This is a genomic window from Anaerosoma tenue, assembly GCF_023161965.1.
Classification (GTDB): Bacteria; Actinomycetota; Coriobacteriia; order Anaerosomatales; family Anaerosomataceae; genus Anaerosoma; species Anaerosoma tenue.
The window spans coordinates 57672-512216 of the sequence record NZ_JALNTY010000002.1 but is presented as its reverse complement, the minus strand read 5'-3'; the positions used below and the strand labels follow the sequence as shown (position 1 = coordinate 512216).

Below are 454545 nucleotides of genomic sequence, written 5' to 3'. Positions count from 1 at the left end.
TCCGGCCCGAGAACACGTTCGTGGCTGGCTCGTCCAGTTGCATGCGCACGATCTCGGTCCCGGCCGCCTCCGACACAAGATGGGCGGTCAACGCCGACGTGTAGTAGATCCCGGGCTGCAGCGCGGTCGCGGTCGCCCCGTCCTTGGCCTGGATGACACCCACGACACGGATGTCCTCGCCGTCCTCGACCAGCCGCTTGAGGTACTCGGTGTCCGTCCGTTTGTCGGTCCAGACGTCGTACTGCTCGTCGTAGGCGTAGTAGTCCGTCGCATTCACGAGCTTGAACGAGACGCCCATGAGCTGGTCGTACGTGTAGGACTGGGTGTCGCCCGGCGTGACGATCTCCTCGTCGTTGATCATCTGCTCCACCATGGCGTCCAGCTCGGCAGCGTCGCGAAGCCCCATCGCGTAGGCCATGAAGTCGCTGACCCCGCCGTTGGGTGTCAGTACGACCACCGTCTCGTTATGCGCCGCCGGCCAGCGTCCGGCCATCACGTCGTACTGGTCCTCGATCATCGCGATGTCATCCACCAGTTCCCCGAACACGTTGGTGTTCATGCTGGAGGCCATCAGGGAGTTCGACGACGCGCCGAAGCCGAGAGCGGAGAAGGTGGTGTCCGGGTTGACCTGGCGAACGCCGCCTGAGGTGTCCGGGCTGAAGATCTGCGGCGTCACGTTGTACGAGTAATGGATCAGGTTGACGTGGTCGTTGATGCCCCCGCCGTTCCCGTCCAGATACACCTTGAGCGCCGCCAGGTCGTTGGAGCCCACGGACTCGAACATCCGCGTCATCATCCGCAGCTCCCGCACGTCGCTGCCGTCCGCCACGGCACCCGTGCCGCCGCCCTCATCCATCCCCTCGGCCATGTCGCCTGATGCCGCGAACAGAGAGGTGAAGTCCATACCCTGGCTCTGGATCGTCAGCGGGTACAAGGAGAGCGCGTCCTCCTCGACACTCGCGATGTACTCGTTCACACCGTTCGCCAGAGCCAGGATGGCAGCGATGCCGATGATCCCGATGCTGCCCGCGAAGGCAGTCATCAGCGTCCGGCCCTTCTTGGTCATGAGGTTGTTGAATGAGAGCGCGATGGCGGTCAGGAACGACATCGAGGTCTTCCTGGTGCTCTTCTGGCTCAACCGGGTCGCGTCTTCTTGCGGCCAGTAGGGATCGCTGTCGTCGGCGAGTTGGCCGTCGAGGAGGTTGACGGTGCGAGTCGCGTACGTCTCGGCAAGCTCCGGGTTGTGGGTCACCATGATGACGAGGCGGTCGTTGGCGATCTCGGTGAGGAGGGCCATCACCTGTGCGCTTGTGTGGGTGTCAAGCGCGCCGGTAGGTTCGTCGGCCAACAGGATCTCGGGGTCGTTGATGAGCGCGCGGGCGATGGCCACCCGCTGCATCTGTCCGCCGGAAAGCTGGTTGGGCTTCTTGTGGACGTGGTCTTTGAGGCCCACCTGCTCAAGCGCATCGATCGCGCGACGCCGTCGCTCCAGCCGAGAGACGCCTGAGAGCGTGAGGGCAAGCTCCACGTTGGAGAGCACGGTCTGATGGGGGATCAGGTTGTAGCTCTGGAAGACGAAGCCGATGCGGTTGTTGCGGTACGTGTCCCAGTCGCGGTCCTTGTAGTCCTCGGTCGCGACGCCGTCGATGACCAGGTTGCCGGAGTCATACTGGTCCAGGCCTCCGACGATGTTGAGGAGCGTGGTCTTCCCGGAGCCCGAAGGACCGAGGACGGCCACGAACTCGCTGTCCCGGAACGCGATGGACACACCACCCAGCGCGACCTGCGTGAAGTCGCCCGTGGTGTAGGACTTGGAGATGTTGTGGAGCTGAAGCATCGGGGGCCTCTCGGTAAGAGCGGGGCGCTACGGCAGCAAGCCGGGACTGACGAGCTCAAGCCAGCGCTCGCGGGTCTGTTCAGGATGGTCAAGCGGTCCAGTAGCCACAAGGAGGTAGAGGTCGGTCACGGTCAGGTCCCGGCGGATGTTCCCTGAGTCCTGGCCGGCGGCGATGATCTTCCGCAGAGCAGCCGTACCACGTGCTGTAGCGGGGGGACATGCGAATTCGGTGCCGAGTGTTTGGGCGGCCACCCTGAGCGCACCGTTATCGGCGGCAGCCCCGATCACTCCGCGCAGAAACACGAGTAGCTCATCGCTCGCGGTGGAACCGGTCTCCACCCGGACCCAGGCTGCTTCAGCGGCTTCGGCCAGGCGCTCGACCTGTTCGGTGATCACGGCAGCCACGAGGTCGGTCTTCGTGGGATAGTGGCGGTACAACGTCCCCACGGCGAGGCCCGCTGCACTCGCGATCTCGCTCATCCCAACATCCGGCCCGTGCGCGATGATCTGTGCCCGGGCGGTCTCCAGGATCCTTGCGCGGTTGCGTCGTGCGTCCGCACGCAGTGATTGCATCACGACTACGTCATCCGATCGTATTCCATCCGCCGACGTGAAGTCCGGCGGTCGCCATAACATGAATTGCAGTTCATCATAATATCACGACCGCGCCAAGATGCACGTAGGCCCGGCTTCCTGGTGAGGAGACCGGGCCCACATCTATGCTGCTACTGGCGGAGAGGGAGGGATTCGAACCCTCGTAGCGGGGGATACCCGCTAAACGGTTTTCGAGACCGCCGCATTCAACCACTCTGCCACCTCTCCGGGTGGGTGCCGCCTGCGCGAAGGCGGCAATGCCGCAGTATACCTACCGTGCGGAGCGCGGGCAATCCGCGCATGGGACGGGCCCCGGACAGAACGCCCGGGGCCCGTTGCGCCCATCAAGCCAGCGAGCAGTGCCCGCGTGGCTCAAGCGATACTACTTGCCGAGCCAACCGTCCACGAGCGCCTGGTTGGCCGGATCGGACAGCCAGTCCTCGACACCCTCGGCCTCCTGGCCCGTGCCGTACTCCTGGATCACGGTGTTCGTGAGCGAGCCGATCTGCTCGTCGCTCAGCTTGAAGTTCGTGAGCCACTCGGCAACCTCGGGATACTCGTCGCTGAAGCCCTTGTGGGCAACAACGTGCAGCTCCTCGGCGCCACCAAGATGGCCCTCGGGATCCTCAAGATCACGCATGGGATAAGCACCGTAGGCCCAGTGCGGACGCCACAGCGTCACGACGATGGGCTCCTCGTTGCTCACGGCACGATCGAGCTCTGCGAGCATCGCGCTCGTCGAACCCTCAACGAGGGTGTACTCCTCAAGACCGTAGCCGGGGATGACGGCGTCCTTCGAAAGCCTCATCAGACCGGCGCCCGCCTCGATGCCGATGATCTGACCGTCGAACATGTCAGACTGGCCCTTGAGGTCGGCGATCGACTGGACGTCCACGTAGTCCGGCACGGCCCAGGTGAGCAGGCCGTTGTTGTTCCAGATGCTCAGGTACTCCCAGTTCTCGTCGTACTCGTCGGCGTAGTCGCCATGCGTGATCGGCAGCCACGCGTCGAGGTACAGATCGAGGTCGCCCTCGGCCACACCGGCGTAGACCGGTGCGATATCGAGCTGCGTCAGGTTGACCTCATAGCCCTCGCCCTCGAGGATGTGCTTCCACAGGTACGTGACGGCGATGTCCTCGTCCCACGGCACCCAACCGATCTCGATCGGATCGGCGTCTACCGACGGGGTCTCGCCGTTAGCGTCACCGTTCGTGTCACCATCGGTGGTATCCGCGTCGCAGCCGGCCATCACGGCAGACATGCCGAGAAGCGCGACGGCGAGCATGAGACTCAGAATGAGCCGCATACCCTTTCCTCGTGCGATTTCCATGGTCCCTCCTTGTCTTCGGTGCACGTACAAGGCCTCATCGCCGGCGATGCCGGACAGAGGCCTACAGAGCCAGAGTGCGTGAAGGCTGCCGCACAAGCGGATCGGGGACGAATACGCCGTGTACTCTCTACCCCGCCAGACCCTCCCGGTCACGTTGGGACCGGAAGAGCACGTGCGTTGAACCAACCTGTCGGAGATCCTCCGCGGAGTGATCCAGACCACACATCACATCACGCGATCCATGACCCCGTGATCGCCGGTATCCCGGCAACCGAAGTCCGAGTATAGCAGAGACCCCCCGGCGCCCCAAACGAAGTGCCGCTTATAGCATACGGAATGCCTCTCGTCCAGCATGGGTCGCATAAATTTGTCGTTCCGTTGCCGATTCGGTATAATGGCGTCATCCCTGGTTCATTCCGTCGTGTGCCGGACGGTGTTCTCGGCGCACATACCGACCCGTACCGCGCGCGCTGGCGGAACGGATCGGGGTGTCCGTACCCCCAAGGACGGAGGTCCGACGGAATGAAGAGACTGCGCACGATCCTGTTGTTCTCGGCGCTCGCCATCATGACGGCTTTGGCCGTTGGCTGTAGCGACGGGACCACGGACAGCGACACGGGTGCCGATACCGGCACCGACACCGATGCCGAGGTGACCGAAGAGTTCGTCTTCGCCAACTCCGGCGCGTACAAGCCCTTCAGCTTCGACCAGGGTGGCGAGATCGTCGGCTTCGACGTGGACATCGCCAACGAGATCGCCGAGCGCATCGGCCGCACTCCGGTGATGAACTCGCCGGTGCCGTTCGACACGCTCATCCAGGGTCTCAAGGCCGGTAAGTACGACGCTCTCGTGGCGTCGCACGGCATCACCGCAGAGCGCGAGGAGCAGGTGGACTTCACCCGCCCCTACTACCGTTCGGGCCCGCAGATCTTCGTGCAGACCGGCACGACCGACATCAACGGTCCTGACGATCTGGACGGTCGGAAGGTAGGCGTGCTGAAGGCCTCGACCTATCTCGACCTCGCGGCGACGCTCACCGATGAAGGCAACCTCGTGACCTACGACAGCGACGTCGTGGCGCTGCAGGACCTCACCACCGGCCGCGTTGACGCGGTCATCACCGACAAGCTCGTGGGTCTTGTTGCCCGCAACGAGTCGGGCCTCGAGATCGAGGCGGTAGGCGACGTGCTCATGGCTGACGAGATGGGTATCGCGGTCCAGGAGGGCGACAGCGAGTTGCTCGCCGAGATCAACCAGGCTCTCGAGGACATGATCGCCGACGGTACGTACGAGGAGATCAGTCTGCGGTGGTTCGACGAGAACATCCTCGGCGAATAGACCGCACTCTACTGACGGCACCGCACCGGTCCATCCGGTGATGTGACCACGGGGGCTGGCCTCACGGGCCGGCCCCCGCTCACCGTAAGGAGACATCCGTGGCATTCGTGACCGTTATCCAAGAGCACTTCTGGGGCTTCCTGAAGGCGACGGGGATGACGCTGCAACTCACCGCCGTGTCGCTGGTGCTGGCGGTGGTGATCGGCCTCATATTCGCGTTCCTCAAGCTCTCCAACAACCGCGTGGCGAACCTCGTAGCCAACGGCTACATCGGCCTCACGAGAGGGCTTCCGCTGATCGTACAGCTGATGTTCCTGTACTTCGGCATCAGCGAGATCATCCTCCTGAGCTCCTTCTGGGCTGGCTCGCTCGCGCTCGCATTCCATGCAGGCGGGTACGTGGCCGAGATATTCCGTGGCGCGATCCAGAACGTCGATCGCGGCCAGACCGAGGCCGCCAGGTCGCTCGGCATGTCGAGAAGGAAGGCCATGCGGCTAATCATCCTGCCGCAGGCGTTCCGCAGGGCGATCCCACCGCTCGGAAACCAGTTCATCATCGGCCTCAAGGACAGCTCGCTCGTTGCGTATCTCGGCGTACCGGAGTTGTACAGCAACGCGATGACGGCATCCGCCGCGAACTACCAGCCGTTCGAGACCTACCTCGTGGCAGGTATGTACTATCTCGTCCTCGTCGTCATCTTCACGTGGGTCGTGAACAAGCTTGAGGTCCGGCTCACGCCCCATCGACAGGAGGCTGCGCGATGAGCATCATCGAGATCAAGGGACTCCGGAAGAGCTTCGGCGACCTGGAGGTCCTCAAGGGCATCGACCTCACCATCGACCCGGGTGAAGTGGTGGTCGTCATCGGGCCGTCAGGCTCGGGCAAGAGCACGCTGCTTCGCTGCCTCAACTTCCTCGAGTACCCCACCGGCGGCGAGATCTACGTGAACGGCGACCTCATCGACCCCGCCACGAGCAACCTGGACAAGGTGCGCCAACACATGGGGATGGTGTTCCAGCATTTCCACCTGTTCCCGCACAAGAACGTGCTGCACAACATCACCATCGCCCCCGTGAACGTGAAGGGGCTCTCACAGAAGGAGGCGAACGCGATCGCGCGCGACCTCCTGGACAAAGTGGGGTTGCCCGACAAGGAGAAGGCCTGGCCTTCGCAGCTCTCGGGCGGGCAGAAGCAGCGCGTGGCGATCGCCCGGGCGCTTGCGATGGATCCCGACATCATGCTCTTCGACGAGGTGACCTCGGCGCTCGACCCCGAGCTCGTGAACGAGGTGCTCCAGGTCATGCAGGACCTCGCCGAGAAGGGCATGACGATGGTGATGGTCACCCACGAGATGGGCTTCGCCCGAGAGGTGGCCGACCGCGTGATCATGATGGACGACGGGGTGATCATCGAGGAGGCGACGCCGTCGGAGATGTTCGAGAACCCACGCGAGGAACGCACGCAGGCGTTCCTGAGCCAGATCCTCTGATGCGGATGGGGCTGCAGTCGACACCCGGGCGCGCGCGCCGGTGGCCGTGACTGGCCCGGCTCGAATGTGGAGATAGTCATCCTATGGGGGCGCGATGCGCCCCCATAGACTCCCAGACGCGGCCTTCACCGTCTTTACGCCGCTCTGGGGCCACGAAGCGCCACGTGCGCATCCGTAGGAGGGAGCACCAACGTGAAGACGGTGACCACATCCGGCCCGCTCGGGCTGCACGAGCCCGAGCCACTCGGCCAGGCGGCACGCTGCATGATCGGCGTGCGGGGACTCGACCATCTGAGCGCCGAGGAGCGCCAGGGGCTGGAACGTGTCACGAGACGCTTCCCGTTCAGGGCGAACGACTACTACCTCAGCCTCATCGATTGGAGCGACCCCCACGACCCGATACGCCGCCTCGTGGTCCCCGATGTGAGCGAACTGGATGCGTTCGGCGCCGACGACGCTTCCGACGAGGCCTCCAACACGCGGCTGCCGGGACTCCAGCACAAGTACGGCGACACGGCGCTCCTCCTCGTGACCGACCAGTGCGCGGCGTTCTGCCGCTACTGCTTCCGCAAGCGGCTCTTCAGCGCCGGGGGCCGCGAGACGTCGCCGGACATCTCCGCCGGGCTTTCGTACATCCGACAGCACCCTGAGATCACCGATGTGCTGCTCACCGGCGGCGACGCGCTCGCCCTGCCCACCTCACGGCTCGCCGAGATCGTGGAGTCGATGCTCGGGATCGACCACCTGCACACGGTCCGCCTCGGCAGCAAGATGCTCGCGTACAACCCCGCGCGCGTGCTGACCGACGAACGGCTTCACGCGCTGCTCCGGCGCGCCACCGCCTCGGGCAAGAGCATCTACCTGATGTGTCACTTCGACCACCCGCGGGAGCTCACCCCGGTAGCGGTGGAGGCGCTCGAGCTCGTGCAGAGGCTGGGGGTGAGGTGCGTGAACCAGTCGCCCATCACCGCAGGCGTCAACGACCACCCCGACACGCTCGCCGATCTGCTGCAGGCGTGCACTGACCTCGGCTGCCCGCAGTACTACATCTTCCAGTGCCGGCCCACCACCGGGAACGCGTCGTTCGCAGTCCCGATCACCCGGGCGCTATCGGTGATCGCCGAGGCCCGTTCGCGTGTGTCCGGACTCTCCCGGCGAGCACGCTATTGCATGTCGCACACCAGCGGGAAGGTCGAGGTCGTCGGCATGGACGACGATCACATCTACGCCCGCTACCACCGCGCGAAGGATCCCGCCGACGAGGGCCGCATGCTCGTCTACCGGCGCGACGACGACGCCGTCTGGCTGGACGACCTGGCGCCGGCCTAGCAGAGGCCGCCAAAGCCCGGTCGCGCTACACTGTGCCTGACGTGTCATGACACACGCAGCCTGTGCACATCCGCGCGGACGGTGAAGGGGGAACGCCGTGTACCACGTCGCCGGGGCCGACGGGGCCGTCTACGGTCCCGTAGACAGACCGACGCTTGAAGCATGGGTGGCCGAAGGCCGCATACGGCGCGACGCTCAAGTCTCCGGAGGTGCGTCAGCCGCATGGATGCCGCTCTCCCAGCACCCCGATTTCGCAGGGACCTTCCCCGCTGCCGATACGGGGCGGCGTCCGGCACGAAAGCGCCGCACGACCGCTTTCATCGCGGGCGGCACGGCGATCGCGCTACTGGTGGCGACCCTCTTCGCAGGCGTCCCTCTCGCGCGCTCCGGCCGATGGGGACTGCTGCCCGACGTGATCGCAGGCGCTTTCCGAGGCGATAGCGGCGGCGCACCACGGCCCGCCGGCCCCGTACGTCCGGACACCCCTGCGGTACGTGAAGAGCCTCTGCCGGGCATCAGGATAGACGCACCCGCAGGGGCGCTCGACGTCGAGCGCACATTCACAGCGCGTCCCCTCGATACGGCCGAGATGGCGTCGGCGGATGCCGCGGTGCAGTCACACGGGCTCATCGCGCTCGGAGGCTTCGACATCGACGCCGGTATGACCGAAGGCGACCTCTTCTACGAGCCCGTGACGATGTCGTTCGACCTTGAGGAGCTGGGCATACCGGAGCAGCTCTGGGACGATGTGGGTATCGCAACGGTCGCCGATGACGGCGCCGTCTTCCTTGTGGACTCCGAACTGCGGCGTGGCACGCTCGCAATCGAGACACGGCACAACGGCACATGGCTCCCCGTGCTGATCCCTATGCTGGTAGCCGCAGCGACCACTCTCGTGATCAAGGACCGGGCGGAGATCCCCGCGGGCGAATTCTCCGCCATCTACTGGACTCCCGGCGCACAGGACTTCCGGGTGATGTACCCCAAGACGTGGCCGAGCCGTGACCCCGCGGCCGTGAAAGCGGCCGCTGACGAATACGCGGACCTGCTCAGGAAGCATCGGCTCACACCCGCGGACCTCGCAACGTCCTCGGGTACCGCGCCGGGCGACAGCGCCTCCGCATCTCCCGCGCTCGACCCCTTCTCCGACGTCCGCGATCTCGGCGCACAGATGGCCGAGCGGCTGGATCGCCTGGCGGCCCTCCACGCCGATCCCGATTTCGAAGCGCTCCGGGAGCGAGTGCGGAGCGAGACCTGGCTGAGGGAGGCGTGCCTCCCGACCCGCGTGGGCAACGCGCTCACCGCGCTCGACCGTGGCCGCGAGTACCTCGACCATCGCGGTTTCCGGAAGCCCGGCGTCGAGAAGTACGGCATCGCCGTTGACGTCTACATCGTCGACAAGCCGCTCGCGCCTGAACTGTACGGCGAGGCGCACAACACCTGGACGTCCTCACCGTTCATCGTGCTCGACGGCACCAAGATCCCCGATGCCGCCCCCTCGGCCTTCGACGCCGCGCAGAAGGCGGCCTTCGACGAGATCCAGATGGCGGCGATGCACGAACTCTTCCACGTGGTGCAATCCGCGTACGTGTACATGGACCGCAACGCCTACCTGTGGTTCAACGAGGCCACCGCCGTGCTCCTGGAGCTCGAGGCCGAGAAGTACTACGTGACCGAGAAGAAGTACGCCGCCACGTGGGACACCACGAAGCGTTCGTACGACGCGTTCTTCGACCCGATGGAGTTCTTCGACTCCTCGGGAGCGAAACCCAACCAACAACACGGCTACGGTGAGTCGTACTTCTTCGAGTTCCTGCGCGACTACTACTTCACCACCGGCGGCGCCCGCGAGCAGTTCCTGCCCAGGCTGTACGAAGACGTCGCCTCTCTGCGCGGCGGCGGCGTCGCGAGCCTGTACCGCACCACCGGCGGCACCCCCGAGTCGCTCCAGAAGGTCTTCTACGCCTTCACCTACGCCTCGGGGGACGACCTCGCCACCGCGCACACCGGCACCGGCACGACCCCGAGGACCCCAAAGGCCACCATAGACGCCGCACACCCGATGCACGTGATGCGGTTCGTGAAGGGCGGTTCTCCGCTCTCAACGCTCATCACGCAGATCGACATCGCAGGTGCGCCGGTTCAGCCCGGCGCGAGCACGCCCACCGACCCCGTATACGTGCTCTCCACCCTCGGGGTCGAAGAACGCGGGGCGGTAGTCCGGCTGAGCGTCCCCGCCGCCGGCAAGGGTGAGTGGGACGAGATCACCGGCGGCTGCGTGCTCCCCACGCAACGCCGCTTCCACGTCATGCGCGCTGAGACATACGTCACCGCACCCGATACGGTCGCCTCGGCAGGTGACGCGGTGACCGACCACGGGCCGGTCGTCTTCGGCATGTACCCCGGGGCGGCGCCGACGGTGGACGTCAAGGACGAGCAGGTGACGGTGAGCTGGAAGCCGAGTCCGGCGGCCGAGGTGCTCAAGCCCGATGGCTCAGGGGCGTTGATATCCGGCTACCGGGTCACACTGACGATGCCCGACGGGAAGACGACCACCTTCTCGGTAAAGGAGCCTAAGGCCGAGTTCCCGCTCGAGCTCATCGACAAGCTCCTGGACGCCGACAGGCAGACGGGCAAGAACCAGCTCTTCCGGATGCTGCAGGGCATCGGGCAGCGCGACGCGGTCACCCTCATCAACATGACCGAAGCGCTCAGTGCGGGTATGCGCCCGAAGATCAGGGTCGCGTACCAGGAGGTCGCCGCGATACCGGGTTCGCCACGAGGGCCGCTGAGCAAGGTGGCCGAGTTCGAGTACGGCGACGAGGAGCGCACCTCGAAGGACGTCACCGGCACCTGGGCGGGATCCGTGCCGTTCAGCGAGGGCGGACTCATGCGCATCGACATCGTCCAGCAGGCGGGCGGCGACTTCTACGGAACGATGCACTGGGGCGACACCATCCCGATCCGCGGCACATGGAACGCGTCCACGCAGTCGTGGTCTATCCAGGGCCGCGAGTCGGGCGTATGGATGCCGATGTTCCTCGTGTTCAACGGTCACCTCCAGAAGCTCCCGGGCGACAAGCTCTACCTGATGGCGCCGCCCGCCGTCCTGTCGCGGCACAGCGCCGAGACGCCCGACCTGGGATGGGAGCCCGAGGCGGGCGACATGGAGCTTGAGGACCTTCTCAACCAGATGCAGCAGGAGCTCGACCAGATGCAGGCTCCTGCCGAGGGGGGAACGCCGTGACAGCGCCCACACCGGTCTGCGTTCCGCCGCATCAGGAGGGTGACCCATGTACTGCGTGAAGTGCGGTCAGCAGGTATCCGGTAGCGACAGGTTCTGCACGCGCTGTGGAGCGCCGATGGAGCCCGCCCCCGCGCCACAGGTGGCGCAACCGGCACCGCAGGCCGCTCCCGCACCCGCTCCGGCGCCCCAGCCAGCACCCGCTGCCGCTCCGCAGACCGCACCAGCATGGCCCGCCACCGTGCAGGCCCTCCGGTACGCCGGCTTCTGGCGGCGCTTCATCGCAGCGCTCATCGACGGCGTTCTCATCGGCCTGTTGTGGTTCGTGATGTCGGGGTTCTACGACTTCGCCACCACGCGCATCCTTGAGAGCACCGCGTTCGCCCCCGACGGCGTCGCACTTGGCCGTGCGCTGTGGCTGATCTCCGGTGGACGCTGGCTCATGGCTGTGCTGGTGGCACTCCTGTACTTCGCCCTTCCTGAGGCTACGCGACGCGGAGCATCACCCGGGAAACTCGTGATGCGACTGCGCGTTGCGCGGACAGACGGCGATCGGGCCGGAATCGGAAGATCCGTGCTGCGCACGGCTCTCAAGCCGCTGTCGGCGGCTCCATTGATGCTCGGCTTTCTGATGGCGGCGTGGAGTCGCCGGAAGCAGGCGCTGCACGACCTGCTGAGCGGCAGCGTGGTGCTGCGAGCCTGAAAGGGTCCCGTATGCTGCGGGTGAGCCCTACCCGCCCACCACCACGGACGCGCCCGTATCGAGCGGATTGCGACGTACCGCGAGCGAGAACAGGTACGGATACTCCTTCTGCAGGTGCCGCACGTGGTCGAGCCACTCCACCGCGATCGCGGCGTATGCCCGCTGAAGGTCGCCGTTGAGGTGGACGATGTCGCTCTCGGGCAGATCCGCAAAGCCAGGACGGTAGCCGAGCTCCTCGGAGAGATGGAAGACTGCCCACAATGCATTGGTGAACGTCTCGTGCTCCAGCAGCGTGGGGTTCTGCAGCAAGCCCAGCAGGAACTGCCGCTTGCCGGCAAGGAACCCGCCGAGCGCCTCGAGATCCTCAGCGCGCGCGTTGATGCCGTAGTCGTAGCCGAGGATCGCGGTCTTCGCCGTGGCGTAGCGACGTGAGTCCCACTCGTTGCTCACCAGGAAGTGCTCGCGGATCTCCACCGTCTCATCGAACCCGGCCGTCCGGCGCAGCAATTCGTCGCCCACCTCGCTGAAGAACGCGCCGATGACCATGTTGAGCTTGTGCATCTTCTCTTCGTGCTCGCGACGCTCGAGCAACGAGTGGATCACGAGCGTCACCACCAGCACCTCGAGCGGCATCATCGCGATCTCGTGCGTGAGGAGGAACGGGCCGAACTCGTGCAGGTCGCTGTGGTGGAAAGCGACCGAATGCGCGTAGAGCATCACCGCGCTCAGAGCCACCAGCACGAGCCCGAACTTCACCTTCCAGCTGAGCTTCTTCATCTGCGCGTCTCCTCGCCCGTTCGCGTGCGGTGCGCACATGATACTCGAACAGCGGGCTCGATCATGCGCTCAAGCGCCCGCGCAGAGTCGCTACAGCTCCTTCACCGCGGACTCGAGCGCTGGACCCAACTCCGGGTAGGCGAACTCATAGCCGGCATCCTCGAGCTTCCGCGTGGTGGGACGTTGGCTGTAGACCATGTACGGCGCGACCTCGCCCAGCACGATCCTCAACCCGAAGCCTGGCACCGGAAGCCATGATGGCCGGTGCAACACGCGGCCGAGCGCTCCGGAGAACTCGCGCATCGTCACCGGCTGCGGCGCCGTGCCGTTCACCGGGCCGGAGACGTCGTCGTGCTCGATCACGAACTTGTATATGCCGGCGATGTCGGCGGCGTGTATCCAGGGCGTCCACTGGCGCCCACTCCCCACGGGACCCCCCACGAAGAGCTTGGCGGGCAGCGCCACCTTGGGCAGGAACCCTTCGCTGCCGAGCACGAGACCCGTGCGCACCGCCACGACCCGCACGCCGGTCTCGTCGCCCACCGCGAACGTCTCGCGTTCCCATGCCACGCCTAGCTGCGAGAGCCAGTCGGTCCCCGCCGGAGCGCTCTCATCGAGCACCGTGTCGCCCTCGTCGCCGTAGATGCCTACCGCACTCGCGCCGATGTATGCCGAGGGACCGCCACCTCCCTCTCGCGCGCGCCTGATCGCCTCCTTGAGCGCCCGGGCCGTGTACACCCGGCTGTCGCGCAGGAGCTGCTTGCGCTCGTCGTTCCACCGCATGACGATCGGGTAGCCCGAGAGGTTCACCACCACGTCTGCGGAGGCGACCGCCTCGGCCCACTCCGGAAGCGGCCCGTCGCCGAGCGGCGCCATGTACTCGAAGGCGACCTCGGTCACACCCCCCGCAAGCCGGTACCGGCCGGGACGGTGCGAGAGCCAGGTCACATCATGGCCGGCCTCGAGGAGCTGATCCGTGAGCCGCCTGCCGATGAATCCGTTGCCGCCTGCGATCGCGACACGCATCACGACCCCCTGTCGTCACGACCGGACGCGCCGGCCAGCCGCCTACGCCCGCCTGTCCGCGGGCACGTCATCTACGATGTTGGTACCCGCGTCGCCAGCCACGATCCTCGTGATGTCCTCAAGCCTGCCGATCGCCGCGCGATTGCCCGTCGCCCGCACGAAGCGCGTGGCCGCCTCCACCTTGGGCCCCATCGAACCGGCAGGGAACTCATACGCCTCCAGCTCGTCCGGCGTCACCCAGCCAAGGCGGCGCTGCCCGGGCTTCATCCAGTCGAGGTACACGCCGTCCGTATCGGTGGCCATGATGAAGAGCGCCGCGCCGAGTTCCCTCGCGAGCAGTTCGCTCGCGAGGTCCTTGTCGATCACGGCCTCCACGCCGATGAGCGTGTTGGGCCGCTCCTTGGAGAAGGCCGTGGGGATGCCGCCTCCGCCGGTGCAGATCACCACCGCGTCCTTCTCGATGAGCCACCTGATCGGTTGCAGCTCGAAGATCCGCCTGGGTTCCGGAGACGCCACCACCCGACGCCACAGTCCGCCGTCCCGCTTGAAGACCCAGCCCTTCTTCCCGGCAAGAGCGTCTGCCTTCCTCTTGACGTAGGTGGGGCCGACGAACTTGGTGGGATCGTCGAACGCGGGGTCGTCGGGGTCGACCTCCACCATTGTGAGCAACGTGGCGATCGGCTTGTCGGGCGGAAGCACGTTGCCGAGCTCCTGCTCGAGCATGTACGCGATCATGCCCTGGGATTGGGCGCCCAGCACATCGAGCGGGTAGGGTTCGACCGCCGGGTACGACGCGGCCTGCAGGGCCAGCAGCCCCACCTGAGGACCGTTGCCGTGAGCGAGCACGAGGTTGTGGTCCTCGGCGAGCGGCGCGAGCGCCTCAACCGCCACCTTGATGTTGGCGCGCTGCACCTCGGCGGTCATGGGGTCGGAGCGGCGCAAGAGGGCGTTGCCGCCCAGCGCTACCACGATCGTCGGCTTGCGCATCCGTGTCCCAGCCTCTCAGGCGTCCGATCGGCGTCTCTGCTACCGAGAACATGATGATACCCGCTCGGCGTGTCCGTGGCCCAGGCCCGGGGAACATAGAGGGTGGGGCTACGGGGCTCCGCGTATGGTATACAGCACAAGGGTCAGTTTATACAGGATGGGCCGTCGACAGGAGATCGGGAGGAACCATGGTCATCGGGATTCCGAAGGAGATACTCGAGCGCGAACACAGGGTCGCGGCACTCCCCGAAGAGGTCGCGGCCTACGTGCGTATGGGCTTCGACGTGCTCGTGGAAACGGGCGCCGGCATGGGGGCCCTGCATAGCGACGCCGAGTACGAAGCTGCCGGTGCACGGATGGTGGACGGCGCGGAGGAGCTCTTCTCACGCGCGGACATCGTGCTCAAGGTGAAGCAGCCGCACTTCAACGATGCCGTGGGCAAGCACGAGACCGATATGCTGCGCGAAGGCTCGATGTTGATCACCTTCCTGCACCCCGCCGCACCGGCGAACCACGACATCGTCCGCTCGCTGCGCGACCGCGATATCACCTCGCTCACCATGGACGGCATCCCGCGCATCTCGCGCGCGCAGAGCATGGACGCGCTCTCGTCGATGTCCACCGTGACCGGCTACAAGTCGGTCATCATGGCCGCCGCGGCGCTCCCCAAGTTCGTGCCGATGATCGGCACCGCGATCGGGGCCACCCGACCCGCCGAGATCCTCATCATCGGCACCGGTGTGGTCGGGCTGCAGGCGATCGCCACAGCCAAGCGGCTCGGCGGCGTGGTCAAAGCGGTGGACATCCGTGCAGCGGCCCGTGAGGAAGCGATGAGTCTCGGTGCCAAGATCGTGGGTTTCGAGGCGCCGGACGAATACGCTATCGGCGAAGGCGGCTATGCGGGCGCGCTGCCCGACGAGTGGCTCGCGCGAGAGCGCGAGGCCATCGCATCCTCCGTGGCGAGCGCCGACATCATCATCGCGAGCGCGCTGGTGCCGGGCGAGGTGGCGCCGGTGCTGATCACCAACGAGATGATCGGTTCGATGCGCGCGGGCTCCGTGATCGTGGACGTGTCGGTGGACCAGGGTGGGAACTGCTCGGCCACCGTCCCGGCGCAGGAGACCGTCGTGTCGGGCGTGAACGTGATGGGGTACGTGAACATCCCGGGCTCGGTGCCGGTGCACGCAAGCTGGCTCTACGGCAAGAACATGCTTGAGTTCGTGAAGAACCTCTTCAAGAACGGGCTCGACGCGCCCGACCTGGACGACGAGATCGTCCGCCACACGCTCGTGACACGCAACGGCGACATCGTGCATCATGGTGCGCTGCACGCCATGGGCCTGCTCGGCTGACAGACCGCTATCCAAGGAGCCGCATCGTGCAAGAGGTACTGCTCATGCTCGGGGTGTTCGCTGTGACGACCGCACTGAGCTACGTGCTCATATCACGGGTCCCCCAGCGGTTGCACACCCCGCTGATGGCGTTCACCAACGGCATCTCGGCCGTGACCATCCTTGGCGCCATGCTGCTCTTCACCACCGGCATCTCGGGCGTGGAGGCGGGGTTGGGTGCGCTTGCCATCGTGCTGGCGGCGTTCAACCTGGTGGGCGGCTTCGCCGTCACCGGCCGCATGGCCGCGTTCTTCAGGCAGCAGTGACCGGACAGCACCAACACCGAACGGGGCGTTGATGGACCACTGGCAGGACCTCCTTATCGATCTTGTGGTGATCGCGGTGTTCATCGCCGGGATCGCACAGTTCCGCACTCCCAAGGGCGCGCGGCGCGGCAACATCACCACCGCGCTCGCGTTCGCGGCCGCCCTCGGCCTGCTCGTATCGCGCCACACCATCGCCGAGCCGTGGGTCGTGGCAGCGGCTGCGGTGGTTGGCGGCGCCCTCGGTCTGCTCGTCTCGGCGCGCATCACGATGACCCGCATCCCCGCGCTCATCGCGCTCCAGAACGGCGCGGGCGGCGGGGCGTCGCTCATCGTCTCGGCGGTGGAGCTCGCGCGGATGGACGCCGAGGCGGGCGTGCTGCCCGTGGCGTTCGGCGTGGCGGCCGCCCTCGTGGGCGGCGTGGCGCTCGCGGGAAGCGCCATCGCGGCGGCCAAGCTCGACGGCCGGATGGACGGCAGGCCCCGCACCGCGCCCGGCCACGACCTCGCCATCCTCATGCTGGTCGCCGCCGTGGCCTCGATGGGCGTGCTCCTCCTCTCGGTCACCGGCGTGCAGCGGATAGCCGCCGTGGCGATCCTCGCGGGCGCCGCGCTCGTGCTCGGCGCCGCGCTCTCCATCCGCGTGGGCGGCGCCGACATGCCGGTGATGATCTCGCTCCTCAACGCGTTCTCCGGACTCGCCGCGGCGTTCGTGGGCGTGAGCATCGCCAACCAGATGCTGGTGGCGGCCGGCGCGATGGTGGGATCGTCAGGCACGATCCTCACGCTTGTGATGGCCAAGGCGATGAACCGCAGCGTGGGGGCGATCCTCACCGGCCGCCAACTCGCGGCGTCTCAGGCGGCCCCGCCGGCCGAGCCCGCCTCGGCGATCGGTGAGGCCGGCCCACGCCCCGCCGCCTCGGCCGATGACGCGCTGAGGGAGGCGCGATCGGTGCTCGCCGGCGCCACCTCGGTGATCATCGTGCCCGGCTACGGCATGGCGCTCGCGCAGGCGCAGCATGAGGTGGCCGCGCTGGCCAAGCGTCTCTCGGCGGCCGGCAAGCTCGTCCGGTTCGCCGTGCATCCTGTTGCGGGACGCATGCCAGGACACATGCATGTGCTGCTTGCCGAGGCCGACGTGGACTACGACGACCTCTACGAGATGGACGCGATCAACGACGACTTCGCGTCGACCGACGTGGCGATCGTCGTGGGCGCGAGCGACGTGGTGAACCCCGCGGCGATCACGGCGGCCGACACGCCCATCTCGGGCATGCCGATCCTGCGCGTGCACGAAGCCGGCGCGGTGATCGTGTGCAACCTCGACGGCCGTCCGGGCTACTCGGGGGTCCCCAACCCGCTCTACGACGACCCCAAGGCGATCCTGCTCTTCGGCGACGCGAAGGACTCGGTCACGGGGTTGATCGGGGGAAACGGCTCGTAGAGACGGCGCCGCTGGTCAGGCGCTGACGGCGTATTCCTCTATCCCGGCGCGGCCGAAGAACGCGGGATGCGACGCGGGTGTGCCCTGCGGCACGAACGCCACGCGGTCTCCGGGCATCACCATTGCGCCCAGACCGAGCAGACGACCGTTCAGGAACAGTCCCTCGATGCGCTCGATGGGCAGGCCGAGATCCCGGGCGATGTCGATCGCCCTCGTGCCGTTCTCGGGCACCTCGAGCGACACCAGCACGGGCAGCCCGCGCTCGCGACGGTACGTGTGCAGCAGCGCGATCATCCTCACGGTGACCGCGGCGGGGGTCGTGGAGTCCATGGCGAATCCTCTCACTAGCGGTGGTTCGGCACTGCAGAAGCAAGAACCGCGCCCATGTCGCCATCGTGGCTCCGGAGGCTTATGCTAAGGGGGCGTGGCGCGAGTGGCAGCAACCGGTGAGGTGGGGCACCCATGAAGACCGATGCCGAGCAGTACAGCGTCCTGGTGGTGGAGGACTCCGCGACCCTGCGCCAGATGATCACGATGGCGCTCAACGAGCGCGGCTACCAGGTCACATCGGCGGAGGACGGCGTCACCGGGCTTCACGCACTCGCCGACTTCACGCCCGATGCGATCCTGCTCGACCTCAACCTCCCCGATATCGACGGCTTCGAGGTCTGCAAGCGTATCAAGGCGGATCCGCACGGCCGCAACATCCCGGTGCTCGTGATGACCAGCCTCGCGGAGTCGGGATTCGAGATCATGGCGATCGAGGCGGGCGCCGACGACTTCATCTCGAAGCCCATCGATCCGATGGTGCTCGACGCGCGCATCCAGATGGTCGTCCGCCGGATGCGCCGGGAGCGCTTCGCCAACGCTCTCACGGGCCTTCCCGCCAACGCGCTCACCGAGGAACGCATGGCGTTCCACCTTGTACGCCAGCAGCCGTTCGGTGTCGCGTTCGTGGACCTCGACGGCTTCCGGGCCTTCAACCTTCGCTACGGGTTCGCGCGGGGCGACCTCCTGCTCCGTCACGTGACCGGCCTCATCCTCGAGACGATGCGGTTCACCGGGTGCGACGACGCGTTCCTCGGCCATATGGGCGCTGACGACTTCGTGCTCATCTGCGACGTGGACAGGATCGAAGCCGTGGCGCGCGAGCTCGTGAACGACTTCGACAGCAGCATCATGGACTACTACGAAGACGAGGACCGGGAGCGCGGGTTCTTCGTGACCCGCGACCGTACCGGGGAGCAGACCGAACACGGGCCGCTCACGATGTCGGTGGCGGTGATACGGATCACCGAGTACTTCCCCGACTCGGCCATCGCGCTCACCGACGTGGGCCAGGAACTGCTCGCCTACGCCCGCTCGCTGCCGGGCAGCAACGTGGTGCTCGAGCGCCGGCACGAACCGGGAGCGCGCTACCGCTAGGCGACCGGCCGGCCCGGCACCTCGTGGCAGTCGGGACAGCGCGCCTCGTAGTAGTCGGCCCCGCCCACCAGGATCAGCGGCGAGTCCCACGGCGCGGGAGAACCGTCGATGATGCGCTGTGTCCGTGTGGCGACCCCGTGACACTTCTGGCAGATGGCGGTGAGCAGCGTGAGCTCGTCGGCCAGCGACATGATCACGGGCATCACGCCGAAGGGCTCACCCCGGAAGTCCTGGTTGAGCCCGGTCACGTAGACGTGGTTGCCGTCGGCCAGGAGCCCACGCACCACCGGCACCAGCCCGTCGCCGAAGAACTGCGCCTCCTCGATTCCCACCACCCGGAAGCCGTCTCCCGCGATCCTGTCCGGCCGGTCCACGACACGGGCCTCCATCTCGGTCCCCAGCCGCGAGCGCGCCATGCAGCCGTCACGTGAGTCAACGGCATGCTTGTATATCACCATGCTGTCGCCGATCACCGCATGGCGCGACAGCAGCCTGATCAGCTCTCCGGTCTTGCCGCTGCTCATGCAGCCGGCTATCACATGCAGCCGCCCAACCCGCTCCTCCACGCCGGACCTCCTTGTTGCGGGAACCGTACTCCTACTCGTCGTCGAACGATGCTTCGCACGAGGCACGCCCGGGCGCGAGACACAGGGACTTCCAGGCGTAGGGTGCGATACCGAGCGTCAGCACGCCAGCCAGAAGTCCCGGCGACCATACCGTCGCGTTCTCCAGCAGGAAGCCGCCGATGATCGGCGCGATCACGCGCGTGAGGCTCATGATCGACGTCTGTATGCCGAGGACCGACCCTACCTCCTCGCGCCCCACCGACTTGGACAGCATGCTCGTCATGGTCGTCTGCCCGACGGCAAGACCGAAGGCGAGCGGCGGCACCAGCAGCACGAGCAGCGGTATGTTCGCCACGAAGCCCCACACGCACAGGCTTGCGCCGGTGACCAGCACGCTCGTCATGAGAAGCGTGTCGTCGGCGAAGCGCCGTGTGAGCCGGCCCATCAACCCGCCCTGCACGATCGCGCTCAGCACGCCCAGATAGCCCAGGAAGATGCCGGTCTGACTCGGCTGGAAACCAAGCGCCGCCATCGCCCAGAGGGCGAACATCGTCTCGAAGATGGCGAACGACACCCCGGTGATGAACCGGACGGTGAGCACGGGCCGCACGCGCGGGTGTGAGAGCGCGTGCCTGAAGGCGGGAACGTCGAAGAGCGTGAGCTTCCGCGCCGTCATCTTCGCTCGCGCCTCCGCGCTGAGCGACTCGGGCAGGAACAGCAGCACGGCAAGCATGTTGAGCAGGGCGAGGCCCGCCCCCAGCCATGCAGGGGTGGCATAGCTGATCTCCGCCAGCAGGCCGCCGGCCACCGGGCCGATCACGAAACCGAGACCGAACGCGGCCCCTATAAGGCCGAGGGCCCTACCGCGCTGCGCCCGGTCGGTCACGTCGGTGATGTACGCTTGCGCCACGTTGATGTTCCCGCCGGTGAGACCGTCGATCATCCGTCCCAGGAACAGCACGGGGAGCACCCGCGCCACAGCGAGCACCACGAAGCCGATCGCGGTCCCGAGGACCGATGCGACAAGGACCGGTTTGCGGCCGAAGCGGTCGGAAAGACGGCCGAGAAGGGGTGCGCCGAAGAGCTGGGACAGCGGATACGTGGCCACCAGGAGCCCTGTCTGGAACTCCGAGGCGCCCGTGGCCTCGGCGAGATACGGGAGCAGTGGTACGACGATTCCCAGCGCGAGCATGTTCACGAGCATGATCGCGAAGATGATCGCGAGGCGGTGTGTCTTCATTGCTCCATAGTAGCGGGGATCGGGATCGCAGGGGGAGTCTGAAACGGGGGCTGAAGCACGTGGGCCGCCCTCACGGACGGCCCACGCATGCTCTCATGGCGGAGAGTCAGGGATTCGAACCCTGGGTACCGGTTCAAGCCGGCACACACGATTTCCAGTCGTGCTCCTTCAACCACTCGGACAACTCTCCGGTTGTGGCCCGGCCCTCCGGCCGCAGCGCATGGCGAGTATAGCGGCCGAGCGTCACGCGGGCAATCGTCACGCGACGCGTCAGGCCGTTCGGTCGGCCTACGAAAGATCACGTACCTGACGCGCCGCGGCCTGCGCGATGTCCTGGCCCACGAAGGGCGTGAGCTGCTTCGCCAGATGCTGCGCCAGCTCCCCTACGTCTCCATAGGTGATCGTCTCACTGTCTTTGCCAAGACGCCGGGCCTCGAGGTCGATGGCGGCACGCGCCAGCACCTGACCGACCAGGGGCGTCAGAACCCCCTCTATCCGCTCCGCGACGACGTTGCCCATCGCCCTACTCCTCGCCAGGGGAGGTCACGGAAAGCGCGTCCTCGTCGAGCACCGCGGTCAGCATCTGCTCCTCGCCGGTGAGCCTGTTCAGAAATTTCGACATCGCCCGCCTCACGCGAAAGAAGTAGATGCCGAAGAAGACCATCGCGAGCAGACCGAGCAGGTCGGCGCTCAGGCGCGCATACTCGGGCGACACCTGCGTGCCGAAAAGCCGCGCGAGCCATCCCACCAACACCGAGGCTGCCAGACACAGGGCCGCCAGGACTGCAAACGATATGTTGTCGGCGATCGCCGAGCCATGCGCCAGCCTGCGGAGGGAGAGCATCACCAGCAGGAGCGCGGCAGCCGCAAGAAGCGCCGCGACGCCGGCTCCGGTGCTGAGCGCCACCGGAACACCGGTTGCTGCGAATGCGGACGAAGGCAGCAGGAACGCGAGCGCGATTCCCGCGAGAACGACGCGCCGGACCATAGGGACCCCTCTCCCAGGACGATGAGCGTACACACCATATGGAAGAAGAATCGGCTTGCACGCAGCCCTTCTGTAGACGAACGGCGATATTCATCCGACGAGCGGCTATCATGCTCATGCATCACAGTCAGACCGCTAAGCGGCTCACCAAACGGTCGCCGCTGCGCGCGTGCATCCTAACCCGCGCCGCCACCGCCACCGCCGCCACCGCCGCCGCCACCGCCGGAGAACCCGCCACCGCCGCCTGAGGACGACGAGTTGTGGCTCGCCGCGGTGCTTGCCACGCTGCTCACGCCCTGCGACAGGGAGCTCATCGGCGAGACACCGCTCATGCCGGGAGAGGTCATCCACATCCACGTGCCCATCATCGGATCGGTCATGACCTCGGGCACCTTGAGCTGGAGGGTCCTGATCACCTGGTCGGCCATGCCGAAGACCACGGCCAGCGTGAGGAAGTGACGCCACAGTATCACCGACTCGGGCGGCTTCTCATCCATCCTCCCGAAGTCCCGCATGTAGTTGCGGACGCCTTCATACTTGGCCGCAAGCTCCGCCGCCTCCGGTGACCGCCGCGACATCTGCGTGCCGAAGCCCACGATCACCGCCCCGATCAGGAGGCTCCACGGGATGAACCAGCCGCTGCCGCCGAACACCACGGGCAACAGGCCGGTCATGGCGGTGAGCACGCCGAGCGCCACGAACATCCCGACCGCCCGGCCGCCCTTGGCCTCGAGCAGACCCTGCTTGGTGATGTCCTCGACGGCCTTGCTCTTGAACAGGCTCATGCCGCTGCTCCAGATCTGGGCCTTGCTCTGCTTCTTGGCCAGCTCCTTTAGCTCCTCCATCGTCACCGAGTCGGCCACCGCCATGTCGCGGAAGATCAGGTCGATCAACCGCTTCTCGCTCGCGGTGAGCTTCTTCTCGGCATCCTTCCGGCGGTCGAGCCGGTAGGTCTCCACCTGCTTGGTGGAGAGGCCGAGCAACGCCTTCTCCTCGTACGTCATGCGCTCGATGCCGATCACGCCGCGGTCGATCAGATCCATCAGCGTGGCGGGGAACGCCGTGTCGGACGGCTGCCCCATGTTCATGAGCGCGGAGACCTGCGCGGGCCGCATATCCGACGGCAGTTCGCGGAAGTACTCGCCCTGGAATTGCGTGTCATGTTCCTTGCCGTGCTTGCGCCAGTACAGGAACGTGAACACGAGCGCGATCGGCGGCAGCAGTCCGGCGAGCAGCATCGAGCCCCAGAAGACGATACGGGCCATGAGACGGTCACGGTTGGCCTCTCGCGCCCAGGCGCCCTCCTCGTCGAGCACGGTCTGCACCATGTCCTGCGGCACCACGGGCGCCTCGGAAAGCGCCTCTGCGGGGAAGAGCACGCGGGCCTCCACGAAGGTGAGCGCCGGCAGGTCGGCCAGCAGCAGGTCAACGGTGCCGTCGTCGTTCAGGACGACCTCGCCCGCCAGCGGGCCATGCGCCCAGGCCCGCACATCCTCGCGGGTCACGCCTGCGGGAAGCGTGATGTGCACGCGGATGTCCTCGGCGGGCAGGTCCCACCGCTCGCCGATGAACTTCCAGTAGAGCTCGGCGGTGTCCTGCCACCGGGTGGCGGCGCCGTACACCTTGTAGCGCAGCGTGAGCGTGTGCTCCACGTCCTCGGCCCGGAAGTACGCGCGCACGTCGTAGTACGAGCCGTAATCGACAACGGTGTACGTCTGCGGAGTGCGGTTGGGATCGATCCCGCTGTCGCTCGTCTTGGAGTACTCGCCTTCCGGGCCTGCCATGCCGAGCACCTCGACGCCGTCGGCCCCGCCCTTGTCCAGCTCCCAGAACGCGAAGGTGTAGTCGCCGGTGAAGTCGTACGTTCGCTCCTCGACGACGGTCATCGAGCCGTCGGGCGCCACGGTGGCGTCTATCCACACGCGCGTCATCTCGTACGACTTGGCGAACGCCGCCGGCGTGCCGAGTGCGAGCACCCCGGTCAGCGTCAGCGCCAGCACACATACCCAACGCACAGCAGAGCGTCTCATGCGCGTCCCCCTGTCAGTCGTCGCGTGATGCCCGCAGATCCCTGAAGAACTTCCGTAGCAGCGCCCCGCACTCATCGCCGAGCACGCCCGCGGTGACCTCGTAGCGGTGGTTGAGACGCGCGTCGCTGGAGAGGTCGTACAACGTGCCGACAGCGCCCGCCTTCGGGTCTGCCGCGCCGTAGACGAGCCGGTCGATGCGAGCGTTCACGAGCGCCCCCGCGCACATGGGACACGGCTCAAGCGTCACGTACAGCGTGCATCCGGTGAGGCGCCATCTGCCAAGACGCTCCGCCCCCTCTCGGATCGCGATCATCTCGGCATGCGCGGTGGGATCGGCCGCGCCTTCCCGCGCGTTCCGCCCGTGTGCGACGACCGCGCCGTCGCACACCAGCACCGCCCCTATCGGGACCTCGCCCTCGCTCGCAGCTCGACGTGCCTGCTCGACCGCAAGCGACATGTATACCGCGTCTTCGTCCATGTGCCGATGCTACACCACGGCACGCTCCTCGGCGACGCGCTCAGGTGCCGCTCGTGCAGGACCGCAACGTTGCGCTGGTACGAACGCGCGAGATTCACCCTTGACTACTGTGTACTTCACACTATTATGGGTACGAACTAGTGTGAACTTCTCACTACTAACGGATCCATGATCGAGGAGGTGGCGTTCCGTGACCGAGACAGGAGACTCGGCTGTCCGCAAGTTCCAGAAGGAGCTCAATGCGGGGACCGTCGCGCTCGTGCTGCTCTCGGTCCTCAACCGCTCGGAGGAGCCGCTCTACGGCTACCAGATCGCCAAGAGGCTTGAGGAGGCCGAGGCTGACGGCATCGCGATCAAGCAGGGGACGCTCTACCCGGTCCTCCGGTCGCTGGAAGGCCAGGGCCTGCTTTCGAGCCGGGTCGAGCCATCGGTGAGCGGGCCTCCCCGCAAGTACTACTCGATAACCGGCGAAGGCGTGGCGGTGCTCGATGCCTGGTCGGATGCATGGCACAAGACGCGTGACTTCGTGGACAGGACACTGCAAGGGGGTCGGAGCTGACATGATCGATGGATACCTGCAGGCGCTGAGGACGGCGCTCTCCGGAGCCGACCCCGCACTCGTGCAAGACGCGCTCTACGACGCGGAGGAGTACCTCCGTGCCGAGATGTCGGCCTGTGCCGGCTCGGCGGAAGGCGAGGAAGCGTGTTTCGCCGCGGCGGTCGATCGCTACGGGACGCCCGACGAGGTCGCCGCTGCATACCTGGAGACGGAGATCACCGTCGCCCGCGCGCTGAGCGCCCCGCCCGCGGCGCGGACCTCAGGACCCCTGGGGCGCTTCTTCGGCATCGTCGCCGACGCGCGCGGATACGGAGCGTTGTTCTACCTCGTGCTCACGCTCCTGACCGGGAGCCTCTACTTCGCCGTCGTGGCTGCACTGCTGCCCGCCGGGCTGGGCCTCCTGCCGATCGGGATCGGCCTCGTCGTACTCCTCCTGTTCTTCGCGATCATCAGAGCGCTCTCGCTGGCTGAGGGACGCATCGTGGAGGTGCTTCTGGGAGTCCGGATGCCGCGCCGCCCGAGAGGAGCGCTGCCGGAGGGTGACGTGTTCGAGCGCGTGAAGCACTGGCTCACCGACCGCCGCACCTGGACCAGCATCCTCTATATGGTGCTGCAGCTGCCGCTCGGCGTGATCTACTTCAGCATCGTCGTCACAGCGCTTACCGTCTCGGCCACCGCGGTGGCGTATCCGGTCGCACAGATGTTCACGAGCTACCCGCTCCTGCAGATGGACGGGTACGGCTACATGCTCGACCCCTGGGCCGCCCCGCTCGTGGTGATGGCCGGCCTGCTGGGATTCGTGCTCACGCTACACCTCTGCCGGGGGCTCGGCAGTCTGCACGCCTCGTACGCGAAAGCGCTGCTCGTTGGCAGATACACCGACGCAAACGCCGCATGAAGATGAAACAAGGAGGAACAGTCATGCGCAGGATCACGATCATATGCACGCTGGCGCTCATTGCGCTCACCGCTGTCGCGCTCACCGGGTGTGTGCGGGTGGAGCTTCCCGATGCGGGCGAAGCGACAACGGAGAGCGACAGCATCGCGCCTCAAGGCGCCACGGAACTCGCCGTCACCATACGCATGGGAGCGGGGAGGCTCAACGTGACCGGTGGAGCCGACGGTGTGATGGACGCCACCTACGAGTTCTCGGACGCCGAGTGGCGGCCGGAGGTGCGGTACGACGTGAGCGGCAGCGAGGGTTCGCTCGTGGTCGAGACCCCCACCCGGCCCAGGATCGATCTCTCCGGCCGGATGCGGTACGACTGGGACATAGCCCTGTCGGATGATTTGCCCACCGAGCTCACGGTCGCGATGGGCGCCGGCGAGAGCGACCTCGACCTCGGCTCCCTCGACCTGCGGCGCCTGCGCGTCGATATGGGTGCGGGTGACGCGACGATCGATCTTGCGGGAACACCACGCCACGACCTCTCCGCCGAGATCAACGCCGGGGCAGGAGCCTTCACGCTCCGGGTGCCCGCTGACGTGGGCGTGCGGATCGTCGGCTACCAGGACGGCATCGGCGCCTACCACGCGGACGGTTTCACGCAGGATGGGGACGCTCTCGTGAACGACGCCTACGGGGACACCCCCGTGAGCTTCGACATCATCCTCCGCCGGGGGCTGGGAGAAGTGACGGTCGAGACCGTCGGCTAGAACGAAGAAGGGGTGGCAGGTCAGCCTGCCTTGATCTGGAAAGGGTGTACGGATGATGGAACTGCTTGGAACGATCGTGGGGCTCAGCGTGTTTCAGATCACGGTCTTCACCGTGCTCGTATCGCTCGCGGCCCCTCTACTGTGGCTCTGGATGGTGATCGACGCGGCGCTTCGTGAGGAGTGGGAGTACCCGGGCGGCACGGCGTCGAGCAACAACCGCCTCCTGTGGGTGCTGCTCATGCTGTTCGTGCAGGTGGCCGCGATCCCCTACTTCATCATGGTCTTCACCAAGGTGAAGCGGGGCTCCGTTGCGCCGCCTCATCCCGCTCCGGCGTCCACAGGAGCCGCGGCGGCAGGGCCGGCCTGACGGAAACGCCCGGCTCCATGCGTACAGCAGAAGACCCCGTCCGAATCGGACGGGGTCTTCTGTGCGATACGACGATGTGGGGCGCCTCCGCTAGTGCGAGACTCGCTTCGACGCACGGTCGCCGAACGCGGCGGTGATACGGTCCAGGAAGACGGCGATGATCACGATGCTCAGACCGCCTTCGAAACCGAGACCGACGTCGAGACGGGTCACACCACGGAAGATCACGGCGCCGAGACCGCCCGCGCCGACCATGCCGGCGATGACGACCATCGACAGCGCGAGCATGATCACCTGGTTGACGCCCGCCATGATCGTGGGGAGCGCCAGCGGTATCTGCACCCGCGTGAGGATCTTCATCGGCGAGGCGCCGAAGGCTTCTCCCGCCTCCACGACCTCGGCGTCCACCTGGCGCAGGCCGAGCTCGGTCAACCTGACCGAGGGCGGCATGGCGAACACGACCGTGGCGACCACGCCCGGCACCTGCCCGATGCCGAAGAACACGATGGCGGGGATCAGGTACACCAGCGATGGCATGGTCTGCATGAGGTCCAGGACCGGCTTGATGAGCCCGCTGAAGCGGTCGCTCCGGGCGGCGATGATCCCCAGCGGTATGCCGATGAGCAGGGCCACGATGCTTGCCACCAGCACAAGCGAGAGCGTCGACATCGTCGCGTCCCAGAGGTCCATCATCGCCACGACGACGAACGAGATCGCGGTGAAGAGCGCGAAACGCCAGCCCTTCGCGTAGAACGCGATGGCGGCAACCAGCACCACGAAGATGAGCGCCGACGGGAACAGGAGCCCCGTCTCGAGGCCCTCGATCATCGACTTCAGGAACGCGGCGATGGCGTCGAAGAGCCAGCCGAGGTTCGCGGTCATCCAGTCGACCGCCGCGTCGATCCAGTCACCAACGGGCAGCCGATATGCGTCGAGGTTCATCATGACCGCACCCCCTCCCCTTCATCGCCGGAGGGCGTCGATGGCGCCTCGCCGCTCCGCGCGTCCGAAGGTTCGGACGTAGTGGCGCCGTCGTCGCTGTCACCGTCACCGTTGTCGGTCCCTCCAAGCGCGTTGAGGAGGGTGATGCGGGGGATCACGCCAAGCAATCTGTCGTGCTCGTCCACCACAGCAAGCGGCAGCCGGTTCTCTGCCGACGGGATGAGCAGATCGACGAGCGGGGTCTCGGGGGTGACCGTGGCGATCTCCTCGCGTGAGATCACAGGCTCGAGTTGATGCTGGCCCGACCGCACCGCCTTGACGACCGCGTCGTCAGTGGTGCCGCCCACGAGCCGCCTGCGCTCATCGACGATCAGCAGCCCCGTCGTCTGACGGGCCTTCATCTCCAGGAGCGCGGCCTTCGGCCCCTCGCGTCTGAGGATCTTCGCCACCGGCTCCTCCATCACGGCCTCTGCGGTGAGCACGCGTGACCTGTCAACGTCCTGGACGAACGCCCGCACATAGTCGTCGGCCGGATCCTGAAGGATCTCCTCGGTCGTGCCGATCTGCACGATCCGGCCATCCTTCATGATGGCGATCCGGTCGCCCAGGAACATCGCCTCGTTGAGATCGTGCGTGATGAAGATGACCGTCTTCTCGAGGTCCCGCTGAAGGCCGACGAGTTGCTCCTGCATCTCGCTCCGGATGAGCGGGTCGAGAGCGGAGAACGCCTCGTCCATCAGCAACACGTCCGCATCCGTGGCAAGTGCTCGTGCGAGGCCGACTCGCTGCTGCATGCCGCCCGACAATTCACCCGGGTAGGAATCGCCCCAGCCGCCGAGGCCCACGAGTTCAAGCGCTTCAGCCGCCTTCTTGCGACGCTCTTCGTCCGGGACCTTACGTACCTCGAGGCCCCACGCCGCGTTGTCGAGCACCGTACGGTGAGGGAACAGTCCGAAGTGCTGGAAGACCATGCTGATCTTCTCCGCACGAAGCGCACGGAGCTCACCCGCGTCGAGCGACTGCAGTTCCCGGCCGTCGACCTTCACCGACCCGCTCGTTGGCGGGTGCATCAGGTTGAGACACCGGACGAGCGTGGACTTGCCCGAACCCGACAACCCCATCACGACGAAGATCTCGCCCCGCTCGATATCGAACGACGCGTCGATCACCGCCGGTACCGTGTTGGTCGCCTCGGCGACCTCCTCACGGGACTTGCCGGCCTCCAGCATCTTGACCGCTTCATCGGCCTTGCCGCCGAAGACCTTGTAGACGTTCTTGACCTCTACCAGGCTCAATGAGACACCTCCCCGGATATGTGGCAACGCTGTACAACGAATGGCGCACCCTGGTTTCTTATTTCCGATTACGGGCGCTGCCGATGCACCGGTCGCCAGATAGCATCGAACAATCTCTGTCTGTCACCGTGTCATGATCGCGCCGACCGCGATCTCCGCACTGCGGCAGAGGCTCTGCGCGAACAGGAGTGGAGCGCGATGGGTCAGCGTGCCCGGTGCAGCCAGCCGAATGAACGGCACTGCATATGTCCACTCCGTCCCCGGACGACGCTCCGGCCCGGTGGGGCCAGGTCTCGTAGTTTACCATACGGTAACGAGCGGCCCTGGCTGGCGCGTCACAGCGGGTGGCTGTTTGCGTTACCCTTCTCTTGGGACACACTCCCGTCACTGCCCGGAGGAGCGAATGGACGTCATCTGGCTCGACCTGCTCGTGATCGGGACGCTCATCGCGCTCGGCTACCTCGGCGCGCGCCTGACCGCACGGCTCCGGCTCCCGTCGGTCACGGGATTCCTGCTGGTGGGCATTCTCGCCGGGCCGCACGGGATCGGCCTGCTCTCGAGCGAGCTCATGCATTCCATCGCCTTCGCCGAACCGCTCGCGCTCGGCGTCATCGTCTTCCTCATCGGCGAGCAGCTCACACGCAAGATGCTGCGACGTCACGAGGCGTCGTTCTGGGTGATGTCGATCCTCAACATCATCCTCCCCGGCACGCTTGTGGGCGTCGCGCTCTGGCTGCTCGCGCCTGAAGACCCCGTGTCGATCTGGCTTCTGGCCATCATCGCGATCTCCGGCGCGCCCGCTACCATCATGGCCGTGATCTCCGAGCTTGAGGCCAAGAGCCGCGCCTGCGACACGATGCTTGGCGCCTCCGCGCTCGACTCGGTGTTCACCGTGGTCGCCTACTCGGTCGCGGCGCCGTTCCTGATGCTGTCACTGCAGATCCACGCCACCTTCGGTGAGGCCATGGCGGACACAGCAGCCCAGGTGGGCGGAGGCCTGCTGGTCGGCGTCGTGGGCGGCTTCGTGCTGGGCTGGCTGCTCAGGCGCGTCTTCAAGGACGGCGAGCTCCTGGTGCTCGGGCTTGTCACCGTGCTCCTGGTGGTGGCCGCTGCCGAGGCGCTCGGTTTCTCCAGCCTGCTCGCGGCTCTGGTGGCGGGCGTGGTGGCCGCTACCGTGGAGGAGGACCGGGGCGAACGCGAGCGTGTGTTCCGGTCGCTCAGGACGGTGGAGTACCCCGTCTACATCATCTTCTTCACCCTCGCGGGGGCCCACCTCGAGCTTGCCGCCGTACTGGCGGCCGGCGGACTGGCCGTGGCTTACATCCTTGCACGCACCGCCGGCAAGTTCCTCGCCGGACTGGCGGGTGGCCTCACCGCCCGTTACGACCTCCGCCAGTCGGCATGGATCGGACTCGGGATGGCGCCCCAGGCGGGCGTCGCGGTCGGTCTTGCGCTCGACGCAGCGCAGACATTTCCCGAGTCAGGCGCCACGGTGAACGCCGTGATCCTCGCCGCGATCGTCGTCTTCGAGGTGGCAGGGCCGGCACTCACCAAGCGTGCGGTCTCGTGCACGATGGAGATCCCGCCCGCCGAGGATTCCGAGGACCTGCCGGCGTGTACGACCCGCACCATCCTCATGCCGGTGAGCGCCGCGCTCCCGCCCGAACGGCTGCTCAACACCATCGAGGCCGCAGGGTGCGACGCCGGCTGCAAGCCCACGGTCATCCTCGCGCACATCATGCCGCTCGACCGGGCACGGCGTTCCACGAACGCCCTCCGTAACGCCGAGGCGCACCTCACGCTGTTGGCCGAAGCGCTTCGCGCCGAGGGGTACACCGTAGAGACCACCGTGCGGCCCGACCGGACGCTCGACCACGGCATCGCGGCGCTGGCGACAGAACTCGACGCCGACCTCGTGGCGATGGGCGCGCCGCTCCGTGGCTCGCGCCTCGGCCCCGGGCTCTCACCGCTGCGCACGATGCAGCACCGGGTGCTAGACGCGCTCGACGTACCCGTGCTCATCGTGCCGATGTCGGGGCATGTCGCCGAGGACGAGTGACGTGCAGACAGCGTCGGGCTCGGTCCCAACGCGCCTCAGGTGGCGCTGATCCACTCCGAGTAGGCATTGATGAGATCGGCCCGTGTCACCACACCGAGGACCCGCTTGCCATCCGGCTCGGCGATGATCACACGTCCGATCTTGTTGTGCTCGATCATGTCGAGCGCCGTACGGGTGCTGTCGGTGGGGCGCAACCAGATCAGCTCTCTCGTCATGATCTCGGAGACGGGCGTGGTGGCGCGCTCCTCGTACGGCAGTGCGCGCGCATCGGTCCAGCTCACCACCCCCACGAGGTGGTCATCGTCGTTCACCACGGGGAACCCGTGATGCCCCGACGTCCCAACAGCACGGAGGACGTCCTGAGCGCTGGTATCTTCACGGAGCACGAAGGGATCCTTCGCCATCACCCGCTCCACGGGCACCCGGCGCAGGATGTCGGCGGTCTCACGGGTGGCGTCGGCATGCTGGCTCTCGTAGATCGTGCTGGTGCCGGATGCCAGGAAGCCCGCAGTGGTTGCCACGATGAGCGGGATGATCATCGTGTAGTTGCGTGTCGTCTCACACAGGATGATCGCCGTTGAAAGCGGGACCTTCCCCACCGACGCGTACAGTGCGCCCATGCCCGCGATCACATACAGCGTGGGGTGGGCCTCGGCGCCGGGAAAGAGCTGCGTGGCCATCGTGCCCACCGCACCTCCGAGCGCCGCGCCGATGAAGAGCGACGGTGCGATGACGCCGCCGGCTCCTCCCGAGCCGATCGAGAGCGAGCTCGCCAGGATCTTGGCGATCACCAGGAGGAGCAGCATCGGCAGCGCAAGCTGCAGGTCGATGATGTCCTGGATCGTCCCGTAGCCCATGCCCCACACGCGCGGGATGAACAGGACCAGGATGCCCATCAGAAGACCACCCAGAGCGGGCTTGAGCCAGTCGGGCATGGCCATGCTCCTGAACCGCCTGAAGATGCCGTAGAAGACCTTCAGGTACAGGATGCCGACGAGGCTCGCCAGCACGCCGATCAGGAGCACCACGGAGAGGTCGAAGACGTTGAACGCCCAGATGAACGGCGCGTTGAACAGCGGCTCGAAGCCATAGAAGACCGAGAAGAGCAGGTAGCTCGTTGCCGACGAGATCATCGAAGGCAACACGAGGTCGTATTCCATGCCGTAGATGTACAGCACGCTGGTCACGAACAGCGCGCTCCCGATCGGCGCCCTGAACACCGCCCCTATACCGGCGGCCGCACCACATACGGCCAGCACGCGGACATCGTCCTTGGTGAAGGAGAATCCAAGCAGCTTGTCGAGATGGAGCTTCTCGATGATGGTCGAGCTGATCGAACCGAAACCTGTGCCGATCAGCGCCGTGGGACACTCCCGGCCGGCGCTCCCGCCGGAGGCGAGAGTGATCGAAGCGGTCAGGATCGTCACGAACGGGACCTTGAACTTGGAGCGCCCGCCATCCTCGTGGATGATGTCGATCATCGCGTCGGTGGCGCACGGGCTGCAGAACGCCTCGGGCATCCATACATGACGGATGATCCCCACGAGCAGACCGCCAGCCGCCGGGATGATCGCGATCAGACGGGGATCGGGTAGAGCCGCTGCCACCGAGTCGAAGAGCGGCGTGATCGCGTCGAGGGTGTAGCTGAAGAGCAGCGCGCCGATGCCACCCAGCACGCCCACGAGTCCCGCGGCGATGGACCATTTGTAGAAGAGACGCCAGTTACGCAGATAGTGCGCTCGCGCTTTGATCGCTTCGAAGGTGTTCTTGACGAAGTCCACACGGTCTTTCTTGACTACATCACATTGCTCGGTCTGCATCTGGGGTGCGCCTGGTTCCCTTCTCATCATCGATGGCCCCGCTCAGGACCCTACCTACAGGTATACCAGACCAGGGTGCCCGCTCCTGCCCACGGCACGTTGCCGATGCTTGTCCCTGACAGGTGACGGGCTATAATCGCCCTGCGCGGAGGGGTGGCAGAGTGGTTGATCGCCCTGGTCTTGAAAACCAGTAGGCCCGCAAGGGTCTCGTGGGTTCGAATCCCACCCCCTCCGCCATCGCGCGCTCATGCGCTCCCTGCTACAATGGGCGGCGCTTCTCTCAAGCGGAGAGTTGGCCGAGTCGGCTGAAGGCGCTCGCCTGCTAAGCGAGTAAGGGGCTAATAGCCCCTTCGAGGGTTCGAATCCCTCACTCTCCGCCATTTGACATCTCGTGTGCGAGCGTGCAGGATACTCTAGCCTCGCGCACATACGCGCCCTTAGCTCAGCTGGATAGAGCGTCTGACTACGAATCAGAAGGTCGCAGGTTCGAATCCTGCAGGGCGCACCACACACGTCTCACGAGGACTCTGCGGCTGGATCGCGGGGTCCTTTCTTCATGGGCGATCGTCCGTGCTTATGTATCCCATCGGCCCGTATGCGCACACTCGTATGGCGGCTCATGCCTCAACCGTGTGACGTGGTGCCGCGCCTCAAGTAAGATGCAGCAGGGGGCGGCATCGGCCCATAGAGGCGCGCCACGCCTTATCGATCCGGTATGCGCCGCACCCCGCGTTCGTCCCATCAGGCGACGGAGCGTGACGATGGACCAGTACCGCAGCCGGAGACGCGGCCCGAGGAAGACGTTCCACGGACGGTACCGCACGATCGACCCGGGGAGGGCCGGTTCGCGGAGCGCCCGCGGCTCTGGCGGCGGAAGATCGCAGTACGTCCCTCCGCGAACCCACGAACGGCGCGGCGGACGCGGACGGAGACGGCCTCTATCCCGGAACGCCAGGCGTGTGGTATCCGTCCTCGTGCTCGTGGTGATCGCGGCCATAGCGCTGAGCGTGTATCTCCTCACCAGGCCGGCGACGGTCACGATAACCGCCAACCCGTCCGACTCGATGATCCTCTTCAACGGGTCGGTGGCCGGTACGGGGACGCTCGAGGTCGCCGACCTGAAGCGTGGCGAGTACACCGTGTACGTGGAACGCACCGGGTTCGAGCCGGTAAGCTCGACGATCGAGGTCAGGCAGGGGCGGCACGAACGGCTCTCCTACGACCTCCTGCCGCTGCCACAGCAGGTGGCCGTGGTGACAGATCCCGAGGGCGCCTCCGTGACACTGTCGCATGACGGCTCGATCGCGCATCAGGGGCCGAGCCCTATGGACATCCAGGTGCCGAGCGGGCTGTACACGCTCACGATCGAGCTCCCGGGCTACAACACCTTCACCCGCGAGATGAGCATCGACACCACCACGACGCTCGAGTACCACCTCGACCCCGAGGGGCAGGTGCTGCACGGCATCGGGCTCATCACCACGCTCGGGGCGCCGAAGGGCGTCTCGGTGACGCACGACGGCAGCGAGGCCTGGACGAGCATCCTCAACGGGCCCCCTTCCATACAGATCTTCGATCCGCGCACCGGTGAGATCCTGGGCGGTGTGGACATCGGCGAGCACGGCGCTGTGGAGGTCATCTTCAACCGCTCGGGGACGCTCGCCTACACGTCGCAGATGGAGACCGCCAAATGCTTCGAGATCGACGTGGCGACACGGGCGGTGCTCCGGGAATTCGACACGGGCAGCGCCTGGACGAAATGGGTGGAGCTCTCACCGGACGAGAAGACGCTCTACGCATCCAACTGGTCGGGCGACGACGTCTCGATCATCGACCTCGAGACCGGTGAGCTCGTCAGGCGCATCGGCGTCTCCAACACACCGCGGGGCATGTACGCCACCGGCGACGGCCGTTCGCTTTACGTGGCCGGGTTCGATTCGGGCCATCTGGAGCGCATCGACCTCGAGTCGGGCGAGGTGACCACGCTCTTCACCGGCGGCGGGGCGCTCCGCCATATCGTGGCCGATGAGACCACGGGCCGGCTCTTCATCTCCGACATGGCCGACGACCTCGTCTGGGTCCACGACATGGCGACAGGGTCGACCACGAAGTTCGTGGAGACCGACGAGAAGCCGAACACGATCGACCTCACCCCCGACGGGAAGATGTTGTTCGTGAGCTGCCGGGGCGAGAACAACGAGAAGACCTATTACCTCCCGGGGCCCGAGTGGGGCTCCATACTCGTCTTCGATACCACCGACGGGCGCCCGCTCGACGCGCTGATAGCGGGCAACCAGCCCACCGCGCTCGACGTCTCCGACGACGGCAGCCTGCTCGTGTTCAGCGACTTCCTGGACAACCGGCTGCGCGTGTACGAGATACCCGGCTACGACGTGTTCGCCGCCGCGGAGGGCGGACGCTATGACGAGCACTTCGCCGAGATCGCGAAGTAAGCCGCCCGACTCGCCGGAGGAGGTTCTACGCATGCGCACGGTCGTAGGCGTGATGGGATCAGGGCAGCCGCTCGACACGTCGGCATACGAGACGGCGCACCGGCTCGGCGCACTGGTCGCCGGACATGGCTGGGTGCTGCTCACCGGCGGAACGGCATCCGGCGTGATGGACGCGGCGTCCCGCGGCGCCCGTGATGCCGGAGGGCTTGTGATCGGCGTGCTGCGCGGACCCGATGGAGCCGAGGCGAGCTCGTATGTGGACGTGGGGATCCGCACAGGCATGGGTGACGCACGGAACGTGATCAACGTGCTCTCGAGCGACGTGGTGATCGCTCTGCCGGGCGGTCCGGGCACGGTGTCGGAGGTAGCGCTCGCCCTGAAGAGCGGCAAGCCGGTCATCGTGCTCGGTTGGGACCCCGGCGCCGCGATACGGACAGCCGGGCGCGGACGGTTGTTCGATGCCCAGGCCCCGGAGGACGCTGTGGAGACGGCACGAAGGGTTCTTCTGGCCGACATGTAGCGCCGCCTGTACGCCTATTCGGGCCGCTCGGCACATACAACGCCTCCGCCCGCAGGCTATAGCGCATTCTCCGCGAAACCTTGTTATTATCTAGCGATGATTTCGGCGCCGGGGGTGCGCCGCGACACGGATGTGCAGGGGGCACGATGCCGATCACTCGCCGGACAGACTACGCCGTCCGCATGATGTATGAGCTCGCACAACTGCCACCAGGAGCCACGCTCTCGCTTAGAGACCTCTGCGAGCTGGCCCAGGTCCCGGACAGCTTCGGCGCGACGATAGCGGCGTTCCTGGTGGAGTCGCACCTGATCCGGCGTTCCGGCTACCGCGACTACCAGATATCCCTGGCGCGTCCTGCCATGGACATCACGATGGCCGAGGTCATCCTCGCCTGTGAGCCGGGATTCTCACTGTCACAGTGCGCGCGTGAGCCCGAGTCCTGCTCACGCTCGCCGCACTGCGGCGTTCACACCATGTGGGCGTCGCTCGACCACATGGTGATGTCGAGACTCGAGTCGGTGACGCTTGCCCACGTGGCGCGCGGGCAGGCCTTCGCGAGCGACACGGACACTCTGAGGGCCGCCCTCGAGGTCGAGAACAGCCTCACATACTGACCGAGATGACCGACCCGTCGGGCGCCACCTCGATCACGAGCGGCTGCACACCGTCGGCAACGTACGCCACACGGTAGCCGGCGATGCTCACCGTGAGCGGGTCCTCCGGGAACGCGTCACGCATCACGGATTCGACCGCCGAAACGGATCGGACCTCGCCGGCGCTCTGCGCCCCCACACTGCCACCCCGAGCGTCCTCGGCGGGCGTCCAGATGATCGATCCACTGTCGAACGCCTTGTGGTAGGCGTAGAGGTTGTGGGGAACCCCGTCGGCGCGCACCTCGAACAGCGCGACCTGCCCCTCGAACTCCACTCGCACCAGGTATGCCACGAGCCTCGGCTCTGCCAACGCCAGCGCATCCCAGTCAGCGTTCGGCCAGGAGCCGCCAGCGCGCTCCACCTCGAAGATCGCGGGCGCCGCATCCAGCGCCTCGGTCTCCCGCGTCCCGTCGGCGGCGATCGCATCGAAACCCTCGAGCGCCACCGGCTGAGACACCGCGACCGGTGTGGTCGTCTCCTCCCCCGTCGGCTCCGGCTCTGATGCGCCACACCCCGCAAGCAGCAGGGCGCCGGCGACCCCGAGCGCGAGGAGTGCTGACCGGGCGCCCATCACCGCTCCCTCCGGATGACCTCTTGTCCGCCCATGTAGGGCCGCAGGACCTCGGGCACCACCACCGAGCCGTCCTCCTGCTGGTAGTTCTCGAGAACGGCCACAAGGGTGCGCCCCACCGCCAGCCCGCTGCCGTTCAGGGTGTGCACGAAGCGCGAACCCTTGAACTCACCAGGTGAGCGGTACTTGATGTTGGCGCGACGGGCCTGGAAATCCCAGCAGTCGCTGCAGCTCGAGATCTCCTTGTAGTCGTTGTAGCTCGGCAGCCATACCTCCAGATCGTAGGTCTTGGCCGCGCCAAAGCCCATGTCGCCGGTGCACAACACGATCGTGCGATACGCCAGGCCGAGCTTCTGGAGGATGTGCTCGGCGTCGGCGACCATCGATTCGAGCGCGTCGAGACTCTCCTCGGGCCGGGCGAACTTGACGAGTTCCACCTTGTCGAACTGGTGCACGCGGATCATGCCGCGCGTGTCACGCCCTGCTGCGCCCGCCTCCTCACGGAAGCACGGCGTGTACGCACAGTAGCGGAGCGGCATATCGGCCGCCTCCAGCACCTCGTCACGGTGGAGATTGGTGAGCTGCACCTCGGCGGTGGGGATGAGATAGAGCCCGTCGTCGGTGTGGAACAGGTCGTCGGCGAACTTGGGAAGCTGCCCCGTGCCCAGCAGCGTCTCACTGTTCGCCATGGCCGGCACCGACCATTCGCGGTACCCTCGTGCGCCATGGGTGTCCAGCATGAAGTTGATGAGCGCGCGGTTCAGACGCGCTCCATCGCGACCGAGGACCACGAAGCGGCTCTTGGCGAGCTTGACCCCGCGTTCGAAGTCGATGGCCCCGAGATCCGGGCCGAGGTCCCAGTGCGCCACCGGCTCGAACTCGAACGTGGGCGGCGTGCCCCAGCGGCGCACCTCCACGTTGTCGCTCTCGTCGGCGCCCGTCGGAACGCTCTCATGCGGGATGTTCGGGATCGTGAGCAGCATCTCGCGCACCTCGGCCTCCACCCCGGTACGGCGCGCATCGATCTCCGCGATCTCCTCGTTGACGGCGCGCACGCGCTCCTTGGCGTCCTCGGCCTCGTCGCGCTGGCCCGACTTCATCAGCTCGCCGATGCGCCTGGAGAGATCGTTGCGTACGGCCTGCCTGCTCTCCACTTCGGCGATCAGCCCGCGACGCTCATCGTCGAGTGCGATGAAGCGGTCGAAATCCCAGTCGCCCGCGCGCGCACCCATCGCGTCGCGTACGGCGTCCAGGTTCTCCCGCAGGTAGCGTCCGTCGAGCATGTGGGCCTCCCATGGTCCGGGATCGTCGCGAGACCGTTGTGCGCGTCGACACAACGGCGGTGTCATGACCCAGACGGATCATGTGTCGATGTCGTCTTGGAGTATAGCCGAGGCTACCCGGCGCGCGCCCGGAGACTCGAGACCCACACGGCTCAGCGAGTGCGGTCGGCCTCCCAGCAGATCCGCGCCTGGGCGATGTGGAACCCCGACTCGGCATATAGACCGAGCGATGGCTCCTCGCTCGGCACTGTGGTGAGCAGCACGCGGGAGATGCCGGCATCTCCCGCCGCCCGGAGCGCCGCGTGCAGGAGCGTCTTGCCGAGCCCCTTGCCCTGTTCGGCGGGTACCACGGCGAGCGTGTCGATCCTGGCGGTGCCAGGCTCATCGGCATGGGCGATGGTGAGCACGGCGCCCGCCGGGCTACCGCTCCTGTGAGCGATGAGCGTCCCCGCTCTCACCACGCCCGGACGGGGCAACGCCACCCGTGCCTCCTCCACGCTCATGACATGCCTGCACGGGTACTCTGCGAACGTGGCGTTCACCACCTCGGTCCACATACCGGCGACCATCGGCGTTGCGGGTCCCACCGTGAAGCCCTCTGGGGGAGCGACGGGCTCCACTGCGCCGGGATCGGTGTGCTCCAGCAGGTACGCCTGCCGTGTCACAGAGAAGCCGGCCGTAGCCACCGCCTTCTGCACGTAGTCGTCGGCATCGGGCAGGAACACGAACACCCGCCTCGTGCGCGCCGACATCCGGGTCAGCACGCGCTCGATCAGGAGCGGGTACGCGATGTAGTCGGTGGAGTGCAGCACCCTGAACCGCGCGCTCGCCTTCTCCACATATCCCTCACGCATGACGGATGCGGCGCCCACCACCGTGCCATCGGGGGCAAGGGCCAGCGCGGCTGGTTCGTGACCGGGGTCGAACGCGAGAAGATCGTCCGAACGGGTGAACGTGTCGTCATGCTCGGCGCCGTGCTCCGCCACGTAGTCCAGGAACACCTGGCGGGTCTCGGGGGTCACGTCGATGATCTCGAGCCTCATCCCCGGCCCCCTGTTCCGCCGGAGACCGGAGCCCCGGTGCCGCGCACGGCCGCCCCGCGCTCGAGCCCGGCGGCCACAGCTGCCCGGATCCGTTCGTAGTCTTCGGCCGTACAGTGCAGGCGCAACACGGTGCGCCAGGAGTTCCGCAGTGAGATCACTCGCTGACGGGGGAAGTAGCGTGCCGAGTGAAGATCCGACCACTTCCAGCCGCCCTGTTCGCTCGCCGTGGCCAGAAGGCCGGCGCCGGTGGTGGTGGCGCTCCGTCCGAGCGCCCCAAAGAGCACCGCCGCCCGGTTCCATCTCTTCTCACGAGCACCGGAGGAGTACGTCACGCCATCCGGCTTCACGACGAACGTCATGGTGAAGCGATTGCCCAGCAGCACACCCACGATGAAGAAGAGCGCGAGCAGTATGCCGCCCACCATCAGCGGGACCTGGAGCGGGAGAAGGGCCGGTTCGCCGTCCACCACCCACCCCATGAGCGCCACGAGCACGTACATGATCGAGACGGACATCACGGTGACCCGCACGAAATCCCACAGCATGAACCTGCTCGTGAGGAGCGGGATCCGGTACGTCCATTCGATGGTCGTGCTCTCGCGGCCGGTTCGGAGGTCCGGCTGTCGCGGTATGGTCTCCTGACCGCCTTGCATACCCCTCCTCCCGGTTTCGCAGATCGCCTGTGCAAGCATACCGTGACTGCGCCGGAACCGGCACGGAGACGTACGAGGCGGAGGCCACGGATGACCGGTGGGCCCGGTCGCGAGCGTGCATCACAGTGAAACGGTGCGCTGCCAGCAGACCCGGACGTCTTGGGCACGGAACCCTGCATCCAGATACAGGGCGACCGCACGGCGGTTGAACGTGCTCACCGCCAGGGATACAGATCGACACCCGCCGCGCCCCGCCGTGGCAACAGCGTCGTGCAACAGGGCACGCCCGAGACCCATGCCCTGGTGTGACGGGACGACGGCGAGCATGGTGATCTCGGCGGCGCACGGGTCCGTAGCGTCGGTCACGGTGAGCACGCCACCCGCCGGTGATCCGCCCCGGTACGCGATCAGCGACGCACCACCGAGTACCCGGGGGGCGCCGAGCGTCTCCCCTGCGATCGAGTACGTGGTGTCGACATGATCGGGCTGCCCGTGCATGGCCGAGTTGACTATGTTCGCCCAGTCGGTGGCCACGGCCGGGGTGGCGGGCCTGGTCTGGGTCCCCGACGGATAGTCCAGCCGGGGCGCGTTCCGGGGATCCAGGTGCCGTAGGACGTACGCGCGTCTGCACGCACCGAACCCGGCCGCCTCGAGCGCCTCTTCCACGTCCCCCGCATGCTCGGGCAGGAGCACGGTCACTCGGTTGGCGTCTTCGGGCAACCTCGAGAGAATGCGATCCACGAGTGCCGGGTAATACTCAGGGTGGAGTGTATGCAGGACGCGGAAACGCATCATGCCGTCACCCGAGGCAAGATCCCGCATGACCGATGCCGCCCCCACCACGAGGCCGTCACCGTCCACCGCCACCACGGCGGGTTCGTGAGCGGAGTCGAAGGCCGCGCAGTGCTCAGGCGCCAGATACGAATCGTCATGCTGCGCGCCGTGCAACCGCGCATACTCGAGGAATCCGCCTGACAACGGTGGTTCTACATCGATAAGGTGGATCTCCGACACGGATCTCAAACCCCCTGCGCTCCGTGCCACACGTGCCGCGCACGTGCCGGCCCCTGCACGAGGACTCCCCCGAATCCTCCACCTTCTGACAAGAGTTGTAGCGCATGCACCGCCTCAGCGCCAGCCGCGAGCGTCAACGATGCAGTGGCTGCACTGCTCGCATGTCCGCGTCGGGGTACACTCCCATGCAGGAGGTGGTTGGAATGCGCAGGTCACTGCTCGCTCTCCTGCTGGTGCCCGCTCTCGTCCTCGCGCTCGGCCTCACGGCATGCGGCGGCTCGGAAGAGCCTGAGGAATCGGAACCCGCAGTCACCGAAGGCACGGACGAAACGCTGTCAGAGCCCCCGGTGGAGATGCCCGAGGAGCCGATGGACACCGCGGACTTCTCCGACCTCAGCGGGACATGGACGGTGAGCACCGTCCTGACCAAGATCGACAACCAGGCTATGACCCCGGCGGCCGATCAGCCCGGCGCCACGTATGAGTGGAGCGTGTCGGGCGACAGCATGACGATGCTGACCGACGAGCACCGGTATGAGGGACTCCTGATGCCCGAGGATGACGGGTGGGTCTACCATGCCGTAGCGACATACGTTGACGAGACCGGTACGGAGTGGACCAGCACCATCGAGCTGCACGGCATGATGGTCGGCGACGACGCCTTCAGCGGCGAGTTGATCGGCACGATCGACTCGGCGAGCGAAGGACACCTGTATACGGCCCACTGGGACATCGAGGGCGTGCGGCAGTAGACGCTACCTGATCAGCTCGGCCAGGAGCTCGAGGTAGTGGCCGAGCAGACGGGTCACGAGGAAGTGCTCGCGCACGTGCTCCACACCCCGCTCGGCGATCGCCCCGGCGAGGACCGGGTCCTCCAGCAGCGTGGCCACACGGTCCGCCGTCTGGTCGAGATCGGCGGGATCGACCAGGAACCCCGTCTCGCCATCGATCACCTGCAGCGGGATGCCTCCCACCGCACCGGCGACCACCGGCGTGCCCTTCCACATCGCCTCCGAGACGGTGAGTCCGAAGCCCTCCCGCAGCGACTTCTGGAGCACGACGCTCGAGACGCGCTGCAGCGCGTTTATGGCTGTGTCGCTCGCTCCGAGCAGGAATATGACGTCCCCGCTCTCGATGAGCCGGCCCGCGCGCTTGCGGACGCGCTCATAGATGGCGAGCCCTTCCGGGTCGTCGGTGGCCATGTTGCCTGCGAGCACCAGCCTGCAGTCGACCCGCTCGCGCACCCGCTTGAAGACCTCCACCACGCCCTCGGGGTCCTTCCACTTGTCGAAGCGTGAGACCTGGGTGATGAGCGGCTTGTCGAGCGGGACACCGTGCCGCTTGATGTACTTCATCACGGTCCGCTCGGGCAGCCTGATGTTCTTCTGGTTGAGCGGGTCGATCGCAGGGTTGATCACGCGCTGCTCCACGGTGAGGTCGGGCCGCAGATACTGCTCGTGGCTCACGATCATGAGGTCGTAGCGCATGATGTATCCCTTGAGGAACTCCCACAGCTCAGGATCCGGCGAGGTGAGGTCGATGTGGCAGCGCCATATCCAGGGCTGACGCTTCTTGTAGAAGCGGATGATGGGCAACGGCTGCGGATCGTGAATGATGACCGCGTCGTGACGCGAGATATGGTTGTATTGCGAGAAGCTCTCATTGGCCTGGACGTACAGGCGCTTCTTGTTCTCGGTGAGGTTGACCCGGTCGCCCTGCAGCCCGTTGTGGAACTTCTTGGTCACGCCAAAGAAGTCGTCGCTGCCAACGAGCACGCGCCATCCAGCGTCCACGCCCACGTCGTTCATAAGCGGCACGAGCGCATACAGCATCTCTGCCACCCCGCCGCCTTGCGCGGTGGAGTTCATGTGCACCACGTGCTTGTCGTGCAGCAGCGACGTCCGCCTGTGCAGATCGGTGATTATCTCGTCGGAGACGATGCCCCGGTAGTCTTCAAGCCGTTTCACTGACGTTCATCCTCTCAGGAGTCGATCCCGGCGAGCCGGGTGAGCAGCGATCGGACGTCCCCCACACCACGCACCGAGTTCCGGGCCTGCGTGGGACCCGGCCCGACCTTGATGGTCCACGCGCCTTCCGGTGCGGCCTCGAACACATCCTCATCTGTCCTGTCGTCGCCCAGCGCAAGGATGAAGTCGAGGTCCTCGCGGCACATCCATCGGTGGGCTGCGCGCCCTTTGTCCACGTTGGCGGCCTTGATCTCCAAGACCTTGTTGCCGTCCATGACGGCGAGCCCCCAGTCGGTCACCACGCTCGCGAGCGCCGCCTTGAGTTCGAGTACGCGCGTCTCGGCCATCTCACCGTTCACCTGGCGATAATGCCAGACGAGAGAGAAGTCCTTCTCCTCCACGAACGAGCCGGGGGTGCGGTCCACGAACATCTCGAGCAGCGCCGCCACACGTGGCTTCCACGCGTCGGACATGGGCTCGATCGTCACCCACTCGCCGCTGCGCCCTCGCAGCCACACGCCATGCTCGGCCACGATGTCCACGTCCAGGTCGCCGAGCCACGCCTCGAGCGTCTCGCGGTCGCGGCCCGACACGATCACCACCTCGTTGGCCGGATCCTCGCTCAGCGTCCGCACGATGCGCCGAACGTCGTCGCTGGGGGCGACGTCTTCGGGGCGCGGCGCGAACGGCATCAATGTGCCGTCGTAGTCGAGCAGCACGAGCCGGTGTCCGGCGTCCCGGTACTCCTGCAGCAGCTGGTCGTGCTGCGGTGTGTCGAGGAGCCGCGCGTCGAGGCCTTCCTGCTCGTCCGTGATGCGCTTCAGCCCTTCCAAGAACTCCTCCGCCCACTTGGTGACCGTGTACCGCTTGATGCGCCGCTGCATGAGCGCATTGCGCGCCCTGGCTTCGTCCTCGTCCATCACCAGCGCCCGATGGAGCGCCTCGACCACCTGGTCGAGGTCGAAGGGGTTCACCAGAAGCGCCTCGCCGAGCTCTCGGGCGGCGCCGGCCATCTCCGAAAGCACAAGCACGCCGGCGCCGTCGTCGTGCGCCGCGAGATATTCCTTGGCTATGAGGTTCATCCCATCACGGAGCGGCGTCACCAGCGCAACATCCGCTGCACCGTACAGACCCGCGAGCGCGTGGAACGGGAGCGACCGGTACAAATAGCGTATCGGCGTCCACTCGATCGTGCCGAACCGTCCGTTGATGCCACCCACCAGCTCATCGACCTCGGTCTTGAGCTGCCGGTACGTCTCCACGTTCTCGCGCGAAGGAACGGCCACCGCCACCATCGTGACCCGGCCCAGCCATTCGGGGTACCGCTCAAGGAACGCCCCGAAGGCGCGCAGACGTCCGGGGATGCCCTTCGAGTAGTCCAGCCGGTCGATCGAGAGAACCACGCTGCCATCACCGGTTCGCATGCCGATCCGCTCCGCCTCGGCCCGTGCCTCGGGTGTCCGCGCCGCGTCGCGATAGCGCTCGTAGTCGATCCCCATCGGGAACGCGTCCACCAACACCAGGCGGCCGTCCACCAGCATGCGTCCCATCTGCTCCTCAAGCCCCAGCAGACGACGACAACTACCGAAGAAGTGCCGGGCGTAGTCGTAAGTGTGGAAGCCGATGAGGTCGGCGCCGAGCAGCCCCTCGAGCACCTCGCGCCGCCACGGAAGCATGCGGAATATCTCGAAGCTCGGGAAGGGGATGTGCAGGAACCACCCTATCCGCACCCCGGGCATCCGCTCGCGCAGCATCGCGGGCAAGAGCATCAGTTGATAGTCCTGCACCCAGATGGTGTCTCCGGGCCGGGCCACCGCCAGCACGGCGTCGCAGAAGGTCCGGTTCACCTTCACGTAGCTCTCCCACGTGGCACTGTCGAACTCGGCGTACTGGGTGAAGTGGTGGAACAGCGGCCAGATCGTGCTGTTGGAGAAGCCCTCGTAGAAGCCCGCGGCGTCCTCGGCGCTCAGGAAGACCGGAGTGCAGCCGTGCTCCCGGTCGAGCGTGTCGCGCACGTGTTCGATGCCAGCATCGCCGAGTTCCGCCGCATCGACATCGGCCCAACCGACCCAGCGGCTTTCGTGGTCGGCGTGGAACGAGCTGAGTCCGGTCGCCAGCCCGCCGACGCTGGGCGTGAACGTGAATCCACGCTCCTCGTCGTGGTCGATGCTCACCGGCAAACGATTGGAGACGAGTATCAGACGTTCCATGGCTGGATCCGGGGACGATCAGACGGCACACCACCCGGTTCCTCGAGGTCCCCTCCGGCTGGTTCCGTGCTTCAACACTACCATACGCGCTGCTCAGAGCGGTGGCGCCACCGCGCAACGCGCGGGCGGCTCGGGTACACTCTATGTATGAAGACACCGCTTGCCATCGTGGAGATCGCCGGCCGTGACAGCGTGGCCGCGGCCGTGGCGGCGACCCGCGATCACGGATTCCACGAACTGGTGCCCACCGTGGCGTTCACGGGCACCGAGACCGGCGACCGCGACGCACCGGCGCGGGCGGTGTCGGTGCTCCGATCGCTCGTTCCGGCCGATACCGTGGTGCACGAACCGGTGGCCCTCTCCGACCCGGCCCTCTGGTCTGCGATGAACGCCCGTCCGGCGGCCGAACTGAGGCAGCGCTTCGGCGTGACGTTCTCACCGTGTCTCGCATGCCACCTGTACCTGCACCTCCTGCGCATACCGCTCTCCTGGTCGCACGGCGACGCGCCGGTGATCTCGGGCGAGCGGGACACCCATGACGGGCGCATCAAGCTCTCGCAGACCCCGCAGAGCATCGACGCCTCCATCCGCGTGCTCGGATACGCCGGCGTACCGCTCCTGCAGCCCATACGCGGTCTGTCCGGCGCCGAGGTCGCCGATCTCACCGGTCACGCGTGGGAGCAGGAGCAGGGCCAACTCGGCTGTCAGCTCTCGGGCAACTACGTCAACTTCGATGGATCCGTCACCTACGACGAAGACGCCTACGAGCGCTACCTGACCGGCTTCTTCGAGCCGGTCGGCAGGGCCGTGATCGACGCCTGGCGGGCGGAACGCGAAGGGGCGCCCGCCGCCGACTTCAACGCTGTGGTGCGGAGGCTGCTGGAGGACTGATCCGCGGCTAGAGCTCGCTCGTGCAGGATGGACACCGGGTGGCGTCGAGGGCGATCTGGCTCTTGCAGTACGGACACTCCTTGGTGGTGACCGCTTCCTCGGCCTCTTCCTTCTTGCGCATGTTGTTCATGGCTTTCACCACGAAGAAGATCGCCCAGGCGATGATCAGGAAGTTGATGACCGTGTTGATGAAGACGCCGTAGTTCAGGGTGGCGGCGCCCGCCTCGGTGGCGGCCGCGAGTGTTGCATACGGTCCGGGCGTGGCGCCCTCGGTGACCACCCAGAACATGTTGGTGAAATCGGTTCCGCCGAGCAGGGCGCCCACGAGCGGCATCACCAGGTCGTTCACGAGCGAGCTGACCACGGCGCCGAACGCTCCGCCGATGATGACGCCGATCGCCAGGTCGACCATGTTGCCCTTGATCGCAAACTCCTTGAACTCCTTGAGCATCACACGCCTCCTCGCTCAGTCCCCGAAGAACGACTTGTCGCGGTCCCCGTCGTTGGCATACCCGCGGTCCTCCCAGTAACCGCCCGGATCCTCATCGGCCACCAGCTCGATAGCCTCGACCCACTTGCACCATTTGTAACCCCACTTGTCCTCGGCCACCACCTGGAACGGAAAGCCGCGCTCTGGGCGCAGGATCTCGTCGTTCATCGAGTAGGCGAGGACGATGTCGTTGTCGTAGAGGTACTCCACCGGGAACGAGGTTGTGTAGCCGTCCACCGCGCGGAACACCACGCTTCGCGCGCCGTCCTGCACCCCGGACGCGTCCAGGATGTCTCGCACCAGCACCCCGCCCCAGAGCACCCTGGCGCTCCAGCCCTCCACGCAGTCGAGCTGCACCACCTTCTCGTAGGCGGGAAAGCCGCTCGTCACCTCGGAGTAGGTGTACTCGGCAGGATCATCCACCAGGCCGGTCACCCGCAGACGGTACTCGTCGACGTCGACATCCTGCGGGCCGGCGATCGAGTTCTCTCGGAAGTCGTCCGGCGAGTCGAGACGCTCGCCCTCGTACTCGAACACCTCCACGTCGTCGAGCCTGACGGGGCCGGCATCCGGCGCCTCCTCACCGGCACAGCCGCCGAGTGAGAGAGCGAGCATCGCGAGCGTGCAGATCAGCGCTGTCCGGACGTTCACGGGGTCCTCCGCGTCGTGCGTTCGCCGTCAGTGGTTCATTCCCCAACGGGAGTGCGCGCGACCTTCGCTCACGCAGGCTTGCGTGCAAGCACCACCACGTGCCGGTTGCGGAACGATACGAGCCTCTCCCCCTCGTACCCGGGCTCCAGCCAGCGACGCATCCCTTCCGGCGCCTCGCTCATCTGCTCGTACAGGCTTGCCACAGTGGCCTCATCGCAGTCCTGGCGTGAGGTCCAGTCGGCGAAGTCGTGACGCTTGTCCACCAACTCGGTGTGCTCGACCTCGAGCCCCGCGCGCTCGATCATCGTGACCCAGCCATCCACGTTGTATGCCTGGTTGTGACTCCGGTCCCTGGTGCGCTCGAACGCGTCGGTCAGCACCGCCGACGGACCCTCCGGCGGGAGGGTCTGATCCTGGAAGCCGAGCCTGCCACCCGGTTTGAGTACGCGCGCCGCCTCGGTGAAGAACGCCTGGGCGTCAGGGAAATGGTGTGCGGCGATCCGGCACGTCACGATGTCGAACGTGGCGTCCGGATACGGCAGGCCGGTCGCCTCGGCCACGGCGAACGTCGCCGTGCAGTCGTTGTCGGCCAGGAGCCGTCCGGCCGCTTCCAGCATCTCGGGAGTGATGTCGCAGGCGTCCACGTCGGCGCCGCTGCGCGCCAGCGCGAGGGCCACGTGGCCTCCACCCGTGGCGACGTCGAGTGCGCGCTCGGCAGGCCGCGGCTGCAGCCATTCGATCAGAAGGTCGAGGTCATGACCTCCGGCGTGGGTGGGACTCTCGCGATACGCATCGGCACGTGGCCCGAAGCGCTCGCGTGCCCGACGGCCGATCTCATCCTCCCGCGCGTGATCCATGCCGCTCTCCCCTCGCCGTGATGACAGTCCCCTGTGACATACTAGCCCGAGCGGACCGGCTGGCGCACGGGGACCAAGGAGGCACGCGATGCCCGGCACGCACCCACATCGCCCGATCATCCTCGTGGTCCCGGACGGGGCCGGCGATCGGCCGTACCCCGAGCTCGCAGGCGACATACCGGGGGTCCCGGGCGGATCACCGCGTGCGCGCACGCCCATAGAGGCCGCCCGCACCCCGAACCTTGACGCGCTCGCCTCGCTCGGACGGACCGGCCTGCTCTACCCGGTCGGCCCCGGACTTGCTCCCAGCTCCCACCAGGCGCACTTCGCTCTGTTCGGATACGCACCGGAGGAGTTTCCCGGGCGCGGCCTGCTGGAAGCGCTTGGCGAGGGATACGCACCGGCGCCCGGCGAGGTGGTGGTGCGCGCCAATGCCACCCGGGTAACCGAGCGTGACGGCATGCTGTGGATCGACGAGCGGCCCGACCCTCGCACGGGGGAGGCCGCGTATCTCGCAGACACCACGCTGGACGCTGAGATCGACGGCGTCTCGCTCCGTTTCGTGCACACGGGCGCTCTGCAGGGGCTGCTCTTCTTGCGCCCGCTCGACGGGCGCTCTCTTTCCCATCACGTCAGCGACGCCGACCCGCTGCACGCCGACACCACCGTCCTCGCGGTGCTGCCGCTTGAGGAGGCGCCGGACGCAGACGCCGCGGATCACACGGCGCGCGTGCTCAACGAGTGGATCCGACGATCGCGTACGGTGCTCACCGGCCGTCCCCTCGACGCCATGCTCGTGAAATGGGCGGGCGCTCCGGCGCGGTTCACACCCTTCCCGCTCCGGTTCAGCATGCGGGGCGTCACACTCGGCTCGGGTCCGCTGTACAAGGGACTCGGCGCCGCTGTCGGGCTCCACCACCGCGAGTTCGGCACCGCGCGCGATCCCGAGGCCGATGTGGCTGTGCGCGTGCACGCGGCACTCGAGCTCATGGCCGAGGGCTACGACTTCGTCCATCTGCATACGAAGCGGACCGACATGGCCGGCCACCGCAAGGACCCCGCACGCAAGGCCGAGGTGATCGCAGCGGTCGACCGCGCACTCGCGCCGCTCGTGCCACTGGTGGAGCGCGATGAGATCGTCGTCGCGGTCTGTCCCGACCACCAGACGCCCGCCGCCGGTCCTCTCTACCACGGCGGTGGCGCGGTGCCGTTGCTCATCGCGGGCGGCGTCGCGGGAGCCGACGAAGTCACCGCCTACGGAGAGACCTCGTGTGCCCACGGCTCGCTCGGCGTGCTCCGGGGCGGTGATGTCCTGCCGCTCGCGCTCGATGCGGCGGACCGCTCGGCGTTCCTCGCCGATCGGATCACGGGGCACCTGGCGCTCGGCATCCCCCGCGCCGAAGACCTGAAGCCGCTCAGCGCACGCGACTAGCCGCGGGCAGCCCCGAACGCAGATCGCAGACCCTCGAAGGAGAGCTCCGGCATCTCCAGCACCGCGGTGCGTCGACCCATCTCCTCGAGCGAGTGCGAGTCCGATGAGGAGATGTGCGCGATCGCAAGTCCGTCCCTGAACCGCTCGCGCGAGCCATGATCGATCAGCTCCACGGCCGACACGTGCTCGCACTCGGCCAGGTCGTGCACCAGGTCGGATTCGATGAAGCAGTACTCGCCGAAGGTGCGGTCCACGTGTCCGATGTGACACAGACCGCCGGCCTCGTCCACGAGCCGTGCCACCTCGAGCGGGTCGCGATCGTGTGCGAAGCAGGGAAGCTGGTCGAGCGGGGCGACCGGATCCTCAAGGCCCAACGAGCCGAGGAGCGTACCGAACCGCTCGACCTCTTCATGCGGCGGGAAGAGCGCCACCATGTGGGTCTCCTCGTCCTGGTGGCGTATCCGCAGCTCGGCGCCGGGCAACACGAGCAACCGTTGGCCAGTCTCGGCAAAGACCTCCTCGGCGGCGGCCACCACACGATCGCCGTACCCCACGCTCCAGTGATCGGCGATGCCCCACACGTCGATGCCCGCCTCAAGCGCCCGCTCCACGATCTGGCGCGGCGTGGTGGAGACATCCCCACGGTAGTCGGTGGGGATCAGCGGCGTGTGGTTGTGGAGATCGACGGTGTACAAGGGCATGCAGGTGGTCTCCGGCTCGGGTGGCACCAGAGTAACAGTCCCATCAGGCACCTGTGCAGATACCGCCGGACACCCCTCTATGGCCGGGAGGACCACCATCAGCCGATCGTGACGATCTCGTCGGGACCGCATACCGCAGCGACCAGTCCGGGCATGGTGCCCTCAACGCCCACGGCAAGCTTGTCCTGGAGCCCCAGGTGCTTCAGACATGTCCCGCACGCAGTGATCACAACGCCCGCGTCGGCGAGCATACGCAACTCGTCGAGAGCCTCCGACCCCTCGCATGCCAGCCTGACACCTTCGTTGTTCAGCATGATGGCGGCCGGCGCGTTCCTCTCGTGCGCCAGCGACACCAGGAAGCTGCGCATAAGGATGGCGCCAAGTTCGGCGTTCGACTTCCCAAACGTATCGCTCGTGATCATGATCCGCTTCGACATCGGATACTCCTCTCACTCCCGCGCTGCACTGAGCGCCGCACCGTACGCGCCGACGATCTGCGCCTCGTCGGGCACCAACACTTCGCCGACGAATCCGCTGCTGATAAGGTCCACCATCGCCGGGTTCTTGGCTACACCTCCGGCGAAGACGAGCGGTCCGCGGGCGTTCACACGCTTGAGGGAACCGAGGGTGCGCTTCGCGATGGCCTCGTGCAGACCTCGCGCGATGCGTGCACGGTCCTCACCACGGTGCACCAGACCGGTTACCTCGCTTTCGGCGAAGACGGTGCACATGCTCGAGATGGCGATGCCTGCCCGGGCCTCCCGGGCCTTCTCGGCCATGTCCTCCAGCGAGAAGCCCAGCGCGCGGGCCATCACCTCGAGGAACTTCCCGGTGCCTGCCGCACACTTGTCGTTCATCTCGAAGTCGACCACGCGACCGGCTTGTCCCAGTGAGATCACCTTGGTGTCCTGCCCGCCGATGTCGAGCACGGATGCGGCCTCGGGGAACAGTGCGGCCGAGCCGAGCCCGTACGCGGTGATCTCGGTGACTGCGGCGCAACCGAAGCGCTCCTTGGCGACGTGCCGACCGTAACCGGTGGCGATGATGACGTCGTGCGCCTTGCGCTCAACGAAGGCGGCCGAGGCCGACCCGGGGTCATGCCCCGAGTCGGCCACCGCCCAGTCCACGATCCGGTCTCCATCGAGCCAGACCGCGTCGATGCTCCTGGAGCCGATATCGAGTCCGAGGACCCGCATCGCCTACAGCATCTCCAGGAACGCCTCGACACGGGTCGAGAGCTGGCCCACGTCCTCCATGGAGTAGTCGGTCGTGATCTTCAACACCGGCAGCCCCGCCGCGCGGACCGCTTCTTCCACGCCGTGCGACTCCATCTCGTACAGGCCGCAGAACTGGAGCGACAGGTCGATGACGCCATCGGCACCCAGATCCTTCGCCATGCGGATCACGTCATCGATACGACCCTTGTTGGGGGTGAAGCAGGCGCAGTTGATGTCGAGGTACTTCTCGGCCACCGCGTCGATCATCTCGTCGAGCGTGGAGCCGTCCTCGGGCACGAGGTCCTGGTAATAGCGGCTGCCCGTGCACATCTCCTCGCCAACGACCACAGCGCCGGCCTTCTCGATTATGTCGTGGATCTTCCAGTTGGGCAGCGCCATCGGCGTACCCGTGACGAGCACTCGCTTCGCTCCCCTGGGTGCCACGCCCTCGCCCGCGGCAACGCGCGCCTCGAGCTCATCGGCAAGCGTGTTCATCATCTGCGTGAAGCGCGGCACATCGTCGTAGAAGGCCACCTGCGTGGCAAGCAGGCGGTCCTTCCCGCTGATCGGCGCCGGGTCGGCCGCCGAGGCCGCGGCGATGCGCTGGAGCGCACGCCGCTTGTCGTTGACTTCCTTGATGGCCGCTCGCAGAGAGTCTTCGGTGATCGTGTTGCCGGTGATCTCCTCGGCCTTCTTCACCAGTTCGCGAACCTCCGCCTTCCACATGGCGATGTCCTCGGGGCGCTTCATCTGCGGAAGCTCCATGACCCACGTGTCGTGGATCTCGCCGAGCAGCTCGTAGGCCTTCTTCTTACCGTCACACGTGGTCTCACCGATGACCAGGTCCGACGACTCGATGTAGGGGCAGACCTTGGCGAGCTTGAAGCCCATGAAGCTCTTGATGAGCGCACAGGTGTTGCGCGGCATGATCTGCTCGACCTCGTCGTAGGCGAACTCGGCCCCGGCACACAGACCCACAGACCACGCACCTGCGGCCCGTATGATCTCCTCCGGAACGTACAGACAGAACGTGCCGAACACCTTGCCGCCCGATTTGCGGAAGTCGTCGAGTTCCTTGATGCGTAGGCCGTGGACCTCGCTCATCACGAAGTTGAGGTAATCCATGCCCGTGGGGCGATTCTCCTGCGTGAGGTATGCGTCGCCGAAGAGCTGACCCACCGCCTCCAGCAGCGCGTCGTGCGTGGGGAGGTCGAGGCCGAGCTCGTCCCACATCGGATGATAGTCCACAGCCTGATCGCTCATAGGAGACTCCATTCAGTCACGCGGGCTTATCGCTTGCATTACGTCTTCTTATAGCGATACGAAGCCGAGAGCGCAATGCGCGTGCTCTGGTGAGTTGCCGGCGGTTGGTATGCGGCGACGGGCGGTACGCCCTAGCGGCCCGCGTGCAGCGCCCGTGCGTGACTTGCAGTGCGCCTACCCGGCCACAGGATAGCTGCCGAGGACCTTCACCTCGCGCAGTTTCAACCGGAGACAGTCGAGCGCGAGCCGTACGTGCTCGTCATCCACATGCCCCTCGAGGTCCACGAAGAACATGTAGTCGCCAAGCTGACGCTTCGTGGGGCGGCTCTGGATCTTGGTGAGGTTGATGTCGCCGTACGCGAACTCGGAGAGGATCATCAGGAGCGCCCCGGGCTTGTCGCGCTTCATGAAGAGCGCCAGCGACGTCTTGTCATGACCGGTGCGTGAACGCAGCCCCCTGCCGATCACCACGAACCTCGTCTGGTTGCCGGCATAGTCCTGCACGTCGTCCTCGAGCACCTCGGCGTCGTAGATCTCAGCGGCCAGAGCCGGTCCGAGCGCAGCCGTCCCCGGGGTGGAGGCGGCCGTGGCCACGGCCTCGGCGTTGCTGTTCGCCGCCGAGACGGGCCGCCCCGGCAAGTGCCGCTCGAGCCACCGCCTGCACTGCCCCGACGCCTGCGGATGCGCCACCACCGAGGTGACATCGGCCAGAGCGGTGCCGGGCGACGCGACCAGGGCGAACCTGATGTCGAGCACGAGCTCCTGCTGGATCTCGAGGGACGAGTCGAAGACGAGTGCATCGAGCGTGGCCACGACGGAGCCCTCGATCGAGTTCTCGATCGGCACCACGCCGATGTCGGCCTTCCCACGCTCCACCGCCTCGAACACCTCGGCGATGCTCACGCATGAGTGCGACTTAATCTCCGGCATGCCGAGTGAGAGCGCCGCGACCTCGCTGAACGTACCTTCCGGTCCCAGATAGGCGATAGTGGTCACTCGGCGATCCTCTCTAGATCGGGGACTCCACGCCACCGCGCCTGGTACGCAGCCGCGGAGCGCGGACCCGGTCCTTCCCCGTGGCCTTGGCGTGGTAAACGGCGTCGTCGGCCGCGCGGAGCAGCGACTCTTTGTCGTTGGCGTGCGACGGGTAGCTGGCGAGTCCGATGCTCACCGTGGCATGCACCACCGGCTGGCCGTCGGCGTCTTCGAACCGGTGCAGGCTCACCGTCTCGCGGATCTTCTCGGCAACGATGAACGCGCCCGGCGCGTCTGTCTCGGGGAGTATGACGGAGAACTCCTCGCCGCCGTATCGCGCGACGATATCCACCTCACGCACGGTGCTCTTGAGAAGCCGGCCCACCTCGGCCAGCACCTGGTCGCCCACGCGGTGGCCATGGACGTCGTTCACGCGCTTGAAGTCGTCGATATCGAGCATCAGGAACGACAGCCGCTTGCCGTACCGCTCGGCACGGCTGAGCTCCTCGTCGAGGCGCTGCTGCAGGAATCGGTAGTTGTGCAGGCCGGTGAGCTCGTCGGTGATCGAGAGCCGCTTCGTGAGGCGGTACAGCCTCGAGTTCTCAACCGCCACCACCAGCTCCGAAGCCACCGCCTGCAGCACCACGCGATCGTCCCGGGTGAGCCTCTCGATGGCGCCCTCATCCGCGCAGAAGATCACCGCCGTGCTTTCGTGGTCCACCAGCTCGATGCACGAGAACGCGCCTGTCACCTCCGACGTGGTGGACGGCCCGGATATCTCGTAGCCCGAGTAGCCGCGGAACCCCATCGGGCGCGCGCTGCTGGTGGTGAACAGCGTCTCCTGCTTGGCCTTGTCGATCACGTAGAGCGATGCCGAGGGGATGTCGATGACCTTCTCGAGTATGTCGAGCAGCACGGGGCCGACCGCCTCGACCTCCAGCGTGGAGTGGATGAGCTCGGTGATCTCCGTGACCGCCCTGAGCTCGCCGACGCTCCGCTCCAGGCGGTCGTTGAGCTTCACCATCTCAACGCGCTGCTCCTCCATCTGCCGCTGCCGCTCCTCCTGTCCGCCGAGCACGATCGCCACGACGATGCCTATCGCCAGAAGGCTACCGGCGCCCACGAGCAGGAACACGTAGCTCACTGGGTCGGTGACAGCGCCGCGCAACGCCGTACCCAGGGCGTAAGAGACAGCAAGGACACCGGCCAGGGTCCACGCCCTGCGACGCTTCAGCAGAAGCGCGAAGAGCACTCCCTCGGCCACGTACCATGCGTAGTACGGATCACCCGCGGCGCACGTCGCTGCAGTGAGCATGCAGAGCGCCACCGCGTCCACAAGCGCCGTAGCCGTGAGAATCCGGGTCAGGTCGCGCGTCTTGGGGTGGTACGCCCACACCACCCACACGATCGTCCACCCCGCGTACATCGTGACGCCCACGATCGTGGATGCCCCATACGTAGCACTCCCGGCGTTCAGCAGGTGGACCACCAGAAGGGACATGCCCGCGAGGAGACGGCCTGCGATGATGAGCCGCAGCGGCCAGTCGATGCGACGTATGACGTCCGGGATACGCACGCAACCATGTCCTCTGTCTCGAGACGATGTCTCAACAGTGTATAACCTTCGGAGAACGATTGTGCTAACGGCACCCGTTGCCACCGGAGACGCAGGAGGCGCTTGCATGGACCCACAGAGACTACGAGAACTCCTTGATGCGGTCGCTTCAGGAGCGCTCTCGGCGGATGACGCCGCAGAATCGCTCGCCCGGCTGCCGTTCGGGGAGATCGAGGACGCCAAGGTCGATCACCACCGCGCGCTCAGGTGCGGGTTCGCCGAGGTCGTGTTCTGCGAAGGGAAGACCCCGTCGCAGGTGCGGTCGATCGCGCGCGAGATGCTGGAGCACGGTGACGTGTTCCTCGGCACGCGCGCCACGCCCTCGCACTTCCAGAAAGTGGCGCAGGTGGCGCCTGACGCCCGCTACTTCGAGGCGCCCCGGCTGCTCCTTGTGGACCGTCGCGAGCAGCGCCCCTCCGTGGGGCACATCGTGGTCGCCACCGGGGGAACGGCCGACCACGTGGCCGCCGAGGAGGCCGCCATCTCCGCCGAGGTGATGGGCAACCGCGTCACCCGCCTGTACGACGTGGGCGTGGCCGGAGTGCACCGCCTCCTTGCGTACACCGACGTCCTGCGTGACGCCAACGCGGTGATCGCGGTGGCAGGCATGGAGGGCGCCCTGCCCTCGCTCGTGACCGGCCTCGTGTCATGCCCGGTGGTGGCGGTTCCCACATCCGTGGGTTACGGCGCGAGCCTCGGCGGCATCGCCGCGCTTCTCGGCATGCTGAACTCGTGTGCGTCGGGCATGGCGGTCGTGAACATCGACAACGGTTTCGGCGCCGCGGCGCTCGCAAGCCGCATCAACCATATGGTCGCCGAGGCGGCAAGCGCCACCGGATCGCCTGTGGATGCGGAGACGTCGTGATCGGCTACCTCGACTGCTCCACAGGCGTGTCCGGCGACAAGTTCCTCGGCGCGCTCATCGACGCGGGCTTCGATCCCGGACTGCTCCGTGACGCGCTCACGGGTATGGGGCTCGACGCCGTGGTGGTCGAGACGCCCACGACGCGCTCCTCAGGCGTCACCGGCGCCGGCGTGCGGGCCTCGGAGACCGGTGCGCCGCGACGCGACTACCGTGCGCTCCGCAGCCTTCTCGAGGGTGCGCCCGTGACGGCGCGCGCCCGGACGGGAGCGCTGGCCGCACTGACCGCGCTGGCCGAAGCCGAAGCGCACGTGCATGGCGTGGACGTGGACGACGTGCACTTCCACGAGATAGGCGCCGCGGACACGATCGTCGACCTGCTGGGGATAGCGATGGGTCTCGACTCTCTCGGCATCGAACACCTCGCGGCCTCGCCGGTGGCGGTAGGGACCGGCACTGTGACGACCGAGCACGGAGAGCTCCCGGTCCCAGCACCGGCGGCTGCGGCGCTCCTGCAGGGAATGCCGATCGTGCCGGGCCCTGTGGGCGGAGAGCTCACCACGCCCACGGGCGCGGCGGCGCTCCGCGCGTTCGCCTCGGAATTCGGCGCCGTGCCCCCGATGGTGCTCCGCCGTGTGGGCACAGGATGCGGTACGCGCGACCTCGGGCTGCCGAACGTCTGCCGGCTGCTCCTGGGCGACCCCATCGTGAGCACGCCCGGGGTCGACGAGGTCGTGCTCCTCGAGTCCAACATCGACCACCTCACCCCCGAGGAGCTGGCATCGGCTGCGGAGCGACTCCGTGAAGCCGGTGCGCTCGATGTCTGGCAGACGCCGATCGTGATGAAGAAGGGCCGCTCGGCCACCCTGCTCAGCGCCCTCGCACGACCCGATGACGCGTCGCGCATCGCGGACCGGATGATCGCCGAGACACGGACGCTGGGAGTCCGGGTGGTCCCGCTCGAACGCAGGCTCGCCGAGCGGGACGTCACCGAGATCGACACCGCGTTCGGCCGAGCGCGCTTCAAGGTTGCCACGATGCCAGACGGCTATCGCGTGCTGGCGGTGGAGAACGACGACGCATCGCGGATCGCCGCCGAGCGCGGGATCGCCATCGACGAAGCGTCGCGGCTGCTTGAGAGCGAGGCGGCGCGAGAGCTCGGCGTTCAGCCCAGACGCCACCGCTCGCCTTCGGACACCACGAAGCCTTCCGACTGAAGAGCCTCGAGGACGGCCTCGACCCGCTCGCGCTCGAACCCCACGACCACCGCGATCGCATCGATGCCGTGCGGCGCACCCGAGGAACCCTGCCCTGCGAGCGCTGCGAGGATCCTGCCCCGCAGCTGCCGGTTGGACCCCTCGAACCTGCCCTGCCTCGTGTGGTGGCGGCTCCGGCGCGACGGGTTGCCGCCCGTCGCCTTGAGATGCGCACCGTAGTCGAGCAGCGCCCAGAACCACTCGCGAGGCCGATCCGCATCAAGCGTCGCTTCCACGAGCGGGAGGATGGCCGCATCGGGGACATCCTCGGCGTCCGGGAAGAACTCGTGCAGGTAGACGCTACGGATGTTCGTCTCGATGAACGGCACTCCCACATCGAACGCGAAGGCGAGCACCTGCGCCGCGGTGGCGTGGCCCACCCCGGGCAGCGCCATGAGGCCGTCCAGCGTGGCCGGCACCTCCCCTCCGTGCTCGGTCACGATGATCTCGGCGGCCCGCTTGAGGGCGAGCGCCCGACGGTTGTAGCCGAGTCCCTGCCATGCGCCCAACAGCCTGCCGAGCGACGCTGAAGCCAGCGACTCGACCGTGGGGAACTCGCGCATGAACACCTCGTACTTGGGCACCACGCGCGTCACCTGCGTCTGTTGAAGCATCACCTCCGAGACGAGCACGTTGTACGGGGCGGTGGTGTGCCTCCAGGGCAGATCGTCGCGACCGTGCTCCTCATAGTGGCGCCAGACGCGGGCGATGAAGTCGGACAGGTCTTGACGCATGTCATCCTCCCAGCCGGTGCGACTCGTCAGCCATCATGCGTTCCGAGGCGATAGTATGGTGGTATGAAGCGCTTCCGCCATAGCGCACGGATCGTGGAGCGGAAGGTCCGGATCGCCACCGCCGTCTGTACCTGCGCCGCCGTGCTCGCTGTCGTGCAAGCAAGTGCGACGACTCCTGCATCTGCGAAGAGCGTGCCGTACTTCGCCCGTGATGCCGCGCAGGAAGCGGTGCTATCGGAGATGGCGCTGGGTCCTGCGGCGATCGAGGCGGAGGGCGTCACGTATCTCGCATACCAGGGCCCCGGGTTCGACCCCTACATCGCCTCATACGAGGCGAGTTCCCAGAGCTGGACCGCTCCTATCCGCATCGGCAGGAATCCGTTGCGTTTGGACGCACACGGGGCTCCGGCGCTCTACCGGGATTCGGCAGGGCGGGTCCACGCGTTCTACGGTGCCCACGGTGGCTCCATATTGCATGCCCGGCAATCGTCGCCGGACCGCTCTTCAGCCTGGAGCACGCAGCCGGCGCTCTGGGGCGGGACGTACCCGCAGGCCGTCTCCTTGGCCGACACGGACCTCATGCTGTTCTACCGCACCTCCGACGGGCACTGGTCATATCGGGTGAGCACAGACGGTGCCGTGACGTTCGGTGGCGAGCAGCGCGTCCTTGCTGCCGACTACCACGCCTACTGGTATGCGAACTACAACGCCGCACCTGATGGGACCGTCCATACCGTGTTCACCTGGCTCGATCGCGACCTCATGCGTGATGGGCGGCTGTTCGTGCGGCGCAACCTCTACTACGCGGTGCGCGACCCCGGCGGCTCGTGGCGCGGCGTAGACGGGACCCGGCTTGCGCTTCCGCTCACGCTCACCGAAGCGGACGCGCACTGCCGGCTCGTCGACTCGGGCGACCGGTTCGTGAACGAGGTCTCGGTACGGACCGATGATGAGGGCGTCCCGTGCGTTCTCTACCTGATCGGCAACGGCAGCGGGCCCGGCGCGTACGAATGGCGTTTCGCCCGGCGTGATGCAAGCGGCTGGCGCGGCACCCGTATCGTCACCACCGACCACTACTTCGACGCGGCAGCGCTCGATCCCCGGGCCGATGGATCGCTCGAGGCGTTCGTGGTCACCGGCGACAGCGACGCTCGCGGCAGTCTGGACTGGGACTACCGCGGTCGCGGAGGACGCATCGAGCGGTGGGTGTCGGACGACCGGGGGCTCACGTGGCAATTCGCCGAGCGGGTGTCGCCCAGCGAACCGCGCATCATCTACTCGGATCCCGTGATCGTCCGCGGAGGAGCCGACACTGCACGGGTGCTCTTCACCGACTGGACCGACGACGAAAGCGACTTCTTCCACCGCATGTTCCTCTGGGGCGAAAGCGGGCTCATCCCTCGCGACACGGCGCTTTCCACCGCGCGCATCGCCGGACGGAACCGTAGCTCGACGGCGATCCAGGTCTCGAGGAGCTCGTTCCCCGAGGGTGCGCGCTCCGTGGTGATAGCCACCGAGGGCGACTTCCCCGACGCGCTCGCGGGAGCGCCGCTGGCCTCCAGCGTGAACGGTCCGATACTGCTTACGCCCGCGAGGTACCTGCCAGATGAGGTTGCCGCCGAGATCGGGCGCCTCGGTGCGAAGAACGCCATAGTCCTCGGAGGAACCGCTGCGGTCTCGGACACCGTCGCTTCGCAGTTGCGCAGCAAGGCGGGGATCACATCGATCGAGCGGGTGGGCGGACACGACCGGTACGAGACGTCGCTTCTCATATCACGCAGAATGCGGGATCGCACCCGGACCATCGCCACCGCCGTGGTGGTGAGCGGCCGCAACTGGCCTGACGCGGTGGCGGCAGCGCCTCTCGCATCGGCGAACGACTGGCCAATCGTACTGGCAGACGGCAACTGGCTGCCCGACGACTCCCGGCGCATACTCTCCGAGTACAGCATCACCTCCACAGTCATCGTTGGACAGCGCGACGTGGTCGGGGGTGTTGTGGAAGCGCGGCTGCCCTCGCCCGTCCGGGTGGGCGGCAACGACCGGTTCGAGACCGCGGCGATGATGGCCGAGTACTCGCTCCGCCACGGGCTCCTCCCCGGGCGCGTGATACTGGCCACAGGCTTCGACTTCCCCGATGCCCTCGCCGCCGGGCCACTCGGCGGACGGGCCCGGGCGCCCGTCCTGCTCGTGCGGCCTACGGGCGCAACACCACCCGCCGAGGCGTATGCCTCGGCGCATCGGGAGGCGCTCGTGGACATCTGGGCAATCGGCGAGACCGACGTGGTGTCGGACAGCGTGCTCGGCTCGATCGGCCGGATCGCCGGGTCGCCCTGACCGCCGTCGTCATCCCTGGTACAGTAATGCGGCATCCTCTGAGCCGAACCAGCGAACGGCACGGCTCGTGCTACTACCCCTGATCGATCCTGACTTCGAGGAACGAGGTGACCAATGACCTCCGAACAGCCAGACGCCCTGCTGCAGATCGAGGATCTGCACGTCTCCGTGGGAGACCGTGAGATCCTGCGAGGCGTCGACCTCACCATACTCGAGGGCGAGACGCATGTGCTTCTCGGCCCCAACGGCGGAGGCAAGTCGACCCTGCTCAACACCATCGTCGGCATGCCCGGCTACCGCATCACCCAGGGGCGCATCCTGTTCAAGGGCGTCGATCTCGACGACATGGAGATCGACGAGCGGGCCCGCATGGGCATCGGCATCGCGTTCCAGCGCCCTCCCGCCGTCCGCGGCGTCAAGCTGCGCCAGGTGATCGGCGTAGCGGCGCAGGGGCAGCTCGACGACGCTGCCATCGGACAGCTCGACGAGGAGCTCAGCCTCGGCCACATGCTCGAGCGTGACGTGAACATGGGCTTCTCCGGCGGCGAGGCGAAGCGGTCGGAGATGGCCCAGCTTCTCGCCCAGATGCCGGATCTCGCGTTGTTCGATGAGCCGGAGAGCGGCGTGGATCTTGACAACATCGCCGTCGTGGGCGCTGCCATGAACGCCCTTCTCAAGGGCGAGGGCCGCATCTCCGAGCGTACGCGCGCCGGCCTGATCATCACGCACACCGGTCATATCCTGGAGTTCGTCAACGCCGACGTGGCGCACGTGCTCTACAACGGCCGGCTCGCCTGTAAGGGCAACCCGCTCGACCTGATCGAAGAGATATCCAGCCACGGTTACGACGCATGTGTGGAGTGCAAACTATGCCAGACATTCAGCTGAGCCCAGCGGCGCTCGAGCGCCTCGAAGAGATCCGTCTGGCGGCAGAGGCCGCCAAGGACAAGCCGGCCGCCCTCGGTCCGGACATCGACATCACACGGTTCACCACGGTCTCCGAGCATGACAGGATCGCCTCGCTCGATTCGCTTCAACGCCAGATCAAGGAAACGGCGTTGATGTCGGGCTTCGACACCGACGAGTCGAACCGCTCGGCGAGCTACTTCCAGCTCGACCGCTCTCCCATCTACGAGCGCGTGGAGAAGGCGTTCGACAACGCCATCGAGATCATGAGCACTCAGGAGGCGCTCGCCCTCTACGGCGACGAGCTGATCGAGAAGTACTGGTGGCGCGCGGTCGACCCTGGCAAGGACAAGTACACGGCGCTCGCGGCGCTCCATCAGACGGAAGGCTACTTCATCCGCGTGAAGGCCGGCCGGAAGGTCGAGAAGCCCATCCAGGCCTGCCTCTTCGTGAGCGAAAGCAATGTGAGCCAGAACGTCCACAACGTCATCGTGGTGGAGGACGGCGCCGAGGCCAACGTGATCACCGGCTGCAACGTCCACACCGACGTGGAGGAAGGCCTCCACGCGGGCATCTCCGAGTTCTACGTAGGCAAGAACGCACACCTCACCTTCACGATGATCCACAACTGGGCCGAGGACTTCAGCGTCCGACCGCGCACGGGGATCGTCGTGGACGAAGACGGCGTCTACGTGAACAACTACGTGCTGCTGAAACCGGTGAAGTCGATCCAGTCGTTCCCGGTGGCCAAGTTGGTGGGCGACCGCTCCAAGGCCGTCTTCAACTCCATCGTCTACGGCATGAAGGACAGCTACATCGACCTCGGGAGCGAGACGCAGCTCATCGGCGAGGACACCCGTTCCGAGGCCGTGGCGCGGACGGTCTCCCTGGATGAGTCCACCGTGTACTCCCGCGGTCGTCTCGTCGGCCGGACGAACTCGTGCAAGGCGCACCTCGACTGTCGTGGCATCGTCCAGTCGGAGCAGTCCACGCAGTGGGCGATCCCGGACCTTGCAAGCGAGGGCGCGCCGGGCGCCGAGCTGAGCCACGAGGCTGCGATCTCTCCCATCGCTGCCGAGGAGATCTACTACCTGATGACGCGCGGCTTGCCCAAGGACGAGGCGGTATCGATGATCACCCGGGGCTTCGTGAACATCGACATCCCCGGTCTGCCGGATGTGCTGCGCAAGCAGATCGACAAGGCGATCGAGGAGACGAGCAAAGAGGCGATGTGACGAGGCGCCTAAGGGCCGTCCCTTGAGACGGCTCGACTTCATCGGTACGTGGCGAAGGCCGTCCCGGCAAGACCGGGACGGCCTTCATCGTGAAGCATCAGCGCCGCCACCCGGGGCCCCCGCCCCCGTGACGTCGCCTGGAGGGTCTACCTGAGCAGACCGGCGATCATCGCAGCATGCACGGCGATCCACACGCCGTTGGCCAGCCATATGGACTTCTGGCGGTGGATCAACCCGTAGAGCGTCCACGCCACCGACATCACGAGACCCATCACCGAAGTGAAGCTCGAGATCCCGGCGGTCTGGTCGAGCGCCCACACGTTGTACAGCTGCGGCGCCATCGCCAGCGGATAGGTCAGTCCAAGCGTGAGCACCATCCGGTCCACATGCGGCTCGATCCTGCCGCTCACATGCTGCGTGGCCCGAGCGGCCCGGGGGCCGATAGCGGCTGCCGCAACCTGTACGGAGCGTGGGTTCAGCACGTTCACAACGGCCTGCGCTGCCCGCAAACCGATCTCGTCCCACCTGATGACTTGCGCACGACGCGCAACCCTTGCCTCCAGCATCTCGCTCGTCCCTGCCTATCTCTCTCGTAGTGGTGGCCCCGCGTGGGCCCACACCCCTTATCGCCCTTCGCGCGACCCGCAACAAGCGCACGAAATCGCCCCGTCTTTGAGCCGTTACCGTTGCGTCATTCACGGGCCGGTGCGCACCGTCGGAGACGGCATGTGGATGAAGCCCCGCGCGGCCGGACAACCCCCGCTGTTCGACCGCTTGCACACGAACTCTGGACATTTCCTGAAGGTTGCTTAATAATCGGTGAGTCACATCAAGGGGGTGTGAAGCGTGGTCCGCAAGGAGACCTGTCCCGTGTGCCGGGGCAACAAGGTCATCACCGTGGAGTCGAGAGCGGGAGCAGGTAACTGGCGCCCGTGTCACGGCTGCAACGGAGCCGGATACCGCGTGCGCGTGACCCCGGGCGGCGGACTACCCGCGCGGCACTGATCGTGGGAGCGTCGGCTGACAAGGATTACTGACGACGGACTGCCCGAGCCGGCTTCCGGAACGGCCTCCCAACAGGGGGGCCGTTCTCTTCATCAGCCGAAGTAGATGTAGTAGCGGCAATGCCGCTTGTTGGGGCAGTCGTCAGGGACGGTGCTGGCCGTGTACAGCCAGCGCGTTCCCTCCACGAAGCACGTGCACTCCACCCGCCAGTCTTCCTTCTTCACGCGAGTGTTGTACCGGTCCTCGTCGTCGAGTTGCTCGCGCCAGTAGAAGCACTTGCCCCGTATGGGTGAGAACGCGTCCACATCTGCCCCTTGGCCCCACCTACTGCCGTCGCGGCGTCACCGGTGGTAGGTCGATCCGATTATGCCCCTTGAGTTCCGTGATGCTGAAGACGCCGTTCATCAGAAGGATTCCCTGGATGGTGCCGATCCATCGGTAGGCCTTGGCGAAGCGTCCGGCTCGTAGGAACAGCCGGGTCTGCTTGCACATCCACAGCGCGTGGTTCAGGGTGTCGAACTTGGGAGTCTCCAGCCGGCAAGCGCCGATGTGTGAGTCCACGTCCTTGTACGGTACGGAACGATATCCCAGCTCGGTGAGCGTCTTGCAGTAGAAGTCGATCATCCTGTGCGCGTGCTCGGTCGTGAAGTCGTCATCGAACCCACGGGGTTCTTCTTTGGCAGGCACCGGGACCACCCTCTTCCATAAGCCATGATGACTCACGGAGTGGGGCGGCGCAATCGCGATGAGGACACTCGCCTGATACCATGCGGCGGTGACGCCAAGGCCCCCGGGCGCCCTCAGCTCGCGGCGCAGAACCGCTCGGGCGGGGGGCCGCACGGTACGACACCGGTGTCGTTCAGGAGCACCTTCTCGTGCGCGGGCAGCATCTCCCGCTCGTGATCACGGAGATCGTTGGAGGTGGCGAGCGTCTCCCGCATCATCACGAGCAGCAGGTACCGTCCCCGTGGGGTCAGAGTGACCCAGCGCTCGTCATTGACGTCGATGCCTCCGGACAGTCTCATGAAGGTCATCTCCAGCGGCAACGCACGTTCGATCGGCACCCCGAAGTCGGCCTTGAAGCGCTGCTTGTCCAGACGGAGACCGAAGAGCTCGGTCACGAACCTGTACCGCATGCGACCGAGGGTGTCGTACGGCTTGCCGGCCTTGGCGATGGCGCTCCGGCCTTCCTGGATCCGGGAACGATATCCGTCGAGCGAGAAGGTGTTGTTGTAGAGACGCCCGCCGACGTACGACATGGCGCCCGAGCCGAGGCCCACGTACTCCTCGTAGTCGACGATGTACTCGTCGATCATGCCGCCCTTGTCGCGCGAGAACGTCCACGCCGAGGCCGGCTCGAACTCCGGGGCGAGCCCGTCGCACACGACCCGGTAGTACTCGGCCTCGCGGGCATAATCCATGGCGCCGATCGTCCTCGCGAGTTCCTTGCGGTTCTTCGGCGAGGCCATCAGCGGGTAGAAGGTGGTCTGGTTGGCGCCGGTGAGCTTCACCCTCGCGACATCCTTCTCCAGCATCGCGAGCGTCTGGCTCGGGAAGTTGAACATCATGTCCACGTTCAGCGAGTGGAACTTGCCCGCGGCATACGCCACGCGCTCGAACACCGCATCGCCGCAGCCGTACTTGTCATAGCGCGCCATCTGGTTGAGCAGGCTGTCGTCGAAGCTCTGTACCCCCACGCTGAACCGCTGCACGCGGTCTTTGAGCGCCGAGATGGTCTCGTCGGTGATGTGGTTGGGGCTCGACTCGGCAGAGACCTCCCCGATCTGCGGGTAGAGCGACCGCGCAAGATCGATCGTCGTGCAGAGCTCGTCCACCAGGATCGTGGGGGTGCCGCCGCCGATGTAGAGCGCCCGGAAGTCGAACCCGCGCTCTGCTGAGCGCTCGAGCTCCGTCCTCAGCGTTGTGAAGTAGGAGCGGGCACGGTCCTCGCCGTAAAGGAACCTGTTGAACGAGCAGTACGGGCACAGCCGCTCGCAGAACGGGATGTGGATGTACAGCGAGTACTGCCGGCCAGGCTCCGGATCCGGGAGCTGGGCGATATCCACCGGCTCCTGGCTCATGTAGCCGCGGTTGAGCACGCGCAGGGCGCCGGTGAGCAGGCGTTCAGACAGCATGTATGACACGTCCTAACGAGCGAACGGCAGCGTAGACGCCGATTGGATACTACCTATCCTGTATACGACGCGGAACGTACAGAACCTTCAACTCTACGCGTGCCGGCGCGCGCTTCGACGCAGTATACGCGAAGCCGATCCCGCCGCGCAGGGCCAGCGAGACACCACGCGCGAGGCCCCGGATGCGGCGATGGCCCCAGCCGCCAGGACCGGAGCCATCGTGATGATCGGTGGTGCGGGTGAAAGGAGTTGAACCTTCACGGGGTTGCCCCCACATGGACCTGAACCATGCGCGTCTGCCATTCCGCCACACCCGCAATTCCAGCAGGTAGGCATGGTATCACATGGGGGAGACTGCGGGAACCAGGCATCGCAGGGCCCGCGCGCACGCAACCGTGCACCTCCCATGATCGCGCCACGCGACAGGAGACCGGCCACAGACGCAGTATTAAGGATGCATAATGGTCCGCCCTTTGCTTCCTCACGTCTCACAGCACTACGCTCACATCAAGTCGACCAAGGCATGACATGTCCCGCTCGCTCGTATTGATGATCGCCATCGCGGCCGCGCTCGTTACCCCGGGCGCGGCATACGCGTATCCCGGCGACTCTACGGATCCCTCGCGCACGGACTGCGTCGACTGTCACGGAGCCTCCGAGACGGACATCCTCGAGCCCGGCGGCGACCCCGCCTTGCTGGCCGCAACCCGAAAGGGGCCACACGGGGGCTATACGCCCGGAACGACCAAGTGCCTCACCTGCCACGTCACGCACCAGGCGGTCAGCAGCGAGAACCTGCTGCCTGAGCAGACCGTGAGCGACATGTGCACCTCCTGCCACGACGGCACCGGCGGGGCTGCTGTGTACGGAGTCATCAAGGCCCGGACAGGACAGGACCCGGGGGCCACCCACCGCATCAACACCACGGACGTCGTCCCCGGTGGGGCGAGCGACGGCGGAGCCACCTCCAGGTCGTTCATGGGCCCCAACGGGACGCTCACCTGCATCGACTGCCACTCGGCACACGACTCACAGACCGTCGACCCCTTCCTCGGCGATCGGTTGCGCGCGTCCGAGACCAGCGACACCGGTATCGGCATCCCAACGAACCGCCTGCTCCGCCAGCAGCCGTCCGGCGCGGACGTGTCTGTTGAAGCGTACGGAGTGGGGTGGTGCGCATCGTGCCACGAGGGCCGCCTGCTGCAGCACGCCGAGGGTTCGGGCGTGATCGAAGAGCATCCCGTCGCCCAGGACGACACGTACACCTACGCGAGCACCCCGGTTGTGACGGGCGTCGGCTCGGCTGAGACGGAGCTCGGCAGTCTCGGCCAGAGCAATCGCGGTTACGTCATGCCGGGGCCGGATGTCACCGAGCCGACCCTCAAGACACCGCTGCAAGAGGGGCGCGGGCCGCTCTGCCAACAGTGCCACGAGGACGCCCGTGACGTAGGGCCGTCGGGCCGTCGCACTAACCCGGCGTTGACAGCAGCGGGTCAGGAGTTCCGGGTGACCGCCTACGGTGAGGACGCCAGCCCGTACGACAACCCCCGCTTCCAGGTCTTCCCGCACGAGAGCGAGAACGCGAGCTTCCTCGTCCGCGCGCCGGAACCCGCCGAGCCGTACAGCCTCTGTCTGAACTGCCATTCCCTGCGGCATGACGCCGTGCCCGGGAGCGGCGATGTGATGATATTCGAACCGGGGCAGCATGACGACGCGCTGATCGGATTCCCCACGGAGCCCTACGTGGTGTACGTCGACTGCACCATCTGTCACACGACGGACCTGAACGCCGTCCACGCGCAACAGTGCCTGGCGTGCCACACGACCCCGTACGACACGCTGGGCTCGTGGGACAACAGCTGCCAGCAGGGCGGCTGCCATGTCACCATCCATGACGGCGTGGCCGAGGCGCATGACCCCTGGGCGGACTCCTACGGGGGCGGGCAGTGCGGTCTGTGTCACACCTCAGGTATCGGCCCACCCAATCAGTCCAAGTGCGCCAACTGCCACACCTTGTACAGCGCCAGCGACACCACGGCGCCCGTGACCTCGTCGGACGCCATCGCGAGCTACGTCGGCGCCGCGTTCATCGAGTTCTCCATCACGGACAGCGGCAAGGTGGGCGTCGGGACGACGTTCTACCGCCTCGACGGCGGCGACACGGAGGTAGGCGGCAGCCTTACCATCACGACACCCGGCGCGCATACGCTGGAGTTCTGGTCGGTGGATCAGGCGGGCAACGTCGAATCACCGGTGAAGACCGCCAGCTTCACGATCGCCGAGGACACCACACCGCCGGTGACCACATCCAACGCCGTCGCTGGCGACACGTACTACTACAACACCGTGTACATCACGCTGACGGCGACCGACGCGAGCTCCCTCGGAGCCAAGACCACGTACTACTCACTGGACGATGGCCCGGTGCAGACGGGGTCCCGCGTGACGGTCCTCGCTCCGAGCGGCAGCTTCCCACACACGCTCGAGTTCTGGTCGGAAGACTGGTCCGGCAACGTGGAGGCCACGAACACCGTGAGCTTCACCGTCGTGGGTGGGAGCGGGACCGTCCGCTTCAACACGGGCACGCTCGCACCTGACGAATGGGTCGAGTGGCAGGTGTGGCGCGGCGCTCCCAGCGGCGACCCCCACTGGACCGTCCTCCATGAGTATCCGTTCAGCGGCTACGGCGACCTCTCTCTCCCGGTGAGCGGCACCGACTACTACGTGCGCGAGGCCTGGGGTACCGCCACCGAGCCGTACGACGAGCACAACTGGGGCTACTACCCGATCCGCACCCCGGATACGTTCATCCAGATCCCGTAGCGCGCGCGTTCGATGCGCCGCGGCCGATTGCCGCGTCCGTCGGGCAGCGATACCCTCAGGCGCGGGGGCAACCCCTCGCCGGTTTCCCTATCAGTGAGGATGTGAGGCGCACATGAGGCAGTGGATGGAATCCCACCCGCGGGTGGTCAGCGTGCTCTTGTGGCTGATCGCGATCGTCATCACCGGGTTCTACGTGCTCTATGAGAACGACCCGTACGACCCGCTCGCAGGTGAATTGGCGCTGAGCGACGGCGAGGTCGTGGAGTATGAGTTCATCCGCAGCCGGGTGCTTGATGAGGAGCTGGCGATTGGTGTCGACGCCCCGGAGGGCACCACAGGCTACGTCGAGTACTGGCGGGTGAACTCGGACGATGAGCCGCAGGTCGTGGACATGGAGATCCAGACCGTTGAGCTCGAGAGTATGGGCGACACCGAAGAGGTCGAGCTCCTTGCCGCCAGACTGCCCGGACTCAGTGAGATGGCCGGCAAGTACGCGTACTTCGTGCACCTCCAGTACGATGGCGAGAACTACGTGATCGACGACGGCGCCGGCGAGGCGATCGTATCGCGGTATCGCGGCGACATGCCGATGTTGACGGTCGTCCTGCCGCATGTGGTGACGATAATGCTGTCCATGTTGTTTGGCATCCGCGCCGCGCTCGAGGCGCTCAGGCCCGGGGGCAAGCCGCGCTGGATGATGTGGGCAGCACTGATCACGCTCCTTCTGGGCGGCTTCATCTTCGGCCCGATCATGCAGAAGTACGCGTTCGGTGTGTACTGGGCCGGCATACCGCTGGGCTGGGACCTCACGGACAACAAGGTCACGATAGAACTCGTTCTGTGGCTCGTGGCGGTCTTCTTTAACACCGGAAGCCGCAAGGACGGCCCGTGGGCGCGTCGCACGATTGTGATCGCCGGACTCGTCACGTTCATCGTGTACATGATCCCGCACAGCCTGCTTGGCTCGGGATATGACTATACGGCGGGCGAAGCGCTTACCGAGTAGATGTGCGGCCTCCAGGCCGAACATGAGACTTGTCGGGCAAGGCACGATGCTTGCTGCGTACCGGCGTCCGACACGGTAGGCGTATGCGTCACCCCCGGGTTGCGCCCGCTCTCCAGACGTGTACGGTAGAGTGTGATTCAGAACGGTATGTTTTCGATCGACAGGAGATTCCCTCGTGAAACCAGAGAACGGCGACACCGTCCGCGTGCACTACACGGGCACGCTCGAAGACGGCACCGAGTTCGACACCAGCCGCGGTCGCGACCCGCTCACGTTCACCATCGGTGAGCACACGGTCATCCCCGGGTTCGAGACAGCGGTCGCGGACCTTGAGGAGGGCGACACCGCCAAGGTCACGATTCCCGCCGTCGATGCCTACGGTGAGCGCATCGAAGAGGCGAAGCAGCAGGTCCCGGTCGAGGCCTTCGAGAGCGGGCTCCCGCAGGTGGGCTGGGGCGTGGAGCTCCAGGGCCCCGACGGCCAGCGCGTGAACGCGATGGTGGCCGAGGTGGCCGAGGAGTTCGTCGTGCTCGACTTCAACCACCCGCTCGCCGGTCAGGACCTCACGTTCGACCTCGAGCTCGTCAAGATCGTCAAAGAGTAGCGTCACGCGTCGAAAGGGCGGGGCCTCAGGCTCCGCCCTTTTGCACGCCCTTCCGCAGTCGCCCCTTCGCCGGTGACGTACAATCGCTCTAGTCGCGACACAGGAGCGCCGTGGAGGAGCAGTCCATACTCGACCGGTACCGCCCGCTCGCCGACCTGGGGTCCGGCGGCCATGGCTCCGTGGTGCTCGCCTTCGACACCCGGATGGCCCGCCGTGTGGCCATCAAGCGCCTGCCGCTCCCCCTCGACCGCTCGGGACGCCCCCTCACCCGCACGGGCCTGGCCGAGGCGCGTACGGCAGCGCTCCTCAACCACCCCGCCATCGTCACGGTGCATGAATGGGACCTCGACGAGGCGGACGCCTACATCGTCATGGAGGACATCGACGGCGCCTCATTGGCCGAGATCCTGGACCAGCGCCAGGCTCCGCTCGACCCCGACGAAGCGGCTGCGGTGCTAGAGTCGGTCGGATCCGCGCTCCGGTACGCCCACGCCAACGGCGTGCTCCATCTCGACATCAAGCCCGGCAACGTGCTCATCACGCGTGACGGCCGCCCAAAGGTCGCCGACTTCGGTATCGCCGCTCTCACGGATGCCCACGGCGGCGCCGCGGGCACTGCCGGCACGATCGGATACATGCCGCCCGAGCAGATCCGCGGCGAGCGGCTCGATGAGCGCACGGATGTGTGGGCGCTGGCATCCCTGATGTACGAGGTGCTCACCAACGCCTGCCCGTTCGACTCGGACACCCCCGAGGGATCGCTGTTCAAGATCGAGGTGGCCGAGGTTCCCGCTCCGTCGGATTTCGCCCCGTGGATCCCCGACGCCGCTTCCGACGTGTTGCTCGCGGCGCTGTCACCCGACCCGGATGAACGCCACGACTCGGTGGAGGCGTTCATCGATGCACTGTCGCTCCACCTCGGCGAAGCGGCGACCGGGCGCGAGATGCTCGCCGCCTATCTCGACGATGCGCTGGGGGATGAGCTCGCTTTCGAGGGCGAGTACGCAGGCGGCGGCGTGTGGTACGCCCTCGCTCCCTACTCCGGCTGGCTGCTCAGGGGTTCCGCGGCCTTCGTATCCGGATGGCTCGCGTGGGCAGGCGTGAGCGCGATGCTGCCGCGCTCCGGCGCTGGTGCGGCATCGGCGGCCATCGCGGGTCTGGCGGGCGCTCTCGCCCCCGGGCTCGGGCTCGCCCTGGGAGGTGTGGCCATCTCCGTCGGTCTCGGCATCATGGCCGAGTGGTGGATCGGGCTGGCGGCGTTCGCTCTGGTGCTGGCCTGGTGGTTGACGACGGCACGGCTTGGCGAGGGGGATTCATTGCTTCCGGCGGTGACTCCCGTGATAGGGATCGCGCGGTGCGCACCGTTCGCGCCGCTCATCGCAGGATTCGTCTACAGGCCCGCACGAGCCGCCCTTGCCGGAGGGCTGTCCGCGATCACGACCATCTTGGTGGCTGCGGCCACGGGCGGCGCTCGCCCGCTGCTCCTGCCCGGCTGGCAGTGGCTGCTCACGCCATGGCGCTCGGGCGTCGGGACGGATGCATTCCTGGAGAGTCTCGCCGACCCGGGCCTGATCCTCATCCCTGTGTCGTGGGCGCTTGCGGCGGCGCTGTGCTCGCTGGCCTGCGGCCGCGGCAGCCGCCTGTGGGCGCTGGCGGGCGTTGCGGCGGGACTCGCCGTCATGGCAGGTTCGTTCGCCGTGTGGGATCTGCTGGCCCAGGACGGGACGATGCTCGCCCTCGCGGCCATCGACCTCGGCGTGTCGGCCGCGCTCATGGCGGCCGTTGTGGCCGCCGGCTCTCCTCCGCCGCGCGACGACTGAAGCGAGAGCGTCCGAGACCGCTGCAGACGCGTCAGGCTGCTGCGCTTGTCAACGGCCAGCTGACGCTCTTGGCCGCCCTCCGCACAGCCCCTGGTATCATGAGGGGTCCGCACAGACCCCGACCACGGCGCAGGTAGATGGGTATCCTCTCCGATTTCGAAGACCGGATCGGCGGCGCGATCGAGGGCATGTTCGCGGGAGCGTTCCGCTCCCCTGTGCAGCCCGTCGAGCTCGCGAGGGCCCTCGCGCGGGCTGCCGACGACGGGCGTACCCTCGGTGTAGGAACGGTCTACGCTCCCACCGCGTACACCATCGCGCTCTCCCGTGAGGACCACGATCAGCTCGGCTCGTTCCGCGCCACGCTCGGCGGGGAGCTCGCCACCTATGTGACCGATCACGCCCGCGAGCGCGGTTATCACCTGCGCACGCGCCCGAGCGTCTCGTTCGTCGTGCACGACGACCTGCGACTGGGACGCTTCCGCGTGAGCGCGTCGCTCACCGAGGAGCCCGAGCCTGCCGTCAGCGCCGCCAGGCCGGGTCCGGCCGGGAGTGATGGAGGCGCCGGTCTCGCCACCGTCACCATGAGCGATCTCGGGCACGACGTCGTCCTGAGCGGAGACGAAGTGACCGTGGGTCGTCTGGCCGAGTGTCAGATCCATATCGCCGACGTCAATGTCTCACGGCGTCATGCCGCGTTCATGCGCCTCGACGAGGGCTGGGCCATCGTCGATCTGGGCTCCACCAACGGCACGCGCGTCAACGGCGAACCGGTGGAGCGTCGGCGGCTGCACGACGGGGACGTCATCGAGATCGGTCTCGTCCGTCTCGTGTACCACGAGCCGAGGGGGTGAGTCATGGTCGACATCGTCCTGCTGTTCGGGCGGATCGTGCTGATCGGACTTCTCTACCTCTTCCTGCTCGCCGCTATCAGATCGGGCATCGGCAAGGTGAGGGGCGGCGTGCGTCGACCTGCGAGCGGGCTGGCGCTGCGTGTGACCCGGGGGCCGCGTGAGATCACCGGCGTCACGGTGCCGCTCAGCGGGCCGGTCCTCATCGGCCGCTCCGCCGACGCGGACCTCGTGATCGCTGACGACTTCGTGTCGTCCACCCATGCGCGGGTCGTCGTGTCGGACAACGGCTTCATCATCGAGGACCTCGACTCCACCAACGGGACGGTCGTCAACGGTCAGCCGGTCACCCGGCCGATGCCGCTGTCGGCAGGCGACGCGATCGAGCTCGGCCGCAACCGGATCGAGGTGGTGAGGCTGTGAGCGCGCAGGGCGAGTCGCGATACGCGGGTGACAGTCACGTCGGCAAGGTGCGGTCGGTGAACGAGGACGCGTTCCTGCTCGCTCCCCCGCTGTTCGCGGTCGCCGACGGGCTGGGCGGTCATCAGGCCGGCGAAGTGGCCAGCTCGCTCGCCATCGACACGCTGCTCGAAGCGGCGCCGCGCTCCGGCGACCTCAAGGCCCTCGGTCGCGCGGTGCGGCAGGCGAACTCGGCGGTGATAGACGCCGCCACGTCCGGTCGTGGCCGTTCCGGCATGGGCACGACGCTCACGGCTGCGATGGTCGAGGGCACGCATCTGACAGTCGCCCACGTAGGCGACAGCCGCGCGTATCTGCTGCATCTCGGGACCCTCGAGCAGCTCACCCAGGACCACTCCATGGTGGCCGACCTGGTTCGACAGGGGCGCATCACCGCCGAGGAGTCACGTTCACACCCCAATCGGAGCGTCATCACCCGGGCGCTCGGGTCAGACCCCAATATGCTCGCCGACACCTTCGAGGCCGAGGCGGCAGCCGGAGACCGGCTGCTGCTCACAACAGACGGCCTCACATCGATGGTGCGTGACGAGGACATCGAGCACGTGTTGGCCACTGCCCCCACCCCATCCGTGGCCGTGCGCGAACTCATCGACAGCGCCCTGGAGGCGGGCGGGCAGGACAACATCACCGTCGTGGTCGTGGACATCGGAACGCGACCCCGCCGCGCGGGGGGCGCCCCCGGCGCTCGCCGGTGGGGCGTGCGGCTCCTGTGGCTGCTTGCGGCGCTCGCGGTGGTGGGCGGAGCGGCGTGGGTGGCCGACTCATACGCACGCTCGAAAGCGTACGTGATCGACGAGGGTGGTTACGTGGCCATCTACGAGGGCGTGCCGGGCACGTTCGCCGGCCTCAGCCTTCACGAGCGTTCCGAGGTCACCACCATACCGGTGAGCGCCCTGAGCCCGATCATGGCGGCGCGGCTGTCCACAGGCATCCAGCTTGACGGGATCGCCGAGGCGCGCGACCTCGTGCAGACCTACCGGGCGCTGGCGGAAGAGACCTCCGCGACGACGGCCCCGTAACCGGTCATGAAGAGCAGGCGCGACACCGAACTCTTCCTGCTTCTCGCCGCCGCCCCTGCGGTCGTGGTGCTGTTCGCCCTGGTGAAGGGGTCGGCGGGCGGCACCGTGGCGATAGGCGACCTCCTCGTGCCGCTGGGCCTCTTCGCCTGCTTCCTCGCCGCGCATGTGGCCGCCCGCTTCCTGGCCCGGGGCGCCGATCCGGCGCTCATGCCCATCGCGTTCCTGCTCACCGGGATCGGGCTCGCGACGATCACGCGGCTCGATCCCGAGCTTGCCGGCAGCCAGGTCCTCTGGGTCCTGGCGGGTATCGCCGCACTCGTCGCCACGCTTGCCGTCGTCCCGTCGCTCGAGCGCCTGGGCCGCTACAAGTACACGATCGCACTCGCGGGCATCGTGTTGCTCGTGCTGCCCGCCCTCGTCGGCGTGGAGGTCAACGGCGCCAAGCTGTGGCTCCGGTTCGCGGGGTTCTCGTTCCAGCCTGCCGAGGTGGCCAAGATCCTGATCGTCGTGTTCCTCGGCGCCTACCTTGCCGAGAAGCGCGAGGTCTTGTCGGTGGCCACCACGCGGGTCCTTGGCGTGTGGCTCCCGCCGGCGAAACACCTGGGGCCGCTGCTGATGATGTGGGCGATCAGCCTCGTCGTCCTCGTTGCCGAGAAGGACCTGGGTTCGAGCCTGCTCTTCTTCGGGACGTTCCTGGTGATGCTCTACGCGGGAACGGGCAGGCCCGCTTACGTCCTCACCGGCCTCGGGCTCTTCGCGGCGGGAGCATCGGCGGCATACATGATGTTCGCGCATGTCCAGCAGCGGGTCGCCATCTGGCTCGACCCCTTCGCCGACGCTGCGGGTCGTGGTTACCAGCTGGTGCAGTCGCTGTTCGCGCTCGCCGACGGCGGCGTCATCGGGCTCGGCATCGGACGCGGCCTGCCCGGTCGCATCCCCTTCGTGGAGACCGACTTCATCTTCACCGCCGTGGCCGAGGAGCTCGGGCTGCTCGGCGGCGCCGCGCTGATCATCGCGTATCTGGTGTTCTGCATGCGGGGACTCGCCACCGCGACACGCGCGCGCTCGGACGCCGCGGCGATCATGGCCACGGGCCTGGTGGCCACCCTCGGCCTCCAGGCGTTCGTGATCGTGGGCGGCGTGACCCGGCTGATCCCGCTGACCGGCATCACTCTGCCGTTCGTGAGCTATGGTGGCAGCTCGCTGCTCTCCAACTTCATCCTCCTCGGACTGCTGATGCGTGCCGGCGACGCGGGCACCGGCAGCGAGACGGAGATCGCGGTGACCGGCGGCGCCGGGTTGCTCGGCCGCCTCGCGCTCACCCGGCGGCTCACCGGTGTGGCGGGCTTCCTGGCCGTGCTCATGGTTGCGCTCGTCGTCAACCTCACCTACGTGCAGGTCGTGGCCGCCGCCGACCTCAAGACCGACCCTGCGAACACCCGTGGCCTCACGGCCGAGCTGAAGCAGGAGCGGGGCGCCATCATCACATCCGACGGCGTGGTCCTGGCCAGATCTGTGAAGGACGGTTCCGTGTACGTCCGGGAATACCCGCAGGGCACGAGTGCGGCTCACGTGCTCGGCTACTACAGCATCCGATACGGGCGCGCGGGGATCGAGGCCACCGCCAACGAGGCCCTTGCCGGCAAGCGCGATTTCGCCACCTTCGCGGACATGATCGAGGCGGCCGCGGGCACGCCCGTGGCCGGGAACGACGTGCGACTCACGATCGACTCACGCGTGCAGGCGGCCGCTGAGACTGCCCTCGGGGACCGGCGGGGCGCCTGCGTGGCGATCGACCCCTCCACCGGGGCGGTGCTCGCATACGCGTCGAACCCCGCATACGACCCGGCCGCGATCGATGAGGAGTGGGAACGGCTTTCGAGCGACGGGAGCGGGGCGCCTCTCCTCGACCGCTCCGGGTCGAGCCTGTACCCACCTGGATCGACATTCAAGGTCGTCACGCTCTCGGCAGCCCTCGAAAGCGGCATGGCGAGCCTCGACACCACATACACGGGTCCCGCACGTATCGACATAGGCGGCGCCCCCGTGACCAACTACGGAGGCAGCTCGTACGGCGCCATCGACCTCCGCAAAGCGACCGCGAGCTCGGTCAACACGGTGTTCGGGCAGCTCGCCCACGATATCGGCGCAAGCGTGCTCGTGGACCAGTGCGAGGAGTTCGGCATCGGCTCCAACGTGCCGTTCGACCTGCCCGTGGCCAGATCGCTCATGCCGGACCCGCAGGAGATGACCGTGTGGGAGACGGCATGGGCGGGCGTGGGACAGCCCGTGGGCGAGCACGAGAGCCCGCCCGGGCCCCAGGTGACGCCGCTGCAGATGGCGCTCGTGACGGCCGGCATCGGCAACGACGGAACGGTGATGCGCCCCTATCTCGTCGACGCCATAACCGACCGCTCGGGACGGATCATCACACGCACCACACCCCGGCCCTGGACGCAGGCGCTCGACCCCCAGACCGCCGCCCGGGTCACTGAGGCGATGGTGGGCGTGGTGAGGTCCGGGTCGGGAGGGCGCGCCGCACTCGACGGCGTGACGGTGGCCGGCAAGACCGGCACCGCCGAGGCCGGCAAGTCGGTGGAGACGCACGCCTGGTTCATCGCCTTCGCGCCGGCCGAGGAACCACGGGTCGCGGTGGTTATCATCCTCGAGAACTCGGGGGTAGGCGGCAGTGTGGCGGCTCCGGCGGCACGAGGTGTACTGGAGGCGGCGATCTCGGCAGGATACCGGTAGCGAAGGCGCTCTTGGCGGCCACGGAGACGGCGGCCGGAGGACGCGCGTAGGGCGCTTGTCGGGACACGATGAGCGCAACGGCCTGATGAAGTAGAATGTCATGGATCGCCGATAGCGGCCTCGGGGCCTGGAGGGTGTGGAGTCACTGGTGGAAGATCTCATATTCGGACGCAGATACAAGGTGACGGAGAAGATCGGGTCGGGCGGCATGGCCGACGTGTTCAAGGCCGTCGACGAGGTCCTCGGCCGCACCGTCGCGGTCAAGGTGCTGCATGCCCGGTATGCGTCAGACCCCAACTTCGTGGCCCGTTTCCGCCAGGAGGCGCAGGCCGCCGCCAACCTGTCACACCCCAACATCGTGAACATGTACGACTGGGGCCGCGACGGTGACACGTACTACATCGTCATGGAGTACGTGAAGGGCACCGATCTCAAATCGCTGGTGAGCAGGCAGGGTCCGCTCGACCCGCACAAGGTGGCCGAGTATGGCGCCCAGGTGTGCGGTGCGCTCACGGTGGCGCATGGATACGACATCATCCACCGCGACATCAAGCCGCACAACATCGTCCTCACGCCCGACGGCACGATCAAGGTGATGGACTTCGGCATCGCCCGCGCCGGCAACACCACCATGACACAGACGGGCTCCGTGCTCGGCACGGCCCAGTACATCAGCCCGGAGCAGGCGCAGGGGAAGCCGCTCACGCCCGCCTCGGACCTCTACTCGCTCGGCGTGACGCTCTACGAGCTCGCGACCGGCACCCTGCCCTTCGACGGCGACACCCCGGTGGCGACCGCGCTCAAGCAGGTGAACGACGAGCCGGTGCCGCCGCGTCAGGTGCGTGCGGCGGTCCCTCCGGCGCTCGAGGCGGTCATCCTGCGATCGCTGCGCAAGAACCCCGCCGATCGCTATGCGTCGGCCAGCGAGATGCGTGACGACCTGCGGCGTGTCGCCGGCGGTCAGTCGGCCGTGGGCGGCATCTACGGCGGGGCTGCGGCGGCGGACCAGACGAGCGTGCTGCCGCCGGTGGAGAACTCGGCGAGCTCTCGCCCCACCGGCTCGCCGCGCATGCAGCCGGTGCCCGAGCGACGCATGAGCCCCTGGGCGTGGGTCGCGCTCGTAGCCGTCCTCATCGCCGCCGGCCTTGGCGTGGCGTTCGCGCTGGGCGCCTTCGATGGCGGCGGCGTGGTCGTTCCCACGCTCTCCGGACTCACGGAGGAGCAGGCGGCCGCGGAGCTCGAGACCGCAGGCCTCACGCTTGGGGTGGTGGGTACCGAGAACAGCGACACGGTCGCGATAGGCATGATCATCAGCCAGGATCCGCCGGCCGGCGAGCAAGTCGAGCCCGGGACCGCCGTCAACATCGTGGTGTCGCTCGGGGTTGCCGAGGTCGCCGTGCCCGATCTCACCGAGATGTCCGAGCAGACCGCCATAGACATGCTGAAGGCGTCAGACGATCTCGAGTACGATAGGACGCGCGACGAGAACAACGCCGAGATCGAGAAGGGTCTCGTGATACGGACCGAGCCGGCTGCCGGTGCGACCGTGCCCAAGGGCACCAGCGTGGTCCTGTATGTCTCGGCCGGTGTCGAGCAGGTGGAGGTGCCGGATGTGACCGGCAAGACGGTCGCCAACGCCACCGCCGAGCTTGAAGGCATCGGGCTTAACGTGAAGACCACCGAGTCGTTCAGCGACACCGTGGCCAAGGGCAGCGTGATCTCACAAAGCCCCGACGCGAACGTCGTGCTCAAGGCAGGGAGCACGGTGACGCTCGAGGTCTCCAAGGGTCCCGAGGTCATCATCGTGCCCGACGTCCGGACCATGAACGAGGCGGACGCCAAGAAGGCGCTCACCGATGCCGGCCTCACGCCCAAGGTGGTCTACGTGAGCAGCCCGGACGACGGGATCGTGATCAACCAGTTCCCGATCCCCGGTTCGTCGGCGTCCCGTGGCGACCAAGTTGAGATCGAGGTGGGCAAGCTGCCTGACGGCGACGGCGGCGAAGAGGATCCCGAGACGCCCTAAGGGCCGGGGACCCGCTCAGCCGCGAGACCACGCCGACTCGAGGGTGTCGATCACCTCGTCGTCCGACGTCTGGTCGAACCGCTCATAATACTGCCCTACCGCACGGAACCTCGGATCGACCCAGACGACCACCACCTCGTCCGCCATCCCCTGCAACAGCTCCTCGGCTGCAGGAGAGGCCACGGGGGCTGCCACCGTCACCCGTGACGCCTGCCGTCGCTTGAGCGACTGCACAGCTGCTGCCACCGTCAGTCCCGTAGCGACACCATCGTCCACGAGCACGACGTGCCGGCCGACGATCAGTGGAAGCGGCCGGTCCTTGCGGTACGTCGCAAGCCGCCGGGCTATCTCGACGCGGGCGGCCTCGGCGGCGCGATGGACGTACGCTTCGTCCGCCCAGGCGGTGGCGTTACCCACCACAGCGCCGTCGGCATCCACCGCCGCGATGGCGTACTCGGGATCGCCCGGCGCACCCATCTTGCGCACCACCTCGCAGTCGAGTTCGAGTCCGAGCGCCCGGGCCACCTCATCGGCAACGATCACTCCTCCCCGCGGTATGCCCAGCACGAGCGCGTCGTGGCCGATCCGTCCCTCCAGGACCGCCGCGAGGCGGCGGCCCGCGTCTCTGCGATCGACGAACATCTCTCCCACCTCCGATGCACGACCATGCCCCACTCGCTGTATTCCCACCTCAGCCCGTGCGGTCTCCGGTCGTCCGACAGGGACGGTATGATGGTGGGAGGAGGTGGCGATATGCTGACTGGGATAACGGACACCGTGCAACTCGCCAACGGCGTGAAGATGCCCCGTCTCGGGCTGGGGACGTACAGGTCTGCCGAGGGCGGGGACGTGGAGCGATCAGTGCTGGCCGCCCTCGAGCTGGGCTATCGCGGCATCGACACCGCGTCGCTCTACGGCAACGAAGCGGGGATCGGCAAGGCCATCGCCGAGAGCTCGATACCCCGCGCCGGGGTCTTTCTCGCGAGCAAGGTGTGGAACGACGAGCAGGGGTACGCATCCACGATCGAGGCGTTCGAGCGCAGCCTGGACCGCCTCGGCACCGACTACCTGGACCTCTACCTCGTCCACTGGCCCCGCGAGGAGACGCCCGAGACCTGGCGGGCCATGGAGAAGCTCTACTCGGAGGGGCTCGTGCGCGCCATCGGCGTGTGCAACCACCTCGAGCACCATCTGGAGTCGCTCATCGCGAGTGCGGAGACGGCGCCGATGGTCAACCAATACGAGTTCCACCCATGGCTCCAGCAGCCGTCAGTGCGACGCTACTGCCAGGAGCGCGGGATCGTGGTGCAAGCGTGGGCGCCGATCATGAAGGGTCGCGTCGGCGAGGTGCCCGAGCTCGTGGCGATCGGCGAGCGTCATGGGAAGAGCCCCGCACAGGTGGCGATCAGGTGGCTGCTCCAGCATGACGTGGTGACCATCCCCAAGTCGGTCCACCCCGAGCGCATCGCCGAGAACGCCGACGTGTTCGACTTCCAGCTGGACACGGCGGAGATGGCTGCCATAGACGACCTCGATCGCGGCGAGCGGTTCGGCCCGGAGCCTGACCGCGGGGGCGATCGTTAGGGCCGCTGCACGTCCGGCTCGCCGTAGAAGAGCACCCGTCCGGCCGGCCCGGACGTATCGGGTGTGCCCCCGAGGTGGCTCGTTGTGTCGTCCCACGCCTGCTGCATCTTCGCGCGGTCGTCGGACGTGACGCCCGGGTAGTCCGCATCATCGAGCGCGGCACGTATCGGCAGCACGCGGTGCTCCCTGCCCGAATCGTCCGTGTCGTCCACCCACACAGGCACGTACTCCACGAACGACAAGCTGGTCACGCCCTCCTCGAGATCCTTCTCGAACCCGAGACGCAGCACGAGGCCGGTGTTCCGGTAGCGTTCTCGCTGGTTGGACACGAAGTTGCCCAGGGAGTGGATGATGAACCCCGTGCGCTGCGCGCCGTCCTCATCCGTGACCTCCACCGTCTCCATCGGCTGGATCACGTGCGGGTGGCTGCCGAGCACGACATCGGCTCCCGCCTCGATCATCGCTTCTTCAAGCCGCTGCTGCCGCTCCGACGGCTGGCGGCGGTACTCCACGCCGTTGTGGATGCTCACCACCACGATGTCCGCGACCGGCCGCGCCTCCATGACGGCATCGGCCATCGCGGCTTCGTCGATGACGTTGACCATCCACGGTCTGTCGGCAGGCGCGGTGAACCCGTTCATGCCGTACGTGTACGCCAGGACCGCGACCCTGACGCCGCGTACGTCCTCCACCAGGATCCGTCCGGCCTCGTCGGCGGTGCGCGCGCTGCCCGTGTGTCGGACGCCAAGCCCGTCCAGGACATCCAGTGTCCGCTCCACACCCGACGGACCCCGATCGAGCACGTGGTTGTTCGCGGTGGTGAGCACGTCGAAGCCGGCGCCAGCCGCAGCCTGCGCGAACTCGTCGGGGGTGTTGAACGTGGGATACCCGCTGAACCCCCTGTCCGCGCCGGCGAGCGTGGTCTCGAAGTTCCCGATCGCCAGGTCGGCCGAGGCGATCTCAGGCTCCACGAAGGCGAAGCACGGGGTGAAATCGTAGCCTCCGGGGACGCTCGCGGACGTGACCTGGGGCATGTGCGCCATCAGGTCTCCCACCGCCGCGATGGTGATGCGCTCCACCGGGGGCACCGGCCGGGGGACCGGGCGCTCGGCAGTCGCGGAAGGCCACGCCTCCGCAGCCGATATCGTATCCGCATCCGCAACCACGAGTCCGGGCAACCACGTGAGACCGGCGACCGTGAGCGCAGCGGTCGCCAGCACGACGACGGCACCGATCGCTATGGCCCTGATGACACGCACAGGCTCGGCCCTTCATGCGGACGGACATGACGCACAGGCGCACCCATTGTACGCGGGTCCCGACGATCGCCACCACGTGTCGAGCAAGCATCGTACCGGCGGCGTGGCTCCGCTATACTCGCCATGACCAGCAAGCATCGCCCACGAGGGTATGTCCGCCGAGGTGAGCCCGGGTGGTACAGCAGAGCGAGCTCATCATACTGGTGCTCAGCATCGCGCTCATCCCGGTCGTCGTATGGACGTACCGGGGCATCGAGCTCCCGGGCAAACCCCTCCTCGCCTGCGCCCTCGGCGCTATGTTCGGAGCGTATGTGGCGACCGTTGCCGAGGGATTCGTCGCGCCGACGATCCTGAACGCCCTTGAGCACCTCCTCTTCGCGATCGGCGGCCTCTGTTTCGCCGCGCTGTGCGTGATCGTGATACGCGCCTGGTCGTCGCGACCAGGAGACGGTCGCTGATGGTCCGTGCGTTCGACATCGTTGCGGTGATCGGGTTCGGAGCGGCCTTCCTGGCCGCGAGTGTGGCGCTGGTGCGGACCTCCAGGACCGAGCTGCGATACCTGTCCATACTGGTGCTCACGGCCATGGGCATCATGACGGTCGTCAGTATCGGGCACGTGGCGGCGGCTCAGCCGGAAGGCATGGATCTCTCGGAGGACTACGCGCAGGTGGTCTTCCTGCCGCTCGTGCTCTACGCCATGCACGCCCTGTATGCCCGCAGCGAGGCGGAGCGTGCCGAGCGGGCCAGACGCTCGGTGGAGCGCCTCGACCGCCGCCTGGAGGAGTCGTTACAGACGCTCAGCGAGTACCGCGTGAGCATCCTCCAGTCGCTCAGCACCGCCGTGAACGCGCGAGATCACTACACGGCGCTCCACTCGTTGCACGTGGCCGATTATGCAGCGGCGATCGGCGCCCGCCTTGGGATGCATGACCGCGTTCCCTGCCTCGAACGGGCCGGACTCCTCCACGACATCGGCAAGATCGCCACATCCGACGCTGTGCTGCTCAAGCCCGCCGGTCTTGATGCCGGGGAGTACGAGGAGATCAAGCGGCATCCGGTCACGGGCGCCGCGATCATCGAGTCTGTGGAGTTCCTGAGCGACGTGGTGCCGGTGGTGCGCCATCATCACGAGCGCTGGGACGGAGCAGGATACCCGGACGGCCTCGCGGGGAGCAGGATCCCGGCCGAAGCACGGGTGCTCGCCGTCGCCGACGCGTTCGACGCGATGACGAGCGACCGGCCCTACCGAGACGGCCTCTCGCTGGAGGAGGCCCGAGCCAGTCTCATCGCGGGCCGCGGGAGCCAGTTCGACCCTGCGCCGCTCGATGCTCTCGTAGCGCTCATCGACGAAGGCGGCGTGGCGGTCAGGGCCTCAGGCACCGGTCGCGGGGCGGAGACAACCGCAGAGTCCGTCCCCCATCCCGCACGGGAACGCTCCAGATCGCGGTTCTCCAGACGCTGACCGCATCACGCTACGTCAGTCGCCCACGCCGTCTGCGGTCCGGATCTGCTTACGCTTGATCTTCCCGCCGAGCGTCTTGGGAAGCTCGTCGGTGAACTCCACGATGCGCGGGTACTTGTACGGCGCCGTGGTCTTCTTCACGTGGTCCTGAAGCTCCTTGGCAAGCTCGGGAGAACCCGTCCAGCCCCTGGCGAGCACGATCGTCGCCTTCACCACAAGGCCACGTATGGGATCGGGCGCCGCGGTGACGGCACACTCCACCACGGCAGGATGCTCGATGAGCGCGCTTTCCACCTCGAAGGGGCCGATGCGGTAGCCGGAGCACTTGATCACGTCGTCGTTCCGGCCCACGAAGTAGTAGTAGCCGTCTGAGTCGCGCCAGGCCACGTCCTTTGTCTCGTAGTACTCGCCGCCCACAGCGGCCTCGGTCATCACGGGATCGTTGTAGTAGCCCACGAAGAGCCCCGGCGGATAGGCCTCCTTGAGGCCCGTCACGCAGATGATGCCCTCCTCGCCGTCCTCGGCCTCCACGCCGTCCTCGGTGATGAGCTTCATATTGAGAAGCGGCGACGGCTTGCCCATGGATCCTGGGCGCGGCTCCAGCCAGGGGAACGTGGCCACCAGCACGGGGCCCTCGGTCTGCCCGAAGCCCTCACGGATCTTCTTCCCGGTGAACGCTTCCCACTGCTTGGTGACCTCAGGGTTGAGCGGCTCGCCCGCGGTGGCGAAGGTCTCCACGCTCGAGAAGTCGTACGCCGAGACGTCCTCCTGCAGCATGAACCGGTACATCGTGGGCGGCACACAGAACGTGTGGACGCGATAGTCCTGCACCTTCCGCATGAGCGTGGCGGGCACGAACTTCTTCATGTCGTAGCCGAGGATGGTGGCGCCACAGATCCACTGACCGTAGATCTTGCCCCAGCCGAACTTGGCCCATCCTGAATCCGAGACGGTGAAGTGTAACTCGTTCTCGCGCACCTGCTGCCAGTAGCGTGCGGTGATGATGTGGCCGAGCGGGTGCAGGAAATCGTGCATGACCATCTTGGCGAGACCCGTGGTGCCCGAGGTGAAGTACACGAGCATGGTGTCGCGCCCGCCGGGATACGCGTCGCCGGTGGGGCGCTCCCACTCGTCGGCGTGCGCCTCCAGCAGTTCGTCGAACGACAGCCAGCCTTCGCGAGCGGGACCCGCCACGACACACGCCTCGATCGTGGGCGCATCGGCGCGCGCGCCGTCCACCTGCGACAGCACGTACGCGTCGTCCACGCAGACCATCATCTTCACGCCGGCGCTCTCAGCGCGGTACACGATGTCCTTGGTGGTGAGTTGCACCGAGCCGGGGATGAGGATCGCGCCGATCTTGTGGAGCGCCACAGCGGTGATCCAGTATTCCCACCGCCGGCGCAGGATGAGCATGACCACGTCGCCCTTCGCGATGCCGAGGTCCGCGAACGCGTTGGCCATACGGTTCGAGAGCCGTGAGACGTCCGAGAATGTGAACGTGCGCTCGGCGCCATCGTCGTCGCACCACACCAGCGCACGCTTCTGCGGCTCCACGCGCGCCCACTCGTCCACCACGTCGTAGCCGAAGTTGAAGTCTCCGGTGGGCTCGATGCGGAAGTCCGCGAGGAAGTCCTCGTAGGAGTCGAACTCGAGACGGGGGCAGTGCCGGGAGATCACGTGGTCCATGAACGGTCCTACTCGACGATGACGGTCACGAACTGAGCAGGCTCATCGCCGCCGCACTTCTGGCCATGAGGGTGGTTCGGGTTGAAGTAGATGCTGTCGCCCTCCTCGAGGACCAGGTCACGATCCTCGAAGGTGACGATGACCTTCCCCTTGAGCACCAGGTTGAACTCCTGACCGCGATGGGTCACGAGCTCGGCCGGCTCATCGGAAGGGTCGAGCGTCACGAGCAGCGGCTGCATGATCTTGTGGCCGAACCCCCACGCGAGGTCCTGGTAGTTGTAACCGGGGTAGCGGTCCACCGTGCGCCCGGTGCCGGCTTTCACCACCTGATAGGTGTCGAGCCGCGCCGGGATACCGGTGAGGATCTCGGTGAGGTCCACGCCGAACTTGCTAGCCATGTGGAAGATGGCCGAGATCGGCACATCCGCGCCGGTCTCCTCATAGGCGATATACGTCTCAAGGTCGATGCCGAGGTCGGCGGCCATCTCCTCGCGTGGGATGTCGCACGACTCGCGCAGGCCTTTGATGCGCAGGCCGATGTCCTTGAACTCCGTGGTCATGTGCCGCCTCCCCTACTCCACCGACCAGTCGTCCGGCAGCGAGCAGACCGGCACGGACTCCCCATCCTCGTTGAGCATGCCGATCTCGAACGCCTTGCGGTTCTTGGGCAGCAGGTGAGCCTTCCTCGCAGGAACGCTCTTGGCGATCGCTGCATCGAGCGTCCGCGGGTCGCAGAAGCCGATCTCCCGCAGGAGCTTGCCCACGAGGATCACGCTGGCGAGCCCCTTGAGACCGTTCTCCTCGGCAAGCTGGGTGGCGGGAACGGGAAAGACGTCGATGTCGTCCCGGTCCGGCAGGCGCTGGCACATGGTGGAGTCCACGATCACCTTGCCGCCTGGCACCACGGAGTCGACGAACTTGTCGAGCGAGGGCTGGTTCATCGCCACGAGCACGTCGGGCTCGAGCACGAGCGGCGAGCCGATCGGCTCGTCGGAGAGGCAGACGCTGCAGTTCGCGGTACCGCCACGCATCTCCGGACCGTAGCTCGGCAACCACGAGAGCTCGCGGCCCTCGATGAGGCCAGCGTATGCGATGAGCTTGCCCGCGAAGAGGATGCCCTGGCCGCCGAAGCCTGCGAGCAGCATGTTCACCGGTGCGGCCATCAGGCGTCACCCCCCGACGCGAGCCGTTCCGCACGCGCCGCGGCGGCCTCCGCCACGTTGGCGTACCCCTCGGCCTTCACGTCCCTGTACACGCCGAGCGGGTAGTACGGCAGCATGTTGTCGCGCAGCCACTGGAGCGCGTCTGCCGGTGAAAGACCCCAGTTGGTGGGGCAGGTGGAAACGACCTCGATGATCGTGTAGCCCACACCCTCCACCTGATATTCGAACGCCTTCTTGATGGCCTTCTTCGCCACGCGCACGTTCTTGGGGCTGTCGACGGTCACGCGCTGCGCAAGCGCCACACCGTCGAGCGTGGAGAGCATCTCCACCATGCGGATCGGGAAGCCCGCCTCGTTCACGTCGCGCCCGTACGGGCTGGTCTGCGTCACCTGCTGCGGCAGCGAGGTGGGAGCCAGCTGCCCGCCGGTCATGCCGTAGATGGCGTTGTTGATGAAGATCACGGTGATCTTCTCGCCGCGGGTGGCGGCATGCACCGTCTCCGCGGTGCCGATGGACGCGAGGTCGCCGTCACCCTGATAGGCGAAGACCACGTTCTCGGGCATGGCGCGCTTGAGCCCGGTGGCCACCGCGGGTGCGCGGCCGTGCGCCGCCTGCACCATGTCGCAACCGAAGAACTCGTACGCGAGGACCGAGCAGCCCACGGGCGCGACACCCACCGTGGTGCCTTCGATACCGAGCTCGTCGAGCGTCTCGGCCACGAGCCGGTGCACGATTCCGTGCGTGCAGCCCGGGCAGTACGAGAACGGTATGTCGGTGAGCGCGTGCGGGCGCTGGAACACGAGCTTGCTCATCGGGCGCCTCCTTCCAGCGACACGGCGACCCGCTCGATAGCGGCGAGCGTCTCCGCAGGCGTGGGGATGATCCCGCCGGTGCGGCCGAAGAACTCCACCGGACGGCGACCGCTCACGGCAAGGCGCACGTCGTCCACCATCTGACCCATGTTCATCTCCACGGTGAGGAATGCCTTCGCTCCCGGGACGGCGGCCTCGATGGCGTCCACCGGGAACGGCCACAGCGTGATCGGCCTGATGAGGCCCGCCTTGATGCCTTTCTCGCGGGCTTTGTTGATCGCGCTACGGGCGATACGCGAACTCGCGCCGAAGGCCACCAGCACGATCTCAGCGTCCTCAAGCAGGTACTCCTCGGCGCGCTGCTCCGTTGCCTTGATCCGCTCGTAGCGCTCGTAGCGCTCCACGTTGGTCTCCTCGAGACGCTCTGGCGCGAGATAGAGCGAGTTGGCGATGTTGTGCGGGCGCTCGCCCTTGTGTCCGGTGACCGCCCACGGCTTGTCGGACTCGTCGGTCTTGGGTTCAGGGAGCACCACGGGCTCCATCATCTGGCCGAGCATGCCGTCGGCGAGAACCATCACCGGCACGCGGTACTCGTCGGCCAGGTCGAACGCGATGTACGCGTGGTCGGTCATCTCCTGCACGGTGGACGGCGCCAGCACGATGAGGTGGAAATCGCCGTGACCGGTGGCGCGCGTGGCCTGGAAGTAGTCCGACTGGCTCGGCTGGATGCCGCCGAGGCCGGGTCCTCCGCGCTGCACGTTGATGATCACGCCCGGCAGGTCGGCGCCGGCCATGTAGCTGATGCCCTCGGCCTTGAGGGAGATGCCGGGAGAGCTCGATGACGTCATCGCCCGCTTGCCGGCCGCAGACGCGCCGTACACCATGTTGATCGCCGCTATCTCGCTCTCGGCCTGCAGGTAGACGCCGTTCTCCTTGGGCATGCGCTTGGCCATGTACGCGGCAAGCTCGGTCTGGGGCGTGATCGGGTAACCGAAGAAGAAGCGGCATCCTGCACGGATGGCCGCCTCGGCCAGCGCCTCGTTGCCTTTCATCAGGACCTTCTCGGACACCTCACACCTACCTTTCGACCGTGATCGCCACGTCGGGGCAGATGAGCGCGCAGGACGCGCAGCCCGTGCACAGCGACTCGTCGGTGAGCATCGCGGGGTGGTACCCCTTGTCGTTGATCGTGTCGGGGTCGAGCACGATGCAGTTGCTCGGACAGACCTCCACGCACAGGCCGCAGCCCTTGCAGTAGCGTCCGTCCACGATGATCCGAGCCATCAGCGGATGACCTCCTTATACGGACGGGAGGCGGTGCTCCCGGTGCGCTGACATGCCCGACACCCTACGAGGCGTCCTCCCAGGGCGTGCGGACGTGAATCTCGACAGGATACGCGTTTTCAACGATTCCCGCAGCACCCGGCGTGCCGGGAAGATCCTCCAGAAGGCGGTGCGGGACGGTCGTGAACAACAGCGGCAGACCGAGGAGGGATGCCGTCTCGCTTGCGAACGGGAGCGAGTCGAGCACGGTGGCCGCGGTGGTCTCGGCCTTGAGGTGCGAGTTGTTCACCACGCCGGTGGCCTTCAGGTGGCACGCCGCCTCGATCTCCCTGAGAAGCGCCGCCGCCTCCCCGGGCCCGCCGGTGAGGTTGCGATAGCGGTTGATGACGTAGAGCATCTCGTGGTCAATCGCTTTGATGTCCTTCGAGTACCGGCCGAGCGCGGTGGCCCCCACATCGTCGCCGCCCACATCGAAGATCACGGCGCCGCTCGTGTCGAACGCGCCGGACACCGCCGCCGGGAGCGACGGCGTGTCGAGCGTGGTGCCGGCGAACGTGGGCGATATCACGCGCACACCGTGCTCGCGGAGCATCTCCGTGTAATCCGACGAGCGGAAGTACGGGTTCACGATGTCGAGGTCCACGAGCAGGACCTCGTCGTGGGCCTGCGCCAGATCGAGCGCGAGGTTGATGGCCAGGTTGGTCTTGCCGGAGCCGTAATGCCCGGTGACGACGGTGAACCGGCCGATCGTGTGCGGATCGAACATGCGGGGCTCCTCGGTCGGGGGGCCAGAGGGTGTCATAGTCTCATTGTAGAATGGCAGGAGTGCCCATACCCGTCACGCGGAGAAGAGACGCCATGGCCCCATCCACCAAGGAAGCCCAGCGAGCCGAGCTCCACAAGACGATCTGGCGCGTCGCCAACGACCTTCGCGGGTCCGTGGATGGCTGGGACTTCAAGACCTACGTGCTCGGCATCCTCTTCTACCGCTTCATCTCTGAGAACCTCACCGCGTACCTGAACGCGCAGGAGCGCGCAGCGGGGCGCACCGGGTTCGACTACGCGAAGCTCTCCGACGCTGATGCCGAGTTCGGCCGCGCCGTGACGGTTGCCGAGAAGGGCTTCTACATCCTGCCGAGTGAGCTCTTCGCCAACGTGCGTGCACGCGCAGCGGCCGATGAGAACCTCAACGAGACGCTCGAGCGCGTCTTCCGCAACATCGAGCGCTCGGCGGTGGGCGCCGAGAGCGAAGACGACCTCAAGGGTCTCTTCGACGATCTTGACGTGAACAGCGCCAAGCTCGGGCCCACCGTGGCCAAGCGCAACCAGAAGCTCGTGAAGCTGCTCGACGCCATCGGCGATCTGGACCTGGGCAGCTTCGAGGACCACACCATCGACGCGTTCGGCGATGCGTACGAGTACCTCATGACGATGTACGCGTCGAGTGCCGGCAAGTCGGGTGGCGAGTTCTTCACTCCCCAGGAAGTGAGTGAGCTCCTGGCGCGCATCACGGTTGTGGGCAAGACCGCGGTGAACAAGGTCTACGACCCAGCGTGCGGCTCCGGCTCGCTGCTGCTCAAGTTCGCGAAGGTGCTCGGCAAGGAGAACGTGCGGCAGGGGTTCTTCGGCCAGGAGATCAACCTCACCACGTTCAACCTCGCGCGCATCAACATGTTTCTGCACGACGTGAACTACGAGCAGTTCGACCTCGCGCACGGCGACACGCTGCTGGACCCCGCGCACTGGGATGACGAGCCGTTTGAGGCGATCGTGTCCAATCCGCCGTACTCCATCAGGTGGGACGGCGACGCCAATCCGCTGCTCATCAACGACCCGCGCTTTGCGCCCGCAGGCGTGCTCGCGCCCAAGTCGAAGGCCGACCTCGCCTTCACGATGCACATCCTGAGCTGGCTTGCGGTGGACGGCACGGCCGCGATCGTCGAGTTCCCCGGCGTGCTCTACCGCGGCGGCACCGAGCGCAAGATCCGCAAGTACCTCATCGACAACAACTACATCGACACGGTGATCCAGCTGCCGCCGGACCTGTTCTTTGGCACCACGATCGCCACGTGCATCATCGTGCTCAAGAAGTCCAAGACCGACAACGCCACGCTCTTCATTGACGCATCGGCCGAGTTCGTCCGAGGCGGCAACAAGAACAAGCTCACCGAGGCCAACCGGCAGCACATCCTCGAGGTGTTCACCGCACGCGAGGACGTGGAGTGCTTCGCCCGCCTGGTGCCCAACGCCGAGATCGCTGACAACGAGTACAACATCGCGGTGAGCTCGTATGTGGAGCAGGAGGACACGCGCGAGGAGGTCGACATCGTGGCGCTGAACGCCGAGATCGCACAGATCGTGGTGCGACAGGCTGAGCTGAGGACGCAGATTGACGCGATTGTCGCGGACTTGGAGGGGCAGGCGTGAGTCGCATCGACGAGCTGATCGCGGAGCTGTGCCCGGGTGGGGTGCCGCACAGGCAGATTGGAGACGTCGCCGAATGCTACTCAGGGGCCACGCCAGCCTCGGGCGTGTCTGTGTATTGGGAGGGAGGAACCATCCCCTGGATGGGGTCTGGCGAGGTAAACAAGGGAACGGTAAGTGACACTGAGAAGTTCATCACCGAGGCCGGGTATGCGGCGTGCAGCACCAAGATGGTTCCGCCGGGTGCTGTTGTAATCGCCCTGGCAGGTCAAGGCAAGACACGAGGGAAGGTAGCGCGAATCCGAATCGCGCTCTGCACGAATCAGTCGTTGGCCGCGATCATCCCCTACGGCTCGGTGAACAGCGACTACCTCTACTACTTCCTGCAGACGCAGTACCAGCAACTGCGCAGCGTGTCATCCGGCGATGGCACTCGCGGCGGCTTGAACCTGCGGATGATTCGAGACTACAAGGTGCCTGTTCCGCCGCTTGAGATCCAGCAGGAGATCGCGCGTACACTGGATTTGTTCACATCGCTGGAAGCGGAGCTGGAGGCGGAGCTGGAAGCCCGGCGACGTCAGTATGCCCACTACCGAGACTCGCTCCTCTCCTTCCCTGAGGGGGGGGTCCGGTGGGTTCCGTTGGGTGAGCTCATCCGCGTCAACTTCGGCGCTCGCATCACGAAGGCGAAGGATGCAGGGACCGTGTACCCGGTCTATGGTGGCGGCGGGGCGAGCTTCAAGACCGATGCCTACAACCGCGAGGATGAGTGGGTGGTCTCTCGGTTCGCGATGTCTGAGAACTGCGTCCGCCGTGTGGGTGGTCAGTTCTGGATGCTTGACTCTGGCTTCACGTTCGAATGTGCCGTGCCGGATATTGAGAAGGAATATGTTGGGCAGGTTCTGCTCAACATGCAGCCCCTGATATTCGCCACGTCCACTCAATCCGCGCAGAAGAACATCGACATCGAAGGCTTCAAGCGGCTGGTAATCCCGGTCCCACCCCTCAGGGAGCAGCGGCGCATCGTCGCAATTCTCGACGCCTTCGACGCCCTCGTGAACGACCTCTCCATCGGCCTTCCGGCGGAGCTCTCCGCACGCCGCACGCAGTACGAGTACTACCGTGACCGGTTGCTCACCTTCAAGGAGGCGGCTGCATGACGGGCAAACACATCGAGGTCTTCCTCGTCGAAGGCATCCCGGGCGGGATCACCACTGCGGAGATAGCCGGCTGGACCGGCCACGTGCTCGCAGGACCGCGCTCGGACCTCGGCGACATCCTCAAGCGGCCAGAGGCCAAACGCAACGGTGCCTACCTGCTCCTCGGCGACGACGAGGAGGCGCTCGGCGGTGTGCGGTGCTACATCGGCCGCACCGAGGACTTCATCAACCGGTTCCGCGACCACTCGGCCAAGAAGGAGTTCTGGGACCGCGTGGTGCTCATCACCTCCAAGGACGATTCGTTCACCGAGGGGCACTGGGGCTACCTGGAGTGGCGGCTGGTGGAGCTCGCCAGGCAGGCGGCCCGCGTGACGCTCGCCAACGGCAACGACCCGCGCGGCCGGAAGCTCTCGGAGGCGCAGATCTCGGACATGGAGGCCTTCCTGGACCAGCTGCACATCGTTCTGCCGGTCCTCGGCGTCAATGCCATCCGGGTCCGCAAGGCGGCACCCGCGTCGGCAGTCGCAGCCCCGGACTCGCCGGTGTTCACGCTCACCAACAAGAAGCACAACGTCGATGCGCGAGCGCAGCAGATCGGCGACGAGTTCATGCTGCTTGAGGGCTCCCAGGTCGTAGCTGTCTGGGCGGGCACCGGCAAGGCGGAGAGCACGGAGCGCTCCTACGCGTCGTACCGCGCGCAGCACCGAAAGCTCATCGCGGACGGCTCGATCCAGGTGCGCGGCGATATCGGGATCCTGACCCGGGACATCCCCTTCGGATCCCCTTCAGCCGCGGGGGCCATCGCGCTCGGCCGGTCGAGCAACGGGCGGCGCGAATGGAAGTGCGACGACGGAACCTCCTACGGCGACTGGGAGAACCGCGGCGTGGAGTGAGGATAGACCGCCCAGTCCAACTTCGTCTTGAGGTCGTTCATCCAGTTGTATGGAATGACTCGGTCGTGCTGCAGCCTTCCCACCACGACGCTTGCGGCGATCCCAATGTGCTCCGCGAAGGCGACGACCTCGGCCTTAGATGGACGACCCTGGGAAACGAAGGACTCGTACGCCTCGGCTGGGATCAGCAGGTTACCGGCGAACTCACTCATCTTCCGCTCTGTTTCGGCGTCCCCGTCCAGATCACTGATCCGCGAACGGCTTCGGTCCAGCAGCAGATGCGCGGCCTCATGGAAGAGGCTGAACCACACCTGGTCGTCGGTCTTGTAGAACGAGCCGAGCTGGATGACCGCCCGCGTCTTACTCACCCACCAGCTGACCGCGTGACAGCGCGTCTTCGGCAGATCAGGAACGAACACCACAGCAACCCCTGCTTCGGCACAGCGGCTCACTACCAGCGGTTGCCATTCACACGGGAGCAGTCGAGTTGCGTGCCTGAGTTCATCAAGTACTAGGCGGAACCGCTCCTCGTCGTAGGGAGCCGTGTCGATCAGCTCGGCCTCTCGTTCGCCGGCCCGTAGCCACGCCGTGATCGCTGGGACCTCCGGGGTGTACGCCGTGCTCATGCGTGCGGCGAGTCTCCTCTCGGCCGACCAGTAGTCCCGGTACGCATCGATCGACGAGACACCGAAGAAGGAGAGGAGCCCTTCTGCCTGCTCAGCGGCGCTCGTCTTACGCGCGATCAGCCCCTTGTCCGCCATATCCTTCACCGGGAATGAGCGAACCCACTCGGCCTGCTCCTCGGATGCGGCCAGCCGCGTCTGGTGCGCCAGGAGCCCACGGTAGGTGGCCTCCGCTCGGTTCCAGAAGCTGGCGGGCACGCCCAGAACCCGCTCGAGTTCGATTGCCGTGTCGTAGCTGAGCGATGCCTTGCCGTTGATGAGCTGGCTGACGAACTTCTCGCTCCTGCCCAGGCGCGTGGCGAAGTCCACTTGAGAGATCGCGCGCTCTTCGAGGATCTCCCGGATGGTCTCGCCGGGGGAAACCGGAACATCCGGCGCCCATGAGCGACGGTCATTGGCCATGGTAGTCCTCCACTTCCAAGATCGTGATCGCCTCGACCGTGCTCCAGTCGAGTCCGCCACCATCTCTCTGCGGTGGCGGTTGCTCCGTAGGCTTGAAGATGAGGCGGTAGTTCTTCGTCACATCAACCGCCAGTTGACCCTGACGATCGCCATGGAGTTCATGGCATCGACCAGGAAGGCTGCGCATGTCTTCGAGCCGGTCTGCCTCATAGAGCTGGGTAAGCCGGGTGTTCAGCTTGTTCGCCCTTTCGGCACCGAATGCCCTGACCCGCGCCTGGTGCGAGGCCATTGAGGCCTCGAGCCTCCTCGTTGCGAAGATGATCTCCACGTGTCTCCACGACGTCTAGTTTACCGATGTGGTAAACATACCATGGGTTTACCGTTTTGGTAAAGATACTGGGGGCTGCAGTGGGTTGGGCGCGACGCCAAGCAAGAAGAATGGGTCCGTGACTCATAGCGAAGCCATCCCGGTGGGCACTCGACCAATTTTCACTTCTGTGCTATTTTCATTGCGCAGTGAAAATGACCATGGAGTGAAAATGGACACGGCAGCATACGCACAGGATCTGGCACGCCGCCTCACTCAGGCTGATGCAGGCGCCTTCCGCGCGGTCGGTGACACCGTGCTTCTCGAGGGCGTTGCTGAGGGCGAAGGCGTGCTGCAAGTAGTGAGCGCCGGTTCGGGCCGAACCGAGCAGGTCATGCAGGCGCTGCGCCGTGCCGAGACGCTACCAACGCTACCAGTGATCGTGGGTCGCCGGTTCAGTCAGAATGCGCTCGCCGAGCTCAACAGGGCGGACGCCAACTACATGGATGATCGTCTCCTGCGGATTCGGCTCCACGCCCCGGCCATGCTCATCCGCCTGCAGAACGAGGCCGCGCCACCTGTCGAAGCCCAGGAGAAGGCGCTGCGCCTGAGCGGTACCGCGGGAGGTGTCGCCCTCGCACTGCTGCAGGATCCCATGCGGGAGTGGAAGGTGGCCGACCTGGCCACTGAAGGTCGCGCATCGCTCGGCGCCGCACAGAATACTGTTGTGGCCCTGGAAGCCGTAGGGCTTCTGGAGCGCACGGGGGCAGGCCCGGCCACCCGGCGGCGCGTGATCGACGCCGGGGCACTGCTCGACCGCTACGCGCATGATGCCGTGGCCGACCGCAAGGTCGTCGCACGCGGATTCATCCTCAACAACGGCGCACTGGATACGATGCGTGAGGTATCGCGTCGGCTGGCAGGCGAAGCCGGCCTCCAGGCCTGGTTCACCGGAGTTGCTGCCGCTCAGATGGTGGCCCCGCACGTGACCGCTATACGGAAGTTCGAGGTGTGGGTAACCGCGCCGCACAGCGCTGACTTCATCTTGAGCGCGCTCGGCGCGATGCCTGCGGATGATGGAGCGAATCTCGTTGTGATGCGTGGTCGCAGTGCGGTCACCGTCGGGGCGCAATTCTCCAACGGCGTGTACCGCACCTCGATCTTCAGGATGTACGTAGACGCGCTTGCAGACCCGGCGCGGGGAGAAGAGCAGGCGGAGCATCTTCGCGAGACCGTCATCGGTTTCTAGGGGGAGACACGTGACAGAGGGATACAGCGACACTGCGACCGAGCGCTGCGAGCGGGTCCTCTGTACGCTCATGCGCGGGATCGGTCAGCCGTGGAGGCATAGGGTGTGCCTCGTAGGCGGACTGGTCCCTCGCTACCTTGTCCAGGGAGACGGCTACGAGCAGCCGCCGCACGTGGGGTCGACAGACGTCGACGTGGCGCTCCGCCTTGCTCTCGATGGCCGGGATGAGGGGGCATACCGCACACTTGAGAACAACCTCAAGGGGAACGGGTTCGTGCGTGTCGACGGCACCTCGTGGCGCTGGGCGGCGGAGGTCGACGGCGACTTCGTGGTGTTGGAGTTGCTCGGTGACTCTGCGAAGACTACGCCCGGGACGGTGTTCCGCCCCAAGGTCACGCCGCCCGCAGGCGCTGGCGGCGTGGGGCTTCTGTGCGTGAGAGGTGTCGAACTTGCCTTCCGCGATGCACTCACGATCTCGCGTGACGTGCTGCTCCTCGATGGTGCCCGGTCGACCGTCGAGTTCCAGATCACCAATCTGGCACCGTTCGTGGCGCTTAAGGCCGACGCATACCTGGATCGGCGCAAGGCCAAGGATGCCTATGACCTCGTCTACGTACTCAGATGGTGGCAGGGAGGCCCCGGGGCCGCTGCCTCCGCAGTGGCATCAAGCCCGGTCGCACGGGAGCCATTCGTCACCTCGGCGATTGCCCGCGTCCTCGGTGACTTCGCTGCTGCAGACAGAGCGGGAGCGATCGACTACGCCGCCTTGAGAGCGTCCGGAGGCGCGGACGACGAGACCGCGCGTGCACGGAACGAGGCGGTCCTTGTTGTGCGACAGTTCACGGAGGCACTGCGAGCGCTAGGATTCGGAGAGGAAACGGCATGACCGACGCCCGGACCACACGCTACGACCCGATCGCCGTGAGCGCGGAGAGCACGGTCGTCGCCGAGTACGTGCCGGAGGCAGTCGAGGAGGCCGCCTACCAGTCTGAGGCTGCGCTCGAGCGGGAGCTCATTCGGCTCCTGGGATCGCAGGCATACGAGTACCTGCCCATCACGAGCGAGGCCGAGCTCATCGCCAACCTCCGCGCGCAGCTCGAGCAGCTGAACGCGATCACCTTCAGTGACAGTGAGTGGGGTCGTTTCTTCACCGAAAGGATCGCGGGCGCCAACGAGGGCATCATCGAGAAGACCGTGCGCATCCAGGAGGACCATGTCCAGATCCTGAAACGCGACGACGGCTCCACGAAGAACATCTCGCTCATCGACAAGACCAACATCCACAACAACCGGCTGCAGGTCATCAACCAGTACGAGATCGCCGAGGGTGAGGGCGGCGCGGCGCGATCCAACCGCTACGACGTAACCGTGCTCGTGAACGGCCTGCCGATGGTGCACATCGAGCTCAAGCGCCGGGGTGTGGACATCCGCGAGGCATTCAACCAGATCGACCGCTACCAGCGCGACAGCTTCTGGGCAGGCTCCGGCCTCTTCGAGTACGTGCAGCTTTTCGTGATCAGCAACGGCACGCTCACCAAGTACTACTCCAACACCACCCGCCAGCAGCACTTGAGTGAGATGGCCGGCTCCAAGCGGACCCGCAAGACGTCGAACACATTCGAGTTCACCTCGTGGTGGGCCGATGCCACCAACCGGCCGATCCAGGAGCTCACGGCCTTTGCCAAGACGTTCTTCGCCAAGCATGCGCTGTTGAACATCCTCACGAAGTACTGCGTGCTCACCGCAGACCGCATGCTGCTGGTGATGCGCCCGTACCAGATCGTGGCCACCGAGCGGATCCTGCAGAAGATCGAGGTCTCCACCAACTACCGGCAGCTCGGAACGCTAGCCGCAGGCGGCTACGTGTGGCACACCACCGGCTCGGGCAAGACGCTCACGAGCTTCAAGGCCGCGCAACTCGCCACCAACATCCCGAGCGTGGACAAGGTGCTCTTCGTCGTGGACCGCAAGGACCTCGACTACCAGACGATGCGCGAGTACGACCGCTTCGAGCGAGGCGCCGCCAACTCCAACACTTCGACCGCGGTGCTCAAGAAACAGCTCGAGGACCCCGGTGCGCGGATCATCATCACCACGATCCAGAAGCTCTCCAACTTCATCTCGGCCAACAAGGGCCACGTGATCTACTCGGGCCACATCGTGATCATCTTCGATGAGTGTCATCGCTCGCAGTTCGGCGAGATGCACTCGGCGATCACCAAGGCGTTCAAGCGCTACAACCTCTTCGGCTTCACCGGCACGCCGATCTTCGCCGAGAACGCGGGGGCAGGCAGACCGGGCCTGCAGACCACCGAGCAAGCCTTTGGTGAGAAGCTGCACACCTACACGATCGTCGATGCTATCACCGACAGGAACGTGCTCCCGTTCCGTATCGACTACGTGAACACCATCAAGCTGCCGGAGCACATCACCGATGCGCAGGTGGCCGCCATCGACACCGAGCGTGCGCTCATGGCGCCCGAGCGCATCGAGCAGGTCGTTGCCTACACGCTCGAGCACTTCGACCAGAAGACCAAGCGCGCCGAGCACTATGCGCTTGCCGGCAAACGGATGCGCGGCTTCAACGCGCTCTTCGCCACCGCGTCGATCGAGGCGGCCAAGCGCTACTACCTCGAGTTCAAGAAACAGCAGGAGGCGCTCACGCCCGACCGTCGGCTCACGGTGGGCCTCATCTACTCGTATGCGGCCAACGAGGAGATCGAGGGCTATCTCGACGAGGAGGGTTTCGAGACCGGCGCGCTCGACCAGTCCTCTCGCGACTTCCTCGACGATGCGATCCGTGACTACAACGCTCACTTCGGCACGAGTTTTGACACCTCGACCGACAAATTCCAGAACTACTACAAGGACCTCTCGCTACGTCTGCGCGGCCGCCAGATCGACCTGGTCATCGTGGTGAACATGTTCCTCACCGGCTTTGATGCCACCACGCTCAACACGCTCTTCGTCGACAAGAACCTGCGGATGCACGGCCTCATCCAGGCGTATTCGCGTACCAACCGCATCCTCAACTCGGTAAAGACCTACGGCAACATCGTCTCGTTCCGTGACCTGGAGCAGCGGACCAACGACGCCATCGCACTTTTCGGCAACAAGGACGCATGCGGCATCGTGCTGCTCAAACCGTACCGCGAGTACTACGCCGAGTACGCCGAGAAGGTGGGTGAGCTGCTCGAGAAGTACCCGCTCGGCACACCGGTCGTGGGCGAGAGCGCTCAGAAGGAGTTCATCGCGCTCTTCGGCGCCATCCTGCGCCTGCAGAACATCCTCACGGCCTTTGACGACTTCGCCGGAAGCGAGCTCTTGACCGAGCGTCAGGGGCAGGACTACCGCAGCGTCTACCTCGACCTCTACGCGGAGTACCGGGGCCGGGCCGAGAAGGAGTCGATAAACGACGATATCGTCTTTGAGATCGAGCTCATCAAGCAGGTCGAGATCAATGTGGACTACATCCTCATGCTGGTGGAGAAGTGGCGTGCGGCCCACCGCGATGGCACCGACAAGGAGATCCGCGCCTCCATCAGCCGCGCGATCGACGCCAGCCCGAGCCTGCGCAACAAGAAGGACCTGATCGAGGCGTTCGTGGACTCGGTGTCGGTGAGCGGCGCGATCGATGAGGAGTGGCAGGCGTTCATCCTGGCTCGGCGCGAGGCCGAGCTTGCTGCCATCATCGAGTCCGAGGGCCTGCGTCCGGATGAGACACGCGCCTTCATCGAGACAGCGTTCCGAGACGGCGCGATCCGCACCACCGGGACTGCGATCACCAAGGTGCTGCCGCCAGCGTCGCGCTTTAGCCCAGAGGGTGGCCACGGCGAGAAGAAGCAGCGCGTGCTCGGGAAGCTCGGCGAGTTCTTCGAGAGGTTCTTCGGGCTCGGCTCGAGCGGCGGTGTGGAGTAGCGCCCGGCCCCTCTACCTACCGCTACAATGGCCTCACTTCACCGCGACGACCGTGAGCGCGGGATGCCGACCGCCTGAGGAGGGACCGCATGGAACCGAGGATCGCCGAGGTCGCGGGCAGGATCCGCGCACTGCGCGAGGACATGGACCTCACGATGCAGGAGATGGCCGACGCCACCGGCCGCAGTGTGGCCGAGTACGCCGCGATGGAGTCCGGCGAGGCCGATCTCTCCTTCACCTTCCTCTACCGCGCGGCCGAGCGGTTCGGCGTGGACATGATCGAGCTTCTCACGGGCGAGAACCCGCACCTCACGGGCTACTCGGTGGTGCGTGCGGGCGAAGGACTGGCGATCAAGCGCCGCGAGGGCTTCGAGTACCGCCATGTGGCGCCCACCTTCAAGAACAAGAAGGCCGAGCCGTTCATGGTGACCGCGCCCTACATCGCCGGCGCCGAGAACGAGCCCGTCCATCTCTCGCGTCACGCCGGCCAGGAGCTCGATCACGTGATCAGCGGGCGGCTCCGCTTCGCATTCGAGGACCACACAGAGGACCTCGGCCCCGGCGACACCGTCTACTACGACTCCGGCCGCGGTCACGGCATGGTGGCGATCGGCGGGGAGCCCTGCACGTTCCTGGCGGTCGTGCTTCACGACGACGCCCGCTAGCCCCGTCCCCGCCGGCACCGGCACCGACCGAGAAGGGCTCTTCATGCGAGACATCAACCTCCGCTACGTCGAGGAGACGTACGACGAGCACGGGATCCTCTCCCGCTTCGGCCTGCACTACCCCGAGGACTTCAACTTCGGCTACGACGTCGTCGACGATATCGCCGAAGCGGAGCCCGACCGGCGCGCGATGGTCTGGTGCAATCCCGAGGGCGAGGAGCACACCTTCACCTTCGGCGAGATGAAGCGCTGGAGCGACAAAACCGCCGCCTACCTCGCCTCGCTCGGCATCGGACGCGGCGACATGGTGATGGTCATCCTGCGACGCCACTACCAATTCTGGTTCGTGGCCACCGCCCTCCACAAGCTCGGCGCCGTGATGATCCCCGCCACCTTCATGCTCAAGGAGCACGATCTCACCTACCGCATACAGAGCGCAGGGGTGAAGGCGCTCATCTGCACGTCGGTGGGCGACATCGCGACCACGGCCGACACGGTGGCTGCCGAGTGCCCCACGCTCGAGACGCGCATCCTCGTCAACGGCGGGGGTGGCATGCTCGTCGACCAGGAGCTCGACGCCGAGGGCAACCGCATCGGCTCGGCACTCTCGGGTCCGGACGGCGTCTGCTCGCTTCCCGCCACCCGCGCGGGCTGGCACGACTTCAACACCGGCGTGCGTGAGGCGTCGGAGAGCTGGGAACGCGTCCCCACACTCGCTGCCGACCCGTTCCTGCTGTACTTCTCCTCGGGCACCTCGGGCAACCCCAAGATGGTGCTCCACGACAGCGGCTATGCGCTGGCGCACACGGTCACCGCCAAGCACTGGCACAACGTGGTGAGCGACGGCGGAGTCCACTTCACGATCGCCGACACCGGCTGGGGCAAGGCCGTGTGGGGCAAGTACTACGGCCAGTGGACGATGGAGGCGTGCGTCTTCACGTACGACTTCGATCGCTTCGATCCCGCCGAGATCCTCTCGCTCATCGAGAAGCACCGCATCTCCACGCTCTGCTGCCCGCCCACGATGTACCGCCTCATGATGCAGGCCGGCGTGGACGGCTACGACCTCAGCTGCCTCTCGTACTGCACCACCGCCGGCGAGGCGCTCAACCCCGACCTTTTCGACGGCTGGCGCGAGCACACCGGACTGTCGCTGGTGGAGGGATTCGGCCAGACGGAGTCCACGCTCCTGGTCTTCAACTCGATCGGCATGACACCCAAGCCCGGCTCGATGGGCAAGCCGTCGCCGCACTTCACCGTGCAGATCCAGGACGAGAGCGGCTCCGAGTGCCCGCCGGGCACGACCGGCGAGGTCGTCGTGAAGATCCACCCGCGCCCCGACGGCATCCTGCTCGAGTACTTCCGGGACGAGAAGCGCACGGCCGAAGCGATGCACGACGGTTGGTACCACACGGGCGACACCGCGTGGGCCGACGAAGACGGCCACTACTGGTACGTGGGCCGCAACGACGACGTGATCAAGAGCTCCGGCTACCGCATCGGCCCGTTCGAGGTGGAGAGCGTGCTGCTCGAGCACGACGCGGTACGTGAGTGTGCGGTCACCGGCATGCCGGATCCCGTACGCGGCTACGCCGTGAAAGCGACGATCGTGCTGAACGAGGGCTACGTCGGCGATGAGGCGCTCGTGAGAGAACTGCAGACCTGGGTGAAGAAGCGGACCGCGCCCTACAAGTACCCGCGCGTCATCGACTTCGTGAGCGCGCTTCCCAAGACCGTGAACGGCAAGATCCGCCGCGTAGCCATCCGGGAACACGACAGGGGTGTCGGCAGCGAGTAGTACATCGTAACAATATACACAATGTACCTGGCGGGGTATGCTCAAATCAGCACATCCTATGCAGTTTGATATTTGTTCTATGCGGGTACGCACTCAGTGGAGGGAATCCGACCGCCCTTGCGGGGACGGAAACCGAGTGGGGAGGGGAGGTGCCAGACGATGTCATTCACAGCCGTACTGGTGCTTGCCGCGATCGCATGGATCAGCCTACAGTACCTGATCCCCGGAGCCCTGTCCTACTACTTCCTGTGGCGAGACGAGATGAGGGCCGAGGCAGCTGACCCCGCCCACATCCATCCACGTCACCTCTTCACCGGCGCCTGAGATCCTTCTGAGCGCCGTTGGGGATGAGCCGGGCCGCACACGCGGCCCGGCTCTCGTTTCTACCCCGGCCTTCCCACCGAGCCGCACACACCGCCGCGGTCACCGTGGAGGGAGGTGCGCGGGGGTGATAGAATCCACCACGCGCCCTCTTAGCTCAGGGGATAGAGCACAGGTTTCCTAAACCTGGTGTCGGAGGTTCGAATCCTCCAGGGGGCACCACGAGACCGCCCAGAGGGAGCGGCACCAGCCGCTCCCTCTGCTGCTCGTATCCTCCGCGCACGTCCCCACCGGCAGGAATCGCCTCTCCTCATGCGAATAACGGGGTGGTGAGGTATGCCTGCATCGAGGGGACCTGCTATGCCCACGAACGACGACCGGCGCTGTTTCTCACACATCCGCGCACTGATGGCGGGCACTCGCGAAGGCATGATAGCCGTCGCGCCCGATCACACCGTACGTGTGCTCAACGAACCTGCGGCGGAGATGCTGGGGCTTGAGCGGACCGAGTGCGTCGGGGCGCCTTCGAGCGTGCTGGGCGTGCCCGAATTCGTTCCAGCGCTCAAGTCCGCGGCTGCGGAGTGGGAACTGGTGAGCAGCACCTTCGAGCGAGCCGGGCACAGCTACTCGTTCACGGTCGCGCCCTATACCGAGGACGGCGGCGGCACCGGCACCGTGATCACCGTGCGTGACGATACCGAGCTCCTGGCTGTGCGGCGCCGCTCGGAGGCGATTCTTCTCAGCACGAGCGACGGCATGCTGGTGTTCGACGCCGAGGACCGTCTCACGTTCGTGAATCCCGCAGCGGAGAAGATCCTGGGTCGTGGGGCGGAGACCCTCGTAGGCCTGAAGACCGACACCTGGGAGGTCTTCGGCATCGCACCAGACCCCGCAGGCCCGGTGCGCGAAGCGGGTACTCAGGTGCGCGAGGTGCGCATGGAGGAGCCGGAGCATCGGATCGTGGACGTGCGGGTGGACCCCGTGTACGACGACCGGGAAAGCTACGTAGGGTCGGTGGCGACGATCCGGGACGTGACCAGCGAACGCGAAGCGATGCAGATGAAGAACGAGTTCGTCTCCACGGTCTCCCACGAGCTCCGCACGCCGCTCACGTCGATCAAGGGCTACATCGATCTTATCCTCGATGGCGAGGCCGGGGAGATCAACGAGATCCAGCAGGAGTTCCTCTCTATCGTGAAGGAGAACTCGGACCGGCTGGTAGAGCTCATCAACGACATGCTCGACATCTCCCGCATCGAGAGCGGGCGGATCGTGCTCAAGGTGCAACCACTCGACGTGGGGGAACGGGTCGCGGGCGCGGTCAACACCTTCAAGGCCGTGACGGACCAGCAGGGCCGCACCATCCACGTGGATGTGCCGGACGACCTGCCGAAGGCCGCGGGCGATCCGGACCGCATCGGGCAGGTTCTGATCAACTTCGTCAGCAACGCCATCAAGTACTCGCCCGAAGGCGGGGACGTCCACATCAAAGCGAGCGTCGACGATGGCTGCGTGAAGGTCGCCATCTCCGATGAGGGCATCGGCATCTCACCGGAGAACCAGGCCCGGCTGTTCACCAAGTTCTACCGTGTCGACTCCTCGCTCACCCGCGAGATCGGGGGCACCGGTCTGGGGCTTTCGATATGCAAGAGCATCATCGAACTCCTCGGCGGACAGGTGGGCGTGGACAGCGAGGAGGGTGAGGGGTCGACGTTCTGGTTCACGCTCCCCTTCGCATCGGACAGGCACGTGCGCACTCCGTCGCTCGAAGGCCCGCTCGGCTCTCCGGGCGGGCGCGTGTTGGTGGTGGATGACTGCGAGGACGTGGCGAATCTGATCGCCACCTACCTCTCCCATCGAGGCTACGAAGTCGTGAAGGCGTACAACGCCAAGGAAGCGTGGGAGTACGCGGTGGAGTTCGAGCCGCGTGTCATCACGCTCGACGTGATGGTGGAAGAAGGCGCCGGCTTCCGGCTTCTGGAAGAGCTCAAGGCTGATCCCAGGACGAAGGACATCCCTGTCGTCGTCCTGTCGATCATCTGCGACGAGGCCAAGAGCGCCCGCTCAGGCGCGACCGACTACCTTGAGAAGCCTATCGACAAGGCGCGCCTGATGGACATGATCGACACGCTCGTCGGGTCCATCTCATCGCCGCTGGTGCTCGTCACCGATGACGACCGGAACATCGTCGACCTGCTGACACGCACGCTCAAGCAGCGCGGATACGCGGTGATGGGCGCATACAACGGCAAGGAGGCCATGGCCGCCGTTGCACGTCGTCGGCCCGACGCGATACTGCTCGATCTCCGTATGCCGGTGATGGACGGCTACGAGGTGCTCCAGGCGCTGAAGAACGACCCGGAAACCGCGGACATCCCCGTGGTGATCATGTCGGCGTTCCAACCGGACCGGGAGCGCGAGAACGTTCTGGAGTTGGCTTCGGATCTGGTAGGCAAGCCGTTCGATGTCGAGGACTTCATATCGCACATCGAGTCTGTGATAGTCAGAGAAGAGAGTGTCGAAGGTCCGCCTCCAGAGAGTGGGACATCGTGAGCAGGATCCTCGTAGCTGACGACGAACCGCATATCCGCAAGCTGGTCTCCTTCACGCTCGGCAACCGGGGGCACGAGATCCTGGAGGCGGCGGACGGAGGCGAAGCGTTCGAGCTGGCGCGGGCCGAGCGTCCCGACCTCATACTGCTCGATGTGATGATGCCGGTCATGACCGGGTATGACGTACTAGACAGGCTCAAGGATGACGAAGGCACTGCCGACATCCCGGTGATCATGCTCTCCGCCAAGAGCCAGCAGACCGAGGTGCAAGAGGGGCTGAACCGCGGCGCCGAGCAGTACATCTGCAAGCCGTTCACGCCCAAGGACCTGGTATTGCGGGTCAACGAACTGCTCGATACCTGAGGGGAAGGAACCAGCCGTGATGAAGAAGGTCCTGGTCGTCGATGACGAGCCGTCGATCCGCAAGCTTCTGTCAGTAGCGCTCGGCAACCGCGGATTCGAGGTCCTCGAGGCCGAGGACGGTCTTACGGGGCTTGCCGCGATCACCGCCCACAAACCCGACCTGGTGGTGCTGGACGTCATGATGCCGGGGATGACCGGTCACGAGGTGCACGACAAGCTGCGGCAGCGCCCCGAGACGAAGGAGCTGCCGATCCTCTTCCTCTCGGCGGCCGGAACGTTCGAGGAGCAGCACCGCGAGATCGCCTCCGACCCCTTTGCCGACTACCTCCCCAAGCCGTTCAAGCCCTCCGAGGTGGCCGACCATATCGCGGCGATGCTGGATCCGGCCAAACGGGCCGAGTTCGAGCGCGAGCGTGGTCGCCGCGAAGCGAAGCTGTCGAAGATCGTCGAGATCATGCACAGAGATCGCGACTGACAGGCCGGACGCCACGACCGAGGGGCATCGCGACGATGGCGCAGAGACTGATCCTCACCGCGGATGACAACGCGCAGATCCGCATGCTCGTGAAGGCCGCGCTCCGTTCTCTCGGCCACGAGTTGATCGAGGCCGTGGACGGTGAGCAGGCGCTGGAAACGGCGATCGAGCGCAAGCCGGACCTCATCCTCCTCGATGTCACCATGCCCAAGCTCGACGGGTGGGAGGTGCTCGGCTTCCTGCGCAAACGGCCCGAGACGGCGGGCGTGCGCGTGATGATGCTCACCACGGCCGCACAGAAGGACGATCTTGCGCACGGCGAAGACCTCGGCTGCAACGATTATCTCGTCAAGCCGTTCTCGCCGGGCGACCTCAGGCAGCACGTGGAGCGCATGCTCGACACCTGACGACCTACCGCACGATATCCAGGACCAGATCGTCGCAACCTGGTGCCGGCGAGCCGTTTCCGCCCGTCTCTTGCTGCGCTAGCAGGCTTTCGATGAGGCTCCTCCCCGGGGCCGCCGCCGCAAGGTAGCGCGTGGACACCGACACGTCGTCGATGCGCGCCACCTCGGCCAGAAGATCACGATAGCCGCCGGGATCGGCCTGTATGCGGACCACCGCCGCGTTGTACGCCTGAAGCACCGCACGCGACGCCAGGAGGCCTGATGGCAGCGCGAGGTAGTGGTCCGCGATCCCGAGGAATACCGGATCCGTGCTCAGGCCGTCGCTCGCTCCTTCGGGCAGAGCGGCGCCGGTCGTCTCTCCTGAGCGCGCCGGATCGGTGAGAGTCGCCACGAGCGCCACCGGGACGCCGGAGGTCTCGAGCGCCAGCGCCGAGGCGATCCCGCCGACGAAAGCGTCGATCGAGCCGCTCGTGAGAGCCGCGTCCCGTTCCGTAGGCGACTCGAAGACGACGATCTCGGCTTCGACCCCCGCATCGCCGAAGAGTCCTTCGCGGTCGGCGACCCACAGCGGAAGCGCGTCGCCATCCGGTGTCACCCCGATCCTGATCGGGTCGGGGTCGACATCCTGGAACGCCGGACCGGTCGAGACCGGGACATCCTCGCCTCCGACCGCCGAACAGCCGGCGAGGAGCATCAGCGCGAGAATGGCGCAGGCGTAGACGGACAACGATCGAAGACGCATGGGGCTTCCTTCCGGAGGCGGCGGCTCAGGCGCGGCACACGGAGCGGCGCAGCCTGATCTCATCACGCACGAGTATGCCTGAGAAGCCGGGCTCCGCGGAACCGTAGCGGTCGGCGAGCAGGCCCTTGGCGATGGAGTCGATCACGAAATCGTGGCGCTGATAGAAGGAGAACGACGGTACGTCGTCGTTGCTGATGGCGGCCTTCACGGCCGGAAGGCCTCGCGCCGCCGCGAGGTCGATCGCCGCACCGATCAGGGCACGCCCCACACCGTGGCCCTGGAACTCCGGGTACACGCTCAGGAGCACGACCGCCAGATCGCCCTCATGCACCGCAAGGGACAGAAGGCCGGCGAGCCCGCCCTCGAAGACGGCGACCAGATTCTCCTGCTCGAGCACATCGAACGAGCGGCCGAAGGTGTCCACGTCGGTCTCCCCGAGCGCCTGGTCGCAGATGTCCTCGATATCGTGGCGATCGGCTGGAAGCGCGGGGCGGATGGTCACTTCGATATCCTCATCGCCCGAGCGGTGATCGCCACACATGACCGCAAGGCGGGCGTCGGTGAGCGGAAGCTCCTTGCCGCACTGGGCGCATCTGTACTGAGGATATGGGGCCTGCGGTTCGTCGTTCACTGCGAAGCTCCTTGCGGGACAGATGGGACGGAGGACCCCTGCAAGTATAGAACGACCCCGGGGAGCTGGGTCCCCGGGGTCGGTGAGCGGAGCGTGACATCGGTCAGCGGGCGCCTCCGTCCGCGTGCCCGTGTCAGCGCTACTTCTTGCCGCCGCTCGGCTTGACCACCAGAACGTCGATGAAGGTGCTGTCACCGACGATGCCGGTCAGCTCGAGCTTGTTCTTGGTGAGTTCCTCGGCCAGGAAGCCCGTGGACATGATGTAGTGCTCGTCGTTGTTCACGATAGCGCCCTGGAGGCTGATCAGCGGGTCGTTCGTATGGAGCCAGACCCGGTGCCAGCCGGGCATCGTGGGGATCCAGCCCCCGCCGGCCGAGGCGAAGTTCATCTTGCCGCTCGGCCCGATCCCGGGCTCGATGTCGAGCTTGGTGATGCTCCCGTCGGGGTTCCACACCTCGGCGAAGAACCTGTTGGTGAGCACGGTCGCGTAGTACGACTCCCACGTGTACCCGCTGCCGTCAAGCGTCGAGGTGCCGAAGAGCTCGGTCTTGCTTCCGGGGTACTCGAGACACGCCATCTTGTAGGCGGTCATCGGCTCGGCAAGCTTCTGATAGAGCGCGATCTCCACGGGGAACCGCTGCCCGACGATCGGGTTGATGTTCTCCATCGGATTGCCCCAGTCGATGAAGTCGATCATCACCGCGTCGGCCGTCTTCACCCAGTCGGCCTGCCAGCTGTTGGACGCGCTCACGTAGTCGACGTTCCAGATCAGGTTGGGGTCGTCGGAGGTGGTCGTCGTCGGCTGCGGATACCATGGCGCCATCGAACGGAGCCACGTCTCCATGTCGATCGGTTCTGTCATATCGGGCACGCCGTCGAGGTCGGCATCCACGGTACCGCCGTCGTCACCGATCACATACGTGGTGTAGACCTCGCCCTCGTTGCCCTCATAGCCGCCCGTGTACTGCTCCCTGATGACCTCGAGGACCTCGATCGGGATAGGGTTCCCGTCAGCGTCGAGCGTGAGCGTGAACTCGTTCCCGTCGTACTCGCCGTCCCCGTCGAGATCGGTCCAGGTCTTCAGGTAGAAGGTCTCGATGTGATCGGTGGCGACCACGGGGAACGACAGGTTGGGCATCGCGGCGAAGGGGTCTTGCTCTCCCGTGCCAGGATCGGGACCAGGCTTCGGCGGATCCGTGTTCGGTGTGCCGCTGGCGGCCAACGCCGGTGTCATCTGCACGGCAAGGGCGAGCGCGAGCGCAACCACGATTAGTATTCGAACGTGTTTCATGGCGGTACCTCCCTCTCCGCTCCGGTCGCATCGGACCGAGCGGACACGGCGGCACAGCCCCCGTCCCCCCGGGACCCTGCCCCGCAGGGAGGCCGTGAGACTTGTTACCCGTGGAGGGGCGCGCCTACACACACCCTGGCCCGGTGTACGGACTGCATCCGCCGAACGGGCCGGCGCCATGCTGTGGCGCCATCACCTACAATGGGGCGGCACCTATGGAAGGAGCGCCGTGGCACCCGACATCCCGCTGATCGCGACAGACCCCCGTGCCGCAGACGCCCTGTCGCGCGTACGCGTGCTGTACACCGACCTCGACGGCACGCTCGTGGCCAAGGGCGGAAGCGTGCTCGCCGACGCAGCAGCGTCGCCTTCGCTCGTCGTGGCAGAACAGATCGTGGCGCTCAACCGCGCGGGACTCAAGGTCGTCCCCATCTCGGGACGAGGCCGCATCCAGCTCCGCGAGCTCACACAGTTGCTTGGCTGGGACGGCTATATCGCCGAGGCCGGCGGCATCATCGTGCACGGCACGGGTCTCGACTTCCAGGAACGTGTGGACCTTGGCGAGTGGCCGGACGACGTGGCGGCCCCCGGGCTCTCCCCCTTCGAGGCGATCAATCAGGTGCGGGCGGCCGAGACCTTGATCGAAGCCTTCCCCGGCCGCATCGAGCACTACGCGCCGTGGCAGCTCGACCGCGAGGTCTCGCTCCTGCTCCGCGGATGTCTCGACGTGGCCAAAGGACAAGCGGTGCTCGACACGCTCCCGCTGCCGCTGGATCTCGTGGACAACGGGATGCTGCGCAGCTATGGGACACTCACCTGCCGCGACATGCCGCCCCACGCGTATCACGTGGTGCCGCGCGGAGTGTGCAAGGCGCGGGCGATCGATCTCGACCTCGCCTGGCGGGGGCTCTCGCGCGAGCAGGCCGCGGCCATCGGCGACTCGGCCACCGACCTCCAGATGGCCGATGCGGTGGGCGTGATGACGCTCGTGGGCAACGCGTTCGGCAGCAACGGCGTCGTGGCCGGTCTCGAGCGTGAGCCTCGCGACAACGTGTGGCGCACCGCAGGCGATCGCACGGAGGGATGGGCCGAGTTCGCCAGGGCGTGGCGTGGCGCCACCGGATGATCGTCCACGCGCCATAGAGGGTGCGGGCCCTTCGTCCTGCGGGGTGTTGCCGCATGCCACACGGAGACCTACAATGCACGTGCACCGCTGTGCGGTGCGTTGACAGCGACACGAGCGCTCCATCTGTTACGGTGCGGCTCCTGTTCGAACACAGGCCACTGCCCGGAAATGTCGAGAGACGCCAATGGGTAGAACAGCCCTCGCCGGCTTAAGGCGAAGGCTAAGGTGGCTGGGACTGCAAAGGCGGGAACTTTCCGCCGCACGGCGTGCCGTGCGCCCTACGTCGGACAGTGCCAAATCCGCAGACGAGGGACGGAGCAGCGGGCGGCCGTGATACGATGCCGCTCCGCGTGCGGCGCATGCCGCTCCAGGGCCCCCGTCATGATGATGCGGGGCTCTTTTCGTTGTCGGACCTGTTGCCAAGAGAAACGGACCTCGGTGACACCATCAAGTCCCTAGGTCCCGGCTCCTGCGATCGTCGTGGGTGACCGGGGCCCGCCACGATCGACCTGCCGGCCCGCGTGCCGGGAGGAAGGAGCCATATGTTCTATCTCACCCAGATGCTGGGCAAGCCGGTGGTGGATGCCGCCGGCGAGGTCATCGGCGAGATCAGCGACATCGCCATCGCCACCGGCGAGGTGTTCCCCCGCGTCACCTCGCTCGCGTTCCTCGGCCCCGACAAGACGCCGTTCATGCTCTCGTGGCGCAAGTTCGTGGCATCGCTCGAGGACGAACGCGTCCAGCTCAACGCCGAACGCGCCGCGCTCCGCTTCAGTTATCTCCAGCCGGACGAGGTCCTGCTCGCGCGAGACCTGCTCAACAAGCAGATCGTGGACACGCAGGGCATGAAGGTCGTGCGGGTCAACGACCTCAAGCTCTCGGAATCGCGCAACCAGCTTCGCCTTCTGGGCGCCGAGGTGGGGGCCCGCGGCATCCTGCGCGGCCTTCACCCCGCAGTGGAACGTGCAGCCGCCTCCGCGATGCGCCTTCTCGGCCGAGAACTCTCCGAGAACCTCATCGCCTGGAACTACATGGACCTGCTCGATCGCGACCTCTCACACGTGCGCTTGTCGATCACCCACAAGCGCCTGCACGAACTGCATCCGGCCGACGTGGCCGACGTGCTCGAGCAGCTGCACCCCTCACAGCGCGCGCGGGTGTTCGAGCATCTCGACAACGTCCAGGCCGCACTCACCGTGGCCGAGCTCGAGGACGAGTTCCAGGCGGACCTCATCGGCGACCTCGGCGACCAGCGCGCCTCGGACATCCTGGAGGAGATGGACCCCGATGACGCCGCCGACATCATCGGCGACCTTCCCTACGACAAGGCCGAGGCGCTGCTGCGTCTCATGGGAGTGAGCGAGGCTCAGGCGATCCGTTCGCTGCTGGGCTACCGGGAGAAGACGGCGGGTGGCATCATGACGCCCGAGGTGACCACGCTCACCGATGACATGACGGTGCAGGGCGTGGTGGACCATCTGCGGACCGGCGCCGCCGAGCACGAAAGCATCTACTACATCTACGTGGTCGATGACGACCGCCGCCTCGAAGGTGTCGTGTCGCTGCGCGACCTGGTGATGTCGGAGCCGGATACGCCGGTGACCGAGCTCATCCAGCGGGAGGTCATCACCGTGAATCCCGATGACGACCAGGAGCTCGTGGCGGAGATGATGAGCAAGTACGACCTGCTCGCCCTTCCCGTCATCGACGAGACCGGGGTCCTCCTGGGTATCGTCACCGTCGACGATGCCCTGGACGTGCTCGAGGAGGAGTCTGCCGAGGACCTCGCGATCGCCACCGGCGCCGCCGCGGAGCACGGTCGCATCGCGGGATGGTGGTGGTGGCTGGTGCGCCGCAACGCGTGGCTGCTCGTCTGGGCCGTTGCCTTCCTCGCCTATATATCGTTGCGGGTACCGCTCGCCGGCCTTGTCGAGGGCACCGGATCCTCCGCACGGGCGGGGACGCTCCTCATGGGCTGGGCCGTGGTGATCCTGCCGCTGCTCTTGCGCACAGCCGAGGACCTGTCGTCGCGCACGCTCGCCGAGCTGATCGAAGGCGATGCCGGCGAAGAACGCCCGTCGCTGGGATCGCGCCTGCTGCGTGAGGGCGGGATCGGTCTGGTGACCGCCGCCTTGAGCGCCCTGGTCGCGTTCGGGCTCGCGTTCCTGCTGCTAGGGGACATCGACCCCGCCGCCACGCCGTTCGCGGTGTCCACGGCGGTGGCCGCGCTGCTGACGGCACTGGCGGGGGGGCTGCTCGGCCATCTCGCACTGCGGCGGAGCGCCGCCGGCAAGACGGTCTCCGGCACCGGCCTATCGGTCATGACGATGCTCCTGAGCGCCGTCGTCTACCTTACGCTCGCGTACGTGGCGGGCTCGCTCGGGAGCGTGCCGGGTACCGGCGCGTAGATGCCCGGCGTGATCTCCACGAACCACATGAAGAGGAGGTTGCCGCTGCTGGCGGTGCTGGGCGTGATCGGTCCCGGCGTCATCGCAGCCTCCGCCGGGAACGACTCCGGCGGCATCTCGACGTACTCCGTGGCGGGCGCACGATACGGCTACACGATGCTGTGGATGATGCTCGCCATGACACCCAGCTTCGTGATCATCCAGGAGATGGCCGGCAGGATGGGCGCCGTCACGGGCAAGGGCTTCGCGGCTCTCATCCGCGAGCGCTTCGGCGTCCGGCCAACGTTCCTGGCGATGCTCATGCTGCTGGCGAGCAACGCCGCCACCACCATCGCCGAGTTCGCGGGCATCGCGGCGGCGATGGAGATCTTCGGCGTGACCAGATACCTCTCGGTCCCTGTGGCGGCGCTCGTGGTATGGCTCCTCGTGGTGAGAGGCAGCTACCGCAACGTGGAGAAGGTGTTCCTGGCGCTCTCGTCGGTCTTCATCGCCTACGTCGTCGCCGCGTTCCTCGCGCGGCCCGACTGGCTGGAGGTCGGCCACGCCATGGTGACGCCCCGCATCGTCCCCGACCGTGCCTTCATCGCGCTCGCGATCGGACTGACCGGCACCACGATCGCACCGTGGATGCAGTTCCTGGTGCAGAGCAACATCGTGGACAAGGGGACCACGGTCAAGGAGTGGATCCTCGCCCGATGGGACGTGATGGCGGGCGCTGTGGCCGCCAACGTCATCGCCTGCTTCATCATCATCACCACCGCCACGGTGCTGCATCCGGCCGGAGCGGTCATCGAGAGCGCGGATGACGCGGCGAGCGCACTCGCTCCCCTGGCGGGCCCGTACGCGGAACTGCTCTTCTCGGTGGGACTGCTCTCCGCGTCCCTGCTCGCTGCGGCCGTGCTGCCGCTGACAGCCGCTTACGCCATCTGCGAAGCGTTCGGCTGGGAGTCGGGCATCGACCGGTCGTGGTCGGAGGCGCCCCTGTTCAACGGCCTGTACACCGGGGTGATCCTCTCCTCGGCCGCGGTGATCCTGGTGCCCGGGATCGACCTCATCGGCATCATGCTGGTGTCCCAGGTGATCAACGGGGTCCTCTTGCCGTTCCTTCTCGTCTTCATGATGCGGATCGTCAACGATCGCGCGGTGATGGGGCGCCACGTGAACGGCCGGGCGCACAACGTGCTTGCATGGGGCACGATCCTTGTCGTGATCGCGCTGACGGCCGTGCTCCTGGGGATGACGATCCTGGGCGTGGGCTGAACCGATGCTATCCTTCATGTATGGTCGCCTCCGCAGCACACCTCTCTGACCAGGACCTCGATCGCGCCAAAGCCGCGCTGCGCCTCCGCGCGCGTGCGGCGCGGCGCTCCGTGCTTCCCGAGTATCGCACTGCACGCGCATATGCCGTCGCCGAACGGGTCCTGAGCCTTCCCGAGGTCGTCTCCGCCGCTAACGTGATGCTCTACGGCGCTGCTCCCGAAGAGGTCGACGTGAGCGTTCTGGAGTTCGCGCTCCGCGAGCGAGGGGTCCGCATCGCGTATCCCCGCGTGGCCGGATCCCGGACCCTGACGGTGCACTGGGTCGACGATCCCGACGTGCTGCTGCGCGGAACGTTCGGACTGCTTGAGCCCCCCGAGACGACACCGCCAGCCGAGGTCTCCCGCCTCTCCGCCATCATCGTCCCCGGCGTCGCGTTCGACCGTGAAGGGAACAGGCTCGGGTTCGGAGGCGGCTACTACGACGCCCTGCTCGGCGGCCCCGATCCCGTGCCGCCGACCATCGGTGTCGCTTACGACGAGCAGATCGTCGATGCGGTTCCCCACGACGAGCGCGACCGTCCCACCGACGTCGTGGTCACTCCCACGCGGGTCTTCAGGCGGAGCCCGGCGTCGTACTGACGCCCGGTTGCTGACGACTAGCGATCTCCTCGTGCGAGCGTCACCGGCTCACCGCGGGGCGCCCGAAGGGGGATCTTCAGCGACTCGAGGACCGCCTCAAGGTTCTCCGTCCATGACGCAAGCGTCTTCAGGTCCACGCGGAGCAGCGGCGTCTCCGGGTGCGGGCGCGACACGGTGAAGCCGTGGCGGAGCAGGAATTCCACTCCGACCACCGGCATGTGCGAGAGGTCCCTGGAACCGGTGACGGCGTACGCCTGCACCGAGCGCTCTCCACGCATGGCGAGGTCGCGCATCGCCGCCCTCAGCAGAAGGCCACCGACTCCAGCGCGACGCGCGTTAGGCGCGATGTGCATGCACGCGATGAGGGGCACGCCCGCCTCGGGTGGTCCCGCCGGGAGGTGACGGGCCTGTGGAAGATGGACAGGTGGGGCGTACTTGATGAACCCCATCGTCTCGCCGTCTTCCACTACCGCCCTGCCGCACTCCCCCCACTCGGCGGAAACGGTGCGCACCCATTCCAATGCCTGCTCGTCGTCACAACGCGAGCCGCACTCGAACGGAAGACGCGTCGTCGTCTCCCAGAACACGCATCCCGCACAGTCGACGGGCAAGGACTCCCGGTCAAGCATGCTTAGGCCGATGATCTTGCGCACGGTCTTCCGCTACTCCTCGTCGTCCATGAGCGCCTTCATCTTATCGATGGCCTTGCGCCCCATCCCGCTCTTGAACGAGCGGCCCAGGGCGCGTGACGCCGCTACTCCCACCTCGAGCATACCGTCTGCCACCTGCTCGCCGCGCTCTTTGAGGGCGGTCACCCCGCTGGCCGCCGCCTTCGCGGCGCCACCGGTGGCCTGGAGCTCCGCGTAGCCGGCCTCCACCACGACGGACTCGCCGTCGAAGCCGCGGACGAGGCTCGCCGGGACCTCAAGCCGCCCCACGGCCATGTCACCCACAGCCCCGGTCGAGACCTGCACCTCCTCGATGACCCCGGAATCGCCGTCGAACACCACGTCATGGACGGTGCCGACCTCGTCTCCGTCGGGGGTGTGTACCGGCATCCGGTGCCAGATGATGGTGTCATCCCATGAGAAGCCGAGTGCGCGCTCCCCTGCGCTGTCACCGGGCAGCGAGTCCCCGTCGATGGCGAGCGTCGCTTCATCGACCTCGCGCACGGCGTCGAACCGCAGGAAGCGCGGCCGCTGGTCTATGACGCCCATGATGGAGCCCCGGTCCACCTGCAAGCCCACGACCCTCGGCTCGCCCGGGTGGAAGAGCACCGCGGAGACGCGACCCAGATGCCGGCCGCTTGAGCCCACCACGGACAGGCGCTCGTACCCAGACAGACTCGGCATGTGCTTCACTCCATACACCGCTCGATCGTTCACGGTCGCTCGATAGCGAAAGGGCCGGCCGCGACGGCGACCGGCCCTTCTATCATACCGCGATAGCGAGCGTGGCTACTCCGTGGTGGCCGCGCCAGCCCCACCCTCGGCGGCGGTTGTCTTCTCGGCTACCTTGTCGAGCGCGCCCTGCGCCTTGGACTCCGCAGCATCGATCCCCGACTTGACCGACTCGCCAGCCTTGCCGAGCGCGTCCTTGGCCGCCGGGGCGATCTGCTGGACCTTGTCCTTGGCCTGCTGTGTGACGGTGCCCACCTGCTCCTTGAGCCGATCGCGCGCCGAGTCGATCTTCACGCGCATCTCCTCGGTCTCATCGAGCACCTTGGCGCGGCTTGTCTCGTAGAACTGCTTGCCCTCTCCCCAGTACTCATCGGCCTTTGCGGCGATGAAGTCACGGTTCTCCCTGCCGGAGCGGGGGGAGAAGAGAAGGCCGAGCACGGCGCCGATGATGCCGCCGAGCAGGAACGCACCGAGTATGCTTTCACCTCTGCGATAGTCGTACATCGGGAACACACCTCCGAAGTCGCAAGCGGACCGATACTGATGTCTGACGACAGTGATGTATGTACCCAATCACCGCGCTGCATCCAGTGTAGAGCGTACCAGATGACCCACCAACTCCTGGAAATCCAGCCCGGCCGACGCGGCGGCCATAGGCAGCAGCGAGGTCTCGGTCATGCCCGGGGAGGTGTTCACTTCGAGCACATACGGCACGCCGTCGCCGCCCACCACCATGTCCACTCTGCTGACCCGCTCACAGCCGAGCAGCCTATGCACGCGCTCGGCCATCCGGGTCACCTCGGCCATGGTGGGCTCGTCGAGCCGCGCGGGCACGTAGTAGTCGGTCTCACCGGGCGTGTACATCGCCGAGAAGTCGAACAGCCCGCTCTTGGGCTCCATCTCCACGGGAGGGAACACGCGCGCCTCGCCCGACGGCCCGTCAACGACCGAGACCGCGAGCTCCCGGCCATCGATCCACTTCTCCACGATCGCCGTGTCACCGTAGGACAGGGCCGTGAGCAACGCCTCCGCCAGGCCCTCGGGTCCGTCCACCTTCGTGAGTCCGAGCGCGGAGCCCTGCTTCGCCGGTTTCACGACCACCGGGAACCCTCCCACCGCCCCGGGCACGAGATCCAGCGCGGTGGCCGCCCCCATCTGCTTGAAGGCGGCTGCGGTGAACGTGACCCAGGCGGGCGTGGGAATGCCCTCAGCGCGGAACAGACGCTTGCTGAGCGCCTTGTCCCAGGCCAATGCCGAGGCGGTTACACCGGGTCCCGTATAGGGTATCCCGAGGAACTCCAGCAGTTCCTGAACCGTGCCGTCTTCGCCATACTTGCCGTGCAGCGCGATGTACACCGCGTCGGGCCGCTCACTCCGCAGGGTCGTGACCAGGTCGGGGGTCACATCGAGAGCGAGCACACGGTAGCCCTGCGCCTCGAGCGCGTCACAGACGCGTTTACCGCTGATGAGTGATACGTCACGCTCCAGCGACTGTCCCCCCATCAGCACGGCGATCTTCTCCTGCACCCGGATCAGCCCCTCTCATCGGTTGGGTCGTCCACGGCCGGCAGCGCTCCCGCCGCGGCGAACGCGCGATACAGCTCCAGCCTGTCCTCGAGCACCTCGGCAAGCCGTCTGACGCCCTCACGGATGGCGTCCGGCTCGGCGTAACAGAAGCCGAGACGCATGCAGTTTCGACCGCGCCCGTCGGGGAAGAACGCATCCCCTGGAACGTACGTGACGCCCCGCTCGACGGCCTCGGCCAGGATCGACTTCAGATCGAGGAACGAAGGCATCTCCACCCACACGAAGAAGCCGCCCTCGGGCACCGTCCATCGCGCCTCTGCGGGAAAGTGTTCCGCCAGCGAGGCGACCATCGTGTCGCGCCGCTCGGCATATGCCCGAGTGAGGTCCTGCAGGACCCGGCGCCATCGGGTATCGGCGAAGTACCGCTCCGCGGTGGTCTGCGCGAACGCGCTGCCGCACAGATCGGCCGCCTGCTTCGCGAGCATGAACCTGGCCATGATCGGATGCGGTGCGATGACCCAACCGAGACGCAGCCCCGGGGCGAAGATCTTGGAGAAGGTGCCGAGGTAGATCACCTCGTCATCGAGCGCGCGCAGCGGCAGACAATGCCCGCCCTCGAAGCGCAGGCGTCCGTACGGATCGTCCTCGATGACGGGGATGTCGTACTCCCGCGCAAGCTCGAGCAGCTCACGCCGCCGCGACGGCGTGAGCGTCACGCCGGCCGGGTTCTGGAAGTTGGGGATCGTGTAGATGAACTTGGCGCCCTGCGGGCCAAGGCGCTTCAGCTCCTCGGCGAGCAGGTCGGTACGCATACCGTGCTCGTCCATCGGGATGCACACCACGTTGGGCTGGTACGCGGAGAACGCCTGCAAGGCGCCGAGGTAGGTGGGCCCCTCGGTGATGATGGTGTCCCCGGGGTCGATGAATATCTTGGCGATGAGGTCGAGCGCCTGCTGCGCCCCCGCGGTGATGGCGAGGTCGTCGGGCTTCACGCGGACGCCTATCTCGGCCATCAGGTCGACCACCACCTGCCTGATGGCAGGGCGTCCCTCGGAGGAACCGTACTGGAGCGCCTCGGTGCCTGAATCCCTCAGTGCCGCGGTGGTGGCGCCGATGACCGCCTCGATGGGAACGCGCCGGATCTCCGGCATGCCCCCCGAGAAGGAGATCATGTCGGGACGGGTAGCCGCTGCGAAGAGGTCGCGCACGGCGCTCGACCGCACGTCGGCCATCCGCTCCGCATACCGGTCGCTCCACCTGTCGAACACCACTCGTGCGGTACCCATCGCTGCTCCTCAAAGACGCAGATGCGTCCCCAGACAACAGAAAACGACCCTGCCGACAGGGCGAGGGTCGTCGCGGTACCACCTGTCTTCGTCCGGCGTTCGGTGGTGCTCGCCGGACCTCGGTCCCGGGATAACGGCCCGGGTCGACCGCCCGCTTCCTCCGCTCCTGCCGAGCGTGCTGGCGGGGGACCTATGGAGGGGTGGCCGGGCCGATGACGCCCTCTTCCCTCACGTCCACATCGTGTGCGCCCCTGGTTCGGGGGTTGCAGGGTACCTTAGCACCGCGGCTCGCGCAGGGTCAATCACGCCTCTCTTACGGCTCGGCTCCGCTCTCAGCGACCGGAGGCGCTCTATCGCGTCCCGGGGATCGCGTACGGCACGACCTGCGAACGCGTCGTCGATCATGCACAACGCGAGACGAGCGGCGCCGACACAGACGGCGTCGTCGTCGTCGTAGACGGACACGCGGAACGCATCGTCTCCCTTGCGCCACCTCGTCTCGCCGTGGACGCTGCGCGGCGACCCCGCGCAGCTCATGATCTCGAGCACGAGGTGCTCGAACAGGTGCGCTGGCTCGGTGATGGCCAACTCCTCGGCGAAGGGGTGGTCACACCCTGTGGAGCAGCGATGATCGGAGAGGCCGGGAAGCCGCTCCAACAGAGCCGCCGCAGCCGAAGCGCGGGCATCCGCCGATCCCGCCACACCGACTTCCAGCACGAAGTCGACGCGGTCTTCGAGCACTCTGACGCATCGGAGCCTCACGGTTCAGGCGAGGTCGCGCAGGCCGTCCCGGGCGCTCCGGGTACCGAGGTAGTACGCGAGCGACAGCGCTGCGACCACCGCCACCACGCCCACCGCGACCATCTTGGTGACATCGCGCTCGAGCACCGTGCGGGTGACCGCACGGGTCTCCGCCTCGGCGAGGTCCCGGACCTGCATCGTCTTCTGCTTGAGATCGTCCACGGTTATGCGCTTGTCGTCCGCTGCATTCTGCATCGATCCGCTCACTTCTGCATCAACCTCACTTTGATGACGAGGAACACGGCGGAGCCGAGCACCAGCACTCCTCCTATGATGAGCAAGGCGCCGGGATAGCCCACCCACTGCGCAAGCAGCAGGAAGAGCGCCACGGAGATGAACGTCAGGCCAAGGGCGAGCAAGGCGGCGGCTGCGCTTGCCGATGCCAGCGTGAGCCCGAGCCGTTGCACGGGCGCGACGATCTTGTCCTGAACGAGCCCGGCGGCCTCCTGACGGAGCCAGTCCACGGCTGTCTGCAGCAGGTCGGCCACCGCGTCGATGACGGCCTCGAACCCCGTCATGCCGCCTGTGGATCTCTCTTCCGGTCCAGCCATAGTCGCCTCCTCGAGAACGATAGCGCCTGTATCGAAGATACCCCAAACAGCACGCGGGGATGAAAGCGCGAGCGGCGCCCCCGCGATGGGGGCGCCGCTCGAGGTTCACGACGACGAGCCGTCAGAGGATACGGTAGTCGACCGTTCCAACGCCGCCGAAGCCGAGCGCCTTGGCCGTGCCCGGCCCGAGATCGAATGTGCGGCCACCTACGAACGGACCCCTGTCCTGCACGACCGCCACACACGTGCGCCCCTTGTAGGAGAACTCGATGCGCGTGCCGAACGGAAGGCTGCGATGGGCCACCACCATGCTGTTGGGCTGAAGCGTGCCGCCCCCCGCCATGGTGTTGCCATAGAAGCCGGGTCCGTACCACGAGACCCTGGCCGACCTCCACCCGCTGCCCGTGGGAGCCGTGCTGCCGCCGGAGGCCGCCGGCCTGGCGGGCGCGGACCTGCGGATCGCGGTCGCTTTCCGGGTCGCGCTTACCGGCTCACCCTCGGCCACAAGGCCCGAGGGTGTGCGCAACTGGTCGGGATCCGGCTTTCCTGAAGCCGGAGCGAGTCCTTTGCCGAGGCCTGTCTCGGTCGCCTGTTCAGCAACGATCTGGGCCGAGGCCGCAAGCATCGGAACGATTCCTGCTCCCGCAAGCGTCATCACCACGAGTGCCGCTGCAACGAACGCGGACCTCGATGACAGGCGTGCGGAGCCACCACTCTGTCGTACCTTCACACTGTCCTCCATGTACGGCTACAGGACAGACGGCAGCCCAGGGCATACGACGACCAAAGTAAGGAGTGGAGAGAGAAGCATGTCGCCGTGCTCCTGGCCACGCGGATCGGACGTACCCGCCGTCTTGGCCACCCAGCACGTGCTCTGCTGTTCGTGGTATGGACCGTGATCCTCCGGACCCGCGCGCCCTTGCGCTGTCGGTCCTGCGTCTTCTTACCGGTGAGCCGCGTGTCGCCGGTCCCGCGCAGCGGCCCTTCGGCCGTCTCACGCACGCCACACTGACTCCGCTATCCAGCAAACGAGCAGTGACGATACCACACGAACGGCTCTTTGGGAACCATCGCGGTCGTGCAGGTGGCGAAGCGCGGATCCGATCTCTACGGCTCGACGGTGACTGAAGCCTCTCCGCTCAGCTCGAGCAGCACGTCACCGAGCTGCTCCAGGTAACGTCCGTAGGCTCCCCAGTCGCCCGCCTGCTGGGCCTCCACGGCCTTCTCGTACAGGCTCCAGGCCGTGGCCGCGTCGGCGACACCCTGGCCCTCGTCACCGCGCTCCGCCTCGCCGAACACGCTCAGCAGGGCGGTGGCCAGGTCCGGCTCCATCGCCACCTTGTCGCCGTATGCCACTACCACGCGTGTCAGTTGCGGCATCGCTGTCTGTTCGGACTGGAGGTAGAGCGGCTGGATGTACACGATGGAGTCGTCCATCGGTATGACGAGCAGGTTGCCCCAGACGACGCCGCTGCCCCGCTGGCTCCACAGAGTGAGCTGCTGCGAGATGACCGGGTCCTGGTTCACCCGCGCCTCGACCTGCTCGGGACCGAGGACGAGCCGCTGCTTCGGGAACGTGTAGACCACCCGCTCACCATACGAACCGGGATCGGACTTGGCGGCCATCCAGCCGATCATGTTCGCCTTCGTGCGTGGCGTGAATGGCATCATCAGCATGAAGTCTTCCTGGTCCTCCTGGGGGAGCTCCATCAGCACATAGAATGGATCCATCGGCGTGCCCGAGCCATCGGCGCTCTCTCCCGGCAGCGACCACTGGTCCTCCTTGTTGTAGAAGACCTTGGCGTTCAGCATGTGATAGGTCTTGTACACGTCGGCCTGGAGCGAGAACAGATCGGCCGGATATCGCAGGTGCTCCGCCACCTCATCGGGCATCTCCGCCGCATCGGTGAGGAGCCCGGGGAACACGGCGCCCCACGCCTCCATCAGCGGGTCGTCCGGATCGAACGCGTACAGGGTGGTGGTGCCGTCGTAGGCGTCGATCGTCACCTTCACGGAATTGCGGATGTAGCTGATACCGTTGTACCGCTCCGAGTAGGGATACCTGTCCGAGGCCGTGTAGCAGTCGACGACCCAGACGATCCGCCCGTCGGCGACGACGGGATAGGGGTCGGAATCCTGATAGAGCCAGGGAGCGACCTCGCTCACCCGCGCCGAGATGTCCCGGCGGAACATCACCTTGCTCTCGGGCGTGATGTAACCGCTGAACAGTATCTGAGGCGCTGAAAGGCGGATGGCGAAGGCCGCACGTCGCACGAACCCTCCCACCTCGACTCCTCCGCTGCCCGAGTAGCTGGTCTCGGCGTTGGAGTCGCCCACCGGGTAGTCGAACTCGGCCAGACCCGTACCGGCGATGACGTAGTTGGTGGTGCGCTCGCCGTAGTAGAGCGCTGGCTGCTCGATCGCAAGGTCGGTGTCGGAGACCGGCGGGATGTCCTTGACGAGGAACTGCGGGTAACCTTGCCCGCTGCTCTCATTCACCGGGCTCAACACCACGCCGTACCCATGGGTGTACACGAGATGCTGATTCACCCACGTCTGCGCCTGGCTCGCCAGCCGCGTGACATCCAGCTCGCGCGCGGATACCAGCACCTGACGACGCTCGCCGTCGAGGGTGTATCGATCGATGTCCACGTCGTAGAACTCATAGTACGGTCTCATGCCCTGGAGCTGCCGGTATGTATCGGCCACCACCGACGGGTCCCACACGCGCACGTTCTCGATGGTGCGCTGGTTGTCGACGAGGTCATCGGCGGTCAGGCTCTCATCGGCAGGGAACGCGCGAGTGTCGATCTCGTCGAGACCGAACGCCTTGCGGGTAGCCTCGATGTTCCGCTCGATGTACGGCGATTCAGCTTCGACCTCGTTGGGCGCCACCCGGAACTGCTGGACGAGCGCGGGATACACACCTCCTACGAGGATGGCGGCCGCCACCCACGTGCCCAGCGCGATCGCCGGCAGCCTCCAACCGCGCACCTTGATGTTCACGATCAGCGCCACACCTGAGAGCAGCGCTATCGCGATCAGGATGTAATACGCGGGGATCTGCGCGTTGATGTCGGTGAACGAGGCGCCGACCACCTGCCCGCGGGGCGAGAAGTCGAGCTCGAAGATGTCGAGCCAGTAGCCGAAGGCCTGGACGACCACGGCGAGTCCACCGATCACAGAGAGATGCGCCTTCACGTGAGGGTCGAAGCCGCGCCACCGGTCCCACGGCCTGATCGAGCCGGTGAGAAGGTATACGAACGCAGTGAGGAGCAACGTGACCACGAGCGCGCCAGTGAGCCACTGCTGAATGGCGCGGAATGCAGGCAGTGTGAAGAAGAAAAAGCCCACGTCACGGCCGAACTGCGCGTCGGCGATACCGAACGAACCACCGTTGAGCGCCAGCGCGAAGGCTTCCCACGACTGCGCTGCGGCGGTCCCCGCAACGAACGCAGCGAACACGGCGACACCCAGCGCGACGGTATTGGTGTGACGGCCGACGACCTCCCGCATCCGGGCGATGGTCTCTTCCCACCGCAGCGCACTGCTGTCCACCACCCGTGTCGGCCTGAGAGGAGCGATCCTGCGGGCAATCATGAGGTTCGACCACAGCACGCCGAGGAAGGCCACCGCGGAGACCGCCCCGACCCCCCACCGCCAGGCGAGCGTCCGCCAGAACACGCCCTCCTGCCCGAGCTCTCCGAACCAGAGGGCGTCGGTGTAGAACTCTGCGGCGATGCCGGAGAGCATGAACAGCGCGATGACCGCTATCGCGATGACCGTGGTGCGGCTTGGGCGGGTCGTGGGCATGAGGCGTTCCCTCCCGTCGGGGGTCTTACGCGTATGTTCCCCACCAGGCCGATGGGCCGGCTACAGGAACTCGGCGATATCCACGTTCATGCCGGCGGGGTCCAGACACCGTACCACCGAGCGGCCACCCGCGTCCTTCACATCGCTCAGATCGAGGTCCACGGGATCGATGACCGTGCCGTCGGGACCGGCGATGATCCGAACCGCGGGGCGCGCCGGGTCGCTCGGGCTGGGGCTGACCACGATGGCCGTCTCCCCGGTGTCCAGCAACACCAACGATCGCGGAGGGAAGTACCCGAGCATGTCCACGAACTGGCGCACCAGCGCGGGGTCGAGCGCAGAGCCGGCGTTTTTCACCAGGATGCCCATGGCCTCATCCTGCATGCGCGGCGCGCTGTATGGCCGCTGCGACGTCATCGCGTCGTAGGCGTCGGCCACCGCGACGATCCTGCTCGCGATGTGCTGCGGACGCTCGGGTTGTCGTCGGGGGTAACCACCGAGGTCGTACCGCATGTGATGCTCGAGCACGCATACGAGCGAGGCGCGGTCGATACCGGACGTCATCGCAACGACCTCGGCGCCCCGTACGGGATGGTGCCGCATCTCGGCCCACTCGTCGCTCGTGAGCGGCCCGGTCTTGTTCAAGACCGACAGGTCGACGGACATCTTGCCCACGTCGTGGAGGATGGCGCCCACGCCAAGCGCCGAGAGGAAGCGGTAGTCGCGGGTGAGCGCGGAGCCAAGCGCAAGGGACAGGATCGCCACGTTCACGGAGTGATAGAACGTGTACTCGTCGAAGCTCTTGAGGCCCGAGAGCTCGAGCATCGCGTATCGGTTGCGAAGGATGCTGTCCACGAGGCTGCGCGCCGTGCTCTTGATCTGTGCCGCGTTGAGCTCGCGGTTGCCCCGTATGAGCCGCTCGAGTTCGCGAAGGAGTCCGAGCGTCCCGGTGTATGTCGTCTTGGCGAGCTCGCGCGCATCACCCTCGTCGACCTCTACGTCGTCACGGACGACGCTCACCGTGCTGACGAGGATGTGCGGGCAGCGAACGCGCTCGACCAGGGTCGCCATGCCGCCCTCGAGAGCCTGCACCTCATCGACCCTGGCTCCCACGACGATCGCGAACCGTTCGACCTCGTCCGGTGTCGTGCCCCGCATGAAGGTGATGCTGCCCGCTCCGATCGACTCCATGTCACGGATGAGTTGATCGAACAGGAGGCTGTCTTCGGCAAGCACCTGCTCTCCCAGCAATACCTCGTCCTCGAAGAAGGTGAGGGGCACGTCCGCACCCTCGGCGTGGAATGCGGCGATCACGTCGAACAGTCCGCGGCATGCCTGGCCTACCGCAGGATGGTCGTCCGGGTAGAGCCGCATGGCGCGGCGCAGCGCGTAGAGGCGCGCCAGCAGGTCACGGGCGCGCGCGACCTGGGCGCTCGAGAACGTGCGAACGCCCTGAGCGGTCTCACGGACCTCCGCGGTTATGCGATCCGCTTCGTATCGCGCGGGACCTTCGGCGCCCTCGCCGACGCTGTATGGAGCGCGGACCTCGTCGGCGCGGCGAGGCTGGTTCGTATCGTCGGTCATCGCCGGCCCCCTGTCCCGCTCGAACGCTCGATCCCGGCGAGCGCCGACTCCGCAGCCGTGCGGATCTCCCGCGTGCGTCCACCCCCGAGGAAGTTCCGCTGCTTCAGCACCCTGCGCAGCGCATCGGCGGCGGCCGGCGTACCGAGGCGGCCGAGCGCCTCCACGGCCTCTATGCGCACGGCCGGATCGGTGTTGCCCCGACCCTCATCGAGCGCGAGAGCCGCCAGATGCGGCACCGCGCTGTCGAGCCCGAACGTACCCAGGTACCGGGCGGCCAACGCGACGTTCTGCGGATCGTCGTCTGAAAGGGCTGCGACGAGCATCTCCTCGGCAAGCTTGTCCTTGATGCCCGCTGCCGCGCGGATCGTCTCCCGGCGCACACGGGGGTCGCCGTGCCTGAGCGTGCGCGCGAGCGGGGGTAGCGCGGAGCGCTCGCGCGTTGCGCCGAGGATGGCGACGACGTTGCGGACGAAGTACCAGCGCGGGTCGGTGATCTTGGCCGCAAGCTCGTCCACGTGCCCGGGAGCGAGCATCGAGATCAGGTCCACGAGGCTCTTGCGTGCAGCCATGTCGGGCTCATCGGCCAGGACCTCGAGGAGCGGCGCGATCGAGTGGCCACCGAGCACCGAGAGCAAGCGGCGACACGACTCGACCTCCGGGCTTTCGTGGTGGTGGAAACGCAGCGCCATGACCACCTCGCGCATCGCCTTAGGCTGCGCCATCGTGCGAAGCGCCACGTCCACACGTGTTCGCTGCTCCTGCTCAACGGTAGGATCGGTACGCACCGCCGCAAGCATGGCGGCGGCATCGGCGGCTTCGCCGAACTCGCCCCACTCCAGCAGAAGGGTGAGCCCATCCTCGAGCATCCCCATCAGCGATGCGAACATCTCCGGCCGACGCTCGATGGAGACGAGGGTCACGAGCGTCAGGAGCACGTCGCTGTCGGAGATGCCATCGGCGACCTCGGCTCTCAGCGCCGCCGTCTCGGCCGACTCCGACTCCGACGCCACCGGCGCGAGGTCCACAAGGCGGATGATGCTCTCAAGGTCCTGCCGGTCGGTGCTTCCCGGCCTACGGATCTGGGTCGGTGCGGCGTTGTCAAGTATCGTCGCGATCGAATCGCCGTCAATCCCCGACTCGGCAAGCGCCTCGCCCGCCGCCTCCAGTATCAGCTCCTTGGGCTGCATGCTGATCACCGCGAGATTGCGGAGCGCCCGCGACAGGCCATCACGGGAAACGGGATCGGGGCTCAGGCCCTCCACAAGCGCCTTGCACAGCTCGCCTATCTCGAACTGACGCATCACCGCCGCTACCGTCTGATCCACCCGGGAGTCGGGGAGCAGCCGTTCCGCGAGCACGCCTCGACGGGTCTCCGGCTCGAGGCCGAGGAGCGCCTCCGCGATCGCCCGGTAGATGGCCGGCTGATCCTCTGCGAGTTCGGCCGAGGCGGCGTGCGCCATCGAGACCACCCTGCCGGCGATCAGGTTCGTGAGCGGGCGTCCGCCGCGCCCGGAGGAGGCCAGCTCACCAAGGTACTTGGCGACCAGGCGGGGGTTCTGGACGAAGCGGACGAGCATCCGCTGATCGCGCGGTCGCGCACCGTACGCGGCGTCCACCAGTTCATCGATCCGCTGGAAACTGGGAGGCCACTGCTCGTCGGGGTCCAGGTCCGGCTCGGCTTCATCGAGTTCGGTATCCACGATCTTCGTCGAGGCGGTGCGAACGGTGATACCGTCGACCTGCAGATCCCACAACCGCTGCTCAACGCCACCCGCCGCCGCCACCTGCTCGGGTGGCTCGAACAGGACCCTGCACAGACCGATGACGTCGCGGGTGCTGGCTCCTGAGTGGAAACGGATCTCCGAGAGATGGCGGTTGTAGCACTCGCGGGCGAACTGCCGAAACGGCTTGAGATCGGGCAGGACCGGCAGGGCGTTGTAAAGCAGCCCGTCCTTGGTGACCTGGAACACGAGATCGGGAGACTCCCGGAGCAGCGCATGCAACAGCTTCAGCAGCGCCGAGGCGCTCTCGCCGGGGATCTCGCTCGCCGGAGGATAGAGTTTGGCCGCCTTGTAGACGACCAGGAGCTGTTTGACGAAGCGCTCGACCTGTTCGGGCGCTCGCTCTGGTTCGAGAGGTCTCGTGGGCATCTTCTCTCCAGGCGACTGCACTGGTTCCGATTATGCCGCTTCCTATTCCGCAGTGCTATCATCGCCGCATGAGCGGCTCCCCGATCGTCCTCGCATCCGCATCGCCTCGCCGGCGCCGGCTCATCGCGTGGCTGGGCCTCGACGTCCGCTCCATGTCGACCGACACGCACGAAGACCTCGCCCGGCCCCTCGAGCCGGCCCACCTCGCAACCAGCCTGGCTGCCGACAAGGCGTCAGAGGCGCGCGCCAGCGGCGAGACCGGCACGCTGCTCGCGTTCGACACCATCGTGGTCCTCGACGGAGCCGTGCTGGGGAAGCCCGCCGACATGGCCGAGGCGCGACGCATGCTCGACGCGCTCTCCGGGCGGACGCACCAGGTGATCACGGGCGTCGCCATCCTCGGTCCCGACGCCGACACGCCGATCACCCATCCTGTCACAACGGACGTCCGGATGCGGATGCTGGACGCCGATATGCGGGAGACGTGGCTCGCAAGCGGAGAGGCGCTCGGCTGTGCGGGCGCATACAACATCGAGCACCATCTCGCCAGCGTGGCCGATGACGAGTGCTTCCAGAACGTAGCGGGGCTCCCGCTCTGTCACCTGTATCGCATGCTCGCATCGGGTGATGCGGGCGCACCTCCGGAGGCGCTCACCCCGCCGGTGGAGGCATGCGACGCGGCGCTCGGCAGGCGGTGCCGGCTCGGCCCCGTGGTCTGTGCCATCGAACGCTGACGCGTCCGACGCGCCCGAAGGACTCAGGAGCCTGCGAGTCGGGCCACGACGATCAGGCTCTCATCGGCGTCGGCGTCGAGCGGCCGGCCCTCGTGATCGCCCAGGAGGCGTATATCGCCGAAACCCGCGCGCTCGAGTTCGGCGATGATCAGCCCGCCGGGGATCGCGAAGTGGAGGGAGCGCCGGGAGCGGACGCTCCATCCGCCACCGGGGTCGGCCTCGAGCGTCTTGGGCCAGCTCTCGATGGTGTGTGGCGTCTCGCGGACGCTCGAGTCGCGCACGAGCGTGACGAAGTCGAACAGGATGCCGTCGCCCGTGGGCGTGTAGTCGAGCAACCTGATGAAGAACTTGTCTCCGCTCGGCGTCTCCCTGAACACGGGAGACATCGTCCTGATCCTCTTCTTGAGGAGCCGCTCGTGGTTGAGGTAGTGAAGCACGAGCACACCGCCGGGCACGAGAGCTGTGGCGAAGTCGCCAAGCGCCTCCCGGAGTCCTTCTATGGACCTCACGTGGGGTAGCGCGTTGCCCGTACAGGTGATGGCGTCGACGGATGGACCCGCGATGCGCGCCACCTCACCGAAGCCCCCTTCGACGATGCGGACGTCGCTTCCGAGCCTGGCGGCGTTCTCCCGCGCGAGTTCGAGCATCTGCGGGCTCGGGTCGATGGCCGTGACATCCAGCCCCCACGAGCGGTACATGATCGAGTGACGCGCGCTGCCCGCACCCACATCGGCCACGGAACGCACGCCGCGCTCCTCGAAGAGGCGTCTGAAGAAGGGTCCTTCACGGGTGAGCCGCGCGTCCCAGTTCACCAGCTCGTCGTATTCGCGCTCCTCGTTGTGGGTGCCGAAGCTCACCGCCTGCTCCTATCCATCGAGATGGAAGATGCGCACCGCGTTGGCCCGCAGAACGAGGTCCCGGTCGCGTGCCGAGAGACCCAGTTCCTCAAGCGTACGGCGCTGCTGGAACGCGATCCACTCCCGGTACGGCCCCGTCGTCCCCGAGTCGGTGCCGAACAGCACGCGCTCCGGGCCGAACGCCGTGAGGGTCCGGTCGAAGACCTGCGCCAGCGTGTAGCCGTGGGGATCGTAGTCCATCCAGTTGTTGGTGCCGGACGAGTCGAGGCACACGTTCTTGCACTGGTATCCGAGACGCAGCGCCTCGGAGAGGTACCCGGCTCCGAAGTGCGCGATCACGAAGGGCGTGTCGGGGTAGTCTCGCGCGACGGGTGAGAGGTCCGTGGGATCCGCGTAGCGCAGGTCGCCGGCGGGATCGACCGTCACCCCGTAGTGGATGGTGAACGCCGCGCCGAGCTCGGCGGCCTTCTCGAAGAACGGGCGGCACGCCGGGTCGGAGAGATGGAAGCGGCGGTTGACCGGGTACAGCTTCACGCCCTTGAAGCCCGCCGCCATCTCGCGCTCGAGGAGCTCGGATGCGTCGGGCGTCCGGGGGTCTATGTTGCAGAGCGCCGAGACGCGGCCTGCCGACGCCGCGACGAAGTCGCGTGTGTACTGCGAGTCGGGCCAGACGGACACCACGAGCGCCTTGGCGATGCCTGCGTGGTCGAGGCGCTCCGCGTACCACTCGGCCATGCTCTCTGCGTCGAGGTCCGGCAACACCTCGTTGCGGCGGCCCCAGCGCCCCTTCTCGAGAGCCGCGCGCCATCGGGCAGGCACGTCGGGGGTGCGCTCGACGAACTCCCTGAAGAGCGGAAGGGAGAAGAGATGCACGTGCGCATCGACGATGTCGCCGGGCCTGGTGGGAGGCGCGGGTGCTCTGGAGTCCGCTCGCTCCACGATCACGAGCCGGCGGGCGGCGTGCCGCCGTCCTGCGCTTCCGGCGCAGGCGGGATCGGCGGGGCGGGCGGCGCCGCCACCTGCGGCGCTGTCGGCTCAGGCTCGAGCGGTACGACGATCGCCATCACGATGTAGGCGAGGATGAGCCCGCCCACGTCGAGCAGCACGACCAGGCCGATGAAGGCAAGCCGCAACAGCGTGACGTCCACGCCGAAGTACTGCGAGAGGCCGCCGAGCACACCTGCGATCCACTTCTCTGAGCGCGAGCGCGTGAGCTTGCCGCCGGTGCGCTTGATCTCGATGCGGCGCCCCGACTGCGCCCACATGATCAGAGCGATCCCGAGCAGGACGATCCCCAGACCGCCGCGGGCCTTGCCGACGAATCGCCACATCTCCGTGAGCGGCCACGGAACGAGACCCAGGCTCTGTGCACCCAGGAAGAACCCCGCTACCACCAGGATGACGCCCAGGATGATCCACCCGCTGTTGTCGTTCTGGCCCGACGGCTGACCGCCAGGCTGCTGTGTCTCGGACACTCTGATGACCTCCTCGTTGCTCTGGACCGCTAATGATATGAGAGTGTGATGCCGCTGATCCCGGACTCTATCCGGATGTCCCAGAACGGACCTCGGTCCGAGAAACCCTCGCTATGGTAGATGCGGCGGCCGTCCTCCCGCTGCATCTCCCACTCCCCTTCGGTCTCGATGCCCGACAGGCCGTCGCTCATCACCACACGCGCGTTCGCGCCTCGCGGGACACGTACCTCGAGCGCGGAGACACCCGCCTTGATGTCCACCGGGGCCCCGTCGCCGCCACCGGGTCCCGGCTCACCGAGGATCAGGGCGCCGTCAGAGACTCCGGAATCGAGTTCCAGCGCCGTGAGCGTGAGATCACGCAGGTCGAGCTCGTACCCCGACACGCCGGCGTTCACATCAAGATCCCATGCCACCGAGCGATCCAGCCTGACGTCGAGTTCCGAAGCCGGCGTCATCGGACCCCAGACGCCTTCCCCGGCGCCGATCCTCACGACCGCCGTACGACCATCCATGTCCACGTCGTACTCAGGTGTGAACGGTGAACGGCCCTCCACCCTCACAAGATCGCGTCCGGCGGCCACCGTCAGGTCACCGGCGGCGCCGGTGATCTCTGCCGTGCCTTCCACGATCCGGTTCACATGGGGCGCCGTATGGTCGAACGCGGTCGCCTCGGCGCTTGAGAACACCGGGGGCCAGCCACGGGTAGGAGTCATCACGAATGCGCCGTAGACCAGCGCCGCGATCACGACCAGGCTTCCCATGAAGCGCACCAGCTCGCTCCTCGTGCCTTTGCCCAGCAGCTCGAAGCCGAGCGCCACGATGAGCGCCGGCCAGAGTCTCAGGATCGAGAGCCAGACGTCCCATCGCACGAATCCGAGCATCTGGGCAAGCAACACGACACCCAGCGTGATGGTCGTGAGCCCTTCGCCGAGGTTGCGAAGCGTCCAGCCGCCGCGCACAGGGCCGAATAGCTGCCGTATCCCGACAGCCACCACGATGAGAGGCCACCAGCGCCATAGACCGACCTCCGGCACGAACTGGCTCACAAGCAACAGCCCGCCGAGCAGGATCAGGCCGACGCCGGCCCACAGCGCAAAGCGCGATCCCGCACGTCCGGGTGGCGGCTCCGCCGGTGCTGCAGGTTGGACCGACTGCTGAGGGGCGGCGGGCGCTTCGCCCGTGTGAGTGTTCGGGTCGTCGTTCATAGAGGCTCCCATCGGCGCCGAGGGCTCGCTTCGTCCGGCATCTGCTTCAGGAGGAGGCGCACCCATCGCTGTCTGCATCCGCAGTCCTAGATACCCTCAGACGGGCGATCCTTCTCCTCCGCACCGCATCCACGTGGAACGTGAGGCCTCCGTACCGTACGACCTCTCCACCAGACGGTATATGGCCGAGCTCGACGAGCAGCCACCCGGCAACCGTCTCGTACTCGTCGGATCCGGGAAGGTCCCACCCCAGTGTCTCGTTGGCTTCGTGCACCGAGAGCAGACCGTCGATCATCCACTCATCGGGGCCGATGGTGGTGATGTAGCGCCGCTCGCGATCGAACTCGTCCACCACTTCGCCGATGATCTCCTCGACGATGTCTTCGATGGTCACGAGTCCTGCCGTGCCGCCATACTCATCCACGACGATGGCAAGATGGTTGTGGGCGGCTTGCATGTCCTTGAGCATCACGAGGATCGACTTCGTCTCGGGAACGAACACCGCGGGGCGAACGAAACGGCCGACCTGTTCGTCCATCTTCCCCGCCGAGACGGGACCCACGAGATCCTTCAGCATCGCGATGCCCACGACGGTGTCGGCGTCACCGGTGAACACCGGCAGCCGTGAGAACCCCGACTCCTTGAACACCTCGATGGCGTCTCCCACAGAGACCGTGTCCTCGAGCATCCTCATATCCACACGGGGGACCATGATCTCCTTGGCGACCATGTCTCCGAGTTCGAAGATCTCATGGATCATGCGCTTCTCGTCGGGAAGGAGCGTCCCCTGCTCGGTCACGAGAAGCTTGATCTCCTCCTCGGTCACACCCGGGCGGCCACACCCCGGACGGACGCCGAGAAGTCGCGCGACCACGTCCGTAGAGCGTGTGAGGATCCAGATGAGAGGAGCGGCCACCGCCTGCAGCAGGCTGATCGGACCAGCGACCACTTTGGCCACGCTCTCGGCGCGTTGAAGGCCCAGCCGCTTTGGAGCCAGCTCTCCGACCACGAGCGTGACGTACGAGATCATCAGCGTGACGAGGAACACCGCGAGCCCTGCGGCCACGCTGCTCACCCATGGCACGCCGAGCGATGAGAGCCAGCCGGCCACCGGGTCGGCCAACGTCACTGCAGCCGTGGCGGAGGCGCCGAAACCGACGAGCGTGATCCCGATCTGGATGGCGGCCATGAAGCGTGACGGGTCCTCCGTGAGACGGAGCACCGTCTGCGCGCTCTTGGAGCCGCTCTCCGCCTCCATCTTGATGACGGCCCTGCGCGCGCTGACCAGCGCGATCTCCGCAGCGGCAAGGAAGCCGTTGAGAACGACCAGGACGAGGATCAACGCGATCTGTCGGATGACATCACTCATGCGACAAGACTAGCAGGACAGCGCCTCGGCGGCACTGCACGGCCCACTACGATCGGCGCCTCAGTACCCCGGGTTGATCTTGTGGAGGACGAGCGCGATAAGCGCGAGCCTGCGCCCCCTGTCCTGGCAGCTCTCCACAAAGCGTCCGATCGTGTCACGCATCTCGGGAGAGGGCTTGTAGCGGATGAGCCCGCCGGCGATCGCGAGGATCCGGCTGTCGCACAACGCGGCGACCTCCGGTTCCAACTCCTCGGCACGACGCCCAAGGCGTGAAGCCAGGCCCTCGGTATCCAGCACGGCATCGGGGTTCCGGTGGAAGAAGACCAGGATGTCCCAGGTGAGAAGCGATCGGACATGCTGGTCCACGAACCCCATGACAGCCGGGCCGAGTACTCCTTCGAGATCGTACAACTCAGGCCTTCCGCCTCGGTAGCGTAGCCATCTTACGTTATTTCAGGCGGGTGTGATACCGGCACTCCCACCCCATCATGGTAGAGCATCCGGCATGTTTCGTGCCAACACATCGGCAGGCGGCACGGTGTGATGCCGCAGCTGCCAGGGTGGAGCATCTCCCGTACACATGACTATACTTGATTCCAGGCGGCCGACACTTATGGGCCGTGTGGCCGGACGAAGGGCCGATCGATGTTCTCGCATGCGCTCGTGGCAACAGACCTGGGGCCCTCCTCCGAAGCCATCGTCGCCTGTGCGGGCGAGCTGGGTGTGCTCGGTGTGCGCGACGTCGTGCTCGTCCATGCCATCGACATCGACCGCGGACCATCCTCGGCCGACGACGCCACCTTCGCTCACCAGATCGAGTCGCTCGAGCGCGCAGGCATCCGCGTACACGTGGAGACTCCGCTGGGATATCCCCCCCACGCGATCACGGCGCTGGCCGAGCAGCACGGCGTCGGCGTGATCGTGATGGGCACCCGCGGGCAGGGGCTGTTCCAGACCGGCTTCTCGGGCAGCATCAGCTCTGACGTCGTTCGCCTCAGCAGCGTACCGGTACTGCTCATGCCCGCCGATGACCACCGCGGCGCGGACGCGGGAACCCGCGCATGCTCACAGATGCTGTCGTCGGTACTGGTGCCGATAGACGTTGCGGAGTCCTCCGACAAGCTCTGCGCGCTCGCATGCGGTCTCGCCCCAAGGGGTGTCGGGAGGCTCGAGATGCTCAACGTGACGCCGTTCACGTTCGAGGCCGCCAGGGAAGGACGCGAGGAGGAGGCGCGCAGGAAGCTCGAAGCGCTCGCCGACCGGGCGCGCGGGCATGGCGTGCGGCACGTGACGACGACGGTGCTGCGCGGCCAGGCCGCCGAGCTCGTACCTGAGCGGGTCGGCTCAGGAGACTACTCGCTGGTGGTGCTCGCGCCACGGTGCCGGGACGTCATCGAGCGGGAGTTCGGGTCTGTCGCAAGCGCCGTGCTGCGGGCGTCTCAGATACCACTGCTGCTCGCACCGGTGGAGTGCCCGCCTGACGGCCTTCAGGGCGTGGGGAACACGTAGAGCATCACGCCGAGGAAGTGCAGCACGCTTCCGGCGAGCACCCACAGATGCCACACGGCATGCATGAACCGTACGCGTTTGAGCACGTAGAAGATCGTGCCGAGCGTGTAGGCGACCCCTCCCCCGATCAGCAGCCAGACACCAGCCGGCTCGAGGTTCTCCGTGATGGGTCGAATCGCGGCGATCGCAAGCCAGCCCATCGAGAGATACACCACGGCCGAGACCCACTTGGGCCGGTAGACCCAGGCCGCTTCGAGGGAGATACCGGCGATGGCGAGCGCCCAGACCACCGCAAAGAGCCACCACCCGCCATCGTTGCGTATCGTCACCAGCGTGAACGGAGTGTACGTGCCCGCGATGAGCAGGTAGATGCCGGCGTGGTCGATGATCTTGAACACGTGGCGTGCCTTGGGGTGCGTGATCGCGTGATAGAGCGTGGAGGCCGTGTAGAGAAGGAACATCGTGATGCCGTACACGATCGCGCTGGCAAGATGCCAGCCGTCACCCCACAGCGCGGCGATCGCTATGAGGATGACGAGCGCCGCGACGCTGAGTGCCGCCCCGATCCCGTGCGTCACCGCGTTGGCGATCTCCTCGCCCAGCGAGTACGAGCAGTGCTCGTCTTCGGCGCGCGAAGCGCCACTCTGCCGCACGTAGGGTACGTCTTCCTCGGACATCCACGACCTCCAGCCCTTATGGGAGCACTGCCCACTATATCGCGCCAGGCGCCACCGCACGACAGGCGTCTGCGCTACGCCTACGGCCGAGCACCGACGTGAAGCGTTCGTTCTCATTTCACGAATCGGTGTGTAGCTTCGTCCTCGAAGTGGCATATAGAGGCTGGCGCCGAAATCAACCAGCGACACCGTCCTGCCGCCGGCGCCGATGCGGGGTGTTCGCGGGGGCACCACGTGCATGTGTGAGCTTCGAGGCTTCAGCGAGGGGTGTGTCTCGTGTCTGAGACGACAGCTGTGGCCACCGAGGGGCGCAGCTCGCAACGCACACTCAGCCTTCCAGGCGTCCTGTTCGTGGCTGGTACGGAGGCGTTCGTCACAGCGCTCATCCTCTTCTCAGGTGAGCCGTCTCCGGCGTGGTTCCTCTATCTCATACCGATCATCATCGGCGCGCTCGCCTACGGCGTGGCCGGAAGCGTGGCCGTCTGGGCCATCAGCGGCGGGGTGCTCGTGCTGGCCGCCCCCGCCGGGACCCTTGGAGACGACTGGCCGATGTTCGCCACCGGCTTCTGCGTTTTCCTGGCAAGCGGCATCGTCACGGGTGTGCAGTCGCATCGACTCCGCGCGCATGCCACCGTTCTGGAGGCCAGCTCCCCTTTCGACCCCCTCACGGGCGCATACAAGAGGGAGCGGTTCACCTCAAGGCTGTCCTCGGAGACCGCGCGAGCCGACCGTTACGGCCACGGTACCGGTCTCGTCGTCGTGCGGGTGGAGGGCTTCGACGAGTTCACGCGGGTGTTCGGCAGGTACAAGGCCGATGCGATGCTGGAGCACCTTGCAGACGTGATCCGGCTCTCAGTCAGGTCCACTGACACGGTGGGACGGCTCGGCCCCACGGAGTTCGGCGTGGTGTTGCCATATGCGCGATCCGACGAGGCCCGATCGGTAGCGCAACGCATAACGGCGGTCGTGGCGGAGACCGGATTCGAGGGCGACGCCCTTGAGCCGGTCACGGCCTGCGTCACCGTGGCGGCATCCGCCGCCTATCCCGACGATGCGACCGGCCATGCAGACCTCCTCGCTGTCGCGAGGGACAGGCTTCCGGACACCAGCGGCGATCCCGCTGGAATCGGTCCGGAGGCGAGCGCTTCATGAGGCGCCTGACATCCATCGTGGTCTTGTTCGCCTTCTGGCTTCTTATCACCGCCTCGGTCGAACCGCTGGAGCTGGCCATCGGCGTTGTGGTGAGTGTCCTCGTTGGATGGTGGGCGGACCGTGTCTTGTGGCCTGGCGAACCCGAACCTATGCCGCTGCGCACGTGGCGGCGCGTACCCATCTACCTCGGATATCTGATCAAGGAGATCGTGGTCGCTGCCCTGTATGTCGCAGAGCGCGTGCTCGACCCGGCGCTACGCATCGCGCCGACCATGCACACCCACCGCGTCCACTTCGATTCCGACACCGCCAGGGTAGCCTTCGCCAACTCCATCACCCTGACCCCTGGAACCCTGACCGTGGATGTCGAGGGGGACACCTACACCATCCACTGCCTCCATGAGTCGTTCACCGACACGATATCGAGCGGCGACCTCGAGCGTCGGGTCGCCCGGACGTTCGACGGGTAGGTGGACCCACATGACACCGTTCCTCTGGGGTCTCGCGGTCTTCCTCCTCGTGAACGCATCGCTCTGTCTTGTCCGGGCCTATCTCGGGCCCACAGCTGCCGACCGGCTGCTTGCCATCAACGTCGTCGGCACCAAGACGCTCGTGGTGCTCTCACTGCTCGCCTTCGTGTTCCACCGCAGCCTGTTCGTGGATGTCGCACTCGTGTACGGCCTCCTCAACTTCATCGTGACCATCGCTGCCAGCCGGCTGGTCGAGACGGGGCACCTGCGGGGTGACTGGCAGTGAGCGCGCTCGAAGCCACGCGCAACGCGATCGCGGTCGCCCTTGGCGGAGCGGGTGCTTTCTTCTTCTTCGTGGGCACCCTCGGTCTGCTGCGTTTCCCGGACTTCTACGCCCGTACGCACGCTGCCACCAAGTGCGACACCGTCGGAGCCGGTTCCATCCTCCTCGCGCTCGCGGTGCTGCGGGCTCCTGAGCCGGACGCCCTCAAGCTCATCGTCCTGGGCGGCCTCGTGTTGCTGACGAGTCCCACCGTCGCGCATGCGCTCGCCCGCGCCGCCTACCGCACGGGATTGACCCCCCATACGGGAACGGGGGAGTCCCGATGAGCCAGGCGTTCGACATCGTGCTCATACTGCTGCTTATCGCGGCGGCCGTCTCGGTGGTGCGGCTCAAGGACCTGCTCGCAGCGGCCATCGTGTTCTCGAGCTACTCGCTCATGATGTGCCTGCTCTGGCTCCATCGCGGTGCCCCTGATGTCGCCATGACGGAGGCCGCGGTCGGCGCCGGTGTGACGACCGTGCTCTTCCTCGTGGCTATCAGCCGAACCACGCGGAAGGAGCGTTGATGTGAAGCGCGCACTCACAGCGGCGCTGCTCGTTGCGGTCGCGGCACTCCTCCTCGCAGCAGTGGCCGAACTTCCCCCGCATGGGTCACCCGACTCGCCGCCATACACCCATGTCTCTGCGTACTACCTCGAACACGGTCCTGATGAGGCAGGGGCCGAGAACATGGTCACCAACGTGATACTCAACTACCGGGGGTTCGATACTCAGGGCGAGGTGACCGTGATCGTCACGGCCATGCTCGCCGTCCTGGCGGTCCTGCTGTGGACCGGACAGGCTGAGGGGGACCAGCCTGGGCCCGCACCGGCCGCGACCGGCTCGAGTCTGGTGGTCCGCTTCATCGTTCGCGTGATGGCGCCGTTCATCGCGGTGTTCGGGATCTACGTGATCCTGCACGGCCACGTCACTCCGGGTGGCGGCTTCCAGGGCGGGACCATGATCGGAGCGCTGGTGATCGCGCTCACCCTGGTACTGGAGGACACGCGCTCGGCAGCGCTGCTGCCCCGAAGACCCGCACGGCTCCTCCAGGTGGCGGCGCCACTCACGTTCTTCGGCGTGGGGGTCATCGGTCTCGTGCTCTGGGGTGAGTACCTGTATTACCCGAGGGACCCTTCGTCGCTCTGGATCACGGAGCTCCTGCTCCTGGTGGTCGAGGCCGGCATCGGGCTTGGCGGGGCGATCGTGATCGCCACGATCTTCCGAGTGATGGGAGCGCAGCGATGATCGACGCGCTCTGGCAGAACCTGGACTATGCGGCGTCGGTCGTGCTGTTCTGCATCGGCCTGTACACGGTGATCACACGTGAGAACCTCATCAAGAAGTTCATGGGCCTCAACATCATGGAAACGGCTGTCTTCGCGTTCATCGTCGCGCTCGGCGTCGTGGAAGGCGGCGACGCCCCGATCGCGGGAAGCGGCGCCGCGCCGCCGTTCATCAATCCCCTGCCACAAGCGCTGATCCTCACCGGCATCGTGGTCGCCGTGAGCACGACGGCGCTCGCACTGAGCCTGATCATACGCATCTGGCGCCAGTGCGGCACCATCGAGGCTGACGAGTTGCGGGAGGCCGAGTGAGATGAGCGACTGGCCGCCGCTGCTCGCCGTGTTCCTGGCGCTCCCGCTCACCGCGGCCGTGCTCACACCGGCCGTTTGCCGATCATCTTCCACACGAGGCTGGGCATGGGCGCTCGTCACGATGCTGGTGACCAGCGTGATCGGCGGCGTCCTCATCGCGCGCGTGGCCACCCGGGGTCCGTTCTCCTATGTCGTGGGTGGCTGGACCGCACCCTACGGCATCGAGCTCCGATTCGACGAGTTCAGCGCGGCGGTGGCGATCATCTGCCTCCTGGGTGTGCTCGCCATAGTCTTCTCGCGACGGTATGCGGAGCGCGCGCTCCAGGCCGAGCGGATACCGTACTACTACGCGCTCCTGCTGCTGAATCTCACAGGGATGCTCGGGTTCACGGTGACCGGCGACCTGTTCAACCTCTTCGTCTTCCTCGAGATTCTGTCGCTGTCCGGTTATGCCCTCGTGGCCATCAGCGGAGAGAAGATCGCCGAGATGGCTGCGTTCAAGTACCTCGTGATGGGCGCCATCTCATCCCTCATGGTGCTCTTCGGAACGGGGATGCTGTACGCCCTGACCGGCAGCCTCAATATGGCTGACATCACCTCCCGCCTGGCCGGCGCCGCACAGACGCCCCTCATCGTGGCGCTCGGAGCCATGACACTCGGCTTCATGGTGAAGGCCGCCCTCTTCCCTCTCCACGTCTGGCTTCCTGATGCGCACGCCATCGCCCCCAGCCCGGTATCGGCCATCCTTTCCGGCCTCGTGGTCAAGGTGGGGATCATCGGGATGCTGCGCCTGTATCAGATCGCATACGGATCGGGCGCCGTCGACCTCGCAGGGCTGAACCTGGTGCTGACCTGGCTGGGGGCCCTCGCCATCGTCATGGGGGCCTTCTTCGCCGTGTTCCAGGACGACATCAAGATGATGTTGGCGTACTCGACGATATCCAACATCGGGTACATCGTGATGGGTCTCGGGCTCGCCTCGACCTACTCGGTCATCGGCGCAAGCGTCCATGTCTTCAACCACGCGCTGATCAAGGCGACCCTGTTCCTGGGCGCCGGAGCGCTGATACACCAGACCGGTAAGCGCACGCTCACAGACCTCGCGGGAATCGGCAAGGCGATGCCGTTCACGGTGGCCGCGATCTCCATCGGCGCGATATCGATCGTGGGCATACCCCCTACCGCGGGCTTCCTGTGCAAGTGGTACATCGCCCTCGGCGCTATGCAGGCGGGCCATCCGTTCTTCGGATTCGCCCTGGTCTTTGGGGCACTGCTCATCTTCATCTACTACATCCGGATGGTGAACGCGTTCTACTTCCGCGAGCCGCGGGACCGAGCCGCCGTGGATGTCCAGGAGGCTCCCGCGACGATGCTGATACCGGTGCTCGTCCTGGCGACGCTATGCCTCGTGATGGGTGTGCTCGGTAGGCTACCGCTCACGTTCATCGAGCCTGCGGTGGAGCGGCTCCTCATGCCGGTGGGAGGTGGATAGGTGGAAGTCACCGACGCACGCGTCGTACTCGCGCCCGCCATCTCTCTGATCTGCGCGGGGCTCGTGTTCGCCGCCGCCGAGCACACGTTCTGGAGGCGGTTCCTCAGCCTCTCCGCGGCGCTCGCCAAACTCGTGATCGTGATGTCCATGCTTCCGGGATCGCTCCGCGGCATCGTGTACACCTTCGACCTCGTGGAGTTCACGCCCGGAGTGGGGCTTGCGTTCCGGGCGGACGCCCTCGGCATGTTCTTCTCGGTCGTGTCATCGACCCTATGGCTCATAACGACGATCTACGCGATCGGCTACATGGAGCAGGAGCCCAACCGCCGTCGCTTCTTCGGCTTCTTCGCACTCTGTGTCTCCACCACGGTGGGAGTGGCGTTCGCCGAGAACCTTCTCACTCTCTTCCTGTTCTACGAGACGCTTACCATCTGCACCTATCCGCTTGTCATACACGAGGAGACGCCGGAGGCGATGAAGGCCGGCCGCAAGTACCTGGCCTACACGCTCACCGGAGGAGCGTTCGTGCTGCTGGGTTCCATCGTCACCTATCAGATGGCCGGGACCATGACGCTCAGCCAGCCGGGGATACTCTCATTGGAATCCGGGCGTGGCGCGCTGACGCTTCTGTTCGTCTGCCTCATCGCGGGCTTCGGGGTGAAGGCGGCGATCATGCCGCTGCATGGCTGGCTCCCGAGCGCGATGGTGGCCCCCACGCCGGTGAGCGCGCTGCTGCATGCCGTTGCCGTTGTGAAGGTCGGCGCGTTCGGTGTGCTGCGTACGATCTACAACGTGTTCGGGGTGGGGCTGCTCAAAGAGCTCGGCGTCTGCGACTGGCTGGCCGGGCTTGCGGCGTTCACGATCATCGCGGCCTCGGTCATCGCCGTCTTTCAGGACAACTTCAAACGGCGGCTCGCGTTCTCCACCGTCAGCCAGCTGTCGTACATCGTCCTCGGCGCATCCTTGCTCACCCCGCTGGCGGCGACCGCTGCCATCGTGCATATCGCCAATCAGGCGTTCGCGAAGATCACGATGTTCTTCGTGGCAGGCTCGATACAACGCACCACGGGGAAGACGTCGATCCACGAGCTCGCGGGCATCGGCTACCGCATGCCGTACACGATGGGAGCGTTCACCGTGGCCGCGCTGAGCTTCATCGGTGTCCCGCTGTTCGCCGGATTCGTGACCAAGTGGTATCTCTCGCTCGGCGCCATGGAGAGCGGCCAGTGGTGGTACGTGATCGCGATGCTCGCCAGTGCGCTCCTCAACGCCGCTTACTGGATGCCGGTGATATACACGGCGTTCTTCAGAGGGTCACACGACGCGGTCGAGGTCCATGAGGCGCATTGGACGATGCTCGGACCCGCTCTCCTGTGCGCAGGGTACGTGCTGTTGCTCGGAATGACGGTCTCTGTGCCGGGCATGCCCTTCGCGCTCGCCCAGGCCGCAGTCCAGTTCGTCTTCGGGATGTAGAGGTGGTCGGTATGGATACCGAAGCGACCCGCTCGCTCCTCCCCCTGCTGGCGTTCCTGCTGCCGATGGCAGGAGCCGTGATCGCGGTGCCGCTGCAGCGTGCGTCGGATCAGACACGGAACCTGGTGCTCGCCGCGATCGCCGCTACCGTGGCCGTAATCGCGATCGTCCTGGGCGCAGGAGTGGCCTCCGGCTCGGTGTACGAGCTGTTCATCCTGCAGCTCACTCCGCAGATATGGATGTACCTGCGGGTGGACGCCATGGGCGCGCTCTTCGGCATGACCGCAGCGGTACTGTGGACCCTCGCTCTGGTCTACTCGTGGGGCTACATGCACGGAGAGCACCGGCTCGGACGCTACTACAGCTTCTTCATCCTCTGCCTCGCCTGGACGATGGGGGTCGCCTATGCCGGCAATCTGCTCACGTTCCTGATCTTCTACGAACTCTTCAGCATCCTCACCTACCCGCTCGTCGTCCACGAAGAGACGCCCGAGGCGATGGCGGCGGGGACCAAGTACATCATCTACATCCTCGTGGGAGGGACGCTCGTCCTGCTCGCGATCGTGTTGACCTTCTTCGCTGCCGGCGACCAGACGCTCACGGCGGGCGGGATCCTGTCCGCGGAGATCGGCAGGGGCCGGCTGCTCGCCATCTTCTGGTGCTTCCTGATCGGCTTCGGCGTCAAGGCCGCACTCGTACCGTTGCACGGCTGGGTGCCCGACGCACATCCCGCGGCTCCAGCCCCGTTCTCCGCCGTCCTCTCTGGCGTGATGGTGGCTGCGGGCAGCTTCGGCATCATGCGTGTGATGTTCTATGTGTTCGGCGCTGACCTGTTGGGCTACCTGGGCGTGATGCGGTACCTCACCTGGATCGCGGGATTCACGGTGCTGTTCGCTGCGGTGCTTGCGGTGAACCAGGACAACCTGAAGCGGCGCCTGGCGTACTCGACCATCAGCCAGATGGCGTATGTGGTGCTCGGCGTGTCTCTGCTAGGCACGGAGGCGACCATCGGCGCGCTCGTGCACATCACCAATCACGCGTTCATGAAGGGTGCGCTGTTCCTGTGTGCCGGACTGTTCATCCGCCGGCTCGGAGCCGCGCGCGTGAGCCAACTGGACGGGGCCGCCAAGCGCATGCCGGTGACGGCGGCAGGCTTTGCGATCGCCTCCCTCGCGATGATCGGAACCCCGCCCCTCTCCGGGTTCGTGAGCAAGTGGTATCTGGGGATCGGGATGCTCGAGACGGGCAACCCGTGGCTGCTCGCCGTGCTCCTGGGCGGAGCGCTCATGGCTGCGGTCTACCTGCTGCCGATCGTGTACCGCATGTACTTCCGTGAGCCGGCCCTGACACCCGAAGACAAGGCGACAGCCGAGGGCCGGGAGGCGCCCGGGGCGATGCTCGCGCCGCTCGTGGTCGCCACCATCCTCACCTTCGTCCTGGGTCTCGGAGCGTCGCTCCCCGGCATGCCGGTCGCGTTGGCGCGCATGGCCGCCGAGTCGTTCTTCCATTAGGAGCGGACCATGGACGCCGGACACGCGACAGAGATCGCCTCCCAGGTAGCGCACCTGGCGTCGAGTCCGCTGCCGGCGGCCATCGTGCTCTTGCCGCTCGCCGCCGCGGCCCTCGTCCGTCCACTTGGCAAGCGTTGGCCGGGCGTGCGGAACGCCTACGTGGTCGTGGTGATGGCGCTCACGCTGCTTGGGGCGACGGCCCTGATACCGCTCGTCGCCGAGCACCACCGCATCCAGAGCGTCATCCCGGCGCTTCTCGGTGAGCTCACGTTCACCGTGGACTCGTTCTCGATGCTCTTCGCCATCTTCACCTCGTTCGTGTGGCTCGCCGCCACCGTCCACTCACTCGACTACCTGCACCACGAGAAGAAGCACGATCGCTATCACGCCACCACGCTCGTGGTGCTCGCGGCGAACCTTGGCGTGGTTCTCGCGGGCGACCTCGTCACGCTCTACTTGTTCTTCGAAGCGCTGGGGCTGGTAGCGTTCCTTCTCGTGATCCACACGGAGACGGACGAAGCCAAGAAGGCTGCCGGCAAGTACTTCTGGATGACCGTGATCGGCGGCTTCGCGCTTGTGGGGGGCATCTTCCTCACCTTCGCTCTCGGGGGGAGCGGCGCGCTGGAGCCGCTGCCCGCCGGACACGGAGACGAAGTCCTGCGCTGGGCGGCGGCGATACTGCTCATCATCGGCTTTGGCGTGAAGGCCGGCATGGTGCCCGTACACGTGTGGCTCCCCGACGCGCACCCCGTGGCGCCCGCGCCAGCAAGCGCGCTGCTCTCCGGCGTGATGATCAAAGCCGGGGCGTACGGCATCTTCCGTGTGGTGACGGCGCTCTTCCGCCCCGGGGTGGCCGAGCACGTGGAGGAGAGCCTGTGGCACTTCTCCGAGCAGCTCGGGCTCGTGGTTCTCTGGATCGGCATCGCCACGATGTTCATCGGCGTCTTCCTTGCGCTTCAGCAATCCAATGCCAAGCGGATGCTCGCCTACCACAGCGTGAGCCAGATGGGGTTCATCCTCGCAGGGATCGGCGCAGCGGGATACCTCGGCGCGCACGGAGCGATGGGCGTGGCGGGCGGTCTCTACCACGTGGTGAACCACGCGCTGTTCAAGGCCTGCCTCTTCCTCGGCGTGGGCGCGGTGTACTTCCGTACGCACTCGCTCGACCTGTATCACACGGGCGGCCTGTGGAAGAAGATGCCGGTCACGTTCGTGTTCATGTGCATCGCGGCGGCGGGCATCACCGGCGTGCCGCTCTTCAACGGGTTCGTGAGCAAGTGCCTCATCCACCACGCGATCGTGGAGGCATGGGAGTACCACGAGCTCGCCTCGCTCGGTATCGCCGAGAAGATCTACATCGTCACTTGCGGCGGCACCGCGTGTTCGTTCATCAAGCTCATCGGGCTGATGTTCCTCGGCAAACCGAAGATGGAGTACGGCCCCGAGGTGACAGACGCCCCGCCGAGGATGCTCGTCGCGATGGGAGCACTGGCAGCGGCTATCGTGGCGTTGGGGTGGTTCCCTCAGGTCCTCATCAAGGGCGTGTTCCAGCCCGGACTACACACATGGGGCCTGCATAGCGACATCCTCGACCACTATCTTGAGCACTCGTTCCTTTCCGGGCCCGATCTCATGAGCGTGGTCACCGCCTTCGCGCTCGGATTCGCGTTCTTCTTCGTGGGCATGAGGTTCCACCTCTTCCATCTGCACGCGCCTCAGTGCTTCAGCATCGACTGGTGGTATCGGCAGGCGGCAGGCGGGCTCGTGGCGGCATGCGGGCTCGTCGACCGGTCGTACGAGGCCGGCAGGCGATGGACGTCGGGGGTGTTGCGACGTACGCGTCACTCGTACGGCATGCTCGTGACACGGATCGCGCGGCGGCGGCGGCTCGTGGTCTCGACGCTGCTCACCGGTGCGCCAGGCCCACGAGACCAGCGGCTGATCCAGGATGCGTACGTGATACTCGAGCGCGAAAGGCAGGACACGGTACGGATTGCGGTGATGCGCGCCACGACGCATCTCCGTTCTACAAGCGATCCCGGCACACCGCCCGATCAGGCGACGATCGATGCCGTTCGCGATATCGCGGGTTACATGGCGGGGCGCCTCATGCATGAGCGCATGGGCGTTCTCACCGATATGATGCGGACCGGAGGCCTCGAGGGTGCCGTGGCCGTGCTCATGGCATCCGGCGATGAGATCGCGCGAGCGCGCTCGTTCATAGCCACGACGGCCCTGGACCTCGCCCCGCAACGGATGCGCGGCGACTCGGTCACCCGCGAGATCGGGGCGGCGGTGAACACCGCTCTGAGCGGCGAGCGGTTCGACCTCATGGTGGCGCCGAGGACCTCTGCGGCACGGGTCGCGCTCGGGCGGACGGCGGGGGTCCTGGACATGGCACGGCACACGTTGCCGAGCGGCGACCGCCTCGCGAGCGCCGGCGCCAGCGGCCTCACCCGCCTCGAACGGTTCGCGGCTTGGAGCGTCGAGATGCTCCGGCTCGCCGTGGACGCGCTCACCCGCGAACGCTCCCAGTGGCTGCCCGAAAGCAGATTCGAGGAGACGACGATCCTGCGGACCCGCCTTGGCATCCAGCGATATGCACGCGATATCGGCCTGAACGTCGCGATCCTGTTCGTCGTGCTGCTCATGTTCGTGGCTGCCCTCGCATCCTGAGGAGTCCAAGCGATACCACGGCACGCATCCGGGATTCCTGGGATACTTGACCTGTTCCGATTCCAGGGGCGGAGGATGCCATGTGCGAGTTCTGCGTGCAGCACGGCGACGGCAAGACGTGGTATCTCGAGGCGCAGAACTACGCCGCAGACCTCACCCACGACCTCGAGCGCCGCGAGTTCGTCGTGGACTTCGTCACCGGGTTCGACCGCCGGATGCGCCGCAACATACCGCTGCTCAAAGCAGTGAAGGCTGCACCTGCGCCGCTTCGACATGCGTTCGACGCCTACGCGCGCCCACGCCAGATGAGGGAGCACTGGGGGCAGCCCGTGCCGATCGAGGAGTGCGAGCGCATCTTCGACATCGCCACGTCCATCACCCAACTGCCCTGTGTCTGCCGCCACTTTGCCGGCACGCCCGAGCGGGGCTACTGCCTGGCGGTGACCGTGACCCCTCACGACGACCTGTTCGCCGAGGCGTTCCGTGACTACGACAGCGGCCCCGACACCGCAGCCTTCCAGCGGCTCTCACGTGATCAAGCCCTGGCAGTCCTCAGGAGAGCCGAGCAGGAAGGCCTCATGCACTCGGTCTGGACGTTCAAGAGCCCGTTCATCGCCGCGATCTGCAACTGCAACAGGGCGAGCGGGTGTATGGCCATGAAGACCACGCTCGATCTTGGTTTCCAGACGATGTGGAAGGGCGAGTACCTGGCGATCGTCGACGAGACCGCCTGCGCGGGCTGTGGCGCCTGCGTAGAGCGGTGTCCGTTCGACGCCCTCGCGCTCGATGATCGCGCCGTTGCGGTGGTCGATGGCGACGCATGCTTCGGCTGCGGCATCTGCCGCTCATCGTGTGGAGCTGACGCGATCTCGCTGGAGTCGCGCCCAAGAGAAGCGGTCACCTGACACACCGCGACCCCGTGCCCGATCAGGCGTTCGCATCCGCCTCGGGATCGGCGACCTCGCCGGGTGACGTGACCGAGATCGGAAGCATGAGGGTGAAGACCGAGCCCTCCCCTACGACGCTTTGCACGTCTATGGCGCCTCTCAGAACCGAGGCGATACGGCCGCTCGCAGGGAGACCGATACCTGCTGCGGGCTCATGGACCTCCGGACCCTGGAACACCGTCTCGATCTGCTGCGGGGGCAGTCCCGGACCCGTATCGGCCACCGCCACGGAGCAGTGGTCCTCGCCGACCCGCCGCACGGTGACCGTCACACCGCCCGCCCGGGTGTATCTGATGGCGTTGGAAAGCAGGTTCAACAGCACCTGTTGCACCATGAAACGGTCGGTCTCGATCTCAAGCGGCCTGTCCTCGGCCACGAGATCCAGCGTCAGGCCCTTCTCCTCGGCGAACGACGCCAGGCCGAACACGACCGACTCGACCAGGTCCACCAGGTCGAACGGCTCCGCTTCGAAGCGCGTGTCTCCATCGGTGGATCTCCTTGACTCCAGAAGGCTTGCCGAGAAGCCCGACAACTGACGGCCGGCCTCCCTTATCATCTCCACCTGCCTGCGCTGCTCATCTGAGAGCGGGCCGGCCATGCCGCCGAGGAGCAGATCCGAGAACCCCGTGATGGTCTGCAGGGATGTGCGCATCTCCCGTGCCAGGCTCGCGAACACCATGTCGCGCGCAACAGAGGCCTGCTGCAACTCGGCGTTGGTCCTCAGGAGGTCCTCGGTACGCCTGCCCACGACTATCTCGAGGTTCCGCTTGGCGCGCTCAAGTTCCGACTCCATGCGCTTGCGCTCAGTGATGTCGTGGATCATCGAGTAGAGGATGGGTCGGCCGCCCACCCGCACCGGACCTATGTTCACATCTACGTCGCGCACCCTGCCGCCAGAGAGCAGGTGCTTGCTCGCGAAGTGGACGCGCTGACCGGTGGCAGCACGCTCGATCTCCGTCCGCACCATCTCCGCCGATAGCGCATCCGTTTGAAGGACGCTCATCGCCATGAGGTCGTCACGCGCATATCCGTAGAACTCACACGCCGCCGGGTTGGCGTCGATGATCTGCGTGGTGTCGGGGTCGATGAGCACGATCGGCACGGCGCTGCCCTCGAAAACGGCGCTGTAGCGCTGCTCGCTCTCCCGGAGATCCCGCTGTGCAAGACGCGCGACCAGCATCCTGGATGCCGCCACCGCTGTGACCGCGAATGCCGCGGAGACCCCGGCCACGTCATCCAGGGGCTGCCTCCAGAGTCCGGCGAGTATACCGATCTGTTCACCGGCGGGATCGAGAAGCACGGTTCCTGCATACGCCACGCAGGCGTTCTCCTCGAAGAACGGCTCATCGGGATACGCATCCCTGAGTCCTTCGGGCACGCATAGGAACCGCCTCCCTGTGAACGACTCCGAGGGCGTGTTCCGCGCATCGAACGGGCCGAGCGGGACAGGCGTCCCCGAACTGCTCCACGATGCGAGAACCTCGGCCTCGGCGCCGAACCCGGGCTCGAGCTCGATCACGTAGGTGTGTGCGGCAGACGTGAGTCGCCCGAGCCGCTCGACGAGCGATTCGAGTGCGCCCTCGGCAGAATCGACATCGACGACCGCGAGCTCCCGCACGCGTGTGCCTAACGCATCGAGGGCGAGCACCATGGCGCCCGCCAGCGCGCCCTGGGCCCCTCGGAGCGGAGCGACCACGAAGGTGATATCGACGACCTGTCCGTCGGCGACACGCATCCTGGTGCGTACATCGAAGAACGGAGCGGCCTCGTCGGCCCGGGCGCTGATGACCGTCCACAGGTCGGTGCCGTCGTGAAGGTACATCCTGTCGATGCCCTGCGGACCCGGCGTGAGGAACGCGGCGGCGGCCGTGTTGTGGACCGCGACGGTACCGTCATTCAGGAGCATCACCGCCGGCAGCGCCATCGATCGGAGCAGCGCCCGCAGCGCCCCCCGGGTGACATGGGGGCCGCTGGATGCCGACTCGCCGGAGTCGATGTGTCGCGTGCCTTCGTGCATCAGGCCTCCTCCCTCACACCGCTATCGATTCATGACGATAGCACGCGGCGGCCCCGGGTGTTCGTGATGGCCACTCCGGCGATGGCCACGCCGCCACCCACCAACGCAAGGACCCCCGGCACCTCGCCGATCCACAGGAACGCGATCACGATCGCCGAGACGGGAGAGAGATAGAGGAACGTGGCGAGCGCCGATGCGGGCATGCGCGCAAGCGCGTACGACCACGTGAGATACGCCAGCGCCGCCGGGAAGACGCCAAGATACACGACCGCCGCCGTGGCGCCGGGCGATGCGTGCGCCATCTGGCTCACCAGGCCCGGCACCCAGAGCAGCATCGGCACGGTTCCGGCCCAGATCACGTACGTGGTGAACTCGAGCGGCCGATACCGGCGGAGCATCGGTTTGGAGATGATCGAGTAGGCTGCGGTGGAGAGCGCGGATATCAGCACGAGGAGCGCACCGGCCTCGATCCTCAGCCCGTCACCGCCTTCCCCGAACGCGATGAGGGCCACCCCGGCGAAGGCGACGCCGATGCCAGCCCACCCCCAGGTGTTCAGACGCTCGCCGAGGAATACAGAGGCGAGAGCCGCCGTGAAGACCGGGCCCGACGCGATGATGAGGCTTGCCGCGCCCGCGCTCACCGTCTGCTCACCGAAGTTCAACGCGACGTGGTACGTGGTGATCCCCAGCAGTCCGGCGAGCGCGATCCGGCCCACGTCACGCTTCGCCGGCAGCCGCATCCGCTTGGCGATCGCGTAGATCCCCAGCACCGCCGATGCGGTGCCGAAGCGCAGCAGCGCCACCTCACCCGGCCCGTAGTCGGTGAGGCCAACCTTGATCGCCGCGAACGCCGACGACCAGAGCAGGATCGTGACCCCTATCGCGACCGCCGTCTTCGCATCGAGCGCGCGTCTCATTCGAACCGCAGCATCTTCGCCCCGATGCCCAGGGTGACCGCCGCGAACGCCAACAGGACCAACGAGGGCGTCACCGCCGCCTGGAGGCCCTGGTTCCGCACCACCACGTCGGTGAGTCCCATCACGGCCCATCCCGTGGGGGTGAGCTTCGCGATCGTCTGCATCGTGGGTGACACGACCTCGATCGGCCACAGACAGCCGCCGAGCATCGCCAGTCCTGTGGAGATGAGCGGGCTGGCCCCGCTCATCTGGTCGCGCGTACGTACGAGCGCCGAGACCATCACCGCCAGGCCGGTCCCTGCAAGGATGTACGATCCAAGCAGCAACGCCACACCCGCGGGGTCGCGCCCCCAGGGGACGCCGAACGCCAGGGCGCCCACGGTGACGAGCACCAGCGCCTGGACCGTGGCGGCGAGGACCGTCCCGGCCACCTTGCCGGTGAGCACGGTGGCGCGCCCGACGGGCGCCACCAGAAGCCGTCGCAGCGTTCCCTGCTCACGCTCCTCGAGGATGCCGCCTGCGCTACCGAACGTCATGAACAGGATGAACCACACCGTGAACCCGATGGAGCTCTGCGCCGAACCCTCGGCAAGCACCGAGTCGCCGCGCACCTCGGAGGCGACGACCATCTTCCCCTCGGTATAGACGGGTGGCTCTGGCTCCCACTCGGCATCGACCCGGCGGTACCAGTCATCGAAACCCGACCCGGTCTCCGACGACGCGGCGGCGGCGATGCTTGCGATCGCCGCGCTCCCGGACATCCGCGTTGCGATGCCCTGGACGACGGACTGCACAGCGAACGCGCTCTCGGAGGCCGGATGGCGCAGCACGTGGATCGCAGCCTCCCCGCCCGCGAGGTCGTCTCCGAAACCATCGGGCACGATCACCGCGACCGACCCGTCGCCTGAGGCGATCGTCTCCTCTGCTTCGGATCGCGTCATCTCCTCCACCGCGAACGACTCCTCGGCGTCCATGAGCGCACCCACGCGAGCCGAGTACACGCTGGCGTCCTCGTCGACGAAGAACACGCGCACCGCAGTGCCGGCCCCCGCCCCGAACACCGAGCCGAACAGCATGGTGAGGACGAGCGGGAGCACGACCACACCGACCACCTCGGCGGGGTTCCTCAGGAGCTGTATCGTGTTCAACCACGCGAGGGCGAGTATCTTGCGCATCATTCGTACCTCAGCCGCCATATGCCGAACGCGAGGAATCCGACACCCAGAGCGAGCACGCCCGCGACCCCGGGTAACACCTCTGACAACGAAGCGCCCTGCATCAGGTCGATGAAGCCGTTCAGGCTCCAGTAGATGGGAGAGACCACCTGCACCGGCAGCAACCACGATGGAAGCTGTTCCGAAGGGATCATCGAGCCACCGGTGGCGGAGAAGAGCATGATCGCGGCAGGGCCGATGCCCCCGATCGCGCGCTCCGTCTTCCCGAGGGCGGCGAGCATCATCGCAAGCCCGGCGGCCGCGAAGGCCTCGGCCAGACCTACGAGCAGCGTACCGGCGAGGTTGTCGCCCCAGTCCACGCCGAACACGAGACTGGTGCCGAGGAGGAGGATCACGAACTGACCCACCGCCACCAGGAACACCCCTGCCGCCTTGCCCCCCACGATCGCCGGCTTGCCCGCCGGAGCGGACAGCATCCTGGCCAGCGTCTGCTCCCGCCGCTCCTTCACGAAGGAGAAGGCGCCGAACATGCTGCCGAACAGCAGGAACATGGCGGTCATGCCCGCCGAGTAGTACGAGATCATCGAGATGGCCTCTTCGACATCGGCCTCGGCATCGCGCACCGTGACCGCATCGAGCGTGATGCCGCCTTGCGGAGGCCCTTGCGGCGCTCCGGGCATCGCCGGCAGCGTCCGGGCAGCGATGATCTCCGCCGAAGCCTGCGCCACGCCTGCGCGAACGACGCCGGCCCAGATGCCAGCCGCCATCTCCGACCCCGGGTCCTGCAACACCTCAAGGGCCACCGGCTCTCCGGCCATTATCCTCTCGGAGAGGTCCGCCGGGATGATGAGCGCAGCCGTGAGGTCGCCCCTCTCCACGTCGGCACGCACCTCGTCCGCGTCATCGCGCACTGCGATGTTGAAGAGCTCGTCCACCTCCGGCGATGACGTGAGCCCCTCGACGAAGTGCTCGCCTGTACCGCCGGTGTCGTTGTTCACGATTGCCACGTCCACGTCGAGCGAGTCGCCCTGACCGATGCCGCCTAGCGCAGAGCCGAGGATGAAGATGAGCGCGAACGGCATCGCAAGCATCACGAGGAGCGCTCCCCTGTCGCGCACGATGAGCTTCATGTCCTTGCCGGCGATGGTGAGGAGCCGGTCCATATCAGTCTCGCAGGCTCTTGCCGGTGAGGTGCAGGAACACGCTCTCGAGGTTGGGTTCGGTGACCGAGACCGACGTGACGTGCGCCCCGTCGGACTCGAGCGTCGTGACCAGGCGCCCCATGATGGAACCGCTGCTCCTGGTGAGCACCTCGAGCGCCCCTTCGGAGGCGTTCACGCCCTCCACTCCCTCGATCGCGGCGACCCTCTCAAGGACGGCCTCCCCGGCCCCTGACACCTTCACGGCCACGATATCCATGCCCCCGACCACGTCACGCAACTCGTTGAGCGTGCCCGATGCGATGACCTTGCCGTGGTCCATGATCGCGATACGGTCGCAGAGGTACTCGACCTCCTCCATGTAGTGGCTGGTGTACAGGACCGTCATGCCCGAGTCGTTCAGGTCCTTCACCGTCTCGAGGATATGGTTGCGGCTCTGCGGATCGATGCCCACGGTGGGCTCATCCATCAGCAGGACCTTCGGTCCGTGCAGGATGCCTGCGGCGATGTTGATCCGGCGCTTCATCCCTCCCGAGTACTTCTCCACGCGCTCCTTCGCCCGGTCCGCCAGACCGGCGAGCTCCAGTGCGGCGTCCACTGCACGCTTGAGCTCGGCCCCCCGCAGGCCGTACATGCGGCCCCAGAACTGCAGGTTCTCCGCAGCGGTGAGGGTGGGGTACAGTGCGACCTCCTGCGGGACCACGCCGAGTGACGACTTGACCGCCATCGGCTCCCGGGCGGCATCGTGACCGCTCACGGAGATGCGCCCATCCGTCGGCTCGATCAGGCAGGAGATCATCGATATCGTCGTCGTCTTGCCCGCTCCGTTGGGACCGAGGAGTCCGAACACCTCGCCCTCCTCGATCGCGAACGAGACGTCGTCCACGGCGGTGAGCGCGCCGAAGCGCTTGACCAATCCCCGGACCTCGACGACCGTACCCATGTGCCCCTCCCCTGCATGCGCGGGATATCCGCCAACGTACCGCGAGCCCACCGGCACACCAGGGCGCCGGTATGCGCCACACATAGTAGGGATACGCTACCCGGGGCGCTCTGTCACGTAACACGTCGTGTCCGGGTGAGCCGACCGCCGGTCCGGGATGAGATTGGCCGGCCGTCTGTATCGACGACCGGCCGCGATATGCCTTGGTGGACGAGATCGGATTCGAACCGACAACCCCCTGCGTGCAAAGCAGGTGCGCTCCCGTTGCGCCACTCGCCCGGATGTGCCCTCAGGGGCTGGCAGAGGCAGAGTATAGCACCTCACCGCGCCCTCCACACGGGACACGAGCGGCGGACGCGCGTTCCCGCGTGTCCGCCGCAGATATCACGCACCGGGGTGGCAGTCGCACCGCCCGAGACGCCCCTCCAAAGGGCCATCCTTGAGAGCTCTTGGTCCAAAGGACGCTGCCGCCCGTTGGCCGCACCCTCACAGGCTTCAAAGGCTTATGCCCGGTATCCCGCTTCCATCGCGCGGTCCTGCACTTGCGTTGTCGACCGGACAGGAAGAACACACGTACCGAACCATTCGATCTCGTGGATATGGCTACACACCCACGCATGGTCGGCGGGACCCTTCATCGGCCACCCCGGTGGAAAACCCGCTTCACTGCTCCTGTCGATGGCGTCACCTCGATCCCTGGGGATACGATACGCCTTCACAAAGTCTGTACCCACCTCGGTGAGGCCCTACTCGCAGCACCGCCTCACTGCAGCGAGTCCAGGACCGCCCGCAGATCCTCTTCGCTCACCTCGCCCACCACCAGATCGCGCTGGGTGCCATCGCTGTCGAGGAACACGAACGACGGCACGTACTGCAGCCCGAACCGCGTCGCGAGCGCCTGGCTCTCGGCATCGGTCTCGGCGTTCACGAGGCGGAACTCGACGACTCCCTCGTACTCGGTGCGCAGCCTGTCGACCACAGGCTCCATAGCGGTGCAGCTGGGTCACCAATCAGTGTAGAACTCGTACATCACGGGCATGCCGTTCGTCTCCACGTCGGCGGACGCCACCGTGGCGCCGGCGCCCCCGGCCAGCGCGCCATCCCACTGGACTATGCCTCCGCCCAGGTCGTAGACGCGCTCGAAGCCCATCGAAGCGAGGATCTCCGCTGCGGTGTCGCTCCGGTCACCCACGGCACAGTACAACACCACCGGGATGCTCCGGTCCCAACTCGAAGCCACTGCCGCGATGTCGCTCAGCGGAACGTTCTCGGCACCCTCTATGTGGGCGCCGGTGAACTCCGCCGCTGTGCGCACATCGACGATGCGCGCACCCTCAGCGCGCAGCTTCTCGACATCGCGGTTCCCCACCAGGCCGGGTTGCGGAGACCCCGACGACAGGGCGATGGCGACGGCCGCGACGACGACGGCCCCCACTGCAAGAAGTATCCACTTGGCGCGACTCATCAGACCTCCGGAGGATCGGTGGATGCACAATATACCCCTGTGGGTATCTCTCCAGCAACGAACGTGCCGGACCCGGCGCGTCCGCCGTTCGTGACGTGGCACAATAGGATGGGCGCGACCGGCGCCACCACGTCCTTACGGCCGCACATGAGGTGATCGAATCAACAGCGATGTCGTTGACACGTTGCGCCCGCGCGACGATGAGCCGTTCCGCGGGGAGCTGCTCGGCGCCGACCGTATAGCCGCGGCCGCGCGCACGCTCGCGCGCGGGCAGCGCTGGGCCTCCGGCCCCACGAGCGCCCGCACGCCTGTCCTCGGCCTGCTGGAACGCGCATCCGACGAGATCGCCGCCGTCTATCGCACGCTGGCCGCCGACGTGCGAGAGGACATACCCGTAGCGCCCGCCGCCGAGTGGCTGCTGGACAACTACTACCTTGTCGAGGAGCAGGTGCGCCTCGTCGTGGACGATCTCCCCGCGCGCTACGGCGCCCGCCTGCCGCGACTGACCGAGGGATCGTTCGCGGGGTACCCGCGCGTGATGGAGCTGATGGCGTTCCTGCTCGCCCACACCGACTCACGGGTCGATGAGGAGTCGCTCACGGGTGTCGTCACCGCGTACCAGCAGGTCACGGACCTCTCGATCGGCGAGGTCTGGGCGGTGCCGATCATGGTGCGGACAGCCCTCATCGAGAACCTGAGGCGGCTGTCACTGCGGATCCTGCAGAGCCACCAGGCTATCGTGGGTGGAGAGCGCTTCGCCGATCGGCTCGTGGTGGCCGCCGATGAGGGGCCGGATGCCCTGGCGGCGCGGATAGCGGAACTCGAGGCCGCCCACGCTGACGCGCCGCCCGCGTTCCTGCTCCGTCTCTCGCAGCGGCTCACGGGCATCGAGGGCGATCTCGGCCCGATCGCCGACTGGCTGGAGACCGAGTTCCGGAAGCGGGACGCCGACCTCGAGCGTCTCACGACGGCCGAGCATCAGCAGCAGGCCGCCGATCAGGTGTCGATCGCCAACGCGATCACCAGCATCCGCCTGCTCGATGCCCTGGAGTGGCGTGAGTTCTTCGAGCGCGTCAGCGTTGTGGAGCAGATCCTCCGGGAAGACCCCGCCGGTGTGTACCCGCGCATGGAGTTCGCAAGCCGCGACAGATACCGGCACACCGTGGAGGAGCTCTCGCAGCGCAGCGCCCTCACCGAGGCCGGTGTCGCCGAGGCCGTTATCAGCCACTGTCTCGAAGCGCTGGCGGCGGACCCCGCCGACACCCTCGGGAGCCATGTCGGCCACTACCTCATAAGCCGCGGGCGCTACGGTTTCGAGCGCTCCGTAGGCTATCGACCGCGCCTGCGCGAGCGCATACATCGTGGGCCGCTGTCGGCCCGCGGCGCCATCTACTGGGGCGTGCTCGGCGGCACCACGTTGGCGCTCGCTTCCTCGATCGCCGTGTTCGCCTGGACGCGGACAGGCACGGCGTGGACGGCGATCCTCCTCGGCGTCCTTGCGCTCCTGCCCGTCTCCGAGGTGGGGATGACTATCGCGAACCGGCTGGCCGCATGGCTGTGGCCGCCCCGCAGGCTCGCGAAGATCGATCACCGGCGACCGGTCGCCCGGGCCCACAGCACCATGGTCGTGTATACGGCTCTTCTCACGTCCGCCAAGGCCGCCCAGCACGTGATCGACAACATGGAGGTCGGCTACCTCGCGAACCGCGACCCCAACGTGCGCTTCGCAATCCTCGCGGATCTCCGCGGCGGCCCCGAACAGCAGGCGGCCGGCGACGACGCCGTCATCGAGGCTGCCCGACAGGGCGTCAGCCTGCTCAATGACCGATACGGGGGGCCGCATGACCGCCCGTTCGCCCTGTTCGTGCGTGGGCGCACATGGAGCGAGGCCGACCGGACATGGATGGGCTGGGAGCGCAAACGAGGCGCGCTGAGCGAGTTCTGCCGCCTGTTGAGAGGCGCGAGCGACACCTCGTTCACCGTGGTGGATGCAGACCCGGACGAGTATGCGGGCGTCACGTTCGTCATCACGCTCGATACCGATACGGTCCTGCCGCGGGACGGTGCGCGCAAGCTCATCTCAACGATCGCCCACCCGCTCAACCGCGCCGTCGTGGACCCCGTGACGCGGACGGTGCGCACCGGCTATGGGCTCATCCAGCCGCGGGTGGCCATGTCGATCGAGGGTTCGGCAGGCAGCCTGTTCGCATGGCTCTACTCGGGGGTCACAGGGGTCGATCCGTATGCGGGCGCCGTTTCGGACACCTACCAGGACGTCTTCGGCGAAGGCTCGTTCACCGGCAAGGGGATATTCGAGGTGGACGTCTTCAACGCGGTGCTCGAGGACCGCTTCCCGGAGAACACGCTCCTCTCCCACGACCTGCTCGAGGGATCCTACCTGCGCACGGGCCTCGCCTCGGATATCGAGGTCTACGACGACCAGCCCGCGAGCTACATATCCCACTGCGCGCGGCTGCATCGCTGGATCCGGGGCGACTGGCAGACCGTGCCGTGGCTCATGCCGCGGGTGCCCACCCCTGAAGGAAGGGAGCGGAACCCCCTCACGCTCCTGCACCGCTGGAAGATCGTCGACAACCTGCGGCGCTCGCTGCGGCCCATGGCCACGGTGGCGTTCGTGGTGGCCGGCGTCGCCGTCCTCCCGGCGCCCTCGTGGTGGTGGCTGGGCGTGGTGGCGGTGATACTGCTCTTCCCTCTGTTGTTCGGGCTGCTCGACTCGCTCACGCGGCGGGCCCCCGCCGAGACACGGAGCGACCGCGCGGCGCTTCTCTCGGACCTCCGTCGCGACGTGCTCAGGACCGCGCTCGACGTGGCGGTGATACCCCACCAGGCACAACTGATGACCGACGCGATCGCGCGTGCGCTCTGGCGGATGGCGGTGAGCAAGCGGAACCTCCTCGAGTGGGAGACCGCCGCCGAGGCCGAGCGCCGGCTCGGTTCCGGCTCGGTCCACGCCTTCGTGTCCCGGATGTGGCCTTCGGCTGCGGTCGGCACGTCCGCAGTCGTCGCCGCGTCGGCGGCCGCCGGCAGCCCCCTCGCACCGCTCCCGGTCGTGCCCGTGCTGGCTCTCTGGGTGGCGTCTCCCGTCTCCGCCTGGCTCGCCAGCCGCCCCTCCCCGCCGCCATCGCCGGAGATCACCGACGACGACGTGACCGCGATGCGCCATGCCGCACGCAAGACGTGGCGCTTCTTCGAGACCTTCGTGACCGCGGAGGACAACCACCTGGCGCCCGACAACTTCCAGGAGGATCCCAAGGGCGAGGTCGCGCATCGGACCTCACCCACCAACATCGGGCTGCAGCTGCTCTCGGAGGTCACCGCGTACGACCTCGGCTATATCACCGTGCGCGAGCTGTCGGAGCACGTCGCCAGCACGCTCACCACCATGGTCGGCATGGAGCGCTTCAGGGGCCACTTCTACAACTGGTACGACACCACGACGCTGGAGCCGCTCCGGCCCACCTACGTCTCAACGGTCGACTCCGGGAACCTCGCCGGCCATCTCCTGGTCCTCCGTGTAGCGCTGCTCGAGGCCACCGAACGACCGCTGTTGTCCGTCGAGATCCTCTCGGGCATCACCGACACCGCGCGCCTCGCGCTGGAGGACCTCGCGGCGGCCACCGGCGCTGTCCGGGCGCATCCGGCGATAGCCGAGACGCGCACCGCACTCGAAGAGGTGATACGCCGCATCAGGCTCGACGACGCTCCCACCAACCTCGGCCAATGGCTCATCCTCCTCGACGGCCTGCACGCCCTTACCGGACCTCTCCGCTCGCGCCTCGATGAGGTCGTGACCCCCGGCATGACGGAAGATGTGGGCTGCGCGGTGGAATCGACGCTCGCAGTGGCCGGTGCCGTGGACAAGGCACGCGGACTGGTGGATGCCTACGCCCCATGGGCCCGCGAAGTCCTCGCCTCCAACGGCTCGCACGCGGGTGTCCGCTCGGCGGAGCTGACGCCCCTCCTCGATCACGTGCCGAGTCTCGTGGGGCTTGCCGAGGGACTCGAGATCGCTCTTGCCGAGCTCGACCGTGTTGCCGCCTCCGGCGACGCGGACGCGGCGTGGGCGACGCGTGTGGCTGCCGCCATCCGAGGCGCCCGGCCGGCGGCGACCGAGCTGCTCGCCCGCATGAGGCTCTCGGCCGACATCGCGCGGGAGATGTGGGAGCACACCGACTTCGCGATGCTCTTCGACGAGCGCCGCCTGCTCTTCTCCATCGGGTTCAACACCGCCGAGGGCAAGCTCGACGACTCCTACTACGACATGCTTGCGAGCGAGTGCCGCCTCGCGAGCTTCCTTGCGATCGCCAAGGGCGACGTACCGCAGGAGCACTGGTTCAGGCTTGGGCGTGCGATAACGCGCACCGACGGCGGTGCGGCGCTCGTGAGTTGGAGCGCAAGCATGTTCGAGTACCTCATGCCGCTCCTGGTGATGAAGAGCTGGCCGGGGACGTTGCTCGACCGCACCTACGAAGGTGTCGTGCGCAGACAGATCCAGTACGGACGCCAGCGAGGCGTCCCGTGGGGCGTCTCGGAGTCGGCGTTCAACGCCAAAGACGTGGAGCTCACCTACCAGTACCAGGCGTTCGGCGTGCCCGGCCTGGGCCTCAAGCGGGGGCTCTCCGACGATGTGGTGGTCGCGCCCTACGCCACCGTGCTCGCGCTGATGGTGGCGCCGCGGGAGAGCCTCGACAACCTGGTCGCGCTCACCCGTCAGGGAGCCGAGGGACGGTTCGGCTACTACGAGGCGGTCGACTACACCCCGGGCCGGGTCCCCGCAGGGGCCGAGCGCGCCATCGTGAAGGCATACATGGCGCATCACCAGGGCATGAGTATGCTGGCGCTCGGCAACATGCTCACCGCGTCGAGGATGCAGGAGCGGTTCCATGCCGACCCCCTGGTCTCCTCGGCCGAGCTCTTGCTCCAGGAGCGTGTCCCCCGCCGCATCCAGGCAGCGCAGCCCAGGGCCGAAGAGGTGGAGTTCGTGCGTTCGGTGCGGGAGGTGCCCGCGCCGGTGGCACGCGCCTACCCGCTCGCCGGCACCCCGGTGCCCTCGACCCATTTCCTGTCCAACGGGTTGTACTCGGTGATGGTCACCAACGCCGGTGGCGGCTACAGCAGGTGGGGCGACCGTACCGTCACACGCTACCGCGAGGACATCACCCGCGACTGCTGGGGAAGCTTCATCTACATCAAGGACGTCGAGTCAGGGGCCATCTGGTCCGCGGCGTTCCAGCCGACACTGGCCACGCCGGACGACTACCACGTGACCTTCTCAGCCGACAAGGCCGAGTTCCGCCGCCTCGATGGGAACGTCGAGACGCACACCGAGGTGATCGTCTCGCCCGAGGACGATGTGGAAGTGCGGCGGGTGACGGTCACGAACCACGGACGCGAGACGCTTTCGCTCGAGGTGACGTCGTACCTGGAGGTCACCCTGGCGCCGCGCGGGGCCGATCACGCGCACAAGGCGTACAGCAACCTGTTCGTGGAGACCGAGGCGCTGGACGAGCAGACCGCGCTCCTGTTCTCCCGCCGTCCGCGGTCCTCAGAGGAGCCGCGGTACTGGGGCCTCCACGCGTTGGCGTGTGACGCCCACGACGCGTGTTCGTGGTCGTACGAGACCGACCGGGCCCGTTTCCTCGGTCGGCTCCGGACCCCGGCGAGCGCTCAGGCGGTCTACGACGGCGGCCGCCTGACCGCGACGACCGGCCCGGTGCTCGACCCCATCTGCGCCATCCGGCAGCCCCTGGTGGTGCCGCCGGGTGAGTCCGCGCACCTCGCGTTCATCACCGGCGCCGCCGACTCGCGCGAACGCGTGGTGTATCTCGCCGAGAAGTACCACGACATCGGCAACGCGCAGCGCGCGGCAGACCTTGCGTGGTCCACGAGCCGGATCGAACTGCGCGACCTGGGGATCACGCCCGAGGAGTCGGTCACCTTCCTGCGCCTGGCCTCCCGCATGCTGCTCACCGATCCGTACTCGACCCTCAAGGTGCATACGGAGGTCGAGAACCGCCTCCCCATATCGGGGCTCTGGGAGATAGGCATATCGGGCGACTATCCGATCCTGCTGCTGAAGATCGAGCAGGTGGACCAGACCCCTCTCGCGCGACAGGCGTTGCTCGCCCATCAGTACTGGCGGAGCCAGGGGTTCGAGACCGACCTCGTGATACTCAACACGCGACCCACCGGCTACGCATCCGATCTCGACGGACGCCTGCGTACGCTCTTCCGCACCGGGCACGCGCTGCAACTGACCGACCGCCCCGGTGGTGTCTTCCTTCGCACGGCCGACCAGATGCGCCCGGAGGTCCTCAACCTGCTCGAGAGTGTCGCTCGCGTCGTCATCGAAGGTGACCGGGGGCCGATCGGCCTCCAGTTGGATAGGCGTGCGCAGCGACCCGACCCGCCGCCCGACTTTCACGCGTCGGCGGACCCGGCGCCCCATCCCACACCGGTGTTCGAGCGGCCGTCGCTCGCGTTCGATAACGGCTACGGCGGCTTCGATCTCGATCGCGACGAATACGTGATCGTGCTCCAGGATGACGAGAACACACCCGCCCCGTGGGTGAACGTGATCGCGGGGCCGCACTTCGGTACGCTCATCTCCGGGGCCGGCATCGGCTGCACATGGGCCGAGAACAGCCACGAGAACCGCATCACGACCTGGAACAACGATCCGGTCTCCGACGGGACCGGCGAGTGCCTCTACGTGAGAGACGAGGAGACGGGCGAGTTCTGGAGCCCCACCCCTCTCCCGGTCCGGGACCGTGACCCGTACGTGATCCGGCATGGCCGCGGGTACTCACGGTTCGAGCACACGACCCGTGGGGTCGAGCACTCGCTCGACTGGTTCATCGCGAGCGGCGATCCCGTGCGTGTGGCCAGGCTGCGTCTGACCAACCTTGGCGATTCGCCGCGGAGGCTTTCGGTCACCCACTTCGTGGAGTGGAGCCTGGGCGACTCGCGGAGCGCCGCTCAGAAGCGCGTGGTCACGTGGTGGGACGACACTGCGAACGCCCTCATGGCGCACAGCTGGTTCAACCTCGACTTCCCGGGACGGCCCGCGTTCGTCGCCTGCACAGGCGAGGTGGGCTCGTTCACCGCAAGTCGCACCGAGTTCATCGGCCGCAACGGCGACCCCCGGTTCCCGGCGGCGATGCGAAGGGCGTTCCTCGGGGGCCTCACCGGCCGTTTCCACGACAACTGCGGCGCGTTGATGCGCCCGGTGGAGCTCGGGCCCGGCGAGAGCGCCGAGGTCGTGTTCCTCCTCGGCCAGACCGCTACGGTGGAGGAGGCGCACGCGTCGATCGCGAGGCTGCGCGCACCCGGCGCGGTCGATGCGGAGCTCGAGTCGGTGAAGGGCGCGTGGCGCTCCATCCTCGACACGGTGCGGGTGAGTACGCCCGACCCGGCGCTGGACGCCATGGTCACCGCATCGCTGTACCAGTCGCTCTCATGCCGCACCTGGGGGCGGACAGCCACGTACCAGTCATCCGGCGCCTTCGGCTTCCGAGACCAGCTCCAGGACTGCCTCGCGCTCATGGACGTCCGCCCTGAGATGGTGCGGGAGCATATCGTCGAGGCGTCGCGGCGTCAGTTCCCCGAAGGTGACGTGCTCCATTGGTGGCAACCGGTCTCGGGCAGAGGGGTCCGCACGCACTTCTCTGACGACCGCCACTGGCTGCCGCTCGTGGTAGCGGACTACGTACGGGCGACCGGCGACCTCTCGGTGCTCGACGTAGAGACCCCTTACCTGGAGGGTCCGCCGGTACCGGAAGGCCGTGAGGATCTCTACCTGCAGCCCGTGTCGTCACTTCGTGTGGCCAGCGTCTACGAGCACTGCCTCGCCGCGCTCCGGCTGTCACCCACGGGCGAGCATGGCCTGCCGCTGATGGGTGGCGGCGACTGGAACGATGGCATGAACCGGGTGGGCGTAGGCGGCCAGGGAGAGAGCGTGTGGCTCGCATGGTTCCTCGACGTGACGATGCGTGCTTTCGCCGAGGTCTGCGACGTGCGCGGCGATGCGGGATCCGCCGCTCTCCTACGCGAGCGAGCCGCGTCGTTCGTGGCAGCGGCTGACGCTTCCGCGTGGGACGGCGCCTGGTATCGGAGAGCGTACTTCGACGACGGCACACCGCTCGGGACCTCGCGTGCCGCCGAGTGCCGGATCGACGCGATCGCCCAGGCGTGGTCGGTCTTGTCGGGAGAAGGAGATCCGGACAGGGCGCGCAGGGCGATGGAGTCGGTGGAGAGCGAGCTCGTCCGCTGGGACGACGGCATCGTCATGCTGCTTACGCCGCCGTTCGACCGGATCGAGAACGACCCCGGCTACATCAAGGGATACGTTCCGGGTGTACGTGAGAACGGCGGACAGTACACGCATGCCGCACTGTGGGTCGCGCTCGCGTATGCCCGGCTGGGCGATGGCGACGAGGCGGTCTCTCTGCTCGACCTGATCAACCCCATCACGCACACGAGGGAGCGTGACGGGGTGGAGCGCTACAAGGTGGAGCCGTACGTGCTGGCTGCCGACGTGTATGCGGCGGACCCGCACACGGGCAGGGGCGGGTGGACATGGTACACGGGATCCGCAGCGTGGTTCTACCGCACGGCAGTGCGCGAGATCCTCGGACTCAGGACCGTGGCCGACGGCGATAGCCGGCTCCTCGTGATCGACCCGTGCATCCCCAAGTCGTGGCCCGGCTTCTCCGCCACGTTCCGCTACGGGGGGTCACGCTACGAGATCTCCGTCGAGAATCCGCGGGGCGTGAACAGGGGTGTCGCCCGCATGAGCGCCGATGGGGTCGACCTGCCCGACCTCCGTGTACCGCTGGTGGACGATGGCGCGGTCCACCACGTGACGGTGGCGATGCTCGGCGGGTGAGGGGGCGTTGGGGCCCTTTGACGACCCGGCGCGTCGCGGAGACAATAGCGTCACGTCACACACCGTGTCGACCGGGGGGAATCCGATGCACGATGGCGATCTCTGCCTGCGCGGAGACCGTGCGCCACAACGACCACGCGCGACCGCGGCCTTCCGCATGTCCCCGCGGACGAAACGCGTGAGGACCGCCAACGGCATCGTTGCGGCGCTGCTCCTCTGGGCGGTGGCCGGCTCGCTCGTATCCCCGACGGCCATAGGCGCTCCGTCCGGCCCCACCGCCTCGATCCGGGCGATCAGCCAGGCGGCTCAGATGGGCGACCGGACAGTCCTTCAGCGGTATCTCGACACCGAGGCCGTGGCGCATTCGGTCTATCCGGCGATGATCGAACGGATGAAGGAGACGCCCGATTATCTGGCTCTGGCCGACGCCGTGGGTGAAACGGAAGCGGACCGGATCCTCCGTGAGGAGGCGCTCCGAGAAGAAGCGTTCGTGAAGAGCTTCGACGGGAATCTTGATGCGGGCGGATCGGGCATCGCGGGACCGCTTTTCGCGGACTGCTCGGTGGCGTCGTCCGAGATCGACGGTGATGCGGCGGAAGTCGTGCTCACGGGACGTGACGAGAACCGCGAGGTCCGCTACGTCGTGGAAATGCGCCTGGAGACGGTGGACGGAGAACGGCTCTGGCGCGTGAAGGGGATCGCAGACCCGCACGGGGTGGTCCCCGGCCGCACCGACGGCCGGTGATACGCACGGCGTGACACGACCGCCTCGCACGGCCGGGGGTCTTCGCTGCGCGGTGGTGGGTATATCCACCAGTGTCACCGGTATCGCGCCCGGCGGGTTCAGAGACACATCCTCGCACCGGGCCCCGGCGACCCGTGTCCCCGATCTAGGGAGGTAGCATGGAATCCCTCTCGCTCGAGACGATCATGCAGTTGGCGCAACCGGCCGATGGCCATCGGGTGTCGATCTACATGCCCACGAGCCGGTTCAGCCCGAACAACCAGGAGAAGGACTCCACACGCCTGAAGAACCTGCTCCGCGACGCCGAAGCGGCTCTTGTCGGAGCCGGCATGCGTACCGCGGACGCGCAGGCGCTGCTGGCTCCCGGGCGGGCGCTGCTGGACGACCGGCCGTTCTGGCTTCGCTCACGCGACGGCCTCGCGGTGCTTCTCGGCGAGAGTTCTCATCATGTGCTCCAGATCGCGATGCCGGTACCCGAGCACGTCCATGTGGATCACCGGTTCTGGATACGGCCGCTGCTTCCGCTCCTCGGCCGCGACGAATCGTACTGGGTGCTGGCTCTCAGCCAGAAGAGGGTCCGGCTGCTGGAGGGCGGCCCCTCGTCGCTTGTGGAGGTCCCTGCCGAGCGTATCCCGGAGAGCCTGAGCGATGCGCTGCAGTGGGAGGACTTCGAGAAGGCGTCCCTGCAGTTCCACACGGGCACGAGCGGGTCGCACGGGAAGCGCCCTGCCGTCTTCCACGGAACGGGAGAGCCCGACACGAAGAACGAGCTGGTCCGCTTCTTCCGCGAGATACACCGCGGGCTCCACGAGCATCTCGGCAAGGATCACGCGCCGTTGGTGCTTGCGGGGGTGGACTACCTCATACCCCTGTACCGTGAGGTCAGCACGTGTCCATCGCTGCTCGCCGACGCCGTCACGGGCAACCCCGACTCCCTCGGTGAGCAGGTGCTCCACGAGCGCTCCTGGGAGATCGCGGCCAGAGAGTTCAGTAAGCCCGTGGAGGAGGCGGTGACCGCGATCGTCGAGGCGTGGGCATCGCAGCGTGTCGTCACCGACCCGCAGCAGATCCTGGAGGCGTCGGCGAACGGAAGGGTGGGCTCGCTCCTGGTCTCCGAGTCGGCGGGCTGGTGGTCGCCGAAGGAGGGCGCGGCGGAGATCACGGTGCGCGACGGCTACCCCGAGGGTGACGAGGACCTCCTGGAGAGGGCGGCGCTCGACACGCTCGCCAACGGCGGTGATGTGCTGACAGTACCCGCCGACAAGATGCCGCACGGCGCCCGCGTGGTGACGATGCTGCGCTACTGATAGGGCGAGCGAAGGCCCCGGGTACCCGGGGCCTTCGAATCTCTCTGTGGTGGGCCCGAGTGGATTCGAACCACTGACCTCACGGTTATCAGCCGTGCGCTCTAACCAACTGAGCTACGGGCCCATGCTGCGAACAGCCTGGTTACAATAGCCCACGGCTCGAACCAGCGTCAAGAAGACTCACACACCGCTCACGACCACAGCCAGCGACCGCCGTCGGGGTCCGTCGAACTCGCAGAGGTACACGCCCTGCCAGGAGCCGAGGGCCATGCGGCCGCCCACGATCGGGATGTCTACGCTCACGCCTACCAGCGACGACTTGATATGCGCGTCCGAGTTCCCTTCGATGTGTCGCCAGCCGCCGTCCTCGGGCACGAGCCGGGAGAGCCCCGCCAGCATGTCGACCTGGACGTCGGGGTCGGCGGCCTCGTTGATCGTCACCGCCGCCGTGGTGTGTTGGCAGAAGACCATCACCCGCCCGTCGGTCACGCCCGAGCCGGTCACCACCCCGGCCACCTCACGGGTGATCTCCACCATCTGCTCCCTACGCTGCGTTTGGATCTCGAAGCGCATCCCGCCCCCGCCCCTCGGCATTCCTCCGGTACCTCAGGGAGTATGCCCGTAACGCGTGCCCGCTCCACGTGATACGGTTATCGGACACAGGTCGTAAGGAGTCGTCGTGATCAAGGTGCGCATAGGGGGACTGAGCCTCGACCCGGTGAGTGAGCAGCCGGTCCTGCTGCTCGTGCCCGAGGGCGGTCCGGAGAGCTCCGGCGGGCCCCACATCGCGCTGCCGATATGGATCGGCACGGCCGAGGCCGGCGCCATCTTGCTCGCCGTGCAGGGCATCGTCGCGCCACGACCGATGACGCACGACCTGCTCGCCAGTACGATCGTCGAACTCGGCTATCGTGTGGACCGCATCGAGATCAACCGGCTCGACGCAGGCACGTTCTACGCCGAGATCCTCCTCGACGGACCGTCAGGCGAGATCGCGATAGACGCCAGGCCGTCCGACTCCGTGGCGCTTGCCGTGCGCGTGCGGTGTCCGATACTCGTGGCCGACGATGTCTTCTCGGAAGCGGCCGTGGAGATCACCGAGGTCGACGAGGAGGAAGAAGTGCAGCGGTTCCGCGACTTCCTCGACCACGTAGACCCGAGCGACTTCATGTCCTGAGGCGCCAGCGCGGGCCGCTGTCGCTCATACGCCGGGTCTTCGCGTGCCGCGCGAACCTACCGGTCGCGAAGGGTTCAGTCCTCTATGCCGAGCAGAGCCGGCAGCTCGCTGATGTCATCGATGACCGCATCGGGCTCTGCGGCCTCCAGCCGGTCCCGCGAAGCCACACCCCACGTGGCCGCGATGGTCGCGGCCCCGGCGGCGTTGCCTGCCTGGATGTCCATCGGGCTGTCGCCCACATAGATCGCGCGTGTGGGATCCACCCCGAGCAGACGGGCGCCCGTCAGCACCGGCAAGGGGTCGGGCTTGTGGACCGGCGTATCATCCGCAGTCACCACCGCCCCGAAGTAGTGGCCGAGTTCGAAGAGGGCGATCGCGCGATGCGCCATGTGGCGGCTCTTCGAGGTCACGATACCCAGCGGTAGAGCAGCTCCCGTGAGAGTCCGGAGCGTGGCGATCGTGTTGGGGTACAGCCGCGCCATATCGTCGTGGGTCCGGTGGTTGAACTCCCGGTACGACGCCAGAAGGCGGCCGGCGGTGTCCTCGTCTCCGGTGAAGTGGCGCATCTGCTCGGCAAGGGGTATGCCTACGTAGTGCATGAGCTCGTCATCGGGCAACGACGCGCCAAGAACGTCGGCGGTCGCGTGACGGAACGAGGCCAGGATGTGGGGCAGGGTGTCAACGACCGTGCCGTCGAGGTCGAAGAGCACCGCTTGCGTGGTCGAGAGCCGCGAGATGAGGGTTTTCACGTGCATCATCCTACCATCAGCCGGCCGCGAGGGGGACGCGTCTGCAAAGGCTCACGCAGCGGCCCCGGCGGCGTCGGCGATGTTCTCCTCATCGTCACGGATCCCGCGCAACAGCACGAACGTCGCGATGGCGCCGAGTGCGTACAGCGCGGCTGTGTAGAAGTAGGGTGTGGTGTACGACTGCTCCATGAGCCTCCCGCCGATCGCGCTACCCGCGAGCCAGGCCATGCTCCAGCCGAACCGCATCCAGCCCGCGACCAACGGTTTGTCCGATGGCGGCAGACCGGCCATGGACAACTGGTTGTAGATCGGCCAGGACATGTTCATCAGCATCCCCCGGAACCAGAAGAGAGAGGCTGCCACGGGCAGGCTCTGGGTGAACGGGATGGCGAGCAGGAACGGGAGCGAGGCCAGCTCTGTCACCACGATGGTGCCGGCGAGACCGAGCCGACGCGCAAGGCGCGGGGTGCTGAGCGCCGCGATCGCCATGGCAACGGAACTGACCGCCTGGATCACTCCCACCTCGGTGACCGTGGCGCCCAGCCGGTGCTTGAGGAAGAGGGCGACGAACGGCATCACGAGTCCGGCGCCAAGCGAGAGCAGCATCTCCGGCACGAGCAGCCGAGCGACGCGGCCCCACGACCGGAAGCCCTTCAGAGACGCGATCCATGCGGCCACCGGTCGGGTGCGCCCGGTCGTCGGAGGGTCACTGATGTGCGAGGCGAACACCCCGCTCGCCATCATGATGAGCGCTGCGAGCACGATCGTGGCCCGATACGCATCGAGCTCGCCTATCGTCGGCCGCAGCAGCACGGGGACCACGCCACCGATGAGCGAGCCGGCCACCATGGCCCCGGTGCGTGCCACGAAGTCGGCGGTGAAGAGGTGGGTCCGTTTTCCGCGCTCCGCGTTCTCCGAGAGGAAGGAGATCGAGAGCGTCTGCATCGCTCCGTCACCCACACCGTAGAGGAGTCCGAGCGTCACGATAGCGATGGCGGACGGAGCGTATGCCTGTCCCAACCTGGAGAGACCGAGCGCCAGGCCGGCGAACACCATGAGCCGCCGGTACCCGAGCGACGTGACGAGTGGCGGAAGCACGAGACAGACGGCCGCCGCCGCAAGCGCCAGGGCGCCCTCGACGTCGCCCACGACCGCCTCGCTGAAGCCCCGGTCCTTGAGGTAGATGGCGAAGGCGGTGCCGATGACGCCGTACCCCATGTTCTGCAGCACCGCGACCATGAGGTAGTTGCGGGCGTTCGGCCCGAACACGCGCACGCCCGGCCGGCGACCGACCGGCACCCGCCGGCCGGGTATGCGCATCCTTACTCGTGTCATCTGCCAGGTGGACCCGCGTCGAGGCTCCCGAAGGTCCTACTCCTCTTCGCCGAAGTCCTCGCTCACGAGCTCTTCCGCTTCGGCCTCACGATCGGTGAGACCGGGTACCTGGTCGACCGCTTCTTCGAGCAATGCCTGCTGGCCCTCAGCGGCAGCGGGACGCTTCTTCTTCGCGCTCACCCGGGCGATGGCCGAGACGCGGTCGGAACCGGCCACGTTCATGACCTTGACCCCCTGGGTGGAACGTCCCAGTTGGCTGATGTCCTCGGCGCGCACCCTGATGACCACGCCCTCCTCCGAGATGAGCATCAACTCGTGCCCTGGCATGACGATCTTCATGCCGGCGAGGCGGCCCTTCTTCTCGGTCACCTGGATCGTCTTGACGCCCATGCCCCCGCGCTTCTGGGTGGGGTACTGGTCGACCGGCGTGCGCTTACCGTAGCCGCGCTCCGTGACCACGAAGAGCTCCGAGCCGGGATATGCGATCTCCATGCCGAGCACGCGATCGTCGTCCTGCACGTTCATGCCGCGCACACCCATGGTGTCGCGGCCCATCGGGCGTGCGTCGGTCTCGCTCCACTTGATGGCCTTGCCCTGGGAGGAGACCATCATGACCTCCTGGCCTTCCTTGACCCGGCGCACGGCGATCAGCTCGTCCCCGTCGCGCAGGTTGATGGCGATGATACCATCCCGGCGCGACCGGTCGTACGCCTGTATCGCCGTCTTCTTCACCATGCCGTGCGAGGTGGCGAACAGCAGGTGCTCATCAGCGCTGAACTCTCTGGTGGTGATCGCTGCGGCGATCCTTTCGTCTTGCTCGAAGGGCAGCAGGTTCACCACGGCTGTGCCGCGCGCGTGCCGGGAGCCCACAGGAAGCTCGTGCACCTTCAGGCGGTACACCTTGCCCTTGGTGGAGAAGAAGAGCACGTAATCGTGCGTGGAGCTGATGAAGAGCTGCTCCACGAAGTCGCTGTCCTTGAGGTTCACGCCCGAGATACCCTTGCCACCACGGCGCTGCTGCCGGTACGTGGCCACCGGGAGCCGCTTGACGTAGCCGGCCTTCGTGATGGTGACGACCATGTCCTCCTCGGCGATAAGGTCCTCGACGTCGAGGTCGCGGGCCGTGCCCGATATCTCGGTGCGCCGCTTGTCGCCGTACTTCTCCTTGATCTCACACATCTCGTCCTTGATGATCTGCAGCACGAGCGACTCGTCCGCGAGGACCTTCTTGAACCACGCGATGCGCTCGCGAAGCTCGGCGAGTTCATCCTCGATCTTCGAGCGCTCGAGTCCGGTAAGGCGGCGGAGCCGCATCTCGAGGATCGCGTCTGTCTGGGCCTCGGAGAGACCGAACCGCTCGATCAACCGCGCCTTGGCCTCGGCGTCATCCTGGCTGCCGCGGATGATCTTGATGACCTCGTCGATGTTGTCGAGCGCGATCATGTAGCCCTCAAGTATATGGGCCCGCTCCTCGGCCTTGCGCAGGTCATAGCGCGTACGCCGCACGATGACGTCCTTCTGGTGCTCTACGTAGTGGAAGAGCATCTGCTTGAGCGAAAGCTCTTTGGGAACGCCGTCCACCAACGCGAGCTGGATGATGCCCTGGCCCGTCTCGAGAGGGGTGTGCTTGAAGAGTTTGTTCAGCACGACCTGCGGTATCGCGGTCTGTTTGAGTTCCACCACGACTCGCATGCCTTTGCGGTCCGACTCGTCCCGGAGGTCCGATATCTCCGGCAGCTTCTTCTCGCGCACCAGTTCGGCGATCTTGCTCACGAGCTTCGACTTGTTCACCGTGTACGGGATCTCGGTGATGATGATCCGCATGCGGCCGGTGGATGTCTGCTCGACGTGCGCTTTGCCGCGGATCTTGATCGAGCCGCGACCGGTCTCGTAGGCCGAGACGATCCCTTCGCGCCCCATGATCATCCCGCCTGTGGGGAAGTCGGGGCCGTGGATGTGCTGCATGAGTCCGTCGAGTGTGATCTCGGGGTCGTCTATCAACGCGCACGCGGCATCGACGACCTCACGGAGGTTGTGGGGCGGGATGTTGGTTGCCATTCCCACCGCGATACCCGCCGACCCGTTCACCAGCAGGTTGGGGTAGCGCGCCGGCAGCACCAGCGGTTCCTTGAGGGACTCGTCGTAGTTGGGCCCGAAGTCCACGGTCTCTTTCTCAAGATCACGCAGGAGCTCCATGGCGGGTCGCGCGAGGCGCGACTCCGTGTATCGCATCGCGGCCGCCGAGTCGCCATCGACCGAGCCGAAGTTGCCGTGGCCATCGACAAGCGGGGCGCGCATAGCCCAGTTCTGGGCCATGCGGACCATCGTGTCGTAGACAGCCGAGTCACCGTGCGGGTGGTACTTGCCGATGACCTCTCCCACGGTCCACGCCGACTTCTTGTAAGCACGGTTCGGCGTCAGTCCCGACTCGCTCATCGCGTAGAGGATGCGTCGATGGACCGGCTTCAAGCCGTCCCGCACGTCGGGAAGCGCTCGTGCGACGATGACGCTCATCGAGTATTCGAGGAATGACTTCCGTAGTTCGTCCTCTATGTCGATCGGCGTAACGCTCGATGCGATTTCCGGTTCTGTCACCTGGTGTCACTCCTCGTCACTGATGGTGCTTTCGGTACAGCACGACGGCACCCGCGATACATCCGGCCCCGATCGCCAGCATGATGAGCGACGCCATCGCCGCCAACAGTACGGCTGACTGATCCGCACCGCGTGTCCTGCCGAACAACACGAACGCCTCGATCACAACGAAGGCGCCTATCGAGCCGAGGATGGCGATCGCCGCGTTCACGAGGGGCTTGCTCGCGCCCGGGGGCGTGTGCTCCTGGCTTCGCAGCTCCGCAAGCATCGCTTCCACCCGCTCGTCCGATACGGGGTCTGCGGCCGTGTCCTCCGGTGCCGCTTCCGCCTCTTGCGGTGCGGGCGGTTGCTTCACCCGGGTGAGTGCATCCTCCAACTCGCGCGCCGCCTGGTCGCGCTCCCGTTCCTGCCGGAACCTCTCGAAAGCCTCCGCCTCCCAGGGCGGGGGCTCGAACCGTGATCTGGGTCTCTCCTCGGGCGCCATCCGCTATCTCCACTAGCACTCCGTGTCACACGTCCAGGAAGCGGACGTTCTTCGCGTGTCTTTGGATGAACAGCTTGCGCGGTTCGACCTGGTCCCCCATGAGGTCGACCACCGCCTCTTCGGCCGCAAGAGCGTCATCCAGCGTCACCTGCAACAGGGTGCGGCTCGCCGGATCCATCGTGGTCTCCCACAACTGCTCCGGGTTCATCTCACCAAGACCCTTGTACCGCTGGATGCCGTACTTGGTGTTCTCGGGCAGCTTCGCGAGCGCCTGTTGCAGCTCCCGGTCCGAGTACAGGTACTCGTGCTTCTTGCCCACGGACAACTTGTACAACGGCGGCTGTGCGATGTAGATGTAGCCGGCATCGATCATCTCGCGCATGAACCGGTAGAAGAACGTGAGGATGAGGCAGCGGATATGCGCCCCGTCCACGTCGGCGTCGGTCATGATGATGACCTTGTGGTAACGCGCCTGGGAGAGGTCGAACTCCTCGGCGATGCCAGTGCCAAGCGCTGTGATCATCGCCTGTATCTCCAGGGAGGAGAGAGCGCGTGTGACGCCCGCCTTCTCAACATTCAGGATCTTGCCTCGCAGCGGCAGTATGGCCTGGAAGCTCCGGTCGCGCGCCTGCTTGGCCGAGCCGCCCGCCGAGTCGCCCTCCACCAGGTAGAGTTCTGTGAGCGCCGCCTCCCTGACCGAGCAGTCAGCCAGCTTGCCCGGGAGGGTCGAGCTCTCAAGAAGCCCCTTCCGCCGCGTCAGTTCACGCGCCTTGCGCGCGGCCATGCGGGCCTTCGCCGCCTGGCTTGCCTTGGTGATGATGGAGCGTGCCGGTTTCGGGTGTTCCTCGAGGTATTCGCCCAGGCCTGCAGTGACGATGGACTGCACGAACGAGCGCATCTCGGTGTTGCCGAGCTTGGTCTTCGTCTGCCCCTCGAACTGCGGCTCGGTCAGCTTCACCGATATGACCGCGGTCAACCCTTCCCTGATGTCCTCACCGGAGAGGTTGTCGTCCTTCTCCTTCAGGATGCCCTGGCGTCTCGCATAGTCGTTGATGGTACGGGTGAGGGCGTTTTTGAATCCATCGAGGTGGGTCCCGCCTTCATGGGTGTTGATGTTGTTGGCGAACGCAAGGACCGTGTCCGAGTAGCCTGTGTTCCACTGAAGGGCGACCTCGACGGCGCCCTCCTCCCCCTCGACCTCGAAGCTGATCGGGCGCGAGTGGATCGGCTCCTTCTTCTCGTTCAGGTACTTGACGAAGTCCACGATACCGCCGGCGTAGCGATACTCTTCGGTGCGCGGATCGAGTTCGCGCTCGTCGGTGAGCGTGATCTTCAGGTTCTTGTTCAGGAACGCGGTCTCCCGCATCCGTGAGGAGAGCACGTCCCACGAGAACTCGGTGGTCTCAAAGATATCCGGGTCCGGCCAGAAGGTGATCTTGGTGCCGGTCGCCTTCGATTTCCCTGTGGCGGCGAGCGGGGTTGACGTCTTGCCGCGCTCGAACGCTATCTCCCAGATCTTGCCGTCTCGCTTCACCTGGGCTTCGAGCCTCTCGGACAGGGCGTTCACCACGCTCACACCAACGCCATGCAGACCTCCGGATACCTTGTAGCCCCCGCCACCGAACTTGCCGCCCGCGTGGAGCACGGTGAGCGCCACCTCGACGCCCGACTTCCGATACTTCGGCACGTTGTCGACCGGGATGCCTCGGCCGTTGTCGGTGACCGAGACCGAGTTGTCGGTGTGGATCACGATATCGACGGTCGTGCAGTAGCCTGCCAACGCCTCGTCAACGGAGTTGTCAACGAGCTCATAGACCAGGTGGTGGAGTCCCTTCGGGCCCGTGGACCCGATGTACATGCCCGGTCGCTTACGGACCGCCTCAAGGCCTTCGAGGACCTGGATGTCTTTGCCTGAGTATGTGCTTTTGGGCACTCTCACTCCTCTGTCTGACGCGTATCCTGGATGCCGGGACGAGGGGATAGCCGCGACCACGATATGTAGTCGTTCGCCCTGCTCAAGTGTACCACAAGTGGTGGTTCTAACCCTCGTGTGGAGTGCTTGTGTCGTTGTCTGCAGAACCCTTCCCTGAGGCGGCCTTCCTGGCCCCTTTCTTGAGCTCCAGATCCTTCGTCATGACCCTCTCCGCGAGTTCTCGCAACTCGGGGTCCGTGACGACCGACGCCACGTGTTCGACCTGCATCCGCTCCACCTCGCTCAGGCGCTCAGGCGTCACCTCGTCGGGCAGGTACTCCTCCTGGCTGGAAGACAGCGTCGCCTCCCATGACCGCTCCTCCGCGACCCTTCGTGACACAGTGAAACGAAGCGTCTTCACTGTATCTTCACCGAGGTGTTCATTGAGCCTGAACACGAGATCACCAGCCATGAGGGAGAGTTCGTTGGCCCACGACGGGCTGTCGACGAACACCACCATCTGCCGGTCGTCCCGCAGCGCGAACCCTTGTGTGTGTCCGGCGATCTCTGGACCCACCACCTGAGACCACACACCCACCACCCGTGCTCCATGGCGCCTGCCCGAAACGTCGATCCGCTTGAGAGTGGTGTCGACCACATCTCCCAGACGTTGGGTCTTCTTCGCGCGGGCCATCAGCGCTCCCCCATGTCCACGACAGCGGCGGATCTGAGCAGCGCCGGGTCGAAGTATCCGGTGTTGGTCGTTGTCACGAAGGTCTGGATGTCCTGCTGCATGACCGCCGTGAGCGCGGCCCTCCGGTCCTGGTCAAGCTCGGACATGACGTCATCAAGGAGCAGGACCGGGGTCTTCGACAACACCGAGCGCACAACCTCGACCTCGGCGAGCTTCCACGCGAGGGCGAGGGTCCGTTGCTGACCCTGGCTCGCGAACGACCGCGCGTCCCGTCCTTCGATGGTGAAGACGACATCATCCCGGTGCGGGCCGACGAGACTGACTCTCCGGTCGATCTCCTGTGTTGACCGGGTGCGTATCTGCTCGTCCATGCATCCGGCAACGGTCTCGTGATCGATATCCGTATCGACCACAGAAACCCCTACCCCACACCGGTCCTCCATCCGTACTTCAAGCTCCTCGCCCCCCGAAAGGCGCGCGTACGCCGGGCGCATGCTATCCGCCACTCGTCTAAGGAGCCTCCTGCGGTGGGTGTGGAGACGCGCTCCAAGGGCCACGAGTTGTGCGCTCCACGGTCTCAGGACCTCGGGTGTCGTCCCATCACGCAGTAGTCTGTTCCGTTGACGCACGACCCGGGCGTAGTCTCTTCGCAGTGAACCGTAGACCACCGACAACTGTTCACCGAGCGCATCGATGCTCGCTCGACGCTGTTCTGCGGACCCTTTCACCATCGATAGGTCGTCCGGGGTGAAGGCTACGACAGGGACGAATCGGGTGGCGTCCGACAAGCGTCGTTTCGTGACGTCGTTGACTTTCCATATCCGGGATCCGGATCTGCCGATGCGTAGATTCACCGCGAGGGGTGGGGATTCACCCTCCACCACCATGTTCGCGTTCGTGATATCACTCCCCCACCGGACCAAGTCCTCCCAGACAGGGTTTCGGAACGACGAACCTGTGCACAGTATCTGTATCGCTTCGATCGTGTTCGTCTTCCCTGCACCGTTCGGTCCAACCAACACGGTGAGTGCCCTCTCTGGAGAGAGCTCGAAGGACTCCAGGTTCCGATAGTCGCGTAGTGCGATTCGTGTGATGTGCACGTGTGGCCGTGGCGTCTATCCGATACGGACCGGCATAAGCAGGTAGGTGAAATCATCCTTGTCCGCCGACTTGATCACTCCCGGCTTCAGCGGGCTGGTGGTCTCAAGCGCGATGGTGTCCCCTTCGGCCACAGCGACACCGTCGAGAAGATATGCGTGGCTGAAGGCTATCTCGATATCCTCACCCTCGGGAGTCACCTGGATGTCCTCACTTGCCTCACCGATGTCTTGAGACGCAGCGGAGAGCGTGAGGGTGTGGTTTCCCGCGTTCACCCGTATACGGATCGGTGAGTTGTGTTGTGCCATGAGCGAAACGCGCTTCACCGCCTCAAGGAACTCCGTTCTATCGACGACAGCTCTGGTGACGAGCTCCTTCGGCAGTAGTTGCCGGTAGTTCGGGAACGTCCCTTCTATGCGCCTTGAAATGAACGTGGTGTTCCCGAACGTGAATACGACCTGATTCTCAGAGACACCGATGGACACGGCTTCAGCCGAACCCACCAGTTTAGCCACATCCTCCATCGCTTTTCCGGGAACGACGAGTTCGATCCCACCCGACACCCCACTCACCGCGGCTTCCTTGATGCAGAGCCGATACGAGTCGGTGGCGACCATCCTCAAGGTCCCGTCTTCTACCACCACAAGGATCCCTGTAAGGATCGGTCGTGTCTCATCCCTGCTCACTGAACGTGAGACCTGGTGGACAACGTGGCTGAACTCCTCCGTGGGTAGCGAGACCCTTTCATTAGGGGTGACCTCAGGGAATTTCGGGTAGTCGTCAGGGGGTAGCGTTTTCATGGTGAAGGACGACTGCCCACACGTGATGTTCGCTGTGCCTGAGACATCAGAAGCGATCGTGATCGCAGCCTCAGGCAGGCTCCGGACGATGTCCGTCAGCAGCTTCCCGGGAAGGACGGTCTGCCCGGCATCCTCAACACGGGCTTTACATGAAGTCTTCACCGAGACTTCCAGATCAGTAGCCTGGAACAGGGCGTCTTCACCATGGGTCGACACATGTATCCCTGAGAGGATAGGGAGTGTGGTTCTCGAGGAGAGACCCCGGGACACGGTCGACAGTGCGTCGAGCAGTTCGCCCCGTGCGATCGAGATCTTCATATCGAACCCTTTCTTCTAATGTTTCTTATCTATCAATCACAGTAGCAGTAGTAATAGGGCCTGTGGATGATGTGGAAACACCCTATTCCCGCTGCGTACCGGTACTACTTCGCTTGTGGAGCGCTTGTGTGGGAAATGTGCCTGTTCATCCACATATCCACACACCCTGCTATATATCCACATGAACCGCCGTGATTCCACACACCCGTAGACAGGTTATCCACGTGTATCAGTTCTTCTGCCTGATGAGGTTGGTGAGTGTCTGGATCTGGTTGTAGACATCCCGCTGTTCGTTGATGAGGCGCTGGATCTTGGAGTTCGCATACATGACAGTCGTGTGGTCACGCCCGCCAAACTCGCCACCGATCTTCGGCAGAGAGTGATCTGTGAGTTCTCGCGACAAGTACATCGCCACCTGCCGAGGGAACGCGATCGCTTGGGAGCGCTTGTCTCCAACAAGGTCGGCCCGGGATATCTGATAGAACCTACAGACCTCCTGTTGGATGGTGGATATCGAGATAGGTTTGACTGAATGCTCAGGGAAGGTGTCCTTTAGGACGCTTTGAGCCAGGTCGAGGTCGATCGGACGCTGTGAGACCGAGCTGTAAGCGGCGACCCGGACCAGAGCCCCCTCAAGCTCCCGGATGTTGCTCGAGAGTCGTTCGGCGATGAACGCCAGGACGTCATCAGGAGCGTTCACACGTGCCATCTCGGCCTTTCTCCTAAGGATGGCGATACGTGTCTCAAGATCGGGTGGTTGGATATCCGCGATCAGACCCCAGCCGAACCTCGTACGGAGGCGCTCCTCGATGTTGCCGATCTCGGAGGGTGGTCTGTCCGAAGTCATGACGATCTGTTTGCCGGCTTCCCGGAGAGTGTTGAATGTATGGAAGAACTCGGTCTGGGTCGTCTCCTTGCCCTGGATGAACTGGATGTCGTCGATCAAGAGGACGTCGTTCTCACGGTATGCTCGCCTGAAACCCTCTGTCCTGTTCTTGTCGCGGTCACCGATCGACTTGATGAAGTCGTTGGTGAACTGCTCGCTCGTGACGTACTTGACGCGTAGGTGGGGGTAGCTCGTGCGCACATACGCTCCGATGGCCTGCAGGAGGTGCGTCTTGCCGAGCCCGGCCCCGCCGTAGATGAAGAGAGGGTTGTACGCGGTTCCGGGGGCCTCGGCGACTGCAAGAGCGACATGGTACGAGAATTGGTTCGAGGGGCCGACCACGAACGAGTCGAACGTGCAGTTCGGCTCCAACTCGGGAGCAGGGCCCCGCTGTCTCTCAGGGGATGGAGCTGCCGGCTCCGGTACCACCACCTCGACTGCCGTGGCCGACTGTGCGCCGCTCTTGGTGTCCCCGGGGACGCTGAAGCGCACGACCATCGGTGATCCGGTCACTTGCGTCAGAGCGGAAGCGAGAAGGCCGGAGTATCGCGACTCCAGCCAGTCTCGGGCGAAGTCGTTCTGAACACCGATGAGCATCTCGTGCTCGATGATCCCGAGCGGCGCAGTCTGCTCGAACCATGTCTTGAACGTCGGTGTGTTGAGCTCACCCCGCACGACATCAAGCGTCTCCTGCCATACCTGCTGGACATCCAACATCTACGTATCTCCCCCTACCTTCCAAACAGTGCGTCGAGGCACTGGATACCTGCATCGGTCAGTGCGCGCTTGCCTGTCACGTCGGCCTCCACCAGGCCGAGAGCGGCAAGGTGTTCAAGGTCCCGATATGCCGTCGATAGACCCACGCCAAGTTCGCGAGAAACGACCGACGGGCCAAGAGCCCCTACCTCCATGATCAACGACATGACCTTCTTGTGGCGGAGGGACAGGTCGGGGATGTCTGTCATCGGCAGTGGGGTGACCCGGTCATCCCGGGGCGTCGGTGCGTCGGTGCGTGGGCTCTTAGGGGACATGCACAAGGTCACGACGGTTCCCGCCCCCAGGTTGTCGTCGATCTCGATGGTTCCCGCAGAGAAAGTGAGGCACTCGCGAGCGACAGGAAGACCGGAACCGACCCCTTTGATGACACGCTTCATGTGATCGGTGGCGGTGGTGAAACCCGGAAGGAACACACGCTCCTTGTCACGGATCCCCGGTCCCTGGTCGGCGAAGCGCAGCGTGTTACCGCCATCGAGGACGCTGACGACGACCTCGTCGAAACCCGCATGTATGAAGTTCTCGACTATCTCCCGGATGACCATGTACGGCACTTCCCCGCCAGCCTCATGCGAGATCTGGTAGGTGCGGGTGGAGAGGTCATCGATCAACTCCCGGGGGGTGGTTCCCCGCACCCTTTCGACACGGGGCGACGACGTCAGGTTGTCGTAGACCGCGATGAGCGCAGGGTTGGGTGTGGCAGCATCGACACCGCTTGCCCCATCGCTGTGCGCCGTAGGGGCAGAGGGTGGATCGCTATATGTCGCCGGTGTCGAGACAGCGGCCTCATCGTAAGAAGACTCCACCAAACCCCCTCGCTATATCGAGCGTTCCACACGATAGTCCACAACGACGCGATTCGGACCGATCTGAGAAACCCCAGGTAGAAGGCGTATCCGGAAGCCTCGTTTACATGTTGAGGCAGAAGATGTGACATTCATTGAACAGCGGCTTCCTTAGTTATCCACAATGCTTTCCACATATGTGGAGAACGTTTCCACCAACACACACCGAACATCCATCGAACATGCAGGTTACGGTGGTCCGACGCCTCTCCGGGGCTTTCCGCGCTGCCGGGCCCTGTGGGGAACTGATTCGCTGTAGAGCTCGGGCAGCCGGATGTGGAAGAAGGACCGAAGAAGGGTTGACATGACTGTGGATAACCGGGGACAGTGGAATCGGAGTCCAAGAGGCGACTCCGCGCCATACCGCTTCTTACCAGGGGTTTTTCAAGGATCATGTCGCCGATGGCGTTTCCGTGGAACGACGCTGATTCTAGCAAAGGGCCGGTGCTCCTCACAATGAGGCGTGAGTGGTTATCCACAGGCCGGGCACGCTCACGTCCTGGGTTTTCCACATTATCCACAGATTCAGGAGGAATTTTCGGCGGGGCTCGTGGAATAGCGATGCAGGTGCGGCGAGAGTTGGAACACGCTCGTGGCGGCACCCGGATTGACACCCGCATCGGCACGTCGCTATAATCGCCAAGCTTGTGCCCGGGCCAGGGCCCGGAGCGCCGAACGGAGGGACCAGCAGTGAAGCGTACATATCAGCCGAACAACCGGAAGCGTGCGAAGACCCACGGCTTCCGCAAGCGCATGTCGACCCGCGCCGGTCGGGCGATCATCGCGGCACGTCGTCGCAAGGGTCGGAAGGTCCTCTGCCCGAGCGCCGCGTAGACGACGCGGGCACGGGCCGAGAGGTCGGCCCCATGGAGACGATCAAGAGCCCTCGCGAGATCGACATACTCTTCAGGCAGGGACGCAGGGCGTCCAGCGGAGCGATAGCGTTGATCGTCAAGCCTACACCGGAAGCACGCGGCCAGAGCGGCCGCGTGCTTTTCGTTGCCGGGAGGCGTCTCGGCGGGGCGGTCGAGCGGAATCGCTGCAAGCGTGTGATGCGTGAGGCGGTCCGCCGGTGTGGCGGCCCATGGAGCGCGTGGGATGTGGCGCTGGTTGCGCGGCCGTCCACGGGGCATGTGTCGGCAGACGAACTCGATCGAGGGCTTGTGGAGAGCCTGAAGAGGGCCGGGGTGGTCTCGGAGTGAAGAACCCCCTGGCGGTCATGACGATACTGCTTATCAAGAGCTATCGGCTCGTGGTCTCCCCTTTATTGCCGCCCACATGTCGCTTCACGCCCACGTGCTCCGCATACGCTGTGACAGCTATAGAGCGTCACGGCCTTGCGCATGGAGGCTGGCTTGCCATCAAGAGGATCAGCCGCTGTCATCCATGGAGCCCCGGAGGCCACGACCCGGTGCCGTGACGCGCGCGCGTGGTATATAGTGTGGTGATTGCAGATACCCCCCGGAGGAACCGGGAGTGGATACGATTCCTCGCAGACCAGCAGCCAAGCCCGAGGAGGTTGGCGTTTCGTGCTCGCACCTATCGAGAAACTGTTGTTCGAGATCCTGCAGGTGTTGTACGGAGTGGTACATGATTACGGTTTCGCCATCATTCTCCTCACGGTGGCGATACGCGTCCTCTTGCTGCCACTTACCATAAAACAGACACGCTCGATGTATGAACTGCAGAGGATCCAACCGAAGATCAAGGAGCTGCAGGAGAAGTACAAGAACGACAAGGAGAAGCTCCAAGAGGAGACCCTTAAGTTCTATCAGGAGAACAAAGTGAACCCGTTCGGAGGGTGTCTGCCGATGCTCCTGCAGATGCCGATCTTCTTCGCGTTGTTCCGCATGCTAGGAACGACGGGCGATACGGTGGGCCTGTTCCCCCAGCACATCGCGAGCGTTGCGGCGGAACAGGGGCAGGCGGCCGCGGAGGCGGTGTCACGGTTCTGGATAATACTTCCAGATATCACCCTCTCAGCAAGCCAGGTGTATAGCCTGAATGGGCTGGTTGCGGCGCTTCCCTACGTGATCTTCGTCGTTCTCTTCGGTGCCAGCACGCTGGTACCGCAGTTGATGCAGCCCGGCGCACAGTCGCAACAGCGCCAGATGGGCTACGTGATGGCTGCCATGATGCTGTTCTTCGGATGGAGCGTGTCGGCTGGTGTCGTCCTCTACTGGGTCACCCAGGGCCTCCTCGGGGTGATCCAGCAGATCGTACAGACCAAGGTCTACAAGGCGCGGGAGGTAGACGCATGATAGACGAGGTGACTATTGAGGGACCGTCCGTCGAGGACGCGATCGATTCGGCTCTTGAGGAGATGGGTGTCCAGCAGGACGCCGTTGAGTATGAGGTTCTGGCTGAGCCTGGCCGAGGGCTCTTCGGGTCGAGTGGCCGGCCGGCACGGGTCCGCGTGTGGCTCAAGCCAGGGGCGGTTGACTCTGGCGACGATATCGACGATGACACCGATGACGATGAGTCGGATGTTGATGACGCATCCAGTGAAGATGTAGAACTGACCGATGACGAGCTCGATGCGATCGCCGATGCCGGCGCTGAAGCGATCAAGGAGATCCTCCGGGCGCTGGGAATAGAAGGTTCGATCGACGAGTACGAGGGTGATGAAGGCGAGATCATCCTCGACATCACCGGTGACGACATGGCGGTGTTGATCGGCCGACATGGGCGGACGCTCGATGCCCTGCAGGTTATCGTTTCAACCATCACCAACCGTCGTCTCGACACGCGGTATCCGCTGGTGGTCGATGTCTCAGGGTATCGTCACCGTAGACGCGTGAAGCTTGAGGAGATAGCACGGGGCGCCGCGGATCGCGCGGTTCGACAGCGGCGTGCCGTTCAACTCCGCCCGATGAGCAGTTTCGAGCGCCGAGTCATACACATGGCCCTCCGAGAGGACCGCAGGGTCCACACCGAGAGCGAAGGGATGGAACCGCGTCGGATGGTCGTGGTCCACCCGCGCTAGAGCGATAAGGCTCAATCCGAAGATGACAGGGCGCCTCCAAGGAGGCGCCCTGTCTGTTGTTGAAGCGCCAGGCTGATCCACATCGTGCGGGTGCTGCTTGTCTCCACACTGAGCGCGGCCCGGGCAGTGACACAAGTACACGATTCGTGAGGGCGAGTCACGTGGCCGATGAAACCCACAGTGTCGGCCGTGCGTTTGCGCAGTGAGTCCGTTCGAGTGTTTCACGTGAAACATCATCATCGTCCATGAGCGGTGGCCCGCACTTGCCATCGACGTGAAGGAGTTGGAGTATGTTCCACGTGAAACACTCTAACGACACAGCACCGCTTACGATCCACCGGGTGCGCTCGATGCTCGTGGCGGCTGGCATCGGCGTAAGCGACCTCCAGGTCGAAGCGCTTACTCGGCACGGCAACAGCGTGCTCCTTGCAAACAACACGATCAACTTGACTGCCGTGATCGAGCCAGAGGACTTCGTCAGGCTGCACATCATCGACTCCCTTCTCCCGCTCGGAATGGTCGAAAAGGCGCTTGGCGCGGCACTCGATATGGGCACAGGGGCTGGCTATCCGGGGATTCCCTGGGCCATTGGCGGCGTGAGCATGGTACTGTGCGAGGCCACTAAGAAGAAGGCTGCGCTCTTGGAGCAGTGGGCGCAGGAGATCCCTGTGAAGGCCGAAGTGGTGTCAATGAGGGCGGAGGAGTACGCACAAGTTGCTCGCGGCCGCTTTGACACCGTGGTGGCGCGCGCGGTGAGCGCGCTGCCGTCGCTGCTCGAGCTCTCCTCACCTCTATTGCGCGTCGGTGGCCGGTTGGTCGCCATGAAGGGGAACCCATCAGTGGATGAGATCGCTCATGCTGAGCATGCGGCAGGAGTTCTCGGAATGTCGGCCACGGGGATGATGGAGTACGCACTGCCTGGAGGTGGCGAGAAGCGTACGTTGTGCGTTTACGAAAAGGTTGAAGAGCCGAGCATCAGGCTGCCACGAAGATCGGGTCTGGCTCAGCGTCGGCCGTTTGGCGGTTAGGGTATTCCTGGTTGATGTGGGCGTGACTATACTGGCGTCATGACGGTGAACGCGGGAGGAGGGTCCGTATTGGACTCAGGGACGGATAGGCCGGGCAGCGCCGTTCGTAGCGCCATGGTGCTGGCGGTGGTCAATCAGAAGGGCGGAGTGGGCAAGAGCACTACGGCGGTGAATCTGGCGGCCACCCTTGCGACCGAAGGGCAGAAGATCCTTCTGGTGGACCTCGATCCACAAGGGAACGCGACTTCTGGCTACGGCCTGGACAAGAATCAGCGCGAACAGTGCGTCTACGACGCTTTGCTCGGGGATATCGAGCTCGAGCGCCTCATCGAGCCGGTGGAGGTCGAAGGGGTGTTCGTGGTCCCCTCGACGATCCAACTGGCCGGCGCTGAGATCGAGTTGGTGTCCGCGTTCAGCCGTGAGACGAAGCTGAAGCAGGTTCTGAATCCAGTAATGGGCGACTTCGACTTCGTGATAGTCGACTGCCCCCCCTCACTGGGGTTGCTCACCATCAACGCTCTGACCGCCGCTGATGGAGTGCTCATACCGGTGCAGTGTGAGTACTATGCCCTGGAAGGCCTGACGAAACTTCTCGAAACGGTACGTCTGGTCAAAACCCAGCTGAATCCCGCACTGGAGATATTCGGTGTGGTCATGACGATGTACGACCGCAGGACCCGCCTATCACAGCAGGTCGTCGATGAGGTCCGAGACTTCTTCGGTGATCGCGTCTTCGACACTCTGATCCCGCGGAGCGTACGTCTGTCTGAAGCCCCGAGCTTCGGACAGCCCGTCACCCTGTACGACCCGAGTGGTCGTGGCACCGAGGCCTACCAGCTACTGGCGAAGGAAGTGATCTCCCGTGTCTAAGCGCGGTCTAGGGAAGGGACTGTCCGCCTTGATCCCAGGGGCCGGCCAGGAGGTCGGCGGAGAGGTCCTGGAACTCTCAATCAGCGAGGTGCTGCCCAATCCGGAGCAACCACGCACCGATATCAATGAGGACCAGATCAACGAACTCGCGGACTCCATCAAGAAGGTTGGGGTTCTACAGCCCATACTGGTGCGCGCTCACGGAGCTGGATACCAGATAATCGCAGGTGAGCGACGCTGGAGGGCTGCACAGGCGGCGGGACTCGAGCGGGTCCCTGTCCGGGTCATGGCGATCAGTGACACCGAGGCTCTGGCCCTCGCCCTTATCGAGAATCTGCAGCGCTCTGACCTCAACCCGGTTGAAGAGGCGCGAGGCTATCGTCGCCTCATCGCAGAGTACGGTATGACCCAGGCGGAGCTGGCTGATCGCGTCTCGAAGTCCCGATCGGCGGTGACGAACACACTCAGGTTGCTCGACCTGCCCGAGGACATCCAGGAGCAGTTGTACCAAGGGCGGCTCAGTGCTGGCCACGCCCGCGCGATTTTGTCGATACCGGACGACGACAGACGTCATACCCTCGCACGCAAGTGCGTGGACGAGGGACTGTCAGTCCGAGAAGCCGAGAGCCTTGCGAAACTGCTCGCGGCTGGAGCGAGCATCTCCGCACCCAGGCCGGTGACGCCGAAGTCGTACAAGATCGTCGCGCGCAAACTGAGACGACTCCTTTCAACGAACGTTCGCGTGCGGCAGACTGCGAAGAAGGGCAAGATAGAGATCGACTTCCACGACGAGGGCGACCTCGAGAGGATCATGCGGCTGCTCACGGAAGGCGAGACCACTACACGAGAGGGAGGTGTGTGAGTGAGACCCGATAGACTGACATATTTTGTCATAGGCATCTTCGTCGGAGCCGCTGCAGGCATCCTGGCGGGCCTGATGTTCGCGCCGGCACGCGGTGACGAGACCCGCCGACGGCTCGCGGAAGAGGCGAGCCGCCTCGCCGAGACCGCCAGGATCGTGGCGGAGCGGGCAGAGTCCGCCGTGGAGAACGTCGGCTCTCGCATGGACCACTATCTCGGTCGCGACGAAGAGGTCGCGTGGCGGAAGGTCCAAGAGATCAGGGATGGAGTGCAGCGCTACTCGCGCACCGTGATGTCGTCCTGATGTCAGCGCGCCGTTGTAACCTTCTCTCCGGAGCGGAGGGGAAGATATGGCGCTGCATCTTGTGACAGGATCCGCGAACGCGGGTAAGACGGGCGCGATCCATTCGCGTGTCCGTGCCGCCGTGGCTGCAGGTCGCCGGGTGGTGCTACTGCTCCCGTCTCCGGCCGATGCTTCCCGCGCGATGCATGAGTTGGCGCGCGAGTGTGCGCTGGGCTTATCGGTCACGACGTTCACTGGGTATCTTGACTCACTGTGGCGCTCCGCCGGCGATGGCAGGCGCCTGGTAGCACCGGTGCAACGGGCGGTACTAATGGAAGAATCTGTCAGGACGGTCCGCCCGGTCCCGCAGGGGTACCCCTACGACGGTGCCGGGTTCATGCATCTGGTCGAGGGCGTCATCCAGCGCGCGGCCGCAGGGAACGCCACGCAGCACGGTGGCGGTGACGACCCTACGCATCCCGGCTCGCACATCCTTGCATCTGTCCTCGCATACTTCGAATCACTGGAGACTGCGGGGCTCATCGAGCGCGGACAAGCCCACTCATCCCTCACGAAGCATCTGGCGGATGTCGGGTTGCCCGACATGATCGCAGTCAACAGATTCACCGACCTCACGGTTGCACAAGAGGCGTTCCTGGTGGCTGCATCCGGGCGGTGCGATGTAGCGGTCTCGCTCACCTATGATCCGGCGGTGCCAGCCACAGAGGCCGCCGCTGGGCTCGTGTCACGCTTGTCCGGAACGGCAACGGTCCAGCATGTCGTCTCTGAGCGGGCAAGGAGCGAGCCTGCAGAACTAATAGCGATAGAGCGGTCATACGGTGGCGTTCTCCCATCGCCAGTCGAGGCCCGCGGCGCCGTGATCGTCTCGGAGGCCTGGGGGGAGATGGCCGAAGCCTCCCGGATGGTCCGCGAGATCCAGGACGCCCGAGCGGCAGGTATACCGCTCGAAAGCATAGCCGTGGTGTTCCGTGATCCGGCACCACATATCAGGATGTTGCGCCTTGCGTTGGCCGAAGCAGCGATAGCGGCGGAATGGGACGTCCAGGTGCCATTCGAACGCACCGGCTTCGGCAAGGCGGTGCTCGCGCTGCTGCAGGTAGGTTCCTCGGTAGCCGACCGCGTCACGTGGATGGACCTCATGCGCTCTCCGTACAGCCCTGCGCCGGCCGCTGTGCTGGATGGACTGGATGCGTACGCCAGATCGAGCCGCATCAGGGAGGACGAGGCTGGACGCGTACTGACTGAGCGTGCGGTCGGGGAAGCGGCCCGCTTCATCAGGGAGGTCAGCGACGCCTGCAGGAGTCTGACCGAGGAGGGTTCGGAGCAGCGATGGCACGCGATGGCTATGGGGATGCTGGGCAGGGCGCACCCTCGCGGGTTCGCGCTGATGGTGGACGGTATTCTGGACTGCGCCGCGGCGCGCGTCCTGGGCGACGCGGTCGCGGGTCTGCGGACCGCGACAGGGCGGAACGGCCTTGCGGCGGCACTTGCCCGGGCACTCCGGGGAAGCCCGGTATCGATCAGCAGCACAGGTGCCGACTCGCACGTCCAGGTCGCTGCCGCGGAGCGGATCCGTGGCCGCCGGTTCAGGTGCGTCATCCTTGGAGGCTTGACAGCCGCTGAGTTCCCCCGACCGGGGGGCGACGCGTCGTTCGGCGCCCTAGGCGCTGCCGAGATCCTTGCGAGCGCAGGGATCGACACGTCATCCGGGCGGGATACGCATCAAGAGCGGCTTCTCTTCTACCAGGTCGTGACGCGTGCGTCGGAGCGCCTCGTCCTCAGTAGGCAGTCGCACGATGCCGCCGGGCGCCCCGTGCAAGCATCCCTCTTCATCGATGAGGTTCTCGATCTCTACCGGGACGGAACCACCGACGGCGAGGGCCACAGTCTCGTTCCGACGCGCGTTCTCGGGCTGGACGAGGCTGCGGCAGAGGACTCGTCGCCTTTCACGGGCAGGCGTGCGGCTCGCCGTGCGCTCCTGGCTGGAGGGTCCACCGCTGTCGCGGTACCCGATGCGCGCCCCGGAGAAGAGGGTTCTGTGCTTGACGAGGCTCTGCGAGAGGAGCTCTCCGGACGTGAGGTGTTCTCGGTGACGGACATCGAGACCTACCTCCAGTGCCCGTACCGCTGGTTCGTAGAACGCGTCATAAGACCTGAGGAGCTCGATGCAGAGATAGACGCGTCCACCTCAGGCGGGCTCGCACACGCGATCTTGTCCGAGACATATGACAGGTTCATCGAGATGACGGGGCAACCTCGACTCTCGGTCGACGCCATGCCCGTTGCACTCGAGATCCACGCCTCGGTCTCTGCCGGACTACTGGACCAGATCGGCCCGAAGACCGCCGCCGAAGCTGCTGAGCTGCAGCGTACTGTACGTCGCACTGCCCGGCTTCTCGAGGCGGACGTGACGTTGCTGCCCGGGATGGCTCCAACCCATCGCGAGTGGAGCTTCGGTGTGGTCGAGGATGATGAGCCTGAGTCGTTCGATGGTTTCAGCCTGAGGGGGCGCATCGACCGCATCGACCTGAACGACAGCCACCTGGTCGTGACCGACTACAAGCGAGGGGGCATCGGCCCCGAACACGGCGCAGGGAGGCTTCTTGGCGAAGGACTCGTGCAGTTGCCGCTGTACGCGGCCGTCGCCTCTCGGCGTCTTGGACGTTCCATTGCGGGAGCGGTCTATCGGTCCATCGCGGGTACGGCTCCGCGCGGGTTCGTCACCGCGACCATTGCGGGTCCACCGTTCGTGAAGACGGACATTCTGGACGCGACCGCCGTCGATAACCTCGTGTCTCAGACGATTGAAAAGGCCCGGCAGGCAGTGGAGGGCATACGGTCGTGCTCGATCCCGGCGGATCCCGCCAGCGGTCGCTGCGCTCCCTTCTGTGGAGCCCGAGCCTTCTGTCCCGGCTGGAAACGAGGTGGCGGTGGATCTCGATAACCGTCAGGCACGCGCGGTCCAGGCCGGTCCAGGTGATCTGTTCATCGCGGCCGGAGCCGGGTCCGGCAAGACGAGGGTGCTCACCGCCCGATTCATCGCGGCGGTTCTCGGCGAGCATCCGTACACGCCCGCGCGGCCCGACTCGGTCCTTACGGTGACGTTCACGGAGAAGGCTGCAGGCGAGCTCAGCGAGCGAGTGAGACGGGGGCTTGTCGACGCTGGGTGCGCTGCCGAGGCCCGAGCGATCTCGGATGCGTGGATATCCACGATACATGGCATGTGCTCCCGTATCCTCAGGAGCCACGCCCTCGATGCCGGTATCGATCCGCGGTTCGGAGTGCTGGATCAGGCCGAGGCATCGATGATGATGAGCAGGGTGCTCGATGAGACTCTCGGCTCCGTGATGTCAGTGGAGTCCGACGCCGCCGATCTCGTTGAGGCGTATTCGTACCCCGTGGTGTTCCAGGCACTCCAGTCGCTCAGGTCCGACATCGCAGCCGCAGGGCTGGGCGCTGATGACCTGCTCACCATGCACGCGCGTGAGGCCCGAACGGTGCTGGAGGAGTGCGCATCACGCGCGCAGCGTCTTGCCGATGGATTCGCGTCGATCAGGCAGACGAAGACGACCGAGTCCAATGCCGCAGCCGCCCGGAGCCTCTCCGGAGCGCTTTTGGCATGGGTGGCCGGCCCGAGGACATCGGAGGCCGCACTCGGCCCGGAGATCGAGCGGATATCTTTCAGGCACGCACGGACGATCGACGGTCACGAGGAACTCGTAGACGCCGCAAAGGACCTGCTGGAGACCATACTCATGGCGACCGCGCAGATCGAGGTGGCCGGTCACGAGCAAGCGCTGCTGACCTTGCTGAAGCGTTACTCTGCGGCGTACGCGCTCGAGAAGCGCAGCCTCGGCGTGCTGGATTTCGAGGATCTCCAGACGATGACGGCGCACCTTCTCGAGACCCGCCCGGATATCGCGGCCGTCTACAGATCCCGTTTCGTCATGCTCATGGTGGACGAGTTCCAGGACACCAACGCCTTGCAGTTGAAGGTGATCGACGGTGTCTCCGATGAGAACCTCTGCACGGTGGGGGACGAGAATCAATCGATATACTCGTTCCGCCACGCGGACGTGGCGGTCTTCCGCGCCCGCGCGGAGCGCGTGTCCGAGCGGGTGGAGCTCGACATCAACTACCGGATAGCCCCGCCGCTACTGCACGGACTGAACGAGTTGTTCCGGCGCCCGGCGCTTCTCGGCCAGAGCTATATGGTCCTTCGGCCACCGCCGGACGCGGTGGCCCGCGATCCCTGGCCTGAGGGCATCGGTCGCTTCACGGTCACCTATGTCGACACGGCCGACGGCCCGCTCGACCCGATCCCCGCAGAGGCCGTCGCGGTGGCTGATCGCGTCAGCGGCTATAGGGCCGCCGGCATTCCGAGCGGCGATATCGCGGTCTTGATGGGGGCCTTGAGCCGGGGCAGGGCTGCCGCGGTCGAGTCGGAGTTGACTGCACGGGGCATACCCGCCGTGCTTGCGGCAGGCGGTACATGGTTCGAACGTCCTGAGGTGATGCAGGCGCGGGCCCTGCTGAAGGTGATCGACAACGTACGTGACGACCAGGCGCTGCTCGTGGTGCTTGCCGGACCCATGACGCGCTTGCGGCCCGCTTCGTTGTGCGCGATACGGTCGCATGCCCTACAGGGCGTCCACCGGATGGAGGGCTCACGAGAGGGTGGTCGCCTTTGGGACGCGCTGCCGGCCGTGCTCGACGATCTTCCGGCGACTGAGAGGATCGCCCTGTCCCGCACGATCGCGGCGATCGAGAAAGCCCGTAGGATGCAGGGCGTGAGGCCGTTGTGCGAAACGGTGCTGGAGCCGCTGCTGGACCTCGAGTTCGACCTCCTGCTGTTCGGAGAGGGGAGGAGCGGCGCTCGACGGTGGGCGAACATGATGAAGCTCGTCCAGATGGCCGACGAGTTCGAGTCGTCATCTTCGGGGGGCCTGGGGGCGTTCCTGCGCTATCTCGATCAGCGTGAGGAGTACTCCACGGGCGAGCAGGAGGCCACGCTCGACGACGAGAGTGGAGCCGTCCGCATCATGAGCATCCACGCGGCCAAGGGATTGGAGTTCCCGGTCGTGATCGTGAGCTCGCTCTCGGGCGACGCGGGGGCCCCGCCCATCTGCACGGCTCGCGTCGACGGCAGCTACCTGCTCGGGATGTCGGCGCCCGGAGACTCAGGCAGGCGACCGACGCTCGCATGGGAGAAGGTCACCTCCGCACTCGCTGAGGTTCGGGATGCTGAGCGAGTGCGCCTGTTCTACGTCGCATGCACACGCGCTCGCGAGGGGCTCTCGATCGTGTGCCGTACCCGCTCGGACAGGGCAGCAGGAGACTCCATCTCGGGCATCCTGCGCGGGGTCTTCGGAATGGCCGAGGGCGGGACCCTGCGGTCCGCTGAGGTACCGCTCGGCGACGGTGCGGTCATCGATGTCGAGGTCGTGCGGCCGGAGGAGTCCGCGACCGACCGCGAAACGCGCCCCGCCTCGCCCGCCGGCGGGGCCCGGGCAGACACCCGTGGCGCCGAAGGTCCGCTCGGAACGCATCAGGCAGACGCGACGACAGATCCGGTGAAGCCCGCAAGGGGTGCGAGTGTTCCACCAGCCTGCGCCCCGGTCCCACCGGTCTCGTACACGTCCCTGTCGGCGTATGAGAGATGTCCATACCACTACTACCTCACGCGTGTCGTTCGGCTCGAACCTCCTCCGCGGCCCGGGGCCACCGCCGCCCTCGATGTCGGGAGCGCGCTGCACGCCGTCTTGCAGAACGCGGGCGACGAGCATGATCTCGCACGGCTCGTCGATCGCGCCGGAGCCGCGGCGCAGCTCGACGACGCGTCCATACGCGCCGTCGACTCTGCGGCGCGAGCGTTCCTTGGATCCCCTTTGGCGGCCCGCGTCCGGGACGCCCGACGTGTCCTCCGGGAGGCGCCGTTCCTCGTGCCGCTGTCATGTACCGAGCTCGTAGGGGCGATGGACCTCGTCGCGTGGGGCGGCAGGCACGCGCTGGTGGTCGACTACAAGACCGGAGGTTCGGAGCTTGCCGAGGGCGAGGCGCGCGAAAGGTATCGTCTCCAGGCCGCGTGCTACTCCCTGGCGGCGCTGCACGCAGGCGTTTCGGAGGGAGAGGTCGTGTTCGCCGAGCTCGACCGGGGTCGCACGATCACGTTCGGGTTCTCGTCCGGTGACGAGGAGGAGTTGCGCAGGGGCATAGAGGACCTTGTGGCAGGCATCGCAGCGGCGCGCTACGAACCGCTCACCGCGTACCGGTCAGGTCTGTGCGATGCGTGCCCTGGTTTCGGCGGGCTCTGCCCGGTCAGTCGTCCTGCGCGCGATGCTTCTGCGTGAGCTGACCGCAGGCGGCCTCTATATCGGTGCCCCGCTCGATCCGGACTGAGGTCTCGATACCAGCAGCCTGGAGAAGCCCCGCGATCTCGGCCACGCGTGCCGGGTCGGGCCGCTCCGCGCCGCTGCCCTCGACCGGATTCACCGGTATGAGGTTGATGTGACACATCCACCCGCGGGCGAATGCGATGAGCGCGGAGATCTCCTGTGGAGAATCGTTGCGTCCCGCGATGACGGCGAACTCCAATGTCGGACGTCGTCCGGTTGAATCACCATAGTGGATGAGCGCCTGGCGCAATCGCGGTAGCGGCCAGCGTCGCGCGCCCGGCATGATCCCGTCACGCGTCTCCTGCACGGCGGAGTGCAGTGAGACCGCCAGGGTGAACTGCTCCTGCTCACGTGCGAACCTATCGATCCCCGGAACCACGCCGCAGGTGGAGACGGTGAGATGTCGGGCGCCGATGCCGAGGCCATCGGGCAGGTTCATCAGCCGGAGTGCCCCAAGTGTCGCCTCGTAGTTGTTGAACGGCTCCCCCTGCCCCATGGCGACCGCATTCGTCACTCGATGACCGAAGTCGCTGCCCACGAGCGCCACCTGCCAGACGATCTCTCCCGGGAGGAGGTTGCGGACGAACCCGCCCCTGCCGGTCGCGCAGAACGTGCACCCCATCACACAGCCGGCCTGCGTACTGAAGCAGACCGTCAGCCTGCCGTCAGACGGTATGCCCACGCTTTCCACGAGTACACCGTCGGCGAGTTGCCACAGGTACTTGCGTGTGCCGTCCGACGAGTGTCTGATGTCGGTCGCACTCGGAAGCGTGAGCGTCCACTCATCTGCGAGGCGGGCACGAAGTCGAGCGGGGAGATCGGTCATCGCATCGAACGAGGGCGCCGTTCGACCGTAGAGCCACGACGTGAGTTGCCGCGCCCGGTAACCCGGTTCGCCCAGGTCGGCGATCAGCGTCTCGATCCCGGCTGCGTCGAGCGACGCAACGTTGCGCATGGTCGGCTCACCCAAGGTCGTCGAGCACCTTCCGGAACGCGTCGCGATGCTGCCGCTCGTAGCCGCCCAGAGCCCTGAAGTACTGGGCGATCTGCGGATAGCCCTCCTCCTCGGCTGTCTCGGCGAACCCCGGGTACATCTCGGTGGTCTCCTGATCCTCGCCCTCCGCGGCGACGGAGAGGTTCTCCCTGGTGGAACCATACGCTCCCATGTACGCCAGGTGTCCCAGGGCGTGCGCCGTTTCCTCGGTCAGAGCGCGCTCGAACGCCTCCCGGGCGGCATCGAGTCCCTCGAGCTCGGCGATCCGCATGAACAGCGTATAGCGTCGGTTGGCCTGCGATTCACCGGCGAACGCCGCCTTGAGGTTCTCGAGCGTCTTCGACCCGCCGAGGTCGCCAGGCCCCTCGTATTCCACGAAGAACGAACGCGGCGCCCCGCACACCGGGCACTGCTCGGGCGCCGGGCCGATGTGGAAGTATCCGCATCCCTTGCATCGGTAGCTCTCCATCTCGCACTCCCTCCAGGGGGTCGGTCGGTGTCCACGGGTACCATCATACGTGTAGTACCCGGAGAGATCCCGCCTTCCATCGTGCGTTCTGTGCCGCTCAGCGGGTGCGCATCCGAATCAGCGGCGTCCTGCGGTACGTTTGTCTTGGACATGCGGCCATTCAGGCCCGCGGGGGATGAGAGGGGGCACGAGGTGAAACACAGGATGATCGTAGTGCTTGCCTTGGCCATCGCGCTCACAGTGGTTCCGTCGGCGGCGCTGGCGCTGCCATCGATGCCGAGCACGCTCTTCGAGGCGTCGGACGGCTGCGGGTGTCACGCGGCGTTCAGGGAGCAGTGGGGTGTCTCGATGCATGCGAAGGCGCTCACCGACCCGATCTACCTCTACGAACTTGAACTGGGCGAGGAGGCCACGGGCGGGGCTCTTGGACCGTTCTGCAACGCGTGCCACTCTCCGATAGCGGTGATGGCAGGGGAACTGGTGAGCCTGGATCACTCCAAGGTCTCCGACGTGGGCATGGAGGGCGTCACGTGCGACTTCTGCCATCAGGTGACCGGCACCGAGGGTGACGTGATCGGCGACACCTCCACAGCGGTCTCCGGTGACGGGGTCAAGCTGGCCAACATCCAGGACCCGGAGGCGCCACATCCCGCCGAATACTCTCAGTTTCACGAGACAGCGGAGTTCTGCGGCAACTGCCACAACGTGAACCATCCCGGTAACGGCATGCATCTTGAGGCCACATACACCGAGTGGAAGGACAGCCCGTACGCTGCAGCGGGTATCGTGTGTCAGGACTGCCATATGACTCCCGGCCCCGGCGTTACCAAGCCCCGCGAGGGTACGGCTGGCGGCGGCGGCCCCACCCGCGATCACGTGTACATGATGACCTTCGCCGGCGGCAACGTGGGTCTCGGCGACGCCGTGCGTGCTGAGGAGCGCCTGAAGGCGGCGGCCACTCTCGAGCTCGAGGTGCCGGAGGTCGTGGAGAGCGGCGAGGTGCCCGTGATGACCACGATCACGAACTCAGGGGCCGGTCACTACCTGCCCACGGGTCTCACCGAGGTGCGCCAGATGTGGCTCGAGGTCACGGCCACCGACGAGAACGGCGCCGAGCTGCTGAGAGAGCGCAGGGAGTTCGGCAGCGTCCTCAGGGATGCCGAAGGCAACTACCCCGTGTACCTCTGGGACGCCGTCGCATTCCAGAGCGACGACCGCATCCCGCCGCAGGAGTCCACCTCAAACGAGTACAGCTTCCCGATGGCGTCCGGCCCGGTGACCGTGAAGGCGGCGCTGTACTACCGGTCGTGCTCGGAGGAGATCGCGAAGAAGTCAGGCGTCGAGATACCCACGACCACGATGGCCGAGGCCGTGAGCGTGGTCTACCCTTCGGCTGAGGCCGTGGGCATGACCGACACCGAGTTCCGGGCGATGCAGGACGATACCGGTGGCGGTATCGGCCTGCTGTCAGCAGTCGCCATCTTCGGGCTCATGGCTGCGGCGCTCGTGGTGATGAAGGTCGTCATGGACAAGAAGGGCACGTCGTAGCAGGCGTGTCACGCTGAGCGCTCGCGACGATCACGGGCGTTCGAGAGAGGAGCGGTGATGTCACGGACCACACGCCTGGCAGCCGTACTGGTGGTGATCCTCGTGGCGCTTCCGGCCGCCGCGAGCGCCCTGCCGTCGATGCCGAGCTCGAACTTCCCGGCTTCGACCGGGTGTGGATGCCACTCGGAGCTCGTCGGCCAATGGCAGCCATCGATGCACCAGCAGGCCCTGACCGATCCCATCTACCTGAGCAAACTCGCCGAGGCTGACGAGGCCACCGATGGTGAGGTGACCCCGTTCTGCCTGCAGTGCCATTCACCCATCGCGGTGATGGCCGGGGAGGCCGAGGGGCTCGACCACTCGGGCGTCTCGGATGTCGGTATGGAGGGCGTGACCTGTACGTTCTGCCATCACGTGACCGGCACCACCGATCCTGTCGGCAACGCCTCGCAGATCGTCAGTGAGGAGGACGTCCGCGTTGCGCAGCTCAAGGATCCGCAGGCTCCTCACGCGGCCGCGTATTCGCAGTTCCACGAGACGGCCGAGTTCTGCGGTTCGTGCCACAACGTCAACCATCCCACGAACGGTGTGCACCTGGAGGCAACGTACACCGAGTGGAGCGAGGGTCCCTACGCGGCCGAGGGCGTCGTGTGTCAGGACTGCCACATGACCCCCGGCCCCGGCGTCACCAAGCCGAATCCCGGCAAGGCGGCGTCCACCGGCCCGGAACGGGAGCACATCTACACGATGACGTTCGCCGGCGGGAATGTCGCGCTCGGTGACGCGGTGCTGGCCGAGGAGCGCCTGAAGGCCGCGGCCACTCTCGAGCTCGAGGTGCCGGAGGTCGTGGAGAGCGGCGAGGTGCCCGTGATGACCACGATCACGAACTCAGGAGCCGGTCACTACCTGCCCACGGGTCTCACCGAGGTGCGCCAGATGTGGCTGGAGGTCACGGCGACCGACGAGAACGGCGCCGAGCTGTTGAGCGAGCGCAGGGAGTTCGGCACCATCATGGAGGACGCGGACGGCAACCATCCCGCAGAGATGTGGGACGCGGTGGCCATCTACAGCGACGACCGCATCCCGCCGCAGGAGTCCACCTCAAACGAGTACAGCTTCCCGATGGCGTCCGGCCCGGTGACCGTGAAGGCGGCGCTGTACTACCGGTCGTGCTCGGAGGAGATCGCGGACAAGGCTGGCGTCGACGTGCCTACCACCACGATGGCCGAGGTGACCGAGGTCGTGTACAGCTCAGCCGAGGCGGCCGAGGCCGACGAGGACGTCGAGGAGCCGGAGGCGGATGAAGAGCCGGTCGAGGCCGACACAGGTCTTGGCACGGTCGAGCTCCTGCTCATCGGCGCGGGCGTGCTCGTGCTCGGTATCGCGATCTATCTCATCACGCGGAGTCGCGCGAAGCAGTGATGCGGTCCGCACGGAACGAAAGGCGCCCCCGCGGGGGCGCCTTTCTTGTGCGGTCTCTCGTGATCCTCCGGTAGCACCGGCGGCCGGCTAGTTCGTGCTGAGACCCTCCGGCTTGACGCCTATCCGCATGGTGAGCGTCGTCTCCTCACCGTCACGCCGGATCGAGAGCGTGACGTCGTCGCCCACGGAGCGGCGACGGACCGCAAGCACGAGATCGTCCATCGTGCGGATACGGTCGTCGTCCACCGACACGATAACGTCTCCAGGCTGCACGCCTGCCTTCTCGGCCTCGGTGCCCGGCGTGATCTCCACGATGTACGCGCCTTCCTCCACCTGAAGGCCTTCGCTCGCCACCAAGTCGCTGGTCACGGTCTGCCCCACGACGCCGAGGAACGGTGTCTCCACATAGCCTTTGTCGATCAGCTCGTCGGCGGCGTTCGTCGCGCGGTCCACCGGGATCGCGAGGCCTACACCGTCGGATGAGCCGCTTCCGCTGTAGATGGCCGAGGGGATGCCGATCAGTCGGCCCTCGCGATCCACCAGCGCTCCACCCGAGTTCCCGGGGTTGATGGCGGCATCGGTCTGGATCGCGTCGATGTAGGGATACTCGCCGTCCACACCGCCGAAGTCGGTGAGTGGCCGGTGCAGGGCGGATATCACTCCCGCGGTGACCGAATGCTCGAGGCCGTACGGGGAGCCGATCGCTATCGCAAGCTGGCCCACCACGAGTCCGTCGCTGTCGCCGATGGCGATGGTCGGGATCTCGGCATCCACACGTACGACCGCGATGTCGCTGTCGGCGTCGCCGCCCACGAGTTCGGCTTCATGGCGATCACCCGCCGAGTCGGTGACCACTATGGTGGCGGCGCCGTCCACGACATGGTTGTTGGTGATGATGTAGGTGCCGCCGTCAGGCGCTTCCCGGTACGCGACACCCGAGCCCTCGCCCTGGACCGGGACGCTCGGATGGTCGAACGGCAGCTCTTCCTCGCTCGACTGCCCGCCCATTATGTCGATGTTCACCACTGACGGAAGCGAGGTGGACGCGGCAACGGCCACGACGTCCGCCGCCGCCGGCGTCCCGGGCAACATCGCATCCGTGCCCCGCGGCTCATCCGGGGCGAGGCGCACGGCGGCGTACCCGCCCACGAAGCCAGCCGCAGCCCCCACGAGAAGTGCTCCGACGATCGCGAACGCCACGATGGCGGCATGTGATGAACGATGGGAGCCGGCGCCTGGGGCGCCAGGCGGCATCGCCTGGGACGGTTCCGGGTCCCGGGCAGGTTCGCTGGCGACCACGGGTGTCGTATCGGTGGTTCCCACCGGAGGTGTCGTGCTGGTCTCGTCATGCATGTCCTCTGTCCTTTCTCTTGCGAGGACGATCTGCGGCGTTCCCATAGTACGCCCCGCCGTGTGCGTGCGTGTCTGCCGGGGGCCGAATCCACGAAAGCTTCACATCGGGCGCATCGTTCACACACGTTGTCTGACATACGGCCCTCGACTAGACTTGCGCGAGAGACGGTCGAGGGGAGTCACACGGGTGCCGGAAGCAGATGAACGCATGATGCCCGAGGGCGACCGGTCAGCATCGGCGGATGAAGCCGCGATCGCCATCGGTGGTGCCGACGCGGCCCTCGCCGAGGCGGTCGACGGCGGTCTCACCTGGGTTCCGTTCGCCGCCTACCTCGGTTGCTGGCTCCTGCTGTCAGCGGTCTCCGGCTACCTGCTTTCGGGCGCGACACCACAGTCGCCCGCACGCTTTCTTCCGGCGTATGAACCGCTCATGTGGTCCGCGGTGGGGCTCGTGGCCGCTGGACCGGTGTTGTCGCTCGTGGTGTGGCTGGCGGCCCGGGCGCGACGCCCTGCGCACAAACGGCGCGGTATCCTGGCTTCGGCGATGGTGCGTGGCTCGCTTGCCGCGTTCTTCGGGGTGGCCATCTGGATCGCCACGCTGTACGGTCTCGATGTCATGACGATGAGCGGAGCACTCGGATGAACGAAGGGCGTCTTCGCATAGCGGTGCTCCTGGGAGGCCGTTCGGCCGAGCGGGAGGTGTCGCTCAACACGGGCGACCAGGTGGCGGTGGCGCTCGAATCGGCAGGCCATGCCGTGACACGTGTGGATACCGCGGATATCGGCTTCATAGAGACCGTGCGAACGGGTGGCTTCGATGTGGCGTTCATTTGTCTGCACGGTCGCTTCGGTGAAGACGGGACCGTGCAAGGGCTGCTCGAGTTGCTCGAGCTTCCGTATGTGGGATCGGGTGTCCTTGCGAGCGCGCTCGCCATGGACAAGGTGGTCTCGAAGCAGGTCTTCGTTTCTGCGGGTATCAAGACTCCTGCGTGGGAGACGGTGCGCGCGGGGGACGATGTCGCTCTGGACGCCATCAGCGCGCGGCTTGGCGACAAGGTCGTGGTGAAGCCGGTGAGCGAAGGCTCCTCGGTGGGCATGTCGATCGTCCATGATCGCAACGAGCTCGGTCCGGCCATCGAGGAGGCTCTCCGGCACGACCACACGGTGCTCATCGAGCAGTTCGTCGCGGGAGCGGAAGTCACGGTCGGCGTCCTCGGCAACGAGGACCTCGAGCCGCTTCCCACCCTCGAGATCGTCCCGGAGCACGAGTTCTACGACTACGAATCCAAGTACATCCCGGGCATGAGCAGGCACATCATTCCTGCACGGGTCGCAGAAGGGGCCCGGAGAGAGTGCCAGAGGGTCGCGGTGGAGGCGCACCGTGCGCTTCGCTGCCGCGGGATGTCCCGGTCGGACACCATCGTCACCGACGAGGGGGAGGTGTACCTCCTGGAGGTGAACACCATCCCCGGAATGACGCGGACGAGCCTTCTCCCGGATGCGGCGCGCGCGGCGGGCATCGAGTTCCCGCAACTGTGCGACCGGCTTGTTTCTCTCGCGCTCGCCTAGGACGGACCCTCGTTCTCCGCGATGAGCGGAAGGTCGATGACGAAACGCGTCCCGCCGTCATCCGGCTCCACGAATGCCTGACCGTTGTGGGCCTCGGCCACGACCCGGACGATGTACAGCCCGAGCCCGCTGCCCGGCGCGTCGCTCGACCCGCGCACACCACGGTCGAATAACGATTCGCGCTGCTCCTCCGGAATCCCCGGCCCCTCATCCGACACGGTGACGCGCGCATGTCCGTCGACCGACGCGACCCCGACCGAGATCACCCCCTCGGCAGGTCCGTGCTTGATGGCGTTGCCTACGAGGTTCGTGATCGCCTGCTCCAGGCGGTCGCTGTCACCCAGGACCACCATCGGTTCGGCAGCAGACACCTTGATGGTCTGGAGGGCTCCGATCTGGAGCGAGGCGGCCACTGAGTGTGCGAGTGCGCTCAGGTCCACCGGCCGCAGGACCTGCGGCGCGAGCACCCGATCGGCCCGTGTGGCATAAAGCAGGTCGTTCAGAAGGCTCTCGAGCCGTTCGGTGGCGCGGCGGGCGCCGCCCACCGCCTTCTGGCGCTGGGTGTCCGGGATGGGCGTGTCGAGGATGTCGAGGTAGCCCCGCACCACGGTGAGGGGGCTACGGAGGTCGTGAGAGGCCAGCGACAGCACTTCTTCTCGCAAGGCCTCGAGCCGGCGCTGCTCGGTGATATCACGAGCCGAGATGACGTAGTCATGGGCATCGGGGTCGATGAAGGCCACGCTGATCTCCATCCAGCGCTCGGCGCGATCGTCACCCGTCACACATCGCACGACCGAGGCCTGGCCGCTGTTCTCACGGGCGATGTCAAGCAGGCCGACCCGCCCGCCCTCCTCATCAAAGAACTCCACACCGGCGAAGAGCCCGTCGGGTTCCGCGCGCAGCAGGTCACCAAGGCGAAGGCCGAAGAAGTGGGCCGCTGCGGGGTTCGCTATCTCCACCACGCCTCCGCGGACGAGGATCTTCACCTCGGGGGATTCCTCGACCACGGTGCGGAACGCGCGCTCGGCGGCCAGCGCTTGGTCGTTCGCCTCCATCAGTTCCGCCTGGTTGATGCGGAGCTGGGTCATCAGGTCGTGGATGACGCCTCCCAGCTCGGCGAAGTCGCCCGGCAGGCCCGGCTCGACGATCAGTCCGTCGTCCGTGCGGAGTCCCTGGAGCGCCATATAGCCCTGCTCCTGCAGGTACGTCACGAACCGGTGGAGGGGACGCGTGACGCTTCTCCCCACGGCCATGCCGAGCAGATACCCCAGGCCCACAGTGACAAGACCGAGTGCGATCGGGACCACGAGCACGAGCCAGAGCCGCCCCTGGCCGAGGCCCGGATCCGGACGCTCGATGACCACGGTCACTGCGGGCTGGCCATCGACCCCGGTGAGCGTGGCGTGGGTGATGAAGAGCCCGTCCCGCGTATCGGCCGTAGCGGTGAGATAGCCGGTAGGCAGTGGGATCCCGCGCGGATCGCTCCCGTCGGCGTTGTCGGGTGTCGGCGGGAGAAGCTCGGTCGTGTGCTTGTCAACGGTCACCAGCGACTCGGAGAGTGGACGCGCTATCGCGGTCGTCCCGGTGCCGAGACCCCCCGCGCGCACGGCCACCACGGCCGGGCCCGAGGGAAGCAGCACAGGGCCGCGAACGCCGCCGGGGTACGACGACAGCAGGGAGAGCAGCGCAGCGGTGTCGTCCGCGTTGCCCCGGGAGGCGCTCACGTCACCGTTCTCGCCGACGCACACCATCACGTCGGCGGGCGACTCCGTGGCAAGCCATCGCTCGAGGGACAACGCAGCGTCGTGGGTGTCATCGCCCGTGGCGGCGCCATACTCACAGAAGCCGGCGATCAGGGCGTCGAGCCGGCTCGCCTCGAGATCGAACTGCACGCTGATCATGTCGAGTTGGCGCTTGGCCTCGTCGGCGGCGAGTGAGCGCGAGTACTGCGTGACGCCAAGCCCTACGATCGTGGCGATCACCGTGAAGACCACGGCGGTGGAGAGCGCCATGATCACCTGCACGCGGGTGGACAGACGCATGCCCGCACGTGACACAGCGTCTTTCACGGGTCTGCGGTTCGGGGCGTCCATGCGCGTCTTTCGTTGGAGCGGCCGTCTCCTTTGATTGTAGCCGAGCATGCGACACGGGACCCGCGGTGTCCATCGGCGCCACCTCACGGGTTGACGCAGGCGAAAGCCGGGACATAGCATGGGTAGCGCGCGAGTTAGTGTCTACTAATAGCAGGCGGCCCGGCTGTGAGTCCCTCACCCGGGTCCGCCGCGGTACGAGAAGGGAAGTGCCCCCAGGATGAAGCGCATCGCGGTGATGAGCGGCAAGGGTGGGGTCGGCAAGTCGTTCGTGGCGGCAGGGCTTGCGATCGGATTGCGTCGTAGGGGTCTGGCCGTCGGGGTGCTCGACGCCGACATCACCGGGGCGTCCATTCCGCATGTGCTCGGAGTACCCAAAGGGCCTCGCACGAACCAGAACGGCAGCATGGCCGTGGGCCGGAGCGCCACAGGGATCGCCGTGGTCTCGATGAGCCTGCTGCTGCCAGCCGATGACAAGGCGGTGATCTGGCGGGGGCCGCTCATCTCAAGGGCCATCGACCAGCTCCACGACGACACCGACTGGGAGGATACGGAGGTCATGGTGATCGACATGCCCCCTGGCACCTCCGACGCCGCGCTCACCGTCCTGCAATCGATCAAGCCAGACGCCATCGTGGCCGTGTCCACGCCGCAGGATCTCGTGACCACCGTGGCGCGGAAGTCTCAGGACATGGCGGCCCAGGTGGACGTGCCGCTGCTCGGCTTCGTGGAGAACATGGCCTATCTGGACTGCCCCCACTGCGGTCAGCGCATCGATCTCTTCGGCGCCAGCGGCGAGGAGCGCCTGGTGCAAGGGGGCGCCAGGCTCCTCGCGCGATTGCCGCTTGTTCCCGAGCAGACGGCCGCTGCCGATGAGGGTCGCCTCGAGGAGGCGCCGCTACCCGGGTTCGATGCGCTTGTCGAGTCGGTGTGGGATGCCGTCGGCACGGAGGCCCGGAGCGCAGAGTAGCCTGATAGCCGGGCTCGTCCGTCCGGCAGGCGCGCCCGGTCGCCCATATCGGCACGCGGTTCGCTCGTAGCCGGGTGCCGGATTGTACGGCCTTCGCACAGGGCGTATGCTGTCCGGGCGCTCAAGCGCAGTACAGACAAGCGTGTGGAAGGACGATGATGGAAGAGACTCCCAGCACGACGGCGCCCAACCGGACCGTCATGATCCTCCTGGTCGTGGTGGTCGTGCTCCTGGCGGCGATCGTGGTCTACCTGGTGCTTTCGGGTAGCGGTTCGACCTCGGCGGATAGCGGAGCCACCGGCACTGCCGTGTCGGGTGAGGCGGCGGCAAGCATGCCAAGCGGCATGACCGGGTCCGCCGAGGAGGCCGAGTTCGATCCGGCGACGGCCACCAGGGTCGCCGCGGGCACGACCCCGGAACAGCACGTCACCGCGTATTTCGACGCGGTGGTCGAGGGTGACTTCGAAGGCGCGTATTCGCTGCTTCCCGTAGCCAAGCAGCAGGACTACGGCTCGCTCGAGGCCTTCTCGGAGCAGCTGAACGGCTATGGCATCACAGGCTTCGCGATCGACTCCGTGGCAGAGGAAGGCGATCAGAGCCAGGTGACGGCCACCGCCACCATGCCCGGCGGCGACTTCCAGTACCTGTGGACCTTCGTGAAGGACGGCGAGGAGTGGCTCGTCAAGTCACGGACGCTCCCTGGTATGGGCAACTAGGCAGAGTACCGCGCAGTAGACCAAGCGACGGCGTCCCCGAGGGGGCGCCGTCGTCGTTCGCAGGCCGTCCTGCGGCCTGGCGCCAGGCGGTAGGAGTCAGGCCCGCGTGCTACGCTTCCACGCATGGCCACAGAACCGCTGATCCCGTTCCTCCAGCCGGGAACGGACCCCGATATCGCTGCAGCGTATGCGACGCTTGCGGAGCGTTCGCGCACCGCCGTATTCGGGTTCGAGGACGAAGTCGCCTTCGTAGATGTGGAGACCACCGGGTTCGATCCCGCATCCCATGAGGTGATCGAGGTCGCGGCGGTCCTTGCACGAGGCCCGGAGATCCTCGACCGCTGGAGCTCCCTCGTCAGGCCACGGGGCGCGGTCCCTCTCGAGACCACCCAGCTCACCGGCATCGATGACGCGATGCTCGCCGACGCGCCCTGTATGGCCGAGGCGGGGGCCCACCTCGCCCGCTTCGTGGGCGACCGGGCGGTGGTGGCACATAACGCGCCCTTCGACAGGGCGTTCCTCGAGCACGCGTCGTCCGGCGGGTGCCGTCTTGCCGGTCCCTGGATCGACTCTCTCGAGGTCGTGCGCATCGCGCTCCCGCGTCTGCGTTCGCACCGGTTGTCCGATCTCGCCCGCGCGTTCTCCCTCGACGCCGGCCGCGGCCACCGCGCGCCCGACGACGCGGAGACGCTCTTCGGTGTCTGGCGCATCGCGCTCACCGCGCTCGGCGACATGCCGTCCGAGGTGGTGCACGAGGTGGCGAGGTTGGCGTCGGCGGTCCCGGGCTGGGGTGCGGCTCCGCTCTTCTCGCATCTCGCCGCGGGCAGCAGCGCTCCCGCCTTCGACCTGCGGCGTCTGCGCACCGCACGGTTGCGGATCGAGCGGGCCGAGCCGCTTGCTGATGCGGCCGAAGTGACGCTCGAGCGGCCCTCTGCCGCCGACGTGCTGGCTGAGTTCGCCCCGGGCGGGTCGGTCGAGCGCATGTATGAGACATACGAGTCGCGCAACGAGCAGACCAGCATGGCCGAGGCGGTCCTCGATGCGTTCGCCAGCGGCGGTTCGGCTGCGATCGAGGCGGGCACGGGTGTCGGCAAATCGGTCGCCTATCTCGTCCCGGCGGCGCGCTTCGCCCTCACCAACGGGATCGCCGTCGGCGTCGCCACAAAGACCAACACGCTCATGGATCAGCTCATGCACCGGGAGCTTCCCCGTTTGGCCGAGGCGCTCGACTGCGGGCTGCGATACACGGCGCTCAAGGGGTACGAGCACTACATCTGCCTCCGGAAGCTGCAGCGGCTCCTCGATGCGCCTCCCGATCAGGAGACCGCGGCGGCGCTGGCGATGCTCGTGAGCTGGGTCGCCCAGACCACCTGGGGCGACAAGGAGGGCGTGAACCTCCACTGGCCGCCGCGTTTGCGGCACGAAGCGATCGCATCGTTCGCCGACTGCACCAAGAAGCGGTGCCGTTACTACCCCAACCAATGCTACCTGCACGGCGCGAGACGCAGAGCGACAAGCGCACACATCGTCGTCACCAACCACGCGCTGCTCTTCCGCGACCTGATGGCCGATGGCGGGATCCTGCCCCCGATCCGCCACTGGATCGTCGATGAGGCCCATGCCGCCGAGGCCGAGGCGCGCGACCAGCTCTCACTCGGCGCGGGCCATCTGGAGTTGCGGGGACTGCTCGCAGGCCTCCATGCCAAGGGCAGGGGCGGTCTTCTGGACGCTGTGAGAGCGAAGGTGGTCCTTGCCGGGAGCGACGACCAGGCATCCGCCCTCATGGCCATCGACGAGATGCGCGAGGTCTCCGTCGAGGCGTCCACCATCGCCGACTCGTTCTTCGACTTCGTGAAGGACCTCGGCGCCGAGAGAGCGAGCACCTACGAGACCGCCGAGATCCGCCTGAACGCCGCGCTCCGTCAGAGCGGTGCGTGGGGGACCGCCGCAGGCGTCGGCCGGTCTCTTGCTCGTCGGCTCGAGCGCATCGTCGAGCTCGGCCGCTCGCTCGTCACGTCGCTGGAGTCCGAGGGCGAGGAGTTCGCCGAGCAGCGGGCCGACCTCGCGGGCCGGATCTCAGGAGTGGCCGCGCAGAAGGAAGGGCTCCTCGCGGTGCTCGACGGGACCGACGACAGCTACGTGTACGCAGCCACGGTCGACCGTCGTCGGGATGCGTCCTCCGAGCGGTTGGATGCCCTGCTGCTCGATGTGGGCTCCGCTCTTGCCGAGCAGTTCTACCCGCGCATCTACTCGGTCGTGTACACGTCGGCCACCATCGCCGCAGGCGCGGACTTCTCGCACTTCGAGCGCGCGGTCGGCCTGGACCGTCTCGCACATGAAACGGTGCGCACGCTCAGGCTCGACAGCAGTTACGACTTCGAGCGGCAGATGGCGGTCTTCGTGCCCACAGGCCTTCCCGATCCCTGCGGGCAGTCGGATCCGGGGTACCAGCGCTACATCGCCGCGCTGGCGACCGCGCTCTACGACATCCACGTGGCGATGGGCGGCTCGGTGCTCACGCTGTTCACCAACCGGCGCGACATGCAGGAACTGCACCGGCGGGTCGCTCTTCCGCTCTCACGCGAGGGGCTGCGCGTGCTCATCCAGGAGCGCAACATCTCCCGCAAGCGCGTGGCCGAGGAGTTCATAGCCGACGAGCGCGTCTCGTTGTTCGCCACGAAATCGTTCTGGGAAGGGTTCGACGCCAAAGGGGACACGCTCCGCTGCGTCATCGTCCCGCGTCTTCCGTTCGGGGCCGTGAACGACCCGGTCCTCGAAGAGCGGAAGGAGCGCGACCCGGCGTGGTGGGAGCACTACTACCTCCCCGAGGCCGTCCTCGAGCTGAAGCAGGCGGCGGGCCGCCTCATCCGGTCAGCGTCCGACCGGGGTTGCCTGGTGCTCGCTGATGCGCGCCTGACAGGCTCCAAGCCGTACGCGAGGCGGTTCCTCGACGCGCTCCCGGTCCGCGACATCGAGCGGCTGCCGGTCGATGACCTCGGTCGCGTGATACGCGACCGGTTCGGGGATGACCGGGGTTAGCCGGCCCGTGCCGGCCCTGACCCGGGGGAGTCAATCAGCTCACGTGATCGTGTGCAGCGCGTCCTCCGCGGCCTGCCGGACGGCCGCCCGGAGGTCCGGCGGATCGATCACCTGGACGTCTCCCAGATACGCCATCACGCGGCGGACGATCCACGCCGACGTCTGGTAGGGCACCGTGACGAGCGTGCTGCCGTCGTCGCAGGTCTTGGCCGTCGAGCCCGGCCACGCATCGGTATCGGGTGCGGGGACGCCGGGCGCGAAGCGTACCGTGGCGGTGGGCAGTCCGTCCGCTCCCGGGGTGACGTCCACGGGCACCAGATCAGGTGGTTCGAACGTCTCTCCAAGCGGTTTCACATGGAAGATGCGGTCGAGCCGGAACACGCGCTCCTCGGCCACAGCCTCACAGAATGCGACGAGATACCAGACACCCAGCCGGTTCACGAGCGCCCACGGCTGCACCGTGCGCTCGGAGACCCGCCCGGTGGACCCGGTGTAGTAGTCGATGTGCACCTTCTCATGCCGGTCGGCGGCGGCGGCGAGCAGGGAATACGTCTGCGCCAGCCCTCCCGGGCCCGCGCTGGCCCGTACGGTGTGCTCGAGGTCGGCGAGGGACGGATCCTTCGATGCCAGCAGGCGCAGCTTCTCGCGCAGCGACGAGTCGGGCTCGTGACCGGCGGCGTCGAGCGCAGCGCCGAGTGCCCGGGCCTCGCCGAGTGTCAGGCGCAGCGGCCGGTCCATCCCGGGCGCATCGGCGTAGACGGTCACGGTGTCGCCGTCTATCGCCAGATCGATCATGTCGTACGGCGTGAACGGAGGCACACCGCACATCGAGAGCGTTGCGAGGTCGGCCGCGACCTCGGCCGGCTCGCACCCTACCGCCGAGGCGAGTTCCGCGAGACGTATCGTCTCCCCTTGCTTGAGCATGGGCAGCAGGGCGAGCAGCCTTCGTGCGCGCGTGGCCGAGTCGAGGCGTCTAGCCATGGACGTCCACCACCGCTCTGAGGCCGCCCAGGATACGGCTGACGAGATCCGGCGGCTCCACGGCCAGGACACCCGGTCCGTGATCCACGATCCACGATGCCAGCCGGTCCACGTCCGCCGCCTCTATGGTCCAGATGATCGAGCCGTCAGGAAGCGTCTGTAGCTCACCCCTTCCGCGAGCGAGGCGGTCGGCCCGCCATGCCATGTCCGGGATGAACCGGATCCTGGCGGTGAACGTCCGGGGGCCGAACTGGAACGGGAGGAGTTCGGCCCGGCGGACGTCGAAATCCTCGGGGCGCTCGAAATCCGGCGTCCGCGGCCGGGCGGGGTTCACGTCGATCTCCCGCGCTCTCGCGATGGAGAACGTGCGGACCTCGTCGACCGTGTGGTCGCGGCCCACGAGATACCATGACCCCTCCCGGAAGAAGACGCCGTACGGGTCCACCTCCCGGCGCTTCTCCTCACCGGCGGCGTTGGTGTAGGTGAAGGCCACGCGTTTCCTGGCCTGCACCGCCTCCGCGAACGCCCTCGCATCGAGTCCCTGCGACGCCGAGGCGGCGTGAGCGAGTTCTGCGGTGGCCAGGGGGCCGCCCTCTCCGGTGGTCCCGAGCTTGGCCATCGCGGAGCGCAACTCATGACCGAACGGGAATCCCGGATCCTCGATGAACGCCGTCGCCACGGCCTTGAGCGATGCGCGCTCGCCCGAGTCGAGCTCGATGAGCCGGGCGAAGGTGGCGTCGGCGTCTATCCGGTACGCATCGGAGTTGTCGGCCTCTACCACGTCGATGACCAGTCCTGCCGAGCGCAGGGCGTCCTTGTCACGCTCGAACATGCGGTTGAACGTCGTGTCGTCCTGGTCTTCAGGGTAGCCGAGGCCGGCAGCGCGGCACTCGTGCGCGCTCCGCGCGGAGCGGCTGGATGCGAGATACAGCGCGAGGTTGACCAGTCGTTCTACCGCTTCAGACACCACGACCCCCAGACGGTATGCGGACACCCCGATTCTACCCGAGTGGTTCGCTCCGGGCAGGATGCACGGTCCACGGAAAAGGAAACGAGGTGCGCGGGGGGAGCGCACCTCGTTTGTTCGGGCGGCGATACCCCGCCCCTGAGGGGGGAGGAGTGGGCGGGTCGCACGGTCCCGAATCGATTCTAGCAAGCGACATGCCACGAGGTGGCCACCGTATCGTGATGCCGCCGATGCGGGCAGGCCGACCCGGTGAGACCCCGCTCCCAGGTTGCCCGGATCGCACCGTCGCGCTACAACAGTTCCGACGGACGGAGGCGGCATGACCTCGGCGGCTGAAGAGATCGAACCCAAGACCGATGAGACGGCGTCGACGCAGCGAGGGCGGCGGTGGGCCCGCGGACTCCTTGTCGTAGGCGTCATCGCGGCGTTCCTCGCGATCATCTTCTTCGGATTCCGTTGGGTGGAAGCGAACGAACGTGTTCGCACGGCGCGCAACGGTGTCGAATCGGCGGGGCGTCTGCTCGACGTGGTCGAAGAGGACGTCCTGGTGGTGGACGCCGCCGTGCAGGCCGACATCACGTCGGAGATCGCGACGCAGTCCGCCGAGGCCGTCGAGCTCGCAGGCTCCGTCACGGAGCGTTTGGTCGAAGCCCGGGAGATGATCGAGGCATCGCTCCCCGATCTGCCCGAAGAAGACGTCCCCATGGCCGAGGCGCTCCTGGAGAGCGCGGACGCGCGTGAGGAGATGATGGCAGAGGCGCCGGTGATCCTCGAGGCCAACGTCAAAGCGGCACGGGCCATCCCGTTCGCCGATCGCGCTCTGGAGGAGCTCAAGGCGGCAGAGGAGTTGGTGGCCGAGGCCGCTGCCGAGTTCAACAAGCATACTGAGGCGGGCGTCCGCGCATCGAGCGCCGCGTCCGTCAAAGCCGAGGAACGGCTGAACGAGGCCAGGTCTCTGCTGACCAGCGCCACGGCGGAATTCCCCGAGGCCGACTACTCGGCCTTCACCGGATACGTGGACGCGAAACTCGAACTCGTGAGCCTCTCCAAGAAGATCGATCAACTCTGGCTTGACGAGAAGATCGAGGAGTCGAACAAGCAGCTCGACGCGTACAACAAGCGCGACACGGAGGTCGTGGCGATGGCGAAGGCGCTTCCCGGCTCGGTGCGGGACCCGATAGCCGACGCGTACGAGTCGATCACGGAAGAAGCCGTGCAGCGGTACTTCGAAGCGCGCTCACGGGCGCGTGGCGCGGGTGACCGGGTGGAAGAGTTGCGGGACGCGGCGGCGGACGGATAGCGCCAGCCTACTCTCCGTAGCCGGAACCCATGCGCGCGAGCGCCCCCACGTCGAAGACCAGCACCTCGTTCCCGCGTACCTCGAGCACACCGTCGTCACGAAGCCGTCCGAGCGCGCGGGACAGCGTTTCAGGCACGGTGCCGAGTGACGCGGCAAGTTCCGCCTTGGGCATCCCCAGCGGTACACGCAGACCCTCGGTCGTTGCCTCTCCGGCAGCGAGCGACCGCTGGAAGAGGTAGCGCGCCAGCCTCCCCGGCACGTCCAGCGCGAGTGTCTGGACCACGGCCGTCAGGTTCACCACCCTGCCGGCGAGGTCGCTGATGATGACCCTGCTGACATCGGCGTCGGTGGCCATCAGATCGAACAGCGCCTCCCGGGGGAGCCACGCCACCGTGACCGGGGTGGCGGCATCGATGTTGGCCGGGTATCGTCCGCCGGCGAGCGCCGCCACGGCGGCGAGCGGGTCGCCGGTCTCCACCGTCTCGTAGGTGATGGACCGGCCATCGGCCTGCAGGTGGTAGACGCGGGCGCGCCCGGTCACGACAACACCGAACGTATCCGCCGGATCGCCCTCCGCCGCGAGCGCGGCGCCACGGGGCACCGTCTCAACCTTCGCCCGGGAGGCGAGCCGGTCGATAGCATCTTCGCTTGCGGTGCGCCACAGGCGACACGCCCTGAGCGCGGCACGCACGTCGTCTCTTGCTTCAGCGGACACGGGGTCTCCTTCCCGACGCAACCACGTTCGTTGGAGATTTGACGCGCGTCAAGGACTGGCGGGTACATCATCGGTACCGTCTCTTACGCAATGACCGTGGTCCCGGCAGGAGCAGCACCGCATGACAGACAGGTTCGCAGAGCGCATGCGCGACAAGAAGGTCCGCTCCGATACCCGCATCGTAGCGGGCCTGGCGGCCATCTACTGCGCAGCCAAGCACAAGGATCGCGAGCGTCCTCCACTCGAAAGCGATGCGAGCCGCCTTGGCGTATACGGTCGACGTGTCCCGAGGCTGTGCGAGGAGTGTGCGGCGCATATCCGCTACGCCGAGAAGCGCCGGGCGTACTGCCCCCGGGACCCCAAGCCGTTCTGCGCGCACTGTGACACGCACTGCTACAAGCCGGACGAGTCGGAGTGGCAGCGGCAGATGATGACGTACGCGGGGCCGCGCTCGATGTGGCACGGGTACGCGATCCCGGGCATCAAGCACGCGCTCGAGGCGAGGAAATGGAAGCGGGAGATGGCACGACGCGCCGATCATGAGGCGCGGTCGGCCGGGAACACCGACGACGCCGCACGGTAGCGGCGCGAGACGAGAGGAACCGCGGTGGTAACGACAGTCACCAGACAGATAGTGAGGATCGACGAGGATCTCTGCACCGGCTGCGGGCTGTGTGTGAGCCCATGCGCCGAAGGCGCGATCGTGATGGTCGACGGCAAGGCGAAGGTGGTCCGCGAGGAGTTGTGCGACGGCGCAGGCTTCTGCCTCGGCGTATGTCCCACGGGAGCGCTCACGCTTGAGACGCGTGAGGCCGTGCCGTTCGACCATGAGGCCGCCGAGCCGATCATCGCCGAGAAGCAGAAGACCTACATACCGCAGGTCTGCTTCAAGTGCGGGGTCGACGAGGATCACGCGCCGCTGCTCCCGGTGCGGCAGCAGGGCCGGAGCGAGTGGGTCTGCACCCGCTGTCTGCCGGCGCTCATCCACGGCTGAGCATCACGGCGCCAGGCCCACGGGTCCGGCGCGCGGCCCCAGACCCCACAGGTCCGGCGCAACAGCGACCGACCCCACAGGTCCGGCGCGCGGCGCCAGACCCCACAGGTCCGGCGCTCAGACAGTCCTCGGCGGGGGCCCTCGGCACCTCGAACGCTCCGCGTTCTCGGCGCCTCCCCCGCCTGCGGAACTCGCGGCGGACCCGTGGGGTCGGTCGCCTTGATGAAAGGAAGTGAGGCACGTGTTCTGCAATCAGTGCGAACAGGCAAGCAAGGGCGTGGGGTGCACCACCGTCGGGGTCTGCGGCAAGACGCCCGAGGTAGCGGCGTTGCAGGACCTCCTGCTGCACCAGCTGAAGGGCATCGCGGCCATCGCGGTCGCCGGAGCCAAGGTCGGCGTCACCGACGACGTGGCCGATGAGTACGTCACCGGCGGGTTGTTCACGACGGTCACCAATGTGGACTTCGACGCCGAGCACCTTGCGGGCCTGATCCGCCGTGGCGCTGAGGTGAAGTCGGCGCTCCGTGCGAACGTCGAGGCCGCGGGCGGGGTCGTGCCGGCTGACGACCCGTCCGTGGCGTTCGAGCCGGCCGGCGATCTTGCCGCGCTCGTCGCGCAGGGCGAGGCTGTGGGCATCTTCTCAGACCACGACCGCGACGAGAACATCCAGGCGCTGCAGCAGACCGCCGTGTACGGCCTCAAGGGCATCGCGGCGTATGCGGATCACGCCCGCGTGCTCGGCCACACCGATCCATCGATCTACGCGTTCGAGCATGAACTGCTCGCGGCGCTCTCGGACAAGGACCTCTACCTTGACGACTGGGTCGGTCTTGCGCTCAAGACCGGCGAGGTCAACCTGCGCGTCATGGAGCTGCTGGACGCTGCCAACACCGGCGCGTACGGTCACCCGGTGCCCACGAGCGTGCCGCTCGGCCACCGGCCCAACAAGGCGATCCTGGTCTCCGGTCACGACCTCAAGGACCTCCAGGAGCTGCTCGAGCAGACCGAGGGCCTCGGCATCGACATCTACACGCACGGCGAGATGTTGCCGGCGCACGGTTATCCGGAGCTCAAGAAGCACAGCCACTTTTACGGTCACTACGGCACCGCGTGGCAGAACCAGCGCAAGGAGTTCGACGAGTTCCCGGGCGCCATCCTGATGACCACCAACTGCATCCAGAACCCGCGCGACACCTATGCGGACAACATCTTCACCACCGGCCGGGTGGCGCACCCGAGCGCCGTGCACGTGGAGAACGGCGACTTCAAGGCAGTCATCGACCGCGCGCTTGAGCTGCCCGGCTTCACCGATGAGGTGGACGGCGGTTCTGTGATGGTGGGCTTTGGCCGCAACGCGGTGCTCTCGGTCGCTCCCACGGTCATCGAGGCCGTGAAGAACGGCGACATCCGCCACTTCTTCCTCGTGGGCGGGTGCGACGGAGCCAAGCCCGGCCGCAGCTACTACACCGACTTCGTGGACGAGGCGCCTGCCGATACCGTGGTGCTCACGCTCGCATGCGGCAAGTTCCGTTTCTTCGACCACCAGCTCGGCGAGATCGGCGGCATCCCCCGCTTGCTCGATGTGGGCCAGTGCAACGACGCGTACTCGGCCATCAAGATCGCTGTCGCGCTTGCCGAGGCGTTCGGGGTGGGCGTGAACGAGTTGCCGCTCTCGATGATCCTGTCCTGGTACGAGCAGAAGGCGGTCGCGATCCTGCTCACGCTGCTGCATCTCGGTATCAAGGACATCCGCCTTGGCCCCACACTGCCGGCGTTCATCACCCCCGCGGTGCTGCAGGTGCTGGTGGACAACTTCGACATCAAGCCGATCGGCGAGTCGGCGGGTGCCGATCTTGAGGCCATCCTCGGCGAGAGCGCGGCATAGGCATGAACGAGACGCTGAAGCGCACCGGGGTCATCATCGGCGTAGTGGTGCTTGCAGCCGCAGTGCTGGTGGCCGCGATGTTCGCCTTCGGCAAACCGGTGACCCCACAGGCGTCGTCTCAGGCGACGCCTGTGGGCACCTCCGATCCGCAGGCGGGGACCGCGGACGCGGCCGATAGCGCGCCCGCCGGCGGGTCGGACCCGCTGGCGGTGGAGATCCCGGGTTGCGTCTGCCACAGCGACGACCCCGCGGTGGTCGAATCGCATGCGTCGTACCGGATGAGCGAGTGCTTCGACTGCCACAGCGAAGGGATGCCCGGGATGGGCATGTAGCCATCCGCTTGCGCGCCGTCCGTGACCAGCCTGCGCTATCATGGCAGCGATGGCCCCGGGCCGCGGCCGCCCGGGAACGAGACCCGCCTGGAGGTGCGCATGTCGCTCGTCATGGAGCAGATACGCGAACTCGCGGACACCATCGGCCCACGACCGGCTACCACCGATGCCGAGTCGCGTGCCGCGGACCACATCGAAGACACGATGCGCTCGTATGGGGTCGATGTGGAGCGCCAGGAGTTCGATTGCCCGCGCTCTGACGGCCGGGCCACGATAGTGCACGGCCTGTTGCTGATCGGCGCTTCGGTGCTTGCGGTGTGGTGGAGTCTTCCCGCGCTGGCGCTCGCCGCGCTCGTGGCGGCGCTCGTGTGGCTTGATGCGTCCGGCAAGCCGGTCATCTCCCGCTACCTGGGAAGCGGTCCCAGCCAGAACCTCATCGGCAGGCACGTGCCACGGGCGCGACGCAACGAGCGCCTGCGGCGCGTCGTGATCGTGGCGCATTACGACACGGCCCGCCCCTCGTTCCTCACGAGCCCCGGATTCGTGCGTCATCTCGGTACCGTCGCTGTGCTCACGCGGTGGGTCCCGGTAGGCGTGACCATCTGGATCGCGCTGACCGCGCTGCCGTTCGCCGCTTCGTGGAAGCCGTGGTCGGGCTACGTGGCGGTTGTTGGCGCCATCGTGATGCTGGTGCCGGTGGCGGCCGCGCTTCAGAAGGAACTGCTCTCGCACGCCACCGACGGCGCCAACGACAATGCCTCCGGCGTGGCTGCGATGTTGGCGGTCATGGCCGCCACTGTTCCCGAGGTGGAGGAGTCGCAGCGGCGCGCCCCGGTGCGCCGCGGACAGGAGGCCGTCGAGGAGGCCGGTGAGCTCGACGAGGACGTCGTCCTCGAGTACCGCCCGGTCGCTCCGGCCACTCGCGATGAACAGTTGCCGATCGAGATCGACGACCTCGGCATGGACGATTTCCGGACGACTGACATCGGCATACCCGCGCAGGTTGAGCCGACCGGTATCGGGACATCCGTGCAGCCCCGCGGCGAGACATCCGTCTACCGTGAGGACGAGGGTCTGGGCCTCGATGACGCCGAAGCCGGGTGGGACCTCGAGGAGGCCGTACCGGGCCAGGTGAGCATGGACATGGGATTCGAGGATGAGGCGATGCCCGAACCCGTGGCCGAGGTCCCGGAGCCAGAGGAGTACGAGGAGGAGCCATCCGGCCGACGTGGACGCTCGCGTTCACGACGTGAGCGCGATGACGACGAGGATGAGGGCAGGGGCCTTCGCGACTGGCTGGGCATCGGGCGAGGGTTCGATGTCCGTCGTGCGGGCAAGGAGATCGGCTCCTGGGACAACCTCGACGACGATGACGAGTTCGGTTTCAAGGCGGGAGCCGCCGGCGAGAGCGATGCGGGTGACTATGCGGACCCCTCGGCCATCGCGGCGCGTATCCGCCGCCGGGTGACCGACGGTGTCGACCGCGCGCTTGCCGAGAAGGAGATCTGGTTCGTCGCCACCGGGGCCAAGGAGGCCGGCGGCTGGGGGATGCGGACGCTGCTCGACGCGTACGGGGAGGATCTGCGTGACGCGATGTTCATCAACATCGACACCGTGGGTGCGGGCGGTCTTTCGTTCGTCTCGCGGGAGGGCGGAGCAACGACGCACCGGGCCGACCGGCGTCTCGTGACCCAGGCCAAGCGGACTGCGCGCGAGAACGACATGCTCGTGAAGGGTCGTGAGCGCACCGGCACGGTGAGCGACGCGTCGGTCGCCTTGTCGCGCGGGTACCGCGCCATGAGCGTGATGGCGTTCGACATCAACGGACGGCTCCCCAACTGGCACTGGCACACCGACACGATCGATGCGGTCTCCGAGCCCACGGTCGAGCAGGCCGTGCGGTTCGTGACCGCGCTCGTGCGCGACCTCTAGCCGGCAGTCTCCTCATCGATCGCCGCCCGCGATGACGATCGCGCGTAGAACGCCAGCCCCGAGCCGATGGTGAGAAGCGCGGCGGCCAGGAGCGACGCGGGAAGCATCGCCGCCGAGCGCTGCAGCGCGACGATCACGAGCGCCGCCACGATGAACCCGAGGTGCAGCAGCCCCGAGCCTGCCTTGGCGATCCGGTTCTCCGAGAGGTAGCGCAGCCCCTGCGTCCCGGCGAGGGTGAGGACGACCACCACCACCTGGATGGCCGCAGCCGCGCACAGGTAGACCGTGAGTCCGGTCGTGACGGATCGTGTGATGAGCGCGGCGAGCCCACCCGCGGCGACCATCCCGGCTGAGACGACCACCAGGGTCCGCCGCGACAGCAGCCGTTTCGGCACGCACAGTCCCATGACCACCACGAGCGCCACTACGAGCGGCGCGGCGACCGCGTTCATCGTGGCGATGAACTGCGGTTGTCCGCTCCGCTCCCATCCGGTCACATTGGCGTACGCCCACCACGTGTACAGCGTCCCCACGAGCGACTGGACGCCCAGCGCCCCCATCAGGGCCACCGTGATGGCGATCAGGGCGAAGTCCCACGATGTCCTGGCCCCGTTCGACTGCGCGCTCCGCTCCACAGACATCTCCTCACACCACCGAGTGCGCGCCGGGGATCACATACGTGGTCACATACGTGAGCACGAGCGCAACGAACGAGAGCACCGCGAGAGCAGCCACCACGCGCCACATCCCCGGACGGCGCAGGTACAGCCGGGCATGGAGGTACGCGGTATACAGCAGCCACATCATGATCGACATGTTCACCTTGCCCGACCACCACCACGACTCACCCTGCCACGCGATGATCGCCCACGGGATCCCCACCACCATGCCGAGCGTCAGCGGGAGGTAGCCGAGCCGGGCCCATCGGTACGCGACCTGCTCGTACGACGAGCGCCGGTGGACAAGCATCAGGATGCTGCCGAAGAAGGACGCGACGAACGCACCGTAGCTCAGGAAGAGCAGTGGCGGGTGCGCCCACATGTACCACGTGTTGTAGTAGTACTGACGCGATGCCGCCAACCCCTGCGCGAGCCCCATCGCCATCCCCGTGTCACCGGACGTCCACGCGACAAGGTATGCGCGATAACTGCCGAGGAAGTCGGGAAGGGGGTCGGCGAACGGTCGGCCCCATACGAGTGCGCCGATAGCCAGCGCGGCGGCCGCAGTACCGAGCAACGGGCGCAGTTCATCGCCCTTGCGCCGGGCCACAAGCGCGATCACCGCGAGAATGAGGGCCCACACGTACAACTTCTCCGACTCGATCCACAGCGGGACGGCGAAAGTTCCGGCCGTTGCCCCGGTGACCGGGTCGATCACCTCGGCCAGCTGCCACAGACGAAGGTGGAACCAGACAAGCAGGACCTCGCCGAGGGCGAGTGCGACGACCAGCGCCCCCATCGCGATCCTGAGCGGACGCGCGCGCCGGACGCCGAGAGCGGTCACGACCACGGCCACCGCGGCGACGGCGATCGCGGGAGCGATGACAGACCCGAGCGAGGCAAGGGTACCGATGGAGGCATCGAGTGCGTCGAGTATCGTTTGGGGCATGACCACGGCGGCTCCCGGCAGAGGGTGTCGACCACCGCCACAGTATATCGGCGAGCGCGCGGAGGGCGAACCGGTGCGTGCTACACTCGGCACCTGTCAGGCGGTTCTCCCCTCTCACGGAGGACGGACGTGAAGCAGAGCAGGTTCGCCAGGATGCTGGCGCGCAGTGCGGTCGTGTCGTGGCGAGAGCAGCCTACGCAATACGATATCGAGGCGCTCCGCGCCAACATGGAGCGCGTACAGTTGGTCATCCGGGTGCGCTGGGCCATCGTCGCGGTGCTTGCGGGCTTCTCGGTGGTCGGCGCGAGCGTGTACGCCACCTCCACCGATCTCGAAGTGCTGATCGCCAACATGACGATACCGGCGATCGGGCTGATCTTCGTCCTCATGTACAACGGTTTCTATCAGGCCACGGTGCGCAAGGTCGCCAACGTCGCCTTCCTGAACCAGGCGCAGTTGCTGTTCGATATGCTCGTAGCCACCGTGCTCATCCACTACAGCGGCGGCGTGTACTCGTGGTTCTCCGCCATGTACCTGGTGTTCATCCTCGAAGGCGCGTTCATCCTGCCAAGGCGCTCCCACGTGTGGATGCTCGTGGCGAGCGCAGCGCTGATGTACGGCTCAGTGCTCACCGGCGAGTACTTCGGCTGGCTGCCCCACGTGGAGCTCCCCTTCATCGCCTCCGGGCTCGAGGCCAACGGCACGTACGTCGTGGTGCGCTATCTGTGGCAGATCACGCTCTTCTCCGGCGCGGCGCTGGTGGGCATGCTGATGATGAAGTCGATCAGGTTGCGTGAGGCGGAGCTGCGCGAGAGCTCGTTCATCGACGATTTCACAGGGCTTCACAATCGCCACTACTTCCAGCGAGTGCTTGCCACCGAGTGCGAGAGAGCGCGACGGAACAACCGCCAGCTCGGGTTGATCGTCGCCGACGTGGACAGGCTGGGTGACGTGAACCGGACCTTCGGGATCGATATCGGTGACGAGATCCTCGCCACAGTGGCACGCAGGCTGAGAGACGTTGCCAGTGCGGACACCGGCGGCGGGGGCTGGGAGGTCAACACGGCCTGTCGCGTGGGCGGCGAGGAGCTCGCGCTGATCGTACCGGAGGTGGCCCGCGGTCTCGATGACCAAACGCCTCTGGCTGACCGCGTCCTTGCGGTGGCCGAGACGTTCAGGCAGGCGGTCGAGTCGACCCGCGTGGGCGGCGTAAGCGTGACGGTGAGTGTGGGGGCTGTGTTCGCACCGGCCGACGGTGACACCCCCGAGGCGCTCCTGGACGCCGCGGACAGCATGCTGTCACTCGCCGTGCTGGCAGGGGGGAACACGGTGAAGACCTCCGCCACCGGCGCGGCGCTCGCCGCCACCCTGGAGGGCTAGCAGGTGAAGGCGCTCCTCACGCGTCTCGAGCCCGTGATCGCGGCAGCGGCCGTGGCGCTCGCGGTCCTGGGCGTCACGGTGAGCGTTCTCACCACTCCTCTGTACGTGCGCACCATGACCGGCCTGGTCGGCTCGTCGGCTCGCACCGGCCTGAGCGAGCGCGGGACCGAGGACATGGCCGAGGCGGTGCGGCGGTTCGTGACGGACGGCGATGCGCCCGGGTTGCCTGCGTCGGTGGAGGGAAGACCGGCGTTCGATGAAGCGGCGGTGGCGCACCTCGTGGACGTCCGGGACGTGATCGTCCCTGCGCGTACGATCACGCTCGTGCTGGTGGTGACGCTGGCCGTGTGGGTGGTGATGCGCTTGCGCACGACGCCGGGCCGGCGCTCCGTGCGTAGGGCCGCTACGCTGGCCGCGATGGCGCTGGCGACCGCCGTGCTCCTCGCGGCACTCGTAGGCGCTACCGACTTCGGCGTGCTGTTCACGCGGTTCCACGAGCTGTTCTTCGCTGAAGGCACATGGGTATTCCCCCAAGACGCCCTGCTCATACGAGTCTTTCCACTCCCGTTCTGGGGCTGGTCGGCGGTCGTGTGGGGCGGCCTGATCGGTCTGTGTGCGACGGCCTTATGGGCATTTGGGCGCCGATCCCGCTTCACAGAGGGTACGTACGGTGTATAGTGGCCTCGGAGCAGCGAGCTCCCACGGCTAAACGGCACCCCACCGGGGTACGTCATCGACAGATCGAGGAGGTAGGGCACATGGCGGCTAAGGAAGGCTACTGCGTCAAGTGCAAGGCCAAGCGTGAGATCAAGGACGCCAAGGAGATCACCATGAAGAACGGGCGTCCGGCCACCCAGGGCATCTGCCCCGAGTGTGGGACCAAGATCTTCAAGATCGGCAAGTAACCACCGCTGTGCGCGGTGTTGTCGGACGGGCGCCTTCCGGGGCGCCCGTCCTGCGTCCCGGGCGATCGGACGGGGCCGCTGCGCCCCAGCGGGACGGCTCGATGGTGCGTGTCGGGCGTATTGACGGTAGGGTATGCCAGGAGTAGCGTCAGCGGTTGTCGCCGCAGCCGGCGACAGGTCACCCACGACGCGGATCGGGGGACGGCTCGGCCATGAACATCATCGTCGTCGGATGCGGGCGCGTTGGCTCCCAACTCGCAACGATGCTCTCGGTCGAGGGCCACAACGTCGTGGTCATCGACCGCGACGAGACAGCCTTCAAGCGACTGGGCGGCTCCTTCAACGGGGTCACCATACGGGGCCTCGGGTTCGATGAAGACATCCTCGAGGAAGCGGGCGTCCGTGAGGCGGACGCGTTCGCCGCTACCACCGACCTCGACAACACCAACCTCATGGCGTGCGAGGTGGCACGGAAGATCTTCGGCGTGCGACACGTCGTCGCGCGACTCTACAACCCCGTACGTGAGCGCACGTACCAGCAGCTCGACCTGGACTATGTCTGCGGCACCACGCTGGTGGCCGAGTCGCTCGTGGAGAAGATCAAGTCCGGGCACGGACACCACCTGAACTCGGTCGAGGACATCGAGGTCATCGAGTTCCAGGCGGGGGAGGCCGTCGAGGGCCATCGGGTCTCGGACCTGGAGGTCGATCGCCGATTCAGGATATTCGCGATCATGCGGGGGCGGGCCGCCCACGTACCTGATGACGACACCGTGCTGCACGAGGGAGACATCCTGTTCGCGGCGGTGAAGGACGAGTACTTCCCCAAAGTCGAACGGTTCATGAAGGGGTAGGCCATGTACGTGGTGATCAACGGCGGCGGCAAGGTGGCGTCGTACCTCGCCCGCCAACTCCTCGATCACGGCCACGCCGTGGCCGTGATCGAGAAGCGTGAGGACGTTGCCCGCAAGCTCGCGGCCGAGCTCCCGGGAGATCCGCTCATCGTGCTCGGTGACGGGTGCGACTCCGTGTATCAAGAGGACGCCGGCGTTACCCGTGCCGACGTGTTCGTGGCCGCCACCGGTGACGATGACGACAACCTCGTGGCCTGCCAGCTTGCCAAGATCGCCTTCGGCGTGCCGCGCGCCGTCGCACGGGTCAACAACCCCAAGAACGAGCACATCTTCCACGCGCTCGGCATCGAGGCCATATCCTCAACCACGATCATCTCCCGCCTGATCGAGGAAGAGGCCACCATCGGGGACATGCGCACGCTCATGGCGCTTCGCAAGGGCGACATGGCGATCGTGGAGATCGAACTTCCGGTCGACCGGTGCGTGGTGTGCGGCAAGCAGGTGGCCGAGTTGAACCTGCCGGCCGACTGTCTGATCGTGGCGCTTCTCCGCGGCGACGACACGATCCCGGTTCACGGTCAGACGGAGATGCAGCCCGGCGACGTGGTCATCGCGTTCACAAAGGTCGCGCACGAACGGGCGCTGAAGAAGGCGCTCACCGGCGAGTGACCTCCCTGTCCTACGGGTAGCGGCGTAGCCTTCGGACGAGATTTGCCGCTCGTTCGAGCGGTGCCTTACAATACGCAGGCATCGCGGGTGTAGCTCAGTGGTAGAGCATCGGCTTCCCAAGCCGAGTGTCGCGGGTTCGAGTCCCGTCACCCGCTCCAGCGCACAGACCGAAGGGGCCCCCGGCGGGCCCTTTCGTGCGTCCGGTGCGATGCGTCGTCCGTCCGTGCGACGAGTGTCGCCGCCCATCGGCCCGTGCAGCCGCTCGTCACCAGCGTACTTCCCTCCAGCCGCTACTCGGTGATACTACGAACAAGTGTTCGTTCATGCCTGCCACCCCCTCTTCGGCCGGCCGTCTGGAAGGGGTGGATCATGAAGCGTCGCATCGTCCTTATCGCTTGCGCCGTCGTCCTCCTATCGCTGGGGCGCTCCGCTCTCGTATTCGGTGCCGAGTGGTGCATGCCCGTGGACGGTGCGTCCATCGACACACCCTTCGGTGCGTCGTGTGTCGGCGGTGTCCATCGCGGGGTCGATCTCGCTGCGCCCGCCTCCTCGCCGGTGCGCGCACCGGCGGCGGGACGCGTCCTGTTCGCCGGTCCGGTGCCTGCCGATGGCGGCGGGACATGCGGTGCGGTCACCATCGAGATCGCCGAGGGGATACGGGTGAGCTTGCTCCCGCTCGAGGCACTGCACGTCTCCGTGGGTGATACGGTTCATGCCGGGGAGGTGGTCGGGCGCCTTGCGCCCACTGGCGACGATTCGATGAGCGTGCCTCACCTGCACATGGGTTTGCGCGAGGGTGACGCATACCGCGACCCCGCTCCGATGTTGCCGGTTCCGGCGGTTCCGGACAGCGGCTCTGCGTCCTGCGAGCAGGTCTCAGGAGCCACTGTGCCCGACGTGCCATCCTCGTCCGCTCCCGCAGTAGAGGCCGTCCACGCCGGCATGTCGACCGGTGGCCCGGCTGTGATCATCATGGGCGTGCAGGAGGCCTCTGCCCGTGCCCGAACGGATGTCGCCTCTCGGTCCTCGTCGTCTGTCCCGATCGCTCCATCTGCCGGTGAGCCGGTCGATGCGACCGCCGGGCACACCGGGTCCGTGGTGGCCGGTCATGTGGGTCCCAGCGCCCGGCTGATCGAGGACGGGGGCGTGCGCACTGCATCCGGCGCCGCGGGCGTCACGCGGCAGCCACGCGCGAGAAGGAGCACGGGGGCCGGCTCGACGCACATGTCGAGCGTTCCGGGTATCCCGTCAGCGGCGTCTACGGCCGTCGGCTGCGCTCTCGCGCTGGGGGTTGCACTCCTCGCACGTTCGAAGGCGTTGGCGTGCGTGCGATGAAGGGAGATACGCCCGTGTGTGTCAGAGGCCGGGGGTAACGTGTTGTGACACGGTCGGGTCTCTGCTACACTCCGGGAGCTTCATTTCCTGCTCCGGGCATCGCCTTCACGTCCCGGGGCCGCACAAGCCCAAGGGAGGTGAAACATTGAAGGCTTACGAACTCATGCTTATCATGCGCCCCACCCTCGATGACGAGGCGCGGGAGGGTGTCCTGGAGAAGATCCGGGCTATCCTGACCGCAGATGGCGGCACGATCGACTCCGAGGAAGTCTGGGGCAAGCGCCGGCTTGCCCACGAGATCGATCACACCGAAGAGGGCGACTATCAGGTCGTCCTGTTCCACGCTGAAGCCGCCACCGTTGCCGAGCTCGACCGTGTCCTGAACATCACCGACCAGGTGCTTCGCTTCATGGTCGTCCGTCGTGACGACCTGGCGTAGCGGTACATCCGGTCGGCCAGAAACGGTCGGATTCACGAGGTAAGGTGGCATCAATGAGTATCAACAGAGTGGTATTGACGGGCAATCTCACGCGCGATCCGGAGCTCCGGGCGACCGCTGGCGGGCTGAACATCCTCAGCATGAGGATCGCCTTCAACGATCGTCGGAAGAACTCGGACAGCGGGGCATGGGAAGACGTGCCCAACTACATCGACGTCACGATGTTCGGCGCGCGCGGAGAGTCGCTGTCCCGCATGCTCACCAAGGGCATGCGGATCGGCATCGACGGCAAGCTGCGGTGGCGCGAGTGGGAGACCCAGCAGGGTGACAAGCGCAGCGCCATCGAGGTCATCGCAGACGACATCGAGTTCCTCGATTCGCGCGGTGGTTCCGGTTACAGCGGATCGGGCGGCTCCGGCAGCGCTTCGGCGTCGTCCGGCGGCTCTGCGGCCGATGACCTCGGAGAAGAGATCCCGTTCTAAGCACAGACCGGTCGCAGGCGGAACCCCTCTCCGCCGCGGCTTTCGGACACCGCCCCATCGGGGCCCGGAAGGAGGTACGTAGATGAGCGAATACGCACGTAAGCCGAAGCGGCGCTACTGCGCGTTCTGCAAGGACAAGGTCGAGTACATCGACTACAAGGACATCAACATGCTGCGCAAGTACACCACCGATCGCGGCAAGATCAAGCCGCGGCGTGTCTCGGGCAACTGCGCGCAGCACCAGCACCAGGTGGCCACTGCCGTCAAGCGCGCCCGCGAGATGGCACTGATCCCTTACGCGGTGCCTGTGGTGAGCGGGAAGGTCGATGGCAAGGGCCGGAGATGACACCTCGGCCGCCCAGGGCGGTCGGGCCGCGCTCGTTCCGGTGATCGGTGCGATCGCCGGCTCGCTGCTCGTGGTGCTCGTCCACCCGGTCGTAGGCCTTCCGGTGGCGGCATCGGCGATCGCCGCGCTGTGGGCGCGGGGTCGCGGATCCGTGGCCATCATGAGTGCGGTGGCGGGTGGAGCGGTCGCCACGGCGTTGTCGTCGGTGTCCGCATACATCCTGTTCGTCCCGCTCATGGGTGTACCGGTCACGGCGCGTGTGCCGTACGTCCACTTCGCGTGGGTGACGGTCTCGCTGCTGGTGTGCGGTATCTTGACAGTAGGGTTGCTCAAGCGGCTGGGTGCGCTGAGCGTAGTAGGCATCGTGACTCTGGTGCTTTCTGCGGTCGAGCTGATAGCCGTTGCATCACTGGCATCAGGAGCAGGTCTTTCCGCCACGGAGTACGTGACGGCAGCCACGCGTGAGATGGCAGCCCTGGCCGGCATGGCGGACGAGCTCGTGGATGCGTTCGTGGAAGGCTGGCCTGCGTTGTTGGTGACGATGAGCGGTGCGACCGCCTTGTTCGCGGTCGCTGCCGTCGCCGGATCGGCGTCACGGTTCGACCAGCGGGTGAGAAGGTTCCCGGCCCTGGCCGATCTCGACCTCGACCCGAAGACGGCGTTGCTTGCCATCGCCGCTGTCGGCGCGTTGGCGGTAGGGCGTTTCGTGGCCGAGACCGCTCCCGTGGTCGAACAAGCGGGCATGAACCTGTTGGTGGTCGCCAGGATGGTGTTCCTCCTGCAGGGGGTCGCGGTCTTCGCGGGACTGTATCGCCGGGCAGGCGTTTCCCGGTCGTTCCGGTTCCTTGGGTTCGCGATCCTGGGTGTGACCGAGATGCTCTTCCCGGCGGTCAGTCTGACCGGCTTGGCGGACATCTGGCTCAACCTCCGGCGATTGCCGAGGGATGGAGCCACCCCCGGGGACCGGAAGGACGGTCCTGCGGGAACGTAGTCGAACGAAGCAGTACTGTACCGCGCCGCTTCAGCGGAGCGGCGAGGAACGAGTAGGAGAGACGATGAAAGTCATCCTTTTGTCCGATGTGAAGGGCAGGGGTAAGGAAGGCGACGTGATAGAGGTCGCACGTGGCTTTGCCACGAACTACCTGCTGCCCCGCAAGATGGCCATACAGGCCACCCCCGGCAACCTCAAGCAGCTCGAGGCCCGGGTGCACAACATCAAGAAGCGCGAAGAAGCCAAGCGTTCCGAGGCCGAGGTCCTGGCGGCGAAGGTCGAGGGTAGCTCGATCGTCATCGAAGCCAAAGCCGGCGACACCGGTAAGCTGTTCGGCTCTGTCACCGGAGGCATGGTGGCCGACGCGCTCATCGAGCAGATCGGCGTGGATGTCGACCGCAGGAAGCTCGATCTCCACGGCCACATCAAGACCCTCGGCGAGCACGTGATCGACGTGCGGTTGTACGACGATGTCACCGCACAGGTGACTCTCAACGTCGTGCCGCTGGGTGGCGTGCCGGTAGCCGAGCCCGAGGCCCCTACTGCCGAGGAGATCGTCGCCGAGGCGGAGGCCATGGAGGCCGAGGCGGAAGCCGAGGCTGACGCCGTCGCGGAGGCCGAGGCTGCAGAAGACGACACCGAGGGCGAACCAGTCGAAGAGTAGTACGAGGCCGGGCAAGGGTGGCGCCGCCCGGCGGCGCCACGTACGCCCGATAAGGAGTGCTCGATGGCCGACGACGCTGTGCAGGCTCTGCGAGAGCGGGTCCCACCGCACAACAACGAGGCCGAGCAGTCAGTGCTCGGCGCCATGTTCCTTTCCGTCGATGCGGTGGAGAACTGCCTGGCGCTCGTCTCGGCGGAGGACTTCTACAGGCCTCAGCATCAGCGCATATTCGGCGCGATCCGTGACCTCCACCAGCGCGGCGAAGCGGTCGACCAGATCACCGTGGCCGCGCGTCTCGAGTCGAACGGAGACCTGGAGGCAGCCGGCGGGAAGCCGTACCTGCTCGACCTCGCCGGTGCGGTGCCGTCGGCCGCCAATGCCGAGCACTACGCGCGCATCGTCAAGCGCACGTCGCTCCTGCGCCAGCTGATCGGCGCCGGCACAGCGATACAGGTGATGTCGTACGAGAACCCCGACGACATCGATGAAGTGGTAGAGCGTGCCGAGAAGGCCGTGTTCGATGTCACGAACAAGCGCGTCACTTCACGGTTCCAGCCGCTCGGCGACCTGATGAAGACGGGCTTCGAGGAGATCGAGCACCTCTACGATCACAAGTCGCATATCACCGGCGTGCCCACCGGCTTCCCCGACCTGGACAAGATCCTTGCGGGCATGCACCGGGGCGATCTGATCATCCTGGCCGCGCGCCCCTCGGTGGGGAAGACGGCACTCGCGCTCAACATCGCCGTGAACGCCGCCAAAGCGGGTGCGTCCACAGCGATCTTCAGCCTCGAGATGTCCGCCTCCCAGCTCGTGCAGAGGATCCTCTGTGCCGAGGCGCGGGTCGACTCCCAGAAGCTGCGGACGGGTTATCTCGCCGACGAGGACTGGCCCGCGCTCATGCAGGCCATGGGGCGCCTCGGGTCGATCCCGTTGTGGGTGGACGACACGCCGTCCATCTCCATACTCGAAGTGCGCGCGAAGGCGCGCCGCCTGCTGAGAGACCAGGGTCAGAAGCTGATCGTGCTCGACTACCTGCAGCTGATGCAGCCGCATGGAAGACGCTCAGAGAACCGTCAGGTGGAGATAGCCGAGATCTCCCGCGGCCTCAAGATCCTCGCCAAGGAGCTCGACTGCCCGATCCTTGCGCTGTCGCAGCTGTCCCGTGCGGTGGAGCAGCGCACGTCCAAGCGGCCGCAGCTGTCCGACCTGCGTGAATCGGGCGCCATCGAGCAGGACGCCGACGTGGTGATGTTCATCGACCGCAACACCGATCCCACAGCGGAGGCCGAAGGCAACCGTCCGGGCAAGGGCGAGGCCGAGATCATCGTGGCGAAGCACCGTAACGGACCCGTGGACAGCTGTAGGCTGGCGTACCTCGAGCGCATCACGCGTTTCATGCCGCTCGCGCGCACACCGTAGAGACGGGACCGGTAGGAGGGGGATCGTCATGGGCGACGACCGATACGATGTGATCATCGTGGGGGCGGGACCCGCCGGCATCTTCGCGGCGATCGAGATCATCCACGCACACCCTGATCTGCGGATACTCCTGCTCGAGCGGGGCAAGCCGATCGCACAGCGTTCGTGTCCCGCCCGTGAGACCTCGTGCGTGAACTGCCCCACTTGCGCGATCATGACCGGCTGGGGAGGCGCAGGAGCATTCTCGGACGGCAAGCTCACCCTCTCCACCGATGTGGGCGGGTGGCTGGGCGAGTACGTGGGCCTGGACAGTCTCGAACGGCTGGTGGACGACAGCGACGCCATCTGGTTGCGTTTCGGCGCTACACCGCAGGTCCACGGCCCCGATCCCTCGACCGCCGAGAGGCTCGTCCACGACGCGACGCTCGCGGGGATGCGCCTCGTCCCCATGCGGATCAGGCACATCGGCAGCGACCGATCACCCGACGTGCTGCAGGCGATGCACGATCATCTCGCCGAGGTGGGCGTGGAGATACGCACGAGCACCGAGGTGGCGCGCATCGTCGCGAGCGATGATCGTGTGGAGGGGGTCGAGCTCACCGACGGCACGAGCATCCGCGCCGGCGTGGTGATAGCGGCCCCCGGCCGCGACGGGGCCGACTGGCTCGCCGGACAGGCCCGCTCCCTCGGCATCCCGCTTGCCAACAACGCGGTGGACATCGGCGTGCGGGTGGAGGTGCCCGCTCCGGTGATGGAGCCGCTGACCGACCACCTCTATGAGGCCAAGCTCATCCAGTACTCGCGTAGCTTCGGCGACCAGGTGCGTACGTTCTGCATGAACCCCTATGGTGAAGTGACCACGGAGAGCTACGGCGATATCGTCACCGTGAACGGTCACTCGTATGCGGACAAGCGGACCGGCAACACCAACTTCGCGGTCCTCGTGAGCCAGAGTTTCACGCGCCCGTTCCAGGAGCCCATCACGTACGGGACGTCGATAGCCCGTCTTGCGAACCTGCTCGGCGAAGGGATCCTCGTACAGCGCCTGGGCGATCTGCGCGCTGGCCGACGTTCCACGGCCAAGCGCCTGGCGCAGTCCATCGTCGAGCCCACGCTTCGAAGCGCGACACCCGGGGACCTGTCGTTCGTCCTCCCGTACCGGCACCTCACCGACATCCTCGAGTTCATCGAGTCGCTCGACGCGCTCGCACCAGGCGTCGCCTCCGACGGGACGCTGCTCTACGGGATCGAGGTGAAGTTCTACTCGTCGCGGCTGGAGCTCGACAACGACCTGCAGACACGTATCGCCGGACTCTACGCGGTGGGCGACGGCGCAGGCGTGACGAGAGGCCTCGTGCAGTCGGGCGCGAGTGGACTCGTTGCGGCGAGGGCGGTAGCGGCCAGGCTCTGAGCGCGCTATCTGAGCAGGTTACGCACCTCTGTGACGATACTCTCGGGGAGAGCCACGGCGCCGCCGTAGACCTCCACCAACTGCACGGTGGGCTCAGTGGAGTCCACGAGCGTCCTCGCTTCCGGCACGAGCCCGGATGGGCTCGTCAGTATCAACGGTGACGCCCACGATCCGCAGGCCACTCCGCCGCCAAGCGCATCGGCGAAATTCGTACCTGTGGCAACGCCGAGCGCGAAGTACGGACGGTATGGCGCGCCGAGGATCTGCTCGAGTGCGATGGCCGTCGTGTACCGGTTCGATCCGTAGATCCGGATACCCTCGTCCACCATCAGTCGTGCCGCCACGCGGTCCAAGATGGCGTTCGGGCCTCCTGCCACCACCGCGAATTCGATGTGGCGGTCCCAGAACACGCTCGAGGTCTCCGGGGGTATCGCGTCAGGCTGCACAAGGAGAACCGGTACCTGGTACCAGTACGCCCAGGGTGAGACGGCCAGCGCGTCAGCGAAGTCGTCTCCTCGCACAACGAACACCTCGGGCGACCCGTTCCGAGCCAGGACATGGCGGGCGATCAGCGCTGCGGTGTCGTAGCGGTTCTTGCCGGCGAAGCGTGTGACCGAGTAGCCCGCCGAGCGAAGTGCGTTCTCGACCGATGTTGAGATAACGCTCGTGCCACCGGCCAGAAAGACCCGCCAGACCCCGAGACGCTCCAGTTCGCCGAGGAGTCCGGGGGGTAGGCTGTTGGCTGGCGTGAGAAGGAGCGGAGCGTCGTAGAGTCCGCATAGCCCTGAGGCGGCGAGTGCGTCTGGGTAGTCGGCTCCGGTGGCGATGACCGCGCTCCCGGTCTCGGTGAAGTTGTACCGGGAGATGGCGATTGCGGTCTGGTAGCGATCCGTGCCCGATACGCGCTGCGGCGTGGCAGGCACCGGCTGCGCGGACAGGGGCGGGGACATCGGCCCCTCGATCCCTCGGGCAGCATCGACCACGGATACCTTGTACCAGTACGTCGTACCGTTCGCGAGCGGGGTGTCCCACCAGAAGGGATCGTCGCTTGAGATCATCGGTGCGTACGTGCCGAACTGCGACGATGCGCGCCAGAACCGGTACTCCGCGTCGACGACGTCTGTCGTCTCTTCGCACATCACGAGTACGAGCCGGTTGCCCGGCACCGCGTGTGCTCCGGGCGGGAGCGGGGGGACGGGCTCCGACTGATCCGCGGCGGCGGCGTCGATGGTCGGCGCGAGCGCTGTGAGCCCGCCGAACAACCAGACGTCGGTGAGATGTGCAGCTGAGTCGTACAGGAAGCGGTCGACCACGTAGGAGAGGCGTTCGGGCCGGGTGAACAGCGCAGGAGCCCCCTGGGCGCCGAGTGCGGCACCCGCTCCAAGTGCTTCGTAGGGGCCCGTGGCGTCTCCGTTGATGATCCCTGCAAGACTCCAGGAGCCGATCCATCCACGGTAGGCGCACGCCTCGGCAAAGCGCACCGACAACACACCCGGATCCTCGTGAGCGATGACGGCGGGAAACACCCACTCGGACAGTCCCGAGTGGATCGCGTCGAGTTCCGAGAGCCGCCCGGACCACAGCACGAGTATCTCGGACACGTCCAGAGAGTCGAGCATCGATGCGGTCTCGGGGGGCACGGAACAGTCACCGGCGCTCACGTTGTCGACGATCAGTATGGGGATATGGCGGGCCCACGAGATCGGGCCGGCCAGGACCGCGCCCCTCCACTCGTCCACCACGATCACCGAGTCGGGCATCGCGGCGCCGAGTTCGGCCTTCATCCGTTGCGCCACATTGGCCGCGCGCGCCGTCGCTGTGGCGCCGCCTATACGCTCCGTTGCGATGCCGAGGTCCTCGATGGCCGTCTGCACCGGGCTGCCGATCACCGACGTGTCTCCGATCAGGAAGACTTTGGTGACCCCCAGGTCGACGAGAGCGTTGCGGGTGTCGGCGGGGAGCAGGGATGACGTCGTGGCGAGGACGGGCGCGTCGAACACGCCGGCGAGCCCCGAGGCGAACCCGCAATCGTAGGTCTGTTCGCCGCTGACGATGACGGCGACCTCCGCGGAGGAGAATGAGCGGTCCACGGCCTCCGCGACTGTTGCGAAGCGATTGGCGCCCATTATGCGAGTGACGATGAGATCGGTCGCAAGGGGAGCGACGCCCTGGGCCGACAGCCCGCTGGCCGCAACCTGCGCATCGACCGCATCAGCGTCGGCCTCGCCGGCTGTAATGCCGGCGAGGACCTGCGCCTGACTCGTCTGGTCGGGCAGTGTCGCCGGGCCTTCGGCCGCGTCGCCACCGATCGCCTCCCGGAGCGTGCCGGCGCGATGCGGCGCGGCGACTGCCGCCGCGCTCTCCATCGGCATCAGGACGGATGCGGCGCCGCTCGCCATGAGTGATGCGACGACCATGAGACACACGGCACGGCCAAGAGAGCTGTACTTCATCAGGAATCCCCTCGCAGAGTGAGGACGCGGATCGCACCCCTGAGAGGTCTTCGTTATGGAGTCCTGGTATCCTGCCGGCCGGATTCCCGGCCAGTGCCCATCAGCCCGATCGTGCCCCGCACTTGACACAACCGCACCCTCGGCACAAGAATACCCCCCAGGGTATAAAGGCTCTGCTGTGGAGGTGTTCATCCGTGTCCGATGTGTCGACGGCCCCGCTTCATCCGTTCGTCCGAAGCCTTGGGTCGCTCTCCAAGCGCCTCGTGATCCTGATCCCGGTCTCGATGCTTGCTGGGCTTGCTGCGGGGCTCCTCTTCGACGCCAGCGCGCTCCAGGCGCTTGTGCTTCCCATGACGATGCTCATGGTCTACCCGATGCTCGTGAACTTCCGCATCCGCGAGGCGCTCGACCTCAAGGACGGCCGAGCCATCGGTCTTGCCATGCTTCTCGACTTCGTCGCCCTGCCGGCCATGGCGTGGCTGCTCGCAACGCTGTTCTTCCGGGACGAACCGGGGCTGTTCGTGGGCATGGTCCTCGCGGGGCTGTTCCCTACGAGCGGCATGACGATCAGCTGGACGGGGTTCGCCGGCGGTAATGTGGCTGCGGCCGTGAAGATGACGGTCATCGGGCTCATCGCCGCCTCGCTCCTGGCGCCCGTCTACCTGCTCGGCCTGGCCGGAGCGGTGGTCGAGGTGGACTTCATGGGCGTGCTGCGTACCGTCGTGTTCGTGGTGGGCATACCGCTCGTCGCCGGCCTTCTCACCCGCAGCGTGCTCACCCGAAGGTTCGGCGCGCAGCGGTACAAGACCCGTATCGCGCCGGTCTTCCCCGGACTCTCGACGGTGGGCGTGATCGCCATCGTGTTCATCGCTATCGCGCTCAAGGCCCGGATGATCGTGAGCGACCCCGCTCTCGTGGTGCGCATCCTGGTGCCGCTCGCGGTCTTCTACGCGGTCAACTTCGCGCTCTCCACCGTCGTGGGTCGTGCACTGCTCGGCCGGGGCGACGCCATCGCCGTCGTGTACGGCACCGTGATGCGAAACCTGTCCATCGCCCTCGGCATCGCCATGACCGCGTTCGGCTCGGAGGCCGCGCTGGTGCTGGCTACCGCCTACATAGTCCAGGTGCAGTCGGCCGCGTGGTACGTGAAGGCGACCGACCGTGTCTTCGGACCATCGGGCGCGGAGCCCTCGCCCGCACCCGCTGGTACGGGGCACGCGAAGGCTCCGGCCGCCTGATGGGGGGCTAGGCGTCGATCGGGAGCAGCTGGTCGTAGTCGTCGAGCGTCTGCGGGCCGTAGAGCATGACGCCCTCGCTCGAGAACACGGTGACCTTGGTGCCCTCGATGTAGAACTCCACAGCATCCACCGTGGGGAACTGGTCGAGCGTGTACACGACCTGGGCGAGCCGCGCGGTCACGCCGAACGTTCCGCCACCCGACTCGAACTCCTCGGAGAGGTCGATCTTCGCGATCCCGTCGTCGATGGTGAGCCCGAGGAGCTGGGTCCCCTCGGGGATCGCACTGCTGATCGCCGGCCAGGTGCCCTGCTCTGCGTCGGTGGGACCGTCGAGCAAGGCCTCGATCGCGGCTGTGCCGATGGCCTTCGTGTACGGCAGCGTCCGCTCGATGCCGAGCGCGTTCTCACCTGCGGAGACCCAGTACAACCGCACGGTCAGCGTCTCGGGTGTGTCCGCTTCGTCGTTGCCGCTGTCCTCTCCGGACGCCCCGTCGTCAGCCGGCGCCTCATCGGGCTCCGTAGAGCCATCATCGACAGGCGTGCCGTCCTGGTCATCGGCAGGGGAGTCCCCGTTCGTGGCCGGCGGGGTGGTGTCGGTGTCGGCATCATCCGAGCACCCCGCGAGCATCGGCAGCGACAGGGCCATCGCGATGACGACGGCGATGCTGATCCAGCGTAGGGAGCGCATGTGGATCCCTCCTTGTGTCCGCGGTCCGGCATGCTGCCTGGCCCCGCATGGACGTACATTCCCCGTAGCGCGTTACTATCTCAATGACGGTCGGGCCGTGCAAAACGTTCCGCTACACCCGGATATCGTCATGGAGGTACACGTGAAGAATCCCGCAGGCGCCGAGTGCGCCCTCTACTACGAGGACTTCGCGCGCGGCGCCGCGCTCCAGGAGTGTCGAGCCGCCAGACAGCCCGGATCCGCCGAGTGGCGACCGGATGTGTGTGCCGGGTGCGCGGTACCCGGCATCCTGAAGGCCAACGGGAGCGCACGGCTTGTGATCAAGATCTCCATCGCGCGCGGCCTGCTGCGGAGGCGCCCCCGGGTACAGGTGCGCGCGTCGTGCTCGGCGCACGGGGGTCCGCTCACGGATCCCTACACCGGCTGCCAGGCGTGCAATGCCGAGGCCGACGACCTGCTGCGGCGCGCTCTCGACTAGCGCGAACCGCCTCGGTCAATCATACTAACCACCGCGTCCCGGCTGCGGGGCGTGCGCGTGCGTCGCCTGGCTCGGCGGCGCGCCCGGCCCGGGAGCGGCGGCGAGGGTCCGCGGGGCCGAACACACCGAGGAGCTCATCGCATGGCGGGTATCGTCCTGGTCGGCGCCCAGTGGGGCGACGAGGGAAAAGGTAAGATCACCGACCTGATCGCCGACGACTTCGACTATGTCGTCCGCTTCCAGGGAGGCAACAACGCCGGACATACGGTCATGCATGCCGGGAAGACCCTGAAGCTGCATCTCATCCCGAGCGGCGTGATGTATCCGCATATCACACCGGTGATCGGCAACGGCTGCGTGATCGACCCGAAGGTGCTGCTCGAGGAGATGGATCGTCTCGAGGCGGACGAGATCTCCACCCACCGGCTGCTGATCAGCTGCAACGCGCACCTCATCATGCCGTACCATCGCGATCTCGACGGGGCCAGTGAGCGTCGGCTGGGTTCCCAGGAGATCGGCACCACACGACGCGGGATCGGCCCGGCGTACATGGACAAGGCCTCACGTCTCGGCCTGCGCGTGCAGGACCTCGTGGACGAGCACATCTTCCGCAAGAAGGTCGAAGCGGCGCTCCATGAGAAGAACGACATCCTCGAGAAGGTCTACGGCCTGCCGACGTACACCGTCGACCAGATCGCCGACGAGTACCTGGCGTACGCGGAGCGCATCAAGCCGCACATCGCCGAGACGAGCGCGCTCATCAACCGCGCCCTCGACGCCGACCAGTGGGTGCTGTTCGAGGGAGCGCAGGGCGCGCTCCTCGACCTCGATCACGGCACGTACCCCTTCGTGACATCGAGCTCGCCTACGGCGGGCGGGGCATGCACCGGCGTGGGCGTGGGTCCCAAGCGCATCGATCGCGTGCTCGGCATCGCCAAGGCCTACATCACCCGGGTAGGCTCGGGTCCCTTCCCCACGGAACTCTCGGATGAAGTGGGCCGCTCGCTCATCGAGGTCGGCGCCGAGTACGGCACGACCACCGGTCGTGAGCGCAGGGCCGGTTGGTTCGACGGCCTCATCGCACGGTTCGCCGTGCAGATCAACGGCCTTACCGATCTGGTGATCACCAAGCTCGACGTGCTGTCCCACCTCGACCGGATCAAGGTCTGTGTGGCGTACGAGTACGAGGGAAGCCGCTACAACGACCTACCGGCGCACCAGACCGTCTTCCACCACGCACGCCCGATCTACGAGGAGCTCCCCGGGTGGAAGACCGACATCACCCACTGCCGCACATTCGAGGAACTGCCCAAGGCTGCGCAGGACTACATCACGTTCCTGGAGGATCTCGCCGAGGTCCCGGTGGCGATGATCGCCGTGGGCCCGAGCCGTGAGCAGACGATCATGCGGCGATGGCCGTCACGGCCGTAGAGCTGCTCGCCGGCGCTCTCTCTTCCGCTACAATCGGGTTCACCATTCGAACCTGATCGCTCGGGGGTAGTAGCCATGCGTGTTCTCGTTCTCGGCGGTGGCGGTCGCGAACATGCGATCGTAACCGCGCTCTCTCGGTCACACCACGCGCCTGAGATCTTCTGTTCGCCGGGCAACGGCGGCACCGCCGCACTCGGTACGAACGTCTCGATCCCGGAGGACGACCCGGTCTACGTTGCCGAGTGGGTGGAGCGCAACGCCATCGACTTCGTCATCGTGGGCCCGGAAGCTCCACTCGTAGTCGGCACGGCCGACATCCTTGCTGCCGACGGAGTGCCCGTGTTCGGCCCGAAAGCCGCCGGTGCGCATCTGGAGGGCTCGAAGGCGTATGCCAAGGAGCTGATGGAGCGTCACGGCATCCCCACCGGACGGTATCGCCTCGTGCAGACGAACGAAGAGGCGAAAGAGTACCTTGATGAGGTCGGAGCGCCGGTGGTCGTCAAGGCCGACGGGCTCGCGGCGGGAAAGGGCGTCACGGTGGCCGAGACGGTCTCCGACGCACTCGGTGCGGTGCGCCAGTCGCTGGACGGCCACTTCGGCCCGGCGGGCGACCTCGTGGTGATCGAGGAGTATCTCGAAGGGCCCGAGTGCTCGCTTCTCGCATTCACCGACGGGGACACCGTGCTGCCGATGATCCCGGTGCAGGACCACAAGCGTGCGTACGACGATGACAAGGGGCCCAACACCGGCGGTATGGGCGTCTACGCGCCCGTTCCCGTTGTGGACGAGGCCGCGTACGCCGCGATGACGTCGATCCTCGAGAAGACCGTGGCGGCACTCAAGAGCGAGGGCGTCGTCTACCAGGGCGTGCTTTATGGCGGATTCATCCTCACGGCCGACGGCCCCAAGGTGCTTGAGTTCAACGTGCGCTTCGGGGACCCCGAGACGCAGGTGATCCTGCCGTTGCTCGAGACCGACCTCCTCGACGTGATGATGGCGGTGACCGAAGGTCGTCTCTCCGAGGTCGAGCTCGCCTGGCGAGACGAAGTCGCGCTGTCCGTTGTTCTCGCATCCGGCGGCTACCCCGGCACCTACCCCAAAGGGAAGCCCATCCGCGGGCTCGAGGAGGCCGGGGAGATCGAGGGCGTCACGGTGTACCATGCCGGCACCGCGATGGACGCGGGCGGCCGGCCGGTCACCTCGGGCGGCCGGGTGCTCAACGTCACCGCCGTAGCGCCCACGTTCATCGAGGCGCGCGATCGGGCCTACCGGGCCGTCGACGCGATCTCCTTCGAGGACATGCACTTCCGGACGGACATCGGCCTCAAGGCGATCCGCGCACGGGGCGAGGCCTGATGCTTGCCGAGCGCCTGCTGTCCCGCGCGGTCAGCGTCACCCAGGGCGGGTACTTCGCCAAGACGCCCCGCCCGGTCCCATCGCTCCCGGGCCCGGAGGCTGGCAAGCAGTACCTGCTCTATGCGCACGTGCCGTTCTGTGAGCGGCTCTGCCCGTACTGCAGCTTCAACCGCTTCCCGTTCTCCGAGGATCCGGCGCGGAAGTACTTCAAGAGCCTGCGCCAGCAGATGCGCATGGTTGCTGACCTCGGCTATGCGTTCGACTCGCTGTACATCGGTGGTGGCACCCCCACGATCCTTGTGGACGAGCTCTGCGAGACGATCGACCTGGCACGTGAGCTGTTCGGCACTCTCGAGGTCTCGACCGAGACGAATCCCAACCACCTCATCCCGGAGATACTCGATCCGCTTAAGGACCGTGTGCAGCGGATGAGTGTGGGCGTGCAGAGCTTCGATGACGGTCTGCTCAAGGAGATGGATCGCTACGACAAGTACGGCTCCGGCGCCGAGATACTGGAGCGCCTGCAGTCGCTGGAGGGCTTCTTCCACTCGCTCAACGTGGATATGATCTTCAACTTCCCGAGCCAGACCGAGGAGATCCTCCGGCGCGACGTGGAGATGGTCAAGGCGAGCCGCTGCAACCAGACGACCTTCTACCCGCTCATGGCGTCGCGTTCGGTTGAGGCCAGCCTCAAGAGGACCGTGGGCATGGTCGACTACGACCGCGAGGCGCGGTTTTACAAGATGCTCGTCGACCAGCTCGCCGACACCTTCGAGCTCTCCACCGCGTGGACGTTCTCGCGGATCGGCGGCGGCATGATCGACGAGTACATCGTGGACTACGAGGAGTACGTGGGCATCGGCAGCGGCGCGTTCAGCTACCTGCGCGGTGACATCTACCTCACCACGTTCTCGCTGCGCGACTACTCGGCGACCATCGAGCGCGGCACCATGCCCGTGGCGGTAGGCAGCGCCTCGAGCAGTCTGAAGAACCGCATGCGCTATCGGTTCCTCATGTCGCTCTTCGGGCTCAGGCTGGACAAGAAGGCGTTCGAGCGAGACTTCGGTGTGAGCGTCGAGCGCGGACTGCCGCTGGAGATGCTGTTCTTCCGCGTGTTCGGCGGCTTCGCCACCGACGACACGGAGGAGTTGACGCTCACCGAGAAGGGCCGCTACCTGGCGGTGGTGATGCAGCGTACGATGTTCGCACAACTGAACGACCTGCGAGACGCCGCTCGCAAGGCGCTGGCACCGGACGAGCGCGAGCTGTTGTTCGGCGACGGGTCCGGCGGATGTGGTGCGCCGGACGGGTGCGAGTAGGATACAGGGAGGCAGACATGGCCGAGAAGACGCCGCTTGTGGGCATCATCATGGGATCCAAGAGCGACCTCGACGTGATGCAGGGATGCGCTTCGCAGCTCGAGGAGTTCGGGGTCCCGTACGAGCTCCTCATCGCGTCCGCGCATCGGCAGCCGGCCAAGGTGCACGACTGGGCGGCTGGTGCGGCCGATCGGGGCATGCGGGTGATCGTGGCGGCTGCCGGCAAGGCGGCGCATCTCGGCGGCGTGGTGGCTGCCTACACGCCGCTGCCGGTCATCACGGTGCCGATGAAGACTTCGGACCTCGGCGGGCTCGACTCGCTGCTCTCGATGGTCCAGATGCCCACCGGTGTACCGGTGGCGTGCGTCGCCATCAACGGGGCGAAGAACGCCGCCATCCTTGCGACCCAGGTGCTTGGCGTGTCCGAACCCGAGTATCGCGATCGGATCGTGGCGTACAAGGCGGCGCTCGCCGATGCGTAGGCTGGGGGCCATCGTCCCCTTCATCCTGGTGATCGTGGCGGTCTTCCTCGGCTTCGCGGCGGTGGGCGGTCCGCTGGGGGAGGCGGCCTACGACATGGCGCTGTCGTTCGCCGATGGCGCCTCGATCCAACAAGGCGATGCGCTTACGGTGCTCATAGGGATCGACGTCGTCGCTGTCATCGGGGCGTTCGTGATCTCGCTGCTGGCAGGGACGTCGGTCCCGTCCGGTCTGCCTCACGTGGCGTTCGGCCTGTTCGTGCCCCTTACGCTGGCTGCGGGGCAGGCGCGGTTCTTCGAACTCGCGGGAGACACCGGGGGCCTCGCCGATGCGTTCGGCGGCTACAACTTCGCGGCGATGCTGGTGCTCACGATCGCGGCGGCGGAGGCCGGCGTGACGCTCGCCCGGCGGCGCTCGGAGCGCCGTACGGCCTGAGGTCCTCGGACCGCAGCGGCTATCAGCTGTCTGTTCCGGCTTCGCCGATGAAAGGACCCACCACGTCGCTGGTGACCCAGCCGCCGTGGAACCTGCCCGGCTGGGCAGAGGCGACCTCGTGGCCCACGAGGCAGCGGTCCATCAGGCCGGGGAAGAAGGCCACGTGTCCCGCAAGCACGTCGTAGCCGTCGGCAGGGCGCGCATACGCCCATGCAGCCTCATCAGCCCGCTGTCCGCCCGCCGTGACGTGGAAGTACCGGGCCTCGCCCTTGAACTCGCAGTAGCTGAGACGCGGGCTGGGGGCCAGCACCCCCGGGCGGACGTCCTCGAGCGGTATGTAGTACGCGGGCGCGTGGCCGGTCTCGAGCACTCGTAGCGCATTGGTCGAGCTGGCGATCGTCTCGCCGCCGAATACGACCTGCACGCGATGCGGCGCTTTCTGTACGAGCGGCGGACGTGGATACTCCCAGGCCGATTCCTGGTCGGGGCGTGGCCGGGTCCTGTATGAGTGCATCGTAGGCATCCTTCGTTCGTGAATACACGTAGTTCGTACCCCTTCAGGCCCGTGGGGAGCCGTGCTCACGAGCGCGAAGTGCAGCATCGGTTCGGATGCACCATAATCACCATGTCTCGGTCCCTACGTTGGAGGTCCGCATCATGCCGCATGGCCCGTACGAGGACGTCAGGATCACCGGTCATCTCATCGACTCGGGGATCATGTCACGCATCATGGACGACATCGTCGCCCTCGACGGCGAATTCGAGACCTTGTCGTTCGACGTGGGCAGGACGAACGTCGACCCGTCGATCGCGGTCTTGCGGGTGCGCGCTGCCGATGCGGCACAGTTGGACGCGATCCTCGGCGAGATCGGGCAGCTCGGGGCCGAACCGGTCGACGCTGACGACGTGCGCACCGCCCCGGCCCCCGCAGACGGGGTCTTCCCGCAGGGCTTCTACGCGACCACGAATCTCGAGACGGCCGTTCGTATCGCCGGACGCTGGACGGGAGTGGCGGGCACGGAGATGGACCTCGGCATCGTCGTGGCCGACGGAGCAGCCCGTACCGTGGCGATGGCTGACGTGCGCGAAGGCGAGCATGTCGTGCTCGGCCATACCGGCGTGCGTGTGCGGCCTGTCGAGCGTCCCAGGGAGAAGCAGGAGTTCGAGTTCATGAACTCCGAGGTCTCATCGGAGAAGCCGAAGGCGCTCGTCATCCGCGACGTGGCGCACATGCTTCGTAAGGTGCGAGCGCGCGGCGAGAAGATCATCTTCGTGGTGGGCCCTGCGGTGGTGCACACCGGGGCCGCCGAGCATCTCGCCCGTCTGGCGAAGAGCGGCTACGTCTCGGTGATGTTCGGCGGCAACGCCGTTGCCACGCACGACATCGAGTCGGCGCTCTACGGGACCTCGCTGGGCATCACCATGGACGCCGGACGTCCCGCCGCCGGAGGCCACGAGCACCACCTGCGCGCTATCAACACCATCCGCGGGTGTGGGGGGATCCGCGGCGCGGTGGAGCAGGGCGTGCTCACCACCGGCCTCATGCACACCCTCGTGGAGACAGGGACTCCCTACGTGCTGGCCGGATCGATCCGTGACGACGGACCGCTGCCCGACGTGATCACCGACGTCCTCGAGGCGCAGCGCGTGATGCGCGCCCACTGCCAGGAGGCCGGCGCTTGTGTGATGCTCTCGACGATGCTGCATTCGATCGCCACGGGGAACATGCTCCCGGCGCGCGTCACCACGGTGTGCGTGGACATCAACCCCGCCGTGGTGACCAAGCTTGCCGATAGGGGTAGCTTCCAGACCATAGGCATCGTCACAGATGTGGGCCTCTTCCTCGAGATGCTTGCCGACGAGGTGGAGCGGCCGCATCTGGAGCGATAGCAGGCGGAGCGGCCGCAGGCGGAGTCGTCGCTGACCCAGCCGCTCCGGCGCGGATGTTGCTTGCATGACCGACGGCGAGAGGAGTGCGGGATGAGACACCGTGACGCCGTCGGACGCGCCACCGCAACGTTCGCGCTGGGTTGATTCTGGGAGCCCGACGCCCGGTTCGAGCGTCTTGACGGCGTTCTCGCAACGCGTGTGGGATACGCGGGCGGAACGACGCCGGATCCCACGTATCGTTCCATGGGCGATCACAGCGAGTGCGTGCAGATCGACTACGACCCTGCTGTGATCGGCTACAGCGACCTCGTCGCGGAGTTCTGGGCACAGCATCGGCCCACCGGCTCTCCGCCGCCGCGGCAGTACGCGTCCGTCATCTTCTACGCCGACGACGAAGAGAGGGCTGCGGCCGAATCGTCGCTCTCCGCCGTGGAGTCCGGGCTGGGTCCCGTGCACACGCGTATCCAGCCGATCGGCCCGTTCCACCTCGCCGAGAAGTATCATCAGAAGTACTACAAGAAGCGCGGGCTTGCCGGCCTGTGTGCGATCACGTCCCGGAGAGCGGCGGTATGAAGCGGTACGAGCTTGAGCGGAACGAAGGCGAGTGGCGGGCCGTCCTGTCGCCCGATCAGTACCGCGTGCTGCGGGAGTCGGGCACCGAGCCCCCGTTCAGCGGCGAGTACGTGGACACGGCCGACGAGGGCGTGTATCGCTGTGGGGCCTGCGGCAATCCGCTGTTCCGGTCGGAGACGAAGTACCACTCAGGATGCGGCTGGCCGAGCTTCTACCGCCCTGTCTCGGACGACGCCGTGGAGGAACTGCCCGACACGAGCCACGGTATGACCCGTACGGAGATCCGCTGTGCGAGGTGCGGCTCGCACCTGGGCCACGTGTTCGAAGACGGCCCCGAACCCACCGGTCTCAGGTACTGCATGAACTCCCTGGCGCTCGACTTGAACCGGGACGAGGGATAGGCCGTGTATCAGGAGAGCGAGATCGTCGACCTGCTGATGGTCGTCTTCCTCACGCCGATCATGGTGGCGAACGTCAGGGCGATCCACATCCCGGGCAAGCGGTGGTTCATCGGCGGGTACCTGGTAGTCGCCCTGGGATACGTGTTCACCGTTCTGGAGGGCTTCATCGCTCCTGAGGCGCTCAACATGGCCGAGCACCTGTCTCACGCCGTGATGGGCGCCCTGTTCTTCGGCGGGACGCTGAGCATGTTCAGGTCGGCACGGGCACGCGTCGCGGAGCAGCGATGAGCACGGTCGCCCTGTTCGACGCGACGGCGCTCGTGTTCCTCGCCGCGGCGTTCGTCCTGCTGGCGGCGACTCCGCCCCGGGACGACGGCATCAGCCGCGGACTCAAGTACCCGCTGCTCATAGGCCTCGGACTGCTCATCTTCGTCAGTCTCTCGAACGTGCTCGAACACGCGGGCATCACCCAGGTGCTGGACGAGTACGAGGATTATGCCGAGGTCCTGTTCGTGCCGCTCGTCGCGTACCTCCTGTACAGCAGATCGAGTGCGGAGCAGCTGCGGATGGCGGAGGCCGCCGAGCGCGAGATGCGCAGGGAGCATGAGTTGCTGATGAGCGTCGTGGAGACCACTCCCGCCGGCATAGTGGTGGCCGAGACAGGCGGCACGGTGTCGTTCGCCAACGATGAGGCGCGGCACGTGCTGGGCCTGCCGGCCCCGTCGTTCCCCGTGCAGGCCCCTGAGGCGGTGGCCGCCGACCTGACCGCGATCGTGGCGTCCGCTCCTGTTCGCGGGATCCGCTACAGGGGATTCGCTGCGCCCGAGGGCGCCTGGTACGCGGTCAGCGCTACGCCGCTCGGCGATCCGGTCGACGGAGCGGCGCGCGCGGTGGTGGTATTCCAGGACATCACCGATCGGGTCGCCGCTGAGCGGGAGCTCGAGCGATACCGGTGGGAGCTGGAGCAGCAGGTGGATCGTCGCACGGGCGAGCTGCTCGAAGCGAACCGCCAGCTCCAGCGCGCGAACATCTCGAACCAGCGCATGCTGGCCAACATGAGCCACGAGCTCCGCACCCCCCTGAACTCAATCCTGGGCTTCACTGATGTGCTGCTCCAAGGGCTGCCCGGCGCCCTGAACCAGGAGCAGCGGAGGCAGCTCGACTTCGTGCGCCAGTCGGGGCAGCAGCTGCTCGGGCTCGTGGACAACGCGCTCGACCTCGCGCGGATCGAGTCGGGCCGCAGTGGGATCACGCTTGCATCCGTCGACCTCGGCACTACAGTGCGGAAGGTCGTCGCTCCTATGGATGTGATCGCTGCCGAGCGGTTCATCGGGCTCGATTGCGTGTGTGATGAGGGTCTTCTGGTCACCACGGATGCCGACAAGCTCGGCCAGGTCGTGCGCAACCTCGTCACCAACGCGATCAAGTTCACCGATCCGGGCGGCACCGTCACGGTCTCGGTCAGCGGGGGCTCCGATGGCGCGACGGTCCGCGTTGCGGACACCGGTGTGGGCATCGCACCCGAGGACCAGAAGCGTATCTTCGAGCCGTTCGAGCAGGTGGATCTTGGCGGGACCGCCCATGGGACCGGTCTCGGCCTGGCCATCTGTCGCGAGCTGTGCCACCTGCTTGGCTATGAGATCACGCTCGAGAGCGCTGTGGGGCAAGGATCGAGATTCTCCATCCACGTGCCGCTCGACGCTGAACCGCACGATGAGGATCCGGCGGGCGGGAGCTCATGAGCACGGCACATCCCGATCTGCACGCATTCGGCCTCACGCCGGCCGTGACCGCGCTCGCCGCGGTGCATCCGTCGCACATGAGGCTCGGGCGCGTCGTACGTTCAGACCGAGGCATGGCGTTCGTGGCTACCGGGGAGACGCTTGTGGCCGCGCGTCCGTCCACGCGACTCATCAAGAGCGCCGATGACGGTGCTCTCCCGGTAGTGGGCGACTGGGTGCTGCTCGGCGGTGATGAGTCGGAGCCGCTCGTGGAGGTCGTGCTCGAGCGCATGACGGCCATCATGCGACGCGACCCGGGCAGATCGGCCCGGGTGCAGGTGCTCGCGGCCAACGTGGACACGGTGCTCGTGACACACCCGCTGGCCGACGCGCCTAACCTCTCGCGCATCGAGCGGGAGCTCGCGCTCGTGTGGGACAGCGGTGCGCAGCCCGTTGTGGTCCTCACGAAGGCGGATCTCTCATCCGACGCCGGGGCGGCACGGGCGGCGGTCGAGGGGGTGGCGCCCGGCGCGGATGTGCATGTCACCAGCACGGTGGATCATGACGGTATCGATGAACTGCAGGAGTACCTCGTGGGAGGTGGGACGATCGCGCTCATCGGACCGTCGGGCTCCGGGAAGTCTACGTTGGTGAATGCGCTTGCGGGGGAGGACATCCGGGCGACGCGCGACGTGAGGCTCTCGGACGGCCGGGGCCGCCACACGACCGTATCCCGGGAGCTCATCCCGCTTCCCGGTGGCGGTCTGGTGATCGATACGCCCGGTCTGCGGGCTGTCGGGATGTGGGATTCCGCCGAGGGGCTCGCCCAGGCCTTCTCGGACATCGAGGAGTTCGCCGCGGACTGCCGGTTCCGCGACTGCCGGCATGAGGACGAGCCGGGGTGCGCCGTGCGCGACGCCGTGGAGCGGGGGGATCTGCCCTCACGGAGGTTGACGAGCTTCCGGGAGCTCCAGGCGGAGATCGCCCACGTCAACGCCGAGATCGATGTCCGCTCCCGTCAGGAGAAGAAGCGCGAGGACAAGGTGCAGGCGAGAGCCATCAAGAACTACTACAAACAAGGACACGGGCACCGGTGATCCGGCGCCCGTGTCGGCGATGCGCGTCGTCTGCGTCAGGCTATCGTACGCGGTAGACGTCCCGGGCTACGAGAGCCGCGATCGCGAAGATCAGGTTGGCGGCGATCCATCCCATCTCGAGCGTGGATGTCAGTCCGATGCCCGCCCAGTCGGCGTATGAGTAGCCCGCATCGGTGACCGCGAACACGAACGCGCCGAGCGCGACCACCCACCATGGCCATCCCAGACGGCCGGCGCCAAGCTGTCTGATCACGAGTGCGAGCGCGAGTGCGGGCCCGAACATGAAGAACACGTCGCCCAGCGGATAGAGGGTGCTTACCACCAATCCCCAGAAGCCGAGCTCGGCCGTCCCTGCCGGGAAGATGTACGGCGCGAGCAGTCCCGCGTACACCGCTGCTCCCGCCAGGAGCGTGACGATACCCGCGATGATGACCGGCGTGCGGATCGGCGTGAGCTGCCGGTAGGAGCGTATGGCGAGGACCACGGCCGCGAGGAACAAGCCGTACTGCAGCACGTAGAACGGGTCGGCCAGACTGGGGTACGGGTCCTTGCCCAGGTGGAGCTCGATAATCGTCCAGATGATGTCGCCTGCGGCGAACGAGGCGACACCCAGACCGATGAGGAGCCACTGCTTCCCTACGCTCTGCCTGGTGCCGATGCGTACTGCGACGGTGATGATGATCACCGCAAAGAGCACCTGCAGAAGGGTTCCGAACCAGTAGGATGCCGCATACGCGGCGTCGCTGAGTGCGTCGTCATACATCAGGACGCTAAGGAACGAGTACACGGCTGCCAGGGCGATCAGCACGCCCGCGCCGATGTAGGTGGCCGGAGCGATGACGCTGCTCTTGCGTGCGGGAGAAGCCATCAGTTCCCCCTTTCCAGCTGCTGAAGCAGGTCGTCGATGACGGTTGCCGGCGCCACTGGGCCGAGTAGCCGGCGCATGCTTGACTCCAGTGCCGGCAGGTCCTCGTTGGTGAGCTCGTCCGCTGTCTTTCCGATGGAGAGGGCTGTCCCTCTCACGCACGTGTCGGCCACCATGGGTCCCACGTACGGACTGAGCGCCGCGATGACACGCTCTCGTAGTGTCGCCATCGATCCCCCCGTTCTCGATGTCAGTTCCGGCAGCCGATGATCGGACGGCAGACAAGCTGCAGCCCCCCGACCACACGGCTCCCGCTGGCACGACCAAAGCGAGTGTCGGCTTGGGGCCACCCCCTGTCAAGCGTGTTCGTGCCCCGGTCACTCCATCACAGCGGCGTGATACAGTGTTTGAACGGCCCGACGTCCGAGGAGAGACCATGCTGTCGATCGCGCTGCCCAAGGGGAGCCTGGAAGACCAGACGCTGCTGCTGTTCGCGGAAGCGGACCTGCCGGTACGCAAGTCCAGCAGGGCGTACAACCCCACGATCGACGACCCGCGCATCACCCGGGTGAAGGTGCTGCGGCCTCAGGAGATACCCATCTACGTGGCCGACGGGCACTTCGACCTCGGCATCTCGGGGCACGACTGGGTTACCGAGACCGGCGCCGACGTCGTGGAGGTCGCCGAGCTGCCCTACGCGAAGACCGGCGCGGGTGTGGTGAAGATGGTGCTCGCGGTCTGCGATGATTCGCCGGTGGGCACCGCCGCGGACATACCGCCGGGGAGCAGGATCACCACCGAGTTCCCCAACGTGACACGCGCGTTCTTCGAGCGCCTGGGCATCCCGGTCGATGTGCAGTTCAGCTACGGGGCCACCGAGGCGAAGGTCCCCGAGTTGATGGACGCGCTCGTGGACCTCACGGAGACCGGCTCGACCCTCAGGCAGAACGGACTTCGTATCGTCGAGGTCATCCTCGAGTCGACCACCCGGCTTCTCGCAAGCCGGTCGGCGTGGGAGGACCCCGAGAAGCGGCAGGCGATCGAAGAGGTGCGTACGCTGCTGCTCGGAGTGATCGAGGCGCGCGGCCGCGTGCTGCTGTCCATGAACGTTGCCGAGGACCGCATGGACGAGGTGATCGCGCAGTTGCCCGCGATGAAGCGGCCCACAGTGAACCGGCTGTACGGATCCAGCGACTACGAGATCACCACCGTGGCCGACAAGGCGACCGTGAACATCCTCATCCCGCGCCTCAAGTCGGCGGGCGCCGAGGATATACTCGAAGTGCCGATCACCAAGATCGTGCGCTGACCGTCGCGAGGCGGTCCCGCTGACGGGGAGGTTCTCATGAAGAAGCGGCTTGGGCCAAGCGACCGGCTCTACCCCATGCCGGTGCCGCTCGTATGCGGCGGCTCCATAGACGAGGCTGACGCGTGCGCAGTGGCCTGGATAGGCATCTGCGCCACAGCGCCACCCCGGTTGGCGATCGCCCTGCGCGAGAGCCGCCGGACGCTCGAGCTCATACGTATCTCCGGTACGCTCACCGTCAACGCCCCACGCGCGAGCGACGCCGCAGTGGTGGACTTCTTCGGCACGACCTCTGGTCGCGATCGGGACAAGTTCGCCGAGAGCGGCTGGACGCTCGAGCCGTCATCCCTGGTGGAGGCGCCGCGTATCGTGGAGTGCCCGTACCAGATGGAGTGCCGGGTGGTGCAGGAGGTCGAACTCGGCAGCCATGTGCTGCTGATCGCGGAGGTCGTGGAGAGCCATGCCGAGGAGGCGGTGCTCGACGAGACCGGGGGCAAGGTCGACGTGGCGGCGCTCGATCCGCTCGTGTACATCGCCGGTTCGCGGGAGTACCGGAGGCTGGGCGGGAAGGTGGCCGATGCGTACAGCGTGGGCAAGGCGGTCGGCCGCGAATGACCGCCCGGTAGAAGACCCGTGCGTGCCGTTGCTTCTCCCCGGGTGTTCAGAAGGGCGCCCGCGATGCGGACGCCCTTCCGGCGGGACTGATATCGGGGGGAATCGACCTCAGTCACTGCCCAGGTTGAGTGCCGCGTGCTTGAGGATCCTCTTGTTCTCGCACGCGGTCTTCTTCGCCCACTCGGGGGCGTTCTCGGAGTCTCCGTTGCCGATCCGCAGTTGCACGCGCACGTGCGTCTGGACCATGGGTTGCGGCTGAGCCTTCAGTGGCTCGACGGTGGATGTCTGCACCTGGCTCTTAAGCTGGATGCGCGTCTGGGTTTGCGTCTGGGTCTGCACGCACTCCTCCGGGCACGAGCCGTCCTCGACACACACACGATCCTGACTCTGGGTCTTGGCCTGCTCGGCGGCGAGCGCAGGAGCCGCAACCAGCATCACTACACAGACCGAAGCGATGAACGCTATCGTCCACTTCCTCATCGGGCACCTCTTCACACTCTGGGACACGGGTGACACATCCAGGGAAACGAGCATTGCGTACGACGGGTTACGGGTGGAGCGCACTCAAGCGACAAGTGGTCTGCCCGCTATCGATGCACGGCTCACCGCCCGGTAGCCGTTCCGCTCGTCTCGCCGGACGGCTCGCCGGATGACGTGGGATCAGAGGCCTGCCCGGCGTCCTGCGACCCGTTCTGGGCGCCGCTATCTTCCACCGGACCCTGCTTCTGAGAGCCCGTGCCGGTGGCCCCGCCCGATCCATCCTGTCCGCCGCCAGACTCCTGCCCGCTGCCGGACGTTGCAACGGCGTCATCGATCGCCTTGCGTGCCGCGTAAGGCGCATCCGCGCCGCGCTTGCGGATCCGCTGCAAGTCAGCCTCGTCGAGCGGACCCTCAGCCGAGGTCGCTTCGCGCAGGGCTTCGCGCAACTGGCCGATGGCCTCGTCCACGACCACGCCGGTCGCGCCCTCGGTGGCGAGCCGTGCGGCTTCGCCCGCACGCCTCTCGGCCAAACGGACAAGCACACGGTTCTCGAGTCCGCCGGGCGGAAGCACGGCCACGAGAGCGGTCTCGGCTCCCCGCTTGATCTGGTAGAGGAGATCGCCAGGCACCGACCGCTCGGCCGCGTAGGCGACGCCACTCGTGAGTACCGCGAATGCGGTCACCGCTACGGCGAGGCGGTGAGACATGATGGCGATCAGGCCAAGGTGCGAATCGGCGCGCACGTCGTGCATGACGCGCGCCCGGACCCGCTCGCGGGCCTCGTCTGGCATGGTCTCTGCCGAGCGGGCCATCGCGTCGGCCAGCCTGTCTGTGCTGTTGTCGTTCCTACGCGCCATCGTCGTCGCCCTCTTCGAGCATCCGTGCCAGCGATCTCACTGCCCGGTGCTGCAGCGCCTTGATCGCGTTCTCGTTCTTGCCGAGCGTCTGTGCCGTCTCTTTGATGCTCATGTCCCACCAGAACCGGAGCGCGATCACCAGAGCCTGCTCCTCGGTGAGCGCCCTCACCGCTTCCCGTACTCGCGCGGCATCGGCTGCCGCGATCACGGCTACATCCGGGCCCTCATCCGCTTCCTCCGGCTCCACCGCTTCTTCGGTGGGTATCGGCCGCCGAGCGCCGCGCCGGTACTCGTCAACCACGGCGTTCCGGGCTATACGGAACAGCCATGCCGAGAACGGCAGTCCCCGGTCGTCGTAGGAGCCGATCGCCTCCCATGCCTTCAGGAAGACGGCGGCGGTGATGTCCTCAGCGTCGTGTGACGAATCCGTCCTGGAGCGGACGAACGCGTAGACGCGGTCGGCATACTCGTCGTAGAGGCGGCCGAACGCCCGGGGGTCTCCGTCGCACGCGCGACGGACGAGCCGGGCCAGACGCCGGTCGGTCACCGCAGACACGTCTCTCCGTTTCGGTAGGGACAACGCTCGAAGCCCCTCCCACGTTACTGAGCGGACCGATATAGGAGCGAGTAGGGTTGTGCGCCTGCCTTATCCGCAGCCGCCGGGGACGGCGCACGGGGCCGCAGGCGATTTGCCCGCAAGCCGCTGCACCGGTATCGTCCGTGCCCTCTCGGGGTGGAGTATGCAGGTGAGGTCCTCGGCCATATAGTCGCCCTCACGCTGCCACGCCTTCGCGCGGCAGCCACGGCAGATGCGCGAGTACTCGCAGTTCTCCGGCGCGCAGATGCCTCCGGACTCCTGCAGGTCGATCTCATACAACGCCTCGGTGGCCTCGGCAAAGCTCATCTCGCGGATGTTGCCCACGGTCCAGTCCTGTGCGAACTGGCAGGGCATGATGTTCCCTTCCGAGCTCAGGTTCATGTGTCCCTTGCCCACAGGGCAGGCGCTCATGATCTTGAGGCGCTCAAGACCCTTGCTCACGTCCACGCCGCGCTCGATGAACCGCTCGGCGATGTAGGGGATCACCGAGGGGAGGGCGCCCACGTCGTACTCGAACTTGAGATCGGGGTCCAGCATGTCCTCGACGATGAAGTCGGCGAGTTCCCGCCACTGCTCCACCGTCACCCGCGAGTCGTCCTCGCCTTCGCTGCGGCCTGACGTGATGAGGTCGCAGATGTAGATCATGCCGCAGTCGTTGTTCTTGGCCATCTGGATGATGTCGAAGATGTGCGGCCAGGTATCCACCGAGAGCGCGGTCTTGAGCACCACGCCTACGCCCTCGGCACGGAGCGCCTTGATCGCGCGGAGCACCCGCGTGTGCGTTCCGGGAACGCCCACCATCTCGTCGTGGAACTGGGCCGGGCCGTACATGGAAGTCGCGATCCACCGCACGCCGTACTCCTTGAGGCGCTTGGCGGCGGCCTCGTCGATCATCGTGCAGTTGGTGGAGATCGTGGGGCGCACGCCCTGCTTGTTCACCTCGGCGAGTATCTCCCAGAAATTGGGCCGCATCATCGGCTCGCCGCCGGAGAGGAACACCACCGGCACTCCCGCCTCGCCCATGCGGCGGACGATGTCGATCGTCTCTTCATCCGAAAGCTCCTCGGGAAGGACGTGCGCATCCGCTGACATGTAGCAGTGGTTGCACCGCAGGTTGCAGCGGTTGGTGATGTTCCAGATGATGTCGCTCGGCCTGCCGAGTTCGGCGCACTTGAGCGCCTTGTTCTCGGCTTCGGAAAGCGGACCGTCGAAGAACAGCGAGCGAACGTGGGCCATAGCCGTGCCTCCTTGTGTGGAGCGATGAGTGCAGCCCCGTACCGGCGAGGCGGGTTAGCGAACCCTAACAGGGTAACACCGTGCAAGGGGTGAGCCAAACATCGGAGTCGCGTGCGCCAACGCTCCCCGGGCTCAGTCTCTCGTGCTCATACGCGCACGTCGCTGGTGCTTGCGAGCGAAGCGCCGGGCGGCCTGCAGCTTACGCAGGCGGGCACGTTCCTTGGGCGTGATCTTGCCCTGGGCGGCCTTCCGCGCTTGTTCGATCACTATGAATACGAACGGGCTCAGCGGTCGGCGCTCCTCGTGTGCGCTTGGTATCCTACGAGAAGGTACCCTATCAGAGGCCGTACATGCGGCGCCCGGCCGCTCTGCGGGCGGCGAGTCCTGCGGAAGCGGCCGTGACAAGGAGTGGCCATCAACGGAGCGACGGTCGCACCGATCCTGGTGAGCGCTGCCCTCCTGGTCGCCGGCGTGTTGGCGAGCAAGCTCTCATCGCGATTCGGCATACCAGCGTTGCTGCTCTTCCTCGTGACCGGCATGCTTGCCGGCTCCGAGGGTCCCGGCGGGATACCGTTCGACAGCCCGCTTGCCGCGATGGCGGCAGGCTCGGTGGCGCTCTTCCTGATCCTCTTCGACGGCGGGCTGCAGACCGACCTCAAGAACCTCTCACGCACAGTGGCTGTGAGGGGGGCGCTGCTCGCGACCGTCGGGGTTATGGTCACGGCGGGAGTGGTGGGCGCGTTCTGCGTGGTGGTCCTCGACATACCGTTGACCGAGGGACTCCTGCTCGGCGCCATCCTCTCATCCACAGACGCGGCAGCGGTCTTCTCCGTCCTCCGCTCGAGGGACGTCGGGCTGCCACCGAGACTCCGGACGCTCATCGAGTTCGAGTCGGCGAGCAACGATCCCACTGCTGTGTTCCTCGTGGTCACACTGGTGGCGTTCGCCGCTGGCGATGCTCCCGTGGGCGCGCTCGTCCCCCTGTCGTACCTGCTACGACTTGCGGGTGGCGGCGCGATAGGCTGGCTGTCGGGTGTCCTCCTTGTGCGGATTCTCAACCGCATCGATCTCGAGCATGACGGCCTGTATCCGGTGCTGACGCTCGCCGCGGCCGGCGTGGTGTTCGGGGTGGCCGAGATCGTCGGCACGAGCGGCTTCATGGCGGCCTACATGGCGGGGCTTGCGATGGCCGGGCGCGTGTTCGCGCACCGCCGGAGCCTGCTCCGCTTCCATGAGGGCGTTGCGTGGCTGATGCAGATCGTGATGTTCCTGATCCTCGGACTGCTCGTCTTCCCCTCCGAGCTGCTCGAGCACGCTGTGCCCGGGCTCGCGATCTCGGCTGTGCTCATGCTTATGGCGCGCCCGCTTGCGGTGATGGCGCTCCTCCTCGGATCGGACTTCTCACTCCGTGAGAGGGTCATGGTGTCGTGGGTGGGGCTACGGGGCGCCGCGCCGATCATCCTGGCAACGTTCCCGATGGTCGCAGGCCTGGAGACCGCGGGATCCATATTCAACACCGTGTTCTTCGTCGTGGTCTTCTCGGTGCTGATCCAGGGACCCACGGCTGGCCTGATGGCACGCCTGCTCAGGGTGGATGTCCCGGTCGAGCGCGTTGAGCGGCTGCCCATAGAGATCGACGGGGATGCCGCAACGGGGATGATGATCGCACGCCTGCACGTGGAGCCCGGCTCGTTCGCCGACGGGAGTCATCTCCTCGATGTGGGCGGGCCGCACATGCCGCTGGTGATCCTCATGCGGCGCGAAGGCCGGTACTTCATCCCCGGCGGGACGACCGTGCTTGCCGGGGGCGACGAACTGCACCTGCTCGGGACGGTCGAGATGATCGAGGCGATGCGACCGCATGTCTGCTGCGCGGCCCGCTGCGATCTCTAGGCGGGCGTCGATCGCTGTCACGCGATCGTCTGCCACCAACCCACGTGGTCGCGCACGGAGAACTCGATCAGCCCACGGTCCAGCAGTTCGCCGAGGTAACCCTTCACATCGGTGACTGCGAGCCAGTAGACCGCCTGGTTCTCAGGCAGGCCGAGCTCGCGGGAGATGAACGCCACAGCGCCCTCGGTGGTCATGCCGTTTCGCAGGCCGTGCAGCAGCATCTCGGCGGTGCGACGCACCTGCGTGATGTGGAAGTCGATGTGCTCCTCGGCCTCATCGCGACTGACGGGACGCCCGTGCGCGGGCACGATCCACGTGCAGTCCACCGAGCGTATGCGTTCGAGCGAGGCGACCACCATGCCAGGGTCGATCGCGTACGGGAGCGGGTGCTGCTCCCACAGGTCGCGGATGTAGAGAGCGTCGCCGGTGAAGAGCACGCCGTCGGCGGTGAGGAACCCGTGGTGGCCGAGGGTGTGGCCGGGGAGGGGGATCGCTACGGCGCGGTGGTCGTTGAAGTCCTCCACGTGACCGTCCACCGCGCAGCCGATACCGCGGAAGAGCTTGGTGGTCATCTTGTCGCTCGGCTTGGCCCAGCTGAACATCCCGCGGATGTTGATGTCGGGGTTCTCCACCATCGCGGCGTCGTCGCGAGCGGCGATCACGCGAGCGCCGGCATCCCGCAGGATATGCGCGATCGAGAAGTGGTCGGCATGACCGTGCGTGATCGCGAGGGTGTCGAGGGCCACGCCCGCGTAGGCGGCCTCGTTCTCGGACGTGTCGATCCCGAGACCTGCTACGTAGCCGGCGTTGGTCAGCCCCGGCACCACATAGGTGTCGCCGGACAGGCGGGTGGCGGTGTCTGGTACGGAAGGCATGGGGACAGTATGCCACTGCCGGGCGGACGGTGCGGGGCGATGTGCCGGCCGCGCCATGCGAAGCGAGGGCTGCACTTCGGCACGCCGCTCGCTATGATGGGGGTACGGGCGAACGCCCCAGGACGCGATCCGGCGTGCCGTGACCACGAGGAGGTGATCCAGCGTTGAGTAGTAACAGCATCGCTGCGGAGGTGTCCACCTCGTAGGACGGCGGGTGAGCGGGCCGAGATGGCCCGACGCTACGCGTTCCTGCAAACCAGGACGAAGTCGCTGTCTGACGCAGCGATGGGAGAGGGTCGTCGGGCAACCGGCGGCCCTCTCTGTGTCAGGAGACGCCTGCGGACTGACCGCGTCTACCCGGTGCGCGCGACGTCATAGGCGTCGATCAGCATCCTGAGCGACCGCACGCAGGTCTCATCGCGCCAGTCGCTCATGCGCAGGGCGAGATCCGTCGGAAGGTCGCTCACGTCGCTCTCGGCGTATGACGAGCCGAAGACCGAGAACCCGGTCACCAGCGCGATCATCGACTGCCAGAGTTCCACGGCGTCGTTGTCGCTGAAGCCGAGTTGCGTGAGGAAGACCAGGCCGCTGTCCGGGTCGGTCTCCACCCGTCTGCCCGCAAGAGGGGTGAGGTTGGGGTGGGCCGACAGCACGCGCTGGTACTCGGCGAAGATCGCGAGCAGCAGCTCCCTCCAGTCCTCGGGCAGTGGATCGGGGATGCGCATCTCCGAGCGCATGCGAACCAGGATCCCGTTGAGGAGCGCGTCCTTGTTGGGGAGGTGGTGGTAGAGCGAGGCGGCCTCTACGCCCACCTCTGCGGCGAGCCGGCGCATCGAGAGCGCATCGAGTCCCTCTGCGTCAGCGATTGCCAGTGCCGTGGCGAAGAGCTCGTCTTTGGTGAGGGGGGTGGTGCGCTTCTTCGGTGTGACCACGGCGAGGACTCCTCGAAAACGGGACTTGACCCTAACAGTGTTAGGTAGCATACTGCGCATGAAGCCTAACACCGTTAGGTTAGCACGATGAAGGTCGGGATGCGAGGAGCCGTTCGATGGGGCCGATGATGGAGCGCCGGGAGTTCGTGCGAGTGGGAGCGTGTGCCGGTGCGATCACCGCGGTCGCGCTCACGGCTGGATGCGCGTCTGCGGAAATCGAGAGGGCGGAAGGACCGGCCATCGATACGCCATCGTTCACATTCGGGGAGGAGACCGGGATGTCCAAGCGGGTACTTGTGGGTTATGCGACCCGTACGGGGTCGACGACGGGTGTGGCCGAGGCGATCGGGCGTACGCTCAGCGAGCGCGGCTGCGTGGTCGACGTCAAGCCGCTGCGGGAGAAGCCGTCGCCCGGCGGCTACGACGCGGTGGTGGTGGGCAGCGCCATCAACGGCGCCGCATGGCTTCCCGAGGCGGTGAGCTGGCTCGAATCCAACGCCGGAGCGCTCCGCGATACCCCGACAGCCGTGTTCTGCGTGCACAGCATGAACGGCGGCAGCGACGAGAAGCAGACGCGAAAGCGGCTGGCGTATCTCGACAAGGTGCGGGCCACGGTGACGCCGGTGGCCGAGGGGTTCTTTCTCGGCACGGGACCGACCGCCGACGACACCTCGTCCATCGCCCGCTGGGCGTTCAAGACGTTCGGCGGCACGGCTGAAGGCGACGCGCGGGACTGGGGCAAGATCGAAACGTGGGCGGAGGGTCTGGATCTGTAGGCAGACGAAGCGGGCGATCACGTCAGGTGTTCGCTCACCACGCCCTCGGCCCATCTGGTGAGTCGCATCGCCTGATCGACCAGTTGGCGAGCCTCGACGTACGTGAGGAGCCGCTGCTCATACGCCACCTGATTCTTCATCTTCAGCAACCCTGCAAGTTGTCGACGCTGGGAGGCATCGAATTCGGGTACCTGGCGTTCCAGCAGTGATACCACCGAGCTGTGGTCTTGTGACGCACTCCGGAGCCCCGCCGACGCTATCAGAGCGGCATCTGCCGCAGCGATTCCTGCGTGAATCGCGTTCAGGCCCGCAGCGTTCCATTTTTGATCGGCAAGTGCTGTTTGCGCCGTGTTCGTGAACTCCTGGCACTTGCTGAGCGCTGCGCGCGCATCACTCCGAGGAGTCGATCGGACGTTGTCATTCTTCGGCATGATCGCACCAGTCCCATGGGCTCAAGCCAGAAACGACGAGACCGTCGCGGCACAACGACTCGGCGAGGTGGGGGCTGGTGTCCCAGAGCGCCGCGGCCTCCCGGCGTGTATAGGTCAGTGCGGATAGCGGTGCGCCAAACCTGTTTCGGAACTCCGATGCGTGATCAGCGATCGCCGATTCCAGTGTCGACTTCTCGTCCGGACCTTCTGCAACGAGCGCCACATCAACGTCACTGCCCGGGGCCTGATCACCGCGAGCGTAGCTGCCGAAGAGAACCACCGAGATGGCCTCGTCCTGGAATACCCAGGCGAGATCATCGACGAGATCATCTGGCACGTTGCGCTCGGCCTGGAAGAGCGGTTGGAGCATGTTCTCAACGTAGACACTCTCGCGATTCAGCCAGTGCACCGTCGCGCGGCCAGCGGGACTGCTGAAGACCACGCCCATCGAGACGAAGTCTGAGAGCACGGAGGCCGCCGCCACGTGAGACAACTTCGCCCGGACTGCGATCTGCGAGGTGTTCAGTGGAACTTCGACGCCATGAAGCACGCGCAGCACCGCAATACGGCTGCGCGATCCAAGGAGGTCTTCGATGGTGTAGGTAGGTCTCATGTATTGAAAGTAAATCTATATATATTGAAAGTCAATCTATCAACGACGACAGATGATCTTTCAATAGAAGCTGGCCACGCCTCATCGCAAGTGAGAGCCGGAGGGTGGCGGTGGCCTACGGCCCGTGCCCGGCCTGTTGCTCCATACGTGCGCCATACGCCCTCGGCGTGGTACTCTGTACCGCTTCTTAACACGACCCTTTGGAGACCCGAGCACCCATGCGCGCCGAGAACATCCGCAACATCGCGATCATCGCCCATGTCGATCACGGCAAGACCACCATCGTGGACCGCCTCTTGCAGGCCACCCACGTCTTCCGTGACAACCAGCAGGTCGTCGACCAGGTGCTGGACTCCAACGACCAGGAGCGCGAGCGCGGTATCACCATCCTCGCCAAGAACATCTCGGTGCGCTACGGCGACATCAAGATCAACGTCATCGACACGCCGGGCCACGCCGACTTCGGCGGCGAGGTCGAGCGCGTGCTCAAAATGGCCGACGGATGCCTGCTCATCATCGACGCGTTCGACGGCCCCATGCCGCAGACACGCTTCGTTCTGCGTCACGCGCTCGAGCACGGCCTCAAGCCGCTCGTGGTGGTGAACAAGATCGACCGCACAGGGGCGCGCCCGATGGAGGTCATCGGAGACGTCTTCGACCTGATGGTGGAGCTTGGCGCCGACGATGAGCAGCTCGACTTCCCGATCATCTACACGAGCGCTGTGAACGGCTATGCGCGTTTCGATCCGGACGACGGCAACATGGACATGCTGCCCCTGCTCGACGCGATCGTGGAGCACGTGCCGTGCCCCGACGTCGACCCCAACGGGCCGGTGGCCATGCAGGTCTGCACCATCGACCACTCCGAGTACGTGGGCCGTATCGGCATCGGGCGTCTGTTCTCGGGCACGATGCACTCGGGTGAGCGCATCCTCGTGATCAAGAACGACGGCAGCCGGTACCAGGCGGCCGTGAAACAGCTCTACACGTTCGAGGCGCTTGGCCGTGCCGAGGCGCAGCAGGCGCACGCGGGCGACATCATCGCCGTCGTGGGTGTGGACGACGCCGACATCGGCGACATGTTCACCTGCCGTCTCGATCCGGTGCAGCTCGACCCGATCCATGTGGAGGAGCCGACGATGTCGGTCGTCTTCGCCGCGTCCACGAGTCCGCTCGTGGGCCGGGAGGGCACCATAGTGGGCGGTCGTCAGATCAAGGAGCGGCTGCTCCGCGAGGCCGAGTCGAACATCTCGATGCGCATCACCGAGAGCGAGGACAAGACCGGCATGGAGGTCGCGGGCCGCGGAGTGCTGCACCTGTCGGTGCTGATGGAGACGATGCGCCGTGAGGGCTATGAGTTCCAGGTCGGCCGTCCGCAGGTGATCGTCAAGCACGACGGCAACAAGAAGCTCGAGCCGATCGAGCAGGCGGTTGTGGACGTGCCGAGCGAGTACGCCGGCAAGGTCATCGAGATCTTCGGCAGCCGTGGCGGCGAGATGACCGACATGGTGCAGCGCGACGCCCAGGTGCACCTCGAGTTCAGGATCGCCACCCGTGGTGTGATGGGCCTTCGTACCCGCATCCTCAACGCCACGCGCGGTGAGGCCACGCTGTTCCATCACTTCCTCGAGTACGGACCGTACCAGGGCGAGATCGGCGGCCGCATCAACGGCTCGCTCATCGCGATGTCCACCGACAAGAGCGTCGCCTTCGCGCTCGATGCGCTCCAGCAGCGCGGCAAGATGTTCATCGGGCCGGGCGAGATGTGCTACGAGGGCATGATCGTGGGTGAGCACGCCAAGGACAACGACCTCGTGGTCAACGTTGCCAAGGCGAAGCAGCTCACCAACATGCGTGCCGCCTCGGCCGACAAGGGCATCATCCTCGCGCCACCGATCACGTTCACGCTCGAGGAGGCGCTCGAGTACATCGAGGACGACGAGCTCGTGGAGGTCACGCCCAAGAGCATCCGGCTGCGGAAGCGGCTTCTCGCTGAGAACGACCGCAAGAAGGCGAGGCGGGGCTGAGGTGGATGACAGGGAGTGACCACGCGCTCGAGCTTCGCAAATGGAGCGCTTAGGTCACTCCCTGTCATCCATCCGCGCGAACCCGGCTTCGCAAATGGAGCGCTTTGACCACCACCCCGCCGTGTCCAGCACGCTCGAGCCGCGCAGCCAGCTCCTCGGCTACAATGATTGCGAGTCGGCCTCGGGAAGGGCTCTCATGCGAGACTACGTCCCGATCCACGTACCCAGGGTGCGCAGGTGACAGCACCGCGCCTGACACTCCGCGGGCATCTCGGATCTGTGGACGCATGCGCGGTCTCTGCCGACGGCAGCCTCGTGGCCTCCGGGGGTGAGGACGTAGCTGTCCGTGTGTGGGACGCGAACACTGGCGGCCTTCTCTGGAAGCTCGGGACACCGGAGGTGCCCGGCCCGGCGACCGTCGGCCGGGATCCTGTGGAGCGGGAGATCGCCGCATGGAGCGCCGGCACCGACATCGGCACGCGTGCGCTCGGCTTCTCGGAAGACGGACGCCTTCTCGTTCACGTGTGGAGCGAGTTCGTCACGGTGTGGAACCTTGCGAACAGTGCCGAGTGGGACCCATCGATCCGCGAGCAACTCGCCTGCGTGGGCTGGATCTACTCGGACGACGATGATGCGTGGGCGCAGGCGTGCCGGATCGACGAGGCGGAGGAACGCATCCGGATCTGGTTCGCACTACCGCGCGGTCGCGTGGTCTGGGGCGACTTCGAGCTTGCGGACGGCACGCTGGTGGAGCTCGGCGAGTGTCTGGAGCGGACGCGGCAACTCGCGCTCCGTCCTGACGGAGGCGCTGTGGCGGCGGTCGGCCCTGACGGCGAGGTTTCTGTGCGGCGTCCACGGCGTTCAGAGCGCGCTCGCCCGGCCGACGTCATCCCGCTCAACGCTCACGATCGCTCGAGAGGTCTGGACCGTCCGGGGTCCGTGATCGCAGCAGGTTGCACGCACGGGATCTTCGCGCAGGGGAGCGATGCGCTGGTACGGCCGATGACGACGGGCTCGGCCCAACCTGAGAGGATAGCCCTCGACGGTGTGACGGTCGCGTGCGCGGTGGCGCGGGATCGGCCGCTTGGTGTGACCGCGTGTCTGGGCGCGCGCGCCGAGTCGGTGACCGTGTGGGACCTTGAGCGCCTCGAGGTGCTGCGGCGTCTCGCGGTGGCCGATGTGACCGACTGCGCTCTGTCGGCGGATGGCCGTGTGCTCGTCACCTCGAGTGGTTCGCAGTTCTTCGGCACTGCGGGCGGCGACGGCGTCGTCCAGGTCTGGGACCTGTGAAGTGAGACAGCCCGCCCGGGATACTGCCCGGGCGGGCTGTCAGCTCACTCAGGATAAGCCGCGAGTGTCGTCTAGTACGTCTCGACGAACAGCTCGTAGTGCGCCTGCGGATGCGCGCACGCCGGGCACTCTTCGGGGGCCTCGGGACCCTCATGGATGTAGCCGCAGTTGCGGCACTTCCAGCGCACGACCGTGTCGCGCTTGAAGACGGTGCCGCTCTCCACATTGCTGAGCAGCTTGCGGTAGCGGGCCTCGTGCGCTTCCTCCACCTCGGCGATCTCGCGGAACGAGTGCGCGATCTCCGGGAAGCCCTCTTCCTCGGCGACCTTTGCGAACTCGGGATACAGCTCGCCCCACTCCTCGCGCTCGCCGTCGGCGGCCGCGAGCAGGTTCTCCGCGGTGGTGCCGATGACGCCGGCCGGGTACATGGCGGTGATCTCCACCATGCCGCCCTCGAGGTACTTGAAGAACACCTTGGCGTGCTCCTTCTCGTTCTCGGCGGTCTCCATGAAGATGGCCGCGATCTGCTCGTAGCCCTCCTTCTTGGCCACGCTCGAGAAGTACGTGTAGCGCGTGCGCGCCTGGCTCTCGCCGGCGAACGACTTCAGCAGGTTCTGCTCGGTGCGGGTGCCTTTGAGGCTTGCCACAGCGGGCTCCTTTCTGTCGGGGACGGTGCGGTCCGGCCCGGGGCCGAACCTGTATTCTACCGTAGGCCGTCGCGGGAGACGGTGCGCTCGCCCACCGTCCGGAGCGCTTCTTCGAGTGAAGCGGTCACGGGAAGCGGCAACCCCTCGGCGATACCGGCGTTCTCGATGCGCTCGGCCACTTTCGGCTTCGTGCAGCACAACGCCACGATTACCTCATGCTTGCGAAGCCGGTCCATGGTCTCCTGCAGACTCGCCAGTGCCGTGAGATCGATGAAGGGCACGTTCTCCATGCTCACGATCACGGCCCTGGGTTCGGTGTTGGTGTGGAGGAGGGCCGACTCGAACTGGTCGACCGCGCCGAAGAAGAACGGCCCGTCGATCGTGAACACGAGCACGTCCCTGAAGGCCGGAACGGTCTCGGCCTCCGGGGTGGACCCGGACGGCATCTCGGTCACGCCGACGGCCGCCGTCATGCGTCGGAAGAAGTTCAGCAGCGCCAGGATCACCCCCACCTCCACGGCAATCACGAGATCGGCGAAGATCGTGAGGACGAGGGTGATGAGCATTACCGCTACGTCGGAGCGGGGGGCGCGTCGCGCGATGCGGATGATGCGGCCGACCTCGCTCATGTTGAATGCCACCACGAACAGGATCGCGGCCAGAGTGGCGAGCGGCACGTATGCCGCCAGCGGTGCGAGCGCCACCAGCACCAGCATCACCGTAAGCACGTGGAAGACGCCGGCGATCGGGCTGTTCCCTCCGTGCCGGATGTTCGTGGCCGTACGCGCTATGGCGCCCGTGGCGGCAAAGCCGCCAAACAGCGCCGCCGCCATGTTGGCGGCTCCCTGGCCGAGGAGTTCCTGGTTGGAGTCGTGCTTCGTGCCCGTCATGCCATCGGCCACCGTTGCCGAGAGGAGCGATTCGATCGCTCCCAGCAACGCGATCGCAAAGGCAGGGCGTACGAGTTGCGGTACATCGCTCCAGGCGAAGTCCGGCAACCCGGGGGATGGCAGGCCACCCGGCAGACCGCCGAACGCCGATCCGATCGTGGCGACGCCCTCGGGGTGTGCCAGGGCTACGAACACCGTGCCACATACGAGCGCCACGAGCGGGCCCGGGATCTTGCCGAGCGCAGGGATCCTGGGCCACAGGGCGATCACGACCACGCTGACGACCCCGAGGAGCGTGGTGGCGGGATCGAGCGATGGGAGCGCTTGGACCATCTGCATGACCTTACCTGCGAAGTGCTCGCTCGTGGGGGTGGGCAGCCCGAAGAAGTTGGGCCATTGCCCGACCCAGATGACCACGGCGATCCCTGCAGTGAAACCCAGCACGACCGATTCGGGGATGTACTTGATCACGCTGCCCAGACGCGCGAGGCCGAAGATCACGAGGATCGCGCCGGCGAGCAGCGTCACCACCTGGAGTCCGCCGATCCCATGACGCGCGGTCACGCCCGCAAGCAGAACGGCGAACGCACCCGTAGGGCCGGCGATCTGAACGCGGCTGCCGCCGAACAGCGTCACCACGAGCCCCGCGATGATGGCGGTGTAGAGCCCCTGCTCCGGCTTGGCGCCGGCGGCGATCGCAAACGCCATCGCGAGCGGTATGGCCACAACACCCACCACGACACCGGCGGCGGCGTTGGGCAACCAGTGCTGCTTGCGGAACAGGCCGGCAACCCATGCTTCGATGATCGCGGGTTTCACGCGGGGGTCCTTTCGGTTCTCGGGATGAGCCCCGACAGTGTACTCCCGGACCCGGTAACGTGCGCGTGACGGCAGGCCTTTCGCGTCAGATCGCGCTCCGCCACCGCGCCAGCCGCGCCGGGTCGACCCCCAGCCGATAGCCTGCGATCGTTGCCATGTCGCGGACGGTGACGGCGAGGAGCCCGCGCTCGCGCCACGCACGCGTCGAGGTGCGGATGGCTCCCGGTGTGCGAACCAGGCCACCGAGCCGCTTGAGCCTGAGCGCGAACTCGTAGTCCTCCATCACGGGCAGCTCCGGGAAGCCGCCGAGATCCTCGAACACGGTGCGTCGCACGAAGATCGCCTGGTCACCATAGGGTAGGCGGAACACCGTGTAGCGGAGCTGGCCTATCGCCGAGATGAGCCGGTCGAGCCGGTCTGACGCACTCCCCGCCGAGTAGCCGAACGCCCCGCCTACCGCACGGGGATCGCCGAGCGCATCGGCGATGAGCGCGCATGCGTTTGCAGGGAGCATTGTATCGGCGTGCAAGAAGAGCAGCACGTCGCCAGATGCCAGTGCGGCACCGGCGTTCATCTGTTGCGCTCTGCCTCGCGGTGTACGCACAACCGTTGCGCCTGCTCCCTCGGCCCGTGCCACTGTTGCATCCGCGCTTCCGCCGTCGGCGACGATGACCTCGTGCGCGCCCGATGCGCGGGCGCTCTGCACCGCTCGCGCGATGACCCCCTCCTCGTCCAGGCTCGGTATGACCACGCTCGTGCGAGGGCGGCTGGTGCGCTCCTCGAGACGTCGGGCCTCCCAGAGGCGCGCATCCTCCGGTCGGTCGACATCGGCGAGTGTCGGCAGCAGCGCCGGGGTCATGCCGAGTGCGGAGAGCCGTGCCAGCGTGACCGCGAGCACCTGCGACGTACCCCAGGGGATGTCTCCGAACAGCGCGGACGTCACCGAGTCAGCCACGTCCGCGCGCACGCCTACAAGATAGTAGCCGCCGTCCTCGGCCGGCCCGAGCACGAGCGGGGTCCTGACGAGCTCGGCAATCGCTGCATGCACTATCGTCCCGCCCACGTCCGGGCAGTCCGAGCCGATCGCGATCGCCGCAGGAGCGCCCTCCGAGATCGCCGTTCTCACGGCTTCCGCGAGTCTGTCTCCCAGTGTGCCTTCGCCCTGAGCGCGCACCCTGAACCCACGACCCAGCCAGCGTCTGCCGGCAGCGGCGGCGCCATCAGCAAGCCTGATCTCCAGATCGACTGCGCCAGCGATCTCGATGGCGCGGGCACGCCTGATAACGTGCTCGGCAAGCTCGCGGTGCACTGCGAGCGCCGTCGCGTCGCCGAGCTCCTTGGCTATGCGGCTCTTGACGCGCCCGAGCGCCGGGTTGCGCGTCATGACGATGAGCCGGGGTCGCACGGTGTGTCCCGACCGGGTCACAGGAGCGTTCCGTGTCAACCCGAGCCCGCACCCGCCGTGCACGCCCAGCAGTGCGGCGCGAACCGGATGCGGCGTCGAGCGAGACGCTCCGTGTCGAACTCGGATATGTGCGCTGGTTCTCCCTCGGCTGTGCGCAGTCCTGCTGCCAGGTTGAAGTCGCAGTCTGAGAGGGTTCCGTCCCAGGCGATCTCGATCGCTGTCCGGCACGAGAGGCCCGCCACGGTAGCGGGGTTGAATCGCTCGGCGAGTCCGCTGAGGTAGGCCTCGTACTCGCCGCGCCGCTCCAGAGCGGCCCGGAAGCGACCGATGGGCATGGTGGTGATGAGCACCAGGTCGTTGAAGTGGATGCCGAGGTCGTCGGTCAGGGCGGCGCGGTACCGGGCGGTGAGTTCGCACTCGGAGCAGTCGGCGCCGTAGCCGCTCGAGTCCACCGACAGATCGAGACGAAGGTTGTCGGAACGCGCCCAGCCCGCGTCGTTCAGACGTTCGAGGACCGACAACGCGGTCTGCAAGCGGTCGCCTCGCTGGCAGGCGTATCCCTCGGCAGTGAGTGCCGGCAGGGAGGCAAGCAGCTGGACGCCCGCCCCGGCGAGGTGATCGATGACGCCCTCGGCCTCCGGCTCGAGGAGCGCCGTCAGGTTGGTGCGCACCTGGGTGCGGAGGTCCGCCGAGCGGAGCCGGGATACCAGCGCCGGCAGACCCGGGTGGAGCTCCGGTGAGCCGCCGGTGATGTCCACCAGCGCGGGCCGCACCTCACGGGCGATCCGCGATACGGCGTCCAGCGTGGGTTCGTCCATAGCCTCAGTACACGACGGCGAGCATGACTGGTGACAGTGCGTGCACGAGCTGTTGCAGCGCCGGCCGAGGTTCACCTGCAGCAGATCGATCCGTTCGGCGTAGAGCGCCTCAGGCCGTACCGCAGCGATGCTGCGTTCTAGAGTGGCCGGGGAGATATCCGTAGCGGTCCTCAACGGTTCAACCACGTGATGCTCGATTGGAGCGCCGTTGCGATCGTCACCCACACGAGGTAGGGGGTGAGCGCGAGGGACGCCCAGCGGCTGTGCGGCCAGATCGCGATCATCGACCAGACGATGGTTGCGAGCACGATGATGATGTCGACCTCGGCAAGCCAGAGATTGCGCAGACCGAACTGGATCGGCGTGAAGACCACGTTGGAGGCCACGTTCAGAAGTATCGGCACGAGCAGCGCCGCTGGGAACTCGCCGCGCGCGATGCGGTAGATGACGTAGCCGTACGCCACGATGATGATGGGGTACAGGATGCTCCACACGATGCCGAAGACCGGCGCCGGTGGCGCCCAGGTGGGCTTGGCGAGCTCCGCATACCAGTTCATCGGCATCTCCTTGCTCAACTGAGGTGCACCGGATCCGGCGCGCCTCCTTGCGTGACTCGTTATCATCGGATGCGATGCAGGCTCGTGACGCCCTCTGTAGGTGTATCCCCGGAAGGAACGCCATGTCCCGAATGTACCGCTTCGTCATCGTTGACGTCTTCACTGACACGCCGTACACCGGCAACCAGCTCGGTGTGTTCACCAACGCCACAGGGCTCTCGGCCGACGAGATGCAGATGCTTGCGCGCGAGATGCACTTCTCCGAGTGCACGTTCGTGCTTCCGGCGGAGGACGACGGTGACATCCGGATGCGGATCTTCACGCCGGCGCGGGAGCTGCCATTTGCAGGCCATCCTACGCTTGGCACGGCATTCGTGGTTGCGGGACCGCTGCAGAGGACGGTGCTCAGGATCGAGACCGCCCGGGGTACCGTGCCCGTAGCGCTCGAGCGCGAGGGCGCCGAGATCGTCTTCGGCAGGATGGAGCAGCCGATCCCCACGATCGAGCCCTACACGCAGACCGCCCCGCTCTTCGAGGCGCTCGGTGTCCCGGGTTCGCTGTTGCCGGTCGAGCGTTACGACAACGGCACGCCGCACATCTACGTGATGGTGGAGACGGAGGCGGAGGTGGCTGCGCTCGCACCCGACGCCGGGGCGCTCGGCAGGCTCCTGGGGCCCACGGGGGTGAGCGTCTTCTCTGTGCAGGGCGACCGCGTGAAGACGAGGATGTTCGGCCCCGAGCTCGGCGTGATCGAGGATCCGGCCACCGGTTCGGCGGCAGGTCCGTTGGCCGTGCATCTCGCGCGGCATGGACTGATCGCATGGGGTGACGAGATCACGATCGCCCAGGGCGCCGAGATCCTTCGCCCCAGCACGCTGTATGCACGCGCCGAGGGTGGCGGCGACACGATCGCTCGCGTAGAGGTGGCCGGAAGCGCCGTGGTGGTGGCACGGGGGGAGTTCGTTCTGTAGGGACTCCAGCCTGTGTCTTGCTATGCAGGATCGGCATGCTATGATGCATGCCGTTGTCAGGAGCTGGAAGCGCGACCGGAAGGAGGGACGTCAGATGATCAAGCCGAGTGAGCCAGGGGCCCCGATCGCCCCGCAGTCTGTGCACGTCCGTATTCCGGTGTGCCGCGCCGCCTGAGATCACCTCACGTCGCGGGCACCCTGTAAGGGGAGGGACCCCGCGATGTTCGAATCCACCACCGGCGTCTTCGAGCGCCAGCACTACACCGTCGATATCACCGGCCTGGCTTCTCACGCGCGCGACACGCTCGCTGCGTACCTGAGCCGCGCCGCAGCACGTCTCAGCGTCGTACGCCGGGAGCGGCACGAGGCCGGAGTCGGTCGTGTCGGCCGATACCACGCCGACTACCACGTGCCCGACAGCGTGAGGGTCCGATGAGCGGATCTGACGGTATCATCGAAGACACTCAGACCCATCACGACAGGCGGCCATGATGTATCTCGATACGGGTTTCCTGCCATCGAAGGACGGCTTCGGGTTCGCCAACACATGGCGCGACGTGGTGCTTGGCGTGATCGCGTCGCGTGGAAGGTGCGGAGGCATGGTGTTCGCCGCGCTCGATGCGTTCGTGGCGGGGGCGCCGCTGCCGCCAGGCTCGCACGACCGCACGCTCCCGGAGCACGACTCGCCGCTCGCACGATGGATCTGGCGGCGGCAACTGGACAGCATCGTGGTGCTGCCGGGGGCCAACATCGCACGATTCGCACGGTTCACATACCTGCCGTCAGGGGGTCCGCTGGGAGTGGGAGCGGCAACTCGGCAGTCGTTGCTGACCCTGTTCGACCTGCTGCGGAGCGGCCGTCCCGCGCCCCTCGGTCTGGTGAGCGGTCTCGGCCTCCCGCATATCGCGCGCAACCACCAGGTGCTCGCGTACGCCGCCGACTTCCGGGAGGACGACGTGGTGGTGCGCATCTACGACCCCAATCGTCCCTTGCGTGATGACGTGGTGCTCGAGGTCCCGCTGGACCCGTCCGCAGCGGTGGAAGAGCGCGGGGGCGGGAAGCCCAGGACGTGGCGTGGGTTCTTCGTCGAGGACTACTCGCCGAGGCCCGTGCCTGCCTGAGCGTGCGCATGGCGTGTCGATGCTTCGAAAATAGTTGCACACGCAACTTGTGAGGCGTAGACTGCGGTGCCTGCCTATGAGGCTGTCCGCGCACGGAGGATCGATGCACTGCTACCACAACCCCATCACCCGGCTCGTGGCAACACTGTCGCGCCGCACGCACATGTACTTCGAGCGACAGCTGCGCGCGCAAGGCCTGAGCTTCACGCAGACGAGGATGCTCTCGTTCCTCGCCGAGCACCCGGGGTCCCGCCAGGAAGACCTCAGGGCATACGTGGACATCGACAAGGGTGGCGCGGCGCACGCGGTGCGCCGTCTCGTGGAGCTTGGCTACGTGCAGAGGCGGCCCGATCCCGCCGACGGACGGGTGCGCCTGCTCGATCTCACGGCGTCCGGCCGGACCGTTGTGGCCGAGTTCCAGGAGGTCGTCCGCACCTGGAACGACGCGCTCATCGCCGACCTCTCGGCCGAGGAGCAGACACTGGCGGAACGACTGCTGCAGCGTATGGCAGACAACGCCACCGCGCTGCTCGATGAGGACTGCAAGGTGATCGGCTGATGCAGCACGACGCACGCCTGGTGGAGGGACCCGTAGCGAAGACGCTCGTGCGGCTCACCACGCCCATGGTGATCGCGATGTTCGCGATGGTCGGGTTCAACCTTGTGGATACCTTCTACGTTGGGCGCCTGGGCACCGAGCCGCTCGCCGCGATGGGGTTCACGCTCCCGGTGGTGATGGCCGTGAACTCGATCAGCCTCGGGATCGGGATGGGCACCACTGCGGTCGTGTCGAAGGCGATAGGCCAGCGTGACACCGAGGGCGTCCGTCGCCTTGCTCTCAGTTCGATCCTCCTCGGCATCACCGTGGCCACCACGATGGCTGTCGTGGGACTCCTGAGCATCCGGCCGCTGTTCGGCCTCCTTGGCGCCGAGGGCGTGGTGCTCGACCACGTGTACGCGTACATGTCGGTGTGGTTCCTCGGCCTGCCGCTCATCGTGGTTCCCCAGAACGGCAACAGCAGCCTGCGGGCCACCGGCGACACGAAGACGCCCGCCAAGATCATGCTCACGGCGCTCACCATCAACGTGTTGCTCGACCCGCTCTTCATCTTCGGGCTCGGTCCGGTCCCCGCATACGGGCTGCGTGGCGCGGCGATCGCCACGGTCATATCGCAGACGTGCGCCCTCACCGTTGCATTGGTGGTGTTGCGCCGCAGGGGCATCATCACCCGCGTGCGGATGGGCGTACGTGACATCCTCGCGTCGTGGCGGCACGTGCTCTCGGTGGGCCTGCCTGCGGCCATCACGCAGCTGATCACCCCTGTCTCCACTGGCGTGATCACCTCGATCGTCGCCGCCTACGGCGTGGCAGCGGTTGCCGGGTTCGGCGTGGCGGGCCGCCTGGAGATGTTCGCCGTGATGGTGATCAACGCTCTCGGCGCAGCGCTGGTGCCGTTCGTGGGGCAGAACTGGGGCGCCGGCAAGAAGCCCCGCGTCAGCCGGGCCGTCAAGGTGGCGCTTGCCATGGCGGCAGGGTGGGGGGCGTTCGTCTGGCTTCTCTCGCTCGTGGGCGGCCGGGGCATCGCGTCGATCTTCAACGACGATCCGGCCGTTGTGGACACGGTGATGGCCTACATGACGATCGTCTTCCCCAGCTATGCGCTGCTCGGCGGTCTCGTCACCATCACCAACGCCCTCAATGCGCTCCACCGCGCGGTGTACTCGATGGTCCTGTCGGTGCTACGGATGTTCGTCCTGTACGTGCCGCTCGCATACGTAGGCTCCACGCTGTTCGGGCTGGGCGGCGTGTGGTGGGCGGCGTTCGCTGCCAACGTGGCCGCCGGTCTCATCGGCGTCCTGCTGTTCCGGCACTTGTTCCACCGCATGGAGGCCGAGCCGCCGGTGACCGATTGGGACGAGGAGCCCGACATCGAGGTCATCACCGCGTAGCGGCTGCCCTTCCTCTTGATGCAGGCGCTTGACAGATGGCTGCTCCGTCCCTACGATGCAAGTAAGCACTTGCTGACTTCATGGGAAGGACATCATGGCGCGCACGCAGGACACAGCCGAGCGGATCCTCGACGCGGCATCCGAGCTGTTCGCCACCTACGGCTACGCGTCCACCACCACACGGGCGATCGCCGAGCGCGCCGGCGTGAACGAGGTGACCCTCTTCCGCCGCTTCGAGAACAAGATCGGCGTGCTGAGGGCCCTGGGCGAGCGGATGGCCCGCCGGCAGGCGGGGCGCGCCGCCGCGGCTGCGCCCCCCTCGGGCGACGTACAAAGCACCCTGCTCGGCTTCGCGCGCATGGAGATCGCGGGCGCGCTGGAAGACGGCGGCATGGCGATGCGCCTGGCGTTCGACGCCGCGTCGGTTCCCGAGGTGGCCGAGGTGCTTGGTGCGGGCGTTCCCGAGAACCTGGCCGGGCTGGCCGAGTACATGGCCGAGCAGCAGCGTGCCGGTGAGCTCAGGGACGACGTCGACCCCCGCGTGATGGCGGAGGCGTTCTTCGGCCTCACCTCGAGCTACGTGATGTACCGGCAGGTGATGGGTGCGGCGGATGTGCCCGCCGATGTTCAGACGGATGCAGGGATCGAGCAGCTTTTCGACATCTTCTGGTCGGGAGCCTCGGCGGACAAGGAGTGACGACATGAGTGACGTGTTGGTCGTATACGGAACGAAGACAGGGTGTACCGCCGGTATCGCCGAGCAGATCGGCGCCATCCTCGTTGAGGCGGGTCTCACAGCGGACGTCCATTCCGTGGAGAAGGCTCCGGGGCCCTCCGGCTACCGTGCTGTGATCGTGGGGAGCGGAGTCCGCGCGGGCAGTTGGCACGGCGCCGTGAAGGAATGGGTGACCGCTCATGCCGAGGCGCTCACGTCCCGGCCCGTGGCGATGTTCACCGCCTGCCTGACCATAGCGAGCGACCCCGACAAAGCGGATGAAGTGCGCGCCTACACCGACCCGCTGCTGGCGGAGACCGGCATCACGCCGATCGATATCGGCCTCTTCGCCGGCATGAACGAGCCCAAAGCGTTCTCGCTCCCCGAGCGACTCATCATGAAGGCGATGAAGGCGCCGCAGGGTGACTTCCGAGACTACGAAGCCGTTGCCGAGTGGACCCGCGGCGTGGCAGAGCGGATGGGTCTGTGATGTCGGCGCACACCTTTCGCGGCATAGCCGCTCTCTGTCTTGTCATCGCGCTCGGAGCGGGAGTGACCGCTGCCATCGGCGTGTTCGCACGCGGCAGCGGCGCAACGGAGCAGGCAACGAGCATCCGAGGCGAGGAGTTCGAGTACGTCACCGACGGCGTGTACGCCTACAACGCTGAGCGGGTGGTGGCCGAGGGTGTGGGCTGGGATGCGCTGACCCTGTTCGCCGCGGCTCCAGCGCTGCTCATCGCGGTCCCGTTCGTTGCGCGCGGGTCGCTCAAGGGGCGTCTGTTGGCGGCCGGCATCCTCGGCTATCTGGTGTATCAGTACCTGATGTACGCGGTCTTCTGGGCGCTGGGGCCGCTCTTTCCGGCGTTCATCGCGCTCTACCCGCTGAGCTTCATCGCGCTCATCTGGATCGTGAGCACGATCGATCTGCGCTCCCTGCCTGCACGCTTCTCGGAGAGGTTCCCGCGTCGCTCGATGGCCGTCTTCAGCGGCGTGATGGCTCTGCAGCTCGTCGCGATGTGGGTGCCGAGGATCGCGACAGGCCTTTCGGGCGACCTAGCCGGTGCGGGATTGCTGGGCACGCCCACGCTTGCGGTGCAGGCGCTCGACCTCGGCATCATCGTGCCGCTGGCGCTGGCCACCGCGGTGTTCGCGTGGTTGCGGAAGCCGGTGGGCTACCTGCTCGCGGCGGTCTTCTCGGTCAAAGGCGTGACGATGTCGGGTGCCATCGTGGCCATGCTCGTGTCCGCCTGGATCGTGGAGGGGCAGCTGGACCTTGCGCCCTTTGTGCTGTTCTCGGTGGCTACTCTGGCGTCGGGGGTCATCGCATTCTTCGTGCTCGCGAGCGTTCGTGAGGAGTCGTCGGCGCAGGGGGCGTGACCAGCGAGGGGCCGCGTGGCACGTGCGGTAGAATGCCCACAACCGTCGCCGCTTGGAGGGGGTTCCCGTGGAGCCAGTCAACATCATCCCGTGCCTCGATATGAAGGACGGCCGCGTTGTGAAGGGCGTCAACTTCGTGGATCTTCGTGACGCGGGCGATCCCGTTGAGAACGCCGCCTTCTATCGGGAGGCTGGAGCCGACGAGGTGGCGATGCTCGATATCGCCGCAACAGTGGAGGGCCGCAGCACGCGCATCGCCTGGGCGCGCGAGGTCGTCGGGGCTCTCGGAGAAGTGCCCCTCACGGTGGGCGGTGGCGTGAGAGAACTCTCGGATTTCGACGCGCTCTTCGAAGTGGGGGTCGCCAAGGTCTCGGTCAACAGCGCGGCCGTGGCCCGCCCCGACCTGATCGCCGAAGCCGCCGACGACTGGGGTTCCGACCGGGTCGTGGTGGCGATCGACGGACGCCGCAACGAGGAGATGCCCTCAGGCTTCGAGGTGGTCGTGAGCGGCGGGCAGAAGGGGACCGGGATCGACTGCGTGGAGTGGGCTACCCGCTGCGAGGGTCTGGGCGCGGGCACGCTGCTTCCCACCAGCATGGACGGCGACGGTACGCTTGCCGGCTACGACCTCGAGTTCACCCGTGCGATCGCTGACGCCGTGGACCTGCCGGTGATCGCGTCCGGCGGGGCCGGCGAACTCGAGCACTTCTACGATGGTGTGAAGAAGGGGCATGCATCGGCGCTGCTGGCGGCGTCGGTGTTCCACTTCCGTACGTTCACGGTGGCGCAGGTGAAGGAGTACCTTGCCGAGCGGGGGATACCGGTCCGCCTCTGATACCGCAGTATGCGCTAGAATGTATCGAACTGCGTCCAAACCTGAGGAGTGACCATGCCCCGCCGTGATGATATCCAGAAGGTCATGATCATCGGCTCGGGGCCGATCGTCATCGGCCAGGCCTGCGAGTTCGACTACTCGGGCACGCAGGCGTGCAAGGCGCTCCGCGCGCTCGGCTACAAGATCGTGCTCGTGAACTCCAATCCCGCCACGATCATGACCGACCCCGTGATGGCTGACGAGACCTACATCGAGCCCCTGAACCTCGAGACGCTCGAGCGCATCATCGCCGAGAGCCGGCCCGACGCGCTCCTGCCCAACCTCGGCGGCCAGACCGCCCTCAACCTCTCGCTCGAGCTGAACCGCCGCGGCATCCTCGAGAAGCATGGCGTGCGCATCATCGGCGTGAGTCCGGACGCCATCGAGCGGGGCGAGGACCGGCTGGAGTTCATGCGCACGATGGAGCGCCTCGGCGTGGAGACCGCGCGCGGCGTGACGGTAGAGACCCTTGAGGACGCCGAGCGCGTGGCTGCCGATTTCGGCTACCCGGTGGTCATCCGGCCGGCGTACACGATGGGCGGCACCGGCGGCGGCATCGTCTACAACGTCGAGGAGCTGCGGACGATCACGGCACGCGGGCTTCAGGCGTCGATGGTGGGCCAGGTGCTCGTGGAGGAGTCGGTCCTGGGTTGGGAGGAGCTCGAGCTCGAGGTCGTCCGCGATGCCAGCGGACAGATGATCACCGTGTGCTTCATCGAGAACGTCGACGCCATGGGCGTGCACACGGGTGACAGCTACTGCACGGCGCCGATGATGACCATCTCCCCGGAGTTGCAGGCGCGGCTGCAAGACTACGCGTATCGCATCGTGGAAGCGATCGAGGTCATCGGCGGCACCAACGTGCAGTTCGCGCACGATCCGGTGAGCGATCGCGTGGTGGTGATCGAGATCAACCCGCGCACGTCGCGCTCCAGCGCGCTCGCGAGCAAGGCCACCGGCTTCCCGATCGCGCTCGTCTCGAGCAGGCTTGCGGGCGGACTCACCATGGACGAGATCCCGTACTGGCGCGACGGCACGCTGGATCGCTACACCCCGGGCGGCGATTACGTGGTCGTGAAGTTCGCCCGTTGGGCGTTCGAGAAGTTCAAGGGCGCCGAGGACAAGCTCGGCACGCAGATGCGCGCGGTGGGCGAGGTCATGTCGATCGGCAAGCACTACAAGGAGGCCTTCGGCAAGGCGATCCGCTCGCTCGAGAACGGGCGGATGGGCCTCGGCTTCGCGAAGGACTTCAACGCGCGCGACCTCGAGGACCTCATGGCGATGCTCGCCGAGGCGACGAGCGAGCGGCAGTGGATCATGTACGAGGCGCTCCGGAAGGGCGCCGACATCGATGAGCTCGTGCGCAAGACGCACATCAAGCGCTGGTTCATCGAGCGGATGGCCGAGCTGGTGGCGCTCGAGGAGGAGCTGTTGGAGTTCGCCACCGGGCGAGGCGTAGCGGGCGCCGGCGTACGGAGCGCCGGACCGCTCCCCGACGAGCTCCTCGTGCGCGCCAAGCGCGACGGGTTCGCCGACGCGTATCTTGCGAAGCTCCTCGGCATGCCGGAGCCGGAGATCCGCCGGCGGCGCATCGAGCTCGGCGTGCAGCATTCATACCGTGCGGTGCCGGTCTCAGGCGTGGAGGACGCGGCGTACTACTACTCCACCTACAACGATGATGACGGCGTGTCTGTCTCCGACGCTCGCAAGATCATGGTGCTCGGCGGCGGCCCCAACCGTATCGGCCAGGGCATCGAGTTCGACTACTGCTGCGTGCATGCCGCGTTCGCGCTGCGCGACCTCGGCTACGAGACGATCATGGTGAACTGCAACCCCGAGACCGTCTCCACCGACTACGACACCTCGGACAAGCTCTACTTCGAGCCCCTCACGGTGGAGGATGTGCTGGCGATCTACGAGAAGGAGCGCCCCGAGGGCGTCATCTGCCAGTTCGGCGGGCAGACGCCGCTCAACATCGCCCGCGATCTCGAAGAGGCCGGCGTGCCGATCGCCGGCACGAGCCCCGAGACGATCGATCTGGCCGAGGACAGGGACCGCTTCCGCGAGATCATGGAGCGCCTCGGCATCCCGATGCCGGAATCGGCGATGGTCTCGACCCTCGACGAGGCGCTCGAGGCGGCCGCAAGCATCGGCTATCCGCTCATGGTGCGCCCGAGCTACGTGCTCGGCGGACGCGGCATGGAGGTCGTGCACGACGAGGAGATGCTGCGCCGTTATGTGGCCGCGGCGCACGACGTCACGCCCGAGCGGCCGCTCCTGATCGACCGCTTCCTGGAGAACGCCATCGAGTGCGAGGCCGACGCCATCGCCGACGGCACCGACGCGTTCGTGCCTGCGGTGATGCAGCACATCGAGTACGCGGGCATCCACTCGGGCGACTCGGCGTGCGTGATCCCGCCGGTCATCATCTCCGAGGAGCACCTCGCCACCATCGACGACTACACGCGCCGCATCGCCATCGAACTCGGCGTGGTGGGACTCATGAACATGCAGTACGCGATCTCCGACGGCGTGGTGTACGTGCTCGAGGCCAACCCGCGAGCGTCGCGCACGGTGCCGCTGGTGTCCAAGGTTGCGAACATCCAGATGGCGCAACTCGCTACGCGCGTGATGATGGGCGAGAAGCTCGCCGGCCTCGGGCTCGAGCGGAGGCCCATCCCGCACTTCGGCGTCAAGGAGTCGGTGTTCCCGTTCAACATGTTCCCCGAAGTCGACCCCCTGCTCGGCCCGGAGATGCGTTCCACCGGCGAGGTGCTCGGCCTGGCCGACAGCTACGGCCTCGCGTTCCACAAGGCGCAGGAAGCCACCGGTACGCGTCTGCCCCATGAGGGCACCGTTCTGATCACCATCGCCGAGCGCGACCGCGAGCGTATCCTGCCGGCGGCCCGGGAGTTCGCGAGCCTTGGCTTCGGCATCATGGCAACGAGCGGGACTGCCGCGTTCCTCGCCGAGAGCGGCATCGAGGCGACGACCGTGCTCAAGCTTCACGAAGGGCGCCCCAACATCGACGACGCCATCACCAACGGCGAGGTGCAGCTGTTGGTGAACACGCCGGCGGGAAAGAGCAGCGAGTTCGACGACAGCTACATCCGCAAGGCGGCGATCAAGCATCGCGTGCCGTACATCACCACCACGTCGGCCGCCCTGGCCGCCGCCCAGGGCATCCGCGCGCATCGGGAATCACCGGGTAGTGTGCGGTCGCTCCAGAGCTACCACGCCGATATCGGGTAGATGCCTGGTAGAAGGCCCGCTCGGCTATGAGGCAGGGAAACGTTGTCCGGGCTGGAACGGTACCCGTGAGTAGGCATGTTCGCAGGAAAGGAGGACGGCATGGTCAGACGATTGCTGATCGGCGCGCTTGTGGGTGCGCTCGCGCTCGCCCTCGTCGGCTGCAGTGGCGGTTCGGATACGGCTGCCGAGGAGGTGGCCGGATCTGCTGTTGGCGGAGATGTTGATGTGGACGATGAGAACGTGACCATCAGTACGGATGATGGAGATATCACGTTCGGCGGAGGCGACGGCGAACTGGGCAATAACTTCCCCTCGGACATCCCCATCCATCCCGACGCTGAGGTCTCGTCATCGAGCAGTATCGTCGCGGATGCAGGCTCCGAGCACTATGCGGATCTCTATGTCGACGATAGCGTGGCCGCCGTGTACGACTGGCATGTTGACGAACTATCGTCAAGCGGCTGGGCGATCGGGGACGAGCTGCAGATGACCACCGATGACGGCGAGTTCATGGGGCTTGAGGCCACCAAGGGTTCGATGCAGTTGTACATCAACGTCAATGAGTCCGACGACGGCTCAGAGGTCAGTATCGCGGCGCGCGAAACCCCATAGGCACGGACTGCTACCGCTCCAGGCGCTTGTGCTTGATGCGTCGCTTGCGAGGCTCGTCGCCGCTCGCGCACAGAAGGGGCCCGGGCGTTCTGCCCGGGCCCCTTCTTGATTCGCCGCGCAGGATCGCTACTCGGCGGCGCCCGGCGTGTCGTCGATCTTCTCGATCGAGTCGATCACCACTTCGGGGCCGGCCATCCGGATGGACGCGCCTTCGAACCGCGTGCCGTTGATGAACACCGTGGAGCCGGTGAGCTCTTCGAGCTCGCTCGCGAATTCGTCGGCGTTGGCCACAACGGCGATCGTGCCACCGTCGCCGGGCGCCCCGGTCACGGCATAGAAGCCGCCCTCCAGGTCTACCCACTCGAGCGTGCCGAGGACCATCACGGAGCCATCAGCCTGGTCGTAGAGGCCGTTGGCGAGACGCAGTTCCCCGGACTCGTCGGCGGCCTCATCAGTGCCGTCATCCACCGGGGCGCCGGGCGCATTCGTCTCGGGTGTGTCATCGGGTTCGGCGGCATCCTGTGTCGCGCAGCCCACCATCGCAGCGCCAAGCGCGATCACGAGTGCAAACGCAAGGATCCGAGCGTACATCGCGTACCTCCTCGTTCGTGAGATATCCATGTCATGAGACGTTCTCAGGGACCGCATCGTTCGCACTCCCATAGTGCTGCAGCACCGTGAGTGCGCGCCAGGTGACCCATCGGCTCGGCTCACCCTTCACTTCCACATCTGCACGCATCTTACCGTTGAACGAGTTGCGAAGCTTCCATCGCATCTCGCTGTCGGCCGCGGAGCGCACGGCGGCCAACGCCGGTGCATACTCAGGCCGCGCAGGCTCCCCGTGAAGCGCCAGGGCATGAAGCGCCTCAAGGGCGTCCGAGTTGTACGAGAGCGGATAGCCGAACCGCAGCCAGCCCGGCTTGTCCTTGTGGTGCAGTACCGGATGACCCTTCAGGTACTGCTCGCGCAATCCCGCACGCTCACCGGTCTTCGCGCCGTAGTAGAGGTCGAAGAACTCGCGGGCCTCCCCGGGAAGCGATCGGAAGATCTCCTTCTCGCGCAGGACACGCACGCATTCGTCCCGCAGCCGCTCCGTTCCTTCCGGCCACACGTCGCGGGGCACCTCGGCGAGGAAGAGCAGGAGTTTGGGCGCCAGCATGTGACAGTACCCGTTCAGCGTGGAAGTGGAGGCGCCCCACTCGGCGGGAGGCTGGCCCTCGGTCCCGGGGGTGCCGCACGTCAGGCAGCCGAAGGCGTCGTAGAGAGACACGCAGTAGCCGAGCGCGCGGGCGATGCGCTCGTCGCGCGCGAAGCCGAGGCGCGCCAGAGCGCGGCCCACGTTCGCCGTGAGGCACGGGATCGCCGCCGACACGCGGCCGTTGCACGACCACGAACCGTCCGGCAGTTGCCGCGAGAACGCGTACGAGGCGGCCGTCCGCACGCGCTCGTCGTCACCGTCGGCGAAGAGCTCTCCCAGGAAATGCACCTGCCAGAGGTTGCCGCCGTACTTCTGGTAGTCGCGTCCGGGGGTGTCCCAGCTCCCGTCCGGGCGCATCTGACCGAGGATCGTGTTCACGGGCTCGTAGGCGTTTCGCCGCGCCCACATCTCTTCGGCGCGTGGAGAGCCGGTGTCGCCGAGGAGCCCGCGCAGCGTCAGCGCCGCGACGGCGGGATTCTCCTCCGAGCAGAGCCAGTCGAGCGTCGCCTGGGGCGCCTGTGCCGCGAGCGATGAGGCGGGCGATACATCCACGGGTACACCCTCGATCCACTTCAGCGGGCGGACTGGCCCTGCGCGTCATACCGGACGGATGGGCATCAGCACTTCGGTGCGGACTCGATCCGCCGGGACCTCGGGGCCGCTGAGGTAACGTTCCATCGGGGGTCCGTCGAGGTCGTAGCTGTGATCCTCCATCCACGCCCAGAGCGCCTGGTAGGTGGGAAGCACGCTGTCGTACGGCCCGATATGGATCGCCGACACCACCTTCATACCTTCCACACGCTTCACGCCGATACCGGTCTCGTCCGGCTCGATGTCCGCCGGGTCGCCGGACAAGGCGACCAGCAGTTCCCAGCGGGCGTCGGACCCGTCAGGCTCCGACGGGATGTTGAAGAACGCGGCGATCGGCGCTCCGGTGGCTTTGAGGTCATGCTCCTCGATCCAGGCGTAGAGGCGGTCGAACGCCGCAGGCATCTGGTCGTAAGAGCCTGTCATCGGCAGGTACGCCACCGTCATGGCCTTCATGTTCATTATGCTTGCCATCATGGGAGGCACTCCTCTCGGCGGGGTATATGCCCAAACGGGAGCATCGGCATGTGGGCCGCAGCACGGCTGTGGATGTCCGCGCCGATGCTTCGTCGGACAGTATGCACAAGAAGGGGGTCGAAGATATTGAGGCGTTTGCTGATCGGCGCGTTGATCGTAGCACTGGCGTTCGCGGTCGCGGGATGTTCGGCGATCGAGGACAAGATCGCTGAGGAGGTCAGCGAGGAGATCGTGGGTGGCATCGTGGGTGGCGATGTGGAGGTCGACGGGGACTCGGTCACCATGGACACCGGCGATGGCGAAGTGACGATCGAGGGCGGCGGCGAAGACCTGCCATCGGATTTCCCGGGTGACTTCCCGATGTACGGGGACGCCGACCTTGACTCGACTTCGAAGGTTTCGGACTCCAACGGCACGGTGTTCTACGTGAACCTGGTCTCTGGTGATGACGCGGTGGACGTGTACGAATGGTACAAGGCCGAGTTCGAGGGCGAGGGCTGGACCATCGTCGGCGACATGAACATGACCGACGACAGTGGCACGACGGCGATCGTCAGCGCGAACAAGGACGGCATGGAAGGATCGGTGACGGTGGGCACCACCGACACCGGCAGTGAGATAGGCGTCATCCTGAGCGTGCAGTAGTCCCGCAACAGTGGTGTGAGACGAGGCCCCCCGCCGGTACATCGGCGGGGGGCCTCGCGTGTTGCACCACGTCCGGGCGTTTGGTTTCCGTTTAGGACATGGTCGTAGGCTCCCGGTATGTTCAGGCCCCCGATGGGGCTGCGCCGCCAGACGTCGATCGCGTGAGGAGGTGAACGATCAGCGTGTCACGGGCAGCAATGGCGAAGTTCCCGGTCTCCCGATCATGGACAACGACGAATCGAGGAGTCGAGATGAAGAAGATCATCACCGTGGCGATGCTCGCGCTTGCGCTGGCGTTCGGTAGCACCGCATCGGCGTTCGCGGCCAGCACTCAGAACTACAGCATGATCGCGCCGCGCTTTCGCGCCGACATCTACACATCCAGCAAGGCTGTGAGCGCATATCGCGATTTCGGCGTGCGGCACAAGTACTCGGGCGGCAAGCCGATCCGCTTCGCGGTGTGCAACACGTCCTACCAGGCGATCGGCCCGACCGTGACGGTCTACCCGGGCGGCGCCTACGCACCGCTGGTTGACCTCTGGTACAACTCCACGGCGAGCACGCGCTACGTGCGGGTGCGGATGGACTCCGCGCTGTTCAACTACGTGACGATCCTGTGCCAGGGCACATGGGTCTGGAACTACTGAGGCATCGGAATCTGTGCAGTGTGGGGGCGGCTCGCGCCGCCCCCACCGGGGGGAGGCTCCATGAGGGGACCGGGCGCGCTGCTCCATGAGTTGGCGCGGCTCACGACGCGGCGACGCTTCGTGTTCGCCGGCGTGGTGATGCTCCTGTTCGGCGTAGCGTCGATGTTCGCCAGGCGGGGCGAACTGCTGATGCTCGCAGGGGTGGATGGTGTGGTGCAACATAGCGGGTCGATGCTCTGGTTGACCGAACTCGATGGCGCGGGAACGTTCTTCCTCATCTGGCCGATGATCATCGGCGGGACACTCGCCGAGGATCTCGAGTCGGGGCTCGCGTCACTGCTCATCACCCGTGCGGGATCGCGGTGGCGGTGGTTCTCGGCCAAGCTCGGCGCCGCGTACGTCAGCTCCACGCTGCTGCTGATCGCTCTTGCGGTCGTCTGGCTCGCTGCGGCTGCCGTCTTCGCGCCGTGGGACCCCTCCAACGCGGGTGCCGTGGTTCCCTGGGGTGAACGACTCGCGGTCTCGGCGCCGCTCCTGCTGGGCCTTGCCGTGGTCCTCATCCTCGGGCTGGCGGCCACGGCTACGAGCGCGACGTCGATGCTGCTGGCAGCGCTCGGTGCCGGTCGTACCGTCTCGCAAGTGGGGGCCACGATCGCCTATCTCGCGTTCATGTTCGCGCTGCCGGCTCCGGTGAATCCCGGAGAACGCGCGCGGATGCTGTCTTCTTTCGCCGAGTGGGCGACTCCGCTTACGACTGTGACGTACTGGTCGGCCATCCTCATCGTGGGCGCTGTGACCACCTACCTACTACTGAGAGCGCGGGAGAACCGATGAATCGTATCCAGACAGACGTGCCGGGCGCACCGCTTGTGGACGTTCGCGCCCTATGCAAGTCGTACGGGCCCAAGACGGTCCTCGATGATGTGACGCTCACGATCCGGCCGGGCGAGGTGGTCGGCCTCGTGGGACCCAACGGAGCCGGCAAGACGACGCTCATCCGCATCCTGTCCGGGATGTCCCGACCGTCCAACGGCGAGGGCTCCGTGCTGGGACGTGATGTCCGTTCCACGAGCGGCGATCTCCCGTTCATGGGGCTGATGGTCGAACGCCCCATGTTCATCGAGACCTTGAGCGGGAGGAAGAACCTCGAGCTGCTGTTCGGTATCCGCGGGGCGGTCGAGCCCGCTACCGCGTCCGATGTGCTGAGGCGTGTGGGGCTCGATCCGCACGACGGCAAGCCGGTGAGGACGTATTCGCTCGGGATGCGACAACGCCTTTCGCTGGCCCAGGCGATCGGTGAGCGTCCGCGGCTCGTGGTCCTCGACGAACCCACTAACGGTCTGGACCCGCGCGGGATCGTGGAGATGCGCTCCCTCGTGCGCGAGCTCGCGGACGTCGACGGGATGGGCGTTCTGCTCACCAGCCACCTCCTTCAAGAGGTCGAAGCGGTCTGCGACCGGGTGATCCTCCTGCACCACGGCCGTGCACAGCACGTGTACGAGCCGGCAGCCACGCTCGACAGTGTTGTCATGGTGCTGGAGGTGGCATCGGTCGAGGACGTGGGTCGCGTGGCATCGGTCGAGACGGTCGAGGTCATGGGCAGCGACGGCCCTACGCGCATGCGCATCCGGGTGCGCGAGGCCGTGCCCGACGCGGTGCGGATGCTCGTGATGGCCGATGTGGGCATCGAGGCGATCCATCGCGACAGCGCGGGGCTCGAGCGCGCGTACATGCAGTCGGTGAGTGCGTGATGAAGCAGACGTTGGCGCTGATACGGATGGAGCTCGCACGACTGTTCCTCTCACGCCGATGGTTCGCCGCGGTCGCGATGTGGGGCCTCGTCGGCAAGCTTGCCGCCGACGAGGTCAGGTCACACGCCTTCAACACGGGGATCGAGGGTTGGAGCGTTTTCGACGCGCACGCGGCGCTCGTGAACAACATGTTCTTCGTTGGTTTCCTGCTGCTGACGACGTTCGTGATGATCGCGTGCGACAGCCTTGCGCGCGACCGGGAGACCCGGCTGGCGCACGTGGTGATGGCGCGGGCGGGGAATCGGTGGCGGTGGTGGGTCGGCAAGGCCGTGCCGATGGTTCTGGCGGCGGTGGTGTTCCAGGTGGGTGTGCTGGGCGCGTCTCTGGCCTTGGCTGCCTACGAGGGTGGTGAAATGACGCGCGAGCCGTCAGCGTTCGCGCGCGGGGAGACGGGCGGACAAGATGCGATGGCCCAGCTCTTCTTCACGCCGGCACACCCGGGCGCGGACATGCTTGTCCGCGAGGTCGGCACGTCGCTCTACCTCTCACTCGGGTTCACGGCGATCGGCATGGCCGCCCTCGCGCTCACCGCGCGGTTTCCGGTGAGCTGGTTGCCGGGTCTTGCGTCGGTCGGCATCGTACTGCTCGATCGCATACTGAGTTGGTTCATCCATGGCTCGTGGTACTCGTGGGTCAGTCCGTCGGCCCGGCTGCTTGAGGCGATGCACTCAGCCGCAGTGGTCACCGACCCCCTGCCGCTGTGGTCGAGCCTGCTGTGGTGGGTCGCGCTGCTCGTGCTCTCCGCGATCGTCGGTGTCAGGACACTGCAGCGAGTGGACGTCTGAGCCCCGAGTCATCGGCCGTGTGAGGCTCACGCAGCACGACGCCCCACCGCGTGGAAGCGGCGGGGCGTCGTTGGTTCGAGGCCGAGTGACCTCGAGTATCCCTGCGTGACGTACCCCTACGCGGCAGCCACATCACCGCGGCGGTCGCGGGCGCGCTTGACCGCCTTTTCGATCTCGACCGCCCAGAAGACCACGCTGGAGAGTGCGAGAGCGATCAGGAGGTCGGGCAGCGAGAGCGCTTCGGTCTTGAAGACCTTCTGCATGAACGGCACGTAGATGGTGGAGAGCTGCAACACGAAGGTCAGCAGCACTGCGCCGAGCATCGGCTTGTTTGAGAAGATGCCGAGCTTGAACAGAGACTCTCGATCCGAGCGGATCGCCATCGCATGGCCCATCTGTGAGAGGCAGAGCACCGTGAAGACCATCGTGCGCCAGTACAGGTCGTGGTTCTCGGGCGCCCGGGGCATCGACCACGCCTGCATGAAGAGCGACGCCCCACCCATGAGCAAGCCCACCCAGATGAGGTGGGTGCCGAGCCCGTCGGCGAAGATCGACTCCTTGGGCGCGCGCGGCGGGCGTTCCATGATGCTGCGCTCGTGCGGTTCGCTCGCGAACGCCAGCCCGGGCAGACCGTCGGTCACCAGGTTGATCCACAGGATGTGGATCGGCAGCAGCGGGATCGGCATGCCGAGCAAGGGCGCGAGCAGGATCGTCCAGATCTCGCCTGAGTTCGAGGTCATCGTGTACTTGATGAACTTGCGGATGTTGTCGAAGATGCGGCGGCCCTCGCGGACCGAGCCGACGATCGATGAGAAGTTGTCGTCGAGCAGCACCATCGAGGCCGCTTCCTTGGCCACATCGGTGCCGGTGATGCCCATAGCGACCCCGATGTCGGCGGTGGCCAGCGCCGGAGCGTCGTTCACGCCGTCGCCGGTCATCGCCACGTATTCGCCGCGGTCCTGCAGCGCCTGGACGATCTTCAGCTTCTGCTCCGGAGCCACGCGTGCGTAGACACGGATGCCTTCAACGCGGCCCTCGAAGTCCTCGAGCGACAGTGCGTCGAGCTCGGTCCCGGTGATCATCTGCTCCTTGTGGTCGGCGATGCCGAGCCGCTTTGCTATCGCGAGTGCGGTAGCCGGGTGATCGCCCGTGATCATCACCGGGATGATGCCGGCCGTCTTGCAGGTGCCCACAGCCTGTCGCGCTTCTTCGCGCGGCGGATCCACGAGTCCCGTGTAGCCGATGAGGGAGAGGTCCTGCTCCAGGGCGGAGATGTCGTCGCCCGGTAGCTTGTCGAGCCGGCGCATGCCGAACGCCAGAACACGCAGCCCTTCAGCCGACCATCCATCCACGAGCGAGGCGGCGGCATCGGCGTCCAGCGGCACGGTCGAGCCATCCGTGATCATCGCGTCCCGGGAGCGCTCGAGGATCGCCTCGGCGGCGCCCTTTGTGAACGACACGTAACCGCCACCGGGCAGCTCATGCACCGTGGTCATCAGCTTCCGGTCGGAGTCGAAGGGCGCCTCGGCCGCTCGCGGCAGGTCCTTCGCCAGCGCAACCGGATCGAACCCGTTCTGTGCTGCGGCGCGGTAGAAGGCGATCTCAGTGGGGTCGCCCACGAGCTCGTCGTTCTGTCCGCTCACGTCGTTGGAGAGCGCAAGGGCCTTGCCGAGCCAGCTCACCCCGTCTTCCGGGTTGGCGAGCGTGTCGGCCGAAAGCGCCTGCGCATCGCCCGAGGCGAGGTGCTCCACCGTCATCTGGTTGAGCGTGAGGGTGCCGGTCTTGTCGGTGCATATATAGGTGACCGAGCCGAGCGCCTCCACTGCAGGCAGCTTGCGCACGAGTGTGTGCGTCTTCACGAGACGGCTTGCGCCGAGGGCGAGCGATATCGTCGCCACGGCAGGCAAGGCCTCCGGAACGGCGGCGACCGCGAGGCTCACGGCGGTGAGGAACATCTCGAGGATGTCACCACCCTGCACCACGCCAACGATGAAGACGATCGTGCACAGGCCGAGGGCCGCCATGCCGAGCTGCTTGCTGAACTGCGCGAGGCGCTTCTGGAGCGGTGTCTTCACGTCGCCGGTGGAGCCGAGGAGGTGGGCGATCTTGCCGAGTTCGGTGGCGAGCCCCACGCCGGTGACCACGGCGACCCCGCGTCCGTACACCACTTGCGTACCGCGATAGGCCATGCTGCTGCGGTCACCGATCGGGGAGTCGACCTCCCGGACAGGGTCAACATGCTTCTCCACGGGGAGAGACTCGCCGGTGAGCGCCGCCTCGGCGATGCGGAGGGTGGCAGCATCGATGAGCCGCATGTCGGCTGGCACGATACGCCCCGCCTCAAGCAGGACGATGTCGCCCACTGTGAGTTCGGATGCGTGGATCTCCCGGGTCTCGCCGCCCCGCCGCACCGTGGCCGTCTCGGAGGCCATCTCCTTCAGCGCCTCCATGGCCCGCTCGGCCCGGTATTCCTGGACCACGCCGATGACCGCGTTGAGCACCACGATCACGAGGATGGCGATCGTGTCGACCAACTCGCCGAGAACGCCGGAGATCACGGCGGCGCCAAGCAGGAGCAGGATCAGGAAATCCTTGAACTGGTCGAACACCATCGCGGGGATGGTGCGCTTCTCACCTTCGGGGAGTTCGTTGGGCCCCACGGCCTCTTGCCGGCGCGTCACCTCGTCGGGGCGAAGCCCGTCCGGCGTGCCGTCGAGCTGCCGGAGCACCTCCTCGGCGGGTACGGTGTGCGCCGCTTGCACCACGAACGCGGGATCGAGAGACGCTGGATCGAGCGGGGTGCGTTTCGACATGCTTCCTCCTGGGCGTGACGGGTCAGGACGCTACGGTTCCTGAAGGTCTCGCATGCGAGGTGTCTCGTTGGCAGGGCCGGGGCAGATGCGCCCGTGATGACGGCCTGCCTCCCGGTGCGGGACCGGGCAGCTACTCCCCTTCGGCGGGAATGATAGCGGAAGCGGGGCATGAGCGCGAGGGAGACCGCGGGTGGAAGCGGTGCGGGGGCGGCCGTCGTGCGCGCGTGTCCGGGTGACCCCGGTGCGTCAGTTCGCGCAGCAGGCTTGTTCGCGCCGCGTCAGTTCGCGCGGAAGGCCTCTTCGCCTCGTACCTCCACGATGCGGTTCTCGTCATCCACGAAGACGGCCTTCGGGATCCACGTTCGAGCCTCGGCATCCTCCAGCTCCACGTACGAGCCGAGTATCACCAGGTCGCCCTCGTGTACGAGGTGCGCCGCCGCGCCGTTCACGCAGACGGCGCCACTGCCGCGCGGGCCGGCGATGGTGTAGGTGGTGAGGCGGGCGGCGTTGGTCACGTCCCAGATGTGGACCACCTCGCCGGGCAGGATGCCGGCGGCGTCGAGCAGGTCCTCGTCCACGGTGACGCTGCCCTCGTAGTCCACGTTCGCTTGGGTGACGACGGCGCGGTGGATCTTGCCGCCGAGCATGGTGCGCTTCATCGTTGGTGCTCCCTCGGGTACACGCCGCGCGAGCGGTCGCGTCTCGATCCGGGCCTCAGGGGTGGAATTGTAGCATGCCGCAGCGTGTGCGTACTCTCGAGCGCCCCCACATTCGCGGTATGGTGGGCGGTGCAAGTGGCACCGTACGGGTTCGCGAGCACTGAACGGCAGGAGGCTGTGGCCATCGAAGCATCACCGGATCCCCGCGCCCAGGACTGGGAGCTCTGCCACGCATGCGGCGGCCTGTGCTGCTGCCTCTATCTCGCTCATGACGAGAACGGGGACTACATCGGACAGGAGTGGCTCCCGGAGTACATCGAGTCGTGGTTGGAGCGGTTCGTTGCCAGCGGGGCGCTCGTTCGTGACGGCGCCGGCCACGTGACCGGCGGGCACGGGGTCGTTCCGTATCACGATCCGCGCGTGAGTCACCTGCCCACAGCCGAGGGAGAGGCCTACCGCGCAACGTTGCCCGGATGGGTGGACGTCCGCAAGTGCCAGTTCTGTCATCCCGAGCATGGATGCCAGCTGCCGCATGAGTACCGGCCGCCACTGTGCCACGAGTATCGCTGCGAACTCTGGGAGCGGTAGGGAGTCGCCATGTTCATCCTCGAGGACCCGTACGTATCGCGAAGACTCGCGCTTGCCGTGGCTGGCTCAGGCGCACCAGTGCTCGACACGCCCGCCGCACGAACGGCGCTCGGCGCGCGCTTCGGGCTCTTGTCAGACGATGACTTCGCGCGGCGCTACCTCGAAGCCGAACGTCCGCGGCTGTACGCGAACTCCGAGAACGCGATCGGGTGGGTCGCGGAGCATCTCTCGGGCACGCCGCTTGCCGAGAGCGTCGACCTGTTCAAGGACAAGGTCCGCTTTCGCGACCTGCTCGCCGACCTCTATCCCGACTACCGGTACGCGGGTCTCACCCTGGAAGAGCTGGAGGGCTTCGATCCGACGTCCGTACGTGTGCCGTTCGTGGTGAAGCCCGCCGTGGGGTTCTTCAGCATGGGCGTGCACGTGGTCGACTCGATCGATGATTGGCCCGGAGTCGTGGCCGCCCTGCGAGACGAGGCATCCGCGCTCGCGTCGCTGTATCCGGACACGGTCATCGGTCTCGACCGCTTCATCGTCGAGGAGGTGATCGAGGGCGAGGAGTTCGCGGTTGACGCGTACTTCGACAGCGAAGGCGCGCCGGTGGTGCTCAACGTCCTCGGGCACCTGTTCGCCTCGGCAGACGACGTGAGCGACCGTGTGTACATCACCTCGGCGGAGTTGATCGAGCGCTGGGTGGAGCCGTTCACGGCGTTCCTTGCCGAGGTAGGCCGGCGGGCGGGCCTGAGGGATTTCCCGGTGCACGCCGAGTTGCGTGTGGATGCCAGCGGTCGCGTCGCCCCGATCGAGATCAACCCGATGCGGTTCGCAGGATGGTGTGTGACCGACATCGCGTTCCACGCGTACGGCATCGACCCCTACGAGTGCTTCATGGAGGGGCTTGCGCCCGATTGGCCCCGGATACTGGAGCGCCACCGGGGGAGCACCTTCGGCGTCGTCGTGGCGGACATCCCCGCTTCGATCGATCGTGAGGCGATCGAGTCGGTCGACTACGAGGCGCTCGAGACGCGCTTCTCCCGGCCGATCGAGGTGCGTCGAACCGACTTCCGCCGCTACCCGGTACTCGGATTCGTGTTCGCGGAGGTCCCCTCGGCGGACCTGCGGGAACTCAAGGCGATGCTCGGGGCCGACCTCACCGCCTACGTGCGCATGGCCGGCACCGCGTGACCCCGTACGCGCCGTGGGCGATAATGTGCATGCGGCGCACATGTTGCCTGGACTGGCCGCCGACGCGCGTGAGGAGTCGAGGATGATCGAGCGTTACACCCGTCCCGAGATGGGCCGGATCTGGGACCTGGAGAACAAGTTCGAGATCTGGAAGGAGATCGAGGTCCTCGCCTGCGAGGCGCAGGTGGAGCTGGGCGTGATGCCCGCCGAAGACGTGGCGGTGATCCGCCAGCGGGCGGCCTTCGAGGTGGAGCGCATCAACGAGCTCGAGGCCACGCTCAATCACGACGTGATCGCGTTCCTCACCAACATGGCCGAGCACATCGACGCCGGATTTGGCGTCGATGAGCCCAAGCCCAGCCGGTGGGTGCACTACGGCATGACGTCGAGCGACCTCGGCGACACCGCGCTCTGCTACCAGATGACGCAGGCGCAGGATCTCGTGATCGAGGACGTCCGCCGCCTCGGCCGTATCTGCGTGCGACGGGCGCAGGAGTTCGCGGACACGCTGTGCGTGGGCCGCACGCACGGCATCCATGCCGAGCCGATGTACTTCGGCATGAAGTGGGCCGCCTGGGCGCAGGCGCTCAAGCGTGCGGAGCAGCGCCTGATCGCGGCGCGCGAGTACTCGTGCGCGTGGGGCGCGATCTCCGGAGCGGTGGGCAGCTACTCCAACATCGACCCTCACGTGGAGGCGTACGTGTGCGAGAAGCTCGGCCTCGTTCCGGATCCCACCTCCACGCAGGTGATCGCGCGCGACCGTCACGCGCATGTGCTCGCCGTGCTGGCCACGGTGGCAGCCACGGCCGAGTGGATCGCCACCGAGGTGCGCGCGCTGCAGAAGAGCGACACCATCGAGGCCGAGGAGCCGTTCGCCAAGGGCCAGAAGGGCTCCAGCGCGATGCCGCACAAGCGCAACCCGATCACAGCCGAACGCGTGTGCGGGCTTGCGCGCGTGGTGAAGGCCAACGCGCAGGTGGGCTTCGACAACGTGGCGCTCTGGCACGAGCGCGACATCTCGCACAGCTCGGCCGAGCGCGTGGTGCTCGCCGACAGCTTCATCGCCACCGACTACCTCCTCGGCAAGCTCGAGTGGATCCTCGACGGCCTCGTGGTCTACCCCGAGGTCATGCGCGCGAACCTCGAGAAGACGCGCGGGCTCATCTACTCAAGCCGCGTGCTGCTTGAACTCGTGGACACCGGCATGAAGCGCGAGGACGCGTACCTCGTGGTGCAGCGGAACGCGATGGCCGTGTGGGACGACATCCAGCACGCGCGCGAGGGCGCCACCTATCGCGAGCGCCTTGAGGCCGACTCCGAGTGCGTGCTCACGGCCGAGCGACTCGACGCGATCTTCGACCCGCATGCGTTCCTTGCGCGGGCCGACGTGGTGCTGGAGCGCGTGCGCGGACTGGAGTTCTAGTACCCGCGCGCAAGGTCGACGGAGCTTTCGGGCGTGCGTCCTGATCGCAGGTCGTCGAGGGCGGCTGACAGGCTCCGGGCCACATCGCCGGCGTCGGTCACGGCCGCGATGTGCGGCGTGAGCGTCACCTGCGGGTGGTCCCAGTACCAGGCGTCGGCGGGAGGCGGCTCGGTAGGCAGCACGTCGAGCACCGCGTGCCGGAGGTGGCCGAGCTCGAGCGCTCGCCGCAGGTCGTCCATGGCCACGGAAGCTCCGCGTCCCACATTGATGAAGAGCGCTCCCTCGACTCTGCCGAAGATGGACATACCGATGCTTCCGGTGGTCTCGAGCGTCAGCGGCAGCGTGTTCACGAGCACGTTCGTCTCGCGGGGGACGGCGTTCGGGTCGGTGGCGGCTGCGACGCGCGAGAAGGCCGGGTGCTCGTGGCCGGTGCGGTTCACGCCGCACGTGTCGAAGCCGGCCCCCTGGAGCGCCTCGGCCACGCCCGCTCCGATCTCACCGGTGCCGAGGATCGTCGCGAGCGCACCGCCGGTCCGCGGTGCGTCGAGGGGCCGCCACACCCGGTCGGCCTGCTGCTCGCGGTACTCGGCCAGGTGATGCGCATCGGCGAGCGCGTACGCGAGGACGTAGAGCCCCATCTTCCGCGGCATGTCGCCCACGGTGCGCGTGAGGAGCACGGGGCGGGGGAGATCGCGCAGAGCCGGCGCCAACGCATCAACGCCCGCCATCATCGCGTGCACCCACACGATCGCCGACCGCTCGAAGCCTTCAGGCAGGCGGAAGCCGGTGTATGCGTCGGCCCATGCGAGGTCGTCGCTGGAAGGCGGCCCCTGGGAGACGACGCGCGTCTCAAGGCCGGGATACGCGGTGCCAAGCCGCTCGGCGACCTGTTCCGCAAGCGGTCCGGACAGAAGCAGACGATGGATGTCTCCGGGGTGAGTCGCTGCACTTGAGTCCTGGTTCATGAACATCTCCCCCGCAGGTTCGTCTAGGCGGCGTGGCGCTGCACCTCAGTCTAGGGACTCGGTAGCCGGGACGCCATGTGGTGACCGCCTGTTGCCGCCGCTCCTACATTTTTGTAGATTGTCCTATGGAGGTATGACATGGCCGACTACGTACAGATCTCCGCACAGATCAGCGAGGCGACACGTTCGCGGCTTGACCAGTACGCGCGCGAGACCGGCCTCAAGAAAGGGCGCCTGATCGAGGACGCGATCCAGGCGCACCTCGACGCGCTCGACGAGGTGCCGGCCGAGTACCTCATCCCGCACCGCGTAGTGGTGGATACGGAATCGTGGGAGCGGATCGTGGCCGAGATGGACCGTCCGGTCGAGCCGACGCCCGCTCTCCGCAGGCTCATGCGGTCCGATGCCGATTAGGTCGCTCGAGCGTTCCGACGTCCGGGAAGGCTTCAGTTCTGGCGAGCCCTCACTCGATCTGTTCCTGGGGCGCTACGCCTGGCAGAACCAGGCGCGCTATCGCCTCGGCGTGACGTACGTAGCGGTGGACGACGCCACGCGTCGTGTGAGCGGCTACTTCACGCTGGCGGCCGCGTCGATCGCCTGTGGCGAGCCGCCGGTTCGCCCGCCGGGCGGCTATGCCGAGGTTCCCTGCATCCGCATAGCACGCCTGGCGGTCGACCAGCGCGTGCAGGGGATGGGTCTTGGCAGCGAGCTTGTACACGCGGCTCTTGCGATCGCGCTCGCCGAGTCGGAGCGCGTGGGATGTGCGGGCGTGATCGTGGATGCACTGCCCGAAGCTGTATGTTTCTACGAGCGCTTCGGGTTCAGTCCGATCGGTGTGGTTGCGGGCACCGGCGCCAGACGTCCGCGGCCGACGCTCATGTGGCTTGGGATCGGCACCGTGCGCCGGGCGATTGGATGAGGTCCTTACTGGCCGATCAGCCGCACCCGGCATGAGGCGGTGGCGGCCTGCTTTCGGTCGGCGGTCACCAGTTCTGCGTCGAGTGCCGCCGCGAGCGCGATGAAGACGGCATCGTAGAGCGCGAGACGCTCCGCCTCTGCTATGCGGATGGCGCTGATCAGGAGCGCATCGTCGACCGGGGCAATCAGCAGGTCGGCGTCGGCGAGGCTATCGATGATCTCCTCGATCCGTGAGACTGGCTCGCGTCTGCTCGTGGGGATGTTCAGGATCTCCATCGGCAGATGCGCAGGCGCGATGAGCGCTACCTCATCCCGGCCGTGCGCATCGAGCAGCTGTGCAGCGATGTCGGCACCGGGCTCTGTGGTGTCGAACCACTTGAACGCCACGGAGGTGTCGATCACGACCGGCCGACCGGTGGAGATGCGCAGCGGGCTACTCATCGTCGGTACGCTCGCGATCCGTAAGCCACTCCGGGAGGGCATCACGGAACTGCCGGATTATGGTCACACCATCCGGTCCCGGCTGCATGCGCTTGCCGATCTCGGCCATATGCTCCTGCGCCCGCTCGATGCGCTTTCGGCGCTCTTCGCGCTCAGCATCCTCATCGATCCGGGCGATGTAGGCGGAGGTGGCCTCCTGGATGAAGCCGCTGCGGGTCGTGCCGGCCTCGGCCGCGCGCCGGTCGATCTCCTCCAGCATGCCCTCGGGAAACGAGATGTTCGCTTTGCCCATCGGTAGTCCTTACAGTAGCACTGACGGTAGCACTACCCTACACCGCCGGTCTGACATGGGCAAGGCGGCCGAAAGAGCGCACCGAGAAGGGCGCGCCACGAGGTGGCCGTTTGCCGCGCGCCCTACATCGGGATGTTGAGCACGTTCGGGCTGAACGCTCCGGCATCGTGCTGCCTCGCCGATCACCGTGAGGCACCGGATGACCTGGTCCTGAACGCCGGTGTCGAGGGCGAACCCCTGCGCGCTGACGCCATCGAGGTAGTCGACAGCGCGACGCGAGTACGTCACGACATCCATCAACGATGCCTCAGGGTCGCGCATAGAGCGTCCGTACGCTGTTCAGTATCCGGGAGCGCCGGCGGGGGTTCTCGCTGCGCTCGATGCCCGGGCGTGTGATCAGGTCGACCGGACGCCTGAGGATTGCGGCGAGCTCCGTCTCATGGTCGGCGAGCTCGAGGAGCGAAGGTACTCGGTCGGAGGCGTAGGTCGCGAGCACGTCCACGTCACTCTCAGGCCCGAACGCAGACGTGAGCACCGACCCGAACAACTCGAGACGCTCGATACCGTGCGACCGGGCGAATGCCGCGACAGCATCAGCCGGGGCGCGGGTTCGCGCAAGTGCGCGGAGCGCGTCAGCATCGGCTCCGGGGAGCGTGGTTTCGTAGGTGGCGGGCGCCTCGGCTGCGAGTGGCAACGGTGTCGGCGACCCCACACCGAGTACCTGCGCGACCGCGCTCACGCGTTCGAGCGAGACGTTACGGTACTTGGCAGTCTCCCAGCGGGTCACCTGAGGCTGCGACACACCAAGGCGCTGGCCGAGTTCGGCTTGCGTGATGCCGAGGGCTCTCCGCGTCTCTACCAGTAGTGGGCCGATGTCAGACAAGCTTGTCATGCTGCGATTATAACGAAAGCGTTATAGATATCACAGAGGTGATATTGATGTCCGACAACCTCACCGCCCTCTCACGCCTCCGGCCGCCACCGCCTCAACAACTGCGCATTGGCGGCCACGATCACCGTGCTCGCGCTCATCAGCACTGCGCCCACCGCCGGCGAGAGCGTGATGCCGGCCCAGGCGAGCACACCCGCGGCCAGGGGGATCGCGATGATGTTGTAGCCGGCCGCCCACCAGAGGTTCTGCACCATCTTCCGGTACGTTGCGCGCGAGAGCGACACGATCGAGGCCACGTCCCGGGGATCGGACCGCACGAGCACGATGTCGCCCGCCTCGATCGCCACCTCGGTACCCGCGCCGATCGCGATGCCCACATCCGCGGTCGCGAGGGCGGCGGCGTCGTTCACGCCGTCCCCGACCATCGCCACGCGCCTGCCCTCGGCTTGCAGATCCTCGATCGTTCGGGCCTTGTCGGCCGGCAGCACCTCGGCAAGCACGCGCTCGATGCCGAGTTCGGCGGCCACCGCATTGGCCACCTGTTGCGCATCACCCGTGAGGACGGCGCTCTCGATGCCCATGGCGTGTAAGCGCTTCACCGCTTCGGCAGACTCTGGCCGCACCGCGTCGCCGACGGCGAAGACCGCGGTCACTGTGCCGTCGACCACGAGGTAGGTCGCTGTGAGGCCCGCATCGCGCGCTTCGCCTGCGGCGCCCTCGAGCCCTGCAGGCACCGCGAGCCCGAGCGCTTCGAGCAGCGCCGGTCCGCCCACGGCCACGTCGCGCCCGTCCACGTGAGCCCGAACGCCCTGGCCCGGCAGCGACTCGAAGCCGCTCGCCGCGGGAACCGCCTGCCCTGCCTCTTCCGCGGCCGCCGCAAGCGCCCGGGCGATCGGGTGCTCCGAGTCGGACTCGGCAGAGCCAGCAAGGGCGGTCGCCTCATCCGCATCGAAGCCCGACAGCGCCGCGGAGCGCACCACGCGGTGCTCGGCCAGCGTGAGCGTGCCGGTCTTGTCGAAGACCACGAGGTCGAGCAGCCGTGCCGTCTCCAGCCCACGGCGTTCGCGCACCAGGAGCCCGTTACGCGCGCCGAGCGTGGTGGAGATCGCCACCACGAGCGGGATCGCCAGCCCCAGCGCGTGCGGACACGCGATCACGAGCACCGTCACCACGCGCTCCACGATGTACGACCACTCGGCGCCGGCGATCCACCAGCCGATCGCCGTGAGCGTGGCCGAGCCGATCGCCACGAACGTGAGCAGACGCGCCGCACGGTCGGCGAGATCCTGCACCCGTGAGCGCGACGCCTGTGCGCCGGCCACGAGCCGCATGATGCCCGCGAGCGCCGTCTCCTCGCCCGTATGCGTCACGCGCACCCGGAGCGACCCGGCGCCGTTCACCGTTCCCGCGATCACCGCGTCACCCGGCGCCTTGTCCACGTGACGCGACTCGCCCGTGATCATCGATTCGTCCACGGAGCTCTCGCCCTCGGCCACCTCGCCGTCGGCCGGTATGCGTGCCCCGGGCCGCACGAGCACGAGGTCTCCGGTGGCAAGCGCCGAGACCACCACGTGCTCGGCGGACCCGTCGGCCCCGATCCTCTCGGCCTCATCCGGCAGCAGGCTTGCCAGTTCGGCGAGCGCGCCGCTGGCCTGCGAGATCGACCGCATCTCGATCCAGTGGCCGAGCAGCATGATCGTCACGAGCGTGGCGAGCTCCCACCACAGGTCCATCCCCGGCGCGCCGAGCGTGACCGCGAGGCTGTAGCCGAAGGCCACGGTGATGGCGAGGGAGATGAGGGTCATCATCCCGGGCAGCCGGTCGGCGAGCTCGTTCCGCGCGCCCTTCAGGAAGGGGAGGCCGCCGTAGACGAACACGATCGTGCCAAAGACCGCGGGGATATACGCTGAGCCGGGGAACTCCGGCGCCGTATAGCCGAGGAGGTCCTGCACCATCTCCGACCAGACGATCGCTGGCACCGAAAGCACGAACGACAGCCAGAACTTGTCGCGGAACATGGCGGCGCTGTGCCCCTCATGGCGATCATGGGCGGAAGGGGAGCCGCTCCCGGTGTGGTGTTCGTGTGTCGTCATCGGCGCATCCTCCGAGTGGCCCGTTGGGTCCTAGTGCGTATCGTCCCCGAGGAGCCCTGGCGGTACACGCTCAGTGCCCACCCAGAGCATATCCGTGCGGAAGTATCAATTCTTCACAGATTGACAAACAACGAGGACCGCCGCGACTATGAAGACACCACGCAAAGCGAGGCATGAGGCCACGCTTTCTGCAGCACCGGCGCTGCAGCCGTCCAAGACCGGACGGGCGGGAACGTAGGGGTAGGTGGCCGTTGAGCCGCCTGGGAAGGGGTCCGATCCAACATGAACAAACTGCTTCGCGTGTCGCTCATGATGATGCTCGTTGCGATGCTCTCCGTGAGCATGGTGTTCGTCACCGGCTGTTCCGCAGAAGAGGAGCCGAGCGAAGAGCCCGCGGCCGAAGAGCCCGTGGAGGACGCCGAGGATCCTGAAGCCGAAGGGCCGGCCACCGAGGTTCCTGACGGCGAGGCCGCCCTCGAAGGCGCCTGCACCTCCTGCCACGATGTCACGCGCATCTACCTCCAGACCGAGATGACCGACTGGAACAACGTCATCGCCACGATGGAGACCGCTCACGGCGCCGTTCTCACCGATGAGGAGAAGGCCGCGATCACCGAGTTCCTCGAGTCGCGCAACCCGAGCGAGGGCGAGACGGTCATCCAGGGCAAGTGCACCACGTGCCACGACATGACCAACATCTACTCGCAGCCCGCGGGCACCGACTGGGAGAACGTCCTTGAGACGATGATGACGGTGCATGGCGCCGAGCTCACCGAGGCCGAGCAGGCGGCAGTGCTCGACTATCTTGAGAGCCACGGGCAGTAGGGCAGCACACTCGCTGCACGCACATGGTTGACGATTTGGGAGTCGCGATATGGATACCGCGGTCCGCGCCATAGCGCACTGCCTGCCAAGCAGCATGACCGTGCGGGTGCACACCCCCTTACCTCACCCGCTGCGAATGGTCGAGTAGCGCGACCTCCCAACTTCACGTCTGGTGAGGCCTTCCCCGAGCGATCGGGGAAGGCCTCATCCTCATGTGGGCTCAGGGGCGACCGGCGGGTTCGTCTCCCCGGTAGCCGCTCTCGATGAACTCGCGCAGGCCCTCCCGTGGCGTGAAGATCATCGCCCGGCCCTTCTTTCCGGCCACGAGATAGCCCTTCTCCGCGAGTTCCAGGAGGTCGGCCCGCGCTGTGGCGTAGACCACGTTATGCGTGGTCTTGTGGTACGCGATGCGGAACTCGGCCTGGGGGTTCTTGAGCGCTCTGCCGAGGATGGAGCGCTGCCGGTGGTTGATCTCGGGATCCCGCTGCAGAAGATCGCGCAGCTCCGCGTCCTCGCGCTCGAGCTCGTGGAGTTTCCAGTTGAGGTCAAGCAGCGCCACGAGCGCCAACTGAACGGAGAGGGTCGCGTAATCCGTGAGGTCCACGCCGTTGCGCTTGCGCCCCTCCGCATGCTCGACAGGTCCGTGCGATATCAGTGTCGACCCCAGCTTGCCATCCTCCCAGTCGAGCCTGGTCTGCGAAAGGGGCAGCAGGCCCAGGACCGGCAGACCCGTCTTGATCGTGTACAGGCGGAACGCGAGACGGCCTACCTGGCTGTTCACGTTGGGCAGGGGCTGGTAGAAGCGGAACAGGTCGGGCAGCAGCAGAGCCCTGAAGACGGCGTGGTCGTGCATGTCGCCGCTGAGGTGGTTGGCGTAGTCGCAGATGTACTTGGTCTGCCGGCTGGCGTGCTCGGCGGTCCGGCCCGACGCGTAGTCGAACGAGACGGTCCCGAGCCGCTGCTCGGTATGCACGAGGCCATCTATGTCCACACCCTCGATCACCAGACTCCTGAGATGCACGAGCAGTTCGAGAGAGAACGGCTCGTTGCGCAACTGCTCGAGCCGGTCGAGGGCGCGCAGGGTGTTGTAGACCAAAAGCTCATTGTCGGTGTGTGGCGCGCGTTCGGTGCGAAGCATCTCCTCGTAGTCTTCCGCCGAGATCGCGAGGCCGTCGAGCCGGGCGGCCGCGATCGTCTCGTCGATCCTGGAGCGTACGAGCACCGCCGTGTTGCGCGTGGCGGTGAGCCTCCGGTACAGGCTGGAGTCGGCCCTGCACAGGCACTGGATCTGCGCGATCGAGTCCGCGATCTCGTGCGTGCGGTGATACCAGTAGTCGTTGCCGTCGAGGTCCGGGACCGGGATCTCGATACCCATCGCACGGTTGAGCAGCCGCATCAGGTCCCAGACGGCTTCACGGCCCAACTCACCAGACAGCGGCATGGCCTGGAACTCATCCCAGCTGAGATGGGCGGCGGTCACTCGCTTCAGCAGCCGGGCCATATCCGGATCCTCTGTGAGTGCGTGCCTGAGTTGCGCGTAGAGCGGAGTGTCGGTCATGTGCCGGTCCAATCGATCCTCACGAATACGCCCTGTGAGCCCGACTATAGCGCAGCTCAGGCGCGTTGAACCCCCCAACTATCAACTATTGAGAGATTGACACTAACTGTCGCCAGACGGTCAATGTAAGGAGCAGCAGGCCCGGCAGATACATCTATGCCTGCAATCGAGATCAGGGGAAGGGGTGTGCGCATGAGTAAACGCGCGCTCACAAGCGTCATTCTGGCGCTGGTGTTCGCGGTCGGAGCGGTCTACGCCTGGCAGGTGGCGGCAACCGACGGCTCCGAGCTTCTCTTCGACTCCGGCTGGTGGCTGGTCTTCGCAGCACCGCTGGTGGGCATCTTCGCGGCGGGGCTCACCCGTCGAGAGGACCCGCGAATCGAAGGGGACAAGGTGCTGCGCCACGACGGCGCGGCGATCCTCGAGCACTGGACGCACGGCATCGGCACCATGATGCTGCTCGTCACCGGCATCGCGCTCGGGTTCCTGTTCGTCCCGCGTCTGGTGTCAAGCGGCACGTGGACCTGGGCGATGATGAACCTGCACTTCGTCTTCGTGGTGATGTTCCTGTTCGGCACCTTCTACTACGGCGCGAACACACTTCTTTCAGCGCACCGTTTCAAGGAGCACCTGCCGACCAAGGACTTCTGGGAGTACACGAAGAACCACTACGGACACCTCCTGGGCGTGAAGAGCTGCACCATGCCGCCCGAGGACAAGTACTTCGAGAGCGAGAAGATGGCCTACATCCTCGCCCTGGCCTCCACGGTGCTGATCATCGTGACCGGGCTTCTGAAGGCCCTCGCGCACGTGGTCGACATGCCGGCGGGCCTCATGGGCGCCACCACGCTGGTGCATGACGTCTCCACCATCGCGATGCTCGCCTTCTTCCTCGCCCACGTCTTCTTCGCGGCGATCCTGCCGATGAGCTGGCCGGTGCTCAAGAGCATGTTCACCGGCTACGTGTCGGTGGAGCAGGCCAAGAAGGAGCACGCCGGCTGGTACAAGCGCCTCACGAAGACCGGAGACGCGCCCGAGTAAGGGTGCGCGGACGATATCTGAAAGGACATCTCCACATGGCGGACAACGATATCAAGACGACCGAGGGCCAGGGCTACTCACGCCGGCAGTTCTTCGCCGGTCTGGGTGGCGTGGGCGTCGGCGCGCTGCTCGGCGGCTTCGTCGTCAAGGGCTTCATCGTGCCCGAGCAGGTCATGGCGCTGCCGGCCTCGGAGGGCTATCTCCTGGTGGACACCAAGAAGTGCGCGGGCTGTGATACCTGCATGCTCACGTGCTCGATGGTGCACCACGGACGCGTGAACCCCGCGCTCTCCCGTATCCAGGTCACCAAGAACCCGTTCGGCAAGTTCCCGTACGACATGGAGCAGGTGCAGTGCCGTCAGTGTCCCGCACCCGCGTGTGTCGAGGCCTGCCCCACCGGCGCCAACCATGTGAGCGAAGAGAACGGCAACGTGCGCATGGTGGACGAGAGCAAGTGCGTGGGTTGCGAGCGCTGCGTGTACGCATGCCCGTTCACCCCGTCGCGCATGCAATGGAACCACGAAGACAAGCACGCGCAGAAGTGCGACCTGTGCGCCAACACGCCCTACTGGAACGAAGAGGGTGGACCCGGCGGAAAGCAGGCGTGTATCGAGAGCTGCCCGATGCGCGCGATCTCGTACACGACCGACGTTCCGGTGCAGCAGGAGTGGGGCTACATGGCCAATCTCCGCAACCACCACTGGGGCTGGCTGTCACTCGATACCACGGACTTCGGCAAGGAAGCCGACTTCGAGCTGCCGACCAACCCCGTTCCCCCGGCGGCAGCACCAGCCGAGTAAGACGGATCGTTCCCAGTCCACCCAACGTCTCTGACGGCGTTCAACAAGGAGGCACGGCACATGGCAACAGGCGGATACGTCGGCAAGATCCTGTATGTGAATCTTACCGACAAGACCACTGAGGAGATCCCCACCTCCCAGTACGAGGAGTGGGGAGGCGGCTACGGTATCGGACAGGCGCTCTTCTGGGATCGCGTGCCCGACAAGACCATCGACGGCTTCGACCCGGCCAACATGGTGAGCTTCATGACGTCACCGATGTGCGGGACGGGCGCGCCTTCGGCGACGGGCCGCACCGAGGTCACCGGCATCGGCATCCAGCAGTACCCGATCGGGTGGTTCACTCGCTCCAACTTCGGCGGCCGCTGGTCTGCGATGCTCAAGTATGCGGGCTATGACGGCGTGGCTGTTCAAGGTGCTTCGGACACCCCCGTATGGATCAACATCGTCAACGGCAAGGTGACGTTCGAAGACGCCACCGGTCTCTGGGGTCTCGATACACACGAGACCCAGGAGGAGATATGGAAGATCGTCACAGGCAACGTCGACTTCCGTGACTGGTGGGACGCGGATTCTACCCGCGACTCCGGTCGTACCACGGCAAAGCCGGCCGTGGTGTGTATCGGCCCTGCGGGCGAGGCGCAGACGCGCAACGCGTGTCTGCTTCACGACTCCGGCAACGGCGGCGGCCAGGGCGGCTTCGGCGGGATCCTTGGCGCGAAGAACCTGAAGGCGATCAGCTGCATCGGCACCGGCAGCGTGCCGGTGGCCGATCCGGCCGCGCTGATGGATATCCGTCTTGAGCTCAAAGAGGTCCACGGATACAACGTCGATGATCCCAAGGTTGAGCAGCCGCTCACAGGCCAGGGCACCTCTCTGTTCGGCATCAACACCAACCAGCCGGGGTACGCTCACCTGCTCTGGACCGCGAACCAGCCTGCACGCCCCCAGGGGTGCATGGGCTGCTTCAAGAACTGTCGCATGAACTTCGCCAGCGGCCTCGCCAACGGCGACATCTGCGTTGAGGGCCTCTTCTGGGCGGCCAGCGGCGATCTGAACGAGCAGATGGCGGCCATCACGCTTCTCGACCGGCTTGGCATCAACGCCTACGACCTCATCAACGGCCACAGCTACCTGCACTCGCTCTACAAGATGGGGATCCTCGGCCCCGGCAAGGAGATCCATTCGGAGCTGCCGTGGGAGGAGTACGCCACCTACGGCTTCATCGAGAAGCTGCTTCACGCTATCGCCGACGGCACCGACATCGGCGCCGACCTGCAGGACGGCGTGACCCGCGCAGCGGTCAAGTGGGGCCGCTACGAGGAAGACATCGCCAGCGGTCTGCTCAACCGTCCGCAATGGGGCTTCCAGGAGCACTACGATCCGCGTCTTGAGGTGGAGTGGAGCTACGGCTCGCTCTTCGGCGACCGCGACATCAACGAGCACGGCGTGAACTGGTGGGTCCACTGGATGCCGCTCGTGACCGCCGCATTGGGCGTGCCTGCACACTTCTCGGCCGAGCGTATGGTCGAATTGCTTGCCGAGGCCACCGGCGTGGGCGACCCCGACGGCTGGGACTATAGCGAAGAGGGGATCTATGCCGATCCGAAACTCAAGGCGGTCGCATGGCATCGTCACTACGGGAGATTCTGGCTCCAGTCGATGCTGCTCTGCGACTGGGCGTGGCCGCAGCTCGCGAGCGTGAACACGGAGGATAACAAGGGAGCGACACCCGAGTACGAGATTCGCATGTACAAGGCCGTGACCGGCAAGGACATCACGTACGAAGAGAGCCTTGAGATGGGCCGCAGGATCTGGAACCTCGGCCGCGCGATCTGGACGCTGCAGGGACGCCACCGCGACATGGAGGTCTTCTCCGGTTACGTCTACGACGTGCCCACGACGGCCCCATACTTCCTTCCTGTGAAGGAGAACGGCGAGTGGAAGTACGGCATCTGTCTCGATCGCACGCTCGACCGCGAGAAGTTCGAGGACACCAAGACGCGCTTCTACGCGCTTGAGGGATGGGCAACCGACAGCGGTTGGCCGACCCGCGCCGGGCTGGGCGAACTGGGCCTCGACCATGTGGCCGATGAGCTCGAGAAGAACGGCAAGCTGGGAGCGTGATGATGTCCGACGATACAGGCCAGACCATCTTCACTGAACCGACGCTCGATCAGGTGACGCACTGGCTCAGGGAGCTGGACTACGATCAGCGGTTCGTGGGTCACTCGATGACCCCGAGCGCGGGCAACTCGGCGAAGGACATGTACAGCATGCGCGACATGGCCATATTCGTCCTGGGCACGCGCTGGGATGCGCCGATGCTGTCTGACGGCTTCAAGGGCGCGCTCAACTGGATGGACGTGGGTAAGCTCGTCATCTGGCTGCGTGATGTGGTGCGTGACGTGGAGCTGGCGGAAGCCGTCGAGCGGGACTTGGAGGGTCTGGACGTGTATCGCGACCAGAACCTGGCTATCGCCTCGCTGGTACGGCAGCGGATGGTCCAGTACGACGAGGTGTATCGCGCTGCTAACGCAGCCGAGGACGCCGACCACGAAGCCGCGGACGCGGCGGTGGAGTAGGGCCACCGGTAGTTGGACGATGAACGACCACGGGGGTGCCGTCCGGTGCGGGCGGCACCCCCGGCGTATGATGGAGCCGTGATGCGGATTCTGCTTATCAACGCACCGGTGTCCCGGCTGAGCCCGCATGCGCGGGTGGCGCCGCCGCTTGGTATCGCATATCTCGCCGCACACGTGCGGGACGCGGGACACGAGGTGGAGGTCCTCGACCTCAACATCAGCGGTTACAACCCGCGCCGGGTCGCTCTCGTGCTGAACCGGTTCTCGCCCCAGGTCGTGGGGATCTCCACGTTCACCGAGACCTACCCCAACGCCCGCGCGATCGCCGCGCAGGTTAAGGAGCACGACGCCGGCATCACGGTCGTGATGGGCGGGTCGCACCCGAGCATCCTTCCTGCCGAGGTAGCGAGCGAGCCGGACGTGGACTACGTGGTAGTGAGCGAAGGCGAGGAGACGCTGGGGCAGCTCATGGACGTGGTAGCGGGGCTTCGTGTCCCCGCAGAAGTGGCCGGGCTGGTGTGGAAGACGCCAACGGGCGAGATCGTCGAGAACGCCAGACGGGCTTTGCTCGACCCGGACACCCTCAGCCTGCCCGCGCGTGACCTGCTGCCGCTTGAGTTCTATGCCGATGCGTTCAACGTTCTCACCGCCCGAGGCGGATGCCCGTACCGGTGTCCGTTCTGCTCGGCGTCGCACATCTGGAGCGGGCGTCACCGCCCCCGCTCACCCAAGTCCGTTGTGGATGAGATCGGACTGCTGGTGCGCGACTATGGCGCGAGCTTCGTCTTCTTCGTGGACGACATCTTCACGCTCCGGCGCGATTGGGTCGTGGAGTTGATGCGCGAGATGGAGCGGCTCGGCGGGGCCGTGGAGTGGGGGTGCGGCACGCGGGTCGACAAGGTCGATGAGGAGCTGATCGGCCTCATGGCCGTCCATGGCTGCACCGGCATCCAGTACGGCGTGGAGTCGGGGTCGCAGACCATCCTCGACTCGGTCAAGGGCATCGATAAGCAGGTCGCGCTCGACGCGGTGCGGTGGTCGGTGGCGGCGGGGCTCAAGACCACGGCCTCGTTCATGGTGCCGTTCCCGGATGATACCGAAGAGACGCTGCGCGAGACATTCGCGTTCATCGGACAGCTGCGCGACGAGGGCGCTGAGATCCTCATGTCGTACACCACGCCCTATCCGGGGACGGCCTTCTACGAACAGGCGGACGAACTCGGCATCACGATCCTCACTCACGACTGGGGTGAGTACGACGCCAAGCATCTCGTGATGGAGACACGGCATCTGAGCGCCGCCCGGGTCGACGCGATCGTCAGCGAGGAGGCGGCGCGGCTCGGCCTCGTGAAACTGGCGTAGCCGGCCTGAGAGACGCCGTACAGCCGCAGGGATGACACCGGGACCCACGGTGACCGCGCCACCGAAGGCGACATTCCCTGCTCAGAGGTGGTAGCGCCTCCAACTATCAACTATTGAGAGATTGACACTAACTGTCGCCAGACGGTCAATGTAAGGAGCAGCAGGCCCGGCAGATACATCTATGCCTGCAATCGAGATCAGGGGAAGGGGTGTGCGCATGAGTAAACGCGCGCTCACAAGCGTCATTCTGGCGCTGGTGTTCGCGGTCGGAGCGGTCTACGCCTGGCAGGTGGCGGCAACCGACGGCTCCGAGCTTCTCTTCGACTCCGGCTGGTGGCTGGTCTTCGCAGCACCGCTGGTGGGCATCTTCGCGGCGGGGCTCACCCGTCGGGAGGACCCGCGAATCGAAGGGGACAAGGTGCTGCGCCACGACGGCGCGGCGATCCTCGAGCACTGGACGCACGGCATCGGCACCATGATGCTGCTCGTCACCGGCATCGCGCTCGGGTTCCTGTTCGTCCCGCGTCTGGTGTCAAGCGGCACGTGGACCTGGGCGATGATGAACCTGCACTTCGTCTTCGTGGTGATGTTCCTGTTCGGCACCTTCTACTACGGCGCGAACACACTTCTTTCAGCGCACCGTTTCAAGGAGCACCTGCCGACCAAGGACTTCTGGGAGTACACGAAGAACCACTACGGACACCTCCTGGGCGTGAAGAGCTGCACCATGCCGCCCGAGGACAAGTACTTCGAGAGCGAGAAGATGGCCTACATCCTCGCCCTGGCCTCCACGGTGCTGATCATCGTGACCGGGCTTCTGAAGGCCCTCGCGCACGTGGTCGACATGCCGGCGGGCCTCATGGGCGCCACGACGCTGGTGCATGACGTCTCCACCATCGCGATGCTCGCCTTCTTCCTCGCCCACGTCTTCTTCGCGGCGATCCTGCCGATGAGCTGGCCGGTGCTCAAGAGCATGTTCACCGGCTACGTGTCGGTGGAGCAGGCCAAGAAGGAGCACGCCGGCTGGTACAAGCGCCTCACGAAGACCGGAGACGCGCCCGAGTAAGGGTGCGCGGACGATATCTGAAAGGACATCTCCACATGGCGGACAACGATATCAAGACGACCGAGGGCCAGGGCTACTCACGCCGGCAGTTCCTCATAGGAGCAGGCGGTGTAGGTATCGGGGCTCTCGCGGGCGGCTTCATGGTCAAGAGCTTCTTCCTGCCGGACAGCGTGTTCGCGGTCCCGGCTTCCGAGGGCTACCTCGTCGTCGACACCCACAAGTGCGCCGGCTGCGCGAGCTGCATGCTCGCCTGCTCGCTCGTGCACTCCGGTGAGACGAGCCTCTCGCTCTCGCGCATCCAGGTCATCAACAACGTCTTCGCTGCGTATGGTGAAGAGGACAGCGTCGTCCAGGAGCAGTGCAGGCAGTGCCCGCACCCGTACTGCGCCGAGGCGTGCCCCACGGGCGCGATGCACGCAGATCCCGACAACGGCAACGTGCGCACGGTGGATCAGGCCAAGTGCATCGGCTGCGAGCGCTGCATCGAGGCGTGCCCGTTCACTCCGTCGCGCGTCCAGTGGGATCCCAAGAAGCGCAAGGCGCAGAAGTGCGACCTGTGCAAGGACACCCCGTACATGACCGAAGAGGGCGGCGTCGGCGGCCAGCAGGCGTGCGTGGCCGTGTGCCCCACCCGCGCGATCAGCTTTGTGAGCGACATCCCCGCGCAGACCGATACGGGTTACCAGGTGAACCTGCGCGACGACAACGTGGCATGGGCCCTTCTCGGCCTGCCGACCGAAGACGACGGGTCATACGCGCCCGTGGCGACGGCGGCCCCGGCACCGACCGGCCACTAGCAGGACCACGTACGAGTCACCTGACGACCAACAGACCAGGAGGAATGCCACATGGCTGGTGGATATACCGGGAAGATCCTGAGGATCGACCTGACGAACAAGTCGGTCTCGACCCTCGATAGCGAGAAGTACCAGGAGTACGGCGGCGGGCACGGCATGGGTTCAGCGGTCTTCTGGGACCTGTGCGAAGACAAGACCGTCTCCGGCTTCGATCCCAAGAACGTCGTGACGATCATGGCGTCGCCGTTCTCCGGCACTCTGGTCCCGGCGGCTTCGGGGCGTACCGAGGTCCAGGGAATCGGCGTGCAGGGCTACCCGATCGAGTACTTCACCCGCTCGAACTTCGGCGGCCGGTTCTGCGGTCACATGAAGTGGGCGGGCTGGGACGGCTTCACCGTGGAAGGCGCAGCGGACGAGCCGGTGTGGATCGACATCCGCAACGGCGAGGTGGAGTTCAAGAGCGCTGAGGGCCTCTGGGGCCTCGACGCGGTGGAGGCGCAGGAAGAGATCTGGCGCATCGTGCAGAACGGTGAAGAAAAGGAGTGGCGCGAGCTGGGCAAGGAGCGCACCACGCAGCGGCCGGCCGTTCTCACTATCGGCAAGGCGGGCGAGACCCTCAGCCGGACCGCGGCGCTCATCCACGACGCGGGCAACGGCGCGGGCCAGGGTGGCTTCGGTGGCGTGTTCGGCGCCAAGAACCTGAAGGCCATCAGCGTGCTCGGCACCGGTTCCGTTGAGATCGCCGACCCCAAGGCGCTCATGGATGCACGTCTGTGGTCGATGGAGTATGCGGTGGCGGGCCACCTCGACGAGGACTACACGCCGCTGGGCATGGGGTCGATGTTCGGTGGCGCCCCGGCCTCTGGCGCCGCGGGCTATGGTCCTGCCGACCAGCCGAAGTCCCCGATCGGGTGTCTCGGCTGCCACAAGAACTGCCGCGCACGCTTCGCAAGCGCCGCGAGCAACGGCTCGTCGTGCGTGGACTACTTCTTCTACCACGTGTACGACCAGGCGGCCCACGGCAGCTACACCCAGCACATCCTGGACGCCACCGAGGCGCTGCAGCGCTACGGCATCAACTCCTATCAGGCCGAGGGCGCGATCATCTGGCTGAACAACCTCCACAAGGAGGGCATCCTCGGCCCGGGTCTGGAGATCGACACCGCGCTCGACTTCAACCAGCTCGGCACCGCCGAATTCGCCAAGCAGTTCCTCGACATGATGGCCAACGGCTACGACGTGGGCGAGGCGCTCCACGAAGGCGTCGCGTACGCCGCGGAGAAGTGGGGACGCTACGAGCAGGATACCGCGAGCGGCATCCTGCCGCTCCAGTGCCACGGCTACGTGCAGCACTACGACGCCCGTACCGAGGTGGAGTGGGGCTACGGCTCGCTCGTGGGCGACCGTGATATCAACGAGCACGACTTCAACACGCTCGTGTTCTGGGCGCCGTCGATCTCGGCGCTGTTCGGCGCACAGCCGGCCTGCTCGGCAGACCAGCTTGCGGAGATCATGGGCGAGAAGCTCAGCCCGTACAATGATCCGATGATGATGGACTACAGCGACGAGGGCATCTACTCGGAGTCGATGGCCAAGCTGGTGGCGTGGCACCGCCATTACACCCGCTACTACAAGCAGTCACTGGCACTGTGCGACTGGGCGTGGGGCGACTTCTTCAACGAGTACGGCCCCGAGGGCCGCGGCATGACCGGCGAGGGCGAGCCCAAGTTCTACAAGGCCGTCACCGGCATCGACCAGTCGTTCGAGGAGGGCATGGAGGTCGGCCGCAAGATCTGGAACCTCGACCGGGCCATCTGGATCCTCCAGGGCCGCGATCGCGAGCTCGAGGTCTTCACCGACTACAACTACGAGGTCGGCGCTGTGCCCGGCTACACCACCTACGAGGTCCCGTACGTGGTGCCGATGTACAAGGACGGCCAGTGGGTGTACGAGAGCGCCGTGGGCCGCATGCTCGACCGCGACAAGGTCGAGGAGTGGAAGACCAAGTTCTACACCCTCGAAGGTTGGGACCCGGCCACCGGTTGGCCGACCCGCGCCACGCTCGAGGAGCTCGGTCTTTCGCACGTGGCCGATGACCTCGAGGCCGCCGGCAAGCTCGGCTCGTGATGGAGGAACGCACCGTGGCACGTGAGTTGACACAGCCGTCGCCTGAGCTCGCGGAGCGCTTGCTCCGCGAGGTCGGACAGGACGAGCGCATCACCGGACTCAAGATGTCGGTGATGGGCGGTTCGAACCCCGTGGCGCTCTACTCGCTGGCCCAGGTGGCAAGCTTCCTCAAGATCGGTACGTATGAGGAGGCGATCCGGCCCAACAACCAGGAGACGATCGGCTACATCGATCTGGGCGCGCTCCAGACGTGGGTCCGGGAGGTCCTGGAGGACGAGGAGTTGGCGGACGCCATCGCCGAGGAGATGCGCGCGGGAGAACCGTTCGGTATCGTGGCCCCAAGGGTACGCGAGATACTGATGACCCGTTCGATCCAGGTGGCACCGTACAAGGACCCGGACGCGGGGGCCGAAGAGGCCGTATCCGAGACCGAAGAGTAACGCGCTCACAAGGCGCATGGATGTAGGCGGGACCTGATGGACGTGACGCTGGTCAACGCGCCCGTTCGCAAGAGGAACGAGCACGCACGGCTGAGCCCTCCGTTGGGTCTCGCCTACATCGCGTCTGCGCTCATGGAGGACGGCTTCTCCGTGAGCGCGGTCGACTTCAACGTGAGCGGGCTGAACCTGGTGAGGGTGAACAGCATCCTGGCCAACGATCGTCCCCGCATCGTGGGCATCTCGGCCATGACCGAGACATACCCGCAGGCGCTCGAGATCGCGCGGCACATCAAGGAGCGCTCGCCGGAGACAGTGGTGGTGATCGGCGGCGCGCATCCCACCATCCTGCCCGAGGAGGTCCTTGCCGAGCGGGACGCGGTGGACTTCATCGTGGCCGGCCCGGGCGAGGACGCGATGGTGGCGCTCGCGCGCAACGTGGTCCGCGGTGAGGGCAGCCTGGCCGACGTTCCGGGCCTCGGCTTCATCGAGGACGACGCGCCGCACGTGAACCCGCGCGCCGAGCTCGGCCATCCCGATGACCTGCCGCGCCCGGCGCGGTGGCTGTTCCCCACGGACTTCTACCACGACAAGTGGAACGTGCTCACCGCTACGGGGAGCTGCCCGTACCGTTGTCCGTTCTGCTCGGCCTCCTCGCTCTGGCAGGGGCGTCGCCGCATGCGTTCGCCGGAGAGCATCGCCGCCGAGATCGCCGATCTGTGGCGCGAGCACGGGGTGGACGAGGTCTTCTTCACCGACGACATCTTCACGCTCAACCGCCGCTGGATCGGCGAGCTGCTGGAGGCGCTTGGCGCGCTCGAGCACCCGGTGGAGTGGGGCTGCGCCACACGCGTGGACCTCGTGGACGCCGATCTCATCCGGCAGATGGCCGAGGCCGGCTGCACCGGCATCCAGTTCGGCGTGGAGTCGGGTTCGCAGACCGTGCTCGACTCGGTGAAGGGCATCGAGAAGCAGCAGGTGCGTGATGCGGTCGCCGCTGCGGTGGCGTGCGGCATCGACGCCGTCTGCTCCTTCATGATCCCGTTCCCGGACGACACGCCCGAGACGCTCCGGGAGAGCCTGGAGTTCATGGCCGAGGTGCACGAGCTCGGCGCGCGCATCTACCTCTCCTACACGTGCCCGTTCCCCGGCACCGACTTCTACGATCGTGCCGCCGAACTCGGCCTCACGATCCTCACGGACGACTGGGGCGACTTCGACGCCAAGCACGTGGTGATCGAGACGCGCCACCTCACGGCGCCGCAAGTGGAGGCGACTGCCGAGGCGATGGCGGCCGCCCTCGGCATGAAGAAGAGCGACATCTGAGCGCTACGGCCTGCGCACCTCGCAGCGGTCCGACACGAAGACGATCGCGCGCTGCTCGAGCACATCCGACCACAGCCAGATCGAGCGGCCGTCGAGGTCCTCGGCATCGATCACGCGCACGAGATCGCCCTTGTCGGACGCCTCGGGGATGATCCTGCCGAGGGCGTTGGGGAGCCCCTGGAGGAGGTCGGCGTTGAGGAGCGACCCGGTGCTTCCCGGCTTGATGCCCATGTAGAGGATGCCGAGGTCGACGAGATCGTTGAAGAAGTGCGTGCCGAGCGAGAGGTCGGGGTTGAGGCCGGCGTGCATCTCGGCCACCTCGCAGAGCACCGTGGCGTTCTTGATCTGCGAGAGCATGGCGGGCACTCCCAGCTCCGGCATCCGTGTGCCCCATCGGCCCGGTCCCGCGAGCACGATCGACCGCTTCTCGCCGGGCTGGTTCATCACGCGGCCCACGAGACTCGCTGTTGCGAACCGGTCGTTGGTGGAGAGCGCGCTGTACTCCTCGGGCACCACGTACACCACCCGGTCCACCTCGATCGCCATGCTGTGGCCGATCACCGGTCCCGCGGTCTTGAGCAGCACGGTGGCGGGCGGGATGTCCGCTGGCGCGGGCAGGTGCGTGAGCTCGCCCACGAAGTGGAACGGCCGGCACTGCAGCAGGTTGACCAGGTAGTCACCGTCGTCGGTGAAGTTCACCGTGAACTCGATATCCACGGGATGGCGGTATGCCTCGGCGATGGCGCTCATCATCGCGTGCATCTCGGCGGGGAACGCCGTGCGAGTCAGCAGCCCTTCGAAGGTGAGGACCTCCGAGAAGACGTTGTGCACGCCGGCTTCGCGGGCGCGTTGCTCGAGCGCGAGGTCGCGCGAGGTGAGCATCTCAAGCGGCAGGTCGCCCGATGCGGCGAGGACCTCCTCGAAGCTCCGCGGTGCGTGTGCGTTCTCGGCGAGGCTGATGACGTTCACGGCCTTCTGGCTGTACGTGCGGATCTCGTCGGTGGAGCCCTCGGGCCGCAGCATGGGAGCGTTCAGCGCCACCACCCGAGTGTAGTCGTCGTCGTGACGGTCCACTGCGCGCGTGCCCAGGCCGAAGACGAGGCGCAGCATGCCCTGCGCGGGGTCGATCCGCTTGTGCCACACGTACGGGTTGAACGAGTAACCCACGCCGCCGATGTGGGGGTAGTAGAGGTCGCCGTGGAACTCGCCTGAGACGCGCTGAACCAGAAGCGCCATCTGCTCGTCGCGGTGGATGAGACCGCGGTGGAGCCGGTAGGAGAGCGCCTCCTCGCTCATGGTGCTCGCATAGATGGTGCGCACGGCCTCGATGAAATCGGCAAGACGCTCCTCGGGGTTCCCCTGGTTGCCGCAGAAAACGCTCTCGTACTTGCCGGAGAACGAGTTGCCGTACGCGTCTTCGAGCAGGCTCGACGAGCGCACGATGACCGGCGACTGGCCGAAGTACTCGAGCACTTCGCGGAACTGTTCGAGCACCACCGGCGGCAAGGCGCCGGTACGCAGGCGCGATTCCAGGTCGCGCGCGCGGTCGAAGAGGTCCTCGGCGCCCTTGAGGCGGTAGCGGTCCCACCAGCAGTCGTTGAGGACGAGGTAGCTGTAGAAGACGTCGGAGCCTACGTAGAACGAGTCGTGCACCTCCAGGCGCCCGGCGAGATCCGGCTTCGTCCGCTCGAGGATCTTCCGCGCAAGCAGCATCCCCACCGACTTCCCGCCGATCTGGCCGGTGCCGATCATGCGCTTGCCGATTGCGAGCAGGTCGTCGAGCCCGAAGTGCTCCAGGCACAGGCCGAACACGTCGTCGGTCTCGTCGCGGCTGAGCAGCATGCGCACCAGCCGCTGAACATGAGCCTTCTCTTCGCCCGGCGCCGCCTCTCCCGCCCGCAGCCGCTCCTGCACCTCGCGCGCCTCGGCGAACGCGCTCGTCCACGGATCGCGCCATTCCACGCTGGGGTCAATCCACGGCTGCGGCATGGACGTGCGTATCTCGGCCAGCTCCACGCTCCGGGTGACAGGCCGGACCTCATCGCCGATCCACGAGTGCAGCATGTACATCGTGGGCGAGCGCCGCTCCCATACCTTGAGCGGCAGGATGTAGAGCTCGTCCTTGTGCCGGAAGATATCGAGCACGATCTGCGCGGTGGTGTGTATCGCGCGCGTCGCCAGCGGCGTGTGCACGTTCCGCAGCAGCATGAAGAGCGCCACGGTGTCGTAGTCGAAGAGGTAGGGGCACGTGAGCCGGAAGAAGTTGCCGAGCATGCGATCGGAGTACCAGTCCACCGCCAGGCCCGAGAGCGAGTCGAAGAGGTAGTACACGGCGTCGTGGCCGTTGCGGTCGATCACGGTGAGGATCTCGGAGATGAACTGCTCGAAACCTGCCGAGGGGTCGAGCTCGTGCACCTCGGCCGGAAGGCCTTCCGGCAGGAGCGGCTCGTGGTCGGCGAAACGGAAGTACACGAGCTTGCGGCCAGCGTTGCGCGTGTACTCGCAGTAACGGTGCGCGAAGGGCAGGAAATCGGCGATGTCGTCCACCTGCAGCACGATGTTGTCGCCCGCCCACACACCTTCGAGGACGCGGTCGAGTGCGGGTATGCCGCTGCTGAGGTCCTTACGCTTCGTCATGTGAGGTGTCCGCATCGTCAGTGCTGCCGGTGTGCTGAAGATACCCCTCATATTCCCCGAGGAGCGAATCCAGCTCTGCCGAGGTGGTCACGTGGTTCACACGCTCGCGAACGTGGCGCGCGCCTGGCATGCCCACGATGTACCAGCCGATGTGCTTGCGCATGCGTGTCACGGCATGCTCGCCGGCGAACGCCACGAGCGCCCGGGCGTGTTCTCGCGCCATTTCCACGCGCTCCAGCGGCGTGGGCGGTGGGAGGGTCTCGCCGCGGTCCAGGAGCGCGCGGGCCTCGCGGAAGATCCACGGGTCGCCCTGCGCGCCGCGCGCCACCATCACGGCGTCCACCCCGGTGCGCTCCAGCATCGCCGCCGCATCCGTGGCGGAGAACACGTCGCCGCTGCCGATCACGGGAACGTCCACAGCGGTCTTCACGGCCGCGATCACGTCCCAGTCGGCAGCGCCCTGGTAGAACTGCTTGCGTGTGCGCCCGTGCACGCACAGCGCCGCTGCGCCGGCGGCTTCCATCGTCTTGGCGAACTCCACGGCGTTGATCTCGTCGGCATCCCAGCCGGCGCGGAACTTGGCGGTCACCGGCACCGGCACAGCCGCAGCCACGCGGGACACGATCTCGGCCGCCAGCTCCGGCGTGCGCATCAGGGCGCTGCCCTCGCCGTTGCTCACCACCTTGGTGACCGGACAGCCCATGTTGATGTCGATGAGCGCCACGTCGTCGCCGTACTCGGCGCACACCCAGGCGGCCCGGTCGGCCATGATCGCGGGATCCGAGCCGAAGAGCTGCACGCCGCAGGGCGCCTCGGCGGGATCGAACGTGAGCAGCTCACGGGAGACGCGGGAGTCGGGGTTGTAGTGCAGCCCCTTGGCGCTGATCATCTCGGTGTAAGTGAGGGTGGCGCCCATGCGCTTGCAGATGCCGCGGAACGGCGCCTCGGTCACCCCGGCCATCGGGCCGAGCACCACCGAGCGTGGCGGGAGGAGTGTGCGGATGTCGGGCGCGGGTGCTGGCATGCGTCCATGGTACGACGAGCGGGGCGTGTGGCGAAGCCAGGGCGCGGCCACTTCGCGGCACGCGCAAGGGCGCCGCGCGTGGCGCGCGACGCCCTGTTGCGAACGGATCGGGTCCCTCTACTGCGGGATGAGCACGTTAGCGAACACGAGCCAGGCCAGGAGCGACTTGGCGGTGAGGCTCAGGAACACGTACGTGGCCTCGCCGAAGAGGTAGTCCTTCCACTTGGCCACCTGCTTGTACTGCAACACCTGGTTCACCGCGAAGCTGTTGAAGAACACGAACATCGACACGAAGATCCAGTACACGAACGTGGGGGTCATGTCGCTTGCGCCGGGGCCCCACAGGTAGTCGGCGATAGCGATCCACGGGAAGATTCCCGCGATGCAGCCGAAGATGAACGCCGTCCAGTCGGGCTTGCCGGGCTGCTCGTACTTCTCCATCAGCCAGCCGAAAAGGATCATCGACGCGTTCACGCCGAAGATCGCGGTGAGCGCCGCGATGTCGGTGATGCCCACCAGCGATGCGATGAGGATGACCATCAGCGACGAGCTGAACGCGTACTCGATCCAGCGGTAGTAGTTGTGGTTGTTCTTCAGGCCTTCGACGTACTTGGCGTACGCCGGACCGGCGATCACGAAGTGCGCCAGCGCCGAGAAGAACAGGAAGAGCGCCACCCCCATACCGAGGTCGAACTGGAAGTACTCCTGCGGCGGGCTGTACACGCCGGGACCCGGGCGCACGCTCAACCACGATGCCGTCACCTGGATGGCGTACGGCTCGGCAAGCGCCATGATGGCCGCGCCCTGACCCAGGTGGAACAACCCCATCACGATGTTGTAGATCCGAAGCCTTTTGAAGCGGGAATCACTGTCCACGTGCACCCCTTCCGTCGCAGGCTTAGCTTTCCTTGATGGTATCCCCATCCGCCTGGCTTGAATCACCGCCGAGGGCGATGAATGTGGCGAGCATCACAAGAAGTCCGATGGCATCAAAGAGGATGAATCGCTCGATCCCGGCGGCGAGCGTGGCGTGTCCCGATGGCAGCGTCGCCCGGATCCACGATTCGCCGAGGAGGCCGATCGCCTGCTGTGCGAGCACGACGCCAAAGAGCGTGCGGTGCCTCCGCGGACGCCAGATCACAAGGGGATAGGTGGCGTTCCACATCAGGAAGGCGACGCCAAGGCCTCGCACGGCCGCCTCGCCCGCCACTCCCGCGAGTTCGAATCCGGGAGCGTAGCGCCCGGGATACGCGAGGAACACCACCGCGCTCTGTACGTTCACGGCGAAGACCGCGCCCACGGCGAGCCGTGCAAGCCAGGCTCGCAGGTCCCCGTTCCGCTGCGCAGAAGTCACGGCCGCACCCCTCCGCCGCTAGACCGCCGAAACCTGCCCGAACGCGATGATCGCGGCGAGGATCGCCAGCGTGATCGCCCAGGCGATGATCGCGGTCCTGCGCGCCTTGGTGGCCTGCTCGGCCTCCCACCAGGTACGGGGCCGCACGCGCTGTATCGCGAACGTGGCCATCGCCGCGATGCTGATCGAGGCGACGTTGGTCACCAGGAGCAAGAGTGCGCCGAGCGACTGCTGGAGATGGCCGTCACCCGCCAGGAGACCCGCGGCGGTGAGCGGCGGGAGCAGCGCCACCGCAACCATCACGCCTACCAGCGCTGCGGGCACGCCGGTGGTGAACGCCAGCGAGCCTGCCGCGCCCGCCGCGAGCGCGAGCGCGATGTTGCCGAACCCGGCGCCGATGCGCGAGGCGATCTCCGGCGCTGCGGGGTCCACATCGAGTATCACGCCGAGCGCGAGCGAGATCGCCGCCGCGATGGCGAACGCCACCGCCATCGTCTTCAAGGCACCCTTGGTGAGCGCGGTGTCGCCCAGCGTGTTGGCGAACGCCAGCGCCATCGTGGGACCGAGGAGCGGGGCGATGACCATGGCGCCGATGATTATCGCCACATCACCGCTCACGAGGCCCACAGCCGCCACCACCGTGGAGAGCGCCACCATCGCTGCGTACGACGGGGTGAGCCGGGTGCCCGACTTGAGGTCTTCGTAGAGTTCCTCGCGGCTGATCCGGAGGGCGCGCTTCTCCTTCTCTTCGGCCGACTCTTCTTCGGCCTCTTCCTCGGGCGGCTCTTCGATGCGCGGTACCGTTGCCTCTACGGCGACCAGCACCATGCGGTGATCCTCATCGCGACCCATGCGGTCGGCCAGCAGATCCGTGATCTCCTCGACGGCCTCCGCATCGAGCAGGATCCTGACGGCCGCGGACGAGTCGTTCGACTCGGTCACCCACATATGGTGGATGTTCTTGTCCTCGAGCAGCGCGGTGATGTCTTCGACCCGGTCTGGCCGGACCACGAACTCAAGCAGGCGTAGGCTCACAGCGGTCCTCTCGCGGGCGCGGACGTGTCAGGCGGGTCATGCGCGCCGTATGCAGATGCAACGCGTCCCTACGCTTCTACGGTGGTGTCCTCCACCACGGCGTTCTGCGCGTTGTTCTTCACCGAGGCGATGCCCTTCTCCATGGTAGCGCTCGAAGCGTACATCTGGCTGCGGCCGATCTCTTGGCCGTTGCTGGCCTTGAGCACGAAGTACGGACGACCGTCCTTGGCGACCCGGCGCTCGAAGTGCTCGTCCATCACGCCGTTGGTGCGCACCGACTCGATGCCGTTGAGTGCGCTCTTCTTCGCCTTGTAGGTCTCGCTGGTGAGAATCGTCTGGCTGTTGCCTGCCTTGAGGTTGAAGGTGAACTCGCCGTTCTTGGCGAGCGCAAGGACGAACTTGCCTGGCATGACGGCTCCTTTCGGGAGAGGGCTATGTCAGGTACGTACCCGAAGGGAGGGGGGGGCGGGCTCCTGTGTCAGTTGCGATTTGCGCATCTTCGACGCGTGTGGTTCGTTGAGGGGACCACGATGAGAAGGAGAGCAATGGTCGCGCACCAGCGGGACTACGACCCGTCGGACCCTGCTTCGATCGAGGCATATGCGAAGCGCCTCGTAGGGCACTGCCTCAGGGACCTTCTTCCAGGTGACCAGCAGATCACGTATCAGTCGGGTGCCGGCAAGGGTGGACTGGGAGACCTGGTCGAGCGTGGATACTTCGGAATCAACCCAGGTAACATCTCAGAGCCTGACTTCACCGAAGCCGGTGTCGAGCTGAAGACGACGCCGGTGAAGCGTGTCGGCAAGAGGCTTCGGGCGAAGGAACGACTCGTGCTGCAGATGATCGATTACGATGTGGTCTGCGGCGAGAACTGGGAGAGCAGCTCCTTCAAGTCGAAGAACGACCTTCTCCTGCTCATGATCTACCTTTGGGAAGAGGGCCGCGCACCGCTCGACTACGTGTTCAAGATTGCGCGGCTCTGGTCGCCCCCAGAGGAGGACCTCGAGATCATCCGTGACGACTGGGAGGCCATCGTCGCGAAGATCCGTGACGGTCGAGCACATGAGTTGTCCGAGGGCGACACGATGTACCTCGCCGCCTGCACGAAGGGTTCGAAAGGCAGCGATCGACGTAGTCAGCCTCACTCCGCCGAGCCTGCCAAGCCTAGAGCATTCTCCTTCAAGGCGAGCTACATGAACTCGGTCATCGAGGAGAGTCTGGAGATGCAGTCCGCGGTCTCCACCGATGAGCTCAGGTCCGGGCGTACTCTCGAGGACGTGGTCCATGAACGCTTCAGACCGTTCATCGGCATGACGGCGCCTGAGATTGCGGAGCAGTTGGATGTACGAGTGAACCGTAGCGCGAAGGCCTTCTACCATCTTCTGACCAAACGCATCCTCGGCGTTGAGCCCGACAGGAAGATCGCTGAGTTCGAGAAGGCCGACATCATCGTGCGGACGATACGGCTGAGACCTGATAGCGTGCCAAAGGAGGCCGTGTCCTTCAAGGCGTTCAGCTACCTCGACCTGATCGGTCAGAACTGGGAGGACTCGGATCTCCGAGAGAATCTCACACGAAGGTTCTTCTTCGTCATCTATCAGTTGGGCGCGGATGGTGTACCCCGCCTGCTGAGAACCCAGTTCTGGACGCCGCCCATTAGAGACGTCGACACACATGCCCGGGAGTGCTTCGAGGCCACCGTGGACCTCATCCGAGAGGACAAGTTGGACTATCTTCCGAGATCAGCAGACGAGGAGATGTGTCATGTACGGCCCCACGGCAGGAACGCCCAGGATACCCTCCCAACGCCTTCTGGAGGGCGTGCGGTGCGTCGTTCCTTCTGGTTGAACCAGCGCTACATGGCGCGGCAGCTCGTCACGAACAGAGACTCCTAAGAGGGGTCCAGGATCCTTGAGAGTCGTGCTATGACCGAGCGCGGCTCCTGCTGCAGCTGGCACTCCCATACCGTGACCACCGTCCATCCCGCACCCTCCAGCTCCGCTGTCTTGCGGGCGTCCCGTTCCACGTTCAGGTCGAACTTCTTCTGCCAGTAATCGACGTGTGACTTCGGAAGTGGCGGCTTGCAGTGTGGACAACGGTGCCAGAAGCAGCCGTTCACGAAGATCGCGACCTTGCGGCCAGGGTAGGCGATGTCCGGGTGGCCGGGAGCCTTCTTCCAGTGGAGCCGGTAGCCGGGGAATCCCGCCTCGCGCAGTAGGCGCCGAAGCTCTACCTCGGGCCTGGTATCACGCCCGCGATTCCCCTTCATCGACCTCGTGACAGCTGCTGAAGTCGGCTCAGGTATCGGTCCCAACTTGCTTGGCACGCTGCTTCGCCTTCTCGTCCAGGCACTCCTTGGCCTCATCCATGATCCGTTTGCCGATGCGCTCAACGACACCTACCACGAGAGCGTTCCCCATCATGAATGCACGCTTCCCGTCGCTCATGCCCGTATCGGTCCAACCCCTCGGGAAGCCGTTCAGCTCCTCGAGCTCCTCAGGGACCAGTCTCCGTAGCCGCCCGTTCTTCGGGTCGAGGATCACATGCTTGAAGCGGGAGGCTGAAGTGCCACCTTCGCCTGTGAGGATCGTGCGTGAGGGTAGGTCCAGCGAGTCGGGGAACGACATCCCACCTTCGGAGTAGTAGTACTGATGTCCGGTGACCTTGTCTGTACGGGGTTCGCGCTTGGGACCCTTCAGGTACTCCCATGTCTCGACCCGTTCAGGCGCGATGTAGAAGCTCTCGGGAACATGATCGGTCTTGGCCACGACCTGGCCGAGGGTGTGACGCTTACCCCGGTAGCTGGGTTCCACCCGCTCGGTCCACACGCTTCCCTCGATCATCACACCGGCGTTCTCGAAGGGTGAGACACGGAGGCCAGTGCCGAACGTCTCGCTCACCACATACGGGTTCGCATCCAGCTGGATGTCGGCTTCGGGAGCGGATAAGGTCTCGAGCCGTTTGCCGCTTGGCGCCTTGACCGGAAGAGCCTTGGCCATGACGCCGTCCCTGTAGAGGCGGCGGATCGGGTGCCACTGGAATCCGCAGTAGTCGAGCTTGTGGGCGTACAAGAAGACGCGACGGCGACGCTGAGGGAACCCGTAGTCGGCTGCGTTCACGACACGCCATTCTGCAACGTATCCAAGTTGCGCCAGGCACGAGAGGATGATCGCGAAGTCGCGTCCGCGCTGGGTGGCCGGCGATTTCAGCAGGCGATCCACGTTCTCGAGCAAGACGAACGGGGGCCTCTTCAACTCGAGCATGTCGTAAATGGACCACCAGAGGACGCCCTTCTTGCCCTGGATGCCCGTGGCCATGGAGAGGGGCTTCGCCACGGAGTAGTCCTGACAAGGGAAGCCGCCAACGAGCAGCTCGATGTTCGGTATTTCGCTGTTCTGGGAGCCCTTGACCACCTCGGCGATGTCGTCGCACACATGGCCCTCATCACCGAAGTGCCTCGCATAGCAGTCAGACGCATGCTGCGTCTTCGTCGATGGCTCCCACTGGTTGCTCCAGACGACTTCCCACCCCGACTTCTCCAGGCCGAGGCGGAAGCCACCGACGCCCGCGAACAACTCGGCTACCCTGAACTGCGGTTCAGATGACATTGACACGCTTCCCGTCGGTATCGAACGTATGTTCAGAGTGTAGCCGATCCTCATGACAAGGATCAACCATCAATCCGAGTCTACTTCAGGTCGAGTGGTGCGCGCTGAGGGGGTTCGGCCATAATCGACCCGTCATCGTTCTCCCGAAAGGCCCCGCCATGGACACCGCTTCCCGCATCGCCGCCAACCACGCCATCTGGCAGCGATGGACGGCGCTGCACGTCCCTTCGGACTTCTACGACGTCGAGGGCTTCATCGCCGATCCCGACTCGAGCCCGTACGACTCGATCGTCTCGGGCCTCGTTGGCGATGACCTCTCCGGTCAGCGGGCGCTCCACCTGCAGTGTCACTTCGGCATGGACACGCTCCGGCTGGTGCGCCTCGGCGCGGAGGCCACCGGGCTCGACTTCTCGTCGGCGGCGGTCGAGGCGGCGCGCGACCTCTCGGCACGTTCGGGCATCCCGGCCACCTTCATCGAGGGCAACGTGCTCGAGCCGCCGGCCGAGCTCCCGGAGAACGCCTTCGACCTGGTCTTCACCTCGTGGGGCGTGATCTCGTGGCTGCCGGATCTCGAGCCGTGGGCGCGGACGATCGCCAGCCGTCTCGCGCCCGGCGGCGTGTTCAAGATCGCCGAGATGCACCCCACCCTGTGGATCTTCGACGATGAGGCCGAGGATCCCGAGCTCCGCATCAAGTACTCGTACTTCGGCCGCGACGCGCTCGAGTGGGAGGAGCGCGGCAGCTATGCGGCGCCTATCGATGAGGTCGTCGGCACGTCGCACTCGTGGCAGCACACCTTCGAGGAGATCATCGGCTCGCTCGTGCGCGCCGGGCTCGTGATCGAGGAGGTGCGCGAGTTCCCGCTCATCGCGTGGCAGTACACGCCGGGGATGGTGGAGCGCGAGGACGGCCTCTTCGGCCTGCCCGACGACATGCCGGAGCTCCCGCTCACCTTCACGCTCACGGCGCGCAAGCCGGTGGGGTAGCCGCCGTCACTGCACCTTGATGAGCGAGTCGGTGGGTGCGTGGGCGTCGGTGAGCAACGGCACGTCGCTCACGGCGACCGGCGCGGTGTAGAGGTCGTTGCCCATCTCGGCGAACCCGTTGATGGTGACCCTGCCGTCCACGCGTGAGGAGATGGCCGTGCGCAGCTCCTGCTCGGTAACCGGCGCGTCGGTGGCAAGCACGATGATGTTGCGGAGCGCGAGGGTGTTGCCGTCCTCGCCCAGGCCGATGGGGAACACCCACAGGTCGCCCCACACCCCCCGGGCCGTCCGGTACATGCTGCGGAACAGGTCGCTCTTCTCGCCCTCCGGCGCCGATATCACGTTGTACGCGAGCACGCCGTCCGGCGCCATCACCGCTTTTACCTCGCGCAGGAACTCGTCGGTGGTGAGGTGGAACGGCAGCGAGTCGGAGTAGTACGCGTCCACGATCACGATGTCGTAGACGTCGTCACTCTCCTGCACGAACCGGCGCGCGTCCTGGGTGAACACGCGGGTGCGTTCGTCCTCGGGCAGCGAGAAGTAGTCCCGCGCCACGTCCACCACCACCGGGTCGATCTCCACCGAGTCCACCATCACGCCGGGGTAGTCGCGCCAGTAGCGCTTGGTGATCGCCCCGCCGCCCAGGCCGAGCACCAGCACGCGTTCCGGCTCGGGGTGCAGCGCGAGCGCAAGGTGCATGTAGTCGGGATACCGGATGCGGCTCTCGAACGGGTCTTCGAGCGAGATCGCGCTTTGGTGCGAGCGGTCGAAGCGCAGGTGCCGCGCCCCGTCGCCCTCGGTCACCGTGATCCGGTGGTACTGCGTGTCGGCCTGGAAGAGGACCGTCTCGCCGTGCTCGTTCATCTCGGGGATCTCCGAGTAGCGCAGCAGCACCATGCCCGAGAGCGCAACGCCCGCGACCGCCAGCACCAGCGTGCCGGGTACCACGACCTTGGCCAGGCGTGCCGAGAGCGGCGAGATGGTCCCCACCATGGTCTCAGGCTTCAGGGCGAGGGCCAGGAGCGCCATGGCCAGCAGACTGATGCCGGTCCACGTCACGAGCGGCTCGAGCGAGAGCATGGGGATGAGCCAGAACGAGGTGGCGAGCGTTCCCGCGATGCTGCCGCCGGTGGACACGGCGTAGAGGTTGCCCGTGGACCTGCCCAGATGCGCCATGCCCTCGCGCGCGGCCAGGCGCACACCGAGCGGAGAGACCATAGCGAGCAGGATCGAGGGGATGAAGTAGATGGCGGTGGCGGCTGCGAGCGAGCCGAGGCGTGGACCGAGGTTCGCGGCCCAAGGCAGGACCGCCTCGGCCACCAGCGGGGCGGCTGCGGTGGCGATCCCGGCTGCGGCGATCACGGGCGGTAGCGACCGCGCCGCGCCAAAGCGGTCGGCCAGCTGACCGCCCAGCGCGTAGCCCATCGAGAGCGCGATCATCACCACCGAGATCACCGCGCCCCACACATAGATGGAGTTGCCGAGGTAGGGGGCGAGCACGCGGGCCGCCACCATCTCGAGCCCCATGAGGGCCGCACCGCACCCGAACACGATGAACCTGAGCACACGCGCCCCTTTCGGCGGGTTGGTTGTGAACAGTGTGCCAGATGCAGGCTTCTGCGTTGCAGATGCGTGTTCCTGCCGAGCGGCCGCTGTGCCCGGGCCGCATTGGGCAGGAACCTTCCATAGGACGATGTCGGACGAGACCCGGTGGTGCGAGCGGCCGCCGGAGAGGAGTGTGCACATGGGCGAGCACAAGAAGCTCACCACGAACTTTGGGATCCCGGTCCCGGACAACCAGAACGCGATGACCGCCGGCCCGCGCGGGCCGATGCTTCTCCAGGACGTGTGGTACCTGGAGAAGCTCGCGCACTTCGACCGTGAGGTCATCCCGGAGCGCCGGATGCACGCAAAGGGCTCGGGCGCGTTCGGCACGTTCACAGTCACAGGCGACATCACGCAGTACACGAAAGCCAAGGTCTTCTCGGAAGTCGGCAAGAAGACCGACCTCTTCGTGCGCTTCTCGACGGTGGCCGGCGAGCGCGGCGCGGCCGACGCTGAGCGTGATATCCGTGGCTTCGCGGTGAAGTTCTACACCGAGGAAGGCAACTGGGACCTCGTGGGCAACAACACGCCCGTGTTCTTCCTGCGGGACCCGCACAACTTCCCCGACCTCAACCGCGCGGTGAAGCGCGACCCGCGCTCCAACCTCCGCTCGGCGCAGAACAACTGGGACTTCTGGACGCTGCTGCCGGAGGCGCTCCACCAGGTCACCATCACGATGAGCGACCGCGGCATCCCTAAGAGCTACCGGCACATGAACGGATATGGCAGCCACACCTTCTCCATGATCAACGCGCAGGACGAGCGCGTGTGGGTGAAGTTCCACTGGGTATGTGAGCAGGGGATCGAGTACCTCACCGATGCCGAGGCCGCCGATATCGTGGCAAGCGACCGTGAGAGCCACCAGCGCGATCTGCTCGAGGCGATCGATCGCGGCGAGTATCCGCGCTGGACGCTCAAGATCCAGGTCATGCCCGAGGCGGACGCGGCCAAGATGCCGTACAACCCGTTCGACCTCACGAAGGTGTGGTACCACGGTGATTACCCGCTGATCGAGGTGGGCGTGATGGAGCTCAACCGCAACCCGGAGAACTACTTCGTGGATGTGGAGCAGGCCGCGTTCAACCCCGCCAACGTGGTGCCGGGCATCAGCTTCTCGCCCGACAAGATGCTGCAGGGTCGTCTCTTCAGCTACGGCGACGCGCAGCGGTATCGCCTCGGCACGAACCACCACCTCATCCCGGTGAACGCCGCCCGCTGCCCCGTGCACGGCTACAGCCGCGACGGCCAGATGCGTGTTGACGACAACTACGGGTCCACGCCCGGCTACGAGCCCAACAGCTACGACGCATGGCAGGGACAGCCGGAGTACAAGAACCCGCCGCTTCCCATCGAAGGCGCGGCCGACATCTGGGACTTCCGCGAGGACGACGACAACTACTACGAGCAGCCGGGCAAGCTCTTCCGGCTCATGACCGCCGATGAGCAGCAGCGTCTCTTTGAGAACACCGCGCGGAACATGGGCGATGCGCCGAAGATGATCAAGACGCGCCACATCGGCAACTGCTACAAGGCCGACCCCGCCTACGGCGAGGGTGTCGCTGCGGCGCTCGGCATCCCCATGAGCGACGTCGAGATGTAGCGCGTGGATTCAGGGGCGGCCGGTCTGCCTCATGCGCTCACGCGAAGGGGTCCGCGGCACGATGCGGACCCCTTCGGCGTCTGGCAGCGCGGGCAGCCCGCTAGACCAGTGACCGATACCAGACGTGCATGCTCTCGATGCGACCGGCGATGTTGGTGTTGTTCACGAGCGTTCCCGCGTGCGCGTAGCCCTGGCGGGCGAACACCCTGTTCATCCCCACCGACGTTGCTCGAGCGATGGTGTACGCCACGTGTTTGCCAGCGTTCGCGGCGTGGACGTCCAGCTCGTGGAGCAGCACGCTCGCCAGGCCGAGACCACGCCTCTCGGGCACGGTGGCGAAGTCGGTCATCTCGCACGTGTGGGGATGGCCCGAGGGTTCTGCCGACGCAGCGGCGACGATCTGGTCGGACACCTCATCACGTATCAGCAGGTAGACGGTCCCGTCGCTCATCGAGTCGCGCACGAACCGCGGGTCGTGTATCGGGAACGGGTAGCTGGCGAAGACGTCTCCGTAGAGTGCGGCAAGCGCCTCCGCATCCGCCGGTGTGGCCACGCAAGATCGCTGGAGACCCGCCGGCAGGGCGGGAGCCGGCGCAGGCCGGGGTAGCGCCCCCGTTAGTGCCGCCGCATCGGCCGTTCGTGCAACCTCGTCCGGGAACCGTTCGATCGCGCGCTCGCGCGAGAGGAACCGCGAACAGAACACGAGGTCGTGCTCTCCCGCACCGCCGGGTACCCGCGCTTCAACGTGGAATCCGGCGACCAGGAAGGGCTGCACGCGGTCCTCGGACACCTTGGCGAACAGCTTGGAGTATCCGTGCTCACCCGCCAGGCGTTCCATCAGCGCCACATCGCCCGCCGCGCTCTCCCCGGTCTTGAGGAGGTATACGCGGTCGCTCAGGTGGCCGTGCTGCACGACCGTATCGCCGATGCGCTCCGTCCGGTCGAGCTGCGTCTCAGCGTGCGGGGTCACAGCTGTGACCGCCATGTCACTCATCAGAGTCGTCGTCCCGCCGCTGCAGACGATGCGTGTTTCCCGGGGTGAGCGAGGTGATCTCCTCGTTCGATCGCATGAGTCCGGCAACACCGCAGGCGGCCGACGCCGGCGCGCTCGGCGCGCTGCGCTCGCAGTCGTCACAGCGCCAGTTGCAGAGCGACCGGTCGTAGGAGGCAGGCTCTACGTAGGTGCAGATGACGCCTTCGTAGTTGCGGAGGATCACCCGGTCGGGAGCCGATGAGATCAGGTAGCTCGGCATCACCGGGATCTTGCCGCCGCCGTGCGGGGCGTCGACCACGTACGTGGGAACGGCAAAGCCGCTCGTGTGGCCCACGAGGCTCTCGATGATCTCGATGCCCTTGCTCACCGGCGTCCGGAAGTGGGACAGGCCCTCGGACAGGTCGCACTGGTAGAGGTAGTACGGGCGCACACGGTTGGCCACAAGACGCTGGACGAGCCTGCGCATGATGCGCGTGCAATCGTTCACACCCGCGAGCAGCACCGACTGGTTCCCGAGCGGGATGCCGGCGTCGGCAAGACGGCTGAGCGCGGCTTCCGCATCAGGCGTCAACTCCTTCGGGTGGTTGAAGTGCGTGTTGACCCACAGCGGCTGGTGCCTGCGCAGCATCGAGCACAGCTCGTCGGTGATGCGATACGGAAGCACGGCCGGCATACGCGTGCCGAGACGCACCACTTCCACGTGCTCGATGTCGTCGAGCGCACTCAGGAGGTCGTCGAGCCGCTCGTCGCTCATCATGAGCGGGTCGCCGCCGGACAGCAGCACGTCGCGCACCGCTGGCGTGGAGCGGATGTAGTCGAGCGCGGCTTCGATCTCGTCGGGCTCGGGGATGCTGTCGATATCACCCACGGTGCGCTTCCGCGTGCAGTGACGGCAGTACATGGAGCACGTGTTGCTCACCCTGAAGAGCACCCGGTCGGGATAGCGATGCGTGATCAGGGGCACGGGGCTGTCGGTGTCCTCGGCAAGTGGATCAGCCATGTCGCAGTCCTGGATGATCAGCTCGTCGGGAGAGGGGAACGCCTGCTTGAAGACGGGGTCGTTCTTGTAGTCGTCCTTGTCCACGAGAGACAGGTAATAGGGGGTTATCGAGAGGGGGAACCGCTCAAGCGTCTGCTCGAGCAGGGTGCGCTCGGCAGAGCCGAACCGATGGCCGAGGTACTCCTCCACCTCTTCGAGCGTCGTTATCGAGGCACGCAGCTGCCAGCGCCAGTCTTGCCACTGAGGGTCGTTCTCCCGCGTGCTCGATCCGGCTGTTGAGAGCTGTGTGTCTGATGGGCGCATATCGATAGAGCCTCCTGTGTTGATCGTTGGCTGACGCGTCCTCGCGCAGTGTGCGCGCGCTACGCGTGTGCTGCAGAGTGGGTCGGCATGTCGCGCGGCGAAGCCTGGTCAGGGGGACGGTGCGGAAGGCCGCAAGGGGGCTCCGACGACACCGTTCCTGCGCTCGGGTATTCGAGCGCCTGGGTAGCGCGGGTCGCGTTCCGGACCTCTCGATTATAGCGTATGGGTCCTCCGCACCCGGTCTGAGCGGCCCTGATGGGCGGTGATGTGCGCCTGTCGCTCCCATGGGGGATACTGACGAATGGACGCTGTTGCGCCGGCGCTGTGCGTCCGCGCCCGATCCGAAAGGGGTCCCGCATGTCTGAGCCGCTACCCGGATTGCTCCTCGGCAAGAACACCGCCGATGAGGAGGTCCGCCTGCTCCCCGCGATGGCCAACCGGCACGGTCTTGTGGCCGGGGCCACCGGCACGGGTAAGACGGTGACCCTTCAGGTGCTCGCCGAGTCGTTCTCGTCGATCGGCGTGCCGGTGTTCGCCGCCGACATGAAGGGCGACCTCTCGGGCATCTCGCAGGCGGGCGGCGACCACAAGAAGGTGACCGAGCGTCTCGAACTGCTCGGACTCACCGACACCTGGGGCTTCCACGGCTCCCCGGTGACGTTCTGGGACGTCTTCGGCGAGCAGGGACACCCCGTGCGCACGACCGTCTCCGAGGTGGGGCCGCTGCTCCTCGGCAGGATGCTCAACCTGAACGACATCCAGGAGGCCGTGCTCACCGTCACCTTCCGCGTGGCCGACGAGAACGGTCTGTTGCTGCTCGACATCAAGGACCTGCGGGCGATGCTCAAGTACGTTGCCGACAACGCCCGCGAGATCGGCACCACGTACGGCAACATCTCCCCGGCGAGCGTGGGCGCCATCCAGCGCGCGCTGCTCACGCTCGAGGAGCAGGGCGGTGACCGCTTCTTCGGTGAGCCTGCGCTCGACCTCTTCGACTTCATCCAGACCGACAGCAACGGCAAGGGCATCGTGAACATCCTCGCCGCCGACCGGCTGATGAGCTCGCCGCGCCTCTACTCCACGATGCTGCTGTGGCTGCTCTCGGAGCTCTTCGAGCGGCTGCCCGAGGCGGGGGACCTCCCCAAGCCCAAGCTGGTGTTCTTCTTCGACGAAGCGCACATGCTCTTCGACGACGCTCCCGACGCGCTCCTCACCAAGATCGAGCAGGTGGTGCGACTCATCCGTTCCAAGGGCGTGGGCGTCTACTTCGTCACACAGAACCCCGTCGACATCCCCGACACGGTCCTCGGCCAGTGCGGCAACAAGGTGCAGCACGCGCTGCGCGCCTACACTCCGCGCGAGCAGAAGGCCGTGAAAGCGATGGCCGAGACGTTCCGTACCAACCCCGATGTGGACGTGGAGACGGTGGTCACCGAGCTCAAGGTGGGCGAGGCGTTGGTGTCGGTCCTGCAGGCCGACGGGTCGCCCATGCCGGTGCAGCGCACGATGATGGTGTCGCCGCACGGACGGATCGGCGCGATCGCCCCGGCCGAGCGCCAGGCGGCCATCGCCGGCTCGCTGGTGGCAGGGCACTACGAGGCTGCCGTGGATCGCGAGAGCGCACACGAGGTGCTCAAAGCGCGCGCGGAGGCAGCCATCGCAGCCGAGGAGCAGGCTGCCGCCGCGGCGGAGGCGGCCGAACTCGAGGTGAAGGTGCCCAAGGCGGAGTCGGGGCCGTTCAGGAAGACGAGCACGTCCTCGCGCAAGGACACGCCGCTGGAGGCGTTCACCAAGAGCGCTACACGCGCGATCGGCAGCCAGGTGGGACGGCAGATAGCGCGTGGCATCCTGGGTACCATCCTGGGGTCGAAGCGATAGCGCTCTCGCCGGATGTGGCGGAGCGAGACGGTAAGGAGTGGGATCACGATGAGTGACGAACAGGAGACCACAGGGCAGCAGACCGGGGCGACGCCGGGTCAGGGAACGGCCGAGGCCACCCAGGAGCAGCGCTCGGAGGCGACACAGGCCTGGCGCGAGGTGGTGACCGAGCTCGACGCGCTCGGAGACGCTCTCGGCAGATGGCTCAGGGCCGCCGTGAACGACCCCGAGAACAAGCAGCGGCTCGAGGATCTGTCCGGGCGGCTGGAGGGGCTCGCCAACGACGTGAGCGGCACCGTGAAGGGCGCCGTGGACACCGACGTGGGACAGTCCTTCAAGGACGCCGCCGACAAGACCGGCGAGGCGTTCAAGGCCGCAGGAGAGCGGGTTTCCGAGGAGGTCGGACCGCGGCTCGCGGGAGCGTTCAAGACGATGGGCGACAAGCTCCGGAATGCCGCTGACAAGATGGAGTCGAAGGCGGACGAGGTCGTGCCGGAGGAGTCCCCGGCATCCGGTGGACCGACCACTGAGAGCGGCGAACCCGACCAGACCGACTGATCGACAACGGAGACCTGCATGCCCCGGTGTTCCTACCACCCCAACGTTGAGACGAACGTACGATGCGTCGAGTGTGAACGGCCTATCTGCCCCAAAGACTTCGTGTCCACGCCCGTCGGCTACAAGTGCCCCGATTGCGCGCGGCAACTGCCCTCGGCCCGGCGCACCGTGAAGCCACGGCAGCTTGCGCTGGCAACGCTCGCCGCGCTCGGTGTGGGTGTGGGCGGCATGTTCCTGGTGGGTCTGCTCGGCATCGGCTACTGGATCGTCACGATCCTGCTCGGCATGCTCACGGGAGAGGCGGCGCGCCGGGCGTCGGGCGGCCACCGCACCCGCCCGATCGCGGCGGTTGCGGGCATCGGCATGGTCCTGGGCGCGATCCTCAGCGGCGCCGGGTTCGTGGCGATGGTGCTGGGCGCCGCTGCCGCCTCGGTGTCCGTGCTCTCGGGAAGGTGGTGAGGCGCGTGTCGGCGCCGGTACTCGCTACGTTCAAGCCCGCCCGCTCGTACGGGTGGGTGTGGCTGCTCGCGATCCTCCTGTTGGTGGCTGCGTCAGTGCTGCCGGTGTTCCTCCTCGGCGATATCCCACCTGACGAGCGCATCGCCATCTGGATCACGATCGCGATCATGGTGCCGTTGATCGCGTTCCTGCTGGTCACGCTCGCCTCGATCCCTGCGATGCGATACGACCTCACCAACGACGAGCTGCTGCTCTCGTGCGGACCGCTCTATCGCTATCGGGTCCCGTACGCCGAGGTCATCGATGTCCGCCGGACCACGCTCACGCCCACGCTCTGGTCGAGCATGCGGATGCCCGGGCTGGCGCTCGGTGGCGTGATGTACGCCGACATCGGCACGGTGAAGATGTGCGCCACCCGCATGTCGCGCGACATCTTGCTGGTGACCGCCGGAAAGCGCCGCTACGGGCTCACGCCGGCCGATGAGGCGGGCTTCATGGCCACGCTTGCGCCGCTCTTGCCGCCTCAGCAGCACGCCACGGAGCGCTGACGTGCATCCGATCGTGCCGATGGCGGTCATCACCGTCGGCTTCTCCGCTCTCTTGTGGTGCGGCATGCTGTGGCTGTACTCGGGGCGCACCATGCGGTTCGTTCGGCTGGTCTGGTTCGGCGTCCCGCTCTCGGCGATTGTGAACCTGCTCGTGAAGGGCCCGCTCGGTGCAGGCGTGGGCGATCTCGCCGGGATCGAACCGGGACTCGGGCTCGATACACCGGTGTGGTTCCTTATCTTCCTGTTCCTGCTGGCGCCGGTCTTTGAGGAGCTCATCAAGGCGATGCCGGCCGTGTTGCCGCAGGTGCGACGGCGGATGGGGACGGAAGGCGACGCGCTCTGGACCGGCATGGCCCTCGGCATGGGATTCGGTCTGGGCGAGGCGATCTACCTCGCCTGGCAGGTGGTGGCCGCCGGCGCGTACGCGGAGTACCCGTGGTATGCGTTCACCGGCTTCTTCGGTGAGCGGCTGCTCGTGGTGTTCATGCACGCGATGATGACGGGAGTCCTCTTCCGCATCGCACAGCGGGGCCGGCCCGTCCTCGGCTACCTGGCGGCGGTCGGCCTGCACGCGCTGCTTAACTCGGGCGCCATGCTCTACCAGCTCGAACTCGCCCCTGGCTGGGCGGCCAATGCAGCCCTTGGCGTGATGCTGGTCGCATTCGCGCTGCTCTTCGAGCGCATCCGGCCCAAGCGAGCCGCGGCCGAGCGTTCCGAGGACACCGTGTACTACTCGTCGGGGCAGTAGCCGACGCTGCCCGGTATGAGCCGCGCGGCGACCGTTCGCGGTACCATCGAGGCGATCGGAGGGCCAATGACCGAGCGCGCGACCATACGCTTCGAGCCGGGGGACCGCAGTGTCACCGTCCCGGTAGGCTCCACGCTGCTCGAGGCTGCACGCGCCGCCGGCGTGGAGATCGACGCTCCGTGCGGCGGTACGGGGCGGTGCGGCTCGTGCAGGGTCCGCGCGAGCGGCTCGCTGGCACCGCTCAGCGGCGACGAGCGTGAACTGCTCGGCGGAGCGGGTGTTGCGATGGGCAAGCGCCTCGCCTGCCGGGCGAGGGTGACCGGCGATGCGACGGTCCTGCTCGACGAGGCTCCCCGGGAGGCGCGCGTGCTTGCTTCGGCCCGGGAGCGCGAGGTGACGGTGGAGCCGCCCGAGGCACGGGGGATCGAGCGCGAGGGCCGCGCCATAGGTGCGACCGTGGACGTGGGGACCACCACCGTGGCCGCGCAACTCGTGGATCTGCGCACCGGCGATGTGATCGCGTCTTCTGGGGCGCTCAACGAGCAGCGGGTGTTCGGCGCGGACGTGCTCTCGCGGGTCGCGTACTCGGCAGGCGGCATCGACTCGCGTCTCCACACGATGATCGCAGGACAGGTGGACGCGCTTCTCGGCGAGATGCTCGCACATGCGGAGATCGACCCCGCCGATCTCGTGGAGGCGGTGGCCGTAGGGAACGTGGCCATGACCGGCCTCCTGCTGGGCGAGGATGTCTCCGCGCTGGGGGAGGCGCCGTACGAGGGGGCGCCCACCGGCGAGGCCGCGGTGTCGGGGGAGGCGGCGGGGCTTGCGGGCTTCCCCTCGCTGCGGTTGCTGGTGCCGCCGGCACCTTCGGCGTTCATCGGATCGGACATCACGGCCGGTATGCTGGCCACTGCCCTTGCCGACCGGGTGACCGCCACGTTGTACGTGGACCTCGGCACCAACGGCGAGATCGTCCTGGCCGCGCGCGGGAACTTGCTCGCGGCCTCCACGGCGGCCGGACCCGCGCTGGAGGGCGCCTCGATCGAGTGCGGGATGCGGGCCGAGCCCGGCGCCATCGAGCAGGTCGAGCTCGTGGACGGCGCGCTGCGTTTCCGGGTCATCGGCGAACGGCGGCCTACGGGCATCTGCGGGAGCGGACTCCTCGACCTGGTGGCGGCGCTGCTCGACGCCGGTGTGCTCGACGCAAGCGGCCGGCTGGTGGACAGCGTGGGTCATCCTCTGCGCGAGTGGCTCACCGAGCGGGAGGGCGTACGCGCATTCGTCGTGGACTCCGGGGCCGACATCGTGCTCACCCAGCGCGACATCCGTCAGGTGCAGCTCGCGCTCGGCGCGGTCCGCGCAGGCATCGAGATCCTTCTTGCCGAGGCGCCGCTCGAACCCTCGGCCGTGGCGAGCGTGGTGATCGCCGGAGGCTTCGGATACCACGTCCGCACGTCCTCGCTCGTTCGGGTGGGGCTGTTCCCGCCGGCGTGGTTGGACCGCATCACGTTCGAGGGGAACGCCGCACTCACCGGGGCCCGGATGATGCTCCTGGGCACGGCCGCCCGTGAGAAGGCCCGCACGGTTGCCGAGAGAGTGCGTACGCTCGACCTCGCGGCGCACCCCGGGTTCCAGCAGCGCTTCCTCGACGCTCTCAGCTTCTCCGCCTGAGGGCGACCTGCGCATCATCCACGCCGGCGCATGTCCGCTCGCGCCCGCGGATACCCTCGTCGTATTGACATTTCGATTTCCTAATGCCAATCATTCACTCGGGTTATATCTCGTCCGGGGAAGGGGAATCGAATGGCAGAACGTCGCGTGATCGGTCCCACCGCGTGGTTGGTTGGTGGAGCCGGTCTCTTTATCGGGGCGATCGCAGCCTGGCTTACCAGCCAGGGCAACCCGGGGAACATGGGTCTGTGCATCGCATGCTTCTGGCGCGACATCGCCGGCTACTTCATGGGGAGTCAAACCGGCCAGGCCGGGTTGGCGTACATCCGTCCAGAGATCATCGGCATCATGCTGGGAGCTCTCGCGGCGGCACTCATCACCAAGGAGTTCAGGCCGCGCGGCGGCAGCGCTCCGTTGCTGCGGTTCGTACTCGGCTTCATCTTCATGGTCGCGGCGCTCGTGTTCCTCGGCTGCACGGTTCGCGTCTGGGTGCGGCTGGGCGGCGGCGATCTCACCGCCATCTGGGGGGCTGTCGGAATCGTCATCGGTGTGGTCATCGGCGTCTTCGTTCTGCGGAAGGGGTTCAACCTTGGCCGAGCGAAGCAGCTTGCGGCTCCGCTCGGGTGGATCCTTCCGGCGATCGCCGTCGTACTGCTGGTGTTCGCCCTCGTGACCGAGTACGGCGCGAAGCCGGAATGGGCAACACTGACACCGGCCAAGGGCAAGGCGGTCGTCCCCGGCGAGGTCGTGGTGACCACCGACGGAGATGTCATCAAGCCTGCTGACGCAACGCTGGTGGATGGAGCCGTTGTGGCGGCGGACGGCACGGTGCTGGCCGATGCCGAGAAGGTCGCGTCCGCCGGTGCGATGCCGGGCGGTCTGCGCGCCGCACTGTGGATCTCGCTGCTCGCCGGGGCCGCTATCGGAGTGGCCGCGCAGCGCAGCCGCTTCTGCTCGATCGGCGGCATCCGCGATTCCATCCTCGTTCGCCGCTTCGACCTGCTGTTCGGAGTGGTCGGTCTTGTGATCGGCGCGACCATCGTGAACATGCTCTTCGGCCAGTACAACCTGGGATTCGAAGGCCAGCCTGCGGCCCACAACGACGCGCTTGGCAGCATCGCCGCGATGACGTTGGCGGGGCTTGCCGCAGTGCTCATGGGTGGCTGCCCGCTGCGCCAGATGATCATGGGCAGTGAGGGCGACGCCGACGGCGCCATCGCGGTTGTAGGGATGTTCGCTGGAGCCGGGTTCTCGCACTGGGCGGGTCTTGCCTCATCGGGTGCCGGCCTCGGCGACAACGCATGGCTGGCCATGGCAGTGATGGCTGTCATACTCGGCGCGATCGCATTCATCAAGAGACCACGCGTGGCCTAGGGAAAGGGAGCCAAGCGATGAAGGAAGTGGATGTACGCGGGCTGTCCTGCCCGATGCCGCTCATGCACACCAAGAAGGCAATCGAAGACGATCCGACCGAGATTCTTGTCCACGCGGACAGTGGGACGGCCAAGGCCAACGTGGTAGCGTTCCTCCAGGATGCCGGTTACTCGGTCTCAGTGGACCAGACCGGTGAGGAATACAAGATCAAGGGAGCGCGATAGTGGCGCTGTTCGCACGAAAAGACCGGAAGACCGCCCCGGGCGCCGATGAGGCGCTGGGGCTCTTCCTGTTCGATGCCGTGAACGATGCCCTGTCGGCCGAGCGCGTCCTGAAGGCCGCAGGCTACGAGGTCTCCCTCGTGGCCCCGCCTGCACATCTTCGGGCCGGGTGCGACCTCTCGGTGGCGCTGCCCCGCGTCGAGCACATCGGCGCCGAGCGGGAGCTCATCGATGCCGGAGTGCCACTGCGCGAGTGGGTGGCCGACGCCGAAGGTACCGCCGAGGTCTGCGACCTCGTGACGAGCGTGGACTTCGGGCAGTGGCTGATGGTTCGCGCGGGCAACATGAAGATCGTGGTGGAGAAGGACACCGGTCTCATCGTGAACACCTCCGGCGGAGGGTGTCCCGACATCCCGTACCTCAACCTCGCGCTCGTGGGAAAGCGTGTGGACGAGGTGCCTCGGCCCAAGGACCTCGGCTACACGCTGTGCGGGCTGATGCTCGACAGGGCGTACCAGGAAGTCCGCGCGCAGCTGGACGCGCGCGAGATGGAGACCGTGGGCGTGGGAGGTGGCGCGGTATGACGCTCCTGGTGATCGCGACCTACCCCGTGGTCGACGGCCCCGTGCTCGAGGGCCCGGTCACCATCGAGCCCGACGGCGCCATCGCGATCGGCGGCACGCGTGTGCCGAGCTCGCAGGGCACCTCGGCGATGCTGGGCGCGGCGGTGCAGGTGGCCGCTCACCTGGGTACGCCACCACCGCATGCGCTCGTGGCGGGCGACATCGGCAGAGGTGACGGTACGCGCGCCGTGTACGAGCGGCTCAGCGAGGCCGTGAAGCGCATCGGCCCCTCGGTGATCGCGTTCCACTACATGCAGCCGGTGATGGCGCTGATGCGCAAGGCGGTACATGAACTCGCCGAGATCGCGCCGGACGCTTTGCTGGTAGCGGATGCGGGCGGGATGTACGCCGCGAAGGCGGCCGGGCTCGCCACCCGCTTCGAGCTGATGACGCCCGACGTGGGCGAGGTCGGCTTCCTCGCCGACCCTGAGGTGACCCATCCCGCGTACGTGTCGCACTACCTCTTCGGCAACGACGGCTTCGACCCGGTGGCGCTCGCCGCCACCGCGCACGAGACCGGGGGCGCCTCGCGCGTGCTGCTCATCAAGGGCGTGCGCGATCACATCGCCGAGTACGGGGCGATCGCCGAGGTCGTGGACGAGCCCTGCGTGCCCGAGCTGGAGGCGATCGGCGGCACCGGCGACACCGTGGCCGGACTCGCATCGGCGTTCCTCGCGGCCGGCTTCCCGACCGTGGACGCCGCGCGGTGCGCATCGCTTGCCAACCGCGAAGCGGGACGCGCCATGGGCGCGACCCCGGCGATGCACGCGAGCGACCTGGTAGCCGCGCTGCCGGGCGTGTTGGCCGACAACCTCTGCCGCTGGGGCGGCGCCTGCGTGGTGTAGGCGGTCCGGCCCCTCGGCATCCCCGGCGCTGGACTTCGCCGAGGGCGCACGCGTACTCTTGCCAATGAGTGTCGCGCTCACGAAGGAGGACCCCATGCTGCTGGGCATCGTGGTGGAGCCGTTCATGCTGGTGATCGGTGGTGGCGCCCTGTTCCTCATGATGGTGTTCCAGATCCTCCAGGGGATGCGGAAGATCAAGTTCAAGGGCGTGCTGCATCTGAAGGTGCACAAGTGGGTGGCGTTCGCCATCCTGGCCGGGTCCGTCTTCCACATGGTCGCGGCCCTCGCCTATCTCGGAATCGTCTAGACCCCGTACACGGTCGTCAGCCCGGCCGGGGCCGATGGAGGCATCGCATGGATACGTACGGCCAGGATCCCGGCACGCAACCCGCATCGGCCGCGGCGCAGCCGCAGCCCGCACCAGCGCAGCCCGCACCGCGCAAGCGGATGTCGGCGGGCGCCAAGTGGGCGCTCGGGCTGGGCGCTGCGTTCGTGCTGCTCGTCCTCGGCTCGTGCGTGATCAGTGCCGTGATGCTTGGCGGCAGCGGCGATCTCGCCATGGGTGACAGCATCGCCGTCATCCACATCTCCGACACGATCCAGGGCGGCGGGTTCGGTAGCGGTGACCCCGAGTACGTCCTCGACCAGCTCGACCAAGCGCTCGCGGACACCAGGGTGAAGTCCATCCTGCTCCGCATCGACTCGCCCGGCGGTACGGTCGCCGCCTCTCAGGAGATCATGCTCGGCGTGCGGCGCGCCAGAGAGATGAAACCGGTGGTCACGAGCGTGGGCGACGTCTGCGCATCGGGCGCCTACATGGTGGCCTCGCAGTCCGACGAGATCATCGTCTCGCCCGGCTCCACTGTGGGGAGCATCGGCGTGATCATCTCGGTGGCCAACATCGAGGAACTGCTCTCCAAGGTGGGCGTGGAGTTCACAACGCTCACCCAGGGTGAGTTCAAGGACGCGGGCAGCATGTACCGCAGCCTCACCGCCACCGAGACGGCGATGCTCAACGAGCAGATGTCGCTGATCCAGGACCAGTTCGTGGCCGATGTGGCCACCGGGCGCGGCATGTCCGAGGCCGATGTGCGTGAGCTCGCCACCGGCTGGGCGTGGCTGGGGAGCGAAGCCCTCGATCTCGGGCTGGTGGACTCGATCGGCAACTACAACGACGCCGTGGACCGCGCAGCCGAACTCGGCGGCATCCAGGGCGAGCCCGGCATCGTGAGCTACGAGTACGTGGATCCGCTCGCGGGCTTCTACCGCAGTCTGCTGGGTGTCGCGTCCGGCGCCGGGGACATCGACGCCGGCACGCTCGAGCGGATGCAGCTCCCGCGCTAGGGGACTGCCGCCGCCCGACAGCGGGGCCAGGCCGGCGCGTATCGCCGCTGGCGCGTATCGCCTACAATGCACGCATGGCGGGGCGCCCTCGAGGCGCCGTCCGGCCGCGTGCCGCCCGCCCCCGTAACGCCCGGGAGCGAAAGGACTCAGAGTGGAGCCGATGGAACTCAAACCCACAGCGCAGGGCAAGGTCCGCGACATCTACGACCTCGGCAAGGCACTGCTGATCGTGTCCACCGACCGCCTGAGCGCGTTCGACGTGGTGCTGCCCGACCCGGTCCTCTACAAGGGCGAGGTGCTCACCAAGCTCTCGCTGTTCTGGTTCGACCTGCTCGGCGATATCGTGCCCAACCACCTCCTCACGGCCGAGGAGTGCGACCTCCCGGAGAAGCTCGCGGCCTACGCCGACAGCCTGCGCGGCAGGTTCATGATCGTGAAGAAGGCCGAGGTCTTCCCGGTGGAGTGCATCGTGCGCGGCTATCTCGCGGGCAGCGGGTGGAAGGAGTACCGCGAGCACGGGACGGTGTGCGGTCAGAAGCTGCCCGAGGGCCTCGTGGAGAGCTCCCGTCTGCCGCAGCCGATCTTCACGCCGTCCACCAAGGCGGCCGTGGGCGATCACGACGAGAACATCAGCTACGAGCGCATGGTGGAGATCGTCGGCGCCGATCGCGCTGAGCAACTCCGCGACGCGTCGCTCGCGCTGTACTCGGCCGCGCGCGACCACGCCGCCGAGCGCGGGATCATCATCGCCGACACCAAGTTCGAGTTCGGGCTGGTGGACGGCGAGGTCACGCTCATCGACGAGGTGCTCACGCCCGACAGCTCACGGTTCTGGCCCGCCGACGAGTATGCTCCCGGTGGCCCGCAGCCGAGCTACGACAAGCAGTTCGTGCGCGACTGGCTGGAGGCGAGCGGCTGGGACAAGACGCCTCCGGCGCCCTCGCTCCCCGAGGACATCCTTGCGGTCACGGCCGAGAAGTACATCGAGGCGTACGAGGCCATCACCGGCCAGCCGTTCATGCCGGAAGGGGCATAGGATGTCGCAGCGCAGCTTCAGCAACGACCGGTATCGCAAGGGGGCCAACATCGGCTCCACGCGTAAGAGCGCCGCAAAGGCCAAGCCGGTGCGCAAGCAGGGCACGCTCGAGGCCTCCCGGAGCGATTCGAAGAAGAAGCCGACCGGCGGCGTTGAGAAGGACTGGGCGGGACTGCCCACCTCACCGCAGATCAAGAAGTGGCGGCGCGTGTGGTGGGTGCTGCTGCTCACCGGCATCGGCCTCATCGCACTCGGCTGGCTCGTGCCGGAGCTCCGTGCCGACGAGGGTGTCCAACGGATCATCGCGGGCGTGGTGCTGGTGGCGTCGATGACCGCGGTGGCGATCGACCTCGTCGTCATCCGCAGGCTGCGCAGGGAGCTCATCGCCAGCACGGCGAAGAAGCCCTCCAAGAAGGAGCAGAAGCACGTCGGGGAAGCGTCGGAGACCGCTGATCCGAAGGACGGCAAGTGAGCCTCCGTGCCGTACCGCGCAACGTCCGTGTGCACATCTACCTGTTCTGGACGGGTATCGTGCTTGCGGGTGTCGGGGTTCTCGGCTTCCTGCTGAGCTTCTGGCAGGTGGGCTCGTCGGCGGCAGCCACCGTGGACGTGCACAGTGAGATCCCGGTGCTCGCGTACGCGTCGATCGCCGCCTGGGTGATCGGCCTCGGTACGATGTGGCACAGCCGCCGGAAGCTCGATGCGGCGGTGGCCGAGAAGACGCGCCAGGACCGGGAGCAGATGTTCGTGACGTTCGACGGCCCGCCGGGCCCGGACGATGATGGTACGACCGCCGCGTCAGCAGGGCGCGAGCCGTAAGGGGAGGAGCCGTCACCGTGGCACGATTCGAGATCTACGTGACCTACAAGAAGGGCATCTTCGACCCGCCGGGAGCCACCGCCGAGCGCGCGCTCGTGAACCTCGGCTACGACGAGGTCGCGTCGGTGAAGATCGGCAAGTACATCCAGCTCGAGGTGGCCGACGGGACGCCCTCCGAGCGCGTGCGCGAGATGTGCGACAAGCTGCTTGCCAACCCGGTTATCGAGGACTACCGCATCGAGACCGTCGGGGAGGCGTAGGCGATGCGGTTCGGAGTCGTACGTTTCCCGGGATCCAACTGCGAGCAGGACGTCGTTCACGCCGTGAACCACCTCGGCTTCGATGCGGGGTACATCTGGCATGGTGACACCAGCCTGGAGGGTTACGACGCGATCGTGCTGCCCGGCGGCTTCAGCTACGGCGACTACATCCGCTGCGGCGCGGTTGCGCGCTTCTCGCCGGTGATGGCCGAGGTGGTGCGGTTCGCCGAGGCTGGCGGGCCGGTCATCGGCATCTGCAACGGCTTCCAGATCCTCACCGAGGCGCATCTGCTCCCGGGCGCGCTCCTGCGGAACACCGGCCTCAAGTTCGTGTGCAAGCCCACGCACCTGCGCGTGGAGGAGAGCGCGTGCCAGTGGCTCGACCTCCCGGCGGACACGGTCGTGAGCATCCCGGTGAACCACAACGAGGGCAACTACACCTGCGACGCCGAGACGCTGCAGCGGCTCCGCGACAACGGGCAGGTCGTGCTGCGGTACTGCGAGCCGGACGGGTCGAGGGCCGAGGGCGGCAGCGCCCCCAACGGTGCGCTCGACGACATCGCCGGTATCTGCAACGAGCGGGGGAACGTGTTCGGCCTCATGCCGCACCCCGAGCGCGTGGTGGACCCCGTGACCGGCGGCACCGACGGACAGGCGTTCTTCACCGCTATCGCGCGCCGTCTGGCCGAGGTGCGCTGAGCGCCTCTCGCGGGTATGCGTTGCGGATTCGGTATCCGTTAAGGGTCTGGTGAGAAGGCGGCCGCGGCCGGTTATAGGGGTCGTGGCACCGTCGTGTCGTACATGAACGTCCGACACGACGGAGGGATACCGATGAGACCGCGAAGAGCGCTCCTTGCCGCCTGCGCATGCATGATGGTCCTGTGCGTGGTGAACCCCGCATACGCCGCCGGCCACCACTCCCACAAGAAGGTCGGCACCGACGGCGGGGTGCCGCGCCGTTGGGACCTGCCCAAGCCGGCCGCCGTCCCCCATCCGGACGTCGCGCCGCCGGGCGCCGGGGGGCTGCTGGGCGACGGCACCAACACCATCTCGTTCGCGGCGTTCGATACCGGCGACATCATCGTCGTGCTCGGCACGACCTTCGGCCATGCGGGGTGCTGGTCCGATGCGCTCTACAGCGCGGCGCGGGGGCTCTCCTCCTACTGCATCTGGAGCGCGAACGTCACACCGGTGAACGGCGTGCAGCTGGAGCAGCCGATCAAGTACCGCGCGTATGACAGGGCGTATGGCCTGTGGGTACCGAGCAAGGCCTCCTACGGAGCAACGGTGATCGGCTACTGCGCGCAGCAGAAGGGCGAGCCGTACAACATCCTCTCGTCCAAGACCGACCAGAGCCGGTGGTACTGCAGCAAGCTGCCATGGGTCGCCTGGAAGCTGAAGGCCGGCGTCGACCTCGATGCCGATGGCGGCTACTGGGTGTGGCCGGTCGACCTTGTGAACGACGGCCAGACGTCGTTGTTCGCGATGTCCAACTGAGGCAGCGCGGCATGCGGAGCTCTCTCAAGCATCGTGCGTGTGCGCTGGCGGCGGCCGCTTGTGTCGCCGCCGCCGGCGCCGCCGGCTGCAACCAGGCGGAGCCGGTCTCCGGGCCGGTGATCGGCGTGCTGACGTACGCGCCGGACAGGATCGTGCTCGTCGATCCGGTGGCACTCTCAGTGGTCGGCGAGGTGCCACTCCGTTCCATGGGGGTCGATCTCACCGCGCTGTCCGAGCCGCGCGGTTTCGCGACAGCGCAGTGCGGTGGCGTCGGCTCCAGCGCTGACGATGCCGTTGCGGTCGTGGACCTGGACGATCCGCCCGTTGCCAGGTATGTGGACCTCCAGTCGCCCAACCCGGGAAGCGTGGAGATCCTTCCCGGAGGAACGCTCGCGGTGGGGCACGGGCTCGTGGTCCCGGACGGGTCTGTGTGCTCGCTCGTGGACCCGGTGGACCGTGTTCTCGTGGCGGAGCGCACACTCGGCAACGTCGCCGGTGCGCCCGTTGCCGCCGCCGGTTTCCTGTGGACGGCAGGCGCCGAGGCGGACGACCTCGCCAGTGCCGACGTCACGCTCCGCCGCACATCGATCGACCTCGCGACGTCGGTGGTGGTCGACCGTCCGGGGCCCGACGGCTGCCTGATCGCCGCCGATCCGGGCGGTGCGGATAGCCTGTTGCGTGTCACGTCCGGCGGTGGAGAGGCGCTGGTGGAGCGGCTCGACGCAGCCTCTCTCACGCCCACCGCATCGGTGCGGCTCACGGGCCTCAGCGACCGCATCTCCTCAGTGACAGCAGCCGGTGCGTACCTGGTGCTCGTGGACGCCACCGGCGAGGACATGAGCGACCCGGGTGGCCCGCTGATCGTTCTCGACGCGGTGTCGCTCGCGGAAGTCGGTCGCATCGATGCGGGCGGGTCGATCAGCGAGGTGACGGCGCTCGACGGCCTTCTCTACGCGGTCACATGGAGCACGGGGGAGTTGCTGGAGATCGATCCGGCGGCAGGAGAGGTCCTGCGCCGTATGACGATACCCGATGCCGACGGGCGCATGATCGAGGTGGCGGCGGTGCCGTGAGCCGGGTACGGGCAACGCGTCGGCAGGCCGTGGTGTTTGGGCTACAATCCAAGCCAGCACCGTCACCACCTTCATGGGGGGCTCTTGATGCCGATTGCCGATCTCTCGCCCGAACTCGCGCCGCAGCTCGCCCTCGAGCTGGGCCTGAAGACAGATGAGTACGAGAAGGTCGTGGACATCCTCGGCCGCACTCCAACCATCACCGAGCTCTACATGTACTCGCTGATGTGGTCGGAGCACTGCTCGTACAAGCACTCCAGGAAGACGCTCAGGATGTTCCCTACGGACGGCCCGCACGTGCTCCAGGGTCCCGGCGAGAACGCCGGCGTGATCCGTGTGGGAGACGGCTGGGCGATCGCGTTCAAGATGGAATCGCACAACCACCCCTCGGCGATCGAGCCGTACCAGGGCGCGGCCACGGGCGTGGGCGGCATCATCCGCGACATCTTCACGATGGGCGCCCGGCCGATCGCGAGCCTCGATTCGCTCAGGTTCGGCACGCTCGACAAGCCGCGGCAGCGCTATCTCTTCGAGGGCGCGGTGGCGGGCATCGGCGGCTACGGCAACTGCCTCGGCGTGCCCACCGTGGGCGGCGAGGTGTACTTCGAAGAGGCGTACGAGGGCAACTGCCTCATCAACGCCATGGCCATCGGCCTCATGCGCGAAGACGACCTCACGCGGGCGGTCGCAGCGGGCCCCGGCAACCTCGTGGTGCTGATCGGCTCGACCACCGGGCGTGATGGGATCGGCGGCGCATCGACCCTGGCGAGCCAGGAGTTCGACGAGAAGGCCGAGGACAAGCGGCCGAGCGTGCAGGTGGGCGATCCGTTCGAGGAGAAGCTGCTGATCGAGGCGTGTCTCGAGCTCCTCGAGAAGGACCTGCTCGTGGCGCTTGGTGATCTTGGCGCTGCGGGCCTTACCTCGAGCGCGAGCGAGATGGCGAGCCGCGGCGGCGTGGGGCTGGATATCGATGTCAGCACGATCCCGGCCCGTGAGGAAGCGATGAAGCCCTTCGAGTACATGGTCTCGGAGAGCCAGGAGCGCATGCTCGCGGTGGTCACACCCGACGACCTCGATCAGGTGCACGAGGTCTGCGAGCGGTGGGGCCTGCGCTCCACGGTGATCGGCGAGGTGACCGATACCGGCCGCTTCGTCGTGCGCGAGGGTGACGATGTCGTTGCCGACATGCCGGCCGCCACGCTCGCCCACGATGCGCCGATCTACGACCCGGCGCGCGAGCGTCCCGCCTACCTCGACGACGTCCAGGCGTTCGACCCGATGTCGCTGGACCATCCCGTGTCGCCCGCAGAGCTGAACGACGTTCTCCTCCGGGTGCTGGCGAGCCCCAACATCTGCTCCAGGAGCTGGATCTGGGAGCAGTACGACCACCAGGTGATGGTGAACACCGTGGTGCGGCCGGGCTCCGACGCCGCCGTGCTGCGGATCGGCGACACCGGACGCGGCGAGACCACTGACCGCGGCATCGCCGCCTCCACCGACTGCAACGGGCGGTACTGCTACCTGGATCCGTACACGGGCGCCCAGATCGCGTTCGCCGAGGCTGCTCGCAACGTGGCATGCACCGGAGCGCGTCCCGCCGCCATCACCGACTGCCTGAACTTCGGCAATCCGGAGAAGCCCGAGGTGTTCTGGACGTTCCACGAGTCGGTACGCGGGCTCGCCGATGCATGCACCGCCTTCGGTGTCCCGGTGATCAGCGGCAACGTGAGCTTCTACAACGAGAGCTTCGGTCAGCCGATCTACCCCACGCCCACGGTCGGTCTCGTGGGCGTGCTCGAGGACGTCTCGGCGCACTGCACGATGGACTTCAAGCACGAAGGAGACGCGATCGTCATGCTCGGCCGCACGCGTCCCGAGCTTGGCGGGAGCGAGTACCTGAAGGTCGTCCACGACATGGTGGCGGGTCGTCCGCCGCGGATCGATCTCGTGGATGAGCGTCTGCTCAACGAGTTCCTCGTGACGGCCATCGGCACCGGCATCGTGCTGTCTGCCCACGACTGTTCCGAGGGTGGCGCGGCGGTCGCGCTGGCCGAGTGTTGCCTGGCAGGTGGTCTCGGCGCCACCGTGGACCTCGACCCGGCGTTGCCGCCGGTAGCGGCGTTGTTCAGCGAGTCGCAGGCCCGGGTGGTCCTCACGGTCGACCCTGACCATTTCGACGCCCTCAAGACGCTCGCGGCCACACACGCCACGCCGTGTGTCCGCATCGGCACCGTGGGCGGCGACCGTCTCACAATCAACGGCCTCGCCGACCTGTCGCTCGGAGACCTGCGTGAGGCGTACGAGACGACCCTCGAGCGGCTGGTGCACGGCGAGGCGTAGCAGGCGGCACGTCCCCCGGCGCGCCACGCGGGCGGGATCGCACGCGTGCTATGCTCTGAGCACGTCGTCGCGCATGAGGAGGCGGGCGTGGAACTGCTCACCGCACTCGGCCTGTCGATCCCGGCAGGGCTGAACGCGTACATCCCGTTGCTCGTGGTCGCCGTGTCCCAGCACTTCGAGTGGCTGCAGCTCAAGGCCCCGTTCGACGTGCTCGGCGAGTGGTGGATGATCGCCGTCATCGCGGTCCTCCTGGTGATAGAGCTCGTGGCCGACAAGATCCCCGCGGTGGACAGCGTGAACGACGTCATCCAAAGCTTCGTGCGTCCCGCTGCAGGTGGCATCGTGGCGGTGGCGGCTGCGGGGAGCGCGGTGGACGTGAGCCCGTGGCTGCTCGTGCTCGCCGGCGTGCTGCTCGCGGGCGGGGTCCACGCCGTGAAGGCGACGGCGCGTCCGGCGCTCAACGTCACCACCGCGGGCGTGGGCACACCGGCGGTGAGTGCGGCCGAGGATGCGGGCGCACTCGCTTTGTCGGTGTTGGCGATCGTGGCGCCGGTGATCGTGATGTTCGTGGCTGCCGGGGTCGTCTACTCGCTCTGGCGGCTGTGGCGCAGACGCCGGACCACCGGCAGCATCGTCGCGGAGCCGTGATGCCCGTGCGCCCTGATCCCGCCGAGCTGCGCGCACTCAAAGACGGACTCCACAGCGCGGATGCGGCCACGCGCGAGGCCGCGCTGTCCCGGGCGGTGGATGTGGTCGCCCGCTCGATCGTCCCCGTGCTGACCGAGGCGCTCGCCACCGGCTCACCCCCGGTGCAGGAGCATGCGCTCCGCACGCTTCGCGAGGTGGCCGACGCCGCCACCGTGGACGAGGTGCAACGGATCCTGCTCAACGAGGGTCCGGATACTGCCGAGCGGATCGCTGCCGCGCTCGATCACGCGCACCTCGATCTCGGACCCGGAATGAACGGGGCATGACGCTCGTGCTATCCTACTCGCCGCACGCCACCCGACTTCTGTGAGGACACGGGACCCCCGAATGAGCGACACCCATCGTGACGACCTCTTCGTCCAGGACGACCGTCCGGATCGCATGGAGGAGGAGTGCGGGGTCTTCGGCGTGTACGCGACGGGTGAAGACGTCGCTCGCATAACCTACTTCGGACTCCATGCCCTGCAGCACCGCGGGCAGGAGTCGGCCGGCATCGCCGTGGCCGACGGCCACACGCTCATGGTCGTCAAGAACCTGGGTCTGGTGGCGCAGGTGTTCTCCGAGGGCGATCTCGACTCGCTGCAGGGGCATCTTGCGGTAGGGCACACCCGCTACTCCACCACCGGTGCGTCGCGCAAGTGGGAGAACGCCCAGCCGATGATCTCGGCGATCGGGCCCAACACGATCGCACTCGCGCACAACGGCAACCTGGTGAACACGGCGTCGCTCAGAGAGCAGCTCTCCACGCTCGGCGTGCGCTTCAGGTCCACCACCGACTCGGAGGTGATGGTCCGGCTTGTGGACCACTTCACCCAGCAGCACGACTCGATCCGTGGCGGTATCCGCGACGCGATGCGGCTCATGCGCGGCGCGTACTCCGTGGTGATGATGTCCGAGAGCGCGCTCTACGCCTTCCGCGACCCGTACGGCGTACGTCCGCTCGTGATCGGCCGCCTGCCGGGCGAGAAGGGCTGGGTCTTCGCGTCGGAGACATGCGCGCTCGACATAATCGGTGCCGAGGTCATCCGCGACGTGGCGCCGGGCGAGCTGATCCGGGTGAAGGGCGGCGTGCTGGAGGCGGAGCAGGCGGTGCCTCCGGAGAAGCCGAGCCTGTGCATCTTCGAGTTCGTTTACTTCGCGCGGCCCGACAGCATCCTGCAGGAGCGCACCGTCTACGAGGCGCGCCGCTCCCAGGGCATGGCCCTTGCGCACACCGCGCCTGTGGAAGCCGACATGGTGATCGGCGTGCCCGACTCCGGTATCCCCGGCGCCGTGGGCTACGCGCAGGGGAGCGGGATCCCGTACGGCGAGGGGCTCGTGAAGAACCGCTACGTCGGCCGTACGTTCATCTCCCCCACGCAGTCGATCCGCCAGCAGGGCATCCGCATGAAGCTCAATCCCCTGCGGCACATCATCAAGGGGCAGCGGATCGTGGTGGTGGACGACTCGATCGTGCGAGGCAACACCTCCAAGAAGCTCGTGCAGCTGCTGCGCGACGCCGGCGCCACCGAGGTGCATATGCGGCTCACGTCGCCCCCTGTGGTGTGGCCCTGCTTCTACGGCATCGACACCGATTCCCAGGACCAGTTGATCGCCGCCACGCATTCGGTGGAGGAGATCGCCGAGTTCATCGGCGCCGACTCGGTCGCCTATCTCCCGCTCGATGACCTCATCGCCTCCACAGGCCGGCCTGCCGAGGAGTTCTGCTCGGCGTGCTTCAGCGGCGACTACCCCATCGACGTGCCCGACTCGATCCGGCGCGGCAAGCTCCGCCTGGAGCAGAACGCGTGACGGAGGCCACGACCGTCCTCGGCGCGCTGCTGCAGGGCGCGCGGTTCGGTCTCGAGTACAACCCGCTCCTGGCTGTCATCGCCGTGGCCGTCTCCGCCGCGCTTGCCGGCCGTCCCCGTCTCAAAGCCTCGCGCCATGCCGAGGCCGCCGGGATCGTAGGGGTGGGCTGGCTCATCGGCGACGGACTCCGCATCCTCGGCCATGCCCGCGACCTTCACGATGGCCTGGCGTCCACGGCTCTCGCAGGCGCACCCGAGTGGGCCGGCTGGGTCTTCCTCGGCGCCTGGGCGCTCGCGTCTCTGGTGATCGGGTACCTGGGCCCGGCGCTCGTGGGTGCGGCGGTGGGACGTCGCGTGACTCACGGCACGGGCTGGCTCGCCGCCGCGGGTGTCGGCGTGGCGCTCACCGTGGCGATCTCGGCGGGAGCCGGGGCGCTAGCGTAGCGATCCACGCACGCTCGCACGGCTGCTTGACTCTCAGGAGTGGCGGTCATACCATCAGTATGAATCCTGGTATGACCGAGAGGGGCGCATCATGACCGCCAAGGTCACCATCTCGCTTCCCGACGAGCTGCTTGAGCGTTTGGACGCCGAGGCCCGTGAGCTCGGCCTTGCTCGGAGCGAACTCGTACAGGAATCGCTTACCACCTACCTCGGCAAGACGGCCGAGCAGCGTGAGGCCGAGGCGCGGCGCGCGCGCATGGAGTGGGCGCTCGAGGGGATGCGCCATTTCCACGAGGGGCGCACGGTGTACGACGATCGGCCATCGCTCGAGATACTGCGCGAGATCCGGGAGACGGATGATTCGGCGCCGTTGCGTGGTCATGAGGATCGTCGGCTGTGAGGCGGATTCCGATAGTGGTGCTCGACGCGAGTGTGGGCGTGAAGTGGTTCAAGCCCGAAGCGGGAAGCGAGAAGGCGCTCGACTTGCTCGACCGCGCGGCGGACGGCGAGGTCTTGCTGGTGGCGCCAACCCACTTTGCGCACGAAGCTCTTTCTGTCGTACGGCGGTACTACTCAGCCGCCGATGTCATGCCTGCGTGGCGCCTGATGGAGCACGCGGGCGTGAGACTCGTGCCGCTCACCGACGATGTCGTCGTTGAGGCCGCGCGTCAGTGCGACGTTCTCGGCTGCTCGTTCTACGATGCGCTCGCCCCGGCGTGTGCGGTGCTGCTGGAGGCCACGCTCGCGAGCGCTGATGCACGTGCGCACGGCGCATTCCCCGGCGTGCTCCTGATCGAGGAGTGATCCGGAGCCGCCCCGCCCGATGAGGGCTGGCGGCGTGGGGTACAATGCACGCGTGCGCGGTCGCGCACACGATCCGAGGGGAGACCATGGCAGCCGACCAGCATCAGGGTCCGGTCGATTACCGCACCGCCGGCGTGGACACCGCCGAGGGCGCGCGCGCCGTCGAGCGCATCCGTTCGCACGTGCGGGCCACGTACCGGCCGGAGGTGATCGGTGACATCGGCGGTTTCGGCGGGCTGTTCTCGGCGAAAGCGTTCAAGGACATGGAGGACCCGGTGCTCGTGAGCGGCACCGACGGCGTGGGCACCAAGCTCAAGCTGGCCCAACTGCTCGACGTGCACGACACCGTGGGTATCGACCTCGTTGCGATGTGCGCCAACGACATCCTCGTCTCGGGGGCCGAGCCGCTCTTCTTCCTCGACTACGTGGCGGTGGGCAAGCTCGAGTCGGCGCGCATGGAGCGCATCGTCGCCGGCATCGCGCGCGGCTGCGAACAGGTGGGATGCGCGCTGGTGGGCGGAGAGATGGCCGAGCATCCGGGCACGATGGATGCTGACGACTACGACCTTTCGGGCTTCTGTGTGGGCGTGGTCGATCGCCCGAAGATGATCACCGGCGAGGCGATCAAGCCGGGCGACGTGATCCTCGGCCTCGGCTCGGGCGGTCTGCACTCAAACGGTTTCTCGCTCGTGCGCAAGGTGCTCGTGGAGGGTCGCGAAAGCGAGCTGTCGCTGCCGAGGGTCGACCTCGGGGGCGCCACGCTCGGAGAAGTGCTTCTCGCGCCGACGCGCATCTACGTCAAGAGCGTCCGCGCCGCGCTCGCCGAGGTCGCGGTCAAGGGCATGGCCCACATCACCGGCGGCGGCATCACGGAGAACCTCGACCGCGTGCTGCCCAAGACGTGCGACGCGCGGGTGGTGCGGGGCGGGTGGAAGGTGCCGCGGGTCTTCGGCCTCGTGCAGGAGGCTGCCGGTATCGACGACGACAGCATGTACCGCACCTTTAACATGGGCGTGGGCTTCGCCCTGGTGCTGGATCCCGCCGAGGCGCCCACGGCCGCGGCGAAGCTGCGCGAGATGGGCGAGTCGGTCTCGGAGATCGGCGAGATCGTCGAGGGAACGGGAGTGGTCATCTATGAGTGAGCGACACCCCCTCGCCCTCGGAGTGCTCGTCTCAGGAAGCGGCACCAACCTGCAGGCCATCATCGATGCGATCGCCGCGGGAACGCTTGATGCGCGCGTTGCCGTGGTGATCTCCAACAAGGGCGATGCGTACGGGCTCGAGCGGGCCCGGCTGGCGGGCGTTCCGGCGGTGCACGTCGATCCGGCCAACAGTGAGAACCCCAAAGGGTACAACCGCGAGATACGCGAGGCGCTCGAGAGCCACGGCGTGGAGCTCGTGGTGATGGCCGGCTACATGAGGCTGCTCGGCGCCGAGGTGCTGCGCGCGTTCCCCGGCGCCGTGGTCAACCTGCACCCGGCGCTGCTGCCCGCGTTCCCCGGGGCCACCGCCATCCGCGAAGCGTTCGAGTGGGGCGTGAAGGTCACCGGCGTTACTGTCCACTTCGCCGACGAGGAGTTCGATCGCGGCCCGATCCTGTGCCAGGAACCGGTCGTCGTTGAGGAGACGGATACGCTCGAGACGCTCGAGGCGCGCATCCACGAGGCGGAACACCGGCTTCTGCCCCGCGCCATCGGCCTGATCGCGTCGGGCCGCGTGCGTGTCGAGGGCAGACGAGTGCATATCAGCGAGGAGTAAGGGAGCATCCGGCTATGGACAACGTGAAGATCAAGCGAGCGCTCGTCTCGGTCACCGACAAGACCGGTGTCGCCGATTTCTGTCGCGCGCTCGCCACTGAGTTCGGTGTGGAGATCGTCTCCACAGGCGGGACCGCCGCCGCCTTGGTGGAGGCGGGGATACCGGTCCGGCCCATCGACGACCTCACCGGCTTTCCGGAGATGATGGACGGCCGGGTCAAGACGCTCCACCCCAAGGTGCACGGCGGCCTTCTCGCACGGCGTGACTCGTCCACCCACATGGCCGAGGCCGAGTCGCAGGGCATCGGGATGATCGACCTGGTGGTGGTGAACCTCTACGCGTTCGAGGACACCGTTGCCCGCGAAGGCGTGTCGCTCGAGGAAGCCGTGGAGAACATCGACATCGGCGGACCGAGCATGCTCCGCTCGGCAGCCAAGAACTTCGAGGCGGTCACCGTGGTGACCGACCCAGTGGACTACTCAGGGATCGTGGACGAGATGCGCGCATCCGGCGGACTCGTCTCCTACGGCACGCGCAAGCGCCTCGCCACCGACGTGTTCAGGATCACCAGCGCGTATGACAGCGCCATCTGGCGGTATCTCTCGGGCTATGGCAGCGAGCCGTTCCCGGAGGAGGTGCGTTTCCGCCTCGACAAGATCCAGGACCTCCGGTACGGGGAGAACCCGCATCAGGACGCCGCGTTCTACCGCTTCAGCGACAGCAAGGAGCACACGCTCGCGCGGTCCACACAGGTTCAGGGCAAGGAGCTTTCGTACAATAACATCCTCGACACCGATGCATGCTGGGCGGCGGTGCGCGAGTTCGAGGCGCCCGCGTGCGTTATCGTGAAGCATATGAACCCGTGCGGTGTGGCGGTCGGCCCCGACCTGGTGAGCGCGTACCAGCGCGCCTACGAATGCGATCCGGTCTCGGCATACGGTGGAGTGATCGCGTTCAACGGCACGGTCACCCCGGACCTCGTGCGGGCCATCTTCGCCAACAAGCAGTTCGTGGAAGTGATGATCGCGCCCGAGTACGACAACGACGCACTCCTGCTCCTGGACCAGAAGCGCAACCTGCGCGTGTTGCGTACCGGAGGCATCCGCCCGGTGGCCGGCCACTACGAGTCGCGCGCCGTTGAAGGCGGGATGCTTGTGCAGATATCCGACGGCGTGACCGAGGATCCGTCACGGTTCCGGGTAGCCACGATCGCCAAGCCTACTGACGAGGAGATGGAACAGCTCCTCTTCGCCTGGCGCGTGGTGAAGAGCGTGAAGAGCAATGCCATCGTGCTCGCCAAGGACTTCGCCACCGTGGGCGTGGGCGCCGGCCAGATGAACCGCGTGAACTCGGCCCGCATCGCGGTGGAGGCGGCGGGGGCCAAGGTGCGCGACTCCGTGTGCGCGTCTGATGCCTTCATGCCGTTCCCCGACACCCTCGAGGTGTGCGCCGACGCAGGTGTGACGGCGTTCATCCAGCCGGGCGGCTCGATCCGCGACGACGAGGTCATCGCGGCCGCGAACAAGTTCGGAGTGTCGATGGTGTTCACCGGCTACCGACACTTCCGGCACTAGAGCATCCGCACGCTGAGAATGCAGAAGCCCGGGCGATCGCCCGGGCTTCTGCGTCTCCACATCGGAGGTCTACTCTGAGTCGGCCATATAGACCGTACGCGTGGGGAAGGCGAACTCGATGCCCTCCTTGTTGAAGCGAGCGTGCAAGCGTTTCACGAACTCGCTTCGCATCGGCCACTGGCGGTTGAACTCGCTGACATGCAGGATCGCCATCCCGGTTACCTGCGAGCCCCCGAACTCGGGGAACCGTATCAGCGAGTCGATGTGCTTGAGCGTCGGCTCAAGGTCGCGTACGACCTCGGCAGCGACATCCAAAGCTACCGCTTCCACCTTGTCCAGGTCCGAGCCGTAGGTGACGCCGAACTCCACGAGCACCGCAACGGCGTCGTGCGGGAGCTTGTAGTTGGTCACGATCGACTGCGCCAGCGTGCCGTTGGGGACGATCACGAGGTTGTCCATCGAGGTGCGGAGGGTCGTCGTGCGCCACGCCACGTCCACGACCGTGCCCTCCTGGCCGCTCTCAAGGAGTATGTAGTCTCCCTGACGGATCTGCTTGGATGCGATGATCTGCAGTCCGGCGAACAGGTTCCCCAGCGTGTCCTGAAGCGCCAGCGAGACCGCCAGACCACCAACACCCAGAGCGGTAAGGACCGGAGTGATCGAGATGTCGAACACGCTGAGTATGGTGAGCGCGCCGATCACCAGGATGAGGCCGCGCGCGATGTTCACGAGCATGCTGGCCGAGGGGATCGCCTCGTTGGCTGCCACCGCCCTGCGTACGACCTTGGCGATCACCCGCATGGCGATCAGCGTGAGGGCGCCGATCCCGATGGCAAGGACGATGCGCGAGATCTCATCGGTGGACAGGTCGAGTCCCAGGAACTGCATGTGGCTCTCCAATCGACGAATACCCGACACATTATACGGGCTGTCCTGCGAGGACCACATAGTGCTGGCGCTCGCGGAGGCGACCGGAGGCGTGACACGCGGGATGTGAGGGGCCAGCACGACACGTTGACCGTGCCACGACGCGTGGTAAACTACCCCTTGCGCTTTGGGCCGGATCGAGTCGACCCGGCACGGAACATGCAGTTCACGGGCCGTTAGCTCAGTTGGTAGAGCAGGGGACTTTTAATCCCAAGGTCATAGGTTCGATCCCTATACGGCCCACCAGCGATACAGCGCTCGTGCGCTGCATATAGCCCCCATCGTCTAGTGGCCAAGGACTCCGCCCTTTCAAGGCGGCAACAGGGATTCGAATTCCCTTGGGGGCACCATAAGACCGCAGGTCACAGGCCTGAAATTCCCTGTTGCGTGCTTGAAATCGGGCAACAACTCATGCCCTCCTGAGAGGCATGCAGAGGGCAAAACCGCAGCGCAGAGGCCATTTCGCTTCATGGCGCTCCTTTTTGGTGCCCAGAAATCCCTGTTGCTGCGAGTCGGCCTGCGACGCCGCCTGTTGCCCGATTTGGTGCCCAAGTCGGTGCCCAAGGTGAGATGGCATAAAAACTACTACAGTTGTCGGTAACTGTGGTAACTTATATGCCATGAGGATACCTTCGGACATGGAGCTCGCGCGCGCGACAGCCGCATTCGAACGTGCTGGCGGAGTGCTCGGCACCTCCGAAGCGCTTGCTGCAGGCATCGAGGAGCGCACGCTCTACTGGATGCGTGATGCCGGTCTCGTCGAGCCGCTCTCCCGGGGGGTCTACCATCTTTCCGCAATGCCCCTGCCCGCATACCCCAGCGTCGCCGCCGTCCTGAGGCGTGTTCCCCGCGCCGTCCTCTGTCTGGTGAGCGCGCTCGAGTTCCACGGAATCGGGACGCAGATCCCGGCCGCTGTGCAGATCGCGCTGCCACGGGGAGTCAAGGCTCCGAGGATCGCTTACCCGCGCATCGAGCGGTTCTCGATGAGCGCCGAGGCCATGGCGGCCGGCGTCGAAGAGCACGACATGGACGGAACGCCCATCCGCGTGTTCGATCTCGCCAAGACCGTCGCCGACTGCTTCAAGTACCGCAATCGCATCGGACAGGACGTGGCCATCGAGGCGCTGCAAGAGACGATCCGTTCTCGTCGGGCGACGCCCGCACAGGTGATGCGATACGCCAAGGTCGACCGTGTCGAGCAGGTCATGCGTCCGTACGTCGAGGCACTGATGTGAGCGTGGGGACCGCGATAGAGGTGCGCCGCCAGCTGAAGGCTCGCGCAGTAGAGCTTGACCTGGACTTCCAGCAGGCGGTTCTCTACTACGCGATGGAGCGGTTCTTGTTCCGACTGTCGCAGACGCAGTGGTCGGAGCGTCTCGTGGTCAAGGGCGCCGTGATGCTGCGCGTGTGGGACGCCGCAGTCGCGCGGCCTACCCGTGACATCGACTTTCTCGGGCGCGTCGACAACACCCCGGAGGCGATCCGCGGCATCGTCGCCGAGTGCCTCGCGATCCAGCTCGACGATGGTCTCGCGTTCGAATCTGAGATCCACGCCGAGCCCATCATCGTCGAGGGTCGGTATCCTGGTGTCCGCGTGAAGGTCGCGGGTGACCTGGGCGGGGCTCGGTTCGTGCTTCGGCTCGACGTCGGGATCGACGACGCCGTCGTGCCGGATCCTGGTTGGGTCGACTACCCCGTTCTGCTGCAGGATGAGTCTCCGAGGATCCTCGCTTACCAACCCGCCACCGCCATCGCCGAGAAGTTCCAGGCGATGATCGAGATCGGTCTGGCCAACAGCCGGATGAAGGACTACCACGACATCTGGATGCTGTCGCGCACTCTCGAGTTCGTTGGCCAGGATCTCGCGGACGCCATCCGCGCGACGTTCGAGCGCCGCGCGACGGAGCTGCCAGTCGAGACACCTTCCGAACTCACGAGCCAATACACCGGGCAGCCGGAGACGTCGCGGATGTGGGACACGTATCGGAAGGGGTTCCCGGAGCCAGCGGGGGACCTGCCGAAGGATCTCCAGGAGATTGCCGACGCTATCGCCGCATTCGTGATGCCCGCCGCCATCTCGGCGGCCAGCAGTGTGGCCTTCGACAAGACGTGGACGCCCACGTCCGGATGGGCGCAGGGAAGCTGACGGCTCGGAGGACCGAGTGCCACCCGGCGCTTCGATATCCCCCGGACTTGTCGCCCGATTTGTCGCCCAAATACCTGGTGACTGTTGGTACTCGTTGGTACCTATTGGGACTCGCCGCAGCTCCGCTGTACCAACGAGTCCCAACGAGTCCCAATAGTCACAAGCACTTTCAGGATTCGAATTCCCTTGGGGGCACCACAAAACCGCAGGTCAGAGTGCCTGAGTAGCCCGATTTCGAGTGCGAAATCGGGCTACAAGTATCTTCGGGGGCGAGAGCGCGTGGGGTGAAGGCGCAGCTCAGAGGGTGTGTGGAAGCCTTGATGCGCTCCAACAGCCAGCTTCCGGCCGAGAAGCGACCACAATCGTTAAACGAATCAGATAGCCAACCGATGATGTCGTTAATGACTCACTGAGTCGTTCACTCCCACGTCGCATCGTGCCAACCCTAAGTGCACCTCATCTCACCAGTGTCTCGAAGCTCGCCGAGCACGCGCACGACCCAACAGCATGAGGTTGCACTCGCCCCACATACGAAGGACTCCGCCGCAAGCGCGGCGGAGTCCTCGCAGCTGACACCGGCGCATCTGAGCCGGTGACTGCCGTATGTGCTACATGCCGAGGATCGTCTTCACTCTTGTCTCGACTGCTGTGCTCAGGGCGCTGGAGCCGCCGAAGAACCTGACGGCTTCGATGTCTGCCTTGTTCGCCTCAAGCGCTGCCTCAGCGTGGGCGTCGAGCGCATCCGGGGTCGTCAGCAGCATCACGGTACGCTGCAGACCGGCTACCGGGCCACCTGCAAGCGCATCGGGGAACGAAGCGCCGCTTGCGATGCCAACGCCGTCCCACAGCAGGCCCGCGTCCACACCCGCCTGCGCGATCAGGGCCGCTGTCTCGTACCGGTTCGCGCCACCCTGGCGGTCGACATTGTCAGCTCCAAGCTTGCCTTCGACGTACGCCTGAACCGCAGGAGTGACTGCGCTCGTCCCACCAAGGATCATGACGTCCGTGGTATCCACGGGCAGGTATACCGAGTCGGTGCTGGCAAGCAGCACCGGCCAGTCGAGTCCCGCAGCAAGCGGAGCGCCTGCGAGTGCGTCCGGGTAGTTGGCGCCCGTTGCCACCAGAGCTGCGCCGCTATACGTGTCACCAAGGATGTCGATGACCCGGGCCGCCACGGCGCGCGAAGTGGCGTAGCGGTCGGCGCCGGCCAAGCGGAATACGTACCCGTCCACCAGCCCGTAGAGCTCGTCTTCAACGGCTCCCGACACCGCGCTTGTTCCGCCCACGATGTAGACGTACTTGGCGCCCAGGCGCTCGACCTCGGCCGCCACCTCGCCCGGTACGGCATCCGGAGCGGTCAGGAGGACCGGGCCGGCAACAGCGCCCGCTAGCGCTGAGGCGCACAGCGCGTCCGGCCAGTCTGCGCCGGTGGCGAGGACCACGGTATCGGCCCCGTACGGGAATGCCTGCTCGGAAACGGCAACTGCCGTGCTGTATCGGTTGTCACCGCTGAGACGGTCGCTGCCGGGATCGACCGGTGACTCGAGGCCCACCACGTAGACCTGGTCGTAGTCGCTTACCTCCTTGGCCGGTGAGACATCTCCTGTGCCCGCCGGGTCGTAATACGCGGCGCCGAGGGTTCTGATGTCTCGCCCCTGCTCCCAGGAGAACGCAAGCCACTTGCCGTCTCCGCTGAGGGAGAGATCGTAGATCTCGCTGCCCGGGGAGGAGCCATCAGCCGTGACGATCACTCGCTCGAACTTCCCGGTGGCCATGTCCCGGACGTAGACGTCCTGGGCGTCGTTGGTGTCGTCGGCGACGTGATCGCGACCGGAGAAGAACGCCACACGCATGCCATCATCGCTGATGGTCCCGCTGCGCGCGCCACGGTCGGGCGAGAGCGCTGTCTCGGGTGTCTCGCTCGCCCAGAGAAGCTGCTCATCGATCACCGACCACACGTAGACGTCCGAACGTTCGTTGTCGTCATCAGGCACGAGATCCACGTCCGTCGTGAACACGATGAACGCACCATCTCCGGTCATCTGCATGTCCTCAAGACGATCGCCGGGCGAGGACCCGTCGCCGGTGATATCGGCATATGTGTACTCGCCGGTCTCCATATCGCGGATGTAGAGATCTTGCTCGCCGTTCGTGTCCTCTGGGACCAGGTCGCGCCCCGTGTAGATGCCAACGTAGCGGCCATCGTCACTTACTCCCGCGCATCGTGCGCCGCGGTTGGGCTCCAGGGCGGATGTCGGCGTCTCGCTCACCCATACGAACTCGTCGGTCGCCACGGACCACCCGTATACGTCCGTTCTGCCGTTCGTGTCTCCCGGAACAATACCGTCCCACCTGACTTCGATGGTCACGAACTGCCCGTCGCCGCTGATGCGGATCTCATCGACGTTGTCGCCCATCGGCGTTCCATCGCCCAGCGGGTCAAGCAGCGTGTACTCGCCGGTCTCCATATCGCGGATGTAGAGATCCTGCTCGCCGTTCGTGTCCTCAGGGACCATGTCGCGGCCTGTGAGAAACGCCACATAGCGGCCACACTTGCTTATCGCCGACGATCGCGCACCGCGATCAGGCTCCAGGGCGCCCGAAGGCGTCTTGCTCGCGAGGTACGTGGTCGACGCGATGGTGTCTCGGACGAACACGTCCCGTTCGCCATCAATGAAAGTGTTCTGATCGTCCGGGGAGAGGTTGGACGCGCGCGAATCGAATGCCACGTAGCGCCCGTCATAGCTGATGCTGATGCCCCGGCTCGAGCCGTCACCGGGATCGCCTGCGGGGGAGGCGCTCACCAGGTCCGGTCCAAGGTACCGCCACCATCCTCCGTATGCTGCGCCCGGAGATAATGCGAGCAGCATCACGACTGCTATCGCGAGTGCGACCACGCTCCTCGCTCGCCGATGTCGTGATGTGGCCGTCCGTCGGTTGCCCATGCACGCCTCCTTCTCTTGTGAGCTTTGGTCACGATCCAGCGCAGGGCCATACAGCGTGTGTGCCGACCGTCGCTAAGGCTCCCCCGCATATCCATGCGATTCCCAAAACCTGGATGCTTCAACCGTATGCCGTCGGTGTCGCTGCCGCGGACGTTCGTGTTCGTGGACTCGCCGTCGCCGCCTCCCGTTTGAACGTATCAGCCTCTCGACTGAACGCACAGGAAGGTGTAGAGTTAGCATGTACTAAGTCGGCGATACCGCTGACACGGCACAGCACTGATCGGGAGGTGGCAGCCATGCCACGAGGCGATGGTAGTGGACCGATGGGGCAAGGCCCCATGACAGGACGAGGCGCTGGGTACTGCGTCGGCCCCGCAGACGTGCCTCCGGCACGCGGGTTCTTCGGGCGCGGCCTGAGGCGAGGCGCAGGCCGGGGTTTTGGTTTCAGGGGCGCCGGTTACGGCCCCGCCGCTCCTGGTTCCTACGACCCTGAAGCCGAGAAGCGTTTCCTGAGCGATCGGGCAGACGCCTTGAGCGCGGAGCTCGATCGCGTGAAGAGGCTGCTCAAGGACACCGGATCGTCAGATTCATAAGGCCGTGCACGATCTCGAATGGCCCGGACCACACAGGAGAGTCGATATGCCCAGGCGAGGACCAAGGAGAGGGATGTGGGGCAGAGGTATGGCCTCGGCCCTGCCCCAGCACGCTGCAGGCGATACGCTGCTCGCGCTCCGTACGGGCGAGATGGCGCGGATCGCCGAGATCCTCGGCGGTCCACAGCTCGAAGCCCGGCTGGGCAATATGGGCCTGCGGCTTGGCAAGCAGGTCACCAAGGCAGGCGCGATGCCTGCCGGCGGACCGGTCACGGTGGAGTGTGATGGCTTCCGAGTGGCCCTCGGGCGCGGGATAGCCGGCCGCGTGAGGGTGGAGCCACTGCAGGACCCCTCGGCTCCCGCCGGGCGTGAAGGCGCGAAGCCGTGAGCCGCCAGGCGGGCAGCATGACCCCGAGCGCCCCTGCATCCGATAGGGGCGCTCTTCGTGTGCTGCTGGTGGGCAACCCCAATGTAGGCAAGAGCGTCGTCTTCTCGCGCCTCACCGGGGTGGGCACGATGAGCTCCAACTATCCCGGCACCACGGTCGAGTTCCTCGAAGGCGAGATGCGCCTTGCGGGCGCCCGGGTGCCGGTGATCGACGTACCGGGCACCTACAGCCTCGAGGCGACGTGCGCTGCCGAGGACGTGGCCTGTGAGATCGTGGACAAGGGCGGCGTCGTGCTCAACGTGGTGGACGCCACGAATCTTGAGCGCAACCTTGCCCTGACCCTGCAGCTCCGGCAGCGTGGCCTTCCCATGGTCGTTGCCCTGAACCTCTGGGACGAGACCAAGCACCGCGGCATCACTATCGACCACGAAGCGCTCTCGCGCCGCCTTGGCGTGCCCGTGGTGCCCGTCTCGGCCATCGCCGGTGTAGGCATCAAAGAGCTCGTCGACGTGCTGGAAGCGGTCGCCGCCTCGGACGCGCCCGAGCCCCGGGCGCCGGGCGACGTCTGGTGCGAGATAGGCTCGATCATCTCCGAGGTGCAGCACATCGAGCCGAAGCGGCACACGTGGCGTGACCTGCTCGAAGAGGCCAGTGTCAGGCCGGTGAGCGGCACGATCATCGGTGCCGCGGTCATCGTCGCGGCCTTCGCGTTCATCAGGTTCGTCGGCGAGTCGATCATCGGGCTGGTGATGGACCCGCTGTTCGAGGGACTCTGGATGCCGGTGGTCTCAAGCCTGTCCGAGGCGCTCGGAGGCGGCGGGTTCGTCCACGACATCCTGGTGGGCAGCTACGTGATGGTGGATGGTGCGCGCACCCTCGACCTCGTGCAGTCCTTCGGCCTGCTCACAACGGGCCTCTACGTGGTGTTCGGCATGGTCCTCCCGTACGTGTTCGCGTTCTACAGCGTGCTCGGTCTGATGGAGGACGCGGGCTATCTGCCGAGGCTCGCGATACTGCTCGACAGCCTGATGCATCGCCTGGGACTGCACGGCTACGCGGTGATCCCGCTCCTGCTCGGCTTCGGCTGCAACGTGCCGGGCATCCTCGCCACGCGCGTGCTCGACACTCGTCGCGAACGCTTCATCGCCGCAACGCTCATCTCGATCGGCGTACCGTGCGCCTCGCTGCAGGCGATGATGTTCGGGCTGTTGGCGCCCCACGGCCTGCAGTACGTACTGCTCGTGTACGGGATCATGGCGATCGTGTGGTTCGTGCTCGGCAACATCCTGCGGCTCACGAGCAAGGACTTCCTGCCGGAGATCATCCTGGAGATCCCGCCATATCGGCGGCCGTCGTTCACCACACTGTGGAAGAAGCTCGCCATGCGCCTCCGCGGTTTCTTGCTTGAAGCGGTGCCGGTGGTGCTCGTCGGAGTGGTGGCGATCGATCTCGTCTACATGAGCGGCGCCTTCGAGGCGATCGCTGGTGCGGTCGAGCCCCTCATGGAGCAGGTGTTCGGGCTTCCGGCGGAGGCCGCGCTGGCACTCGTCCTCGGCTTCCTGCGCAAGGACGTTGCCGTGGGCATGCTGGCGCCGCTGGCTCTCGCGCCGCTGCAGCTCGTGAAGGCCTCGGTCCTGCTCACGCTCACATTCCCCTGCGTGGCCACCTACGCCGTGATGCTGCGCGAGCTGGGGTGGCGTGATACAGCGAAGGCGACCGGGCTGATGGTCGCGGTCGCCCTCTCGGCCGGCGTCGTGATGAACCTCCTGTTCTGAGCGGGCGCCTTGCCGGGCATACCAGGTGCGTGAAGGGTGGTGCGTGAGCATGTCGGAGACATCCGCTCCCAGGCACGTCTACGGTCCCGTCCCCTCCAGACGGCTCGGTCGATCGCTCGGTGTCGATCTCGTGCCCTACAAGACGTGCACGTACGACTGCGTGTACTGCCAGCTTGGCCGCACCACTCATCTCACGATCGAGCGTCGTGCGTATGTCGACGTGGACATCGTGCTCGACGAGATCGAGCGCGCGCTCGCGCGCGATCAGCAACCCGACTACATCACCCTCGCCGGCTCAGGAGAGCCTACGCTCGACCTGGGCATCGGGGAGATCATCGCCGGCATCAAAGGGTTCACGGAGGTGCCGGTGGCGGTGCTCACCAACGGGTCGCTGCTGTGGGTGCCGGAGGTGCACGACGCGCTCATGGCCGCGGACCTCGTGGTGCCCTCGCTCGACGCTGGTGACCGCTCGTGGTTCCACCGGGTCAACCGGCCCCATCCGGCGATCGATTTCGACACGATGCTGGGCGGTCTGGAGGCGTTCACCAGGGTGTTCCCGGGGGAGGTCTGGCTCGAGATCATGCTGCTCGCCGGTACCACCGGCACGCCGGAACAGATCGCTTCGATCGCCGATCGCGTGCGCAGGATCCGTCCCGACCGCGTGCAGCTCAACACCGCCTGGCGTCCTCCCGCCGAGGCAAGCGTGCACCCCGTTCCCGACGTGCGGCTGGAGCGGTACGCGAGCGCGTTCCCGGGTATCGTCGACATCGTGGCCGAGCGGCCGGAACACCTGTCCGAGGGCGGCGGCAAGGCCGCCATCGAAGACGAGGACATCTTCACCCTGCTGGAGCGTCGGCCCTGCACCCTGGAGGACATCGCCGAAGGGCTCGGAGCGCACGTGGCCGAGGTGCTCAAGCGTCTCGATGCGCTCAGGGTGGCCGGGCGTGTCACCACGTCTGCGCGTGAGGGCCGGACCTTCTGGATTCCGTCCTGACGTGACATGGGGGTGGGGTAGTATCTGGGTGTGCACGTGACCTGCAACGAACCCAAGGGAGATGTCGACCATGGCCGAGACGGCCCCTGACGGACCGCCTGCCCCTGAGAAGCGCGGCTGCTTCACGGTGGCGCTCGGCATCGCGCTCGTGCTCGTCGGCATACCCATGCTCGTCTGCCCCGGTCCCGGTATGGCGGCGGTGGCCGCGGGCATCGGCATGATCGGCGTCGGTCTCGGCCTCAAGCGGAAAGCGGAGGAGTGATGGAGGCCCGGTCCAGCGTGCACATCGGCCAGCCACCGGAAGCGGTGTTCGACTTCATCTCCGATCCGGCGAACGATCGAGCATGGCGTTCGCACCTCGTCTCCTCGCGAGGCGACATCACCGGCGCGGGAGACCGTGTCACGCACACCTACTCCTACCAGGGCCGAACGGCTACGACCGAACTCGAGGTGACCGAGTACACCCGCCCCGAGCGGCTGACTCTCGCTATCCGCGACCCCGCGAAGATCCGGATCTCGCTCGGCTGTCGCGCCGAGGACGGGGGGACACGCGTGACCGCCTCGATCCGTGGCGAGTTGCCTCTCGCGGCCAAGATGTTCGCAGGACGGATACAGCGGGAGGCGGACCAGCTGGTACGCACCGATCTCGCGGGCCTCAAGCGGGTCCTGGAGACACCCTGACTGCTATCATGCAGATGAGCGCCCATACCATTCACGCGAGTATCCGGACCTCCTGCACGCGTGAGTGCTGACGTCCCGCGTCGATGGGAGGGGGAGCATGAGCGGTAGGCTTGCGGTCGTCCGCGCGATCCTGGCATGCGCGTGCCTGCTCGTACCGTCTGTCACCTCGTGCAGCGCGTCTGACGAAGCTCCCTCGGCTGAGCCGGCGCAGGTGCGGCTCGGCCTCAGTCGCGAGAACCTCTCAGCGTTGGCGTATGTGGCCGACAACGAGGGCATCTTCGGCGAGCACGGGCTTGACGTGGAGCTCGTGGAGTATTCCAGCAGCCAGATTGCACATGAAGCGGTCGTCACCGGTGAAGTGGATGCTGCGCTGTGCGCTGACACGCCCATCGTGCTTGGCGCACTCGCCGGGCACCCGGTGACGATCATCGTCACCGTGGCGACCGACAGCAACGACATCCGGATCGTGGCCCGTGCCGATGCCGGGATCTCGCGCCCTGAAGACCTTGCCGGCAAGCGTATCGGTACGCGCAAGGGGACCGCCGCTCACTTCTTCCTGCACAGCTTCCTGATCATGAACGGCATGTCCGAGCCGGATGTTGACGTCGCATTCGGGTCGTTCGAGGCGGTGACCGAGGCGGTGATCTCTGGCGAGCTCGATGCAGCCGCTCTCAGGCAGCCGTTCATCTCACAGCTCGAGGAGGCGCTCGGTGACGAATTCGTGCTTTTCGAGGAGTATGGTCTGTACGGCAAGACGATGAACCTGTGCGTCAGCAACGACACCACGCTCCCGGACGACGTGCAGGTGAGGTTGATACGCTCGCTCGTGAGCGCAGAACGACTGATGCTCGCGGATTCGTCAACCAGGCCGGCCGAGTACGTAGCGTCCTCCCTCGACATAGATATCGATGACCTCTGTGATTGAATGTTCTCCGAGGGGGCGGTCAGCCTCAGCCAGGCGCTCGTGATGACCCTGGAGGACCAGGCCCGCTGGGCGATCAGCGCCGATGTCGTTGCCGATCCCGTCCCGTTCGACGCGCTGGCTCTGATTGAGACCGGGCATCTCGACTCGGTCGACCCCGACAGGGTGAGCGTCATCAGATGAAGATCCGCGATCGCATCCTGTGGAGCGTGGTCACGGCCATCGCGATCGCGGTCGCCACATCGGTGGTGCTGTGGACGGGCCTCGATTCTGTGCGAACGGCCGTGGAGCGCAACGACGCGGTCGCCTCCGCGCTCAACCAGTGCTTCGAGCTCTCAGCGCTCACTACCGACTATCTGGTCTATTACGAGCCGCGCGCGCAGCGGCAGTGGACTGAGAAGCACGACAGCCTCGGGGCGGCGCTTGCGGCGCTCGACAACGATGTCGCGCGAGACGAAGTGATCCTTGAGCGCGTGAGGGAGCGGCATGTCGAGGCGGAACAGGTGTTCAATGACATCGTCGAGGCACATGCGCGGGGCGAGAGCGGTGAGTTCGGCCCCGAGGTGTCTCGTGAGCTTGAGATCCGCCTGACGGCGCGGCTCTTGATCGTCATGCAGTCGATGGTCTCCGATGCGGTGACGCTTGGCGAGCACTCGTCCGTGGCGGCGATAGAGGCGCAGACCAGGACGACCAACATGGTGCTCGTGATCGCGCTTGGCGCGGTCGTGGTGATGGGGGGCATCGGCGTGTCCACGCTCTTCACGGTCGTGCGGCCGCTCGAACGGCTACGCATGGCCGTGCACGAGGTGGGCCAGGGTGACCTGGACGTGCGAAGCGGCGTTGACAGCACCGATGAGGTGGGCGATCTCGCCACTGCGTTCGACGGTATGGTGGGCGCGCTTCAGCGTTCGTACGAGCAGCTGGAGTCGGAGATCAGCGTGCGCCGAAACGCCGAGGCGGAGCTGAGCGAGTACCGCGACCACCTCGAGCACCTGGTGGACGAGCGTACCGAGGAGCTCTTGAGGCTCAACGAGGACCTTACCCGTGCAACGCGCGCCAAGGATGACTTCCTCGCCTCGATGAGCCACGAGCTGCGGACCCCGCTGAACTCCATCATCGGCTTCACGGAGATCATGCTCCGGGGTCTTGCCGGCGACCTCAACGAAGAGCAGCGGCGGCAGCTCCGCATGGTGCACGAGTCGGGGCAACAGCTCCTGCTCCTGGTGGACGACGTGCTCGATCTGGCGCGCATCAACGCTGGGCATATCAAGGTGAGCGCCGAGGAGTTCTCGCTGGTGGAAGCGGTGAGCCGGCTGACGGAGATGATGCAGCCGCTCGCAGTCGCCAAGGACCTCGATCTCTCCTATCGCTTCGACGGCAACGCGCCCTACGCGATACGCAGCGACCGCGGGAAGATCGATCAGATCATGCTCAACCTACTGTCCAACGCCATCAAGTTCACCGAGGAGGGCTCGGTGCTGGTGGTCGTGCGTCCTCACGGCGACTCGATGGTGGCGCTGGACGTCATCGACACGGGCATCGGGATCCCGCCCGAGGAGAGGGAGTCGATATTCGAGCAGTTCCACCGCGGCCATCATGATCTCGCCGCCACCCACCCGGGTACCGGTCTGGGGCTGCCGATATCGAAGCGTCTTGCGGAGGTCCTCGGGGGCCGTCTCGAGGTAGAGAGCGGCAACGGTGACGGGTCGGTGTTCACCCTTGTGGTGCCGATCGCTCATCCCTCTGAACGTATCGAAAACGGATAGAAAAGAAGGAATCCGTCTTGGCAAGAGGAAATCCCTCTTGTAACGTGGCGTTACAATGCTCGGCCTCGGGAGGGAACATGGGCGTCTACTATCTGGATGAACGGCAGTTCACCGCGTTCGTCACTGCGGTGATCCAAACGAAACGCGTGGTCGGACCTGTGGCACGTCGTGCCAGGTTCGCGTACGAAGACCTGGAGAGCGCTGACGACCTGCGGCTGGATTTCGACGTCACCATCCTGCCGCCGAAGTCAGTGTTCTTCCCGCCGGCACAGGCGATCGCCCGCTTCGATGGCGATGAGGTCTCGAGTTGCATCTGTCCGGTCGACACCGTGCTCTTCGGCGTGCACTTCTACGACGTGAAGGCGATCGACCAGCTCGACTTCCTGTTCCGCGAGAACAACGCCGACTGGGACTACCTGTGCCAGCGCGAGGCCACCACGATCGTCGGCTCGAACATCCAGGCGGTGTCATCGCGCGCATTCTGGGATTCGGTGGGCACGGAGGTCCAGCCGCTGGGCCACGACGCGTTCCTTACCAAGGTCGGCTCCGGCTACGTGTTCGAGACCCGTACTGCCAAGGGCGAGGCGCTCCTGGAGTATGGCGACTTCCGCGAGGCCACGCAGGACGAGATCGCCGAGGCCGAGCGTGTGAACGCCGCCGTCATGGGCACGTGTCCCGAGCGGCTCGCCTACACCACCGAGGAGATCGCCGAGAAGGTCCGCGACTCCTTCGGTAACGAGAAGATGTGGGACGAGCTGGCCGAGCGCTGCTTCTCGTGCGGCTCGTGTAACACGGTCTGTCCCACGTGCTACTGCTTCGACGTGGTGGACTCCTGGAACCTCGACCAGAAGTCGGGGTCGCGCACGAGGTATTGGGACGCGTGCCTTACCCGGGAGTTCGCGGCGGTGACCGGCGCAGGCGGCTCCAAGGAGAACTTCCGCGAGCACCACAGCTCGCGGTTCCGCCACCGGTTCATGCGCAAGACGACCTACCTCAACGACAAGCTCGGCGGCCCGGCGTGTGTAGGCTGCGGGCGCTGCTCGCAAGCGTGCACGGCCGATATCGCCGACCCTGTCCGAGTCATCACCAAGATCATGGAGTGGACGTCATGAGTACCCAGACGATGCAGTCCAACGGATGCCAGTGCGAGCAGGAGAGCCTCTTCCTGCCGCGGAAGGCGAAGATCCTTCACACCGCCCAGCCCACCGCGAGCGAGAAGCACTTCACGCTCCAGATGGTGGACGGCGAGCCGTTCGAGTTCGAACCGGGGCAGATCCTCGAGGTGGGCGTGATGGGGTTCGGCGAGATCCCCATCGGCATCGCCAGCTCACCCACACGCACCGGGACCTTCGACATCGTGGTGCGCACCGTGGGCCGAGTGTCCACCGCCATCAACACCAAGGATGTGGGCGACACGCTCATGGTCCGGGGGCCGCTCGGCCACGGGTTCCCGCTTGAGAAGCTGCGGGGACAGGACGTGCTGATCGTGGCTGGCGGTATCGGGCTGTGCCCCACGCGGAGCCTCATCCAGTACATCCTCGACACGCGTGAGGAGTTCGGGCGATTCGTGCTGTTCTACGGGGCGCGCGATCCGCTGCAGTTGCTGTTCACCGAGGACCGCGTGACGTGGCGCGCATCCAAGGTCATCGAGTACCACGAGACCGTGGACCGCGCAGACGTCCACTGGACGGGCAACGTGGGCGTCATCCCCACGCTCTTCAAGAAGGTCAACATCTCGCCCGACACGCGCGTGGTGATCTGCGGTCCTCCCGTCATGTTCAAGTACGTCATCGCCGAGTTGGATGCCATCGGCATCTCGCGCGAGAACATCTACGTGGACCTGGAGCGGCGGATGAAGTGCGGTGTGGGCAAGTGCGGCCACTGCCAGATCAACGACAAGTACGTCTGCGTGGACGGCCCCGTCTTCACCTACGCGGAGATCGAGTCGCTCGAGGAGGCGATCTGACATGTCGAAGCCCAAGCTCGCGTTCTTCGATTTCGCCGGGTGCGAGGGGTGCCAGATCGAGTTCACCAACCTCGGCGACGAGGTGATCCTCGGACTGCTGGAGCACGTGGATATCGTGGAGTTCCGCGAGGCCATGACCGAGACCACCACCGAGCGCATCGATATCGCGCTCGTGGAGGGCAGCTTCACGATGGAGAAGGACCGCGAGCGGCTGCGTGACATCCGCAACCGTTCGCGCATCGTGATCGCCTATGGCGCGTGCGCTTGCACCGGAGGCATCAATGCGCTGCGCAACCACCAGGACGACTATCACGAGTGCGTGTACGGCCCCGACGCCCGCATGCCGCACCTGCAGAGCGGCCCGGCGCTGCCTATCTCGGCCGCCATCAAGGTCGACTATTACGCGCACGGCTGCCCTGCCAGCAAGGACGAGCTCGTGCGGATACTCTCCGCGTTGCTGCACAACGACCGGCCGCTCATCCCGTCGTATCCCGTGTGCGTGGAGTGCAAGCGCAACGGCACCGTCTGCCGGTTCGACGAGGGCGACTACTGCATGGGGATGGTGGCGCGCGCCGGATGCGGCGCCCCGTGTCCCGCGCTCGGCATACCTTGCGAGGCGTGCCGGGGCTTCGTGGACGAGCCCAACCTGCGGTCGCTTGAGACCGTGCTCATGGAACGCGCCGGCTTCAGCCAGGAGCGCGCGATCGGCAAGTCCCGGATGTTCACGGCCAACCTGAGGAGTTAGCGCCATGCTTCAGAACGTAGACATCGACATCCATCACCTGACCCGCGTCGAGGGCCACGGCAACATCGTGGTGAACGTCACCGACGGCACGATCGAGACGTGTGAGTGGCAGGTTCCCGAGAACCCGCGCTTCTTCGAGGCGATGGTGCGGGGCCGTCACTACACCGAGGTGGCGCGCATCACCAGCCGCATCTGCGGGATCTGTGCCGTGGGGCACACACTCGCCTCCGTCACCGCTACGGAGGCGGCGCTCGGCATCGAAGTGACGCCCCAGACACGGAAGCTGCGCACGGTCCTCAAGCATGCCGAGAACTTCGACAGCCACGTGCTGCACGTGTACCTGCTTGTGGCGCCCGACCTGTTCGGCGCCCCCTCGGTGTTCCCGCTCATCCCCACGCACGGCGAGGTGGTGGTGCGCGCGCTGCGCCTCAAGCGCCTCGCGCACGAGTGGGGCTCGCTCATCGGCGGTCGTACCACGCACCCCATCACGGTGCTGCCGGGCGGCTTCTCCAGTCTGCCCTCCGCGCGCGACCTCAAGGCGATGCGCGACCGGCTGGTCGACGCCGTGCCCGACCTCGAGGCCACGGTGGAGACGATCCTCTCGGTAGCCGACAAGCTTCCCGCGTTCGACCGTCCCACCGAGTACATGGCGGTTGCCGAGGACGGGCAGTACGGCTTGTTCAGCGGTCGTGTCGAGACCGTGCTCGCCGACGGCGACCGCGCCGTCTACGACGTGAAAGACTACCTGGACATCACCAACGAGTACGTGGTGCCGCAGTCCACGGCCAAGCATACGAAGAACCGTCTCCGCAGCTACGCTGCCGGGGCGCTCGCGCGCTTCAACGTCAACTACGACCAGCTCCATCCCGAGGCCAAGAAGGTGGCCGAGACGCTCGGATTGGCGCCGGTGTGCGCCAATCCGTACATGAATTCGGTGGCGCAGGTCGTGGAATGCGTGCACGCGGTGTACGAGAGCGTGCGGCTGATCGACGAGCTGCTGGAGGAAGGCCTGAAGGATGAAGGCCTGGTACAGCCGACCCGATATGACAGCGGCGTGTCGGCGGTGGAGGTGCCACGCGGCATCCTCTATCACGACTACAGCTACGACGAGGACGGTCTGTGTACCCGTGCGAACTGCATCATCCCCACCAATCAGAATCACGGGAACATCCAGGTGGACTTCGAGGAGCTCGTGCCGCAGCTGCTCGAGGCCGGAGCGCCGGAGGACGACATAGCGCTCAAGCTCTCGATGCTGGTGCGCGCGTACGACCCCTGCATCTCGTGCTCCACGCACCATCTCGACGTGGAGTTCGTGCGGTAGTCAGTGACGGCATCAGTGCGGTCGCCCGTCTGAGCATCGGCGGCGTGCGCCGCGTGCGGAGGTATAGATGCGGTATCTGATCGGCATCGGCACGTATATGGGGCTGGACGACTCGATCGGTCTGAGGATCGCCGAGGCGATTGCCGAGCGCGGACTCGAACGCGGGTTCCGGGCCGTCGAGCTGCAGGGCAACCTGCTCGACCTGCTCCACTACCTCGATCCCGGCACAGACTCCGTTCTCGTGGTCGACTCGGCGCGTATGGGGCTCGCCCCGGGGGAGTACCGGTTCTTCTCGCCCGAGGATGTGATCTCGCGCAAGAGGCTCGACGGCATCAGCACCCACGAGGGGGATCTGCTCAAGGTGCTCGACTTCGCGCGTGAGATCAACGTCACGCCTCCGCCGATCACGCTCCTCGGCATAGAACCTGCTGGAGTGGTGCCAGAGATGGGCCTCTCGGCAGAGCTCGAGCAGCGTTTCCCCGAGTATCTCGAGGCCGCCACCGGGTTCTTCGCCAACGCGGTGTAGCGGCCGGGGGGCCACGCCGTCGGCGACGGAGCGTGCTATGGGCAGGATCGCGCGGAGAGCGACAGGAATGGCGGTTCTGCTGACGGCAGCCCTGATTCTCTCCGGCTGTTCGGTGGCGCCAGGCGCACCTGGTGTGGTCCGGGCGCCAGACGAGTCCGCGCCGGTCGGCGCACCGTCCGGTAGCGTCGAAGGAGGAGAGGACATGGCGACCATCTACCTTGCTGGCGGTTGCTTCTGGGGGCTGGAGAAGTACTTCTCTCTGGTGAACGGCGTTGTGGCAACCGACGTGGGCTACGCCAACGGCACCACCGACTCGCCCTCGTATGAGGAGGTCTGCTCCGGACGGACGGGTCATGCCGAGACCGTGCGCCTGGACTACGACCCCGCTGTCGCGCCGCTGCCGTTCCTCCTTGAGCTCTTCTACGAGGTCATCGACCCGGTGTCGGTGAACCGTCAGGGCAACGACGTCGGCACCCAGTACCGTACCGGCATCTACTACACGGATCCCGCGGAGCGCGCGGTGATCGACCGATCGATAGCCGCATTGCAGGAGGGATACGACCGGCCCATAGCCATCGAGGTGGCGCCGCTCGCGAACTACTTCTCCGCCGAAGGCTATCACCAGGACTACCTGGAGAAGAACCCCGGCGGCTACTGCCACATAGGGCTCTCCGATTTCGAGCATGCCAGGAGTGCGCGACCCGCTGAGGAGCATTTCGCCGAGTAGGGCCGCGGGAGGCGTTCGGTTGCAGGGATGCGGTATGGTTGTCGGCACATGTATGGTGCCTGGCTCAGGGGGAGGCGGTCATGGACGACAGCAGCTGGGATGGATCGCTCGCAACGGGCGACCCGGTCGTCGATGAGCAGCACCGCGAGATCCACAAGATCCTCGAGTACGCCGAGACGGCCGACGATCGTCCGGAGGAGATGATGGCCGTCCTCGAGCGTCTCATGGACCACGTGTACACTCACTTCGCCACCGAGGAGGACCTCATGGAGGCGACATCCTACACGGGGCCTGCGGCGGACGATCACAAGGCCGACCATCACCGCCTCACCGATGAGGCGCGCGGTGCGGTCCTCGGGCTGCGCAGCGGCGAGATCACGAGCATGCGCCCCCTCGTCGCGATGTTGCAGGACTGGCTTGCCTCACACGTGCAGGACCACGACCGCGTCTTCATCGAGCACGTGAGGGCTGTCCGCGCCGGGGGCGAGTGACCGTTGAGTCGCTGCGGTGCGCTGCTGCGGCGCGACCGCGCCCGCTCCTGCTACAATAGCGCCCGCACCTCATCGGGCGATTAACTCAGCGGGAGAGTGCCTCCCTTACAAGGAGGAAGTCGGGGGTTCAAATCCCTCATCGCCCACCAGCACCTTCATGGTGGAGCCGGGCCATGCCCGGCTCTCCGTCTGTCTACGCCTGCTGTAGGATGAGCGCATGCCGCAGCAACTCATACTCCCCGCGATCGTCATGTCGCTTGCGTTCGTCCTGTACACCGCAGGTGTCTGGTCGGAGCGCGTCCAGCGCGACCTCAAGGGCTGGCACGTCGTACTGTTCTGGCTCGGCATCGTGTGCGACGGTACCGCCACGTACCTGATGCGGCTGCTGGTGATGATGGGGGAAGACCCGGGTGTGATCCACGGCGTCACCGGTCTGGCGGCGTTCCTGCTGATGCTGCTCCATGCCCTGTGGGCTACGTGGGTGTTCCTGCGAGGCCGACCGGAAGCGCGCGAAGGCTTCCATCGCTACAGCGTCGCGGTGTGGATCGTCTGGCTCGTGCCGTATCTCGGCGGCATGGTGGCCGGCATCGCACGCGGGGCGGGCGGGTAGGCTCTCCTCGCCGGAAGGTCCATGCAGCGGCGCCTCGCTACTGCGCTTCCTGCAGCATGAACTCGCGCGCTGCCTCCTCGCCGCTCACGTGACACGTTGCGCAGTAGGTGGGGTTGTGGCACTCGAAGCACGCGCTGCCGCCCGAGTCACGCACCGACACCCAGTGTTGATCGATCCAGCTGGTGCCCGGCGTGCTGTCCGGATGGTGGCAGGCGTTGCAGAACTCGTTGCCGGCCACCTCCTCCTCGCTGCGCGCGTGGCACGTTGCACAACTCTGCGGATTCGACAGGCCGAGGTCGCCGTGGTCCTCCGAGAAGCCGGCCGGATGTGGCATCTCAACGCCGTGGCAGTCGGTGCAGTACTGCTTGAGATGGCAGGTGTAGCAGGTGTTCACCGTCCGCTCGTAGCCGAGGTCCTCAGGCGCCTCGCTGTGGTGGACCTCCTCCAGCCCGGCCACCCACTCCTCAGCCTGCGCCACGCGTGAGGCCTCCTCGGTGTAAGCGGCTGCGTGGCCTCCGCTCTCGCCGAACGCCTCGTACCAGCCTGCGGCGTCATGGCTCGCGGGGATCAGGTCGAACTTCTCCGTGTGGCATGCCGAGCACTCGCCGGGGGCCTCGGCACTCGCTTCGAGTCCGTGACAGCGGTAGCAGGCATCCATCACCATCCAGTCCTCGTGATGCCGGTTGCCCTCCTGCTGGTACTCGATGCCTTCCTCGGGATGCGCCACCCGGTTGTGGCACGACGCACAGGTGATGCCCCGGTCGGTGTGCGCAGCGTGGTCGATGATGATGCCGTAGGACGCGTTGACCTCACGAGTCCCGAGGTCGTGGCATTGGGTGCAGAACTCGTCGCCCATCTCAAGCGCTACGGAGTGGTTCTCGTTGAGCGGCATCGGGTAGGTGCCGAGCACGGTGGGGATGAGGTCGGGCGCTACCTCGATCTTGGCGAGTGTGAGTGCGATGAGCCCGCCCTCGAACGGCTCATGGCACGCGGCGCACGACATCATCACATGCGACCCCGCGTTGAACGTGAGTGTGTTGTCGTCGTGCACGTTGTGGCACGGTTGGGTGCAGAACCAGTTGGTGGATGTAGCGGTGGTGCTGCCAAGCACGAATCCGAGGAACGCGATGATGAGTACTCCGAGCCACATCATGCGCTGCGGTCGTGACGTCGATGCGAACCATCGCTTGAAGGATCTGAACATCCGGACCAACCTACCCCATCCCTTGCCGGCTCACCAGCACAGTGTACCCGAAGAGACTCCGCGCTCGTGCAGGAGTGGAGGACGTGGTAGCGTACTTCGCTTAGTAAGGCGCGTGAGGAGTCTGTTGAGATGTCGCTCCTGCTCGGCATAGTGGTCTTCTTGTTCCTGGTGGTGCTCGCGCACATGCTCGATGCCGTGGGCGTGGGCTATCTGCTGTCGAGCGACGTCGATAGGGTCGCGGATGCGCGATTAGCCGAGGCGCCGTTGTCCATCCCGCTGCTGTACATCGTCGCAGGCCTCGCGGCAGGTGCCGGAGCGGTCGTCGAGTTCCCAGAGCTCGCGCCGCTCGCCAGGTGGGCGATCGGGGTCGCTTTCGCCTCGTTCCTCGTGCTCACGATCTGGGATATGCGGCGACGCCGGGGGACTCTTGCCGTCTACATCCGGCTCCGCCGTCGTGAGATCGGCTCGGCGGAGCATGGCGACGTCATCGAGGTCCCCAAGCTGATGTTCCTCGTGATGAGCCAGCCCACCCCCATCGTGTGGCTCATGACCGGCATCGTGCTGGTCCTCGGTGCTGTCGTCGCGTTCCCAACACACGCGTGGATGGGCGCGCTCGCGCTGGTGGCGCTTGCGGCGCTGCTCGTGTGGCTGTGGGCCCGCAACCGCACCAGCCCCTGGGAGCGCCTGGCGCGCCGCCTTCGCTGGGTGAGCCTCAGGAGCGGCGACGCTCTTATCGAGCGCCTGCATCACGCCCTCGACCTCGATCCCGAGGTCGCCATGCTCCGTCACGAGGCCGATGCGGTCGTGGCGCGGTTCGTGCGCGATCACACCTGAGGCGCTCATACACCCTCAGCATTCCTACGCTTTCTTCATCAAGAAGGAATCGCAACACGTGGTGTTGAATACCAATCCGTGCGAGGCGTATTCCAATGGATGGAGTGAGAAGCGACATGCAGAACCCGACGAACGACGAGAGCCGGGGCATGCGGCTGTACGAAGTGAACCGGCAGCGGGCCGTGGACCGCGCCATAGAGCGGATCCGATACGGCCTCCGCGTCGACTGGCACTACCTCACCATCGAGGACCGGGACAACCTGCGCTGGATCGCGGGCGAGCTCTGGGCCGTGAGCACGCGAGCCGAGTGGGATGCGTTCCGGTTCAGCAAGCTCGACCTGCGGTCGGTCCGTCGCCTGGTGGGTATCGGCGACCGCCTGCGAAGGCATGGCACCAACCGGGCGGCAGCACTCGAGAGCGCTGCAGCGGTCATCGTGGAACGGGTGGCTCCGCCCTCCGGATCGCTCGCATCCGAGGATCCGTCCACCTACGCGAACTGACGCATCTACGCCGTCAGGCGGGCGCCTGGGCGTCCGCGAGCGCGGGACGCAGCGACTCCGCTTCGATGTAGATGCGCGTGCACGCTGGATACGCGCCCATGAGGTCTGCCTCGATGCGCCCGATGGCGTCGTGGATCTCCTCAGTCGTCGATCCACCCCTGAACTGCACGCCGAGATTCACGAGCAGCGCATACGGCCCGATATACATCGTCAGGATGTCTCCCACGCCCTCGACAGCCGGATCGCCGAGCACGCGCCGACGGATGTCGGCCAGCGTCTCCGGGTCCACGCCCTCGCCGAGCAGGAGTCCCTTGGTCTCGAACGCCAGCACGAAGGCCACGCCCATGAGGATCGCGCCGATCGCCACAGACGCGACACCGTCGAGATACGGATTGCCGAGCAGGTGGCCGAAGAAGACACCCAGGAACGCGAAGACCAGACCTGCCATGGCAGCGCTGTCCTCGAGCAGCACCGTGAACGTGCTCGGGTCCTTCGCGCCACGGATGTACTCCCACGCCCCCTTGGTGCCCTTCACCTTCAGGAACTCGCGCAGCGCGACACTGAAGGTGTAGCCCTCAACAAGCATGGCGATACCGAGCACGATGTAGTTGGCTGTGGGGTCGGACGTGGGCGCACCCGGGGCGACATGCCTGATGTGGGAGATGCCTTCGTAGAGTGACATCCCGCCACCGATGCCGAAGATCGAGACCGAGACCACCAGCGTCCAGAAGTACAGCGCCTTGCCGTGCCCGAAGGGATGCTCCTCATCGGCGGGACGCTTCGCGCGGTTGATCCCAAGCAGCAGCAAGCCGCCGTTGCCGGTGTCCACAAGGGAGTGGATCCCCTCGGAGATCATGGCCGAGGAGCCGGTGATCCCGGCAGCCACGAACTTGATCACCGCGATGATGAAGTTGCCAACGACCGCCGCCACCACTGCCGTCTTCGATCCGCCGTGCGTCGCCATCGATGGCTCTCCTTACGATCGCGTATGTTCGACACCGCTCGGGCATGAGTGATGCCGATGATGATACCGCGTCGAGGTGCCCGTCACAGTCGGATGTACTGGCCGTTCCTGAAGATCCGCTTGACGCCACGCAAACGCAGAGAGACGTGGCACACGGTCGGCTGCTCGAGCGTGACGATGCCGTGTCTCCGGACGCGCAGCAGCAGACGATCCGGTTTCCACAAGGGGGAGAAAGGTACCGTGCCGGTGGCGGTTCCGCACTGCCGGCGGGTCGGACGGGCATGTCGCATCATGTAGTGGCCCATCAGGCGAAGCATACTACATGAGGGGTCGGCAGTCACCCGGATCTGCCCCGTGCGCCTAGTCCGCCAACTCCTCCGGCAGTTCGAGCGGGAGACCGCACGCGTCGTAGATCCGCTGCTCTGCGAGCTCGATCGGGCCAAGATCGACGGTCACGCCAAGCGCCCTCACGCGCTCCGCCGTGGTGTACGTGACCGTGACGGCGTTGCAGAGCGTGATCTCCGACTGGGCGCCAGATGGCAGGTACAGCGGCTCAACGGTCCCATCAGGATACACGCGCATGTACATGCTGCTCGCGGAGGTGTTGCCGTGGGCGCGGTCGGAGAGGATCGGATAGACGTACCTGAGGTACTCAAGGATCCCCGGCACGACCTTCTCCGCGCGCTTGGCCATCCCGTTGAAGCTCAGGCGTGTCCAGCGTTCGTACTTGGGTTGGTCCTCGCGCTCGGGCATCTTCTGTCCCGAGAACGCGGCGAGGAGTTGCTCGGCGTCGGGCAGCCGACGGTTCTCGAAGCGCAACCACTTGAGGGGGAGCTGCTCGGGGTCGGTGGAGATGTACGACAACGTGACCATGTCCTCCACCATGGCCCGCAGCAGCGTCTGGGCCTCGGGGGCCCAGCCCGTCTCGCACAGGAGCAGCACGGCGGCCAGGTTGCGCGCGCATCGCACCAGGAAGATGGAGGCGAGGAAAGCGCCGGGAGTGTTGTCAAGCTCGAGTCCGGCATCGAGCGGCGCACGCAAGGCATCGAGGACTGCGTGCGTCTCCGCCATGACGACTGACCGTGTGGACTCCTGGCTGGCTGGGATCTCGACTCCTTGAACGACAGGGGTGTTGGGGACATGATACCCTCAACCGTTCGCCCGAACCCTTGAGAGCAGGACCTTCTTGACCGAACCGTTGCCCGTCACCATCCACCAGGCCGAGCTGGCGTCGACCAGTCTGCGGTACGCGGAGTGCGGCGATGGGCCACCGCTCATCATCGTGCCCGCCACCATCAGCCTCATCGAGGACTGGACGCCGATGATCCAGTTCGTGGCTCAACGCTATCGCACGTACTTCTTCGAGATGCCGGGCCACGGCGGGAGTGCGCCCCTCCAGGACGGCTTCTCCAGCGCCCGCCTGGCCGACGTCATCGGCCAGCTCGCGGACCACGTTGGCGCGGATCGGTTCGCCCTTCTCGGCTTCTCATTCGGCGGCATCCTCGCGCTGCGGGCGCTGCAGGCGCACGGCGACCGTGTGACGAAGGTCGGGCTTCTCTCGCCGTGCGTGAGCAACCGGGCCCTCACACGACCCTCGCTCGACCGCGCACTCGTGTCCACCGTCACGGCGGTGCTGGAGCGACGACTGCCGCGGCACACGCTGGCGCGCCTCTTCGCGAGCGAGCGGGCGGTCCGGCTGTTTGCGTGGTTCATGCAGGATGTGGGTGGCTTCGAATCGCCCACAGACTTGCGCGCCCGCCTCATGTCGTACTCGGAGTCGACGATCTGGGTGCTGGCCGCACAGGTGCGCGAGATCCTCACGGTGACCGAGGAGGACCTGGCCGGACCCTACCGGCAGCCGTGCTTCTTCGGCATGTCGCGATTCGACCCGCTGCTCGACTACGCGACCACCGAGCGCTTCGTGCGCGCGAACTTCGCCGACCTTGTTGTGGAGACGTTCGATTGGGACTATCACGCACCCCCGGTGCCGCTCACGTTCGATGATTACGTGCGTGACTACACACCGCTGCTCGAGGCCGACGCTGCGCGTGTGTCCGCAGGTACCGGCACGGGTATCTAATCGGTGTCATATCGCAAAGTATGCTGACTGCAGAAGACCGGCAGGAGGATGATGTATGTCGACGCGCACTCTCATCACGGTGATGTTGGCCGCAACCCTGCTGCTTCTGGGGGGATGCGGCGCCGAAGAACCGGCCCCCGCGCCAGAGCCGACACCCGGGGAAGCGACGGGGCTTGACGGAGAGGCGATCCTGAACGAGAAGTGCGTGGGATGTCACTCGCTCGACACGGTGCTCGCCGAGCAGTACGACGCGGTCGGGTGGGCTGCGGTCATCGACCAGATGATCATGCGCGGCGCCGAGTTGACCGACGATGAGGCGGCGGCGCTTGCGGAGTACCTGTCCCTGCGGTAGGTGGAAGGTGGTTCGACGTGGGACGGGTGCATGTGGGCACCTGCTCGTGGGCCGACAGGACCATGATCGAGGCGTGGTATCCGCCTGACGTGTCGACACCTGCGGCGCGCCTGCGGCACTACGCACAGCGCTTCGATACCGTGGAGGCCGACGCTCCCTTCTACGCAATCCCGGATCGACGGGTGGTCGAGAACTGGACGCGGCGCACGCCGGAGGGCTTCGTCTTCCACGTGAAGGCGTTCGGCATGATGACCCAGCACGCGGTCGATGAGCGGGCGCTCCATCCCGAGCTTCGCGAGTACCCGCATGAGGTCGAGCGCGGCCGCGTGAAGCGTCCCTCCCAGGAGATGGTGGATCTCGCGTTCGACCTCTTCTGCGATTCGATCGAGCCGCTTGAGCGCGAAGGCAAGCTTGGCGGTGTCCTCATGCAGTTCCCGCCGTTCTTCACCGCTCTCGACGATGCGGTCCTCGAGGACAACCTGGCCTACATCGACTACGCACGAGGTCGGCTCGGCAAGCGGCGGATGCTCGTGGAGTTCCGTCATCCCTCCTGGGTCTCCCCCGAACGGGTGCGCGACACGCTGCGGTTCCTCAGCGATCGTGACATCACCTACGTGGGGGTCGACGCACCGCAGTTCCCCACGCACACCACGATGCCGCCGCTCGTGGCGGCCACGTCGAGGGTGGGGTACGTACGGCTGCACGGCCGCAACCGTGACACCTACTTCGCCAGGAATGTGTCCGCCGCGGACCGCTTCGACTACCTGTACGGCCAAGACGAGCTCGAGGAATGGGTCCCACGGGTACGGGAGCTCGCGGAGCAGACCGATGTCACGTACGTGATGTTCAACAACTGCAAGTACGACTATGCGCCTCGCAACGCACGGGAGCTCGCGGACATCCTCGGCCCCGAGCTCGTCAAGCCGGTGACCGGCGAGCACGAGCAGCAGCTGGATCTGGACATCTAGGCCAGGCCCTCAGGCTCGCCAGGCGGCCTCCCAGCTGTCAGCGAGCGCATCGGCAAGCTGATGGGTCCGCCTGGCAACCACCACGGGATCGGCTACCCCCGGGTTGCCGAACATGCGTCCAGAGATGGCGAGCGAGGTCAGGCCGTGCACGCCCACCCAGATGGTGTCGGCCGCAAGCGCGCTGTCCAGATCGGATCGGTAGCAGCCGTCCTCCACGCCGCGTTCCACCACGTTGCGTGTACGCCGCCAGCTGGCCCGGCGCGCGAAGATCGCTTCGTCGGAGATGTCGCCCAGATAGCCCCACTCGAACATCAGGCGATACATCCCCGGATTGGTGAGGCCCCACTCCACGTATGCGTGAGCGCCCTGTCGTATGCGCTCGGGAGCGGTATCCGCTGTCTGCGCCCGCTCGAGCGCGTCCGCGAACCAGTCGTACGCCCTGTTGACGGTCTCGTCGAGCAACTGCTCCTTGTTCTTGAAGTACAGGTAGATCGTCGTCGCGCTGTATCCGATGCGCTCGGCCACGAGGCGCATCGTGACCCCCTCGGGCCCGTTCTCTTCCACGAGGGAGGCTGCAGCCTCGATGATGTCCGCCGCCATGCGGGGATTCGATGGGCGTGCGGCCATAGTGACTCCTCTCGTTCCTGGTGCCATAAGGTTAACGATGTTCTTCAAAATGGTCAAGAATCGCTGCACTCTGTGCTTGACACAGGCTGTCGCAGGCGATAACTTAACAGCGGTCAGTAAACGACGTTAAGTTAAACGTCCGTCACGAGGAGCAACGATGAGGGTCCTACGGTCGGTGTTCAGGCGCAAGACGCGTGCGCTGCTCACCATATTCGGCATCACGATCGGGGTGCTCGCCCTTGTCGTGATGGGGTCGATAGCCGAGAAGCTCAGCCTTCTCGTGGACGGCGGTGCTGACTACTACGCCGACAAGGTGATCGTGAGCGGCATGAGCGGCATGGCCGGCTTCTCCACTGAGCCGATCTCCACAGACCTCATCGGCGAGATCGAGCGGATCGACGGCGTGGCCCGCGCGGCAGGGTCCGTGATGATGCTCCTGGAAACGGAGCCGTCCGCTGTGAGCATCGGCGTGGCCGCCAACATCCAGGCGAGCGACTTCCGGGAGCACGGCTACGAGTCCTTCGAGTCGGAGGTAGTGCAGGGCCGCGAGCTCGAACGGGGCGACCGCGGCGTGGCGGTCGTCGGGGCCGACCTGGTATCCAATCTCGACGCCGAGGTGGGTGGCACGATCGACGTGCGCGGCACCGAGTTCGAGGTGGTGGGCATTCTCGGCAAGACCCTCACGGCGCCGGACATGGCCGTGCAGATCCCGCTTGCCGACGCGCAGGAGCTCCTGGTCGCCGACCTTCCGGCCGCTATACGGGACACGGTCGATCGTGACACGCTCATCACGTCGATCGCCGTCTACCTTGAGGACGGTCAGGATCCCGACGAGATGGCCACGGTCATCTCGCAGAAGGTCGATGATGTCTCGGCCATGGGTCCCGCCGGCTTCGAGACCTCGGTGAAGGAGCCGCTGAAGATTTTCAACCAGATCATCTACGCCATCGCCGTCGTGTCGCTTCTGGTGGGAGGTCTGTCCGTGATCAACACCATGACCATGTCGGTGGCCGAGCGTACACGTGAGATAGGTGTCCGCAAGGCGATCGGCGCCACCGACGGCGCGATCATGCGCCAGTTCATCGCCGAGTCGGCCGTGATGGGCGTGATCGGAGGTCTTCTCGGTCTCGGCCTCGGGGCGCTCGTGGGGGCGGCGGGCAATCAGGCGGGGGCGCAGAGCGCAACCGAGCTGTTCCTCCTGACACCCCGGCTCGCCGCAGGGTCTGTCGCATTCGCGCTGGTGCTCGGCATCGTCTCGGGGCTGTACCCGGCGTGGTACGCGGCCCGGCTGAACCCGGTGCGCGCCCTGCGCTACGAATGAGGGTCCCTACGGGCCGCAGGTGACAGGAAACGACGCGCGGCGCCGCGGGGGTGCCGCTGAGGAGGGAGTACGCACATGGAACCGATCGTACGCATCGACGGTGTGACGAAGCGCTACCGTCTGGGCAAGCAGAACTACGTGGACGCCCTGCGCGGGGCCTCGCTCGAGGTAGCGCCCGGCGAGATGGTGGCCATCATGGGACCGTCGGGTTCGGGTAAGTCAACACTGATGCATATCGCGGGCTGTCTCGACACACCCGACGCGGGCGAGGTATGGCTCTCGGGCCGTCGGGTCGACGGGTTGAGGGGCCGCGAACTTGCACGGCTTCGCGGGCGGGAGGTGGGCTTCATCTTCCAGGGCTTCAACCTGGTTCCCACCATGTCCGCGCTTGAGAACGTCGCACTTGCCGCGGAGTACGCCGGCGCGTCGCGCAAAAGCGCATCGGTGGTCGCTCACGCGCTGCTCGAGGAGGTCGGTCTCGGCGATCGCGTGCGCCATCTGCCGAGTGAGCTCTCGGGCGGTCAGCAGCAGCGGGTGGCCATCGCCCGGGCGTTGGTGAACGGTCCGTCGATCGTGATGGGCGACGAACCGACAGGCGACCTCGACACCGCGACCTCGGACGACATCGTCGCGTTGATGCGCGACGTCAATCGCGACAAGGAGACGACATTCGTCATCGTCACGCACAACCCTGAGGTCGCCAGGGCGTGTGACAGGACGGTACGTATGCGCGACGGTGTCGTGGACGGACAGGTCACGGCTGCAGCTTAGGAAGGAGCGGGGGATGAACGACTACTTGGACATCGCAGGCAGCGCCGAGGACGGCCGCCCGCTCATCGAGCACGGCGTGGCTTCTCGCCAGGCGGCGCCCGGCATGGGCGCGCTCATCGGCATAGGCGCCGGGCTCGGCATGGGCCTCGGGATCCTCCTTGGGGACCTCGTGATGGGCATGATCGCCGGTGCGGCGGTCGGCACCGTGGCTGGAGCTGTCGTCGAGTCGGCAAGGAGGCGCTGAGGATGGCGCAGCGAACACCGGATGATCCCGGCAAGAACGGCAACCGCATCGATATCGGCACCGCGATCGTCGTCGGAGCGCTCGTGGGTCTGGCGATCGGCACAGCGCTCGGCGAGCTGGTGCTCGGAATGGGCGTCGGCATGTGTCTGGGTATCGCTGTGGCGGCACTCAGCAACTTGCGCAAGGACCGGTAGCAGACGGCTACACGTAGTCGTTCCGCACGTCCTGCACGAGTTCGCCGTCGCGCACTTCCAGGATACGGTCGGTCTGCTGTGCCACCGCGCGATCGTGGGTCACGATGAGGAACGTCGTGCCGACCTCGGCGTTGATCCTGCGGAACAGCTCGTACACCGCGGCCGCGTTCGCCGTGTCCAGGTTGCCCGTGGGCTCGTCCGCCAGTATCAGCCTGGGCCGGTTCATGAGCGCCCGTCCGATCGCCACGCGCTGCTTCTGTCCTCCGGAGAGCTGGTTGGCGTTCTTCTTCTCCAGCCCCTCGAGGCCGAGCAGCGCGAGCGTCTCAAGGGCGCGGTCGCGCTCCTCGGCGCTGAGGTTTCGGCCCGCGATCTGGGCGGGCATCGTGAGGTTCTCCCACACGCTGAATTCGGGCAGCAGATAGTGGAACTGGAAGACGAAGCCGAGCCCCTCATTGCGAACGCGGGACCTGCCCTTCCGTCCGAGGGCGGTGGTGTTCTCGCCCGCGAAGAGCACCTGTCCCGAGGTGGGCGTGTCGAGCAGGCCGATGAGGTTGAGCAGCGTGGACTTGCCCGAGCCCGACTGCCCCACGATCGAGGCGAACTCGCCCTCCTCCACCGTGAAGCTCACGCCTTTGAGCGCGCGCGTGGCGGCAGTGCCTTCGCCGTAGACCTTCTCGAGTGAATCGGCCACCAGGAGATCAGCCATTCTGTATCACCTCGATCGGGTCGAGTCGCGACGTGGATCGTGCGGGGATCACGGATGAGAGCAGCGCGACGGTGATGCCGATGGCCGCGGAAAGCGCGATGAACGTGGGCTCGGGGCTGATCGAGAACGGCACGGGCACCACGCCGAAGAGCGCGATGAGGCCGAAGCCGAGCGCGATACCGCCCAGCGTGCCGCCAACGCCCAGGAGCGCCGCCTGCCACAGGAAGATGCGACCCGCGGCGCCGTCGCCCATGCCGATGGCCTTCAGGATGCCGATCTGGCGCGTCTTCTGGACGGCGCTGATGGCGAGCGTCGAGGCGATACCCAGCGCCACCGCGATGAGCACGAACGCCTGGATCATCGCCGAGGAGCCCGACTGCGCGGCGAGACCGGAGAGCAGCTGCTCATTCTCGGCCTGCCAATCCACCGCCTCGACGTCGTACTTCTCCGAGAGGCGGGCGGCAACGTCCGTCGAAGCGAAGACGTCGTCCAGCTGGATCTGGACCGCCGAGTACTCGTCGTCAGCCAGTCCCAGCGCGTCAGCCGCGGATGCGGCGTCCACGAACGCCACGCGTTCGTTCGCCGTAGCCTGGCCGAGGTCGAAGACGCCGCTCACCTCGAAGGTCGCGGGCGAGCCGCTCGGCAAGAGGACGTCAAGCCCATCTCCCGTCCCGACGCCGTACTTCTCGGCGAACACCGTGCCCACGACCGCCTCGCCTTCACCGAGGCGGAACGAGCCCGCCGCCATCCGGTCCGACAGTCCGTAGATGGTGTCGAGCCGGGCGGCGTCGCCGCCGGTGATGGATAGCGGAACGCTGTCCTCGCCGTCCACGAAGATGCCCGAGAGCGTGCGTACGGGAACGGCCGTGCTGATGAGGTCCTCGGAGGCGGAGGCGTCGGCCGCGAGTGCGCGATCCACCGTCTCGCCCTCTCCGGGCAGCAGCGTGATGTGCGCGCTCGAGCCCACTGCGGAATCGATGAGATCGGCCTGGAGGCTCGTGATGAGCGAGCCCACGAATATCTGCGTGGCGATGCCCACGGCGATCCCGGCCATGATGAGCAGGCTTTGCCCGGGTGAGCTCTTGAGGAAGCGCGCTGCGATCCTGAGGCTCAGCACGTCAGACCACCCGGCCAGCGAGCTCGGGCACTTCGTGAGGCTCGAGCATCATCTCGTCGGGCCAGTCATCGTGCTCGAACGCGAAGGCTGCACCACCCACCCAGACGTCCATGTCGGGGAACGCGGCACGCACGGCGTCCACGTACGCCTTCAGCGCGACGCGATGGTAGTGCGTGTATGCCGAGAGCACCACCGCGTCGGCAGCCAGTTCGCGGACGGCGGAGAGCAGTTCGTGAGCCGGCACGTTCGCGCCGAGGAGGTGCGCCGACCACCCGGCGAGAGTGAAGCGGTCCGCAAGCATCCGGAGCCCGAGGTCGTGGTATTCCTCCGACGGAGTGGCGAACACGGCGGTCCGCCCTATGGGCGGCGCAGCATGCTCGATCACGTAAGGCTGGCACGCCTCGACTATGGTCCGCGCCACCGCGGTGGCGTAGTGTTCTTCCCACACCCTCGTCTCACCGGCCTGCCAGGAATCGCCGATCTCGGTGAGGAGGTCTGCGAGCGTGTCGTACAGGGCGGGGATGGTCAACTCGCCCGATGCGATCGCGGAGATAGCGGCGGTGACGGCTCCGGCGCGGTCACGTGCCCCGATCGACTCGGCGAGCCCGGCTTTCAGTGCGGATGCTGCCTCGGACATGGTCGTCTCCTTCCCACGCTCCCCAGGATATCGGTTTCCGCCCCGTCCGTGCCTTCCCAATTCGTGCGACGTATGGACAACGGGGTTCTCGGCAGATAGAATCCGTATGCTGTCCGCCCAGGGCGGACGCCCCATGCGGGGGTGTAGCTCAGTCTGGTTAGAGCGCCGGCCTGTCAAGCCGGAGGTCGCGGGTTCGAGCCCCGTCACTCCCGCCACATGATCTCCCGAGCCGTCCTTGAGGGCGGCTTTCGCGTAGGTGGCCCATCCGGCTTCGGCTTCCGCCGCTCCTCCAGGCGGAGTGCACCGGAAGGTCGTATCCATCGGGTACAATGTCTGCGAGACGAGCAACGCGACCGCTGTCGTCCACGGATTTCACGCGTCGCGATCCCTGCTCCGGCCGGTGGGAACACCCGGCGCGGACATCTGATGACCAAACCGCCGTCCGATGCAGGACGGATGAAGAGGAGATACCATGGCCGAGCCCGCTCCGGAGACGACCCGCCCCACCAGTCGAGAGACCACCGAAGACATGCTGCAGCGATGGAGCCGCATGGCCCACGACAGCAGCATCGTGGAGGCGGACCAGTACTCGCAGTACGACGTGAAGCGGGGTCTCCGGCACGTCTCGGGCAAGGGTGTCATCGCAGGCCTCACGCAGATCGGCGACGTTGTGGGCTCATCTGCGGAAGGCGACACATACGTCCCGATTCCCGGCGAACTCATCTACCGCGGCATTAGCATCGATGACCTCGTGCACGGCTTCCTCGATGAGGGGCGGCTCGGATTCGAGGAGACGGCCTATCTCGTCCTCTTCGGGGAGCTGCCGAACGCCGAGGAGCTGCGGCGCTTCGAGAGCCAGCTCGCCGAGCGGAGGAACCTGCCGCGGCACTTCATCCACGACGCGGTGCTCCGGATGCCGAGCCGCGACATCATGAACGCCATGTCGCGCGGCATCCTCGCGCTGTACACGCGTGACATCGACCCCGATGACATCTCGATGCCGGCGCTGCTCCGCCAGAGCCTGGACGTGATCGCCGCCACGCCCTTGATGGCGGTCTACGCGTTCCAGGCGTACGTCGACCAGTACCTCAACGACAGCCTGGTGATCCACCGGCCGAACCCAGAGCTCGGTACGGCGGAGAACATCCTGCACATGCTGCGACGGAACACCCGGTACACCGCCCTCGAGGCGCGGGTGCTCGATCTGGCGCTCGTGCTGCATGCCGAGCACGGCGGAGGGAACAACTCGTCGTTCACCGCGCACGTGGTCTCATCCACAGGCACCGACACCTACGCGACGATAGCGGCGTCCCTCGGCTCCCTGAAAGGTCCCCGGCACGGTGGCGCCAACATCAAGATGGTCCGCATGTTCGACGACCTTCGCACCACCGTTGACGACTGGGACGATGACGAGGAGATCGAGGAGTACCTGCTCCGGATCCTCGACAGGAAGGCGTTCGATCGGTCGGGTCTCATTTACGGCATGGGCCACCCGGTCTACTCGGTGTCGGACCCCCGAACGATCATCCTGCGCGACTACGCGCGTCAGCTTGCCGAGGCCAAGGGCCTTGCCGAGGAGTACGACCTGCTCACGAAGGTCGAGCAGATCGCGCCGCGCGCTATCGAGAAGCGGCGCACCGTCTACAAGGGCGTGAGCGCCAACGTGGACTTCTACTCAGGCTACGTGTACCGGATGCTCGACATCCCGGAGGAGCTGTACACGCCGCTCTTCGCCTGCGCCCGTACCGTGGGGTGGTGCGCGCACCGGATCGAGGAGATCGCCAACCGGGGCAAGATCATCCGCCCCGCGTACAAGAGCGTGGCGGGTCGCCGGGAGTACCGGTCGCTCGAAGAACGATAGGCCAGCGGATCGGAGACTCGTAGGGTGCCCACCCTCTTCATAGACGCCGACGCCTGCCCGGTCACCCGTGAAGCGATCCAGGTGGCGCGCGAGCATGGCTGGAGCGCGGTCGTGGTGGCCAACTCGACTCAGAACCTCGACCGGTACGCCTCGCGCCGCGGAGTCGAGGCGGTGCAGGTGAGCGGCGGTCGCGACGCCGCCGACTTCGCGGTGGTGGAGCGTCTGGCCGCGGGGGATGCCGTCGTGACGCAGGACATCGGCCTGGCGGCCATGGCGCTCGGCAAGGGTGCGGGGGCCCTGAGCCCACGCGGGCGCATCTTCCACCTCGCGACCATCGATGCCGAGCTTGCCGTACGGCACGCCCAGGCCAAGCTCCGTAGGCAGGGCGGCCGCCATGGAGGCCCCTCCAAGTTCACCGACGAGGACCGGGAGCACTTCATCGAACAGCTCGAGCGGCTCTTGCGCAGTCCTCAGGCGGCCCAGTAGCCGCTGAGGATAGCGGCGCCCAGCAAGGACCCGATCGCCAGGACGGTTATGGCCTCCCGGATGGGCACCCCGTCGAGGAACACCGAGACGGCCCGTACCACCACATCGGCCAACCACGCGGCTCCCACCACGGCGAACACGATCGGCTCTCGTGTGACCAGGCAGCCGACGCCCAGGGCGATGAACATGCCGCCGAACACAGCGCGGATCTCCGACGTGCCCAGCGGGGAGGACGCGGAGACGCCCACCCGCGCCAGGGCCCCCGGTCGCACCGCGGCGGCTAAGCCGAACAGCATCATGATGGCCGCCCCTCCGATCGCCGGGGCGAGCGCCCAATCCATGGCCCCTCCTATCCGTCATCTGCGGTTTCGGGGTACATACCCGCTGTCCGGAGGGGGTGGTGCGTTGACATACGCGGTGACTCTTGTATTGTAACGTTTGTTACTAATCTGAGGGGCTGGGAGGACGTCATCGTGCTTCCGGCCGGGGAAGGGGCATGGTATGAGACTCGAAGGAAAAGTGGCTGTGATCACCGGCGCGGGTTCCGGTATGGGCCGCGCCATGGCGAACCTGTTCGCCGGCGAGGGCGCCAAGGTCGTCGCCGCCGAGTGGAACCAGACGACGCTTGATGAGGTCGTGGCCGAGGTCAAGGACGCGGGCGGCGAGATCGTCGGCGTACAGGGTGACGTGTCCAAGCCCGAGGACTGCGCCAAGATCGTGCAGACGGCCGTGGACTCGTTCGGGACGCTTGACGTCCTGTGCAACAACGCGGGCGTGATGGACAACTTCGCGGGAGCCGAGGATTTCAGTGATGAGTTCCTCCCCCGCGTCATGAGCATCAACGCGTACGGCCCGCTCTATCTCACCCGTGAGGCGCTCAAGGTCATGCTGCCCAAGGGCGGCGGGTCGATCGTGAACACCGCGTCGGCTGCCGGCGAGCACGGCGGCGCGGCGGGTGTCGTGTATACGATGTCCAAGCACGCGTGCGTGGGCCTCACCAAGAATACCGCCTGGTACTACGCCAAGCAGGGGATCCGCTGCAACGCAATGATCGTGGGTGGCGTGGCCACCAACATCATGGCCAGCGTCGATCAGTCGAAGATCAACGCGGTAGGCGCGGAGAAGGCCGGTGTCTATGGCGGCATCATCCCGGCGTTCCTGCAGCCGATGGACGTTGCCAACCTGGCGCTCTTCCTTGCCTCGGATGAGTCCAAGATGGTCAACGGCGCGTTGGTCGCGGTCGACGGCGGCTGGGGTGCTGCCTGATAGCCTCGCAGCCACAGGCGATGTAAGCGAACGGGCCGCCGATGGCGGCCCGTTCGCATGCACGGATGGACGGATACCCTACGGGTCATGCGGAGAGCGCACGCTCCAGGGTGTCGATCATGTCGAACCGCTCCTCGCCAGAGAGCGCGTCTAGGTACGCCTCCACATCCTCGCACGGTGCGTCGGGCGGCAGGCCGAGGAGGTCCTTGATAGCGCGGTCGAGCCGGTGCTGGTTGCCCGCATCGTTATCCAGATCGAGCACCCGGAAGAGCCAACCGAGGCGCTTCATGTAGCAGGTCATCACGTACCCCCGGGCCATGTCGGAGCGGTCCACGTAGAGTTCGTACCCCTCTCGCGCGTGTCCATCCTCCCTTGCCCGGTGCGTATGCGGGGTCTAGGCTCGGTGATGGATGGACGGCGCCGTGAAAGGGCGGACCATGAGCGGGCGTTTCTGCGTTCCCGGCGTCGAGGCGCACACCCCCCTGCGCGATGCCGCTCCACTGCTGCTGCGCGCCAAAGCGGACCGTCTGTTCGCTCTCGAGGAGGCTGTCCGTTCGGATGCCAACGAGGAGGCGGTGCACGATGCCCGCGTGGCCTCGCGCCGCTTCCGGGAGGCGTTACGGTTGTTGTCGCCCGCCTACGAGCGCGGGGCGCTCGCCACGTGGCGTAAACGTGGCCGTTCTGTCACGCGCGTGCTCGGCCCTGTGCGGGATGCCGATGTGTTCATCCGCGCCGTCAGCTCCGCAGGCGAGGGTCTCGATGAACGGGGCCGCAGGGCGGTGGCCTTCGTCATCGGCTACAGCCTGGGGCAGCGGGAGCGTGACGTCGTACCGCTGCAGGAATGGCTGCGCACGCGGGGCATGGCGTCGGACCGGCGAGCGTTCGATCGCGCGGTGCGGCGTGTCTCGGCGGGCAAGGAGGCGAGCCGTCCGCTCGTATGGTTCGCGCGCAGGGCGGTCGCCGTCCGGCTTGAAGCGGTGAGTGCGGCGCAGCAGCTCGCCAGGGAGAGCGACGACGCATCCCAGTATCACGCGCTGAGGATCGCGTACAAGCGGCTCAGGTACGCCGTGGAGGTCTTCGCACCGTGCTACGGCGGTTCGTTCGACGATCCCCACGCCACCCTTCGCGATCTTCAGGATGCGCTCGGTGAGATGCATGATGCCGAGGTCTTCGTCGCGATGCTGACCGATCCGCGCCTTGTAGGCGCATCGGCACGCGCAGGCATCGGGCCGGACGACCTCGACGGGATCCGGAGGGCCCTCGCTTCCCGGGGCGAGGCGGCCCGCGCACGGTTCGCGGACCTGTGTGCAGCACATCCCCTGAGCGACCTCGGCACGGCACTGCTCGCTCCGCTCGACGGGGGAGGCGAGTAGTCATGCGCGTGGCGGCGATCGACATCGGGTCGAACTCCATCAGGCTCATGATCGTGGACGTGCCCGTGGGCGGGCGGCGTGTGACGCTCGATGAGGAGAAGGCATACGCCCGACTTGGACGCGGCGTACATGAGACGGGCCTGCTCTCCGACGAAGCGATGGACGCAGCGGTGGCGGCGCTCGACCGGATGGTCCGGCTCGCCCGCGAACGTTCTGCGACCCACATACGCGCGGTAGCCACCGCCGCCGTTCGGGAGGCCGCGAACGGCGCCGCCTTCGCAGATCGCGTCCGGCGGGAAACGGGGCTGGAGATCGACGTCATCACCGGTGAGCACGAAGGCAGGCTCGCTCTGCTGTCGGCCGTCGACGGTCTGGCGCTCAGCGGCGAGGTTTCGGTCGTCGATATCGGGGGCGGGTCGGTGGAGGTGGTCCACGCCACCGGGACGCAGGTGGAGAGAGCCGTGTCCATGCCGCTCGGAGCGGTGGTCTTGTCCGGCCGCTTCGGTGGCGACCCGATGTCCGCGGATACGCATGAGCGCCTCACGCAGCACGTGCGTGATGCGCTCGACACGCAGCTCTCGCCAGCCGAGCACACAGGTGCTCTCGCCGGATCGGGCGGTACCATCACCACGCTGGCCGCGATGATCGCCGCCGGACGTGACCTTGAGCTGCCGGGCGTCCACGGCTTCGAGATCGTCTCGGCGGATCTTCATGAGCTTCGCTCGGTGCTCGCGCGTAGCACAGCGCGGGAGCGCACCCGCATGAGCGGGCTCTCACAGAGCCGCGTGGACCTCATCGTCTGCGGGGCGGTGGTCCTCGACGAGGTCGTCCGCATGCTCGGCGCTCGCGGGGTCGTGGTGAACGCACGTGGGATGCGTGAGGGGATCGTGCTCGAGGTGGTCGAGCGGGAGCGCGGCGTCCTGCCGGTGGCTGATAGGATGCGCTCCGTTCGGGAACTCGGCCGTAGATACGGTTACGATGCCGCGCATGCCGAGCACGTGCGGTACCTGGCGCTGCGCCTCTTCGATGACCTCGCCTCTGATCTCGACCTCGATGCCGAGGGGCGGCCGCTGCTTGAGGCTGCGGCGCTTCTTCACGATGTGGGCTATCACGTGGCGCATGCGGACCACCACAAACACAGCCACCACCTGATCGCGCACGCCGACATCCCCGGCTTCAGCGCTCTGGAGGTGCTGGTCGTGGCGGCGGTGGCGCGCTACCACAAGGGCGCGCTGCCCAAGCCCGGGCACGAGGCGCTCGAGCCGCTCGACCCGGGAGAGGTCGCGCTCGTCTCACGATTGGCTGCCATCCTCCGCCTGGCCGACGGGCTCGACAGGTCGCGGGGCCAGCGCGTACACGCGGTGACGGCCTGTATCGCCGGCGACCGGCTGGTCGTGCGGATCGAAGGACGTCATCCGCTCGACATCGAGGTACACGGCGCGGCGCGCAAGGCCGATCTCGCGGAACGGGTCTGGGACGTGAAGGTGGACGTGCTCGGCGACGAGGCGTCGCGCTAGGCGTGTCCTGTCACCTCGAAGCGGCGCATCGCGACCCGTCGAAGAGGAATACACTGGAAAGAGGGCTCACGCGGAGGAAAGGGGGAGCGCATGGCAGAGGACACGACACCCCGGCTCGACGACCCGGTGTTGTACATCAATCGTGAACTGGCGCTGCTCCGCTTCCAGGAGCGCGTCCTGGAGGAGGCCCTGGACACCGCCAACCCTCTGCTCGAGCGCGCCAAGTACCTCGCGATCTTCAGCTCCAACATGTCCGAGTTCTACATGGTCCGGGTCGCCGGACTCAAGCAGCAGGTGGCGGCCGGTGTGGGCGGACTCTCCGACGACGGCCTCACCGCGGCCGAGCAGCTTGCCGCCGTACGGGACCGCGTCCCGGGCATGTTGGCCCGGGCGAGGGGGTGCTTCAGGGGTCTTGCTTCCGAGCTCGCCGACGCCGGGATACGCATGCTCGGCTATGACGAGCTCGATGAACAGGAACGCGCCGTCGCCGACGAGTACTTCGCCACCGACGTGTTCCCCGTGCTCACGCCGCTGGCGTTCGATCCGGGAAGGCCCTTCCCGCATATCTCCAACCTAAGCATGAACATCGCCATCGTGGTGAAGGGGCCGGATGGCGAGGAGCGGTTCGCCCGCGTGAAGGTGCCGAAGGCCCTGCCCCGGTTCGTTCGTGTCTCGGACGGCGGCGGAGACAGCCGGCAGCACGCGTTCGTGTGGCTGGAGCAACTCGTCATCGCGCACGCGGGGACGCTGTTCCCCGGCTACGAAGTGGTTGAGGCGCACCCCTTCCGCATCACGCGCGACGCCGAGATGGTGATCCAGGAACTCGAAGCCGACGATCTGCTCGAGACGATCGAGCAGGGCATCCGGCAGCGACGCTTCGGCTCCGTGGTGCGGATGACCGTGGAGCCCACGATGCCCGACCACATCAGGGACATCCTGGTGGAGAACCTCGACATGGACCCTGCGGACGTGCTCACGATCGAGCCGCCGCTGGGCATGAGCGACCTCTTCGCCCTCGCCGAGATAGACCGTCCCGACCTCAAGTACGCTCCGTTCGTTCCGGCGGTGACCGTGCCGGTGGAGCCCGGATCCGAGACCGACATCTTCACCATGATCCGGGAGCACGACATCCTGTTGCACCACCCCTTCGAGTCGTTCGAGCCGGTTGTGGCGCTGATCCGGCAGGCTGCGCATGATCCCGACGTGCTCGCGATCAAGACGACCCTCTACCGGGTGGGAAGGAACTCACCGATCGTCGAGGCGCTCATGGAGGCCGCGATCGAGGGCAAAGAGGTCGCCTGCCTGGTGGAGCTCAAGGCGCGGTTCGACGAGGAAAGCAACATCGAGTGGGCCAGAGCGCTCGAGGCGGCGGGCGTGCACGTGGTGTACGGACTCGTGGGCCTCAAGACGCACAGCAAGGTGGCGCTCGTGGTGCGGCGGGAGAGCGGCCGCATCCGCCGGTACGTGCACATCGGCACCGGCAACTACAACCCGGTCACGGCCACGCTCTACACAGACCTCGGCCTGCTCACCTGCGACGACAAGATGGGCGAAGACGCCTCCGCCCTGTTCAACCTCGTCACCGGCTACGTGCGGACCAGCCACTACCGGCGATTCCTCGTGGCTCCGGTCGATCTGCGTGAGGGCGTCGCGACGCTCATCCGTCGCGAGATGGACCACGCGCGGGCGGGCCGCCGCGGCGAGCTCGTGTTCAAGATGAACTCGCTGGTGGACCAGCGGATGATCGTGCTGCTCTACGAGGCGTCTCAGGCGGGGGTCAGCGTCGACCTCATGGTGCGCGGCGTGTGCTGTCTGCGTCCTGGCGTGCCCGGCGTGAGCGACAACATCCGGGTCACCAGCATCGTCGGCCGGTTCCTCGAGCACAGTCGGATCTACTGGTTCGGCAACGACGGCAAGCCCGACGTGTACATCGGCAGCGCCGACCTCATGCCGAGGAACCTCGACCGGAGGGTGGAGGTCCTGGCCCCGGTGCGCGACGCCCGGCTCGTCGCGCGCCTGCGCGATGAGATCCTGGGGGTGTACCTGGCCGACAACGTGAAGCGGCGGGTCATGATGCCCGACGGGACGTATGAGCGCGCATCTGCCGAGGGGAAGCCGGTGCACGCCCAGGAAGCCCTGCTCGGGATACGCAAGAGCGTATCGCCGAAACGGGGGAAGAAGGGCACGCCACAGAAGCGCAAGCGCGGCAAGGGCAAGGGGTAGCGATGAGCAAGAAGAAGACGTCGTCTCGTGCAGCGACCACCGACGGGAAGGGCACGGGCAAGCTCGACAAGAAGACCTACAACCGAGAACTCGAGAAGCTGCAGATCGAGCTGGTGAAGCTCCAGGAGTGGGTGAAGCGCGAGGGCCTGCGCGTGGTGGTGGTCTTCGAGGGACGTGACGCGGCCGGCAAGGGCGGCGCCATCAAGCGCATCACGCAGGTGCTGAACCCGCGCATCTGCCGGGTGGTCGCGCTGCCGGTGCCCACGGAGCGCGAGACCACCCAGTGGTACTTCCAGCGCTACACGCCGCACCTCCCCGCCGCGGGCGAGATCGTGCTGTTCGACCGGTCCTGGTACAACAGGCCGGGCGTGGAGCGCGTTATGGGCTGGTGCACCGAGGAACAGGTGCAGGAGTTCTTCCGGGACTGCCCGGAGTTCGAACGCATGCTGGTCCGCTCCGGCATCATCGTGATCAAGTACTGGTTCTCCATTTCCGATGAGGAGCAGGACCGTCGCTTCCAGGAACGCATCGACGATCCGCTCAAGCGGTGGAAGTTCTCGGACACCGACCTCAAGGGCCGCGACCGCTGGGAGGATTTCTCGCGCGCCAAGGACGAGATGTTCAAGTACACCGACATAAGAGAATGTCCCTGGTGGGTGGTGGAGGGCGACGTCAAGAAGCGCGCGCGGCTCAACTGCATCCACCATCTGCTCTCGCAGATCCCCTACAAAGACGTCCTTCCTGCGCCGTTCGAGCTGCCGCCTCGCAAGCAGTCCGAGGGAGGGTATATCCGTCCGCCGATCGATTCGCAGACCTACGTGCCCGAGGTGTACTGAGGCGGAGCCGGCAGGTCACGCGGCGATAGTGCTGAAGAGCGCGAGTCCTCCGGCCACGCCAAGGGCCGCTCCGGCCGCCTGCACCACGATGAAGATCGGCGAGGTGTCACGGACAGGCAGCCCGAACGGTCCGGTCCTCACGCCTGCCGTGAGTGCGTCGGGGCCGTAACGCGCCACCGCCATGCGCCGTCGGATCGGCCCGAGCGCCGGTACGAGCGCCATCACCCAGAACGCCACGCCTGAAGCGATCCAGCCCCACGCGGCGTTCTGTCCTTCAGGCGGGTCGATGAGCCCGAGGCGCAGGAAGTTCCAGCCGAGCGAGAGGAAGAGCGCGGACCAGGCATACGCGATGGGGTTAAGGCCCCATCCCCGCATCGACGCCCACAGGCTGAGTCCGCCGAACGCGAAGAGCGACAGGATCGCCACCGGCACGAGCCAGGCCCAGTCGGGCGCCGGGTGTGCGATCTCGTACGGCCCGCCCAGCGCCACGAAGCCGCCTTCGGTCTCCATGATCGCGGCCATCGTGCGATAGAGCACGGTCATGGCCGCCGCGAGGCCTGCGGCCCCCGCCACAGCGGCGAGGACTCCTTGAGCCGACACGCCGACGGCCGCGCTTCCCGGCCGGGCAGAGTAGGTGCTCATGATGCCTCCATCTCCGAAATGCCAGGACACGTATACCCGGGATGCGTGGACACATCTCGCGTAACCTCCGGCCCCGGTCGGGCGTTGTCCATCCGAGGCTCCGTCGTCTACTCTATGGCGGGGGCTCGACGGCTGCGAGGGGAGCGCTATGCCGACGATGTCACGATCCACTGTTGCCTCGACTCTCGAGTCGACGGTAGGCGGTGTGCTCGACGGTCTCATCGGTGCGGGGGTGGCACGCGCGGGCGACTGTCGCTCGTCTGCGGGTCAGTGCCTGCTCGCGTGCGTGGGTATGCGCGGTGGTGTCGCGGGGGTCATGTCGGTTGCGGCGCCGGTCGACCTATGCGCCGATATCGCGCGCGACCGCTTCGGCGTCACCGATGCGTCGGGCGCCGATCCGGGCGTGCTCGAGTCCATCCTTGGCGAGATCGCGAGCGTTGCCGCAGGCTGCGTGGCCACGTGCCTTGAGGCGGTGGAGAGCACATGGCTCACGCCTCCGGCGGTCACGAACACAACGCCCGAGGAGTGGAACGTCCTTGGTGGCGCCCGGAACACCTCGGTGTTCGACGTCAGTGGTCGCCAGGTGCTCGTCTCGGCCGACGTCACGACCTGAAGACCAGCGCCCTCGGCTTCCGTCCCCTGATGTGGCGGCCCTCGCACGGGCCTTCCGTTATCATGCACGTACCGCAGCTGGATCGCTGTGGATGCAACCGGGGAAGGGGACATGCCGATGGCTTCCGAGAACCGCATCGCCGGCAAGATCACCACGCTCCGCGAATCGCTCGGCCTTTCGGTCGAGGAGCTCGCCGAGCGCAGCAGTTGTGACGCAACGACGATCCTCGCGTTGGAAAGCGGCGAGGTCGCTCCGTCGCTCACGCCGCTCATCAAGCTGACGCGCGCGTTGGGTGTCCGTCTCGGCACGCTCCTGGACGACGAGACCGAGCTTGGTCCGATCGTCACGCGTCGCGACCAGGCCGAAGCGGTCACGCGGATCAAGAGCCTCGAGACGTCGAGCGACGCAGGCGTGCTCGACTTCTTCTCGCTGGCGAGCGGCAAGGCCTCCCGACACATGGAGCCGTTCCTGATCGATGTGCAGCCGGCGGCCGCAGGCGAGCACAAGCTCTCCAGTCATGAAGGCGAGGAGTTCCTCTACGTCATCGACGGAGCGCTTGAGGTGGAGTACGGCAAGTCCACCCACACGCTCGAGGCCGGTGACAGCATCTACTACGACTCGATCGTGCCGCACCAGGTGCGCTCGGCCGGCGAAGGTCCGGCGCGTATCCTCGCCGTCGTGTACGCACCGGCGTAGGGGGCGGCCATGGCCTACACCAACGAACAACTGCATACCGACCTTGCCTTCGGCCAGTACTTCGAGATGCAGGTGGCCAAGCACGCGGACAACGACTTCATCGTCTATCCCGATCGCGACCTGCGGTGGACGTACCGCGAGTTCGACGAGCGCGTGGATCAGCTCGCCAAGGGATTGCTCGCCATCGGCATCACCAAGGGCGATCACGTGGGCGTCTGGGCGCGCAACATCCCCGACTGGCTCACGCTTGCGTTCGCCACGGCCAAGATCGGCGCCGTGCTCGTGACGGTCAACCCGGTCTACAAGGCTCACGAGCTCGCCTACGTGATCAAGCAGTCCGACATGAAGGCGCTTGCGATCATCGACCAGTTCCGCGATGTGGACTACATCGAGATCGTTCGGGGCCTCGTCCCCGAAGCGTCGACCCAGGAGCGCGGTCACCTCGAGAGCGAGGAGTTCCCGTTCCTCAAGAACCTGATCTACCTCGGCCCCGAGAAGCACCGGGGCTTCTACTCGATGCCCGAGCTTCTCGTGCTCGGCGACAACATGCCCGACGAGCCGCTCCGCGCGATGACGGCGTCGTTGCACACGGATGACGTCATCAACATGCAGTACACCTCGGGCACCACGGGGTTCCCCAAGGGCGTCATGCTCACGAGCCGGAACATCCTCAACAACGGCTTCTACATCGGCGAACGCCAGAAGTTCACCGAGCGTGACCGCGTGTGCATACCGCCGCCGTATTTCCACTGCTTCGGTATCGTGCTCGGTGTGCTTGCCGTGCTCACGCACGGCGCCACGGTGGTGGGTGTGGAGAGTTTCGATCCGGTGCTCGTGCTCGCCGCCGTGGAGAAGGAGCGGGCGACCGCGCTCTATGGCGTGCCCACGATGTTCATCGCCGAGCTGGCGCACCCGATGTTCGACATGTTCGATCTCACCAGCCTCCGTACCGGCATCATGGCCGGCTCGCCATGCCCCATCGAGACGATGCGCCAGGTCATCGACAAGATGCACGCCTCGGAGATGACGATCTGCTACGGCCTCACCGAGACGTCGCCGGTGTTCACGCAGACGACCGTCGATGACAGCCTCGAGCGCAAGTGCGAGACGGTGGGGCGCGCCCACGACCAGGTAGACGTGAAGGTCATCGATCCCGAGACCGGCGAAGAGTGTGCACCAGGCGTGCCGGGTGAGCTGTGCTGCCGCGGCTACAACGTCATGAAGGGCTACTACAAGATGCCCGAGGCCGCCGCGGCCGTCATCGACAGCGAGGGTTACCTCCACTCGGGAGACATCGGCACCGTGGATGAGCACGGGTACTACCGCATCACCGGCCGCATCAAGGACATGATCATCCGCGGTGGGGAGAACATCTACCCGCGTGAGATCGAGGAGTTCCTCTACACGATGCCCGGCGTGGAGGATGCGCAGGTGATCGGCGTGCCCGACGCCAAATACGGCGAGGTGGTGGGAGCCTTCGTGCGCCGCTCGCCCGGAGCGGACATCACCGAGAGCGACGTGCAGGAGTTCGCACGTGCGCGGATGGCCCGCTACAAGGCGCCCAAGTACGTGTTCTTCGTCGACGAGTTCCCGCTCACGGCTTCCGGCAAGATCCAGAAGTACAAGCTCCGCGAGATGGCCGCCGAGGCGATCGGCGTTGGCGACGTGAAGGTGTTCGCCAGTGACGCCGAGAGCGGCGACCCCGATGCCACCGACAACGAGTGCGAGGTGCGCCGATAAGCGTACCGGCGTGGTAGGACCTCTTCTCTGAGGGAATGGTCACAAGTGGCGGCGTGTCCCGCCGCATGACCGTTCCGAACTGAGGAGGGGTGCCCGATGCCAGGCAGCGTGTACAAGGTGATAGAACTCGTGGGGACCAGCACGGAGAGCTGGGAGGAGGCGGCGCGCTCGGCACTCAAAGCGGCCGCCGAGTCGCTCGAGGACCTTCGTATCGCCGAGGTCGTCACGAGCGACGTCCGTCTCGAGGGCAACGAGATCGTCGAGTTCCGGGTGAAGATGAAGGTCTCCTTCAAGTACCATTCCGAACTGACGGACTAGCATCCATCCGGCATGACGGACTGACGCCGCCAGTTGACAGGTGCGTTACGGCGCGGAACCTGCTACACTGCGTGCGTGGGCCGTTGGGGCCCGAAGGATTGCGGCGTGACACACCGCTATCAGAAAAGCGGAGTCACGCCGTTTGTTTTGCCCAATAAGGGCGAGGAAGAAGGTTAGGAATGGCTGAAGGTACCGTTAAGTGGTTCAACCCGGACAAGGGCTACGGCTTCATCTCGCGTGAGGGTGGCGACGATCTGTTCGTCCACTTCTCCGAGATCCAGTCGGAGGGCTTCAAGACTCTCGACGAGGGCCAGAAGGTCTCGTTCGAGGAGGCCATGGGCAACAACGGCAAGAAGCAGGCGACCAACGTCCGCCCGCTCTAAGTAGCGCGCGCGACTCACGTTCGCACGGAAGGGCGGCCCCAAGGGGCCGCCCTTCTTGCGTTGCGCCTGCAAGCGTGAGCTACTGCGCGTTTTGCACGGGGAACGGAAGCTCGAAGAGTGCGGGGTCGATGTCGGCGCCAACTTCCACGTCGGAGAACAGCCGGCGCGCCACCTGTAGCTCGCCCACCGAGCCGTCCTCCTCGGGCACCGCTCCGCGGGAGATCACGCCGATCACCGTGTCGTCGAGCACAAGGTACGTGATGTCTTCCACGTACCATGCGTTCGCGGCGCCTTCCATAGCATCGACGCGCTGCAGGGTGTAGACCACGCGCGTGGCGCCCGTCTCCTCGTCGATGCCGTCCTCAACGGCAGACTCGTCGGGCTCGCCGAACTCCTCGAGATAGCGTTCGACACTCGCAACGGATGGCTGGGACGCTTGCTCCGCGTACCGTACGAAGTAGGCGGTGACTCCGTCGGGGGACATGATCGACCGCAGTAGCTCGCCGTCTTGGTACAGGTCGAAGCGGAACAGATTGCCGTCCACCCAGAACTCGCCGGTCTGGTCGTAGATCGTGCCGTTGGGCATGGTGGTGAGGAGCGAGAACGATCCTGTCTTCTTGCTCGCGTCCAGGAACTGCTCGAGCGTTGGCGACAGGACCTTGTCGTCACCCTTGTCGACCGACTCGCCGGAAGGCGCCGGTGACGGCTCCGCGGCCTCGGGCTCCTGCGTGCCGACAGAGCACGCGCATCCCGTCCCGAGCGACATCATGGCGGATGCGAGCAGGGCGATCAGCAGTACAGCCAGCGAGCGTCTCATGGCGTCCCCCTTGGTCTCGGATATCCCGATGGTAAACCCGGTGTTGCTTTCGCGCCAGAAGCGTTGACCGATGCCGCACCGGGCATCTATCGTAGAAATACGATTGATGCTACCCGGGAGGGGTCGATGGACGATCGAAGCATTGCAGCGGTGGCACACGCACTCGGCCACCCTGCGCGGGTGCGTATCCTCCGGCTGCTGGCGGCTCAGGAGTCATGCATGGGCGGCGAGGTCTTCGAAGCGTTGCCGCTGGCACAGTCGACGATCTCTCAGCATCTCGGCGTGCTGAAGCGGGCGGGCCTCGTGCGTGCAACCCGCCAGGGCACGCGGATGCTCTATTGCATCACCGATGAGCCGCTCACCGGTCTCCGCGAACTGCTCGACACCCTGCTGGAACAGCATCCTGTGTGTGATGGAGAGGAGCACTAAGATGTCCGAGGCGTCTTCCAAGCGGATGAACGTGTTCGAGCGGTACCTCACGCTCTGGGTGGCGCTCTGCATCGCAGCAGGCACGCTCCTCGGCAGCCGATTCCCCGGTCTCGCCGAGTTCTTCGACAGGTTCACGGTGGCGCAGATCTCGATCCCGGTGGCGGTTCTGATCTGGTTGATGATCTACCCGATGATGCTCAAGGTGGACTTCGCCTCCGTCAGGCGTGTGGGCGAGCGCAAGCAGGGACTCGTCGTCACCACGGTGGTGAACTGGCTGATCAAGCCCTTCACGATGTTCGGTATCGCGTGGCTGTTCTTCAACGTCATCTTCCGCGACCTGATCACGCCTGATCTCGCGCAGCAGTACCTCGCCGGCGCGGTGCTTCTTGGCGCCGCGCCCTGCACGGCGATGGTGTTCGTGTGGTCGTACCTTGCCGATGGCGACCCGGCCTACACGCTCGTGCAGGTGGCCCTGAACGACCTCATCATGCTGGTGGCGTTCGTGCCGATCGTGTCGCTGCTGCTTGGGGTGAGCGGTGTGCCCGTGCCCTGGGACACGCTGGCGCTCTCCGTGGTGCTCTTCGTAGTGGTCCCGCTTGTTGCGGGATGGCTCACCCGGCGTACGTTGATCGGCCGCCACGGCCAAGAGTGGTTCGACAGCTCGTTCCTGCCGAGGTTCGGTCCGGTCACCATCGTGGCGCTGCTCGCTACGCTCGTGCTCATCTTCATCTTCCAGGGCGAGACCATCGTGGCCAATCCGCTGCACATCCTGCTCATCGCGATACCGCTTGCGATCCAGACGTTCCTGATCTTCGGGATCGCCTACGGGTGGTCGTACCTGTGGCGGATCGAGCATCCCGTGGCCGCCCCGGCAGGCTTCATCGGCGCGTCCAACTTCTTCGAGCTTGCGGTGGCGGTGGCGATCGCGCTCTACGGCCTCACGTCGGCGGCGGCGCTCGCCACGGTGGTCGGCGTGTTGGTGGAAGTGCCGCTCATGCTCACGCTCGTGTGGATCGCCAAGCGCACCCGCGACAAGGTGTGTGCCCGCCACGAGTGCGCCCTGCCGCAGGTCGGTGCCGCAGTTGAACCCGTGTCCATCGACTCAGGGGAGGTCTGAGATGCGTCGCATCGCGCTGTACTCGGACATCCACGGGAACGTACCCGCCCTCGAGGCGGTGCTTGCCGACATCGTGTGCGCCGGTATCGCCGAACGGTACTGCCTGGGCGATCTCGTGGGCTATGGCGCTGACCCGTCGGGCGTGATCGCGCGGGTACGCGCCACGCGCGATCCGGTGATCCGCGGCAACTACGACGACGGGGTCGGCAACAGGAAGGGCGGCTGCGGCTGCTACTATCCCACGCCCGAGGACAAGGCCGTGGGCGCCGAGAGCTACACGCGCACCGATGCCGTCCTGGACGACGCCGAGCACGCGTACCTGGCGACGCTGGCCGACGACATCCGGCTGAACGCGTCGGGCGCGAGGGTGCTGCTCTGCCACGGAAGCCCGCGGAGGATCAACGAGTACCTCATGCCCGACAGGCCGGACGACAATCTGGCGAAGCTCGCCGACCTCGGCGGCGCCGACGTGGTGTGCGTGGGGCATGTCCACATCCCGTACCACCGCGTGCTCACGGCTCCCGACGGACGTGCTGTCCACTACGTGAGCGACGGGAGCGTGGGCAAGCCCAAGGACGGCGATCCCCGGGCATGCTGGGCCGAGCTCGTCTTCGGCACGAAGGCCGAGGTCAACAAGCGATGTGAGGGCGACCGTGCCGCAGGGCCGGTGGGCACGCCGGGTGAGGCCGATCGGCCATGGCTCGGCGTCGTGTTCCATCGCGTGGACTTCTAGGGCGGAATCGACGCGGGCGCAGACCCGGGTGCCGCGCTCCGGGAGGTTGCGCTCCCGCCCGCCGTTGGGTACTCTCTTGCAGCACACATGGCCAGGTAGCTCAGATGGTAGAGCAGGGGATTGAAAATCCCCGTGTCGGCGGTTCAAGTCCGTCTCTGGCCACCATAGATACTCCTGGCGACCGGCCCCGTGGGCCGGTCGTTGTGCGTCCCGGCGCGACTTCCCGAAGGAATCTCGCGCCCGTCCGCGAAGTTGGCTTCGTATTTGCCAATGGCAGAGTTAGCACATACTAACTCCAAGAAGGGACGCACATGGACCTCATGGCCCACACCTCCGTCATAGAGCCGATGGTCGCGACATCGTCGCTTGATACCGCGCGCGCCGGTCAGTCGCTCAGGGTGGTCGAGATCGACGATCCGTCGGCCCGGATACAGGCGCTGCGTTTCGGCATGGCCGAGGGCGCGGACATCCACTGCGTCACGCGCATACCCGCAGGCCCCATCGTCGTCAGGTCGGGCCGGCAGGAGATCGCCATCGGCCGCGCTCTCGCCCGGAGGATCCGGGTCATCGGTGGCGCCGTGAGGCCGGGGCGGCGCCATGAGCGGTAGCACGGACGCGCGGCCCGTCAGCCTGGTGCTTGCGGGCAATCCCAACGTCGGCAAATCGGCGGTCTTCAACGCGCTCACCGGAACGTACGTGGACGTGTCGAATTTCCCGGGAACCACGGTCGAGCTCGTGCGCGGCCGCATGGGCGTGTACGAGATCGTGGACACCCCGGGCGTCTACGGCGTCTCCTCGTTCAACGAGGAGGAACGGGTGGCGCGCGACATCATCCTCACCGGCGACATCGTGGTCAACGTGGTCGATGCCGTCCATCTGGAGAGAGACCTCTTCCTTACGCTGCAGTTGCTGGACATGGGCAAGCGGATGGTCGTCGTGCTCAACATGTCCGACGAGGCGCGCAGGCAGGGGGTCGCGATCGACCAGGCGCGCCTTGAGGAGTTGCTCGGCGTTCCGGTGATCGCTACGGCAGCCGTGAAGGGCACGGGCGTCGAGGAGTTGAAGAGCGTTCTCCCTGCCGCACGCGCAGGGCACGGTGATCCCGCCCTGCAGGAGGGTCTGCCCGACTTGCAGCGTCGTATCAGCCTCCGGTCGGAAGCGCTCCTGGTGCTGGAGGGCGATGAAGAGGTGAGCGCCCGGTGCGGCCTCGAGCCCGGCACTCAGCGCGACAGCATCTACCGCGAGCGGCGGCGGCGCGTGGACGTGATCTGTGCCGAGGTCGTACGTGAGACGCGGGAGGGCGCGGGCTTCGCCGCACGGCTGAGCCGCTGGATGCTCCACCCTCTCACGGGAATCCCGATGCTTCTCGGCCTGCTGTACGCGATGTGGGTCGTGCTGGGCCAGTGGATCGCGGGCGGTCTCGTGGGGCTGCTCGAAGAGGATGTCATGCTCGCCCACTGGGTGCCGTTCATCGAGGGTGCGGTCGCAACTGTTTCGGCGCCTGGTACCTGGCTCCATACGCTGCTCGCCGGTGAGTTCGGCGTGCTCACGATGACCCCCACCTATCTTCTGGGTGTGATCCTGCCGCTCGTCGGCGGCTTCTACATGTTACTCGCCGTGCTTGAAGACTCCGGCTATCTGCCGAGGATCGCAGCGCTCGCTGATCGCACGCTGAACGCGGTCGGCCTCAACGGGCGCGCCGTGATCCCCCTGATCCTCGGCCTGGGGTGTGTGACCATGGGCACGCTCACCACGCGCATCCTCGGCAGCAAACGGGAGCGCTTCATCGCCACGGCGCTGATGGCCATCGCCGTTCCGTGCTCCGCGCAGATCGCCGTGATAGCGGGGCTGATGGCCCGCGCTGATGCCATTTACGCCGTGCTCTACATCTCGCTGCTGGTGTTCGTGTTCGGCGCGGTAGGGGCGGTGCTCAACCGCATGGTACCGGGGCAGTCCACCGACCTTCTGATCGACCTGCCGTCGCTCCGGCTCCCGCGCATCGACAACGTGGTCCGCAAGAGCGCGGTAAAGGTCTGGCACTTCATGCGGGAGGTCACGCTGTTCTTCACCGCGGGCTCGCTGGTGATCGGTCTGCTGCAGGTGACAGGCGCGCTCGAGCGCATCGTTGCGGTGGCGCGACCGCTGACCACCGGTTGGCTCGGACTGCCCGCAGAGGCTGCCACCGCGTTCGTGATGGGCTTCGTGCGTCGCGACTTCGGCGCGGCAGGGTTCTTCACCATGGACCTCACCGATCCGCAGCTGCTCGTCGGCATGGTCACCATCACGCTGTTCGTGCCGTGCATCGCGTCGGCGATGGTCATCCTCAAGGAGCGGGGCTGGGCGTACTTCGCCGGACTGTTCGCAGGCTCCGTGGCGTTCGCACTGTTCTTCGGGGGCATCGTGTCCAAGGCGCTGGGAGTGGTGATGGCATGAGCATCTTGCCCGTATGCCCGTCGTGCGGTCTTCCGGGTGATGAACTGCGCTGTCCGAGGTGCAACACGCTCAAGGTCGTCGGCTGCAGCGGCTCATGCTCCTCGTGCAGGACGCGCACACAGTGCTCTACGCCCCCTGAGCCCACCGGCCCGCGCGATTCCCGGGTGGCATAGAGTTTGTAACTTGTGATACAAATGCTGTGCACGTGACGATACCTACCGAGGTATCCTGAAGGAAAGGGGTTGTCGTGATGGCTCGCACATATGTGATCACCGGCGCCGGGTCCGGCATCGGCAAGGCGACGAAGGAGCTCCTCGAGGCGCAGGGGCACACCGTCGTGGGGGTCGATCTGAAGGGCGCCGACGTCATCGCCGACCTGAGCACGCGGCAGGGTCGCATCGATGGTGCGTCTGCGGCGATCTCCGCTGCCGATGGGTCTGTGGACGCGGTGATCGCGTGCGCCGGCGTTACGTTGCCCACACCTCTCACCGTCTCGGTCAACTACTTCGGCATGGCCGAGTTCCTCGAGGCGATGGCGCCGGTGCTCGCCAAAGCCGAGGCGCCGCGTGCCGTCCTGATCAGCTCGTATTCCTCGCTGCAGGAGAACGACCCCTCGCTGGTCGACGCGATGTGTGTGGAGGACGACGAGGACAAGGCGCGGGGGATCGCGCAGAAGATCGCCGACGAGCAGGGGCCGCAGGTTGCGCAGGGCCTCATCTACGCCTCCACCAAGCGCGCGATCAGCCGGTGGGTCCGCCGTGAGTCGACCAAGGAGCAGTGGGCCGGGGCAGGCATCCCGCTCAACGCCGTGGGCCCGGGCGTCATCCGCACTCCGATGACCGAGGAGTGGCTCAAGTCGGAGGAGGGGCGTCAGTACCTTGCCACCGTCGTGCCGATGCCGCTCAACGGCTTCGCGGAGCCCGAGGTAGTGGCCGAGCTCATGATCTGGCTCACAAGCCCTGCGAACACACATGTGACGGGCCAGACCATCTACGTTGATGGCGGGGCCGACGTGGTCATGCGTGGCGACGACATCTGGGGCCCGATCGACAAGTGATCGGCGGACTGCACCTGTGAGCAGGCCGTCCGTGCGTATGCCTTGACCATGAGTCGAGGGTTGCCCGGGTGTAGCCACGCCCTCTTCCTGATGCGCAGCCGGCCGAGAACCTCGCAAAGACAAGAAGACCCGCCCGATCGTGGGCGGGTCTTCGTGCGTGGGGGACGAGTGCATGCCGCCGTTCGCTCCCGGCGCAACGACCGTTCGGCGCGTGACACGATACAGACCACCACCTCACGCGAAAGTCGGGTACAAACCCCTTAAGTCCTCGCGATTCAACGTCGATACTTAACGAAATGGGGTGGACTCACGGGACGTTCACGTTCGCCAGGACGACGTAAGAAGGTGGTTAATCTGTTCGTAATTAATTTGTGGATTCCCGAACGAAAGCATGTACATCCCGTGTCGTAGGAGTATATTAAGGAAGATTGGCGGTTGCGCCGTTGGCGTGCCGCTGCCTGTCGTCGAGAGCAGGGAGGTAGGGAATGAACAGTAGGCATGGTCCGTTCCGACGCGCCGCTATTGTCGGCGTGCTCGTAGCGGGATTGGTGCTTGCGCTGGCTGCACCGGGTGTAGCCTCCGCAGCCCAGGTGCCAAAGTTGCCATCCACGACCACATCATTGGTGATGGCCACGGCACCGACCGATCCCACTGCGATTCTCGTTCAGGGAGCTACCCGCTACCTGACGGCTGTGGAGGCTTCAAAGAAGTTCGGAAGCGCCGCGAACGTAGTCATCGCAACCGGTGAATCGTTCCCGGACGCTCTCGGCGGCGCCGCGCTCGCGGGTGCTGTCGACGGCCCGATTCTCTTGACCCCCGCGGCGTCGGTACCGTCGCAGGTCCTGGCCGAGATCCAGCGCCTTGGTGCCTCCAAGGTGTACATCCTGGGCGGTACGGCTGCCGTTTCTAACGCGGCTGCAGCCCAGATCGATGCGCTTCCCGGTGTCAGCATCGAGCGCATCGCCGGCGGCAACAGGTATGACACCGCCGCCAAGGTCGCCGCGAAGACCATCGGTCTTCTCGGTGGCAGCTTCGAGGGCAAGGCGTTCATGGCCACCGGCCTGAACTTCCCCGACGCGCTCGCGTCGTCCTCGATCATGTTCGCCGAAGGCATGCCGCTCGTCCTCGTGGACGGCGCCGGCAACTACACGCTTCCGGCCGGAGTCACCGATGTCACCATCCTTGGTGGAACGGGCGTCGTGCCCGCTTCCGTCCAGACCAGCCTTGGAGCCAAGTACGACGGACGTCTTGCGGGCGCCAACCGCTATGAGACTGCCGCAGAGGTCGCCGAGTACGGTGTCTCCCTTGGTCTGTCCTGGAACAACCTGGGTGTCGTGACCGGCGAGAACTTCCCGGACGCGCTGTGCGCCGGCCCGCTCGTGGGCAGCAAGGGCTCCGTGGTGCTTCTCACCGAGTCCACCCAGCTCACGGACGAGACCGAGGCGCTGCTCGTGAGCGCCCGGGGCGATGTCTCCTACTACTACCTGTTCGGTGGCCTGGCCACGATAGCGGCCGATGTCCGTGCGGACATCGACTCCGCCGTGACCGCCACGACCCCGCCGCCTCCCGTGTTGAGTGGTCATGACCTGCCCGACGTGTTCTGCACCGGTTCCGGGTGCCACGACACGAACCTGGCAGCGATCCACATCGACCTCAACAACGGCGGCTGCTACGCATGCCACACCGCTGATGTTCCGCAGCGCGACTGCGAGACGTGCCACACCGATGCGCACGCCGCTTCGCACCCTGAGGTTCTCAGCACCAGCGATGAGAGCTGCTCGCAGGTCGGCTGCCACCCCGGTGGCGTCGTCGATCTGCACGCGGACTGCACGTCGTGCCACAACGACACGACCGACATCTCCGTGATCAGCACCTGTGAGGACTGCCACGGCACCACCGAGGAGAAGCACGGCGCTGTCGCCGCCCACGTCGTTCCCGACGCGGGTACCTGCTTCGATTCGTACTGCCATGGCACCAACGTGGTCACCGACATGCACGGGATCGACTTCAGTGGCGACGGCGTGGTCACCGGCTGTGCCGCGTGCCACAACGACACCGTTGAGCCGTCCACCACGTGCTTCGGCGTGTGCCACGACCTCAACCAGTTCGGCGCCTATCACGACACCGGCGTCGGTCACGACATGCTCACCACGAACATCGAGGCGAACAGCGGCGGCTGCGTTTCCTGCCACGGCTCCGACGTCACGATGGTCGCTCCCGGTGAGCACAAGGGCTGCAGCTGCCACGCCTACGGCCACACGGCCGGCGCGGACTCCTGCGAGTCCTGCCACGCCGACCCGTTCGATCCGAATGCTGCGCATCCGTATCACGTGGGCGCGCATGACGTGATCGAGGACACCATCGCGGCGAACAGCGCGGGCTGCGTGTCCTGCCACGGCCAGGATCTCATGGCCGTTGCTCCTGGTGAGCACGATGGCTGCTCCTGCCATGCTTATGGCTATGGTCAGGGCGGCGAGTACGCGTGCGAGGACTGCCACACCGATCCGATGGTTCCGGGTGTGGATCATCCGTACCACGTGGGCGCGCATGACTCCGTGGAAGCCATCATCGATGGCGACTACAGTGACGCATGCGTCGACTGCCACGGCACCGACCTGCTTGCGGTCGGCGAGATCGATATGCACGTCAAGGATGCGCACGCGGGTTGCGTGTGCCACGCCTACGACGATCTGATCGACTCGGGCTTCGAGCTCATCAACGCGAAGACCACCGAGGCTGGCGAGTGTGTCGACTGCCACAGTGACGCGTTCGCGCCGCATGGCTTCGCCACCGAGGTCTCCCCGCACCACGCGGAGAGCTGGGTCGCGGCCTCCGGTCACAACACCACGACCTTCGGGTCGATTGGTGCTGTGGAGGACTTCAGCGCCCTGCTCACGGGTACCGACGGCAACCCTGTCACCGACGTGTGGCAGTTCCCGACGGTCAACGTGTTCTGGGAGGAGAGCGATCCCAACGCCCCCGCAGATGCCATGACGGGTCTGCTGGCGACGGATGTCATCACCTGTGAAGACTGCCACACCGGTTTCGAGGCGGCAGGCCCCCACGGCGCTGACGACTACTGGGGCATCGACCCCGACTACTCGGCCCCGTTCTACATGGCGGAGCTGACCAAGAACACGGCGGAGTACCCGTCAGGTATCAGGATCCGCTCGGTGCTGGCGACGACCCCCGATAACGTCGAGTACGAGGACGGCAGCGTCATGACGATCTGCTCGAAGTGTCACGACCTGCAGAACTACAACCAGGGCACCGTGACCGGCCAGATCATGCCGGAGATCTCCACCGGCTCTACGCCGTTCGAGTACACGATCCCGGGCAGCGTTGAGACCACGATGAGCGAGGAAGGCACCATCACGGCCGTGCGGGGAACACCGTACTGGACGATGTACACCGACCCGATCACGTGGGCCCCGGTCGCCTCTGAGGATTCCACGAGCGGTTCTGTGGCTCACCGTCAGAGCGAAGACACCGGCACGGTCAACACCAATGCGATCGGTTCTTCGAACACCGCGCACTCCAGCCACCACCAGGACACCACCGACGGTTCCGCCCAGTGCGTGAACTGCCACGTGGCCGTCCCGCACGCGTGGGATACTCCGCGTCTGCTGGTGAACACCGGCTGGAACGGCACCGTCAACGGCATCCACGCCGGCCTCATCGAGGGCGACCGTGCGCCGTACCGTTCGCCGTACGTGCTCGGTACCACGGCAACCGAGGGTACCGCGATGCTGCTCGATCCCGAGACCGGCACCAACGGCATGGGCGCTCTGACATGGCCCGCCTCCGGCCCGGTCGACTTCGTGGACGGCGCCGCGATATGGGACCGCTACACCTGTGAGGGTTGCGGCCACCACTATCACGCGGTCCAGGAGCGCGACGGCAGCAACGTCCGTATCATCACCAACAAGTCCGACTACATGGATGACTACAACGCAGACATGGTGGCACCGGACTAACGGCAACCGTACAGCCGGAGGGGCGGCAATCCCCGCCCCTCCGGATGCGGATCGCAGATGAACGACACCCGCTCAGGCGGGCAGAGAAAGGAAGAGTGAACATGGAAAACAGCAAGCTTTCCCGCAGGCAGTTCCTGGGAGGGACTGCAGCGGTGGCGGCTGCTTCGGTGCTCCCTGCGGTCACCAGTGCGGCGCCTGCCGTTGCAACTCCGGTGACGACGTTCCCGGACACCTCGATCCAGGGCGCCAACTGGATCGCGCTTGATCCCGCGGCGCTCGCCCGCAAGGGCTATGAGATCTACAAGGGCATCGCAGGCGGCGGACAGGGTGGTTGATGCGAGGGTACCTACTGGCCCGTGCTTGGCCAGATCGCAGAGAACTTCCCGAGCTCGTCGTACGCAGCCATCCCCAAGGGTCTCTTCAACTACGGCGGCGGTGGCGTCAACGCGTGGCGTAACCTCTGTGGTGTTCCCAACGGCGGCGCCGCGATGCTGAAGATCGTCACCAACAACGGCAACGTTATCGACGAGTACATGGCGTGGTACGAGCGCACCGCGTTCCCCACCAACGCCGCGTACGAGGACTGGGCCGACGGCGGCTGGACGATCTCCGACGCCTCCAAGCAGCCCAAGGACAGCGCACCGATGTCGGTGCCGAAGTCGCTCCTGTGCCACTCATCGCACGGCCGTTGGCTCGAGGCCGCGGGCGGCGCTGATGGCGCATGGGTCACCGCGGAGTTCGCCGGCAACGCCGGTGCCGCGGGTAGCGACCGTTGTGCGAAGCTCGTGTACGACTGCGTGTACAAGCTCGCCGAGCTTGTCAACGACTTCATGGCTGGCACCATTCCGACCCCCGTGCTCGACCCCAGCGTCGATGCATGCCTGACCTCAGGCTGCCACGGTGGTGCGGGCGGATACGACCAGGCTATCCTGGACTGCGCTCCGCATGTTGCCGGCAAGATGAAGTGCGACGAGTCGTGCCACCAGTAGGACCCTGCTGGTCTCAGGCGAGCGACGTGTCGCGGACCTGAAGACGATCAGGTAGATGCACTGAGCGGGGGCGGGCAGTGATGCCCGCCCCCGTGCTGGCTGTACGAGGTGAAAGGTTCGCTATGACTGGGGATGGTGGGCTTGTGGTACGCCACGCGAACGGCAACTGGACCCGCGATGCGCTTCTGCGGCTGGCGCTGGTCGGCCTCGCGTTCGTGGCGCTCTCGGCGGTCGCGGGGTGTCAGTCGGACACGGGAGAGCCGGGCGCGATGCCCGACGATGCGGTGGTGCTCCTTGCCGAGGCCGCTGAAGACGGCGACTGGACGGGCGTGCGGACGTACATGGACGCCAACGGCGTCGGCCTCGCATTCGCAGCGGACACGATGGCTCGAGCGCGTGATGAAGACGCCTCCGCGGGCGGGTCGAGCATGCATGGCGGCGACTTCCCCGCCAGCGCGATGGAGCAGACCTTCGCCGACCAGTTCGTCGAATCCCTGCAGGCGGGCGTGGAGAATGGCACCGTAGTCGCTGACGGAACCTTGTTCGGCGCCATCCTTGAAGACAGCCCCGGAGAGGTGGAGTATGTGGGCGACGATGAGGCGCTCGTGTCCGTCACCGTGCCGGATGAAGAAGGCGCCGACCAGGCTCTGAGGTTACGCATGGCTCGCAGCGGTCAGCGGTGGATGCTGATCGCCATAGAGGGTACGACCGACCTCTACGGGCTCTTCTTCTGAGTACCTGCAGGTTCGAACCAAGGATGGTGGAGATGGAATCGCTTCGCTCGGATCGGTCCGATGCTCGCACGCATGCGTACGCCGATGGGGTCCGCACAGTGATCGTCTGCTGTCTCGTCGTCCTGCTGGGTCTTGGGCTAGGTGTATCAACCGGCTGCACGTCCGATGAGGCCGGCGGAGAGGCCGAGGCGGCGGGCGAGGGGATGGGTGGACCGGCTGTGGAGGTGCAGGTCACCGAGGAAGCGCTTGCGAGCGAGCCGGAGACGATCGACCTTTCCACGCCGGAGGCGGCGGTGCGCTCGTATCTCGACTGGAGTTCGTACGCGTACAGGATCGCGCAGCCACGCGTTGCGCTCCCCACGATGACGAGCTACCAGGAGGTCCGGGTCGACGCGTACATCCAGTACAACATCCAGAAGGGTCGCCTGATCGACCAGACGCTCGAGTCCCTCGAGGTGCAGGACGTCCGTGAGGGGGAGGAGAGCGTCGAGGTGGTCGTCAAGGAGACCTGGAGCTACAACTACGTCTCCGTGAAGAACGCCGGCGAGGTCATCAGCGGTCCGCACGAGGCCTCCTACGATGCGATCTACACTGTCGTCCAACAGGGTGACGACTGGGTCGTGGACGCGGTCGAAGCCACTGCGCTGGGGCCGGTCGAGTGATCATGGGGTTCGGCCGACGGGTCTGGAGGTTCCTCACCTCGCCAGTGCTCGCCATGGTCCTGCTGCTCTGGGTCGGCGTGTGGTCGATCATCGGCTCGTTCGTTCCCCAGAGAGACCTGGATCCCATGGGGGTGGCGCTCTGGGCCGCTGCCAACCCCGCTCTCGAGACGGTAGCCGGTGCCCTCGGCCTGCACGAAGCGTTCACCAGCCCTCTCTTCATCGTACCGGGTCTGTTCCTGGCACTGTGTACGGCCGCCTGCGCGTGGCAGCGCACCGGAGTGGCGCGCCGCCGCGCCCGTTCACTCCGTGACGCACGCAGCGACGTAGAGCCCGGGGATGAGACGTCCGCGGACTTCGAGATCGTCTGCGATCCGGCACTCGACAGCGCCGCCATCGTCGAGCGGACGGCGGCGACGCTCGAGCACCTCGGGATATCCTTGCGTAAGGGTGAGCGTGTCGTCTCGGCAGTCTCTCCCTGGTGGTCTGTCTGGGGCACGGCGGTCTTCCACTGGGCGCTCGTGGCGCTGATCGTGTTGATCGCCGGCGGCAGTCTGGCGCGCGCTTCCGGGCAGATGGGTGTGGCGGTGGGTCAGACCAAGCCCGACCAGCCCGGGTCGTACGGCCAGCTTACGAGCGGCCCGCTGCACAACTGGGACCTCGTGGACCGGTGGATCAGGGTCGATGCGTTCGATATCGACTACGTGACCGGCGATCTTCATCGCGGGCCCACCCCCACGGTCACCGTCCTCGATGGCGAGGGCAACGTGCTCGCGTCGCAGCTGGTCTATCCGAACAACACGCTCAAACAAGGCGCGCTCACGATCTACCCTGTGGACTACGGGCTTTCGGCGACACTCGCCATGGTGGACGACGCGGGCGCCGAGGTGCAGCGCACCACACAGCTGGTCGACTTCGCCGAAGGGAACCCCGACGGTACGGCGCCGATCACCCCGCTCGGCCTGGCCGGGCCCGACGGTGTGCTGGCCTACCACGTGATCGTGTCGGTGCCCCTGGACGAGCGTCCGGAGGGCCTGGTGGCGCGCACTCCTGAGGTGCCCGCCGCTCATGTGGTGATCGTGGACACCGGGGGTGCCGCGGTCGTCGACGAGGTCATCAGCGTCGACGAGGGTGTCGCGCTGCCTACGGGCGGCGAATTGCGGCTTCTGGGCGTGGACTACTACGCCCGTTTGCAGATGGTGGACGACCCGTCCATCCCCCTGCTTTACATCGCGGGCGCCATCTCGATGATCGGTCTCGGGGTGGCCACGCTCGCCCGGCAGATGGTGCTGAAGGCGTGGACCCTCGAGGGCCCCGAAGGCACCAGGCTCCTGGTGAGGATGCGTCTCTGGCGCATCCACTCCACCAGCAGGAGCGAGATCGAAGACGAGCTGCGCCGCGCGCTCGGCGCCGTTGAAGGGAGCCGTTCGTGACCTTCGAGATCATCATGACCTGGGTCACCCTCCTCCTGTACGCCGGAGCGACCGCCGTCTCGGCGATCGGTGTGGTCTTCAGCAAGGAGAGGTTCATTCGCATCGCGGTGGTGGTCGCCACAGCCGGCCTGGTGGCGCAGACGGCCTCCCTCGGCCTCAGGTGGGTCAGGGTAGGGCATGGCCCCTATCTCGGCTTCTACGAGGTCTCAGCGGCCCTGGTGCTGTTCGTGGTAGCCACGTTCGTGGTCGTGGCGTGGCGGCAGCCGAGGCTTGCCAGCGCCGGCATCGGCGTGATGCCGGTTGCGCTGCTGCTGCTCGGCGGCGCGATGCTCGCACAGACGACCGAAGTGCCGATGACCGGCAAGCTCACGAGCTTCTGGCTGGCGATCCATGTGGTGTTCGCCAATCTCGCGTTCGGCGCGTTCGTGATCTCGTTCGGTCTGGCCATCGCGTACGTGGTCCGCGAACGCTCCAAGACGGGCGAGTGGGCGCGGCGCTTCGAGCGGTTGCCGGCCCAGGATGCGCTCGAGAACCTCACCGTGAGCTACGTGCTTGTGGGGTTCTTCTTCTGGGGCATCATGATCGTCACCGGCGCCATCTGGGCTAACGAGGCATGGGGCCGGTACTGGGGCTGGGATCCCGTGGAGACCTGGAGCCTGATCGTCTGGATCATCTACGCCGTCTACCTGCACCTTCGTTACACGCTCAAATGGGGCGGCGAGCGGTTGGCGTGGGTGGCCATCTGCGCGATGCCGCTCTCGCTCTTCACGCTCATCGGCATACCCGCCGTCTTCGACACCACCCACGCGGGGATCGGCGGGCTCGGCAAGGACCTCTGAGGCCGTGCGTGCAGGGCCGATCATGGATCGGGCGGCGGGCCTATGTGTCAGCGCCGTCATGTATCCTACGTGACGGAGGCCGAGGGCACGCCCGCGGCGTCCTGTTACATGCGGGGAGCGGCAGCGAAGGGGGAGTCCGATCGTGGCAGGCATGCGAAGGTCGCTGTTCAGGCATCGTGCGATAACGGGGGTGCTGGCAACCGGGATCGCGCTCGCGTTCGCCATGCCGGGTGCCGCGACCGCGGCGGATGCGTCAATCATCCCCATGGCCGAGGTGGTCACCCCGGTCGCTATCCCCATCCAGGGTCCCGACCGTGTGACAACGGCGATCGAGGCCTCCCGGCGGTTCGGTACGGCCACGAGCGTGGTCCTGGCGACCGGCAGGGACTTCCCCGACGCGTTGGGCGGCTCCGCCCTCGCGGGAGCCGTGAGGGGGCCGATCCTGCTCACCGGCGGCGACAGCATCGAGGCGCCGGTGCTCGCCGAGATCGAGCGTCTCGGCGCCACGAAGGTCTACATCCTCGGGGGCACCGGCGCGGTCTCCGCGCGGTGTGAGTCACAGCTCACAGCCGCGGGGCTCAGCGCCGAACGCCTTGCCGGGTCCGATCGCTACTCCACCGCCAAGGTGGTCGCCGACAAGACCATCCAGATGCTGGGCGATGCCTACGATGGGGGCGCGTTCATAGCCACGGGCACGGGCTATGCCGACGCTCTTGCCGCTGCTCCGCTCATGTACGCACAGGGGATGCCGCTCGTCCTCGTCGACGGCGCCGGCGTCTTCCGGCTTTCGGCGGGGATGGACGCCGTGGACATCCTGGGGGGCACCGGCGTGGTCCCCACCTCCGTTGAGACCGCTCTCGGCGCTCGGGCCGGTACGCGTCTCGCGGGCGCGAACCGCTACGAGACGGCCATCGCGGTCGCGCGCTACGGCGTCTCGATGGGTATGCAGTGGGACCGCCTCGGCATCGCCACGGGCGAGTCGTTCCCCGACGCGCTGTGCGCCGGTCCGCTCCTTGGCAAGAACCGGTCCGTGCTTCTGATGACCCGTACGGCCGAGCTGCCGGCACAGACCGGGAGACTCCTCGGCGAGATCAAGGAGGGCGTGGACGCCTACCACGTGTTCGGTGGCACGGCGGTCGTCTCGCCTGCGGTGCGCGCCTCGGTCGCTTCGGCGCTCCAGCGGGTCGTCGAGCCTCTCACCGGCCACGACCTCCCGAGGGTCTTCTGCACGGACTCCGGATGCCACGACACGAACCTCGCGTCGATCCATATCGACGGTGTGAGCGGCGGCTGCGTGTACTGCCACGACACCGCGCCGCTTCGCGACTGCGAGAGCTGCCATGACGGTCAGCGCGCTCCGGTGGGGCATGCCAGCACGCATCCGGCCCTCACGAGCGAGGGCGGCGAGGCGTGCACGCAGTCGGGTTGCCACACTGCCGGCGTGGTGGAGCTGCACACCGCGTGCGTCTCATGTCACGTCACCGGCGTCTATGTGGCGGCTGAGACCTGTGAGGACTGCCATGCTTCTGCCGAACAAGAGCATGCGGGCGTAGCCGCACATACGGTCAGCGGCACCTGCTTCGGGGCGAACTGCCACGGCACGGACGTCACGAGGATGCATGCGATCGACTTCCGGGCGTCCGGTGAAGAGCCGCCCGGTTGCGCCGCCTGCCATAACGAGACCGTCGCGCCGTCGGTCACGTGTCTCGGTGCCTGTCACTCAAGCGCGGGATTCGCAGAGTGGCACGACCCCGCGGCCGGGCATGCCGCTCTCACGCCTGCGATCGAGACGAAGAGCAGCGGCTGCGTCTCATGTCACGGGAGCGACCTCTTGGCGGTTGCGCCCGGAGAGCACGCCGGCTGCTCGTGCCACGCATGCGGTGATTCCGCCGGTGCGGACTCGTGCGAGAGCTGCCACGTGGCGCCGATGGACCCGCTCGCCCCCGATCCCTACCACGTAGACGCGCACGCCGCCTGGGAGGCAACGGCCCGGGGCGAGCACAGCATCCGGTGCGTGTCGTGTCACGGCCCGCAACTCGTTGCGATCAGGCCGAACTTCGGCTTCGAGTACAAGGAAGACCATGGCAGGTGCGTCTGCCACTACTACGACACGCTCTTCACGGACGACTATCAGCCCACGGGAGCCACTACGACCGACGCCACCGAGTGCGTGAGCTGCCACAACGGCGTGTTCGATCCGCACGGAGGGGCGTTCATCTCAGGCGGATGAGGCGACGGTCGTATCACGCGTAGTGCCGCAACGGCAATGAGAAGGACGGCGGGCAGTATGCCCGCCGTCCTTGTGTTTCGTCCGCTGCCAGGCTGGCCCGGGAGACTACTCGGCCGCCTTCTCTGCGCTCTTCTCGGTGCCCGAGATCTTCTTCATCGCGTCGGCCATCTTCTTGGGCATCTCGCCGATCTTCTCCTTGCCGATGCCGAGGAAGTCGAACTGCTCGCCGTAGTCGCGCATCATGACCTTCATCGCCGAGAGCATGTAGCTGCGCTTGAAGCCCTCGGGAAGTGCCAGGATCTCGTTCATCTTGTTGGCGTAGAACGTCATGTAGCAGCGTCCCAGCGCGATCGTCACATCGGTCAGTGACATGTTGTACGGCTCGATGATCGGCGTGGAGATGTTGTACTTGGAGTAATCCCACACCCGGATCCTGTCGTGCACCTCGTCCCAAAGCGACGTGTACGGCATCGGCGTGAGCACGGGGAAGACCGCGATATCCGGGTTGAGCCGCGCCGCCATCGCCGCCGTCTCCTTGATCGAGTCCCAGGTCTCCTCCGGGAAGCCGATCATGAACGACGCCTCGATCATGATGTCGTGCTGCTTGAGGATCTTCACGGCGTGCTCGTTCATGTCGATCGTGGTGCCCTTGTTGAGGCTGTTGAGCAGTTCGTCCGTCGACGTCTCAAGGCCGAGGTAGATGTGCATGATCCCTGCGTCGGCGTACTTATGCAGGATGTCCTCGTCGCGGATGATGTCTTCCACGCGGGTCTCGATGAGCAGCTGCACACCCAGGTCGGCCTCGATCAGCAGGTCGAGGATCTTCTCCCAGCGATCGCGGTCCCGCGTGGGGTACGCGTCGATCATGGTGATGAACTCGACCTCGTACTCCTCCACGAGGTGGCGGATCTCATCCATCACCTTGTGCGGGTCACGCGCGCGCCACTCGCCGCGCCAGAAGACCCGCTGGCTGCAGAACGAGCAGCCCATCATGCAGCCGCGAGAGGTGAGGATCGAGGCCATGCGGCCCCAGGGGTCGATGTTGTAGTGGTAGTCGTCCCAGTCGAGCAGGTCCCATGCGGGCGTGAGCGTGTCGAGGTCCTGGATGTGCGGCCGCTGAGGGGTGGCCACGATCTCCCCGTCGCGCACGAACGCGACGCCCTGGACATCGTCGAGCGGTGTTCCTTCGGCCAGCGCGTCAAGCAGCTGCTCGAGGGTCGCCTCCATCTCGCCGCGGAGGATGACATCCACAGGATTGTCCTCCTCGGCGAGCATCTCCTCATACATGAAGGTTGGGTGAGGCCCGCCGATGAGCGTATGGATATCGGGGTTCACCTGCTTGGCGACCCGGAGGGCCTCCACGGCGGCCGGAACGGTGCAGGTGCTGATCGCGCCAGTGACGGGGAGGTAGTCGAGCGACATCACCACGTCGGGCTTGTACGTTTCCACCTGGTGCCGGATCTCGTCGTACGAGGTGTCCTTGTACATCGCGTCGTAGATCTTCGCCTCATGCCCGGCATGAACCGCAGCGCCAGCGAGGTAGACGAGGTGCAGCGGCGGCCAGTTGCCGATCATCTGCTGGCCCCAGCACTTGTACGGCGGGGTGACGAAGAGGACTCTGCTCATTCGGGGGCATCTCCTGTCGTTCATCGCATGTGGTCCCTTTAGAACACTGAACATGGTACCACCGGAACCGCGTGTTCCGAGGGGCCGGAACCGCCTTTCGGGGTGCCTGGAGCGCCGGGGCTCCACGCCTCACTAGCACCTCGGATGCCATCCTTATGGAGGAGCGGGGTCGCTCCTGTCGGACCCACGCTGCTCGCACAGTCACGGGTCTCGCAGTGGTACGATGCGCCGTGAAGCGCGCTTGTCCGAGATCCCCGTACGCGAAGCGAGGTCGTGCGCACGTGACCGATCACTACCGGCTGCTGCAGGTGCGGCGAGACGCCTCTCAGCAGGTCATAGCCGCCGCATATCGCCGACTGATGCGGGACACGCACCCCGATCATGGCGGTGACGCCGATACCGCACGCCGGCTCATCGAAGCCTACGAGACCTTGTCGGACCCGGTATCCCGTGCCAGATACGACCGGACGCTTCCGACGGAACCCCATGAACGCTCCCGCTCGCTCGGTCCTGAGATCGCGTACCGGGTCGGCCGTTCGGTGGGACGGCTGGTGCGCGTCGCACGACGGGAAGCCGTGTAGCAGCCCCGCTGCGCATCGTCGCAACGTGGACCCGCGACACTCCGATACGCCCCGTGCGCTCCCACGAGGGGTTACACTGAGTCCACACGGACAGGGGGCCGCAGATGGCACGGGCGCTCGTCGTCGATGATGAAGCCAACATCCGCGAACTCGTGGGTCTCTATCTGCAGAGCGCAGGGCTCGAGGTGGAGTACTGCACGGACGGGGCGGAGGCGATCTCGCGCGCGTGTGGTGGTGGCTGCGACATCGTCGTCCTCGACATCATGTTGCCCTCGATGGACGGGATCGAAGTCTGCCGTCGCATCCGCGAGCGGTCGGACGTGCCGATCATCATGCTCACGGCGCGCGAAGGCGATCTCGACAAGGTGGGCGCGCTGGAGACCGGCGCCGACGATTACGTCACCAAGCCGTTCAGCCCACCGGAGCTCGTTGCGCGTGTCCGGGCGCTGATCCGCCGCGCCGGGACCCACGCCGCCACTTCAGCGCCGATCCGCATCGGCACATTGGAGCTCGACCCCGCCACGCGCGATGTGTCGGTCGCGGGTTCTCATGTGGCGCTCACAGCGCGTGAGTTCGACCTGCTTCATGCGCTCGCCCGCCAGCCCGGCGTGGTGCTTACCCGTCGGCAGTTGCTTGAGGCGGCATGGGGTTTCGCCGAGTATGTCGACGAGCGTGGCGTGGATGTGCACATCCGCCACATCCGGGAGAAGCTCGGCGACGATGCCGCCGCTCCGCGCTTCGTCGAGACCGTCCGGGGTGTGGGATACCGTGCCGTCAGGGACAGCTGATCAGATGACCGGGCCGGCGCAGGCGCACCCGGGTATCACCCGACGCGTGCGCATCACCGTAGCCGCGGTGGCCGCCGTCTCCGTGGCGCTCACAGTGGTGGCGCTCTATGCCGTGTGGCTCGGCTCGACGATCTCCCTGCGAACCGCGGAGCTTTCGCGCCAGGTGTACGCGATCGCGCAAGGCATGGCCACCGCGGGCGACGTGGAGCCCGGTTCCGCTCCGGCGCTCACGGGCCTCCGCGCGCAGCTCTTCGAGGTCGAGGGGCGCCTCCTCGACGCCCGCCTCGTACTCGTAGACGGCGAGGGCGCCGTGGTGCATCCGCTCCCCGCCGAGGGTGCCGCCGTCACGTACGACGTGGGCCGTCTCACCGGCGAGTCCGATGTGCGGGGCGTCCGCACGGGGGTGGAAGCCGTGTCGGGCGCGGGGCGTGTGATCGTCGTGGCCGCTCCCGTTGGCGACGGGTATCTCCTGGCGATCCAGCCGCTCCGCGAGGCCGTGCCCGTGCTGCGCACGGGGGCGCTCATAGGGGCCATGGCTGCGCTGCTCGCGATCGCCGGGGCGTGGCTCGCGGGAGGGGTTGCCGCGCGCAGGGTCACCGCGCCCCTGGTGCGCCTCCGCGACGCTGCCGAGGCGATCGCCGGGGGGTCGTGGGGGCGTCAGGTCGCGGTGGAGGGCGATGCCGAGGTGCGGGCGCTTGCGCGGTCGTTCAACGCGATGTCGGCCCGCGTACACGCGGCCTACTCGGCTCAGAAGGAGTTCGTGGGCGACGTCTCCCACGAGTTGCGGACGCCGATCACCTCCATCCAGGGGTACGCAGGCGCGCTGCTCGACGGGATGGCCGACACCGACGAGAAGCGCGAGCGGTTCGCCCGCATCATCCGCGATGAAGCCAGCCGCCTCATGGAGCTCACGAGCACGCTCCTCGCACTTGCCGACCTCGACTCAGGGCGGGTGGCGGTGGCTCGCGAACCGATACACATCACAGGTCTTGCCGAGGCGCTTCGTGCGCGCCACGAGTCCTCCGCGCTCGCGCTCGGGATACGCTTCCATGTGGACGACCTGGCCGGCCCGGCTCCCTGCGGCGATGCGGACCGGCTCCTGCAGGTGGCATCCGCGCTGGCATCCAACGCGCTCGCGTACACGCCCGCCGGAGGCGAGGTCCGTGTGAGCGCGGAGGCGCAGGGCGGCCGGTGGACGCTCGTCGTGGACGACTCGGGACCGGGCATACCCGAGTCCGAGCGCGACCGGGTGTTCGACCGCTTCACACGGTTGGATCCCAGCCGCACGCCGGCCACCGGCGGGTTCGGCCTGGGCCTTGCGATCTGTAAGCGCCTTGCCGAGGCGATGGGAGGCTCGATCAGCGCCGAGGATTCGCCGATCGGCGGCGCGCGGCTTGTCGTCGATCTGCCCCTCGACGATGTGGCCGCAGGCGCGTCAGTTGGCGTGGCCGGTCCTTAACCGTATCTCAACACCCGCTTCATCCGGCTCCAACCCTCGCCGCCGATACTTCCTTGTGTACGACCGCGACTTATCACGTGCGATAGACGTTACTATCGATGGGGTGATGATCATGAAGAAGGGTCTCTCAAGGACGCTCGCGTTGACGCTGGTCACCGTGCTGGCGCTCGCCTTCACGGCGCCAGCGGCGCTTGCCGGCCAGGGATCCGCCGTGGCCCAGAACGGTCCGGCGGTCACCGCTGCGCCTAACCAGGCCGGGCCGTCCTACTTGCAGGACCGGATCGAGTTCGCGCTCCAGCGGCGCGCGACACGCTTCGATGAAGCGCTGCGCGCGATGGAGCAGAGGCAGGAGCGCATCATGCAGCTCGCCGGTGTCGTCGAGCAGGCCGGCGGCGACGTCTCCCAGGTCCGTGAGATGCTGCAGGAGTGCGAGCAGCTCCGGACGCAGGCCCGCGAGCAGGAGCGGATCGCGGCCCGTGAGTTCCTCGGCGTACCGGATGCCGGCAACCGCAGGGGAGCGTTCCTCAATGCGCGGAACCAGGCCCGCATCTCGGTGAGGACGATGAACCAGGCGAGGGTCCAGTTGCGTGAGGCCGCACAGCTCCTGCAGGATATCGCCGAGGACCTCGAGGTGGAGGAAGACACCGAGTGAGGATGCGCGTTGTCGCTGCCGGAGCGCTGATCGTCGTCATGGCGCTCACGGCAGGGTGTGACATAGGGGTGACGACGGATGAGGCGACCTCCCCGGAGGCCGTCTCGCCGCCGTCCGACCAGAACGCGGACTCCGGGGTTGGCGACAGTGCGGATACGAGCGTCTCCGTCCCGGTGGACTCGGACGGGTCCTCTGACAGCGCTTACTCCCCCGATGACCCGCTTCCCGCTCCGGACGATCAGGAGGCGATCTCGCTCGAGTTGGAGACGATCATCCGTGAGCTCGACGAGATGGCGCTGCCCGACGATACGGACTTCAGGGACGTTGAAGACGCGCTCGAGTGAGGTTGGCGCACCGTGATCGGGCGTACAGAAGGGCGCGGCTCCGATGGAAGCCGCGCCCTTGTCGATGCGGACAGATGCTACAGGTACTGCCAGACGTCGTCTATGCCCGCGTCGCTGGCGGGGATGCACTCGGTGATGGAGAGGTCGTACGTGCCGGTCTCGGGGTCTATGAGCCGCAGATCCACGATCTCGGGATCCTCGAGCCAGCGGCCATCGGCCGCGATCACGCGCTTCACGCGGGGCCGCAGCAGATCGTCCTTGTTCACCCTGAACACGATGGCCGTCGATCCGTCGTTGATGGTCACCACGGCGCCCATCGGATAGATGCCGAGCATGGCCACGAGGGCTTTCGTGACGCTCGGGTCGTATGCCTTGTTGCGGCCCTGCATCAACACCGCCAGCGCCTTGTCAGGCCTGATCTCACGTCTGAAGGGCCGCCGCGTGGTCATCGCGTCATATGCGTCACACAGGGCCACGACCTTGGAGAAGAGATGCTGCTCCTGTGGCGCGTCCGCCCGCGGGTATCCCTGCAGATCATGGCGCTGGTGGTGCTCGTAGGCCACCACCATCGGCATCTGGTCGACAAGCTGGATGCGCTTCAGCAGATCGGCGCCCTCGGTGGTGTGGCTCTTCACGATCTGCCACTCATCCGCGCTCAGAGGGCCTTCCTTGTTCAGGATGTCCTCGGGGATGCGCACCTTGCCAAGATCGTAGAGGAGCGCTGAAAGCCCGAGCGACTTGAGCGATTCCGCATCGAGGCCGATCGAGGCGCCGAGCGACAGCGACAGTATGCAGACGTTCAGCGAGTGGTTGAGCGTGTAGTCGTCGTGGCTCTTGATCGCCGCCAGCCCGAGGATCGCGGCGGGGTCCTTGAACAACGTGTCGAGCAGCCCGCTCACCATCTTCTGGAGCGCGTCCACCTCGAAGACCTTGCCGAGCTTCGCCTGCGTCTCGACGTCCCGCATGAGCTCCACGCCCTGGTCGTAGACCTCCCGCCCGCGGGCCTTGTTCTCGGCCTCCTCGGCGGCGCGGAGCTCGTCGTCGAGGTCGCTCGTCTCGGCCAGGGAAACGCTGGTGACGCCGGCGTGGCTCAGGTATGCGCGTGCGTCCTCGATCGTGGTGATGGAGTCCTCGTTGAGGAGCGACGCCAACGTGGCGGCGTGCGCCTGTGAGAAGCCGAGAGAGATGGTCACGGCCGAGATCCCGCGGGCGAGCAGGTCCTCGATGAGCTTGCGGTACGTCACGCTCTCTTCGGGAAGCACCTGGTTCTCGATGAAGAGGGTCGCCTTGTAGACGTTGAGCGTGATCTCCTCGAAGCCGATCTCAGCAAGGGCCGATGCGGCCTCGGCGAGCTCCCGGGTGGACTGCTCCACCAGCGGATGGGTGGGAGGATAGAGCGAGTCGTTGTTCTGGGCCACCGCCAACGCGCGCGCGAGCGCCCGTGCGGCAGCCAGACGCTTGGCGCTCGAGAACGGCGCCCTTGACGCCGGTCCGGCGAACGACGCCATCTCCTCGGGTGATTCCAGTCTATCCTCGTTGGCAGGCGTGTCGGTCACTCGGTACTCCCCCTTCTGTCGGAGCGGGCCCGGCCTTCGATCGCATCGAGGGCTCGTTGCGCCAGGTACCGCAGTTCACGGTGCTTCTTGCCGAACACCACACGTCGCGACGCGAGGCGCTGCAGTGCGGGGACGGCGCGATCCGAGCGCAGGACCTCCAGACTCTTGAGTACTTCTTTCTTGAGCTCGTAGTTCCTCTCATTCATCTCCGATGAGGAGAGCACCTTCACGAGCGCGGGCACCGCCTCGTCCACTCGCGCCTCGCCGATGTGGCGTGCCGCCGCCCGCCGGGTCTCGGGGTCCCAATGGCCGAGGCAACGCTCGAGCATCTTGACGCTCTCGGTCCCCTGGATGGACGAGAGCGCCTTCACCGTGGCCTCCCGCACACGGCTGTCGAGGTGCTCGAGGCCGAGCGCGACGGTGGGCACGAGTCGTCGTGAGCCGACCGCGCGGAGCATCGCCAGCGCTGCGATCGCCGTGGCGGGATCCCCGTTCCGGAGGATGCGTCCTGCCGTTGGCGCCACCAACTCGGCAAGCGGCTCGACGAGCGCCACGATCCGGTCACGCGAGGCCGCGTCGCCCTGCACGTACGCGTCTATCAGCGCCTCGGCCCCGGTGGCGCCGGTGGCCGCGAGCACCGTGCGCGCCGCGCCCGAGGACCGGTCCAGGCTCAGCTGGCGGACGCTCTCCCTGGCGAGCGTCGGATCCGCCAGCGGTTCCCGCGCCGCGCGGGCCGCGACCGCGAGTCCGGGGTCCTGGGCGCACTCGTCCAGGAGTCCGACGGCCTCGGCGATCTCCCGGAGCGCTCCCGCCGCGCTTGCGGCGGGGATCGCCTCGGAGAGCGCCTTGAGCGACTCCTCGGTGGGCCTGAGCCGCGCGATCTCGATGGCGGTGTCCAGGCCGCGAGCCGCAGCGTCGCGTGCTGTGGTGCCCGCCACCAGCCGGTCGAGCTCGAACACATCGTGCTCGTCGGCGCCGGCCACCTCGGAGGCCATGGCCTCTACGTGGGCCTCGGCCGGTACGCCCCGCTCCTCATCCGACTGTGGCGAGGGCCTGAGGAGCGCTGCGACCTCTTCCGCGACCTCGGGGGGAAGATCGAGCCCGCCGAGGATGCCTTCGGGGGTGTCCCCGTTCATCTGTGACACCACGCGCAGCAGTCGCGCGAGCGCGGCGGGCGGGATGTGCGCGATCACGTCGAGCATCCCCGACATCGTCTCTCCGGCCGGGCTCGCGTGGAGTGCTGCCTCCAGAAGCGACGCTCGTGTCGCCTCATCGAGGAACCGGAGCGCCTCCGCGCACCGGGTCAGCGCGAGGTCCCGGGCGGCGGGCTCCAGCCGTTCGATCGCGTCGGCGACAGCATCGGCCGGCGGGTCACCGGCCGCTACGGCGTCGGCCCATGAAGCGGAAGCGGAGGCGATCTCGGGAGCGATCTCGGTGAGCGGCGCGGCGGTGAGGTCGAGGCCGAGGATACCTTCCTCGGTCGAGGCGCGCAGCGTCACCTCCACAACCGCGATGTTCTCCACACCCGCGTCGATCAGCGCCTTCCGGATGCCGCCCGACCCACGCACGGCCGCGGAGTCGCCGCTGATGACATCGAGGAAGCGTATAAGCTCGGCGTCCGTGAGGTCGGGAGCCACGATCATCTGTCCCACTTGAAGCCGGTGGAGCGTCTCGGCGAGTCCCACGACCGAGGGGAGGGTCGCTCCCACCGGCGTGTCCCCGATGATGAAGCGGTTGCGGTCCACCCGGTACTGGAGCGCGCCATGGGCGGCGGTGAGGTCGCGAGCGGCAGTGATGAAGCGCGCGATGGCTTCATTGCGAAGCGGGCTGGCGGGGGGGTACAGGCGCACGGCCCCGAGTGCGGACGCAAGCATGCGGAGCAGGTCCTCGGCTCGCGCGGGAAGCGTTCCGGTCGGGTGCTCCATGGCTCCTCCTCTCGCATCTCCGGGGCCTGTGGGTATATCGTCAACAGTCGTAGCATAAACGGCGCGCGTCTGTGTGACTCGTTCCGGAAACGCGGCAACACGTATATCGTATTCCCTATCGCGGCGGTCAGAAGGGTGTTCGTGACACTTCGCAGCGATGCATACTACCGTCAGCTCGTTGAAGACGAGCTCCGCGCGGCCGGTGTGAGCGAGCCGCCGATCGCGCTGGAGACGGTCGCCTCTCATCTCGGCATACCCGTCCGTACGTTGTCCCTCCCGCCGTGGTTCAACGCGGCGCTGATCTACGAAGACGGTCTCCCCGCGATACTGCTCAACTCGTCACGGCCCATCGGGGTGCGCCAACTGGGGCTCGGCCACGTGCTTGCCCATGTCCTCGTCGTCATCAACGATCCCGAGGAGTCGTATCCTCGCGACCGGGAGCGCGACCACAAGGTGGCCGATCTCATGGCGGCCGAGTTCACGACCCCGGGCTTCATAGTCCGCGACCAGGCCCAGAAGTGGTTCAACGACTACCGCTATCTGGCCGGGCTGTTCGGTGTGCCGGAAGCGCGCATGTTCGAGGCGATGCGCGACCTGGGGATCATCAAGAGCCGCGGCGTGGTCTGGGACTACTGACCGGGCTGTCGGCGCCTGCTGGTATCATCGACGGAGGGTCGGTATCGGCTCTTCCAAGCCCGGGAGGTAGATAGGCATGCGAACGTCCTACGCAGTCGGCGTCGATGTCGGCGGCACGAGAGTGGCCGCCGGGCTCGTCGAGCGCAAGGGCAGGATCGTCAAGGAGGTCCGTACGCTCACCCCCAGGGACGCCGGACCGTTCGCGATCGTGGATGCGATCATCGAGCTCATCGAAGACGTGTCATCAGGCGTCCATCCGTCCGAGATCGCCGGGATCGGCGTCGGGCTGCCGGCGCAGATCGATTTCCTCAAGCAGTCTGTGGAGTTCTGCACCAACCTCCCCCTCAATGGCGTGGATATGCGTTCGCTGATCATGTCACGGGTACGCCACTCCGTGACGATCGACAACGACAGCAACTGCGCCGGGATCGGCGAGAGCAGGTTCGGGGCGGGCAAGAAGGCCCGCGACTTCGTGATGATCACGCTCGGCACGGGCGTCGGCGGATCGCTGTTCTTCAACGGAGAACCCTATCGGGGGTCGCGCGGTCTCGCCGCTGAGATCGGCCACATGGTGGTCGACCTCGACGGGCCGCCCTGCCCGTGTGGCGGTACCGGTCATCTCGAGTCGTTCGTGGGGCGCCCCGCCCTTGCGGCGCGCGGAAGAGAAGCCGCGCGGGCGTTCCGTGCCCACACCCTGCGCGAGGCGGCCGGCGGCGATGCGGAGCAGATCACCGCTGAGCATGTGATCGAGGCCGCTCTCGCGGGCGACGAGGACGCGCGGACGATCCTGCTCGAGGCGGGAGAGGTGCTCGGACGGGCGCTCGTGGGAGTCGTCAACCTGCTCAACCCGCGGCTCGTCATCGTGGGTGGCGGCGTGGGTGAGTCGTGCGGCTTCCTGGTAGAACGCGCCGCCGAGATGATCGATGCGGAGGCGTTGGCTGGTCGACGCGACGTGCGGGTGGTCCAGGCCGAACTCGGTAATGACGCGGGAATGCTCGGCGCTGCGGCGCTCGCGTTCGACGAGCACGATTCGCGCGAGGGGATACAGCGATGAGCGCCGCGGGTACGGAGAAGGCGTCCGCACAGGTGTTCTTCGCGCCGATGCGTTCGCGCATGAAGCGCAGCATGGTGGCGCGCATGGGCGGGCTCCTCGGCAGGGCAGGACTCGGAGGGGCGATCGCCGAGGGCGATCTGGTGGCGGTCAAGCTGCACTTCGGGGAGCAGGGGAACACAGGATTCGTCCACCCGGTGTTCCTGCGCGAGGTGGTCAGAAGGGTGCGTGACGCCGGAGGCAAGCCGTTCCTGACCGACGCGAACACCCTCTATCGTGGCGAGCGCGCGAATGCCGTGGACCATCTCGCGTGTGCGATACACAACGGCTTCTCGTTCGCGACGGTGGATGCGCCGCTCATCATCGCCGACGGTCTCGACGGGCGCGACGCTATCGATATCCCGGTCAAGGGTCGCCACTTCGACTCGGTGCGCATCGGCTCGGCTGCCGTGCATGCCGACGCGATGGTCGTGGTGACGCACGTGAAGGGCCACGAGGCCACGGGCTTTGGCGGCGCGCTCAAGAACGTGGGTATGGGTCTGGGTTCCCGCTCGGCCAAACAGCGTATGCACGCCGACTTCCGTCCGGAGGTGACGCCGGATGCGTGCACGGCATGCGGGCGTTGCGTCCGGTGGTGCCCGGTGGACGCCATCACGATCGGTCCGGACTCGTACGCCGTGGTCGACTACTCGGTGTGCTACGGCTGTGGCGAGTGCGTCGCGGCGTGTCCGTACGGGGCGATCGCGACGCAGTGGAAGACCGATGCCACGAGCATCCAGGAGAAGATCGTCGAGCATGTGGCCGGCGCTCTGGATGGCAAGGACGGCAAGATCGTCTACGTATCGTTCGTCACGCTCGTCACCCCCGACTGCGACTGCTTCGAGTTCTCGGATGCGCCCGTGGTGCCCGATATAGGCATCCTCGCCTCCACGGACATCGTGGCGATCGAGCAGGCCGCGTACGATCTCGTTACCGAAGCGACCGGGCTCGCCGGCTCGCGTGGCGAAGGTCTTGCCGCGGGTGACGACAAGTTCGTGGCGATCACCGGTGTGGACGGTACCCACGCGATACGATATGCAGAAGAGATGGGGCTCGGTACGCGCGAGTACGAACTGGTGCGCGTCGATTAGGCATCACCGACAAGAGACGGACAGGAGCTCGACGTGGACTACTTCGACCTGCTGAAGCGTGCGTGGAACATCACCTGGCGCTACAAGGCGCTCTGGATACTGGGTCTCTTCGCCGGCGCGATGGGCGGGGGCGGGAGTTCGGGAGGCAGCAGCTACCAGACAGGCTCCGACGACTTCGGTCGGACCGGTGACCAGTTCGGTCGCTGGCTTGAGACCAACTTCGGGCTCGTCCTTATCCTCCTAGGCGCGCTCCTCATCGTCGGCATCGCGCTGTGGATCCTCGGGATCGCGGCTCAGGGCGGCATCGCCCACGGGACCAACGAAGCCGCTGAGGGCCGGACCCCCGCCCTGGGGGACGCGTGGTCGGTAGGGTTCGCCAAGTGGGGACGGACCTTCATGGTCCAGTTCGTCCTCGGGCTCCCGTTGCTCGCGATAGTGCTCGTGTTCTCCATGGTCGCGCTTGCCTCGACCGCAGGCGGACTCGCCTCCGACAACTCGTTCGGTGTGGCGGCCGGCAGCGCCGGCCTCTGCTTCGTCGCTCCGCTGCTCATCGTGGTGCTCATCGCGGCGGCGTTCATCATCGGCATCATCTCGCCCGTTGCGATCCGTTACGGTGTGCTGCGCGACATGACCTTCGGAGTGGCGATCAAGCAGGCGTGGAACGACCTGTGGGCTAAGAAGGGGCTATTCGTCTTCTGGCTGGTGATGCTGCTGCCAGGCGTTGCGTACGGCGTGGCCATAGCGATCGTCGTGGTGCCGGTGGCCATCGCCATCGTGTTCCTGGCCATAGGGGAGCAGTATGCGCTGGCCGCATTGCTCGGACTGCTGCTCATACTCGTACTGATGGTGCCCAACGCGATCTACGCGACGTTCGTGCACTCGGCCTGGACGCTGTTCTTCCGCAAGCTGGCCGGCCTGGAGCCGGTCACGGCGACTGCTGCATCCGCATATGCGCCGCCCGCATATGCGCCCCCGACGGCGGAGACCTTGCCTCCGCAATCGGATCCGCAGCCGCAGCAGCCGGATATGCCGCCCGGCGATGAGTGAAGGAGCACAGGGACGCCTGCTCGTCTGCGCCACGCCCATCGGCAACCTGGGCGATGTGACGCTCCGCGTCCTTGACGCGCTTCGTACCGCGGATGTGATCGCCGCCGAGGACACGCGGGTGACCCGCAAGATGCTTTCGCGATACGACATCCACACGCCCCTTGAGGCGTACCACGAGCACAACCGCATGGCGAAGACGCCGGAGCTGGTGGACCGCATGGAGCGAGGCGAGCGCATCGCGCTCGTGTCTGACGCGGGCATGCCGGGCATCTCGGATCCTGGCGAAGACCTCGTGGACGGCTGCCTGGAGGCCGGAGTGCCCGTGGAGGTGCTGCCGGGCGCGTCCGCTATCCTCACCGCACTCGTTGCGAGCGGACTGCCCGCGCACTCGTTCTACTTCGGCGGCTTCCTCCCGCGGAAGGCGGGTGAGCGTTCAAGGGCGCTCAAGAGACTGATCGACCTGGATGCCACGCTCGTCTTCTACGAGTCTCCCGGTCGCGCGGCCGCTACGCTTGCTTCTCTGGCGGAGGCGTTCCCCGGGCGTGCGGCGGCGCTCGCCAGGGAGCTGACGAAGCTTCATGAGGAGGTTGCGCGTGCCGAGATCGGCGAACTCGCAGGGCTGTTCGCCGAGCGGCAGCTCAAGGGCGAGGTGGTCATCCTCGTGGGTCCTCCACGCGCTCCCGCGCAGCTGGCGATCGACGAGGAGGCGGTGGCAGATCGGCTGCGCGAGCTCGAATCGACGGGCCTCTCGCGTCGCGATGCCGTGAGGGCGGCCGCCAGCGAGTTCGGCCTGCCCCGCAACGATGTCTATCGCATCTCTCTCGGCTAGGAGCCTACACGCCTAGCGTCGCTTGATATCGGCGATGCAGGCCGCGCACACGGGACGCTCCTTCACGGTCCTCACGTCGTCCTCGCTCCCGCATATCACGCACGATTCGCGGTATCGCTCGAGGATGATGCGTTCACCGTCCACGGATATCGAGATCGGGTCTTTCACGTGGATACCCAGCGTCCGTCGCAGCTCCATCGGTATGACGATGCGGCCGAGGTCGTCCACCCGGCGCACTATCCCGGTGTCGTTCATCGGACCATCTCCCTCTGTCGAGAGCTCGCACCATACGGTGCGGTATGATGTGGGACTGTCTGCAGGATATGGAGTCGCTTCCATAAATACCCATACCGGAGATGAGGTAACAACCGGTGAGCAAGGCGCCATTCTACGTCACTACGCCTATCTACTACGTCAACGCCGAACCACACCTTGGCACCGCGTATACCACGGTCGCCGCCGACGCGATCGCGCGCTACCGGCGGATGACCGGCCACGACGTCCGTTTCCTCACAGGACTCGATGAGCATGGTCAGAAGATCGCACAGGCTGCCGAGGAGCACGGCGTGTCGCCTCAGGAGTGGGTCGACTCGATCGCTCCCAAGTTCACCGAGGCGTGGCGGATGCTCGACATCTCGTACGACGATTTCATCCGCACCACAGAGGAGCGCCACAAGCGTGGCGTGCAGGCCTTCTGGCAGAAGCTGCACGATGACGGCTACCTCTACCAGGGCCACTACGAGGGCTGGTACTGCGTTCCGGACGAGACCTACTGGACCGCCGACCAGCTCGAGGAGCCCGGCATCTGCCCCCAGTGCGGGCGCGAGGTCAAGTTCATCCGTGAGGACAACTGGTTCTTCAAGCTCTCCGAGTTCCAGCAGCCGCTCCTGGACTTCTACGCGGCCAACCCGGCGTTCGTGCAGCCTGAGACGCGCCGCAACGAGGTCGTCTCGTTCGTGCAGGGTGGCCTGCGGGACCTCTCCATCTCCCGCACCACGTTCTCCTGGGGGGTTCCGATCCCCTTCGCCGAAGGGCACGTCACCTACGTCTGGATCGACGCCCTCCTCAACTACATCACGGCGCTTGGCTATGGCAGCGATGACCCCGCCGACATCGAGCGCTTCGAGCGCTACTGGCCGGCCGACTACAACTTCGTAGGCAAGGACATCATCCGCTTCCACTGCGTGATCTGGCCCGCGATGCTCATGGCGGCCGGCATCGAGCCCCCCAAGAGCGTCTTCGCTCACGGGTTCCTGCTCACCAAGGGTGAGAAGATGAGCAAGTCCAAGGGGAACGCACAGACACCCGCCTCGCTCGTGGAGCGGTTCGGCGTGGATGCGTACCGCTACTACTTCCTGCGGGATGTCTCGTTCGGCCATGACGGGTCCATCTCGATGGAAAGCATGGTCCAGCGCTACAACGGTGACCTCGCCAACGACTGGGGCAACCTGTGCTCGCGCCTCTTCAACATGACCGAGAAGTACTTCGACGGCTTCGCGCCCGCCGCGCCCGACCTCTCACGAGAGACCGACGAGGATGCGACGATGCGCGCGATCGCCGGCAAGCTGCCCGAGACGTACGAGGACCACATGTCGCGCCTGGACTACTCGGCAGCGCTCGAGAGCGCCTGGGAGCTGATCAAGTACGCGAACCGCTACATCGAGAACAGCGCTCCCTGGACTCTGGCCAAGGAGGGTGATACCGAGCGGCTGGCCGCGGTGCTGTACAACGCCCTCGAGGCGGTGCGTATCTCCGCGCTGTTCACGGCCCCGGTGATGCCCGCGACGTCCGCGGAGGTGTGGCGTCGCCTCGGCCTCGGGGATATCACAGCAGTGGACGATATCCTTCAGGCAGCCGAATGGGGAGGCCTGTCCGAGGGCTCGCCCGTCACCAAAGGCGAGTCCCTGTTCCCGCGTATCTACGACGAGGTATAGCCGCAAAGGACCGGAAGGGAAGAACCGTGGTCGAATCGCTGCCCGTCCTGCCCGACCTCGGCGCCCCCTCGGTGGACGCTCACGCGCACCTCGCGATGCTCGACGATCCGGTGGCGGCGCTCGTGCGCGCCGCTCACGCGCGTATAGCGCTCGTGGCAACGGTAGTGGATCTTACCGAGGCGCCTGAGAGCACCCTTGGCGGGCTCGAGGGATGGGTGTGTGACGCGCAGAGACACCTCGATGCAGACGGGTTGTCCGTGCCGGACGTGCGGCTCATCGTGGGATGGCATCCGCACAACGCCAAGGAGGGCGACGACGCGCTCCTCGTGCGCCTGCGCGAGCTGGCCGACGATCCGCGGGTGGGCGCGTTCGGCGAGCTCGGCCTCGACTTCCATTACGACCACTCCCCGAGAGACACGCAGCGCGCGTGGTTCCGCGCGCACCTCGCGCTGGCGCATGAGGTGGGGCTTCCGGTGGAGATACATCTGCGCGAGGCTCACGAGGAGGGACTCGAGATCATCGAGGAGGTCGGGCCTCCACCCGCGGGGTGCATCATCCACTGCTTCACCGAAGGGCCCGAGCTCGCGCGGCGCTTCCTCGACCTCGGCTGCTTCATCTCGTTCGCGGGACCCGTGACGTTCAAGAAGGCGGATGCCGTGCGCGAGGCGGCCCGCATCGTCCCGCTCGACCGCCTGCTCGTTGAGACCGACTGCCCGTTCCTCGCGCCGCATCCATATCGGGGTCGGCCCAACGAGCCGGCTTTCGCGGTACTCAATGCGGAGGCCGTGGCCGATGCGAAGGATCTTCCGCATGCCGAGGTGGCGCGATCCGCGCTGGCGAACGCTCGCCAGCTGTTTAGCCGGGCGCATGTCCTATGAGCGCCAACGCGCACGATACCGGTCAGGCCCCGCAGACGGCACAGCCGCTCGTGCTGGGGATCGCGGGCAGTCCGCGGCGCGGGGGCAACAGCGACACGCTCCTGAAGGCGGCGCTCGAAGGCGCTGCGATCGCCGGCGCGCGAACGCAGACGCTCGTTGCGGCCGACGCCGGCCTCGCTCCGTGCCGGGGCTGCAACGACTGCTCGGAGACGGGGGAGTGCATACTGGCGGACGGGTGGCAGGACGTATTCGCCACGCTCGACTCGGCCGACGCGATCGTCGTCGCCTCCCCGGTGTACTTCGCAACCGTGCCAGCCACCCTCAAGATCCTCTACGACCGGATGCAGCCGTACTGGGCGCGTACGCACGTGCTCGACCGTCCACGGCCCCCGCGTCGCCCCGGAGCGGTCCTGCTGGCACGCAGCGGCGGCGATCCGTACGGGTTCGAAGCCGCCGAGGCGACCACTCGCAGCGTGATGGCGGTGCTCGGCGTCGACGTGCTCGATGTGATGAAGGCGTCCGGGGTCGACGCCCCCGGCGACATCGCACATCGGCTCCATGCACTCGAGGGGGCGCGCATCCTGGGCTCGGCGGTGGCGCTCGAGGCCGCTCGTCGCAGACAGGCGGAGTGATCCGACCGCCCATCGCCACCGGGCGCTCGTGCCGCCTCGCGTCCACACCGCCGTTCGTCGCGTCCAGCGTTCGGCCCCGTGGCCCGGAGCGGCGGGGTTGGGCTATACTCCGAAGGTCGCGTGCAGACAGGGCACTGTAACCAGTCGAAAGGCTGCTATGCGTACGCCGGTTCAACCGGCCCGCCTGTTGAAGAACCACCACGTCGCAGTAGTCGCACTAGCCATCGTAGTCGCAGCAAGCGCAGTATACGGGTTCGCCTGGGCCAAGAAGGGCGTCACGGTCGTCGTCGACGGCAAGGTCGCCTATCACAAGACAGACGCCGCCACCGTGGCGGACGTTCTCCAGGAGGTGGAGATCGTCCTCGACGAGGGCGATCTCGTCAGTCCGCTGCCTGAGCAGCCGATCGCCGATGGCGCGGAGATCGTCGTGAGGCAGGCGGTCCCGGTGACGATCGATTGCGGCGGCACGCCCGTGGATGTGAGGGTCATCGGCAGCACCGTCGCCGACGCGCTGGTCGCCGTGGGGCTCGACCCCACAGGAGGGATCGCCGTCACGCCCTCGATCGACGCCCCCCTTACGGAGGGGATGGTCATCACGGCCGCCGAGGTGTACACGCGGATCGTCAAGGAAGAAGTCGACGTCGCGTTCGACACGGTGGAGGAGCCCGATGCGGGTCTGCTCGTGGGTGAGAGTTCCACCGCGCGCGAAGGCGTGCAAGGCCGCGCCGTTCGCGTGTTCCAGGTGCTCATGCAGGGCGATGTCGAGGTCGGGCGGGTCGTCAAGGCCGAGGAGATCCTCGAGGAGCCGATCCCTGCCGTCGTCAAGGTCGGGACGAGGGAGCCCCCTCCGCCTGTGAACGTCGAGATGGCGGCGTCCGGCGCCACGCCGCCCGGTGCCCGGTCGGGCGCGGATGCACCGGAGTCGTCGGGACGGACGCTCAGGGTCACGGCCACCGCGTACACACCCTGGGACCCCGGATGCGGTGGGTTGCCCATCATCGAGAACAGGATCTCCTACTACGGCATCCCGGCCGGATGGGGCGTGGTCGCGGTGGATCCTTCGGTCATCCCGCTGGGGACGAAGCTCTACGTGCCGGGCTACGGGTATGCGGTCGCTGCTGATACGGGCGGGGCGATCAAGGGCACCACTATCGATGTCTGCTTCTGGTCGGGCGGCCCGTCCGCCGCGGTTGCCGATGCTCGCGCATGGGGCAGGCGGAGCGTGGCCATCACCATCCTCGCCGACTAGCCCGGAGGCCCGCGCCACATGCCGCACTCCAGGTTGGCCACTCCGTCGGCTACGATCGGCGTTCTCAAGCGACACGGGCTGTACACCCGCAAGGCGCTCGGCCAGCACTTCCTCGTGGACGACAACATCGTCGGTCGCATCGTCGATAGCGCAGCGCTTCGACCCGGAGAGCGTGTCCTCGAGATCGGACCCGGTATCGGTACGCTCACCGATGCGCTGCTTGCCGTCGGCGCCCATGTCACTGCCGTCGAGTACGACGCACGCCTCATCCCCGTCCTCGCAGAGCTGGCCGACGAGAGCCGGGGTCTGCGGGTCGTGCACGCCGACGCGGTGACCGTTCCGGTCGACCTGCTCGGCGCCGGGGATGACGCGCCGCGAGCGCTTGTGGCCAACCTGCCGTACGCGGTCGCCGCGACCGTCGTGCTCCGCTTCTTCGAGGAGATGCCGTCACTGCAGCGGGCCGTGGTGATGGTCCAGGCCGAGGTGGCCGACCGGATGGCGGCTATACCGGGGACGAAGGCGTATGGAGCCTACACGGTGAAGCTGGCTCTGAGGGCACGGGTAACCGGCCGTTTCCCCGTTCCCCGCACGTGCTTCCTGCCTCCGCCACGGGTCGATTCGTCTGTGATCCGCCTGGAGCGCGCGGAGCGTGCTGCCGCGGAACGCATAGCGGTTGCGGGGCGGGTCGCGGACGCCGCGTTCTCCCAGAGGCGCAAGACGGTGCGGAACTCGTTGGCCGCGGGCCTGGGGGTCGACGCGGCAACGGCATCGACGATTCTCGGCCGTGCGGGGATCGACGGCACGCTTCGCGCGGAGAACCTCGACGTGGAGCAGTTCCTGGCCCTTGGCGCAGCCGCTGAGGGGTCCGGCGGAGTTGTGTTCTGACACAATCTTCTGTATACTAACTCTCTTCGAGGAGGTTGATACATGGATACTCTGAATCAGGTCCAGGTCGTCGGCCGTATACGTGCCGACCTCGAGTCCATGATGGGCGAGCGCATGAAGCTCAAGGCGAACATGGGCCGCTCAAAGGTTCTTGAACGCGAGGGTGTTCTGGAGCAGACGCATCCGAGTCTGTTCGTTCTCAAGATCGACGAGAAGCGGGGCCGCACTGCGCGCGTCTCATACAGCTACGTCGACATCCTCACCGGAACGGTCGAGCTGACCGATTGCGACACCGGCGAATGCATCTTCGGCTGGCTCAACTAAGGGCAGGTCACGGCAGATCATGACGACACGCGGGGCTCCGATGCCCCGCGTGTCGTGTGCCCGGGGAGGAACGATGCTCCGCATCCACGCGCCGGCGAAGGTCAACCTCTATCTCGCGGTCGGACCGGTCCGGCCGGACGGCTATCATCCCGTGGACACGGTGCTCCACGCGCTTGAGTTCGGCGACGAGGTGACCGTGGGCCCGGCGGAGCGCCTACGCTTCTCGTGCGTGCCCGACCTCGGGTTGGCGGACGACGACAATCTTGCGTACAAAGCCGTGCTGGCCATGGCCGAGCACTTCGACCGGGAGCCTCTCGTCTCGGTGACCGTTCGTAAGCGTGTACCGGCAGGCGCGGGGCTCGGCGGGGCGAGCTCCGACGCCGCAGCCGTGATCGTCGGCCTGGCGACGCTCTGGGGTGTCTCAGAGCGCGGTGAGGACCTTTACAGCATCGCCCGTTCTCTTGGCGCGGATGTCCCGTTCTTCCTCGATGGAGGGGCGGCGCGCTTCACGGGCCGCGGGGATGTCTTCCTGCGTCGTCTTCCGGCGCTGGACGTCCCGGTGGTGTTGGTCCGGCCTGCGGAGCCTGTGGCCACTGCCGAGGCGTACCGGGCGTTCGACGACATGCCGCATGAGGCTGCGCCACCGGTGGAGCCGCTGGAGCGCGCACTCGTCGAGGGGGATGCCCAACGCGTGGCCGCACTGTTGTTCAACGCCATGACTCCTTCCTCGGCTCGTCTAGTCCCGTCGGTGGGCCACGCGCTCGATCTGGTCCGGTCGCACCCCGGGGTGCTCGGGGCGGCGATGGCGGGCAGCGGTTCGGCGGTGTTCGGCATCTGCGACGCCGGCGGCTCTGCCGAGGCATGTGCGGCCCACGCGGCGGAGGCAGGTTACTGGAGCGCCGCGACGCGGACGTGCGGCCGCGCGTGTGCGGTCGAACGAGACTGACCTGCCGGCACGTTTCCTTACGTTTCCTTGAGTGCAGGGATGGCGGTAGGGGCGTCGAAGAACTCACCAGGGGCAAACGAGGACCTGCAGGGGGCACGGGATATGGACATAACCAAAGTCACGCTCAGGCCGGTGGCGATGAACAAGGTGTGCGCGATCGCGAGCATCGTGATCGACGACATGTTCGTCATCCATGACCTCCGGGTCGTGAACGGCGACAAGGGTCTGTTCGTGGCCATGCCGTCACGCAAGCTCCCCAGCGGCGAGTTCCGCGACATCTGCCATCCCATCAACGCCGATGCGCGCCAGAGGATCCAGGATGCGGTACTGAGCGAGTTCGAGGCCGAGGGAGGCGTCAACGCCTTCACCGAGGCGGCCGAGTCCGTCGGCTCGCTTCACTAGGCATCTCGTTCCGCGCCGGAGACGCCCCCGCACTTGCTCGCTGCGCACCGCCGTGTCGTGCATCCATCCGCATCTGGGGACGGGCGCGCTGTGGTATACTCCCTTGCGCTTACGGAGGCCCGCCGAGCGGGTGTCCTTGGGGCGTCGCCAAGTGGCAAGGCAACGGACTTTGGCTCCGTCATCCGTAGGTTCGAATCCTACCGCCCCAGCCACACTGCTACCGAGCGGGGCGCCGGGCCCCGATATGAAGGAGCCATGATGGGCGCGACCGCTCTGATCCTTGCGGCCGGTGAGGGGACTCGTATGAAGTCGTCCCTCCCCAAGGTCGCTCACCGCATCCTGGGAGTCCCGCTGGTCGGCCATGCGGTGGCTGCCGCGCGGGAGGCAGGGTGCGACAGGGTGATCGTCGTCACGGGACATCATGCAGAGACCGTTGAGGCGATCGTGCACGATGTGGAGTTCGTGCGTCAGGACCGGCAGCTCGGAACGGGTCACGCCGTGATGTGCGCCGAAGACACGCTCTCGGGCGGCTCCGGCTCCCTGCTTGTCCTCGCCGGTGACTGTCCGTTGCTCACGCCCGCGACGCTCGCGCGTCTGATCGAGTCGCGCGAAGATGCCGGAGCGGCGTGCTCGGTGCTCACCACACGTCTTCAGGATCCCACCGGATACGGGCGCATCGTGCGGGATCCCGACGGCTCCATCGCGGGGATCGTGGAGCACAGGGACCTTGCCGAGGGGCAGCACGCGATCGACGAGGTCAATACCAGCACCTACTGCTTCGATGCGGCCGCCCTCTTCGAGCATCTGCACCGCCTTCAGAACGCAAACGCCCAGGGCGAGTACTACCTTACCGACATGGTCGCGCACTTTCGCAGCGCAGGTCTTGGGGTGGTGGCTGTGGAGGCTGACGATCCCGACGAGACGCTCGGCGTGAACAGTCGCGTGCAGCTCTCCGAGGCGGCTGCCGTGCTGCAGCGGCGCATCAACGAGCGCCACATGCTCAATGGCGTCACCATGACGGACCCGGGTCTCGTGTGGATCGGCCCTGAGGTGGCGATCGGTCGGGACACCGTCATCGAGCCGCTCACGTTCTTGTTCGGCGATACCGTGGTCGGCGAGGATTGCATACTCGGGCCGGGTTCCCGGCTCACCGATTGCAGGGTCGGGAGCGGATGCAGCGTGGACAACTCGGTACTCACGGGTGCGGTCGTTGCCGATCACGAGGCGGTAGGTCCGTGGATCCACCGGACCCGAGACGCCGGGACACCGAATCACGGCGCGTGACAAGTGAGCGAAGCGGCTCACACTGATACGATACCCTGTGACGAAGGTGGTCGCAGCAGCGGGAGTACAGGCCCCGGAAGATGAGGGAGCGATCGAGAGCATGATCTCCACACCCGGCAAGCGCATGATGGTGTTCGCGGGAACCCATAACCGCGAGCTGTCGGAGGATATCGCGCGGCACCTTGGCGTGGAACTCGGGAACATCCGGGTCTCCAAGTTCGCCAACGGCGAGATCTACGTGCGCTACCTGGAGAGCGTACGTGGCGCCGACGTCTTCCTGGTGCAGTCGATGTGCCAGCCGGTGAACGCGGCCTTGATGGAGCTGCTGATCATGATCGATGCCGCCAAGCGCGCGAGTGCGCGCTGCATCACGGCGGTGATCCCGCACTACGCGTACGCGCGTCAGGACAAGAAGTCAGCGGCACGTGAGCCCATCACCGCCAAGCTCGTGGCCGACCTGCTGACCACTGCCGGCGCCGAGCGGGTGATCGCGATGGACCTGCACCAGGGGCAGATCCAGGGCTTCTTCAACCAGCCCGTGAACCATCTGACCGCGCTGCCCATCCTGGCGGACTACTTCGACGAACTCGGCCTCGAGGACCTCGTGGTCGTCTCGCCCGACGTCGGCAGGGTGAAAGCCGCCAAGAAGATGGCGGACATGCTCGGCGGCGAGCTCGCCATACTCCACAAGGGCCGTCCGGAGCACAATGTCGCTGAGATCACGCATGTCATCGGCGACGTAGAGGGCAAGAACTGCATCCTCGCGGACGATATGATCGACACCGCCGGTTCGGTGACCGAGGGCGCTCGGGCGTTGGTGAACAAGGGCGCCTCCAAGGTCTGGGTCACGGCGACCCATGGCATCTTCTCGCCGCCCGCGTTCGATCGGCTGGAGTCCGCACCCATCGAGGAGGTCGTGGTCACTAACACGCTTCCCGTCCCCGTTGAGCGGCAGCATGGTAGGCTTCGTCTACTGTCGGTGGCGCCGCTGATCGCGCGGGCCATCCAGAACGTGTACAACGACGACTCGGTCTCGGAGCTCTTCGATCCGGACTTCCAGTTGTAGCGAGATCCGGGGGGCGCGTACGCGTCACCCGAAGAACAAGAGGAGGAACGAACGCATGACGCACGTTGTCGAGTTGAACGCACAGGTCCGTGAGATCACGGGCAAGACCAGCCACAAGCTGGCGTCCGAGGGCCTGGTGCCGGCGGTGATGTACGGCTCCAAGGTCGACGCGCGCTCCCTGTCCGTCGACGGCAAGGAGTTCGACCGTCTGATGCAGCACGCCTCGGTGGGGGCCACGCTGGTCTCACTCACCATCGATGGGGACAAGGCCCCGGTGGACGTCATCATCAAGGAGGTCAAGCGCGACGAGGTCAAGGGCTTCGTGCAGCACATCGACTTCTGGGCCATCGATATGGGTCACTCGTTCCAGACCGTGGTGCCGGTCAGTTTCGTGGGCTCCTCGGAGGGCGAGCGCGCCGGCGGTACGCTGATGCACTCGGCACGTGAGCTGAGGATCGAGGCCAATCCGAAGGACCTGCCCGAGCACATCGAGGTCGACGTGTCCGCGCTTGGGATCGGCGATTCGCTGACGGTGGCGGATCTCACGGCCCCCAAGGGCGTCACGCTTCTGGACGACCCGGAGACCGTGCTCGTGTCCGTCGTCGCCCCCATGGGCGAGGAGGAGGAGCCGGAGGCCGAGATCGGTGAGGTCACCGAGGTTCCTGAGGTTGGCGAAGAGGCTGCTGAAGCCGAGGAGACCGAGGAGTAGTCGACTCAGCCATGGCACGCATGGTCGTGGGGCTCGGCAACCCGGGTTCCAAGTATGAGAACACGCGTCACAACGTCGGGTTCATGGTGGCTGATCTGCTCGCCGAGAATCTGCGCGTGACGTACTGGAGGGACGAGGCCGGCGCCAAGGTCGGCCTCGTCCGCTTCGGTGACGACGATCTCCTGATCGCGAAGCCCGGGACCTACATGAACCTCTCGGGCAAGGCCGTCGCGAAGCTCGCTGACGACTACGAGACGCCCGTTGGCGACATCATCGTGATCCACGATGACCTCGACCTGCCTGAGGAGACCCTGCGCGTGAAGCGCGGTGGCGGTCACGGTGGCCACAACGGGCTGCGGTCGCTGGTGGATTGTCTCGGCACGGGTGATTTCCTGCGCGTGAAGGTGGGAATCGGGCGACCGCCGGGTCGCCAGGATCCTGCCGACTACGTGCTGGAGGAGATGAGGCCTCAGGTGGCCGAGCGTCTTGCCGATATGGTTCCGCACGCCGCGCAGGCGGTGCTGCACATCCTCGAGCACGGGGTCGAGAGCGCCATGCAGGAGTACAACGCGGGCTGACGGCTGCTAGCGGAGGTACGTCATCGGGTCGACGGGCGTACCGTTGATGCGCACCTCGAAGTGCAGGTGGGGCCCTGTGGAGAGCCCGGTGCTCCCGACCTTACCGATCGGGTCACGCCGGTCCACCTTCTGGCCCTTGCTGACCGAGATGCTGCCGGTCTGCTGGTGCGCGTAGAGGGTGACCACCCCGTTGCCGTGGTCGATCATGGTGCAGTAGCCGTATCCGCCGCGGTATCCGGCGTAGATGACGGTACCGTCCGCCGCGGCGACGATGGTGGCGCCGTTGATGCTCTTGCCGATGTCCCACAGGCTGCCGATGTCGATGCCCGTGTGGAGCTTCTTGTAGCCGAGGATCGGGTGGATGCGGTAGCCGAAGCGCTCTCCGCCCTCAGGCTCGTCCTCGAAGCCGGGGACGGGCCACGCCATCACTCCCGCGAAGTATCCCGACCCGGTGCCGTAGAGTTCCCGGGCGATGCGGGCCGACTCGGCCTCTTCGGCCTCAGCCTGCGCGCGCAGGCGGTCGGCGTTCGCCTTGTTCTCGGCTACCAGCGCCTCTTTCTGGTCCTGGGCCGAGCGCTGGGCATCAAGCTTCGACTGGTGACGGGCCCGCAGATCCTTGAGCCGCTTCTCCTCGGCCTCCGCTTCGGCCCGCTTGGCGTCGACCGTCTCGAGGTCACGCTCGATCTCGGCCTTGATCTTCTCAAGGGTGATGCGACTGTCTTTGAGATCGCTCGCGAGCTGGCTGTTCGACTCGATCACCCTCTGTACGAGACTCGTACGAGAGATGAAGTCCTCGATGCTGCGGCTGTCGAGAAGAAGCTCGAAGTAGATCAGGTCGCCGTTCTTGTACGAGGCTTCCATGCGCTCACCGAGCAGCGCCTGCTGGCGTTCGTACTCTGCTTGCGTGGCCTCGATCTCCGTCTGCTTCGCGTTGACCTGGGCGGTGAGGTCGTCGACCTCGGCCTTGAGGCGGTTCGATCTCTCCGTTGCGGTTGCGATGTCGTCGGCGAGCGCGTTGATGTCGCCCTGGATGGCGGCGATCGTCTCATCGAGCGCCTTCGCTTCGGCGGCGAGCTTCTCGGCGCGGCTCTCGGCCGCCTTGGCCGCATCGCGTGCGTCCTGCGCGGCCTTCTCGTGCGTGCGAAGGTCGTCAGCCGTCACGGCGAACGCGAACGGTGTGACGATGAGGGTAAGGATGAGCGCAAGCGCGAGAACGCTGGTTGCTGCGCGGCTACGTTGCATGGTGTGTTTCCTCCGGACGGCTTTTCACAGCCGGGTTCGGTTTCCGCCGGAAGGCGCTACCCCCGGATATTAGCAGGTGGTAAGGGTGTGCGGCAAACGTCCTGTGGGGTATACAGCAAACAAAGCACCCGCAGGGGGACTCGGGTGCACGTCCCGCGAGAAGGAGTTGGTACGCATGAGTGATGATTTCCAGACACCACCGCCCGCACCACCGGCACCACCCGCACAGGCGCCCGCCGGTACCGAGGGCCCGAGCGATACCGGTAAGATACTCGCCGGCATCGGGTACCTCACGGGCATCGTGGCGCTGATCGCGATCCTGATCGAGCCGTACAAGGACGAGAAGTTCGTGAGGGTGCACGCCTTCCAGGCGCTGGCGCTCTACGTGGTGATGATCGCGGCCTCAGTGCTCAACGTCATCCCGATACTCGGCCAGATCATCTGGCTCGTGGCCTCCATCGCCGTCTTCGTCTTCGCCATCATCGGCGCGATCAAGGCGTTCCAGGGCCAGGAGTACGAGATGCCGGTGATCTACGGCTTCATCAAGAACTACATCTAGGAACCTGGGCTTCTCACGCGGTCGAGGCCGATGCCGGCGCGCCGGTGACAGCGGTGCTGATCACTGCGCAGCCGGAGTCTCCTCCGCCACCGTCAGGCCGGATCCTTCAGGGGCGGGCACGATATGTGTCCGCCCCTCGTCGTCCACCGCCAGCAGCGCGACGCCTTCGGCAGAAGCGTATCCGGCCGCCCGGTCCACGCCGCGCACGAACAGCGCCGTGGAGAGGATGTCCGACTCGAGCCCGGTGAGCGACGCGCCTGCCACGGTGAGCGAGCGGACGCCCCTCGCCGGCTCTCCGGTAGCCGGATCGAGGATGTGGTGGTAGCGGATGCCGCCGGACTCGAAGTAGCGCTGGTAGTCGCCCGAGGTGGAGAGCGCACCTTCCCCCTCGAAGGTGAAGACCGCGATCACGCTCTCCGGATCCCGCGGATCCTCGATGCCCACACGCCAGGCTTCACCGTTCGGCTTCGTGCCGAGCGTGACCGTGCTGCTGCCCGAGCTTATCAGCGCCGCGGTGATCGCATCGCTGGCGCGGAGCGACTCGCGGGCCGCGTCGAGCGCGAGCCCCTTTGCCGCGCCGCTCGCATCAAGACCCGGGGCCAGCACGCCGCTGGGCTCCAGGCGGGCGTCAGACGTCTTGAGACGGGCGAACACGCCGTTGTGGGTATCGGCGCGCACGAAGCCGTCAGCGGCCGAGAGAGCGAGCTCCAGGTCGTCTGGGGGTGGGATGGTCTGGGATCCCTCGAAACCGTACAGGCCCGATGCCGACATCAGGAAGGGCGAGAACGCGTCGGCCACATCGAGGCGGTCGATCGCATCGAGCACGTCCACGAAACGCGGCGGGAGTGGTTGCAGCGTGTAGGGCTGGCGATTGAACGCCGCGATCTCGGACTCGGGCTCGTACGCGTTGAGCGGGGCGACGACCTCGGCCATGACGGCGAACGCGTCATCCACGGCCTGCCGGACCGCCGCATCGTCGTCTCCGTAGGCCGTGATGGTGACCACCGTGCCGAGCGCCTCACGGCTCACCTCGACCGGTCCGGCCTCGCCGCACCCGGGAAGCGCTATCAGCCCGATAAGTAGCAGAACAGCCGTGATACGTCGCATTGTCAGCCTCACGTGGACGGGTATACTGGTCGGCACTTGTCGTGCCGTCCTGTAAGTGTACCAACCCCGGGAGGACCGATGTTCCCCATCGTTCACGCCCGCCAGCTGTCCGACGCCGTGTTCGAGATGGGCGTCGAGGCGCCCGCGATCGCTGCCAAGGCCAAAGCAGGCCAGTTCCTGATGCTCCGGATCGATGAGGATGGCGAGCGCATCCCGCTCACGTTCTCCGATTGGTCCGCCGACGAGGGCTGGATCCGGTTCATCTTCATGACCGTGGGCAAGACCACTCACAAGCTCTCGCATATGGGCGTGGGCGACTCCCTGGCCGACGTGGTGGGCCCGCTCGGCATCCCCACTCACGTGGAGGGTCTCGGCCGTGTGGCCGTGGTGGGCGGCGGCGTGGGAACCGCTGTCGCATACCCGGTGGCGCGCGCGATGGCCGAGGCGGGCAACGAGGTCACCGTGATCGTGGGTGCGCGGAACGCCGGCCTGGTCATCCTGGAGGACGAGTTCAAGGCCCTCCCGCTGCACGAGCTGATCATCTGCACCGATGACGGCTCCGCCGGGCGCAAGGACCTTGTGACGGCCCCGCTCAAGGAGCTGTGCGAGGGCGGCGCCATCGACCATTCGATGGCTATCGGCCCGGCGATCATGATGAAGTTCTGCGTGGCCACCGCCAAGGAGCACGATGTCCCCTGCGTGGTCTCGCTGAACCCGATCATGGTCGACGGTACGGGCATGTGCGGCGCATGCCGTGTGACCGTGGGCGGGGAGACGAAGTTCGGCTGCGTGGACGGTCCGGACTTCGACGGACATGCGGTGGACTTCGAAGAGCTCATGAGCCGCCAGCGCGTCTACAACGACGACGAGCGTCTGGCGGACGCGGAATACCAGAGGGAGTGCTCATGCCATCAGTAGACGGCACCGGCGGCCCTGCGCCGGACGAGAAGCCCCGGCACCGCCCGGCCCGCATCCCGCGGACCCCGATGCCCGAGCGGGACGCCTCTGAGCGCGCGCGTGACTTCGACGAAGTGACACTCGGCTACACGGAGGAGATGGCCCGGGCCGAGGCGAGCCGCTGCCTGCAGTGCAGGAATCCCACCTGCATCGAGGGCTGTCCGGTGAACATCGACATCAAGTCGTTCATCGGCGAGATGATCGACGGCGACTACCATGCGGCCGTGGCCGTGCTCAAGGAGAAGAACGCCCTTCCGGCCGTATGCGGCCGTGTCTGCCCGCAGGAGGAGCAGTGTGAGGCCCGCTGCGTGCTCGCCAAGAAGGGCGAGAGCGTGGCGATCGGCCGCCTCGAGCGCTGGCTCGGCGACTTCGACCTGGCATGCGAGCTGGAGGGCCGCTGCGTACCCGTGGTGGGCGCGGACAGCGGCAAGCGTGTGGCGGTGGTGGGTTCCGGTCCCGCCGGCCTGGCGTGCGCCGGCGAGCTGCGCCGTTACGGTCATGCGGTCACGGTCTTCGAGAGCCTGCATGCAACAGGCGGCGTGCTCACCTACGGCATCCCGGAGTTCCGCCTGCCCAAGCACATCGTCCAGGCCGAGGTGGGGCTGCTCGAGGAGATGGGCGTGGAGATCCGGTGCGACGTGGTGATCGGCGCAACGTACACCATCGACGAACTCATGACCGAGGAAGGCTTCGGCGCCGTCTTCATCGGCAACGGCGCCGGTCTGCCGATGTTCCTGGGCATCCCCGGCGAGAACCTCAACGGCGTCTACTCGGCCAACGAGTTCCTCACGCGTGTGAACCTGATGCGCGCATACGAGTTCCCCTCGGCCGACACACCGGTGTGGCGCGGCCGCAAGGTGGCCGTGGTGGGCGGTGGCAACGTGGCGATGGACGCCGCGCGCACCGCCAAGCGCCTTGGCGCCGAGGAGGTCTTCCTCGTCTATCGCCGCACCGAGGCGGAGATGCCGGCGCGCAAGGAAGAGGTGCACCACGCGCGCGAGGAGGGCATCGAGTTCAAGATGCTGTGCTCGCCGGTGGAGGTCCTCGGCAAGGACGGCTGGGTCACCGGCATCGTGGCCAACACGATGGAGCTCGGCGAGCCCGACGCGAGCGGCAGGCGAGCGCCGGTGTGCGTGATGGGCGCCGATGTCACCATCGACTGCGACACCGTGGTCATGGCGCTCGGCACGCGGGCGAACCCGCTGCTGCCCAAGACCACGCCCGATCTCGAACTCTCGAAGCGGGGCTACATCCTCGCCGATGAGGATGGCGCCACATCGAAGCCCGGCGTGTATGCGGGTGGCGACATCGTCACGGGCTCGGCGACGGTCATCCTCGCTATGGGGGCCGGCAAGCGCGCCGCTCGTGCCATGGACGAATGGCTCAAGCAGGGCGATTGATAGTCCGATATCGGGGATGTGCGGTACAATCTACCCGAGGATGACGACGTCCGGCGGGAGCTGCAGGCGGTCGCCTGCCTGTGGTCACGCTCCAGCTCGAGGAGGTGGCGGTGTCGGACCCGATCAGAGTACTCGTCGTCGATGACGACGAGGCCATCTTAGACATGATCCAGATGGGCCTTGAGAACGAGGGTATGCGTGTCGTCTCGGCCTCTGACGGCTCCGAAGCGCTCGAGATGCTGCATAAGCATCCCACCGACGTGGTGCTCCTCGACATCATGATGCCGCGCGTGGACGGCTGGATGACGCTGATGGAGATCAGGAACGATCCCCTCACGGCGGACATCCCGGTGATCATGCTGACGGCCAAGACCCAAGACCTCGCGCGGATCCTCGCCTTCAAGCAGGGCGTACAACAGTACGTGACCAAGCCGTTCAACCTGATGGAGCTCATCGCGCGCATCCAGAGTCTGATGCGAGGGCGCCAGCGGGTGGGCGCCGGATCGCAGGCCGAGGGTGACTTCAGGAAGCTCGCAGTGCGCAAGGGCGGGCGCACCGTGCTCCTCGACCTTGACGACGTGGTGTACATCTCGGCCAAGAACAAGTCCACGTATGTGCACACGTACGAGAATCAGTATCTCGTGGATCTCACGCTCTCGGAACTCGAGGAGCGGCTGTCGAGCGACTCGTTCCGCCGTCTGCACAGGAGTTACATGATCAACCTGAACAAGGTGAAGGAGATCCTGCGGGCCGAGGGCGCGTACGTCGTGGTGATGTCAGACCGTGACGAGACGCAGGTGCCCGTGGCCCGCCGCCAGGTGAAGTCGTTCCGCGAAGCGGTGGGGATCTGATGCGGGCTCGCAGGGGGAAGCTGGGCCTCGTTGCGTCCATCGTGCTCGCTCTTCTCGTCTCCGCGCCGCTCTCCGCGTATGCGGAGCGCACGGTCGGTCTCTCCACGGGCACTTTCGAGCTCTCACTGGCGCCGGGCCAGACGGGCGGCGGTGAGGTGGTCGTCTCCAACAATGGTGACGAGGACATCGACGTGCTGATCTACGCCGCCGACCAGCTCGTGTCGGAAGACGGCGCGATCGACTACCAGACACCGGATATCACCGGCATCACCGGCGCCGGCACTCCGGCCACCTGGGTGCGGATGGACATCGATGCCGAGACCAGGACCCGCGGCAACACCCCGTACGTATCACTCACGCCGGGCCAGCAGGTGCCCGTGGCGTTCGAGGTGGAGGTTCCCGAAGACGCGCCCCCGGGAGACCACCAGGTGATCATCTTCTTCGAGATGTTCGGCGGGGAGGATCCGGAGACCGAGGGAGCCACCACGGAGGTGACCGGCCGCGTTGGCGCTCGCGTGAGCATGCGGGTCGCCGGCGAGGTGGTGGAGCGGCTTGAGGTCCGGCCGTTCGTGACCAAGGCGTTCGTGCTCTCGAAGCTGGCGCCGTACACGTTCGTGGTGCGTAACGACGGCAACATCGACAAGGACATCGAGGCCCGGATCCTCGTGCTCGACGGCGACCTGCAAGAGGTCGTCGACTCTGTCGTGACCGAGGACGCGACCGTGTACGCGGGGACGAACTTCGAGCAGAGCGGTTCGGTAGAGATGGCAACGCAACTCCTCGGCCGGTACACCATGCGTCTTGAGGTGAGCTATCCGCGCGAAGGATCCGAAGTCGGCGCCACCGACGTCATCACGATCGACAAGGCCGTCTGGTTCGTGCCGCTGTGGCTGGTCATCGCGATTATCGTCACGCTCGGCGGTATCGCGATCTGGCTGAGCTGGCGGAGTGCCAGGCGTGCCGATGAGCGGAAGCGGGCACGCGGGCGCGGGCGTCGCCCGGCCAGGGTGGGCGAGTCCGCCGGTGACTCCTGAGGACCGGCCCGAGGACCTGTGGTGAGATAGGAGGACGCCCGGACCACGATGGCCCGGGCGTCCTCTTCGTATCTGTCGCTCTCGTCTGTTACGGCTACTGAACCAGCGAGTAGGTGATCGTGCCGGAAACGGCGCCGGGGTCGACGTTGTAGTCGACGCCTCCCTCGATCGTGTAACCCACCGCGATGCTGCCGCCCCGGAGGCCGGTCACCGCATCAGCGGTCGTCGATGTCAGGGTGGTGAAGGTGCCGGTGTTGACCGTGGCTCCCATCGTTGCAGGTTTGTTGGACTTGCCGGTGACCGTCACCGTCGCGGTCCCGGGAGTCTCCGGGTCGATGGTGCCAAGGTCCACCGGGCCGGGTGCCGTGATCTCCAGCAGGGTGCCCACGGTGGCGCTGACGCTCGTGTCGCCGCTGGCGGCCGCCGCGTAGCTCACGGCGCCGAAGACGAGAGCGACGACTGAAAGTCCGATGATCAGAGTCCTCTTCATGCATTCTCCTTCGTGTGGTCGTGTCTGGTGTGCCGCCACAGTCGATGGTGTGGCGTTTGGCGCGACTGTACTTGTCGCGCCCCCTGCGTAGACACGGTCATAGACCACCCCCCGTTGGGGAACGCATGGGATCGGATTCCCCCCGATATCTGGGCGTTCCTTACAACATGTATATCGGCGGTCGCCTACTGCATACTGAGAGGTCAGGGGCGGACATGTGACGGATGCATTCAACATCACGATGGGCGGCGCCGGTATCGCGTCTGTGTCCGACGAGCGGCGCCAAGGAGCTGTTGGTCGGGTGTCTAAGGGCGCATAGGGGCCCGGGCAGCGATCGCCCGGGCCCCTATGCGGTGGAGCAAGAGATAGTGTGGTGGGAGGCTAGTCCTGCACGAGCGAGTAGGTGACGGTGCCCGACAGAGCGGTGCCGGCGTCAACGGTGTAGTCGACGGTGCCGGTGATGGTGTCCGCCTGGCTGATGGTGCCGCCGCGAAGACCGGAGACGGCCGTCTGGAGCGTGGAGGCCAGCGTGGTGAAGTTGCCCGGCGCCACCGATGCGCTCATCGTGGCCAGCTTGTTCGACTTCCCGGTGACGGTGACGCTGGCGCTCTTCGGCGTGTCCGGCATGATCTCGCCCAGGTCGACAGGGCCGGGTGCCGTGATCTCGAGCAGGGTGCCGACGGTCGCGCTCACGGCCGTTGTGCCCGTCACTGCGCTCGCGTAGCTGATAGCGCCGAAGACCAGCGCCACTACCGCGATCGAGATGATGATGGTTCTCTTCATGGGATGTTCCTCCGATCGGTGATTCGTTGTGCCCCGTGATGGACGGGGATCTCTCAGGTCCATGGGGTTGCAGTCCTCGTACTCGCCGTGGTCATCCATCTCCGGATGGACTAGTACTATTGGTTCATTGGCATCTCTATCAAGGTACTGAGCCGAATGGCTATCTCCCCACCTGAAGGGCATATCGGCACGTATGTCGCAGCGCTTGAGCGCTTTTCATCCGGATGTGACGACAGGCTCATTGGTCGCGACGGGCGGGCCGTGGGCAGGTTGAGCGGTAGGTGGGGCTGCTGGCGATGTGTTGCCCCGGTGACGCCCACCATGACGTACGAAGGCCCGGACCGTGATGGCCCGGGCCTTCGTACGCTGTGACGAACGCAGCTTTGGAAGCTAGTTCTGCACGAGTGAGTAGGTGACGGTGCCCGACAGCGCGGTGCCGGCGTCAACGCTGTAGTCGACGGTGCCCGTGATGGTGTCGGCTTCGCTGATGCTGCCACCACGGAGGCCGGAGACGGCCGTCTCGAGCGTGGAGGTCAGCGTGGTGAAGTTGCCCTTGGCAACCGCCGCGCTCATCGTAGCGCTCTTGTTCGACTTGCCGGTGACGGTGACGTTGGCGCTGCCCGAGTTCTCCGGGTCGATCGTGCCAAGATCCTGGGCGCCGGGTGCCGTGAGCTCGAGCAGCGTGCCCACGGTCGCGGTAACAGCCGTGTCACCGCTGGCGGCCGTGGCATAGCTTACGGCGCCGAAGACCAGCGCCACTACCGCGATCGAGATGATGATGGTTCGCTTCATGTGATACTCCTCAGATCGATATCGTTCCTTGATACCCGCCAGTGCCCCTACCGGACGGTATCCCTCAACAGGACTAGTGGGTCGACAGTGCATGGAAATCCTTAAGCAGTATGAGGGCAATCACCCCCTTTGTGAACCCATAAACGAAAAGAATTCACGATTCCGGGTCCCATGAGAGTGTCGGGTGTCTGGGTCGTCATCGCTGGCTCACCTCGGCACGATCGTGTAGGTGACGGTCGCTTCGTAATACCCCGGGTCGACCATCCATGAGACGAGGATGCCGATGGTATCGGTGAACGAACCCGAGTCCATCGCCTCGCCGAGCACATTGTCGAGCGAGCGGGTGAGGCCCAGCTGATCGGTGTCGCCCGCAGCAGTGCCGCTGAGGTGGAAGGGCACCGAGGCGGATACGTTGACGGTCACGTCGGAGCGGGTGTACTGCACGCCCGGCTCGATCGTGCCGAAGTCGACCAGGGGAGTGCTCACGGACATGCTGAGTTCGGGCTTGCCTGGCGTGGCGAAGTGCGTCGTCTCTCGCGTGTCGACGATCGTACCGTCCGCCGCCTCCCAGACAGCGCGCAGCCGGTATGTGCCCGCGAACCTGAGGTCCTCGTTGCTCACGCTCCACGTGTCGGTGGCTCCGGTGGTGCCTCCCGGTACCGAGAGTCCGGCGGTCTGATGCGTGTATCCGTCGCCCTCGCCAACGGCGAGCCACGTGCCGTCTCCGCCCACGTACGAGTCGCCGGGGCTCGCGGCTCCGTCCCCGTCAGCGTCCCACCACAGCAGGTAGGTGACGGTGGTGTCGGGGAGGTCCACGGCGCCCGTGTTGTCGAGCGCGCATGCCACGTTGACGGGAGACTGCGTCACCTCGCCGCCTGTGGCGGAAAGCGAGCCGATCCGCGCCCGGTATCCCACGTAGAAGTCGTGCGTGGCGAGCTCGGTAGTCCCGTTGAGGAGCGTCACGGTCCACGTACCTGGCAGGTCGGTGGGTGAGAGGTCGTGCCGCGACTGGGCGATACCGGTCCCGTCGGAACGCACGTCTTCGGTGGCCATCACCGCTCCGGAGGGATCGGTCCACCTGAACGTCACGGTCTGACCGGTGGGCAGGCCCATTCCCCGGGCGTATACGAGGTCGCCAAGGGTGAAGGTGTCCTGTGCCGTGCCGAAGCCCCCCACGCCGAACGTGGCGAGCCTGCTCACGATGGTCGTGTCGGCCACGGATGCTGAGCCGAGGGCGTCCTGGGCGGTGAGCGTGGCGAGGTCGGTCGTGGCCGTGCCTCCAGTGAGGGGAGGTGTTCCCGCAGGCACCGTCACGCGCACGACCACGTCGGTCGAACCGCCGTACGGAGCCAGGGTGACCTCGGAAAGCGGGGTGGCGGCGTCCCCGGCGAAGACCTGCGCCGGCCATCCGAGCGATGAGGACGCAGTCAGCGCCAGCGTTCTCTCTTCAGCGGTGCTGTTGGTGATCGTGTGGCGGTACAGTACCGATGTCCCGGGTCCGGCGGGCAGGCTCATCGGCGGAGCGACCTCAAGGGCAGGACGCACCGTGACGGTGTCGTAGGCGTTCGCACGCACCTCCGGCTGTCCTGTCACCATCGCTTCTACCCTGGTCACGTCCGTGATGCCGAGTTGCGCGCCCGCGGGCACCTCGAGCACGACCTCGATGTCCATCGACGCGCGCGGCTCGAGGGTGAGCGGACCGGTGACCTCTGCACCACCGGAGCGTAGCGAGATCGGCCAGCCGTGATCGGAGACCGCGCTCAACTCCACTGTTATCGTGGTGTCCACGTTGCTCTGCACGGTGTTTGCGAACGTCACGGTCGTGCCGGGAGCGCCCGAGACCTTGCGGTCGGGGATGACGAGAAGGGGTCCCACGACCGCTTCATCCGTGGCCGAGGCGCTGGCCGGGGTCGCCCCCTGGTTCTCGGCGCTCACGGTGAGCGTATCGCGGGTACCGTTGGGCGTATCACCCGGTATGGCGAGCACGGCCTCCACGTCGATGCTGTCGCCCGGTTGCAGCTCCAGTGTGGTGAGCGGGGTGGTGTCGCCGGCCAGTCGCACCATCGCGGACCAGCCCCGTGACGATTCCGCTGTCAGCGCGAGGCTAAGGGGGATGTTACCGGTGTTGGTCACGGTGTGCGGGTAGAACGCGTCCATGCCTGCAGCCATGCCCAGCGTGGTGCCTGGCGACAGGTGGACGCCCGCACGCACGAACGAGATAGGCTCGGCGTGGTCCCAGTCGTTGCCCTGTATCGCCGCGAACCGCAGGTTGACCGGTGTGTCGGGTGCGATCCCGAGCGCCGCCCAGGTGACCGACCCCTCGAACTGCGAGCCGTCCGTCTCGCCGACCCCCTCAAGCGCTCCGCCGTTCACGGCGACGGCCGATCCGAGTCCGCCGGGGGGTGGTGAGGCGATCGGGTCGCCGTTCACTCCGTCCGAGGGAGAGTACTGGTACAGACCGATCGACTTGAGCGCGTTGCCGCCCTTCAACTCGAACACGAGTACGTGGTCGGCGGCTCCAAGGAACCCGTCACCGTCACTGTCGATGTAGATGCGGTACACGGGGGCGGCGCCGCCGCCGGAGGCTGCCCGGCGCACGTAGAGGTACACACGGCTGTCGTCGTATGTTGCGGCCGTCACGGTGAGGTCGCTGTTCGACCCTCCGGTGTCGCCCGCCGGATCGTAGCGGCAGTTGGCGGCGCTGTCGAAGACAGGCGACCAATCCGCGAACGCTCCGTCGACGGTGATGGGTGTGCGCACGAGCGCCGTGGAGGGGGTGATTGGCACGAGGAGTGCGAGCGCGAGAGCGAGAGAAAGCACCTGCGTCCACGACCGTGGACCAGGGACCATGAGACGCCCGGCGTCACGCCGGGTAGTCGGTCGCATGCTGATATCGTTCCCCCGTTTGGCCCTAGGGCCCGCGTCGCGTCCGACGCCGCAGTTCCCGCCGTGCAGTGCCAATCACACGCATAAAGTGACCGATGTCACGCTCAGAATATTAGCGTAGATTAGGTTCGTTCGCAAACGAGCGAACCATCCCGCATCAGTTGCGCAGGCTGCCCAGCGGCGCGGGCATCCTGCCGCCTCGGTTGATGAGCTTCGCGCTGCTCCACCGGGATACGTCCATCACCGGCGCAGCGCCGAGAAGGCCGCCCCAGCTCACGTGGTCGCCGGCCGCCTTGCCCACGGCCGGGATCAACCGCGCTGCCGTGGTCTTGTTGTTGATGACGCCGATGGCGCAGGCATCGGACATGATGCCCGCGATCGTCTCGGCAGGCGTGTCGCCGGGTATCGCGATCATATCGAGGCCAACCGAGCACACGGCTGTCATCGCTTCGAGCTTCTCAAGGTTGAGCGCGCCGTCCTCCACGGCCCGCACCATGCCGGCGTCCTCGGACACGGGGATGAACGCGCCGGAGAGCCCGCCGATCGACGAGGTGCCCATGGCGCCACCCTTCTTGACCGCGTCGTTGAGGAGCGCGAGCGCGGTCGTGGTGCCCGGTGCGCCGCAGCGCTCCACGCCCATGGCCTCCAGGATCTCGGCGACGCTGTCGCCCTCGGCGGGGGTGGGGGCGAGCGATAGGTCGACGATACCCATAGCCACACCGAGGCGGCGGGCCGCTTCACGGGCCACCAGCTCGCCCGCCCGCGTGATCTTGAAGGAGGTGGCCTTGATGGCCTCGGCCACAGCGGTGAGGTCGGCCTCATCGGGGAGCGCCGCGATGATCGCGCGTACCACGCCCGGCCCCGAGATCCCTACGTTCACCACGGCGTCTGCCTCTCCGGGCCCGTGCATGGCGCCGGCCATGAAGGGGTTGTCCTCCACCATGTTGGCGAACACCACGAGCTTGGCGCAGCCGATGCTGTCATCGGCGGCCGTGAGCGCCGCAGTCTCCTTGACGGTGCGCGCCATGCGGGCGATGGCGTCCATGTTGATTCCCGCGCGCGTGGAGGCCACGTTCACTGATGAGCAGACGCGTTGCGTGGCCGCCAGGGCGGAGGGGATCGACCGGATCAGCGCGTCATCCGCCGCGCCGACGCCCTTGTGGACGAGCGCCGAGAAGCCGCCGATGAAGTCGACGCCGGCGGTCTCGGCGGCGCGGTCCATCGCCTCGGCGATCGGCGTGAGGTCCTCGCCGGCGCAGCGGCCCGCTATGCCCGCGACCGGGCTCACCGAGATGCGCTTGTTGCGGATCGGTATCCCGTATTCGCGCTCGATCTGCTCGGCCACCGGCACGAGACGCTCAGCGGCCCGGGTGACCTTCTCGTAGAGCCGCGCCGAGATCTCCTGCGTTGAGTCGGCGGCGCAGTCGTCGATCGACACTCCCAGCGTGACCGTACGGATGTCGAGGTGCTGCTGGTGCACCATGAGCAGGGTCTCGGCGATCTCCTCGGGACTGATGTGGAGCATGGGGACCTCCAGGAGCGGCGGACGATCGACAGGACGTGTGGGCTGCCTACACGCGGTGCATGAAGCGGAAGACGTCCTCGCGCTGGAGGGTCACCTGCATGCCGATTGCCTCGGCGACCTCGGCAAGGCGCGCCTGGATGTCTTCGAAGGGGTGTATGTCCTCGTCGATGGTGACGAGCATCGTCATCGAGAACACGTCCGAGAGGATCGTCTGGCGGATATCCTCGATGTTGACTGAGAGTTCCGCGAGAGCGGTGGCGATGGTGGCGACGATGCCGACGCGGTCGGCGCCGAGAACGGAGAGCACGGCTCTGGTCTTCATGGGGCTCCTCCAGCCACCCGGCGCGACGCCGGGCGGATCCACGGGTATCACGCGGTATACTCTACCCGCCCTGCCCTGCTGACGCGACCGAGCACGGAGTGAGCATGGCTGTTCCTATCACGCCCATACGCATCGGCGACGTGGTGCGCCTCAAGAAGCCGCATCCGTGCGGGGCCAACGAGTGGGAGATCACGAAGCTCGGCATGGACATCGGCCTTCGCTGCGTGGGGTGCGACCGGAAGGTGCGCCTGGAGCGCTACGATTTCGACCGGCGGTTCCGAGGGTTCATCGCCAGGGCGGACGAAGGCTCGGGCGAAGAGTAGCGGCTACGATTCACCTGCCGCGTCGAGTTCGCCTGCGGCGCCGATCTCGTTCACCTGTATATGCACGTGGTCGCCGCCGTTGTCGGTGTAGCCGCCAAGCTGGATCTCGATCTTGTCCGACATCGACCGGACCGCCGCGATTCGCGTGACACCGGCCACCACGGCGTCACCGGCGCGCACGGTCACGTCGTCCACATGGATGAGCACGACGTCCACGTCATCACGACCGTCCGGCCGGATGTGTATCTCGAAGTCGTCGTAGGCGTCGTAGAGCAGGTAGGGCCGCACCTCTACAACGGTGCCGGTCACAGGAGAGTACACATCGGTCCCGGCATCGGCTCCGATGTCGGCCGCCGTGTCCGGCATGCCTGTGCGGTTCGAGCGCCAGAGCCGCAGACACACGCCGCCCAGCACGTCGTCCGGCACGTCCGCAGCCTCCTCCACAGGCGGGACCGCCTGGAGCTCGGCGGCCAGCTCCATGTCGGCATCCGGGACGAGCGAGGTGATCGGAAGCGCCGAGTCGCCGGATGCCTGGTGGAACGCCAGGGCTGTCATGGCGGAGGGGTCCACGGGGAGGCGCATCTCCGTGGCGCCGACACGGGCGAATCGAGGGGTAGGGTCGCGGTCGGGCTCGGCCGCCACTGACGCAACGGCCGCGGTCATCGGGCCCGGCTCGTCGGAGCCGCCCCTCCAGAGCGTCGCCGTGAGGATGAGTGCGAGGCCGACGATGAGAACCACCGCGGTAAGGGCGGGATATGGCGACCGGCGGGGGCGCACCCTGCGGCCGCTCCGGCCCCGCCGTGTGCGGCGGGTGTGACGCGAGCGCGCCGGCGGGCGGTATGGGTCGCGGTTGTCACTAAAGGGCATATGCAGACGTATCCGGTTCGAATATGGGGGCGAACGGCAGGGTCTTGAGGGGTGTTTCGCGTACTATACTGTAGCGATCCATACGCTGTCATCGCGTTTCGGACCGTGTGACGGCGATGACGCGATCGTGAAAGCGGTGATGGGGTTCCCATGGAAAAGCTCGAACGCATCCTGAGCGTCGAGGAACGTGCCCGGGACATCGTCGCCGAAGCGCGCGAGCACGCGAACTCGCTTGAGCGCGCGGCCGCATCGGATGCCGACCACGTCAGGCGGTCGACGATCGCGGCGGCCCGCCAGGACGCGGAAGCGAAGGCTGCGGCCATCCTGACGGACGCGCACGCCGAGCGTGAGCGGTATGAGGCGGAGGCTGCGGCGGCCCGTGATGAGTACGTCCGAGCGGCCGAGGGTCGCCTTCCGGTCGCGGTGGCGGCCGTCCTGGACGAGCTGGCGGGCTGATATCGTGGCTGTCGCACGTATGTTGCGCGTCACCGTGCTCGGCCACACGTCGGCGCTCGACGAGGCTGTCGAGCGCATGCGGCGCGCCGGAGCGCTCGATATCGAGACGGTGGCCGAGGGTACGGCGCCGGCGTACGCCTCGCCCGATCCCGCTGAGGTGAGGCGTCTCGAGGAGTATCGCGCCGACGCCGTCTTCATCCGCGACTTCCTGCGGCGCTATCACACGAGCGACCAGCCGTTCTCTTCGTTCATATCCGAGAAGCTGCATCTCTCGGAGGATGAGTTCGCCGCTCTTGAGGTGGACACGACGCTCCTGCACGTCTACGAGCAGTGCCAGGGGGTCGCCGACTCGATGGCGGAACTGCGCCGCGAGCGGGGCCGCCTCCAGGCCCTTGCGCACGAGTTGCTTGCATGGGAGCCGCTCCGGCTCGAGATCGGCCGATGGGTGGGCACCGAGCATGTGGCGTTGTTCACGGGTGTGATCCCCTCGCCTGAGGGCTGTGCGACCAGGGAGATGCTCCGCGAGATCACGCCGCACGTCTCGGTGGAGGAACTCGCCTCGGTGGGCGGGAAGACGGCATGGGTCGTGATGGCGCATCGTACTGTGGTGGACGAGGTGCGCGCGGTGCTTGCGGGCACCGACTTCGCCGACGTGAAGTTCCCCGGGCTCCACGACTACCCCGCAGAGGAACGGGCGGTCGCGCTCGAGCGCATAGCCGAGATAGACGAGCGGCTCGCGGTTCTCGACGGGCAGGCGCAGACCCTCTCCGAGCAGTACCACGACGATGCCGTGGCGCTCGTGGAGGCCATCGACGCGGACCTTGAAGCGGTGACCGTCCGCGAACACTTCGGGACGACGGAGCGGGCCTTCGTCATCACCGGGTGGGTGAGCGCCAAGCGCCGGGGCGTCCTGGACGAGGCGCTTGAGCCGCTCGCTGACACGCTTGACGTGAGCTACGAGGACCCCGGCCCAGGTGACACGCCGCCGGTGGAGCTCGAGAACCCGAGATTCTTGCGTCCATTCGAGGTGCTGACCGACCTCTACGGCCGGCCGCGGTACGACGAGCTGGATCCCACACCGCTGCTGGCGCCGTTCTTTTGGGTCTTCTTCGGTATCTGCATCGGTGATGTGGGTTATGGGCTGATGCTGATCGTGGCGTCGTGGCTCATCAAGAAGAAGCTCGATGTGGCTCCGGGCGTTAAGAAGCTCATGGACCTCTTCATCGTGGGCGGGGTGGGTGCGATGTTCGCCGGGGTGGCGCTCGGCTCGTACTTCGCATGGGACCTCGAGCTGCCGCCGCTTCTCGAGAGTCTCCGGCTCATCAACCCGATGGAGGAGCTGCCCACCTTCCTGGTGTTCTCCATCGCGCTCGGCGTGCTGCAGGTGCTCTTCGGCGTGCTGATCTCGGCCTGGAATCTCGCGCGCAAAGGCGACTGGGCGTCGGCCGTCTTCGATCAGGCGTCAACGGTGGTGCTGTTCGCCGCGATCGCGGTGGCGGTCCTCGTGCCGTCGCTCTCCACGGTGGCCATCGTACTGGGGCTGGGCCTCACCGCGCTCGGCAAGAGCCGTGCGATCGACGTCGCGCTGCGTGAGGTGGAAGCGCCCGCGTGGGACAAGGGGCTGGGCGCCGCGTGGCTTGCGGTGTTCGTGGGCTGGCTGCTCTCGCTGGCGTTGGGTTGGAGCGCCCCCCTCGGCTGGATGCTGCTTGCGATCACGGTCGCAGGAATGGTCGTGTCCAAGGCGACCCGGCGGGTGGTGGCGGCCATGCTCGGCGGAGCCTACGCCGTGTACGGCCTCTCATCGCTGATCGGCGATATCCTGAGCTACACGCGGCTCGCTGCGCTCGCGCTTTCGGCAACGCTCGTGGGAATGGTGTTCAACCTGCTCGCCAGGCTCGTGGGCGCCGGTGCCGGCAGCATGTTCGACAAGGGCGGCGGGGCCATCGTCGGCGGCGTGGTCATCATGGTCTTCGCCGCGCTGATCTTCGTGGTGGGCCATGTGTTCAACGTGGTGATCAACCTGCTGAGCGCGTTCGTGCATCCTGCGCGTCTGCAGTTCGTCGAGTTCTTTGGCAAGTTCTACGAGGGCGGGGGCCGCGCCTATGCGCCGTTCGCCTTCAGATCGAAGACACTGGTATTGCATGCCGACAGCGCGCGGCAGGAAGGAGCGGGAACGTGAGCGACCTCTTCTGGGGCATCTCGGGCATCAACTGGGCGCTGTTCGGTGGTGGTGTTGCGGCGGTGCTCGGGGGTGTGGGCTCCGCGATCGGCATCACCATCGCGTCTGCCACCGTATCAGGCATCGTGACCGAGGACGGCGAGAAGTTCGGCAAGCTCTTGCCGCTCGCGGCGATGCCGAGCACGCAGGGCATCTACGGGTTCATCGCGGCGGTGCTCGTGCTGATCTTCTTCAACATCCTCGGCGGTGAGTCGACGCTGACCGGGCCGCAGGGCTTCGCGGTGTTCCTGGCGTGCCTGCCGGTGGCGTTCCTTGGCATGTTCACCGGCATCTATCAGGGTAAGACGGGCGCCGCGGCTGCTGGCATCGTGGCGCGCAGGAGCGAGGACTCGGGCAAGGCGCTGATCTTCCCGGCGCTGGTCGAGACCTACGCGGTCTTCGCTCTCATCGTGACAGTGCTGATGATGACCGCGCTGCAGGCGACCTTCGGCGGATAGTGAGGCTGATCCCAGGTGGCGATCGCTGACATCATCACCCGCATAGAGGACGATGCGCGCGCCGAGGCGGACGCGATCATCTCGGCTGCGCGGGAGCGTGCCGACGCGGTGCGAGAGCGAGCGCGTCTCGACGCGGAACGCGAGGCCGAGAGGATCGTGGAGCGCACGCTGACGCAGGCGAAGGTAGAGGCCGACACCCTCCTCGCCAATGCGCGGCTTGCGGCCCGCGACTCGCTTCTGGCCGCCAAGAAGGACCTGGCCGAGAGGGCTCTCGCCGAGGCTGGACACAGACTCGAGGACCTCCCTGACGACGAGTACGTCGCGCTCATCGCGCGTGAGGTGGCCGAGGTCGCCGTACCCGGGCAGCGGATCCGCGTGAGCGCCGCCGACGAGCAGCGCCTCCGGACGCTCGGCGCGCTGCTGCGGGACGCTGGCATCGATGTGACAGTGGAAGGCACGTCGCCAGACATCGAGCGGGGTGTGTGCGTTGAGGGCGACGGCGTACGGGTGGACGTTTCCGCCGCGTCGTACATCGCCGAGCACCGTGCCGACCTGCTGCACGTGGCCGTGCGCACCCTGTTCGCCGGGGAGGACCGGTAACGTGGCGCAACTCGCCTCGATACGCGATGACATCCGGTACGGCTTCGCCGTAGGGCGCGTTCGCGTCCTGCAGGCCAAGCTGCTGACGCGGTCGGTCTTCGAGCGGCTGATCGACGCGCCCGACTTCGCCGAGCAGCGCCGCATCCTCTCTGAGACCGCGTTCGGGCGGTATCTCGAGCAGGCGTCCACCGCCACGGACGTCGAGCGAGCGCTCGACGCGTCACTCGGCGACCTGTACGACGAGTTCCTGTTGGAGGCGGGTCTGCCCGAGGCGGTCGTGCGGTTCTTCAGGTTGCCGTACGACTACCGCAACCTGCGCACGGCGCTCAAGACCCGCGTGCTCGGACTGCCGGCGCCCAGGCTGAGCGCGCTCGGCACGATCGAGCCCGCGGCGTTCCTCGGCACCGGAGAGCAGCTTCCCGGCGCGATGTGCGCGCTGCTGACCGCGTGGGACGATGCCGAGCAGCCGCCGGCGTTGTCTGAGGTGGAGACGGCCGTGGACCACGCGCTCTACGAAGCGCTCGCGGCCGAGGCCCGCCGGTCGCGGGTGGCGTTCCTGCGCGATCTGATGACGCTTCGGATCGACCTGGCGAACACCAGGGTGCTCCTGCGGGCCAACGCCAAACGTCTGCCGGGACCCGAGGTTGCCAAGGCGATGATCGGTGGCGGTTCGCGCAGCATCGAAGGCCTGGCGTCCGAGGTCTCGCGTATGGATGCCGAGGAGCTTGCGGAGGCCGTGGCAGGGACTCGCGCGGTGCCGGGGCTCGACGTTGCGGACCTGCTCGATCTCGAGCGTTACGACCTCGCGGCGGCGTCGCTCGATGCCGCCAGGATGGCCTCGGCGCGTATGGTGCCGAGCGGACCGGAGCCCGTGCTCGCGTACGTTCTGGCGCGGGAGGCCGAGGTAGTGGCGCTGCGGATCGTAGTGGTCGGGAGGCTG

General features: G+C 66.4%; 444 protein-coding genes, 16 tRNA genes, 2 pseudogenes and 1 riboswitch (2 of these 463 running past the window's edge). Of the genes and pseudogenes, 294 read left to right on the top strand and 168 right to left on the bottom strand.

What is annotated here, in order from left to right; translation table 11 throughout:
* From MSB02_RS07465 to MSB02_RS07450, 4 genes are all read right to left on the bottom strand, one after another.
* A protein-coding gene (locus MSB02_RS07465; RefSeq protein WP_267194600.1) for an ABC transporter ATP-binding protein/permease crosses the window boundary here: on the bottom strand, positions 1–1837 show its 5' portion. It extends 1487 nt beyond the left edge of the window; only the first 1837 of its 3324 coding nucleotides appear in the window; its start codon is at positions 1835–1837; the stop codon falls past the left edge of the window.
* A 27-nt stretch (positions 1838–1864) separates the two neighbouring features.
* Entirely contained in the window at positions 1865–2410 is a 546-nt protein-coding gene (locus MSB02_RS07460) for a TetR/AcrR family transcriptional regulator (RefSeq protein ID WP_267194599.1), read from the bottom strand.
* A 156-nt stretch (positions 2411–2566) separates the two neighbouring features.
* A tRNA-Ser gene (locus MSB02_RS07455) sits at positions 2567–2659 on the bottom strand.
* A 154-nt stretch (positions 2660–2813) separates the two neighbouring features.
* Positions 2814–3761: a glycine betaine ABC transporter substrate-binding protein gene (locus tag MSB02_RS07450; RefSeq protein ID WP_267194598.1), complete on the bottom strand. Its 948-nt coding sequence runs from the start codon at positions 3759–3761 to the stop codon at positions 2814–2816.
* A 522-nt stretch (positions 3762–4283) separates the two neighbouring features.
* Between MSB02_RS07450 and MSB02_RS07445 the strand changes: the two genes are divergently transcribed.
* The 7 genes and pseudogenes from MSB02_RS07445 (at position 4284) to MSB02_RS07420 (ending at position 11864) form a co-directional block, all read left to right on the top strand.
* A complete protein-coding gene (locus MSB02_RS07445; RefSeq protein WP_267194597.1) occupies positions 4284–5099 on the top strand; it encodes a transporter substrate-binding domain-containing protein in 816 nt (271 codons plus the stop codon).
* Positions 5100–5206: 107 nt separating this feature from the next.
* Positions 5207–5863, top strand: a complete 657-nt coding sequence (locus MSB02_RS07440; protein ID WP_267194647.1) for an amino acid ABC transporter permease — start codon at positions 5207–5209, stop codon at positions 5861–5863.
* Positions 5864–5865: 2 nt separating this feature from the next.
* Positions 5866–6588: an amino acid ABC transporter ATP-binding protein gene (locus MSB02_RS07435; protein WP_267194646.1), complete on the top strand. Its 723-nt coding sequence runs from the start codon at positions 5866–5868 to the stop codon at positions 6586–6588.
* A gap of 192 nt (positions 6589–6780) precedes the next feature.
* The gene (locus MSB02_RS07430; RefSeq protein WP_267194596.1) at positions 6781–7917 is read left to right on the top strand and encodes a KamA family radical SAM protein; all 1137 of its coding nucleotides are present in this window, start codon (positions 6781–6783) and stop codon (positions 7915–7917) included.
* 226 nt (positions 7918–8143) lie between these two features.
* Entirely contained in the window at positions 8144–11164 is a 3021-nt protein-coding gene (locus MSB02_RS07425) for a hypothetical protein (RefSeq protein ID WP_267194595.1), read from the top strand.
* Between the two features lie 46 nt (positions 11165–11210).
* Positions 11211–11273 (top strand): annotated as a pseudogene (locus tag MSB02_RS10600) (zinc-ribbon domain-containing protein); the annotation flags it as partial.
* A 6-nt stretch (positions 11274–11279) separates the two neighbouring features.
* A complete protein-coding gene (locus tag MSB02_RS07420; RefSeq protein WP_267194594.1) occupies positions 11280–11864 on the top strand; it encodes an RDD family protein in 585 nt (194 codons plus the stop codon).
* 27 nt (positions 11865–11891) lie between these two features.
* Here MSB02_RS07420 and MSB02_RS07415 read toward each other — a convergent pair whose 3' ends face one another.
* From MSB02_RS07415 to arcC, 3 genes are all read right to left on the bottom strand, one after another.
* Entirely contained in the window at positions 11892–12641 is a 750-nt protein-coding gene (locus MSB02_RS07415; RefSeq protein ID WP_267194593.1) for a hypothetical protein, read from the bottom strand.
* A gap of 90 nt (positions 12642–12731) precedes the next feature.
* Positions 12732–13667, bottom strand: a complete 936-nt coding sequence (locus tag MSB02_RS07410) for a TIGR01777 family oxidoreductase (protein ID WP_267194592.1) — start codon at positions 13665–13667, stop codon at positions 12732–12734.
* Positions 13668–13709: 42 nt separating this feature from the next.
* The gene (gene arcC, locus MSB02_RS07405; protein WP_267194591.1) at positions 13710–14654 is read right to left on the bottom strand and encodes a carbamate kinase; all 945 of its coding nucleotides are present in this window, start codon (positions 14652–14654) and stop codon (positions 13710–13712) included.
* 188 nt (positions 14655–14842) lie between these two features.
* Between arcC and MSB02_RS07400 the strand changes: the two genes are divergently transcribed.
* From MSB02_RS07400 to MSB02_RS07390, 3 genes are read left to right on the top strand one after another with little or no spacing between them, the layout of a single operon-like run.
* The gene (locus MSB02_RS07400; protein WP_267194590.1) at positions 14843–16006 is read left to right on the top strand and encodes an NAD(P) transhydrogenase subunit alpha; all 1164 of its coding nucleotides are present in this window, start codon (positions 14843–14845) and stop codon (positions 16004–16006) included.
* Positions 16007–16032: 26 nt separating this feature from the next.
* Positions 16033–16311 (top strand): NAD(P) transhydrogenase subunit alpha, encoded by a 279-nt coding sequence (locus MSB02_RS07395; protein ID WP_267194589.1) that lies wholly within the window; start codon positions 16033–16035, stop codon positions 16309–16311.
* Positions 16312–16342: 31 nt separating this feature from the next.
* Positions 16343–17752: an NAD(P)(+) transhydrogenase (Re/Si-specific) subunit beta gene (locus tag MSB02_RS07390; RefSeq protein ID WP_267194588.1), complete on the top strand. Its 1410-nt coding sequence runs from the start codon at positions 16343–16345 to the stop codon at positions 17750–17752.
* A 15-nt stretch (positions 17753–17767) separates the two neighbouring features.
* Here the strand turns inward: MSB02_RS07390 and MSB02_RS07385 are convergent, their stop codons facing one another.
* Positions 17768–18082, bottom strand: a complete 315-nt coding sequence (locus tag MSB02_RS07385) for a MoaD/ThiS family protein (RefSeq protein WP_267194587.1) — start codon at positions 18080–18082, stop codon at positions 17768–17770.
* Positions 18083–18214: 132 nt separating this feature from the next.
* Here MSB02_RS07385 and MSB02_RS07380 point away from each other — a divergent pair, with 132 nt between their 5' ends.
* On the top strand, positions 18215–19177 hold the full coding sequence (locus MSB02_RS07380) for a response regulator (protein WP_267194586.1): 963 nt from the start codon (positions 18215–18217) through the stop codon (positions 19175–19177).
* Here MSB02_RS07380 and MSB02_RS07375 read toward each other — a convergent pair.
* From MSB02_RS07375 to tadA, 7 genes are all read right to left on the bottom strand, one after another.
* The gene (locus MSB02_RS07375) at positions 19174–19743 is read right to left on the bottom strand and encodes a thymidine kinase (protein ID WP_267194585.1); all 570 of its coding nucleotides are present in this window, start codon (positions 19741–19743) and stop codon (positions 19174–19176) included. The two genes, MSB02_RS07380 and MSB02_RS07375, sit on opposite strands and share 4 nt — an antisense overlap.
* A 31-nt stretch (positions 19744–19774) precedes the next feature.
* On the bottom strand, positions 19775–20983 hold the full coding sequence (locus tag MSB02_RS07370; protein WP_267194584.1) for an MFS transporter: 1209 nt from the start codon (positions 20981–20983) through the stop codon (positions 19775–19777).
* 96 nt (positions 20984–21079) lie between these two features.
* A tRNA-Ser gene (locus MSB02_RS07365) sits at positions 21080–21173 on the bottom strand.
* A gap of 98 nt (positions 21174–21271) precedes the next feature.
* Positions 21272–21502, bottom strand: a complete 231-nt coding sequence (locus tag MSB02_RS07360; RefSeq protein WP_267194583.1) for a hypothetical protein — start codon at positions 21500–21502, stop codon at positions 21272–21274.
* Positions 21503–21506: 4 nt separating this feature from the next.
* Positions 21507–21971: a hypothetical protein gene (locus MSB02_RS07355; RefSeq protein WP_267194582.1), complete on the bottom strand. Its 465-nt coding sequence runs from the start codon at positions 21969–21971 to the stop codon at positions 21507–21509.
* A 176-nt stretch (positions 21972–22147) separates the two neighbouring features.
* Positions 22148–24001, bottom strand: a complete 1854-nt coding sequence (locus MSB02_RS07350) for a DUF2207 domain-containing protein (protein ID WP_267194581.1) — start codon at positions 23999–24001, stop codon at positions 22148–22150.
* A 13-nt stretch (positions 24002–24014) separates the two neighbouring features.
* Positions 24015–24479 (bottom strand): tRNA adenosine(34) deaminase TadA, encoded by a 465-nt coding sequence (tadA, locus tag MSB02_RS07345; RefSeq protein WP_267194580.1) that lies wholly within the window; start codon positions 24477–24479, stop codon positions 24015–24017.
* 190 nt (positions 24480–24669) lie between these two features.
* Between tadA and MSB02_RS07340 the strand changes: the two genes are divergently transcribed.
* The 4 genes from MSB02_RS07340 to MSB02_RS07325 are packed head-to-tail and all read left to right on the top strand — an operon-like array spanning position 24670 to position 27061.
* Positions 24670–25038 carry a PadR family transcriptional regulator gene (locus tag MSB02_RS07340; RefSeq protein WP_267194579.1) on the top strand — a complete coding sequence of 123 codons (369 nt, stop codon included), beginning with the start codon at positions 24670–24672 and terminating at the stop codon, positions 25036–25038.
* A 1-nt stretch (position 25039) separates the two neighbouring features.
* Positions 25040–25936 carry a sensor domain-containing protein gene (locus MSB02_RS07335; RefSeq protein WP_267194578.1) on the top strand — a complete coding sequence of 299 codons (897 nt, stop codon included), beginning with the start codon at positions 25040–25042 and terminating at the stop codon, positions 25934–25936.
* Between the two features lie 23 nt (positions 25937–25959).
* Positions 25960–26694 (top strand): toast rack family protein, encoded by a 735-nt coding sequence (locus MSB02_RS07330; protein WP_267194577.1) that lies wholly within the window; start codon positions 25960–25962, stop codon positions 26692–26694.
* 52 nt (positions 26695–26746) lie between these two features.
* Positions 26747–27061 carry a hypothetical protein gene (locus MSB02_RS07325; RefSeq protein WP_267194576.1) on the top strand — a complete coding sequence of 105 codons (315 nt, stop codon included), beginning with the start codon at positions 26747–26749 and terminating at the stop codon, positions 27059–27061.
* Positions 27062–27151: 90 nt separating this feature from the next.
* Here the strand turns inward: MSB02_RS07325 and MSB02_RS07320 are convergent, their stop codons facing one another.
* Both MSB02_RS07320 and MSB02_RS07315 read right to left on the bottom strand, forming a co-directional pair.
* A complete protein-coding gene (locus MSB02_RS07320; RefSeq protein WP_267194575.1) occupies positions 27152–28006 on the bottom strand; it encodes an ABC transporter permease in 855 nt (284 codons plus the stop codon).
* Positions 28003–29298, bottom strand: a complete 1296-nt coding sequence (locus tag MSB02_RS07315; RefSeq protein ID WP_267194574.1) for a quaternary amine ABC transporter ATP-binding protein — start codon at positions 29296–29298, stop codon at positions 28003–28005. The genes MSB02_RS07320 and MSB02_RS07315 overlap by 4 nt, the downstream gene beginning before the upstream one ends.
* Before the next feature lie 403 nt (positions 29299–29701).
* Here MSB02_RS07315 and MSB02_RS07310 point away from each other — a divergent pair, with 403 nt between their 5' ends.
* Positions 29702–31357 carry a cation:proton antiporter domain-containing protein gene (locus MSB02_RS07310; protein WP_267194573.1) on the top strand — a complete coding sequence of 552 codons (1656 nt, stop codon included), beginning with the start codon at positions 29702–29704 and terminating at the stop codon, positions 31355–31357.
* Positions 31358–31392: 35 nt separating this feature from the next.
* Here MSB02_RS07310 and MSB02_RS07305 read toward each other — a convergent pair whose 3' ends face one another.
* Positions 31393–33138 carry a chloride channel protein gene (locus tag MSB02_RS07305; protein WP_267194572.1) on the bottom strand — a complete coding sequence of 582 codons (1746 nt, stop codon included), beginning with the start codon at positions 33136–33138 and terminating at the stop codon, positions 31393–31395.
* A 186-nt stretch (positions 33139–33324) separates the two neighbouring features.
* Between MSB02_RS07305 and MSB02_RS07300 the strand changes: the two genes are divergently transcribed.
* From MSB02_RS07300 to MSB02_RS07275, 6 genes are all read left to right on the top strand, one after another.
* A tRNA-Ser gene (locus MSB02_RS07300) sits at positions 33325–33414 on the top strand.
* A 49-nt stretch (positions 33415–33463) separates the two neighbouring features.
* A tRNA-Ser gene (locus tag MSB02_RS07295) sits at positions 33464–33557 on the top strand.
* Between the two features lie 51 nt (positions 33558–33608).
* Positions 33609–33685, top strand: a tRNA-Arg gene (locus tag MSB02_RS07290).
* A 451-nt stretch (positions 33686–34136) separates the two neighbouring features.
* Positions 34137–35630 carry a PEGA domain-containing protein gene (locus tag MSB02_RS07285; RefSeq protein WP_267194571.1) on the top strand — a complete coding sequence of 498 codons (1494 nt, stop codon included), beginning with the start codon at positions 34137–34139 and terminating at the stop codon, positions 35628–35630.
* Between the two features lie 31 nt (positions 35631–35661).
* Positions 35662–36150 (top strand): TIGR00725 family protein, encoded by a 489-nt coding sequence (locus MSB02_RS07280; protein WP_267194570.1) that lies wholly within the window; start codon positions 35662–35664, stop codon positions 36148–36150.
* A gap of 146 nt (positions 36151–36296) precedes the next feature.
* On the top strand, positions 36297–36764 hold the full coding sequence (locus MSB02_RS07275; RefSeq protein ID WP_267194569.1) for an RrF2 family transcriptional regulator: 468 nt from the start codon (positions 36297–36299) through the stop codon (positions 36762–36764).
* Here the strand turns inward: MSB02_RS07275 and MSB02_RS07270 are convergent.
* The 5 genes from MSB02_RS07270 to MSB02_RS07250 form a co-directional block, all read right to left on the bottom strand.
* Entirely contained in the window at positions 36754–37374 is a 621-nt protein-coding gene (locus tag MSB02_RS07270; RefSeq protein WP_267194568.1) for a hypothetical protein, read from the bottom strand. The genes MSB02_RS07275 and MSB02_RS07270 overlap by 11 nt on opposite strands.
* On the bottom strand, positions 37374–38657 hold the full coding sequence (gene serS, locus MSB02_RS07265; RefSeq protein ID WP_267194567.1) for a serine--tRNA ligase: 1284 nt from the start codon (positions 38655–38657) through the stop codon (positions 37374–37376). The genes MSB02_RS07270 and serS overlap by 1 nt, the downstream gene beginning before the upstream one ends.
* 152 nt (positions 38658–38809) lie before the next feature.
* Positions 38810–39700: a GNAT family N-acetyltransferase gene (locus MSB02_RS07260; protein WP_267194566.1), complete on the bottom strand. Its 891-nt coding sequence runs from the start codon at positions 39698–39700 to the stop codon at positions 38810–38812.
* On the bottom strand, positions 39697–40353 hold the full coding sequence (locus MSB02_RS07255; RefSeq protein ID WP_267194565.1) for a hypothetical protein: 657 nt from the start codon (positions 40351–40353) through the stop codon (positions 39697–39699). Before MSB02_RS07255 ends, MSB02_RS07260 begins: the two co-directional genes overlap by 4 nt.
* A gap of 120 nt (positions 40354–40473) precedes the next feature.
* A complete protein-coding gene (locus MSB02_RS07250) occupies positions 40474–41367 on the bottom strand; it encodes a GNAT family N-acetyltransferase (RefSeq protein WP_267194564.1) in 894 nt (297 codons plus the stop codon).
* 203 nt (positions 41368–41570) lie between these two features.
* On the opposite strand from MSB02_RS07250, the gene MSB02_RS07245 reads away from it, so the two are divergent.
* Positions 41571–42119 carry a hypothetical protein gene (locus MSB02_RS07245; RefSeq protein ID WP_267194563.1) on the top strand — a complete coding sequence of 183 codons (549 nt, stop codon included), beginning with the start codon at positions 41571–41573 and terminating at the stop codon, positions 42117–42119.
* 3 nt (positions 42120–42122) lie between these two features.
* On the opposite strand, the gene MSB02_RS07240 is transcribed toward MSB02_RS07245, so the two are convergent.
* Complete coding sequence (locus MSB02_RS07240) at positions 42123–43334, bottom strand: glycosyltransferase (protein WP_267194562.1); 1212 nt, start codon at positions 43332–43334, stop codon at positions 42123–42125.
* 14 nt (positions 43335–43348) lie between these two features.
* Complete coding sequence (locus MSB02_RS07235) at positions 43349–45544, bottom strand: bifunctional alpha,alpha-trehalose-phosphate synthase (UDP-forming)/trehalose-phosphatase (RefSeq protein WP_267194561.1); 2196 nt, start codon at positions 45542–45544, stop codon at positions 43349–43351.
* Between the two features lie 147 nt (positions 45545–45691).
* Between MSB02_RS07235 and MSB02_RS07230 the strand changes: the two genes are divergently transcribed.
* A complete protein-coding gene (locus MSB02_RS07230; protein ID WP_267194560.1) occupies positions 45692–46435 on the top strand; it encodes a hypothetical protein in 744 nt (247 codons plus the stop codon).
* A 7-nt stretch (positions 46436–46442) separates the two neighbouring features.
* On the opposite strand, the gene mscL is transcribed toward MSB02_RS07230, so the two are convergent.
* From mscL to MSB02_RS07215, 3 genes are all read right to left on the bottom strand, one after another.
* Positions 46443–46886: a large conductance mechanosensitive channel protein MscL gene (mscL, locus tag MSB02_RS07225; RefSeq protein WP_267194559.1), complete on the bottom strand. Its 444-nt coding sequence runs from the start codon at positions 46884–46886 to the stop codon at positions 46443–46445.
* 15 nt (positions 46887–46901) lie between these two features.
* A complete protein-coding gene (locus MSB02_RS07220) occupies positions 46902–47576 on the bottom strand; it encodes a molybdopterin-dependent oxidoreductase (RefSeq protein ID WP_267194558.1) in 675 nt (224 codons plus the stop codon).
* 68 nt (positions 47577–47644) lie between these two features.
* Positions 47645–48433, bottom strand: coding sequence for a class I SAM-dependent methyltransferase (locus MSB02_RS07215; protein WP_267194557.1), 789 nt, complete (start codon positions 48431–48433; stop codon positions 47645–47647).
* A gap of 88 nt (positions 48434–48521) precedes the next feature.
* On the opposite strand from MSB02_RS07215, the gene MSB02_RS07210 reads away from it, so the two are divergent.
* Entirely contained in the window at positions 48522–49865 is a 1344-nt protein-coding gene (locus MSB02_RS07210; protein WP_267194556.1) for an alkaline phosphatase family protein, read from the top strand.
* Here the strand turns inward: MSB02_RS07210 and MSB02_RS07205 are convergent.
* The 6 genes from MSB02_RS07205 to MSB02_RS07180 form a co-directional block, all read right to left on the bottom strand.
* On the bottom strand, positions 49862–50566 hold the full coding sequence (locus tag MSB02_RS07205) for a hypothetical protein (RefSeq protein ID WP_267194555.1): 705 nt from the start codon (positions 50564–50566) through the stop codon (positions 49862–49864). The two genes, MSB02_RS07210 and MSB02_RS07205, sit on opposite strands and share 4 nt — an antisense overlap.
* A gap of 98 nt (positions 50567–50664) precedes the next feature.
* Positions 50665–51003, bottom strand: coding sequence for a DsrE family protein (locus MSB02_RS07200; RefSeq protein ID WP_267194554.1), 339 nt, complete (start codon positions 51001–51003; stop codon positions 50665–50667).
* 12 nt (positions 51004–51015) lie between these two features.
* Positions 51016–51762 (bottom strand): acyl-CoA dehydratase activase, encoded by a 747-nt coding sequence (locus MSB02_RS07195; RefSeq protein WP_267194553.1) that lies wholly within the window; start codon positions 51760–51762, stop codon positions 51016–51018.
* A gap of 3 nt (positions 51763–51765) precedes the next feature.
* Positions 51766–53046: a double-cubane-cluster-containing anaerobic reductase gene (locus MSB02_RS07190; protein ID WP_267194552.1), complete on the bottom strand. Its 1281-nt coding sequence runs from the start codon at positions 53044–53046 to the stop codon at positions 51766–51768.
* Between the two features lie 174 nt (positions 53047–53220).
* Positions 53221–54042: a prephenate dehydratase gene (gene pheA / locus MSB02_RS07185; RefSeq protein WP_267194551.1), complete on the bottom strand. Its 822-nt coding sequence runs from the start codon at positions 54040–54042 to the stop codon at positions 53221–53223.
* A 13-nt stretch (positions 54043–54055) separates the two neighbouring features.
* Positions 54056–55597, bottom strand: a complete 1542-nt coding sequence (locus tag MSB02_RS07180) for a GGDEF domain-containing protein (protein WP_267194550.1) — start codon at positions 55595–55597, stop codon at positions 54056–54058.
* A gap of 106 nt (positions 55598–55703) precedes the next feature.
* Here MSB02_RS07180 and larB point away from each other — a divergent pair, with 106 nt between their 5' ends.
* The gene (gene larB / locus MSB02_RS07175; RefSeq protein ID WP_267194549.1) at positions 55704–56501 is read left to right on the top strand and encodes a nickel pincer cofactor biosynthesis protein LarB; all 798 of its coding nucleotides are present in this window, start codon (positions 55704–55706) and stop codon (positions 56499–56501) included.
* Positions 56498–57715, top strand: coding sequence for a nickel pincer cofactor biosynthesis protein LarC (larC, locus tag MSB02_RS07170; RefSeq protein WP_267194548.1), 1218 nt, complete (start codon positions 56498–56500; stop codon positions 57713–57715). The genes larB and larC overlap by 4 nt, the downstream gene beginning before the upstream one ends.
* Here larC and MSB02_RS07165 read toward each other — a convergent pair.
* Positions 57664–58488 (bottom strand): HhH-GPD family protein, encoded by an 825-nt coding sequence (locus MSB02_RS07165; protein ID WP_267194547.1) that lies wholly within the window; start codon positions 58486–58488, stop codon positions 57664–57666. The two genes, larC and MSB02_RS07165, sit on opposite strands and share 52 nt — an antisense overlap.
* 63 nt (positions 58489–58551) lie before the next feature.
* Here MSB02_RS07165 and MSB02_RS07160 point away from each other — a divergent pair, with 63 nt between their 5' ends.
* The 3 genes from MSB02_RS07160 to MSB02_RS07150 all read left to right on the top strand — a co-directional run bounded on the left by MSB02_RS07160 (position 58552) and on the right by MSB02_RS07150 (position 62966).
* Positions 58552–60825, top strand: coding sequence for a cell wall-binding repeat-containing protein (locus MSB02_RS07160; protein WP_267194546.1), 2274 nt, complete (start codon positions 58552–58554; stop codon positions 60823–60825).
* 114 nt (positions 60826–60939) lie between these two features.
* A complete protein-coding gene (locus MSB02_RS07155) occupies positions 60940–61713 on the top strand; it encodes an ABC transporter ATP-binding protein (protein WP_267194545.1) in 774 nt (257 codons plus the stop codon).
* Entirely contained in the window at positions 61695–62966 is a 1272-nt protein-coding gene (locus MSB02_RS07150; RefSeq protein ID WP_267194544.1) for a SufB/SufD family protein, read from the top strand. Before MSB02_RS07155 ends, MSB02_RS07150 begins: the two co-directional genes overlap by 19 nt.
* A 146-nt stretch (positions 62967–63112) precedes the next feature.
* On the opposite strand, the gene MSB02_RS07145 is transcribed toward MSB02_RS07150, so the two are convergent.
* The gene (locus MSB02_RS07145; RefSeq protein ID WP_267194543.1) at positions 63113–63532 is read right to left on the bottom strand and encodes a SemiSWEET family transporter; all 420 of its coding nucleotides are present in this window, start codon (positions 63530–63532) and stop codon (positions 63113–63115) included.
* A 280-nt stretch (positions 63533–63812) separates the two neighbouring features.
* Here MSB02_RS07145 and MSB02_RS07140 point away from each other — a divergent pair, with 280 nt between their 5' ends.
* Positions 63813–63971 (top strand): hypothetical protein, encoded by a 159-nt coding sequence (locus MSB02_RS07140; protein WP_267194542.1) that lies wholly within the window; start codon positions 63813–63815, stop codon positions 63969–63971.
* A 92-nt stretch (positions 63972–64063) separates the two neighbouring features.
* Here the strand turns inward: MSB02_RS07140 and MSB02_RS07135 are convergent, their stop codons facing one another.
* The 4 genes from MSB02_RS07135 to MSB02_RS07120 form a co-directional block, all read right to left on the bottom strand.
* Entirely contained in the window at positions 64064–64276 is a 213-nt protein-coding gene (locus tag MSB02_RS07135) for a hypothetical protein (RefSeq protein ID WP_267194541.1), read from the bottom strand.
* 19 nt (positions 64277–64295) lie between these two features.
* Positions 64296–64658: a hypothetical protein gene (locus MSB02_RS07130; protein WP_267194540.1), complete on the bottom strand. Its 363-nt coding sequence runs from the start codon at positions 64656–64658 to the stop codon at positions 64296–64298.
* A gap of 113 nt (positions 64659–64771) precedes the next feature.
* Positions 64772–66106: a coproporphyrinogen III oxidase family protein gene (locus tag MSB02_RS07125; RefSeq protein ID WP_267194539.1), complete on the bottom strand. Its 1335-nt coding sequence runs from the start codon at positions 66104–66106 to the stop codon at positions 64772–64774.
* A gap of 231 nt (positions 66107–66337) precedes the next feature.
* Positions 66338–66423: transfer RNA gene (locus MSB02_RS07120), tRNA-Leu, on the bottom strand.
* Between the two features lie 211 nt (positions 66424–66634).
* Between MSB02_RS07120 and MSB02_RS07115 the strand changes: the two genes are divergently transcribed.
* The 9 genes from MSB02_RS07115 (at position 66635) to pknB (ending at position 79483) form a co-directional block, all read left to right on the top strand.
* Complete coding sequence (locus MSB02_RS07115) at positions 66635–68929, top strand: OmpL47-type beta-barrel domain-containing protein (RefSeq protein ID WP_267194538.1); 2295 nt, start codon at positions 66635–66637, stop codon at positions 68927–68929.
* Between the two features lie 112 nt (positions 68930–69041).
* Positions 69042–69935: a hypothetical protein gene (locus tag MSB02_RS07110; protein WP_267194537.1), complete on the top strand. Its 894-nt coding sequence runs from the start codon at positions 69042–69044 to the stop codon at positions 69933–69935.
* Positions 69936–70110: 175 nt separating this feature from the next.
* Positions 70111–70539 carry an FKBP-type peptidyl-prolyl cis-trans isomerase gene (locus MSB02_RS07105; RefSeq protein WP_267194536.1) on the top strand — a complete coding sequence of 143 codons (429 nt, stop codon included), beginning with the start codon at positions 70111–70113 and terminating at the stop codon, positions 70537–70539.
* Between the two features lie 110 nt (positions 70540–70649).
* Entirely contained in the window at positions 70650–72359 is a 1710-nt protein-coding gene (locus MSB02_RS07100) for a serine/threonine-protein kinase (RefSeq protein ID WP_267194535.1), read from the top strand.
* A gap of 137 nt (positions 72360–72496) precedes the next feature.
* Positions 72497–73210: an FhaA domain-containing protein gene (locus MSB02_RS07095; protein WP_267194534.1), complete on the top strand. Its 714-nt coding sequence runs from the start codon at positions 72497–72499 to the stop codon at positions 73208–73210.
* 3 nt (positions 73211–73213) lie between these two features.
* Positions 73214–73630, top strand: a complete 417-nt coding sequence (locus MSB02_RS07090; RefSeq protein ID WP_267194533.1) for an FHA domain-containing protein — start codon at positions 73214–73216, stop codon at positions 73628–73630.
* Positions 73627–74706, top strand: coding sequence for a Stp1/IreP family PP2C-type Ser/Thr phosphatase (locus tag MSB02_RS07085; RefSeq protein ID WP_267194532.1), 1080 nt, complete (start codon positions 73627–73629; stop codon positions 74704–74706). The genes MSB02_RS07090 and MSB02_RS07085 overlap by 4 nt, the downstream gene beginning before the upstream one ends.
* A 6-nt stretch (positions 74707–74712) precedes the next feature.
* The gene (locus MSB02_RS07080; RefSeq protein ID WP_267194531.1) at positions 74713–77457 is read left to right on the top strand and encodes an FtsW/RodA/SpoVE family cell cycle protein; all 2745 of its coding nucleotides are present in this window, start codon (positions 74713–74715) and stop codon (positions 77455–77457) included.
* Positions 77458–77605: 148 nt separating this feature from the next.
* On the top strand, positions 77606–79483 hold the full coding sequence (gene pknB, locus MSB02_RS07075; RefSeq protein ID WP_267194530.1) for a Stk1 family PASTA domain-containing Ser/Thr kinase: 1878 nt from the start codon (positions 77606–77608) through the stop codon (positions 79481–79483).
* 15 nt (positions 79484–79498) lie between these two features.
* On the opposite strand, the gene MSB02_RS07070 is transcribed toward pknB, so the two are convergent.
* Complete coding sequence (locus tag MSB02_RS07070; protein WP_267194529.1) at positions 79499–80125, bottom strand: phosphoribosyltransferase; 627 nt, start codon at positions 80123–80125, stop codon at positions 79499–79501.
* Positions 80126–80236: 111 nt separating this feature from the next.
* On the opposite strand from MSB02_RS07070, the gene MSB02_RS07065 reads away from it, so the two are divergent.
* Positions 80237–81067 carry an aldo/keto reductase gene (locus tag MSB02_RS07065; protein WP_267194528.1) on the top strand — a complete coding sequence of 277 codons (831 nt, stop codon included), beginning with the start codon at positions 80237–80239 and terminating at the stop codon, positions 81065–81067.
* On the opposite strand, the gene MSB02_RS07060 is transcribed toward MSB02_RS07065, so the two are convergent.
* The gene (locus MSB02_RS07060) at positions 81064–82326 is read right to left on the bottom strand and encodes a CapA family protein (protein WP_267194527.1); all 1263 of its coding nucleotides are present in this window, start codon (positions 82324–82326) and stop codon (positions 81064–81066) included. The genes MSB02_RS07065 and MSB02_RS07060 overlap by 4 nt on opposite strands.
* Positions 82327–82499: 173 nt before the next feature.
* Between MSB02_RS07060 and MSB02_RS07055 the strand changes: the two genes are divergently transcribed.
* Both MSB02_RS07055 and MSB02_RS07050 read left to right on the top strand, forming a co-directional pair.
* Positions 82500–82784 carry a hypothetical protein gene (locus tag MSB02_RS07055; protein ID WP_267194526.1) on the top strand — a complete coding sequence of 95 codons (285 nt, stop codon included), beginning with the start codon at positions 82500–82502 and terminating at the stop codon, positions 82782–82784.
* Positions 82784–83788 (top strand): HD-GYP domain-containing protein, encoded by a 1005-nt coding sequence (locus tag MSB02_RS07050; RefSeq protein ID WP_267194525.1) that lies wholly within the window; start codon positions 82784–82786, stop codon positions 83786–83788. The genes MSB02_RS07055 and MSB02_RS07050 overlap by 1 nt, the downstream gene beginning before the upstream one ends.
* Before the next feature lie 15 nt (positions 83789–83803).
* Here MSB02_RS07050 and MSB02_RS07045 read toward each other — a convergent pair whose 3' ends face one another.
* The 7 genes from MSB02_RS07045 to MSB02_RS07015 all read right to left on the bottom strand — a co-directional run bounded on the left by MSB02_RS07045 (position 83804) and on the right by MSB02_RS07015 (position 89502).
* A complete protein-coding gene (locus tag MSB02_RS07045; RefSeq protein WP_267194524.1) occupies positions 83804–85477 on the bottom strand; it encodes an AMP-binding protein in 1674 nt (557 codons plus the stop codon).
* 8 nt (positions 85478–85485) lie between these two features.
* The gene (locus MSB02_RS07040) at positions 85486–86037 is read right to left on the bottom strand and encodes a helix-turn-helix domain-containing protein (RefSeq protein ID WP_267194523.1); all 552 of its coding nucleotides are present in this window, start codon (positions 86035–86037) and stop codon (positions 85486–85488) included.
* 12 nt (positions 86038–86049) lie between these two features.
* Positions 86050–86640, bottom strand: a complete 591-nt coding sequence (locus MSB02_RS07035) for a 2-oxoacid:acceptor oxidoreductase family protein (RefSeq protein ID WP_267194522.1) — start codon at positions 86638–86640, stop codon at positions 86050–86052.
* Entirely contained in the window at positions 86640–87452 is an 813-nt protein-coding gene (locus tag MSB02_RS07030; protein WP_267194521.1) for a thiamine pyrophosphate-dependent enzyme, read from the bottom strand. The genes MSB02_RS07035 and MSB02_RS07030 overlap by 1 nt, the downstream gene beginning before the upstream one ends.
* Complete coding sequence (locus MSB02_RS07025; protein WP_267194520.1) at positions 87449–88522, bottom strand: 3-methyl-2-oxobutanoate dehydrogenase subunit VorB; 1074 nt, start codon at positions 88520–88522, stop codon at positions 87449–87451. The genes MSB02_RS07030 and MSB02_RS07025 overlap by 4 nt, the downstream gene beginning before the upstream one ends.
* Positions 88523–88529: 7 nt before the next feature.
* Positions 88530–88736: a 4Fe-4S dicluster domain-containing protein gene (locus MSB02_RS07020; protein ID WP_267194519.1), complete on the bottom strand. Its 207-nt coding sequence runs from the start codon at positions 88734–88736 to the stop codon at positions 88530–88532.
* Between the two features lie 64 nt (positions 88737–88800).
* Complete coding sequence (locus MSB02_RS07015) at positions 88801–89502, bottom strand: nucleotide-binding protein (RefSeq protein ID WP_267194518.1); 702 nt, start codon at positions 89500–89502, stop codon at positions 88801–88803.
* A gap of 92 nt (positions 89503–89594) precedes the next feature.
* On the opposite strand from MSB02_RS07015, the gene MSB02_RS07010 reads away from it, so the two are divergent.
* The 3 genes from MSB02_RS07010 to MSB02_RS07000 are packed head-to-tail and all read left to right on the top strand — an operon-like array spanning position 89595 to position 93213.
* Complete coding sequence (locus MSB02_RS07010) at positions 89595–91163, top strand: type I restriction-modification system subunit M (protein WP_267194517.1); 1569 nt, start codon at positions 89595–89597, stop codon at positions 91161–91163.
* A complete protein-coding gene (locus tag MSB02_RS07005; protein ID WP_267194516.1) occupies positions 91160–92320 on the top strand; it encodes a restriction endonuclease subunit S in 1161 nt (386 codons plus the stop codon). The genes MSB02_RS07010 and MSB02_RS07005 overlap by 4 nt, the downstream gene beginning before the upstream one ends.
* Complete coding sequence (locus MSB02_RS07000) at positions 92317–93213, top strand: GIY-YIG nuclease family protein (RefSeq protein ID WP_267194515.1); 897 nt, start codon at positions 92317–92319, stop codon at positions 93211–93213. Before MSB02_RS07005 ends, MSB02_RS07000 begins: the two co-directional genes overlap by 4 nt.
* On the opposite strand, the gene MSB02_RS06995 is transcribed toward MSB02_RS07000, so the two are convergent.
* The gene (locus MSB02_RS06995; RefSeq protein ID WP_267194514.1) at positions 93180–94298 is read right to left on the bottom strand and encodes an ImmA/IrrE family metallo-endopeptidase; all 1119 of its coding nucleotides are present in this window, start codon (positions 94296–94298) and stop codon (positions 93180–93182) included. The two genes, MSB02_RS07000 and MSB02_RS06995, sit on opposite strands and share 34 nt — an antisense overlap.
* Positions 94288–94626: a type II toxin-antitoxin system RelE/ParE family toxin gene (locus tag MSB02_RS06990; RefSeq protein ID WP_267194513.1), complete on the bottom strand. Its 339-nt coding sequence runs from the start codon at positions 94624–94626 to the stop codon at positions 94288–94290. Before MSB02_RS06990 ends, MSB02_RS06995 begins: the two co-directional genes overlap by 11 nt.
* Before the next feature lie 211 nt (positions 94627–94837).
* On the opposite strand from MSB02_RS06990, the gene MSB02_RS06985 reads away from it, so the two are divergent.
* The 11 genes from MSB02_RS06985 (at position 94838) to MSB02_RS06935 (ending at position 106353) form a co-directional block, all read left to right on the top strand.
* On the top strand, positions 94838–95854 hold the full coding sequence (locus MSB02_RS06985; RefSeq protein ID WP_267194512.1) for a hypothetical protein: 1017 nt from the start codon (positions 94838–94840) through the stop codon (positions 95852–95854).
* 10 nt (positions 95855–95864) lie between these two features.
* Positions 95865–96740 (top strand): hypothetical protein, encoded by an 876-nt coding sequence (locus MSB02_RS06980; RefSeq protein ID WP_267194511.1) that lies wholly within the window; start codon positions 95865–95867, stop codon positions 96738–96740.
* A complete protein-coding gene (locus tag MSB02_RS06975) occupies positions 96737–99772 on the top strand; it encodes a type I restriction endonuclease subunit R (RefSeq protein WP_267194510.1) in 3036 nt (1011 codons plus the stop codon). Before MSB02_RS06980 ends, MSB02_RS06975 begins: the two co-directional genes overlap by 4 nt.
* 89 nt (positions 99773–99861) lie before the next feature.
* On the top strand, positions 99862–100437 hold the full coding sequence (locus tag MSB02_RS06970; protein ID WP_267194509.1) for a helix-turn-helix domain-containing protein: 576 nt from the start codon (positions 99862–99864) through the stop codon (positions 100435–100437).
* A 43-nt stretch (positions 100438–100480) separates the two neighbouring features.
* Entirely contained in the window at positions 100481–102235 is a 1755-nt protein-coding gene (locus MSB02_RS06965; protein WP_267194508.1) for an AMP-binding protein, read from the top strand.
* A 159-nt stretch (positions 102236–102394) separates the two neighbouring features.
* Positions 102395–102559, top strand: coding sequence for a hypothetical protein (locus MSB02_RS06960; protein ID WP_267194507.1), 165 nt, complete (start codon positions 102395–102397; stop codon positions 102557–102559).
* A 143-nt stretch (positions 102560–102702) separates the two neighbouring features.
* A tRNA-Arg gene (locus MSB02_RS06955) sits at positions 102703–102778 on the top strand.
* Positions 102779–102916: 138 nt separating this feature from the next.
* Positions 102917–105109: a response regulator gene (locus MSB02_RS06950; RefSeq protein WP_267194506.1), complete on the top strand. Its 2193-nt coding sequence runs from the start codon at positions 102917–102919 to the stop codon at positions 105107–105109.
* Positions 105106–105471, top strand: coding sequence for a response regulator transcription factor (locus tag MSB02_RS06945; protein ID WP_267194505.1), 366 nt, complete (start codon positions 105106–105108; stop codon positions 105469–105471). The genes MSB02_RS06950 and MSB02_RS06945 overlap by 4 nt, the downstream gene beginning before the upstream one ends.
* Positions 105472–105490: 19 nt before the next feature.
* Positions 105491–105946, top strand: coding sequence for a response regulator (locus tag MSB02_RS06940; RefSeq protein WP_267194645.1), 456 nt, complete (start codon positions 105491–105493; stop codon positions 105944–105946).
* A 35-nt stretch (positions 105947–105981) separates the two neighbouring features.
* Complete coding sequence (locus tag MSB02_RS06935) at positions 105982–106353, top strand: response regulator (protein ID WP_267194504.1); 372 nt, start codon at positions 105982–105984, stop codon at positions 106351–106353.
* A gap of 4 nt (positions 106354–106357) precedes the next feature.
* Here MSB02_RS06935 and MSB02_RS06930 read toward each other — a convergent pair whose 3' ends face one another.
* The 3 genes from MSB02_RS06930 to MSB02_RS06920 all read right to left on the bottom strand — a co-directional run bounded on the left by MSB02_RS06930 (position 106358) and on the right by MSB02_RS06920 (position 109017).
* Positions 106358–107095 carry an ABC transporter substrate-binding protein gene (locus tag MSB02_RS06930; protein ID WP_267194503.1) on the bottom strand — a complete coding sequence of 246 codons (738 nt, stop codon included), beginning with the start codon at positions 107093–107095 and terminating at the stop codon, positions 106358–106360.
* A 25-nt stretch (positions 107096–107120) separates the two neighbouring features.
* Positions 107121–107726 carry a GNAT family N-acetyltransferase gene (locus MSB02_RS06925; protein ID WP_267194502.1) on the bottom strand — a complete coding sequence of 202 codons (606 nt, stop codon included), beginning with the start codon at positions 107724–107726 and terminating at the stop codon, positions 107121–107123.
* 139 nt (positions 107727–107865) lie between these two features.
* Complete coding sequence (locus MSB02_RS06920; RefSeq protein ID WP_267194501.1) at positions 107866–109017, bottom strand: hypothetical protein; 1152 nt, start codon at positions 109015–109017, stop codon at positions 107866–107868.
* Between the two features lie 229 nt (positions 109018–109246).
* On the opposite strand from MSB02_RS06920, the gene MSB02_RS06915 reads away from it, so the two are divergent.
* The 4 genes from MSB02_RS06915 (at position 109247) to MSB02_RS06900 (ending at position 114449) form a co-directional block, all read left to right on the top strand.
* Positions 109247–110143, top strand: coding sequence for an HAD family hydrolase (locus MSB02_RS06915; RefSeq protein ID WP_267194500.1), 897 nt, complete (start codon positions 109247–109249; stop codon positions 110141–110143).
* Between the two features lie 115 nt (positions 110144–110258).
* A riboswitch (M-box (ykoK) riboswitch) is annotated at positions 110259–110463 on the top strand.
* A gap of 222 nt (positions 110464–110685) precedes the next feature.
* Positions 110686–112551, top strand: coding sequence for a magnesium transporter (locus MSB02_RS06910; RefSeq protein WP_267194499.1), 1866 nt, complete (start codon positions 110686–110688; stop codon positions 112549–112551).
* A 27-nt stretch (positions 112552–112578) separates the two neighbouring features.
* Positions 112579–113811: an Nramp family divalent metal transporter gene (locus MSB02_RS06905; protein ID WP_267194498.1), complete on the top strand. Its 1233-nt coding sequence runs from the start codon at positions 112579–112581 to the stop codon at positions 113809–113811.
* Between the two features lie 20 nt (positions 113812–113831).
* Positions 113832–114449 carry a 5-formyltetrahydrofolate cyclo-ligase gene (locus MSB02_RS06900; protein ID WP_267194497.1) on the top strand — a complete coding sequence of 206 codons (618 nt, stop codon included), beginning with the start codon at positions 113832–113834 and terminating at the stop codon, positions 114447–114449.
* Between the two features lie 17 nt (positions 114450–114466).
* Here the strand turns inward: MSB02_RS06900 and MSB02_RS06895 are convergent, their stop codons facing one another.
* The 12 genes from MSB02_RS06895 to MSB02_RS06840 form a co-directional block, all read right to left on the bottom strand.
* The gene (locus MSB02_RS06895; RefSeq protein ID WP_267194496.1) at positions 114467–115102 is read right to left on the bottom strand and encodes a GNAT family N-acetyltransferase; all 636 of its coding nucleotides are present in this window, start codon (positions 115100–115102) and stop codon (positions 114467–114469) included.
* A 9-nt stretch (positions 115103–115111) separates the two neighbouring features.
* Positions 115112–115801, bottom strand: a complete 690-nt coding sequence (locus MSB02_RS06890; RefSeq protein ID WP_267194495.1) for a PRC-barrel domain-containing protein — start codon at positions 115799–115801, stop codon at positions 115112–115114.
* 105 nt (positions 115802–115906) lie between these two features.
* Positions 115907–116353, bottom strand: coding sequence for a YtxH domain-containing protein (locus MSB02_RS06885; protein ID WP_267194494.1), 447 nt, complete (start codon positions 116351–116353; stop codon positions 115907–115909).
* Positions 116354–116422: 69 nt separating this feature from the next.
* Complete coding sequence (locus MSB02_RS06880) at positions 116423–117376, bottom strand: D-alanine--D-alanine ligase family protein (RefSeq protein WP_267194493.1); 954 nt, start codon at positions 117374–117376, stop codon at positions 116423–116425.
* 5 nt (positions 117377–117381) lie between these two features.
* Positions 117382–118662 carry an aminotransferase-like domain-containing protein gene (locus MSB02_RS06875; protein ID WP_267194492.1) on the bottom strand — a complete coding sequence of 427 codons (1281 nt, stop codon included), beginning with the start codon at positions 118660–118662 and terminating at the stop codon, positions 117382–117384.
* A gap of 228 nt (positions 118663–118890) precedes the next feature.
* A complete protein-coding gene (locus tag MSB02_RS06870; protein ID WP_267194491.1) occupies positions 118891–119403 on the bottom strand; it encodes a cyanophycin synthetase family protein in 513 nt (170 codons plus the stop codon).
* A 24-nt stretch (positions 119404–119427) separates the two neighbouring features.
* Positions 119428–119658: a hypothetical protein gene (locus tag MSB02_RS06865; protein ID WP_267194490.1), complete on the bottom strand. Its 231-nt coding sequence runs from the start codon at positions 119656–119658 to the stop codon at positions 119428–119430.
* An 8-nt stretch (positions 119659–119666) separates the two neighbouring features.
* On the bottom strand, positions 119667–120014 hold the full coding sequence (locus tag MSB02_RS06860) for a phage holin family protein (protein ID WP_267194489.1): 348 nt from the start codon (positions 120012–120014) through the stop codon (positions 119667–119669).
* A gap of 121 nt (positions 120015–120135) precedes the next feature.
* A complete protein-coding gene (locus MSB02_RS06855; RefSeq protein ID WP_267194488.1) occupies positions 120136–120744 on the bottom strand; it encodes a septal ring lytic transglycosylase RlpA family protein in 609 nt (202 codons plus the stop codon).
* A 377-nt stretch (positions 120745–121121) separates the two neighbouring features.
* Positions 121122–123827: a UPF0182 family membrane protein gene (locus MSB02_RS06850; protein ID WP_267194487.1), complete on the bottom strand. Its 2706-nt coding sequence runs from the start codon at positions 123825–123827 to the stop codon at positions 121122–121124.
* Between the two features lie 60 nt (positions 123828–123887).
* Positions 123888–125411 (bottom strand): HD-GYP domain-containing protein, encoded by a 1524-nt coding sequence (locus tag MSB02_RS06845; RefSeq protein ID WP_267194486.1) that lies wholly within the window; start codon positions 125409–125411, stop codon positions 123888–123890.
* A complete protein-coding gene (locus tag MSB02_RS06840; protein WP_267194485.1) occupies positions 125408–127561 on the bottom strand; it encodes a HEAT repeat domain-containing protein in 2154 nt (717 codons plus the stop codon). Before MSB02_RS06840 ends, MSB02_RS06845 begins: the two co-directional genes overlap by 4 nt.
* 68 nt (positions 127562–127629) lie before the next feature.
* Here MSB02_RS06840 and MSB02_RS06835 point away from each other — a divergent pair, with 68 nt between their 5' ends.
* The gene (locus MSB02_RS06835) at positions 127630–128295 is read left to right on the top strand and encodes a Maf family protein (RefSeq protein ID WP_267194484.1); all 666 of its coding nucleotides are present in this window, start codon (positions 127630–127632) and stop codon (positions 128293–128295) included.
* 23 nt (positions 128296–128318) lie between these two features.
* Here the strand turns inward: MSB02_RS06835 and MSB02_RS06830 are convergent, their stop codons facing one another.
* The 6 genes from MSB02_RS06830 to MSB02_RS06805 form a co-directional block, all read right to left on the bottom strand.
* Positions 128319–129152, bottom strand: coding sequence for a class I SAM-dependent methyltransferase (locus MSB02_RS06830; RefSeq protein WP_267194483.1), 834 nt, complete (start codon positions 129150–129152; stop codon positions 128319–128321).
* Between the two features lie 9 nt (positions 129153–129161).
* Positions 129162–130025 (bottom strand): amidohydrolase family protein, encoded by an 864-nt coding sequence (locus MSB02_RS06825; protein ID WP_267194482.1) that lies wholly within the window; start codon positions 130023–130025, stop codon positions 129162–129164.
* Between the two features lie 68 nt (positions 130026–130093).
* The gene (locus MSB02_RS06820; RefSeq protein ID WP_267194481.1) at positions 130094–130627 is read right to left on the bottom strand and encodes a PspC domain-containing protein; all 534 of its coding nucleotides are present in this window, start codon (positions 130625–130627) and stop codon (positions 130094–130096) included.
* Positions 130628–130656: 29 nt separating this feature from the next.
* Positions 130657–131832: a LiaI-LiaF-like domain-containing protein gene (locus MSB02_RS06815; protein WP_267194480.1), complete on the bottom strand. Its 1176-nt coding sequence runs from the start codon at positions 131830–131832 to the stop codon at positions 130657–130659.
* Positions 131833–131878: 46 nt separating this feature from the next.
* A complete protein-coding gene (locus MSB02_RS06810; protein WP_267194479.1) occupies positions 131879–133201 on the bottom strand; it encodes a hemolysin family protein in 1323 nt (440 codons plus the stop codon).
* Positions 133202–133261: 60 nt separating this feature from the next.
* Positions 133262–133612: a hypothetical protein gene (locus tag MSB02_RS06805; RefSeq protein WP_267194478.1), complete on the bottom strand. Its 351-nt coding sequence runs from the start codon at positions 133610–133612 to the stop codon at positions 133262–133264.
* 234 nt (positions 133613–133846) lie between these two features.
* On the opposite strand from MSB02_RS06805, the gene MSB02_RS06800 reads away from it, so the two are divergent.
* The gene (locus MSB02_RS06800) at positions 133847–134710 is read left to right on the top strand and encodes a universal stress protein (RefSeq protein WP_267194477.1); all 864 of its coding nucleotides are present in this window, start codon (positions 133847–133849) and stop codon (positions 134708–134710) included.
* Here the strand turns inward: MSB02_RS06800 and trhA are convergent.
* On the bottom strand, positions 134689–135387 hold the full coding sequence (trhA, locus tag MSB02_RS06795) for a PAQR family membrane homeostasis protein TrhA (RefSeq protein ID WP_267194476.1): 699 nt from the start codon (positions 135385–135387) through the stop codon (positions 134689–134691). The genes MSB02_RS06800 and trhA overlap by 22 nt on opposite strands.
* 276 nt (positions 135388–135663) lie before the next feature.
* Here trhA and MSB02_RS06790 point away from each other — a divergent pair, with 276 nt between their 5' ends.
* From MSB02_RS06790 to MSB02_RS06735, 12 genes are all read left to right on the top strand, one after another.
* A complete protein-coding gene (locus MSB02_RS06790; RefSeq protein ID WP_267194475.1) occupies positions 135664–136539 on the top strand; it encodes a GGDEF domain-containing protein in 876 nt (291 codons plus the stop codon).
* Complete coding sequence (locus MSB02_RS06785) at positions 136536–137009, top strand: Na+/H+ antiporter subunit E (RefSeq protein ID WP_267194474.1); 474 nt, start codon at positions 136536–136538, stop codon at positions 137007–137009. The genes MSB02_RS06790 and MSB02_RS06785 overlap by 4 nt, the downstream gene beginning before the upstream one ends.
* A gap of 10 nt (positions 137010–137019) precedes the next feature.
* Entirely contained in the window at positions 137020–137295 is a 276-nt protein-coding gene (locus MSB02_RS06780) for a monovalent cation/H+ antiporter complex subunit F (protein ID WP_267194473.1), read from the top strand.
* Positions 137292–137618, top strand: coding sequence for a monovalent cation/H(+) antiporter subunit G (gene mnhG, locus MSB02_RS06775; RefSeq protein ID WP_267194472.1), 327 nt, complete (start codon positions 137292–137294; stop codon positions 137616–137618). The genes MSB02_RS06780 and mnhG overlap by 4 nt, the downstream gene beginning before the upstream one ends.
* Positions 137615–137857 carry a hydrogenase subunit MbhD domain-containing protein gene (locus tag MSB02_RS06770; RefSeq protein WP_267194471.1) on the top strand — a complete coding sequence of 81 codons (243 nt, stop codon included), beginning with the start codon at positions 137615–137617 and terminating at the stop codon, positions 137855–137857. The genes mnhG and MSB02_RS06770 overlap by 4 nt, the downstream gene beginning before the upstream one ends.
* 1 nt (position 137858) lies before the next feature.
* Positions 137859–138578: a hydrogen gas-evolving membrane-bound hydrogenase subunit E gene (mbhE, locus tag MSB02_RS06765; protein WP_267194470.1), complete on the top strand. Its 720-nt coding sequence runs from the start codon at positions 137859–137861 to the stop codon at positions 138576–138578.
* Positions 138575–138928 (top strand): sodium:proton antiporter, encoded by a 354-nt coding sequence (locus MSB02_RS06760; RefSeq protein ID WP_267194469.1) that lies wholly within the window; start codon positions 138575–138577, stop codon positions 138926–138928. The genes mbhE and MSB02_RS06760 overlap by 4 nt, the downstream gene beginning before the upstream one ends.
* 1 nt (position 138929) lies before the next feature.
* Positions 138930–140420, top strand: a complete 1491-nt coding sequence (locus tag MSB02_RS06755) for a monovalent cation/H+ antiporter subunit D family protein (protein WP_267194468.1) — start codon at positions 138930–138932, stop codon at positions 140418–140420.
* Entirely contained in the window at positions 140421–141893 is a 1473-nt protein-coding gene (locus MSB02_RS06750; RefSeq protein ID WP_267194467.1) for a monovalent cation/H+ antiporter subunit D family protein, read from the top strand.
* An 11-nt stretch (positions 141894–141904) separates the two neighbouring features.
* On the top strand, positions 141905–143404 hold the full coding sequence (locus MSB02_RS06745; RefSeq protein ID WP_267194466.1) for a complex I subunit 5 family protein: 1500 nt from the start codon (positions 141905–141907) through the stop codon (positions 143402–143404).
* 9 nt (positions 143405–143413) lie between these two features.
* Positions 143414–146080 carry a complex I subunit 5 family protein gene (locus MSB02_RS06740; protein ID WP_267194465.1) on the top strand — a complete coding sequence of 889 codons (2667 nt, stop codon included), beginning with the start codon at positions 143414–143416 and terminating at the stop codon, positions 146078–146080.
* An 80-nt stretch (positions 146081–146160) separates the two neighbouring features.
* Positions 146161–146985: an ATP-binding protein gene (locus MSB02_RS06735; protein WP_267194464.1), complete on the top strand. Its 825-nt coding sequence runs from the start codon at positions 146161–146163 to the stop codon at positions 146983–146985.
* Between the two features lie 22 nt (positions 146986–147007).
* Here MSB02_RS06735 and MSB02_RS06730 read toward each other — a convergent pair whose 3' ends face one another.
* The 8 genes from MSB02_RS06730 to MSB02_RS06695 all read right to left on the bottom strand — a co-directional run bounded on the left by MSB02_RS06730 (position 147008) and on the right by MSB02_RS06695 (position 154704).
* On the bottom strand, positions 147008–149044 hold the full coding sequence (locus tag MSB02_RS06730; protein ID WP_267194463.1) for a sensor histidine kinase: 2037 nt from the start codon (positions 149042–149044) through the stop codon (positions 147008–147010).
* A gap of 29 nt (positions 149045–149073) precedes the next feature.
* Entirely contained in the window at positions 149074–149961 is an 888-nt protein-coding gene (locus MSB02_RS06725; RefSeq protein ID WP_267194462.1) for a DMT family transporter, read from the bottom strand.
* A complete protein-coding gene (locus tag MSB02_RS06720) occupies positions 149958–151136 on the bottom strand; it encodes an ABC transporter permease (protein WP_267194461.1) in 1179 nt (392 codons plus the stop codon). Before MSB02_RS06720 ends, MSB02_RS06725 begins: the two co-directional genes overlap by 4 nt.
* Complete coding sequence (locus MSB02_RS06715; RefSeq protein ID WP_267194460.1) at positions 151136–152299, bottom strand: ABC transporter permease; 1164 nt, start codon at positions 152297–152299, stop codon at positions 151136–151138. The genes MSB02_RS06720 and MSB02_RS06715 overlap by 1 nt, the downstream gene beginning before the upstream one ends.
* Position 152300: 1 nt before the next feature.
* Positions 152301–153239, bottom strand: a complete 939-nt coding sequence (locus MSB02_RS06710) for an ABC transporter ATP-binding protein (protein WP_267194459.1) — start codon at positions 153237–153239, stop codon at positions 152301–152303.
* Between the two features lie 204 nt (positions 153240–153443).
* Positions 153444–153518, bottom strand: a tRNA-Ala gene (locus MSB02_RS06705).
* 484 nt (positions 153519–154002) lie between these two features.
* Positions 154003–154227 (bottom strand): thioredoxin family protein, encoded by a 225-nt coding sequence (locus MSB02_RS06700; protein ID WP_267194458.1) that lies wholly within the window; start codon positions 154225–154227, stop codon positions 154003–154005.
* Positions 154228–154242: 15 nt separating this feature from the next.
* Entirely contained in the window at positions 154243–154704 is a 462-nt protein-coding gene (locus tag MSB02_RS06695) for a rhodanese-like domain-containing protein (protein WP_267194457.1), read from the bottom strand.
* 184 nt (positions 154705–154888) lie between these two features.
* On the opposite strand from MSB02_RS06695, the gene MSB02_RS06690 reads away from it, so the two are divergent.
* From MSB02_RS06690 to MSB02_RS06680, 3 genes are all read left to right on the top strand, one after another.
* The gene (locus tag MSB02_RS06690; protein ID WP_267194456.1) at positions 154889–163612 is read left to right on the top strand and encodes a GH36-type glycosyl hydrolase domain-containing protein; all 8724 of its coding nucleotides are present in this window, start codon (positions 154889–154891) and stop codon (positions 163610–163612) included.
* A gap of 178 nt (positions 163613–163790) precedes the next feature.
* Positions 163791–164357, top strand: a complete 567-nt coding sequence (locus MSB02_RS06685; RefSeq protein WP_267194455.1) for a hypothetical protein — start codon at positions 163791–163793, stop codon at positions 164355–164357.
* Between the two features lie 158 nt (positions 164358–164515).
* Positions 164516–165664 carry a baeRF3 domain-containing protein gene (locus MSB02_RS06680; RefSeq protein ID WP_267194454.1) on the top strand — a complete coding sequence of 383 codons (1149 nt, stop codon included), beginning with the start codon at positions 164516–164518 and terminating at the stop codon, positions 165662–165664.
* 47 nt (positions 165665–165711) lie between these two features.
* Here the strand turns inward: MSB02_RS06680 and MSB02_RS06675 are convergent.
* A tRNA-Ile gene (locus MSB02_RS06675) sits at positions 165712–165788 on the bottom strand.
* A 56-nt stretch (positions 165789–165844) separates the two neighbouring features.
* A complete protein-coding gene (locus MSB02_RS06670) occupies positions 165845–166258 on the bottom strand; it encodes a secondary thiamine-phosphate synthase enzyme YjbQ (RefSeq protein ID WP_267194453.1) in 414 nt (137 codons plus the stop codon).
* Between the two features lie 85 nt (positions 166259–166343).
* Here MSB02_RS06670 and MSB02_RS06665 point away from each other — a divergent pair, with 85 nt between their 5' ends.
* Complete coding sequence (locus MSB02_RS06665) at positions 166344–166841, top strand: bifunctional nuclease family protein (protein ID WP_267194452.1); 498 nt, start codon at positions 166344–166346, stop codon at positions 166839–166841.
* 74 nt (positions 166842–166915) lie between these two features.
* On the opposite strand, the gene MSB02_RS06660 is transcribed toward MSB02_RS06665, so the two are convergent.
* The 10 genes from MSB02_RS06660 to MSB02_RS06615 all read right to left on the bottom strand — a co-directional run bounded on the left by MSB02_RS06660 (position 166916) and on the right by MSB02_RS06615 (position 179292).
* Positions 166916–167590 (bottom strand): HAD family hydrolase, encoded by a 675-nt coding sequence (locus MSB02_RS06660; protein ID WP_267194451.1) that lies wholly within the window; start codon positions 167588–167590, stop codon positions 166916–166918.
* Between the two features lie 51 nt (positions 167591–167641).
* Complete coding sequence (locus MSB02_RS06655) at positions 167642–168910, bottom strand: MFS transporter (RefSeq protein WP_267194450.1); 1269 nt, start codon at positions 168908–168910, stop codon at positions 167642–167644.
* Between the two features lie 51 nt (positions 168911–168961).
* Complete coding sequence (gyrA, locus tag MSB02_RS06650; RefSeq protein WP_267194449.1) at positions 168962–171520, bottom strand: DNA gyrase subunit A; 2559 nt, start codon at positions 171518–171520, stop codon at positions 168962–168964.
* Between the two features lie 16 nt (positions 171521–171536).
* The gene (locus MSB02_RS06645; RefSeq protein WP_267194448.1) at positions 171537–172004 is read right to left on the bottom strand and encodes a hypothetical protein; all 468 of its coding nucleotides are present in this window, start codon (positions 172002–172004) and stop codon (positions 171537–171539) included.
* A 25-nt stretch (positions 172005–172029) separates the two neighbouring features.
* Positions 172030–173937, bottom strand: a complete 1908-nt coding sequence (gyrB, locus tag MSB02_RS06640; protein ID WP_323748510.1) for a DNA topoisomerase (ATP-hydrolyzing) subunit B — start codon at positions 173935–173937, stop codon at positions 172030–172032.
* Positions 173938–174043: 106 nt separating this feature from the next.
* Positions 174044–174610: a DUF721 domain-containing protein gene (locus MSB02_RS06635; protein WP_267194446.1), complete on the bottom strand. Its 567-nt coding sequence runs from the start codon at positions 174608–174610 to the stop codon at positions 174044–174046.
* Entirely contained in the window at positions 174610–175710 is a 1101-nt protein-coding gene (gene recF, locus MSB02_RS06630) for a DNA replication/repair protein RecF (RefSeq protein WP_267194445.1), read from the bottom strand. Before recF ends, MSB02_RS06635 begins: the two co-directional genes overlap by 1 nt.
* Before the next feature lie 15 nt (positions 175711–175725).
* On the bottom strand, positions 175726–176826 hold the full coding sequence (gene dnaN / locus MSB02_RS06625) for a DNA polymerase III subunit beta (RefSeq protein ID WP_267194444.1): 1101 nt from the start codon (positions 176824–176826) through the stop codon (positions 175726–175728).
* Positions 176827–177055: 229 nt separating this feature from the next.
* Complete coding sequence (gene dnaA / locus MSB02_RS06620; RefSeq protein WP_267194443.1) at positions 177056–178429, bottom strand: chromosomal replication initiator protein DnaA; 1374 nt, start codon at positions 178427–178429, stop codon at positions 177056–177058.
* Between the two features lie 14 nt (positions 178430–178443).
* Complete coding sequence (locus tag MSB02_RS06615; protein ID WP_267194442.1) at positions 178444–179292, bottom strand: ATP-binding protein; 849 nt, start codon at positions 179290–179292, stop codon at positions 178444–178446.
* A 729-nt stretch (positions 179293–180021) separates the two neighbouring features.
* Between MSB02_RS06615 and rpmH the strand changes: the two genes are divergently transcribed.
* From rpmH to MSB02_RS06560, 11 genes are all read left to right on the top strand, one after another.
* A complete protein-coding gene (gene rpmH, locus MSB02_RS06610; protein WP_267194441.1) occupies positions 180022–180165 on the top strand; it encodes a 50S ribosomal protein L34 in 144 nt (47 codons plus the stop codon).
* A gap of 32 nt (positions 180166–180197) precedes the next feature.
* Complete coding sequence (gene rnpA / locus MSB02_RS06605; protein ID WP_267194440.1) at positions 180198–180533, top strand: ribonuclease P protein component; 336 nt, start codon at positions 180198–180200, stop codon at positions 180531–180533.
* Between the two features lie 17 nt (positions 180534–180550).
* A complete protein-coding gene (gene yidD / locus MSB02_RS06600; RefSeq protein ID WP_407653155.1) occupies positions 180551–180751 on the top strand; it encodes a membrane protein insertion efficiency factor YidD in 201 nt (66 codons plus the stop codon).
* Between the two features lie 109 nt (positions 180752–180860).
* Positions 180861–181592 carry a YidC/Oxa1 family membrane protein insertase gene (locus MSB02_RS06595; RefSeq protein ID WP_052515579.1) on the top strand — a complete coding sequence of 244 codons (732 nt, stop codon included), beginning with the start codon at positions 180861–180863 and terminating at the stop codon, positions 181590–181592.
* Positions 181589–182317 (top strand): RNA-binding cell elongation regulator Jag/EloR, encoded by a 729-nt coding sequence (gene jag / locus MSB02_RS06590; RefSeq protein ID WP_267194439.1) that lies wholly within the window; start codon positions 181589–181591, stop codon positions 182315–182317. The genes MSB02_RS06595 and jag overlap by 4 nt, the downstream gene beginning before the upstream one ends.
* A gap of 290 nt (positions 182318–182607) precedes the next feature.
* Entirely contained in the window at positions 182608–183345 is a 738-nt protein-coding gene (rsmG, locus tag MSB02_RS06585) for a 16S rRNA (guanine(527)-N(7))-methyltransferase RsmG (protein WP_267194438.1), read from the top strand.
* Between the two features lie 114 nt (positions 183346–183459).
* Positions 183460–184215 (top strand): ParA family protein, encoded by a 756-nt coding sequence (locus MSB02_RS06580; protein ID WP_267194643.1) that lies wholly within the window; start codon positions 183460–183462, stop codon positions 184213–184215.
* The gene (locus tag MSB02_RS06575; protein WP_267194437.1) at positions 184208–185077 is read left to right on the top strand and encodes a ParB/RepB/Spo0J family partition protein; all 870 of its coding nucleotides are present in this window, start codon (positions 184208–184210) and stop codon (positions 185075–185077) included. Before MSB02_RS06580 ends, MSB02_RS06575 begins: the two co-directional genes overlap by 8 nt.
* The gene (locus MSB02_RS06570) at positions 185078–185380 is read left to right on the top strand and encodes a YtxH domain-containing protein (RefSeq protein WP_267194436.1); all 303 of its coding nucleotides are present in this window, start codon (positions 185078–185080) and stop codon (positions 185378–185380) included. It begins immediately after the preceding gene.
* A 376-nt stretch (positions 185381–185756) separates the two neighbouring features.
* Complete coding sequence (locus tag MSB02_RS06565; RefSeq protein WP_267194435.1) at positions 185757–188324, top strand: PD-(D/E)XK nuclease family protein; 2568 nt, start codon at positions 185757–185759, stop codon at positions 188322–188324.
* Positions 188311–191730 carry a UvrD-helicase domain-containing protein gene (locus MSB02_RS06560; RefSeq protein ID WP_267194434.1) on the top strand — a complete coding sequence of 1140 codons (3420 nt, stop codon included), beginning with the start codon at positions 188311–188313 and terminating at the stop codon, positions 191728–191730. The genes MSB02_RS06565 and MSB02_RS06560 overlap by 14 nt, the downstream gene beginning before the upstream one ends.
* Here the strand turns inward: MSB02_RS06560 and rlmN are convergent.
* Both rlmN and MSB02_RS06550 read right to left on the bottom strand, forming a co-directional pair.
* Positions 191699–192745: a 23S rRNA (adenine(2503)-C(2))-methyltransferase RlmN gene (gene rlmN / locus MSB02_RS06555; protein WP_267194433.1), complete on the bottom strand. Its 1047-nt coding sequence runs from the start codon at positions 192743–192745 to the stop codon at positions 191699–191701. The genes MSB02_RS06560 and rlmN overlap by 32 nt on opposite strands.
* Positions 192738–193238, bottom strand: a complete 501-nt coding sequence (locus MSB02_RS06550) for a ferritin family protein (RefSeq protein ID WP_267194432.1) — start codon at positions 193236–193238, stop codon at positions 192738–192740. Before MSB02_RS06550 ends, rlmN begins: the two co-directional genes overlap by 8 nt.
* Positions 193239–193442: 204 nt before the next feature.
* On the opposite strand from MSB02_RS06550, the gene MSB02_RS06545 reads away from it, so the two are divergent.
* The gene (locus tag MSB02_RS06545) at positions 193443–194786 is read left to right on the top strand and encodes a multiheme c-type cytochrome (RefSeq protein WP_267194431.1); all 1344 of its coding nucleotides are present in this window, start codon (positions 193443–193445) and stop codon (positions 194784–194786) included.
* A gap of 57 nt (positions 194787–194843) precedes the next feature.
* Positions 194844–196208, top strand: coding sequence for a multiheme c-type cytochrome (locus tag MSB02_RS06540; RefSeq protein ID WP_267194430.1), 1365 nt, complete (start codon positions 194844–194846; stop codon positions 196206–196208).
* An 87-nt stretch (positions 196209–196295) separates the two neighbouring features.
* Here MSB02_RS06540 and MSB02_RS06535 read toward each other — a convergent pair whose 3' ends face one another.
* Entirely contained in the window at positions 196296–197561 is a 1266-nt protein-coding gene (locus tag MSB02_RS06535; RefSeq protein WP_267194429.1) for a S1C family serine protease, read from the bottom strand.
* A 187-nt stretch (positions 197562–197748) separates the two neighbouring features.
* Between MSB02_RS06535 and MSB02_RS06530 the strand changes: the two genes are divergently transcribed.
* Positions 197749–198204 (top strand): hypothetical protein, encoded by a 456-nt coding sequence (locus MSB02_RS06530; protein ID WP_267194428.1) that lies wholly within the window; start codon positions 197749–197751, stop codon positions 198202–198204.
* Entirely contained in the window at positions 198201–199130 is a 930-nt protein-coding gene (locus MSB02_RS06525) for a D-alanine--D-alanine ligase family protein (protein ID WP_267194427.1), read from the top strand. Before MSB02_RS06530 ends, MSB02_RS06525 begins: the two co-directional genes overlap by 4 nt.
* Here the strand turns inward: MSB02_RS06525 and MSB02_RS10595 are convergent.
* Positions 199127–199882, bottom strand: coding sequence for a sensor histidine kinase (locus MSB02_RS10595; RefSeq protein WP_407653154.1), 756 nt, complete (start codon positions 199880–199882; stop codon positions 199127–199129). The two genes, MSB02_RS06525 and MSB02_RS10595, sit on opposite strands and share 4 nt — an antisense overlap.
* Positions 199883–200656: 774 nt before the next feature.
* On the opposite strand from MSB02_RS10595, the gene MSB02_RS10590 reads away from it, so the two are divergent.
* From MSB02_RS10590 to MSB02_RS06505, 4 genes are all read left to right on the top strand, one after another.
* Complete coding sequence (locus MSB02_RS10590; protein ID WP_407653152.1) at positions 200657–201067, top strand: hypothetical protein; 411 nt, start codon at positions 200657–200659, stop codon at positions 201065–201067.
* Positions 201068–201440: 373 nt separating this feature from the next.
* Entirely contained in the window at positions 201441–202190 is a 750-nt protein-coding gene (locus tag MSB02_RS06515) for a P-loop NTPase (protein WP_267194425.1), read from the top strand.
* A 158-nt stretch (positions 202191–202348) separates the two neighbouring features.
* On the top strand, positions 202349–202906 hold the full coding sequence (locus tag MSB02_RS06510) for a nuclear transport factor 2 family protein (protein WP_267194424.1): 558 nt from the start codon (positions 202349–202351) through the stop codon (positions 202904–202906).
* 123 nt (positions 202907–203029) lie between these two features.
* Positions 203030–205945, top strand: coding sequence for a helicase C-terminal domain-containing protein (locus tag MSB02_RS06505; RefSeq protein ID WP_267194423.1), 2916 nt, complete (start codon positions 203030–203032; stop codon positions 205943–205945).
* A 39-nt stretch (positions 205946–205984) separates the two neighbouring features.
* Here MSB02_RS06505 and MSB02_RS06500 read toward each other — a convergent pair whose 3' ends face one another.
* Entirely contained in the window at positions 205985–206926 is a 942-nt protein-coding gene (locus MSB02_RS06500) for a helix-turn-helix transcriptional regulator (RefSeq protein ID WP_267194422.1), read from the bottom strand.
* Entirely contained in the window at positions 206919–207893 is a 975-nt protein-coding gene (locus tag MSB02_RS06495) for a helix-turn-helix transcriptional regulator (protein ID WP_267194421.1), read from the bottom strand. Before MSB02_RS06495 ends, MSB02_RS06500 begins: the two co-directional genes overlap by 8 nt.
* Before the next feature lie 319 nt (positions 207894–208212).
* On the opposite strand from MSB02_RS06495, the gene MSB02_RS06490 reads away from it, so the two are divergent.
* A complete protein-coding gene (locus tag MSB02_RS06490; RefSeq protein ID WP_267194420.1) occupies positions 208213–209193 on the top strand; it encodes a hypothetical protein in 981 nt (326 codons plus the stop codon).
* A gap of 7 nt (positions 209194–209200) precedes the next feature.
* Here the strand turns inward: MSB02_RS06490 and MSB02_RS06485 are convergent, their stop codons facing one another.
* On the bottom strand, positions 209201–209908 hold the full coding sequence (locus MSB02_RS06485) for a Crp/Fnr family transcriptional regulator (protein WP_267194419.1): 708 nt from the start codon (positions 209906–209908) through the stop codon (positions 209201–209203).
* A gap of 121 nt (positions 209909–210029) precedes the next feature.
* Here MSB02_RS06485 and MSB02_RS06480 point away from each other — a divergent pair, with 121 nt between their 5' ends.
* The 5 genes from MSB02_RS06480 to MSB02_RS06460 all read left to right on the top strand — a co-directional run bounded on the left by MSB02_RS06480 (position 210030) and on the right by MSB02_RS06460 (position 215051).
* On the top strand, positions 210030–210491 hold the full coding sequence (locus MSB02_RS06480) for a nitrous oxide-stimulated promoter family protein (RefSeq protein ID WP_267194418.1): 462 nt from the start codon (positions 210030–210032) through the stop codon (positions 210489–210491).
* A 24-nt stretch (positions 210492–210515) separates the two neighbouring features.
* Entirely contained in the window at positions 210516–210902 is a 387-nt protein-coding gene (locus MSB02_RS06475; RefSeq protein WP_267194417.1) for an ATP-binding protein, read from the top strand.
* A 241-nt stretch (positions 210903–211143) separates the two neighbouring features.
* Positions 211144–212787 carry a hydroxylamine reductase gene (hcp, locus tag MSB02_RS06470; protein WP_267194416.1) on the top strand — a complete coding sequence of 548 codons (1644 nt, stop codon included), beginning with the start codon at positions 211144–211146 and terminating at the stop codon, positions 212785–212787.
* A 2-nt stretch (positions 212788–212789) separates the two neighbouring features.
* Positions 212790–213119, top strand: coding sequence for a hypothetical protein (locus tag MSB02_RS06465; RefSeq protein WP_267194415.1), 330 nt, complete (start codon positions 212790–212792; stop codon positions 213117–213119).
* Positions 213120–213218: 99 nt separating this feature from the next.
* Positions 213219–215051 (top strand): M28 family peptidase, encoded by a 1833-nt coding sequence (locus tag MSB02_RS06460; RefSeq protein ID WP_267194414.1) that lies wholly within the window; start codon positions 213219–213221, stop codon positions 215049–215051.
* Here the strand turns inward: MSB02_RS06460 and MSB02_RS06455 are convergent.
* Positions 215048–215686 carry a hypothetical protein gene (locus MSB02_RS06455; protein ID WP_267194413.1) on the bottom strand — a complete coding sequence of 213 codons (639 nt, stop codon included), beginning with the start codon at positions 215684–215686 and terminating at the stop codon, positions 215048–215050. The two genes, MSB02_RS06460 and MSB02_RS06455, sit on opposite strands and share 4 nt — an antisense overlap.
* Before the next feature lie 10 nt (positions 215687–215696).
* Positions 215697–216659: a cytochrome c biogenesis protein CcsA gene (ccsA, locus tag MSB02_RS06450; RefSeq protein WP_267194642.1), complete on the bottom strand. Its 963-nt coding sequence runs from the start codon at positions 216657–216659 to the stop codon at positions 215697–215699.
* 129 nt (positions 216660–216788) lie between these two features.
* On the opposite strand from ccsA (MSB02_RS06450), the gene MSB02_RS06445 reads away from it, so the two are divergent.
* The 14 genes from MSB02_RS06445 to MSB02_RS06380 all read left to right on the top strand — a co-directional run bounded on the left by MSB02_RS06445 (position 216789) and on the right by MSB02_RS06380 (position 227557).
* Positions 216789–218039: a GGDEF domain-containing protein gene (locus tag MSB02_RS06445; protein WP_267194412.1), complete on the top strand. Its 1251-nt coding sequence runs from the start codon at positions 216789–216791 to the stop codon at positions 218037–218039.
* Between the two features lie 3 nt (positions 218040–218042).
* Positions 218043–218717 carry a lipoprotein intramolecular transacylase Lit gene (locus tag MSB02_RS06440; protein ID WP_267194411.1) on the top strand — a complete coding sequence of 225 codons (675 nt, stop codon included), beginning with the start codon at positions 218043–218045 and terminating at the stop codon, positions 218715–218717.
* A gap of 80 nt (positions 218718–218797) precedes the next feature.
* Positions 218798–218944: a DUF5679 domain-containing protein gene (locus tag MSB02_RS06435; RefSeq protein ID WP_267194410.1), complete on the top strand. Its 147-nt coding sequence runs from the start codon at positions 218798–218800 to the stop codon at positions 218942–218944.
* A 212-nt stretch (positions 218945–219156) separates the two neighbouring features.
* Entirely contained in the window at positions 219157–219798 is a 642-nt protein-coding gene (locus tag MSB02_RS06430) for a potassium channel family protein (RefSeq protein WP_267194409.1), read from the top strand.
* Positions 219799–219801: 3 nt separating this feature from the next.
* A complete protein-coding gene (locus tag MSB02_RS06425; RefSeq protein WP_267194408.1) occupies positions 219802–220467 on the top strand; it encodes a potassium channel family protein in 666 nt (221 codons plus the stop codon).
* Positions 220468–220550: 83 nt separating this feature from the next.
* Positions 220551–220625: transfer RNA gene (locus MSB02_RS06420), tRNA-Gly, on the top strand.
* Positions 220626–220836: 211 nt separating this feature from the next.
* Positions 220837–221802 carry a murein hydrolase activator EnvC family protein gene (locus MSB02_RS06415; protein ID WP_267194407.1) on the top strand — a complete coding sequence of 322 codons (966 nt, stop codon included), beginning with the start codon at positions 220837–220839 and terminating at the stop codon, positions 221800–221802.
* Between the two features lie 145 nt (positions 221803–221947).
* Positions 221948–222241: a 30S ribosomal protein S6 gene (gene rpsF, locus MSB02_RS06410; protein WP_267194406.1), complete on the top strand. Its 294-nt coding sequence runs from the start codon at positions 221948–221950 to the stop codon at positions 222239–222241.
* Positions 222242–222294: 53 nt separating this feature from the next.
* Entirely contained in the window at positions 222295–222723 is a 429-nt protein-coding gene (locus MSB02_RS06405) for a single-stranded DNA-binding protein (RefSeq protein WP_267194405.1), read from the top strand.
* A gap of 82 nt (positions 222724–222805) precedes the next feature.
* Positions 222806–223069, top strand: coding sequence for a 30S ribosomal protein S18 (gene rpsR, locus MSB02_RS06400; RefSeq protein ID WP_267194404.1), 264 nt, complete (start codon positions 222806–222808; stop codon positions 223067–223069).
* Positions 223050–224060 (top strand): DUF2232 domain-containing protein, encoded by a 1011-nt coding sequence (locus MSB02_RS06395; protein WP_267194403.1) that lies wholly within the window; start codon positions 223050–223052, stop codon positions 224058–224060. The genes rpsR and MSB02_RS06395 overlap by 20 nt, the downstream gene beginning before the upstream one ends.
* Before the next feature lie 64 nt (positions 224061–224124).
* Positions 224125–224724, top strand: a complete 600-nt coding sequence (rplI, locus tag MSB02_RS06390; RefSeq protein WP_267194402.1) for a 50S ribosomal protein L9 — start codon at positions 224125–224127, stop codon at positions 224722–224724.
* Positions 224725–224787: 63 nt separating this feature from the next.
* A complete protein-coding gene (gene dnaB / locus MSB02_RS06385) occupies positions 224788–226146 on the top strand; it encodes a replicative DNA helicase (protein ID WP_267194401.1) in 1359 nt (452 codons plus the stop codon).
* Between the two features lie 28 nt (positions 226147–226174).
* Positions 226175–227557 (top strand): NAD(P)/FAD-dependent oxidoreductase, encoded by a 1383-nt coding sequence (locus tag MSB02_RS06380; RefSeq protein ID WP_267194400.1) that lies wholly within the window; start codon positions 226175–226177, stop codon positions 227555–227557.
* A gap of 5 nt (positions 227558–227562) precedes the next feature.
* Here the strand turns inward: MSB02_RS06380 and MSB02_RS06375 are convergent, their stop codons facing one another.
* Entirely contained in the window at positions 227563–230010 is a 2448-nt protein-coding gene (locus MSB02_RS06375) for a cell wall-binding repeat-containing protein (RefSeq protein ID WP_267194399.1), read from the bottom strand.
* 194 nt (positions 230011–230204) lie between these two features.
* Here MSB02_RS06375 and MSB02_RS06370 point away from each other — a divergent pair, with 194 nt between their 5' ends.
* On the top strand, positions 230205–231248 hold the full coding sequence (locus MSB02_RS06370; protein ID WP_267194398.1) for an arsenic resistance protein: 1044 nt from the start codon (positions 230205–230207) through the stop codon (positions 231246–231248).
* 7 nt (positions 231249–231255) lie between these two features.
* Here MSB02_RS06370 and MSB02_RS06365 read toward each other — a convergent pair whose 3' ends face one another.
* Positions 231256–231936 (bottom strand): GerMN domain-containing protein, encoded by a 681-nt coding sequence (locus MSB02_RS06365; protein WP_267194397.1) that lies wholly within the window; start codon positions 231934–231936, stop codon positions 231256–231258.
* A gap of 142 nt (positions 231937–232078) precedes the next feature.
* Here MSB02_RS06365 and MSB02_RS06360 point away from each other — a divergent pair, with 142 nt between their 5' ends.
* The 6 genes from MSB02_RS06360 (at position 232079) to MSB02_RS06335 (ending at position 237435) form a co-directional block, all read left to right on the top strand.
* The gene (locus MSB02_RS06360; protein ID WP_267194396.1) at positions 232079–232414 is read left to right on the top strand and encodes a hypothetical protein; all 336 of its coding nucleotides are present in this window, start codon (positions 232079–232081) and stop codon (positions 232412–232414) included.
* 141 nt (positions 232415–232555) lie between these two features.
* Entirely contained in the window at positions 232556–233845 is a 1290-nt protein-coding gene (locus MSB02_RS06355) for an adenylosuccinate synthase (protein ID WP_267194395.1), read from the top strand.
* A 75-nt stretch (positions 233846–233920) separates the two neighbouring features.
* Positions 233921–235201 (top strand): phosphoribosylamine--glycine ligase, encoded by a 1281-nt coding sequence (gene purD, locus MSB02_RS06350; RefSeq protein ID WP_267194394.1) that lies wholly within the window; start codon positions 233921–233923, stop codon positions 235199–235201.
* Positions 235201–236520: a coproporphyrinogen III oxidase family protein gene (locus MSB02_RS06345; protein WP_267194393.1), complete on the top strand. Its 1320-nt coding sequence runs from the start codon at positions 235201–235203 to the stop codon at positions 236518–236520. Before purD ends, MSB02_RS06345 begins: the two co-directional genes overlap by 1 nt.
* Before the next feature lie 17 nt (positions 236521–236537).
* Complete coding sequence (purE, locus tag MSB02_RS06340; protein WP_267194392.1) at positions 236538–237002, top strand: 5-(carboxyamino)imidazole ribonucleotide mutase; 465 nt, start codon at positions 236538–236540, stop codon at positions 237000–237002.
* Entirely contained in the window at positions 236995–237435 is a 441-nt protein-coding gene (locus MSB02_RS06335) for a hypothetical protein (protein ID WP_267194391.1), read from the top strand. Before purE ends, MSB02_RS06335 begins: the two co-directional genes overlap by 8 nt.
* A gap of 22 nt (positions 237436–237457) precedes the next feature.
* On the opposite strand, the gene MSB02_RS06330 is transcribed toward MSB02_RS06335, so the two are convergent.
* Positions 237458–237949 carry a DUF427 domain-containing protein gene (locus MSB02_RS06330; RefSeq protein ID WP_267194390.1) on the bottom strand — a complete coding sequence of 164 codons (492 nt, stop codon included), beginning with the start codon at positions 237947–237949 and terminating at the stop codon, positions 237458–237460.
* A gap of 143 nt (positions 237950–238092) precedes the next feature.
* Here MSB02_RS06330 and MSB02_RS06325 point away from each other — a divergent pair, with 143 nt between their 5' ends.
* The 6 genes from MSB02_RS06325 to rsgA all read left to right on the top strand — a co-directional run bounded on the left by MSB02_RS06325 (position 238093) and on the right by rsgA (position 243117).
* Positions 238093–239325: an ornithine cyclodeaminase, nickel-pincer nucleotide-dependent gene (locus MSB02_RS06325; protein ID WP_267194389.1), complete on the top strand. Its 1233-nt coding sequence runs from the start codon at positions 238093–238095 to the stop codon at positions 239323–239325.
* A gap of 198 nt (positions 239326–239523) precedes the next feature.
* Positions 239524–239898: a peptide-methionine (S)-S-oxide reductase gene (locus tag MSB02_RS06320; RefSeq protein WP_407653151.1), complete on the top strand. Its 375-nt coding sequence runs from the start codon at positions 239524–239526 to the stop codon at positions 239896–239898.
* Complete coding sequence (gene msrB, locus MSB02_RS06315) at positions 239895–240299, top strand: peptide-methionine (R)-S-oxide reductase MsrB (RefSeq protein ID WP_267194388.1); 405 nt, start codon at positions 239895–239897, stop codon at positions 240297–240299. Before MSB02_RS06320 ends, msrB begins: the two co-directional genes overlap by 4 nt.
* Positions 240300–240302: 3 nt before the next feature.
* A complete protein-coding gene (locus MSB02_RS06310) occupies positions 240303–240587 on the top strand; it encodes a hypothetical protein (protein ID WP_267194387.1) in 285 nt (94 codons plus the stop codon).
* On the top strand, positions 240584–242041 hold the full coding sequence (locus MSB02_RS06305; protein WP_267194386.1) for a PAS domain-containing sensor histidine kinase: 1458 nt from the start codon (positions 240584–240586) through the stop codon (positions 242039–242041). Before MSB02_RS06310 ends, MSB02_RS06305 begins: the two co-directional genes overlap by 4 nt.
* Positions 242038–243117, top strand: coding sequence for a ribosome small subunit-dependent GTPase A (gene rsgA / locus MSB02_RS06300; RefSeq protein WP_267194385.1), 1080 nt, complete (start codon positions 242038–242040; stop codon positions 243115–243117). The genes MSB02_RS06305 and rsgA overlap by 4 nt, the downstream gene beginning before the upstream one ends.
* A 40-nt stretch (positions 243118–243157) precedes the next feature.
* Here the strand turns inward: rsgA and MSB02_RS06295 are convergent, their stop codons facing one another.
* Together MSB02_RS06295 and MSB02_RS06290 are read right to left on the bottom strand one after the other, a co-directional pair.
* Positions 243158–243985 carry a hypothetical protein gene (locus MSB02_RS06295; RefSeq protein WP_267194384.1) on the bottom strand — a complete coding sequence of 276 codons (828 nt, stop codon included), beginning with the start codon at positions 243983–243985 and terminating at the stop codon, positions 243158–243160.
* The gene (locus tag MSB02_RS06290; protein ID WP_267194383.1) at positions 243985–244212 is read right to left on the bottom strand and encodes a hypothetical protein; all 228 of its coding nucleotides are present in this window, start codon (positions 244210–244212) and stop codon (positions 243985–243987) included. The genes MSB02_RS06295 and MSB02_RS06290 overlap by 1 nt, the downstream gene beginning before the upstream one ends.
* A 206-nt stretch (positions 244213–244418) precedes the next feature.
* Between MSB02_RS06290 and hisG the strand changes: the two genes are divergently transcribed.
* The gene (gene hisG / locus MSB02_RS06285) at positions 244419–245291 is read left to right on the top strand and encodes an ATP phosphoribosyltransferase (protein ID WP_267194382.1); all 873 of its coding nucleotides are present in this window, start codon (positions 244419–244421) and stop codon (positions 245289–245291) included.
* A gap of 36 nt (positions 245292–245327) precedes the next feature.
* Positions 245328–245903 (top strand): flavin reductase family protein, encoded by a 576-nt coding sequence (locus MSB02_RS06280; RefSeq protein WP_267194381.1) that lies wholly within the window; start codon positions 245328–245330, stop codon positions 245901–245903.
* Positions 245904–246011: 108 nt separating this feature from the next.
* Here MSB02_RS06280 and MSB02_RS06275 read toward each other — a convergent pair whose 3' ends face one another.
* The 4 genes from MSB02_RS06275 to MSB02_RS06260 form a co-directional block, all read right to left on the bottom strand.
* Positions 246012–246383 (bottom strand): hypothetical protein, encoded by a 372-nt coding sequence (locus MSB02_RS06275; protein WP_267194380.1) that lies wholly within the window; start codon positions 246381–246383, stop codon positions 246012–246014.
* 122 nt (positions 246384–246505) lie between these two features.
* A complete protein-coding gene (locus tag MSB02_RS06270; protein WP_267194379.1) occupies positions 246506–247240 on the bottom strand; it encodes a hypothetical protein in 735 nt (244 codons plus the stop codon).
* Positions 247230–247796 carry a sigma-70 family RNA polymerase sigma factor gene (locus MSB02_RS06265; protein WP_267194378.1) on the bottom strand — a complete coding sequence of 189 codons (567 nt, stop codon included), beginning with the start codon at positions 247794–247796 and terminating at the stop codon, positions 247230–247232. Before MSB02_RS06265 ends, MSB02_RS06270 begins: the two co-directional genes overlap by 11 nt.
* Positions 247797–247886: 90 nt before the next feature.
* Entirely contained in the window at positions 247887–249074 is a 1188-nt protein-coding gene (locus MSB02_RS06260; protein WP_267194377.1) for a radical SAM/SPASM domain-containing protein, read from the bottom strand.
* Between the two features lie 408 nt (positions 249075–249482).
* Between MSB02_RS06260 and MSB02_RS06255 the strand changes: the two genes are divergently transcribed.
* Positions 249483–250967 (top strand): potassium/proton antiporter, encoded by a 1485-nt coding sequence (locus MSB02_RS06255; RefSeq protein WP_267194376.1) that lies wholly within the window; start codon positions 249483–249485, stop codon positions 250965–250967.
* 17 nt (positions 250968–250984) lie between these two features.
* Here MSB02_RS06255 and MSB02_RS06250 read toward each other — a convergent pair whose 3' ends face one another.
* Both MSB02_RS06250 and MSB02_RS06245 read right to left on the bottom strand, forming a co-directional pair.
* On the bottom strand, positions 250985–251842 hold the full coding sequence (locus MSB02_RS06250; protein WP_267194375.1) for an MBL fold metallo-hydrolase: 858 nt from the start codon (positions 251840–251842) through the stop codon (positions 250985–250987).
* A gap of 353 nt (positions 251843–252195) precedes the next feature.
* A complete protein-coding gene (locus MSB02_RS06245; RefSeq protein WP_267194374.1) occupies positions 252196–252774 on the bottom strand; it encodes a TetR/AcrR family transcriptional regulator in 579 nt (192 codons plus the stop codon).
* Between the two features lie 278 nt (positions 252775–253052).
* Here MSB02_RS06245 and MSB02_RS06240 point away from each other — a divergent pair, with 278 nt between their 5' ends.
* Positions 253053–253550: a flavodoxin domain-containing protein gene (locus MSB02_RS06240; protein ID WP_267194373.1), complete on the top strand. Its 498-nt coding sequence runs from the start codon at positions 253053–253055 to the stop codon at positions 253548–253550.
* 17 nt (positions 253551–253567) lie between these two features.
* Here MSB02_RS06240 and MSB02_RS06235 read toward each other — a convergent pair whose 3' ends face one another.
* Both MSB02_RS06235 and MSB02_RS06230 read right to left on the bottom strand, forming a co-directional pair.
* Positions 253568–253981: a hypothetical protein gene (locus MSB02_RS06235; protein WP_267194372.1), complete on the bottom strand. Its 414-nt coding sequence runs from the start codon at positions 253979–253981 to the stop codon at positions 253568–253570.
* Positions 253968–254594 (bottom strand): nucleotidyltransferase domain-containing protein, encoded by a 627-nt coding sequence (locus MSB02_RS06230; protein ID WP_267194371.1) that lies wholly within the window; start codon positions 254592–254594, stop codon positions 253968–253970. The genes MSB02_RS06235 and MSB02_RS06230 overlap by 14 nt, the downstream gene beginning before the upstream one ends.
* Before the next feature lie 218 nt (positions 254595–254812).
* On the opposite strand from MSB02_RS06230, the gene typA reads away from it, so the two are divergent.
* Both typA and MSB02_RS06220 read left to right on the top strand, forming a co-directional pair.
* Positions 254813–256621: a translational GTPase TypA gene (gene typA, locus MSB02_RS06225; protein WP_267194370.1), complete on the top strand. Its 1809-nt coding sequence runs from the start codon at positions 254813–254815 to the stop codon at positions 256619–256621.
* 237 nt (positions 256622–256858) lie between these two features.
* Complete coding sequence (locus MSB02_RS06220; protein WP_267194369.1) at positions 256859–257911, top strand: WD40 repeat domain-containing protein; 1053 nt, start codon at positions 256859–256861, stop codon at positions 257909–257911.
* Positions 257912–257982: 71 nt separating this feature from the next.
* Here the strand turns inward: MSB02_RS06220 and rbr are convergent, their stop codons facing one another.
* The 5 genes from rbr to MSB02_RS06195 form a co-directional block, all read right to left on the bottom strand.
* Positions 257983–258558, bottom strand: a complete 576-nt coding sequence (gene rbr, locus MSB02_RS06215) for a rubrerythrin (RefSeq protein ID WP_267194368.1) — start codon at positions 258556–258558, stop codon at positions 257983–257985.
* Between the two features lie 56 nt (positions 258559–258614).
* On the bottom strand, positions 258615–260267 hold the full coding sequence (locus MSB02_RS06210; RefSeq protein ID WP_267194367.1) for a SulP family inorganic anion transporter: 1653 nt from the start codon (positions 260265–260267) through the stop codon (positions 258615–258617).
* 85 nt (positions 260268–260352) lie between these two features.
* Positions 260353–261672 carry a TIGR04283 family arsenosugar biosynthesis glycosyltransferase gene (locus tag MSB02_RS06205; RefSeq protein WP_267194366.1) on the bottom strand — a complete coding sequence of 440 codons (1320 nt, stop codon included), beginning with the start codon at positions 261670–261672 and terminating at the stop codon, positions 260353–260355.
* 35 nt (positions 261673–261707) lie between these two features.
* Positions 261708–262676: a DUF3641 domain-containing protein gene (locus tag MSB02_RS06200; protein WP_267194365.1), complete on the bottom strand. Its 969-nt coding sequence runs from the start codon at positions 262674–262676 to the stop codon at positions 261708–261710.
* A complete protein-coding gene (locus tag MSB02_RS06195) occupies positions 262661–263047 on the bottom strand; it encodes a TspO/MBR family protein (protein WP_267194364.1) in 387 nt (128 codons plus the stop codon). The genes MSB02_RS06200 and MSB02_RS06195 overlap by 16 nt, the downstream gene beginning before the upstream one ends.
* 122 nt (positions 263048–263169) lie before the next feature.
* Here MSB02_RS06195 and MSB02_RS06190 point away from each other — a divergent pair, with 122 nt between their 5' ends.
* The 11 genes from MSB02_RS06190 to MSB02_RS06140 all read left to right on the top strand — a co-directional run bounded on the left by MSB02_RS06190 (position 263170) and on the right by MSB02_RS06140 (position 273919).
* Complete coding sequence (locus MSB02_RS06190; RefSeq protein WP_323748507.1) at positions 263170–264018, top strand: PhzF family phenazine biosynthesis protein; 849 nt, start codon at positions 263170–263172, stop codon at positions 264016–264018.
* Between the two features lie 220 nt (positions 264019–264238).
* On the top strand, positions 264239–264454 hold the full coding sequence (locus tag MSB02_RS06185; protein ID WP_267194363.1) for a hypothetical protein: 216 nt from the start codon (positions 264239–264241) through the stop codon (positions 264452–264454).
* Between the two features lie 52 nt (positions 264455–264506).
* Positions 264507–265139 (top strand): hypothetical protein, encoded by a 633-nt coding sequence (locus MSB02_RS06180; RefSeq protein WP_267194362.1) that lies wholly within the window; start codon positions 264507–264509, stop codon positions 265137–265139.
* 103 nt (positions 265140–265242) lie between these two features.
* Complete coding sequence (locus MSB02_RS06175) at positions 265243–265698, top strand: MarR family winged helix-turn-helix transcriptional regulator (RefSeq protein ID WP_267194361.1); 456 nt, start codon at positions 265243–265245, stop codon at positions 265696–265698.
* Positions 265698–267089 (top strand): MATE family efflux transporter, encoded by a 1392-nt coding sequence (locus tag MSB02_RS06170; protein WP_267194360.1) that lies wholly within the window; start codon positions 265698–265700, stop codon positions 267087–267089. The genes MSB02_RS06175 and MSB02_RS06170 overlap by 1 nt, the downstream gene beginning before the upstream one ends.
* A gap of 94 nt (positions 267090–267183) precedes the next feature.
* A complete protein-coding gene (locus MSB02_RS06165) occupies positions 267184–267786 on the top strand; it encodes a TetR/AcrR family transcriptional regulator (RefSeq protein ID WP_267194359.1) in 603 nt (200 codons plus the stop codon).
* Between the two features lie 4 nt (positions 267787–267790).
* Positions 267791–268294, top strand: coding sequence for a flavodoxin domain-containing protein (locus MSB02_RS06160; RefSeq protein WP_267194358.1), 504 nt, complete (start codon positions 267791–267793; stop codon positions 268292–268294).
* Entirely contained in the window at positions 268294–269181 is an 888-nt protein-coding gene (locus tag MSB02_RS06155) for a hypothetical protein (protein ID WP_267194357.1), read from the top strand. Before MSB02_RS06160 ends, MSB02_RS06155 begins: the two co-directional genes overlap by 1 nt.
* A 67-nt stretch (positions 269182–269248) precedes the next feature.
* Entirely contained in the window at positions 269249–270016 is a 768-nt protein-coding gene (hisF, locus tag MSB02_RS06150) for an imidazole glycerol phosphate synthase subunit HisF (RefSeq protein WP_267194356.1), read from the top strand.
* Between the two features lie 54 nt (positions 270017–270070).
* Positions 270071–273307, top strand: coding sequence for a carbamoyl-phosphate synthase large subunit (carB, locus tag MSB02_RS06145; RefSeq protein WP_267194355.1), 3237 nt, complete (start codon positions 270071–270073; stop codon positions 273305–273307).
* Positions 273308–273406: 99 nt separating this feature from the next.
* Positions 273407–273919, top strand: coding sequence for a hypothetical protein (locus tag MSB02_RS06140; RefSeq protein ID WP_267194354.1), 513 nt, complete (start codon positions 273407–273409; stop codon positions 273917–273919).
* A gap of 126 nt (positions 273920–274045) precedes the next feature.
* Here MSB02_RS06140 and MSB02_RS06135 read toward each other — a convergent pair whose 3' ends face one another.
* From MSB02_RS06135 to MSB02_RS06125, 3 genes are read right to left on the bottom strand one after another with little or no spacing between them, the layout of a single operon-like run.
* A complete protein-coding gene (locus MSB02_RS06135) occupies positions 274046–274510 on the bottom strand; it encodes a hypothetical protein (RefSeq protein WP_267194353.1) in 465 nt (154 codons plus the stop codon).
* Positions 274511–274541: 31 nt separating this feature from the next.
* Positions 274542–275669: a prenyltransferase/squalene oxidase repeat-containing protein gene (locus MSB02_RS06130; RefSeq protein ID WP_267194352.1), complete on the bottom strand. Its 1128-nt coding sequence runs from the start codon at positions 275667–275669 to the stop codon at positions 274542–274544.
* Between the two features lie 45 nt (positions 275670–275714).
* A complete protein-coding gene (locus MSB02_RS06125; protein WP_267194351.1) occupies positions 275715–276182 on the bottom strand; it encodes a GyrI-like domain-containing protein in 468 nt (155 codons plus the stop codon).
* A 126-nt stretch (positions 276183–276308) separates the two neighbouring features.
* Between MSB02_RS06125 and MSB02_RS06120 the strand changes: the two genes are divergently transcribed.
* The 5 genes and pseudogenes from MSB02_RS06120 to MSB02_RS06100 all read left to right on the top strand — a co-directional run bounded on the left by MSB02_RS06120 (position 276309) and on the right by MSB02_RS06100 (position 280070).
* The gene (locus MSB02_RS06120) at positions 276309–276827 is read left to right on the top strand and encodes a hypothetical protein (RefSeq protein WP_267194350.1); all 519 of its coding nucleotides are present in this window, start codon (positions 276309–276311) and stop codon (positions 276825–276827) included.
* A gap of 251 nt (positions 276828–277078) precedes the next feature.
* Positions 277079–277474, top strand: coding sequence for a hypothetical protein (locus tag MSB02_RS06115; protein WP_267194349.1), 396 nt, complete (start codon positions 277079–277081; stop codon positions 277472–277474).
* A 60-nt stretch (positions 277475–277534) separates the two neighbouring features.
* Complete coding sequence (locus MSB02_RS06110; RefSeq protein WP_267194348.1) at positions 277535–278308, top strand: hypothetical protein; 774 nt, start codon at positions 277535–277537, stop codon at positions 278306–278308.
* A gap of 92 nt (positions 278309–278400) precedes the next feature.
* Positions 278401–279225 (top strand): annotated as a pseudogene (locus MSB02_RS06105) (ABC transporter ATP-binding protein); the annotation flags it as partial.
* Positions 279225–280070 (top strand): hypothetical protein, encoded by an 846-nt coding sequence (locus MSB02_RS06100; protein ID WP_267194346.1) that lies wholly within the window; start codon positions 279225–279227, stop codon positions 280068–280070. The pseudogene MSB02_RS06105 and the gene MSB02_RS06100, both read left to right, overlap by 1 nt.
* A gap of 116 nt (positions 280071–280186) precedes the next feature.
* Here MSB02_RS06100 and MSB02_RS06095 read toward each other — a convergent pair whose 3' ends face one another.
* Together MSB02_RS06095 and panD are read right to left on the bottom strand one after the other, a co-directional pair.
* On the bottom strand, positions 280187–282883 hold the full coding sequence (locus MSB02_RS06095; protein ID WP_267194345.1) for a cation-translocating P-type ATPase: 2697 nt from the start codon (positions 282881–282883) through the stop codon (positions 280187–280189).
* 278 nt (positions 282884–283161) lie between these two features.
* On the bottom strand, positions 283162–283542 hold the full coding sequence (panD, locus tag MSB02_RS06090; RefSeq protein WP_267194344.1) for an aspartate 1-decarboxylase: 381 nt from the start codon (positions 283540–283542) through the stop codon (positions 283162–283164).
* A gap of 129 nt (positions 283543–283671) precedes the next feature.
* Here panD and MSB02_RS06085 point away from each other — a divergent pair, with 129 nt between their 5' ends.
* The 3 genes from MSB02_RS06085 (at position 283672) to purB (ending at position 286738) form a co-directional block, all read left to right on the top strand.
* Positions 283672–284130 carry a hypothetical protein gene (locus tag MSB02_RS06085; protein ID WP_267194343.1) on the top strand — a complete coding sequence of 153 codons (459 nt, stop codon included), beginning with the start codon at positions 283672–283674 and terminating at the stop codon, positions 284128–284130.
* A gap of 9 nt (positions 284131–284139) precedes the next feature.
* A complete protein-coding gene (locus tag MSB02_RS06080) occupies positions 284140–285315 on the top strand; it encodes an ATP-grasp domain-containing protein (RefSeq protein ID WP_267194342.1) in 1176 nt (391 codons plus the stop codon).
* Positions 285316–285397: 82 nt separating this feature from the next.
* Positions 285398–286738 carry an adenylosuccinate lyase gene (purB, locus tag MSB02_RS06075; protein ID WP_267194341.1) on the top strand — a complete coding sequence of 447 codons (1341 nt, stop codon included), beginning with the start codon at positions 285398–285400 and terminating at the stop codon, positions 286736–286738.
* On the opposite strand, the gene MSB02_RS06070 is transcribed toward purB, so the two are convergent.
* Positions 286735–287703: an NAD(P)-dependent oxidoreductase gene (locus MSB02_RS06070; RefSeq protein WP_267194340.1), complete on the bottom strand. Its 969-nt coding sequence runs from the start codon at positions 287701–287703 to the stop codon at positions 286735–286737. The genes purB and MSB02_RS06070 overlap by 4 nt on opposite strands.
* A 138-nt stretch (positions 287704–287841) precedes the next feature.
* Between MSB02_RS06070 and MSB02_RS06065 the strand changes: the two genes are divergently transcribed.
* Together MSB02_RS06065 and MSB02_RS06060 are read left to right on the top strand one after the other, a co-directional pair.
* The gene (locus MSB02_RS06065) at positions 287842–288117 is read left to right on the top strand and encodes a type II toxin-antitoxin system TacA family antitoxin (RefSeq protein WP_267194339.1); all 276 of its coding nucleotides are present in this window, start codon (positions 287842–287844) and stop codon (positions 288115–288117) included.
* On the top strand, positions 288107–288622 hold the full coding sequence (locus MSB02_RS06060) for a GNAT family N-acetyltransferase (protein ID WP_267194338.1): 516 nt from the start codon (positions 288107–288109) through the stop codon (positions 288620–288622). The genes MSB02_RS06065 and MSB02_RS06060 overlap by 11 nt, the downstream gene beginning before the upstream one ends.
* A 5-nt stretch (positions 288623–288627) precedes the next feature.
* On the opposite strand, the gene MSB02_RS06055 is transcribed toward MSB02_RS06060, so the two are convergent.
* The 4 genes from MSB02_RS06055 to MSB02_RS06040 form a co-directional block, all read right to left on the bottom strand.
* Positions 288628–289062 carry a type II toxin-antitoxin system VapC family toxin gene (locus MSB02_RS06055; RefSeq protein WP_267194337.1) on the bottom strand — a complete coding sequence of 145 codons (435 nt, stop codon included), beginning with the start codon at positions 289060–289062 and terminating at the stop codon, positions 288628–288630.
* Positions 289055–289354 carry a type II toxin-antitoxin system HicB family antitoxin gene (locus MSB02_RS06050; protein WP_267194336.1) on the bottom strand — a complete coding sequence of 100 codons (300 nt, stop codon included), beginning with the start codon at positions 289352–289354 and terminating at the stop codon, positions 289055–289057. Before MSB02_RS06050 ends, MSB02_RS06055 begins: the two co-directional genes overlap by 8 nt.
* Positions 289355–289661: 307 nt before the next feature.
* Positions 289662–290237 carry a helix-turn-helix domain-containing protein gene (locus MSB02_RS06045; protein WP_267194335.1) on the bottom strand — a complete coding sequence of 192 codons (576 nt, stop codon included), beginning with the start codon at positions 290235–290237 and terminating at the stop codon, positions 289662–289664.
* 80 nt (positions 290238–290317) lie between these two features.
* Positions 290318–292339, bottom strand: a complete 2022-nt coding sequence (locus MSB02_RS06040; protein WP_267194334.1) for a heavy metal translocating P-type ATPase — start codon at positions 292337–292339, stop codon at positions 290318–290320.
* A 282-nt stretch (positions 292340–292621) separates the two neighbouring features.
* Here MSB02_RS06040 and MSB02_RS06035 point away from each other — a divergent pair, with 282 nt between their 5' ends.
* Positions 292622–293164: a hypothetical protein gene (locus MSB02_RS06035; protein ID WP_267194333.1), complete on the top strand. Its 543-nt coding sequence runs from the start codon at positions 292622–292624 to the stop codon at positions 293162–293164.
* A gap of 220 nt (positions 293165–293384) precedes the next feature.
* Here MSB02_RS06035 and MSB02_RS06030 read toward each other — a convergent pair whose 3' ends face one another.
* Positions 293385–294722, bottom strand: a complete 1338-nt coding sequence (locus MSB02_RS06030) for a Fic family protein (RefSeq protein ID WP_267194332.1) — start codon at positions 294720–294722, stop codon at positions 293385–293387.
* A gap of 192 nt (positions 294723–294914) precedes the next feature.
* Here MSB02_RS06030 and MSB02_RS06025 point away from each other — a divergent pair, with 192 nt between their 5' ends.
* The 10 genes from MSB02_RS06025 to MSB02_RS05980 all read left to right on the top strand — a co-directional run bounded on the left by MSB02_RS06025 (position 294915) and on the right by MSB02_RS05980 (position 306263).
* Positions 294915–295763, top strand: coding sequence for a cytochrome b/b6 domain-containing protein (locus MSB02_RS06025; protein WP_267194327.1), 849 nt, complete (start codon positions 294915–294917; stop codon positions 295761–295763).
* 35 nt (positions 295764–295798) lie between these two features.
* Positions 295799–296563 carry a 4Fe-4S dicluster domain-containing protein gene (locus tag MSB02_RS06020; protein WP_267194331.1) on the top strand — a complete coding sequence of 255 codons (765 nt, stop codon included), beginning with the start codon at positions 295799–295801 and terminating at the stop codon, positions 296561–296563.
* Between the two features lie 60 nt (positions 296564–296623).
* Positions 296624–298690: an aldehyde ferredoxin oxidoreductase N-terminal domain-containing protein gene (locus MSB02_RS06015; RefSeq protein ID WP_267194330.1), complete on the top strand. Its 2067-nt coding sequence runs from the start codon at positions 296624–296626 to the stop codon at positions 298688–298690.
* Between the two features lie 2 nt (positions 298691–298692).
* A complete protein-coding gene (locus tag MSB02_RS06010) occupies positions 298693–299148 on the top strand; it encodes a hypothetical protein (RefSeq protein WP_267194329.1) in 456 nt (151 codons plus the stop codon).
* A gap of 81 nt (positions 299149–299229) precedes the next feature.
* Entirely contained in the window at positions 299230–300510 is a 1281-nt protein-coding gene (locus tag MSB02_RS06005) for a B12-binding domain-containing radical SAM protein (protein WP_267194328.1), read from the top strand.
* 217 nt (positions 300511–300727) lie between these two features.
* On the top strand, positions 300728–301576 hold the full coding sequence (locus MSB02_RS06000; protein WP_267194327.1) for a cytochrome b/b6 domain-containing protein: 849 nt from the start codon (positions 300728–300730) through the stop codon (positions 301574–301576).
* A 35-nt stretch (positions 301577–301611) separates the two neighbouring features.
* Entirely contained in the window at positions 301612–302373 is a 762-nt protein-coding gene (locus tag MSB02_RS05995) for a 4Fe-4S dicluster domain-containing protein (protein ID WP_267194326.1), read from the top strand.
* A 51-nt stretch (positions 302374–302424) separates the two neighbouring features.
* Positions 302425–304500, top strand: coding sequence for an aldehyde ferredoxin oxidoreductase N-terminal domain-containing protein (locus tag MSB02_RS05990; RefSeq protein ID WP_267194325.1), 2076 nt, complete (start codon positions 302425–302427; stop codon positions 304498–304500).
* A 14-nt stretch (positions 304501–304514) separates the two neighbouring features.
* On the top strand, positions 304515–304940 hold the full coding sequence (locus MSB02_RS05985; RefSeq protein WP_267194324.1) for a hypothetical protein: 426 nt from the start codon (positions 304515–304517) through the stop codon (positions 304938–304940).
* 36 nt (positions 304941–304976) lie between these two features.
* Positions 304977–306263 carry a B12-binding domain-containing radical SAM protein gene (locus tag MSB02_RS05980; RefSeq protein ID WP_267194323.1) on the top strand — a complete coding sequence of 429 codons (1287 nt, stop codon included), beginning with the start codon at positions 304977–304979 and terminating at the stop codon, positions 306261–306263.
* Positions 306264–306266: 3 nt separating this feature from the next.
* Here MSB02_RS05980 and MSB02_RS05975 read toward each other — a convergent pair whose 3' ends face one another.
* The 6 genes from MSB02_RS05975 to MSB02_RS05950 all read right to left on the bottom strand — a co-directional run bounded on the left by MSB02_RS05975 (position 306267) and on the right by MSB02_RS05950 (position 312723).
* Positions 306267–308900: a PEP/pyruvate-binding domain-containing protein gene (locus MSB02_RS05975; protein WP_267194322.1), complete on the bottom strand. Its 2634-nt coding sequence runs from the start codon at positions 308898–308900 to the stop codon at positions 306267–306269.
* Positions 308887–309924, bottom strand: a complete 1038-nt coding sequence (gene dusB / locus MSB02_RS05970) for a tRNA dihydrouridine synthase DusB (protein WP_267194321.1) — start codon at positions 309922–309924, stop codon at positions 308887–308889. Before dusB ends, MSB02_RS05975 begins: the two co-directional genes overlap by 14 nt.
* Before the next feature lie 117 nt (positions 309925–310041).
* Positions 310042–310800 carry a heliorhodopsin HeR gene (heR, locus tag MSB02_RS05965; protein ID WP_267194320.1) on the bottom strand — a complete coding sequence of 253 codons (759 nt, stop codon included), beginning with the start codon at positions 310798–310800 and terminating at the stop codon, positions 310042–310044.
* A 22-nt stretch (positions 310801–310822) separates the two neighbouring features.
* Positions 310823–311278: a hypothetical protein gene (locus MSB02_RS05960; RefSeq protein WP_267194319.1), complete on the bottom strand. Its 456-nt coding sequence runs from the start codon at positions 311276–311278 to the stop codon at positions 310823–310825.
* An 18-nt stretch (positions 311279–311296) separates the two neighbouring features.
* Complete coding sequence (locus MSB02_RS05955) at positions 311297–312313, bottom strand: TIGR00341 family protein (protein ID WP_267194318.1); 1017 nt, start codon at positions 312311–312313, stop codon at positions 311297–311299.
* Between the two features lie 68 nt (positions 312314–312381).
* Positions 312382–312723: a YegP family protein gene (locus MSB02_RS05950; RefSeq protein WP_267194317.1), complete on the bottom strand. Its 342-nt coding sequence runs from the start codon at positions 312721–312723 to the stop codon at positions 312382–312384.
* Positions 312724–312747: 24 nt separating this feature from the next.
* Here MSB02_RS05950 and MSB02_RS05945 point away from each other — a divergent pair, with 24 nt between their 5' ends.
* A complete protein-coding gene (locus tag MSB02_RS05945; RefSeq protein ID WP_267194316.1) occupies positions 312748–314208 on the top strand; it encodes a Sau3AI family type II restriction endonuclease in 1461 nt (486 codons plus the stop codon).
* Here the strand turns inward: MSB02_RS05945 and MSB02_RS05940 are convergent.
* A complete protein-coding gene (locus tag MSB02_RS05940) occupies positions 314205–314678 on the bottom strand; it encodes a very short patch repair endonuclease (RefSeq protein ID WP_323748506.1) in 474 nt (157 codons plus the stop codon). The two genes, MSB02_RS05945 and MSB02_RS05940, sit on opposite strands and share 4 nt — an antisense overlap.
* Complete coding sequence (gene dcm, locus MSB02_RS05935; protein ID WP_267194314.1) at positions 314611–315921, bottom strand: DNA (cytosine-5-)-methyltransferase; 1311 nt, start codon at positions 315919–315921, stop codon at positions 314611–314613. The genes MSB02_RS05940 and dcm overlap by 68 nt, the downstream gene beginning before the upstream one ends.
* Before the next feature lie 158 nt (positions 315922–316079).
* Between dcm and MSB02_RS05930 the strand changes: the two genes are divergently transcribed.
* The gene (locus tag MSB02_RS05930) at positions 316080–316907 is read left to right on the top strand and encodes a class I SAM-dependent methyltransferase (protein WP_267194313.1); all 828 of its coding nucleotides are present in this window, start codon (positions 316080–316082) and stop codon (positions 316905–316907) included.
* A gap of 6 nt (positions 316908–316913) precedes the next feature.
* On the opposite strand, the gene MSB02_RS05925 is transcribed toward MSB02_RS05930, so the two are convergent.
* Positions 316914–318473, bottom strand: a complete 1560-nt coding sequence (locus tag MSB02_RS05925; RefSeq protein WP_267194312.1) for a spermidine synthase — start codon at positions 318471–318473, stop codon at positions 316914–316916.
* Positions 318474–318651: 178 nt separating this feature from the next.
* Here MSB02_RS05925 and MSB02_RS05920 point away from each other — a divergent pair, with 178 nt between their 5' ends.
* Positions 318652–320112 (top strand): catalase, encoded by a 1461-nt coding sequence (locus MSB02_RS05920; RefSeq protein WP_267194311.1) that lies wholly within the window; start codon positions 318652–318654, stop codon positions 320110–320112.
* A gap of 100 nt (positions 320113–320212) precedes the next feature.
* Here MSB02_RS05920 and ablB read toward each other — a convergent pair whose 3' ends face one another.
* Together ablB and kamA are read right to left on the bottom strand one after the other, a co-directional pair.
* The gene (gene ablB, locus MSB02_RS05915; protein WP_267194310.1) at positions 320213–321106 is read right to left on the bottom strand and encodes a putative beta-lysine N-acetyltransferase; all 894 of its coding nucleotides are present in this window, start codon (positions 321104–321106) and stop codon (positions 320213–320215) included.
* On the bottom strand, positions 321099–322409 hold the full coding sequence (gene kamA, locus MSB02_RS05910) for a lysine 2,3-aminomutase (RefSeq protein ID WP_267194309.1): 1311 nt from the start codon (positions 322407–322409) through the stop codon (positions 321099–321101). Before kamA ends, ablB begins: the two co-directional genes overlap by 8 nt.
* A gap of 357 nt (positions 322410–322766) precedes the next feature.
* On the opposite strand from kamA, the gene MSB02_RS05905 reads away from it, so the two are divergent.
* The 29 genes from MSB02_RS05905 to purH all read left to right on the top strand — a co-directional run bounded on the left by MSB02_RS05905 (position 322767) and on the right by purH (position 346781).
* Complete coding sequence (locus MSB02_RS05905) at positions 322767–324287, top strand: helicase HerA-like domain-containing protein (RefSeq protein ID WP_267194308.1); 1521 nt, start codon at positions 322767–322769, stop codon at positions 324285–324287.
* A gap of 48 nt (positions 324288–324335) precedes the next feature.
* Positions 324336–324845 carry a hypothetical protein gene (locus tag MSB02_RS05900; protein ID WP_267194307.1) on the top strand — a complete coding sequence of 170 codons (510 nt, stop codon included), beginning with the start codon at positions 324336–324338 and terminating at the stop codon, positions 324843–324845.
* A gap of 18 nt (positions 324846–324863) precedes the next feature.
* Complete coding sequence (locus MSB02_RS05895; RefSeq protein ID WP_267194306.1) at positions 324864–325304, top strand: hypothetical protein; 441 nt, start codon at positions 324864–324866, stop codon at positions 325302–325304.
* Positions 325305–325309: 5 nt separating this feature from the next.
* A complete protein-coding gene (locus MSB02_RS05890; RefSeq protein WP_267194305.1) occupies positions 325310–325852 on the top strand; it encodes a PH domain-containing protein in 543 nt (180 codons plus the stop codon).
* 1 nt (position 325853) lies between these two features.
* The gene (locus MSB02_RS05885) at positions 325854–326600 is read left to right on the top strand and encodes a PrsW family glutamic-type intramembrane protease (protein WP_267194304.1); all 747 of its coding nucleotides are present in this window, start codon (positions 325854–325856) and stop codon (positions 326598–326600) included.
* Positions 326601–326666: 66 nt separating this feature from the next.
* Entirely contained in the window at positions 326667–328271 is a 1605-nt protein-coding gene (locus MSB02_RS05880; protein WP_267194303.1) for an ASKHA domain-containing protein, read from the top strand.
* A 132-nt stretch (positions 328272–328403) separates the two neighbouring features.
* Positions 328404–329645 carry a YedE family putative selenium transporter gene (yedE, locus tag MSB02_RS05875; protein WP_267194302.1) on the top strand — a complete coding sequence of 414 codons (1242 nt, stop codon included), beginning with the start codon at positions 328404–328406 and terminating at the stop codon, positions 329643–329645.
* 17 nt (positions 329646–329662) lie between these two features.
* The gene (locus MSB02_RS05870; RefSeq protein ID WP_267194301.1) at positions 329663–329869 is read left to right on the top strand and encodes a sulfurtransferase TusA family protein; all 207 of its coding nucleotides are present in this window, start codon (positions 329663–329665) and stop codon (positions 329867–329869) included.
* Positions 329869–330450: a DUF3343 domain-containing protein gene (locus tag MSB02_RS05865; RefSeq protein ID WP_267194300.1), complete on the top strand. Its 582-nt coding sequence runs from the start codon at positions 329869–329871 to the stop codon at positions 330448–330450. The genes MSB02_RS05870 and MSB02_RS05865 overlap by 1 nt, the downstream gene beginning before the upstream one ends.
* Positions 330447–331334, top strand: coding sequence for an NAD(P)H-hydrate dehydratase (locus MSB02_RS05860; RefSeq protein ID WP_267194299.1), 888 nt, complete (start codon positions 330447–330449; stop codon positions 331332–331334). The genes MSB02_RS05865 and MSB02_RS05860 overlap by 4 nt, the downstream gene beginning before the upstream one ends.
* Before the next feature lie 94 nt (positions 331335–331428).
* Positions 331429–331641 carry a hypothetical protein gene (locus MSB02_RS05855; protein ID WP_267194298.1) on the top strand — a complete coding sequence of 71 codons (213 nt, stop codon included), beginning with the start codon at positions 331429–331431 and terminating at the stop codon, positions 331639–331641.
* Between the two features lie 47 nt (positions 331642–331688).
* A complete protein-coding gene (gene sppA, locus MSB02_RS05850) occupies positions 331689–332678 on the top strand; it encodes a signal peptide peptidase SppA (RefSeq protein WP_267194297.1) in 990 nt (329 codons plus the stop codon).
* 160 nt (positions 332679–332838) lie between these two features.
* Complete coding sequence (locus MSB02_RS05845; protein ID WP_323748516.1) at positions 332839–333714, top strand: phosphoribosylaminoimidazolesuccinocarboxamide synthase; 876 nt, start codon at positions 332839–332841, stop codon at positions 333712–333714.
* A gap of 1 nt (position 333715) precedes the next feature.
* Positions 333716–334186 (top strand): hypothetical protein, encoded by a 471-nt coding sequence (locus tag MSB02_RS05840; RefSeq protein WP_267194295.1) that lies wholly within the window; start codon positions 333716–333718, stop codon positions 334184–334186.
* Complete coding sequence (locus tag MSB02_RS05835) at positions 334183–334533, top strand: hypothetical protein (RefSeq protein WP_267194294.1); 351 nt, start codon at positions 334183–334185, stop codon at positions 334531–334533. Before MSB02_RS05840 ends, MSB02_RS05835 begins: the two co-directional genes overlap by 4 nt.
* Before the next feature lie 17 nt (positions 334534–334550).
* Positions 334551–334793: a phosphoribosylformylglycinamidine synthase subunit PurS gene (purS, locus tag MSB02_RS05830; RefSeq protein ID WP_267194293.1), complete on the top strand. Its 243-nt coding sequence runs from the start codon at positions 334551–334553 to the stop codon at positions 334791–334793.
* A 3-nt stretch (positions 334794–334796) separates the two neighbouring features.
* Positions 334797–335492 (top strand): phosphoribosylformylglycinamidine synthase subunit PurQ, encoded by a 696-nt coding sequence (gene purQ / locus MSB02_RS05825; protein WP_267194292.1) that lies wholly within the window; start codon positions 334797–334799, stop codon positions 335490–335492.
* A gap of 132 nt (positions 335493–335624) precedes the next feature.
* Entirely contained in the window at positions 335625–336290 is a 666-nt protein-coding gene (locus tag MSB02_RS05820) for a hypothetical protein (RefSeq protein WP_267194291.1), read from the top strand.
* An 11-nt stretch (positions 336291–336301) separates the two neighbouring features.
* Positions 336302–337363 carry a hypothetical protein gene (locus MSB02_RS05815; protein ID WP_267194290.1) on the top strand — a complete coding sequence of 354 codons (1062 nt, stop codon included), beginning with the start codon at positions 336302–336304 and terminating at the stop codon, positions 337361–337363.
* A gap of 87 nt (positions 337364–337450) precedes the next feature.
* Positions 337451–339703: a phosphoribosylformylglycinamidine synthase subunit PurL gene (gene purL / locus MSB02_RS05810; RefSeq protein WP_267194289.1), complete on the top strand. Its 2253-nt coding sequence runs from the start codon at positions 337451–337453 to the stop codon at positions 339701–339703.
* A gap of 87 nt (positions 339704–339790) precedes the next feature.
* Entirely contained in the window at positions 339791–340351 is a 561-nt protein-coding gene (locus MSB02_RS05805) for a DUF4126 domain-containing protein (RefSeq protein ID WP_267194288.1), read from the top strand.
* Complete coding sequence (locus tag MSB02_RS05800; RefSeq protein ID WP_267194287.1) at positions 340351–340677, top strand: HEAT repeat domain-containing protein; 327 nt, start codon at positions 340351–340353, stop codon at positions 340675–340677. The genes MSB02_RS05805 and MSB02_RS05800 overlap by 1 nt, the downstream gene beginning before the upstream one ends.
* Before the next feature lie 61 nt (positions 340678–340738).
* On the top strand, positions 340739–342202 hold the full coding sequence (gene purF, locus MSB02_RS05795) for an amidophosphoribosyltransferase (RefSeq protein ID WP_267194286.1): 1464 nt from the start codon (positions 340739–340741) through the stop codon (positions 342200–342202).
* Entirely contained in the window at positions 342199–342645 is a 447-nt protein-coding gene (locus MSB02_RS05790; RefSeq protein WP_267194285.1) for a hypothetical protein, read from the top strand. Before purF ends, MSB02_RS05790 begins: the two co-directional genes overlap by 4 nt.
* A gap of 91 nt (positions 342646–342736) precedes the next feature.
* The gene (locus tag MSB02_RS05785; protein WP_267194284.1) at positions 342737–343045 is read left to right on the top strand and encodes a CopG family ribbon-helix-helix protein; all 309 of its coding nucleotides are present in this window, start codon (positions 342737–342739) and stop codon (positions 343043–343045) included.
* Entirely contained in the window at positions 343042–343449 is a 408-nt protein-coding gene (locus tag MSB02_RS05780; protein ID WP_267194283.1) for a type II toxin-antitoxin system VapC family toxin, read from the top strand. The genes MSB02_RS05785 and MSB02_RS05780 overlap by 4 nt, the downstream gene beginning before the upstream one ends.
* Before the next feature lie 86 nt (positions 343450–343535).
* Complete coding sequence (gene purM / locus MSB02_RS05775; protein WP_267194282.1) at positions 343536–344591, top strand: phosphoribosylformylglycinamidine cyclo-ligase; 1056 nt, start codon at positions 343536–343538, stop codon at positions 344589–344591.
* Entirely contained in the window at positions 344584–345207 is a 624-nt protein-coding gene (gene purN, locus MSB02_RS05770; RefSeq protein WP_267194281.1) for a phosphoribosylglycinamide formyltransferase, read from the top strand. Before purM ends, purN begins: the two co-directional genes overlap by 8 nt.
* Before the next feature lie 14 nt (positions 345208–345221).
* Positions 345222–346781, top strand: coding sequence for a bifunctional phosphoribosylaminoimidazolecarboxamide formyltransferase/IMP cyclohydrolase (gene purH, locus MSB02_RS05765; RefSeq protein ID WP_267194280.1), 1560 nt, complete (start codon positions 345222–345224; stop codon positions 346779–346781).
* A 69-nt stretch (positions 346782–346850) separates the two neighbouring features.
* On the opposite strand, the gene MSB02_RS05760 is transcribed toward purH, so the two are convergent.
* Positions 346851–347669 (bottom strand): mechanosensitive ion channel family protein, encoded by an 819-nt coding sequence (locus tag MSB02_RS05760; protein ID WP_267194279.1) that lies wholly within the window; start codon positions 347667–347669, stop codon positions 346851–346853.
* A 209-nt stretch (positions 347670–347878) separates the two neighbouring features.
* On the opposite strand from MSB02_RS05760, the gene MSB02_RS05755 reads away from it, so the two are divergent.
* The 4 genes from MSB02_RS05755 to MSB02_RS05740 all read left to right on the top strand — a co-directional run bounded on the left by MSB02_RS05755 (position 347879) and on the right by MSB02_RS05740 (position 349854).
* Positions 347879–347954, top strand: a tRNA-Lys gene (locus MSB02_RS05755).
* A 28-nt stretch (positions 347955–347982) separates the two neighbouring features.
* Positions 347983–348058, top strand: a tRNA-Glu gene (locus MSB02_RS05750).
* A gap of 288 nt (positions 348059–348346) precedes the next feature.
* Positions 348347–348943: a type IV toxin-antitoxin system AbiEi family antitoxin domain-containing protein gene (locus MSB02_RS05745; protein ID WP_267194278.1), complete on the top strand. Its 597-nt coding sequence runs from the start codon at positions 348347–348349 to the stop codon at positions 348941–348943.
* Complete coding sequence (locus tag MSB02_RS05740; RefSeq protein ID WP_267194277.1) at positions 348940–349854, top strand: nucleotidyl transferase AbiEii/AbiGii toxin family protein; 915 nt, start codon at positions 348940–348942, stop codon at positions 349852–349854. Before MSB02_RS05745 ends, MSB02_RS05740 begins: the two co-directional genes overlap by 4 nt.
* Positions 349855–350462: 608 nt before the next feature.
* Here MSB02_RS05740 and MSB02_RS05735 read toward each other — a convergent pair.
* The gene (locus MSB02_RS05735) at positions 350463–352799 is read right to left on the bottom strand and encodes a cell wall-binding repeat-containing protein (protein ID WP_267194276.1); all 2337 of its coding nucleotides are present in this window, start codon (positions 352797–352799) and stop codon (positions 350463–350465) included.
* Here MSB02_RS05735 and MSB02_RS10585 point away from each other — a divergent pair.
* From MSB02_RS10585 to MSB02_RS05645, 18 genes are all read left to right on the top strand, one after another.
* Positions 352694–353392 carry a DUF5320 domain-containing protein gene (locus tag MSB02_RS10585; protein ID WP_407653150.1) on the top strand — a complete coding sequence of 233 codons (699 nt, stop codon included), beginning with the start codon at positions 352694–352696 and terminating at the stop codon, positions 353390–353392. The two genes, MSB02_RS05735 and MSB02_RS10585, sit on opposite strands and share 106 nt — an antisense overlap.
* Before the next feature lie 73 nt (positions 353393–353465).
* Entirely contained in the window at positions 353466–353780 is a 315-nt protein-coding gene (locus MSB02_RS05725; RefSeq protein ID WP_267194274.1) for a FeoA family protein, read from the top strand.
* On the top strand, positions 353777–355555 hold the full coding sequence (locus tag MSB02_RS05720; RefSeq protein ID WP_267194273.1) for a ferrous iron transporter B: 1779 nt from the start codon (positions 353777–353779) through the stop codon (positions 355553–355555). The genes MSB02_RS05725 and MSB02_RS05720 overlap by 4 nt, the downstream gene beginning before the upstream one ends.
* Positions 355556–355604: 49 nt before the next feature.
* A complete protein-coding gene (locus MSB02_RS05715; protein WP_267194272.1) occupies positions 355605–356549 on the top strand; it encodes a radical SAM protein in 945 nt (314 codons plus the stop codon).
* Between the two features lie 70 nt (positions 356550–356619).
* Positions 356620–356811: a hypothetical protein gene (locus MSB02_RS05710; protein WP_267194271.1), complete on the top strand. Its 192-nt coding sequence runs from the start codon at positions 356620–356622 to the stop codon at positions 356809–356811.
* Entirely contained in the window at positions 356811–357230 is a 420-nt protein-coding gene (locus MSB02_RS05705) for an SRPBCC family protein (RefSeq protein ID WP_267194270.1), read from the top strand. The genes MSB02_RS05710 and MSB02_RS05705 overlap by 1 nt, the downstream gene beginning before the upstream one ends.
* A gap of 97 nt (positions 357231–357327) precedes the next feature.
* A complete protein-coding gene (locus tag MSB02_RS05700) occupies positions 357328–358155 on the top strand; it encodes an ABC transporter substrate-binding protein (RefSeq protein ID WP_267194269.1) in 828 nt (275 codons plus the stop codon).
* Positions 358156–358335, top strand: a complete 180-nt coding sequence (locus MSB02_RS05695) for a hypothetical protein (protein ID WP_267194268.1) — start codon at positions 358156–358158, stop codon at positions 358333–358335.
* Positions 358332–359918, top strand: coding sequence for a sensor histidine kinase (locus MSB02_RS05690; protein ID WP_267194267.1), 1587 nt, complete (start codon positions 358332–358334; stop codon positions 359916–359918). The genes MSB02_RS05695 and MSB02_RS05690 overlap by 4 nt, the downstream gene beginning before the upstream one ends.
* Before the next feature lie 77 nt (positions 359919–359995).
* Positions 359996–361030, top strand: a complete 1035-nt coding sequence (locus MSB02_RS05685) for a 4Fe-4S dicluster domain-containing protein (protein WP_267194266.1) — start codon at positions 359996–359998, stop codon at positions 361028–361030.
* On the top strand, positions 361027–361884 hold the full coding sequence (locus MSB02_RS05680) for an FAD/NAD(P)-binding protein (RefSeq protein ID WP_267194265.1): 858 nt from the start codon (positions 361027–361029) through the stop codon (positions 361882–361884). Before MSB02_RS05685 ends, MSB02_RS05680 begins: the two co-directional genes overlap by 4 nt.
* A 1-nt stretch (position 361885) precedes the next feature.
* Positions 361886–362629 carry an NADH-quinone oxidoreductase subunit B family protein gene (locus tag MSB02_RS05675; protein ID WP_267194264.1) on the top strand — a complete coding sequence of 248 codons (744 nt, stop codon included), beginning with the start codon at positions 361886–361888 and terminating at the stop codon, positions 362627–362629.
* Positions 362630–362633: 4 nt separating this feature from the next.
* Positions 362634–363950, top strand: a complete 1317-nt coding sequence (locus MSB02_RS05670) for a Ni/Fe hydrogenase subunit alpha (RefSeq protein WP_267194263.1) — start codon at positions 362634–362636, stop codon at positions 363948–363950.
* Between the two features lie 67 nt (positions 363951–364017).
* Positions 364018–364476 (top strand): hydrogenase maturation protease, encoded by a 459-nt coding sequence (locus MSB02_RS05665; RefSeq protein WP_267194262.1) that lies wholly within the window; start codon positions 364018–364020, stop codon positions 364474–364476.
* Positions 364477–364678: 202 nt separating this feature from the next.
* Entirely contained in the window at positions 364679–365203 is a 525-nt protein-coding gene (gene msrA / locus MSB02_RS05660; RefSeq protein ID WP_267194261.1) for a peptide-methionine (S)-S-oxide reductase MsrA, read from the top strand.
* A gap of 80 nt (positions 365204–365283) precedes the next feature.
* Positions 365284–365694 carry a bacteriohemerythrin gene (locus tag MSB02_RS05655; RefSeq protein WP_267194260.1) on the top strand — a complete coding sequence of 137 codons (411 nt, stop codon included), beginning with the start codon at positions 365284–365286 and terminating at the stop codon, positions 365692–365694.
* 74 nt (positions 365695–365768) lie between these two features.
* A tRNA-Val gene (locus MSB02_RS05650) sits at positions 365769–365843 on the top strand.
* Positions 365844–365911: 68 nt separating this feature from the next.
* Positions 365912–366304 (top strand): HsmA family protein, encoded by a 393-nt coding sequence (locus MSB02_RS05645; RefSeq protein WP_267194259.1) that lies wholly within the window; start codon positions 365912–365914, stop codon positions 366302–366304.
* 37 nt (positions 366305–366341) lie between these two features.
* Here MSB02_RS05645 and MSB02_RS05640 read toward each other — a convergent pair whose 3' ends face one another.
* Positions 366342–367508: a cytochrome c3 family protein gene (locus MSB02_RS05640; RefSeq protein ID WP_267194258.1), complete on the bottom strand. Its 1167-nt coding sequence runs from the start codon at positions 367506–367508 to the stop codon at positions 366342–366344.
* 129 nt (positions 367509–367637) lie between these two features.
* Between MSB02_RS05640 and MSB02_RS05635 the strand changes: the two genes are divergently transcribed.
* Positions 367638–368342, top strand: coding sequence for a hypothetical protein (locus MSB02_RS05635; protein WP_267194257.1), 705 nt, complete (start codon positions 367638–367640; stop codon positions 368340–368342).
* A gap of 116 nt (positions 368343–368458) precedes the next feature.
* Positions 368459–368842: a hypothetical protein gene (locus MSB02_RS05630; RefSeq protein WP_267194256.1), complete on the top strand. Its 384-nt coding sequence runs from the start codon at positions 368459–368461 to the stop codon at positions 368840–368842.
* Positions 368843–368855: 13 nt separating this feature from the next.
* Here the strand turns inward: MSB02_RS05630 and MSB02_RS05625 are convergent, their stop codons facing one another.
* The gene (locus MSB02_RS05625) at positions 368856–369806 is read right to left on the bottom strand and encodes a cation diffusion facilitator family transporter (protein WP_267194255.1); all 951 of its coding nucleotides are present in this window, start codon (positions 369804–369806) and stop codon (positions 368856–368858) included.
* Positions 369807–370166: 360 nt separating this feature from the next.
* Entirely contained in the window at positions 370167–370877 is a 711-nt protein-coding gene (locus MSB02_RS05620) for a DUF5677 domain-containing protein (protein WP_267194254.1), read from the bottom strand.
* Positions 370878–370992: 115 nt separating this feature from the next.
* Here MSB02_RS05620 and MSB02_RS05615 point away from each other — a divergent pair, with 115 nt between their 5' ends.
* The 3 genes from MSB02_RS05615 to MSB02_RS05605 are packed head-to-tail and all read left to right on the top strand — an operon-like array spanning position 370993 to position 373206.
* Positions 370993–371886, top strand: coding sequence for an alpha/beta fold hydrolase (locus MSB02_RS05615; RefSeq protein ID WP_267194253.1), 894 nt, complete (start codon positions 370993–370995; stop codon positions 371884–371886).
* Between the two features lie 55 nt (positions 371887–371941).
* A complete protein-coding gene (locus MSB02_RS05610; protein WP_267194252.1) occupies positions 371942–372238 on the top strand; it encodes a hypothetical protein in 297 nt (98 codons plus the stop codon).
* 17 nt (positions 372239–372255) lie between these two features.
* Positions 372256–373206, top strand: coding sequence for a DUF72 domain-containing protein (locus MSB02_RS05605; RefSeq protein WP_267194251.1), 951 nt, complete (start codon positions 372256–372258; stop codon positions 373204–373206).
* Positions 373207–373215: 9 nt separating this feature from the next.
* On the opposite strand, the gene MSB02_RS05600 is transcribed toward MSB02_RS05605, so the two are convergent.
* A complete protein-coding gene (locus MSB02_RS05600; RefSeq protein ID WP_267194250.1) occupies positions 373216–373833 on the bottom strand; it encodes a TetR/AcrR family transcriptional regulator in 618 nt (205 codons plus the stop codon).
* Between the two features lie 157 nt (positions 373834–373990).
* Here MSB02_RS05600 and MSB02_RS05595 point away from each other — a divergent pair, with 157 nt between their 5' ends.
* The 4 genes from MSB02_RS05595 (at position 373991) to MSB02_RS05580 (ending at position 376363) form a co-directional block, all read left to right on the top strand.
* On the top strand, positions 373991–375154 hold the full coding sequence (locus MSB02_RS05595) for an ABC transporter permease (RefSeq protein WP_267194249.1): 1164 nt from the start codon (positions 373991–373993) through the stop codon (positions 375152–375154).
* Between the two features lie 75 nt (positions 375155–375229).
* A complete protein-coding gene (locus tag MSB02_RS05590) occupies positions 375230–375925 on the top strand; it encodes an ABC transporter ATP-binding protein (RefSeq protein ID WP_267194248.1) in 696 nt (231 codons plus the stop codon).
* A 13-nt stretch (positions 375926–375938) separates the two neighbouring features.
* Positions 375939–376169 carry a hypothetical protein gene (locus MSB02_RS05585; RefSeq protein WP_267194247.1) on the top strand — a complete coding sequence of 77 codons (231 nt, stop codon included), beginning with the start codon at positions 375939–375941 and terminating at the stop codon, positions 376167–376169.
* A 2-nt stretch (positions 376170–376171) separates the two neighbouring features.
* Positions 376172–376363, top strand: coding sequence for a hypothetical protein (locus MSB02_RS05580; protein ID WP_267194246.1), 192 nt, complete (start codon positions 376172–376174; stop codon positions 376361–376363).
* A 7-nt stretch (positions 376364–376370) separates the two neighbouring features.
* Here MSB02_RS05580 and MSB02_RS05575 read toward each other — a convergent pair whose 3' ends face one another.
* The 3 genes from MSB02_RS05575 to MSB02_RS05565 are packed head-to-tail and all read right to left on the bottom strand — an operon-like array spanning position 376371 to position 378823.
* A complete protein-coding gene (locus MSB02_RS05575) occupies positions 376371–377069 on the bottom strand; it encodes an ABC transporter ATP-binding protein (protein ID WP_267194245.1) in 699 nt (232 codons plus the stop codon).
* A complete protein-coding gene (locus MSB02_RS05570) occupies positions 377062–378186 on the bottom strand; it encodes an ABC transporter permease (protein ID WP_267194244.1) in 1125 nt (374 codons plus the stop codon). Before MSB02_RS05570 ends, MSB02_RS05575 begins: the two co-directional genes overlap by 8 nt.
* A 1-nt stretch (position 378187) precedes the next feature.
* Positions 378188–378823 (bottom strand): cobalamin B12-binding domain-containing protein, encoded by a 636-nt coding sequence (locus MSB02_RS05565; protein ID WP_267194243.1) that lies wholly within the window; start codon positions 378821–378823, stop codon positions 378188–378190.
* A 137-nt stretch (positions 378824–378960) separates the two neighbouring features.
* Between MSB02_RS05565 and MSB02_RS05560 the strand changes: the two genes are divergently transcribed.
* The 3 genes from MSB02_RS05560 (at position 378961) to MSB02_RS05550 (ending at position 381170) form a co-directional block, all read left to right on the top strand.
* Positions 378961–379038 (top strand) — tRNA-Asp (locus MSB02_RS05560).
* A 257-nt stretch (positions 379039–379295) separates the two neighbouring features.
* Positions 379296–380684 carry a citrate synthase gene (locus tag MSB02_RS05555; protein ID WP_267194242.1) on the top strand — a complete coding sequence of 463 codons (1389 nt, stop codon included), beginning with the start codon at positions 379296–379298 and terminating at the stop codon, positions 380682–380684.
* A gap of 24 nt (positions 380685–380708) precedes the next feature.
* Positions 380709–381170 carry a YaiI/YqxD family protein gene (locus MSB02_RS05550; protein WP_267194241.1) on the top strand — a complete coding sequence of 154 codons (462 nt, stop codon included), beginning with the start codon at positions 380709–380711 and terminating at the stop codon, positions 381168–381170.
* On the opposite strand, the gene MSB02_RS05545 is transcribed toward MSB02_RS05550, so the two are convergent.
* Positions 381155–381511 carry a hypothetical protein gene (locus MSB02_RS05545; protein ID WP_267194240.1) on the bottom strand — a complete coding sequence of 119 codons (357 nt, stop codon included), beginning with the start codon at positions 381509–381511 and terminating at the stop codon, positions 381155–381157. The genes MSB02_RS05550 and MSB02_RS05545 overlap by 16 nt on opposite strands.
* A 160-nt stretch (positions 381512–381671) precedes the next feature.
* Here MSB02_RS05545 and MSB02_RS05540 point away from each other — a divergent pair, with 160 nt between their 5' ends.
* The gene (locus tag MSB02_RS05540; RefSeq protein ID WP_267194239.1) at positions 381672–382436 is read left to right on the top strand and encodes an SDR family oxidoreductase; all 765 of its coding nucleotides are present in this window, start codon (positions 381672–381674) and stop codon (positions 382434–382436) included.
* 85 nt (positions 382437–382521) lie between these two features.
* On the opposite strand, the gene MSB02_RS05535 is transcribed toward MSB02_RS05540, so the two are convergent.
* Positions 382522–382770, bottom strand: a complete 249-nt coding sequence (locus MSB02_RS05535) for a hypothetical protein (RefSeq protein ID WP_267194238.1) — start codon at positions 382768–382770, stop codon at positions 382522–382524.
* A gap of 103 nt (positions 382771–382873) precedes the next feature.
* Here MSB02_RS05535 and MSB02_RS05530 point away from each other — a divergent pair, with 103 nt between their 5' ends.
* The 4 genes from MSB02_RS05530 (at position 382874) to ppk2 (ending at position 388385) form a co-directional block, all read left to right on the top strand.
* Entirely contained in the window at positions 382874–383809 is a 936-nt protein-coding gene (locus MSB02_RS05530) for a CHAD domain-containing protein (protein ID WP_267194237.1), read from the top strand.
* A 2-nt stretch (positions 383810–383811) separates the two neighbouring features.
* Complete coding sequence (locus tag MSB02_RS05525) at positions 383812–385326, top strand: Ppx/GppA phosphatase family protein (protein ID WP_267194236.1); 1515 nt, start codon at positions 383812–383814, stop codon at positions 385324–385326.
* Positions 385327–385416: 90 nt separating this feature from the next.
* Positions 385417–387549, top strand: a complete 2133-nt coding sequence (ppk1, locus tag MSB02_RS05520) for a polyphosphate kinase 1 (protein WP_267194235.1) — start codon at positions 385417–385419, stop codon at positions 387547–387549.
* Positions 387550–387551: 2 nt separating this feature from the next.
* On the top strand, positions 387552–388385 hold the full coding sequence (ppk2, locus tag MSB02_RS05515; protein WP_267194234.1) for a polyphosphate kinase 2: 834 nt from the start codon (positions 387552–387554) through the stop codon (positions 388383–388385).
* 15 nt (positions 388386–388400) lie between these two features.
* On the opposite strand, the gene MSB02_RS05510 is transcribed toward ppk2, so the two are convergent.
* Positions 388401–389027 carry a hypothetical protein gene (locus MSB02_RS05510; protein WP_267194233.1) on the bottom strand — a complete coding sequence of 209 codons (627 nt, stop codon included), beginning with the start codon at positions 389025–389027 and terminating at the stop codon, positions 388401–388403.
* Between the two features lie 148 nt (positions 389028–389175).
* On the opposite strand from MSB02_RS05510, the gene MSB02_RS05505 reads away from it, so the two are divergent.
* The 5 genes from MSB02_RS05505 to MSB02_RS05485 all read left to right on the top strand — a co-directional run bounded on the left by MSB02_RS05505 (position 389176) and on the right by MSB02_RS05485 (position 392777).
* Entirely contained in the window at positions 389176–389640 is a 465-nt protein-coding gene (locus MSB02_RS05505) for a hypothetical protein (protein ID WP_267194232.1), read from the top strand.
* A 117-nt stretch (positions 389641–389757) separates the two neighbouring features.
* Positions 389758–390336 carry a helix-turn-helix domain-containing protein gene (locus MSB02_RS05500; protein ID WP_267194231.1) on the top strand — a complete coding sequence of 193 codons (579 nt, stop codon included), beginning with the start codon at positions 389758–389760 and terminating at the stop codon, positions 390334–390336.
* 9 nt (positions 390337–390345) lie between these two features.
* Complete coding sequence (locus MSB02_RS05495; protein WP_267194230.1) at positions 390346–392076, top strand: AMP-binding protein; 1731 nt, start codon at positions 390346–390348, stop codon at positions 392074–392076.
* Between the two features lie 96 nt (positions 392077–392172).
* Complete coding sequence (locus MSB02_RS05490) at positions 392173–392394, top strand: dodecin family protein (protein WP_267194229.1); 222 nt, start codon at positions 392173–392175, stop codon at positions 392392–392394.
* Between the two features lie 179 nt (positions 392395–392573).
* Positions 392574–392777, top strand: coding sequence for a cold-shock protein (locus MSB02_RS05485; protein ID WP_267194228.1), 204 nt, complete (start codon positions 392574–392576; stop codon positions 392775–392777).
* A gap of 79 nt (positions 392778–392856) precedes the next feature.
* Here the strand turns inward: MSB02_RS05485 and MSB02_RS05480 are convergent, their stop codons facing one another.
* On the bottom strand, positions 392857–393594 hold the full coding sequence (locus tag MSB02_RS05480) for a hypothetical protein (RefSeq protein WP_267194227.1): 738 nt from the start codon (positions 393592–393594) through the stop codon (positions 392857–392859).
* Positions 393595–393720: 126 nt separating this feature from the next.
* Between MSB02_RS05480 and MSB02_RS05475 the strand changes: the two genes are divergently transcribed.
* The 15 genes from MSB02_RS05475 (at position 393721) to MSB02_RS05405 (ending at position 410224) form a co-directional block, all read left to right on the top strand.
* Positions 393721–394023, top strand: coding sequence for an ArsR/SmtB family transcription factor (locus MSB02_RS05475; protein ID WP_267194226.1), 303 nt, complete (start codon positions 393721–393723; stop codon positions 394021–394023).
* A gap of 1 nt (position 394024) precedes the next feature.
* Complete coding sequence (gene arsB, locus MSB02_RS05470; protein ID WP_267194225.1) at positions 394025–395140, top strand: ACR3 family arsenite efflux transporter; 1116 nt, start codon at positions 394025–394027, stop codon at positions 395138–395140.
* Between the two features lies 1 nt (position 395141).
* A complete protein-coding gene (locus MSB02_RS05465; RefSeq protein WP_267194224.1) occupies positions 395142–395873 on the top strand; it encodes a metallophosphoesterase family protein in 732 nt (243 codons plus the stop codon).
* Positions 395874–395962: 89 nt separating this feature from the next.
* Positions 395963–396038 (top strand) — tRNA-Phe (locus tag MSB02_RS05460).
* Between the two features lie 146 nt (positions 396039–396184).
* Positions 396185–396481: a FeoA family protein gene (locus MSB02_RS05455; RefSeq protein WP_267194223.1), complete on the top strand. Its 297-nt coding sequence runs from the start codon at positions 396185–396187 to the stop codon at positions 396479–396481.
* The gene (gene feoB, locus MSB02_RS05450) at positions 396471–398306 is read left to right on the top strand and encodes a ferrous iron transport protein B (protein WP_267194222.1); all 1836 of its coding nucleotides are present in this window, start codon (positions 396471–396473) and stop codon (positions 398304–398306) included. The genes MSB02_RS05455 and feoB overlap by 11 nt, the downstream gene beginning before the upstream one ends.
* A gap of 250 nt (positions 398307–398556) precedes the next feature.
* Complete coding sequence (locus MSB02_RS05445; RefSeq protein WP_267194640.1) at positions 398557–399363, top strand: SDR family oxidoreductase; 807 nt, start codon at positions 398557–398559, stop codon at positions 399361–399363.
* 485 nt (positions 399364–399848) lie between these two features.
* On the top strand, positions 399849–403340 hold the full coding sequence (locus MSB02_RS05440; RefSeq protein WP_267194221.1) for a cell wall-binding repeat-containing protein: 3492 nt from the start codon (positions 399849–399851) through the stop codon (positions 403338–403340).
* Between the two features lie 101 nt (positions 403341–403441).
* Positions 403442–403675 carry a twin-arginine translocation signal domain-containing protein gene (locus MSB02_RS05435; RefSeq protein WP_267194220.1) on the top strand — a complete coding sequence of 78 codons (234 nt, stop codon included), beginning with the start codon at positions 403442–403444 and terminating at the stop codon, positions 403673–403675.
* A 21-nt stretch (positions 403676–403696) separates the two neighbouring features.
* Positions 403697–404329 carry a C-GCAxxG-C-C family (seleno)protein gene (locus MSB02_RS05430; protein ID WP_267194219.1) on the top strand — a complete coding sequence of 211 codons (633 nt, stop codon included), beginning with the start codon at positions 403697–403699 and terminating at the stop codon, positions 404327–404329.
* 122 nt (positions 404330–404451) lie between these two features.
* Positions 404452–405063, top strand: coding sequence for a hypothetical protein (locus tag MSB02_RS05425; protein WP_267194218.1), 612 nt, complete (start codon positions 404452–404454; stop codon positions 405061–405063).
* 32 nt (positions 405064–405095) lie between these two features.
* Positions 405096–405725, top strand: coding sequence for a hypothetical protein (locus MSB02_RS05420; RefSeq protein ID WP_267194217.1), 630 nt, complete (start codon positions 405096–405098; stop codon positions 405723–405725).
* Positions 405726–405727: 2 nt separating this feature from the next.
* Positions 405728–407155: a cytochrome c biogenesis protein ResB gene (locus tag MSB02_RS05415; RefSeq protein WP_267194216.1), complete on the top strand. Its 1428-nt coding sequence runs from the start codon at positions 405728–405730 to the stop codon at positions 407153–407155.
* Positions 407152–407994 carry a cytochrome c biogenesis protein CcsA gene (ccsA, locus tag MSB02_RS05410; RefSeq protein ID WP_267194215.1) on the top strand — a complete coding sequence of 281 codons (843 nt, stop codon included), beginning with the start codon at positions 407152–407154 and terminating at the stop codon, positions 407992–407994. Before MSB02_RS05415 ends, ccsA (MSB02_RS05410) begins: the two co-directional genes overlap by 4 nt.
* Before the next feature lie 151 nt (positions 407995–408145).
* The gene (locus tag MSB02_RS05405) at positions 408146–410224 is read left to right on the top strand and encodes a cell wall-binding repeat-containing protein (RefSeq protein WP_267194639.1); all 2079 of its coding nucleotides are present in this window, start codon (positions 408146–408148) and stop codon (positions 410222–410224) included.
* Between the two features lie 105 nt (positions 410225–410329).
* On the opposite strand, the gene MSB02_RS05400 is transcribed toward MSB02_RS05405, so the two are convergent.
* Positions 410330–411850 carry a B12-binding domain-containing radical SAM protein gene (locus tag MSB02_RS05400; protein WP_267194214.1) on the bottom strand — a complete coding sequence of 507 codons (1521 nt, stop codon included), beginning with the start codon at positions 411848–411850 and terminating at the stop codon, positions 410330–410332.
* 281 nt (positions 411851–412131) lie between these two features.
* Between MSB02_RS05400 and MSB02_RS05395 the strand changes: the two genes are divergently transcribed.
* The 5 genes from MSB02_RS05395 to MSB02_RS05375 all read left to right on the top strand — a co-directional run bounded on the left by MSB02_RS05395 (position 412132) and on the right by MSB02_RS05375 (position 415674).
* Entirely contained in the window at positions 412132–412431 is a 300-nt protein-coding gene (locus MSB02_RS05395) for a J domain-containing protein (protein WP_267194213.1), read from the top strand.
* A 104-nt stretch (positions 412432–412535) separates the two neighbouring features.
* Positions 412536–413219: a response regulator transcription factor gene (locus MSB02_RS05390; RefSeq protein ID WP_267194212.1), complete on the top strand. Its 684-nt coding sequence runs from the start codon at positions 412536–412538 to the stop codon at positions 413217–413219.
* 4 nt (positions 413220–413223) lie between these two features.
* Positions 413224–414678: a sensor histidine kinase gene (locus MSB02_RS05385; RefSeq protein ID WP_267194211.1), complete on the top strand. Its 1455-nt coding sequence runs from the start codon at positions 413224–413226 to the stop codon at positions 414676–414678.
* 112 nt (positions 414679–414790) lie between these two features.
* A complete protein-coding gene (locus MSB02_RS05380) occupies positions 414791–415330 on the top strand; it encodes a hypothetical protein (RefSeq protein ID WP_267194210.1) in 540 nt (179 codons plus the stop codon).
* Positions 415327–415674 (top strand): hypothetical protein, encoded by a 348-nt coding sequence (locus MSB02_RS05375; RefSeq protein WP_267194209.1) that lies wholly within the window; start codon positions 415327–415329, stop codon positions 415672–415674. The genes MSB02_RS05380 and MSB02_RS05375 overlap by 4 nt, the downstream gene beginning before the upstream one ends.
* 77 nt (positions 415675–415751) lie before the next feature.
* Here MSB02_RS05375 and MSB02_RS05370 read toward each other — a convergent pair whose 3' ends face one another.
* The gene (locus tag MSB02_RS05370; RefSeq protein WP_267194208.1) at positions 415752–417230 is read right to left on the bottom strand and encodes an HD-GYP domain-containing protein; all 1479 of its coding nucleotides are present in this window, start codon (positions 417228–417230) and stop codon (positions 415752–415754) included.
* Positions 417227–419155, bottom strand: coding sequence for a HEAT repeat domain-containing protein (locus MSB02_RS05365; protein ID WP_267194207.1), 1929 nt, complete (start codon positions 419153–419155; stop codon positions 417227–417229). Before MSB02_RS05365 ends, MSB02_RS05370 begins: the two co-directional genes overlap by 4 nt.
* Positions 419156–419296: 141 nt before the next feature.
* Here MSB02_RS05365 and MSB02_RS05360 point away from each other — a divergent pair, with 141 nt between their 5' ends.
* The 5 genes from MSB02_RS05360 to rsmI all read left to right on the top strand — a co-directional run bounded on the left by MSB02_RS05360 (position 419297) and on the right by rsmI (position 423848).
* Entirely contained in the window at positions 419297–419791 is a 495-nt protein-coding gene (locus MSB02_RS05360) for an ImmA/IrrE family metallo-endopeptidase (protein ID WP_267194206.1), read from the top strand.
* A 76-nt stretch (positions 419792–419867) separates the two neighbouring features.
* Positions 419868–420845 (top strand): ROK family protein, encoded by a 978-nt coding sequence (locus tag MSB02_RS05355; protein ID WP_267194205.1) that lies wholly within the window; start codon positions 419868–419870, stop codon positions 420843–420845.
* Positions 420842–421972, top strand: a complete 1131-nt coding sequence (locus MSB02_RS05350; RefSeq protein WP_267194204.1) for a DUF362 domain-containing protein — start codon at positions 420842–420844, stop codon at positions 421970–421972. Before MSB02_RS05355 ends, MSB02_RS05350 begins: the two co-directional genes overlap by 4 nt.
* Before the next feature lie 33 nt (positions 421973–422005).
* Positions 422006–423019, top strand: coding sequence for a hypothetical protein (locus MSB02_RS05345; RefSeq protein ID WP_267194203.1), 1014 nt, complete (start codon positions 422006–422008; stop codon positions 423017–423019).
* Positions 423012–423848 (top strand): 16S rRNA (cytidine(1402)-2'-O)-methyltransferase, encoded by an 837-nt coding sequence (gene rsmI, locus MSB02_RS05340; protein ID WP_267194202.1) that lies wholly within the window; start codon positions 423012–423014, stop codon positions 423846–423848. The genes MSB02_RS05345 and rsmI overlap by 8 nt, the downstream gene beginning before the upstream one ends.
* Positions 423849–423860: 12 nt before the next feature.
* Here the strand turns inward: rsmI and MSB02_RS05335 are convergent, their stop codons facing one another.
* On the bottom strand, positions 423861–424103 hold the full coding sequence (locus MSB02_RS05335) for an AbrB/MazE/SpoVT family DNA-binding domain-containing protein (RefSeq protein ID WP_267194201.1): 243 nt from the start codon (positions 424101–424103) through the stop codon (positions 423861–423863).
* Positions 424104–424219: 116 nt separating this feature from the next.
* Here MSB02_RS05335 and metG point away from each other — a divergent pair, with 116 nt between their 5' ends.
* The 13 genes from metG (at position 424220) to pth (ending at position 434735) form a co-directional block, all read left to right on the top strand.
* Positions 424220–425782 (top strand): methionine--tRNA ligase, encoded by a 1563-nt coding sequence (gene metG / locus MSB02_RS05330; protein WP_267194200.1) that lies wholly within the window; start codon positions 424220–424222, stop codon positions 425780–425782.
* 26 nt (positions 425783–425808) lie between these two features.
* Entirely contained in the window at positions 425809–426660 is an 852-nt protein-coding gene (locus tag MSB02_RS05325) for a TatD family hydrolase (RefSeq protein WP_267194199.1), read from the top strand.
* Positions 426657–427292, top strand: a complete 636-nt coding sequence (locus tag MSB02_RS05320; RefSeq protein WP_267194198.1) for a flavodoxin family protein — start codon at positions 426657–426659, stop codon at positions 427290–427292. The genes MSB02_RS05325 and MSB02_RS05320 overlap by 4 nt, the downstream gene beginning before the upstream one ends.
* Before the next feature lie 157 nt (positions 427293–427449).
* On the top strand, positions 427450–428541 hold the full coding sequence (locus MSB02_RS10535; RefSeq protein WP_323748505.1) for a 3D domain-containing protein: 1092 nt from the start codon (positions 427450–427452) through the stop codon (positions 428539–428541).
* An 18-nt stretch (positions 428542–428559) separates the two neighbouring features.
* Positions 428560–429426 (top strand): 16S rRNA (adenine(1518)-N(6)/adenine(1519)-N(6))-dimethyltransferase RsmA, encoded by an 867-nt coding sequence (gene rsmA / locus MSB02_RS05305; protein WP_267194197.1) that lies wholly within the window; start codon positions 428560–428562, stop codon positions 429424–429426.
* A gap of 42 nt (positions 429427–429468) precedes the next feature.
* Positions 429469–429750, top strand: coding sequence for a Veg family protein (locus tag MSB02_RS05300; RefSeq protein WP_267194196.1), 282 nt, complete (start codon positions 429469–429471; stop codon positions 429748–429750).
* Between the two features lie 73 nt (positions 429751–429823).
* Positions 429824–430696 (top strand): 4-(cytidine 5'-diphospho)-2-C-methyl-D-erythritol kinase, encoded by an 873-nt coding sequence (ispE, locus tag MSB02_RS05295; protein WP_267194195.1) that lies wholly within the window; start codon positions 429824–429826, stop codon positions 430694–430696.
* 102 nt (positions 430697–430798) lie between these two features.
* A complete protein-coding gene (gene spoVG / locus MSB02_RS05290; RefSeq protein ID WP_267194194.1) occupies positions 430799–431098 on the top strand; it encodes a septation regulator SpoVG in 300 nt (99 codons plus the stop codon).
* A 137-nt stretch (positions 431099–431235) separates the two neighbouring features.
* A tRNA-Gln gene (locus MSB02_RS05285) sits at positions 431236–431310 on the top strand.
* Positions 431311–431356: 46 nt separating this feature from the next.
* Positions 431357–432382: a bifunctional UDP-N-acetylglucosamine diphosphorylase/glucosamine-1-phosphate N-acetyltransferase GlmU gene (locus MSB02_RS05280; protein ID WP_267194193.1), complete on the top strand. Its 1026-nt coding sequence runs from the start codon at positions 431357–431359 to the stop codon at positions 432380–432382.
* Positions 432383–432485: 103 nt separating this feature from the next.
* Positions 432486–433448, top strand: a complete 963-nt coding sequence (locus tag MSB02_RS05275) for a ribose-phosphate diphosphokinase (RefSeq protein WP_407653153.1) — start codon at positions 432486–432488, stop codon at positions 433446–433448.
* A 55-nt stretch (positions 433449–433503) separates the two neighbouring features.
* Positions 433504–434157, top strand: coding sequence for a 50S ribosomal protein L25 (locus MSB02_RS05270; protein WP_267194191.1), 654 nt, complete (start codon positions 433504–433506; stop codon positions 434155–434157).
* 11 nt (positions 434158–434168) lie between these two features.
* Positions 434169–434735, top strand: a complete 567-nt coding sequence (gene pth / locus MSB02_RS05265; RefSeq protein ID WP_267194190.1) for an aminoacyl-tRNA hydrolase — start codon at positions 434169–434171, stop codon at positions 434733–434735.
* Between the two features lie 6 nt (positions 434736–434741).
* Here pth and MSB02_RS05260 read toward each other — a convergent pair whose 3' ends face one another.
* A complete protein-coding gene (locus MSB02_RS05260; RefSeq protein ID WP_267194189.1) occupies positions 434742–435977 on the bottom strand; it encodes a murein hydrolase activator EnvC family protein in 1236 nt (411 codons plus the stop codon).
* Between the two features lie 175 nt (positions 435978–436152).
* Between MSB02_RS05260 and MSB02_RS05255 the strand changes: the two genes are divergently transcribed.
* Positions 436153–436536, top strand: a complete 384-nt coding sequence (locus MSB02_RS05255; protein WP_267194188.1) for a DUF4870 domain-containing protein — start codon at positions 436153–436155, stop codon at positions 436534–436536.
* 60 nt (positions 436537–436596) lie between these two features.
* On the opposite strand, the gene MSB02_RS05250 is transcribed toward MSB02_RS05255, so the two are convergent.
* Positions 436597–437643 (bottom strand): FAD:protein FMN transferase, encoded by a 1047-nt coding sequence (locus MSB02_RS05250; protein WP_267194187.1) that lies wholly within the window; start codon positions 437641–437643, stop codon positions 436597–436599.
* A 78-nt stretch (positions 437644–437721) separates the two neighbouring features.
* On the opposite strand from MSB02_RS05250, the gene MSB02_RS05245 reads away from it, so the two are divergent.
* From MSB02_RS05245 to MSB02_RS05230, 4 genes are all read left to right on the top strand, one after another.
* On the top strand, positions 437722–438561 hold the full coding sequence (locus tag MSB02_RS05245; RefSeq protein WP_267194186.1) for a sulfide/dihydroorotate dehydrogenase-like FAD/NAD-binding protein: 840 nt from the start codon (positions 437722–437724) through the stop codon (positions 438559–438561).
* A 68-nt stretch (positions 438562–438629) separates the two neighbouring features.
* Positions 438630–440000, top strand: coding sequence for an NADPH-dependent glutamate synthase (gene gltA / locus MSB02_RS05240; RefSeq protein ID WP_267194638.1), 1371 nt, complete (start codon positions 438630–438632; stop codon positions 439998–440000).
* Positions 440001–440110: 110 nt separating this feature from the next.
* Positions 440111–440851: a LytR/AlgR family response regulator transcription factor gene (locus MSB02_RS05235; RefSeq protein WP_267194185.1), complete on the top strand. Its 741-nt coding sequence runs from the start codon at positions 440111–440113 to the stop codon at positions 440849–440851.
* Positions 440851–441885 (top strand): WxL protein peptidoglycan domain-containing protein, encoded by a 1035-nt coding sequence (locus tag MSB02_RS05230; protein WP_267194184.1) that lies wholly within the window; start codon positions 440851–440853, stop codon positions 441883–441885. The genes MSB02_RS05235 and MSB02_RS05230 overlap by 1 nt, the downstream gene beginning before the upstream one ends.
* A gap of 94 nt (positions 441886–441979) precedes the next feature.
* Here MSB02_RS05230 and MSB02_RS05225 read toward each other — a convergent pair whose 3' ends face one another.
* The 6 genes from MSB02_RS05225 to MSB02_RS05200 all read right to left on the bottom strand — a co-directional run bounded on the left by MSB02_RS05225 (position 441980) and on the right by MSB02_RS05200 (position 448683).
* A complete protein-coding gene (locus tag MSB02_RS05225) occupies positions 441980–442375 on the bottom strand; it encodes a hypothetical protein (RefSeq protein ID WP_267194183.1) in 396 nt (131 codons plus the stop codon).
* 381 nt (positions 442376–442756) lie between these two features.
* Positions 442757–443158 (bottom strand): hypothetical protein, encoded by a 402-nt coding sequence (locus MSB02_RS05220; RefSeq protein WP_267194182.1) that lies wholly within the window; start codon positions 443156–443158, stop codon positions 442757–442759.
* A gap of 390 nt (positions 443159–443548) precedes the next feature.
* On the bottom strand, positions 443549–443950 hold the full coding sequence (locus tag MSB02_RS05215) for a hypothetical protein (RefSeq protein WP_267194181.1): 402 nt from the start codon (positions 443948–443950) through the stop codon (positions 443549–443551).
* Between the two features lie 207 nt (positions 443951–444157).
* On the bottom strand, positions 444158–446836 hold the full coding sequence (locus tag MSB02_RS05210; protein WP_267194180.1) for a hypothetical protein: 2679 nt from the start codon (positions 446834–446836) through the stop codon (positions 444158–444160).
* Positions 446837–446993: 157 nt separating this feature from the next.
* The gene (locus tag MSB02_RS05205; RefSeq protein ID WP_267194179.1) at positions 446994–448361 is read right to left on the bottom strand and encodes a PFL family protein; all 1368 of its coding nucleotides are present in this window, start codon (positions 448359–448361) and stop codon (positions 446994–446996) included.
* 46 nt (positions 448362–448407) lie between these two features.
* Positions 448408–448683, bottom strand: coding sequence for an ACT domain-containing protein (locus MSB02_RS05200; RefSeq protein WP_267194178.1), 276 nt, complete (start codon positions 448681–448683; stop codon positions 448408–448410).
* A 104-nt stretch (positions 448684–448787) separates the two neighbouring features.
* Between MSB02_RS05200 and MSB02_RS05195 the strand changes: the two genes are divergently transcribed.
* Entirely contained in the window at positions 448788–449006 is a 219-nt protein-coding gene (locus tag MSB02_RS05195; RefSeq protein ID WP_267194177.1) for a DUF951 domain-containing protein, read from the top strand.
* Between the two features lie 3 nt (positions 449007–449009).
* Here the strand turns inward: MSB02_RS05195 and MSB02_RS05190 are convergent, their stop codons facing one another.
* Entirely contained in the window at positions 449010–449783 is a 774-nt protein-coding gene (locus MSB02_RS05190; protein WP_267194176.1) for a M23 family metallopeptidase, read from the bottom strand.
* 240 nt (positions 449784–450023) lie between these two features.
* Between MSB02_RS05190 and MSB02_RS05185 the strand changes: the two genes are divergently transcribed.
* The 5 genes in view from MSB02_RS05185 to MSB02_RS05165 are tightly spaced (at most 15 nt apart) and all read left to right on the top strand, a layout consistent with a single transcriptional unit that may run on beyond the window.
* Positions 450024–450329 carry a hypothetical protein gene (locus MSB02_RS05185; RefSeq protein WP_267194175.1) on the top strand — a complete coding sequence of 102 codons (306 nt, stop codon included), beginning with the start codon at positions 450024–450026 and terminating at the stop codon, positions 450327–450329.
* Between the two features lie 4 nt (positions 450330–450333).
* Positions 450334–452508 (top strand): V-type ATP synthase subunit I, encoded by a 2175-nt coding sequence (locus tag MSB02_RS05180; protein WP_267194174.1) that lies wholly within the window; start codon positions 450334–450336, stop codon positions 452506–452508.
* Complete coding sequence (locus MSB02_RS05175; RefSeq protein WP_267194173.1) at positions 452505–453005, top strand: V-type ATP synthase subunit K; 501 nt, start codon at positions 452505–452507, stop codon at positions 453003–453005. The genes MSB02_RS05180 and MSB02_RS05175 overlap by 4 nt, the downstream gene beginning before the upstream one ends.
* 15 nt (positions 453006–453020) lie before the next feature.
* On the top strand, positions 453021–453605 hold the full coding sequence (locus tag MSB02_RS05170) for a V-type ATP synthase subunit E (RefSeq protein WP_267194172.1): 585 nt from the start codon (positions 453021–453023) through the stop codon (positions 453603–453605).
* A gap of 1 nt (position 453606) precedes the next feature.
* A protein-coding gene (locus MSB02_RS05165) for a V-type ATPase subunit (protein ID WP_267194171.1) crosses the window boundary here: on the top strand, positions 453607–454545 show its 5' portion. The gene runs 51 nt beyond the window's last position; 939 of the gene's 990 nt are visible here — the first part of the coding sequence; the start codon lies at positions 453607–453609; its stop codon lies off the right edge, out of view.

What these genes read in the sequence shown, in the direction of transcription:
- MSB02_RS07460 (WP_267194599.1), bottom strand. Translation starts at nt 2,410, where the DNA reads ATGCAATCACTGCGTGCGGACGCACGACGCAACCGCGCAAGGATCCTG.
- MSB02_RS07450 (WP_267194598.1), bottom strand. Translation starts at nt 3,761, where the DNA reads ATGGAAATCGCACGAGGAAAGGGTATGCGGCTCATTCTGAGTCTCATG.
- MSB02_RS07445 (WP_267194597.1), top strand. Translation starts at nt 4,284, where the DNA reads ATGAAGAGACTGCGCACGATCCTGTTGTTCTCGGCGCTCGCCATCATG.
- MSB02_RS07425 (WP_267194595.1), top strand. Translation starts at nt 8,144, where the DNA reads ATGCCGCTCTCCCAGCACCCCGATTTCGCAGGGACCTTCCCCGCTGCC.
- MSB02_RS07420 (WP_267194594.1), top strand. Translation starts at nt 11,280, where the DNA reads ATGGAGCCCGCCCCCGCGCCACAGGTGGCGCAACCGGCACCGCAGGCC.
- MSB02_RS07415 (WP_267194593.1), bottom strand. Translation starts at nt 12,641, where the DNA reads ATGAAGAAGCTCAGCTGGAAGGTGAAGTTCGGGCTCGTGCTGGTGGCT.
- MSB02_RS07410 (WP_267194592.1), bottom strand. Translation starts at nt 13,667, where the DNA reads ATGCGTGTCGCGATCGCAGGCGGCAACGGATTCATCGGCAGGCGGCTC.
- arcC (WP_267194591.1), bottom strand. Translation starts at nt 14,654, where the DNA reads ATGCGCAAGCCGACGATCGTGGTAGCGCTGGGCGGCAACGCCCTCTTG.
- MSB02_RS07400 (WP_267194590.1), top strand. Translation starts at nt 14,843, where the DNA reads ATGGTCATCGGGATTCCGAAGGAGATACTCGAGCGCGAACACAGGGTC.
- MSB02_RS07390 (WP_267194588.1), top strand. Translation starts at nt 16,343, where the DNA reads ATGGACCACTGGCAGGACCTCCTTATCGATCTTGTGGTGATCGCGGTG.
- MSB02_RS07385 (WP_267194587.1), bottom strand. Translation starts at nt 18,082, where the DNA reads ATGGACTCCACGACCCCCGCCGCGGTCACCGTGAGGATGATCGCGCTG.
- MSB02_RS07380 (WP_267194586.1), top strand. Translation starts at nt 18,215, where the DNA reads ATGAAGACCGATGCCGAGCAGTACAGCGTCCTGGTGGTGGAGGACTCC.
- MSB02_RS07370 (WP_267194584.1), bottom strand. Translation starts at nt 20,983, where the DNA reads ATGAAGACACACCGCCTCGCGATCATCTTCGCGATCATGCTCGTGAAC.
- MSB02_RS07360 (WP_267194583.1), bottom strand. Translation starts at nt 21,502, where the DNA reads ATGGGCAACGTCGTCGCGGAGCGGATAGAGGGGGTTCTGACGCCCCTG.
- MSB02_RS07355 (WP_267194582.1), bottom strand. Translation starts at nt 21,971, where the DNA reads ATGGTCCGGCGCGTCGTTCTCGCGGGAATCGCGCTCGCGTTCCTGCTG.
- MSB02_RS07350 (WP_267194581.1), bottom strand. Translation starts at nt 24,001, where the DNA reads ATGAGACGCTCTGCTGTGCGTTGGGTATGTGTGCTGGCGCTGACGCTG.
- tadA (WP_267194580.1), bottom strand. Translation starts at nt 24,479, where the DNA reads ATGGACGAAGACGCGGTATACATGTCGCTTGCGGTCGAGCAGGCACGT.
- MSB02_RS07335 (WP_267194578.1), top strand. Translation starts at nt 25,040, where the DNA reads ATGATCGATGGATACCTGCAGGCGCTGAGGACGGCGCTCTCCGGAGCC.
- MSB02_RS07330 (WP_267194577.1), top strand. Translation starts at nt 25,960, where the DNA reads ATGCGCAGGATCACGATCATATGCACGCTGGCGCTCATTGCGCTCACC.
- MSB02_RS07325 (WP_267194576.1), top strand. Translation starts at nt 26,747, where the DNA reads ATGATGGAACTGCTTGGAACGATCGTGGGGCTCAGCGTGTTTCAGATC.
- MSB02_RS07320 (WP_267194575.1), bottom strand. Translation starts at nt 28,006, where the DNA reads ATGATGAACCTCGACGCATATCGGCTGCCCGTTGGTGACTGGATCGAC.
- MSB02_RS07310 (WP_267194573.1), top strand. Translation starts at nt 29,702, where the DNA reads ATGGACGTCATCTGGCTCGACCTGCTCGTGATCGGGACGCTCATCGCG.
- MSB02_RS07280 (WP_267194570.1), top strand. Translation starts at nt 35,662, where the DNA reads ATGCGCACGGTCGTAGGCGTGATGGGATCAGGGCAGCCGCTCGACACG.
- MSB02_RS07275 (WP_267194569.1), top strand. Translation starts at nt 36,297, where the DNA reads ATGCCGATCACTCGCCGGACAGACTACGCCGTCCGCATGATGTATGAG.
- MSB02_RS07270 (WP_267194568.1), bottom strand. Translation starts at nt 37,374, where the DNA reads ATGGGCGCCCGGTCAGCACTCCTCGCGCTCGGGGTCGCCGGCGCCCTG.
- serS (WP_267194567.1), bottom strand. Translation starts at nt 38,657, where the DNA reads ATGCTCGACGGACGCTACCTGCGGGAGAACCTGGACGCCGTACGCGAC.
- MSB02_RS07260 (WP_267194566.1), bottom strand. Translation starts at nt 39,700, where the DNA reads ATGAGGCTCGAGATCATCGACGTGACCCCCGAGACCCGCCAGGTGTTC.
- MSB02_RS07255 (WP_267194565.1), bottom strand. Translation starts at nt 40,353, where the DNA reads ATGCAAGGCGGTCAGGAGACCATACCGCGACAGCCGGACCTCCGAACC.
- MSB02_RS07245 (WP_267194563.1), top strand. Translation starts at nt 41,571, where the DNA reads ATGCGCAGGTCACTGCTCGCTCTCCTGCTGGTGCCCGCTCTCGTCCTC.
- MSB02_RS07235 (WP_267194561.1), bottom strand. Translation starts at nt 45,544, where the DNA reads ATGGAACGTCTGATACTCGTCTCCAATCGTTTGCCGGTGAGCATCGAC.
- MSB02_RS07230 (WP_267194560.1), top strand. Translation starts at nt 45,692, where the DNA reads ATGAAGACACCGCTTGCCATCGTGGAGATCGCCGGCCGTGACAGCGTG.
- mscL (WP_267194559.1), bottom strand. Translation starts at nt 46,886, where the DNA reads ATGCTCAAGGAGTTCAAGGAGTTTGCGATCAAGGGCAACATGGTCGAC.
- MSB02_RS07215 (WP_267194557.1), bottom strand. Translation starts at nt 48,433, where the DNA reads ATGGATCACGCGCGGGAGGATGAGATCGGCCGTCGGGCACGCGAGCGC.
- MSB02_RS07210 (WP_267194556.1), top strand. Translation starts at nt 48,522, where the DNA reads ATGCCCGGCACGCACCCACATCGCCCGATCATCCTCGTGGTCCCGGAC.
- MSB02_RS07205 (WP_267194555.1), bottom strand. Translation starts at nt 50,566, where the DNA reads ATGCCCTTGTACACCGTCGATCTCCACAACCACACGCCGCTGATCCCC.
- MSB02_RS07200 (WP_267194554.1), bottom strand. Translation starts at nt 51,003, where the DNA reads ATGTCGAAGCGGATCATGATCACGAGCGATACGTTTGGGAAGTCGAAC.
- MSB02_RS07195 (WP_267194553.1), bottom strand. Translation starts at nt 51,762, where the DNA reads ATGCGGGTCCTCGGACTCGATATCGGCTCCAGGAGCATCGACGCGGTC.
- MSB02_RS07190 (WP_267194552.1), bottom strand. Translation starts at nt 53,046, where the DNA reads ATGAGCGATCAGGCTGTGGACTATCATCCGATGTGGGACGAGCTCGGC.
- larB (WP_267194549.1), top strand. Translation starts at nt 55,704, where the DNA reads ATGGACCCACAGAGACTACGAGAACTCCTTGATGCGGTCGCTTCAGGA.
- MSB02_RS07165 (WP_267194547.1), bottom strand. Translation starts at nt 58,488, where the DNA reads ATGCGTCAAGACCTGTCCGACTTCATCGCCCGCGTCTGGCGCCACTAT.
- MSB02_RS07160 (WP_267194546.1), top strand. Translation starts at nt 58,552, where the DNA reads ATGAAGCGCTTCCGCCATAGCGCACGGATCGTGGAGCGGAAGGTCCGG.
- MSB02_RS07155 (WP_267194545.1), top strand. Translation starts at nt 60,940, where the DNA reads ATGACCTCCGAACAGCCAGACGCCCTGCTGCAGATCGAGGATCTGCAC.
- MSB02_RS07150 (WP_267194544.1), top strand. Translation starts at nt 61,695, where the DNA reads ATGCCAGACATTCAGCTGAGCCCAGCGGCGCTCGAGCGCCTCGAAGAG.
- MSB02_RS07145 (WP_267194543.1), bottom strand. Translation starts at nt 63,532, where the DNA reads ATGCTGGAGGCAAGGGTTGCGCGTCGTGCGCAAGTCATCAGGTGGGAC.
- MSB02_RS07125 (WP_267194539.1), bottom strand. Translation starts at nt 66,106, where the DNA reads ATGCTGTCTGAACGCCTGCTCACCGGCGCCCTGCGCGTGCTCAACCGC.
- MSB02_RS07115 (WP_267194538.1), top strand. Translation starts at nt 66,635, where the DNA reads ATGTCCCGCTCGCTCGTATTGATGATCGCCATCGCGGCCGCGCTCGTT.
- MSB02_RS07110 (WP_267194537.1), top strand. Translation starts at nt 69,042, where the DNA reads ATGAGGCAGTGGATGGAATCCCACCCGCGGGTGGTCAGCGTGCTCTTG.
- MSB02_RS07095 (WP_267194534.1), top strand. Translation starts at nt 72,497, where the DNA reads ATGGGTATCCTCTCCGATTTCGAAGACCGGATCGGCGGCGCGATCGAG.
- MSB02_RS07090 (WP_267194533.1), top strand. Translation starts at nt 73,214, where the DNA reads ATGGTCGACATCGTCCTGCTGTTCGGGCGGATCGTGCTGATCGGACTT.
- MSB02_RS07080 (WP_267194531.1), top strand. Translation starts at nt 74,713, where the DNA reads ATGAAGAGCAGGCGCGACACCGAACTCTTCCTGCTTCTCGCCGCCGCC.
- MSB02_RS07070 (WP_267194529.1), bottom strand. Translation starts at nt 80,125, where the DNA reads ATGTTCGTCGATCGCAGAGACGCGGGCCGCCGCCTCGCGGCGGTCCTG.
- MSB02_RS07065 (WP_267194528.1), top strand. Translation starts at nt 80,237, where the DNA reads ATGCTGACTGGGATAACGGACACCGTGCAACTCGCCAACGGCGTGAAG.
- MSB02_RS07050 (WP_267194525.1), top strand. Translation starts at nt 82,784, where the DNA reads ATGGTCCGTGCGTTCGACATCGTTGCGGTGATCGGGTTCGGAGCGGCC.
- MSB02_RS07045 (WP_267194524.1), bottom strand. Translation starts at nt 85,477, where the DNA reads ATGGACCACGTGATCTCCCGGCACTGCCCCCGTCTCGAGTTCGACTCC.
- MSB02_RS07040 (WP_267194523.1), bottom strand. Translation starts at nt 86,037, where the DNA reads ATGACCACGGAGTTCAAGGACATCGGCCTGCGCATCAAAGGCCTGCGC.
- MSB02_RS07035 (WP_267194522.1), bottom strand. Translation starts at nt 86,640, where the DNA reads ATGGCCGCACCGGTGAACATGCTGCTCGCAGGCTTCGGCGGCCAGGGC.
- MSB02_RS07030 (WP_267194521.1), bottom strand. Translation starts at nt 87,452, where the DNA reads ATGAGCAAGCTCGTGTTCCAGCGCCCGCACGCGCTCACCGACATACCG.
- MSB02_RS07020 (WP_267194519.1), bottom strand. Translation starts at nt 88,736, where the DNA reads ATGGCTCGGATCATCGTGGACGGACGCTACTGCAAGGGCTGCGGCCTG.
- MSB02_RS07015 (WP_267194518.1), bottom strand. Translation starts at nt 89,502, where the DNA reads ATGTTCGATCCGCACACGATCGGCCGGTTCACCGTCGTCACCGGGCAT.
- MSB02_RS07010 (WP_267194517.1), top strand. Translation starts at nt 89,595, where the DNA reads ATGGCCCCATCCACCAAGGAAGCCCAGCGAGCCGAGCTCCACAAGACG.
- MSB02_RS07000 (WP_267194515.1), top strand. Translation starts at nt 92,317, where the DNA reads ATGACGGGCAAACACATCGAGGTCTTCCTCGTCGAAGGCATCCCGGGC.
- MSB02_RS06995 (WP_267194514.1), bottom strand. Translation starts at nt 94,298, where the DNA reads ATGGCCAATGACCGTCGCTCATGGGCGCCGGATGTTCCGGTTTCCCCC.
- MSB02_RS06985 (WP_267194512.1), top strand. Translation starts at nt 94,838, where the DNA reads ATGGACACGGCAGCATACGCACAGGATCTGGCACGCCGCCTCACTCAG.
- MSB02_RS06975 (WP_267194510.1), top strand. Translation starts at nt 96,737, where the DNA reads ATGACCGACGCCCGGACCACACGCTACGACCCGATCGCCGTGAGCGCG.
- MSB02_RS06970 (WP_267194509.1), top strand. Translation starts at nt 99,862, where the DNA reads ATGGAACCGAGGATCGCCGAGGTCGCGGGCAGGATCCGCGCACTGCGC.
- MSB02_RS06965 (WP_267194508.1), top strand. Translation starts at nt 100,481, where the DNA reads ATGCGAGACATCAACCTCCGCTACGTCGAGGAGACGTACGACGAGCAC.
- MSB02_RS06960 (WP_267194507.1), top strand. Translation starts at nt 102,395, where the DNA reads ATGTCATTCACAGCCGTACTGGTGCTTGCCGCGATCGCATGGATCAGC.
- MSB02_RS06950 (WP_267194506.1), top strand. Translation starts at nt 102,917, where the DNA reads ATGCCCACGAACGACGACCGGCGCTGTTTCTCACACATCCGCGCACTG.
- MSB02_RS06940 (WP_267194645.1), top strand. Translation starts at nt 105,491, where the DNA reads ATGAAGAAGGTCCTGGTCGTCGATGACGAGCCGTCGATCCGCAAGCTT.
- MSB02_RS06935 (WP_267194504.1), top strand. Translation starts at nt 105,982, where the DNA reads ATGGCGCAGAGACTGATCCTCACCGCGGATGACAACGCGCAGATCCGC.
- MSB02_RS06930 (WP_267194503.1), bottom strand. Translation starts at nt 107,095, where the DNA reads ATGCGTCTTCGATCGTTGTCCGTCTACGCCTGCGCCATTCTCGCGCTG.
- MSB02_RS06920 (WP_267194501.1), bottom strand. Translation starts at nt 109,017, where the DNA reads ATGAAACACGTTCGAATACTAATCGTGGTTGCGCTCGCGCTCGCCCTT.
- MSB02_RS06910 (WP_267194499.1), top strand. Translation starts at nt 110,686, where the DNA reads ATGTTCTATCTCACCCAGATGCTGGGCAAGCCGGTGGTGGATGCCGCC.
- MSB02_RS06905 (WP_267194498.1), top strand. Translation starts at nt 112,579, where the DNA reads ATGAAGAGGAGGTTGCCGCTGCTGGCGGTGCTGGGCGTGATCGGTCCC.
- MSB02_RS06900 (WP_267194497.1), top strand. Translation starts at nt 113,832, where the DNA reads ATGGTCGCCTCCGCAGCACACCTCTCTGACCAGGACCTCGATCGCGCC.
- MSB02_RS06890 (WP_267194495.1), bottom strand. Translation starts at nt 115,801, where the DNA reads ATGCCGAGTCTGTCTGGGTACGAGCGCCTGTCCGTGGTGGGCTCAAGC.
- MSB02_RS06885 (WP_267194494.1), bottom strand. Translation starts at nt 116,353, where the DNA reads ATGTACGACTATCGCAGAGGTGAAAGCATACTCGGTGCGTTCCTGCTC.
- MSB02_RS06875 (WP_267194492.1), bottom strand. Translation starts at nt 118,662, where the DNA reads ATGGGTACCGCACGAGTGGTGTTCGACAGGTGGAGCGACCGGTATGCG.
- MSB02_RS06865 (WP_267194490.1), bottom strand. Translation starts at nt 119,658, where the DNA reads ATGCAGAATGCAGCGGACGACAAGCGCATAACCGTGGACGATCTCAAG.
- MSB02_RS06860 (WP_267194489.1), bottom strand. Translation starts at nt 120,014, where the DNA reads ATGGCTGGACCGGAAGAGAGATCCACAGGCGGCATGACGGGGTTCGAG.
- MSB02_RS06850 (WP_267194487.1), bottom strand. Translation starts at nt 123,827, where the DNA reads ATGCCCACGACCCGCCCAAGCCGCACCACGGTCATCGCGATAGCGGTC.
- MSB02_RS06845 (WP_267194486.1), bottom strand. Translation starts at nt 125,411, where the DNA reads ATGACCGACGATACGAACCAGCCTCGCCGCGCCGACGAGGTCCGCGCT.
- MSB02_RS06840 (WP_267194485.1), bottom strand. Translation starts at nt 127,561, where the DNA reads ATGCCCACGAGACCTCTCGAACCAGAGCGAGCGCCCGAACAGGTCGAG.
- MSB02_RS06835 (WP_267194484.1), top strand. Translation starts at nt 127,630, where the DNA reads ATGAGCGGCTCCCCGATCGTCCTCGCATCCGCATCGCCTCGCCGGCGC.
- MSB02_RS06815 (WP_267194480.1), bottom strand. Translation starts at nt 131,832, where the DNA reads ATGAACGACGACCCGAACACTCACACGGGCGAAGCGCCCGCCGCCCCT.
- MSB02_RS06810 (WP_267194479.1), bottom strand. Translation starts at nt 133,201, where the DNA reads ATGAGTGATGTCATCCGACAGATCGCGTTGATCCTCGTCCTGGTCGTT.
- MSB02_RS06800 (WP_267194477.1), top strand. Translation starts at nt 133,847, where the DNA reads ATGTTCTCGCATGCGCTCGTGGCAACAGACCTGGGGCCCTCCTCCGAA.
- trhA (WP_267194476.1), bottom strand. Translation starts at nt 135,387, where the DNA reads ATGTCCGAGGAAGACGTACCCTACGTGCGGCAGAGTGGCGCTTCGCGC.
- MSB02_RS06785 (WP_267194474.1), top strand. Translation starts at nt 136,536, where the DNA reads ATGAGGCGCCTGACATCCATCGTGGTCTTGTTCGCCTTCTGGCTTCTT.
- MSB02_RS06780 (WP_267194473.1), top strand. Translation starts at nt 137,020, where the DNA reads ATGACACCGTTCCTCTGGGGTCTCGCGGTCTTCCTCCTCGTGAACGCA.
- MSB02_RS06770 (WP_267194471.1), top strand. Translation starts at nt 137,615, where the DNA reads ATGAGCCAGGCGTTCGACATCGTGCTCATACTGCTGCTTATCGCGGCG.
- MSB02_RS06760 (WP_267194469.1), top strand. Translation starts at nt 138,575, where the DNA reads ATGATCGACGCGCTCTGGCAGAACCTGGACTATGCGGCGTCGGTCGTG.
- MSB02_RS06755 (WP_267194468.1), top strand. Translation starts at nt 138,930, where the DNA reads ATGAGCGACTGGCCGCCGCTGCTCGCCGTGTTCCTGGCGCTCCCGCTC.
- MSB02_RS06745 (WP_267194466.1), top strand. Translation starts at nt 141,905, where the DNA reads ATGGATACCGAAGCGACCCGCTCGCTCCTCCCCCTGCTGGCGTTCCTG.
- MSB02_RS06740 (WP_267194465.1), top strand. Translation starts at nt 143,414, where the DNA reads ATGGACGCCGGACACGCGACAGAGATCGCCTCCCAGGTAGCGCACCTG.
- MSB02_RS06735 (WP_267194464.1), top strand. Translation starts at nt 146,161, where the DNA reads ATGTGCGAGTTCTGCGTGCAGCACGGCGACGGCAAGACGTGGTATCTC.
- MSB02_RS06730 (WP_267194463.1), bottom strand. Translation starts at nt 149,044, where the DNA reads ATGCACGAAGGCACGCGACACATCGACTCCGGCGAGTCGGCATCCAGC.
- MSB02_RS06725 (WP_267194462.1), bottom strand. Translation starts at nt 149,961, where the DNA reads ATGAGACGCGCGCTCGATGCGAAGACGGCGGTCGCGATAGGGGTCACG.
- MSB02_RS06720 (WP_267194461.1), bottom strand. Translation starts at nt 151,136, where the DNA reads ATGCGCAAGATACTCGCCCTCGCGTGGTTGAACACGATACAGCTCCTG.
- MSB02_RS06715 (WP_267194460.1), bottom strand. Translation starts at nt 152,299, where the DNA reads ATGGACCGGCTCCTCACCATCGCCGGCAAGGACATGAAGCTCATCGTG.
- MSB02_RS06710 (WP_267194459.1), bottom strand. Translation starts at nt 153,239, where the DNA reads ATGGGTACGGTCGTCGAGGTCCGGGGATTGGTCAAGCGCTTCGGCGCG.
- MSB02_RS06700 (WP_267194458.1), bottom strand. Translation starts at nt 154,227, where the DNA reads ATGGAGCCTGTGGTCGACAGGCTGCGCACCGAGTACGAGGGAGTCGTC.
- MSB02_RS06695 (WP_267194457.1), bottom strand. Translation starts at nt 154,704, where the DNA reads ATGAGTCGCGCCAAGTGGATACTTCTTGCAGTGGGGGCCGTCGTCGTC.
- MSB02_RS06680 (WP_267194454.1), top strand. Translation starts at nt 164,516, where the DNA reads ATGGAATCCCTCTCGCTCGAGACGATCATGCAGTTGGCGCAACCGGCC.
- MSB02_RS06670 (WP_267194453.1), bottom strand. Translation starts at nt 166,258, where the DNA reads ATGCCGAGGGGCGGGGGCGGGATGCGCTTCGAGATCCAAACGCAGCGT.
- MSB02_RS06655 (WP_267194450.1), bottom strand. Translation starts at nt 168,910, where the DNA reads ATGCGCATACCCGGCCGGCGGGTGCCGGTCGGTCGCCGGCCGGGCGTG.
- MSB02_RS06645 (WP_267194448.1), bottom strand. Translation starts at nt 172,004, where the DNA reads ATGGCGCCCGAGGAGAGACCCAGATCACGGTTCGAGCCCCCGCCCTGG.
- MSB02_RS06635 (WP_267194446.1), bottom strand. Translation starts at nt 174,610, where the DNA reads ATGGCCCGCGCGAAGAAGACCCAACGTCTGGGAGATGTGGTCGACACC.
- dnaN (WP_267194444.1), bottom strand. Translation starts at nt 176,826, where the DNA reads ATGAAGATCTCGATCGCACGGGGCGAACTGCTCGACGCACTGTCGACC.
- dnaA (WP_267194443.1), bottom strand. Translation starts at nt 178,429, where the DNA reads ATGTTGGATGTCCAGCAGGTATGGCAGGAGACGCTTGATGTCGTGCGG.
- rnpA (WP_267194440.1), top strand. Translation starts at nt 180,198, where the DNA reads ATGGAGACGATCAAGAGCCCTCGCGAGATCGACATACTCTTCAGGCAG.
- yidD (WP_407653155.1), top strand. Translation starts at nt 180,551, where the DNA reads ATGACGATACTGCTTATCAAGAGCTATCGGCTCGTGGTCTCCCCTTTA.
- jag (WP_267194439.1), top strand. Translation starts at nt 181,589, where the DNA reads ATGATAGACGAGGTGACTATTGAGGGACCGTCCGTCGAGGACGCGATC.
- rsmG (WP_267194438.1), top strand. Translation starts at nt 182,608, where the DNA reads ATGTTCCACGTGAAACACTCTAACGACACAGCACCGCTTACGATCCAC.
- MSB02_RS06580 (WP_267194643.1), top strand. Translation starts at nt 183,460, where the DNA reads ATGGTGCTGGCGGTGGTCAATCAGAAGGGCGGAGTGGGCAAGAGCACT.
- MSB02_RS06565 (WP_267194435.1), top strand. Translation starts at nt 185,757, where the DNA reads ATGCATCTGGTCGAGGGCGTCATCCAGCGCGCGGCCGCAGGGAACGCC.
- MSB02_RS06550 (WP_267194432.1), bottom strand. Translation starts at nt 193,238, where the DNA reads ATGGAGAGCTACCGATGCAAGGGATGCGGATACTTCCACATCGGCCCG.
- MSB02_RS06545 (WP_267194431.1), top strand. Translation starts at nt 193,443, where the DNA reads ATGATCGTAGTGCTTGCCTTGGCCATCGCGCTCACAGTGGTTCCGTCG.
- MSB02_RS06540 (WP_267194430.1), top strand. Translation starts at nt 194,844, where the DNA reads ATGTCACGGACCACACGCCTGGCAGCCGTACTGGTGGTGATCCTCGTG.
- MSB02_RS06535 (WP_267194429.1), bottom strand. Translation starts at nt 197,561, where the DNA reads ATGCATGACGAGACCAGCACGACACCTCCGGTGGGAACCACCGATACG.
- MSB02_RS06525 (WP_267194427.1), top strand. Translation starts at nt 198,201, where the DNA reads ATGAACGAAGGGCGTCTTCGCATAGCGGTGCTCCTGGGAGGCCGTTCG.
- MSB02_RS10595 (WP_407653154.1), bottom strand. Translation starts at nt 199,882, where the DNA reads ATGGAGATCAGCGTGGCCTTCATCGACCCCGATGCCCATGACTACGTC.
- MSB02_RS06515 (WP_267194425.1), top strand. Translation starts at nt 201,441, where the DNA reads ATGAAGCGCATCGCGGTGATGAGCGGCAAGGGTGGGGTCGGCAAGTCG.
- MSB02_RS06510 (WP_267194424.1), top strand. Translation starts at nt 202,349, where the DNA reads ATGGAAGAGACTCCCAGCACGACGGCGCCCAACCGGACCGTCATGATC.
- MSB02_RS06505 (WP_267194423.1), top strand. Translation starts at nt 203,030, where the DNA reads ATGGCCACAGAACCGCTGATCCCGTTCCTCCAGCCGGGAACGGACCCC.
- MSB02_RS06500 (WP_267194422.1), bottom strand. Translation starts at nt 206,926, where the DNA reads ATGGCTAGACGCCTCGACTCGGCCACGCGCGCACGAAGGCTGCTCGCC.
- MSB02_RS06490 (WP_267194420.1), top strand. Translation starts at nt 208,213, where the DNA reads ATGACCTCGGCGGCTGAAGAGATCGAACCCAAGACCGATGAGACGGCG.
- MSB02_RS06480 (WP_267194418.1), top strand. Translation starts at nt 210,030, where the DNA reads ATGACAGACAGGTTCGCAGAGCGCATGCGCGACAAGAAGGTCCGCTCC.
- MSB02_RS06465 (WP_267194415.1), top strand. Translation starts at nt 212,790, where the DNA reads ATGAACGAGACGCTGAAGCGCACCGGGGTCATCATCGGCGTAGTGGTG.
- MSB02_RS06460 (WP_267194414.1), top strand. Translation starts at nt 213,219, where the DNA reads ATGTCGCTCGTCATGGAGCAGATACGCGAACTCGCGGACACCATCGGC.
- ccsA (WP_267194642.1), bottom strand. Translation starts at nt 216,659, where the DNA reads ATGCCCCAAACGATACTCGACGCACTCGATGCCTCCATCGGTACCCTT.
- MSB02_RS06435 (WP_267194410.1), top strand. Translation starts at nt 218,798, where the DNA reads ATGGCGGCTAAGGAAGGCTACTGCGTCAAGTGCAAGGCCAAGCGTGAG.
- MSB02_RS06430 (WP_267194409.1), top strand. Translation starts at nt 219,157, where the DNA reads ATGAACATCATCGTCGTCGGATGCGGGCGCGTTGGCTCCCAACTCGCA.
- MSB02_RS06425 (WP_267194408.1), top strand. Translation starts at nt 219,802, where the DNA reads ATGTACGTGGTGATCAACGGCGGCGGCAAGGTGGCGTCGTACCTCGCC.
- MSB02_RS06415 (WP_267194407.1), top strand. Translation starts at nt 220,837, where the DNA reads ATGAAGCGTCGCATCGTCCTTATCGCTTGCGCCGTCGTCCTCCTATCG.
- MSB02_RS06405 (WP_267194405.1), top strand. Translation starts at nt 222,295, where the DNA reads ATGAGTATCAACAGAGTGGTATTGACGGGCAATCTCACGCGCGATCCG.
- rpsR (WP_267194404.1), top strand. Translation starts at nt 222,806, where the DNA reads ATGAGCGAATACGCACGTAAGCCGAAGCGGCGCTACTGCGCGTTCTGC.
- MSB02_RS06395 (WP_267194403.1), top strand. Translation starts at nt 223,050, where the DNA reads ATGGCAAGGGCCGGAGATGACACCTCGGCCGCCCAGGGCGGTCGGGCC.
- rplI (WP_267194402.1), top strand. Translation starts at nt 224,125, where the DNA reads ATGAAAGTCATCCTTTTGTCCGATGTGAAGGGCAGGGGTAAGGAAGGC.
- dnaB (WP_267194401.1), top strand. Translation starts at nt 224,788, where the DNA reads ATGGCCGACGACGCTGTGCAGGCTCTGCGAGAGCGGGTCCCACCGCAC.
- MSB02_RS06380 (WP_267194400.1), top strand. Translation starts at nt 226,175, where the DNA reads ATGGGCGACGACCGATACGATGTGATCATCGTGGGGGCGGGACCCGCC.
- MSB02_RS06375 (WP_267194399.1), bottom strand. Translation starts at nt 230,010, where the DNA reads ATGAAGTACAGCTCTCTTGGCCGTGCCGTGTGTCTCATGGTCGTCGCA.
- MSB02_RS06365 (WP_267194397.1), bottom strand. Translation starts at nt 231,936, where the DNA reads ATGCGCTCCCTACGCTGGATCAGCATCGCCGTCGTCATCGCGATGGCC.
- MSB02_RS06355 (WP_267194395.1), top strand. Translation starts at nt 232,556, where the DNA reads ATGGCGGGTATCGTCCTGGTCGGCGCCCAGTGGGGCGACGAGGGAAAA.
- purD (WP_267194394.1), top strand. Translation starts at nt 233,921, where the DNA reads ATGCGTGTTCTCGTTCTCGGCGGTGGCGGTCGCGAACATGCGATCGTA.
- MSB02_RS06345 (WP_267194393.1), top strand. Translation starts at nt 235,201, where the DNA reads ATGCTTGCCGAGCGCCTGCTGTCCCGCGCGGTCAGCGTCACCCAGGGC.
- purE (WP_267194392.1), top strand. Translation starts at nt 236,538, where the DNA reads ATGGCCGAGAAGACGCCGCTTGTGGGCATCATCATGGGATCCAAGAGC.
- MSB02_RS06335 (WP_267194391.1), top strand. Translation starts at nt 236,995, where the DNA reads ATGCGTAGGCTGGGGGCCATCGTCCCCTTCATCCTGGTGATCGTGGCG.
- MSB02_RS06330 (WP_267194390.1), bottom strand. Translation starts at nt 237,949, where the DNA reads ATGCACTCATACAGGACCCGGCCACGCCCCGACCAGGAATCGGCCTGG.
- MSB02_RS06325 (WP_267194389.1), top strand. Translation starts at nt 238,093, where the DNA reads ATGCCGCATGGCCCGTACGAGGACGTCAGGATCACCGGTCATCTCATC.
- msrB (WP_267194388.1), top strand. Translation starts at nt 239,895, where the DNA reads ATGAAGCGGTACGAGCTTGAGCGGAACGAAGGCGAGTGGCGGGCCGTC.
- MSB02_RS06305 (WP_267194386.1), top strand. Translation starts at nt 240,584, where the DNA reads ATGAGCACGGTCGCCCTGTTCGACGCGACGGCGCTCGTGTTCCTCGCC.
- rsgA (WP_267194385.1), top strand. Translation starts at nt 242,038, where the DNA reads ATGAGCACGGCACATCCCGATCTGCACGCATTCGGCCTCACGCCGGCC.
- MSB02_RS06295 (WP_267194384.1), bottom strand. Translation starts at nt 243,985, where the DNA reads ATGGCTTCTCCCGCACGCAAGAGCAGCGTCATCGCTCCGGCCACCTAC.
- MSB02_RS06290 (WP_267194383.1), bottom strand. Translation starts at nt 244,212, where the DNA reads ATGGCGACACTACGAGAGCGTGTCATCGCGGCGCTCAGTCCGTACGTG.
- hisG (WP_267194382.1), top strand. Translation starts at nt 244,419, where the DNA reads ATGCTGTCGATCGCGCTGCCCAAGGGGAGCCTGGAAGACCAGACGCTG.
- MSB02_RS06280 (WP_267194381.1), top strand. Translation starts at nt 245,328, where the DNA reads ATGAAGAAGCGGCTTGGGCCAAGCGACCGGCTCTACCCCATGCCGGTG.
- MSB02_RS06275 (WP_267194380.1), bottom strand. Translation starts at nt 246,383, where the DNA reads ATGAGGAAGTGGACGATAGCGTTCATCGCTTCGGTCTGTGTAGTGATG.
- MSB02_RS06270 (WP_267194379.1), bottom strand. Translation starts at nt 247,240, where the DNA reads ATGGCGCGTAGGAACGACAACAGCACAGACAGGCTGGCCGACGCGATG.
- MSB02_RS06260 (WP_267194377.1), bottom strand. Translation starts at nt 249,074, where the DNA reads ATGGCCCACGTTCGCTCGCTGTTCTTCGACGGTCCGCTTTCCGAAGCC.
- MSB02_RS06250 (WP_267194375.1), bottom strand. Translation starts at nt 251,842, where the DNA reads ATGCCTTCCGTACCAGACACCGCCACCCGCCTGTCCGGCGACACCTAT.
- MSB02_RS06240 (WP_267194373.1), top strand. Translation starts at nt 253,053, where the DNA reads ATGTCCAAGCGGGTACTTGTGGGTTATGCGACCCGTACGGGGTCGACG.
- MSB02_RS06235 (WP_267194372.1), bottom strand. Translation starts at nt 253,981, where the DNA reads ATGCCGAAGAATGACAACGTCCGATCGACTCCTCGGAGTGATGCGCGC.
- MSB02_RS06230 (WP_267194371.1), bottom strand. Translation starts at nt 254,594, where the DNA reads ATGAGACCTACCTACACCATCGAAGACCTCCTTGGATCGCGCAGCCGT.
- typA (WP_267194370.1), top strand. Translation starts at nt 254,813, where the DNA reads ATGCGCGCCGAGAACATCCGCAACATCGCGATCATCGCCCATGTCGAT.
- MSB02_RS06195 (WP_267194364.1), bottom strand. Translation starts at nt 263,047, where the DNA reads ATGAACTGGTATGCGGAGCTCGCCAAGCCCACCTGGGCGCCACCGGCG.
- MSB02_RS06190 (WP_323748507.1), top strand. Translation starts at nt 263,170, where the DNA reads ATGTCCCGAATGTACCGCTTCGTCATCGTTGACGTCTTCACTGACACG.
- MSB02_RS06185 (WP_267194363.1), top strand. Translation starts at nt 264,239, where the DNA reads ATGTTCGAATCCACCACCGGCGTCTTCGAGCGCCAGCACTACACCGTC.
- MSB02_RS06180 (WP_267194362.1), top strand. Translation starts at nt 264,507, where the DNA reads ATGATGTATCTCGATACGGGTTTCCTGCCATCGAAGGACGGCTTCGGG.
- MSB02_RS06175 (WP_267194361.1), top strand. Translation starts at nt 265,243, where the DNA reads ATGCACTGCTACCACAACCCCATCACCCGGCTCGTGGCAACACTGTCG.
- MSB02_RS06170 (WP_267194360.1), top strand. Translation starts at nt 265,698, where the DNA reads ATGCAGCACGACGCACGCCTGGTGGAGGGACCCGTAGCGAAGACGCTC.
- MSB02_RS06165 (WP_267194359.1), top strand. Translation starts at nt 267,184, where the DNA reads ATGGCGCGCACGCAGGACACAGCCGAGCGGATCCTCGACGCGGCATCC.
- MSB02_RS06160 (WP_267194358.1), top strand. Translation starts at nt 267,791, where the DNA reads ATGAGTGACGTGTTGGTCGTATACGGAACGAAGACAGGGTGTACCGCC.
- MSB02_RS06155 (WP_267194357.1), top strand. Translation starts at nt 268,294, where the DNA reads ATGTCGGCGCACACCTTTCGCGGCATAGCCGCTCTCTGTCTTGTCATC.
- carB (WP_267194355.1), top strand. Translation starts at nt 270,071, where the DNA reads ATGCCCCGCCGTGATGATATCCAGAAGGTCATGATCATCGGCTCGGGG.
- MSB02_RS06140 (WP_267194354.1), top strand. Translation starts at nt 273,407, where the DNA reads ATGGTCAGACGATTGCTGATCGGCGCGCTTGTGGGTGCGCTCGCGCTC.
- MSB02_RS06135 (WP_267194353.1), bottom strand. Translation starts at nt 274,510, where the DNA reads ATGTACGCTCGGATCCTTGCGTTTGCACTCGTGATCGCGCTTGGCGCT.
- MSB02_RS06125 (WP_267194351.1), bottom strand. Translation starts at nt 276,182, where the DNA reads ATGATGGCAAGCATAATGAACATGAAGGCCATGACGGTGGCGTACCTG.
- MSB02_RS06115 (WP_267194349.1), top strand. Translation starts at nt 277,079, where the DNA reads ATGAAGAAGATCATCACCGTGGCGATGCTCGCGCTTGCGCTGGCGTTC.
- MSB02_RS06110 (WP_267194348.1), top strand. Translation starts at nt 277,535, where the DNA reads ATGAGGGGACCGGGCGCGCTGCTCCATGAGTTGGCGCGGCTCACGACG.
- MSB02_RS06100 (WP_267194346.1), top strand. Translation starts at nt 279,225, where the DNA reads ATGAAGCAGACGTTGGCGCTGATACGGATGGAGCTCGCACGACTGTTC.
- MSB02_RS06095 (WP_267194345.1), bottom strand. Translation starts at nt 282,883, where the DNA reads ATGTCGAAACGCACCCCGCTCGATCCAGCGTCTCTCGATCCCGCGTTC.
- panD (WP_267194344.1), bottom strand. Translation starts at nt 283,542, where the DNA reads ATGAAGCGCACCATGCTCGGCGGCAAGATCCACCGCGCCGTCGTCACC.
- MSB02_RS06080 (WP_267194342.1), top strand. Translation starts at nt 284,140, where the DNA reads ATGTTCATCCTCGAGGACCCGTACGTATCGCGAAGACTCGCGCTTGCC.
- purB (WP_267194341.1), top strand. Translation starts at nt 285,398, where the DNA reads ATGATCGAGCGTTACACCCGTCCCGAGATGGGCCGGATCTGGGACCTG.
- MSB02_RS06070 (WP_267194340.1), bottom strand. Translation starts at nt 287,703, where the DNA reads ATGAACCAGGACTCAAGTGCAGCGACTCACCCCGGAGACATCCATCGT.
- MSB02_RS06065 (WP_267194339.1), top strand. Translation starts at nt 287,842, where the DNA reads ATGGCCGACTACGTACAGATCTCCGCACAGATCAGCGAGGCGACACGT.
- MSB02_RS06060 (WP_267194338.1), top strand. Translation starts at nt 288,107, where the DNA reads ATGCCGATTAGGTCGCTCGAGCGTTCCGACGTCCGGGAAGGCTTCAGT.
- MSB02_RS06055 (WP_267194337.1), bottom strand. Translation starts at nt 289,062, where the DNA reads ATGAGTAGCCCGCTGCGCATCTCCACCGGTCGGCCGGTCGTGATCGAC.
- MSB02_RS06050 (WP_267194336.1), bottom strand. Translation starts at nt 289,354, where the DNA reads ATGGGCAAAGCGAACATCTCGTTTCCCGAGGGCATGCTGGAGGAGATC.
- MSB02_RS06040 (WP_267194334.1), bottom strand. Translation starts at nt 292,339, where the DNA reads ATGACGACACACGAACACCACACCGGGAGCGGCTCCCCTTCCGCCCAT.
- MSB02_RS06035 (WP_267194333.1), top strand. Translation starts at nt 292,622, where the DNA reads ATGAACAAACTGCTTCGCGTGTCGCTCATGATGATGCTCGTTGCGATG.
- MSB02_RS06030 (WP_267194332.1), bottom strand. Translation starts at nt 294,722, where the DNA reads ATGACCGACACTCCGCTCTACGCGCAACTCAGGCACGCACTCACAGAG.
- MSB02_RS06025 (WP_267194327.1), top strand. Translation starts at nt 294,915, where the DNA reads ATGAGTAAACGCGCGCTCACAAGCGTCATTCTGGCGCTGGTGTTCGCG.
- MSB02_RS06020 (WP_267194331.1), top strand. Translation starts at nt 295,799, where the DNA reads ATGGCGGACAACGATATCAAGACGACCGAGGGCCAGGGCTACTCACGC.
- MSB02_RS06015 (WP_267194330.1), top strand. Translation starts at nt 296,624, where the DNA reads ATGGCAACAGGCGGATACGTCGGCAAGATCCTGTATGTGAATCTTACC.
- MSB02_RS06010 (WP_267194329.1), top strand. Translation starts at nt 298,693, where the DNA reads ATGTCCGACGATACAGGCCAGACCATCTTCACTGAACCGACGCTCGAT.
- MSB02_RS06005 (WP_267194328.1), top strand. Translation starts at nt 299,230, where the DNA reads ATGCGGATTCTGCTTATCAACGCACCGGTGTCCCGGCTGAGCCCGCAT.
- MSB02_RS06000 (WP_267194327.1), top strand. Translation starts at nt 300,728, where the DNA reads ATGAGTAAACGCGCGCTCACAAGCGTCATTCTGGCGCTGGTGTTCGCG.
- MSB02_RS05995 (WP_267194326.1), top strand. Translation starts at nt 301,612, where the DNA reads ATGGCGGACAACGATATCAAGACGACCGAGGGCCAGGGCTACTCACGC.
- MSB02_RS05990 (WP_267194325.1), top strand. Translation starts at nt 302,425, where the DNA reads ATGGCTGGTGGATATACCGGGAAGATCCTGAGGATCGACCTGACGAAC.
- MSB02_RS05980 (WP_267194323.1), top strand. Translation starts at nt 304,977, where the DNA reads ATGGACGTGACGCTGGTCAACGCGCCCGTTCGCAAGAGGAACGAGCAC.
- MSB02_RS05975 (WP_267194322.1), bottom strand. Translation starts at nt 308,900, where the DNA reads ATGACGAAGCGTAAGGACCTCAGCAGCGGCATACCCGCACTCGACCGC.
- dusB (WP_267194321.1), bottom strand. Translation starts at nt 309,924, where the DNA reads ATGCCAGCACCCGCGCCCGACATCCGCACACTCCTCCCGCCACGCTCG.
- MSB02_RS05950 (WP_267194317.1), bottom strand. Translation starts at nt 312,723, where the DNA reads ATGCCAGGCAAGTTCGTCCTTGCGCTCGCCAAGAACGGCGAGTTCACC.
- MSB02_RS05945 (WP_267194316.1), top strand. Translation starts at nt 312,748, where the DNA reads ATGTCAGGTACGTACCCGAAGGGAGGGGGGGGCGGGCTCCTGTGTCAG.
- MSB02_RS05940 (WP_323748506.1), bottom strand. Translation starts at nt 314,678, where the DNA reads ATGAGGCCAAGGAGTGCCTGGACGAGAAGGCGAAGCAGCGTGCCAAGC.
- dcm (WP_267194314.1), bottom strand. Translation starts at nt 315,921, where the DNA reads ATGTCATCTGAACCGCAGTTCAGGGTAGCCGAGTTGTTCGCGGGCGTC.
- MSB02_RS05930 (WP_267194313.1), top strand. Translation starts at nt 316,080, where the DNA reads ATGGACACCGCTTCCCGCATCGCCGCCAACCACGCCATCTGGCAGCGA.
- MSB02_RS05920 (WP_267194311.1), top strand. Translation starts at nt 318,652, where the DNA reads ATGGGCGAGCACAAGAAGCTCACCACGAACTTTGGGATCCCGGTCCCG.
- ablB (WP_267194310.1), bottom strand. Translation starts at nt 321,106, where the DNA reads ATGAGTGACATGGCGGTCACAGCTGTGACCCCGCACGCTGAGACGCAG.
- kamA (WP_267194309.1), bottom strand. Translation starts at nt 322,409, where the DNA reads ATGCGCCCATCAGACACACAGCTCTCAACAGCCGGATCGAGCACGCGG.
- MSB02_RS05905 (WP_267194308.1), top strand. Translation starts at nt 322,767, where the DNA reads ATGTCTGAGCCGCTACCCGGATTGCTCCTCGGCAAGAACACCGCCGAT.
- MSB02_RS05900 (WP_267194307.1), top strand. Translation starts at nt 324,336, where the DNA reads ATGAGTGACGAACAGGAGACCACAGGGCAGCAGACCGGGGCGACGCCG.
- MSB02_RS05895 (WP_267194306.1), top strand. Translation starts at nt 324,864, where the DNA reads ATGCCCCGGTGTTCCTACCACCCCAACGTTGAGACGAACGTACGATGC.
- MSB02_RS05880 (WP_267194303.1), top strand. Translation starts at nt 326,667, where the DNA reads ATGACCGAGCGCGCGACCATACGCTTCGAGCCGGGGGACCGCAGTGTC.
- yedE (WP_267194302.1), top strand. Translation starts at nt 328,404, where the DNA reads ATGGCAGAACGTCGCGTGATCGGTCCCACCGCGTGGTTGGTTGGTGGA.
- MSB02_RS05870 (WP_267194301.1), top strand. Translation starts at nt 329,663, where the DNA reads ATGAAGGAAGTGGATGTACGCGGGCTGTCCTGCCCGATGCCGCTCATG.
- MSB02_RS05860 (WP_267194299.1), top strand. Translation starts at nt 330,447, where the DNA reads ATGACGCTCCTGGTGATCGCGACCTACCCCGTGGTCGACGGCCCCGTG.
- MSB02_RS05855 (WP_267194298.1), top strand. Translation starts at nt 331,429, where the DNA reads ATGCTGCTGGGCATCGTGGTGGAGCCGTTCATGCTGGTGATCGGTGGT.
- sppA (WP_267194297.1), top strand. Translation starts at nt 331,689, where the DNA reads ATGGATACGTACGGCCAGGATCCCGGCACGCAACCCGCATCGGCCGCG.
- MSB02_RS05845 (WP_323748516.1), top strand. Translation starts at nt 332,839, where the DNA reads ATGGAACTCAAACCCACAGCGCAGGGCAAGGTCCGCGACATCTACGAC.
- MSB02_RS05840 (WP_267194295.1), top strand. Translation starts at nt 333,716, where the DNA reads ATGTCGCAGCGCAGCTTCAGCAACGACCGGTATCGCAAGGGGGCCAAC.
- purQ (WP_267194292.1), top strand. Translation starts at nt 334,797, where the DNA reads ATGCGGTTCGGAGTCGTACGTTTCCCGGGATCCAACTGCGAGCAGGAC.
- MSB02_RS05820 (WP_267194291.1), top strand. Translation starts at nt 335,625, where the DNA reads ATGAGACCGCGAAGAGCGCTCCTTGCCGCCTGCGCATGCATGATGGTC.
- MSB02_RS05815 (WP_267194290.1), top strand. Translation starts at nt 336,302, where the DNA reads ATGCGGAGCTCTCTCAAGCATCGTGCGTGTGCGCTGGCGGCGGCCGCT.
- purL (WP_267194289.1), top strand. Translation starts at nt 337,451, where the DNA reads ATGCCGATTGCCGATCTCTCGCCCGAACTCGCGCCGCAGCTCGCCCTC.
- MSB02_RS05800 (WP_267194287.1), top strand. Translation starts at nt 340,351, where the DNA reads ATGCCCGTGCGCCCTGATCCCGCCGAGCTGCGCGCACTCAAAGACGGA.
- purF (WP_267194286.1), top strand. Translation starts at nt 340,739, where the DNA reads ATGAGCGACACCCATCGTGACGACCTCTTCGTCCAGGACGACCGTCCG.
- MSB02_RS05785 (WP_267194284.1), top strand. Translation starts at nt 342,737, where the DNA reads ATGACCGCCAAGGTCACCATCTCGCTTCCCGACGAGCTGCTTGAGCGT.
- purM (WP_267194282.1), top strand. Translation starts at nt 343,536, where the DNA reads ATGGCAGCCGACCAGCATCAGGGTCCGGTCGATTACCGCACCGCCGGC.
- purN (WP_267194281.1), top strand. Translation starts at nt 344,584, where the DNA reads ATGAGTGAGCGACACCCCCTCGCCCTCGGAGTGCTCGTCTCAGGAAGC.
- purH (WP_267194280.1), top strand. Translation starts at nt 345,222, where the DNA reads ATGGACAACGTGAAGATCAAGCGAGCGCTCGTCTCGGTCACCGACAAG.
- MSB02_RS05760 (WP_267194279.1), bottom strand. Translation starts at nt 347,669, where the DNA reads ATGCAGTTCCTGGGACTCGACCTGTCCACCGATGAGATCTCGCGCATC.
- MSB02_RS05745 (WP_267194278.1), top strand. Translation starts at nt 348,347, where the DNA reads ATGGAGCTCGCGCGCGCGACAGCCGCATTCGAACGTGCTGGCGGAGTG.
- MSB02_RS10585 (WP_407653150.1), top strand. Translation starts at nt 352,694, where the DNA reads ATGCTGCGCCCGGAGATAATGCGAGCAGCATCACGACTGCTATCGCGA.
- MSB02_RS05735 (WP_267194276.1), bottom strand. Translation starts at nt 352,799, where the DNA reads ATGGGCAACCGACGGACGGCCACATCACGACATCGGCGAGCGAGGAGC.
- MSB02_RS05725 (WP_267194274.1), top strand. Translation starts at nt 353,466, where the DNA reads ATGTGGGGCAGAGGTATGGCCTCGGCCCTGCCCCAGCACGCTGCAGGC.
- MSB02_RS05715 (WP_267194272.1), top strand. Translation starts at nt 355,605, where the DNA reads ATGTCGGAGACATCCGCTCCCAGGCACGTCTACGGTCCCGTCCCCTCC.
- MSB02_RS05710 (WP_267194271.1), top strand. Translation starts at nt 356,620, where the DNA reads ATGGCCGAGACGGCCCCTGACGGACCGCCTGCCCCTGAGAAGCGCGGC.
- MSB02_RS05705 (WP_267194270.1), top strand. Translation starts at nt 356,811, where the DNA reads ATGGAGGCCCGGTCCAGCGTGCACATCGGCCAGCCACCGGAAGCGGTG.
- MSB02_RS05700 (WP_267194269.1), top strand. Translation starts at nt 357,328, where the DNA reads ATGAGCGGTAGGCTTGCGGTCGTCCGCGCGATCCTGGCATGCGCGTGC.
- MSB02_RS05695 (WP_267194268.1), top strand. Translation starts at nt 358,156, where the DNA reads ATGTTCTCCGAGGGGGCGGTCAGCCTCAGCCAGGCGCTCGTGATGACC.
- MSB02_RS05690 (WP_267194267.1), top strand. Translation starts at nt 358,332, where the DNA reads ATGAAGATCCGCGATCGCATCCTGTGGAGCGTGGTCACGGCCATCGCG.
- MSB02_RS05685 (WP_267194266.1), top strand. Translation starts at nt 359,996, where the DNA reads ATGGGCGTCTACTATCTGGATGAACGGCAGTTCACCGCGTTCGTCACT.
- MSB02_RS05680 (WP_267194265.1), top strand. Translation starts at nt 361,027, where the DNA reads ATGAGTACCCAGACGATGCAGTCCAACGGATGCCAGTGCGAGCAGGAG.
- MSB02_RS05675 (WP_267194264.1), top strand. Translation starts at nt 361,886, where the DNA reads ATGTCGAAGCCCAAGCTCGCGTTCTTCGATTTCGCCGGGTGCGAGGGG.
- MSB02_RS05670 (WP_267194263.1), top strand. Translation starts at nt 362,634, where the DNA reads ATGCTTCAGAACGTAGACATCGACATCCATCACCTGACCCGCGTCGAG.
- MSB02_RS05665 (WP_267194262.1), top strand. Translation starts at nt 364,018, where the DNA reads ATGCGGTATCTGATCGGCATCGGCACGTATATGGGGCTGGACGACTCG.
- msrA (WP_267194261.1), top strand. Translation starts at nt 364,679, where the DNA reads ATGGCGACCATCTACCTTGCTGGCGGTTGCTTCTGGGGGCTGGAGAAG.
- MSB02_RS05655 (WP_267194260.1), top strand. Translation starts at nt 365,284, where the DNA reads ATGGACGACAGCAGCTGGGATGGATCGCTCGCAACGGGCGACCCGGTC.
- MSB02_RS05645 (WP_267194259.1), top strand. Translation starts at nt 365,912, where the DNA reads ATGCCGCAGCAACTCATACTCCCCGCGATCGTCATGTCGCTTGCGTTC.
- MSB02_RS05640 (WP_267194258.1), bottom strand. Translation starts at nt 367,508, where the DNA reads ATGTTCAGATCCTTCAAGCGATGGTTCGCATCGACGTCACGACCGCAG.
- MSB02_RS05635 (WP_267194257.1), top strand. Translation starts at nt 367,638, where the DNA reads ATGTCGCTCCTGCTCGGCATAGTGGTCTTCTTGTTCCTGGTGGTGCTC.
- MSB02_RS05630 (WP_267194256.1), top strand. Translation starts at nt 368,459, where the DNA reads ATGCAGAACCCGACGAACGACGAGAGCCGGGGCATGCGGCTGTACGAA.
- MSB02_RS05625 (WP_267194255.1), bottom strand. Translation starts at nt 369,806, where the DNA reads ATGGCGACGCACGGCGGATCGAAGACGGCAGTGGTGGCGGCGGTCGTT.
- MSB02_RS05620 (WP_267194254.1), bottom strand. Translation starts at nt 370,877, where the DNA reads ATGGCGGAGACGCACGCAGTCCTCGATGCCTTGCGTGCGCCGCTCGAT.
- MSB02_RS05610 (WP_267194252.1), top strand. Translation starts at nt 371,942, where the DNA reads ATGTCGACGCGCACTCTCATCACGGTGATGTTGGCCGCAACCCTGCTG.
- MSB02_RS05600 (WP_267194250.1), bottom strand. Translation starts at nt 373,833, where the DNA reads ATGGCCGCACGCCCATCGAATCCCCGCATGGCGGCGGACATCATCGAG.
- MSB02_RS05595 (WP_267194249.1), top strand. Translation starts at nt 373,991, where the DNA reads ATGAGGGTCCTACGGTCGGTGTTCAGGCGCAAGACGCGTGCGCTGCTC.
- MSB02_RS05590 (WP_267194248.1), top strand. Translation starts at nt 375,230, where the DNA reads ATGGAACCGATCGTACGCATCGACGGTGTGACGAAGCGCTACCGTCTG.
- MSB02_RS05585 (WP_267194247.1), top strand. Translation starts at nt 375,939, where the DNA reads ATGAACGACTACTTGGACATCGCAGGCAGCGCCGAGGACGGCCGCCCG.
- MSB02_RS05580 (WP_267194246.1), top strand. Translation starts at nt 376,172, where the DNA reads ATGGCGCAGCGAACACCGGATGATCCCGGCAAGAACGGCAACCGCATC.
- MSB02_RS05575 (WP_267194245.1), bottom strand. Translation starts at nt 377,069, where the DNA reads ATGGCTGATCTCCTGGTGGCCGATTCACTCGAGAAGGTCTACGGCGAA.
- MSB02_RS05565 (WP_267194243.1), bottom strand. Translation starts at nt 378,823, where the DNA reads ATGTCCGAGGCAGCATCCGCACTGAAAGCCGGGCTCGCCGAGTCGATC.
- MSB02_RS05555 (WP_267194242.1), top strand. Translation starts at nt 379,296, where the DNA reads ATGGCCGAGCCCGCTCCGGAGACGACCCGCCCCACCAGTCGAGAGACC.
- MSB02_RS05545 (WP_267194240.1), bottom strand. Translation starts at nt 381,511, where the DNA reads ATGGATTGGGCGCTCGCCCCGGCGATCGGAGGGGCGGCCATCATGATG.
- MSB02_RS05540 (WP_267194239.1), top strand. Translation starts at nt 381,672, where the DNA reads ATGAGACTCGAAGGAAAAGTGGCTGTGATCACCGGCGCGGGTTCCGGT.
- MSB02_RS05530 (WP_267194237.1), top strand. Translation starts at nt 382,874, where the DNA reads ATGAGCGGGCGTTTCTGCGTTCCCGGCGTCGAGGCGCACACCCCCCTG.
- MSB02_RS05525 (WP_267194236.1), top strand. Translation starts at nt 383,812, where the DNA reads ATGCGCGTGGCGGCGATCGACATCGGGTCGAACTCCATCAGGCTCATG.
- ppk1 (WP_267194235.1), top strand. Translation starts at nt 385,417, where the DNA reads ATGGCAGAGGACACGACACCCCGGCTCGACGACCCGGTGTTGTACATC.
- ppk2 (WP_267194234.1), top strand. Translation starts at nt 387,552, where the DNA reads ATGAGCAAGAAGAAGACGTCGTCTCGTGCAGCGACCACCGACGGGAAG.
- MSB02_RS05510 (WP_267194233.1), bottom strand. Translation starts at nt 389,027, where the DNA reads ATGAGCACCTACTCTGCCCGGCCGGGAAGCGCGGCCGTCGGCGTGTCG.
- MSB02_RS05505 (WP_267194232.1), top strand. Translation starts at nt 389,176, where the DNA reads ATGCCGACGATGTCACGATCCACTGTTGCCTCGACTCTCGAGTCGACG.
- MSB02_RS05500 (WP_267194231.1), top strand. Translation starts at nt 389,758, where the DNA reads ATGGCTTCCGAGAACCGCATCGCCGGCAAGATCACCACGCTCCGCGAA.
- MSB02_RS05495 (WP_267194230.1), top strand. Translation starts at nt 390,346, where the DNA reads ATGGCCTACACCAACGAACAACTGCATACCGACCTTGCCTTCGGCCAG.
- MSB02_RS05490 (WP_267194229.1), top strand. Translation starts at nt 392,173, where the DNA reads ATGCCAGGCAGCGTGTACAAGGTGATAGAACTCGTGGGGACCAGCACG.
- MSB02_RS05485 (WP_267194228.1), top strand. Translation starts at nt 392,574, where the DNA reads ATGGCTGAAGGTACCGTTAAGTGGTTCAACCCGGACAAGGGCTACGGC.
- MSB02_RS05480 (WP_267194227.1), bottom strand. Translation starts at nt 393,594, where the DNA reads ATGAGACGCTCGCTGGCTGTACTGCTGATCGCCCTGCTCGCATCCGCC.
- MSB02_RS05475 (WP_267194226.1), top strand. Translation starts at nt 393,721, where the DNA reads ATGGACGATCGAAGCATTGCAGCGGTGGCACACGCACTCGGCCACCCT.
- arsB (WP_267194225.1), top strand. Translation starts at nt 394,025, where the DNA reads ATGTCCGAGGCGTCTTCCAAGCGGATGAACGTGTTCGAGCGGTACCTC.
- MSB02_RS05465 (WP_267194224.1), top strand. Translation starts at nt 395,142, where the DNA reads ATGCGTCGCATCGCGCTGTACTCGGACATCCACGGGAACGTACCCGCC.
- MSB02_RS05455 (WP_267194223.1), top strand. Translation starts at nt 396,185, where the DNA reads ATGGACCTCATGGCCCACACCTCCGTCATAGAGCCGATGGTCGCGACA.
- feoB (WP_267194222.1), top strand. Translation starts at nt 396,471, where the DNA reads ATGAGCGGTAGCACGGACGCGCGGCCCGTCAGCCTGGTGCTTGCGGGC.
- MSB02_RS05445 (WP_267194640.1), top strand. Translation starts at nt 398,557, where the DNA reads ATGGCTCGCACATATGTGATCACCGGCGCCGGGTCCGGCATCGGCAAG.
- MSB02_RS05440 (WP_267194221.1), top strand. Translation starts at nt 399,849, where the DNA reads ATGAACAGTAGGCATGGTCCGTTCCGACGCGCCGCTATTGTCGGCGTG.
- MSB02_RS05435 (WP_267194220.1), top strand. Translation starts at nt 403,442, where the DNA reads ATGGAAAACAGCAAGCTTTCCCGCAGGCAGTTCCTGGGAGGGACTGCA.
- MSB02_RS05425 (WP_267194218.1), top strand. Translation starts at nt 404,452, where the DNA reads ATGACTGGGGATGGTGGGCTTGTGGTACGCCACGCGAACGGCAACTGG.
- MSB02_RS05420 (WP_267194217.1), top strand. Translation starts at nt 405,096, where the DNA reads ATGGAATCGCTTCGCTCGGATCGGTCCGATGCTCGCACGCATGCGTAC.
- MSB02_RS05415 (WP_267194216.1), top strand. Translation starts at nt 405,728, where the DNA reads ATGGGGTTCGGCCGACGGGTCTGGAGGTTCCTCACCTCGCCAGTGCTC.
- MSB02_RS05405 (WP_267194639.1), top strand. Translation starts at nt 408,146, where the DNA reads ATGCGAAGGTCGCTGTTCAGGCATCGTGCGATAACGGGGGTGCTGGCA.
- MSB02_RS05400 (WP_267194214.1), bottom strand. Translation starts at nt 411,850, where the DNA reads ATGAGCAGAGTCCTCTTCGTCACCCCGCCGTACAAGTGCTGGGGCCAG.
- MSB02_RS05390 (WP_267194212.1), top strand. Translation starts at nt 412,536, where the DNA reads ATGGCACGGGCGCTCGTCGTCGATGATGAAGCCAACATCCGCGAACTC.
- MSB02_RS05385 (WP_267194211.1), top strand. Translation starts at nt 413,224, where the DNA reads ATGACCGGGCCGGCGCAGGCGCACCCGGGTATCACCCGACGCGTGCGC.
- MSB02_RS05380 (WP_267194210.1), top strand. Translation starts at nt 414,791, where the DNA reads ATGAAGAAGGGTCTCTCAAGGACGCTCGCGTTGACGCTGGTCACCGTG.
- MSB02_RS05365 (WP_267194207.1), bottom strand. Translation starts at nt 419,155, where the DNA reads ATGGAGCACCCGACCGGAACGCTTCCCGCGCGAGCCGAGGACCTGCTC.
- MSB02_RS05355 (WP_267194205.1), top strand. Translation starts at nt 419,868, where the DNA reads ATGCGAACGTCCTACGCAGTCGGCGTCGATGTCGGCGGCACGAGAGTG.
- MSB02_RS05350 (WP_267194204.1), top strand. Translation starts at nt 420,842, where the DNA reads ATGAGCGCCGCGGGTACGGAGAAGGCGTCCGCACAGGTGTTCTTCGCG.
- rsmI (WP_267194202.1), top strand. Translation starts at nt 423,012, where the DNA reads ATGAGTGAAGGAGCACAGGGACGCCTGCTCGTCTGCGCCACGCCCATC.
- MSB02_RS05335 (WP_267194201.1), bottom strand. Translation starts at nt 424,103, where the DNA reads ATGAACGACACCGGGATAGTGCGCCGGGTGGACGACCTCGGCCGCATC.
- MSB02_RS05320 (WP_267194198.1), top strand. Translation starts at nt 426,657, where the DNA reads ATGAGCGCCAACGCGCACGATACCGGTCAGGCCCCGCAGACGGCACAG.
- MSB02_RS10535 (WP_323748505.1), top strand. Translation starts at nt 427,450, where the DNA reads ATGCGTACGCCGGTTCAACCGGCCCGCCTGTTGAAGAACCACCACGTC.
- rsmA (WP_267194197.1), top strand. Translation starts at nt 428,560, where the DNA reads ATGCCGCACTCCAGGTTGGCCACTCCGTCGGCTACGATCGGCGTTCTC.
- MSB02_RS05300 (WP_267194196.1), top strand. Translation starts at nt 429,469, where the DNA reads ATGGATACTCTGAATCAGGTCCAGGTCGTCGGCCGTATACGTGCCGAC.
- ispE (WP_267194195.1), top strand. Translation starts at nt 429,824, where the DNA reads ATGCTCCGCATCCACGCGCCGGCGAAGGTCAACCTCTATCTCGCGGTC.
- spoVG (WP_267194194.1), top strand. Translation starts at nt 430,799, where the DNA reads ATGGACATAACCAAAGTCACGCTCAGGCCGGTGGCGATGAACAAGGTG.
- MSB02_RS05280 (WP_267194193.1), top strand. Translation starts at nt 431,357, where the DNA reads ATGGGCGCGACCGCTCTGATCCTTGCGGCCGGTGAGGGGACTCGTATG.
- MSB02_RS05270 (WP_267194191.1), top strand. Translation starts at nt 433,504, where the DNA reads ATGACGCACGTTGTCGAGTTGAACGCACAGGTCCGTGAGATCACGGGC.
- pth (WP_267194190.1), top strand. Translation starts at nt 434,169, where the DNA reads ATGGCACGCATGGTCGTGGGGCTCGGCAACCCGGGTTCCAAGTATGAG.
- MSB02_RS05260 (WP_267194189.1), bottom strand. Translation starts at nt 435,977, where the DNA reads ATGCAACGTAGCCGCGCAGCAACCAGCGTTCTCGCGCTTGCGCTCATC.
- MSB02_RS05255 (WP_267194188.1), top strand. Translation starts at nt 436,153, where the DNA reads ATGAGTGATGATTTCCAGACACCACCGCCCGCACCACCGGCACCACCC.
- MSB02_RS05250 (WP_267194187.1), bottom strand. Translation starts at nt 437,643, where the DNA reads ATGCGACGTATCACGGCTGTTCTGCTACTTATCGGGCTGATAGCGCTT.
- MSB02_RS05245 (WP_267194186.1), top strand. Translation starts at nt 437,722, where the DNA reads ATGTTCCCCATCGTTCACGCCCGCCAGCTGTCCGACGCCGTGTTCGAG.
- gltA (WP_267194638.1), top strand. Translation starts at nt 438,630, where the DNA reads ATGCCCGAGCGGGACGCCTCTGAGCGCGCGCGTGACTTCGACGAAGTG.
- MSB02_RS05230 (WP_267194184.1), top strand. Translation starts at nt 440,851, where the DNA reads ATGCGGGCTCGCAGGGGGAAGCTGGGCCTCGTTGCGTCCATCGTGCTC.
- MSB02_RS05225 (WP_267194183.1), bottom strand. Translation starts at nt 442,375, where the DNA reads ATGAAGAGGACTCTGATCATCGGACTTTCAGTCGTCGCTCTCGTCTTC.
- MSB02_RS05220 (WP_267194182.1), bottom strand. Translation starts at nt 443,158, where the DNA reads ATGAAGAGAACCATCATCATCTCGATCGCGGTAGTGGCGCTGGTCTTC.
- MSB02_RS05215 (WP_267194181.1), bottom strand. Translation starts at nt 443,950, where the DNA reads ATGAAGCGAACCATCATCATCTCGATCGCGGTAGTGGCGCTGGTCTTC.
- MSB02_RS05210 (WP_267194180.1), bottom strand. Translation starts at nt 446,836, where the DNA reads ATGCGACCGACTACCCGGCGTGACGCCGGGCGTCTCATGGTCCCTGGT.
- MSB02_RS05205 (WP_267194179.1), bottom strand. Translation starts at nt 448,361, where the DNA reads ATGCTCCACATCAGTCCCGAGGAGATCGCCGAGACCCTGCTCATGGTG.
- MSB02_RS05200 (WP_267194178.1), bottom strand. Translation starts at nt 448,683, where the DNA reads ATGAAGACCAGAGCCGTGCTCTCCGTTCTCGGCGCCGACCGCGTCGGC.
- MSB02_RS05195 (WP_267194177.1), top strand. Translation starts at nt 448,788, where the DNA reads ATGGCTGTTCCTATCACGCCCATACGCATCGGCGACGTGGTGCGCCTC.
- MSB02_RS05185 (WP_267194175.1), top strand. Translation starts at nt 450,024, where the DNA reads ATGGAAAAGCTCGAACGCATCCTGAGCGTCGAGGAACGTGCCCGGGAC.